The 454,039-nt window shown below is 63.3% G+C and carries 413 protein-coding genes, 4 tRNA genes, 2 other RNA genes, 1 pseudogene and 1 riboswitch (1 of these 421 running past the window's edge); of the genes and pseudogenes, 214 read left to right on the forward strand and 206 right to left on the reverse strand.

Going from position 1 to position 454,039, the window contains the following annotated elements:
- Nucleotides 1–516: 516 nt before the first annotated feature.
- The gene (locus U1E20_RS01075; RefSeq protein WP_409978733.1) at nt 517–2,670 is read right to left on the reverse strand and encodes a S9 family peptidase; all 2,154 of its coding nucleotides are present in this window, start codon (nt 2,668–2,670) and stop codon (nt 517–519) included.
- A gap of 157 nt (nt 2,671–2,827) precedes the next feature.
- Between U1E20_RS01075 and U1E20_RS01080 the strand changes: the two genes are divergently transcribed.
- The gene (locus U1E20_RS01080) at nt 2,828–2,998 is read left to right on the forward strand and encodes a hypothetical protein (RefSeq protein WP_409978734.1); all 171 of its coding nucleotides are present in this window, start codon (nt 2,828–2,830) and stop codon (nt 2,996–2,998) included.
- A 163-nt stretch (nt 2,999–3,161) separates the two neighbouring features.
- Nucleotides 3,162–3,491, forward strand: a complete 330-nt coding sequence (locus U1E20_RS01085; RefSeq protein WP_409978735.1) for a PsiF family protein — start codon at nt 3,162–3,164, stop codon at nt 3,489–3,491.
- Nucleotides 3,492–3,530: 39 nt separating this feature from the next.
- On the opposite strand, the gene U1E20_RS01090 is transcribed toward U1E20_RS01085, so the two are convergent.
- A complete protein-coding gene (locus U1E20_RS01090; RefSeq protein ID WP_409978736.1) occupies nt 3,531–4,541 on the reverse strand; it encodes a polyprenyl synthetase family protein in 1,011 nt (336 codons plus the stop codon).
- 274 nt (nt 4,542–4,815) lie between these two features.
- Here U1E20_RS01090 and U1E20_RS01095 point away from each other — a divergent pair, with 274 nt between their 5' ends.
- Nucleotides 4,816–5,493, forward strand: a complete 678-nt coding sequence (locus U1E20_RS01095) for a tRNA1(Val) (adenine(37)-N6)-methyltransferase (protein ID WP_409978737.1) — start codon at nt 4,816–4,818, stop codon at nt 5,491–5,493.
- Nucleotides 5,494–5,655: 162 nt separating this feature from the next.
- On the opposite strand, the gene U1E20_RS01100 is transcribed toward U1E20_RS01095, so the two are convergent.
- Nucleotides 5,656–7,206 (reverse strand): radical SAM protein, encoded by a 1,551-nt coding sequence (locus tag U1E20_RS01100; RefSeq protein ID WP_409978738.1) that lies wholly within the window; start codon nt 7,204–7,206, stop codon nt 5,656–5,658.
- A gap of 159 nt (nt 7,207–7,365) precedes the next feature.
- The gene (locus U1E20_RS01105) at nt 7,366–8,448 is read right to left on the reverse strand and encodes a DUF2778 domain-containing protein (protein ID WP_409978739.1); all 1,083 of its coding nucleotides are present in this window, start codon (nt 8,446–8,448) and stop codon (nt 7,366–7,368) included.
- A 507-nt stretch (nt 8,449–8,955) separates the two neighbouring features.
- Here U1E20_RS01105 and U1E20_RS01110 point away from each other — a divergent pair.
- Together U1E20_RS01110 and U1E20_RS01115 are read left to right on the forward strand one after the other, a co-directional pair.
- Nucleotides 8,956–9,888: a glycine--tRNA ligase subunit alpha gene (locus tag U1E20_RS01110; protein ID WP_409979620.1), complete on the forward strand. Its 933-nt coding sequence runs from the start codon at nt 8,956–8,958 to the stop codon at nt 9,886–9,888.
- A gap of 282 nt (nt 9,889–10,170) precedes the next feature.
- Nucleotides 10,171–10,569: a hypothetical protein gene (locus U1E20_RS01115; RefSeq protein WP_409978740.1), complete on the forward strand. Its 399-nt coding sequence runs from the start codon at nt 10,171–10,173 to the stop codon at nt 10,567–10,569.
- A gap of 243 nt (nt 10,570–10,812) precedes the next feature.
- Here the strand turns inward: U1E20_RS01115 and U1E20_RS01120 are convergent, their stop codons facing one another.
- Nucleotides 10,813–11,406 (reverse strand): gamma-glutamylcyclotransferase, encoded by a 594-nt coding sequence (locus U1E20_RS01120; RefSeq protein WP_409978741.1) that lies wholly within the window; start codon nt 11,404–11,406, stop codon nt 10,813–10,815.
- A gap of 231 nt (nt 11,407–11,637) precedes the next feature.
- Between U1E20_RS01120 and U1E20_RS01125 the strand changes: the two genes are divergently transcribed.
- The 3 genes from U1E20_RS01125 (at nt 11,638) to U1E20_RS01135 (ending at nt 16,982) form a co-directional block, all read left to right on the forward strand.
- Nucleotides 11,638–15,093, forward strand: coding sequence for a chromosome segregation SMC family protein (locus tag U1E20_RS01125; RefSeq protein ID WP_409978742.1), 3,456 nt, complete (start codon nt 11,638–11,640; stop codon nt 15,091–15,093).
- 114 nt (nt 15,094–15,207) lie between these two features.
- A complete protein-coding gene (locus U1E20_RS01130) occupies nt 15,208–16,221 on the forward strand; it encodes an AI-2E family transporter (RefSeq protein WP_409978743.1) in 1,014 nt (337 codons plus the stop codon).
- A 71-nt stretch (nt 16,222–16,292) separates the two neighbouring features.
- A complete protein-coding gene (locus U1E20_RS01135) occupies nt 16,293–16,982 on the forward strand; it encodes a ceramidase domain-containing protein (protein WP_409978744.1) in 690 nt (229 codons plus the stop codon).
- Here the strand turns inward: U1E20_RS01135 and U1E20_RS01140 are convergent.
- On the reverse strand, nt 16,937–17,536 hold the full coding sequence (locus tag U1E20_RS01140) for a CPBP family intramembrane glutamic endopeptidase (protein WP_409978745.1): 600 nt from the start codon (nt 17,534–17,536) through the stop codon (nt 16,937–16,939). The two genes, U1E20_RS01135 and U1E20_RS01140, sit on opposite strands and share 46 nt — an antisense overlap.
- 314 nt (nt 17,537–17,850) lie before the next feature.
- Here U1E20_RS01140 and U1E20_RS01145 point away from each other — a divergent pair, with 314 nt between their 5' ends.
- The 5 genes from U1E20_RS01145 (at nt 17,851) to U1E20_RS01165 (ending at nt 20,443) form a co-directional block, all read left to right on the forward strand.
- Entirely contained in the window at nt 17,851–18,186 is a 336-nt protein-coding gene (locus U1E20_RS01145) for an AtpZ/AtpI family protein (protein WP_409978746.1), read from the forward strand.
- A 58-nt stretch (nt 18,187–18,244) separates the two neighbouring features.
- Nucleotides 18,245–19,012 (forward strand): F0F1 ATP synthase subunit A, encoded by a 768-nt coding sequence (locus U1E20_RS01150; RefSeq protein ID WP_409978747.1) that lies wholly within the window; start codon nt 18,245–18,247, stop codon nt 19,010–19,012.
- Nucleotides 19,013–19,057: 45 nt separating this feature from the next.
- Complete coding sequence (locus U1E20_RS01155; protein ID WP_409978748.1) at nt 19,058–19,279, forward strand: F0F1 ATP synthase subunit C; 222 nt, start codon at nt 19,058–19,060, stop codon at nt 19,277–19,279.
- Between the two features lie 94 nt (nt 19,280–19,373).
- A complete protein-coding gene (locus tag U1E20_RS01160; RefSeq protein WP_409978749.1) occupies nt 19,374–19,952 on the forward strand; it encodes an ATPase in 579 nt (192 codons plus the stop codon).
- Nucleotides 19,953–19,963: 11 nt separating this feature from the next.
- Entirely contained in the window at nt 19,964–20,443 is a 480-nt protein-coding gene (locus U1E20_RS01165) for an ATP F0F1 synthase subunit B (protein WP_409978750.1), read from the forward strand.
- Between the two features lie 109 nt (nt 20,444–20,552).
- On the opposite strand, the gene U1E20_RS01170 is transcribed toward U1E20_RS01165, so the two are convergent.
- Nucleotides 20,553–21,206 (reverse strand): hypothetical protein, encoded by a 654-nt coding sequence (locus U1E20_RS01170; RefSeq protein WP_409978751.1) that lies wholly within the window; start codon nt 21,204–21,206, stop codon nt 20,553–20,555.
- Nucleotides 21,184–21,717 (reverse strand): invasion associated locus B family protein, encoded by a 534-nt coding sequence (locus U1E20_RS01175; protein WP_409978752.1) that lies wholly within the window; start codon nt 21,715–21,717, stop codon nt 21,184–21,186. Before U1E20_RS01175 ends, U1E20_RS01170 begins: the two co-directional genes overlap by 23 nt.
- Before the next feature lie 330 nt (nt 21,718–22,047).
- On the opposite strand from U1E20_RS01175, the gene coxB reads away from it, so the two are divergent.
- The 10 genes from coxB to U1E20_RS01225 all read left to right on the forward strand — a co-directional run bounded on the left by coxB (nt 22,048) and on the right by U1E20_RS01225 (nt 30,945).
- Nucleotides 22,048–22,911, forward strand: a complete 864-nt coding sequence (coxB, locus tag U1E20_RS01180; protein ID WP_409978753.1) for a cytochrome c oxidase subunit II — start codon at nt 22,048–22,050, stop codon at nt 22,909–22,911.
- A gap of 56 nt (nt 22,912–22,967) precedes the next feature.
- The gene (gene ctaD, locus U1E20_RS01185; protein ID WP_409978754.1) at nt 22,968–24,629 is read left to right on the forward strand and encodes a cytochrome c oxidase subunit I; all 1,662 of its coding nucleotides are present in this window, start codon (nt 22,968–22,970) and stop codon (nt 24,627–24,629) included.
- A gap of 114 nt (nt 24,630–24,743) precedes the next feature.
- Nucleotides 24,744–25,676, forward strand: a complete 933-nt coding sequence (locus tag U1E20_RS01190) for a heme o synthase (RefSeq protein ID WP_409978755.1) — start codon at nt 24,744–24,746, stop codon at nt 25,674–25,676.
- A gap of 24 nt (nt 25,677–25,700) precedes the next feature.
- Nucleotides 25,701–25,898 (forward strand): CoxF, encoded by a 198-nt coding sequence (locus U1E20_RS01195; RefSeq protein ID WP_409978756.1) that lies wholly within the window; start codon nt 25,701–25,703, stop codon nt 25,896–25,898.
- Nucleotides 25,899–25,903: 5 nt separating this feature from the next.
- On the forward strand, nt 25,904–26,500 hold the full coding sequence (locus tag U1E20_RS01200) for a cytochrome c oxidase assembly protein (RefSeq protein WP_409978757.1): 597 nt from the start codon (nt 25,904–25,906) through the stop codon (nt 26,498–26,500).
- A gap of 77 nt (nt 26,501–26,577) precedes the next feature.
- Entirely contained in the window at nt 26,578–27,468 is an 891-nt protein-coding gene (locus U1E20_RS01205) for a cytochrome c oxidase subunit 3 (protein ID WP_409978758.1), read from the forward strand.
- A 72-nt stretch (nt 27,469–27,540) separates the two neighbouring features.
- A complete protein-coding gene (locus U1E20_RS01210) occupies nt 27,541–27,918 on the forward strand; it encodes a DUF983 domain-containing protein (protein ID WP_409978759.1) in 378 nt (125 codons plus the stop codon).
- Nucleotides 27,915–28,652 (forward strand): SURF1 family protein, encoded by a 738-nt coding sequence (locus U1E20_RS01215; protein ID WP_409978760.1) that lies wholly within the window; start codon nt 27,915–27,917, stop codon nt 28,650–28,652. Before U1E20_RS01210 ends, U1E20_RS01215 begins: the two co-directional genes overlap by 4 nt.
- Before the next feature lie 259 nt (nt 28,653–28,911).
- A complete protein-coding gene (thrC, locus tag U1E20_RS01220) occupies nt 28,912–30,318 on the forward strand; it encodes a threonine synthase (RefSeq protein ID WP_409978761.1) in 1,407 nt (468 codons plus the stop codon).
- A 21-nt stretch (nt 30,319–30,339) separates the two neighbouring features.
- Nucleotides 30,340–30,945: a GNAT family N-acetyltransferase gene (locus U1E20_RS01225; RefSeq protein ID WP_409978762.1), complete on the forward strand. Its 606-nt coding sequence runs from the start codon at nt 30,340–30,342 to the stop codon at nt 30,943–30,945.
- 245 nt (nt 30,946–31,190) lie between these two features.
- Here U1E20_RS01225 and rph read toward each other — a convergent pair whose 3' ends face one another.
- Nucleotides 31,191–31,904, reverse strand: a complete 714-nt coding sequence (gene rph, locus U1E20_RS01230; RefSeq protein WP_409978763.1) for a ribonuclease PH — start codon at nt 31,902–31,904, stop codon at nt 31,191–31,193.
- A gap of 170 nt (nt 31,905–32,074) precedes the next feature.
- On the opposite strand from rph, the gene U1E20_RS01235 reads away from it, so the two are divergent.
- On the forward strand, nt 32,075–34,159 hold the full coding sequence (locus U1E20_RS01235) for an elongation factor G (RefSeq protein ID WP_409978764.1): 2,085 nt from the start codon (nt 32,075–32,077) through the stop codon (nt 34,157–34,159).
- Nucleotides 34,160–34,163: 4 nt separating this feature from the next.
- On the opposite strand, the gene U1E20_RS01240 is transcribed toward U1E20_RS01235, so the two are convergent.
- Together U1E20_RS01240 and U1E20_RS01245 are read right to left on the reverse strand one after the other, a co-directional pair.
- Nucleotides 34,164–35,471: an SCP2 sterol-binding domain-containing protein gene (locus tag U1E20_RS01240; RefSeq protein ID WP_409978765.1), complete on the reverse strand. Its 1,308-nt coding sequence runs from the start codon at nt 35,469–35,471 to the stop codon at nt 34,164–34,166.
- Nucleotides 35,472–35,519: 48 nt separating this feature from the next.
- Nucleotides 35,520–35,867 (reverse strand): MarR family winged helix-turn-helix transcriptional regulator, encoded by a 348-nt coding sequence (locus tag U1E20_RS01245; RefSeq protein ID WP_409978766.1) that lies wholly within the window; start codon nt 35,865–35,867, stop codon nt 35,520–35,522.
- A 19-nt stretch (nt 35,868–35,886) separates the two neighbouring features.
- On the opposite strand from U1E20_RS01245, the gene U1E20_RS01250 reads away from it, so the two are divergent.
- A complete protein-coding gene (locus U1E20_RS01250; protein WP_409978767.1) occupies nt 35,887–36,306 on the forward strand; it encodes a hypothetical protein in 420 nt (139 codons plus the stop codon).
- Between the two features lie 218 nt (nt 36,307–36,524).
- Here U1E20_RS01250 and U1E20_RS01255 read toward each other — a convergent pair whose 3' ends face one another.
- The 4 genes from U1E20_RS01255 to U1E20_RS01270 form a co-directional block, all read right to left on the reverse strand.
- Entirely contained in the window at nt 36,525–37,127 is a 603-nt protein-coding gene (locus U1E20_RS01255; protein ID WP_409978768.1) for a L,D-transpeptidase, read from the reverse strand.
- A 57-nt stretch (nt 37,128–37,184) separates the two neighbouring features.
- Nucleotides 37,185–38,276 (reverse strand): lysylphosphatidylglycerol synthase transmembrane domain-containing protein, encoded by a 1,092-nt coding sequence (locus tag U1E20_RS01260; protein ID WP_409978769.1) that lies wholly within the window; start codon nt 38,274–38,276, stop codon nt 37,185–37,187.
- A gap of 99 nt (nt 38,277–38,375) precedes the next feature.
- Nucleotides 38,376–39,101, reverse strand: a complete 726-nt coding sequence (phbB, locus tag U1E20_RS01265; protein ID WP_409978770.1) for an acetoacetyl-CoA reductase — start codon at nt 39,099–39,101, stop codon at nt 38,376–38,378.
- A gap of 91 nt (nt 39,102–39,192) precedes the next feature.
- Nucleotides 39,193–40,365 carry an acetyl-CoA C-acetyltransferase gene (locus U1E20_RS01270; protein ID WP_409978771.1) on the reverse strand — a complete coding sequence of 391 codons (1,173 nt, stop codon included), beginning with the start codon at nt 40,363–40,365 and terminating at the stop codon, nt 39,193–39,195.
- A 243-nt stretch (nt 40,366–40,608) separates the two neighbouring features.
- Here U1E20_RS01270 and phaR point away from each other — a divergent pair, with 243 nt between their 5' ends.
- Nucleotides 40,609–41,232 (forward strand): polyhydroxyalkanoate synthesis repressor PhaR, encoded by a 624-nt coding sequence (phaR, locus tag U1E20_RS01275; protein ID WP_409978772.1) that lies wholly within the window; start codon nt 40,609–40,611, stop codon nt 41,230–41,232.
- A 186-nt stretch (nt 41,233–41,418) separates the two neighbouring features.
- Here phaR and ychF read toward each other — a convergent pair whose 3' ends face one another.
- On the reverse strand, nt 41,419–42,516 hold the full coding sequence (ychF, locus tag U1E20_RS01280; RefSeq protein ID WP_409978773.1) for a redox-regulated ATPase YchF: 1,098 nt from the start codon (nt 42,514–42,516) through the stop codon (nt 41,419–41,421).
- 219 nt (nt 42,517–42,735) lie between these two features.
- On the opposite strand from ychF, the gene U1E20_RS01285 reads away from it, so the two are divergent.
- On the forward strand, nt 42,736–44,118 hold the full coding sequence (locus tag U1E20_RS01285; protein ID WP_409978774.1) for a murein L,D-transpeptidase: 1,383 nt from the start codon (nt 42,736–42,738) through the stop codon (nt 44,116–44,118).
- Between the two features lie 3 nt (nt 44,119–44,121).
- Here the strand turns inward: U1E20_RS01285 and U1E20_RS01290 are convergent, their stop codons facing one another.
- From U1E20_RS01290 to U1E20_RS01315, 6 genes are all read right to left on the reverse strand, one after another.
- Nucleotides 44,122–44,562 carry an N-acetyltransferase family protein gene (locus U1E20_RS01290; RefSeq protein ID WP_409978775.1) on the reverse strand — a complete coding sequence of 147 codons (441 nt, stop codon included), beginning with the start codon at nt 44,560–44,562 and terminating at the stop codon, nt 44,122–44,124.
- The gene (locus tag U1E20_RS01295) at nt 44,559–45,380 is read right to left on the reverse strand and encodes an ABC transporter permease (RefSeq protein WP_409978776.1); all 822 of its coding nucleotides are present in this window, start codon (nt 45,378–45,380) and stop codon (nt 44,559–44,561) included. The genes U1E20_RS01290 and U1E20_RS01295 overlap by 4 nt, the downstream gene beginning before the upstream one ends.
- Nucleotides 45,377–46,171 carry an ABC transporter ATP-binding protein gene (locus U1E20_RS01300; protein WP_409978777.1) on the reverse strand — a complete coding sequence of 265 codons (795 nt, stop codon included), beginning with the start codon at nt 46,169–46,171 and terminating at the stop codon, nt 45,377–45,379. The genes U1E20_RS01295 and U1E20_RS01300 overlap by 4 nt, the downstream gene beginning before the upstream one ends.
- A gap of 16 nt (nt 46,172–46,187) precedes the next feature.
- Nucleotides 46,188–47,195, reverse strand: a complete 1,008-nt coding sequence (locus tag U1E20_RS01305) for an ABC transporter substrate-binding protein (RefSeq protein ID WP_409978778.1) — start codon at nt 47,193–47,195, stop codon at nt 46,188–46,190.
- Nucleotides 47,196–47,449: 254 nt separating this feature from the next.
- Nucleotides 47,450–49,003 (reverse strand): hypothetical protein, encoded by a 1,554-nt coding sequence (locus U1E20_RS01310; RefSeq protein ID WP_409978779.1) that lies wholly within the window; start codon nt 49,001–49,003, stop codon nt 47,450–47,452.
- Between the two features lie 352 nt (nt 49,004–49,355).
- Nucleotides 49,356–49,748, reverse strand: coding sequence for a DUF6790 family protein (locus U1E20_RS01315; protein WP_409978780.1), 393 nt, complete (start codon nt 49,746–49,748; stop codon nt 49,356–49,358).
- Nucleotides 49,749–49,897: 149 nt separating this feature from the next.
- Between U1E20_RS01315 and parE the strand changes: the two genes are divergently transcribed.
- On the forward strand, nt 49,898–51,913 hold the full coding sequence (parE, locus tag U1E20_RS01320; RefSeq protein ID WP_409978781.1) for a DNA topoisomerase IV subunit B: 2,016 nt from the start codon (nt 49,898–49,900) through the stop codon (nt 51,911–51,913).
- Between the two features lie 63 nt (nt 51,914–51,976).
- Nucleotides 51,977–53,041, forward strand: coding sequence for a sensor histidine kinase (locus U1E20_RS01325; RefSeq protein ID WP_409978782.1), 1,065 nt, complete (start codon nt 51,977–51,979; stop codon nt 53,039–53,041).
- Here U1E20_RS01325 and U1E20_RS01330 read toward each other — a convergent pair.
- The 6 genes from U1E20_RS01330 to U1E20_RS01355 all read right to left on the reverse strand — a co-directional run bounded on the left by U1E20_RS01330 (nt 53,022) and on the right by U1E20_RS01355 (nt 61,098).
- Complete coding sequence (locus U1E20_RS01330) at nt 53,022–54,395, reverse strand: DUF2252 domain-containing protein (RefSeq protein WP_409978783.1); 1,374 nt, start codon at nt 54,393–54,395, stop codon at nt 53,022–53,024. The genes U1E20_RS01325 and U1E20_RS01330 overlap by 20 nt on opposite strands.
- A gap of 72 nt (nt 54,396–54,467) precedes the next feature.
- Nucleotides 54,468–54,860 carry a (deoxy)nucleoside triphosphate pyrophosphohydrolase gene (locus U1E20_RS01335; RefSeq protein WP_409979621.1) on the reverse strand — a complete coding sequence of 131 codons (393 nt, stop codon included), beginning with the start codon at nt 54,858–54,860 and terminating at the stop codon, nt 54,468–54,470.
- Nucleotides 54,861–54,877: 17 nt separating this feature from the next.
- Nucleotides 54,878–55,399, reverse strand: a complete 522-nt coding sequence (locus U1E20_RS01340) for a carboxypeptidase-like regulatory domain-containing protein (RefSeq protein ID WP_409978784.1) — start codon at nt 55,397–55,399, stop codon at nt 54,878–54,880.
- Nucleotides 55,400–55,755: 356 nt separating this feature from the next.
- Entirely contained in the window at nt 55,756–57,003 is a 1,248-nt protein-coding gene (gene argJ / locus U1E20_RS01345) for a bifunctional glutamate N-acetyltransferase/amino-acid acetyltransferase ArgJ (protein WP_409978785.1), read from the reverse strand.
- Nucleotides 57,004–57,135: 132 nt separating this feature from the next.
- On the reverse strand, nt 57,136–58,017 hold the full coding sequence (locus tag U1E20_RS01350; RefSeq protein WP_409978786.1) for a peptidylprolyl isomerase: 882 nt from the start codon (nt 58,015–58,017) through the stop codon (nt 57,136–57,138).
- A 123-nt stretch (nt 58,018–58,140) separates the two neighbouring features.
- A complete protein-coding gene (locus U1E20_RS01355; protein WP_409978787.1) occupies nt 58,141–61,098 on the reverse strand; it encodes a bifunctional [glutamine synthetase] adenylyltransferase/[glutamine synthetase]-adenylyl-L-tyrosine phosphorylase in 2,958 nt (985 codons plus the stop codon).
- Nucleotides 61,099–61,278: 180 nt separating this feature from the next.
- Between U1E20_RS01355 and U1E20_RS01360 the strand changes: the two genes are divergently transcribed.
- A complete protein-coding gene (locus tag U1E20_RS01360) occupies nt 61,279–62,127 on the forward strand; it encodes an ATP-binding protein (RefSeq protein WP_409978788.1) in 849 nt (282 codons plus the stop codon).
- Nucleotides 62,128–62,386: 259 nt separating this feature from the next.
- On the opposite strand, the gene nth is transcribed toward U1E20_RS01360, so the two are convergent.
- Complete coding sequence (gene nth / locus U1E20_RS01365) at nt 62,387–63,088, reverse strand: endonuclease III (protein WP_409978789.1); 702 nt, start codon at nt 63,086–63,088, stop codon at nt 62,387–62,389.
- A 50-nt stretch (nt 63,089–63,138) separates the two neighbouring features.
- On the opposite strand from nth, the gene U1E20_RS01370 reads away from it, so the two are divergent.
- Nucleotides 63,139–63,630: a DUF2244 domain-containing protein gene (locus U1E20_RS01370; RefSeq protein ID WP_409978790.1), complete on the forward strand. Its 492-nt coding sequence runs from the start codon at nt 63,139–63,141 to the stop codon at nt 63,628–63,630.
- Here U1E20_RS01370 and U1E20_RS01375 read toward each other — a convergent pair.
- The 3 genes from U1E20_RS01375 to U1E20_RS01385 form a co-directional block, all read right to left on the reverse strand.
- On the reverse strand, nt 63,627–64,268 hold the full coding sequence (locus U1E20_RS01375; protein WP_409978791.1) for a DedA family protein: 642 nt from the start codon (nt 64,266–64,268) through the stop codon (nt 63,627–63,629). The two genes, U1E20_RS01370 and U1E20_RS01375, sit on opposite strands and share 4 nt — an antisense overlap.
- 117 nt (nt 64,269–64,385) lie before the next feature.
- Nucleotides 64,386–64,745, reverse strand: a complete 360-nt coding sequence (locus tag U1E20_RS01380; protein ID WP_409978792.1) for a hypothetical protein — start codon at nt 64,743–64,745, stop codon at nt 64,386–64,388.
- A gap of 447 nt (nt 64,746–65,192) precedes the next feature.
- Nucleotides 65,193–65,633, reverse strand: coding sequence for a VOC family protein (locus U1E20_RS01385; protein ID WP_409978793.1), 441 nt, complete (start codon nt 65,631–65,633; stop codon nt 65,193–65,195).
- Between the two features lie 117 nt (nt 65,634–65,750).
- On the opposite strand from U1E20_RS01385, the gene U1E20_RS01390 reads away from it, so the two are divergent.
- The 4 genes from U1E20_RS01390 (at nt 65,751) to U1E20_RS01405 (ending at nt 69,733) form a co-directional block, all read left to right on the forward strand.
- On the forward strand, nt 65,751–67,151 hold the full coding sequence (locus tag U1E20_RS01390; protein WP_409978794.1) for a cation diffusion facilitator family transporter: 1,401 nt from the start codon (nt 65,751–65,753) through the stop codon (nt 67,149–67,151).
- Between the two features lie 46 nt (nt 67,152–67,197).
- Nucleotides 67,198–67,455 (forward strand): exodeoxyribonuclease VII small subunit, encoded by a 258-nt coding sequence (locus tag U1E20_RS01395; RefSeq protein WP_409978795.1) that lies wholly within the window; start codon nt 67,198–67,200, stop codon nt 67,453–67,455.
- A gap of 47 nt (nt 67,456–67,502) precedes the next feature.
- A complete protein-coding gene (locus U1E20_RS01400) occupies nt 67,503–68,660 on the forward strand; it encodes a DUF2235 domain-containing protein (protein WP_409978796.1) in 1,158 nt (385 codons plus the stop codon).
- Nucleotides 68,661–69,109: 449 nt separating this feature from the next.
- Entirely contained in the window at nt 69,110–69,733 is a 624-nt protein-coding gene (locus U1E20_RS01405) for a transglutaminase-like cysteine peptidase (protein ID WP_409978797.1), read from the forward strand.
- 8 nt (nt 69,734–69,741) lie between these two features.
- Here the strand turns inward: U1E20_RS01405 and U1E20_RS01410 are convergent, their stop codons facing one another.
- Nucleotides 69,742–70,272, reverse strand: coding sequence for a gamma carbonic anhydrase family protein (locus U1E20_RS01410; RefSeq protein ID WP_409978798.1), 531 nt, complete (start codon nt 70,270–70,272; stop codon nt 69,742–69,744).
- Nucleotides 70,273–70,481: 209 nt separating this feature from the next.
- Between U1E20_RS01410 and U1E20_RS01415 the strand changes: the two genes are divergently transcribed.
- The 3 genes from U1E20_RS01415 to U1E20_RS01425 are packed head-to-tail and all read left to right on the forward strand — an operon-like array spanning nt 70,482 to nt 74,202.
- Nucleotides 70,482–72,200 (forward strand): heparinase II/III family protein, encoded by a 1,719-nt coding sequence (locus U1E20_RS01415; protein WP_409978799.1) that lies wholly within the window; start codon nt 70,482–70,484, stop codon nt 72,198–72,200.
- Between the two features lie 31 nt (nt 72,201–72,231).
- Nucleotides 72,232–73,824, forward strand: coding sequence for a bifunctional phosphoribosylaminoimidazolecarboxamide formyltransferase/IMP cyclohydrolase (purH, locus tag U1E20_RS01420; protein ID WP_409978800.1), 1,593 nt, complete (start codon nt 72,232–72,234; stop codon nt 73,822–73,824).
- A 57-nt stretch (nt 73,825–73,881) separates the two neighbouring features.
- Nucleotides 73,882–74,202 (forward strand): cellulose-binding protein, encoded by a 321-nt coding sequence (locus tag U1E20_RS01425; protein WP_409978801.1) that lies wholly within the window; start codon nt 73,882–73,884, stop codon nt 74,200–74,202.
- A gap of 70 nt (nt 74,203–74,272) precedes the next feature.
- On the opposite strand, the gene U1E20_RS01430 is transcribed toward U1E20_RS01425, so the two are convergent.
- From U1E20_RS01430 to ptsP, 3 genes are all read right to left on the reverse strand, one after another.
- Nucleotides 74,273–74,533, reverse strand: a complete 261-nt coding sequence (locus U1E20_RS01430; RefSeq protein WP_409978802.1) for a hypothetical protein — start codon at nt 74,531–74,533, stop codon at nt 74,273–74,275.
- 203 nt (nt 74,534–74,736) lie between these two features.
- Nucleotides 74,737–75,807: a peptide chain release factor 1 gene (prfA, locus tag U1E20_RS01435; RefSeq protein WP_409978803.1), complete on the reverse strand. Its 1,071-nt coding sequence runs from the start codon at nt 75,805–75,807 to the stop codon at nt 74,737–74,739.
- Nucleotides 75,808–75,860: 53 nt separating this feature from the next.
- The gene (gene ptsP, locus U1E20_RS01440; protein ID WP_409978804.1) at nt 75,861–78,125 is read right to left on the reverse strand and encodes a phosphoenolpyruvate--protein phosphotransferase; all 2,265 of its coding nucleotides are present in this window, start codon (nt 78,123–78,125) and stop codon (nt 75,861–75,863) included.
- Between the two features lie 312 nt (nt 78,126–78,437).
- On the opposite strand from ptsP, the gene U1E20_RS01445 reads away from it, so the two are divergent.
- On the forward strand, nt 78,438–81,305 hold the full coding sequence (locus tag U1E20_RS01445; RefSeq protein ID WP_409978805.1) for an EAL domain-containing protein: 2,868 nt from the start codon (nt 78,438–78,440) through the stop codon (nt 81,303–81,305).
- Nucleotides 81,306–81,391: 86 nt separating this feature from the next.
- A complete protein-coding gene (gene ligA / locus U1E20_RS01450; RefSeq protein WP_409978806.1) occupies nt 81,392–83,542 on the forward strand; it encodes an NAD-dependent DNA ligase LigA in 2,151 nt (716 codons plus the stop codon).
- Between the two features lie 122 nt (nt 83,543–83,664).
- Here ligA and U1E20_RS01455 read toward each other — a convergent pair whose 3' ends face one another.
- The 4 genes from U1E20_RS01455 to U1E20_RS01470 form a co-directional block, all read right to left on the reverse strand.
- Nucleotides 83,665–84,312 carry a sterol desaturase family protein gene (locus U1E20_RS01455; protein WP_409978807.1) on the reverse strand — a complete coding sequence of 216 codons (648 nt, stop codon included), beginning with the start codon at nt 84,310–84,312 and terminating at the stop codon, nt 83,665–83,667.
- A 3-nt stretch (nt 84,313–84,315) separates the two neighbouring features.
- Nucleotides 84,316–85,308 (reverse strand): fatty acid desaturase, encoded by a 993-nt coding sequence (locus U1E20_RS01460; RefSeq protein ID WP_409978808.1) that lies wholly within the window; start codon nt 85,306–85,308, stop codon nt 84,316–84,318.
- Nucleotides 85,305–86,519, reverse strand: a complete 1,215-nt coding sequence (locus U1E20_RS01465) for a hypothetical protein (RefSeq protein ID WP_409978809.1) — start codon at nt 86,517–86,519, stop codon at nt 85,305–85,307. The genes U1E20_RS01460 and U1E20_RS01465 overlap by 4 nt, the downstream gene beginning before the upstream one ends.
- Before the next feature lie 62 nt (nt 86,520–86,581).
- A complete protein-coding gene (locus tag U1E20_RS01470) occupies nt 86,582–87,820 on the reverse strand; it encodes an aminotransferase class I/II-fold pyridoxal phosphate-dependent enzyme (RefSeq protein ID WP_409978810.1) in 1,239 nt (412 codons plus the stop codon).
- A 187-nt stretch (nt 87,821–88,007) separates the two neighbouring features.
- Between U1E20_RS01470 and ccmA the strand changes: the two genes are divergently transcribed.
- Both ccmA and ccmB read left to right on the forward strand, forming a co-directional pair.
- Nucleotides 88,008–88,673 carry a heme ABC exporter ATP-binding protein CcmA gene (ccmA, locus tag U1E20_RS01475; protein ID WP_409979622.1) on the forward strand — a complete coding sequence of 222 codons (666 nt, stop codon included), beginning with the start codon at nt 88,008–88,010 and terminating at the stop codon, nt 88,671–88,673.
- Between the two features lie 175 nt (nt 88,674–88,848).
- Nucleotides 88,849–89,520: a heme exporter protein CcmB gene (gene ccmB, locus U1E20_RS01480; RefSeq protein ID WP_409978811.1), complete on the forward strand. Its 672-nt coding sequence runs from the start codon at nt 88,849–88,851 to the stop codon at nt 89,518–89,520.
- Nucleotides 89,521–89,528: 8 nt separating this feature from the next.
- Here the strand turns inward: ccmB and U1E20_RS01485 are convergent, their stop codons facing one another.
- From U1E20_RS01485 to U1E20_RS01495, 3 genes are all read right to left on the reverse strand, one after another.
- Nucleotides 89,529–90,335 carry an enoyl-CoA hydratase gene (locus U1E20_RS01485; protein ID WP_409978812.1) on the reverse strand — a complete coding sequence of 269 codons (807 nt, stop codon included), beginning with the start codon at nt 90,333–90,335 and terminating at the stop codon, nt 89,529–89,531.
- Between the two features lie 58 nt (nt 90,336–90,393).
- Complete coding sequence (locus tag U1E20_RS01490) at nt 90,394–92,802, reverse strand: penicillin-binding protein 1A (protein ID WP_409978813.1); 2,409 nt, start codon at nt 92,800–92,802, stop codon at nt 90,394–90,396.
- 374 nt (nt 92,803–93,176) lie between these two features.
- The gene (locus tag U1E20_RS01495; protein ID WP_409978814.1) at nt 93,177–94,439 is read right to left on the reverse strand and encodes an N-acetylmuramoyl-L-alanine amidase; all 1,263 of its coding nucleotides are present in this window, start codon (nt 94,437–94,439) and stop codon (nt 93,177–93,179) included.
- A 646-nt stretch (nt 94,440–95,085) separates the two neighbouring features.
- Between U1E20_RS01495 and U1E20_RS01500 the strand changes: the two genes are divergently transcribed.
- Complete coding sequence (locus U1E20_RS01500) at nt 95,086–98,052, forward strand: Rne/Rng family ribonuclease (protein ID WP_409978815.1); 2,967 nt, start codon at nt 95,086–95,088, stop codon at nt 98,050–98,052.
- Here U1E20_RS01500 and U1E20_RS01505 read toward each other — a convergent pair.
- Nucleotides 98,049–99,212 (reverse strand): pyridoxal phosphate-dependent aminotransferase, encoded by a 1,164-nt coding sequence (locus U1E20_RS01505; protein WP_409978816.1) that lies wholly within the window; start codon nt 99,210–99,212, stop codon nt 98,049–98,051. The two genes, U1E20_RS01500 and U1E20_RS01505, sit on opposite strands and share 4 nt — an antisense overlap.
- A 149-nt stretch (nt 99,213–99,361) precedes the next feature.
- Between U1E20_RS01505 and U1E20_RS01510 the strand changes: the two genes are divergently transcribed.
- A complete protein-coding gene (locus tag U1E20_RS01510) occupies nt 99,362–100,678 on the forward strand; it encodes an MgtC/SapB family protein (RefSeq protein ID WP_409978817.1) in 1,317 nt (438 codons plus the stop codon).
- On the opposite strand, the gene trxA is transcribed toward U1E20_RS01510, so the two are convergent.
- The 10 genes and pseudogenes from trxA to secA all read right to left on the reverse strand — a co-directional run bounded on the left by trxA (nt 100,662) and on the right by secA (nt 113,361).
- Nucleotides 100,662–100,982, reverse strand: a complete 321-nt coding sequence (gene trxA / locus U1E20_RS01515) for a thioredoxin (protein ID WP_409978818.1) — start codon at nt 100,980–100,982, stop codon at nt 100,662–100,664. The two genes, U1E20_RS01510 and trxA, sit on opposite strands and share 17 nt — an antisense overlap.
- Nucleotides 100,983–101,538: 556 nt before the next feature.
- The gene (locus U1E20_RS01520) at nt 101,539–103,074 is read right to left on the reverse strand and encodes an acyl-CoA carboxylase subunit beta (protein WP_409978819.1); all 1,536 of its coding nucleotides are present in this window, start codon (nt 103,072–103,074) and stop codon (nt 101,539–101,541) included.
- A 40-nt stretch (nt 103,075–103,114) separates the two neighbouring features.
- On the reverse strand, nt 103,115–103,762 hold the full coding sequence (locus tag U1E20_RS01525; protein WP_409978820.1) for a hypothetical protein: 648 nt from the start codon (nt 103,760–103,762) through the stop codon (nt 103,115–103,117).
- Nucleotides 103,763–103,808: 46 nt separating this feature from the next.
- Nucleotides 103,809–103,884: transfer RNA gene (locus tag U1E20_RS01530), tRNA-Val, on the reverse strand.
- 149 nt (nt 103,885–104,033) lie between these two features.
- A pseudogene (locus tag U1E20_RS01535) lies at nt 104,034–104,327 on the reverse strand (HU family DNA-binding protein); the annotation flags it as partial.
- Between the two features lie 270 nt (nt 104,328–104,597).
- The gene (gene lon, locus U1E20_RS01540) at nt 104,598–107,024 is read right to left on the reverse strand and encodes an endopeptidase La (RefSeq protein WP_409978821.1); all 2,427 of its coding nucleotides are present in this window, start codon (nt 107,022–107,024) and stop codon (nt 104,598–104,600) included.
- A gap of 229 nt (nt 107,025–107,253) precedes the next feature.
- On the reverse strand, nt 107,254–108,519 hold the full coding sequence (gene clpX, locus U1E20_RS01545) for an ATP-dependent Clp protease ATP-binding subunit ClpX (protein ID WP_409978822.1): 1,266 nt from the start codon (nt 108,517–108,519) through the stop codon (nt 107,254–107,256).
- A 249-nt stretch (nt 108,520–108,768) separates the two neighbouring features.
- Nucleotides 108,769–109,989 (reverse strand): 6-phosphofructokinase, encoded by a 1,221-nt coding sequence (locus U1E20_RS01550; protein ID WP_409978823.1) that lies wholly within the window; start codon nt 109,987–109,989, stop codon nt 108,769–108,771.
- 110 nt (nt 109,990–110,099) lie between these two features.
- Nucleotides 110,100–110,525: a surface-adhesin E family protein gene (locus tag U1E20_RS01555; RefSeq protein WP_409978824.1), complete on the reverse strand. Its 426-nt coding sequence runs from the start codon at nt 110,523–110,525 to the stop codon at nt 110,100–110,102.
- A 7-nt stretch (nt 110,526–110,532) separates the two neighbouring features.
- Nucleotides 110,533–113,361 carry a preprotein translocase subunit SecA gene (gene secA / locus U1E20_RS01560; RefSeq protein ID WP_409978825.1) on the reverse strand — a complete coding sequence of 943 codons (2,829 nt, stop codon included), beginning with the start codon at nt 113,359–113,361 and terminating at the stop codon, nt 110,533–110,535.
- Nucleotides 113,362–113,827: 466 nt separating this feature from the next.
- Between secA and U1E20_RS01565 the strand changes: the two genes are divergently transcribed.
- Nucleotides 113,828–114,286, forward strand: coding sequence for a methyltransferase family protein (locus tag U1E20_RS01565; protein ID WP_409978826.1), 459 nt, complete (start codon nt 113,828–113,830; stop codon nt 114,284–114,286).
- A gap of 98 nt (nt 114,287–114,384) precedes the next feature.
- On the opposite strand, the gene U1E20_RS01570 is transcribed toward U1E20_RS01565, so the two are convergent.
- Nucleotides 114,385–115,233, reverse strand: coding sequence for a polysaccharide deacetylase family protein (locus U1E20_RS01570; protein ID WP_409978827.1), 849 nt, complete (start codon nt 115,231–115,233; stop codon nt 114,385–114,387).
- 132 nt (nt 115,234–115,365) lie between these two features.
- On the opposite strand from U1E20_RS01570, the gene U1E20_RS01575 reads away from it, so the two are divergent.
- Together U1E20_RS01575 and U1E20_RS01580 are read left to right on the forward strand one after the other, a co-directional pair.
- Nucleotides 115,366–115,797, forward strand: coding sequence for a GNAT family N-acetyltransferase (locus U1E20_RS01575; RefSeq protein WP_409978828.1), 432 nt, complete (start codon nt 115,366–115,368; stop codon nt 115,795–115,797).
- A gap of 8 nt (nt 115,798–115,805) precedes the next feature.
- Nucleotides 115,806–116,789: a zinc-dependent alcohol dehydrogenase family protein gene (locus U1E20_RS01580; protein ID WP_409979623.1), complete on the forward strand. Its 984-nt coding sequence runs from the start codon at nt 115,806–115,808 to the stop codon at nt 116,787–116,789.
- Between the two features lie 117 nt (nt 116,790–116,906).
- Here the strand turns inward: U1E20_RS01580 and U1E20_RS01585 are convergent, their stop codons facing one another.
- The 3 genes from U1E20_RS01585 to U1E20_RS01595 all read right to left on the reverse strand — a co-directional run bounded on the left by U1E20_RS01585 (nt 116,907) and on the right by U1E20_RS01595 (nt 121,331).
- Complete coding sequence (locus U1E20_RS01585) at nt 116,907–118,400, reverse strand: AAA family ATPase (protein WP_409978829.1); 1,494 nt, start codon at nt 118,398–118,400, stop codon at nt 116,907–116,909.
- Nucleotides 118,401–118,471: 71 nt separating this feature from the next.
- Nucleotides 118,472–118,720: a DUF2312 domain-containing protein gene (locus U1E20_RS01590; protein WP_409978830.1), complete on the reverse strand. Its 249-nt coding sequence runs from the start codon at nt 118,718–118,720 to the stop codon at nt 118,472–118,474.
- Nucleotides 118,721–118,811: 91 nt separating this feature from the next.
- The gene (locus tag U1E20_RS01595; protein ID WP_409978831.1) at nt 118,812–121,331 is read right to left on the reverse strand and encodes a DUF2235 domain-containing protein; all 2,520 of its coding nucleotides are present in this window, start codon (nt 121,329–121,331) and stop codon (nt 118,812–118,814) included.
- 169 nt (nt 121,332–121,500) lie between these two features.
- On the opposite strand from U1E20_RS01595, the gene U1E20_RS01600 reads away from it, so the two are divergent.
- The 3 genes from U1E20_RS01600 (at nt 121,501) to U1E20_RS01610 (ending at nt 124,314) form a co-directional block, all read left to right on the forward strand.
- On the forward strand, nt 121,501–121,983 hold the full coding sequence (locus U1E20_RS01600; protein WP_409978832.1) for an RDD family protein: 483 nt from the start codon (nt 121,501–121,503) through the stop codon (nt 121,981–121,983).
- 98 nt (nt 121,984–122,081) lie between these two features.
- Nucleotides 122,082–122,813, forward strand: coding sequence for an arginyltransferase (locus tag U1E20_RS01605; RefSeq protein ID WP_409978833.1), 732 nt, complete (start codon nt 122,082–122,084; stop codon nt 122,811–122,813).
- A 151-nt stretch (nt 122,814–122,964) separates the two neighbouring features.
- Nucleotides 122,965–124,314, forward strand: coding sequence for a murein L,D-transpeptidase (locus U1E20_RS01610; protein WP_409978834.1), 1,350 nt, complete (start codon nt 122,965–122,967; stop codon nt 124,312–124,314).
- An 11-nt stretch (nt 124,315–124,325) separates the two neighbouring features.
- Here the strand turns inward: U1E20_RS01610 and U1E20_RS01615 are convergent, their stop codons facing one another.
- Together U1E20_RS01615 and U1E20_RS01620 are read right to left on the reverse strand one after the other, a co-directional pair.
- On the reverse strand, nt 124,326–124,748 hold the full coding sequence (locus U1E20_RS01615; RefSeq protein WP_409978835.1) for a hypothetical protein: 423 nt from the start codon (nt 124,746–124,748) through the stop codon (nt 124,326–124,328).
- A complete protein-coding gene (locus tag U1E20_RS01620; RefSeq protein WP_409978836.1) occupies nt 124,745–126,610 on the reverse strand; it encodes a methylmalonyl-CoA mutase family protein in 1,866 nt (621 codons plus the stop codon). Before U1E20_RS01620 ends, U1E20_RS01615 begins: the two co-directional genes overlap by 4 nt.
- A 287-nt stretch (nt 126,611–126,897) precedes the next feature.
- Between U1E20_RS01620 and U1E20_RS01625 the strand changes: the two genes are divergently transcribed.
- From U1E20_RS01625 to U1E20_RS01655, 7 genes are read left to right on the forward strand one after another with little or no spacing between them, the layout of a single operon-like run.
- Nucleotides 126,898–127,173, forward strand: coding sequence for an acyl carrier protein (locus tag U1E20_RS01625; protein WP_409978837.1), 276 nt, complete (start codon nt 126,898–126,900; stop codon nt 127,171–127,173).
- A complete protein-coding gene (locus tag U1E20_RS01630) occupies nt 127,174–128,409 on the forward strand; it encodes a beta-ketoacyl-[acyl-carrier-protein] synthase family protein (RefSeq protein ID WP_409978838.1) in 1,236 nt (411 codons plus the stop codon).
- Complete coding sequence (locus U1E20_RS01635; RefSeq protein ID WP_409978839.1) at nt 128,399–128,794, forward strand: hypothetical protein; 396 nt, start codon at nt 128,399–128,401, stop codon at nt 128,792–128,794. Before U1E20_RS01630 ends, U1E20_RS01635 begins: the two co-directional genes overlap by 11 nt.
- Complete coding sequence (locus U1E20_RS01640) at nt 128,791–129,195, forward strand: MaoC family dehydratase (protein WP_409978840.1); 405 nt, start codon at nt 128,791–128,793, stop codon at nt 129,193–129,195. The genes U1E20_RS01635 and U1E20_RS01640 overlap by 4 nt, the downstream gene beginning before the upstream one ends.
- Before the next feature lie 33 nt (nt 129,196–129,228).
- Nucleotides 129,229–130,089, forward strand: coding sequence for an SDR family NAD(P)-dependent oxidoreductase (locus tag U1E20_RS01645; protein WP_409978841.1), 861 nt, complete (start codon nt 129,229–129,231; stop codon nt 130,087–130,089).
- The gene (locus tag U1E20_RS01650) at nt 130,086–131,243 is read left to right on the forward strand and encodes a glycosyltransferase (protein ID WP_409978842.1); all 1,158 of its coding nucleotides are present in this window, start codon (nt 130,086–130,088) and stop codon (nt 131,241–131,243) included. Before U1E20_RS01645 ends, U1E20_RS01650 begins: the two co-directional genes overlap by 4 nt.
- Nucleotides 131,244–131,251: 8 nt before the next feature.
- Entirely contained in the window at nt 131,252–132,547 is a 1,296-nt protein-coding gene (locus tag U1E20_RS01655; protein ID WP_409978843.1) for a glycosyltransferase family 2 protein, read from the forward strand.
- A 9-nt stretch (nt 132,548–132,556) separates the two neighbouring features.
- Here the strand turns inward: U1E20_RS01655 and U1E20_RS01660 are convergent, their stop codons facing one another.
- Nucleotides 132,557–133,366, reverse strand: a complete 810-nt coding sequence (locus tag U1E20_RS01660; RefSeq protein ID WP_409978844.1) for a protein-disulfide reductase DsbD domain-containing protein — start codon at nt 133,364–133,366, stop codon at nt 132,557–132,559.
- Nucleotides 133,367–133,468: 102 nt separating this feature from the next.
- Between U1E20_RS01660 and U1E20_RS01665 the strand changes: the two genes are divergently transcribed.
- The 3 genes from U1E20_RS01665 (at nt 133,469) to U1E20_RS01675 (ending at nt 134,973) form a co-directional block, all read left to right on the forward strand.
- On the forward strand, nt 133,469–134,119 hold the full coding sequence (locus tag U1E20_RS01665) for a YqgE/AlgH family protein (RefSeq protein WP_409978845.1): 651 nt from the start codon (nt 133,469–133,471) through the stop codon (nt 134,117–134,119).
- 71 nt (nt 134,120–134,190) lie between these two features.
- The gene (locus U1E20_RS01670; RefSeq protein ID WP_409978846.1) at nt 134,191–134,466 is read left to right on the forward strand and encodes a DUF1778 domain-containing protein; all 276 of its coding nucleotides are present in this window, start codon (nt 134,191–134,193) and stop codon (nt 134,464–134,466) included.
- Nucleotides 134,467–134,973: a GNAT family N-acetyltransferase gene (locus U1E20_RS01675; RefSeq protein ID WP_409978847.1), complete on the forward strand. Its 507-nt coding sequence runs from the start codon at nt 134,467–134,469 to the stop codon at nt 134,971–134,973. It begins immediately after the preceding gene.
- Here U1E20_RS01675 and U1E20_RS01680 read toward each other — a convergent pair.
- From U1E20_RS01680 to U1E20_RS01690, 3 genes are all read right to left on the reverse strand, one after another.
- Nucleotides 134,968–135,462, reverse strand: a complete 495-nt coding sequence (locus U1E20_RS01680; protein WP_409978848.1) for a GNAT family N-acetyltransferase — start codon at nt 135,460–135,462, stop codon at nt 134,968–134,970. The two genes, U1E20_RS01675 and U1E20_RS01680, sit on opposite strands and share 6 nt — an antisense overlap.
- A complete protein-coding gene (locus U1E20_RS01685; protein WP_409978849.1) occupies nt 135,459–136,508 on the reverse strand; it encodes an aldo/keto reductase in 1,050 nt (349 codons plus the stop codon). The genes U1E20_RS01680 and U1E20_RS01685 overlap by 4 nt, the downstream gene beginning before the upstream one ends.
- A gap of 98 nt (nt 136,509–136,606) precedes the next feature.
- Nucleotides 136,607–137,449 carry a hypothetical protein gene (locus U1E20_RS01690; RefSeq protein ID WP_409978850.1) on the reverse strand — a complete coding sequence of 281 codons (843 nt, stop codon included), beginning with the start codon at nt 137,447–137,449 and terminating at the stop codon, nt 136,607–136,609.
- A gap of 317 nt (nt 137,450–137,766) precedes the next feature.
- Here U1E20_RS01690 and U1E20_RS01695 point away from each other — a divergent pair, with 317 nt between their 5' ends.
- From U1E20_RS01695 to cysN, 7 genes are read left to right on the forward strand one after another with little or no spacing between them, the layout of a single operon-like run.
- Nucleotides 137,767–138,096, forward strand: a complete 330-nt coding sequence (locus tag U1E20_RS01695; protein ID WP_409978851.1) for a 2Fe-2S iron-sulfur cluster-binding protein — start codon at nt 137,767–137,769, stop codon at nt 138,094–138,096.
- Nucleotides 138,096–138,413, forward strand: coding sequence for a DUF2849 domain-containing protein (locus tag U1E20_RS01700; RefSeq protein WP_409978852.1), 318 nt, complete (start codon nt 138,096–138,098; stop codon nt 138,411–138,413). The genes U1E20_RS01695 and U1E20_RS01700 overlap by 1 nt, the downstream gene beginning before the upstream one ends.
- 41 nt (nt 138,414–138,454) lie before the next feature.
- On the forward strand, nt 138,455–140,134 hold the full coding sequence (locus U1E20_RS01705) for a nitrite/sulfite reductase (RefSeq protein ID WP_409979624.1): 1,680 nt from the start codon (nt 138,455–138,457) through the stop codon (nt 140,132–140,134).
- Nucleotides 140,118–140,624, forward strand: a complete 507-nt coding sequence (locus U1E20_RS01710; protein ID WP_409978853.1) for a DUF934 domain-containing protein — start codon at nt 140,118–140,120, stop codon at nt 140,622–140,624. The genes U1E20_RS01705 and U1E20_RS01710 overlap by 17 nt, the downstream gene beginning before the upstream one ends.
- A complete protein-coding gene (locus tag U1E20_RS01715; RefSeq protein WP_409978854.1) occupies nt 140,621–141,370 on the forward strand; it encodes a phosphoadenylyl-sulfate reductase in 750 nt (249 codons plus the stop codon). The genes U1E20_RS01710 and U1E20_RS01715 overlap by 4 nt, the downstream gene beginning before the upstream one ends.
- Nucleotides 141,367–142,284: a sulfate adenylyltransferase subunit CysD gene (gene cysD, locus U1E20_RS01720; RefSeq protein WP_409978855.1), complete on the forward strand. Its 918-nt coding sequence runs from the start codon at nt 141,367–141,369 to the stop codon at nt 142,282–142,284. Before U1E20_RS01715 ends, cysD begins: the two co-directional genes overlap by 4 nt.
- A 1-nt stretch (nt 142,285) precedes the next feature.
- Nucleotides 142,286–143,914, forward strand: coding sequence for a sulfate adenylyltransferase subunit CysN (gene cysN, locus U1E20_RS01725; RefSeq protein ID WP_409978856.1), 1,629 nt, complete (start codon nt 142,286–142,288; stop codon nt 143,912–143,914).
- Between the two features lie 169 nt (nt 143,915–144,083).
- Here cysN and polA read toward each other — a convergent pair whose 3' ends face one another.
- Nucleotides 144,084–147,098: a DNA polymerase I gene (polA, locus tag U1E20_RS01730; protein ID WP_409978857.1), complete on the reverse strand. Its 3,015-nt coding sequence runs from the start codon at nt 147,096–147,098 to the stop codon at nt 144,084–144,086.
- A gap of 96 nt (nt 147,099–147,194) precedes the next feature.
- Here polA and aroC point away from each other — a divergent pair, with 96 nt between their 5' ends.
- Entirely contained in the window at nt 147,195–148,277 is a 1,083-nt protein-coding gene (gene aroC / locus U1E20_RS01735) for a chorismate synthase (protein WP_409978858.1), read from the forward strand.
- A gap of 15 nt (nt 148,278–148,292) precedes the next feature.
- Here the strand turns inward: aroC and U1E20_RS01740 are convergent, their stop codons facing one another.
- Nucleotides 148,293–151,172, reverse strand: a complete 2,880-nt coding sequence (locus U1E20_RS01740; protein WP_409978859.1) for an AMP-binding protein — start codon at nt 151,170–151,172, stop codon at nt 148,293–148,295.
- A gap of 1,132 nt (nt 151,173–152,304) precedes the next feature.
- On the opposite strand from U1E20_RS01740, the gene U1E20_RS01745 reads away from it, so the two are divergent.
- Nucleotides 152,305–153,078: a methane monooxygenase/ammonia monooxygenase subunit C gene (locus U1E20_RS01745; protein WP_409978860.1), complete on the forward strand. Its 774-nt coding sequence runs from the start codon at nt 152,305–152,307 to the stop codon at nt 153,076–153,078.
- Between the two features lie 81 nt (nt 153,079–153,159).
- Here U1E20_RS01745 and hemW read toward each other — a convergent pair whose 3' ends face one another.
- Genes hemW through U1E20_RS01760 form a run of 3 tightly spaced genes read right to left on the reverse strand, consistent with a single transcriptional unit; the run spans nt 153,160 to nt 157,532 of the window.
- The gene (hemW, locus tag U1E20_RS01750) at nt 153,160–154,329 is read right to left on the reverse strand and encodes a radical SAM family heme chaperone HemW (RefSeq protein WP_409978861.1); all 1,170 of its coding nucleotides are present in this window, start codon (nt 154,327–154,329) and stop codon (nt 153,160–153,162) included.
- Nucleotides 154,330–154,374: 45 nt separating this feature from the next.
- On the reverse strand, nt 154,375–156,261 hold the full coding sequence (locus tag U1E20_RS01755; protein WP_409978862.1) for a hypothetical protein: 1,887 nt from the start codon (nt 156,259–156,261) through the stop codon (nt 154,375–154,377).
- Entirely contained in the window at nt 156,240–157,532 is a 1,293-nt protein-coding gene (locus U1E20_RS01760; protein ID WP_409978863.1) for a hypothetical protein, read from the reverse strand. Before U1E20_RS01760 ends, U1E20_RS01755 begins: the two co-directional genes overlap by 22 nt.
- Nucleotides 157,533–157,818: 286 nt before the next feature.
- Between U1E20_RS01760 and U1E20_RS01765 the strand changes: the two genes are divergently transcribed.
- Nucleotides 157,819–158,292: a hypothetical protein gene (locus U1E20_RS01765; RefSeq protein ID WP_409978864.1), complete on the forward strand. Its 474-nt coding sequence runs from the start codon at nt 157,819–157,821 to the stop codon at nt 158,290–158,292.
- The gene (locus U1E20_RS01770; RefSeq protein WP_409978865.1) at nt 158,279–158,878 is read left to right on the forward strand and encodes a hypothetical protein; all 600 of its coding nucleotides are present in this window, start codon (nt 158,279–158,281) and stop codon (nt 158,876–158,878) included. Before U1E20_RS01765 ends, U1E20_RS01770 begins: the two co-directional genes overlap by 14 nt.
- 12 nt (nt 158,879–158,890) lie before the next feature.
- On the opposite strand, the gene ada is transcribed toward U1E20_RS01770, so the two are convergent.
- Nucleotides 158,891–159,952, reverse strand: coding sequence for a bifunctional DNA-binding transcriptional regulator/O6-methylguanine-DNA methyltransferase Ada (ada, locus tag U1E20_RS01775; protein ID WP_409978866.1), 1,062 nt, complete (start codon nt 159,950–159,952; stop codon nt 158,891–158,893).
- Between the two features lie 141 nt (nt 159,953–160,093).
- Between ada and U1E20_RS01780 the strand changes: the two genes are divergently transcribed.
- A complete protein-coding gene (locus U1E20_RS01780) occupies nt 160,094–161,113 on the forward strand; it encodes a histone deacetylase family protein (protein WP_409978867.1) in 1,020 nt (339 codons plus the stop codon).
- Nucleotides 161,114–161,238: 125 nt separating this feature from the next.
- On the opposite strand, the gene hisG is transcribed toward U1E20_RS01780, so the two are convergent.
- Nucleotides 161,239–162,201: an ATP phosphoribosyltransferase gene (gene hisG, locus U1E20_RS01785; protein WP_409978868.1), complete on the reverse strand. Its 963-nt coding sequence runs from the start codon at nt 162,199–162,201 to the stop codon at nt 161,239–161,241.
- The gene (locus U1E20_RS01790) at nt 162,201–163,343 is read right to left on the reverse strand and encodes an ATP phosphoribosyltransferase regulatory subunit (RefSeq protein WP_409978869.1); all 1,143 of its coding nucleotides are present in this window, start codon (nt 163,341–163,343) and stop codon (nt 162,201–162,203) included. Before U1E20_RS01790 ends, hisG begins: the two co-directional genes overlap by 1 nt.
- A gap of 211 nt (nt 163,344–163,554) precedes the next feature.
- On the opposite strand from U1E20_RS01790, the gene U1E20_RS01795 reads away from it, so the two are divergent.
- From U1E20_RS01795 to recR, 6 genes are all read left to right on the forward strand, one after another.
- Nucleotides 163,555–164,733: an esterase/lipase family protein gene (locus U1E20_RS01795; RefSeq protein WP_409978870.1), complete on the forward strand. Its 1,179-nt coding sequence runs from the start codon at nt 163,555–163,557 to the stop codon at nt 164,731–164,733.
- Between the two features lie 26 nt (nt 164,734–164,759).
- Nucleotides 164,760–164,972: a hypothetical protein gene (locus U1E20_RS01800; RefSeq protein ID WP_409978871.1), complete on the forward strand. Its 213-nt coding sequence runs from the start codon at nt 164,760–164,762 to the stop codon at nt 164,970–164,972.
- Between the two features lie 99 nt (nt 164,973–165,071).
- An RNA gene (ffs, locus tag U1E20_RS01805) (signal recognition particle sRNA small type) lies at nt 165,072–165,168 on the forward strand.
- 204 nt (nt 165,169–165,372) lie between these two features.
- Complete coding sequence (locus U1E20_RS01810; protein ID WP_409978872.1) at nt 165,373–167,160, forward strand: DNA polymerase III subunit gamma/tau; 1,788 nt, start codon at nt 165,373–165,375, stop codon at nt 167,158–167,160.
- A complete protein-coding gene (locus U1E20_RS01815; RefSeq protein WP_409978873.1) occupies nt 167,157–167,480 on the forward strand; it encodes a YbaB/EbfC family nucleoid-associated protein in 324 nt (107 codons plus the stop codon). Before U1E20_RS01810 ends, U1E20_RS01815 begins: the two co-directional genes overlap by 4 nt.
- Before the next feature lie 200 nt (nt 167,481–167,680).
- Nucleotides 167,681–168,286 (forward strand): recombination mediator RecR, encoded by a 606-nt coding sequence (gene recR, locus U1E20_RS01820; protein ID WP_409978874.1) that lies wholly within the window; start codon nt 167,681–167,683, stop codon nt 168,284–168,286.
- Nucleotides 168,287–168,467: 181 nt separating this feature from the next.
- Here recR and U1E20_RS01825 read toward each other — a convergent pair whose 3' ends face one another.
- The 6 genes from U1E20_RS01825 to rpsA form a co-directional block, all read right to left on the reverse strand.
- Nucleotides 168,468–169,121, reverse strand: a complete 654-nt coding sequence (locus U1E20_RS01825) for a DsbA family protein (protein ID WP_409978875.1) — start codon at nt 169,119–169,121, stop codon at nt 168,468–168,470.
- Nucleotides 169,122–169,212: 91 nt separating this feature from the next.
- Complete coding sequence (locus U1E20_RS01830) at nt 169,213–169,416, reverse strand: hypothetical protein (protein ID WP_409978876.1); 204 nt, start codon at nt 169,414–169,416, stop codon at nt 169,213–169,215.
- A gap of 174 nt (nt 169,417–169,590) precedes the next feature.
- The gene (gene rpsD, locus U1E20_RS01835; RefSeq protein WP_409978877.1) at nt 169,591–170,208 is read right to left on the reverse strand and encodes a 30S ribosomal protein S4; all 618 of its coding nucleotides are present in this window, start codon (nt 170,206–170,208) and stop codon (nt 169,591–169,593) included.
- A gap of 293 nt (nt 170,209–170,501) precedes the next feature.
- Nucleotides 170,502–170,843, reverse strand: coding sequence for a hypothetical protein (locus tag U1E20_RS01840; RefSeq protein WP_409978878.1), 342 nt, complete (start codon nt 170,841–170,843; stop codon nt 170,502–170,504).
- A 236-nt stretch (nt 170,844–171,079) separates the two neighbouring features.
- A complete protein-coding gene (locus tag U1E20_RS01845; RefSeq protein WP_409978879.1) occupies nt 171,080–171,994 on the reverse strand; it encodes a hypothetical protein in 915 nt (304 codons plus the stop codon).
- 293 nt (nt 171,995–172,287) lie between these two features.
- Nucleotides 172,288–174,030 (reverse strand): 30S ribosomal protein S1, encoded by a 1,743-nt coding sequence (gene rpsA / locus U1E20_RS01850; RefSeq protein ID WP_409978880.1) that lies wholly within the window; start codon nt 174,028–174,030, stop codon nt 172,288–172,290.
- Nucleotides 174,031–174,636: 606 nt separating this feature from the next.
- Here rpsA and U1E20_RS01855 point away from each other — a divergent pair.
- The 3 genes from U1E20_RS01855 (at nt 174,637) to U1E20_RS01865 (ending at nt 176,633) form a co-directional block, all read left to right on the forward strand.
- The gene (locus U1E20_RS01855; RefSeq protein ID WP_409978881.1) at nt 174,637–174,867 is read left to right on the forward strand and encodes a hypothetical protein; all 231 of its coding nucleotides are present in this window, start codon (nt 174,637–174,639) and stop codon (nt 174,865–174,867) included.
- 84 nt (nt 174,868–174,951) lie between these two features.
- On the forward strand, nt 174,952–175,797 hold the full coding sequence (locus tag U1E20_RS01860; RefSeq protein WP_409978882.1) for a DUF692 domain-containing protein: 846 nt from the start codon (nt 174,952–174,954) through the stop codon (nt 175,795–175,797).
- The gene (locus U1E20_RS01865) at nt 175,794–176,633 is read left to right on the forward strand and encodes a putative DNA-binding domain-containing protein (protein WP_409978883.1); all 840 of its coding nucleotides are present in this window, start codon (nt 175,794–175,796) and stop codon (nt 176,631–176,633) included. Before U1E20_RS01860 ends, U1E20_RS01865 begins: the two co-directional genes overlap by 4 nt.
- Here the strand turns inward: U1E20_RS01865 and fae are convergent.
- The 6 genes from fae to U1E20_RS01895 form a co-directional block, all read right to left on the reverse strand.
- On the reverse strand, nt 176,603–177,148 hold the full coding sequence (fae, locus tag U1E20_RS01870) for a formaldehyde-activating enzyme (protein WP_409978884.1): 546 nt from the start codon (nt 177,146–177,148) through the stop codon (nt 176,603–176,605). The genes U1E20_RS01865 and fae overlap by 31 nt on opposite strands.
- A gap of 89 nt (nt 177,149–177,237) precedes the next feature.
- Nucleotides 177,238–178,005 (reverse strand): serine protease, encoded by a 768-nt coding sequence (locus tag U1E20_RS01875; RefSeq protein WP_409978885.1) that lies wholly within the window; start codon nt 178,003–178,005, stop codon nt 177,238–177,240.
- 12 nt (nt 178,006–178,017) lie between these two features.
- Nucleotides 178,018–179,073 carry a quinone-dependent dihydroorotate dehydrogenase gene (locus tag U1E20_RS01880; RefSeq protein ID WP_409978886.1) on the reverse strand — a complete coding sequence of 352 codons (1,056 nt, stop codon included), beginning with the start codon at nt 179,071–179,073 and terminating at the stop codon, nt 178,018–178,020.
- Entirely contained in the window at nt 179,070–179,414 is a 345-nt protein-coding gene (locus U1E20_RS01885; RefSeq protein ID WP_409978887.1) for a DUF952 domain-containing protein, read from the reverse strand. Before U1E20_RS01885 ends, U1E20_RS01880 begins: the two co-directional genes overlap by 4 nt.
- Nucleotides 179,415–179,442: 28 nt before the next feature.
- Nucleotides 179,443–181,671: a glucans biosynthesis glucosyltransferase MdoH gene (mdoH, locus tag U1E20_RS01890; protein WP_409978888.1), complete on the reverse strand. Its 2,229-nt coding sequence runs from the start codon at nt 181,669–181,671 to the stop codon at nt 179,443–179,445.
- Nucleotides 181,659–183,197, reverse strand: coding sequence for a glucan biosynthesis protein (locus U1E20_RS01895; RefSeq protein ID WP_409978889.1), 1,539 nt, complete (start codon nt 183,195–183,197; stop codon nt 181,659–181,661). Before U1E20_RS01895 ends, mdoH begins: the two co-directional genes overlap by 13 nt.
- Nucleotides 183,198–183,444: 247 nt before the next feature.
- Here U1E20_RS01895 and glmU point away from each other — a divergent pair, with 247 nt between their 5' ends.
- The 4 genes from glmU to glmS all read left to right on the forward strand — a co-directional run bounded on the left by glmU (nt 183,445) and on the right by glmS (nt 187,449).
- Nucleotides 183,445–184,803: a bifunctional UDP-N-acetylglucosamine diphosphorylase/glucosamine-1-phosphate N-acetyltransferase GlmU gene (gene glmU / locus U1E20_RS01900; RefSeq protein ID WP_409978890.1), complete on the forward strand. Its 1,359-nt coding sequence runs from the start codon at nt 183,445–183,447 to the stop codon at nt 184,801–184,803.
- Between the two features lie 309 nt (nt 184,804–185,112).
- Nucleotides 185,113–185,286: a type II toxin-antitoxin system VapC family toxin gene (locus U1E20_RS01905; RefSeq protein ID WP_409978891.1), complete on the forward strand. Its 174-nt coding sequence runs from the start codon at nt 185,113–185,115 to the stop codon at nt 185,284–185,286.
- Between the two features lie 6 nt (nt 185,287–185,292).
- Complete coding sequence (locus U1E20_RS01910; RefSeq protein ID WP_409978892.1) at nt 185,293–185,514, forward strand: hypothetical protein; 222 nt, start codon at nt 185,293–185,295, stop codon at nt 185,512–185,514.
- A 105-nt stretch (nt 185,515–185,619) separates the two neighbouring features.
- Nucleotides 185,620–187,449 carry a glutamine--fructose-6-phosphate transaminase (isomerizing) gene (gene glmS, locus U1E20_RS01915; RefSeq protein WP_409978893.1) on the forward strand — a complete coding sequence of 610 codons (1,830 nt, stop codon included), beginning with the start codon at nt 185,620–185,622 and terminating at the stop codon, nt 187,447–187,449.
- A gap of 4 nt (nt 187,450–187,453) precedes the next feature.
- On the opposite strand, the gene U1E20_RS01920 is transcribed toward glmS, so the two are convergent.
- Nucleotides 187,454–189,022 carry an FAD-dependent oxidoreductase gene (locus U1E20_RS01920; RefSeq protein ID WP_409978894.1) on the reverse strand — a complete coding sequence of 523 codons (1,569 nt, stop codon included), beginning with the start codon at nt 189,020–189,022 and terminating at the stop codon, nt 187,454–187,456.
- Between the two features lie 170 nt (nt 189,023–189,192).
- Here U1E20_RS01920 and U1E20_RS01925 point away from each other — a divergent pair, with 170 nt between their 5' ends.
- The gene (locus tag U1E20_RS01925; RefSeq protein WP_409978895.1) at nt 189,193–190,017 is read left to right on the forward strand and encodes an ABC transporter permease; all 825 of its coding nucleotides are present in this window, start codon (nt 189,193–189,195) and stop codon (nt 190,015–190,017) included.
- Nucleotides 190,007–190,768 carry an ABC transporter ATP-binding protein gene (locus U1E20_RS01930; RefSeq protein WP_409978896.1) on the forward strand — a complete coding sequence of 254 codons (762 nt, stop codon included), beginning with the start codon at nt 190,007–190,009 and terminating at the stop codon, nt 190,766–190,768. Before U1E20_RS01925 ends, U1E20_RS01930 begins: the two co-directional genes overlap by 11 nt.
- On the opposite strand, the gene U1E20_RS01935 is transcribed toward U1E20_RS01930, so the two are convergent.
- Entirely contained in the window at nt 190,747–191,916 is a 1,170-nt protein-coding gene (locus U1E20_RS01935; RefSeq protein ID WP_409978897.1) for an LptF/LptG family permease, read from the reverse strand. The two genes, U1E20_RS01930 and U1E20_RS01935, sit on opposite strands and share 22 nt — an antisense overlap.
- Before the next feature lie 56 nt (nt 191,917–191,972).
- Entirely contained in the window at nt 191,973–192,917 is a 945-nt protein-coding gene (locus U1E20_RS01940; RefSeq protein WP_409978898.1) for a hypothetical protein, read from the reverse strand.
- Between the two features lie 104 nt (nt 192,918–193,021).
- On the opposite strand from U1E20_RS01940, the gene U1E20_RS01945 reads away from it, so the two are divergent.
- The 4 genes from U1E20_RS01945 (at nt 193,022) to hrcA (ending at nt 197,766) form a co-directional block, all read left to right on the forward strand.
- Nucleotides 193,022–194,287 carry a glycosyltransferase gene (locus U1E20_RS01945; RefSeq protein ID WP_409978899.1) on the forward strand — a complete coding sequence of 422 codons (1,266 nt, stop codon included), beginning with the start codon at nt 193,022–193,024 and terminating at the stop codon, nt 194,285–194,287.
- 99 nt (nt 194,288–194,386) lie between these two features.
- Nucleotides 194,387–195,661 (forward strand): glycosyltransferase family 4 protein, encoded by a 1,275-nt coding sequence (locus U1E20_RS01950; protein ID WP_409978900.1) that lies wholly within the window; start codon nt 194,387–194,389, stop codon nt 195,659–195,661.
- Nucleotides 195,662–195,820: 159 nt separating this feature from the next.
- Nucleotides 195,821–196,597 (forward strand): outer membrane protein, encoded by a 777-nt coding sequence (locus U1E20_RS01955; protein WP_409978901.1) that lies wholly within the window; start codon nt 195,821–195,823, stop codon nt 196,595–196,597.
- Between the two features lie 83 nt (nt 196,598–196,680).
- Entirely contained in the window at nt 196,681–197,766 is a 1,086-nt protein-coding gene (gene hrcA / locus U1E20_RS01960) for a heat-inducible transcriptional repressor HrcA (protein WP_409978902.1), read from the forward strand.
- Nucleotides 197,767–197,783: 17 nt separating this feature from the next.
- Here hrcA and U1E20_RS01965 read toward each other — a convergent pair whose 3' ends face one another.
- Entirely contained in the window at nt 197,784–200,027 is a 2,244-nt protein-coding gene (locus tag U1E20_RS01965) for a primosomal protein N' (protein WP_409978903.1), read from the reverse strand.
- Between the two features lie 181 nt (nt 200,028–200,208).
- Here U1E20_RS01965 and rnpB point away from each other — a divergent pair.
- The 16 genes from rnpB (at nt 200,209) to U1E20_RS02045 (ending at nt 215,517) form a co-directional block, all read left to right on the forward strand.
- Nucleotides 200,209–200,587, forward strand: an RNA gene (gene rnpB, locus U1E20_RS01970) — RNase P RNA component class A.
- Between the two features lie 291 nt (nt 200,588–200,878).
- On the forward strand, nt 200,879–201,889 hold the full coding sequence (gene rsmH, locus U1E20_RS01975) for a 16S rRNA (cytosine(1402)-N(4))-methyltransferase RsmH (protein ID WP_409978904.1): 1,011 nt from the start codon (nt 200,879–200,881) through the stop codon (nt 201,887–201,889).
- Nucleotides 201,889–202,296 carry a hypothetical protein gene (locus U1E20_RS01980; protein ID WP_409978905.1) on the forward strand — a complete coding sequence of 136 codons (408 nt, stop codon included), beginning with the start codon at nt 201,889–201,891 and terminating at the stop codon, nt 202,294–202,296. Before rsmH ends, U1E20_RS01980 begins: the two co-directional genes overlap by 1 nt.
- Nucleotides 202,293–204,068 carry a peptidoglycan D,D-transpeptidase FtsI family protein gene (locus U1E20_RS01985; RefSeq protein ID WP_409978906.1) on the forward strand — a complete coding sequence of 592 codons (1,776 nt, stop codon included), beginning with the start codon at nt 202,293–202,295 and terminating at the stop codon, nt 204,066–204,068. The genes U1E20_RS01980 and U1E20_RS01985 overlap by 4 nt, the downstream gene beginning before the upstream one ends.
- Nucleotides 204,068–205,516, forward strand: a complete 1,449-nt coding sequence (locus tag U1E20_RS01990; protein ID WP_409978907.1) for a UDP-N-acetylmuramoyl-L-alanyl-D-glutamate--2,6-diaminopimelate ligase — start codon at nt 204,068–204,070, stop codon at nt 205,514–205,516. The genes U1E20_RS01985 and U1E20_RS01990 overlap by 1 nt, the downstream gene beginning before the upstream one ends.
- Entirely contained in the window at nt 205,516–206,934 is a 1,419-nt protein-coding gene (locus tag U1E20_RS01995; protein WP_409978908.1) for a UDP-N-acetylmuramoylalanyl-D-glutamyl-2,6-diaminopimelate--D-alanyl-D-alanine ligase, read from the forward strand. The genes U1E20_RS01990 and U1E20_RS01995 overlap by 1 nt, the downstream gene beginning before the upstream one ends.
- Nucleotides 206,935–206,943: 9 nt before the next feature.
- Nucleotides 206,944–208,026, forward strand: a complete 1,083-nt coding sequence (mraY, locus tag U1E20_RS02000; RefSeq protein ID WP_409978909.1) for a phospho-N-acetylmuramoyl-pentapeptide-transferase — start codon at nt 206,944–206,946, stop codon at nt 208,024–208,026.
- 2 nt (nt 208,027–208,028) lie between these two features.
- Nucleotides 208,029–209,456: a UDP-N-acetylmuramoyl-L-alanine--D-glutamate ligase gene (gene murD, locus U1E20_RS02005; protein WP_409978910.1), complete on the forward strand. Its 1,428-nt coding sequence runs from the start codon at nt 208,029–208,031 to the stop codon at nt 209,454–209,456.
- Nucleotides 209,453–210,607: an FtsW/RodA/SpoVE family cell cycle protein gene (locus tag U1E20_RS02010; RefSeq protein ID WP_409978911.1), complete on the forward strand. Its 1,155-nt coding sequence runs from the start codon at nt 209,453–209,455 to the stop codon at nt 210,605–210,607. The genes murD and U1E20_RS02010 overlap by 4 nt, the downstream gene beginning before the upstream one ends.
- Before the next feature lie 13 nt (nt 210,608–210,620).
- The gene (murG, locus tag U1E20_RS02015; protein ID WP_409978912.1) at nt 210,621–211,730 is read left to right on the forward strand and encodes an undecaprenyldiphospho-muramoylpentapeptide beta-N-acetylglucosaminyltransferase; all 1,110 of its coding nucleotides are present in this window, start codon (nt 210,621–210,623) and stop codon (nt 211,728–211,730) included.
- A 2-nt stretch (nt 211,731–211,732) separates the two neighbouring features.
- Nucleotides 211,733–213,145: a UDP-N-acetylmuramate--L-alanine ligase gene (gene murC / locus U1E20_RS02020; RefSeq protein ID WP_409978913.1), complete on the forward strand. Its 1,413-nt coding sequence runs from the start codon at nt 211,733–211,735 to the stop codon at nt 213,143–213,145.
- A 66-nt stretch (nt 213,146–213,211) separates the two neighbouring features.
- A complete protein-coding gene (locus U1E20_RS02025; protein ID WP_409978914.1) occupies nt 213,212–213,532 on the forward strand; it encodes a nucleotidyltransferase domain-containing protein in 321 nt (106 codons plus the stop codon).
- Nucleotides 213,529–213,924, forward strand: a complete 396-nt coding sequence (locus U1E20_RS02030; protein ID WP_409978915.1) for a HEPN domain-containing protein — start codon at nt 213,529–213,531, stop codon at nt 213,922–213,924. The genes U1E20_RS02025 and U1E20_RS02030 overlap by 4 nt, the downstream gene beginning before the upstream one ends.
- 16 nt (nt 213,925–213,940) lie before the next feature.
- Complete coding sequence (locus tag U1E20_RS02035; protein WP_409979625.1) at nt 213,941–214,105, forward strand: PIN domain-containing protein; 165 nt, start codon at nt 213,941–213,943, stop codon at nt 214,103–214,105.
- 700 nt (nt 214,106–214,805) lie between these two features.
- A complete protein-coding gene (locus tag U1E20_RS02040; protein WP_409978916.1) occupies nt 214,806–215,087 on the forward strand; it encodes a ribbon-helix-helix protein, CopG family in 282 nt (93 codons plus the stop codon).
- Nucleotides 215,080–215,517: a type II toxin-antitoxin system VapC family toxin gene (locus U1E20_RS02045; protein WP_409978917.1), complete on the forward strand. Its 438-nt coding sequence runs from the start codon at nt 215,080–215,082 to the stop codon at nt 215,515–215,517. The genes U1E20_RS02040 and U1E20_RS02045 overlap by 8 nt, the downstream gene beginning before the upstream one ends.
- A gap of 54 nt (nt 215,518–215,571) precedes the next feature.
- On the opposite strand, the gene U1E20_RS02050 is transcribed toward U1E20_RS02045, so the two are convergent.
- The 10 genes from U1E20_RS02050 to U1E20_RS02095 all read right to left on the reverse strand — a co-directional run bounded on the left by U1E20_RS02050 (nt 215,572) and on the right by U1E20_RS02095 (nt 228,847).
- Nucleotides 215,572–216,405, reverse strand: coding sequence for a class I SAM-dependent methyltransferase (locus U1E20_RS02050; protein ID WP_409978918.1), 834 nt, complete (start codon nt 216,403–216,405; stop codon nt 215,572–215,574).
- Between the two features lie 8 nt (nt 216,406–216,413).
- Nucleotides 216,414–217,166 (reverse strand): hypothetical protein, encoded by a 753-nt coding sequence (locus U1E20_RS02055; RefSeq protein WP_409978919.1) that lies wholly within the window; start codon nt 217,164–217,166, stop codon nt 216,414–216,416.
- Nucleotides 217,167–217,819: 653 nt separating this feature from the next.
- Entirely contained in the window at nt 217,820–219,541 is a 1,722-nt protein-coding gene (locus U1E20_RS02060) for an OprO/OprP family phosphate-selective porin (protein ID WP_409978920.1), read from the reverse strand.
- 318 nt (nt 219,542–219,859) lie between these two features.
- On the reverse strand, nt 219,860–220,375 hold the full coding sequence (locus U1E20_RS02065; RefSeq protein WP_409978921.1) for an NADH-quinone oxidoreductase subunit B family protein: 516 nt from the start codon (nt 220,373–220,375) through the stop codon (nt 219,860–219,862).
- Between the two features lie 10 nt (nt 220,376–220,385).
- Nucleotides 220,386–221,903: an NADH-quinone oxidoreductase subunit C gene (locus U1E20_RS02070; protein WP_409978922.1), complete on the reverse strand. Its 1,518-nt coding sequence runs from the start codon at nt 221,901–221,903 to the stop codon at nt 220,386–220,388.
- 17 nt (nt 221,904–221,920) lie between these two features.
- Complete coding sequence (locus U1E20_RS02075; RefSeq protein WP_409978923.1) at nt 221,921–223,369, reverse strand: hydrogenase 4 subunit F; 1,449 nt, start codon at nt 223,367–223,369, stop codon at nt 221,921–221,923.
- Nucleotides 223,366–224,028 carry a hydrogenase-4 component E gene (locus tag U1E20_RS02080; RefSeq protein WP_409978924.1) on the reverse strand — a complete coding sequence of 221 codons (663 nt, stop codon included), beginning with the start codon at nt 224,026–224,028 and terminating at the stop codon, nt 223,366–223,368. The genes U1E20_RS02075 and U1E20_RS02080 overlap by 4 nt, the downstream gene beginning before the upstream one ends.
- Nucleotides 224,029–224,982: a respiratory chain complex I subunit 1 family protein gene (locus U1E20_RS02085; protein WP_409978925.1), complete on the reverse strand. Its 954-nt coding sequence runs from the start codon at nt 224,980–224,982 to the stop codon at nt 224,029–224,031.
- Nucleotides 224,979–226,976, reverse strand: coding sequence for a hydrogenase 4 subunit B (hyfB, locus tag U1E20_RS02090; RefSeq protein WP_409978926.1), 1,998 nt, complete (start codon nt 226,974–226,976; stop codon nt 224,979–224,981). Before hyfB ends, U1E20_RS02085 begins: the two co-directional genes overlap by 4 nt.
- 62 nt (nt 226,977–227,038) lie before the next feature.
- Complete coding sequence (locus tag U1E20_RS02095; protein WP_409978927.1) at nt 227,039–228,847, reverse strand: SulP family inorganic anion transporter; 1,809 nt, start codon at nt 228,845–228,847, stop codon at nt 227,039–227,041.
- A 276-nt stretch (nt 228,848–229,123) separates the two neighbouring features.
- Between U1E20_RS02095 and U1E20_RS02100 the strand changes: the two genes are divergently transcribed.
- Nucleotides 229,124–229,843, forward strand: coding sequence for a response regulator (locus tag U1E20_RS02100; protein ID WP_409978928.1), 720 nt, complete (start codon nt 229,124–229,126; stop codon nt 229,841–229,843).
- Nucleotides 229,840–231,279, forward strand: coding sequence for an ATP-binding protein (locus U1E20_RS02105; protein ID WP_409978929.1), 1,440 nt, complete (start codon nt 229,840–229,842; stop codon nt 231,277–231,279). Before U1E20_RS02100 ends, U1E20_RS02105 begins: the two co-directional genes overlap by 4 nt.
- A 4-nt stretch (nt 231,280–231,283) precedes the next feature.
- Here the strand turns inward: U1E20_RS02105 and U1E20_RS02110 are convergent, their stop codons facing one another.
- Complete coding sequence (locus U1E20_RS02110) at nt 231,284–231,700, reverse strand: Lrp/AsnC family transcriptional regulator (protein ID WP_409978930.1); 417 nt, start codon at nt 231,698–231,700, stop codon at nt 231,284–231,286.
- 134 nt (nt 231,701–231,834) lie between these two features.
- On the opposite strand from U1E20_RS02110, the gene U1E20_RS02115 reads away from it, so the two are divergent.
- Nucleotides 231,835–232,755: a dimethylarginine dimethylaminohydrolase family protein gene (locus U1E20_RS02115; RefSeq protein WP_409978931.1), complete on the forward strand. Its 921-nt coding sequence runs from the start codon at nt 231,835–231,837 to the stop codon at nt 232,753–232,755.
- Here the strand turns inward: U1E20_RS02115 and U1E20_RS02120 are convergent.
- Genes U1E20_RS02120 through U1E20_RS02130 form a run of 3 tightly spaced genes read right to left on the reverse strand, consistent with a single transcriptional unit; the run spans nt 232,739 to nt 233,894 of the window.
- Nucleotides 232,739–233,296 carry a peroxiredoxin gene (locus U1E20_RS02120; protein ID WP_409978932.1) on the reverse strand — a complete coding sequence of 186 codons (558 nt, stop codon included), beginning with the start codon at nt 233,294–233,296 and terminating at the stop codon, nt 232,739–232,741. The two genes, U1E20_RS02115 and U1E20_RS02120, sit on opposite strands and share 17 nt — an antisense overlap.
- Nucleotides 233,297–233,326: 30 nt before the next feature.
- Nucleotides 233,327–233,626, reverse strand: a complete 300-nt coding sequence (locus tag U1E20_RS02125) for an antibiotic biosynthesis monooxygenase family protein (protein ID WP_409978933.1) — start codon at nt 233,624–233,626, stop codon at nt 233,327–233,329.
- Nucleotides 233,627–233,657: 31 nt separating this feature from the next.
- On the reverse strand, nt 233,658–233,894 hold the full coding sequence (locus U1E20_RS02130; RefSeq protein WP_409978934.1) for a hypothetical protein: 237 nt from the start codon (nt 233,892–233,894) through the stop codon (nt 233,658–233,660).
- A gap of 362 nt (nt 233,895–234,256) precedes the next feature.
- Between U1E20_RS02130 and U1E20_RS02135 the strand changes: the two genes are divergently transcribed.
- Together U1E20_RS02135 and U1E20_RS02140 are read left to right on the forward strand one after the other, a co-directional pair.
- The gene (locus tag U1E20_RS02135; protein ID WP_409978935.1) at nt 234,257–234,556 is read left to right on the forward strand and encodes a hypothetical protein; all 300 of its coding nucleotides are present in this window, start codon (nt 234,257–234,259) and stop codon (nt 234,554–234,556) included.
- Between the two features lie 17 nt (nt 234,557–234,573).
- A complete protein-coding gene (locus U1E20_RS02140; RefSeq protein ID WP_409978936.1) occupies nt 234,574–235,251 on the forward strand; it encodes an SOS response-associated peptidase in 678 nt (225 codons plus the stop codon).
- Between the two features lie 18 nt (nt 235,252–235,269).
- Here the strand turns inward: U1E20_RS02140 and U1E20_RS02145 are convergent, their stop codons facing one another.
- Genes U1E20_RS02145 through U1E20_RS02155 form a run of 3 tightly spaced genes read right to left on the reverse strand, consistent with a single transcriptional unit; the run spans nt 235,270 to nt 238,372 of the window.
- Complete coding sequence (locus U1E20_RS02145) at nt 235,270–236,109, reverse strand: GNAT family N-acetyltransferase (RefSeq protein WP_409978937.1); 840 nt, start codon at nt 236,107–236,109, stop codon at nt 235,270–235,272.
- Nucleotides 236,110–236,160: 51 nt separating this feature from the next.
- The gene (locus U1E20_RS02150) at nt 236,161–237,678 is read right to left on the reverse strand and encodes a ribose-phosphate diphosphokinase (RefSeq protein ID WP_409978938.1); all 1,518 of its coding nucleotides are present in this window, start codon (nt 237,676–237,678) and stop codon (nt 236,161–236,163) included.
- A gap of 43 nt (nt 237,679–237,721) precedes the next feature.
- Entirely contained in the window at nt 237,722–238,372 is a 651-nt protein-coding gene (locus U1E20_RS02155) for a dienelactone hydrolase family protein (RefSeq protein ID WP_409978939.1), read from the reverse strand.
- A 298-nt stretch (nt 238,373–238,670) separates the two neighbouring features.
- On the opposite strand from U1E20_RS02155, the gene U1E20_RS02160 reads away from it, so the two are divergent.
- The 4 genes from U1E20_RS02160 (at nt 238,671) to U1E20_RS02175 (ending at nt 241,371) form a co-directional block, all read left to right on the forward strand.
- Nucleotides 238,671–239,000, forward strand: a complete 330-nt coding sequence (locus tag U1E20_RS02160; protein WP_409978940.1) for a hypothetical protein — start codon at nt 238,671–238,673, stop codon at nt 238,998–239,000.
- Between the two features lie 146 nt (nt 239,001–239,146).
- Nucleotides 239,147–240,061, forward strand: coding sequence for a hypothetical protein (locus U1E20_RS02165; protein WP_409978941.1), 915 nt, complete (start codon nt 239,147–239,149; stop codon nt 240,059–240,061).
- Between the two features lie 21 nt (nt 240,062–240,082).
- Nucleotides 240,083–240,739, forward strand: coding sequence for a phosphoribosyltransferase (locus tag U1E20_RS02170; protein ID WP_409978942.1), 657 nt, complete (start codon nt 240,083–240,085; stop codon nt 240,737–240,739).
- Nucleotides 240,740–240,801: 62 nt separating this feature from the next.
- Nucleotides 240,802–241,371: a L,D-transpeptidase gene (locus tag U1E20_RS02175; protein WP_409978943.1), complete on the forward strand. Its 570-nt coding sequence runs from the start codon at nt 240,802–240,804 to the stop codon at nt 241,369–241,371.
- Here U1E20_RS02175 and yidD read toward each other — a convergent pair.
- The 6 genes from yidD to rplJ all read right to left on the reverse strand — a co-directional run bounded on the left by yidD (nt 241,368) and on the right by rplJ (nt 252,138).
- Nucleotides 241,368–241,724, reverse strand: a complete 357-nt coding sequence (yidD, locus tag U1E20_RS02180; RefSeq protein ID WP_409978944.1) for a membrane protein insertion efficiency factor YidD — start codon at nt 241,722–241,724, stop codon at nt 241,368–241,370. The genes U1E20_RS02175 and yidD overlap by 4 nt on opposite strands.
- Nucleotides 241,725–241,885: 161 nt before the next feature.
- Nucleotides 241,886–242,383, reverse strand: coding sequence for an AAA family ATPase (locus U1E20_RS02185; RefSeq protein ID WP_409978945.1), 498 nt, complete (start codon nt 242,381–242,383; stop codon nt 241,886–241,888).
- A gap of 106 nt (nt 242,384–242,489) precedes the next feature.
- Nucleotides 242,490–246,668: a DNA-directed RNA polymerase subunit beta' gene (gene rpoC, locus U1E20_RS02190; protein WP_409978946.1), complete on the reverse strand. Its 4,179-nt coding sequence runs from the start codon at nt 246,666–246,668 to the stop codon at nt 242,490–242,492.
- A gap of 203 nt (nt 246,669–246,871) precedes the next feature.
- Complete coding sequence (gene rpoB / locus U1E20_RS02195) at nt 246,872–251,011, reverse strand: DNA-directed RNA polymerase subunit beta (protein WP_409978947.1); 4,140 nt, start codon at nt 251,009–251,011, stop codon at nt 246,872–246,874.
- A gap of 188 nt (nt 251,012–251,199) precedes the next feature.
- Nucleotides 251,200–251,583, reverse strand: a complete 384-nt coding sequence (gene rplL, locus U1E20_RS02200) for a 50S ribosomal protein L7/L12 (protein ID WP_409978948.1) — start codon at nt 251,581–251,583, stop codon at nt 251,200–251,202.
- A 39-nt stretch (nt 251,584–251,622) separates the two neighbouring features.
- Nucleotides 251,623–252,138: a 50S ribosomal protein L10 gene (rplJ, locus tag U1E20_RS02205; protein WP_409978949.1), complete on the reverse strand. Its 516-nt coding sequence runs from the start codon at nt 252,136–252,138 to the stop codon at nt 251,623–251,625.
- A gap of 477 nt (nt 252,139–252,615) precedes the next feature.
- On the opposite strand from rplJ, the gene U1E20_RS02210 reads away from it, so the two are divergent.
- Nucleotides 252,616–252,825, forward strand: a complete 210-nt coding sequence (locus U1E20_RS02210) for a hypothetical protein (RefSeq protein WP_409978950.1) — start codon at nt 252,616–252,618, stop codon at nt 252,823–252,825.
- 369 nt (nt 252,826–253,194) lie between these two features.
- On the opposite strand, the gene U1E20_RS02215 is transcribed toward U1E20_RS02210, so the two are convergent.
- The 10 genes from U1E20_RS02215 to U1E20_RS02260 form a co-directional block, all read right to left on the reverse strand.
- Complete coding sequence (locus U1E20_RS02215; RefSeq protein WP_409978951.1) at nt 253,195–253,470, reverse strand: hypothetical protein; 276 nt, start codon at nt 253,468–253,470, stop codon at nt 253,195–253,197.
- A 119-nt stretch (nt 253,471–253,589) separates the two neighbouring features.
- Nucleotides 253,590–256,004 (reverse strand): phenylalanine--tRNA ligase subunit beta, encoded by a 2,415-nt coding sequence (gene pheT, locus U1E20_RS02220; RefSeq protein WP_409978952.1) that lies wholly within the window; start codon nt 256,002–256,004, stop codon nt 253,590–253,592.
- Entirely contained in the window at nt 256,001–256,486 is a 486-nt protein-coding gene (locus U1E20_RS02225; RefSeq protein WP_409978953.1) for a hypothetical protein, read from the reverse strand. The genes pheT and U1E20_RS02225 overlap by 4 nt, the downstream gene beginning before the upstream one ends.
- Nucleotides 256,464–256,757, reverse strand: a complete 294-nt coding sequence (locus U1E20_RS02230; protein ID WP_409978954.1) for a hypothetical protein — start codon at nt 256,755–256,757, stop codon at nt 256,464–256,466. Before U1E20_RS02230 ends, U1E20_RS02225 begins: the two co-directional genes overlap by 23 nt.
- An 18-nt stretch (nt 256,758–256,775) precedes the next feature.
- Entirely contained in the window at nt 256,776–257,855 is a 1,080-nt protein-coding gene (gene pheS, locus U1E20_RS02235) for a phenylalanine--tRNA ligase subunit alpha (protein WP_409978955.1), read from the reverse strand.
- A gap of 216 nt (nt 257,856–258,071) precedes the next feature.
- Nucleotides 258,072–259,064, reverse strand: a complete 993-nt coding sequence (locus tag U1E20_RS02240; RefSeq protein WP_409978956.1) for a bifunctional enoyl-CoA hydratase/phosphate acetyltransferase — start codon at nt 259,062–259,064, stop codon at nt 258,072–258,074.
- Nucleotides 259,065–259,079: 15 nt separating this feature from the next.
- Nucleotides 259,080–259,601, reverse strand: a complete 522-nt coding sequence (locus U1E20_RS02245; RefSeq protein WP_409978957.1) for a DUF3280 domain-containing protein — start codon at nt 259,599–259,601, stop codon at nt 259,080–259,082.
- Nucleotides 259,598–260,365 carry a M48 family metallopeptidase gene (locus tag U1E20_RS02250; protein ID WP_409978958.1) on the reverse strand — a complete coding sequence of 256 codons (768 nt, stop codon included), beginning with the start codon at nt 260,363–260,365 and terminating at the stop codon, nt 259,598–259,600. Before U1E20_RS02250 ends, U1E20_RS02245 begins: the two co-directional genes overlap by 4 nt.
- 117 nt (nt 260,366–260,482) lie before the next feature.
- On the reverse strand, nt 260,483–261,130 hold the full coding sequence (locus U1E20_RS02255) for an SCO family protein (protein WP_409978959.1): 648 nt from the start codon (nt 261,128–261,130) through the stop codon (nt 260,483–260,485).
- A gap of 73 nt (nt 261,131–261,203) precedes the next feature.
- Nucleotides 261,204–261,554, reverse strand: a complete 351-nt coding sequence (locus U1E20_RS02260) for a hypothetical protein (protein WP_409978960.1) — start codon at nt 261,552–261,554, stop codon at nt 261,204–261,206.
- 156 nt (nt 261,555–261,710) lie between these two features.
- Here U1E20_RS02260 and U1E20_RS02265 point away from each other — a divergent pair, with 156 nt between their 5' ends.
- From U1E20_RS02265 to U1E20_RS02285, 5 genes are all read left to right on the forward strand, one after another.
- Nucleotides 261,711–263,231 (forward strand): helicase HerA-like domain-containing protein, encoded by a 1,521-nt coding sequence (locus U1E20_RS02265; RefSeq protein ID WP_409978961.1) that lies wholly within the window; start codon nt 261,711–261,713, stop codon nt 263,229–263,231.
- A 26-nt stretch (nt 263,232–263,257) separates the two neighbouring features.
- Nucleotides 263,258–263,509 (forward strand): hypothetical protein, encoded by a 252-nt coding sequence (locus U1E20_RS02270; protein ID WP_409978962.1) that lies wholly within the window; start codon nt 263,258–263,260, stop codon nt 263,507–263,509.
- The gene (locus U1E20_RS02275; protein ID WP_409978963.1) at nt 263,506–263,721 is read left to right on the forward strand and encodes a DUF2283 domain-containing protein; all 216 of its coding nucleotides are present in this window, start codon (nt 263,506–263,508) and stop codon (nt 263,719–263,721) included. Before U1E20_RS02270 ends, U1E20_RS02275 begins: the two co-directional genes overlap by 4 nt.
- A 179-nt stretch (nt 263,722–263,900) precedes the next feature.
- Complete coding sequence (gene rpoH, locus U1E20_RS02280) at nt 263,901–264,788, forward strand: RNA polymerase sigma factor RpoH (RefSeq protein ID WP_409978964.1); 888 nt, start codon at nt 263,901–263,903, stop codon at nt 264,786–264,788.
- Between the two features lie 254 nt (nt 264,789–265,042).
- Entirely contained in the window at nt 265,043–265,720 is a 678-nt protein-coding gene (locus U1E20_RS02285) for an SDR family NAD(P)-dependent oxidoreductase (RefSeq protein WP_409978965.1), read from the forward strand.
- On the opposite strand, the gene U1E20_RS02290 is transcribed toward U1E20_RS02285, so the two are convergent.
- From U1E20_RS02290 to U1E20_RS02335, 10 genes are all read right to left on the reverse strand, one after another.
- A complete protein-coding gene (locus U1E20_RS02290) occupies nt 265,693–266,460 on the reverse strand; it encodes an ABC transporter ATP-binding protein (RefSeq protein WP_409978966.1) in 768 nt (255 codons plus the stop codon). The two genes, U1E20_RS02285 and U1E20_RS02290, sit on opposite strands and share 28 nt — an antisense overlap.
- A complete protein-coding gene (locus U1E20_RS02295) occupies nt 266,402–267,157 on the reverse strand; it encodes an ABC transporter permease (RefSeq protein ID WP_409978967.1) in 756 nt (251 codons plus the stop codon). The genes U1E20_RS02290 and U1E20_RS02295 overlap by 59 nt, the downstream gene beginning before the upstream one ends.
- The gene (locus U1E20_RS02300) at nt 267,154–268,137 is read right to left on the reverse strand and encodes an ABC transporter substrate-binding protein (RefSeq protein ID WP_409978968.1); all 984 of its coding nucleotides are present in this window, start codon (nt 268,135–268,137) and stop codon (nt 267,154–267,156) included. The genes U1E20_RS02295 and U1E20_RS02300 overlap by 4 nt, the downstream gene beginning before the upstream one ends.
- A gap of 264 nt (nt 268,138–268,401) precedes the next feature.
- Nucleotides 268,402–269,145 (reverse strand): MBL fold metallo-hydrolase, encoded by a 744-nt coding sequence (locus U1E20_RS02305; protein WP_409978969.1) that lies wholly within the window; start codon nt 269,143–269,145, stop codon nt 268,402–268,404.
- Between the two features lie 27 nt (nt 269,146–269,172).
- Entirely contained in the window at nt 269,173–270,507 is a 1,335-nt protein-coding gene (locus tag U1E20_RS02310) for a TldD/PmbA family protein (protein WP_409978970.1), read from the reverse strand.
- A 3-nt stretch (nt 270,508–270,510) separates the two neighbouring features.
- Nucleotides 270,511–272,046, reverse strand: a complete 1,536-nt coding sequence (locus U1E20_RS02315) for a TldD/PmbA family protein (protein WP_409978971.1) — start codon at nt 272,044–272,046, stop codon at nt 270,511–270,513.
- Between the two features lie 60 nt (nt 272,047–272,106).
- Complete coding sequence (locus U1E20_RS02320) at nt 272,107–272,796, reverse strand: RluA family pseudouridine synthase (RefSeq protein WP_409978972.1); 690 nt, start codon at nt 272,794–272,796, stop codon at nt 272,107–272,109.
- Between the two features lie 35 nt (nt 272,797–272,831).
- Nucleotides 272,832–273,563: an SGNH/GDSL hydrolase family protein gene (locus U1E20_RS02325; RefSeq protein ID WP_409978973.1), complete on the reverse strand. Its 732-nt coding sequence runs from the start codon at nt 273,561–273,563 to the stop codon at nt 272,832–272,834.
- Nucleotides 273,564–273,708: 145 nt separating this feature from the next.
- Complete coding sequence (locus tag U1E20_RS02330; RefSeq protein WP_409978974.1) at nt 273,709–274,752, reverse strand: acyltransferase family protein; 1,044 nt, start codon at nt 274,750–274,752, stop codon at nt 273,709–273,711.
- A 54-nt stretch (nt 274,753–274,806) separates the two neighbouring features.
- The gene (locus U1E20_RS02335) at nt 274,807–274,992 is read right to left on the reverse strand and encodes a hypothetical protein (RefSeq protein ID WP_409978975.1); all 186 of its coding nucleotides are present in this window, start codon (nt 274,990–274,992) and stop codon (nt 274,807–274,809) included.
- Between the two features lie 48 nt (nt 274,993–275,040).
- On the opposite strand from U1E20_RS02335, the gene U1E20_RS02340 reads away from it, so the two are divergent.
- Nucleotides 275,041–275,841, forward strand: a complete 801-nt coding sequence (locus U1E20_RS02340) for an enoyl-CoA hydratase (protein WP_409979626.1) — start codon at nt 275,041–275,043, stop codon at nt 275,839–275,841.
- A 40-nt stretch (nt 275,842–275,881) separates the two neighbouring features.
- Here U1E20_RS02340 and U1E20_RS02345 read toward each other — a convergent pair whose 3' ends face one another.
- Nucleotides 275,882–277,585: a hypothetical protein gene (locus tag U1E20_RS02345; protein ID WP_409978976.1), complete on the reverse strand. Its 1,704-nt coding sequence runs from the start codon at nt 277,583–277,585 to the stop codon at nt 275,882–275,884.
- Nucleotides 277,586–277,723: 138 nt separating this feature from the next.
- Here U1E20_RS02345 and U1E20_RS02350 point away from each other — a divergent pair, with 138 nt between their 5' ends.
- Together U1E20_RS02350 and U1E20_RS02355 are read left to right on the forward strand one after the other, a co-directional pair.
- Complete coding sequence (locus U1E20_RS02350) at nt 277,724–278,260, forward strand: SixA phosphatase family protein (protein WP_409978977.1); 537 nt, start codon at nt 277,724–277,726, stop codon at nt 278,258–278,260.
- A 29-nt stretch (nt 278,261–278,289) separates the two neighbouring features.
- Complete coding sequence (locus tag U1E20_RS02355) at nt 278,290–279,468, forward strand: hypothetical protein (protein WP_409978978.1); 1,179 nt, start codon at nt 278,290–278,292, stop codon at nt 279,466–279,468.
- Here the strand turns inward: U1E20_RS02355 and U1E20_RS02360 are convergent.
- Both U1E20_RS02360 and U1E20_RS02365 read right to left on the reverse strand, forming a co-directional pair.
- Nucleotides 279,432–280,232, reverse strand: coding sequence for a hypothetical protein (locus U1E20_RS02360; RefSeq protein ID WP_409978979.1), 801 nt, complete (start codon nt 280,230–280,232; stop codon nt 279,432–279,434). The genes U1E20_RS02355 and U1E20_RS02360 overlap by 37 nt on opposite strands.
- A 68-nt stretch (nt 280,233–280,300) precedes the next feature.
- Nucleotides 280,301–280,636, reverse strand: coding sequence for a DUF6477 family protein (locus U1E20_RS02365; protein WP_409978980.1), 336 nt, complete (start codon nt 280,634–280,636; stop codon nt 280,301–280,303).
- A gap of 120 nt (nt 280,637–280,756) precedes the next feature.
- Here U1E20_RS02365 and U1E20_RS02370 point away from each other — a divergent pair, with 120 nt between their 5' ends.
- Together U1E20_RS02370 and U1E20_RS02375 are read left to right on the forward strand one after the other, a co-directional pair.
- A complete protein-coding gene (locus U1E20_RS02370; RefSeq protein WP_409978981.1) occupies nt 280,757–281,101 on the forward strand; it encodes a helix-turn-helix domain-containing protein in 345 nt (114 codons plus the stop codon).
- The gene (locus U1E20_RS02375; protein ID WP_409978982.1) at nt 281,098–281,955 is read left to right on the forward strand and encodes a DUF6456 domain-containing protein; all 858 of its coding nucleotides are present in this window, start codon (nt 281,098–281,100) and stop codon (nt 281,953–281,955) included. Before U1E20_RS02370 ends, U1E20_RS02375 begins: the two co-directional genes overlap by 4 nt.
- A gap of 170 nt (nt 281,956–282,125) precedes the next feature.
- On the opposite strand, the gene U1E20_RS02380 is transcribed toward U1E20_RS02375, so the two are convergent.
- Nucleotides 282,126–282,548 (reverse strand): SufE family protein, encoded by a 423-nt coding sequence (locus tag U1E20_RS02380; RefSeq protein ID WP_409978983.1) that lies wholly within the window; start codon nt 282,546–282,548, stop codon nt 282,126–282,128.
- A gap of 148 nt (nt 282,549–282,696) precedes the next feature.
- Between U1E20_RS02380 and U1E20_RS02385 the strand changes: the two genes are divergently transcribed.
- The 9 genes from U1E20_RS02385 (at nt 282,697) to U1E20_RS02425 (ending at nt 293,619) form a co-directional block, all read left to right on the forward strand.
- Nucleotides 282,697–283,293 carry a LemA family protein gene (locus tag U1E20_RS02385; protein ID WP_409978984.1) on the forward strand — a complete coding sequence of 199 codons (597 nt, stop codon included), beginning with the start codon at nt 282,697–282,699 and terminating at the stop codon, nt 283,291–283,293.
- 2 nt (nt 283,294–283,295) lie between these two features.
- A complete protein-coding gene (cysE, locus tag U1E20_RS02390; protein ID WP_409978985.1) occupies nt 283,296–284,147 on the forward strand; it encodes a serine O-acetyltransferase in 852 nt (283 codons plus the stop codon).
- A gap of 127 nt (nt 284,148–284,274) precedes the next feature.
- Nucleotides 284,275–285,252 (forward strand): glutathione synthase, encoded by a 978-nt coding sequence (gene gshB / locus U1E20_RS02395; RefSeq protein ID WP_409978986.1) that lies wholly within the window; start codon nt 284,275–284,277, stop codon nt 285,250–285,252.
- On the forward strand, nt 285,249–288,056 hold the full coding sequence (locus U1E20_RS02400; protein ID WP_409978987.1) for a [protein-PII] uridylyltransferase: 2,808 nt from the start codon (nt 285,249–285,251) through the stop codon (nt 288,054–288,056). The genes gshB and U1E20_RS02400 overlap by 4 nt, the downstream gene beginning before the upstream one ends.
- A 66-nt stretch (nt 288,057–288,122) precedes the next feature.
- A complete protein-coding gene (gene grpE / locus U1E20_RS02405) occupies nt 288,123–288,707 on the forward strand; it encodes a nucleotide exchange factor GrpE (RefSeq protein ID WP_409978988.1) in 585 nt (194 codons plus the stop codon).
- A 16-nt stretch (nt 288,708–288,723) separates the two neighbouring features.
- Entirely contained in the window at nt 288,724–289,728 is a 1,005-nt protein-coding gene (corA, locus tag U1E20_RS02410; RefSeq protein ID WP_409978989.1) for a magnesium/cobalt transporter CorA, read from the forward strand.
- 126 nt (nt 289,729–289,854) lie between these two features.
- A complete protein-coding gene (locus tag U1E20_RS02415; RefSeq protein WP_409978990.1) occupies nt 289,855–291,366 on the forward strand; it encodes a Do family serine endopeptidase in 1,512 nt (503 codons plus the stop codon).
- A 173-nt stretch (nt 291,367–291,539) separates the two neighbouring features.
- Nucleotides 291,540–292,223, forward strand: a complete 684-nt coding sequence (locus tag U1E20_RS02420) for a response regulator transcription factor (protein WP_409978991.1) — start codon at nt 291,540–291,542, stop codon at nt 292,221–292,223.
- Nucleotides 292,207–293,619: a sensor histidine kinase gene (locus U1E20_RS02425; protein ID WP_409978992.1), complete on the forward strand. Its 1,413-nt coding sequence runs from the start codon at nt 292,207–292,209 to the stop codon at nt 293,617–293,619. The genes U1E20_RS02420 and U1E20_RS02425 overlap by 17 nt, the downstream gene beginning before the upstream one ends.
- Here U1E20_RS02425 and U1E20_RS02430 read toward each other — a convergent pair.
- Nucleotides 293,511–295,952, reverse strand: coding sequence for a PAS domain-containing sensor histidine kinase (locus U1E20_RS02430; RefSeq protein ID WP_409978993.1), 2,442 nt, complete (start codon nt 295,950–295,952; stop codon nt 293,511–293,513). The two genes, U1E20_RS02425 and U1E20_RS02430, sit on opposite strands and share 109 nt — an antisense overlap.
- A gap of 124 nt (nt 295,953–296,076) precedes the next feature.
- Nucleotides 296,077–298,713, reverse strand: coding sequence for an aminopeptidase N (pepN, locus tag U1E20_RS02435; protein ID WP_409978994.1), 2,637 nt, complete (start codon nt 298,711–298,713; stop codon nt 296,077–296,079).
- A 324-nt stretch (nt 298,714–299,037) separates the two neighbouring features.
- Here pepN and U1E20_RS02440 point away from each other — a divergent pair, with 324 nt between their 5' ends.
- From U1E20_RS02440 to U1E20_RS02450, 3 genes are read left to right on the forward strand one after another with little or no spacing between them, the layout of a single operon-like run.
- Nucleotides 299,038–300,171, forward strand: a complete 1,134-nt coding sequence (locus U1E20_RS02440) for an efflux RND transporter periplasmic adaptor subunit (RefSeq protein WP_409978995.1) — start codon at nt 299,038–299,040, stop codon at nt 300,169–300,171.
- A gap of 9 nt (nt 300,172–300,180) precedes the next feature.
- Nucleotides 300,181–303,327, forward strand: a complete 3,147-nt coding sequence (locus U1E20_RS02445; RefSeq protein ID WP_409978996.1) for an efflux RND transporter permease subunit — start codon at nt 300,181–300,183, stop codon at nt 303,325–303,327.
- Nucleotides 303,324–304,676 (forward strand): TolC family protein, encoded by a 1,353-nt coding sequence (locus U1E20_RS02450; protein WP_409978997.1) that lies wholly within the window; start codon nt 303,324–303,326, stop codon nt 304,674–304,676. The genes U1E20_RS02445 and U1E20_RS02450 overlap by 4 nt, the downstream gene beginning before the upstream one ends.
- A 24-nt stretch (nt 304,677–304,700) precedes the next feature.
- On the opposite strand, the gene U1E20_RS02455 is transcribed toward U1E20_RS02450, so the two are convergent.
- Complete coding sequence (locus U1E20_RS02455; protein ID WP_409978998.1) at nt 304,701–305,579, reverse strand: alpha/beta fold hydrolase; 879 nt, start codon at nt 305,577–305,579, stop codon at nt 304,701–304,703.
- Nucleotides 305,580–305,754: 175 nt separating this feature from the next.
- Here U1E20_RS02455 and U1E20_RS02460 point away from each other — a divergent pair, with 175 nt between their 5' ends.
- Nucleotides 305,755–306,720, forward strand: a complete 966-nt coding sequence (locus U1E20_RS02460; RefSeq protein WP_409978999.1) for an acetyl-CoA carboxylase carboxyltransferase subunit alpha — start codon at nt 305,755–305,757, stop codon at nt 306,718–306,720.
- A 158-nt stretch (nt 306,721–306,878) separates the two neighbouring features.
- Nucleotides 306,879–308,120, forward strand: a complete 1,242-nt coding sequence (locus tag U1E20_RS02465; protein ID WP_409979000.1) for a L,D-transpeptidase family protein — start codon at nt 306,879–306,881, stop codon at nt 308,118–308,120.
- A gap of 251 nt (nt 308,121–308,371) precedes the next feature.
- Here U1E20_RS02465 and U1E20_RS02470 read toward each other — a convergent pair whose 3' ends face one another.
- The 12 genes from U1E20_RS02470 to U1E20_RS02525 form a co-directional block, all read right to left on the reverse strand.
- A complete protein-coding gene (locus tag U1E20_RS02470) occupies nt 308,372–309,784 on the reverse strand; it encodes a cobyrinate a,c-diamide synthase (RefSeq protein WP_409979001.1) in 1,413 nt (470 codons plus the stop codon).
- On the reverse strand, nt 309,781–310,545 hold the full coding sequence (gene cobM, locus U1E20_RS02475; RefSeq protein ID WP_409979002.1) for a precorrin-4 C(11)-methyltransferase: 765 nt from the start codon (nt 310,543–310,545) through the stop codon (nt 309,781–309,783). Before cobM ends, U1E20_RS02470 begins: the two co-directional genes overlap by 4 nt.
- Nucleotides 310,542–310,946 (reverse strand): cobalamin biosynthesis protein, encoded by a 405-nt coding sequence (locus U1E20_RS02480; RefSeq protein WP_409979003.1) that lies wholly within the window; start codon nt 310,944–310,946, stop codon nt 310,542–310,544. Before U1E20_RS02480 ends, cobM begins: the two co-directional genes overlap by 4 nt.
- A 277-nt stretch (nt 310,947–311,223) precedes the next feature.
- Entirely contained in the window at nt 311,224–312,426 is a 1,203-nt protein-coding gene (gene cbiE / locus U1E20_RS02485; RefSeq protein ID WP_409979004.1) for a precorrin-6y C5,15-methyltransferase (decarboxylating) subunit CbiE, read from the reverse strand.
- A complete protein-coding gene (gene cobJ / locus U1E20_RS02490) occupies nt 312,423–313,175 on the reverse strand; it encodes a precorrin-3B C(17)-methyltransferase (protein ID WP_409979005.1) in 753 nt (250 codons plus the stop codon). The genes cbiE and cobJ overlap by 4 nt, the downstream gene beginning before the upstream one ends.
- Nucleotides 313,172–313,936 (reverse strand): precorrin-2 C(20)-methyltransferase, encoded by a 765-nt coding sequence (locus U1E20_RS02495; RefSeq protein WP_409979006.1) that lies wholly within the window; start codon nt 313,934–313,936, stop codon nt 313,172–313,174. The genes cobJ and U1E20_RS02495 overlap by 4 nt, the downstream gene beginning before the upstream one ends.
- Complete coding sequence (locus tag U1E20_RS02500) at nt 313,933–314,565, reverse strand: precorrin-8X methylmutase (protein ID WP_409979007.1); 633 nt, start codon at nt 314,563–314,565, stop codon at nt 313,933–313,935. The genes U1E20_RS02495 and U1E20_RS02500 overlap by 4 nt, the downstream gene beginning before the upstream one ends.
- Entirely contained in the window at nt 314,562–315,842 is a 1,281-nt protein-coding gene (gene cobG, locus U1E20_RS02505; RefSeq protein WP_409979008.1) for a precorrin-3B synthase, read from the reverse strand. Before cobG ends, U1E20_RS02500 begins: the two co-directional genes overlap by 4 nt.
- Nucleotides 315,826–319,245, reverse strand: coding sequence for a cobaltochelatase subunit CobN (gene cobN / locus U1E20_RS02510; protein ID WP_409979009.1), 3,420 nt, complete (start codon nt 319,243–319,245; stop codon nt 315,826–315,828). The genes cobG and cobN overlap by 17 nt, the downstream gene beginning before the upstream one ends.
- 6 nt (nt 319,246–319,251) lie before the next feature.
- The gene (cobW, locus tag U1E20_RS02515) at nt 319,252–320,286 is read right to left on the reverse strand and encodes a cobalamin biosynthesis protein CobW (RefSeq protein ID WP_409979010.1); all 1,035 of its coding nucleotides are present in this window, start codon (nt 320,284–320,286) and stop codon (nt 319,252–319,254) included.
- Nucleotides 320,283–320,945, reverse strand: a complete 663-nt coding sequence (locus U1E20_RS02520) for a CbtA family protein (RefSeq protein ID WP_409979011.1) — start codon at nt 320,943–320,945, stop codon at nt 320,283–320,285. The genes cobW and U1E20_RS02520 overlap by 4 nt, the downstream gene beginning before the upstream one ends.
- Before the next feature lie 12 nt (nt 320,946–320,957).
- The gene (locus U1E20_RS02525; RefSeq protein WP_409979012.1) at nt 320,958–321,143 is read right to left on the reverse strand and encodes a CbtB domain-containing protein; all 186 of its coding nucleotides are present in this window, start codon (nt 321,141–321,143) and stop codon (nt 320,958–320,960) included.
- A 50-nt stretch (nt 321,144–321,193) separates the two neighbouring features.
- Nucleotides 321,194–321,390, reverse strand: a riboswitch (cobalamin riboswitch).
- A 49-nt stretch (nt 321,391–321,439) separates the two neighbouring features.
- On the opposite strand from U1E20_RS02525, the gene cobO reads away from it, so the two are divergent.
- The 3 genes from cobO to U1E20_RS02540 all read left to right on the forward strand — a co-directional run bounded on the left by cobO (nt 321,440) and on the right by U1E20_RS02540 (nt 324,174).
- Nucleotides 321,440–322,048: a cob(I)yrinic acid a,c-diamide adenosyltransferase gene (cobO, locus tag U1E20_RS02530; RefSeq protein WP_409979627.1), complete on the forward strand. Its 609-nt coding sequence runs from the start codon at nt 321,440–321,442 to the stop codon at nt 322,046–322,048.
- Between the two features lie 126 nt (nt 322,049–322,174).
- Nucleotides 322,175–323,218, forward strand: a complete 1,044-nt coding sequence (locus U1E20_RS02535) for a sterol desaturase family protein (RefSeq protein WP_409979013.1) — start codon at nt 322,175–322,177, stop codon at nt 323,216–323,218.
- Entirely contained in the window at nt 323,215–324,174 is a 960-nt protein-coding gene (locus U1E20_RS02540; RefSeq protein WP_409979014.1) for a DMT family transporter, read from the forward strand. The genes U1E20_RS02535 and U1E20_RS02540 overlap by 4 nt, the downstream gene beginning before the upstream one ends.
- 160 nt (nt 324,175–324,334) lie before the next feature.
- Here the strand turns inward: U1E20_RS02540 and U1E20_RS02545 are convergent, their stop codons facing one another.
- Both U1E20_RS02545 and U1E20_RS02550 read right to left on the reverse strand, forming a co-directional pair.
- Nucleotides 324,335–324,526 (reverse strand): hypothetical protein, encoded by a 192-nt coding sequence (locus U1E20_RS02545; protein WP_409979015.1) that lies wholly within the window; start codon nt 324,524–324,526, stop codon nt 324,335–324,337.
- Between the two features lie 188 nt (nt 324,527–324,714).
- Entirely contained in the window at nt 324,715–326,643 is a 1,929-nt protein-coding gene (locus U1E20_RS02550; RefSeq protein WP_409979016.1) for a hypothetical protein, read from the reverse strand.
- A gap of 504 nt (nt 326,644–327,147) precedes the next feature.
- Between U1E20_RS02550 and U1E20_RS02555 the strand changes: the two genes are divergently transcribed.
- From U1E20_RS02555 to lpxB, 13 genes are all read left to right on the forward strand, one after another.
- The gene (locus tag U1E20_RS02555; protein ID WP_409979017.1) at nt 327,148–328,206 is read left to right on the forward strand and encodes a 30S ribosomal protein S2; all 1,059 of its coding nucleotides are present in this window, start codon (nt 327,148–327,150) and stop codon (nt 328,204–328,206) included.
- A 261-nt stretch (nt 328,207–328,467) separates the two neighbouring features.
- Nucleotides 328,468–329,394: a translation elongation factor Ts gene (gene tsf / locus U1E20_RS02560; protein WP_409979018.1), complete on the forward strand. Its 927-nt coding sequence runs from the start codon at nt 328,468–328,470 to the stop codon at nt 329,392–329,394.
- A gap of 486 nt (nt 329,395–329,880) precedes the next feature.
- Nucleotides 329,881–330,609, forward strand: a complete 729-nt coding sequence (gene pyrH, locus U1E20_RS02565; protein WP_409979019.1) for a UMP kinase — start codon at nt 329,881–329,883, stop codon at nt 330,607–330,609.
- 169 nt (nt 330,610–330,778) lie between these two features.
- Entirely contained in the window at nt 330,779–331,339 is a 561-nt protein-coding gene (frr, locus tag U1E20_RS02570; protein WP_409979020.1) for a ribosome recycling factor, read from the forward strand.
- Nucleotides 331,340–331,390: 51 nt separating this feature from the next.
- Nucleotides 331,391–332,170 (forward strand): isoprenyl transferase, encoded by a 780-nt coding sequence (locus U1E20_RS02575; RefSeq protein ID WP_409979021.1) that lies wholly within the window; start codon nt 331,391–331,393, stop codon nt 332,168–332,170.
- Nucleotides 332,167–333,054 (forward strand): phosphatidate cytidylyltransferase, encoded by an 888-nt coding sequence (locus U1E20_RS02580; protein ID WP_409979022.1) that lies wholly within the window; start codon nt 332,167–332,169, stop codon nt 333,052–333,054. The genes U1E20_RS02575 and U1E20_RS02580 overlap by 4 nt, the downstream gene beginning before the upstream one ends.
- Before the next feature lie 10 nt (nt 333,055–333,064).
- Nucleotides 333,065–334,315 (forward strand): 1-deoxy-D-xylulose-5-phosphate reductoisomerase, encoded by a 1,251-nt coding sequence (gene dxr / locus U1E20_RS02585; RefSeq protein ID WP_409979023.1) that lies wholly within the window; start codon nt 333,065–333,067, stop codon nt 334,313–334,315.
- Nucleotides 334,316–334,370: 55 nt separating this feature from the next.
- A complete protein-coding gene (locus U1E20_RS02590) occupies nt 334,371–335,525 on the forward strand; it encodes a M50 family metallopeptidase (protein ID WP_409979024.1) in 1,155 nt (384 codons plus the stop codon).
- A gap of 296 nt (nt 335,526–335,821) precedes the next feature.
- On the forward strand, nt 335,822–338,161 hold the full coding sequence (bamA, locus tag U1E20_RS02595; RefSeq protein WP_409979025.1) for an outer membrane protein assembly factor BamA: 2,340 nt from the start codon (nt 335,822–335,824) through the stop codon (nt 338,159–338,161).
- 190 nt (nt 338,162–338,351) lie between these two features.
- Entirely contained in the window at nt 338,352–339,419 is a 1,068-nt protein-coding gene (gene lpxD, locus U1E20_RS02600) for a UDP-3-O-(3-hydroxymyristoyl)glucosamine N-acyltransferase (RefSeq protein WP_409979026.1), read from the forward strand.
- 54 nt (nt 339,420–339,473) lie between these two features.
- The gene (gene fabZ, locus U1E20_RS02605) at nt 339,474–339,938 is read left to right on the forward strand and encodes a 3-hydroxyacyl-ACP dehydratase FabZ (RefSeq protein WP_409979027.1); all 465 of its coding nucleotides are present in this window, start codon (nt 339,474–339,476) and stop codon (nt 339,936–339,938) included.
- Between the two features lie 22 nt (nt 339,939–339,960).
- On the forward strand, nt 339,961–340,752 hold the full coding sequence (gene lpxA, locus U1E20_RS02610; RefSeq protein WP_409979028.1) for an acyl-ACP--UDP-N-acetylglucosamine O-acyltransferase: 792 nt from the start codon (nt 339,961–339,963) through the stop codon (nt 340,750–340,752).
- 6 nt (nt 340,753–340,758) lie between these two features.
- The gene (lpxB, locus tag U1E20_RS02615) at nt 340,759–341,901 is read left to right on the forward strand and encodes a lipid-A-disaccharide synthase (protein WP_409979029.1); all 1,143 of its coding nucleotides are present in this window, start codon (nt 340,759–340,761) and stop codon (nt 341,899–341,901) included.
- Nucleotides 341,902–341,906: 5 nt separating this feature from the next.
- Here the strand turns inward: lpxB and ssb are convergent, their stop codons facing one another.
- The 4 genes from ssb to U1E20_RS02635 form a co-directional block, all read right to left on the reverse strand.
- Nucleotides 341,907–342,413: a single-stranded DNA-binding protein gene (gene ssb, locus U1E20_RS02620; protein ID WP_409979030.1), complete on the reverse strand. Its 507-nt coding sequence runs from the start codon at nt 342,411–342,413 to the stop codon at nt 341,907–341,909.
- Nucleotides 342,414–342,563: 150 nt separating this feature from the next.
- Nucleotides 342,564–343,874 carry a C4-dicarboxylate transporter DctA gene (dctA, locus tag U1E20_RS02625; protein ID WP_409979031.1) on the reverse strand — a complete coding sequence of 437 codons (1,311 nt, stop codon included), beginning with the start codon at nt 343,872–343,874 and terminating at the stop codon, nt 342,564–342,566.
- A gap of 180 nt (nt 343,875–344,054) precedes the next feature.
- Nucleotides 344,055–344,477: a type II toxin-antitoxin system VapC family toxin gene (locus tag U1E20_RS02630; RefSeq protein ID WP_409979032.1), complete on the reverse strand. Its 423-nt coding sequence runs from the start codon at nt 344,475–344,477 to the stop codon at nt 344,055–344,057.
- A complete protein-coding gene (locus U1E20_RS02635) occupies nt 344,474–344,737 on the reverse strand; it encodes a hypothetical protein (protein ID WP_409979033.1) in 264 nt (87 codons plus the stop codon). Before U1E20_RS02635 ends, U1E20_RS02630 begins: the two co-directional genes overlap by 4 nt.
- 239 nt (nt 344,738–344,976) lie before the next feature.
- On the opposite strand from U1E20_RS02635, the gene uvrA reads away from it, so the two are divergent.
- A complete protein-coding gene (gene uvrA, locus U1E20_RS02640) occupies nt 344,977–347,970 on the forward strand; it encodes an excinuclease ABC subunit UvrA (protein WP_409979628.1) in 2,994 nt (997 codons plus the stop codon).
- Between the two features lie 182 nt (nt 347,971–348,152).
- On the opposite strand, the gene clpA is transcribed toward uvrA, so the two are convergent.
- A complete protein-coding gene (gene clpA, locus U1E20_RS02645) occupies nt 348,153–350,597 on the reverse strand; it encodes an ATP-dependent Clp protease ATP-binding subunit ClpA (RefSeq protein WP_409979034.1) in 2,445 nt (814 codons plus the stop codon).
- 9 nt (nt 350,598–350,606) lie between these two features.
- Entirely contained in the window at nt 350,607–350,972 is a 366-nt protein-coding gene (clpS, locus tag U1E20_RS02650) for an ATP-dependent Clp protease adapter ClpS (protein ID WP_409979035.1), read from the reverse strand.
- Nucleotides 350,973–351,949: 977 nt separating this feature from the next.
- Between clpS and U1E20_RS02655 the strand changes: the two genes are divergently transcribed.
- The gene (locus U1E20_RS02655; RefSeq protein WP_409979036.1) at nt 351,950–353,404 is read left to right on the forward strand and encodes a DEAD/DEAH box helicase; all 1,455 of its coding nucleotides are present in this window, start codon (nt 351,950–351,952) and stop codon (nt 353,402–353,404) included.
- On the opposite strand, the gene U1E20_RS02660 is transcribed toward U1E20_RS02655, so the two are convergent.
- The 6 genes from U1E20_RS02660 to rpmG all read right to left on the reverse strand — a co-directional run bounded on the left by U1E20_RS02660 (nt 353,385) and on the right by rpmG (nt 359,261).
- Nucleotides 353,385–355,829, reverse strand: a complete 2,445-nt coding sequence (locus U1E20_RS02660; protein WP_409979037.1) for a multicopper oxidase domain-containing protein — start codon at nt 355,827–355,829, stop codon at nt 353,385–353,387. The genes U1E20_RS02655 and U1E20_RS02660 overlap by 20 nt on opposite strands.
- 143 nt (nt 355,830–355,972) lie before the next feature.
- On the reverse strand, nt 355,973–356,407 hold the full coding sequence (locus tag U1E20_RS02665) for an HIT family protein (protein WP_409979038.1): 435 nt from the start codon (nt 356,405–356,407) through the stop codon (nt 355,973–355,975).
- Between the two features lie 181 nt (nt 356,408–356,588).
- Complete coding sequence (locus U1E20_RS02670) at nt 356,589–357,452, reverse strand: prephenate dehydratase (RefSeq protein ID WP_409979039.1); 864 nt, start codon at nt 357,450–357,452, stop codon at nt 356,589–356,591.
- Entirely contained in the window at nt 357,449–358,195 is a 747-nt protein-coding gene (locus tag U1E20_RS02675) for a 3-deoxy-manno-octulosonate cytidylyltransferase (protein ID WP_409979040.1), read from the reverse strand. Before U1E20_RS02675 ends, U1E20_RS02670 begins: the two co-directional genes overlap by 4 nt.
- Nucleotides 358,196–358,202: 7 nt before the next feature.
- Nucleotides 358,203–358,616, reverse strand: a complete 414-nt coding sequence (locus U1E20_RS02680) for a hypothetical protein (protein ID WP_409979041.1) — start codon at nt 358,614–358,616, stop codon at nt 358,203–358,205.
- A 477-nt stretch (nt 358,617–359,093) separates the two neighbouring features.
- Nucleotides 359,094–359,261, reverse strand: a complete 168-nt coding sequence (gene rpmG, locus U1E20_RS02685) for a 50S ribosomal protein L33 (protein WP_036286758.1) — start codon at nt 359,259–359,261, stop codon at nt 359,094–359,096.
- Nucleotides 359,262–359,715: 454 nt separating this feature from the next.
- Here rpmG and U1E20_RS02690 point away from each other — a divergent pair, with 454 nt between their 5' ends.
- Nucleotides 359,716–360,693 (forward strand): hypothetical protein, encoded by a 978-nt coding sequence (locus U1E20_RS02690; protein WP_409979042.1) that lies wholly within the window; start codon nt 359,716–359,718, stop codon nt 360,691–360,693.
- 9 nt (nt 360,694–360,702) lie between these two features.
- Here U1E20_RS02690 and rnr read toward each other — a convergent pair whose 3' ends face one another.
- From rnr to U1E20_RS02705, 3 genes are all read right to left on the reverse strand, one after another.
- A complete protein-coding gene (gene rnr / locus U1E20_RS02695; protein WP_409979043.1) occupies nt 360,703–362,988 on the reverse strand; it encodes a ribonuclease R in 2,286 nt (761 codons plus the stop codon).
- 138 nt (nt 362,989–363,126) lie between these two features.
- A complete protein-coding gene (gene topA, locus U1E20_RS02700; RefSeq protein WP_409979044.1) occupies nt 363,127–366,033 on the reverse strand; it encodes a type I DNA topoisomerase in 2,907 nt (968 codons plus the stop codon).
- A gap of 113 nt (nt 366,034–366,146) precedes the next feature.
- Complete coding sequence (locus tag U1E20_RS02705) at nt 366,147–366,878, reverse strand: ZIP family metal transporter (protein WP_409979045.1); 732 nt, start codon at nt 366,876–366,878, stop codon at nt 366,147–366,149.
- Nucleotides 366,879–366,979: 101 nt separating this feature from the next.
- Between U1E20_RS02705 and U1E20_RS02710 the strand changes: the two genes are divergently transcribed.
- The 3 genes from U1E20_RS02710 to U1E20_RS02720 all read left to right on the forward strand — a co-directional run bounded on the left by U1E20_RS02710 (nt 366,980) and on the right by U1E20_RS02720 (nt 367,797).
- Nucleotides 366,980–367,050: transfer RNA gene (locus tag U1E20_RS02710), tRNA-Cys, on the forward strand.
- A gap of 150 nt (nt 367,051–367,200) precedes the next feature.
- Nucleotides 367,201–367,407 carry a hypothetical protein gene (locus tag U1E20_RS02715; protein ID WP_409979046.1) on the forward strand — a complete coding sequence of 69 codons (207 nt, stop codon included), beginning with the start codon at nt 367,201–367,203 and terminating at the stop codon, nt 367,405–367,407.
- A gap of 96 nt (nt 367,408–367,503) precedes the next feature.
- Nucleotides 367,504–367,797 carry a hypothetical protein gene (locus U1E20_RS02720; RefSeq protein ID WP_409979047.1) on the forward strand — a complete coding sequence of 98 codons (294 nt, stop codon included), beginning with the start codon at nt 367,504–367,506 and terminating at the stop codon, nt 367,795–367,797.
- A 10-nt stretch (nt 367,798–367,807) separates the two neighbouring features.
- Here U1E20_RS02720 and U1E20_RS02725 read toward each other — a convergent pair whose 3' ends face one another.
- From U1E20_RS02725 to U1E20_RS02735, 3 genes are all read right to left on the reverse strand, one after another.
- On the reverse strand, nt 367,808–369,652 hold the full coding sequence (locus U1E20_RS02725) for an AsmA family protein (RefSeq protein ID WP_409979048.1): 1,845 nt from the start codon (nt 369,650–369,652) through the stop codon (nt 367,808–367,810).
- A 171-nt stretch (nt 369,653–369,823) separates the two neighbouring features.
- Nucleotides 369,824–370,261, reverse strand: coding sequence for a response regulator (locus U1E20_RS02730; protein WP_409979049.1), 438 nt, complete (start codon nt 370,259–370,261; stop codon nt 369,824–369,826).
- Between the two features lie 32 nt (nt 370,262–370,293).
- Complete coding sequence (locus U1E20_RS02735) at nt 370,294–370,695, reverse strand: DUF423 domain-containing protein (RefSeq protein ID WP_409979050.1); 402 nt, start codon at nt 370,693–370,695, stop codon at nt 370,294–370,296.
- Nucleotides 370,696–370,898: 203 nt separating this feature from the next.
- On the opposite strand from U1E20_RS02735, the gene U1E20_RS02740 reads away from it, so the two are divergent.
- Nucleotides 370,899–372,137, forward strand: coding sequence for a M48 family metallopeptidase (locus U1E20_RS02740; RefSeq protein WP_409979051.1), 1,239 nt, complete (start codon nt 370,899–370,901; stop codon nt 372,135–372,137).
- A gap of 21 nt (nt 372,138–372,158) precedes the next feature.
- Here U1E20_RS02740 and nhaR read toward each other — a convergent pair whose 3' ends face one another.
- The gene (nhaR, locus tag U1E20_RS02745; protein WP_409979052.1) at nt 372,159–373,049 is read right to left on the reverse strand and encodes a transcriptional activator NhaR; all 891 of its coding nucleotides are present in this window, start codon (nt 373,047–373,049) and stop codon (nt 372,159–372,161) included.
- Here nhaR and U1E20_RS02750 point away from each other — a divergent pair.
- The 3 genes from U1E20_RS02750 (at nt 373,026) to U1E20_RS02760 (ending at nt 375,746) form a co-directional block, all read left to right on the forward strand.
- A complete protein-coding gene (locus U1E20_RS02750) occupies nt 373,026–373,367 on the forward strand; it encodes a hypothetical protein (RefSeq protein WP_409979053.1) in 342 nt (113 codons plus the stop codon). The two genes, nhaR and U1E20_RS02750, sit on opposite strands and share 24 nt — an antisense overlap.
- Nucleotides 373,368–373,458: 91 nt before the next feature.
- Nucleotides 373,459–374,127 carry a carbonic anhydrase gene (locus U1E20_RS02755; RefSeq protein WP_409979054.1) on the forward strand — a complete coding sequence of 223 codons (669 nt, stop codon included), beginning with the start codon at nt 373,459–373,461 and terminating at the stop codon, nt 374,125–374,127.
- Between the two features lie 47 nt (nt 374,128–374,174).
- On the forward strand, nt 374,175–375,746 hold the full coding sequence (locus U1E20_RS02760; RefSeq protein ID WP_409979055.1) for a SulP family inorganic anion transporter: 1,572 nt from the start codon (nt 374,175–374,177) through the stop codon (nt 375,744–375,746).
- A gap of 127 nt (nt 375,747–375,873) precedes the next feature.
- Here the strand turns inward: U1E20_RS02760 and U1E20_RS02765 are convergent, their stop codons facing one another.
- From U1E20_RS02765 to U1E20_RS02780, 4 genes are all read right to left on the reverse strand, one after another.
- On the reverse strand, nt 375,874–377,883 hold the full coding sequence (locus U1E20_RS02765) for an acetyl-CoA carboxylase biotin carboxylase subunit (RefSeq protein ID WP_409979056.1): 2,010 nt from the start codon (nt 377,881–377,883) through the stop codon (nt 375,874–375,876).
- A gap of 77 nt (nt 377,884–377,960) precedes the next feature.
- The gene (locus tag U1E20_RS02770; RefSeq protein WP_409979057.1) at nt 377,961–378,596 is read right to left on the reverse strand and encodes an ATP-dependent Clp protease proteolytic subunit; all 636 of its coding nucleotides are present in this window, start codon (nt 378,594–378,596) and stop codon (nt 377,961–377,963) included.
- A gap of 195 nt (nt 378,597–378,791) precedes the next feature.
- On the reverse strand, nt 378,792–380,138 hold the full coding sequence (gene tig, locus U1E20_RS02775; protein WP_409979058.1) for a trigger factor: 1,347 nt from the start codon (nt 380,136–380,138) through the stop codon (nt 378,792–378,794).
- Nucleotides 380,139–380,212: 74 nt separating this feature from the next.
- A tRNA-Leu gene (locus U1E20_RS02780) sits at nt 380,213–380,297 on the reverse strand.
- Nucleotides 380,298–380,581: 284 nt separating this feature from the next.
- On the opposite strand from U1E20_RS02780, the gene U1E20_RS02785 reads away from it, so the two are divergent.
- The gene (locus tag U1E20_RS02785; protein WP_409979059.1) at nt 380,582–380,890 is read left to right on the forward strand and encodes a hypothetical protein; all 309 of its coding nucleotides are present in this window, start codon (nt 380,582–380,584) and stop codon (nt 380,888–380,890) included.
- A 279-nt stretch (nt 380,891–381,169) separates the two neighbouring features.
- Here U1E20_RS02785 and U1E20_RS02790 read toward each other — a convergent pair whose 3' ends face one another.
- Nucleotides 381,170–381,487, reverse strand: a complete 318-nt coding sequence (locus tag U1E20_RS02790; RefSeq protein WP_409979060.1) for a hypothetical protein — start codon at nt 381,485–381,487, stop codon at nt 381,170–381,172.
- A 107-nt stretch (nt 381,488–381,594) separates the two neighbouring features.
- On the opposite strand from U1E20_RS02790, the gene U1E20_RS02795 reads away from it, so the two are divergent.
- The 3 genes from U1E20_RS02795 to U1E20_RS02805 all read left to right on the forward strand — a co-directional run bounded on the left by U1E20_RS02795 (nt 381,595) and on the right by U1E20_RS02805 (nt 386,491).
- Nucleotides 381,595–382,944 carry a multicopper oxidase family protein gene (locus U1E20_RS02795; RefSeq protein ID WP_409979061.1) on the forward strand — a complete coding sequence of 450 codons (1,350 nt, stop codon included), beginning with the start codon at nt 381,595–381,597 and terminating at the stop codon, nt 382,942–382,944.
- Nucleotides 382,945–383,192: 248 nt separating this feature from the next.
- Entirely contained in the window at nt 383,193–384,125 is a 933-nt protein-coding gene (locus U1E20_RS02800) for a crotonase/enoyl-CoA hydratase family protein (RefSeq protein ID WP_409979062.1), read from the forward strand.
- Between the two features lie 2 nt (nt 384,126–384,127).
- A complete protein-coding gene (locus U1E20_RS02805; RefSeq protein WP_409979063.1) occupies nt 384,128–386,491 on the forward strand; it encodes a putative bifunctional diguanylate cyclase/phosphodiesterase in 2,364 nt (787 codons plus the stop codon).
- Nucleotides 386,492–386,509: 18 nt separating this feature from the next.
- Here U1E20_RS02805 and U1E20_RS02810 read toward each other — a convergent pair whose 3' ends face one another.
- Nucleotides 386,510–387,202 (reverse strand): enoyl-CoA hydratase, encoded by a 693-nt coding sequence (locus tag U1E20_RS02810; protein WP_409979629.1) that lies wholly within the window; start codon nt 387,200–387,202, stop codon nt 386,510–386,512.
- A 438-nt stretch (nt 387,203–387,640) separates the two neighbouring features.
- Here U1E20_RS02810 and U1E20_RS02815 point away from each other — a divergent pair, with 438 nt between their 5' ends.
- A complete protein-coding gene (locus U1E20_RS02815; protein WP_409979064.1) occupies nt 387,641–388,210 on the forward strand; it encodes a hypothetical protein in 570 nt (189 codons plus the stop codon).
- Nucleotides 388,211–388,217: 7 nt separating this feature from the next.
- Here U1E20_RS02815 and U1E20_RS02820 read toward each other — a convergent pair whose 3' ends face one another.
- From U1E20_RS02820 to proS, 3 genes are read right to left on the reverse strand one after another with little or no spacing between them, the layout of a single operon-like run.
- On the reverse strand, nt 388,218–388,901 hold the full coding sequence (locus tag U1E20_RS02820) for an ABC transporter ATP-binding protein (RefSeq protein ID WP_409979065.1): 684 nt from the start codon (nt 388,899–388,901) through the stop codon (nt 388,218–388,220).
- Between the two features lie 5 nt (nt 388,902–388,906).
- On the reverse strand, nt 388,907–390,187 hold the full coding sequence (locus U1E20_RS02825) for a lipoprotein-releasing ABC transporter permease subunit (protein WP_409979066.1): 1,281 nt from the start codon (nt 390,185–390,187) through the stop codon (nt 388,907–388,909).
- Nucleotides 390,184–391,524, reverse strand: a complete 1,341-nt coding sequence (proS, locus tag U1E20_RS02830; protein WP_409979067.1) for a proline--tRNA ligase — start codon at nt 391,522–391,524, stop codon at nt 390,184–390,186. Before proS ends, U1E20_RS02825 begins: the two co-directional genes overlap by 4 nt.
- A gap of 198 nt (nt 391,525–391,722) precedes the next feature.
- Between proS and U1E20_RS02835 the strand changes: the two genes are divergently transcribed.
- Nucleotides 391,723–392,013 carry a GNAT family N-acetyltransferase gene (locus tag U1E20_RS02835; RefSeq protein WP_409979068.1) on the forward strand — a complete coding sequence of 97 codons (291 nt, stop codon included), beginning with the start codon at nt 391,723–391,725 and terminating at the stop codon, nt 392,011–392,013.
- Nucleotides 392,014–392,287: 274 nt separating this feature from the next.
- On the opposite strand, the gene U1E20_RS02840 is transcribed toward U1E20_RS02835, so the two are convergent.
- Together U1E20_RS02840 and U1E20_RS02845 are read right to left on the reverse strand one after the other, a co-directional pair.
- Nucleotides 392,288–392,536, reverse strand: a complete 249-nt coding sequence (locus U1E20_RS02840) for a GDCCVxC domain-containing (seleno)protein (RefSeq protein ID WP_409979069.1) — start codon at nt 392,534–392,536, stop codon at nt 392,288–392,290.
- Complete coding sequence (locus tag U1E20_RS02845; RefSeq protein ID WP_409979070.1) at nt 392,537–392,968, reverse strand: mercury transporter MerT; 432 nt, start codon at nt 392,966–392,968, stop codon at nt 392,537–392,539.
- A gap of 69 nt (nt 392,969–393,037) precedes the next feature.
- Between U1E20_RS02845 and U1E20_RS02850 the strand changes: the two genes are divergently transcribed.
- Entirely contained in the window at nt 393,038–393,445 is a 408-nt protein-coding gene (locus U1E20_RS02850) for a MerR family transcriptional regulator (RefSeq protein ID WP_409979071.1), read from the forward strand.
- 72 nt (nt 393,446–393,517) lie between these two features.
- Here U1E20_RS02850 and U1E20_RS02855 read toward each other — a convergent pair whose 3' ends face one another.
- A complete protein-coding gene (locus tag U1E20_RS02855; protein WP_409979072.1) occupies nt 393,518–393,847 on the reverse strand; it encodes a TfoX/Sxy family protein in 330 nt (109 codons plus the stop codon).
- 5 nt (nt 393,848–393,852) lie between these two features.
- Nucleotides 393,853–394,275, reverse strand: coding sequence for a GFA family protein (locus tag U1E20_RS02860; RefSeq protein ID WP_409979073.1), 423 nt, complete (start codon nt 394,273–394,275; stop codon nt 393,853–393,855).
- 82 nt (nt 394,276–394,357) lie between these two features.
- Here U1E20_RS02860 and U1E20_RS02865 point away from each other — a divergent pair, with 82 nt between their 5' ends.
- Nucleotides 394,358–394,750 (forward strand): winged helix-turn-helix transcriptional regulator, encoded by a 393-nt coding sequence (locus U1E20_RS02865; RefSeq protein WP_409979074.1) that lies wholly within the window; start codon nt 394,358–394,360, stop codon nt 394,748–394,750.
- 172 nt (nt 394,751–394,922) lie between these two features.
- Here U1E20_RS02865 and U1E20_RS02870 read toward each other — a convergent pair whose 3' ends face one another.
- The gene (locus U1E20_RS02870) at nt 394,923–396,797 is read right to left on the reverse strand and encodes an ABC-F family ATP-binding cassette domain-containing protein (protein ID WP_409979075.1); all 1,875 of its coding nucleotides are present in this window, start codon (nt 396,795–396,797) and stop codon (nt 394,923–394,925) included.
- Between the two features lie 141 nt (nt 396,798–396,938).
- On the opposite strand from U1E20_RS02870, the gene U1E20_RS02875 reads away from it, so the two are divergent.
- A tRNA-Glu gene (locus U1E20_RS02875) sits at nt 396,939–397,014 on the forward strand.
- Nucleotides 397,015–397,146: 132 nt separating this feature from the next.
- Entirely contained in the window at nt 397,147–397,464 is a 318-nt protein-coding gene (locus U1E20_RS02880; RefSeq protein ID WP_409979076.1) for a hypothetical protein, read from the forward strand.
- A gap of 515 nt (nt 397,465–397,979) precedes the next feature.
- On the opposite strand, the gene U1E20_RS02885 is transcribed toward U1E20_RS02880, so the two are convergent.
- The 9 genes from U1E20_RS02885 to U1E20_RS02925 form a co-directional block, all read right to left on the reverse strand.
- Nucleotides 397,980–398,243 (reverse strand): hypothetical protein, encoded by a 264-nt coding sequence (locus U1E20_RS02885; protein ID WP_409979077.1) that lies wholly within the window; start codon nt 398,241–398,243, stop codon nt 397,980–397,982.
- 7 nt (nt 398,244–398,250) lie between these two features.
- Complete coding sequence (locus tag U1E20_RS02890; RefSeq protein WP_409979078.1) at nt 398,251–398,415, reverse strand: hypothetical protein; 165 nt, start codon at nt 398,413–398,415, stop codon at nt 398,251–398,253.
- 1,033 nt (nt 398,416–399,448) lie between these two features.
- Complete coding sequence (locus U1E20_RS02895) at nt 399,449–401,815, reverse strand: caspase family protein (RefSeq protein ID WP_409979079.1); 2,367 nt, start codon at nt 401,813–401,815, stop codon at nt 399,449–399,451.
- A gap of 880 nt (nt 401,816–402,695) precedes the next feature.
- Nucleotides 402,696–403,064, reverse strand: coding sequence for a hypothetical protein (locus U1E20_RS02900; RefSeq protein WP_409979080.1), 369 nt, complete (start codon nt 403,062–403,064; stop codon nt 402,696–402,698).
- A gap of 326 nt (nt 403,065–403,390) precedes the next feature.
- A complete protein-coding gene (locus U1E20_RS02905) occupies nt 403,391–403,660 on the reverse strand; it encodes a hypothetical protein (protein WP_409979081.1) in 270 nt (89 codons plus the stop codon).
- Nucleotide 403,661: 1 nt separating this feature from the next.
- Nucleotides 403,662–403,970 carry a hypothetical protein gene (locus U1E20_RS02910; protein ID WP_409979082.1) on the reverse strand — a complete coding sequence of 103 codons (309 nt, stop codon included), beginning with the start codon at nt 403,968–403,970 and terminating at the stop codon, nt 403,662–403,664.
- A gap of 263 nt (nt 403,971–404,233) precedes the next feature.
- A complete protein-coding gene (locus U1E20_RS02915) occupies nt 404,234–404,488 on the reverse strand; it encodes a hypothetical protein (protein ID WP_409979083.1) in 255 nt (84 codons plus the stop codon).
- Nucleotides 404,485–404,670, reverse strand: coding sequence for a hypothetical protein (locus tag U1E20_RS02920; protein WP_409979084.1), 186 nt, complete (start codon nt 404,668–404,670; stop codon nt 404,485–404,487). The genes U1E20_RS02915 and U1E20_RS02920 overlap by 4 nt, the downstream gene beginning before the upstream one ends.
- Nucleotides 404,670–405,287: a hypothetical protein gene (locus U1E20_RS02925; RefSeq protein ID WP_409979085.1), complete on the reverse strand. Its 618-nt coding sequence runs from the start codon at nt 405,285–405,287 to the stop codon at nt 404,670–404,672. The genes U1E20_RS02920 and U1E20_RS02925 overlap by 1 nt, the downstream gene beginning before the upstream one ends.
- Before the next feature lie 638 nt (nt 405,288–405,925).
- On the opposite strand from U1E20_RS02925, the gene U1E20_RS02930 reads away from it, so the two are divergent.
- The 11 genes from U1E20_RS02930 (at nt 405,926) to U1E20_RS02980 (ending at nt 415,831) form a co-directional block, all read left to right on the forward strand.
- Nucleotides 405,926–407,800: a methanol/ethanol family PQQ-dependent dehydrogenase gene (locus tag U1E20_RS02930; RefSeq protein WP_409979086.1), complete on the forward strand. Its 1,875-nt coding sequence runs from the start codon at nt 405,926–405,928 to the stop codon at nt 407,798–407,800.
- A 111-nt stretch (nt 407,801–407,911) separates the two neighbouring features.
- Nucleotides 407,912–408,820, forward strand: a complete 909-nt coding sequence (moxJ, locus tag U1E20_RS02935) for a methanol oxidation system protein MoxJ (RefSeq protein WP_409979087.1) — start codon at nt 407,912–407,914, stop codon at nt 408,818–408,820.
- A gap of 37 nt (nt 408,821–408,857) precedes the next feature.
- Nucleotides 408,858–409,439, forward strand: a complete 582-nt coding sequence (moxG, locus tag U1E20_RS02940) for a cytochrome c(L), periplasmic (RefSeq protein ID WP_409979088.1) — start codon at nt 408,858–408,860, stop codon at nt 409,437–409,439.
- A gap of 64 nt (nt 409,440–409,503) precedes the next feature.
- Complete coding sequence (locus U1E20_RS02945) at nt 409,504–409,794, forward strand: methanol dehydrogenase [cytochrome c] subunit (RefSeq protein WP_409979089.1); 291 nt, start codon at nt 409,504–409,506, stop codon at nt 409,792–409,794.
- A gap of 130 nt (nt 409,795–409,924) precedes the next feature.
- Nucleotides 409,925–410,956, forward strand: a complete 1,032-nt coding sequence (locus U1E20_RS02950) for an AAA family ATPase (protein ID WP_409979090.1) — start codon at nt 409,925–409,927, stop codon at nt 410,954–410,956.
- A complete protein-coding gene (locus tag U1E20_RS02955) occupies nt 410,953–411,798 on the forward strand; it encodes a DUF58 domain-containing protein (protein ID WP_409979091.1) in 846 nt (281 codons plus the stop codon). Before U1E20_RS02950 ends, U1E20_RS02955 begins: the two co-directional genes overlap by 4 nt.
- 8 nt (nt 411,799–411,806) lie before the next feature.
- The gene (locus tag U1E20_RS02960; protein WP_409979092.1) at nt 411,807–412,703 is read left to right on the forward strand and encodes a nonribosomal peptide synthetase MxaA; all 897 of its coding nucleotides are present in this window, start codon (nt 411,807–411,809) and stop codon (nt 412,701–412,703) included.
- Nucleotides 412,700–413,701, forward strand: a complete 1,002-nt coding sequence (locus U1E20_RS02965; protein ID WP_409979093.1) for a VWA domain-containing protein — start codon at nt 412,700–412,702, stop codon at nt 413,699–413,701. The genes U1E20_RS02960 and U1E20_RS02965 overlap by 4 nt, the downstream gene beginning before the upstream one ends.
- Nucleotides 413,698–414,306 (forward strand): MxaK protein, encoded by a 609-nt coding sequence (locus U1E20_RS02970; protein ID WP_409979094.1) that lies wholly within the window; start codon nt 413,698–413,700, stop codon nt 414,304–414,306. The genes U1E20_RS02965 and U1E20_RS02970 overlap by 4 nt, the downstream gene beginning before the upstream one ends.
- Complete coding sequence (locus U1E20_RS02975; RefSeq protein ID WP_409979630.1) at nt 414,306–415,310, forward strand: vWA domain-containing protein; 1,005 nt, start codon at nt 414,306–414,308, stop codon at nt 415,308–415,310. The genes U1E20_RS02970 and U1E20_RS02975 overlap by 1 nt, the downstream gene beginning before the upstream one ends.
- Nucleotides 415,307–415,831: an SRPBCC family protein gene (locus U1E20_RS02980; protein ID WP_409979095.1), complete on the forward strand. Its 525-nt coding sequence runs from the start codon at nt 415,307–415,309 to the stop codon at nt 415,829–415,831. Before U1E20_RS02975 ends, U1E20_RS02980 begins: the two co-directional genes overlap by 4 nt.
- 59 nt (nt 415,832–415,890) lie before the next feature.
- On the opposite strand, the gene U1E20_RS02985 is transcribed toward U1E20_RS02980, so the two are convergent.
- Complete coding sequence (locus tag U1E20_RS02985) at nt 415,891–416,523, reverse strand: response regulator transcription factor (RefSeq protein ID WP_409979096.1); 633 nt, start codon at nt 416,521–416,523, stop codon at nt 415,891–415,893.
- 115 nt (nt 416,524–416,638) lie between these two features.
- Here U1E20_RS02985 and U1E20_RS02990 point away from each other — a divergent pair, with 115 nt between their 5' ends.
- The 4 genes from U1E20_RS02990 (at nt 416,639) to U1E20_RS03005 (ending at nt 422,510) form a co-directional block, all read left to right on the forward strand.
- The gene (locus U1E20_RS02990; protein ID WP_409979097.1) at nt 416,639–418,024 is read left to right on the forward strand and encodes a histidine kinase; all 1,386 of its coding nucleotides are present in this window, start codon (nt 416,639–416,641) and stop codon (nt 418,022–418,024) included.
- A 148-nt stretch (nt 418,025–418,172) separates the two neighbouring features.
- Nucleotides 418,173–418,250, forward strand: a complete 78-nt coding sequence (gene pqqA / locus U1E20_RS02995; RefSeq protein ID WP_409979631.1) for a pyrroloquinoline quinone precursor peptide PqqA — start codon at nt 418,173–418,175, stop codon at nt 418,248–418,250.
- Between the two features lie 787 nt (nt 418,251–419,037).
- Nucleotides 419,038–420,846, forward strand: coding sequence for an ABC transporter ATP-binding protein/permease (locus U1E20_RS03000; protein ID WP_409979098.1), 1,809 nt, complete (start codon nt 419,038–419,040; stop codon nt 420,844–420,846).
- Between the two features lie 185 nt (nt 420,847–421,031).
- The gene (locus tag U1E20_RS03005; protein ID WP_409979099.1) at nt 421,032–422,510 is read left to right on the forward strand and encodes a glycoside hydrolase family 15 protein; all 1,479 of its coding nucleotides are present in this window, start codon (nt 421,032–421,034) and stop codon (nt 422,508–422,510) included.
- Here U1E20_RS03005 and U1E20_RS03010 read toward each other — a convergent pair.
- Nucleotides 422,507–425,830, reverse strand: coding sequence for a GH36-type glycosyl hydrolase domain-containing protein (locus tag U1E20_RS03010; protein WP_409979100.1), 3,324 nt, complete (start codon nt 425,828–425,830; stop codon nt 422,507–422,509). The two genes, U1E20_RS03005 and U1E20_RS03010, sit on opposite strands and share 4 nt — an antisense overlap.
- Before the next feature lie 211 nt (nt 425,831–426,041).
- On the opposite strand from U1E20_RS03010, the gene U1E20_RS03015 reads away from it, so the two are divergent.
- Complete coding sequence (locus U1E20_RS03015; protein ID WP_409979101.1) at nt 426,042–428,915, forward strand: discoidin domain-containing protein; 2,874 nt, start codon at nt 426,042–426,044, stop codon at nt 428,913–428,915.
- Nucleotides 428,916–429,146: 231 nt separating this feature from the next.
- On the opposite strand, the gene U1E20_RS03020 is transcribed toward U1E20_RS03015, so the two are convergent.
- Complete coding sequence (locus U1E20_RS03020; protein WP_409979102.1) at nt 429,147–429,650, reverse strand: MarR family winged helix-turn-helix transcriptional regulator; 504 nt, start codon at nt 429,648–429,650, stop codon at nt 429,147–429,149.
- Nucleotides 429,651–429,977: 327 nt separating this feature from the next.
- Here U1E20_RS03020 and U1E20_RS03025 point away from each other — a divergent pair, with 327 nt between their 5' ends.
- The 13 genes from U1E20_RS03025 (at nt 429,978) to U1E20_RS03085 (ending at nt 440,625) form a co-directional block, all read left to right on the forward strand.
- Nucleotides 429,978–430,469, forward strand: coding sequence for a hypothetical protein (locus U1E20_RS03025; protein ID WP_409979103.1), 492 nt, complete (start codon nt 429,978–429,980; stop codon nt 430,467–430,469).
- 103 nt (nt 430,470–430,572) lie between these two features.
- Nucleotides 430,573–431,490 carry an aromatase/cyclase gene (locus U1E20_RS03030; protein ID WP_409979104.1) on the forward strand — a complete coding sequence of 306 codons (918 nt, stop codon included), beginning with the start codon at nt 430,573–430,575 and terminating at the stop codon, nt 431,488–431,490.
- Between the two features lies 1 nt (nt 431,491).
- A complete protein-coding gene (locus U1E20_RS03035) occupies nt 431,492–432,277 on the forward strand; it encodes an SDR family NAD(P)-dependent oxidoreductase (RefSeq protein WP_409979105.1) in 786 nt (261 codons plus the stop codon).
- A gap of 13 nt (nt 432,278–432,290) precedes the next feature.
- Nucleotides 432,291–433,607, forward strand: a complete 1,317-nt coding sequence (locus tag U1E20_RS03040; RefSeq protein ID WP_409979106.1) for a beta-ketoacyl-[acyl-carrier-protein] synthase family protein — start codon at nt 432,291–432,293, stop codon at nt 433,605–433,607.
- The gene (locus tag U1E20_RS03045) at nt 433,604–434,785 is read left to right on the forward strand and encodes a beta-ketoacyl synthase N-terminal-like domain-containing protein (protein ID WP_409979107.1); all 1,182 of its coding nucleotides are present in this window, start codon (nt 433,604–433,606) and stop codon (nt 434,783–434,785) included. Before U1E20_RS03040 ends, U1E20_RS03045 begins: the two co-directional genes overlap by 4 nt.
- Nucleotides 434,786–434,787: 2 nt before the next feature.
- Nucleotides 434,788–435,087 carry an acyl carrier protein gene (locus U1E20_RS03050; protein WP_409979108.1) on the forward strand — a complete coding sequence of 100 codons (300 nt, stop codon included), beginning with the start codon at nt 434,788–434,790 and terminating at the stop codon, nt 435,085–435,087.
- A 70-nt stretch (nt 435,088–435,157) separates the two neighbouring features.
- Nucleotides 435,158–435,775, forward strand: a complete 618-nt coding sequence (locus U1E20_RS03055; RefSeq protein ID WP_409979109.1) for an antibiotic biosynthesis monooxygenase family protein — start codon at nt 435,158–435,160, stop codon at nt 435,773–435,775.
- Nucleotide 435,776: 1 nt separating this feature from the next.
- Nucleotides 435,777–436,448, forward strand: coding sequence for an antibiotic biosynthesis monooxygenase family protein (locus U1E20_RS03060; RefSeq protein ID WP_409979110.1), 672 nt, complete (start codon nt 435,777–435,779; stop codon nt 436,446–436,448).
- Complete coding sequence (locus tag U1E20_RS03065) at nt 436,417–437,058, forward strand: antibiotic biosynthesis monooxygenase family protein (protein WP_409979111.1); 642 nt, start codon at nt 436,417–436,419, stop codon at nt 437,056–437,058. The genes U1E20_RS03060 and U1E20_RS03065 overlap by 32 nt, the downstream gene beginning before the upstream one ends.
- Nucleotides 437,059–437,086: 28 nt before the next feature.
- Nucleotides 437,087–437,716 (forward strand): antibiotic biosynthesis monooxygenase family protein, encoded by a 630-nt coding sequence (locus tag U1E20_RS03070; RefSeq protein WP_409979112.1) that lies wholly within the window; start codon nt 437,087–437,089, stop codon nt 437,714–437,716.
- Nucleotides 437,717–437,733: 17 nt separating this feature from the next.
- Nucleotides 437,734–438,450 carry an SDR family oxidoreductase gene (locus tag U1E20_RS03075; protein ID WP_409979113.1) on the forward strand — a complete coding sequence of 239 codons (717 nt, stop codon included), beginning with the start codon at nt 437,734–437,736 and terminating at the stop codon, nt 438,448–438,450.
- Between the two features lie 94 nt (nt 438,451–438,544).
- Nucleotides 438,545–439,168, forward strand: a complete 624-nt coding sequence (locus U1E20_RS03080; protein ID WP_409979114.1) for a 4'-phosphopantetheinyl transferase family protein — start codon at nt 438,545–438,547, stop codon at nt 439,166–439,168.
- Nucleotides 439,165–440,625, forward strand: a complete 1,461-nt coding sequence (locus U1E20_RS03085) for an MFS transporter (RefSeq protein WP_409979632.1) — start codon at nt 439,165–439,167, stop codon at nt 440,623–440,625. The genes U1E20_RS03080 and U1E20_RS03085 overlap by 4 nt, the downstream gene beginning before the upstream one ends.
- 188 nt (nt 440,626–440,813) lie before the next feature.
- Here the strand turns inward: U1E20_RS03085 and U1E20_RS03090 are convergent, their stop codons facing one another.
- A complete protein-coding gene (locus U1E20_RS03090) occupies nt 440,814–441,683 on the reverse strand; it encodes an aldo/keto reductase family oxidoreductase (RefSeq protein ID WP_409979115.1) in 870 nt (289 codons plus the stop codon).
- Between the two features lie 71 nt (nt 441,684–441,754).
- Here U1E20_RS03090 and U1E20_RS03095 point away from each other — a divergent pair, with 71 nt between their 5' ends.
- The 4 genes from U1E20_RS03095 (at nt 441,755) to U1E20_RS03110 (ending at nt 443,609) form a co-directional block, all read left to right on the forward strand.
- The gene (locus U1E20_RS03095) at nt 441,755–442,420 is read left to right on the forward strand and encodes a TetR/AcrR family transcriptional regulator (RefSeq protein WP_409979116.1); all 666 of its coding nucleotides are present in this window, start codon (nt 441,755–441,757) and stop codon (nt 442,418–442,420) included.
- Between the two features lie 220 nt (nt 442,421–442,640).
- Nucleotides 442,641–442,853 carry a cold-shock protein gene (locus U1E20_RS03100; protein ID WP_409979117.1) on the forward strand — a complete coding sequence of 71 codons (213 nt, stop codon included), beginning with the start codon at nt 442,641–442,643 and terminating at the stop codon, nt 442,851–442,853.
- A 282-nt stretch (nt 442,854–443,135) separates the two neighbouring features.
- A complete protein-coding gene (locus U1E20_RS03105; RefSeq protein WP_409979118.1) occupies nt 443,136–443,339 on the forward strand; it encodes a hypothetical protein in 204 nt (67 codons plus the stop codon).
- 135 nt (nt 443,340–443,474) lie between these two features.
- Entirely contained in the window at nt 443,475–443,609 is a 135-nt protein-coding gene (locus tag U1E20_RS03110; protein ID WP_409979119.1) for a hypothetical protein, read from the forward strand.
- A gap of 54 nt (nt 443,610–443,663) precedes the next feature.
- On the opposite strand, the gene U1E20_RS03115 is transcribed toward U1E20_RS03110, so the two are convergent.
- Genes U1E20_RS03115 through U1E20_RS03130 form a run of 4 tightly spaced genes read right to left on the reverse strand, consistent with a single transcriptional unit; the run spans nt 443,664 to nt 446,167 of the window.
- Nucleotides 443,664–444,149 carry a DoxX family protein gene (locus U1E20_RS03115; protein WP_409979120.1) on the reverse strand — a complete coding sequence of 162 codons (486 nt, stop codon included), beginning with the start codon at nt 444,147–444,149 and terminating at the stop codon, nt 443,664–443,666.
- A 51-nt stretch (nt 444,150–444,200) separates the two neighbouring features.
- Complete coding sequence (locus tag U1E20_RS03120) at nt 444,201–444,974, reverse strand: DUF2063 domain-containing protein (RefSeq protein ID WP_409979121.1); 774 nt, start codon at nt 444,972–444,974, stop codon at nt 444,201–444,203.
- The gene (locus U1E20_RS03125; protein WP_409979122.1) at nt 444,971–445,882 is read right to left on the reverse strand and encodes a DUF692 domain-containing protein; all 912 of its coding nucleotides are present in this window, start codon (nt 445,880–445,882) and stop codon (nt 444,971–444,973) included. The genes U1E20_RS03120 and U1E20_RS03125 overlap by 4 nt, the downstream gene beginning before the upstream one ends.
- A 3-nt stretch (nt 445,883–445,885) precedes the next feature.
- On the reverse strand, nt 445,886–446,167 hold the full coding sequence (locus U1E20_RS03130; RefSeq protein WP_409979123.1) for a DUF2282 domain-containing protein: 282 nt from the start codon (nt 446,165–446,167) through the stop codon (nt 445,886–445,888).
- Between the two features lie 249 nt (nt 446,168–446,416).
- On the opposite strand from U1E20_RS03130, the gene U1E20_RS03135 reads away from it, so the two are divergent.
- Nucleotides 446,417–447,007 (forward strand): sigma-70 family RNA polymerase sigma factor, encoded by a 591-nt coding sequence (locus U1E20_RS03135; protein WP_409979124.1) that lies wholly within the window; start codon nt 446,417–446,419, stop codon nt 447,005–447,007.
- A gap of 4 nt (nt 447,008–447,011) precedes the next feature.
- Nucleotides 447,012–447,695: an NrsF family protein gene (locus U1E20_RS03140; protein WP_409979125.1), complete on the forward strand. Its 684-nt coding sequence runs from the start codon at nt 447,012–447,014 to the stop codon at nt 447,693–447,695.
- A 70-nt stretch (nt 447,696–447,765) separates the two neighbouring features.
- On the opposite strand, the gene U1E20_RS03145 is transcribed toward U1E20_RS03140, so the two are convergent.
- Entirely contained in the window at nt 447,766–448,032 is a 267-nt protein-coding gene (locus tag U1E20_RS03145; RefSeq protein ID WP_409979126.1) for a hypothetical protein, read from the reverse strand.
- 445 nt (nt 448,033–448,477) lie between these two features.
- On the opposite strand from U1E20_RS03145, the gene U1E20_RS03150 reads away from it, so the two are divergent.
- Complete coding sequence (locus tag U1E20_RS03150) at nt 448,478–449,539, forward strand: efflux RND transporter periplasmic adaptor subunit (protein ID WP_409979127.1); 1,062 nt, start codon at nt 448,478–448,480, stop codon at nt 449,537–449,539.
- 129 nt (nt 449,540–449,668) lie between these two features.
- Nucleotides 449,669–452,944 carry an efflux RND transporter permease subunit gene (locus U1E20_RS03155; RefSeq protein WP_409979128.1) on the forward strand — a complete coding sequence of 1,092 codons (3,276 nt, stop codon included), beginning with the start codon at nt 449,669–449,671 and terminating at the stop codon, nt 452,942–452,944.
- Nucleotides 452,945–452,975: 31 nt separating this feature from the next.
- On the opposite strand, the gene U1E20_RS03160 is transcribed toward U1E20_RS03155, so the two are convergent.
- From U1E20_RS03160 to glyA, 3 genes are all read right to left on the reverse strand, one after another.
- Nucleotides 452,976–453,233, reverse strand: a complete 258-nt coding sequence (locus U1E20_RS03160) for a hypothetical protein (protein ID WP_409979129.1) — start codon at nt 453,231–453,233, stop codon at nt 452,976–452,978.
- A gap of 97 nt (nt 453,234–453,330) precedes the next feature.
- Nucleotides 453,331–453,633 (reverse strand): (2Fe-2S) ferredoxin domain-containing protein, encoded by a 303-nt coding sequence (locus U1E20_RS03165; protein ID WP_409979130.1) that lies wholly within the window; start codon nt 453,631–453,633, stop codon nt 453,331–453,333.
- A gap of 7 nt (nt 453,634–453,640) precedes the next feature.
- Nucleotides 453,641–454,039 carry the 3' end of a serine hydroxymethyltransferase gene (gene glyA, locus U1E20_RS03170; protein ID WP_409979131.1) on the reverse strand. 861 nt of this gene lie beyond the right edge of the window, so 399 of the gene's 1,260 nt are visible here — the last part of the coding sequence; the start codon falls outside the window, past its right edge; the stop codon is at nt 453,641–453,643.

Below are 454,039 nucleotides of genomic sequence, written 5' to 3' on the forward strand. Positions count from 1 at the left end.
GCTCAATAAATCAAAGTCGACGCGCGCGCTACATCGCGCGCGACAAGACGGACCTGTTCGCGGCCTGCGTCGAAGCGATTCACGCCTGGCGCTATTTCTTGAGTTATATCGTTTGACGACTATAATCCGCCTCGGCCAAGATTGAGCGCAACCCCGCGACTCGGGCCACACTCCAAAGGGGGAATCGCCGCATGAAGAAGACACTGATGTTGACCGGCGCAATCGCTGTGGGCGCAATTTTCGCCGCGCCAGTTCGCGCCGAAGATCCGAGCGACGCCGCTGCCGCGCCGAGCGCGGCGCCCGCACCAATGGCCGCGCCAGCCGCGCCTGCGGAACCAAGCCCGGCGCCAGCCGCCGCCGAGAGCAAACCGGCCATCCCTCCCGATTCCGAGTGGGCGCATCCGTCAAAGTAAGTTTCCACGCCGCATTTCCCGTCTGGGAAGCGAAGTGTCTCGCCGGCGCGACAGGCTTGGTCCGCGCCGGCGAATTCCGATCAATGCGGCGTCGGCGAGAGACTCAGCATTTTGGCGGCAAATCCGCTGCGTCTTTGAGAAGCGGCGCGACGCAGGCGAGCGCAAAAGCGTATTCGAGCGCGGCGTCTTCCAGCGCCTCGAAACGGCCTGAGGCGCCCGCGTGGCCGGCGCCCATATGCGTGAAGAGCAGCACCGGTCCGCCGCCGCTCATCGTCGCGCGTAGTTTCGCGACCCATTTCAGCGGCTCCCAATAGGTGACGCGCGGATCGGTGACGCCGGCGACGGCGAGAATCGGCGGATAGTTTTGCGCGCGCACATTGTCGTAAGGCGAATAGGACGCGATGCGATCATAGGCGTCGACGCTGGCGATCGGGTTTCCCCATTCCAGCCATTCTGGCGGCGTCAGCGGAAGATCGTCGCGCAGCATCGTGTTAAGCGTATCGACGAAAGGCACGCTGGCGACGACGCCGGCGAAGAGTTCCGGCGCCGCATTGGCGACAGCGCCCATCAGCAGCCCGCCCGCCGAACCGCCCTGCGCGACAATGGCGCCTTCATGCGTATAGCCGGCCGAGACGAGATGGCGCGCGCAATCGATGAAGTCGAAGAAGCTGTTTTGCTTATTCGCGAGCTTGCCGTTCTCGTACCAGCGCCAGCCCTTGTCGGTTCCGCCGCGAATATGGGCGCGGGCATAGACGAAGCCGCGTTCGACGAGCGACAGGATGTCTTCGTTGAAGCCTGCCGAGAGCGCATAGCCATAGGCGCCATAGCCATAAAGCAGTAGCGGCGCGCCTTCGCCGCCGGGCGCGAAGTCGGCGCGATGCAAAAGCGTGATCGGCACGCTCTCGCCGTCGCGCGCCGTCGCGAAAATCCGCCGCGTCACATAATTCCTTGGATCATGTCCTGAAGGAATCTCCTGGCGCTTGCGCAGAACGCGCGCGCGCGTCGTCATGTCGTAGTCATAGGTCTCGTCGGGCGTCGTCATCGACGAATAGACGAAGCGCAAAATGTCGGTGTCGAGTTCCAGCCCCGGATCGATCGACAGCGCATAGGCTTCCTCTTCGAAATGAATCGCATGTTCCTCGCCGGTCGAAAGCGCGTGGACCACGAGCTTCGGCAGGGAGTTCTCGCGAAGCAGCCAGACGAGGTGACGCGCATAGAGGGTGAAGAAGTCGATCATCACGCCGTCGCGATGGGCGACCACGTCTTTCCAGTTCTCGCGGCCGGGCTCCGCGAGCGGCGCCACCGAAATGCGGAAATCATCGGCGCCGTCGGCATTGTTGCGAATGTAGATAAGGTCGCCATGCGGTTCGACGTCGTAGCGCAGGCGCGGTTCGCGCGGCGTGACGATGCGTGGCGTCGGATTGTTCTCGCGAAGGTCGATGAGCCAGCATTCCGACGCGTCATGTCCGTGGATCGACACGACGGCGAAGCGCCGGCAACGGCTTTCATGCAGGCCGACGAACCAGGCGCTGTCGGTTTCCTCGAGGATCAGCGCGTCGTGGGCGGGATCGGTTCCGACCTCATGCCGAAAGATCTGCGAGGTACGATGGTTCTCGTCGATCAGAACATAATAATAGGCTTTCGAATCAGCGCGCCAGACGATCGCGCCGTCGCTGTCGCCCACCACATCGTCGCGGTCGACGCCGTCGCTCAGCGCCCGCGTGCGTATCTCATAGAGTTCGGAGCCGGCGTCGTCGACGCTCCAGGCGAGCTGCGCATGATCTGGCGCATGCGCCGCGTCGCCGATGTCGAAGAATTCATGGCCTTTGGCGAGCGCGTCGCCGTCGAGCAGCACTGTTTCCGTGCCGCCCTCACGCGGCATACGGCAGTAGCGCGGATGTTCGGCGCCCAAGTGGAAGCGCTCGTAATAGGCGTAAGGGCCGTCGGGATCGGGTACGTCGCTGTCGTCTTCCTTGATGCGTCCGCGCATTTCGCCGACGAGCGTCTTGCGCAAATTTTTGAGCGGCGCCATCACGCGTTCGCAATAGGCGTTTTCCGCTTCGATGAGCTTGGCGATGTCGACGGGAAGGGCGTCAGGATCGCGCAACACCTCACGCCAGTTTTTCGCGGCGATCCAGTCGTAAGAATCATCGAGCGCGCGGCCATGGATGACTCTGCGCGTATCGCGTCGCGCCGCGACAGGCGGCGCCGCGCCTTCGAGAGCGAACCGCCAGTCCAACGCTTTATCGCGCCCCATGCACTCCTCCGCAGCCGCTCGATGCAGGCTCTTATCTTCGCTTGCGGCGCAGCATAGAGAAATCTCGGACCGAGAGAAATCGAAGCAATTTATCAATCCTTCGTGCCTTAGCCTTGCCTTAAACGAACTGTTCACTTTCGGCTAAAGGAGCGATTTCATGCGTTACTCTCACGCGGCGCTCAATCCGGTTTCCGTCGGCGAGCGAAAGATCGACCGACGCAGCGACGGTACTTTGCGCCGCGCGTCGGCGCCGCGCCGGCTGGCCTGGAAAATTGTCTATTCGAGCTTCGTCGCCGGCGTCGCCGTCTATGTCTGGTGGCGACGTTAGCCATATTTTCGGCGCTGCTGCGCTGCGTCAAAGACAGGCTGTCATAAATCAGTTAAGTTTGAGGGGCGGCCGACCGCGGATGCGCGCTCGCGCGAGGTGAGTCGCGCCGCGATGGTTCAACATGCGGCGCTGCGGCGCGCCTCCCAACACAGAAGAAGCGTAAATGTTCACGAGCGTTAAATGCATCGCCGCCGGCGTTTTTTGCGCCAGCCTTTCTTTCGGCGTCGCGCTTGCGGAGCCAAAGACTCCGGTGCCCGCCGGAAACGCGCCGACGACCTGGGCGCCGCCCGCCGAGATCGCGCCGAAGGCGGCGCCGGCAGATGCGCCTGCGCCGAAGGCCGAAGCGCCCGCCGCCGCGGCGCAGCCGGCCCCCGCCGCCCTGGCGCCGAAGACTCATGCAGAGCGAGAAAAGGACTGCCGCGCGCAAGCCGACGCCAAAGGGCTGCACGGCAAGGAGCGCAAGCAGTTCAAGACGGGTTGTCTTAAGGGCTGACGAGGCTGCGCCGGCCGTATTGCCGCGGCCGGCGGCGCGTCAATAAACGCGATCGATGCAGAAGTCGACGACTTCGAGCAGCGCGCTCTTCCACGGCGAGGCCGGAAAAATCTCCATCGCGTCGCGCGCGATGGCGCCGTAATGAGTCGCGCGCTCGATCGTGTCGTCGAGCGCCTTGTGTTTCTTCATCAGGCCGCAGGCGGTCTCGACGTCGCCGTCCTTGATCTCGCCCTTCTCCAGCGTGCGGCGCCAGAATTCGCGTTCCTTCTCATTGCCGCGACGAAAGGCGAGCACCACGGGCAGCGTGATCTTGCCCTCTCTAAAGTCGTCGCCGACATTCTTGCCGAGCTTGGCTGACGAGCCGCCGTAATCGAGCGCGTCGTCGATGAGCTGGAAGGCGACGCCGAGATTCATGCCGTAGCTGCGCGCCGCGGCTTCGTCCGCTTTCGGCTTGCCGCCGAGCATCACGCCGACTTCTGCGGCGGCGGCGAAAAGCTCCGCCGTCTTGCGGCGAATGACGCCCATATAGGCGTCCTCGGTCGTCGTCGTATCTTTCGCGGCGTTGAGCTGCATGATCTCGCCTTCGGCGATCACGGCGGCGGCTTGCGAGACGACGGTGAGCGGCGCGATGAATCCGGGCTCGACCATCATCTTGAAGGCGTGGCCGAGCAGGAAATCGCCGACCAGCACGCAGGTCTGATTGCCCCACAGCATGCGCGCGGCGATCTTGCCGCGGCGCATGTCGCTTTCGTCGACGACGTCGTCATGGAGAAGCGTCGCCGTATGCATGAATTCGATGCCGGCGGCGAATTTCAGATGTCCGTCGCCCTTGTAGCCGCACATGCCGGCGGTCGCGAGAACCAGCATCGGCCGCAGCCGCTTGCCGCCGGCGGAAATGAGATGATTGGCGACTTCGGGAATCGTCGTGACGTCGGAGCCCATGCGCTGAATGATCAGCTGATTGGTGCGCTCGAGGTCGGGCTTGATGAGTTCGAGGAGACTGTCGAGGCCGGCGTCCTTTTTCTCATCGAGCGGAATGACGATACCCACGGACCCCCCTTAAGCCTTGCGCTTTGTCGCGCGAACTTACGGCTTTGGGATGGAGGCGGCAAGTCGCGGCGCAGGCGTAGCGCGATCGCCCCCTCCCCGTCCCTCCCCCGCTTCGCGGGAGAGGGGACGCTAACGAGCGGAGGGGCGCAGCAACGTCGCACAGATGTGTCGCCTTCGTTGAAGCGCCGAGTCACGCTCCCTCTCCCGCGAAGCGGGGGAGGGCTGGGGAGGGGGTCTTGCCCATGGCGCCGCGCCATGGGAGGTTTCCGCTCCTATGAACGACGCGCGTTTGGATGGCTTTCTCGACCAGCGCCTGCGCCTGCGTCAAAGCGCCGCCGGCCATCGCGCCGGCACGGACGCCGTATTGCTCGCCGGGGCGACGCCCGAAGAGCAGCAGGGGCTCATTCTCGACATTGGCGCCGGCGCCGGCGCGGTCGGACTGATGGCGGCGCTGCGCGCGCCGGGCGCGAGCGTTGGACTTGTGGAAATCGATCCCGGGAGTTACGCGCTCGCGCGCGAGAATGTCGCGGCGAACAATCTCGACGCGCGCGCGATGGTCTACGCGGCGGACGTTCTTTCCGCGAAGTCGCGCCGCGCCGCAGGTCTCATCGACGAAAGCGCCGCGCTCATTCTCACCAATCCGCCGTTTCACGACGCGCGCAAGGTGCGGGTGACGCCCGACGCGGCGAAGGCGCGCGCCCATATCGCCAGCGCGCCGCTTTCTGAATGGGTGCGCGCAAGTCTCGCGCTGCTCGCGCCGGGCGGAACTTTCGTGATGATCCACCGCGCCGACGCGCTCGCCGAATGTCTTGCCGCGGTCGAGCGCAGGTTAGGCGGCGTCTCGATCGCGCCGATTTACACGCGAAGCGACGCGCCGGCGACGCGCATTCTTCTTAGCGGCGTCAAAGGCTCGAAAGCGCCGCTGTCGATAGTGAAGGCGATCGTCGTCTAACTCGAATTCCGGTCGATTTGTCTGCGGGGCTTGTCATTCCCGGCAGGCTGCAGGCCTGACCGGGAATCCAGAGCCAATCCAGGAATGCTGGGTTTGCTCTGGATTCCCGATCGCGCTTCGCGCGTCGGGAATGACACGCGCGCGACTGAGAGCGAACGAATGTTACGCCGCGCGCTGCGGCGCGACCGGCGGGCTCGCGAGCTGCGGCTCCCAGTAATTGCCCTTGTCGAACATGTGCCGCGCCTGCGCATATTGGAACATGATGCGCGCGGCGATGGTGATGGTCTCGGGCTTGCGCACCGCGGCGCCCCAGACCTTGTTCCACATGCGGCCTTCCGCCTCGCCCATCTTGCGCACGTCCATGCCGACCTGCATCGCCTGCTGCTCCACTTCGCGCAGCGTCTTGGGATCGAAGGGCTGCGGCGCCGGACCCTTGCGGTTGCGGCCGAAGGTCTTGATCATATGCAGCATGCGCTCGCCGAAAGCGGCCGGCGAATAAAGCGCGTTGCAGAGATTCTGCATGCCGTCATGCAGCTCCTCCATGCTCATCGTCTGGCATTGAATGTTGGAGCTCCACGGCACCGCCTGGGTCTCGACGCCGCCGGTGATCAGCCTTCCTTCACGCGAAATGCGGTCGAAGAGCGGCGTCGCTTCGGAGGCCATCAGCGCGCCGAGGCTGAAGATCGGGATCGGCGTCGCCATGGCGAAATCGTACTGCTGGGCGAAGACGTTCGGACCGTCGTGGTCGAAGCCGACGATCATGCCGCCCATCACCGACATGCCGTGATCGACGAGCTTCTGGATTTCGTCGACGAGGCTGATCTTCAAATTCTGCCGTTTGCCGGTCTCGCGCAGGCTTTCGATATTCGGCGTCTCGATCCCGACGAAGACCTGCGTCAGTCCCGCCGCGACGCACATGTCGAGCAGTTCCTCGTCGCGCGTCGCGTCGATTGAAATCTGGGTGACGAACTCCATCGGACGATCGCGCCGCCAATGCGCCATCGCCGCGAGCAGTTCCTTGCAATGGGCGCGATAGGCGGTGAAATTGTCGTCGGCCAGAAATGCCGTGCGATAGCCGGCGTTCCACAGCGCGTCGATCTCGGCGATGACATTGGCGATTGGCTTATGACGCTGCTTGCGGCCGAGATATTGAATCACGTCGCAGAATTCGCATTCGAACGGACAGCCGCGCGAGGTCTGCACGGCGCCGAGAATGGCGCGGTCGTTGCGGTAGAGGTCCCAGCGCGGCAGCGGCGAGGAGGCGAGCGACGGCTTGTCGCCGACATAGCTGTCCTTGGGCTTGCGGGCGCGAAGATCGGAGAAGAGATCGCCGGCGATTTCCTCGATCTCGCCGCTCACCAGCACGTCGCAATGATCGCGCAGCCGTCCCGGCGACAGGCTGGCGTAAGGCCCGCCGATGATGACCTTCTTGCCGCGGCGGCGGAACTCGTCGGCGATGGCGATCATCCGGCCGCGCTGGCTGACCTTGCCGGTGATCGCGATCCAGTCGGCCGGATGGTCGAAATTCACCGGCTCGATCTGCTCTTCGCAGAGTTCGAATTCGAAATCCTTGGGGGCGAGCGCGGCGACCGTCGCGGTGGCGAGGTCGGCCATCATCACGCCGCCCGGCGCGCCCGACGCGGCGAGCGCCTCGCCGCCGAAATAGGTTGGAAAATCGCCGGCAGGATTGATGAGATACATCGAAACGGTCATGAAAATCCCCTCAAGCGCTTCGTTCTGGCACGCTAATTGATCTGCGCCAGCACGACAAGATTCTTGTGATCATTCCGAACTAGGCGGTCCGGCCAGCGCGGCAAACAAAAAAGCGGCCGAGCCGGCCGCTTCTTCGCTTTTGCGTATGAGATGAAACGCTTAGAGATGGGCGACGACCGCCAGCCGGCGGATTTCGCCGTTCTTATAGGCGCGCAGGAAGGCCTGATAGTCGCGGAACGACACGCAGCCGTTCGAATCGCCGTTCGGTCCGAGCATATAAGTGTGGGCGAGCAGCCCGGCGCGGCCGAAAATCGCGCCTTCGCCGCCGACCGGGGTGAGACGCAGCGCCTGGACGCCGTGGAACAGCGCCTCGCGCGGCGACAGATCATAGACATGCGGCGGGGTCGCGCCGCGCATCCGCAAATGGACGAAGCGCGGATCGTCGAGATGTTCGCGCAGGCCGGAATGCGCCTCGAGCTTGGTGCCGTTCGGCAGGTAAACCGTATGCGCGGAAATGTCGTAGACGGCGGTGAAGCGGTCGTAGCGCGTCGCGGGTCCGACCGCGACGCCGGCGGCTGCGCCGGCCGCGCCGCCGAGGAGGCCGGATTTCAGGTCGGAGAGGGTGCCGCCGGTCTCGGTCGACGCATAGGCGAGCGCCTGTCCGCGCGGCCGCTGCTGCTGCTCCTGCCGGGCTTCCTGGGCGGCGTCGCCGAGGCCGAAGACTTTCTCGAAGATCGACCGCTCGTCGGAAGGCGAGGCCGGCACGACGGTGGTGCGGGCCATGCGGCGCAGCGAGCCCTCATAGAGGCCGCGGCCGGCGACGGAGAGTTCGGCGGGGCGGCGCGGCGGCGTCGGCGCGTCTTCAGCCGACGCAAGCTGCTCGGCGTCGCCGGCCGCCTCGGGGACAGCGGCGGAAGGCGTATGCGCGGCCGGCTGGACGCTGGCGTCGAGCCCGCCGCGCATCGTGGTGTCAGCCAGCGCGAGGCTCTGCGGCCGGCCGCCGAGGCCGACGATAGCGCCGTAAGGGTTTGGCGCCGCATATGAAACTCGGGATTTCTGCGCGGCGGGCGCGGCGGCGGTCTCGGTCGCCGGGGTCGTGCGCTGCGAGAGCGCCCAGAGGCCCGCCGACAGGCTCGCGGCGAATGCGACGCCGGCGATGGCCAGATGAGACGAGCTTTTGCGAGAATAAATACGCCGATCTAAAGAAGTGACATCGAATGGCGCACCGATTCCTTGCATCATCCGCCCCTACCTCCGAACTCAATATTCCGTCGCTTGGTTCTCGACTTCGCCGACATTTGCGCGAGAGTGCGTCAAAGTCCGGGGAAAGCCTGAACTGCGCGGAACGCCCGCACATATTCTCACCAGAACTAAACGGCCTTGCTTTGGCTGCTTTGGGGCGAATTCTTGTCGGAGTCGACGGTAAGCGCTAATAGTTAAAGCTTTGAAAATGCCAGCTTTCGGGAAGCCCGCCGCGCCGGCGCCGCAAAGTTTGCGCGGCTTCGCCGCCAAAAATTGACGCCGCGCGGCAGATCAATCCGGTTGATCGCGGTGGCTGGCGAGCGCTAGACGATGTCGGTCGCAAACCCTCTCCCCGCTGGCGGGGAGAGGGAAGGGTGAGGGGCTTGGGATTTTGACATGAATGCTGATCGCAGCAGAGAGTTTCTCGAGACGAATCTTTCGGCCAAAACCCCCGGCCCCTCACCCCAACCCTCTCCCCGCCAGCGGGGAGAGGGAGTGCAGGCAGCGATGCTCCCCGAACTCCCCCACCTCTCCCCGATCCGCTCGTTCCAGGGCCTCATTCTGACCCTGCAAAACTTCTGGGCGGCGCAGGGCTGCGTCATTTTGCAGCCCTATGACATGGAGATGGGGGCGGGGACTTTTCATCCGGCGACGACGCTGCGGGCGCTTGGCCCGAAGCCCTGGCGCGCCGCCTATGCGCAGCCCTGCCGGCGGCCCAAGGACGGGCGCTATGGCGAGAACCCCAATCGTCTGCAGCACTACTACCAGTTCCAGGTGATCCTCAAACCCTCGCCGCCCGATCTGCAGGAGTTCTATCTCGCCTCGCTTTCCGCGATTGGCGTTGACCCGAAGCTCCATGACATCCGCTTCGTCGAGGATGATTGGGAAAGCCCGACGCTCGGCGCCTGGGGGCTTGGCTGGGAATGCTGGTGCGACGGCATGGAAGTCTCGCAATTCACCTATTTCCAGCAGGTCGCGGGCTTCGAATGCGCGCCGGTCTCCGGCGAACTCACCTATGGGCTGGAGCGTCTCGCCTGCTATCTGCAGGGCGTCGACAGCATCATGGAGCTGAACTTCAACGGCCGCGACGGCGACGAAAAAGTCACTTACGCCGATGTTTTCCTGCAGGCCGAGCAGGAATATTCGCGCCACAACTTTGAGGCCGCCGACACCGGCAAGCTGTTCGAGGATTTCAAGGACGCCGAATCGGAATGCCAGCGGCTGCTCGAATTCGGCGCCGGCTCCGGCGACGAGATGCATCTCATGGCGCTGCCCGCCTATGACCAATGCATCAAGGCGAGCCACGCCTTCAATCTTCTCGACGCGCGCGGGGTGATCTCGGTCACCGAGCGCCAGAGCTACATTTTACGCGTGCGAGAGCTGGCGAAAGCCTGCGGCGCGGCCTGGCTGCGCACGGCCGGCGGCGGCGCCAACGGGTAATCCGCGGCGCCGCTTGCGAAAGTTTCGGGCGGCGCCCACCTCCTAAGAGGTAACTGCGTTCGTCATGCGCGTTGGCGCACATCTATCAAGATCATCGCCATGCATAAGTAAGCGCGAGACGGGCAACCGTCTTGCGCCGTTGGCGAGTAGCGGCGCGTCGCGCGCCTGTCCTGTCTTTTGCCAGGAACCCAAAAGATTTGGACGGGCGCGCGCATTCTTGACGGCGTGCCTGTTTCGTTCTAGTCATGTTCCGTGTTCGTCTTCTTAGCGGCGGATCGTGCCATGTATCAACCTCGTTACCCGTCTTTCAGCGTTTCTCCCCTGGCTATCAACGCTTCCGCGCCGCGCGGCGAGGCGCTTCAGTCGCTCGCCGACACGGATTCGCTGCGCGGCCGGTTCTTTTCCTGGCGCGGCGCATCGGGCCGGCGCTACGTCTGCTCGGTGTTTCAGTCGGGCGAAGAATCATTCATCGCCGATGTGACCAATGGCGTTGTCATCGGCGTCGCGCGGGAAGGCCTCGCGACTCGCCCGGTTTGCGTTTTCCTGGCGCAGGAGCGGGCGGCGGGCGACCGCCATGCGCTGCGCAAAATGGCGCGCGAACTCGGCGTCGCCGAATGGCATGTGCATTTTTGCGCCGACGCCGCGACGCTGCGCGATCTTTCCGCGTCGCTGCTCAACTGATCCCGCGGACCTGTCATACGACATCCGTTTGATCTGCTCGGATGTCATTCCCGACGCGCGCAACGCGCGCGATCGGGAATCCAGAGCAAAACCAGCGTTCTTGGATTGGCCCTGGATTCCCGGTCAGGCCTTCGGCCTGCCGGGAAAGACGCGGCCCCAGCGAACGGATCAACCGGAATCCGTATCAGTAGCGTAGGCGTTGCGTCGCGCGCGTTGATGCGCTTTCGTGCGTGAAGCGTCGCGTCAAAGCGGCGTCGGCTCGTCGCCGGCGCCGCCGGTCGGCCCCGTCCTGCATGAATCCTGATCGAGCCGGCGGACGATTTCGGCAAGCTCCGCGTCATGGATGTCGAGCCGCAGCAGATGTTCGTAGGTGTTGCGCACATAGGCGGGATTGTCGCCATTGAGTCCGACGCCTTCGGCGATCAGGCGAATCATTTCGTCCGGCGGCAGTCGCCCGGCATATTGGCAATGCGTCCGGTCGACGACATAGGCGAGGGCGTTGACCGAGCCGCCGTCGGCGAATTGCACGCCGAGGGTCTTTTCGAGATAGACCGAGGTGACGAGTTCGCGTTCGCGCAAATAGCGAATCGTCTTGTCGCGCTCGCGCGCCGCGATTTTGAAGGCGACGCCCTGGCAGGAGCCGCCGCGGTCGAGCCCCAGAACGAGGCCCGGCCGCTCCGGCGTGCCGCGATGCACATGCGAGAAAATGCACAGCGACCTATGATAGCCATGGACCCAGGCGAGCGCGCTGTCGATGAAGTCGAAGCCCGGCCGCCACATCAGCGACCCGTAGCCGAACACCCAGAAATCTTCGTCCCGCGGACTAGCTGAACCCATTCGTCTCCTCGAAGCCTCGCGATTTCGCGGCGTTTCACCCGATTTTCAAGCGACTCGCGTCTCGCCGCCTATTTTTTCCGCCGCATTTCTGCGATGCAATGAAAATTGTGATTCGAAGGCGTCCGGCTTTTGACAGGGCGACCGCCTATTGCGCGGCAGGATACGCCTTCCCACAACATATCGCGTCGGTTTTCTTGCTTTCCCCTGCAGTTTGTGGCGGTCTTCAAGGCAATGAAATTCGAGCGCCTGCGCCTTCTGGGCTTCAAAAGCTTCTGCGAACCGACCGATTTCCTAATCGAGCCGGGCCTGACCGGCGTCGTCGGGCCGAACGGCTGCGGCAAGTCGAATCTGGTCGAGGCCCTGCGCTGGGTGATGGGCGAAAACTCCTATAAAAACATGCGCGCGTCCGGCATGGACGACGTGATTTTCTCGGGCGGCGGCTCGCGCCCGGCGCGCAATCTTGCCGAAGTCGGGCTGGTCCTCGACAATTCCGCCCGCACCGCCCCGGCCGCCTTCAACGACGCCGATTCAATCGAGGTGACGCGGCGAATCGAGCGCGAGCAGGGCTCGACCTATCGCATCAACGGCCGCGAGGTGCGGGCTCGCGACGTGCAGATTCTCTTCGCCGACGCCGCTACCGGCGCGCGCTCGCCCTCGCTGGTGCGCCAGGGCCAGATCGGCGAGATCATTTCGGCGAAGCCCCAGGCGCGCCGCCGCATTCTCGAAGACGCCGCCGGCGTCGCCGGCCTGCATTCGCGCCGCCACGAGGCCGAGCTGCGCCTCAATGCGGCATCGGAAAATCTCACCCGCCTCGAAGACGTGCTGAAACAGGTCGAAAGCCAGGCCGATGGTTTGAAACGCCAGGCGCGCCAGGCGACGAAATATCGGGGCCTCGCGGCGCAAATCCGCAAGAATGAGGCGCTCGCCGCGCTCGTCGCCTATCAGCTTGCCGCGGAGCATCTGCAGGCCGCCGCCGAGAAGCTCGACGCGAGCCGCGCCAGCGTTCAGCAACGCACGCTGGAACAGGCGGAGGCCGCGAAGTTCCAGGCCGTCGCCGCGCATGAGCTGCCGCCGCTGCGCGAGAAGGAGGCCGAGGCCGGCGCGGCCCTGCATCGCCTCGTCGTGGCGCGTCAGGCGCTGGAGGCCGACGAGCAGCGCGCCAAGGAGCGAATCGCCGAGCTTCAGCGCCATATCGAACAATTCACCCGCGATCTCGAACGCGAGCGGGCGCTGATCCAGGACGCGGCCGAAGTGGCCGACCGGCTGGAGGAAGAGCGCGCCGAACTTCAGGGCGGCGATTCGCGCGACGCCGAACGCGAGGCCGAGGCCCAGGCGCGGCTTGCCGAAATCGAGACGGCGCTGGCGGCGACCGAGGCCGAACTGTCGAGCGCGCAGGAGCAGCTTGCCGGGGTCAACGCCAAGCGCGCCGCGCTCGAAGCCGCGCTGCGCGACGAGAATCAGCGCGTCGCCCGCTTCGAAGCGGAGCTGACCAAGATCGAGACCGAATTCGCGCTGATCGCCGGACAGGGCGGCGGCGCCGAGGAGGTCGAGCGCCTCGCCCAGGCGCTCGATGCGGCGGCGCAGGCCGTGCGCGGCGCGGAAGAAACGGCGCAAGCGGCCGAAGCCGCCTATCGCGAGGCGCGCGAGGCCGAGACCGCCGCGCGCGCCCCCCTGGAGCAGGCGGCGCTGCGCGCCCAGCGGCTCGAGACCGAGACCCGCACGCTCGAACATTTGCTGCAGACCGGGTCGGGCGGCCTCTGGGCGCCGGTGGTCGAGAGCATGACCGCCGAGAAGGGCTATGAGACCGCGCTCGGCGCGGCGCTCGGCGACGATCTCGACGCTTCCGGCGATGATTCGGCGCCGGCGCATTGGTCGCTGACGCCGGGCGAGGGCGATCCGGCGCTGCCGAACGGCGTGCGGGCGCTCGGCGAGCGCGTCGAGGCGCCGCCGGCGCTGCGGCGTCGTCTGGCGCAGATCGGCGTCGTGCTGCGCGCCGAGGGCGAAAGCCTGCGCAAGCTATTGAAGCCCGGGCAGCGGCTCGTCTCCAAGGAGGGCGATCTCTGGCGCTGGGACGGATTCACCCAGGCCGCCGAGGCGCCGACCGCCGCGGCGCGGCGCTTAGCCGAAAAGAACCGGCTCGCCGATCTTCGCGTCGAGGCCGCCGCGGCGCGCGAAACCGCCGATGCGCTCAAGGAAGAGCTGAACGCCGCGCGCGAGGCGGCGCGTCAGGCCGCCGAGGCTGACGCCGCGGCGCGCGACGCCCAGCGCCGCGCCCGCGCCCTCATGGAGGAGGCGCGCGAGCGCCATTCGACGGCGGAGCGGCGTCAGGCGCAGATCGCCCAGCGGCTCTCGGCGCTTCAGGAAGCCAAGGCCCAGACGCTCGCCAACCGCGACGAGGCGGCGCAAAAGCGCGCCGGCGTCACGCAGTCGCTCGACGAACTCGAAGAGCCGGCTTTCCTTGCCGGCGCTCTGGAGAATCTGCGCGGCCGCGCCATGGCTGAGCGGGCCCAGGCTGGCGAGGCGCGGGCGGCGCTGGCGTCGCTTCGCCATGAAAGGGCGGCGCGGGCCGCGCGGCTCTCGGCAATCGCGCGCGAAACCGCCTCATGGGCGCAGCGGCGCGACCGCGCCCAGGATCGCATCGGCGAACTCGAAGAGCGGCTGGCGACGGCGCAAGAGGAACATGTCCGCCTGAGCGACGCGCCCGACGCATTCATCGGCCAGCGCCGCGCGCTGATGAACGCGCTCGAAGAGGCCGAGGCTGCCCGCCGCGACGCCTCCGACGCGCGCGCTTCAGCCGAGACGCGTCTCGCCGAATCAGACCGCGCCGCCCGCGCCGCGCTTGAGGCGATGAGCGCCGCCCGCGAAGACATGGCGAGGAGCGAAGCGCAGCTGGAGGCCGCCCGTCAGCGCGTCGCCGATGTCGAGCACGGCATCGCGCATGATCTCGAATCGACGCCGCAGGCGCTCGCCGAACTCGCCGAGGTGAAGGACGGCGCCGATCTGCCGGACATCGCCGACATCGAACGCCGGCTCGAAAATCTGCGCGCCGATCGCGAAAGGCTCGGCGCGGTCAATCTGCGCGCCGAGGACGAACTCGCCGAGGTCGAGGCGCAGCGCGAGAAGATGATCGCCGAGCGCGACGATCTTTCCGAAGCGATCAAGAAATTGCGCGCCGCCATCGCCAGCCTCAACAAGGAAGGCCGCGAGCGCATGATCGCCGCCTTCGACAAGGTCAACGAGCATTTCAAGGAGCTGTTCACGCTGCTCTTCGACGGCGGCGCGGCGGAATTGCAGCTTGTCGAAAGCGACGATCCGCTGGAAGCGGGCCTCGACATTCTCGCCCGCCCGCCGGGCAAGAAGCCGACGACGATGACGTTGCTGTCGGGCGGCGAACAGGCGCTGACCGCGATGTCGCTCATTTTCGCGGTCTTCCTCACCAATCCGTCGCCGATCTGCGTGCTCGACGAGGTCGACGCGCCGCTCGACGATAGCAATGTCGAGCGCTTCTGCGATTTGCTCGACGAAATGCGCAAGAAGACCGACACGCGCTTCGTCACCATCACCCATAATCCGATCACCATGGCGCGCATGGACCGGCTGTTCGGCGTGACGCAGGCCGAGCGCGGCATCTCGCAACTCGTCTCCGTCGATCTGGAGCAGGCGGAAAAATTCGCGCTGGCGAGTTGAGTTTCGACGCCCGTCTTGATCTCGGCGCTCGGGCGCTTTTGCCGCCCTAATTGTTGCCGACGAGGACGCTTGCCCTCGTCGGGCGCATCGGCGGCAGGAGTGGGCGAAGCTTAAATGACCAGAAGCGAATTTTTTCTGCGCTCGGTGATTTTCGTCGCCATCGCTCTTACGCCGTTTCTCGTCTGGCTGCTCTTCAATGTCATCGTGCTGGCGACAGGCGCGGTGCTCGTCGCGACGCTGATGCATCTCGTCGCGACGCCCTTTCTCAAGCTCCGTCTGCCGCGCGGCGCGGCGCTGGCGCTGTCCGGGCTGCTGATCGCCTCGATCATCGGCGGAACCTTCTATCTCTTCGGCCGCACGATGGCGTCGGAGTTTCACGACGTGCTGCGCAGCGCCGAGGAAGCAGCGAATTCCATTTCGCTCGCGATCAGCCGGGCGGGACTCTCCGACTATCTGCCGAATTCCTTCGGCGAGAATATTTCGCTGTCGGGTCTGATCGGACGGTCGTTCACCGTCAGCGTCGAAGCGGTGCTGGGCGGGCTCGTCGCCTTCTTCGCCGGCGTCTTTCTGGCGAGCGAGCCCAGGCTCTATAGCGAAGGTTTCACGCTGCTGTTCGCGCCCCAGTGGCGCGATAAGGCGCGCGAAACGCTTGGCCATGTCTCGACCGCGCTGCGCCGCTGGCTGCTCGGTCAGATGATCGAAATGGTGACGGTCGGCGTCATGTCGGGCGTCGCGGTGTGGCTGATCGGCCTGCCGTCGCCCTTCGCGCTCGGCGCCATATCGGGTCTATCGGAATTCATCCCCTATATCGGACCGATTCTGGCGATCTTTCCGTCGGTCGCGGTGGCGGCGACGATCGGGCCCCTTACGATGCTGTGGACGATCCTCGCCTATCTCGCCATTCATCAGCTCGACGGCAATATGATCATGCCGCTCATCCAGCGGCAATTGGTGCGGGTGCCGCCGGCGCTGATGCTGATTTCGATCGCGACCTTCGGCACGCTGTTCGGGCTCGGCGCGACGATTTTCGCCGCGCCGCTGACGGTCGTGATCTATGTCGCGGTAATCAAGCTCTATCTGCGCGACACGCTCGGCGAGCGGACGCCGCTGCCGGGGGAGAAAGCGTAAACACCCTCCCCCTCAAGGGGAGGGTGGGCGCGCGTCGTCGCGCCGTAGCAATTGGACCGCAAGATTCGCTCATGGATTGGCGCGCGCCGGTGATCGACTATTGTGAGCGGCAGAGCTCGGCCTTCTGGGCGGAGCCGGCAAACGCCTTGAGCAATTTCGCCTTCGTCATCGCTGCCGCGAGTGCGTTCATTCTTTGGCGGCGGAGCCGCGCCGATTATCCCGCGCTCGCGCTGATCATCGTCACCGCGTCGGTCGGCGTCGGCAGCTTCATCTTCCATACGGTGGCGACGCGCGGCGCCATGCTGCTCGACGTGATCCCGATTGCGATTTTCATCTATGGCTATTTCCTGCTGGCGCTGCGCCGCTACTTCGGACTGACGCTGGCGCCGGCGACGGCGATCACCCTCGCCTTCGCCGCCGGCGCATCTTTCGCGGGTACGATCACGGCGCTGAACGGTTCGGTCGGCTATCTGCCGGCGCTTGCCGCATTGTCGATCTTCGCGGCGCTGCTCTGGCCGCGAAGCGGCAGTCGCGAGACAGCGCGCGCGCTCGCCGTCGCCGCGGCTCTCTTCGCGGTCTCGCTCTTCTTTCGAACCATCGATCGCGCCATCTGTCCGGCCATCCCGCTCGGCGCGCATGTTCTTTGGCATATGCTCAACGCCGGCGTGCTGTGGATTTTGCTGCGCGCGGCGATTCTCGCCGGGCCGCGTCGCGATCAGGCAAGCCCGATCCAGAAGGCGAAGGAGCCGACCGCGGCGTGAGAGGCGGTCAAGGGCCAGACGTTGCGCGTGTAAAGATAGGCTGAACTCCAGGCGACTCCCGCTAGAAAAGTGTTGGCGAGCAGGACGGGATCGCCATAGGCGGCGTGCATCAGCGAAAACACCGCCGACGAAAACAGGACGTAATGGCGTCCGCTCATCTGCATCCGGTCGGCGATCAGCTTGGGGATCGAGCGGCACACGATCTCCTGGCAGGGGCTCGACACCAGCGCATAAAAGGGCGCGAAGGCGATCCAATTCGGCGGCGCATGCGGATGGCTGAAAAACTGCGCCTCGACGACGATCGCCGCCAGCAGCAGGCAAGTGAGCGTGCCGCAGATCAGCCACGCGCGCCCGCCCCGAGGGGCGCCAAGCCCCAGTTCAGCGAAGGAATATCCGCCGAGCACGCAGGCGGCGACGCAAAGAAGGGAAACGACGAGCAGCGCTTCAAAGCGCAAATGAAAGGACAGCGCGCCGCCGGCGATCGCCAGACTCGGCGCGAGCAACAGGAGCGTGAAGGCGACGAGCGGCGCCAGAGATCGCGGGGTAAGCGTCATAAAAGCGTAACAATTTCGGGGCCGTCACAGTTCCGGTCCGCCGCGCCGGCAGGCCTGTAATTTGACGCGCTGCGGCGCCTCATCGGACAGCAGATGGTCGCAGGCTGAACAATGCATAATAAATACAGCTTGTTACTCTAACGAGCCTCGCCTTGACTAAATCAAGGCCCGCAAATATGTTGCGCCCGGCTCGAAAGGCTCGGCCGCAAGCCGAGAGTTTCGCGCCATCTCCCGAACGGTTCGACTTTCCCGTCGCGCGGCGTCGCGCCATCGTTAAATTTTGCGCATGGCGCAATAGGCGAGGCGAGAGGCCGATGAGCGACGAGAACGAAGAGGACGCGGAGCGCGCGGCGCTCAATGCGCGGCTCGAAAAGCTCAATGCGGCCTTGCGGAAGGTCGACGAAGAGCGAGCCGCAGAAGCGGCGCCGCCGGTCGAGCGCAAAGGTTTTACGCGCGCGATGCGCGTGGGACTCAACGCCTTCTCCGAATTCGTTGGGGCGGTGTTGGTCAGCGCGGTGATCGGCTGGCAGGCGGACAAGTGGCTCGGCACGACGCCATGGCTGCTGATCGTCATGCTGGGGCTGGGCGTCGCGGCGGGATTTTGGAACGTCTATCGCGTGGCGAAGCCGAAAGGGCCGGGCGAGGACTAGAACGAAAGGGCGCGGCGACGCGCCAAGCGGGGCCGGGCGGCGACGCCCGGAAAGAGCGATGAATCCGGAAGAAGCAGCCGCCAAGCCCAATCCCATCGAGCAATTCGAATTGCATCGGCTGTGGCCCTTCGAGATCCAGGGCATCGAGACGTCCTTCACCAACGCCTCGCTCTTCATGCTGATCGCCGCGCTCGGCGTCGTCGCGCTGATGGTTCTTGCGACTTCGAAGAAGGCGATCGTGCCGGGCCGCGTGCAGGCGTTGGCCGAAATGCTCTATGAATTCGTCGCCGGCATGGTGCGCCAGACCGCCGGGACCGAAGGGATGAAATTCTTCCCCTTCGTCTTCACGCTGTTCTCCTTCATTCTCATCGCCAATCTGATCGGGCTCGTTCCCTACACCTATTCGGTGACCAGTCAGATCGTGGTCACCTTCGCCTTCGCGATCGTGGTGATCTCGCTCGTGGTTCTTTACGGTCTCTATCGCCACGGTTTCGGCTTTCTCAATCTATTCGTGCCGCATGGCGTGCCGCTGCCGGTGCTGGTCGTGCTGGTGCCGATCGAGATCATCTCCTTCCTGTCGCGGCCGGTGTCGCTCTCCGTCCGTCTCTTCGCCAATATTCTCGCCGGCCACATCACGCTGGCGGTGTTCGGCGGCTTCGTGGTGATGCTGCTCGGCGCCGGCGTCTGGGCGGCGCTCGCGCCGATCCCGCTCCTTGCCATCGTCGCGCTCTATGCGCTCGAACTGCTTGTCGCCTGTCTGCAGGCCTTCGTCTTCAGCGTTCTCACATGCGTCTATCTGAACGACGCGATTCACCCGGGCCACTGATAAAAATCGAACAATAAACGTCGCCCCATCCAGCAGGAGTAAGATATGTCTGAAATGCAACTCGTCGGCGCCGGACTCGCGGCGATCGGCACCGGCGCGGCGGCGATCGGCGTCGGCATCATCTTCGGCAATTTCGTCAACGGCGCGCTGCGCAATCCGTCGGCGGCCGCCTCCCAGTTCACCAACGCCATCATCGGCGCGGCGCTCGCCGAAGGTCTGGGCATCTTCGCCTTTCTGATCGCGATCCTGCTGTTCCTGAAGGCGTGACGTTGCGCGCCCGGCCTTCGCGGCCGGGCGCTCGTTTTCATGCGCTTTAAGCGCCGCGCGGCCGCCGCGCGGTCAATGTTCTAAGGCTTGCATCATGTCCATGGCGATCATCTCTTCCGCTTTCGCCGCCGAGGGCGAGCAGGAAACGCATGAGTCGGTCGGCGCCGGCGAGGCGCATCACGAAGGCGCCTTTCCGCCCTTCCAGACCGAGAATTTCGCGCCGCAGATTTTCTGGCTCGTCATCATTTTCGGGCTGCTCTACGTGCTGATGTCGCGCATCGCGCTGCCGCGCGTCGGCGGCATTATCGAAAACCGCGGCGCGAAAATCGCCGGCGATCTCGGCGCGGCGCGAGAGATGCAGTCGAAGGCGCAGGCCGCCGCCGCCGCGAATGACGAGAATCTTCGCCGCCGCCGCGAGGAGGCGCAGGCCATCGGCCGCGACGCGCAAAACAAGATCGCCGCCGAGACCGCAAGGCAGCGCGCGATCGCCGAAACAGAAGCTGGCGAGAAAATCCGCGCCGCCGACGAGCGTATCGCCAGCGCGAAGACGACGGCGCTCGCCAATGTCGAGCAGATCGCCGTCGACGCCGCATCCGCGATCGTCGAAAAGCTCACCGGCGCGAAAGTCGACCAGGCCGCGCTCGCCAAGCATCACGCGACGCCGTCGAACTGAGGAGACGCCCCATGCATTTCGACGCGGAATTTTACGTCGCGGTCGGCTTCACGATCTTCCTGCTGGTGATGCTGTGGGTCGGCGCGCATTCGAAATTCGCGGCGCTGATCGACGCGCGCATCAACCGCATCAAGGGCGAACTTGCCGAGGCCGAACGGCTGCGCAATGAAGCGGAGACGCTCCTCGCCTCCTTCGAGCAGAAGCGCGCTGAGGCGGAAGCCGAGGCCAAGGCCATCGTCGCCCAGGCGAAGGAAGAGGCGGAAATGATCGCCGCCGAAGGCCGTCGCCGTCTCGATGAATTCATGCAGCGCAGCGTCAAGCAGGTCGAGCAGAAGATCGCTCAGGCGGAGGCGCAGGCCTCGGCCGAAGTGCGCGCCGCCGCGGCCGACGCCGCGGTCAAGATCGCCGAGCGCGCGATTGCGGGCGGCGTCGCCGCCGGCAAGGATTTCGTCGCCGACGGCATCAAGGAATTGAAGTCGCTCGCCCACTGATCGGGACTTCGGCGGATCCGTTCGCTGGGACCGCGCCATTCCCGGTAGGCCGAACGCCTGACCGGGAATCCTGCGCCAATCCAAAAAAAGTATGATTGATCGCGGCGGGCTATCCGCCGCGGCGCTTTTTCTCGCCGGCGGGTTTCTCCGCGCCCTGGGCGAAGCCGACGAGTATTTCGTAATCGTCCTGCGCGCGCGGACTCATCGCCGGCACGGTGAGCGGATCGGCGATCACCTGAAACTCGGCGCGCGTTCCGCCCTTTGGGATCGACGCGCTGACACGATAGATTTTCGAGGCGACGAGCGTGTCGTCTTTCTGTCGGCGAATCGCCACTCGAAGATTGGCGCCATAGACGCCGGGCTGGCCGGCCGCGCCGAGCACGGCGGAACCTTCGACGCCCACTCTGATCGTCAGTTGGCCGCCGTCGATGACGCATTGGCGGGCGGTTTCGCCGAGCGAGAGCTGGTAGCGCACATTGGCGCCGTCGGCGTCGGGCGGCGAACGCAGCATCGCCGCGCCGCTGTCGATGAACACTTCGGGACAATCGGGCGTCGCGCCGGCGGGCGGCGGTTCGCCTTCCTTCTGTTCGCCGCCGAAAATGCCAGGCACGCGAAGCTTGGGCAGTTCGAACGCCGCGACGGCCGCGGGCATCAGCGCGATTGACGTCGAAAGCGCGAAGGCAAGGCGCTCGCGCCGCGCGGTCTTCTTCGGCTTGGCCCTCGCGCCATTCGCCAAAATGTTACGGCAGCTTTGCGAATCCATCCTTGAATCCCTGCAGAGTCAACGGCAGGCCAATGCCTTCTTCCGGAACCTGATGGATGATGAAAGTGGCGATCTTGCCGCTTTTTAGCTGATCGATCAGTTTGTCGTCCATCGTTACATCCGCGACGCAGCCCGTTGGCAGGCATTTGACGAAGCCGGCGCGCCCGATGTCGGTCTGGTCAATCTTCAAGCCGAGCCCATTGGGCAGAAGCACGCCGAGCGGCGCGATGACGCGCAGCAATCGGCTTTTGCCGTCGCTCGTCTTGAGCACCTGGATGACGAGAAAAATCTGGGCGTTGTCCTCGGCGATCAGCCTTTGCGCCAGCGCGCATTGTTCGGCCGCGGCGCCCGGCGGCGTCTCGCAGCGCATTTCCCAGTCGCCGAATTTGGCTTTGACGGCGGCTTGCGCGGGATATGCGCCCGCGCCGAGGACGAACAAAATCGCCGCGCCTGCCGCCGCGACCCGATGTCGCATCAGGCGCCCAATTTTTGCAACGCGCGAGGGCTTCATTCTGTCTCCTGAAAGACGGCGCCGCGCCGGCTCCAATTCAGCATCGCAGGGAAAGCGGGCGGTCGCCGCGCGCCTTTGGCGCGACCTGTCGTTGCCTATCAAATGGACTTTAACTGTCAAGATCGCCGACGCCTCGCTGCATTGTTTGGCAAAGGCTTTGGCGCGACGATTTGTCTGTCAAATCCGACTTTGCAAGCAATTGCGCACAGCGGCGGTTTGTGATTGAACCGGCCGACTACCGAGCGGGGCGGGCTTTGGGCAGGCCTCGAACGGAAATCACAAAAAAGAACAACGACTGGCTGGCGAAGGGTTCCAAAGAAGGCGGCTTTGATGTTTCACGTCAATCGACAGATGCTGACGCGCGGCGCAGTGGCGGCCGCCGTGACGGTTCCCGCGATTTTGTGCGCCGGCGTCGCGCTCGCGCAAGTTGAGGGAAAGCCCGTTCCGGGCGGCCTCGGCCTTCCGAATATGGTCACGCCAGTCGGGCTGGGCACGCAGCAGCTCTACAACATGGTGCTGATGCCGATCATTTCGTTCATCGCGCTCTTCGTTTTGGGTCTGCTGGTATATGTCTGCTACCGCTTCAATGAGCAGGCGAACCCCGTTCCCTCGAAGCTGACGCATAATACGCCGCTTGAAATCATCTGGACGCTGATTCCGGTCTTGATCCTGCTGTTCATCTCGGTCCCGTCGCTGCGGCTGCTGGCGCAACAGGTTGAGGTGCCCGAGGCGTCGGTGACGATCAAAGTGACCGGGAACCAGTGGTATTGGTCATATAAATATCCCGAGGATCAGGGCGGCGGCTTCGGCTTCGATCAGATGCTGAAGCCCGAGTCCGAACTTCAGCCCGGCGAACTTCGCCTGCTGACGGTCGACAATGAAGCGCTCGTGCCGGTCAATGAGGTTATCGCCGTCCATGTCACGTCGAACGACGTTATCCATGCTTTCGGCGTTCCGTCCTTCGGCGTTCGAATGGATGCGATCCCCGGCCGTTTGAACCAGACATGGTTCAAGGTCGAGAAGGAAGGCGTCTATTACGGACAGTGCTACTTCATCTGCGGCAAGGACCACGCCTATATGCCGATCGTCATCCGCGCGGTCAGCCGCGAGAAATACAATGAGTGGCTCGCCGAATCGAAGCAGAAATACGCCGCCGCCGGCGCGCGCGTGCGGATCGCCGCCGACAGCCGCTGAACGGCCGCCGAAACGAGACGCAACGGAACACACTGGTCTTTCTAAGGAACATGACGATGGCGAGTTCGACGACGGCTGGAGCGCATGATCATCCGAGGGGATTGCGCCGCTTCCTCTTCTCCACCAACCACAAAGACATCGGCACGCTCTACATCATTGTCGGTTCGATCGGCGGCGTCATCGGCTTCCTCCTGTCGCTTGGCATGAGGCTCGAACTCGCTTTTCCGGGCGTGCAGATTTTCCCGGGACTCGCGGAACTCCTGCATGGCGCCGATCCGTCGATGGCGCTGGACGCGGGCAAAAATCTCTACAATGTGTTCATCACCGTCCACGGCGTGCTGATGATCTTCTTCATGGCCATGCCGATTTTGATCGGCGGCTTTGGCAATTGGTTCGTGCCGATCATGATCGGCGCGCCGGACATGGCCTTCCCGCGCCTCAACAACATTTCGTTCTGGCTTCTCGTCTCCTCGCTGGTTCTCGCCGTCATCTCGATGTTCGTCGAGGGCGCGCCGGGCATGAAGGGCTTTGGCGGCGGCTGGACATTCTATCCGCCGCTGTCGTCGAACACCGGTTCGCCCGGCCCGGCGATGGATTTCGTGATTCTCGCGCTGCATCTTGCCGGCGCGTCGTCGATCCTCGGCGCGATCAACTTCATCACCACGATTTTCAACATGCGCGCGCCCGGCATGACGCTGCACAAGATGCCGCTGTTCGTGTGGTCGATTCTGGTGACGGCCTTCCTGCTGCTGCTGGTGTTGCCGGTGCTCGCCGGCTGCGTGACGATGCTGCTCACCGACCGCAACTTTGGCACGATGTTCTATGACCCGGCGGGCGGCGGCGATCCGCTGCTGTTCCAGCACCTGCTGTGGTTCTTCGGCCATCCGGAAGTCTACATCGTCATCCTTCCGGGCTTCGGCATCATCAGCCAAGTGGTGTCGACCTTCTCGAAGAAGCCGGTGTTCGGTTATCTTGGCATGGCCTACGCCATGGTCTCGATCGGCGTGCTCGGCAGCATCGTGTGGGCGCACCACATGTATACGGTCGGCATGTCGCTCAACGCCCAGCGTTACTTCACTCTGGCGACGATGGTGATCGCAGTGCCGACCGGCATCAAGATTTTCTCCTGGATCGCGACGATGTGGGGCGGATCAATTTCCTTCCGCGCGCCGATGGTCTGGGCGATCGGCTTCATTTTCGTGTTCACGATGGGCGGCATCACCGGCGTCGTGCTCGCCAACGCCAGCGCCGACAAGCAGTTCCACGAAGGCTACTATGTCGTCGCGCACTTCCATTACACGCTGTCGCTCGGCGCGGTCTTCGCGCTCTATGCGGGGTTCTACTATTGGTTCCCCAAGATGTGCGGCTACATGTATTCGGAGAGTTTGGCCAAGGCGAATTTCTGGCTGCTGTTCATCGGCGTCAACGTCGTCTTCTTCCCGCAGCACTTTCTCGGTCTGGGCGGGATGCCGCGCCGCTACATCGACTATCCCGACGCTTATGCGTTGTGGAATCTGGTGTCGTCCTTCGGCATGATCTTCGTCACGCTTTCGCTGATCGTCTGGTTCTATGTGATCATCGACACCTTCTTGAAGAAGCGGGTGGCCGGCGCCAATCCCTGGGGCGTGGGCGCGACGACGCTGGAATGGACTCTGCCGTCTCCGCCGCCCTTCCATCAGTTTCAGGTGCTGCCGCGCATCAGCGGGCCGGGACGGTGACAAAACCAAACGCCGGCGCGAGGACACTCGCGCCGGGCATGCATGCCGGCGAGCGATGATGCGGGCGTCTGTGCCGGCGTCAGGTCTCAGCCGACAGGTTCTGAGTGAAACGCCATGAGCGACGCATCCTATCTGCATGAGGAACAGGCTCCGCGCATCTCGGTCGCGTCGCCTTCGGATTATTTCGCGCTTCTCAAGCCGCGCGTGATGTCGCTCGTGGTGTTTACGGCGCTTGCCGGACTGTTGCTCGCCCCGACGCCGCCGCATCCGCTGATCGGCTTCGCCTCGCTTCTCGCGATCGCCGTCGGCGCCGGCGCGTCCGGCGCGCTCAACATGTGGTATGACGCCGACATCGACGCGCTGATGACGCGCACCCGCAAGCGGCCGATCCCCGCCGGACGCCTCGATCCCGAATCGGCGCTCGCCTTCGGCCTGGTGCTCGCGACGCTGTCGATCTTCACCCTCGGCTATGTCGCGAACTGGTTCGCCGCGGCGCTGCTCGCCTTCACCATTCTCTTCTACGTCGTGATCTATACGATGTGGCTGAAGCGCTGGACGCCGATGAACATCGTCATCGGCGGCGCCGCCGGCGCGCTTCCGCCGATGGTCGGCTTCGCCGCGGCGACCGGCGAGATCAATCTTGCGAGCGTCGTGCTGTTTGCGATCATCTTCATCTGGACCCCTCCGCATTTCTGGTCGCTCGCCTTGCTGAAAAGCGAGGAATACGGCCGCGCCGGCGTGCCGATGCTGCCCAATGTCGCTGGCGAGGACCGCACCCGCCGCGAAATCCTGATCTACGCGCTGGCGCTCGCGCCGCTTGGCGTCGCGCCATGGCTGCTGGGCTTCGCTTCGCTCGCTTACGGGCTTGTCTCGATAGGCTGCGGGATTGCCCTCGTCGCTCTCGCGACCGCAGTTTTCAAACAGCGTGAAGGCGAAGCGGCCCGCCGGGCGGCGCGCCGGATGTTTCTGTTCTCGATCCTCTATCTCTTCGTGCTGTTCCTCGTGCTCGTCGTCGAGCAGACGGCGCATGTTTTCGCGCTGATCTGAGCGGCCAAGCGAATGGTGAAGAACATGACCGACGCAAGCGAAAAGATGAAGAGCCAGGGCGGCGCGTTCAGCGGCCCGGGGGTCGTTCTGACGGAAGAACAGGCGCGCAGCCGTCGTCAGCGCAATATCGCGATCGGCGCGACGATCGGTTTGCTCGCCGTGCTGTTTTACGCCGTGACCATTGTGAAATTCGGCGCGGCCATCATCAACCGGACGATCTAAAAGCCATGAACGCGCCGGCGCCTCATTCACGCCATCGTCCGCGACTGATCGCGGCGGCGCTGATCGTCGGCGCGACGGCGATGCTCGTTCTGTCTTTCGCATCGGTTCCGCTCTACAGGGCTTTCTGCGCGGCGACGGGCTTCGGCGGCACGCCGAAGATTGATGTCGCCGCGGCGCCAATCGCCCCCGGCGAACGCGTGCTGACCGTGCGTTTCGACGCCAATGTCGCGCGCGATCTGCCGTGGCGCTTCGAGCCGGAGGTCGCGAAAGTCTCGCTGCGCACCGGCGAAACCAAAACCGTCTATTACAAGGTCGCCAATCTTTCCGATCGCGAGACGAGCGGTCAGGCAGCCTATAATGTCGCGCCTGGCCAGGCCGGCGCCTTCTTCGTCAAAATCGCCTGTTTCTGCTTCGAGGAGAAGCGGCTCGGTCCGCATGAGGCCGAGGAATGGCCGGTGGTTTTCTATCTCGATCCGGCGCTCGAGCGCGAGGAGGGCATGCGCGGCGTTCGCGAGATCACGCTGTCCTATTCTTTCTTCGCCACTAAGGACTCCGCGCCTTCGAAGACGAGCGAGACGGCGGGCGCAAAGCCGAAAGGTTGACGCGCCGCGCAATTTGGCGCGCGGCGGACTTAAGGAGACTGGCCGGGATCGCCGGCCGATGGACAAGGAATAGCAAGATGGCGGACGGACACGCGAAACCCGAACACGACTATCATCTGGTCGATCCGAGTCCGTGGCCGATCGTGGGCGCGCTCGCCGCGCTGATCATGGCGATCGGCGCGGTCATGTGGCTCGCGCAGCACAAAGGCGCGCCGATCGGCGGCATGACGTTCGGCGGCATTGTGTTTTTCGTCGGCTTCGCCGGCGTGCTGCTGGTGATGTACGCCTGGTGGAGCGACATCATCCATGAAGCGAGCGTCGGCGGATTTCACTCGCCGGTGGTGCGGCTGCATCACCGCTACGGGATGATACTGTTCATCTTCTCGGAAGTGATGTTCTTCGTCGCCTGGTTCTGGGCGTTCTTCAATTCGGCGCTGTTTCCTGACGACGCGGTCCAGGTCATACGCACGGAACTGTTCCAGGGCGTCTGGCCGCCGAAGGGCGTCGAAGTCCTGAGCCCGTGGAAGCTGCCGCTGCTCAATACGATCATTCTGCTCAGCTCCGGCGCGACTTTGACCTGGGCCCATCACGGCCTTCTGGAAAACAACCGCGACACGCTGAAGAAGGGTCTGATCGCGACGATCGCGCTCGGTCTGCTGTTCACGACGATCCAGGCCTATGAATATATCCACGCGCCCTTCGCTTTCGCCTTCGATCCGGCGAAGCCCGCCGCGACCAATTACGGCTCGACCTTCTTTATGGCCACGGGCTTCCATGGCTTCCATGTGATCGTCGGCACCATTTTCCTGATCGTCTGCCTGCTGCGCGTGTTCAGGGGGGCCTTCACGCCGGATCAGCACCTCGGCTTCGAGTTCGCCGCCTGGTACTGGCACTTCGTCGACGTCGTCTGGCTGTTTCTGTTCGCCTGCATCTATGTGTGGGGGAACTGGGGCGGGGTCATGGAATAGGCGCCGCGCCGCCCAGTCCGAACTTAGGACGGTCACGGGCGCGCCCGTGACCGTTTTCGTTGGAGGCCTATTATGTCAGAAGAGCATGTCTATCCGCCGCCGTCGCTCTATCTCGACGGAATTCTCGGCAGATGTCCGCGCTGCAGCAAGGGACACATGATCAAAGGCCTGCTCGCGGTCGAACCGAAATGCGACGTCTGCGGGCTCGATTTCTCCTTCGCCGACGCTGGCGACGGCCCGGCGATTTTCGTCATGACCATCGTCGGCTTCATCGCCATCGCGGTGCTCTGGTATGTCGAGGTGACCTATCAGCCGCCCTATTGGGTGCATGCCGCCATCCTCGCGCCTCTGTCGGCCATACTTTGCCTTGCGCTGCTGCGGCCGATGAAAGGCCTGCTGATCGTTCTGCAATATTTCAACAAGGCCGAAGAAAGCCGCCACCAGTCGTGAACCCTGCGCGCGCGCTGCTGTGGCCGGCGATCGGCGCCGCGCTGCTTTTTGCGCTGCTGGTCAGTCTCGGCTTTTGGCAGGTGCGGCGGCTCGGCGAGAAAGAGGCGCTGATCGCGCGAATCGAACAGCGCGCGACGCAACCGCCGCGACCGATTCCGCCGCGGGAACGATGGGCGGCGCTTCCCGCCGAGGACTATGACTTCCTGCATGTAAGCGCCACCGGCCGCTTTGTCGGCGGCGGCGACGCGCTCATCTTCGCCGCGCCGCCGGAGGGCGCGAGCCGAGAGCCGGGCTATCTGCTGATGACGCCGTTCGAGTTGAGGGACGGGGGCGTCGTGCTCGTCGATCGCGGTTTTCTTCCGGCGTCGAAGGCCGGCGACGCCGCTTTGCGCGCGGCGCCTTCCGGCGAAACGACGCTGGTCGGCGTGTTGCGCGCGCCGGAGCGGCGCAACCTCTTCACGCCCGCCGATGAGCCGGCGAAGGGCCTGTTCTTCGCGCGCGATCCCGCGGCGGTCGCCGCAGCGCTCAAACTGACCGACGCCGCGCCTTTCGCGCTCGTGATCGACGCGGCGCCCACAACGGCGGCTGACTGGCCGCGTCCCGTCGGCGGCGTTCCGACGATCGTCAACAATCATTTCTCCTACGCCGTCACCTGGTTCGGACTGTCGCTCGCCCTGCTGGTGATTTTCGCGCTTTACGCCCGCGGCGTCCTGGCGCGAGCGGACGCGCCTTAGCCTCGGCCTTGCGGCGATGGCGAATATGCTATGAAAAGGCGCAGCGTGCCAAACGCCGCTTGATCCGCTCGCTGGGCTGTCATTCCCGACAGGCCGGAGGCCTGATCGGGAATCCAGAGCCCACCCAGGACCGCTGGCGGCGCTCTGGATTCCAGATCGCGCTTCGCGCGTCGGGAATGATCCCCCGAACGGTTCAAAAGGAAATCGCAAAGACTTGCGCGCCGCCAGCGGCGCGCCAGCCGCATCGATGGATCAAAGATTGCGCTATCTCTCAACGCGCGGCGAGGCCGCCCAGCTCGGTTTCGACGATGTTCTCATCGCCGGTCTTGCGACCGACGGCGGGCTCTATACGCCGCTCGCCTATCCGCGCGTGGCGCCGTCCGACATCGCCGCGCTCGCCGGACGACCCTACGCCGAAGCGACGGCGCGACTGATCGCGCCTTATCTCAGCGAGACCTTTTCGCCCGACATTCTGCGGGCGCAGACGGCGAGCGCCTATAGCGAATTCCGTCACAGCGCCATCGCGCCGCTAACGCAGATCGCCGACAATCTCTTCATTCTGGAACTTTTCCACGGGCCGACGCTCGCCTTCAAGGATCTGGCGATGCAGCTTCTCGGGCGCATGATGAATCATGTGCTCGAAAAGCGGAATCTTCGCGCCACCATTGTCGGCGCGACATCGGGCGACACCGGCGCCGCAGCGATCGAGGCGTTCAAGGGACTGGATCGGGTCGACGTCTTCATTCTGTTTCCGCATGGCCGCGTCTCCGACGTGCAGCGCAAGCAAATGACCACGGTCGCCGACCACAATGTTCATACGATCGCGCTGGAAGGTTCGTTCGACGACGCCCAGACGATTTTGAAGCGGCTGTTTCGCGACGCTGAATTTCGCACGCGCGTCGGATTGGCCGGCGTCAATTCGATCAACTGGGCGCGCGTCGTCGCGCAGACCGTTTATTACTTTACGAGCGCGGTCGCGCTCGGCGCGCCGCATCGGCATATTTCCTTCGCCGTGCCGACAGGCAATTTCGGCGACGTGCTCGCCGGCTATGTCGCCAAGCGCATGGGTCTTCCCGTCGAAAGATTGCATGTCGCCACCAACGCCAACGACATTTTGGCGCGCGCGCTTGAAAGCGGACGTTACGAGCCGCGCGGCGTGACGCCGACTCAGTCGCCGTCGATGGACATTCAGCTTTCGTCTAATTTCGAACGCTTATTGTTCGATGCGACCGGACGCGACTCCGCCGCTGTCCGCGCCGCATTCGCTTCGCTCGATCAATCGGGAGCCTTCGACATTCCGGCTGAATCGCTTGCCGCCATCCGCGCTGAATTCGACGCGCAATCCGTCGGCGAAACCGAGACGACGGACGAGATTCGCCGCACCTGGCGCGAGACCGGCTATGTGCTCGATCCGCATACGGCGACCGGCGTCAGCGTGGCGCGCGCACGGCTCGCGAAGAACCCAGCGACGCCCGTCGTCGCGCTGTCGACCGCGCATCCGGCAAAGTTTCCGGACGCCATCGAACGCGCGATCGGGCTGCGCCCGCAGCCGCCCGAAAATATTGCGACGCGTCTTGACGCGCCAGAGCGATTCACGATTCTTGAAAATGACGGCGCGCGAGTCGCGGAATTCATCTCCGAGCGCGCGCGCGCGGCGAAGAACTGACAAGTTCTGGCAAGGAGCACGATGGCGATCTTCAGCGTAATCGGACGCCGCGACCTGCCGATCAAAGGCGAGGGCCTTTATCTGCGCGCGTCGGAAATGCGCGATTACGTCGAATGGGCCGAGCTGCGCGAGAAGAGCCGCTCCTTTCTCACGCCCTGGGAGCCGCTCTGGCCGATCGACGATTTGACGCGGGCGAGCTTTCGCTATCGCGTCCGCCGCCACGCCGAGGAAATGGCGCGCGACGAAGCCTATTCATTTTTCATCTTTCGCGACGAGGACGATGCGTTGATGGGCGGCCTCTCCTTCGGACATGTACGGCGCGGCGTGTCGCAGGCGGCGACGCTCGGCTATTGGATGGGCGAGCCCTATGCGGGCAAGGGCCATATGACTCGCGCGGTTCGCGCCGCCTGCGCCTATGCCTTCGAGAAGCGCGGCTTCCATCGCATCGAGGCGGCGTGTCTGCCGACCAATGAACCTTCAAAGCGGTTGCTGGAGCGCGTCGGCTTCAAACAGGAGGGCTATGCGCGCTCCTATCTCAACATCAACGGTCAGTGGCGCGACCATTTGCTGTATGCGCTGCTTGAGACCGATCCGCAGCCGATCAATCCGCCATCGGCGGCGGCTTGATACATTCGGCCGGCCCGTCAGCTTTGGTTGTCATGCCACATCCGTTTGAACGGCTCGCATGTCATTCCCGACGCGCGGAGCGCGATCGGGAATCCAGAGCAAAACCTGCGTTCGCGCCTCGGCTCTGGATTCCCGGTCAGGCCTTCGGCCTGCCGGGAATGACATCGTCCAATCGAATAGATTGGACGAAGTTTATGTCAATTCCGATCGCGCGTTGCGCGCGTCGGGAAACACGCTTATGCGGCTTAAGCGAGCGCCGCCTTCTGCAACGTGACAAGATCGGCGACGCCTCTTTGAGCGAGCGCCAGCATGGCCGCGAGTTCGTCCTGCGAAAACACCGCGACTTCGGCGGTCGCCTGAATTTCGACGAGGCCGCCCGAACCGGTGATGACGAAATTGGCGTCGGTCTCGGCGGTCGAGTCCTCGGCGTAATCGAGGTCGATCACCGGCGTCGCGTTGAAAATGCCGCAGGAGACTGCCGCGACGTGATCGCGTAGCGGGTTTTCCTTGACGATCGAGCGTGACCGCATCCAATCGAAACAGTCATGCAGCGCCAGCCAGGCGCCGGTGATCGACGCCGTGCGGGTTCCCCCATCGGCCTGAATCACGTCGCAGTCGACGACGATCTGCCGCTCGCCCAGCGCCGACAGATTGGTGACGGCGCGCAGCGAACGGCCGATGAGGCGCTGAATCTCCTGGGTGCGTCCCGACAGCCTGCCGGCCGTCGCCTCGCGCCGCGTGCGAGTGTGCGTGGCGCGTGGCAGCATGGAATATTCGGCCGTCACCCAGCCACGGCCCTGGCCGCGCAGCCACGGCGGCGGCTTGTCTTCGAGCGACGCCGCGCAGAGCACCTGCGTATTGCCGAATTTCACAAGGCAGGAGCCTTCGGCATAGCGGGCGACGCCGCGCTCGAAACTCACCTGGCGCATCTCATCGGGCGCGCGTTTGCTGGGGCGCATAAAAGCTCCGTTGACGTATCGGTCGCGCCTTCTATCGCGCTTTCGGCGGCCGTGGAAGCGCCAGGCGGCGCGCCATCGCTTGCCCGCCCCGGCTTGCGCTCGCGGCCGCATGGTGAAACCATGAGCTAACGGGGCCGGATAAATCAGGCTCCGACAAAAAGGAGGGAGTGATGGGCCAAACGTCGTCCCAAGGAGCGCATTCGCACGAGGCGAGAGCACAGGGCCCCCGGCTGATTGCGCTGGCGGGCCCTTTTCAATGCGGCAAGACCACTCTTTTGGAGGCCATTCTCGCCCATGCCGGCGCGATTCCGCGGCAGGGCGGCGTCGCGGCGGGCGCGAGCGTCGGCGATTCAAGTCCTGAAGCCCGCGCCCATCAGATGAGCGTCGAATCCAATATCGCGACCGTCGACTATATGGGCGATCGCTATACTTTCATCGATCTTCCGGGCTCGGTCGAATTCGCCCATGAATCGCGCAACATCCTGCCCGTCGTCGACGCCGCTGTCGTCGTCTGCGAGGCCGACCCCCGCAAGATTCCGGCGCTGCAGCTGATTTTGCGCCAGCTTGAGGAATTCGGCGCGCCGCATTTCATTTTCCTCAACAAGATCGACGCGGCGACGATCGACGTACGCGAAGCGCTGAACATTCTGCAGCCGGCGTCGCGCACGCCGCTGCTGCTGCGGCAGATTCCGATCTGGAACAATGGCGTCGCGGTCGGCTTCATCGATCTCGCGCTGGAGCGCGCCTATGTCTATCGCGAACACGCGCCCTCCGAGGTCATCGACATTCCCAAGGGGGACGCCGCGACCGAAAAGGAAGCGCGCTACTCGATGCTGGAGCGCCTTGCCGATTATGACGACGCGCTGATGGAGGAGCTGATTTCCGACATCGAGCCGCCCCGCGACCAGGTCTTCGATGATCTCACCAAGGAGCTGCGCGCGGGGCTCGTCGCGCCGCTCTTCATCGGATCGGCCGAACGGGGCGCCGGCGTCACGCGGCTCCTGAAGGCGCTGCGTCACGAAGCGCCGGGAATCGAGGCGACCCGCGCACGGCTCGGCGTCGGCGACAGCGGCCCGCCGCTCGCCCGCATCATCCGCTCGATTCACACCCCGCATGGCGGGAAACTCTCAGTCGCGCGCGTGCTGCGCGGCGCCTTGGCGGATGGAGGCACGGTCGTTTCGCCGCAGGGCGAGGATCGCATTTCCGGCATGTCGCGTCTGATGGGCGCGACGACGGGCAAAATTACCGAGGCGAAGACAGGAGACGTGGCCGCGCTCGGTCGTCTCGATCATGCGCAGACCGGCGACAATATCGTCGCCGACGCCCGCGCCGGCGCCGAGGAGTTGAAGGCCACGCGCGCGCCTGTTCCCGATCCGGTGCATGCGCTCGCGCTCAATGTGAAGGACCGGAAGGACGAGATGCGGCTTGCCGCGGCGATGGGAAAGCTCATCGAAGAGGATCCTTCGCTCGTCTTCGTCCATGATCAGGAACTGTCGCAGATCAAGCTCTTCGGTCAGGGCGAGATGCATCTGCGCGTCGCGCTCGAACGCCTAGCCTCGCGCTTCAATGTCGCGGTCGACTACTCCAAGCCGACGGTCGCCTATCGCGAAACCATCCGCCACAAGGTCACCATTCGCGGCCGCCACAAGAAACAGTCGGGCGGCCATGGCCAGTTCGGCGATGTGGTGATGGAAATCGCGCCGCGCGGCCGCGGCGAAGGATTCGCCTTCAGCGAACGCGTGCACGGCGGCGCCGTTCCCAAGCAATATTTTTCGTCGGTCGAGGCTGGCTGTCAGGACGCCCTTCTGCACGGCCCGCTCGGCTTTCCGGTCGTCGATGTGGAGGCGGTGCTGACCGACGGCTCCTATCACACCGTCGATTCTTCCGACATGGCGTTTCGCACTGCGGCGCGCATCGGCATGAGCGAAGCCTTGGAAAAGGCCGAGCCGATCCTGCTCGAGCCTGTGCTGGCGGTCGATATCTTCGTGCCGAGCGACGCCATGTCGCGCGCGACCGGCATCGTCTCAGCGCGGCGCGGCCAGATCATGGGCTTTGGCCCGCGCGAGGGGTGGGAAGGATGGGACAGGCTCGAAACGCTGATCCCGGAGGCGGAGATGGACAATCTCATCGTCGAGCTGCGCTCGGCGACCGCCGGCTCGGGCTTCTATCAGGCCCGCTTCGACCATCTCGCCGAAGTCGTCGGCAAACAGGCGCGCGATATCGTCGCCGCCCATGCGAAGGCGAATGGGGGATAGCGACTCAGCCCGGAAAACAGCGCGCAAAGGCCAGCAGCAGGCGTGGATCGCCGCGTAGTCTGATCTTTCCGCGCAGCAGCGCCCAGACGAGACTCGTCTCCTTGCGCAGGAAGCGCAGCCAGGTCACGGAGTCGGCGGTCACGGTCAGTCGCGACGCGCCGACAAGCCCGTCGTCGACGCGAAGCCGCCTGTTGGCGATTTCGATCGTGGCGCTGCGGCGTTCCGCACCGGTGAAGACGAAGTGATAGACGGCGTCGAGACCGGTTGATTTGCCGCGCTGGAAGACGAGCCTCAGTCCTGACAGAAAGCTCTCGATCGTCGGGGGACGAAACGGCGCGCCGGCGATCCGCTTCAATTGCTTCTGTGGAAACCGGCGCGGCACATAGGCTTCGGCGTCGGAGCCGGCGGAGACGTAAACTGTCTCTTCTTTCTTTTGCAGCGGATCGACGACCTCGCGAAGATAGCGCTTCTTATCCGCCTGATAGGCGCCGATGACATCGGAGCCCGCCGGGCACACGGCCATGCAATAGCCCGCCTTATAGTTGGGACCGAAGGCGAGGCTCTGCCACATCGAGACGGTCTCGGGGTCGCTGACTTTGGCGCGATAGGCGCGCGCGCTTTTCGCCTCGACGACCGTTTCGGTCCAGTCCGAGAAGCCGCCCATGAATTCGCGATAATTATGGGTGTAGCAGGCGCCAAAGTCGAAATGTCCGTCAGGCGCGATCGCGCCGGTCGGACAGGCGGCGACGCAGAGCTTGCATTCGAAACAGGGATTGAAGTCGAGCGGCTTGGCGCGCGCCTCAAGGTCGATCTCGGCCGCGACCGTGCCGAGCAGAAGAAAATTGCCGAATTTGGGATGGATGACGTTGCGATTGATTCCCATTCGTCCGAGACCTGCGGCGACGGCGACCGGCTTATGCGAGATGACCCACATTTTCTGAGGCCATCGCGACGCCTCCATCGGAAAACCCATCGACGGATAGGCGGCGCGCACGCCCCGCGCCTGAAGCGCGAGAGCGATGCGGCGCGCGATGTCGTCGCAATCATCGCCCGAATGATGAAATTCGAGATTGGCGGCGGACCGCGCGGCGCTGCGAATGTTCTCGCGATTCATCCTGACGACGAAGGAAATGAGGGTTCGTGCGAAGGGAAAGGCGGCGAGAATGTCGCCGCGCTGATCGTCAAGCGCCGGATCGTCGAGGGAGACAAGGCCAGCGTCGTCCGCGCCGGCCGAAAGCGCGATGTCGCGGATGGCGTCCGCGTCGAGTTCGGCGGCGGCGTCAGGGGCGGGGGAGTGGCGAGGATCGATCATATTTGCATATACCCCTTTTTGCGTGCGCGGGTGTCGACTAGCGATGTCTTAGTCCGACGCCGTCGCCTCCATCAGCGCGCGCAGTTCCGATAACAGGCTCTGCAGACGTTCGGCGCCGAATTTCTTCTCGACCGAAGACTGCGCTTCGCGCCAATGCGGCAGCGCATTGGCGAGCGTCGCTTCCCCGAAAGGCGTGAGCGCAATCTTGCGGGTGCGGCGGTCGTCGCCGGTTTTCACCTTCACTAGTCCGCGCTTCTCTAATACCGCAAGGTTGCGGGCGAGCGCGCTGCGCTCGAGAACAAAGGCCTCGGCCAATTTGCTGACCGTCGCGCCGCCAGTGAGCGAGCAGGCGACGAGCAGCGAATATTGGGTCGGCTCGAGTCCGGTCGCCGCCATGAACTGCCCATAGTGACGCGTGATCGCCCGGCTGGCGCGGCGAATATTGGCGGCCGCGCAGTTTTGCGCGCAGAGCCTGACGTCACTCGGATTCAACGAAGTCATATTAGATGCATATACCCCTTTATTCGCGCCGTCAAGCGCGGCTATGGGTCGGCCTGTGCGTGAGAACACAGCGCGCCAAGGCGCGTTGGATGATGATCGCAGCCTCTTTGCAGGGAATAATCACATGCGAATGTTCATATTTCTGGTGGCCGCGGCCCTTGCCATGTCGTTCAGCTTCTATTCGAGCGCGAATGGGTTGAAGCGCGCGTCGGATTCTGCGCCGCAGGCGGTCAGCGCCCAAGCCGATACGACGCCGCGATGCTTCAAGAGCAAGAAGATGCGTCATGTGGCGAATGGCGGATGCGTCATGAAGGCCAAGCGCCACAGCGCATAATGCGCGGCGCTTGATCCTTGGACGGCGTCAATCCCGGCAGGCCGAAGACCTGGCCGGGGAATATAGAGCCAACGCTGGTATTGCCATCCATTCCCGATCACGCGCGTTGCGTGCGTCGGGAATGCAGACGCCCCGCGGCGCCGAGGCGACACGGGGTTGGTTCCGATGCCTTGAGAAGGGAGACGCCGTTCGCGCCTCCAACTTCCGGCGATCGCTGTTTACGGCGTCATCACCACGGTGGCGCCGACCGCGACGCGGTCGTAAAGATCGACGATGTCCTCGTTGAGCATGCGGATGCAGCCATAGGAGGCGGCGGAGCCGATCGACTTGCGCATTTTCTGCGTGGTGCCGTGGATCGCGACCTGACCTTCGCTCAGCGTCATGGCGCGGGCGCCCATCGGATTATTCGGCGCGCCGCCGGGGATCACTTCGGGAAGCTCGGGGTGATCTTGCTTCACGTCTTCCGGCGGCGTCCAGTCCGGCGCGACAAATCTGCCGTTGATCTGCACGACGCCGGACCATTGCTTGCCGGCCTTCGGCACCGCGACCTTGTAGGCGATGGCGTCGTTCTGGTCGACGATGAGATAGAGCTTGCGCTCATGCTCGCTGACGACGATCGAGCCCGGATTGAGGTCGGAGCGGTAGTGAACATATTCGCGGGCGGCGGCCTGCGGCGCGGAAGCGGCGCCGACGATGGCGGCGGCGAAAGCGATCTGGGCGATTTTGGAAGTCCGGCGGTTCATTGTCTTGCGCTCGATGTTCGGTGTCTCGATGAGCGCGTTGTAGAAGAGGGCGGGCCGCAACGCCGTGCGGCGGCGCACGCAGGAGATTTTCGACGAGCAACTGAAAATGATCCTGGCGGCGCCGGCGCGCGCGGATCAGGCGGTCGAGCGTTTTTTCAACCAGCGGAAGAACGCGATCACAAGGAAACCGATCACGATCAGCGTGTGCGGCGCGGTGATTGAAAAGTGGTAGGCCAAGGCCGCGGAAATGGCGCGTTCCTTTTGAACCCCATAGGCGCTGACGAGATAGGCGACGATGCCGGCTTCAAATAGCCCAAGGCCGGCGGGGCTCGCCGGAACGGCGATCGCCAGCGCGCCGATGATCAATAAGGTCATCGCATGCACGAAGCCGAAATCGATTTCGGGCAGCAGCGTGCGGAAGGCGAGGTAGACGAGGCAAACATTGGTCAGCCAAATCGAAGCCGTGAAGAAGGCGGTTTTCGCCGCGCTGTGGTTGGCGACCAGACGCCCGGCTTGCTCGACGACCGCGTCCAGTCTCATCGCTTTGACGACGCCCCATTTCGGAACGCTCCAAACGACGCCTCTCCGCCGCACCGCGAACAGGCCGGCGAAGACCATCGCAATGATCACGGCGGCGATGAGCAACATGAAGGGATCGACGATGCGCGAATCGGAGCCTGCCAGAATTAGCAATGACAAAATTACGATCGCGGTTACGTCATAGAGTTTTTCCAGCAGGACGGCGGCGCTGACGCTGCCGATCGCATAATCGAAATAGGAGCAGCCGAAATAGATTTTGACGCCTTCGCCGGCTCTGAATGGAACCAAGCTGTTGAAGGTGAAGCCCATCGTGGCGATCAAAAAACCCGAAAAGAAGCGACCCTCAAGCAGGTTCGAAAGGCGCGACCCGTAGAACAGTAGGACGAACACATTCATCGTCATTGCCAGCGCAATCGCCGTTAAGGGGATTTGCTTGAGCTGCGACGCGAGATCGGCGAATTCGATGTTGCGATAGAGCCAATATGCAATGAACGCGAAAAACCCAGCGTTCAAAACCAGCGCGACATAGCCGCCGCGCCGAGAAAGAAAGTTGGCTGCGCCGGCGGCGAGCCGTGGCCTGGAGATTGGCGGCGAAGGCCAGAATCCGCCGGCGGCCAAGGCTATTGCGCGCGACCGAAGTGCGCGCGTCGAAGGCGTGGGTCGATAGCGATCGTCCTCTACGCTCATGGCCATCTCGCTTAAGCGCGCAATAGCGCGCCGCCTTCGAGGCGGAAGAATGGCCGGCGCGACAATGGCCGGCCATCCTGAATTCAAGGCGGCGCCCGCTTAAATCAGATATTGGCCGCCATTGATCGTCAATGTCGAGCCGGTGATGAAGCCCGCGTCATCGGATGCGAGAAACACCACGGCGCGGGCGATTTCCTCCGGCTCGCCGAGACGGCCGACCGCGATATAGGGAATGATGTGCTTGTCGAGCACATCCTGCGGCACCGCCTTCACCATGTCGGTGGCGATATAGCCCGGCGCGATGGCGTTGACGGTGATGCCCTTCGACGCGCTCTCCTGCGCCAGCGCCTTGACGAAGCCGATATCGCCGGCCTTGGAGGCGGAATAATTGGTCTGGCCGGCCTGGCCCTTCTGGCCGTTGATCGACGAAATCACGATGATGCGGCCGAAGCCGCGATCGCGCATGCCGTTGATGACCGGGCGCGTGACGTTAAAGAGCGAATTGAGATTGGTGTTGATCACCGCCTGCCACTGGGCGAGCTCCATCTTATGGAAGAGACGGTCCTTGGTGATGCCGGCGTTGTTGACGAGAATGTCGACCGGACCGAGGTCCTTCTCGATCTGCGCGAGTCCGGCGGCGCAGGCGTCATAGTCGGAAACGTCGAATTTATAGACCGGAACGCCCGTCTCCGCCTTGAACTTGTTGGCGGCTTCGTCATTGCCGGCGTAGGTGGCCGCGACAGTATAGCCCGCCGCCTTCAGCGCTTTCGAAATCGCCTCGCCGATGCCGCGCGTGCCGCCTGTCACAACTGCAGTTCTTGCCATTAAAGGAGTCTCCTTCAGAATCGATCAATTGCCTGAATCGGCAGTCGGCAGTCGTGAGTAGGCAGTCGGAGCCGGCTGCCGACTGCCGCTTTTACCGCTCCACCGTGAGCGCGATGCCCATGCCGCCGCCGATGCAGAGCGTCGCGAGGCCCTTCTTGGCGTCGCGCCGCGCCATTTCGTGCAGAAGCGTGGTGAGCACGCGCGCGCCCGAGGCGCCGATCGGATGGCCGATGGCGATCGCGCCGCCATTGACGTTCACGATGGCGGGGTCCCAGCCCATGTCCTTGTTGACCGCGAGCGCCTGAGCCGCGAAGGCTTCATTCGCCTCGATCAGATCGAGGTCGGAAACCTTCCAGCCGGCCTTCTCCAGCGCCTTGCGCGAGGCCGGGATCGGGCCGGAGCCCATCACCGCCGGATCGACGCCGGCGGTCGCCCAGGAGGCGAGGCGGGCGAGCGGCGTCAGGCCGCGCTTCTTGGCCTCGTCGGCGCTCATCACGACGAGCGCCGCGGCGCCGTCATTGAGGCCCGAGGCGTTCGCCGCGGTCACCGTGCCGTCCTTCGAGAAGGCGGGGCGCAGCTTGGCGACGCCCTCCATGGTCACGCCATGCTTGATATATTCGTCGGCGTCGACGACGACGTCGCCCTTCTTGGTCGAGATCGTATAGGGGACGATCTCGTCCTTGAACTTGCCGGCCTTCTGCGCCGCCTCGGCCTTGTTCTGCGACTTGACCGCGAATTCGTCCTGCTGCTCGCGGGTGATCTGCCACTGTTTGGCGACGTTCTCGGCGGTGAGGCCCATGTGATAATTGTTGAAGGCGTCGGTGAGCCCGTCGATGATCATCGTGTCGACGAATTTCACGTCGCCCATCTTCGTGCCGGTGCGCAGCTGCGACGCATGCGGCGCCAGCGACATCGACTCCTGGCCGCCGGCGACCACGATCGTGGCGTCGCCCGCCTTGATCTGCTGGGCGGCGAGCGCGACGGCGCGCAGGCCCGAGCCGCAGACCTGATTGACCCCGAAGGCGGTGGCGCTGTCCGGAATGCCGGCCTTGATCGCCGCCTGACGCGCCGGATTCTGGCCCTGCGCCGCATCGAGCACCTGACCGAGAATGACCTCGCAGACCTCGCCCGGCTGGAGCTTGGCGCGCTCAAGAGCGGCCTTGATGGCGACAGCGCCGAGCTCGTGGGCCGGAACCGCTCCAAAGGCTCCGTTGAACGATCCAACGGCGGTGCGCGCCGCGGAAACGATCACGATATCGGTCATCTGTCGGTCTCCTTGAGAAAAAAGTCTATCTGCCCGACCGCCTCGGCCAGCCAGGGGGCGAATTGTCGGTCTTTCGCGCTTGCGCTCGGCAAGCCGCGGCCCGTTTTGCACGGAATTGGACGGTAGCGAAAGGCTTTCGGCACGAAAATATTGCCGCAGGCGCCAATTTGCGCGTATCGTTCAAGCCAGGCGGTTGAATTTTAGGCGGGCGGCGGCGTGCGGCGAGGGGAGCGTGTCAGGCGTATGGCGACCGAAAAGAAACCCACCACCATCAAGAAATACGCCAATCGTCGACTCTACGACACCGGAACAAGCACCTATGTGACGCTTGAGGACCTTGCGGCGATGGTCAAACGCGGCGAGGATTTCGTCGTGTGCGACGCAAAATCCGGCGACGACATCACCCGGCCGGTGCTGACCCAGATCATTTTCGAACAGGAGGGCAAGGAGGGCCAGAGCCTGCTGCCGATCGCCTTCCTGCGACAACTCATCCGCTTCTATGGCGATTCAATGCAGATGCTGGTCCCGAGCTATCTCGAATTCTCGATCGACAAGCTCACCAAGGAACAGCAGAAGTTTCGCGACCAGTTCACCTCGGCGCTCGGCGTCGGCGCCGGCCCCTTCGCGGAGCCGACCCGCGCCGCCTTTCAGTCTTTGGAGGAACAGGCCCGCAAGAACATGGCGGTATTTCGTCAGGCGCTCACCATGTTCAACCCGTTCGGCGTGCCGCCGGAAGGGATGACGACCGGCCCGACCCTGAATGAGCATGAGGCCGGCGGAACCCATAAGGAAGGCGCCGATGTCGCCGAACTGAAGCGCCAACTCGACGAATTGAACAAGAGGATCGACAATTTGTCGAAGGGGTGAAAGCTCAGCGTAGCGCTGGGTTTCTCCTTCTCCCGCTTGCAGGAGAAGGTGTCGCGCCGCAGGCGTGACGGATGAGGGCCCTCACCCGACCCGGCCAAAAGCCCGTCGTTAGCGACGGGCGTCTTTACAGACACCCTTTGGCCGGGCCACCCTCTCCCGCAAGCGGGAGAGGGGAGAGCCACGAATTTACGTATTAAACCTGAAATGCATCACGTCGCCGTCGGCGACCACATATTCCTTGCCCTCCAGCCTTAAGCGGCCGGCGTCGCGGGCGCCGGATTCGCCCTTGTTGGCGACGTAATCGCCATAGGCGATCGTCTCGGCGCGAATAAAGCCTTTCTCGAAATCAGTATGGATCACGCCAGCGGCCTGCGGCGCGCGCACGCCTTTTTCGATGGTCCAGGCGCGCGCCTCTTTCGGGCCGACCGTGAAATAGGTGATCAGATGCAGGAGATCATAGCCGGCGCGGATGACCCGATTGAGCCCGGGCTCGATGAGGCCGACGGCTTCGAGATAATCCTTCTGCTCCTCGACCGGCAGCACGGCGATTTCGCTTTCGATCTTGGCCGAGACGACGACCGCGGCGGCGTCTTCCTCGGCGGCGCGCGCCGCGACTTTGGCCGACTGGGCGTTGCCCTCGGCGGCCGAGCCCTCCTCGACATTGCAGACATAGAGCACGGGTTTCGACGACAGCAGCCCGAGACCCGCGAAGTCGGCGCGCTCGTCCTCGGCAACCTTGGCGAGGCGGGCTGGCTTGCCCTCGCGCAGCAACACGAGGCAGCGGTTCATCAGATCGACGAGCGCCTTCGCTTCCTTGTCGCCGCCCTTCGCCTTCTTCTCCATCGCCACCACGCGCTTTTCGAGACTTTCGAGATCGGCGAGCATCAGCTCGGTCTCGATTGTCTCAATGTCGCGGATCGGGTCGACGCCGCCTTCGACATGAGTCACGTCGCCGTCCTCGAAACAGCGGACGACATGGGCGATGGCGTCGCATTCGCGAATATTGGCCAGAAACTGATTGCCGAGCCCTTCGCCCTTCGAGGCGCCGCGCACCAGACCGGCGATGTCGACGAAGGTCAGCCGGGTCGGGATGATCTCCTTAGAGCCCGCGATCCTGGCGAGTTCCTCCAGCCTCGGGTCGGGAACGGCGACTTCGCCGACATTGGGCTCGATGGTGCAGAAAGGATAGTTCGCGGCCTGCGCCGCGGCGGTCTGGGTGAGCGCGTTGAAGAGGGTCGACTTGCCGACATTCGGCAGGCCGACGATGCCACATTTGAAGCCCATATCCGTCCCGGAATTCGATTGGCTGTTGCGGCGCGGTATGCGGGGCGGCGCGAGAAAAGGCAAGCGCCCGCTCGACGCCCGTCGTCTCGCGCCGCTGTTTAAGTCGGCAATGACGGCGCCAAAGGAATGGAGTATGCGGAAAACGGAATAGGGCGCGGGTGATTCTCAAGGCGCCCGAAGAGGCGCATCGCGAGCCGATGCGCGCGACATGGCGCCAGAATGAAGACAAGCCCTTCCGCTCGCGGCCTTCGCATCCTGCTGGCGGCGCTGTTGGCGGCGGCTGCGACCGGTGCGCCGGTCCGGGCGCAGACCGAAACGCCAGAGCCGTCGCCTGCGCCCGTCCAATCAGCGCCGGCGCCCGCGCCCGCGCCGCCGCTAACGCCGCCGCTCGCCGAACCCGCGCCGTCGCTTTCGCCGCCGTCGCTCGGCGCCCCGCCCGAAGCGCCGCCGCCGGCGGCTCCGGTGCCCGCGCAGGCCGCGCGCAAGCCAAAGCCGAAACCCGCGCCGCCGCGCGAGACGGCGCTGTCCGACGATCCGACTCCGGCGTTGCAGCCGCAAACTTTCTACACCACCGCGAAAGCGGCGGATCGCTACCGACAGATCGTCGATTCCGGCGGATGGCCGATCGTCGGCGTTTCGCTTCGGCCCGGCTCGAAAGGCGCCGCGGTGTCGACGCTGCGCCGGCGGCTCGCGACCGAAGACGACAGCATCGCCGATACGGCCAGCCCGAAATGGAACGCCGATCTCACCGCGGCGGTGAAGCGCTTCCAGTTTCGCTTAGGTCTGAAACAGACCGGCGTCGTCGCCGGCGCGACGCTGCGCGAACTCGACGTGCCGGCGGAGACAAGACTGCTTCAGCTCGACTCGACCGCGCGGCGGCTCAACGCGCTCGAATTCGAGTTCGGCCCCAGATACATCGTCGTCAATCTTCCGTCGACGGCGGTCGACGCGGTGCAGGATGACCGCGTGGCGCGCCGCTACGCCGCGATCGTCGGCGATCTCGATCATCATTCGCCGGAGCTGCAGGCGAAGGTCGTCGCGGTCAATATCAATCCGACATGGACGGTGCCGGCGTCGATCGTCAAAAACGAGATCGCGCCGAAAATGGTGAAGGACCCGTCCTATCTCAAGCGCTCGCATATGCGCGTGCTCAACGCGCATGGCGAGGAGGTCGATCCGCGCTCGATCAACTGGGCGAGCGAGCGCGCCGCCCAATATACGCTGCGTCAGGATTCCGGGTCGGGCAATTCGCTGGGCTCGATCCGCATTTCGATGCCTAACCGCTATTCCGTCTATATGCATGACACGCCGTCGCGAAATCTCTTCGCCAATGATTATCGCTTCCTGTCGCATGGCTGCGTGCGCGTGCAGGGCGTCGTCGATCTCGCCGCCTGGCTGCTCGACGGCGAGTCAGGGCCGCTGATGAGCGAGGACGAGATCAACGCCAAAATCGCATCGGGCGAGCGCGATGACGTGAAGCTGACGCATCACGTGCCGGTCGCATGGGTCTATATGACCGGCTGGGCGTCGGCGGACGGCGTCGTGCATTTTCGCGACGACGTCTATCATCTCGACGAGGCCGGCGAACTCGCCGAGCAATAAAGGCTACAGCGTGAGACGGTAGCGCACGAAATCGTCGGCTTCGATGAATGCGTCATAGAGCCGCCGCGCGCGTTGATTGTCCGCTTGCGTGTGCCAATAGAGCCGTGACCAGCCGCGCGCGCGTCCAAGATCGATGAGGTCTTGAATGAGCGCGCGACCCACGCCGGCGCCGCGAAAGGACGGATCGACGAAGAGATCTTCGAGGTAACAGACCGGCGAAGTCGTCCAGCTGCTTTCATGCAGGGCGGAGACGGTAAAGCCGGCGACGCGCCCGTCGATTTCCGCGATCCGTCCGACCAACGCGGATGCCTGATCGAGCAGGCGGCGCAATGTGTGTTCGGTCACCTCGGCAGGCACGGAGGTTTCATAGAAATCATTGTATCCCGCCCAGAGCCTGCGCCAATCTTGCGCATCGGCTTTTCGGATGTCCCGCACCGGCGTCATTCCTCTTGCGCTCTCGCGCTCTCATGCCAGCCGCGCAGCAGATAATGCGACAGCGCGGCGAGCGCGCCGTAGATCGCGAGGCCGCTCAGCGAAATCAGCGCCAGCGCCGCGAACATGCGGGGAATGTCGAGGCGAAATCCCGCCTCGACGATGCGATAGGCGAGGCCGGTTCCCTGTCCCGAGGCGCCGGCGGCGAGTTCGGCGACGATCGCGCCGATCAGCGCCAATCCGCCGCCGATGCGCAGGCCGGCGAGGAATTGCGGCAGCGCCGACGGCAGCCGCAGATAAACCAGCTTTTGCCATGGCGAGGCATGATAAAGGTCGAAAAGATCGCGCAGGCCGAAGTCGACCGAGGCCAATCCGAGCGACGTATTCGACAGAATCGGAAAGAAGGCGACGAGAAAGGCGCAAACCAGCACCGCATTGCCGGGTTGCAAATAAATGAGCAGCAAGGGCGCGATGGCGATGATCGGCGTCACCTGAAGCGTGATCGCGAAGGGCAGCAGCGCGCGCTCCAGCCATTTCGATTGGGCGATGAGCAGCGCCAACGCCACGCCGCAGATGGCGGCGATCACAAAGGCTTCGAAGGTGACGCCAAGCGTCACCAGCAGCGACGAAAACAGCAATTCGCGATCTTGAACAAGCGTGGCGAGGATGACGGAGGGCGCCGGGAGGATATAGGACGGGACGTTCTCCCACCGCACCAGTCCTTCCCACAGGGCCAGCGTTGCAATGAAAACGGCGAGCGGCGCGCCGAGGTCGCGCCACTCAATCGCTTGTCGCGCGCGGATCATGCCTGCGCTCTTGCCCGCGCTCATGGCGTCGCCTCTTCGATGGCGAGGCGAAGCGCCTGCGACCCTTGGCGGCAAATGTCGGAGAACATCTTGCTCGATCGATAGTCGTCGTCGCGCGCGATCGCCGGGTCGATCTCGATCTCGTCGATGATCCTGCCGCCGCGCCGCGACATCACCAGGATGCGGGTCGAAAGATAGGCGGCTTCGAACACCGAATGGGTGACGAAGACGATCGTCGCGCCGAGCCGGCGCTTGAGCGCGAGCAGATCGTCGTTGAGCTTGAAGCGCGTCACCTCGTCCAGCGCCGCGAATGGTTCGTCCATCATGATCAGCGCCGGCCGCGTCACCAAAGCGCGGGCGATGGCGCAGCGCATCCTCATGCCGCCGGAGAGTTCGCGCGGCCGCGCGCCCGAGAAATCCGCTAGGCCGACATGGGCGAGCGCCTCTTCAACGCGCGCCGCCGCCGCTTCGCGCGTGAAGCCGCCAAGCCGCAGCGGCAAAAAGACATTGTCGAAAACGCTCGCCCAGGGCAGCAGCGTCGCATCCTGAAAAACAAAGCCGATATTGTTCTTGGAATCAGGCGCGCGCCAGTCGATCGAACCTGCGGTCGGGCGCGCCAGCCCGGCGATCAGTCGCAAGACCGTCGACTTGCCGCAGCCTGAGGGCCCGAGCAGTGTCAGAACTTCGCCCTCGCGCACGTCGAGGTCATAGTCGGCGAGCGCGACGAGTCCGCTCGGAAAGGTTTTGCCGACGGCGCGCAGCGCAACCAGCGCCGGCGCCGTTTGTCGCGCTTCCGTGGCGCCCAGTGCGTTCATGACGGCGCGCTCGGCGTCATTTCGGCCGCTGCTCCATGCCGACCTTCTTGCCGATGAAGCGCAGCGTATAGCCGCGTTTGTAATCAAGGTCCGCTGGAACGACTCCGGCCTTCGCCATTTTGTCGAAAAAACTCTTCATCCGCGCGTCGGTGATCACGCCGATGCCTTGCGTCAGCGCGTCGCCTGAATCGACAATGCCGCGCTCCTTCATTTTGGCGATCGAATAGGCGATCTGGCCGTCGGTCATCTCCGGATTGTCGCGCTTGATCATGGCGTTTGCAGCGGCGTTGTCGCCATAGAGAAAATTGCGCCAGCCGATGATCGAGGCGTCGACGAAGCGCTGCACGAGGTCCGGCGTTTTGGCGATCGTATCGGCGCGGGTCTCGACCGTCGTCGAATAGCCGTCATAGCCATAGTCCGCCAAAAGAAAGATGTTGGGCGTGAAGCCGCCCTGGCGTTCGATCGCGTAAGGCTCCGAGGTTACATATCCTTGCTGAATCGAATTCCTGTCGGCGAGGAAAGGCGCGGAGTTGAAATTGTATGGCCTGATGTTTTTGTCCATGAATCCATAGGCCTGCTTCAACCATTGCCAAATCGAGACGCGCATGTCGCTGGCGATGAAGGCCGTGGCCTTGGGCAGGTCGTCGAAACGATCGAGGCCGACGCCGGGATGCGACATGAACATCATCGGATCGCGCTGAAACATGCTCGCGACGGTGACGACCGGCACGTTCTGCTGCACCGATTCAAACATCTGAATGGTATTGGCGCCCATCGCGAAATTGACTTTTCCCGCGGCGAGCAGGAGGCGCGCATTGAGCTGGGGCCCGCCTTGCAGAATGGTCACGTCGAGTCCATAGCGCGCATAAGTGCCGTCGGCGATGGCCTGATAGAAGCCGCCATGCTCGGCCTGGGCGCGCCAATTGGTGGCGAAGCCGACCTTATCGAGCGCAAAGGCAGGCGCCGCGAGGAGGAGGGCGGCTGCAGCGTAAATGACTTTGATGAAGGCGCCGCGCGCTGTCACTTCTTGCTCCCTCGGCCGGTTCGTTCTTGAAACCGCGTCATCGCCCTGGAGCCCGGACACGGGGCAGCTACGAACTGCCGCAGGGAACGATAGCCGAGCGCGGGGCGCCGGTGAAGCGCGATCTATCGCTGGAGCCATTTCAAATGCGCGCGGCGCGCGGCGCGGGTGATTCCGCGCCCACGCGGGCCGTGAATGAATGGCTGACGCTTAATCCTGATCTGGCGACGCATCCAGAGGCGCGACGATCATGCCGATCAACTCGACGTGGACTGAACGACGTCCTTCGCCATGGCCGCGGCGATGCTCTGCGCGCCGGGCTTTAGCGACTTGATCTGATATTCTTCGCATTGCGCGTTCAAGCCGGCGAGACCGCCATAGAGCTGTTCGGTGTCGCCATAGCCGATCGCGGCGAAACGATAAATCAGCCGCCGCACGAGGCTGGCGCTCAAGAAATAGCCGGAGTGAACGTCGACCTCGCCCTTAAGGTGGATATAAAGCAGGCGCAAATGTCCAAACCAGGACAGACTCGGTCCCTTGCCGCGCGTTGCGTCGGTTACGACTCCCTTGCCCGCGTCGTCGATGCTGTCGGTACAGTCGAAATAGGTCAGCCGCTGCGCGAAGGATTCTTCCGACTGCGCGGCGTCGATCTCAGCGTAAAGCTGGTAGAGCGTGCGGGAGCCGACGCGCAGATTGTCGAGCGTCAGCTGTTCGGAAATTCCCCATCCGGTCAGCACGCCGACATTGCCGAGCCGGTAACCGAAATTCCGGCTCTTGGTGGGCAGCGAGAAGAAATTCGCCGTCGTCGAAATGTCGCGGAGAATTTCATCGCCCTCATTGGAGAAGAGATGCGCTTCCTGAAAGCGGATCAATGACGAATGCAGCGCGTTGCTTCGGCCCAGCAACAGGACCTCCGCCGGAATGTCCGGCGAGACCAGCACCAGTCGGCGCAAGAGAAAGCTCTTGCCGATCTTCGATCTGATTTCGCGTCGTTCGCGCTCTTCGTCGCTCCCCGGCATTTCGACGCCGCGCATGGCGGCGATCGCCTCGGGCGAAAACACGTCGGTCAGAATGCGCACGGCGTTGGTGACGACGAAGGCGCCCATGCTGTGGCCGATGAAGGAAAGGTCGACCCTTCCGGACAGATCGGCGGCGGCGACATCTGGCCGAGCGTTCGACAATTTGTCGTCGATTTCGCGAATGAGATTGACGAGGTCCGGCACGGCGTAAGTCGTCGCCCGAAAGCCGTCGCGAAAATAGACGACGAGCCGCAGCAGAAACAGCGTGATCGGGATGACGGCCATTATCGCCGTCACGGCGGTCACGACGACGCGCGCGAATTTCCACCAATCGCAGATTTCAAAACGGAAATTCACCAGATAGACCGCGACCAGCGCCACGAATAATACGCCGAGGAGGAAGATCGGCGCGGCGCTCAAACCGCTGCGCCAGGGCGTGCCCGCTCTTTCCGACGGCCAACGATATCCTATGCAGACGAGGCCGCGGTCTCGAAGCTCGTCGTCCTCATTCACCGCTACGAAGGAGCGCCGATAGGTCTCGAGGGCGCTGTCGCGCGGCGTGTTGAAGCCATGCACGGTGATGAGCAGTTTGGGCTTTTTCTGCTTCGCCAAGGTCGCGACGATTTCATCGATCGTCGAAGGCTTGCAGTATTCAGGCGTCGGCAGGTCGCTTTCCTTGTCGTCGAAATTTATCGGCGCGGTGCTCTCGACAAAGAAAGCCGGCGTGAAAGCCTTGCCGTCCTGCGCCGCGACATCGACCTCATAGGTCGCCAATTCCTGAATTCTGGCCATGGAACCGCTCCAAATTGTTCGATTGAGCGACGATCCTTTGATGAATATTGAGACGGGGCCGAGCATGCCCCAGCCTCGCATGCGCGACAAGTCAAGGCGGCATCCGCCTTTTTTGTGAAATCCGTATGTCGGCCAAGCGACGGCGCCGCGCCGGGCGACCCATTCGCGGCCTGCGCAATTTCACCTCCCTCAAGGGAAGGGGATTGCGCCAACGTCGTGCCGTTTGCCTCGAAGCGGGGCGCTAGCCGTTCGCGGCGCGGTCTTGTTTCCAAATCCCCCAGCGCCAATAGAGGAAGATGAGCGAAAGCAGCCAGAAGGCGATGAAGCCGTCCGAAAAAATCGTGAAGAAATTTTAGGGCGCGAAATCGCCTTCGCGCAGCGTCTGCATGACATGGCCATAGGTCGCGCCAAGCAGGAAGAAGGACCAGCCGAGCCCGGTCGCGATCCAGAACGAGCCGCCGATCCATAGGCTGAGGAAGCCGAGAATTCCCCAAGCCCCGTCGTGAAATCCAACCTCGAACTGGAAAGGACTTCCCGGCGGCCAGCCGATGCTTTTCGCCGTGGCGTCGGCGAAGAAAATATGGGGAATGAAGCCGAAGAAAAAGCCGACGACGCCCACGTCCAGCGCGAGGGCGTAAAGCAGCAACAGGCGAATGATGCGGGCGCGAGACCTCGGGACTTTGCTTAGCGCTAGATGAACCAGGGGCAAAAGCACGCTGAGCAGCGCGATGACGATCATGATCATTTTGAACGGCCTCCAGGCGTCATCTTGGGGCGGTTGAGGCGTTGGCGCGGATCAAGCGTCTATTGTATGGGCTTTGTCGCGAAAACCACCGGCCAAGCCCTACCCGCGCCGGACGACCCATCCCGCCCCGAATCGCGCTAATATCGCTCATGGCTTCAAAACCTGATCTTTTCAGCGGCGCGCCGCGCAAGGCGCCCGCAGCGAAACCCGCCGCAAAGCGCGGGCCGGCCGAATATTCGGCCGCCTCGATCGAAGTGCTGGAGGGGCTCGAGCCGGTCCGGCGGCGCCCCGGCATGTATATCGGCGGCACCGACGAGGCGGCGATGCATCACCTCTTCGCTGAGGTGCTGGACAACGCCATGGACGAAGCGGTGGCGGGCCACGCCACCTTCATCGAAGTGACGGTGGAGACGGATGGCTGGCTTTCCGTCTTCGACAATGGCCGCGGCATCCCCGTCGATCCGCATCCGAAGTTTCCAAAAAAATCCGCGTTGGAAGTGGTGATGACCACGCTCCATGCCGGCGGCAAATTCGATTCAGGCGCCTATCAGACCTCAGGCGGCCTGCACGGGGTCGGCGTTTCGGTCGTCAATGCGCTGTCCGAGAAGCTCGAAGTGGAAGTCGCAACCGGCGGCGAACTCTACCGGCAGGAGTTTTCGCGCGGCGAGCCGCTCGCCAAGCTCAAATCGCTCGGGCGCATCGCCAATCGTCGCGGCACCAAGGTGCGCTTCAAGCCAGACGCGCAGATTTTCGGCGCCGGCGCGCATTGGAAGCCGGCGCGGCTCTTCCGCATGTCGCGCTCCAAGGCCTATCTCTTCGGCGGCGTCGAGATCCGCTGGCGCTGCGATGCTTCGCTGATCGAACCCGGCGCAGATACGCCGCAGGAGGCGGTGCTGCGCTTTCCTGGCGGCCTTAAGGATTACCTGGCGCGCGAGATTCACGGCCACGAGCTCGTCACGGACCAGCCCTTTGTCGGCAAGATAACGCGCGAAGGCGGCCACGGTTCGCTCGAATGGGCGGTCTCCTGGCTCGCCGAGGATGACGGCTTCGTCCATTCCTATTGCAACACTATTCCGACGCCGGACGGCGGCACGCATGAAGCGGGATTTCGCGCCGCGCTCCTAAAGGCGCTCAAGGACCACGCCGAGCGCGTCAATCAGGCGAAGCGCGCCAAGGACGTTTCCGCCGACGATCTCATGGGCCAGTCGGCGGCGATGATTTCCGTCTTCATTCGCGAGCCGGAGTTTCAGGGCCAGAACAAGAGCCGGCTGATGAGCGTCGAGGCGACGCGCATCGTCGAAAGCGCGGTGCGCGACGCCTTCGACCATTGGCTCGCCGGCGCGCCGTCGCAGGCCAATAAGTTGCTCGACTTCGCCGTCGAGCGCGCCGAGGAGCGCCTGCGCCGCCGCGCCGAAAAGGACATCGCCCGCAAGACCGCGACCCGCAAGCTGCGGCTTCCCGGCAAGCTCGTCGACTGCACCAATAATTCGGCGCAAGGATCGGAACTGTTCATCGTCGAAGGCGATTCCGCCGGCGGCTCGGCGAAGGAGGCGCGCAACCGCGCCACGCAGGCGATCCTGCCGCTGCGCGGCAAGATTTTAAACGTCGCCTCGGCGACGAAGGACAAGCTTCTCGCCAATCAGCAGCTCGCTGATCTGACCCAGGCGCTCGGCTGCGGATTGGGCGCGCATTACCGCGACGAGGACCTGCGCTATGAGAAGGTGATCGTGATGACCGACGCCGACGTCGACGGCGCCCATATCGCCTCGCTGCTCATCACCTTCTTCTATCGGCAGATGCCGCGGCTCATCGAGAACGGCCATCTCTATCTGGCGCAGCCGCCGCTCTACAAGCTGACCCAAGGGGCGAAGACCGTCTATGCGCGCGACAATGACCATCGCGATGAATTGATCGCCAAGGAATTGACCGGAAAGGGAAAAATCGAGACAAGCCGGTTCAAGGGGCTGGGCGAAATGAGCGCCGCCCAGCTCAAGGAAACGACGATGGACCCTGGAAAGCGCACCCTGCTCAAGGTTGTCGTCGAGCCCGATGATCGCGAGGAGACCGCCGACTGCGTCGAACGGCTGATGGGCAACAAGCCGGAAGCGCGCTTCGCCTTCATTCAGGAGCGCGCCGCCTTCGCGACCGAACTCGTCGATATCTAGCCCCTCGCCTACCGGCCCGTCCGGGAGTATGCTGACCGCCTCCCAACAGATGACAGGCACTGCGTGACCGACACGGAAATTCGCCCAGAAACCGATGACGCGCGCTCCGCGCGGTCCTTCTGCGACGAGCAAGCCTTTGCTCTGGAGCGGATGCAGCTCGCGCTCGACGCCGGGCGCACCGGCATTTGGGATTGGAACCTCCTTACCGGCGAGGTGCATATCGACGAGCGCGTGCGCCGCCTGTGGGGACTGCCCGAGGGCGTTCCGGCAAGCTTCGAGATTTTCCGCAGCGCGCTGCATCCGCAGGACAAGAAGCGCACCAAGGAGGCGGTCGGCGTCGCGCTCGACCCCACTCACGAGGGCGACTACGAGATCGAATATCGCGTCATCGGTCAGACCGACCGCATCGAACGTTGGGTCTCGGTGCGCGGCCGGACTTTTTTCGAGGATGGAAGGGCGGTGCGCATTCTCGGAACGGCGCGCGACATCACGCCCCGCAAGCAGCGCGAGCAGCATGTCCGCGTTCTGTTGCGCGAACTCGTGCATCGATCCAAGAATCTGCTCGCCGTCGTGCAGGCGATGTCGCGGCAGACCGCCGCCGGCTCGCCGTCGCTCGAAGAATTCCAGCGCAAATTCGCCGCGCGTCTGCAGGCGCTGTCGATGGCCCATGATCTGCTGGTCTCGCAGGACTGGCGCGGCGCCTCGATGCGCGAATTGGTGCGGGCGCAGCTCGCCTATTGCATGGATACGCCGCGAGGCGACCTTTCAAGTCGCGCCAAGATCGATGGGCCCAAAATCATGCTGAAGCCGGAGGCCGCGCAGAATATTGGCCTCGCCCTGCATGAACTCGCGACCAACGCGCTGAGCTATGGCGGTCTGTCGCGGCCGGATGGGGGCGTCTCGCTGAGTTGGCGCTTCGAAGACGGTCGGCTCAACATGGAATGGCGCGAGACCGGCGGTCCGGCGGTGGCGATGCCGCCCCGCGAAGGCTTTGGCCATAAGGTGATCAAACGCCTTGTCGCCCAGGCGCTCGATGGAACCGCGACGCTGAATTTCCCGCCCGAGGGATTGATCTGGACGCTGTCGATCCCGGCGAGCTACGCCACGGTCAGGGAAGAGCAGGCGTAGCGCCGTGTTGCGCGCAAAACGCTATGTAGTCTTCCGCGTTCTGCCGGGCATAGAGAATGGCGAAGGATACGAGCGCGTCGTCGAAGGCTTCGCTCTTGCCCATGTAGCCCGCAAGAGTCATGGCGTCGGCGGAACGCGCATGGGCGCGCGCCAAGGTGCGACCGCATAGTTTCGCATAATCCAGCAGGTCGTGATTTTGCAGTAATTCCGTCAGTCCGCCCAATCGGCGCGTTTTCAGCTGGCGCATATAGAATTCTCGCTTGGACGCCGGGTCGCGCATCGGCCCTAGAAAAATGTCGGACGCGGCCTGCATCATACGCTGCCCCCCGACGACGCGTTCGCCCTGCGCGCCGCGCCAAGCGCCAAGGCCGAACCGTTCCAGCACCGAGCGCTTCGCCTCTTTAACCTGAAGGAACAGCGGCTCCTCGTCCGGGCTCAGGAATAGGGCGATCGTGCAATAGGTTCCAACGCTGCCGACGCCGACGGCCTTGAAGGCGATGTCGGCCAAATGGTAGCGGCGCAACAAGGACGCGACATGCGGCGGCAAATTCGCGAAGGCGGCGGCGATAAGCCCGTCGACGTCGAATTGGTCGGCGGCGCCGTCGTCGAGATGGAACAGCCGTGGACGCTTGTCTTCGATTCGACGCGCGCCGGCGTCGCCTTGCACGACTTTTGGAAAATTATCCGCGCAATCGTCTTCGCTTTGACGCGCCGACGCCACGGCGCGCACCGCCTGGTGGAGAACCCGGTTACGAAGCTTCGCGACCACATCGCGCAGCGGCACGCGCCTATTCCAGGCCTGGAGCGGCGTCAGGCTCGCCAATTCAATCACGGCGCGACGGTAGGCCTTGACGGCGGCGCGCGCTACGGCTCGCGCGCCGCGTTCGCTTTTGCCGGCGCCGAGCGCCGCAAGGACGACGCTTGTCGCGAAGCGGCGCAAGTCGATCGTGACATCGACTTCGGGCAGCGTCTCGTCGAAATCATTCACGTCGAACAGCGCATGTCCTTCCGGCGAGATGAAGGCGCCAAAATTCATCAAATGACAGTCGCCGCAGACCTGCGCACGTATGCCGGGCGCCGGCTGCGTCGCAAGATCGGCGGCCATCACGTCGGCGGCGCCGCGCAGAAAGGCATGCGGCGACTCCGCCATGGATTTGCGGCGAAGCGGAAGCAGGGATTGGATTCGATCGCGCTCGGTCTCGGCGATGATCGCGAGCGCGTTTCGGTTTGCGGCAGGCGTAAAGTCCGCGAGCGTTTCGCGTGGAACGATCTGGCGCAGAGCCTTTCCGGCCGCGTAGCGGGCGCGACGATCGGGGCCGCGCTCAATGACGCCGGTTTGCGTTTCAATGTGCATCGTCGGCAATCTCCAAGAAGCCAATAACCAATGATCGCAATTTGAATCGGTCGGGTCAGCCTGCCTTTAGAATCATCCCAGCAAATCGATCAGCGGTCCGATCAGCGGCGCGTCGGCGGGCGGCATCGGATAATTGCGCAAGTCGCGGGCGCGCGTCCACTTCACCGCCTGTCCTTCCGTCGGGCTGACAAAACCCTCCCATTTACGACAGACGTAAAGCGGCATCAGAAGATGAAAATCGTCATAGGCGTGACTGGCGAAGGTCAGCGGCGCGAGGCAGGGCGCGCAGACGCGAACGCCGAGCTCCTCCTCGAGTTCGCGCGCCAGCGCATCTTCGGGCCGCTCGCCGGGATGAAGCTTGCCGCCGGGAAATTCCCACAGACCGGCAAGCGCCTTGCCTTCGGGACGTTGAGCGATGAGCACGCGATTGTCGGCGTCGACGAGCGCCGCCGCCACGACCAGCAGAAGATTCACGGGCGCGCTCAATTGCCGGAAAGAACGACTTTCACCGGGCCGTTTTCCTGTCCGGTGAGCGTCACTTCCTCATACATCGCGCCCCCTTCAGGCGTTTGCGAATTCTTCGGCTTCCAGACCAGCTTGGTGGTGAGATAATAGCGCCCGGGCGCGACGTTCTCGAAGGTGAAGCGGCCATCCTGGTCAACCGTCGTCGTGCGGGTGAGCGAGGCGTATTGCGTGTCCGGCTCGCTCTCCGGAACAGACGCGGCCGGCAGAAATTTCACTGAGCCGTAAAACTTCTTGATTCGCTCCTGCGCGTAAGTCGTCGCCGGGATGAGTCTTACGGTTTCGCCGGCGGCGTAGCGCACATTCGATTTCCCCGAGCCGTCCTGCAGAAAGGCTTCTCCGGCGATGACGCCTCTGCCGGGCGCTCTGACGTAACTCGCCGGCGTCGAATCGAATCCAAAACCGGATATCGGACCGCGCGCGGCATTGCACGCCGAAAGCATGGCGAGAGGCGCGACGGCAAGAAATTTGACCCAACGCATGCGCGCAACGCTCCACGACGAACGCCGGCCGCCAACCTATGCCGGCGCCGCGGCGCTCGGACCACAAGGCGGCTTCGACAGTCGGACAATCTAGCACGTCAGCTATCGCCTTGACGACCGCGACGCCTGCCGACAGCTAGGCCGCCAAAGCGGCGGCCGAATGGCCGCCCGCGCGCGAGTCCTCACGCGGCGGACAAGATTGTGACGCAATATCAAGCGCTTTATACACCCTCAAAAAGCTTGCAGCGCAGGCCCCGCGTCTTTCACCATATTCGCAACATCTGGCCGCGAAAGAATGGGGAAAACCGGCGTAATCGCGGCGCGGCGCGAAAACGCCGTCGCGCCCCCTTCGACAATCAGCTGCGGTAGTCGCCATTGATGGCGACATATTCCTTGGTGAGGTCGCAGGTCCATACCGTCGCGGCGCCTTTGCCAAGACCAAGATCGACATTGATGACGATTTCGTCGCGCTTCATGATCTGCGAAACTTCCGCTTCGTCATAGTCGGGATCGCGCAGCCCCTTATGCGCGACACGCACGCCGCCGAACCAGATCGCCAGCCGGTCGCGGTCGGCCCTTTCGCCGGCCTTGCCGACCGCCATGACGATGCGGCCCCAATTCGCGTCCTCGCCGGCGATCGCGGTCTTCACCAGCGGCGAATTGGCGATCGAAAAGGCGACGCGCTTCGCCGCCTTGGCGCTGTCGGCGCCGGTCACCGTCACTTCGACGAATTTGCGCGCGCCTTCGCCGTCCTTCACCACCTGATGGGCGAGGTCGAGCAGCACGGCGTCGAGCGCGCGCTTGAAATCCGCGAGCCGCTTGTCGCTCGCCTCTTCGATCTTCGGCGCGCCGCGCTTTTTCGCCGCGCCGGTCGCGAACAGCAACAGCGTGTCGGAAGTCGAAGTGTCGCCGTCGACGGTAATGGCGTTGAAGCTTCGCTTGGCGCCGTTCTCGAGCATCGCCTGCAGCGATTCCGCGCCGATCGCCGCGTCGGTGAAGACAAAGGCGAGCATCGTCGCCATGTCGGGCGCGATCATCCCGGCGCCTTTGGCGATGCCGCTGATCGTCACTTCGACGCCGCCGATCGTCGCTGCGCGCGTCGACAGTTTAGGATAGGTGTCGGTGGTCATGATCGCGCGGGCGGCGTCCTGCCAGCCGTCGGAGCGCGCCTCTTCGACGAGCTTCTCCATGAGGCCGTCGAATTTATGCGCGTCGAGCGGTTCGCCGATGACGCCCGTCGAAGCGAGGAAAATCTGGCGTTCCGGCGCGCCCGTCGCCGCGGCGGCGAGCTTGGCCGAGAATTTCACCGCCTGCGCCCCGGTCTTGCCGGTGAAGGCGTTGGCGTTGCCCGAATTGACCAGCAGCGCGCGCGCCTTGCCGCCCTTGAGCTTGTCGCGGCACCAGTCCACGGGCGCCGACGGACATTTCGATTTGGTGAAGACGCCCGCGACCGTCGTTCCCGTATCGAGCAGGGCCAGCATCACGTCGGTGCGGCCGGCGTAGCGCACGCCGGCGGCGCCGACGGCGAAGCGCAGGCCCTCAAGCGGGGGGATGTCGGGGACGGATGTCGGCGCGAGCGGGGAGACCGGGGCGTCGTGAGCCATGGCGAAGCCTTGCATATCGGAGTGGACCTGCGCGGGTTTGACGGCGCTTCAGGTCCACGTCAAGGCTTCGCCGCGAAGCGATTCTCCTTTGGCCGAAAATTCTCGCATCAAAAGAACAGAGGCGCTTCGAGGCTACTTCTTTTTCTCCGGTTCGGCAGGCTTGGCGCCCGGCGAGCCTTCGGCCGGTTGATCCGCGCGCTCGATCTTGGCGCCGTCGCGCAATTTCATGACGAGTTCGCTTTGCGCCTTCTGCACGACATAGCGGGCGACCTGATCCTTGACCTGATCGAGCGGCGGAAACACCTTCGGGCGCTTTTCGTCAAGCTTGATGATGTGCCAGCCGAACTGCGTCTTGACCGGCTCGGAAATCTGGCCCGGCTCCATTTTCGCCGCCGCCTCGCCGAACTCCGGCACCATGCGGTCCTTGGTGAACCAGCCGAGGTCGCCGCCCTTGGCGCCCGGGTCCTTCGAAAGTTCGGTCGCGACCTTGCCGAAATCCTCGCCGCCCTTGACGCGTTTCAGCGCCGCCTTCGCCTCGTCTTCGGACTGCACCAGAATGTGATGCGCGTGATATTCGGTTTCGGGCTTCTGGTTTTTCGCCGCCTCGTCATAGGCCTGCTTGATCGCCGCTTCGGTCGCCGCCTTTTGGGCGACGTTGCCGAGCAGAGTCTCCATCAGCGCCTTGTCGCGCAGATAGGCCAGCTTCTTGGCGAAGTCCGGCGTTTCGGCAAGCTTGTCGGCTTGCGCCTGTTGCACCACGAGTTGCTCATCGATCAGGAAGTCGAGCACATAGGACTCGCGCGCCTTTCCTTCGAGCTGGCGCGGAATGGCGGGGCCGAGATCCTCCAACGCCAGTTTCAGGTCCTCGTCGGTGATCTCGACGCCATTGACCTTGGCGAGCGTTTTCGCCGCCGCCGTCGTCGCGCCGGCGCTCATTGCCAGCAGGGCGGCGAGCGCGGTCGCGCCCAGCGCGGCGCGAGCAAGGGAACGCACATTCTTGCGGGCGTGAGACATGTTCTGCTCCAAAAAAGGGCCAGGACGGGCTTGAAGAAAAGCGGCCGTCGCCGCCAGAGGGAAAGCTCCTGCGCGAGGAATCCGGCGTATCTATGCCCGAGCGGCGGGTTCTGCAACTCCCGCTTACGCTGAAACCGGGCGCTCGGCGAGTTCGCCGACGACGCTCGTGAAAATTTCCCTGGTCCGTTTCTGGGCGTCGCCGAGCAGGGCCTCGAGATTGGAAAGATCGGGCGCGTCGCCGAGCCGAAGCAGCAGCTCCGTCAAGCCGCGCGGCGCGTCGGCCGGACGGAACGCGTCATCGATGGCGAGCCTCATCAATTGGGTCAGGCCCTGATAGAGCTTTGAGGCCTCCGTCAGCGCTTCGGCCCGGCCGGCGTCGAGCACGCCCGCGTCTTTCAGATGCTGCAGGGCCAGCGTGACGGTCGTCGAGAAAAGCTCGGGATGCTGCGGACCATGGAGCAGCATCAGATATTGGGCGATGAACTCGATGTCGATGAGCCCGCCGGGGACCTGCTTGACTTCCCAAGGGCTTCCCGACCCCTTTTCCTTTTCGATCCGCCGCCGCATCGACAGCACGTCGTCCTTCAATTTTTGCGGGTTGCGGGGCGTCGTCAAAGCGGCCCGAATCGCCGCTTCGACGCGACTGGCGAAGGCCTGGGGACCGGCGACGACGCGGGCGCGGGTCAGCGCCATATGCTCCCAGGTCCAGGCCTCATTAGCCTGGTAGTCCGAGAAGGCTTTGAGGCTCACCGCGAGCGGGCCGCTGTTGCCTGACGGCCGCAGGCGAAAATCCGCCTCATAGAGCAGGCCTTCGGCCGTGGGCGCGGATAGGGCGCTGATCAGCCTTTGGGTGAGGCGGCCGTAATATTGTTGCGTCGAAATCGGCCGCTCGCCGCCCTGCGATTCCGCCAATGGGTCGGCGTCATAGAGCAGCATCAGATCGAGATCGGACGCCGCCGTCATTTCGCGCCCGCCGAGCTTGCCCATGGCGACGACCGCGGCCGAGCCACCCTCGATCTGTCCATGGGTTTTCGCGAATTCGTCGCAGACCAGTTTGAAGAGCCGGGAAATCAGGGTTTCGGCCAGTCGCGTATAGGCGACGCCGGCCTCCGCCACCGAGACCGAGCCGGTCAGGATGCGCACGCCGATGAGGAATTTCTGCTCCTGTCCGAAAATACGGGCGCGATCGAGCGAATCTTCATAGGAGCGCGCCTCCGCGAACTGTTCCGCCAGCCGCTGATCGAGCTCCGCCTGCAACGGCACGCTTTCGAAGAAGGCCGGTTCGAGCAGCGCATCCAAGACGCGGGGACGGCGCGAGATGGTCTCGGCGAGTTTCGGCGCCGCGCCCATGATCGCGGCGAGCAGATTGAGCAGGCGCGGCTGCGACACCAGAAGCGAGAAGAGCTGCACGCCGGCCGGCAGTTTCGAGATGAGCCTGTCGAAGGCGAGGAACCCCGCGTCGGCGTTTTCAGTCGCGGCGATCGCTTCGAGCAGGATCGGCGTCAGTTCGGTGAGGCGTTCGCGCGCAACGGTCGAGCGGGTGGCGGCGTAGCGGCCGAAATGCCAGCCGCGAATGGTCGCGGTCACCGTCTTCGGATTCGCAAACCCCATGGCGGCGAGCGTCTCGATCGTGCCGGGATCGTCGTCATCGCCGGTGAAGACGAGATTGCCGGCCGAAGAGGTGAGCTGCGGCGCGCTTTCGAACAGCCTGCCGTAATGGCCTTGCACAACTTCGAGTCGCGTCAGCAGCGCTGGCGCGAAATCATCATAGCCGGCAAAGCCCATCATCCGCGCGACGACGGCGACGCCTTCCTCAGTTTCGGGCAGCGTATGTTTCTGCTCATCGGCGATCATTTGAATGCGGTGCTCGACGTCGCGCAAAAAGAGATAGGCCTCGCGCAGATCGTCCCGCGCTTGCGGCGCCACCCAGCCGCTTTCGACGAGCTGGTCGAGCATGGCGAGCGTCTCGCGTCCCCGTAGGCGCCGATCGCGGCCGCCGGTGATGAGCTGCTGCGTCTGCACGAAGAATTCGATTTCGCGAATCCCGCCGCGGCCGAGTTTGATATTGTGGCCGGCGACGGCGATCTTGCCGTGCCCCTTATGGGCGTGAATCTGCCGCTTGATCGAATGCACGTCGGCGATCGCGGCGAAGTCGAAATATTTGCGCCAGACGAAGGGCGCGAGCTCCTGCAAAAATTGTTCGCCTGCAAAGATGTCGCCGGCGACCGGCCGCGCTTTGATATAGGCGGCGCGCTCCCAGTTCTGGCCCATGCTTTCGTAGTAGGAAAGCGCCGCTTCGAGCGGGATGGCGATCGGCGTCGCGCCCGGATCGGGACGCAGCCGCAGATCGGTGCGAAACACATAGCCGTCCGGCGTGCGCTCGCTCATGATTTTCACGATGCGCTTCGTCAGCCTGACGAAGAAATCGACATCTTGCGAAGGGTCGACGAGGCGCGCGCGCGAACGATCGAAGAAGACGATGAGATCGATGTCGGAAGAGTAGTTCAGCTCATACGCGCCGCCTTTGCCCATGCCGAGAAAAATCCAACCCGATCCGCGTTCGGGGTCGCGCTGATCGGTGAGTTCCAGCTTACCGGCGAGAGAAGCGGCGCGCAGCGTGAAGCGAATGGCGGCGGAAAGCGCGGCGTCGGCGATCCGGGTGAGCGCGTCCGTCGCTTCCGGCATGTCCCAGACTTTGGAAAGATCGGCGAGCGCGATGACCAGCGCGGCCTCCTGCTTGACGAGACGCAGCAGGCGCATCAGCTCGGCTTCGTCTTGCGTTTCGACATGCTGCATCGACTCGATGAGCGCGTCGATGCGCTGCGCGGGATCGCTCGCGAGCGCCCCTGCGAGCCGCGCCGGATCCCGCGCCGAAATGTCGGTCAGATAGGGCGACGAGCCCAATACGCCGAGCAGCAGATCGTGCGCCTTCGGCCGTTCCCGTAGAAGCGTTGCGAGCGCGCCCTGGGTTGCGTCCTCTTTCTCGAGAACGCGCGTGAGCGCCTTCTCGGCCTTCTCGACGTCGAGAGGGGCGATGAAGACTTTGGCGCGGTCGAGAAGGGCGTTGGCGTCCGGCGTCAAGAGGCCTTCCTTTTGCTGCTTCGCGAAGCGGCTTTGCGCCGGGATATAATCCGGCTATGCCGTAAGTGAGATTTGAGAGTCGTCAGACGATCGTCAATGAAAAAAGGAGCCTGACCCTCATCCTGAGGAGCGCGCGTCTCGAAGGACGAGGGAGTTTGGCGCCGATGATGAGAAATATTCATGTCGCAAGAAGATGTCGCGCAGCTGCTCGCCCGCATCGCCGGCGCGCTGGAGCGCTTGGCGCCGGCGGAGCCTGCAGCGCCAGATTTCTCCGTCGCCGAGGCCTTCGTCTGGCGCGCTTCGGGCGGCGCGTTCCATGCCGTCGCCCGCGTCAATCGCGTCGATCTGGCGCTGCTCAAGGGCGTCGACCGCCAGCGCGACATGCTCCTTTCCAATACCAGCCGCTTCGCGCAGGGGCTGCCCGCCAACAATGCGCTGCTATGGGGCGCGCGCGGCATGGGCAAGTCGTCGCTGGTGAAATCGGTTCACGGCGCGCTCGCCGAGACGGGGCTGAAGCTGATCGAAATTCATCGCGAGGATATTGAAGCGCTGCCCGCGCTGCTCGGCGCGCTGGCGCCGGCGCCGTTTCGCTTCATCGTCTTTTGCGACGATCTTTCCTTCGACGGCGCGGAGACGAGCTATAAGGCGCTCAAGACCGCGCTTGAAGGCGGCGTCGAGGGACGGCCCGACAATGTGCTGTTCTACGCGACGTCGAATCGCCGCCATCTGCTGCCGCGCGACATGATGGAGAATGAAAGCGCCACCGCGATCCATCCCGGCGAGGTCATTGAAGAGAAAATCTCGCTCTCCGATCGCTTCGGACTGTGGATCGGCTTTCACAATTGCAGTCAGGACGATTATCTAGCGATGGTCTTCGGCTACGCCGAGTGTTTTGGCCTGAACGCGCCCCAGGCGACGATCCGCGCCGAGGCGCTGGAATGGTCGATCACCCGAGGCGGGCGCTCAGGCCGCGTCGCCTGGCAATATATTCAGGACTTGGCCGGGCGTTTGGGGAAGACGTTGGGATAAGCGTTTGAGTGCGCCGGCCCAGTGCATCAATACGGACGTTCCGGCGTGCATTCCGCGGTCGTGCATCTCGGCGCATAGGCATAGGGGATCATGGCGGCGACAAACAGCAAGCCGCCCATGACGACGATCGCCAATTTGTAATTCATCGCGGTTCCTTTCCGACAGCGTTCGGCCCTTCGGCTTTGGTCGGAAAATTCCACGGCGGCGGACGCGCGTCTGTGACTTTGTCTTGCTGGCCGCACCGGAGAAGCATCAAAAGTTAAATCGTCTTCCCTTTGAACCGGCACAAATCGGCGATGACGCAACGCGGACATTCAGGCTTGCGGGCCTTGCATACATAGCGCCCGTGCAGAATCAGCCAATGATGGGCGCGCAGCAGATATTTTTCCGGCACGATTCTCGCGAGTCCAGCTTCGACCTCTTCGGGCGTTTTGCCTTTCGCCAGCGGCAGCCGGTTGGAGACTCGAAAAATATGGGTGTCGACCGCGATCACCGGCTCTTGGAAGGCGACATTGAGCACGACATTCGCGGTCTTGCGGCCGACGCCGGGGAGCGCCGTCAGCTCCTCGCGCGTGCGCGGAACTTCGCCGCCATGGCGTTCGACGAGCAATCGCGACAGGGCGACGATGTTTTTCGCCTTGGCGCGAAACAGGCCGATCGTTTTGATCAGATCGCGCACCCGCTCCTCGCCGAGCGCCGCCATTTTGGCGGGCGTGTCGGCCAGTGCGAAAAGCGCCGGAGTCGCCTTGTTGACGCCGGCGTCGGTCGCCTGCGCCGACAGCACGACGGCGACGAGCAGCGTGAAAGCATTATTGTATTTGAGTTCGCTCTTGGGCGCCGGATTGCCGGCTGAGAGACGCGCGAAAATCTCGTCGACGCGGGCGGCCTCGGCGGCGGTCGGCCGCCGACCGGCGCGCGCTTTTTTGCCGGGGCGTGCGCCATGAGTGTTTGTTTCGGCCATGGGCGCGTTATAACTTCAAGAATCTGGAGGAGAAAGCGCCGGCAGCAGAAATGTCCGACCCCTTCGAACATAAAATTTATGAAGCGCGGCTGACGCCGCACCGGTCGATGACCCGGCACGCCTTCTATGCATTTATCATGATCTTCTGTTGCGGCCAGGTTCTGTTCGCGCTGCCGTTCTTTTTCATGGGCGCCTGGCCGGTCGCCGGTTTCATGGGGCTCGACGCGCTAGGTCTCTACATCGCCTTCCGCCTGAGCTTTAATTCCGCGCGCCGGCAGGAGACGCTCGATCTCACCGCGCTCGAACTCGTCTTCGCGCAAATCGGCGCGCGCGGTCAGCGCAAGGAGTGGCGGTTCAACCCGTCCTGGGTGCGGCTCGAACAGACCGTGCATGAGGAATTCGGCACCGAGCGGGTCGAGTTGGTCTCGCGCGGCGAAAGCGTCGAGATCGGCGCCTTTTTGGGGCCGGACCAGAAGGCGGAGTTGGCGCGCGACCTCACGCGCGCGCTCATCGACGCCCGGACCGGCCCGCGTTTCAGCTAACCGCGCTGGCTGAGCATGGCGTCGGCGTCCCGTATCAGCCGCGCCTCGTGGCGCTTATAGTAACGCCACATCATGAACAGGCCGAACGCCAGGCCGCAGGCGAGGGCTGCGGCGATCGGCGCTTTGATCCTTTCGAATCCCGCAGTGAGGAAATAGGCGCCATAGCCGAAGGCGCAGGCCCAGACGACGCCGCCCGTCGCGTTGTAGATGAAGAAGCGGCCAAGCGGCAGATGATTGGCGCCGGCGAGCGAGGCCGCGAGAATGCGCAACAGCGCGAAGAAGCGTCCGAAAAACACGATGGCGCCGCCCCAGCGATAAAAGAGATATTGACCTAGGCGCAATTTCTCGAGCCCGAGCCCCACATAATGGCCGTAACGTTCAAGCAGTTTGGTTCCGAACTCCCTGCCGAGCCAATAGCCGATATTATCTCCAACGATCGCGCCAGCGGCCGCGGCGACCACGACATTTTCGATCGCCATCGTCCCCGAGAGGCGAGCGAAGATCGCCGCGCCGACCAGCATGGTTTCTCCCGGCAGGGGCAGGCCGGCGCTCTCTAGCGCGACGACGACAAAAATCGCCCAGTAGCCGTAAGTCGAAAGGATTGACGCGATCTGCGCCTGATCGAGGAGATGGGTCATCCGCCGTCAAGCAAGACTTGGTTCGCTTGTTCTTCATTTAGGCGCATAAATGCTGATGGCGACGTCGCCGCGGCCACGTCGCCATTATTTGCAAGCGCTGGGTTCGAAAAGGCGCGGTCAGTGATACCGCAGCGCGTTGTCGCGCGCGGCGCTGAATGCATAGGGCGGCGTCGCGGCCATCGTCTCGCTGTCGAGAAAGAAGGGATCGCGCTCCAGCGCCGCTTCGAGCACCTCGCGCAGCCCTCTGAGCAAAGGTTGATCGTCGCGAACCACTCTGACGCGCAACGCCTCTTGCGCCGCTTTGTCGGAACGGCTTGCAAATTCGCGGACCGCCAGCACGACATATTTGCCGACGCTGAGGCCTTTATCTCCAGCGGCCACGCGCACGCGCTCGGCGACATGGCCGCCAATGCAGGACAACGCCGCCTGAGCGACCTTGTCGTTAGAGCAGGAATTGATCAGATCCGCGATGACCATGACGTTCCTCCGCCCCTGCCTCCGCCCGTGAATGTTCCAGTTTCCCGGAACCTTTTTCCGGTCGCGGTATGTCCCACGACTCCGTTCCTCGTCGCGCTTCAGCGGCGCGTTCTCCCGCCAAGCTATCCACGTAAGCTGAATGTCGCCTGTATAAGAATTGCTGAAAACGTCTCATCCTCATTTTGGATGAGCGCCTCATGCCGACTAACAAGGCTGACGGCGCAAGTGCCGAGAGACCTTCGCTCCCCATGCCGTGCGCTGCTGTCCTTCTATACGAAGGCCGTGACAGCTTCGCGACGAAAGTTCGCCGGCATATCAATAACATATCGATTAGCCGCGCTGAGGCCACAGCTCGACTTCATACTCAACTCGCGGCTCCAACAATGGTTCCCGACGTCCAAAAAATTCGTAGCTGCGGCGCAAAAATTTTAGGCGCCAAGGATTGCCTCACCAACTGCCGACATTAGGCGCGGAAGCCCAGGGTTCGGTCGGCGGCAGCGGCGCGCCTTTTTGCAAAAGCTCAATCGAGATCATGTCCGGCGTCCGCACGAAGGCCATATGGCCGTCTCGTGGCGGACGATTGATCGTCACGCCGGCCGCCTGCAGTCGGGCGCACACGTCGTAAATATTCTCAACGGCGAAGGCGAGGTGGCCGAAGTTCCGCCCGCCGGCATATTCATGCTCGTCCCAATTATAAGTGAGTTCGACGAGCGGAGCGTGTTTTTCCTTGGCTTCGGGAGCGTCCTCGGGCGCCGCGAGATAGACGAGCGTGTAGCGCCCTTTCTCGTTCTGCGTGCGGCGCACTTCCTTCATTCCGAGCACATCGCAAAAGAATTTGAGCGACTGGTCGAGGTCGGCGACCCGAATCATGGCGTGGAGAAACTTCATTTGCGGCTCCTATCTGATGGTTCGGCGACGATTCTATCATTTGAGCGGCGTCGGTTTGCGCCCTTGTCGGCCGCTTGCTAGAGGGCTGGCGTTTACAAAATGGAATGGCGCGGTGCGGTGACCGAAACCAAGTCCCTGCCCAAAGCGGCGACGAGCGTCAAGCTCGCGGCCGCCAAGGCTTCGATCGCCGCGAGCGCTGTTCTCGCGGTTGCGAAACTCGCAGCCGGCCTGTGGTCCGGCTCGCTCGCCTTGTTGTCGGAGTCCGGCCACGCTTTCGTCGATACCGGCGCGACGGCGCTGACCTTTTTCGCGGTGCGGGAAGCGGAGAAGCCGGCGGATGAGGAACATCATTACGGCCATGGCAAATATGAAGCGCTCGCCGCGCTGATCGAAACCGGCTTTCTCTTCGGACTGGCGTTGTTCGTCGTCGGCGAAGCCTGGCGTCGCCTCAACGAGAAGAACGTCGCAATCGACGTGGGCTGGCCGATCTATAGCGTTCTCGTCGTCTCCATCGCGATCGATTACGTGCGCTCTCGCCAGTTGAAGCGGATCGCCAAGGCTGAAGGCAGCGACGCGCTCGCCGCCGACGCGCTGCATTTTGCGAGCGATCTGGTGTCGTCGACGCTGGTGCTGCTCGGTCTTATTGCGGCGCATTACGGGTTTGAGCGCGGCGACGCGCTTGCCGCGTTTGGCGTCGCGGCATTCATCGCGGTCGCCGGTTTTCGGCTGGGCCGGCGCACCATCGACACGCTGCTTGACGCGGCGCCGCGCGAATTCGCGCCGCATCTCAAACGCGCGATCGCTGATGTGCCGGGCGTGATCGCCATCGATTCGCTGCGCCTTCGCACTATCGGTCCTGACATTGTCGGCGAGGCGACGATCGGCGTCGCCCGGGGACTGCGCGTCGAGCAGGCGGCGCGGATCAAATCGGCCGTGGCCGAGGCGATCGCCGAGGTGACGCCGCGCGCCCGCGTCACGCTGTCGGTCGAACCGCAGGCGCTCGATGACGAGACGATCGCGGAGCGCATCCTGCTGGTCGGGTCGCGCCGCCATATTCACGCCCATCACGTCATCGCTCAGCAGATCGACGGCCGCCTGTCGATCGGCGTCGACATTGAACTCGACGGCGCAATGCCGCTCGGTCGCGCGCATGCGGTCGCCGGCGATTTCGAAAGCGCGTTGCGCGACGAATTCGGCGCCGACACGGAAGTCGAGACCCATATCGAACCGCTTGAAATGTATTTGCTCGCCGCCCAGGCCGCGAAACCTTCGGTCGCCGATGCGATCGAAGCGGCGCTCGCCCAATTCGCGGCTCAGACCCGTCCACCCGCGCGAATGCAGGACGTTCGCGTCCGCCAAACCGCCGGCGGCTTCGTCGTCAATTTCCGCTGCCGGCTCGACGCGGCTGTGTCCGTGCAAACCGCCCATGACGCGCTCGACGAAATCGAGCGCCGAACCCGCGAGGAGTTTCCGGCCATTTTGCGCATCGTCGGCCGCGCCGAACCTTATGACCGCTAGGCCCGCGCGATAGCCAAGGACGCGCGCTTCGTCTATGAATTACGTCATGACGCAAGAGCCGGACGCCGCCATAGAAATCGCCGCGATGCCTTTCGAACAAGCGATGCAGGAACTCGAGCGCATCGTGGGCGATCTGGAGAAGGGCGCGGTGTCGCTGGATGAGTCGGTGAAGCTCTATGCGCGCGGCAAGGCGCTGCAGGCGCGTTGCGAGACTCTCCTCGCCGAGGCCGAAGCCCGCATCGAAAAAATCACTCTTGGCGAAAACGGCCAGCCGACAGGAGTCGCGCCCTTCGACGTGGAGTGATAGATCTGCGCCGATCTGCATTTTTCATTTAAACAGGGAATATTGCCATGGCTAAGAAGCTCGTCATTTTCTGCGACGGCACATGGAACAAGCTGACCGAGCGCAGCACTAATGTTTTGCGGACTCTGCAAGCCATCGAGAGCAGCGACGCCGCCGGCGACGCCCCGCAACTCATGCATTACATCGCGGGCGTCGGCACGCGCCGCGGCGAGAGATTCAAGGGCGGAACGTTCGGTTATGGAATCTCGAACAACATCAAGGACGCCTATTCCTTCCTGGTGAGCAATTACGAGAAGAATGACGAAGTCTATCTTTTCGGCTTCAGCCGGGGCGCCTTCACGGCGCGCAGCATCGCGGGCCTCGTGCATAATCTCGGCATTCTCAAGCGATGCAAAATGCCGCTGGTTTCGATCGCCTATGATCATTACAAGGACAAGTCGGAGAGTTGGCGGCCGAAGGGAGCCGACGCGGAACAGTTTCGACGCGACTATTGCCATCCCTGGCCGGTGAAAATCCGCTTTCTCGGCGTGTGGGACACGGTCGGCGCGTTGGGCGCGCCTTATGGCGAATTCCTGGGATATCTCGTCGACAAATTTTTCGGCTGCAGCTTTCATGACGTGACGCTGAGCGAGAGCGTCGACAGCGCCTATCACGCCTTAGCCGCCGATGAGCGGCGCTGGCCATTCCGTCCGACGAAGATCGACCTTACCGACTATCATCGGCAGCGAAACAAGAAGAATTTGGAGGAGCGCGGATTTCCGCTCTACCAGCAAAAATGGTTTCCTGGCGTGCATTCCAATGTCGGCGGCGGCTACAGTCAACATGGACTGTCTGACTGCGCCTTGGAATGGATGGTGGACTGCGCGCGCAAGAACGGACTGAATATCGCGCCGCTGGACAAGGCGGAATTTTCGACGGATCGCCTTTTCAAATCGGACTATTCAGAACCGATTGAGAAGAGCCAGACGCTCTATTACCAGCTGCTATCGGCGGCTTTTGTCAAAGCGCCCTCGCTGCTTGGCGTCAAATCGGTCTATCCGCGCTGCGATTGCGAACTCGCCAGCCACCTCACTTGGCGTGGCGAATATATTCGTCCGATCGGACCGGACGAGGACATCGACGCGGTGCTCCAAAAGCGCAAGGTCGATCGGGCATACGACGAGATGTGGAAGAAACTCGAAGCGAAGCGATCTCGCGCCGCTTGACGCGCGCGGCCAGTCTCCCCCTTCTCCTGCGAAACGAGGCGGGGGCCTCGCGTCCTTACCCGCTGGGCGTCGCCGTCGCGTCGGGGCGTGTAAAACCTTGTGAACGAATATGCGCCGCTCGGAAGGCGCGCGACCGTCGCGTTCGCCAAAAAAATTACCGGCAAGTCCTGCCCGTTAACCTTGGGAAGGGGCATAAGTTAAGCTTTGCTCCTCGAAGCTTAATCCAGGGCGGCGCGCGGGCCTCGCCGTCGCCCTATGCTCAGGATAGAAATGTCATTAATTCAACTAGATATGCGATATCATCAAATTTTATGCGTTTTCGCAGCACAAAATTATACTTACCTGACGCCAGCAAAAATCTAAACGGTTTCGCGTAAAATGCGGCAGAAATACTTTCATGGACAGCAAAACAAGAAAACTAACTTCGCCTCATGTCACGGAGGCGGGTTATGTTGGGCATCGTCAGCAAAGCGGTTATGGCTCTCGGGATGGCGGGCGCGGCGCTCGTCGCGATCAATGCGAAAAGTTTCGCCGGATCGGAACCCGCGACTTTTGCGACGGTTGGTCTCGAAACCAGCGTGCCCTACGGCTGGGTGGATTTCTGCCAGCGCTATCGCGGCGAATGCCAGGACGATGAAACCGCGCCGCAGGACATCGAACTCACCGCCGCCGTCTTTCGCAAGATCGCGCGCATCAACGCCTGGGTGAACAAGAACATCGATCCGATCGCGGATTCGGATCATTGGGGCTCGGTCGACCGTTGGGATTATCCCAGCGACGGCCAGGGCGACTGCGAGGATTTCGCCCTGCAAAAGCGCCGGATGCTGATCGAAGAAGGTTTTCCCCGGCAGGCGCTGCTGCTCACGGTGGTCAAGGAGAAGAATGGCGACGGCCATTCGGTTCTCACGGTCAAGACCAGCCGCGGCGAATTCGTTCTCGACAATCTTTCCGACGAGATGCGGCCGTGGACGCGCGTTCCCTATCGCTTCGTCAAGCGCCAGTCACAGCAAAATCAGAACGTCTGGGTGACGATCGGCCCGCCGACCAGCGCCCCGCTCTATGTCTCGCGGTGAACCGCCGCTCAGCCGATCAGCGTCAGCCCTTTCGCATAGCGCTGGCCGTTCTCCACATAATGTTTCGCTGATTCGAGATGGCGGGCGCGGGCCGCCTCGTCGAGCGTGCGGATCGCCTTGGCGGGCGAGCCGACGATCAGCGAATAGTCGGGAAATTCCTTGCCCTCGGTCACCAGCGCATTGGCGCCGACAAGACAATTCGCGCCGATCTTCGCGCCATTGAGGATCGTCGCGCCCATGCCGATCAGGCTCGCCTCGCCGATGACGCAGCTGTGCAGAATGACGCCATGGCCGATGGTGCAGTCCGGCCCGATGACGAGCGGATAGCCCATGTCGGTATGGAGGACGCTGTTTTCCTGAATATTGGTGCGGGCGCCGACGGTGATCCATTCATTGTCGCCGCGCAACACGCAGCCGAACCAGATATTGGCGTCCTCCTCCAGTTCGACCCGGCCGATGACATGCGCGCCGGGCGCGACATAGAACCGGCCGGGGGCCGGCAGGCGCGGCGCGATTCCGTCGATCGTGTAAAGCGGCATAGGCGAAGCCTCCTTGAAAAGAGGCGGGACATTGCCATTTTCGGCCGTTCGGGCGCAATGGCGCAAAGCCAAGGCCGGGCCGATCTCATTCGGAAGTCACGGAAATTTAGACTATAAGCGGGAGACTGGGTTTGGTATTGCCGGCTGGCGCGCGGCTGGCGGAGAAATCGCGCGAAAGCCGCTGTCGGGGGACGTCACTGAGCGCCATCATGTTGCGGGATCGGGTGCGGCTGGCGAGCGTTTCGGCGGCGCGGGCGGCGGGAGCCTTCGCGCGAGGCGCCGCCGCGCCCTACCACTTAATGAAATCAATGGCGATCGCGCCGCCGGAGCGGCTGCGCATCGCGCCGCCCGACATCCGAACCACCGACTCGACCGTCGCCGACCAGATTTACGCCGGCTATTTTTCCTTCGAAGGCAAGACCGTACAGGCGAGGAGCGTATCGCCTTTTTTGGCGACCGCGCCCTCCGAGGGCTGGCGGCGCTCGCTTGCGGGCTTCTCCTGGCTGCGGCATCTGCAGGCCTTCGACAAGAAGGTGGCGCTCGATCAGGCGCAGACGCTCGTCGCCGAATTTCTCGCTCTTCCCAAGCTGCCGCCCGACGATCCGGCGATGGAGCCGGCCGTTGTCGCCCGGCGGCTTCTTTCCTTTCTTTCTCAATCGCCGACGCTGCTCGACGGCGCCGAGCCCGATTTCTATGACGCGTTCATGCTGGCCCTGGCCCGCAATGCGCGGCTCCTCTGGCGCGCGCTGGCCGGCGGCGGCGCGCTCGGGGCCGATCGCCTGGTCTGCGCCATCGCGCTCGCCGAATTCGCGGTTTGCGCCGACACCGGCCGCAAGATCGCGCCGCATGTGTCGCGCGCGCTCACGGCCGAGCTTGACCGTCAGATACTCATCGACGGCGGCCATGTGAGCCGCAATCCGCAGGTCGCCGTCGATCTGCTTCTCGACCTTCTGCCGCTGCGGCAGGTGATCGCGGCGCGCGGCCTGCAGACCCCGCCCGCCGTCCTGCGCGCCATCGACCGAATGATGCCGATGCTGCGGATGCTGCAGCATGGCGACGGCTCGCTGGCGCTGTTCAACGGCATGGGCGCGACGGCGTTGGATCGGCTGGCGAGCGTGCTCGCCCATGAGGACACGCGCGGCGCGCCGCCGGTCAACGCGCCTTACGCCGGCTATCAGCGCATGGAGGCGGGCGACGCGCTCGTCATCGTCGACGCCGGCGGGCCGCCGCCGTTCGAATTCTCGCTCTCGGCGCATGCCGGCTGCCTGTCATTTGAGTTTTCGATCGGGATCGAGCGCGTCGTGGTCAATTGCGGCGCCCCTTCGGCTCCGCATTTGGATGCTCGCGAATTGGCGCGCGCCACCGCCGCGCATTCGACTCTCATTGTCGGGGATCGCTCCAGCGCCCGCATCGCGCCGCAAAGCGCGCCGCGCCGGCGCGCCGGGCGAGTTCTCGCCGGCCCACATCATATCGAGGTCGAGCGCCGCCGCCTCGAAGACGAAACGACGCTCATGTTGTCGCATGACGGCTATGCGCGTGAATTCGGCCTCGTCCACACGCGCGAACTGACGCTTGCGGCGGATGGGTCCGCGCTTCTTGGCGTCGATCGTCTCGTCGCGGCGGAAGGCGGCGCTAAACATGCGGAAGCAAGCGATGTCGCCGTGCGCTTTCACCTTCACCCGCGCGTCGGCGTTGCGTCGCGCGCCGACGGCGCGATCGAACTCACGCTCGCCAATGGCGAAATTCTCGTCTTCGAGGCGCAAGGCGTCGTTCCCGACGTCGAGGACAGTATCTTTTTCGCCGCGCCCGGCGGCGCGCGCAAATGCGCCCAGATTGTTTTGCACGGAACGGCGGCCGCCGGCTTAGAGATCGCTTGGAGCTTGCGGCGGCGCGCCGGCGGGCAGGTTCTTCCCGCCCGGCAGGTATGATAAGCGCGCGGCGCGATTTTAGGAGTATGCAATGCCCGTCGATTTGCGCCGCGTGGCGCGCGCGCTGATTTCCGTATCCGACAAAACAGGCCTCGTCGAATTCGCGCGCGTTCTGGCGAAGCATGACGTGGAGCTCGTCTCCACCGGCGGCACGCGCAAGGCGTTGACCGAGGCGGGGCTCGCGGCGCGCGACGTCGCCGATCTCACTCAGTTTCCGGAAATGATGGACGGCAGGCTGAAGACCTTGCACCCGAAAGTGCATGGCGGCCTGCTGGCGATCCGTGAAAATCCCCAGCACGAAGCGGCGATGCTCGCGCATGACATCCAGCCGATCGACCTTCTCGTCGTCAATCTCTATCCCTTCGAGTCGACGCTGGCGAAGGGCGCCCCCTTCGAGGAATGCGTCGAGAACATCGACATCGGCGGGCCGGCGATGATCCGCGCGGCGTCCAAGAATCACGATGATGTCGCCGTCGTGGTCGATCCTGACGACTATGCCGCGCTGATCGAGGAACTCGAGGCGACGAAGGGCGCGACGCGGCTCGCGACGCGTCGGCGGCTGGCGCAGAAGGCCTTCGCCCGCACCGCCGCCTATGACGCCGCGATCTCCAACTGGCTGGCGCAGGCGCTTGGCGAAGCCTCGCCGCCGGTGCGCGCCTTCGGCGGTCGTCTCGCCGAGCCGATGCGCTATGGCGAAAATCCGCATCAGTCGGCCGGCTTCTATCTTTCCGGCGAGAAGCGGCCGGGCGTCGCCACGGCGCGTCAGCTCCAAGGCAAGCAGCTGTCGTACAACAACGTCAATGACACCGACGCGGCCTTCGAATGCGTCGCGGAATTCGACCCCGCGCGCACGGCGGCCGCCGTCATTGTCAAACACGCCAATCCTTGCGGCGTCGCCGAAGGCGCGACGCTTGCCGAGGCCTATGCAAAGGCGTTGCGCTGCGACCCGGTTTCAGCTTTTGGCGGCATCGTCGCGCTCAATCGCCGGCTCGATGCGGAAGCGGCGCGAGAAATCGTCAAGATTTTCACCGAAGTGATCATCGCGCCCGACGCCGATGAGGAGGCGATCGCGATCGTCGGCGCCAAGAAGAATCTGCGTCTGCTGTTGACCGGCGGTCTGCCCGATCCTCGCGCGGCAGGCTTAACCTATCGATCGGTTTCGGGCGGCTTTCTCGCGCAATCGCGCGATAACGCCGTCATCGACGACATGAATTTGCAGATCGTGACGAAGCGGCAGCCCACTGCGCAGGAGCTCGCCGATCTCAAATTCGCGTTCCGAATCGTCAAACATGTGAAGTCGAACGCGATCGTCTACGCGAAGGACGGGGCGACGGTCGGCATCGGGGCCGGACAGATGTCGCGCGTTGATTCCTCGCGCATCGCCGCGCATAAGGCGCAGGAGGCGGCGCGCGCGGCCGGGTTGACGGAAAGTCTCGCAATAGGCGCCGTCGTCGCGTCCGACGCGTTTTTTCCGTTCCCCGATGGATTGCTGGCGGCGGCCGACGCGGGCGCCACCGCGGTCATCCAGCCCGGCGGTTCGATTAACGATAAGGACGTGATCGCGGCCGCGGACGCGCAGGGCCTTGCCATGGCGTTCACCGGCGTGCGCCACTTCAGGCACTAGCAATGCCCAAGCCGCTCCGGCTAGACTGGCGCGCCGATGCGAATAGGGAGTTCAATCATGCATAAGTCTTGGAAATTCGCGCTGGGCCTCGCCCTGATCGGCGCGCTTGCGTCGAGCGGCGTGTCGGCGAAACAACGCAAGCCCGTCGCGACAGGCCAGGTGACTGCGACGCAGGGCGACGATTTCGCGATTCCTCTGCCGCATGATCTCACCACCAATAAGGATTGGCTCGACGACGGCGCGGGTTCGGCGGCGCAGGGCAATCTCCAGCCCAATCGTTACGCCAATGACAATTACTTTCTCGAGCAGCAGGATTTCACGCTGCAAGATCCGCAGCGCTATAACGAAATTGGCCAGTATTTCGATTACGGCTGGTGAGTTGCGCCGGATCGGCATGAAAAAGGCCGGCGCGCGCGGGCCGGCCCTTTCTGACCTCTGATTGATTGAATCAGCACACGGGCACGGAGCGATAGCCGACCACGTCGCCCCAGCGATTGAAGATCGGACGGCGCTCATAATAGCAATCCGGGCCGCTCGCGGCGGTCGCGGCCAAAGCGCCGAGCGCCAGAGCCCCGCCAACGGCGAAAGGCGCCCAGCCATAGCCGTGATGCCATTTCGACCAGGCGAAAGCCGGCGTGGCGCTGGCGACGGTTCCGGCAAGAACCGCGGCGGCGAGAGTGACGGAAATGATTTTCTTCGAGTTGGACATGACGCTCTCCTTGCGTGTCATCGCAAAATTCCGTTTGCGAATGGACGCAATCTAGGGAGCGTTCGGCGCATTGTTCGTGCGGCGGCGCACAGGACGCAAAGATGTCGCTTCGACTAAAGCGCGCGGCGTTTCGCTCTGGATTTCCGATCGCGCGTGGCGCGCGTCGGGAATGACAAACCCGAGCCTTTCAAACGAATGTCCGATTACGCCTCGCTTTGCGCGAGCAGCTTTTGCTGATGGTCGGTGGTCAGCGCGTCGATGATTTCATCGAACTCGCCCTCCATCACCCGGTCGAGCTTATAGAGCGTCAGATTGATGCGGTGGTCGGTGACGCGCCCTTGGGGAAAATTATAGGTGCGGATTCGTTCTGAGCGATCGCCTGAGCCGACCTGCTGCTTGCGGTCGTCCGAACGCTCCTTGTCGAGCCGCTGGCGCTCGGCGTCGTAAAGACGCGACCTGAGAACATTCATCGCCTTGGCCTTGTTGCGATGCTGCGAGCGCTCCTCTTGCATCATCACCACGATGCCGGACGGAATATGGGTGATGCGGATCGCGGATTCGGTTTTGTTGACATGCTGGCCGCCGGCGCCTTGCGCGCGCATCGTATCGATCTGCAAATCCTTGTCGTCGATGGCGACGTCGACGTCCTCGGCCTGCGGCAGCACGGCCACCGTCGCCGCCGACGTATGGATGCGGCCCTGCGTCTCCGTCTCCGGCACGCGTTGGACGCGATGCACGCCCGACTCGAATTTCAGCCTGCCATAGACGCCGCGTCCGATGATCTCGGCGACGACTTCCTTGAATCCGCCGAGCGCGCCTTCGCTTGCGGAGACGATCTCGACGCGCCAGCCCTTAAGCGCCGCATATTTCTGATAGGCGCGAAAAAGATCGCCGGCGAACAGGGCCGCCTCGTCGCCGCCCGTGCCGGCGCGGACTTCGAGAATGACGCTTTTCTCATCCGCCTCGTCCTTGGGCAGAAGCGCCAGACGCAGCCCGCTTTCCGCCGCCTCGAGCCGTTCGCGCGCGGCCGTCGTCTCGCCCTCCGCCAGCGCGCGCATGTCGGCGTCGAGCGAGGCGTCGGCGAGCATGGCGGAAAGGTCGTCGGATTCCTTTTGCGCCGCGCGATAGGCGCGGATTCGGTCGACCACCTCATCGAGCGCGGCGCGCTCGCGCGACAGGGCGACGAAGGCCTGTCCGTCGGCGCCGACGGCGAGCTTGTCGCCGATCTCGTCATAGCGGCGCAGAATGAGGTCGAGCTTGTCTTGAGCGAACATGTGAAGGCTTCTTGGAAAATGGCGAGGGCGCGGCGCGGAGAAGGAGAGGGCCGCTACAAGGGCACGCCGCGCACGACCGCATATTCGTGCAATTGCTCGCGCACGGACGCGCTGCCGTCGTCGGACGCGAGCAGAGAGGCGAGATGGACCTGCGCCTCTTCGAGATTGAGATTGAGGATCATCGTCTTGACCGGACCAATGGCCGAAGCCGCCATCGACAGAGACCGGTAGCCGATGGCGAGCAACGCCAGCGCCTCGATCGGGCGGCCGCCCATTTCACCGCACAGCGTCACTGGCGCATTGTGCCGTGCGCCGGCCGCGACGACGCGTTCAAGCGCGCGCAGCACCGGGCGGGACAGATTGTCGTAACGCTTCGAAACCCGCGTATTGTCGCGATCCGCCGCGTACATGTATTGAACCAGGTCGTTGGAGCCGACCGACAGAAAGTCGGCGCGCTTGGCGATAAGATCGATTTCCCACAGTAGCGACGGCACTTCCACCATGGCCCCGAACTCCAGCCGGGTCGGCGGCGGATGGCGGTGGCGCGTAATGTGATTGAGCTCGCGCAGCGCGATCGCCTTCGCCGCGTCGAATTCGGCGACATTGGCGATCATCGGAAACATGATCCGCAGATCGCGGTTGGCGCCCGCTTTCAGCATCGCGCGCAATTGCATGCGCAACAGGCCCGGCCGGTCGAGGCCGATGCGGATCGCGCGCCAGCCGAGCGCCGGGTTTTCCTCTTCGATCTTCGCCATATAGGGCAGGATTTTGTCCGAGCCGATGTCGAGCGTGCGAAAGGTGATCGCCTTGTCCGGCGCCGCGTCGAGAACGGCTTTGTACAAGCGATATTGCTCGTCCATGCGCGGAAAGCGCGGCGCGAGCATGAATTGCAGCTCGGTGCGAAAAAGGCCGATCGAAAGCGCGCCGGTCTCCTGCAGATGCGGCATGTCGATCGCAAGGCCGGCGTTCATATGCAAGGTGATCTCGACGCCGTCCTTGGTGATCGCCGGCACGTCGCGAAGCTTGGCGTATTGCTCCTGCCGTCGCGCCCTCAGCCGCGCCTTTTCGGCATAGGCGCTCTGCACGTCGGGCTGGGGACGAACATGCACCTCGCCGGTCGTGCCGTCGACGATGATCGGATCGCCGGTTTCGACGATGTCGATGAGGCCGGGAACCAGCCCGACGGTGGCGATGCCGAGCGCCCGCGCGACAATCGCGACATGGCTCGTCGGACCGCCTTCCTCCAGCACCAGACCGCGCAACCGCTTGCGATCATAATCGAGCAGCGCCGCCGGGCCCATCGTCCGCGCGACGATAATCGCGTTTTCCGGCATGCTGTCGCGATCGGCGACATAGCTCTGGCCGGTCAACTGATGCAGCAGCCGGTTGGCGATGTCGTCGAGATCGTGCAGGCGGTCGCGCAGATAAGGGTCGGTCTGACGCTGCATGCGCGCGCGCGCGTCGTTTTGAACACGCTCGACCGCCGCCTCGGCGGTCAGGCCGGTCATGACCGCTTCGCGCAGTCGGCGCACCCAGCCGCGGTCATAGGCGACCATGCGCACGGTTTCGAGGATTTCGCGCGGCTCGCCGGCGGCGATGCGGTCGCTATGCGCGATGAGTTCGTCGATCGACTGGCGCATCGCGTCGATCGCATGTTCGAGTCGTGCGAGTTCGCCGGGCATGTCCTCGGCGACGAGCTGCTTGATGACGACGCGCGGCTCATGCAGCAGCACATGGCCAAGACCGACGCCTTCCGCCATCGGCGCGCCTTTGAGCGAGGCCGGGCGATAGAGCGCGAGATCGCGCGGGTCTTGGATCGCCTGCAATTCGCCCGAGGCGATGAGTTCGGCGAGCAGCATCGCCGTCGTCTGCAGCGCCTCGATTTCCTCTTCCGAATAGACGCGGCGCACCTGGTTCTGCACGACGAGCACGCCGAGCGTGTTGCCGCCCCGCAGGATCGGCACGCCCAGAAATGAGTGGTAGGCCTCTTCGCCCGTCTCCGGCTTGTAGGAGAAGGCGGGGTGCTCCTGCGCTTCCGAAAGCGCGAGCGGTTCGGCGCTCTTCGCGATGAGCCCGACGAGGCCCTCGCCCGAATGCATCGTGGTCAGATGGACGGCCTCGCGGTTCAGGCCTTCCGTGGCATAGAGCTCCAAGCGCTGGTCGGCGCGCAGCACATAAACGGAACAAACTTCGGCGACCATATTCGCGGCGATCTGCACGACGATCTTGTCGAGCCGCGCCTGAGCGCTGACCGGTTCCGCGCTGATTTCGCGGAGTCGGCGCAACAGAAGGCGAGGGCCGCCGAGCGCGCTTCGCATCCAATCCGTTCCCGTTTTCCCAAATTTTGGGGTGGCCTACCGCAAAAAAACCGCTGTGCGCCAGTAGATTGCGACAGTAGCTCTTAAGCAGCGTATATTGGCGCCGCCGGCGCTCCGCAAGCGCGGCCAAGAAGCCCGCCGACGCAAGGAACATACCGTTAATGCAAAGCTTGGCGAATCGGCTTGCGGGCAGGGCAGGAAGCCTCTACCACTGGCTGATCAAAATCCGGCGATGACTGCCCACGCGATTGGCGCCCGCCCGTGGCCGCGCGAAACGCGTTTTCCGAGCTTGCGGCATCGAGAAGAGAATTCGTGCGTCTGACAAAATATCTGATCGCTCTCTTTTTGCTCGTCGTATCCGCTCCGGCCCTGGGCATGGAGTCCGTCAGAGTGCCGCAAGGCGCTCGGGCGATCGATCTCACCAATGTTATCGAGAAACATTCCTCACAGGGCGACCGGCTGCAGGTTTCGACCGCGCCGGGCTCGGACGGCATCGTCCGACGCATCGAGGTCGGCGCCAAGGAGGCGGGCAGCCAGCCCAACTGGATCGTTTTCGCGCTCACCAACGACACCGACGAGCAGATCGAGCGCCTCATCGTCGCGCCGCATTACCGTCTGCAGGGCTCGGGCGTCATCTGGCCCGATCTCGGCTCGACGCGCATCTCGGCAATCACCGCGAGCCAGGGATTCCCGCCGGAGGTCGTCGACGCGTCGGACGCCGACATTTTCCGGCTGACGCTCGACCCGGGAACGACGGTCACCTATGTCGCCGAGCTGCGCAGCCCCAATCTGCCGCAGCTCTATTTGTGGGAGCCCTCGGCCTATAAGGACAAGGTGACGAGCCTGACGCTCTACAAGGGCATCGTCATCGGCATCGCCGGCCTGCTGGCGCTGTTCCTGACCATCGTCTTCGTGGTGAAGGGCGCGGTGATTTTCCCGGCGGCGGCGGCGCTCGCCTGGGCGGTCCTGGCCTATGTCTGCATCGATTTCGGCTTCTGGGACAAGATTTTCGGCTTCGACGCCAACGCCAACAGCATCTGGCGCGCCGGCGCCGAGACGGTGCTCTCCGCGACTCTGGTGGTTTTTCTCTTCGCCTATCTCAACCTCAACCGCTGGCATGTGCGCGCCTGGCATGTCGCGGCGCTGTGGCTCCTGATCCTCCTCGACCTCGTCGGCCTTGCGGTGTTCGACGCGCCGGTCGCCGCCGGCGTCGCGCGCATCTCGCTCGCGACCGTCGCCATCGTCGGCTTCGTGCTGATCCTCTATCTCGCGACGCATGGCTTCGATCGGGCGATCATGCTGATCCCGACATGGTTCCTTCTGGCCGTCTGGGTGGCGACCGCGGGATTCGCCGTCGCCGGCTGGATCACCAACGACCTCGTGTCGCCCGCGCTCGTCGGCGGCCTCGTCCTGATCGTGATGCTGATCGGCTTCACGGTGATGCAAAACGCCTTCGCCGCCGGCGGACTGTCTCACGGAGCGATCAGCGACGTCGAGCGCAAGGCCCTGGCGCTCACGGGCGCCAATGAGATCGTCTTCGACTGGGATGTTCCGTCCGACCACATCTATGTCAGCCCCGAAGCTGAAGCGGCGCTCGGACTGGACCGCGGCGGGCTCGAAGGCGCCGCCTCCTCATGGCTCGATCTGCTCCATCCGTTCGAACAGGACCGCTATCGCGCCTGTCTCGACGCCATCCTTGAGCAGCGGCGCGGACGCATCAATCAGGTCTTTCGCCTGCGCGCCGCGGACGGCCACTATCTTTCCTACCGGCTGCGGGCGCGGCCGGTGGTCGGTCCCGACGGCGAGGTGATCCGCGTCGTCGGCACGCTCAATGACGTGACCGACGAACGCAACGCCCAGGAGCGGCTGCTGCACGACGCCGTTCACGACAATCTCACCGGCCTGCCGAACCGCGAATTGTTCTTCGATCGTTTGGAGGCGGCGCTGATTCTCGCGCGGATGGAAAAGGACGTGCGCCCGACAATCCTTGTCATCGACATCGACCGCTTCAAGCAGATCAATGAGCAGGTCGGCATGGCGATGGGCGACAGCATTCTGCTCACCGTCGCGCATCGCCTCACGAGGCTGCTGCAGCCTCAGGATACGCTGGCGCGGCTTTCGGGCGACACATTCGCGATCATCCTGGTTTCCGAGTCGCATGTCGACCACGTCATCTCGATCGCCGATTCGGTGCGCCGCGCGCTGTCGACCCCGGTGCGCTTCACCGATCGCGAGATCGCGCTTTTCGCTTCGATCGGCATCGCGCTTTACGACCAGCAGACCCATCCCGGCGGCGCCGAAATGCTGGAGGATGCCGAAATCGCCATGCGCTACGCCAAGCGCACCGGCGGCAACCGCATCGAAGTGTTCCGCCCGGCGATGCGCGCGCAGCGCGCCGACCGGGTGACGCTTGAAGCCGATATGCGGCGGGCGCTGGAGCGCAGCGAGATCAAGGTTTTCTTCCAGCCGATCGTCAGGCTCGAGGATCGCACCATCGCCGGCTTCGAGGCGCTGCTGCGATGGGATCATCCGCGCCTTGGCCGACTCGAGCCTTCCGAATTCATCCCGGTCGCCGAGCAGACCGGCTTGATCGTCGACCTCGGGCTTCTCGCGCTGGAGCGGACAGCGCGAGAACTCGCGGCATGGCAACGCGCGCTCGCCGTCGATCCGCCGATATTCGCCTCGGTCAACATCTCGTCGCGCCAACTGCTGCGGCACGATCTGCTGCGCGACGTGAAGAGCGTGCTGATGCGCAACGATATCGTCAAAGGCAGCCTCAAGCTCGAACTGACCGAATGCCTGGTGATGGAAAATCCCGAATATGCCGCAGAGATGTTGACGCGCCTCAAGGAACTTGGCGCGGGTCTGTCGCTCGATGATTTCGGCACGGGCTATTCGTCGCTCGCCTATCTGCAGCGCCTGCCGTTCGACACGGTCAAGATCGACCGCTCCTTTATCAAACAGTCCGGCAAGGGCGCGCGCCCGATCATTCTGCGCTCGATCATCGCGCTGGCGCAGGATCTCGGCCTCGATGTCGTCGCCGAAGGGGCGGAGACCGAGCAGGACGCGATCGAACTTTATCAGCTCGGCTGTGGCTACGCGCAGGGCTACGCCTTCGGGCGCCCGATCAGCGCAAGGGACGCGCGGCGCCTCGTCGGCGCGGCGCCGGAAGCGGCTTAATCCCCTCTCCGCGTTTACGAGGAGAGGGCCAGGGTCAGGGGCCGGGGGTATTGTTGTGAATGCTCCAAGTCGCGTGCGACCGCATCATGGCTGAAAAGACCCCAAGTCCCTCACCCCAACCCTCTCCCCGTAAACGGGGAGAGGGGGCGCGCCCGCCGATCGAGAATCTCTCGCCACTCCAGGCGCGGGCTGAGTTTGAAGCGCTTGCTTCCGAAATCGCCGAACACGACCGCCGCTATTACCAAGAAGACGCGCCGACGGTCTCCGACGCCGACTATGACGCGCTGCGCCGGCGTTACGAGGCGCTTGAACAGGCCTTCCCGGAACTCGCCACCGCGCAATCACTGACCAAGAAGGTCGGCGCCAAGCCATCCGAGAAATTCGCCAAGGTGAAGCACGCCGTGCCGATGCTCTCGCTCGGTAATGTCTTTTCGGATGAAGAAGTCGAGGATTTCGTCGCGCGCGTTGGCCGTTTTCTTGGCCGTACCGAGTCGATCGCATTCACGGCGGAGCCGAAGATCGACGGCCTGTCCTGTTCGCTGCGCTATGAGAGCGGCCGTCTCGTTCAGGCGGCGACACGCGGCGACGGCTACGAGGGCGAGGACGTCACCGCCAATATAAGAACCATCGGCGAGATACCGGAAAAGCTCCGCGGCGACGCGCCTGGGATTCTCGAAATTCGCGGCGAGGTCTATATGGCGCATGAGGATTTCGCCGCGCTCAACGAGAGGCAGAAGGCGGCGGGCAAACCGCTCTTCGCCAATCCGCGCAACGCCGCCGCCGGCTCCTTGCGCCAGCTCGATTCAAGCATCACCGCGCAGCGCCCGCTGCACTTCTTCGCCTATGCCTGGGGCGAAATGAGCGCGCCGCTTGCACAGACGCAAATGGGCGTGCTCGACGCCTTCAAGCATTTCGGCCTGCACGTCAATCCGCTCACCAAAATCTGCGCTACCGTCGAAGACATGCTGGCGCATTATCGCGCGATCGAAGCGCAGCGCGCGACGCTCGGCTATGACATTGACGGCGTCGTCTACAAGGTCGACGACATCGGCCTGCAGGAGCGGCTCGGCTTCGTCTCGCGCGCGCCGCGCTGGGCGGTGGCGCATAAATTTCCCGCCGAACGCGCGACGACGATTTTGCGCGACATCGAGATTCAGGTCGGACGCACCGGCGCGCTGACGCCGGTCGCGCGGCTCGAGCCCGTCACCGTCGGCGGCGTCGTCGTGTCGAACGCGACTCTGCACAATGAGGACGAAATCGCGCGCAAGGATATTCGCATCGGCGACACGGTCGTCGTCCAGCGCGCCGGCGACGTCATTCCGCAAATCGTCGAGGTCGTGAAGGAGAAGCGCCCGCACGGCGCCAGGCCCTACGAATTTCCGCATGTCTGCCCGCGCTGCGGTTCGGCGGCGCTGCGCGAGATCGACGCAAAGACTGGCGAAGCCGATGTCGTGCGCCGCTGCACCGGATCGCTCATCTGTCCGGCTCAGGCGGTCGAGCGCCTGAAACATTTTGCCTCGCGCAACGCCATGGACATTGAAGGCCTTGGCGACAAGCAGATCGAATTTTTCTTCGACGAGGGAATGATCAAGACCGCGTCAGATATTTTCACGCTCGCCGAACGCGAGGCGCAGATGTCGCCGCGGCTCGCCGAACGCGAGGGCTATGGCGAAACCTCGGTGCGCAATCTCTTCGCCGCGATCGCGGCGCGGCGAAAAATTCCGATCAATCGCTTCATCTATGCGCTTGGCGTGCGCCATGTCGGCGAGACCAATGCGCGCCGGCTGGCGCGCCATTTCGGCGACTTCGAATCTTTGCGCGAGACGGCGCGCGCGGCGGCGCCGGACAGCGAGGCGCGCGCGCGCATCGATACGATTGACGGCGTCGGTCCCGTCGTCTCCGAGGCGCTGCATGACTTCTTCGCCGAGCCGCATAATGAGCGGGAAATCGATGCGCTGTTGAAGCAGGTGACTTTGGAGCCCATGCCGGCGGTGGCGTCCGCCTCGCCGGTCGCCGGCAAGACCGTGGTGTTCACGGGTTCGCTCGAACGGCTCACGCGCGACGAAGCCAAGGCGCAGGCCGAGCGTTTCGGCGCGCATGTCGCGGGGTCGGTGTCGAAGAAGACCGATCTCGTGGTCGCCGGCCCGGGCGCGGGATCGAAGCTCAAGAAGGCGGCGGAGCTGGGGATCGAAGTGATCAGCGAAGACGAGTGGTTTAAGCGTACGGGGCAGGGGTAGCGCGTTCACCCTCTCCCATCGGGAGAGGGTCGGTCCGCAGGACCGGGGTGAGGGGTCATCCCCCTCAGTCGTTGCCCCTCACCCGGCCGCTTCGTAGCCACCCTCTCCCTTTGGGAGAGGGTTCACACCGCCCTTGTTCCCGGCGTGTCGCCCTTTTGATAGGCGGTGCCGAACACGTAATCCCACCAGATCGCGTGAACGCCGAAGCCTTTTTCGGCGTCGCGGAAGTGATGCAGCATGTGCAGCCGCTTCACCAAACGGCCGAAGTCGGATTTCGGCTGGCCGTGATGCGTCCAGTAATGCACGCAATCATAGATCACATAGCCGCCGATGAATCCGGCGAGCACCGGCCAAGCGAATGTCGCGCCGAAAATCAGGCGGGCGCAAACCAGCGCGATCAGCATGATCGGTCCCGAGAGCAGCGGCGGCATGACCAGCCGCAGCGGATCATTGGGATAGATGTGATGCACGCCGTGGATGAGAAACTGAAAGCGCGGCCCCAATCCGAAGGGGAGCGCGAACACGGTGTGAAAGAGATAGCGGTGACCGAAATATTCGGTGAGCGTCCAGCCGACATAGCCGATGACGAGGCCGAGAAAAACCAGCGCCACGCCGTCGAGCGCGAGCGAATAGATCACGAGGCCCAGAATGATCGGGCAGTAGATGACCACCGGCGTTAGATGATGCACGCGCGAGAGCTTGTCGAGGAGATTGCTCTCGAAGAGGCGGGGCGAGGCGTCGAGCGCTTCCATTCTTGCGTCCTGCGACATGGGTTACTCCGCCGGCGACAGAACATGCGCGTCGCGCGCGGCCTGCGTCACATTTTCCGACCGCGTTCCGAGCGAATAGGTCGGATCGAGGATGAAGGTGACGAGCAGCGCGGTCCATGAGCGATGGCAGCGCAGATCGTCATAGAACTCCGGCGCCATCCCCTTCAACTCGGGCAGACGGTTCCACGGGATTTCGTGAAAATCGTGATGCTCATTGTGATAGCCGATGTTGAGCGCGAGACTGTTCAGCGGCCCGTAATAGTCGAACGTTCCCTGGTCGGGCCCAAAGGCGAAATGCTCCTGCAGCCAGCGCGCGCTCAGGGGATGCAGGCCGCCGACCGAGAACCAGAAGGAGAAGAAGAGATAGAGCAGGGCGTTCCAGCCGAACGCCCAGAGCACGAAAAGATCGAAGAGGGCGATGACCGCGATATTGATATAGGTCCAGGCTCCCCAGATCGGCACCGTGCCTTTGAGGCGCGACAGGCGCGCGAGCTGGATGGCCGGGAAGAAGAATATCCAGACCGCTTTGCGCCAGGAGCTGTTGCCAACCCATTCGACCTCCCAGCGGCTCGGAACGTCGGCGTCGTAATCATAGGCCGAGAGATGCGAATGATGCTTGATGTGATAGCAGCGAAAGCCCATCGCCGTCGGAAAGGCGTTGGGGAGATCGGCGAGGATCGCCGTCCATTTGTTGGCGAGCGGGCTGTCGAAGACGCAATTATGGATCGCGTCATGGATGATGACGAAATTGGCGTGATTGGCGAAGGCGCCGACGCAGATCGCCATGATGAGCGACAGCCACCAATAGGAGAGGCCGAGCGAGCCTAATATCGCGGCGATGACGAACTGGCCGACGAAAATCGCCGCCGTGATCTTGAAGGTCACGGGGTCCCTGCCGAACAGTTCGCGCGCTTGCGGATATTTCTCAAGGATCAGCTTGCGCCGCTCGACATGCGAGCGGTCGGCGCCATTGGCCGTGACCGATATGCCGTTCATGACGTTGCATCCTGTAGCTCAGTCGCCCTGACGCCGTCGCGCATACGCATAGCCTCGCCGCCGTCGCCGACAGTGAGGCGCTTTTCATAGATGCGATGAATCTTGTCGACCTTGCCGCCGAACATTTCAATCGGCCGGCGCATGTCGGCGTTGCTCTCCAACACCCAGCCGGCTTCAAGATGCGGTACCGCGAATTTCGCATAGCGCCGCCGCATCTCCTCGATCAGCGAGAGAAAGATCGCGCCGCCGGTCGCGCTTTTTTGCAGCGTCTTGCGCGTGCCGAGCAGCAGCAGCCGCGCCGAATTGAACTTATGCGAGCGGTATCGCAAAATCGCACGCAGCCAGCCGAAGGGGAACAGGCGGCCGTTGAGATCGGCGAGAATCTCGTTGAGATTGGGCAGAGCGATCGCAAAGGACTGCGGCACGCCATCTAGCTCGACGACGATGCCGAAATCCTCGGTCACGAGAAATTGCAGCGCGTCGGCGTCGGAATCGAATTCTTCCTTGGTGAACGGCACGAAGCCCCAATTGCCGCTCCAGCCGTCGTTGAACAATTCCGCCATCAGAGCGGTTTCGCCCTTCTTCAGGGCCTTCATATTCAGCGGGCGGAGCTTTAGGCGATTGCGCCACTCGCGGCGCGTCGAAATGCGCGCCGGCTGCTCGATCTCCTTGCTTGAAATTTCGAAGCGATAGGAGAGAAGGTCCTGCGCCTTCTCATAGCCCAGCGCCTCAATATGGCGCGAGAGATAGGGCGGATGCCAGGGCATGAAGAACATCGGCGTCGCATCGAAGCCGCTGACGAGAAGCCCGCACTCCTTGTTGACCGACGGCGAGAAAGGTCCGTTGATCCGCTCGGCGCCCTTGGCGCGCAGCCAATCCTCGGCGGCCTCAGTCAGCGCGCGCACCACTTCGATGTCGTCGACGGCGTCGAGCGCGCCGAACTGCGCATTGGAGGCGCCGACCGGCGTGATCTCGGGCTTATAGATTTGCGCCATGATCCGCCCGACCCATTGGCCGTCGCGGCGGGCAAGAAATTTCTGCTCCTCGACCAGCTTGTAATGCGGGTTGAGCATATGGGCGAAGACGCTCCAGCGCTCGACGTCAAGCGGGGGCGAAAAGCCCGGCGCGCCGGCATAGAGCAGTCGCGGCAGCCTGCAAAAAGCCGCGAAGCGCAACGGGCCGTCAACCGGAAGAATCTCGATCCGCGCCATATGCAAGTCCTAGCGGCCTTGCGGCCTTAATCGAAAGCGTCAAAGTGACGCGGAGAGAAGTTTCAGCCGCCCGCCATCGCGGCGGCGACGATCTGATGCGCCTCTTCCGTCACCGGCGGCATGTCGCGCAGCGTCTGAATCACGCCGCGAATCTCCGCCTCATTGTGATTGGCGGAAAAGAAGAAGCGCAGCCTTGGCCCATCCTTCGGCACGCCGATGCGCACCACCGGCGGCACGTAATAGCCGTTCTCCAGCAAATGCTGCGACGCCCACATCGTCTCGATGTCGCTCGCAAACAGAATCGGCACGACGCCGCGGCCGATCGCCGGCCCGGTCGAGAATCCCGCCTCATGCGCGACCGTGCGGAAAAGTTCGGCGTTGCTCGCGAGCTTGGCGATGCGCCAGGTCTCTTCCTGCATCAGCCGCAGCGCGGTGCGGGCGGCGGCCAGAATGACCGGCGACAGGCCGACGCTATAGACGAAGCCCGGCAGCGTATAGCGGAACCAGTCGATGACCTGTTTCTTGCCGCAGACATAGCCGCCGCAGGAGGCGAGAGTCTTCGACATGGTGCCGACGATGAGGTCGATGCGCGCCGGGTCGACGCCCTGATGTTCGGCGAGGCCGCGCCCCGTCTCGCCCAAAACGCCGAGCGAATGCGCTTCGTCGACCAGAAGCCAGACGTGATTTTTTTCCTTGATCGCTAGCAGGCGCGGCAGATCGGCGGTGTCGCCGTCCATGCTGTAGACGCCCTCCACCACGACCAGGACGTTGCGATATTCCTCGCGATGGCGCGCCAGCAGATGGTCGAGATGATCGAAATCATTGTGGCGGAACTTGACGACCTGCGCCTGCGCGCCCTCGGCGCCGGCGACGATGCTGTTATGGGCGAGTTCATCGATGAAAATCGCGTCGCGCTTGCCGCTCATCAGCCAGGCGATCGTCGTGACATTCGAGAGATAGCCGGAGACGAGCGTCAGCGCGCTTTCCATGCCGAGGAATTGGGCGATCTCCGCCTCGAACGGCCGATGCGTCGTGCGCTCGCCGCCGACCAGCCGCGAGGCCAGCGCGCCGACGCCGAGCCCATCGATCTCGCGCTTCGCCTCCTCGCGAATGCGCGGGTGATTCGCGAGGCCGAGATAGTCGTAATTGGCGAAGCTGACGAAATGCTTGCCCTGCGCCTCGAATTCCGCCCGCAGCCTGTCGATCTGAGCGAAAAACGGATCGCTGAACTCCAGCAAGGCGTTGCCGGCGAAGCGGAATCGCCGCGCCGCATAATCTTCCAGGCTCTTATGCTTCGTCACTTATTCCGCAGTCCCTGAATAACGGGCGCGCCGCGCGCGATGAGCGAATCGCTTGGACCCCCCAGGAGCCCAAAGCAGCATCCGGCTGCTTATCATTCCCGCCCCGTCTGCGCCAGCGGGCGGCGGGCTGTTGGGCGCCCGGCCGAGGCTGGCGCATTTGGCCGCAAAGCTCTATGCCCCGTGGCGCATGTCGCGCGAGCCCGCCCAACCCATTCAGCCGCCCGTCGAGGGCGCAATGCGTCTTCGCGTTGATGCTCTCAGCGTGGCGCGCGGCGGCAGATTGGTTCTCGATCGCTTAAGCTTTTCGCTTTCTGCCGGTCAGGCGCTGGTGGTGACGGGCCCCAATGGCGCCGGAAAATCGACGCTGCTGCGGGCGCTGGCTGGGCTATTGCCGCGCGCGGGCGGCGGCGTGGCGCTGGAGGGCGGCGCGCCCGAGGCCGAATTGGCGCAGCAGGCGCATTATCTCGCGCATAGCGACGGGATGAAGGCGGCGCTGACGGTAGAAGAAAACCTCGATTTCTGGTCGCGCTATCTCGCTCAGGCGCCCGACCAGCGCAGCCGCGCGGTCGACGCGGCGCTCGGGGTCGTCGGCCTCGCCCATGTCGCCGCTGCGCCGTTCGGCGTGCTCTCCGCCGGCCAGAAGCGCCGCGCGGCGCTGGCGCGTCTGCTCGTCGCCTTTCGGCCGCTCTGGCTGCTCGACGAGCCGCTGACCGCGCTCGATAGGGCCTCGCGCGATAAATTCGCCGCCGCGATGCGCGATCATTGCGCCCAAGGCGGCCTGATCGTCGCCGCGACACATGAGCCGCTGGGGCTCGAAGAGGCGAAGGAATTGGCCCTTGGGAGCGCGGGATAATGCTGCGTTTCACGTCGCCGCGCCTTGCCCCGGCCCCTCGCCGTACTTCTTCCCGCAAGCGGGGAGAGGGGTCATCAGCGTTGCGCTCGCCGCCACCTCTCCCCGCGAGAGCGGGGAGAGGTGAGGTGAGGGGCCTGGGGATTTATCCGGGCGCTTCGATTAGTGGGAGCCCGAGTTGAATTCCCCGCTCTCAGCCCTTTTCCTGCGCGAATGGCGGGTCGCGCGGCGCATCGGCGGATCCGGCGCGATGGGCGTCGTGTTCTTTCTGACGCTGGTCGCGATCGTTCCCTTCGCGGTCGGGCCCGATCCCAATCTCCTCGCCCGTATCGGGCCGGCGATCCTGTGGATCGCGGCGCTGCTCGCGACTCTGCTCTGTCTCGACCGGCTGTTTCAGGCCGACGCCGAAGACGGCTCGCTCGATCTCTTCCATCTCGCCGAGACGCCGCTCGAACTGGCGGTGCTGATCAAATGCGCCGCGCATTGGGCGGCCACCGGCCTGCCGCTCATTCTCGCCGCGCCGTTTCTCGGCCTGATGCTGCAACAGGAGACGATGGCGCTTCTGGGCGTCGTCGCGACGCTTCTTGTCGGCACGCCGGCGCTGACGTTGATCGGCGCGATCGGCGCGGCGGCGACCGTCACCGTGCGGCGCGGCGGCCTGTTGATGGCGCTGCTCGTCCTGCCGCTGACCATTCCGGTGCTGATTTTCGGCGTCTCGGCCGCGGAAGCGGCGAGCGGCGGAACCGTGCCCTTCTACGCGCCCTTCGCGATCCTCTGCGCGATCACGCTCGCGGCGCTGGCGCTCTGCCCCTTCGCCGCGGCGGCGGCGCTGCGCTATCTGGGCGAGTAGTCTCGCCTCTATTCATCCGCCCACATGGGCGCGCGCTTCTCCAGAAAGGCGGCGATGCCTTCCGTGGCGTCTTCCGCCAACATATTCTCGACCATCACGGCGCTTGCGCGTTCATAGGCCTCGGCGAGCGGTTGTTCGCGCTGGGCGTGGAACGCCTGTTTTCCGAAGCGGATCGCCTGGGGGGATTTCCTGGCGATGAGCTGCGCCAGCGCCAGCGCGCCGCTCCGCGCGCCGTCAGTCGAAATCCGGTTGACGAGGCCGATGCGCAGCGCCTCTTCGGCGCCAATCGGCATGCCGGTCAGCAGCATTTCCATCGCATGTTTGGGCGCGACGCACCGGGACACCGCGACGGCCGGCGTCGAGCAGAACAGGCCGATGTCGACGCCCGGCGTACAGAAGCGCGCCCGCGTCCCGGCGACGGCGAGATCGCAGCTCGCGACAAGCTGGCAGCCGGCGGCCGTCGCCATCTCATCGACCGCCGCGACGACCGGCTGCGGCAATGTCACGATTTGCTGCATCAGCGCCGAGCAGGCGCGCATCGTCTTATCGAAGAAGTCGCGGCCGCGGTCGGGATCGTTGCGATGCGCCGTCAGCTCCTTGAGGTCATGGCCGGCGCAAAAGGCCGGCCCTTCCGCCTGCAGCACGACGACGCGAATGTCGATGCGTCCGGCGATTATATCGAGTCGACCCGAGAGCGCCTCGATCATCGCCAGAGACAACGCATTGCGCGAAGCGGGACTGTTCAGCGTGAGGATCGCGACGCCGGCCTCGGTCTCCAGCGTCACCCGCGAGATTGTATCGGCGTCGAGGGTCATCGCTTCGAGATATAAAGTCGGCGGCCGGAAACCAGAGGTCCCGGCCGCCGCGCGCGATTTAATAAAGGCCGCCGGTGCCGCTGCCGACCTGCTGATCCACGTCATGCGGCGTATCGAGCGCGCGCGGGCCGCCGCCGGAAGAATAGGCGTCGGGCGGCGCCGTGCCGGGCTTGAACGCTTCGAGGATCGTGCCCGCTCCCGAAGACCGCAGCCCCGAATGCACGTCGATGGAAATCAGCTTGATTCCGGGCGGCACGCGGAACGGCGTATCCGGCTTGTCCTTCAAGGCCACCATCATGAAGTCGCGGAAGATCGGCGCGGCGAATTGCGCCGCCTGGGCGTGACTGCCGAGCGAGCGCGGCCGGTCGTAGCCGATGAAGACGCCGACCGCGAGGTCGGGAGAAAAGCCGACGAACCAGAGGTCCTTGGCTTCGTTGGTGGTGCCGGTCTTGCCGGCGAGATGCTTGCCGACCGCCTTGATCGACACGCCGGTGCCGCGCTGGATCACGCCTTCCATGATCGAGGTGATCTGATAGGCGGTCAGCGGATCGAGCACCTGCTCGCGCTTGTCGATGAGTTTGGGCTCCAGCTGGTTTTCCCATTGCGCGGCGTCGCAGCCGATGCATTGGCGCTCGTCATGGCGGTAGAGCGTCTTGCCCCAGCGATCCTGAATGCGGTCGATCAGCGTCGGCTTGATGCGCTTGCCGCCATTCGCCAGCATCGAATAGCCGGTGACCATGCGCAGCAGCGTGGTTTCGCCGGCGCCGAGCGCCATTGAGAGATAGGGCGTCATCTCGTCATAGACGCCGAAGCGCTTGGCGTATTCGGCGATGAGCGGCATGCCGACGTCCTTGGCCAGACGCACCGTCATCATGTTCTTCGAATGCTCGACGCCATAGCGCAGCGGATGCGCGCCGGTGCCGTGGCCGCCTTCGAAATTCTCCGGCGTCCAATATGTGCCGTCCGCCTGCTGGATCGAAATCGGCTCGTCGAGGATCGACGACGACGGCGTGTAGCCATTGTCGAGCGCCGTCGCATAGACGAAGGGTTTGAACGAGGAGCCGGGCTGGCGCAGCGCCTGCGTCGCACGATTGAACGAGGATTGGTCGAAGGAGAAGCCGCCCACCATCGAGAAGACGCGGCCGGTATGCGGGTCCATCGCCACCATCGCGCCCGAGATATCGGGAATTTGCCGAAGCCGATATTGGCCGGGCGCGTGACCGGCGAAGGGTTCGACATAGATCACGTCGCCGGCGCTTAGGGCCGCGCGCGGGCCGCGGCCGGCCCAGCGCATGCCTTCCGCGGTCAAAACGCCGGTCTCGCGCTCGCGCGCCACTTCGCCCGACTTCTCGCGTCCCGGCTGAAGGCCGATGCGCGCCGAGTCGCCCGATACGTCGAGCACGACGGCGAGGCGCCACGGATTGACGTCTCCGAGCCCCGGAATCGCCGCGAGCGTCACGCCCCAGTCCGATGAAATGTCGATGTGGTTCATCGCGCCGCGGAAGCCATGCGCCTCGTCGAAGCGCACCAGGCCGTCGGCCAGGGCCTTTCGCGTCCAGGCCTGCATCTTCGGATCGAGCGTGGTGCGCACCGAGAGCCCGCCCTCATAGAGCTTCTTCTCGCTATATTGCTCCAGGAGCTGACGTCGGACTTCCTCGGCGAAATAGCCGGCGACATAAGTGTTGGGCGAGAGAACGCGCGGATTGACGCCGAGCGGCTCGGCTTTCGCCTTGGCGCCTTCCTCGGCCGTCACATAGTCGTCGGCGATCAGGCGATCGATGACGTAATTGCGGCGTTCGATGGCGCGCTCGCGGTTCTGAAACGGATGATAATTGCTCGGCGCCTTGGGAAGCGCCGCGAGATAGGCCGCTTCGGCGAGCGTCAGCTCATTGACCGATTTGTTGAAGTAGTTGAGCGCGGCGGCGCCGACGCCATAATTGCCGAGCCCGAGATAGATTTCGTTCAAATAAAGTTCGAGAATCTTGTCCTTGGGATAGGCCGCTTCGATCCGGAAGGCGACGAGCGCCTCGCGAACCTTGCGCTCGATCGAGCGTTCATTGCCGACGAGGAAGTTCTTGGCGACCTGCTGCGTGATGGTCGAGGCGCCCTGCATATGGCGGCCGCCCTGGGCGAGCACGGTCACGGCGCGCATCACGCCTTCTGGATCGACGCCGACGTGATTGTAGAAATTTTTGTCTTCGGCGGAAATGAACGCCTGCTTCACCATTTGCGGAATGGCGGAGCTCGGCAGGAACAGCCGGCGCTCATGCGAATATTCGGCGAGGATCGAACCGTCGCCGGCATGGAGCCTTGTCGTCACCGGCGGCTCGTAATTGCGCAGCTGCTCGGTGTCCGGCAGGTCCTTGGAGAAATAGTAGATCAGTCCGGCGGCGGCGATCGACCCGATAAGGAAGACGATCGTCGCGGTCGCGAAGACGAAGCCCAAAAACCTTGCGAACATCCGCATGAAATATCACCCTTAGAGCGGCCGGCGCCGGGCGCCGGCTAGCGTGTCCGATGTCGAGCGCCGTTCCGCGACGCCGGGGAAAAGGCCCGGCTGGCGCGCCGCCGGTTCCTCCGGCTCAGATATAGTGGGCGCTTACGCGTTTTGCGTCGCCTTCTCTTTATACGACGCCCCGTTGGACCGTTACGCCATTTGGCGGGTTCCGGGGGCGGCGGCCAGCCCTTTAACAGCGAACGCCGACGATCACGAAATCGCCGCGCCGCCGCAGCGCTTTTGCGCATCGCGAATATGTGACGCCGTATGCGCGACTCTCATTCGCCTGCGACGCCCGGGCGGTCGTGCGTCGCGACGGTCTCCATCTGCCGCTATTTTGTGTTTTATTGTGGGCGCGCCGCGTCGGCGGGACCATCGGCCGGCGCGCGCGCCTCCCGGCTGCGCTTGCTGATAAAGGCGTCGACGGCTTCGGCGGTTTTCTGCGCGGCGCGCTCGCGCCATTCCTGGGAGGTCAGCCGGGCGAGGTCCTTGTCGCTTGAGAGATAGCCGAGTTCGAGCAGGACGGACGGAACGTCAAAGGCTTTGAGCACGACGAAGCCCGCGGAGCGATTGGGGTTTTTGTTGATGGCGCCGACCTCCTTCCAAAAGGAGATCAGCGAGTGCGAAAACTGGCGGCTGTAGGAGCGGGTCTCCCGCCGCGTCAGTTCAAACAATATGTCTCCAACCTCGTCGGCGTCCGCCTTGCTTTCGAGACCGGCGGCCTGATCGGCCAGATTTTCCTTCTCCGCCATCCGCGCCGCTTCGGCGTCCGACGCGCGCTCCGAGACGGTGTAGACGGTCGCGCCTTCGACATGGGCGGCGGCGAGCGTGTCGGCATGCACCGAGACAAATAGCGTCGCGTTGTTTTCGCGGGCGATTCGCACGCGCTCGGCGAGCGGCAGGAACATGTCATGGTCCCTGGTCAGCAGGACGCGCGCTCGGCCGGCCTCCTCGATTTTCTGTCGCAGCGCCTGTGCGAATTCGAGCACGACGTCCTTTTCCAATTCGCCGTGCTTGCCGGTCGCGCCCATGTCGACTCCGCCGTGGCCGGGATCGATGACGATCATCGGCTTATCTGTCGGCGGCTTGGCCGTCTGTGGCGGCAACATCGGCGCGGGCGGGTCGCTGGGCTGATGGCGGGCCTGTTCCGTCGTTGTGACGAAATAGGCGGGGCTGGTCGGGGCGAGTTCGATGACGAGCCGCGGCCCGCTCGCCGCCGCCTCGCTGTCCGCCTTGAGAATTTTGGCCGGGCCCGCGAGATCGATCACGACGCGCGAGCGGCCCGGCGCGAATATCCCGTAACGGTACGATTTTATGACCTTATCGCCCGGTGACAGGCCTGCGTTCGCCTCCATGCGAAAAAGCACCTGGGGCAGGTCGACGATGATGCGCGGCGGATTCGCCACCGGATAGGCGGACACCGGCGGCAGGCCGGTGAGATCGAAGAGGAGGCGAGAGCGATCGGGAAGCGCCTCGATCCGGGCGGTGAGGGCGGAAATCTCCTTCTGCCGCTCTTCAGCCCAGGCGGCTTGCGCAAGCCCGCCGGCGACCGCGAGCGCCAGAATAAACAATCTTTTGGCCCCTGCGTGTAAAGCGATCCTGCTCACGTTGGTCCTTAAAAAATCGTCCGGCGTTCGCCAATTTTGAAAGAGCGCCCTTAACGCATCGTTAGCTTATCTGAAAGCCGCCGACCGGGGGACAATTTCTCCGTCATTTTTTTGGTGAATAGCCAAGGCGGCGCTTGCGCCGACCAAATCCGATCGATATGTAGGGAGAAAGCTGCGGGATTCTGGGGCGCGATATTTGCCGCGCGGTGCGGCCGTCAAATCGGGCCAGCGGAATTTCGAGACAGCTGACGTCTTTCCGTCGCGCCGATCAGCGCAGACCGCGACGTTTAATCGCCGCCCTAAGGCGTCGCGAAAGGTTTTTTGACGATCTCATGGCGAGGACCGTGACAGGCGCCAATATTGGCCTTTTCTCCGAGCGGCTTGCCCGCGCGGCGGGGCGCGGTTTCGTCAAAAGCATGGCCTGTCGGCTCGTTCGTCAATTCTGGGGGGCGGGGCGCGACGCGCGTCGTCTTCCCGCCGGCGCGCGCGCCGGCCAGCGTATCGCAGGCTTCAAGCCTGTCTCCCTTATCCTCACAACAAGCGTTCGCGCCTTGAGGCTTCGCCAAAGAGCGGTCGCCGAGTCCCTGCTTGGACTCAGGCTTGCCCCGTCGGCGTCGCCGCGCGCGGCGCCGCAGAAGAGTTCCCCATGGCTAATAAGATGCTCATCGACGCCTCCCACCCGGAGGAGACGCGCGTAGTCGTTCTACGCGGAAACCGCGTTCAGGAATTTGATTTCGAGGCTGCTGACAAAAAACCGCTGCGCGGCAATATTTATCTCGCGAAAGTCACGCGCGTAGAGCCGTCCCTTCAGGCCGCCTTCGTCGACTATGGCGGAAACCGTCACGGCTTTCTGGCCTTCGCCGAAATCCATCCCGACTATTATCAAATTCCGGTCGCCGACCGGCAGGCGCTGCTTGAGGAAGAGAGCCGCGCCCACCAGCAGGCCGAAGAGGAAGAGCGCGCGCCGCACGGCCGCGATAGTCGCGACGGCCGCGATAGCCGCGGACGCCGTTCGCGCCGCCGTCAGTATGAAGGCGCTGAAAAGCGCGCCAACCCTGACGAGGCGGTGACGAGCGAGCCTCTCGACGACGCGGTCGCGACGTCAATCGTCATCGAGGACCAGGCCGAGACGGGCTTCGCCGACGCCCCGGGCGTCGACGCCGAGGCGGAAGCCGCTGTCGAGGTTTCGTCCGCCGCGGTCGAGTCCGAAGCGCCGGCGGCGGAGCCTGTCGCGGCGGACGTCGAGGCTCAGGCCGACTCCGTCGCTAACGCGACAGGGGTTGCGCCGGGCGAGGAGGCCGAGCCGACCGCTCCTCTGGCGCAGCATGAACAGATTTCCATCGATCCAGCCGGCTTTGGCTCGGTCGAGACCGGCGAGGCCGAGGAATTCGTGCTGCAGGCTCCCGAGCCCGATCATGAGTTGAAAGCGCGCCGGCAGGACGAGCGCGACGCGGCGCGCGAACGCGCCCGCGAAGATTCGCAAGACGAAACGGCCGACCTCCATGCCCGCGTCGAGACTCCGGTCGAGGAGCACGACGAGGAAGAGCACGACGACGAGGAAGATCAGGTCGAACATATCGGCGGCGACGCGATGGACGAAGCGCCCTATCGCGCTCCGCGCGCCCGCCGCCAGTATAAGATTCAAGAGGTCATCAAGCGCCGTCAGGTGCTGCTCGTTCAGGTCGTGAAGGAAGAGCGCGGCAACAAGGGCGCGGCGCTCACCACCTATCTTTCGCTCGCCGGCCGCTATTCGGTGCTGATGCCCAACACTGCGCGCGGCGGCGGCATTTCGCGCAAGATCACCGACGGCGCCGACCGCAAGCGGCTCAAGGAAATCGTCCATGATCTCGAAGTGCCCGAGGGCATGGGCGTCATTCTGCGCACGGCGGGCGCGACCCGCACCAAGCAGGAGGTCAAGCGCGACTTTGAATATCTGCTGCGACTCTGGGAGAGCGTGCGCGAACTGACGCTGCGCTCGTCGGCGCCGACGCTCGTCTATGAGGAGGGCTCGCTCATCAAGCGCGCCATTCGCGACCTTTACGGGCGCGACGTCGAGGAAGTGGTGGTTTCCGGCGACGACGCCTATCGCGAAGCGAAAGACTTCATGCGCATGCTGATGCCGAGCCACGCCAAGAACGTGCGCCCGCATCGCGAGCAATTTCCGATTTTCGCCGAAAGCGGGGTCGAGGCCCAGCTCGACGCGATGTTCTCCAACCATGTCACGCTGAAATCGGGCGGCTATCTCGTCATCAACCAGACCGAAGCGCTGGTCGCGATCGACGTGAACTCGGGGCGCTCGACGCGCGAGCACAATATCGAGGACACGGCGCTTCGCACCAATCTCGAGGCCGCCGATGAAGTCGCGCGGCAATTGCGACTGCGCGATCTTGCCGGCCTGATCGTCGTCGATTTCATCGACATGGAAGAGAGCCGCAACAATCGCGCCGTGGAGCGGCGGCTCAAGGACGCCTTAAAAAGCGACCGCGCCCGCATTCAGGTCGGACGCATTTCGCATTTCGGACTGCTCGAAATGTCGCGTCAGCGCATCCGCGCCGGCGTCGTAGAAGGTTCGACGGTGCCCTGTCCGCATTGCGCCGGCGCCGGCCATGTGCGCTCCACCGCCTCCATCGCGCTGCACGTGCTGCGCGTGCTGGAGGAGGCGCTGGTCAAGAGCGCGGCGCATGACGTGACGTTGCGCACCCGCGCCGTCGTGGCGCTTTATATCCTCAACCAGAAGCGCGCCCATTTGCAGGATCTGGAGAGTCGCTTTGGCGTGCATATCACGGTCGCCGCCGACGATACGCTGACCGGCGCGACCTATCACGCGCTGGAGCGCGGCGAACTCGCGACCGGACCGCGCGTCTCGCAGCGCGATGCGCCGTTGCGCGTCGATTCGGTTCGCGCCGAACCTCTTGAAGAGGAGGCGATCGAAGACTCCGCCGCCGGCGAAGCGATGGAGGCTGAAGAGGAAGGAACCGAGGCGAGCGGCGAACCGCGTCGCAATGAGAACGGCGGCCGGTCGCGCTTTGCCGCGGAGGATGACGCCGCGTCGCGCGGCCGGCGGCGGCGCCGTCGCCGTGGTCGTGGCGGCGCGCCGGGCGGCGAACCGCAGGCGCCCGGCATCGAGCAGCCGTCCGACGAAGGCCTCGCATTCATGGCGGCGATCGAGGGCGCGCCGGCGCCGGCCGAAGAGCGGCCCGACCGTCGCGGCGGCAGACGCGGTGCAGGCCGCAGCCCGGAGCGCGGTCCTGGCCGTTGGCGGCGTTCGGCGCCGCTGCCGGAGGAATTCAAGGATCCTTCCGCGCTCTTTCCGCTCGACGAGGCCGGCGAAGCCGCTCAGGCGCCGACGCCTTCCTACGAAAGCGCAACCCCGGAGTTTTCGCCTGCAGCGCCGGTGAACGGCAACGAAGCCGCGCCGCCCGTGGACGACCGTGCGCGCGAGATTTCGGCTGAAATCGCGCCAAGCGAGCCGCCGGCGCCAGCGCCGCAGCCGGTCGCGCCGCAGCCGGCAGTCCAGCGCGAGGCGACCGAAGTCGTCATTACCGAGGCCGATCCCAACCGTCCGAAGAAGGGCGGCTGGTGGCAGCGGGTGCGCACGCCCTTCGGAGGTTAAGGCTTAAGCCACGCCTCCAGGCGGGCGACGCCCTCGCGTATGTCGGCCTCGGGCCCGGCGTAGGATAGCCGCAGCGTCTTCGCGCCCCGGCGCGGATCGAAATCGAGGCCGGGCGTCGTCGCGACGCCGGCCTCGTGCAGCATGCGCCGACAGAAGGCGATCGAGTCGTCGGTGAATCGCGACACGTCGGCATAGATGTAAAAGGCGCCGTCGGGCGGCGCGAATTTGTCGAGCCCCAATTGCGGAAGCCGATCGAGCAGAAACGCCCGGTTGCGCGCATAGGCGGCGCGGTTCGCCTCCAATTCGTCGCCGGCGTCGAAGGCGGCGAGCGCCGCCCGTTGCGACAGGGTCGGCGCGCAGATCGCAAGCGATTGCTGCAGACGTTCGAGCGGACGCATCAGCTCGGCCGGCGCCGCCAGCCAGCCGAGCCGCCAGCCGGTCATCGCGTAATATTTCGAGAAGGAATTGATGACGATCGCGCGTTGCGAGAAACGCAGCGCGGTTTCGGCGCGCCTCTCATATTCGAGCCCGTGATAGATTTCGTCTGAAACGAAAATGATTCCGGCTTCATCGCAAAAGGCGCAGATCCGCGCCAATTCCTCGCGCTCGATCATCGCGCCGGTCGGATTGGCGGGACTCATGAAGAGCGCGCCGTGAAGCTTTTTTTCGCGATGGGCGGCTTCGAGCATCGCCGCGGTCGGCGCGAAGCGCGTCTCTTCGCCGACATCGAGCAGGACCGGCTCCAGGCCGAGCGCCGAAAGAATATTCGCATAGGCCGGATAGCCCGGCGCAGTGACGGCGATGCGCGCGCCGGCGTCGAACGCGGCGAGAAAGGCGATGAGAAAGCCGCCGGACGAACCTGTCGCGATGATGACCCTGTCGGGGGCGACCTCGACGCCGTAGCGCTCGCCATAGTGACGCGCGATGCGGGCGCGAAGCGGCGCGTCGCCGAGCGCCTCGCCATAGCCGATCGCGCCGTGACGCAGCGACTCAACAGCGGCCTCGCGCACCCGGCGCGGGGCGGCGACGCCGGGTTCGCCGAGCTCCAGATGGATGATGCTGCGGCCGGCGCGCTCCAGCGCCTTGGCGTCGCGCAGCACATCCATCGCCATGAAGGGAGCGATGTCGGAGCGGCGGGAAGGCGGAAGGGGAAGGTTCATGTAAAGGTTCTATTGCCAATCTCGATCCGGCGCACGTTTTCGCCGCGGCGCGCCATATGTTCTTGGCGGCGTTATCTTGGCGGCGAGAGCGCCGCGCGGAAATTGGCCTTGCGACGCGCGACGAAGCAAAAGAAGCGGCAAAAATTGATATGTATGAATTGAGCGCGGCCGAACTGATCCAGAGACTGTCGATCGCGTTGGCGATCGGGCTGCTCATCGGCATCGAACGAGGTTGGATGTCGCGCGACGAGGCTGAAGGCGAGCGCGCCGCCGGCCTGCGCACGCATGGGCTCGCGGGCCTGCTCGGCGGCGTCTGGGGCGCGATCGTCCAACCTTACGGCGCCATGGGCGTGATCGCGCTGGCGATATCTTTCGTTTTCGTCGGCGCGTTGATCGGCGCTTTTCGCTTCCGCGAAAACATCCATGACAGGACCTATGGCGCAACCACCGCCGTCGCGGTCCTGCTGGCCTTCTCGCTCGGGGCCTATGCGGTCATCGGCGACATTCAGGCGGCGGTCGCGGCGGCGGTGGCGACGACGGCGATCCTGGCGCTCAAGCCGTTTCTGCATGGATTCGTCGAGCGCCTCACTTGGGACGAACTGCGCTCCGGCGTTGCGCTGCTCGTCATGAGCTTCATCCTTCTGCCGGTTCTGCCTAATCGCGCCATCGATCCCTGGGACGCGGTGAACCCCTTCGAATTGTGGCTGATGACCGTGCTGATCGGCGCGATTTCCTTCGCGGGCTATGGCGCCGTGAAGCTGATCGGCTACCGCCGCGGCGTCGCGGTCGCCGGCATGGCGGGAGGGCTGGCGTCATCGACCGCCGCGACGGCGGCGATGTCGCGGCTGGCGCGCGAACATCCCGCGCAATTGGGCGCTTGCGCGGCGGGCGCGATTTTCGCCAATGCGATCATGGCGCCGCGCGTCCTGGCGATTGTCGCCGTCATTAACCCGCCGCTCGCCTCGCGCCTGGCTCCGCCAGTGATAGCGGCCGGCGTTCTCTTCGCGCTCGCCGGGGTCTTTCTGCTGCGACGAAGCGCGAGCGAGCGTCCAGGGGAGTCGAGCGGCCTTGACGTCGTCAATCCGCTTGATCTCGTCGCGGTGCTGAAATTCGGCGCGCTGCTCGCGACAGTGATGATCCTGTCGCGGCTAGCGACTCATTTCGCGGGCGACATTGGCGCCTATGCGCTGGCGCTCTTGTCCGGCATCGCGGACGTCGACGCCATCGCGCTCACCATGGCCCGTCTCGGCGCGACCGAGATCGGCGTTGGCGCGGCGGCCGGCTCCATCCTGCTGGCGCTGCTCTCCAACACAACGTCAAAGATTGTGATGGGAATAGTGATCGGCGGCGCCGCGATGGGATGGCGGCTCGCCGCCGCTTCGATTCTCGCCGTCGCCGGCGCGCTTGTCGCGCTGTGGGCGTCGGGATTTGCCGAATTGTCAGATTCGCTCAGACTGCCGCTGTAATCCAGCGCGACAATTCGCCCTTGGGGGCGGCGCCGACCTTTTGCGCGGCGGCCTTGCCGTCCTTGAAGAGGATGAGCGTCGGGATCGACCTGATGCCGAGTTTGCTCGCCACGGCGGGGTTTTCGTCGATGTTGAGCTTGACGACTTTGATCTTCCCTTTCATTTCGGCGGCGATCTCTTCGAGCGCTGGGGCGATCATGCGGCAGGGGCCGCACCACTCCGCCCAAAAATCGACAACCACCGGCTCGGCTGATTTGAGCACTTCCTGTTCGAAAGTGGCGTCGGTGATTTTTTGCGTGGTCATGGCCGGCCTTTCATTGGGATATTCTTAGGAAAACTTGCGCGGAAAGTAGGAAGCGCGTCATCGCCCGTCAAGGCGAGGGCTCGCCGCTCCGGTTCTGGCGAATCGCGACAGGCTCCGCCGCGTAGCAATTCCTATAGTATTTTGGTCGTGGAGCGACAAAAACACAAAGAGCGGGGATGGCGTCCCGCCGCTCCCCGCTCTTTGGCACCCCGTCCTTAACCGAACTGAAACGCCAAGCTCCGAAGTCTTAAGTCGCTCCGATAGCCTGCTCGCGGGCTCATCTTCGAGCCTCGGCGAACCGCGTACTGTTCGGCGTCCTCCCCGACTTGGACCGTAGCTGGGCCTAATTCCTGCGACGCATTCGACGCTTAGGCTTTTACCCAACCAACCTGGCGAGCGCACACTATGACAAAACGCACAGCCTGTCACTTCAAAAATGAAGCAGTTTGGCGAATTTTGTGATGCGGCGCCGTTGATTTAGGCGTCCGGTTCAGCCGCGTCAAATTGGCGCAATGCGGCAAGTCGGAGACGTTCGGCGCGCTGCTGCTGCGGCGCGTCACAACGGAATGTTGTCGTGCTTCTTCCAAGGATTCTCGAGTTCCTTGTGACGGAGCAACGCCAGCGCGCGCGCGATGCGCTTGCGCGTCGAATGCGGCATGATCACTTCGTCGATATAGCCGCGTTCGGCGGCGACGAAGGGCGACAGGAATCGGTCCTCATATTCCTTGGTGCGCTGAGCGATCTTCTCGGGATCGCCGAGGTCGGAGCGGAAAATGATTTCGACCGCGCCCTTGGCGCCCATCACGGCGATCTGCGCCGACGGCCAGGCGTAATTGACGTCGCCGCGAAGATGTTTCGACGCCATCACGTCATAGGCGCCGCCGAACGCCTTGCGCGTGATGAGCGTCACCTTCGGCACGGTCGCCTCGGCGTAGGCGAACAGCAGCTTCGCGCCATGTTTGATGAGGCCGCCATATTCCTGCGCGGTGCCGGGCAAAAATCCCGGCACGTCGACGAAGGTGACGATCGGAATGTTGAAGCAGTCGCAAAAGCGCACGAAGCGCGCCGCCTTCTTGGAGGCGTCGATATCGAGCACGCCGGCGAGCACCAGAGGCTGGTTGGCGACGATGCCGACCGTGCGTCCTTCGATGCGGCCGAAGCCGATGACGATATTGCGCGCATGCGCGCCTTGAATTTCGAAAAAGTCCGCCTCGTCGACGACCTTATGGATCAGCTCCTTGATGTCGTAAGGCTTGTTGGGATTGTCCGGAATGATCGTGTCGAGCGATTCGTCGAAGCGGTCGACTTCGTCGAACGCCGGCCACTCCGGCGGCTCCTCCTGATTGGAGGCGGGGAGAAAATCGATCAGCCGCCGCATCTGCAAAAGCGCCTCGACGTCATTGTCGTAAGCGCGATCGGCGATCGAACTCTTGGTCGTATGCACCGAAGCGCCGCCGAGTTCTTCCGCCGTCACGGTCTCGTTGGTCACGGTCTTCACGACATCCGGCCCGGTCACGAACATGTAGCTCGTGTCGCGCACCATGAAGATGAAATCGGTCATCGCCGGCGAATAGACGTCGCCGCCGGCGCAAGGGCCCATGATCACTGAAATTTGCGGAATGACGCCGGAGGCCAGCACATTGCGCTGGAATACTTCGCCATAGCCGCCGAGCGCCGCGACGCCCTCCTGGATGCGCGCGCCGCCGGCGTCGAAGAGGCCGATGATCGGGGCGCGATTCTTGAGCGCCATGTCCTGCAGCTTGGTGATTTTTTGCGCGTGTGTCTCGGAAAGCGAGCCGCCGAAGACGGTAAAGTCCTTGGCGAAGACGAAGACGGCGCGGCCATTGACGGTTCCCCAGCCGGTGACGACGCCGTCGCCCGAGATTTTCTCGCCCCGATCCATCCCGAAGTCGGTGCAGCGATGGGCGACGAACATGTCGAATTCTTCGAATGATTCATGATCGAGCAGGAGTTCGATTCGCTCGCGCGCGGTGAGCTTGCCGCGCGCATGCTGCGCTTCGATGCGCTTTTGTCCGCCGCCAAGACGCGCGGACGCGCGCCGCTGTTCGAGCCCATCGAGAATATGTTTCATGTCCTGGCCTGTTGCTGATGATGACTGATGTCGGGCGCGCCTAAAGCTTGCGCGAGCCAAGCCGCCAGCGCGCGATGTCGGCGCTGGTCAACATGTAAAGCCGGTCGGGCGAGGTGCGCTCGGCGAGCTTCACCAGTTCGGTGCTGACGCCCATCATCGCCGCATAGCGCGACAGCGTTTGAAGCATGCCGCCATCGTCCAAATTGCGTTCGCGAACGAAGCCGCCTCCGGCGATGTCGAAATTCGTCGAATAGTTGAACATGCGGTGCACGCCGACGCTGCTTTGCGCCGGGATGACGCGCTTCCTGCCGCCCATCAGCGCATAGACGCAAGCCGAATAGCAGCGGCCCGAAACAAGCGCCATGGTGCGCGACCGATCGGCCGCCGGGCGGGCGACGATCACCGCCATGCCGAGCTTGCGAAAGGCCTGGCCGAGCTCCATCGAGGCCACGACCTTGCCGCCCGGCGAGTCGAGCAGCACGATTCCATGCAGATTGCCGCCGCGCGCGTTTTCGCGCACGAAGGCGAGGAAGGCGTCGGGCGTCGCTTCGCCGATTTCGCCTTGCGCCGCGATCACTTGCGGGCCGCCAGATTCCAAGTCGATGACGCGAAAGCTCATCTCCTCGGCGCGCGCGGATGAAGCGGCGGCGACGCACAGAGCGAGCAGGACGGTCTTGATCAGTTTCATCCTGGCGGCCTTTTCGATCCGAGCAGCCTAAAGCGAATTCCTGCGCTGGTGGGCGGTGACGGTCTCGAACCGCCGACCCTCTCGGTGTAAACGAGATGCTCTACCAACTGAGCTAACCGCCCCAACAACGCGACTTGCGGCCAGCGAGGTTTTAAGGGCGGGGTCGGCGCGAAGCAAGCCGGGCCAAAAACGACGGCCGCCGGAACGCCGACGGCCATCGTGCGAAGTGCTTGAAAAAAGCCTGCGACTCGAGCGCCTCCCCGCGCTGAAGCTACTTGGCCTTGTTGAGCGCGGTCTTCAGCGTCGCGCCGGGCTTGAAGCGGGCGCTCTTCGATGCGGGAATTTTGATCTCTTCGCCGGTCGCGGGATTGCGGCCCTTGCCGGCCGCGCGCTTCTTGACCGAAAAAGTGCCGAAGCCGACGAGGCGGACTTCGTCGCCCTTCTTGAGAGCCTTGGTGATGCCGTCGATGACGGCGTCGATGGCGGCGGCCGCCGCCGCTTTCGAGCTGTCCGTCTCGTTCGCGACGTGCTCGACGAGTTCCAGTTTGTTCATGGCTTTTGTCCTTCTGTTTCGCTGCGAGCCGCCCGGCGTTGAATGCGCGACCTCGAATCGGCGTCGTGCAGCGATGGCGAGTGTTGGTCGCGAATCGCAGGAAATGCAAGGGATGCCGGCCGTCAAAGGCGCAGAATCGCTGGATTTCCGGAGGAAATGGCCGCTGCGACGCGAAATGGTCATGCATTCCGGGGGCTGCGGCGCGGGCGCCGGCGGCCGAAAAGAAAAGAGCCCCGCCTTTCAGCGGAGCTCTTAAGCCTTGGGGGTTAGAACCACCCTAGGTCAGTGCGCGCGCACGCCCGACCCGTCGTCATCGCTGATCGCGGCGTGCTTGGCGATGGTGGGATCGTCTTCCCGCCATTCGATCGGCGTCGGCTGGGAGACCAGCGCGTGCCGCAGCACTTCATCCATGCGCGCCACCGGGACAATCTCCAGGCCGTTCTTCACCGCGTCGGGGATTTCCGCCAGATCCTTGGCGTTCTCCTCGGGGATCAGCACCTTCTTCAAGCCGCCGCGCAGGGCCGCGAGCAGCTTCTCCTTCAAGCCGCCGATCGGCAGAACCCGGCCGCGCAGGGTGATCTCGCCGGTCATGGCGATGTCGCGCTTCACCGGAATGCCGGTGATGATCGAGACGATGGCGGTCGCCATCGCCACGCCCGCCGAGGGGCCGTCCTTGGGCGTCGCCCCTTCCGGCACATGCACGTGGAAGTCGCGGCGATCGAAGACCGGCGGTTCGACGCCGAAGTCGACGGCGCGCGAGCGCACATAGGACGCCGCCGCGGAAATCGACTCCTTCATCACGTCGCGCAGATTGCCGGTGACGGTCATCTTGCCCTTGCCGGGCATCATGACGCCTTCGATCGTCAGCAATTCGCCGCCGACCTCGGTCCAGGCGAGTCCGGTCACGACGCCGACCTGATCCTCGAGTTCGGCCTCGCCATAGCGGAACTTCGGCACGCCGAGATAATCCGCAAGGTTCTCGTTGGTGACGACGATCTTCTCCTTTTTCTTGAGGAGAATCTCCTTGACCGCCTTGCGCGCCAGATTGGAGATTTCGCGCTCCAAATTGCGCACGCCGGCTTCGCGCGTATAGCGGCGAATGAGGGTGAGCAGGCCGTCGTCGGCGATCATCCATTCTTCAGGCGCAAGACCGTGCTTATGCACCGCATTGGGGATGAGGTGCCGGCGCGCGATCTCGACCTTTTCGTCTTCCGTGTAGCCGGCGATGCGGATGATTTCCATACGGTCCATCAGCGGCGGCGGAATGTTGAGCGTATTCGCCGTGGTTACGAACATGACGTTCGAAAGGTCGTAGTCGACTTCGAGATAATGGTCGTTGAACGTGGCGTTCTGCTCAGGGTCCAGCACCTCGAGCAAGGCCGACGACGGATCGCCGCGGAAGTCCATGCCCATCTTGTCGATCTCGTCCAGCAGGAAGAGCGGATTGGAGGTCTTCGCCTTGCGCATCGACTGGATGATCTTGCCGGGCATCGAGCCGATATAGGTGCGCCGATGTCCGCGGATTTCCGCTTCGTCGCGCACGCCGCCAAGCGACATGCGCACGAATTCGCGGCCCGTGGCCTTGGCGATCGACTTGCCGAGCGAGGTCTTGCCGACGCCGGGCGGGCCGACGAGGCAGAGGATCGGACCGGTCAGCTTGTTGGCGCGGCTCTGCACGGCGAGATATTCGAGAATGCGCTCCTTGACCTTCTCGAGGCCGAAATGCTCGGCGTTGAGCACTTCCTCCGCCTGCCCGAGATCCTTTTTCACCTTGGAGCGCTTGCCCCACGGAATCGACAGAATCCAATCAAGATAATTGCGCACGACGGTGGCTTCGGCCGACATCGGCGACATTTGCCGCAGCTTCTTGAATTCGGCGAAGGCCTTGTCGCGCGCTTCCTTGGAGAGCTTTGTGTTCTTGATGCGCTCCTCGAGCTCGGCGAGGTCGTCCTTGCCTTCCTCGTCGCCCAGCTCCTTCTGGATCGCCTTCATCTGCTCGTTGAGATAATATTCGCGCTGCGTCTTCTCCATCTGGCGCTTGACGCGCGTGCGAATGCGCTTCTCGACCTGCAGGACCGAGATTTCGCTCTCCATCAGCGACAGGCATTTTTCGAGGCGCCGCGCGACGCTCAGCGTCTCGAGCACGTCCTGCTTTTCGGCGATCTTGACCGAAAGATGAGACGCCACCGTATCGGCGAGTTTCGAAAAATCGTCGATCTGCGTGACCGCGCCGACGACCTCGGACGAAACCCGCTTGTTGAGCTTCACATAGCTTTCGAATTCGGCGATCACCGAGCGGCCGAGCGCTTCGACCTCGACTGGTGCGCCGAGATCGTCGGCGAGAACTTCGGCGTCCGCCTCATAATAATCGTCGGCCCGGGTATAGGCGCGCACGCTGGCCCGCGCCACGCCTTCGACCAGCACCTTCACGGTGCCGTCGGGCAGCTTCAAAAGCTGCAAGACGGAGGCGAGCGTCCCGATCGAATAAATCGCGTCTGTCGCGGGATCGTCGTCGCCGGCGTTTTTCTGGGTCGCCAGGAGGATGAGCCTGTCGGATTTCGTCACCTCTTCGAGCGCGCGGATCGATTTCTCTCGCGCGACGAAAAGCGGGACGATCATGTGCGGAAAGACGACAATGTCGCGCAGCGGCAGCACCGGATAGCTTTCGACCGCTCCGGGGGTGACGGCATCTCGCTTTTCATTCGACATTTTCTTGTCCTGTCCTGGGCCACGCCCCGCTCAAGCGGCGGCGCGAGACTGCGGGCGATTAGGGTTAAGGCCGCGATACGGTCGCCCGCCGATGTCGCGCCACAAAAAACCGCCCGCGATCGCGCCAGACGGCTCCGCTAACGCAAATGGTATACGCAAACAATTGATTCAAGCCGCCGCGGCGCCCAAGCTCGATTCGGGGAGCGTCGCTTCCTTCGAGAGCGGCGCGTCAGGCGCTCGCGCCGCTTTTTTCGCTGCGCTCGGCGTAAATGTAGAGAGGCCTGGCTTTGCCCTCAACCACTTCCGGTCCGATCACAACCTGTTCAACGCCCTCCAAGCCTGGCAAATCGAACATTGTGTCTAGCAAGATTCCTTCCATGATCGAGCGCAACCCGCGCGCGCCGGTGTGGCGTTCGATCGCCTTGCGGGCCACCGACGACAGAGCGTCGTCTTGGAAGGTGAGTTCGACGTTTTCCATCTCGAAGAGCCGCTGATACTGCTTGACCAGCGCGTTTTTCGGCTCGGTGAGAATGCGCTTCAGCGCTTCCTCGTCGAGGTCTTCGAGCGTCGCGATGACCGGCAGACGGCCGACGAATTCGGGGATGAGGCCAAATTTGAGCAGGTCTTCAGGCTGCACCTGCCTAAAAATGTCGCCGGTGCGTCGTTCGTCGGGCGCCTGCACGGTCGCCGCGAAACCAATCGACGTGTTGCGGCCCCGGGCGGAAATGATCTTTTCGAGCCCGGCGAAAGCGCCGCCGCAGATGAACAGGATATTCGTCGTGTCGACCTGCAGGAATTCCTGCTGGGGATGTTTGCGTCCACCCTGCGGCGGCACCGAAGCGATGGTGCCCTCCATGATCTTGAGGAGCGCCTGCTGCACGCCTTCGCCCGACACGTCGCGGGTGATCGAGGGGTTGTCGGACTTGCGCGAAATCTTGTCGATTTCGTCGACATAGACGATGCCGCGCTGGGCGCGTTCGACATTATAGTCCGACGCCTGCAACAGCTTGAGGATGATGTTTTCGACATCCTCGCCGACATAGCCCGCCTCGGTGAGCGTGGTGGCGTCGGCCATGGTGAAGGGCACGTCGAGAATGCGGGCCAGCGTCTGCGCCAGCATGGTCTTGCCGACGCCGGTCGGACCGACCAGCAGAATATTCGACTTCGCGAGCTCAACGTCTCCGTGTTTCGTCGCGTGGTTGAGGCGCTTGTAATGATTGTGGACGGCGACCGAGAGAACGCGCTTCGCCTGGGCCTGGCCGATCACATAGTCGTCGAGAACCTTACAAATCTCGCGAGGGGTCGGAATGCCGTCGCGCTGCTTGACGAGCGAGGATTTGTTCTCCTCGCGAATGATGTCCATGCAGAGTTCGACGCATTCGTCGCAAATGAACACCGTCGGGCCGGCGATAAGCTTACGCACCTCATGCTGGCTCTTGCCGCAGAAGGAACAGTACAGCGTGTTTTTGGAATCGCCGCCGCCGACCTTGCTCATCTTGTTCTCCTATCGGGCCGGCCCGCCGGGCGAATCAGCCCGAACGCTTTTGATACCGGCGCCAAACTAACAAAAGGTGGAAGCGGTTGGCGTTTCCGCTCCTCATTTGTTCCGTCTCCAACTCATCGTTTCGGTCGTCAGCGACGAGCGCCCGAGAACTATGACTGGCGAGTGTATTTTAGACGACGGTCAAATTGCAACCTTCGCCGGAAATTCCGTTAAAGCAAGATTGGCGCCCGGTCGGCCGGCTCAGGCGGTGAGGATTTTGGGCACAAGATTGAGCCGAAGCCGATAGGCGTCGGGCATGCCGCTGCCGAGCAGCGGGCGGAGATAAAGCCGGAAGGCGTCAGTGACGTCCGTGCCGCAGGGGCTAATATATTCGTCGGGCATGACTTTTGTCTTCGCCGCGATCTCCTCGAGCGGCGTTAACCGATAGTCGACGGAGTAAAAGCCGGTCCGGTGGATCGTCACCGAGCCGTCGCGGTCGCCCCAAATGCCGTATTGCACAGCCTTTTCGCCGACTTCCCGCGCCTCGCGCTGGTCGACGTCGGAGACGCAGCCGACGAAGCTCCTCTGCACATAGCCGAAAGTGTCGGCCCGCACCCGCTTGAAGCCGAGCCGGTCCTTGACCAGTCGGGTGAGTTCGTCGGCGAGCGCGCCGCCGCCGAGATGGACATTGCCGTGATCGTCCCGCTCGACCATTTTGGCGAGCTTCTCGGCGATTGGCGTATGGTTCTCGTCGCAGACGCCCTCGGAGATCGCGACGACGCAGCGGCCGTATTTCGTCATCGTCGCCTTCACGTCCGCCAGGAACTTGTCGACGATGAAGGCGCGCTCGGGAATATAGATGAGATGCGGGCCGTCGTCGGGGAACTTCTTGCCGAGCGCCGAGGCGGCGGTCAGAAATCCGGCATGGCGGCCCATGACGACGGCGATATAGACGCCGGGGAGGGCCCAATTGTCGAGATTGGCGCCGGCGAAGGCCTGCGCCACCCAGCGCGCCGCCGAGGGAAAACCCGGCGTGTGGTCGTTGACCATCAGATCATTGTCGATGGTTTTGGGAATGTGAACGGTCCGCAGCGGATAGCCGGCGCTTTGCGCTTCCTGCGAAACGATGCGCACGGTGTCAGACGAATCGTTGCCGCCGATATAGAAGAAGCAGCCGATTCCATGCGCCCTTAGGACGCGGAAGATTTCCTGACAATATTTGAGGTCGGGCTTGTCGCGCGTCGAGCCGAGCGCCGAAGAGGGGGTGCGGGCGACGAGTTCGAGGTTATGCGTCGTCTCCTGGGTGAGGTCGACGAAATCCTCATTGACGATGCCGCGCACCCCGTGGAACGCGCCATAAACCCGCTCGACCTCACGAAATTTGCGCGATTCCAGCACGGCCCCGACGAGCGACTGGTTGATGACGGCGGTCGGGCCGCCGCCCTGGGCGACGAGCACTTTGGAAAAATCAATGGCGGTCACGACAAGCTCCCGGGAACCTGCGGCGCTTTCCCACGATGGCGGGACGGCGGCGCTTCAATCGCGCCGCGCTTATATTCTGAGCCGCGAGGCGGTTCAATTCGACGCGACGGCTATTCTGGAGCTCGGGCCGCGCAGACCTTGGCGAAGAGTCCTGCATAGTAGGGCGGGACCGGCGACCATCCTTCTTTCGGCGGATAGGGCTTGGTGATCTTGCCCTCGCCCATCTGACCCTGCCGCCAGGCGCCGCCCTCGGAGCGGTATTTGCGATTGACGCAATCGAATGACGCCGTCTCGATTTCCGACAGTCCCTTGTCGGCGAGGTCGAAGGCGGCGGCTTGCGGCGAGGCGGCGTTGTAATCGGTGAGCGCGTCGATCGTGACGATTCCATCGGCGGACGTTCGGCGGGAGCCGGCGTCCATGTAAATTGTCGAAAAATCGTCCTTGGAGACCTGAATCCAGTCAACCCTGGCCGATGCGGAAGACGCGAGCGCCGACATGAGCGCCGCGACGCCGATCGTCCACAGGGCCGCCCTCATCTTCGGCTTAGACCAGCGCGCCGTGGCAATGTTTGTATTTCTTGCCCGAGCCGCAGGGGCAGGGCTCGTTGCGGCCGACCTTGCCCCAGGTCGCCGGATTGCCCGGGTCGCGCGCCGCCGCCGCCGGCGCGTCGCTGACCGCCAGCCCGCGCGCCGAGAAATCGGCCGTCGCGAGACGCGTGTTGAGTTCGTCGAGCGCGCCTTGCGCGCCGCTGCCGATCAGCGCCTCGGGATTGGGATGCGACATTTCCATCGCCGGCAGTTCCGGCGGCGCGGAAGGCGGCGCCTCGAAGGACACTTCGACGCGCATCAACTGCGTGATCACCGTTTCGTCCCAGCGCGTCATCAGGCTCTTGAACAGTTCGAGCGCCTCGGACTTATATTCGTTGAGCGGATCGCGCTGCGCCATGCCGCGCCAGCCAATCACCTGCCGGAGATGATCGAGCGCGACGAGATGTTCGCGCCACAGCGTATCGAGCGACTGCAGAACGACCTGCTTCTCGATCATCCGCATCAGCGGCTCGGTATTTTTCTCGACGCGTTCGCCATAGGCGGCGTCGGCCGCCTCCAGCAGCCGCTCCTTGATCTCCTCGTCGGCGATGCCCTCTTCCTTGGCCCAGCCCTCGACCGGCAGATCGAGATTGAGCTTCGCCGTCACCTCTTCGGCGAGGCCCTTCACGTCCCAGGCCTCGGCATAGGCGTCGTGCGGAATGTGCTGCGAGACCATCGCGTCGATGACGTCCTCGCGCATGTCGGCGACCTGCTCCTCGACGCTTTCCTCATTCATGATTTCGCGCCGGCGCTCGAAAATCACCTTGCGCTGGTCGTTCATGACATTGTCGAATTTCAGAATGTTCTTGCGGATGTCGAAGTTGCGCGCCTCGACCTTATGCTGCGCCTTCTCGATCGCCTTGTTGATCCACGGATGGACGATGGCTTCGCCCTCTTGCAGGCCGAGCTTCACCAGCATCGAATCCATGCGCTCCGAGCCGAAGATGCGCATCAGGTCGTCCTGCAGCGACAGGAAGAATTTCGAGCGGCCGGGGTCGCCCTGGCGGCCGGAGCGGCCGCGCAGCTGATTATCGATGCGCCGGCTCTCGTGACGTTCGGTGCCGATGATGTAGAGGCCGCCGGCGGCGATCGCCTTCTCCTTGAAGGCGGCGATCTCCTCGCGAATTTCCGCTTCCTTCTTGGCGCGGGCGTCGCCTTCGAGGCCTTCACATTCCTGGGCGACGCGCATCTCGACATTGCCGCCGAGCTGAATGTCGGTGCCGCGGCCGGCCATATTGGTGGCGATGGTGATCGCGCCTGGCACGCCGGCTTCCGCGACGATATAGGCTTCCTGTTCATGGAAGCGGGCGTTGAGCACGGCAAAGAGTTTTGAGGGCTTGCCCGAGCGCGCCGCCTCATAGAGTTTTTGCAACCCCTTCGGATCGGCGAAGTCGATCATCTTATAGCCCTGCGATAGCAGGAACTCGGCCAATTGCTCCGACTTTTCGATCGAGGTGGTGCCGACCAGCAGCGGCTGCATCCGCCCGTTCGCGTCCTTGATCTCCTCGGCGATGGAGGAAAGTTTCTCCTTCGCCGTGCGATAGACTTCATCGTCCTGATCGAGACGGCAGACCGGACGGTTGGTCGGAATTTCGACGACGTCGAGCTTGTAGATTTCGGCGAATTCATTCGCCTCGGTCGCCGCCGTGCCGGTCATGCCGGCGAGCTTGTCGTAGAGGCGGAAGTAATTCTGAAAGGTGATCGAGGCGAGGGTGACGTTTTCGGGTTGAACCTGAACGCGCTCTTTCGCCTCGAGCGCCTGATGCAGGCCTTCCGAATAGCGGCGGCCCGGCATCATGCGGCCGGTGAATTCGTCGATGATCACCACCTCGCCCTTGCGGACGATGTAATCCTTGTCCTTCTGGAAGAGCTTATGCGCCCTCAGCGCCTGATTGACGTGATGGACGAGCGTGACGTTGTGCGCCTCGTAAAGCGCGCCGTCGGTCAGCGCGCCGGCTTCGATCAGCAGCTCCTCCATATGCTCATTGCCGGCGTCGGTGAGATGAACCGTGCGCTGCTTCTCGTCGAGTTCGAAGTCGTCGGCGTTGAGCTTGGGGATCAGCCGGTCGATCGTATTGTAGAGATCGGATTTGTCGTCGATCGCGCCCGAGATGATCAGCGGCGTGCGCGCTTCGTCGATCAGGATCGAATCCACCTCGTCGACGATCGCATAATTATGTCCGCGCTGCACCATCTGCGCGAATTCATATTTCATATTGTCGCGCAGATAATCGAAGCCGTATTCATTATTGGTGCCGTAGGTGATGTCGCAGGCGTAGGCGGCGGCGCGCTCGTCGTCCATCAGATCATGCACCACGACGCCGACGGTCATGCCCAGAAACTTGTATATCTGGCCCATCCATTCGGCGTCGCGCTTGGCCAGATAGTCGTTCACCGTGACGACATGGACGCCCTTGCCGGCGAGCGCGTTGAGATAGACGGCGAGCGTGGCGACGAGGGTCTTGCCTTCGCCGGTGCGCATTTCCGCGATCGCGCCCTCATGCAGCACCATGCCGCCGATGAGCTGGACGTCGAAATGGCGCTGGCCCAGCGTCCGCTTGGCCGCCTCGCGCACCGTGGCGAAGGCGGGAACGAGCAGATCGTCGAGGGTCTTGCCGGCGGCGAGCTCCTCGCGGAACTGGTGGGTGCGGTCCTTCAGCTCGTCGTCGGAGAGCGCCTCGACTTGCGGCTCCAGCGCGTTGATCGCCTTGACTTTCGGCGCATAGGTCTTGAGACGGCGATCATTGGCCGTGCCGAAAATCTTCTTGGCGAGCGCCCCGATCATCCTTGCGAACCTTTCTCCCCGCGCAGCGTCTGCCGCCTTGTCGGCGCGCCGGGTGACGGCGGCCGGCGGAGCGTCGCAACTGTTTGAATAACATCCGCCTGCGACATCGCCCCAATGGCGGGGGCGCCGAGACCGACGCGGCGTTTTACGCGCGAGAGATAAGAGCCGCCGGAAACCTTGTCAACGTAAGGGAATTGCGCAGGGCGCCATCTGGCCAGCCTCCTCGAAGAGGGGGGCGGAGCGCCTCGGCGGCGGCCGGCGCGGGGTCCGCCGCCACGCGACCGACGCGTTTCCTGCGCCGGACAGCTGGCTTTCACCAAAAAATGATGCGGCAGTCACAACAATTACACAGTCGATCTCGTCAATTAGCGTCCCTGCGCATTTCACTGATTGGCCGCCGTGGGCGGGGCCGCACGCGATCCGCCGCTGGATCGGCTCGCTGGAAAAAGGGCGTGAGGTATCAACCATGTCCGACAGGCCCGATGTCCGAATTTTGCCGCCGATCCTGCTGGGCGTTGCGCTCGCCGCCGGCTTCGTCGCCAGTCGTTACGCCCCGGCGCCCATTCTCGACGCGCGCGTCGCGACGAGCGCCGGCGCCGTCGCAATTCTCGGCTCCCTCGCGCTGCTCGGCTCTGCCGTCTATGAATTGCGTCGCGCCGAAATCGCCTTCGACGTTCGCAAATCCTCGACGGCGATCGTCAGGAGCGGCGCCTTCGCGATCAGCCGCAATCCGGTCTATCTGTCGATGACGCTGTTATGCGCCGGATCGGCGCTGCTTTTGAATTCCTTTTGGGCGCTGCTGATGACCTGGCCTTTGGGCGGCGCGCTATGCCTCATCGCCATCAAGCCGGAAGAGGCCTATCTCGCCCAAAAATTCGGCGAGAGCTATGCGTCCTATCGCGCCAAGGTTCGACGCTGGCTTTAGGTCGGCGCCGCGAATCAAATTCGCCAACCCTGCGAGCCTGGAGGCTCGCGGTCCAGGATGCGCCGCCTTTGGAACGCGAGCCTCCAGGCTTGCCAAAACTACGGCGCCTCATTGATCGGCCGCAGCGGCAAGGGCACGGCGCGCTTGTCGATCAGGCGCGAAAAAATCTTGAGCCCCACCGGCTCATTGCCATTGGGATGCACGAGCACGATCGAGCCGGGGCGGGGCCTAAAGCCCAGCGCCAGCCAGCCGTCGGCGCCAAGCGGCAGGAGATGGCGGCTCCTTACATGCTCCAGCAGCGCCGAGTCGGCGACGAGGCCCGGAAAGCGGAAGAACACCGATGGCGTTTCTCCCTCGGCGATGATGAGCTTTTCCGTCTCGAAAATTTCGCGATCGACGTCGACGCCCGGCCGCAGGAAGTAATTCTTCTGGTCCGCAAGGCGGCGAACATAGGGATGCGTGTAGGAATGATTGGCCCAGGTGATGGCGAGCGCGCCGATCCGCTCCTTCTCGCGCAGCCAGGCGAAGTCGGCGCCGTGCCGGGCGATCCAGCCGCCGGAGACGGCGAGCGCCACCGGCGCGCCCGGACCCTGTGCGGCGAGCTTTTCGAAGAAGGCGCGATCCAGCGGCTTGTGGCTCGGGCAGAGATCGCCGGTGACGAAGGCGCCGTCGCCGGCGCCGTGGATGAGCCCGGCATTGACCAGCGCCGGCGGACGCGCCGGGTCCTGCGACGGATGAAGCGCCTTGAGATAGCGCGTCTCGGCTTGTTCGGGGTCGCTGGTCTCTTCGCAGCGCCAGCAGGCGGCGCGCTGTAGCGAGGTCTGCAGCGATTGAGGATCGACGGTCAGGATCAGCGGCGCGCCATCGACGCTCATGCGTCGGATGGCTAGTCGCGACTCCCCGTCGCCATTGACGCAGGCTTCGAAAATCGGCGCATAGTCGCGCACCCGCGCTCCGGTCGGCACAGGGCCTGGCGCGATATCGACGGGGCCGCAGGCATCGTCTTCGCCCCGGGCCGTTGCGGCGCCGGCGACATACGCCCAAACTAGCAGGACGAGGACTCGTCTCACGACGCGATCATGATCAAAAACGACGACATTGAGAAGATCGTTCTTTCATTTGAACAAAGCGAGTCGGCCGAGCTCGCGGCAAGGCTCGGCGAAGAAATCGCGGCCCAGTTCGCGCCGCGCGAGGAAGCGCCGGTCTGCGTCGTCGCTCATGATCCCCAGGGCGCTCTCGTCGCGGGCCTCAACGGCGTCTTGCACTGGCGCTGGCTTTACGTTCGCCATCTCTGGGTCGAGCCATCACAGCGCGGCCGCGGCTGGGGGCGCCGGCTCATCGCGGAAGCCGAGCGGATCGCGATAGAGCGCGGCTGCGTCGGGCTCTATGTCGACACATTCGATCCGCATGCCGCCGCCTTCTATGAATCTCTCGGCTTTGCGCGCGCGGGCGAGATCGTCGATTTTCCTCCCGGACATGCGCGGCTTTTCTTGAGAAAGCGCCTTCAATGACGAAGATGATGAGGGCCATGGCGCTGCGGAGCTCAAAGACCCCGCTGGTCCTGGAGGAGCGGCTCGCGCCCGCGCCGGGCGCCGGGGAATTGCGGCTCAAGGTCGAGGCCTGCGGCGTTTGCCGCACCGATCTTCATGTCGTCGACGGCGAACTCACGCAGCCGAAGCTCCCAATCATTCCGGGCCATGAAATTGTCGGTCGCGTCGAGGCTGTCGGTTCCGGCGTGACCGGCGTCCGGCTTGGACAGCGGGTCGGCGTCCCCTGGCTCGGCCACACCTGCGGTCATTGCCCCTATTGCCGGAGCGCGCGCGAAAACCTGTGCGACGATCCGCTTTTCACCGGCTATACGCGCGACGGCGGCTACGCCACCCACGCCATCGCCGACGCCTCTTATTGCTTCCCGCTGCCGGAAGATGGCGATCCGGCGACGCTCGCGCCGCTGCTCTGCGCCGGGCTTATCGGCTGGCGAACGCTGAAGCTGGCGGGGCCGGCGGACGCTATCGGCATTTACGGCTTCGGCGCCGCGGCGCATATCATCGCTCAGGTGGCGATCGCGCAGGGCAGGCGGGTTCACGCCTTTGTGCGGCCAGGCGATCGGGCGGCGGAGGATTTCGCGCGCTCGCTCGGCGCGGCGTCTGCGCAGGATTCCGATGCGCCCGCGCCGGAGCCGCTCGACGCGGCGCTGATTTTCGCGCCGGTCGGCGCGCTGATCCCACGCGCGCTCGCCGCGACGAAGAAGGGCGGCGCCGTCGTCTGCGGCGGCATTCACATGAGCGACATTCCGAGCTTTCCCTATGCGCTGCTCTGGGAGGAGCGGCGGCTGCTGTCGGTGGCGAATCTCACGCGCGACGACGCCCGCGAATTTCTCGCGCTCGCGCCGACCCTGCCGCTACGGATGCATGTGACGCGCTATTCTCTGGCGCAGGCGAACGAAGCGCTTGCCGATCTGCGCGAGGGCCGGCTGCAGGGGGCGGCGGTGCTTATACCTTAGCTCGACTTGTGGCCGTTATTGCGAGGCGCGTCAGCGCCCAAGCAATCCAGTGGCCGCGCCCCGGCTCTGGATTGCTTCGCTCCGTTCGCAATGACGGCGCGGGTCGTTCCGGCGTGGTTAGGCGAGACGTCGCTTGAACGCCGTCAAAATCTCTGCGGCGATGGTCTGCGTATCTTTGGACGCGTCGAGCTTGCGCCAGTCGATCGCGCCGGTCGCCTTCTCCATTTGCGCCGTCAGCACGTCGCGCGTCGCGTCGGAAACGTCTTTGACTCGTGCGTCGACTCGCGCCGCGCGCCGCGCGAAATCGAGATCGAGCCACACGCCAAGGAACGGCGCGCGCGCTCGTTCGGCCGCAACCGCTATCGCGTCGCGATCTTCGGGCCGGTCGAAGACCGCGTCGACGACGACCGGCCAGCCGAGTACGGCGATTCGCGCCGCTTCTCCGAACATCTCGCCATAGACTTTCGCCGAAACGTCGCTCGCATAGGCCTCCTGCGGCAGACGCGCGGTCGGCGCGACGCCGAACAGCCGTTTGCGGATGCGGTCGCTGTTAATGATGCGCGCGCCGGGCGGACATCCGGTCATTGGCGCGAGCGCCGCGGCGACGCTCGATTTGCCTGATCCGCTGAGGCCGCCGATCGCGACCACGGCGCCTTTGGCCGGCGCAAGCAGCGCTTCCGCAAGGCCGAAATAGAGGCGCGCGCGTTCGCCGTTTCCCTGCGAGGCTTCGACATGCGCGCGGATCGCCGCGCGCAGCGACATGAAGAACGGCAGGAGCGGCAGGCCGTCGGTCTCGTCGCGCGCGTCGAGATAGCGGTTGAAGGCGAGATTGGCGAATTCGGGCGCGCCCGCCCGGCAGAAATCCATCAGCAGGAAACCGACGTCGTAGAGCACGTCGATCGTCGCCATCTCATCGTCGAATTCGAGACAGTCGAAGAGGGTCGGCGCGCCTTCGAAGAGGCAGATGTTGCGCAGCGTCAGATCGCCATGGCAGCGCCGCACCTTGCCCTGCGCCTTTCGCCTGTCGAGAAGCGCGCTTTGCGTATCGAGCGCCTTGCTCAGCCGCGCGATAAGCGCGTCGATTTCTTCGGCGCTTGCTGCCGCGGCCTTGCGCAAGCTCAAGGACGCGTCGTCGAGAATTCGGCGCATCGCCGCGGCGCCGCCCCTCTCATAATCGGGCGCCGCTTCGTCATGAGCCTTCGCGATTCGACGCGCAATCGACTCGACCATGTCGCGCGTCAGGCGGCCGTCTTTGGCGATCTGGTCGAGCAGATCGTCGTCAGCGAAGCGGCGCATCACGACGACCGCGTCGATCGTCTCGCCGGCGCCGTCGAGCGCCAGCGAACCATCCGCCTCGCGGGTCACGCGATGCGCGCCGAAATAAAGTTCGGGCGAAAAGCGCCTGTTGAGCGCCGCCTCGCGTTCGCACATTTCCAAGCGGCGGCTCGGCGTCGAGAAATCGACGTAGGAGAAGCGCACCGCCTTTTTCAGCTTGTAGGCGCGGGTCGGGCACAGCGCGACGACGGAAATGTGAGTCGCAACGATCCGTTCCGCGCCGCCGTCGAGCGAGGCGAGAAAGCGCACGACTTCCTCTTGCGCGCCAAAATCCATTTCGCGCCCCGGTTTAAGCGTCGCAAACTTCCGCCGCCGTAACGCTTGGCCTTTTCGGCGTCTGGAAGAAGCTATTCCATGCCCAGCGCGGAGAGATAGAGGTCGAGGATTTCCTCTTCCTCCTCCCGCTTGTGCTTATCCTGCCGGCGAAGCGACACGATTTTGCGCATCACCTTGGGGTCGAACCCGGTTCCCTTCGCTTCCGCGTAGACATCCTTGATGTCGTCGCCGATCGCGCGCTTTTCCTCCTCGAGCTTCTCGATCCGCTCGATGAAGGCGCGCAAATGTCCGCCGTCGACGGCGTTGCTGGCCATATGCATTTCCCAAGGCTGCTCCGGGCGGGCGAGGACGCGCGCCGGCTGGCCGGAGCCTTGCGACAAACCAGCCGGTCCCGTCAAGGCGGGCCGAGGACTAATCCCCGAATTCCGCAGGCAGGGGTTCGATTTTAACCTTCGCCGTCCCTTCATTATTGCCATAGGTATGGCGTTGATCCCCGTCGAAATTCGGCTCGTGTCCAAAGAGCGTCGCGAGCGGAAGGAAGCCGGAATAGGCGTCGTTGACGTAAAGGAAGAGTTCGCCGGCGGCTGGCGCTTTGAACCGCACCGTCATTTCGTCCTTGAGCGATCCGTTCGGGAAGGGGACGAAAGGCTGTCCCGGGACGATGTCGAAACCCTCTGGGCCAATTTGCAGGATCGGCTCGATCCAGGGTTCGCCGAGCACCCGTTTAATGGTGAGCCCCGCAAGGAAAAACCTGACCTTTTGGCCGAGCGAAAGTTCGTTGCGCTTCAGGCCGCCGAGATTGGCGGCGAGCGAGGCGTCCGTCCATTCTTTACCGATCTTGAATGTCACCGCGTAAAAACGGCCCTTTTCCAATTTGTAGCCGGTCGCCTTGCAAGGACTTTTGATGGAAAAATCGAAGCTCTCTTCACGCAATTCGCTTTCAGAGTTTTTACATATTTCGCCCTGATAGGCGCGGTAGTGAAAATAGAGCCGATCGAAAAAGAAGAAGGCCGCGAAAACGGCGATGACAAACAGGATACTTGGCGCCGCCGTATTGGCGACGAAACGCCCGACCCGATTGGCAAGTTTGCAATTCAACAGGAATATGGCGATCGGGTCCCACAACAGATGGCCCAGCACGCTCTGCGACGATCGCTCGGTCATCCCCCATGCGAAGCGCGAGCGGTCGGCGATGATGCGCCGCAAATGCCCGCCCCACCAGAAGGTGACGCCGAATATCAGAAGCAGCGCGCCCGCGCAGATCGGATATTGCTGAAAGGCGTTGAGCCACGGCGATAGAAAGCCGGGGAGGTAGCCAGCGACGAAACCGATGATCGAATTGAACAGCTGCGCCGCGGGCCCGCCCGAGTCGCCATCCTGGCGTTCCAGCAAGGGCATCAACAAAAGCACGATGAGCGACCACAGCGTGAGCTGGTAGGAGACGCGTCGCCAAAAGACGGCGGCGTCGACGAGATCAAGATTTCCTTTGCTTGGCGCCTGGAGTTCGGCGACCAATTGCGCCAACGCCGATATCTTGCTTTGCGAAGCGCCGACGCCGTCGGCGAATCTGCCTGCGCGATTTTGCGCGTCGGAGGCGAAGTCGACGAACACCTTCGACCGACCGGTATTGTCCACGACTTGGAACTGCCCGGGCAAGGCGATGGGCGCATAGCCCTCGAAGCGCAGCGCCATTCGATAGATGACGCTTTCATGGATCAGCGGCGTCGGCGGCGGCGCAGCGCTTGCGGTCGGGCTCATTTTGCCCTGTTCCAAAGTGAGCTGGCGCGCGTTGTTCAGAATTCCGGCGATATCGCGCGGCTTGTACCGATAAAGCGCGTTCAATCCGCTACGGGAATCATAGATCTGTCCGAAGGCGGTGGCTTTCGATTCAATGTCTTTCATGACCGAATCAATAAAGACGACGCCGTGCTTCGCCGCCTCCAACATGATCCAGCGCAGAGGCAGGATCGACTGGCTATCGTCGGGATAACCACCGCCGACGTTAGCGTGTACGCCGGCGAACCAGATTTGCTGGCTGCGTTCGCAGACTTCCTGATGCGCTCGGTCATCAGCGTTCTCGCGACTCATCCCTTTGGCGACGAGAGTCGCGACGATCGCTTCGCGCTTGCAAAATGCTTCATAGCGCGCCTCCGCATCGTCGAAAGGGATCGGCGTGAAAGCGTCGCGCTCATCGTCGATCGACAGCGCATGACGCGTAACGCGAACGATCGGCAAAAGATCGTAACTGCTGAAGGTCAGCGGAAAAATGAATTTGTCGATAAAGACCCTCAGCTCCTCCACCGGCATGCCATAGGCGCCCACTGTGTCCCACAAGCCCAAGAAGTCGATGGCGTCGACGTGAGTATTCTTGTCGCGATCGTAAGGCGTTGAATTGCGATCGAGGAAACGGATTACGACCTTGTCGCGCAACCAACGCCAGATATTCTCGAGTTTGAGGAGAGTATGAAAATGATCCGCTCGGAACTTCTGATAGGCGCGCTCGGCCAGCCTATTGAGCTCCGCTTCCGAATCGGCGCCGAGCGGCAGGCCTTCCGAGGCCACCAGCCCGATAAGAACGCGGATGGTGAAGGCGCCCCGGCTGAAGCCAAAACATGCGATCTTGGGAGGATAAAACTTCCCGTCGGTCGTTTCGCTGGGCGCTAAATGCTGCGTCGCCAAAGCATCGCGGTAATGCCGAGTGAGAAATTTATAAAGGTCCAGAACATTGCGTTTGAGGCCAAAACCGAAGGCTCCCGTGATGGCGGCCAGCCAGCGATGCTGCGAGGAGCCGACCCCATCATCGTAATAGGCGATCTGGCCGTTGTCCGGCCTCATGTCGAGCGCGGCATAGAGACGAAAGACGTTGGTCTTGAACGGCGAGGCCGAACTATTGCCCGTCCCGTCCGAAAAAAGGACGATGGTCTTAAACATTTTCCACTCCGAAAAATCTGTGAGTCTAAAGGACATAGGCTACGCTCACGGCGGCTTGTGGCGCAAGCTTATTTTCCATATTCCGTTGCCGATACGCTGGTTGCGCCGCACTTGAATCCGCCGTCCGGGCCGCCGATCTTTGGCTGGCCAACCGAAAGGCGTCATATTGATGATCGATCGCGATCCCTTTTCCGGCAGCGAGCCGCGGATGAGCCGGGCCGGCGCGCGCGCCGCGCCTTATATTCCGCCACAGGCGCTCGACGGCGTGCGCTCGCGCCGGATCATGGCCGTGATGCTGGACCTGATCCTCGTTACCGGCATGTCGGCGGCGCTGTTCGTCGCGCTGTTCATTTTAAGCGCCGGACTGTCGGCGTTCATCCTGCCGCCGCTGTTTCCGATCGTCGCCTTTTTTTACAATGGCCTGACGGTCTCCGGGCCAAGAATGGCGACGCCCGGCATGGCGTTCATGGACCTGGAAATGCGGACCATGGAGGGAGATCCCGTGCCGTTTCTGCAGGCGGCGGTCCATGCGGTGCTGTTCTACGTCACCTGGCTGTTTCCGCCGCTGCTGCTCGTATCGCTGTTTACGAGCGACAAGCGCTGCCTGCACGACATGCTTGCGGATGTGATCATTTTGCGGCGCTCGTCTTAAAATCCGCAACTTCGACGCCGCAAATCTTGTCAAATCTGGTCTTGGCGCGCGCCGCACAGGCGCTCTAGATTAATTTTCGATTCCGGGATCAAGAGAGCGTGACGAAAGAGCCGCGCGACGCGCCGCAATTCTACCTGACCTCTCCCGCGCCGTGCCCCTATTTGCCGGGCCGCGAGGAGCGGAAGGTGTTTACGCATCTCATTGGCCTTCGGGCGCCGGCGCTCAACGACACGCTGACCCAATCAGGCTTTCGCCGCTCGCAAACCATTGCCTACCGTCCGGCCTGCGAGCAATGCCGCGCCTGCGTTTCCGTCCGGGTGAAGCTCGACGAGTTCGCGCCCTCCCGCGGCATGCGGCGGGTCCGCCGGCGGAACGCCGATCTTGTCTCCGAAACCCGGCCGGCGCGCGCGACGCATGAGCAATATGGTCTCTTTCGCCGCTATGTCGGCGCCCGCCACTCGGACGGGGGCATGGCCGACATGAGCATGGTCGATTATCAGATGATGATCGAGGACAGCCATGTCGACACAAGGCTCATCGAATATCGCCTGGCGCGCGCCAATGGCGAGATCGGCCCGCTCGTCGCCTGCTGCCTGACCGACCGGCTCTCGGATGGGCTGTCGATGGTCTATTCCTTTTACGAGCCCGAACTGGAACATCGCTCGCTCGGGGCGTTCATGATTCTCGACCATGCCGAGCGTGGCCGTAGCTTTGGCATGCCGCATGTCTATCTTGGCTATTGGGTCGAAGGCTCGCGCAAGATGGAATATAAGTCCCGCTTCCTGCCCCAGGAGCGTCTCGGAATGAGCGGATGGGTCCGGGTGGGCTGACCGCGCCGCGCCGCCTGAGCTTGGCTGGCCACAAAATCGCCGGACTATTCGGTCCTTGTTAAGGCCGAAGATGCACAACTCGATCGAAACGGTCGGCGCGGTCCGCTAGACGCGCCGTCTTTCGGCTTGACCGCCAGGGCGCGTCCCGGCGATGCGATTGGAGCAATCTGTGCGAGAATCCACATTTTTGCAGCTTATCCGCAGCGCGGCGCTTGTCGCCGGCGCAGTCGTCCTCGCGCCGGACTCCCTCGCCTGGGGCCAGGAGGCACAGGCCGAGTGGGCGCAGCGCTACGACGCCGACGCCCGCCTCACCGTCTCCCGTTCGACGACCCCGATTCTCTCGACCCAGACGGTGGCCGCAACTGAAGCCGCGATCGAACGCTTTCGCGAAATCGTCGCCAACGGCGGCTGGCCCTCGGTCGCCGGACAGCAATTGCGGCTCGGCTCGAACGGGCCGGCGGTTTCGGCGCTGCGGCGCCGACTGATCGCCTCCGGCGACATTGGGCAAGAAACCGGCACAAGCCCGGTCTTTGACTCATATGTCGAGGCGGCGGTGCGCCGCTTTCAGGCGCGTCATGGCATCATCGCGACAGGCGTCGTCAACCAGCAGACCATCCAGGCGCTGAATGTTCCGGCCGAGACCCGGCTCCAGCAGCTCGAGACCAATCTCGTGCGGTTGCGCAGCTTCTCCCGCGACCTCGGCAATCGGTATGTCGCCGCCAATATTCCCGCTGCGACGGTGGAGACGGTGGAGAATGGCGAGGTCGTCACCCACCATGTCGCCGGCGTCGGCAAGATCGACCGTCAGTCGCCGGTGATGCAGACCAAGGCGATCCAGGTCAATTTCAATCCCTTCTGGACGGTTCCTGCGTCGGTGATCCGCAAGGATCTCATCCCCAAGATGCAGGCCGATCCGAACTATCTCAACGCCAATCACATCCGCGTCTACAACAAGGACAATCAGGAGCTGCAGCCCGAGCAGATCAACTGGCGCTCGCTCGACGCGCTTAATTTCCGCTTCCGCCAGGACATCGGCGGCGACTTCAACTCGCTGGGCGTGGTGCGCATCGACATTGCCAACCCCTATGGGGTTTATATGCATGATACGCCCGCCAAGGGCGTTTTCGGCGATGATTTCCGCTTCGTCTCGTCGGGCTGCATCCGGCTGCAGAATGTGCGCGACTATGTCGCCTGGCTGTTGAAGGAGACGCCGGGCTGGGACCGCGACCATATCGATCAGGTCATCGCTTCCGGCGAGCGCGTGGACGTGAAGATCACGCCGGCCGTGCCGGTCTATTGGGTCTATGTCACGGCCTGGGCGGCGCCGGACGGAATCACCCAGTTCCGAGACGACATTTATCAGCGCGACGGGCTCGGCCTGCGGTCGGCCGGCGCGGATTCGGGTCAGCCGGCGGTTGTCCAGGCGGCGCGCCCGATCCCCGCCGACGGCCTGATCCAGGGCGACGACGACAGCTATTTCGAGGAGCGCCCGCGGCGGTAGCGCCAGTTAGGCTACTGCGCCGCGGCGGCGGCGCGGGTTGCGCGCCAGGTGCCGCCGCAAAGGTCGGTCGAGGACGACCAGGCGCCGGCGCCCTTGCCGTTGCGCAGCGTTCCATGGAAGCGCGCGACGCGTTCGCCTTCGCCGGTGAACCTTGCGACGATCGTCCCTCCGTCGTCGACATAGCCCCAGGCTGAGCCGGCAGGGCCGGGCGCGGCGGCGATCTTACTGTCGACGATGTCGAAGGACGGCGGGATCAGGAGCTGGCATTCGCCGACCGTCGTCGCCGCTTCGATGCTCCATCTGCCATCGGTGTCGCCGATTGGGCCCGACAGAGTCTGCTCGTTCTCCGGCTTGGCCTTTTGGGCGCGCGGTTGTTTGGCGTATGCGCCTCCGGCCGAAAGGCAGGCGGCAAGCGCCAACGCTAGAATCCTCATCTGGCCTCCGAAAGAGCGCCTCGCAGCGCGCCATGCATATCGCAGCCCGCGTAGATGAAAGAAGTCACGCCGGCCTGGCGTAGACGCTCCTCGAGTTCCCCCGGTCGGCCAGCGAGGTAGAGCTTGGCGCCCGCGCCCTTGAGCGCCAGCGCCGCCGACTCCGCCGCGTCTCCATAGACCCTGTCGGATGAACAGATGCAAGCGAGTTTGGCGCCAGACTCGCGGTAGGCGTTGACGATCTCGATCGTCGATTCGGTCTCTGGGCCGAACACCGCCTCTATGCCGCCGGCCTCGAAAAAATTCTTGGCGAAATTCGCCCGCGCCGTGAAGGCGGCGACCGAGCCGAGATTCGCCAGGAAAATCTTGGGCCGATCGCCAGTCGCGGCCAAATGGGCGTCGGACTCCTCGCGCAGCCGCTCGAACGGTTCGGCGAGCCGATGCGGCGCGAGGGCGGCGCTTTTCGAGGCGCCGGCCGGCGGCGCGACGACTTCGGCCGAGGAATCATAGGGCGCGAGAACGTCGAGCGCGGCCTCGTGAATATCGGGAAACTGGTTCGCGCCGATCACTTTATCCTTGGCGCGGGCCATGTTCTTCGCGCGCAGTTCGGCGGCTTCCGCGACGCGCGCCTGGAAGGCGCCCGTCGCCAACGCCTTGGGCAGCCCGCCTTCGGCTTCGATCTGTTGAAACAGAGTCCACGCCTCGCGGCACAATTCGTCGGTCAGCGCCTCAAAGCCGCCCGCGCCATTGGCCGGATCGTCGACGGCGTCGATATGGGACTCATCCTGCAAAACGAGCTGGGTGTCGCGGGCGAGGCGCCGCGCGAATTCATCCGGGGCGCCCAATGCCTGGGTGAAGGGCAGAACCGAGACGGCGTCGGCGCCGCCGACCGCCGCCGAGAAGGCGGCGAGCGTCCCGCGCAGAATATTGTTCCACGGGTCGCGCCGCGACATCATCCGCCAGGCCGTCTCAGCGAAGATCAGCGCCGGTTTGGGAGAGAGGCCGCAGGCCTCTTCGACCCGCGCCCAAAGCCGCCGCGCCGCGCGGAACTTGGCGACGCCCAACAATTGGTCGGCGTCGGCGCTGAACCGGAAGGCGATCAGGCCGCGCGCGGCGTCGAGGTCGGCTCCGGCCTCCGCCAGCGCCCGCAGATAGGCGAGCGCCGAGGACAGAGCGAAAGCAAGTTCCTGCGACTCGGTCCCGCCGGCCGAATGCACGACGCGCGCGTCCGCGACCGCGGTCGCGTAGATAAAGCCTGCATCGGCGGCGGCCCTTACGTCGCGTGCGAAGGTTTTGGCGGCCTGCGGCCAGGGCTCGGCGGCGAAACCGTGCCGCGCCTGCGCGCCGAGCGGATCGAAGCCCATCGACACACGGGTGATCGACGGCTCGATATGCTGGCGGTCGATGAAACGCCTGAGCGCCTCGGCGGCGCCCGGCGCGCGCGGCGAATAGTCGAGCGTGACCGGAATGCCGTAGTCGAGGCGAACATTGGCGAGCAGATGGGCGATTGCGTCATCGTCGGCGCCGGCGAGACCGCCGCCATAGGCGCCGATCGAGCCGGCGAAGACGAGATTCAGCCCGTCGGCGCCGCCATCGAGGTCGTCTAGCGCCAAGCGGTTGGCGGCATCGGCGTCGGCGAGGTCGACGCGCGCCAGTATAGCCCAGCGGCCGGGGTTCCTGCGCAAGGCTGGGACGGGCGAATCTGCGGCGTGGGCATAGAGCGGCTCGATGGCGAGGCCGTCGTAAGTCTTAGCGATCAGCGCTTCAAAGGGCGCGCCCTTGAGCGCGCGTTCGACCAGGGCGCGCCATTGGGCTTCCGTAGCCTGTGGAAAAACACCCGCCAGCGCCGTCTCCTGTCCTATCATTTTCCCCGTCGCCCTCCATTGTTTCGGGCGGCCTTTTCGCATGAACCCGCGCGCCGGGCCACTGCAAATCCGCCGCCGGCGGGGCGGGCTTTATTTTCGGGGCCAAACGCCTTAACCAGTCCCGATCGCGCTTCGGGCGGATCGGCGGCGCGCAAGGGCGGAAGAGCCGCGACAGGGGCGGGCGGCGCGGCCCGATCAAGAGGCGTGGGATCGGCGCGCCGCGTCAATGCGCCGCGTCGGCGTCAGTCGTCGCCGAAGCGACGACGAAGCCTGAAACGGAGGGACTCGTGACTGACAATGTGCAGGATAAGAGCCAGCTCGTCGACGAGATCATAGAGGTGATCGCGTCGGAAGGCATGGTCGACAAAAGCAAGATCACGATGGACGCATCGATCGAGAGTCTCGACCTTAAATCCGTGGACATCGTCATGATTCTCACGGCGCTCGAAGAGAAGTTCAACGTCTATATCCCGATGGACGGGTCGCTTCAGGAAGCCAAGGACGTGAAGAGTCTGATCGAGGCGATCGCTGATCATATTCAGAAAGAGCGCGAGAAGCAGTAAATGGCGTTCTCGCGAGCGCGCCCCCAGGGGCGCCGCGTCGTTATTTCCGGCATGGGCGCGGTCTGCGCCTCGGGCGTCGGCGCTCAAAAACTCTGGGAAGCAGCGCGCGACGGCGTCGGCCAGATTCGTCCGCTCAAAACCGAACGCCCCTATGACGGCCGCATCAAGATCGCGGCCCAGGTGCCCGGCTTCGATCCGGCCGCTCATATCGAAGCCAATGTCCTTCCCTTTTGCGATCCGTTTACGCAGTTCTGCGTCGTCGCCGCCGACGAAGCGATGGCGCAGGCAGGGTTCAAGCGCAAAGACATCGCCGGGCCCGGAACCGCGGTCATCATCGGCTCCGGCATCGGCGGGATGACGACGATCGAGGACGGCATCTATCGCTACTATGTCGAAGGGACGCGGCCCGAGATGCTGAGCGTCCCCAAGCTCATCCCGAGCGCCGCGCCGGCAACGATCGGCATGCGCTATTCCTGCCTCGGCCCTACTTTCGCGATCGGCAGCGCCTGCTCGTCGGCGACTCAGTCGATCGGGCTTGGCATGCAGATGATCAGACAGGGCCTCGTAGACAAGGCGATCGTCGGCGGCGCCGAGGCCTGCGTGATCAATGCGACGATCCGAGCCTGGGAAGGGCTGCGCGTCTTGAGCCCGAGCCTCTGCCGTCCCTTCTCGAAGGGCCGCAATGGCATGTCGCTTGGCGAGGGCGCCGCGGTCTTTATCCTTGAAACCGAGGAATCGGCGCGCGCGCGGGGCCACGAACCCTTATGCGAACTCGCCGGCTACGGCACGACCAGCGACGCCAAGGACCCGGTGCGCCCCGACCTCGAAGGCGCGTCGAACTCAATCGCTTTGGCGCTGGAAGACGCCGAAATGGCGCCGCAGGACATTCACTATGTGAACGCCCATGGCACCGCGACGCACGCCAATGACATCACCGAAGCGGAAGCGATTTTGCGCGTCTTTGGCGATTACGGGCGCACGGTTCCGGTGTCGTCGACGAAGCCCATTCACGGACATGCGCTCGGCGCCAGCGGCGGCCTGGAGCTCGTCATCACCATAAAGGCGCTGCGCGAACAGATCGCGCCGCCGACCATCAATTTCCTGGAACGAGACCCGAAATGTCCGCTCGACGTTGTCCCCAACGCCGCGCGCAAGCATAAGATCGATGCGGCAATGTCGAACTCTTTCGCTTTCGGAGGGATCAACGCCGTGCTGATCGTTCGTCATGCCCCTTGAGCCGCCGCTCGCCCTCGGGCCTTTCCGCCTGCGCGTCGATCCAGCGCGCGTTGCGGCCTATGCGCGGGAAACCGGCGGCGACGGCGCCAGTGTCCCGCTCGCCTATCCTGCGGTCTGGCTCGCCGAGCCCTCGCTTTTTTCGGTGGTGAGCGACCTCTGCGCCGAACTCGACGTCGTGCCGGTGCATGAGTCGCAGAGCTTCGCCTACGACATGCCCCTCGTCGCCGGAGAGAGTTACGATCTGTGCGTCACCATGAGCCGCGAGGAAACCCCGCCGCGACTGATGATGGCGGCGACTGTCGCGACGCCCGATGGCGACAGCTGCGCGAGAATCGAAACGCTGCTGCGGCTGGTGCCGCGCGCCGGATTTCGGAGCGCGTCATGAGCTGCGACATCAAGGTCGGCGACACGCTGCCCGAAACCATCATCGGTCCCTTCGACGCGCCGTCGCTGGCGCGCTATGCTGAGGTTTCCGGCGACGCCAATCCCTTGCATCTCGATGACGCGGTGGCGGCGGCGATCGGACTTGCCGCGCCGCCGGTGCATGGCATGAAGCTTCTCGCCGCTTTCGAGCCGATGTTGAGAGCTTGGCGCGGCGACCTCGTCATTGCTTCGCTCGCCGGAAAATTCGTGCAGCCGATCCTGCGCGGCGACACCGTCAGACTGTCGGGGCGTGTGCTGCGCGCGACGGAGAATGAGATTTTCGTCCGCCTGACCGCCTATGGCGCGGCGCGCGCGCCCGGCATTATCGGCGAAGCGACTCTGCGGCCAAGGGCAGCCACATGAGCCGTCGGCCAGGCTTTGGGAAGGGGCGCGGCGATGGCTGAGACGCCGGTTCGCGTCTTGATTACCGGCGCCTCAAGCGGCATTGGGCGCGCGCTGGCGCTCGCCTATGCGCGCGACGGCGCGAGCCTTGTCCTGCTTGGCCGCGACGCCGAGCGGCTGGAGGCGACCGCGCGCGCCAGTCTCGACGCCGGCGCGGAAACGGCCGAGATTAACGTCGCCGACGTGCGCGATCGCGAAATCATGGCGCGGATCGTTCAGTCCGCGCATGACAAAAGGCCGATCGACATTCTCGTCGCCAACGCCGGCGTCTCGACCGGTCTGTCTCCCGGCCAGATGATTGAGACGCCCGAAGCGGTGCGCGCCATGCTCGCGATCAATGTCGCGGGGACGTTCAATACCGTGGAGCCCGCCATATCGCCAATGTGCGCGCGCAAAAGCGGCAGGATCGCCATCGTCGGCTCGATGGCCGGCGTGCGGGCGCTACCCCATTCGCCGGCCTATTGCGCGGCGAAAGCCTGCATTCACATGTGGGCGGACTGCCTGCGCGCCCAGCTCGCGCCCTATGGCGTGCATGTCGCGCTGATTGTGCCGGGCTATGTGAAGACGCCGATGTCGGCGCGCACCATCGTGAAGACGCCCTTTTCGGCGCTCTTTCCTTCAAAGAACTCAGCGTCGGCAGCCGCGAAGTCCTGGCAGCCCGGCGCGATGCCCGACGAAGAAGCCGCGCGCATCATCAAGGGCGGGCTTGAACGGCGCCGCGGCGTCATCGCCTTTCCGCGTTACATGTATTGGGCGCTCCGCCTGTTCTCCTTCCTGCCGGCGGCGCTCATCGACGGCGTCATGCGCCAGTTTCCCGCCGAAGTGCCGGAGACGCCGGAGCGCGGGGAAAAGTGATCTTCGACCTCATCACATGGGCGGCGGCGATCTATTGGCTGATCGCCATCGCTTTGCTGTTTTTATCGGTTGCGGCGACGATTGTGCAGCCCTGGATCGTTTCCCGCCGCGCCACGCGGCGAGACCAGCCGGCGGTCTCGATCGTTCTTCCGGTCAAGCTGCTCGAAGAGGAATTCGACCGCACGCAGGAGTCGGCGCTGACGCAGCGCTATCGCGATTTCGACGTGACTGTGTCGTCAACCGACCTTGAAGCGCCAGCCGTCCAGCATATGCGGGCCATTTTCGCGCGTCATCCGGCCGTTCCGTCGCGCATTCTTCTTTCGACGGCGAAATTCGCCGTAAGTCCCAAGGTGGACAATCTTTACGCACCCTTCATGCAAGCGACCCATGACGTCATCTTCATGAAGGACGCCAATGTCCTGCTCGAGCCGGACGCGCTCACACAGCATATGCGAAACCTGACCGACGACGTTGGGCTGGTCTGCGCCATTCCCTATTGCGCGCGGCTCGAAAATTTCGCCGCCCATGTCGAAGCCGCTATCATCAACGGCCCGCATGCCCGCATTTTGTTTCTCGCCTCGACGTTGGGGCAGGGACATGGCATCGGAAAAATCATGCTGTTTCGGCGCTCCGACTTCCTGCGCGCGGGCGGCTTCGACGCAATCTCCCACACGGTCGGCGAAGACAACGCCCTGGCGAAGGCGATGCGGCGGATCGGCAAGCGGCCGGTTTTCTCTCATCGGCCGGTCCGGCAGGAGCTTGGCGCGCGCAACTTCGCGGACGTCTATCACCGGCAATTGCGGTGGATGGTCATCCGGCGCAACGACGAAGTCATTTCCTTTTTGGCCGAGCCAATTTGCCAGGCGCTTCCGGCGGTTATCGCTTCTGCGCTGGCGGCGCCGCTGGTCGGCCTCGACCCTGCGCTGGCGGCGTTCGCGACGCTTTTCCTGTGGTTTGCAGTGGAGACATTGCTTTATATGGCCAAAGGATGGCAATTATCCTGGGTCGCGCCGGCGGTGTTTGTGGTTCGTGAGGCGGCGATGCTGGCGGTCTGGTTGAACGCCTGGGTCACTGACCGCGTGGTCTGGGCGAAAAGCAGCGTGGACGCGCGCGCAGGGGCGAGACCCGCGCCGGTTCCGCATGAAGAAGGATAGGCCGTTTGGTGCTGGGGCTTTTTCTATTCCTTATCGACGCGGTCGTGATCGTCTGCGCTTCGATATTGGCGGCGATCGGGATCGGCTATCTCATCGTCATCGGCCGCTTCTTCTATGACCAGCTGCGCCGCGTGCGCGATTCGGAAGCGCCTGCGACGCCAGACAGCGAATTGCCGCGAGTGCTGCTGCAAATCCCGGTGTTCAACGAGCCGCTCGTCACCGAGCAATCCTTGCGCTGCGTCGCGCTTCTGGACTGGCCCAAGGAAAAGCTGCGCATTCAGCTTCTCGATGATTCAACCGACGAGACCAGCGCGCGCGCCGACGCGGTGGCGGCGGAGCTTCGCGCCGGCGGCGCGGTGATCGACCATGTGCGCCGCGCCGACCGCTCGGGATTTAAGGCCGGCGCCTGCGCGCATGGCCTTACGATCGCCGACGAACCTTTCGTGGCGATGCTCGACGCCGACTTCCGTCCGCCGCCCAATTGGCTCAAACGTACGGTGCCGCTGTTTTTGACCGATGATCGAGTCGGCTTCGTGCAGTCGCGCTGCGAGTTTCAGAATTTCGAAAAGAACTGGCTGACGCGCGCGCAGGGCCTCGTGCAGGACGGACATTATCTCGTCGAGCAGCGCTCGCGCGCCCATGCCGGCTGGCTGTTCCAGTTCAACGGCACTGGCGGCATCTGGCGGCGCGCGACGATCGACGACGCCGGCGGCTGGTCGGACTATTCGCTGTGCGAGGACCTCGATCTCACGGTGCGCGCGGCGCTCAACGGCTGGCATGGGCTGTTCGTGTCCGAGCCGCCGATCCCCGGCCAGGTGCCGGAGGGAATCCGCGACTTCCGCCGCCAGCAAAGGCGTTGGTCGAACGGTTTCGTGCAGGTCGCGCAGAGGACCGTTCTGCCGATCTGGCGCTCGCCCTGGAGCCTGACGCGCCGCGTGATGGCGATCTCGCTGATCGCCCATCAGGTGTTCTTCCCCACGGCCGCCATCGGATTCATCGCTTTTGTGCTTGGCGGGCTTCTACACGGTTCGCTCGCGCCTTACGCGGACGTGTTGGAGATCATCGGCGCCATGACGGCGCTGGTGGCGCTTGGCATCACGCTGCCGCCCTATCTTGCGCTCAAGCGCGGCACCATTGTCGATTATATGAAGACGGTCGCGTCAATTCCGCCGCTGATGATCTATCTCGCCTTCGCCAATGGCGCGAAAATCCTGCAGACTTTGCGCGGACGCAAATCGACCTTCAAGCGCACGCCGAAGCTCGATCACGAGGCTGCGGCGCCGATCGACGCGAAAGTGGAGTAGGGCGCGCGGTCACTCAAGTCGCGCCGGCGCCTCGAACGCGCCGCCGTCGGTGACGATCGTCAGCGTGGCGTCGGCGGCTTTGGCCGGCGCGTCGCCGGAAAAAAGCTTAAGCTCGAAGTCTTCTCCGGCGCGCCCGCTCTCGATGAAGAAGGGCTCCTTCGCCTCCGCGAAGAGGTCCTTCGCCTTGCCGGGGCCAAGATAGCGAAGCCGCCATGATCCATCCGTGCCGCCGCGCGACAGCGCGAAGCGCTTTTTTGCTTCCTCGACAGTAAGCTTTTTGGGAACCAGCCGTTCGCTTTCGGCGATCGCCGCCGCGTGTGGCGAAGCGCCCTCGCGCGGCAGCTCAAGCGTCAGATCGGCGCGCGCCGGCAGGCAGATTTTGCCGCAGGACGCGTAATCGAGCATGAGATTGAGCGTCACCGGCGCGTTCGGATCGCGCGGCGTCACCTTCAAAGGGAGGAGAACACGGGACTCATAGCCGGCCACGACGGTCCCCGCCTCATCAATATGCTTGGGAACCGGATATGATGGTTCGACCCCGGCGACATTGACCGATTTCGAAAAATCAAACGCGGGCGCCGAGCCGGCTTCGCCCGGCTGACGCCAATAGGTGATCGTCTCCGGATCGAGCGCGATCTCGACGGCGGCGCGGTATGCGCCGCCCTGCGGAGGGCCGGCCGACAGAAGCCGGGCGCTGGACGCCGCGCTTTTGACGGAGGCGGAAGCGAATTTCGCGCTCTGGGCGAATGACTGCGTCGATGCGCCCTGCGTGAGCATCGCGACAAGTTGCGCGAGTATTAGGAATTTGTAACGCGTCATAGGTCCGCGGCGATCCGTCTTGCAGTCTGGGCAGTCAGTTACGTCACTTTAACGTCATTTGCGCCGCTTGTTCTTGAAGCGCGGCGAGCGTAGCATGACCCTATGAGCCCAGGCGGCAAGAAGCAAGAATTCGCGTCCAGGGTAAGCGAGCGCCGCAGCGGTCGTCCCGCCGAGCGCCGCTTCCTTGACGGCCAATTGCTGATCGCGATGCCGAGCATGCTGGATCAGCGTTTCGCGCGGTCGGTGATTTATCTTTGCGCCCATTCCGAAGACGGCGCGATGGGCATCATCGTCAACCAGCCGGCCCGGGTGCGTAATTTTCCCGATCTCCTGGTGCAGTTGCAGGTGATCGCGCCGCAGGAGCGCATCAGCCTGCCGAGCCGCGCCGAAGACATTCAGGTGCTCTCCGGCGGGCCGGTGCAGACCGACCGCGGCTTCGTGCTGCATTCGCCGGATTTCTTCCTCGACAATTCGACGCTGCCGATCGACGACGGCGTGTCGCTCACCGCGACCATCGACATTCTGCGCGCCATTGCGGCGGGAGAGGGCCCCGACCGGGCGCTGCTTGCGCTCGGCTATGCGGGCTGGGACGCGGGCCAGCTCGAAGAGGAGATTCAGCGCAACGGCTGGCTGAATTGTCCCTCCGACCCCGCCTTGCTGTTCGATCGCGATCTCGAGACGAAATATGCGCGCGCCTTGCGCTCGATCGGCGTCGATCCCGAACGGCTGTCGTCAAACGCCGGACACGCCTGAGCGTCAGGCGAAGCGGTCGACAGCAGCGTCGAATATTGAACAACGCCCTCCTGTATGCCATTGTCATACGCATGAGCGGCGCGTCCCACACAACGGTTTTGAGCGTTCGGGTCAATTCCGATGAACGCGCCATCCTCGAAGCGGCGGCGGCCCAGGCCCACACGAGTTTGAGCGATTTCGTGCGCCGCAAGGCGCTAGAGTCCGCCGAAGTCGAGGTGCTCAACCGCAGCGTCGTCACTATTCCAGCGGAAAATTGGACGGCGTTCGAGGCATGGCTGCACAAGCCCGCCAAAAAAGTTCCTGCGCTTACGGAACTCGCCAAACGTCGGCCATCCTGGGAGCGATAGGTGGCGGTTCGTCCGCCGCGCCCGCTCCTTGAGAGCGATCATCGCGAATTATTTGACTGCGGACGGGAGTCGCTCAACGGCTGGTTCCGGCGCCATGCCTGGCTCAATCATTTGAGTGGGGCTTCCCGCGTCAATGTCATGATCGACACGGCTTCGGACCGTATCGTCGGCTACGTCACGCTCAGCGCCGCGCAAATCGAACGCGCCTTTTTTCCCAAACCGCAACAGCGCAACCAGCCGGATCCTTTGCCGGCGACGCTGCTCGGTCAGCTTGCGGTGGACAAGGATTTTCATAAGCAAGGCCACGCCGCTTCCTTGCTTCAGTTCGCACTCAAGACGGCCATTCACGCCGCAGACGCTGTTGGCAGCGTCGGCATCGTCACCCATCCCCTCGACGAGGAGGTGCGCAGCTTCTATGCCCGTTGGGACTTTCAGGACCTCCCGTTCGATCCCCGCCGCGCGATGTTTGTACGCATGACCGATTTACGGAAGGCGTTTCGCTCATAGCCGACCGAAGGCCGGCGCGTAATCAACCCGTCCGTCGGTGGTTGCAAGCGCGCCGTTGAGCGCCAGCGCCATGAAATGCGGCCCCGCATAGGGCGAGCCGAAGCCAGCCGCAAGCTCAGGCCGAAAGCCGAAACGGCTATAAAAGGCGCCGTCGCCCAACACAAAAATCGCGCGCCATTTGTCGTTCTGAGCTTGCGTCAGACTCCAGCGCAGGAGAGCGCTGGCGACGCCTTTTCTGCGAGAGGCTGCTGCGACGGCGACTGGTCCGAGGCCAAGCGCCGGAAAGGTGGCCTTCATCCTGGACAGGGCGGCGTAGCCGACGATGAGCCCGTCGATGGCGGCGACGCAGCCGAGGACCAAATCGCCATCCTTGCGCAGCGCCTCGACGAGTTCGGCTTCGCCCGATCGTTCGAATGCCGCTGCGAGCAATTCGCTTATCGCCGGATAATCTTCGGCAGTTTCTTCGCGAAGAATTGCGATTGCGGTCATGGCGCCGGGTTGCTGTAGAGATGGTGGATCGCGTCGATGCGCCGCTCGATTTCCGGCGTGATCGTGAATTCGATCGACGCGAGGTCAGTTTCGAGCTGCGCCATCGTCGTTGCGCCAATGATGTTCGACGTAACGAAGGGCCGCGACGTGACGAAGGCGATGGCGAGCTGCGCCGGATCGGCGCCGATATCGCGCGCCAGCGCCAGATAGGCGTCGATCGCTCGTTCGACTTCCGGCTTCTCATAGCGTTGCGCGCGCTCGAAGAGCGTCGTGCGGGCGCCCGGCGGCCGCGCGCCGCCTTGGTATTTGCCGGTGAGATAGCCTTGCGCGAGCGGCGAATAGGCGAGCAATCCGACGCGCTCGCGCTCGGCGAATTCGGCGAGGCCCATCTCGAAGGTGCGATTAACAAGATTGTAGGCGTTTTGAATCGAAACGACGCGCGGGCCATGTCCGAGTTCAGCGGCGCGCAGGAAACGCGCGACGCCCCATGGCGTTTCATTCGAGAGGCCGATGTGACGAACCTTGCCGGCCTTCACCAGACGCGCCAGCGCTTCGAGCGTTTCTTCAATCGCAATTTCATCGCGTTTCGTCGGTCGTCGGTAGGTCGTGCCGCCGGCGCCCCAAAGCGGCAAGGAGCGATCCGGCCAGTGCAACTGATAAAGGTCGACATAGTCGGTCTGCAGCCGCTTGAGCGAGCCTTCGATCGCATGGTCGATGTTCTTGGCGTCGAGAACGGTTCCGGCGCCGCCGGGACGCAGCCAGTCGGCGTCGCCGCGCCCGGCGACCTTGGTGGCGATGATGACCTTGTCGCGGTTTTTACGCGCCGCGAGCCAGCTTCCGATGATGCGCTCGGTCGATCCTTGCGTCTCTCGCCGCGGCGGAATGGAATAGATTTCCGCCGTATCGATGAAATTGACGCCGCAATCGAACGCATAGTCCAATTGCGCATGTCCTTCCGCTTCTCTGTTCTGCTCTCCCCACATCATCGAGCCGAGACAGATTGCGGAGACCGAAAGGTCGGTATTTCCGAGTTTGCGATATTCCACGATGCGATCCTTAAAGAGGTCGCGAACATGCGCGCGCCGGAACGACGCCAGACGTCGACGATTTTGGCTGGTCGCGCAGAATGACGCGCCCGCGACGCTTATTGTCTCTTTTCGTTGACGAGTTCGAGAAGGCCCACTCTTTCGAACTCGTCGGCGACGCGCGCCAGCCAGGTCCGGACATAGCCGCGCAAGACAAAGGAATGTTCGGCCGGCTGGCCCTGCGCGTCCTGATTGGCGATGAATGTCGAGAAGGGCGCGCCCGACAGTTCGACCTGCTCATAGGCGAGTTCGCTGAGTTTGGGGATGGTGATCTCTCCCGAAGTGACGACGTCCTCGAAATATTTCGCATGGGTCTGCGGATCCCATTCGAAAAAGGTCGTGTCGTTGACGTGGTTCTTGACCATGAAGTAATTGGCGCCCGCGACATAGGGCGCGATTTCGGCGATCTCCTCCAGCGAAGAGATGGAGGGGCCGATTACATGCAGCAGGACGAAGCGGAATTCGCCGGTCTTCACCGCATCGAAGAAGCCGATTTCGTCGAGCGCTCGAAGCGCGGGGCTGAGGCCGCCGGCGCGCACGTCGATGACGCTGACCTTGGCTTGCGACGTATTCAGCGTGTCGATGATTTTCATCTGATCGGCGGGCTCGGTCAGATCGACGATCATCGTCTCGTCGGGGTGGAAGCGGTGAAGCGTCCCACGCGGCGTCTCGGTATCGAAGGCGCGCGCATGAATATTGTTGAGCGACAGAAAATCGAGGATCGCTCTCGCGATCGTCGTCTTGCCGACGCCGCCCTTGTCCGCGCCGACGACAATGACCGCGGGACGAACGGGGCCGGGGCTATTCGGCGCGGCGACCTTAGCCTCGACCGTCGGAGCAGGTCGTGCAGGCTCTCGCCTGGCAGGCGCCGCCCTGGTGATTTTGACCGGCTTCTTAGCCATGAGTGCTCCTCTCGGATCTCGCGCTGGCGCCGCTGTTCTTGGGGGACAAGAGCGCAGCAAACATGGTTTTCGGGCGCTTGTCAGCCCTGATTGAGCTAACCGCGGATGGCGCTGCAAATGTGACAGGAAATAATCACATATATAAGTTGTTATTAATTATCAAGTTCCATGATTGGATCGTGAATTGACATTCGGGCGGTTTGGAGGTTTATGCGTTCGATATACAGAACGTCCGCGGCGTCGCCCCGGAGCGAACCAGTCGACGCGTCAACAACATGAGCAACATCGAGAACATGGCAGCGCATCGGCCCGCGCACTTGCCCCAGCAAACTCTGCCGACCCTTCATGTCGAGGACCGTCACGGCGTGCTCCACGAGCTCGAGGCGGTCGAGGGCTGGCGACTGATGGAGATTTTGCGCGACCATGGCGTCGGCTTGGACAACACCTGCGGCGGGGCTCTTGCATGCGCCGAATGCCATGTCGTCCTCGACGCGGAATCGGCGCGGCGCGTGCCGCCGCCGAGCGAAGAGGAAATCGAAAAGCTCGATGAATTGCCGATGCTTTACGAACATTCGCGCCTGTCCTGCCAGATCATCTGGTCGGACGATATGAGCGGGCTTCGGCTGAAGCTGGCGCAGGAAACGTGATGCCCCAGTTCAAACATCCGCAGATTCTGATCGCCTCGAATCTCACAGACGGCGAAGTGGTGTTTCTCGGCGCTTCAGGCTGGGAGCGCGATCATCGCCGCGCCCGCGTCGCGCGGAGCGCCGAAGAGGCGGCGGCGCTCGAAGCCTCGGGCAAGCGTGACATTTCGGCCAATCGCGTGGTTGACGTCTATCTCGCCGACGTCGAGATCGGCGGCGACGGCGCGCCCACGCCCATGCATTATCGCGAGAAAATGCGCGTGAAGGGGCCGAGCGTTCGCCTCGATCTTGGCAAGCAGGCGGCGGGAGGATCGCTGTGACTGCTCACGATCCCGAGGCGACGCGCCGGCCCAACGCGCCGATGACCACCTATCGCTATGATGAATATGACGCCGCTTTCGTTCGCGAACGCGTCGCCGAGTTTCGCGAACAGGTGCGCCGCCGGCTTGACGGCGCGCTGACCGAAGAGGAGTTCCGTCCGTTCCGCCTAATGAACGGACTCTACCTCCAGCTGCACGCCTATATGCTGCGCGTCGCCATTCCCTATGGGACGCTGACCGCGCGCCAGATGCGTCGGCTCGCCGACATCGCCGACAAATGGGACAAGGGCTACGGCCATTTCACCACGCGCCAGAACCTGCAGTACAATTGGCCCAAACTCGTCGATACGCCGGACATTCTCGAAGCCCTCGCCGATGTCGAGATGCACGCCATCCAGACTTCCGGCAATTGCATCCGCAATGTGACGGCGGATCATTTCGCCGGCGTCGCGCCGGATGAAATCGAAGATCCGCGCCCGACCGCGGAGTTTCTTCGCCAATGGTCGAGTCTGCATCCTGAGTTTTCGTTTCTGCCGCGCAAATTCAAGATCGCGGTGACCGGCGCCGAGCACGACCGCGCCGCGATCATGGTGCACGATATCGGTCTGCGGATCGTCAGGAACGATAGGGGCGAGATCGGCTATCAGGTCGTCGTCGGCGGCGGACTCGGCCGTTCGCCCTTTGTCGGCAAAATCGTCGGCGACTTCGTGCCGCGCGATGATTTGCTCGCCTTTCTCGAAGCGATCATGCGCGTCTACAACCGCTTCGGCAGGCGCGACAACAAATATAAGGCGCGCATCAAAATTCTCGTCCATGAGAAGGGCATCGACGACATCCGCGCGGCGGTCGAAGAGGAATTCGCCGCGATGGACCGCTCGGTTTTCGCTCATGATCCGGCCGAGTTCGAACGTATCGCCGGTTTCTTCGCGCCGCCGCCCTATGAATCGCTGCCGCAGGAGTCGCAAAAGCTGCGCGCCGCGAAACTGGAAACGCCGGCTTTCGCCAATTTCGTCGACGTCAATGTCAGCGCGCACAAAATCCCCGGCTACGTCATCGTCACGGTTTCATTGAAGCCGATCGGCGGCGTTCCCGGCGACGCCACCTCGGATCAGATGCGCGTGCTGGCCGACGCCAGCGAACGCTTCGGCTTCGGCGAATTGCGCGTCAGCCATGAGCAAAACATCATCCTGCCGCATGTGAAGCAGGACGAACTCTTCGCGCTGTGGCGGATGCTCGACGCCGCCGGATTGGCGACGGCGAACGCCGGCCTCGTCTCCGACATCATCTCCTGCCCGGGTCTCGACTACTGCTCGCTCGCCACCGCGCGCTCGATCCCGATTGCGCAGGCGATCTCGAAGCGCTTTTCGGACATGTCGCGGCAGCGGCGCATCGGCAAGCTCGGCATCAAAATCTCCGGCTGCATCAACGCCTGCGGCCATCACCATGTCGGCGCGATCGGCATTCTCGGTCTCGAAAAAAAGGGCCAGGAATCCTACCAGATCACGCTTGGCGGCGATCCGACCTTTTCGGCGTCGATCGGCGAAATTCTCGGACCCGGCGTGACCGCGGAACAGACGCCGGACGTAATCGAACATCTCGTCGACTTCTATCTCGCCGAGCGCGAGGAGGGCGAAGCCTTCATCGACACCTGGCGGCGCATCGGCCATGCGCGCTTCAAGGACGTGTTGCGTCGGGAGGGCGAAGATGGCGCTGATATCTGACGGGCGCTTCATCGAGGATGGCTGGCGCCGCCTCGCCGAAGAAGAGGCGCTGCCCAAATCGGGAAAGGTCATCGTATCGTTGGCCCGGCTTCAACACGCCCTCGACGTCCTTCGACCGGAGTCGGCGCTCGGGGTGATTGTTCCCAACACCACCGAGCCTTCGGCGCTCGTTGATGCGTTGCCGCGACTGGCGCTCGTCTCGATCTCCTTCCCCGCCTTTTCCGACGGGCGCGGCTTCTCCTTGGCGCGCCTCTTACGGCGCGCTGGATTTAAGGGCGAGCTTCGCGCAAGCGGGCGGCTCGTCGCCGATCAATACGCCCATGCTGTCGGCTGCGGCTTCGACACGATCGAAATTCCAGACGATCTCGCCGAGCGTCAGGATGAAGAACAATGGCGCGCCGCGCTCAACGTCTATGCGATGAGCTACCAGCGCGGCTATTCGGGGCGCGGGTCGATTCTTGAGGCGCGTCGGAGGGCGGCGCGGCCATGAAGGCGTCGATTGCCGAAACGCTGGCGCCGCGCCTCGCGCCGCTCGATCTCGATCATCGTCTGCTGCTGCTGCGCGAATTCATTCCCGGGCGGATCGTGTTCACCACGAGTTTCGGCATAGAGGATCAGCTCATCACGCATTCGATCTTCACCCAGGGTCTCGATATCGACGTCGCGACGATCGACACCGGCCGACTGTTTCCCGAAACCTATGAGCTATGGGAGCGCACCGAAGCGCGTTATGCGCGGCGCATTCGCGCCGCCTATCCGCAGGCGGCGCCGCTCGAAGCGCTGATCGAAGAACAGGGGATCAACGGCTTCTATCACGCCGTCGAGGCGCGCAAGGCCTGCTGTCATGTCCGCAAGGTGGAGCCGCTGTCGCGGCTGCTCGCCGGGGTTTCGGCCTGGGTGACGGGACTTCGCGCCGATCAGTCCGAGGCGCGCGCCGAAGCTCTCGTCATCGCCTTCGACGAGACGCACAGGCTGCTCAAGCTCAATCCGCTCGCGGACTATTCGCGCGACGCCGTCGTCGCGGCGGTCGAGGAGTTTTCGGTGCCGATCAATGATCTTCACGCCAAGGGTTTTCTCTCGATCGGCTGCGCGCCATGCACGCGCGCCGTGCTGCCGGGCGAGAGCGAGCGCGCCGGCCGCTGGTGGTGGGAAGAGGACAATAAGAAGGAATGCGGCCTTCATATCGGCGAGGACGGCGTGCTGCGCCGCGGCGCGCCGCAAGGGGCGGACCAATGAGTGCGCTCGCCGTGCGCCCGCTCGGCTATCTCGATCGCCTCGAAGCCGAGAGCATTCACATCATGCGCGAGACCGTCGCCGAATGCGAACGGCCGGTGATGCTCTATTCCATCGGCAAGGATTCGGCGGCGATGCTGCACATCGCCATGAAGGCCTTTTATCCGTCGAAGCCGCCGTTCCCGTTGCTTCATGTCAATACGACATGGAAATTTCGCGAGATGATCGAATTTCGCGACCGTCGGGTAAAGGAGCTTGGCGTCGAGCTGATCGAATATATCAATCCCAAAGGGATTGAGATGAACGTCAGCCCTTTCGTCCATGGCTCGAAGCTTCATACCGAAATCATGAAGACCGAGGCGCTGAAGCAGGCGCTCGACAAATATGGGTTCGACGCGGCTTTCGGCGGCGCGCGCCGCGACGAGGAGAAGTCGCGCGCCAAGGAGCGCGTGCTGTCGTTTCGCACCGCGCAGCACCGCTGGGATCCCAAAAATCAGCGGCCCGAATTCTGGCGTCTCTACAATACGCGCAAGGCGCCGGGCGAAAGCCTGCGGGTTTTTCCCATGTCGAATTGGACCGAGGCGGACATCTGGGACTATATCGCGCGCGAAAACATTCCCGTCGTGCCGCTCTATTTCGCCAAGGAGCGGCCGATCGTGCGCCGCGGCGGCGCGCTGATCATGGTCGACGACGATCGCATGGAGATCGCGCCCGGCGAAACCATCGAACATAGGATGGTGCGGTTTCGCACGCTCGGCTGCTATCCGCTGACCGGCGCCATCGAAAGCGGCGCGGCCAGTCTCGACGAGATCATTACCGAAATGCGCGAGAGCCGTTCTTCGGAGCGCCAGGGACGGCTCATCGACCACGACGGCTCCAGCTCGATGGAGCAAAAGAAGCAGGAAGGATATTTCTAACATGCACGGCGCCGTCGTTGCCGCATCGCCGTCGCGCCCGCCCGCGCGACAGCTCGGCGAAAAGCCGCTGTTGCGGTTCATCACCTGCGGCTCGGTCGACGACGGCAAATCGACTCTGATCGGGCGCCTGCTCTATGACGCCGATCTCGCGCCCGACGACATTATCGCGGCGCTCGAAAGCGATTCGAAGAAACACGGCACGCAGGGCGAGGCGCTGGATTTCGCGCTGCTCGTCGACGGTCTTGCCGCCGAGCGCGAGCAGGGCATCACCATCGACGTCGCCTATCGCTATTTCGCCACCGACCAGCGCAAGTTCATCGTCGCCGACACGCCGGGCCATGAGCAATATACCCGCAACATGGCGGTCGGCGCCTCGACCGCCGATCTCGCCATTCTGCTGGTCGACGCGCGCAAGGGCATTCTGCCGCAAACCCGCCGGCACAGCGTCATCACTTCGATGTTCGGCGTGCGTCACGTCGTCGTCGCGGTCAACAAGATGGACCTCGTCGGCTACAGCGAAGAGGTCTTCCGCAAGATCGAGGCGGATTTTCGCGCCTTCGCCGACAAGCTTCGCTTCGCCTCCATTTATGTCGCGCCGCTTGTCGCCAAGGACGGCGACAATCTTGTCCACGCCAGCGCCAACATGCCCTGGCATGACGGTCCGCCGCTTCTCTCTTACCTCGAAGGCGTTGCGGTGGACGATACGACGCGGATCGCGCCGTTTCGCATGCCGGTGCAATGGGTGAACCGGCCCAATCTCGACTTCCGCGGGTTCTCCGGCTTCATCAGCGGCGGCAACATCCGGCCCGGCGACATCGTGCGCATTCTGCCGTCGGGCCGCGATACGCGCGTCGCCAGGATCGTCACCTTCGACGGCGATCTCGACAGCGCCGTCTCGGGTCAGTCGGCGACGCTGACGCTCGCCGAAGAGATCGACGTTTCGCGCGGCGATCTTTTGTGTTCGCCGGTCTCGCCCGCGAAAATCGGCGATCGTCTCGAAGCCAAGCTGCTGTGGCTGGTGCGCGAGCCGCTTGTCGCCGGCAAGAGCTATCTCTTGAAGATCGGCACGAAAACCGCGCCTGCCGCGGTGACCGTCGTCGATACGCGCATCGATATTGAAACCGGCCAGTCGGAGCCGCTTGCTGGCGGCGCGACGCTGGCGTTCAACGAAATCGGCGACGCGCGTCTGTCGCTCGAAACCGTGATCGCCTGCGACGCTTATGTCGAAAATCGCGAAACCGGCGGATTCATTCTCATCGACCGCATCACCAATGAAACGGTCGCGGTCGGCATGGTCAAAACGGTCGCCGCATCGAACGGCCGCGCCGCGCCGCCGCTGACCGAACTCAGCTACGCTTCGATGGAAGGCCTGCCGCCGGCGCGTGAGTCGTTCAAACCGACGCCGACGCGCAGCCTGGTCAAAGCGCTTTCCTGGCTTCTGCCTGCAAGCGTTTCAACCTTTCTGATCGTCTACGCTTTCGTCGAGAACATAGAGCTTGCCGCAAAAATCACCGGCGTCGAATTGCTAGCGATTTTCACGCTCTATTATTTGCACGAGCGGTTCTGGACGCGATTGAACTTCGGACTCGCGTCGGAAGAAGCGCGCGGCGGCGACGATCCGGGTCTGTGATAAGAATTGAGGTTGATATGCTTGCCGGGCCTGTCGTTCCCGGCAGGCCGAGGGCCTGACCGGGAATCCAGAGCCGCTCCAAGAGCGCTGACTTTGCTCTGGATTCCCGCTCGCGCTTCGCGCGTCGGGAATGACACCCAACCGCATCAGAAGGAAACAGCGCGCGCCGTCAGTGCGCTTCGTCCCAGTTGGCGGCGGCGCGCGCGTCAACTTTCAGCGGCACGGAAAGAAGGACGGCGGGCGCCGGCGCCTGCTCCATCACCCGGCGCGCCAATTCGATCGTCGCGTCGGCTTCATGTGTCGGCGCTTCGAACACAAGTTCGTCATGCACTTGCAGAAGCATCTGCGCCGATAGACCGGCGCGCGCCAGCGCGTCATCCATTCGGACCATGGCGCGCCGAATGATGTCGGCGGCCGCGCCCTGGATCGGCGCGTTGATCGCGGCGCGCTCGTAAAAGGCGCGGTCGGAGGCGTTGGCCGAGGCGATGCCCGGGAAGTGGTAGACGCGGCCGAAAATTGTCGAGACCTCGCCCTTCTCGCGTACGGTTCTGCGCGTTGCATCCATATAATCGCGAATGCCGGGAAAGCGTTCGAAATAGCGCTTGATATAGGCGCCGGCCTCTTCACGCGGAATGCCGAGCTGATTGGCCAGTCCAAAGGCGGAAATGCCATAGATGATTCCGAAATTGATCGCTTTGGCGCGGCGCCGGGTTTCGGGCGGCATGTCCTTGATCGGCACATTGAACATTTCGCTTGCCGTCATCGCGTGAATGTCGAGGTCCTCGGCGAAGGCTTTCTTCAATTGCGGAATGTCGGCGATATGGGCGAGCAGGCGCAATTCGATCTGCGAATAATCCGCCGAGATCAACACCCGCCCGGGCGGCGAGACGAAGGCCTTGCGAATCTTGCGGCCAGCCTCGTTGCGCACCGGAATGTTCTGCAGATTCGGCTCTGATGAAGAGAGCCTCGCCGTGGTCGTCGCGGCGAGCGCATAGCTCGTGTGCACCCGGCCGGTCTCGGGATTGATATAGCCCGGCAGGGCGTCGGCGTAAGTGCTCCTGAGCTTGGAGACCTGCCGCCAGTCGAGAATGCGGCGCGCGAAATCATTGCCGTCGCTGGCGAGGTCTTCGAGCACGCTCGCTGACGTCGACCAGGCGCCGGTCGCGGTTTTTTTTGCGCCCGGCATTCCCATCTTGCCGAATAAGATATCGCCCAATTGCTTGGGCGAACCAAGATTGAAGCTCTCGCCCGCGAGTTCGAAGATCTCGGCTTCGAGACGCGCCATGTCCTGCGCGAATTCGCCGGAGAGGCGCGAGAGAATCGCGCGATCGACGCTGACGCCGCGCCGCTCCATACGGGCGAGAGTCGCCACCATCGGCCGCTCCAATGTCTCATAGACATTGGTCATATGTTCGGCGGCAAGCCGCGGCTTCAGCGCGCGCCACAGGCGCATCGACACGTCGGCGTCCTCTGCGGCATATTCCGTCGCTTTGTCGAGCGCGACGCGGGCGAAGCCGATGAAATTGCGCCCCGATCCCGCGACCTCGGCGAATTTGATGTTTTGGTGTCCAAGATGTTTGAGCGCCAGCTCATCGAGGCCGTGATTGTTCAGGCCTGAATCGAGCGCATAGGAGATCAGCATCGTATCCTCGATCGGCGCCACGTCGATTCCGTAGCGCGCGAGAACGAGCAGATCATATTTCATATTATGCGCGATCTTGAGGATCGCCGAATCTTCGAAGAGAGGCTTCAGTTTCGCGATCGCTTCACTGAGCGGAATCTGGCCGGGAAGGAGATCGGCGCCGCCGAAGAGGTCGCCGGAGCCATTCTCGCGATGCCCGAGCGGAATATAGCAGGCGCGCCCCGGCGCGACGGCAAGCGAGACGCCGACAAGTTCGCAGCTCATCGGATCGAGCGAGGTCGTTTCAGTGTCGAGCGCGACGACGCCGACTTCCCGAACATTCGCGATCCATTGATCGAGCCGTTCGAGCGAGGTCACGCATTCATAGGCGGCGCGATCGATGTTCGTCGCCTGCGCCTCGGCGCGGCGCGCGGCGACGAGGGCTGTGGGGGCCAATCCTTCCTTCGCGCTCGCGCCGGCGGGCTTCGCCGCGGACTTCGTAGGTTCGGCGGCTGGCGGCGCGGCTGGCGCATCTTCCCGCACTTCGCCGTCGCGCGCGCGCCAGCCGGCGGGGCCGACGAAATTGGGATCAGGCGCAATGTCATGAAGATCGACGCCGTAAAGCTCGGCGACTCGCCGCGTGATCGTGGTGAACTCCATCGCCTGCAGAAAGGCGACGAGCGTCTTGGCGTCCGGTTCGTGCAGACCCAAATCGTCGAGCGGCGTCTCGACAGGCGCGTCGCGCACCAGAGTCACCAGCTTTTCGGAGAGACGGATGAGCTTGACCGCTTCGGGTTCGGTCAAGGCCTCGCGCCGCTTGGGCTGCTTGATGCCGGAGGCCTTGGCGAGCAGCGTGTCGAGATCGCCATATTCATTGATGAGTTGCGCGGCGGTTTTGATGCCGATGCCTTTCGCGCCCGGGACATTGTCTGTCGAATCGCCGGCGAGCGCCTGCACGTCGACGACCTTGTCCGGCGTGACCCCGAAATAATCGACGACCTCGGCTTCGCCGATCAGGCGTTCTTCGCGCGCGCCTTTTGCGCCGGCGGTTCCGGAAGCCGGGTCGTACATCGTCACGCCTGGCCCGACGAGCTGCATCAGATCCTTGTCGGCCGAAACGATCAGAACGTCGGCGCCCTTGGCGCGCGCCTGCATGGCGTAAGTGGCGATGAGATCGTCGGCCTCGTAGACGTCCTGTTCGATCGGGGTGAGGCCGAAAGCCCGCACCGCAGCCCGCATCAGCGGAAATTGCGGAATGAGATCTTCCGGCGGCTCGGCGCGATGCGCCTTGTAGTCGGGATAGATTTCCTTGCGGAACGAATTCTCGCTCTTATCGAAAATGATCGCGAGATGCGTCGGCTTCCGATCGGCAGCGCCCTCGCGCACGAATTGCAGGAGCTTCGTGCAGAACAGCCGCACGGCGCCGGTCGGCAGCCGGTCGGCGCGGTAGTTATATTTCGCGTCCTGCCGGATCGACTGGAAATAGGCGCGAAAGACGAAGGAGGAGCCGTCGACGAGGAAGACATGGCTGCCGGGGCCGACGGGCTTATGGGAAAGGGTCATGCGCCCATCTTAACGGCGCGCGCGCGCCGCGTCATGACGTGAACGCCCGAGCCCCCGCCGTTTGACCGGCGCCGGCGCCGGGCCTAGAAGACCCGCATGTCCCACAATAGTTTCGGCCATCTTTTCCGCGTCACCACCTTCGGCGAGAGCCATGGGCCGGCGCTCGGCGCGATCGTCGACGGCTGTCCGCCGAAAATTCCGCTCGAAGCGAAGGACATCCAGACCTTTCTCGATAAGCGCAAGCCGGGACAGTCGCGTTTCACCACCCAGCGGCGGGAAGCGGACGAGGTAAAAATCCTCTCGGGCGTTTTTGCTGACGGCGACGGCCGACAGGTGACGACCGGAACCCCGATCGCGCTGATGATCGAAAATACCGACCAGCGCTCCAAGGACTATGGCGAGATCGCCGACAAATATCGCCCCGGCCACGCCGATTATGTTTACGATGCGAAATATGGCGTGCGCGACCATCGCGGCGGCGGGCGCTCCTCGGCGCGCGAAACCGCGGCGCGGGTCGCCGCGGGCGCCGTCGCGCGCAAGGTGATCGCCGGCGTGACGATTCGCGGCGCGCTGGTGCAGGTTGGTCCGCACGCGATCGATCGCGCGAAATTCGACTGGGGCGAGGTCGAGCGCAATCCGCTGTTTTGCCCTGACGCGCGCACCGCGCAACTATGGGCGGACTATCTCGACGACGTGCGCAAGGACGGCTCGTCGATCGGCGCGGTGATCGAAATCGTCGCTGAAGGCGTGCCGGCCGGCTGGGGGGCGCCGGTCTATGGCAAGCTCGACGCCGATCTCGCCGCGGCGATGATGTCGATCAACGCCGTCAAGGGCGTCGAGATCGGCGCGGGCTTTCGGGCCGCCGCGCTCACTGGCGAAGAGAACGCTGACGAGATGCGCGCCGGAAATCCTGGGCCGACGTTTCTGTCGAACAACGCCGGCGGCGTGCTCGGCGGCATTTCGACCGGCCAGCCGGTGGTCGTGCGTTTCGCGGTGAAGCCGACGTCGTCAATTCTGACGCCGCGCCGCACGATCGATCGCTCCGGCAAGGAGACCGAGATCGTCACCAAGGGCCGTCATGACCCCTGCGTCGGCATTCGCGCCGTGCCGGTCGGCGAAGCGATGATGGCCTGCGTGCTCGCCGATCATTTTTTGCGTCATCGGGGGCAAATGGGGTGAGCGCAAGCGGCGCGATCAGGCGGGCGCCACCATCACGCGTTCATGGCCAAGGTCGGGCTCGCCGCAATGCTCCAAAATCTTCTGACGCGTCTCGTCGCGCAATGCGACCGCCGCTTGAAAATCGTTGCCTTTTGGTTCGATCGGCGCGCCGATGTGAACGGCGATTGGGCCGCGCCTGAACAGCCATGAACCGCTGCGTAGGATCGAACGCGTGCCGCGTATCGCGATCGGCGCGACGGGAAACCCCAATTGCGCGGCGGTCGTGAAGGCGCCGATATGAAACCCGAGCAGTCCAGGCATCCGCGAAAAGGTGCCTTCCGGAAACCAGACGAGCCGAACGCCGGCGCGCGCCGACTGCACGGCGGCTCGCGCGTCCGCGACGCCGCCCGCGGGATCGGACCGGCGCACGAAAATCGCGCCCAGGCGCCGCAGGAAGGGACCGGCGACTCGCTGACGCGCGAGTTCTTCCTTCGCGACGAAGGAAAGCGCGCCGGGACAGGCCGCAACCACGACGGCGCTGTCCAGATAGCTTGAATGATTGGCGACGAGGATCGCGTTGTCCTTGGGGTCCGGAGCGTCGCGCGTGATCGTGAGCGGACATCCGATCAGGCGGAAAAACAATCGCGCGGCGGCGCTGAGGAAGCGGTGACGCCATATTCGCCTGGGCGTCAGTAGCACGCATGGCCAGGCGACGGCTCCTATCGCAACCAACACGCTCCACGCATAGGCGTTGTAGGCCCAGATCGTCAGAGTTGACGAGAGGCGGCGCAGCCGAGGCATGACGCCGGAGAGCGCAATGCGCGCGAGTTGCCATTGCGGGCTCTTGCCCTTCGTTCGCAACTGGCCGATTTCGAACATGGCGCGCGCGGCCGAGCGTCTGATCTTACCGCTCGACGTCTTCGGGATTGTGTGCGGCGGAACGAGAACGACTTCATCCGGCGCCAGATCGAGCAAGGACTGAGACGCGTCGACAATCCTTCTGCGCAGAGATTCCTTGCGCGCGTCGTCGGTGAGGCGGGTTTCGGCGAGGACGATCAGCCGTTCCGTCCCGGCGCGCATGTCGATCGCGGGAAAGGCCGCGACGCACCCCTTTCTCGTTCCTTCGAGCGAACCGACGGCTTCTTCCAGCTCCTGCGGATAGATGTTGCGTCCGGCGTGCTTGATCAAATCCTTGATGCGTCCGGTGATGAAGACGTCGCCGCCCGCGATATAGCCGCGGTCGCCCGTCTCGAGCCAATCGCCGTCAAAGAGCGCGCTGGTCTTTTCCGGATTCTGGAAATAGCCGCGCGTAGCCGACGGCCCCCGAAACTGAATGCGTCCCTCCTGTCGCTCCGGCGCTTCGCGACTGGCGTCGTCGACGATGCGGATTTCGTGATGGGGGAGCGGTCGCCCGCAGGCCACCAATGAGATGACGCTGTCGACGCCCGGCTCGGCGATCCGCGCAACGCCGTCGCGATCGAGCGCCTTTCGATCCAAGCGCTCTATGAGCGGTCCTCGGCCGAGCGGCGGAAAGGCGAGCCCGACCGCGTTTTCGGCCAGCCCGTAAACCGGCGTCATCGCTTCGGGCCGAATGCCGTAAGGCGCAAATCTTTGAACAAACCGCGTCACCGATGCTGGGCTCACGGGCTCCGCGCCGTTCATGATCGCCCGCAGCGACGACAGATCGAGGCCGCTGATCTTCGCGTCGTCGATCGACTTCAAGCAAAGCTCGTAGGCGAAATTCGGCGCCGCTGAGATCGTCGCCTTGTGGGAGTCGATCGCCCAGAGCCAGCGCGCCGGATCGGCGAGAAAGGAGAGCGGCGACATGATCAGCGCCTGCGCGCCATAATAGAGGCTGCCGAGCCAGCAGCCGATCAATCCCATGTCATGATAAAGCGGCAGCCAGCTGACGACCCTGTCCGCCGACGACGCCTTCAAGACGGCGCCCATGGCGCGAATATTGGCGAGAAGATTGGCGTGGGACAGCACGACGCCTTTGGGATCGCCGGTGCTGCCGGATGTGTATTGAATGAGCGCAACGGCGTCCGGCGCCGCCGGCAATGGCGCGGATATTGGCGCGGCGTCGCTCAAATCCGGAATCGTGACGATGTGCTGAAGCGCGCTGACGAGACCATAGAGCAAATTTCCGACGACTCTGATTTCGGCGTTGGTGATCAGCGCGCTTGCTTCCGCGTTCGACAATATACCCGCCTGGCGGCGCAGATGATCTTCGATCTGCGCCAGTCGGAAGGGCGGATAAATCGGCACTGGAACAGCGCCGCAGAACAGAACCGCAAAAAAAGCGACGAAGAAGTCGCGGCTCGTTGGCAGCATGATCGCAACGCGATCTCCGCAACCGACACTGCGCTCAACGAGGCCGCCCGCTGCGGCGCGCGCCGCTTGATAGAGATCGTGATAGCTCAAAGGGTCCGGCGCGCCTTCCGCCCGCCAAAGCAAAACATGTTCGCGGTCGCCGTGACGCTCGGCGTGTTGCGCGAGCGCATCGATCAGCGTTCTGGCCTCGATCGGCTCGTCCACCGACTCAAGCATGATATGCGGCGCGGGGCGAGGCGACGCTGGAGCGGCCGCCGCGCCGGCGGCGAGAACGGCGTTGACGAGATCGCGGGGACTGTTGGCTTCTCCGATCAGTCTGTCGGGAAGCTGTACGTTGAAATTGCGATTGAGCCTCTGCAGCAGCTCAGCGCGCGACAGGCTGTCGAGCGCCAGATCGCGATCCAGGTCGCTGTCGAGCCGCACGAGTCGATCGTCGACGAAATCCGGATGCAACTCGACGACAAGCGCACGCACGACGTTGAGGACGGTCGCTTGCGCGTCTTGTAAAGAGCGCGTCGATGCGCCGCGCTCAAGGCCTAAATCCGCTTCCGGCATCAGTTCACAACTCGAGCGCCGCGCCATAGGGCGAAACGCAAATGCGATCGAGCGGGATCCGCTCGCTCTAGCGGGGGCTGGGCGCCCTTGTAATTTCGCGTCCGCGCGCGCCGGCGTCGGATGTCGCGGCGCCGAACTGCCGCCGGCGCAAGCGCTGCCGTTCGTCCGGCCGCATCGTACAACTTATGGCTGCGCGCCCGTCTCGGGGAGTCGAGCCTGAAGCAAATGTCGCGCTTAGCGAATGAGTTTAAAGGCCGCGCTTAGGCTGATGAACCATAGCGGCCGCCGGAGCGACGCCCGCGCCTCTCAACCGGCATCCATGCGAGGTGGCGCGGGAATCCAAATTTGGACGCTTCCTGTCATATTCGCGCATCGAATATGCGGAATTCTCTTCTCTCCGAATGACGGTCAGATCGAGTGCGCGCCCCAAACCAAAGGCGAAAACAGACGCATCGCTTTCGTTGTTGTCGCGCATCAATTATCGAAGCGTCGTTTCGTCGCACGGCGGCGCATCGACGGCCTGCTTGACCCTGCAAGCGATCGAAACCTAACATTGAGCTTGGAACCGAGAGGCGGCGGTGGCTCCAATCTTTCAGCGGATGCGTCTGCGCGTGCGCCTATTCGCGGCGATGGTCGCCTGTCTGTTTCTCGCGCAGACGACGATTGCGGTCGCAGAATTTGCCGCGCTTGAAGGCGTCGTCTTCGGCGCAGTTTGCGCGCCGCAAGACGCGGCCAATGGCGGCGAGACGCCGCTCATCCCCCACAACCGTCATTGTCAGGGCTTTTGCTGCATTCTGCATGACGGGGCGCTGGCGCCGCCGCCTTCGAGACCTGTCGTTTCGATTGCCGTTGCCTTTCGATCCGATGCGCAATCGCCTCTGCTGACGACGTCCGCCGAGGGGCCGCGGATCGAACCAAGGCGAGCGCGCCAGTCTCCAAGGGCTCCTCCTCGGCAGGGCTGAAGCTTTTTTCGCGGACGACCCCGCCAGCCTCGCCGCCGTTTCGCTGGCGACGCGGGCGAAGGATGCGCGCGCGAGAAAGTTCGCGGGACCGTTCCGCCCGGCCGGCCGCCGCCATCGATGCGGCTCCCGACCCCGCGCATCAGAGCTTTAAGGAGGGCGAAAAGGCCCCCCGACACCTCAGACATTTGGAGACAAACATGAGCACGACAAAAGCTGAAGTTCGTTCCGCCGCCGTAGGCGCCGAACGAATCCTGGATATGAAGCCTCTACTCATCGGCGTCGCGGCGCTGACGCTCTTTGTGGCCATCCTGCGTCTTTACGAGCAAATCTTCGCCTGGAGCGTTGGGCTCGATTCATTCGCGCCCGAATATCAGCTCTATTGGATCAGCCTGTTGCAATTTGCGATTCTCGCGTCCTGTCTCGGCGCGGTCGGCGTCGTCGGCTTTTTGTGGCGCACGCGCGACCGCGATCTGGCGAATTTGGCCGCCCCAACCGAAATGCGCCGGCTGATCTATCTCGTGCAGTGGCTGGTCGTTTTTTCGCTCGCCCTCTACTGGGGCCTGAGCTTCTTTACGGAGCAGACGGCTGTCTGGCACATGACCGCCGTGCGCGACACGGATTTCACGCCGAGCAATATCATCACCTTCTATATTTCATATCCGCTTTTCGCGATCATCGGGCTCGGCGCGTTCTTCTATGCGAAGACGCGCCTGCCGATTTTCGCCAAGGGCTATTCTCTCGCCTTCGCGGTGCTGGTCGTCGGCGTCTTCATGACCATCCCGAATGTGGGATTCAATGAATGGGGCCATACATTCTGGTCGATGGACGAAGGCTTCGCCGGCCCGCTGCATTGGGGATTCGTCTTTTTCGGCTGGATGTCGCTCGCGACATTCGGCGTGGTGCTGCTGATCCTTGGCCGCCTGCGCGAACTGCTCGGCCCCGATGCGCTGGAGCAATTGCGCCAGCGCTGAGTTCGGCCTGAGCGCTAAGCCGGCGCCGTCTCCTCGCGGCGGCGCCGGTCGCGGCTTCTGACCGCCAATTTCGCCAGTCTGCTAAGCCGCGAGGTCGGCGACCACCGCGTCGAGCACCGGGAAGCCTTCGGAGCTGACGCGCAGCCGGTTCTCGCGGGTGAATTCGACCAGCCCGTCGCCGATCAATTCGCTGATCCGCGATTGCGACAGGCGCTTGCCGGTCAACAGGAAATAGCGCTGCGGATCGACGCCCTCGCGCAGCCGCAGCCCCATCAGCAGGAATTCGTCGCCTTCCTGCTCGGTCGAGAGCAACTCGTCCTCAATGAGCCCATGGCCTTCGGTCTCGACGCAGGTGAGCCACATTTCGGGATGCCGCTCGGCGGCCTGGGCGCGTCGTCCGCGCGGCGTGACCACCCGCCCATGGGCTCCGGGGCCGACGCCGACATATTCGCCATAGCGCCAATAGACGAGATTATGCCGGCATTCGGCGCCGGGCCGCGCATGGTTGGAGACTTCGTAAGCGGGCAGGCCGGCGCGGGCGGTGACTTCCTGCGTCACGTCCCAGAGCGCACGCTGCGCCTCGGCGCCCGGCAGCGCCATCTTGCCGGTGTTGACCATCCGCTCGAACATCGTGTCGGGTTCGATGGTCAGCTGATAGAGCGAGACATGTTCCGGCGCGCGGGCGAGCGCCAGCTCCAATTCCTTCCGCCAGGCGGCGGGGGTCTGGCCGGAACGTCCGTAGATGAGATCGAAGGACGTGCGCTCGAAGACCGAATTGGCGACATCGAGCGCCATCAGCGCCTCGGCGACCGAATGCTGCCGCCCGAGCGCGCGAAGATCAATGTCGTTTAGGGCCTGCACGCCAAGCGAGACGCGATTGACGCCGGCCGACTTGAAGCCCCTGAAGCGCGAGGCCTCGACGCTGGTCGGATTGGCCTCAAGCGTGATCTCGCAGTCCTTGGCGAGAGTCCAATGGCTTGAAATCCGGGTGAGAATCGCTTGCGCCGTCGACGGCGACATCAGCGATGGCGTGCCGCCGCCAAAGAAAATCGAGCGGACTTCGCGCCCGCGCGTCAGCGCGGCGCGATGCGCGAGCTCGACGCTGAAGGCCTCGACGAAGCGGTCCTCGTCGACGTCGCCGCGCCGGACGTGGCTGTTGAAATCGCAATAGGGGCATTTCGACAGGCAAAACGGCCAGTGGACATAGACGCCGAAGCCGGGGTCGAAAGCGTTGCGAATCGGTGTCGCCATGGCCCTTTATCGCATGGAACGGCGGGAAGGGCACGGCGGGCGGGGTCAAGGCCACTTGAACCAGTTTCCCGCGAACAGAATATTGGAGGCGAAGCCGGCGATGGGCAGCAACAGGCCCTTCAGCAGCGGCTGCCGCCAGATGGGGCTGAACGCGCCGCCGTCAAGATTGGTGATTTTTTCCAGCAGCGCTTCGAGGTAGCCGCGATCGGCGTCGCTCAGTCGCTCGGAGCGGCCAGGCGCTTTGGCGGCGTCGCCCTGACCGTCGCCGGGTTCTTGCTCAAGCTTGGAATTCATACTCTTCACGGCCTTATCGTCGAGAAGCGCGTCCTCGATTTTGCGCTTCGATGAGGCGCGCGCAAATTCCACCGCCCTGTTCAGTGCGAAAGCGCAGCCGACAATGATGAGGAGCGCGAGCGCGGTGAAGAAAAGGATCGCGCCGCTGTCGGGATAATTGGCGAATATCCTGCTGCGTTCGACAATCGTCAGCGCAACCAGCAGGAAAGGCCAGTAGGCCAAAGGCAGAATGCAGGCGGTGCGCATTTCAATGAATGCAAGATCGAGTTCGTCGTTTCGAACGCCGTCGATGGTCGATGGGCCAGTTTCGGCCGACGCTGGTTTCAAGCGTCCGGTCTCACGAATAGACGGCCAAACAGTCGGATGAAACTCCAGGTCATTTACGAAGCACAGGCAGAGAATTGTGGCGTCAGTCACATACATAATCGCATAGGCAATGCACAGGAATTCAAGCGGCAGCGTCAGCTCGTATAACGTTCGGGCAAATTCGCCTCTTATCGGCGGGACGATGTTTCCATATACGCCCCAGACAATACAAAACATGAGATACAACAGGGACGAGACCAAAGCCGTCCGCAAATGGCGCGCGGTTTTGCGGCCCGCGCGCACATAGCCGGCCCAGCCCGACTTGATCGTGTAAAATTTGTTCCGCTTCGCAACGCCATCAAACGTCGATTGTTTGGGCGTCAAAATGTCAAGCCAGGGCTTGAAATCGCGCGCAAAATCGAAAGCGAGTTTTTTCGGACGGGAGGCGTGTACAATGATCAGGGCTGGGCAGGTCAGACGTAATTTTTTGCCTATTTCGTAAAGATTTTCATCCAGCCGCCTCGATGCCCGCGCCACGATCAGCCAGCAAAGCATGATGACCAGCAAGCGCATCGCGATTGTCGGCCAAACGCTGACGCCATCGCTCCATGCGATCGGCTCGCCGGCGCCATTCTTAGTGAGCCATGAAGCCGCTGCTGTCCAATAGAGTGCGATAACTGTCGCTGCTAACAGGACGAAGCCGATAAATAACGCCCCCCTCTTGGTCTCGGCGCGCTGAATTTTCCGCCTCTTCCACACAGGGACGTAAGTCATCGCCAGGCATGCGCACCCGCCGACAAACAACATCGAAGCTATAAAAAGTTTTTCCTTCTTCGGAATATCCGGAAAGGCGGGCGGCGGCTCGCGTTTAACGTGCTCGTTTGACGTCGGGCGGGGGCTGGCATTCTCGTCAGGCGGCGGTGGAAGCGCCAGAAATTTGCCCGTACGTGTTATCTCGAAAAGTTGTGGCCGCTGAAGCTCCTTTTGGAAGGTTTGTGAGCGAGCCACGGCTTCCCGATCATCGATCGCGAGCTGCGTCGCGAGGAAGGCGGACGTTTGATAGGCGCTACGGAAAGGAGGAATGTCGCCTTGCAATTTATCGCCGAGCGTCGGTCCGAAGCTGGACGCGACGATCAGATTGCGCGTCCAATCCAATTCGCTTTGCATCGCCAGCGCCGCGTCGTAGTCGGTCGTGAAGAAAATCGCATTGGGAAAGTTGGGCTTTAGCGCGCGTAGGACGAGCAGCTTGTCGAACACGTCGCTTCCCAGAACGCCAATGGCCTTAATTCCCTCGCCACCGCTCAATCTGATTAGCTTGTCGTCTTCGACCAATCTGTCGGTAAGCCGCCGCAAATAATCGCTTTGACCTGGCCCATGCGGCCGGTCGCCTGCGCGCGCGGCTCTCTTGTCAAACGCCTCCTCCGTGTCGTCAGCTTCTTGGCGGCGTCCTTGCTGGTCCTCTGTTCTTCCGGTTTCTTGTCATCCGACGCAGTGACGCCGTCGATGCCGCGCAGATAGGTTTTCTCAACAATCTTAAGTTGATCTGATTCCAAGGGAGTGGAAGACCGGTTCTTGCCGTAGGCGCATTTTACATTCTGCCTGATCGAACGTCCGTAGGGCGTTTCCCAGTCGGATATCAGCGCGATGCTGTGTCCCTTGGCGTAACTTATGTCGCGAAGTTTTAGTTCATCGACGAGACGGTCGGCGAGAAGGTTATCAGGCGTGATCGTTCGTTCGATCGTGGTCGATTCGGGCGTGAGCGCACAGAGCTTCGACTCGTCCGCCGGTGGCGTCTCGACTTCCTTCGTTCCGATCGTCGCTCCATAAGAGATGAACTTGAATCGCGAAGCGCGATGTTCCTTCAGCATGGCCAGAAGCGCTTCAGACGTATGAGGTCCGATGACGGATACCGGTTGCGCCGGTTCGGCGAGGCGAAAAAATTGTGATGTCAAATCTTCAAGAATTTTGACCGGCGTTTTTTGCGTGGCGATCGTGTCAGTCAGATATTGTTCGTTGATCCAGAGCGCGAGAACATTCTGCACCCCGGTCGACTCTTCCGGAGACGACTGCCGTTCGAACCATTCATATGGCACGACCATTTTGACGGACTTTTTGTCCGGCCCTGTGACGCAGACCGAATAATAGTCGATGTGCTGGGCGTCCGCCGGCTGGAATTTCTTTCGCGCCAGACCCGACACGATGGCGTAGCGCAGTCGGCGACGGAATTCGACATCCTCCGCATAAGGCGTACCGGAAACCATGACGGGAAGAACGAGCGTCTGTTCTTGCGAACGCCAAGTTCGTTCCAAATCGATATGTTCGGAATGCTCGAACCAAGGCGCTTGGACTGGGGACGGCGCCGCACTGGCCTGGCCAGTTGCGCGTTTCGGTCGATTGTTCGGCGTCGGCAAGTCGAACCTATTGCAGGCGCCATTTGCTGGGCCCTTAGCCGCACTTTTCTCAACGGCGCCGAATGGATCCTGCCACAGCCTCGCGTCAATGTCGTGGTAGGCGTATCCATGAAACACGGTTTCTTGAGCGCTTGGACGGATGCCTTCGAGCGGCGCGTCCTTGTGGATCAGGTACGCGCCGGCGGCGATCAAAAGCGCGACGACGGCGCCGCCGCTCGCGACTGAACCGCTCTGGTCCTTGTCCTTGGACGCCATTTCAAAATCCGCAACTCGGCACTGAAAGCAATGCGTGTCAAAATCCGCTTGCGCGCCATGTGAAATGACGGCGACAAAGCTTACCAGCGTCGGCGAAATATGGCAATAATGTGAAATCTCGCTTGCCGATCAAACGTTGGTCAAAGCGCGGACGATGAGCAATTTTGCGCCGATCGAGGGGCAGAGGAGCGGCGTCTGGCGACGCCAAGACTGACGATTTGAAATGGACCTGCGGAATATTTTGAGGTCGAGCAAAGGCGCCGACGAGGCCGATCCGGAGATCAAGGCGATCGCCGAGGCGATCGCCCACAACCTCACGGCGCTCGGGCTTCACGTCGATTCGCGGCCCTACGGGCGCCGCTTTCTTGAAATCAAAGCTTCGACCTCGCCGAAACTCATCACGACGCCCGACGGAATTGAGGCGTCGGGAATCGCGCTGCTGCTCGCCGGCGCCTATGACCCGCCGTCGCTCGTATTCGAGCAGATCAATTCGCTGCGGCGCGGCATGGGGCGCGCCATGGTCGAGGCGGTCATCGCCGGGGCGACGACGCGGCCGGACGTTTTCCGCCGGCTGAGGGTCAATGACCTTTCGCCGCGCTTGCCGGACGGGCGGCGATGGTGGGAGCATGTCGCCGACGCCCATCCGGAGTTCGATTGGGTCATTACGCATGAAGAGCCGTTCAATGGCGGAAGATGAGCCGAGGGAATCGGGCGACCTTTCCGACTCGCCGCACTTCTTGAAGAAGCGCCAAAGGCTCGAAGCGCTGGCGCGCGAATTCGGCTATGACGCCGGCAAAGTGACGCTCAGCCCGCAGACGAAAACCTTCGATTATCTGGGCCAGAGCTTTACGTCGGAAGGACAGTCCTTTCCCGACGGAAGCATCGAAATCTACTATGATCCAGAGATGAGCGACGCGCGGCTCGGCTGCTGCCTCGCGCATGAAGTGCAGCACGCGCGCTATTTCGCGGTGCGCGACGCTTATCGCGCGGAACCGCCCGACGGGCCGCTGCATCGGCGCTTCGCCAAATATGCGCCGGAACTGCTCGCCGCGCAGCGCGGCGTCTCCAATTATTCGAACGAACATTGGGACGCCTGGACAGGCGACGCCCCGCCGAAGCTGTTCTCTTTCGAATTGGAGGAAGGGGACAGCGAACCGATCAATGAAACGATCGCGGAGGTCGCCAAGGCGCTCTATAACTGGGGGCCGGACGTGCGGATCAATCCTCTATGGAAAGAACTGCATGACGCGATCAATGAGGCATATGCGACGCTTCGAAGATAGAGCGCCGTTCGTTCAGGATTTGCCTTCACGCTTCAGCAATTCGCGCTTGCGCTCGACGCCCCAATAATAGCCGGAAAGCGCGCCGTCGCTGCGCACGACGCGATGACAGGGAATGGCGAGCGAAACCGGATTGGCGGCGCAGGCCTGCGCGACCGCACGCGTCGCTTTGGGTGCGCCGATGCGTTTCGCGATCTCGGCGTAGCTTGCCGTCTCTCCCGCCGGAATGTCCCGCAGCGCCGCCCAGACGCGCTGCTGAAAGGAAGTGCCGCGCATGTCGAGCGGCAGATCGAAGCGGGTTTGCGGCCGCTCGACCATGCCGACAGCGGCGGCGACATAGCGCTCAAAACCTTCGTCGGCGCCGATCAGCGCCGCGCACGGAAATCGATCCTGCAGATCGCGCAGCAATTCTTCCGGGTCGTCGCCAAGCGAAATCGCGCAGACGCCTTTCGCGCTTGCGGCGACCAGCACCGCGCCAAGCGAGGATTGGCCGATCGCGAAGCGGATGGTTTCGCTGGGCGCCCCGGCGCGATAGGCGGTGGGAGTCATGCCCAGCGTGTCCTTCGCCGTCGCATAGAAGCGTGCGCTTGTATTATAGCCGGAATCATAGATCGCCTCTGTGACTGTGACATTTTCCTTCAGCTGATCGCGCAGGCGCGCGCGCCGATGCGCCTCGGCATAGGCCTTCGGCGTGACGCCGGCGATGCGCGAAAACAGCCGGTGGAAGTGATAGGGGCTCAACCCTGCGGCGCGCGAAAGCTGCGTGAGAGTCGGCGGAGTTTCCGCCGCTTCGATGATGCGGCAGGCGCGGGCGATTTTCTTAGCGTCCCGCTCCTGCTGCGACGGCCCATCCGGCCGACAGCGGCGGCAGGGACGAAAACCCTGCGCATCGGCTTCTTCGGTTGTGGCGCAGAAGCGCACATTGGCCCGCTTCGCCGGCCGCGACGGGCAGGAGGGGCGGCAATAGACGCCGGTCGTTTTGACGCAATAGAAGAACTCGCCGTCCCGGCGCGCATCGCGCGCGACCACCGCCGCCCAGCGCGCCTCGTCGAGTTCGAGCGAATGTGCCTGCGTCATGTCTTTGGCCCGCCTTTCGCGCATCATCCAACTTTTGGCGCGAAACCCGCAATGCGTTTCTTGCTGTCCAATCTCCGAATGGCTGACAGGCGCCTCAGGCGATCCTATGCTGCGCCTCTGAAGCCAAGGATTGGACGCAACATGCCAGGACGTCAGAGCGCCCTAACGCGACGGGAAACAATTGCCGGCGCGAGCGCAAGCCTTGCTTGCGTCGGCGCGCGCGCCGCTGCGGCGTCGACGCTGCTCGTCTCCCACTTGGCCGCCATGGCGCATGACATGGGGCCGGCCCATGTCGAAAGTCCGGAGCGTCTGCGCGCCATTCTGCGCGCGCTGGACGATCCACGCTTTGCGGGCCTCTCGCGCGCTGAAGCCCCCCTGGCGCCGCAGGAGGCGCTGCTGCGCGCGCATAGTCGCGAGCATCTGTCGCGTCTCGCCAAATCGGCGCCGTCGGATGGATATGCACGCGTCGGACCTGACGCCGTCATGAATAGCGCCACGCATGAGGCGGCGTTGCGCGCCGCGGGCGGCGCGATCGCGGCGGTCGACGCGGTGATGCGTGGCGACGCCAAAAACGCTTTCGTCGCGATGCGGCCGCCGGGACATCACGCGACGCGCGAGACGCCGATGGGCTTTTGTTTTTTCAACAATGCCGCGATCGCCGCGCTGCATGCGCGCGTCGCTCATCGAGCTTCGCGCGTCGCCATCGTCGATTTCGACGTGCATCACGGCAATGGCGTGCAGGAGATTTTTTGGAGCGATCGAAACGTCCTTTACGCATCGACGCATCAGATGCCGCTCTATCCAGGCACGGGCGCGGTCAACGAAACCGGCGCGCATGACACGATCGTCAACGCGCCGCTCGTCAAGGGCGACAGCGGCGCGCAATTTCGCGAAGCGCTTGCGTCGCGCATTCTGCCGCGCCTCGACGTCTTCTCGCCCGATCTCGTCATTTTCTGCGCCGGCTTCGACGCCCATCTGCACGATCCGCTCGGCGGCTTGCGTCTCATTGCCGATGATTTCAGATATGTCACGCTGCGGGTGATGGAGATCGCTGCGCGCCGCTGCAACGGCCGCATTGTCTCGCTGCTCGAAGGCGGCTACCGCCCGGAAGACCTCGCGCGCAGCGTCGCGGCGCATGTCGGCGCGCTGGTGGAGGCGTGAGCCGGCTCGCTACGTATCATTCCCGGCAGGCCGAAGGCCTGACCGGGAATCCAGAGCCAATCCAAGAATGCTGGTTTTGCTCTGGATTCCCGATCGCGCTGCGCGCGTCGGGAATGACATTCGGGTCACCCAAGCCGCGCCGCGAGCTTGCTCCATAAGGCGTTCTCCGCCCGAAAGACATAGTCGAGCCCGGCGCTGGTGACGCTTCTGGCGCCTTGCGCGATCAGCCAGTCGGCGAGCGCCGCGACCTTGCTCGCCGGGCAGCGGAAGCTCGCCGAGCAATTGTCCTTGTCGCGTAGTACCGCGCCGAAGTCCGTTTCAGCCGCCCGCAGAATCTGTTCGCTGACATCGGGCAGAGCAGCGCGCACCTCGCGCGTCGTGCGCGCTTCCTCTTCCGCGGCGATGCGTGAAAGAATGATGCGCGCCGCTTCGCGCGCGGTTTGGCTCCAAGGCGCCGTCAGCGAGGCGACGAGATTGGCCTGCGAACGCAGGATCACGCCATCCTCGATAATTTTCAGCGCATTCGCCGCGAGCGTCGCGCCGGTGGTGGTGATGTCGACGATGAGATCGGCGGAGCCGGCGGCGGGCGCGCCCTCGGTCGCGCCGGAGCTCTCGACGATGCGATAGTCCGAAACGCCATGCGCGGCGAAGAAGCGCCGCGTCGTATTCACATATTTCGTCGCGACGCGTAGGCCGCGGCCGTGACGCGCGCGAAACCCGTCGGCGATATCGGCGAGATCGCTCATGTAGCGCACGTCGATCCAGGCCTGCGGCACGGCGACGATGACATTCGCCGCGCCAAAGCCGAGCGGCGCGAGAAGCTCCACTCTCTTCTCCGCATCGGGGATTTCTTCGCGCACCAGATCTTCGCCGGTGACGCCAAGATGGGCTTCGCCGCTGGCGAGCCTTCGCGTGATCTCGGCCGCGGAGAGATAGGCGACTTCCGCGCCCTCGACTCCGGCGACGGCGCCGCGATAGTCGCGGGCGCCGCGCCCCTGCGTCAGCTCCAGGCCGGCGCGCGCGAAGAAGGCGGCGGCGTTTTCCTGCAGCCGGCCTTTCGAAGGGGAGGCGATGATGAGTTTTTGCATCACGCCTCTTCCTTGCCCGGAGAAAGTCGGTCGATCCAGATGGCGGCGCCGACCGCCGGTATGTCCGAAGCCGCGCCCAGAGTCTTGAACAGCCGGTCGTAGCGACCGCCGCCGATCACCGGCTCGCCATCGCCGTCGTGGCGCGCCTCGAAGACGAAGCCGGTGTAATAGTCGAGATGGCGCGCGAAGCTTGCCGAGAAGCGCATGTCTTGGACCGTGAGGCCGCGCGCGTCGATGGCGCGGACGCGCGCGTCGAAAGAGTCGAGCGCGGCGGAAAGGTCGAGCCGCGCGTCGGCGGCGAGGTTGCGCATCGCGGCGGAAGCGGGTGCGGGCGCGCCTTCGATGGCGAAAAAAGCTTCCGCCAGCGCGCGCGTTTCTTTCGACACGCCGTCGCCGTCGGCGAGCGTCGCCTGGTCGAGGAAGCGTTCGGCGATTTCAGCCGCGCTGCGCCCGCCGACCGGCGTGATGCCGGCGATCGACAGAAGGTCTTCGACGAGCCGGCGCGCATCGGCCGGATCGACCTTGGTCAGCGCCGCCAGGACGCCCGACTGTTCCGACCCGCCATTGCGCCTCGGCGCGGCGAAAATATCGGCGATCCTCTGGCCGCGCGCATGGCCGGCGGCGAGACGCCGGCGCCAGATCAGCGGCATGTCGAGCCTTTCGAGAAAGGCGGCGACGAGCCCGGCGTCGCCCATGTGAACATTGAGCCGCGTCGCGCCTGCTGCGGCGGCGGCTTCCAGCGCGGCGACGAGGATTTCCGCGTCGGCCGCCTCGCGGTCGTCGCGGCCGAAGCTCTCGAGGCCCGCCTGAAGAAATTCGCCGTCGCCGGTCGCGCCATGCTCGGGGGCGCGGAACACCGAGCCGCCATAGGCATAGGCCGCCGGCTGGCCCGCCTGCGCCGAGGCGAGATAATCGAGGCAGACGGGGATCGTATATTCCGGGCGCAGGCAGAATTCCGCGCCGGAGCCGTCGCTCGTCAGATAGAGACGGCCGCGGAAATCCTCTCCGGAGCGATCGAGAAAGACATGCGCCGGCTGCAGAAGACGCGGCTCGCAGCGCGCGAAGCCTTCCCGCGCGAAATGCGCAAGGATGGCCGCAAGGCGCGAAGCTTCGCAGTCTGTAGCGGCGGTGGCGGGGGTCAAGCGCAAATCCTCTCGAAATTCGCGCTCTCTTTAGCAAGCGCGCCGCAAGGACGCATCCCGTTTGTTGGCGAAGGGTGAACGGGACTTGGGAGCCGTTTCGCGCCTTATCGGCTCTATTGACAAGCAATTTCGGAATGCCAAACGATGCGTCCGTTCGAGAGTTCACTTTTGGCGGGCGCCGGCTGCGAGAGACTTTAGGGCGACGTTACTCATGCCGATTAATAATTATAACAAGATCGTCGTGACGATCCATGGCATCCGCACCAATGGCGGCTGGCAAAAGGAAATCACGCCCGCCCTCGCGTCGCATGGGCTGATTCCCTATCACATCAACTACGGTTATTTCTTCGCGACGCGGTTCCTGTTCAAGCCGTTCAGAGAGAGTCAGATTGAAGCGATACGCCGGGAGCTGATCAATCTGCGAAAGGATACCGGCGCGAACAGGATCAGCATCATCGCGCACAGTTTTGGCACTTTTATCGCGATGGAGGCGTTGCGCAGGGACAATGGCGAATTGAAATATGACCGGGTGGTGTTGACCGGCAGCATTCTCCCGCGAAATTTCGACTGGCGGACTCTGTTCGAGCGAGAATTGGCGACGGCCGTCTTCAATGTGCGCGCGACCTCCGACTGGGTCGTCAGCCTGGCCGCTTTTCTATCGGGGAGCGGCGGCGGTCGCCTTTCCCGGGCGGCGCATTGGTTGACCGGGTTGAATGCGGGAGACAGCGGCCGTCGAAAGTTCGATTTCGATGGCGCGCGGCTGCTCGATGAAGAAATCGAAGGCCACCACAGCATCGCTCATGATCGCGTCCGTTTCGGCAAATGGGCCAGATTCATCAGCTATCCGCGCCTCCCCGATGATCTTCTGCGAACCCTCAAGCGAAAGCTGGATGCGCTTCGGCTGGTCGCGGCGAAAGTTCTGCGCGCCCCGGCCGATGTCATACGCATCAATTATTTTTCCCTTGATCGGGGCGTTTTGAAAATGGTTCCCGGCGCTTTCGACAATATGACCTACGCTCCGGAATTCGAGCTGGAGATTGATCTTGGGCTGGGGTCGACAGGCAAGGCCTTCACGAGCGGAGAACCTTTTTTCGTCGTCAAGAACGAGGCTGCATGGAGTGGCGATCAGCTGCCGAGCAGCGAGCTTCACAAATTGCATCCCGACCTCAGCTGGATACTCTCCTTCCCGATCGAATGTCCGAGGCGACAAATCGTGGTCGGGGTCATCAATTATGACTGCCTTGGCGGCATTCCGGAAGCGTTCCGCGATCCGGCGTCCAAGGATGCACAGGCGGTCATATTGGCGCTTAAGCCATATACGCTGGATTCGGTCGGGCCTTGCCTTGAAGCGGCCTTTCTGGGAGAATATTTACCTGAAGTCTCTATTTAGATTGGGGCTTCCGGCTGGAGTTGGCTATGAAGATACAGACGATCCCGGTGAACCCGGCAGCGAGCGCCACAGGGTCAAAGCCGGGCATTTTCATGTTCGAGGTCACGGGCCAGCCTGACCCGAATAATGAAGTCGTTCAACTCGCGCGCAAACTCCTGCGCGAATCGTCGGTTTCGTCGGCGGTGGTCGAGGCGTTCGAACAATCCGTCGGAAACGGACGGTTGGAGTCGCAGAAATAAAAAAGTCTACATGTATTCCGTTGGCTGCCGACAATGGACACGGCGGCGGCAAACAATGCATCTCTTGCTTCTTTTCCCAGCCTCTGCCACATAGGGGCCGGGAGGTTGGCGCTGGACGCTTCACTCGCCAACCGGGTCAGGTCCGGAAGGAAGCAGCCCTAACGAGCTTGGGCGGGTCTCCGTTCAGCCTCCCACCCTTGCTTAATCGCTAGCCTCAACGGTCCTGCTCGGCGCGGCGGGTCGAGGCGTTTCGACGGGCGCAGCGTCCGACGCTATGCTACAAGCGTGGCGAAATCCTTGGTCGTCATTGCGCGCGAAGCGGAAGCAATCCAGCGCCGCCGCGCGGCGTTCCGACTGCTTTGTCGCTTCGCAATGACGCTTTGCCGAGCTTATGGCGTCGATGAACGACACGCTTTTCACTGACGATCAGGCGCCGCCCTCGGCCTATCGCGTGCTGGCGCGCAAATACCGACCGACCAGCTTCGCGGACCTCATCGGCCAGGAGCCGATGGTGCGCACGCTCGAAAACGCCTTCGACCTCAATCGAATTCATCAGGCCTATCTGCTCACCGGCGTGCGCGGCGTCGGCAAGACGACGACCGCGCGCATTCTCGCGCGCGCCTTCAACTATGAACTGCCGGCGCACGACGGCAAGCCGGCGATCAATCAGCCGACGATCCATATGGAGGAGCTCGGCGTTCACTGCCAGGCGATCATCGATTCGCGCCATGTCGACGTGCTCGAAATGGACGCCGCCTCGCATACCGGCATCGACGACATCCGCGAGATCATCGACAACGCCCGCTATCGCCCGGTGATGGCGCGCACCAAGGTCTATATCATCGACGAAGTGCATATGCTCTCCAAGGCCGCCTTCAACGGTCTCTTGAAGACGCTCGAAGAGCCGCCTGAGCATGTGAAGTTCATCTTCGCGACGACGGAAATCGACAAGGTGCCGGTGACGGTCCGCTCGCGCTGCCAGCGCTTCGACCTGCGCCGCATCGACGCCGGCCTGCTCGCCGATCATCTGCTGAACGTCTGCAAGGCCGAGGGCGTCGCCATCGAGCCGGACGCGCTCGCCATGATCGCCCGTGCGGCCGAAGGATCGGCGCGCGACGCGCTGTCGCTGCTCGATCAGGCGATCGCTTACGGAGCGGCGCATGCCGCCGGCGGCGCGATCGCCGCCGAGGATCTGCGGCTGATGCTCGGCGTCGCCGACAAGGCGCGAGTCATCGATCTTTTCGAAGCGGCGATGTCGGGCGACGTCGCCGCGGCGATCGGCATTCTCGAAGATCAGTATAATGGCGGCGCCGATCCGGCGCAGGTGCTGCTCGAACTTGCTGAATTCACCCATCTCGCGACGCGATTGAAGCTCGCGCCCGAGGCCGCGAATTCGGCGGCGTTGACGCCCGAGGAAAGGCGCCGGGGCGAAGACGCCGCCGCCCGTCTGTCCGTGCCGGCGCTGACCCGCGCCTGGCAAATTTTGATGAAGGGCGTCGAGGAATTGCGCGGCTCGCAGCGGCCGCTGGCGGCGGCCGACATGGTGCTGGTGCGGCTCGCTTATGCCGCCGACATGCCGACTCCGGCCGAGGCGCTGCGCCGGCTCGGTTTTGGCGAGGGCGCAGCGGGGGCCGAGTCTCAAGCGTCACCGCCGAGAAGCGCGCCGACCGGCGCGGCGCCGGCGCGCGGCCCGCGACTGGTTGCGGCGGCGCGCCCCGCGGTCGCTCAGCCCTCCGCCGCGCCGGCCGCAACGACACTTATCGCGAGCTTCGACGCTCTCGTGGCGCTTGCGGCGGAAAAGCGGGACATGCGCCTCAAGATCGCGCTCGAATCCGAGGTGCGGCTGGTGCGCTTCGAACCCGGGCTGATCGAATTCGAACTCGCGCCCGGCGGCGCGCGCGATCTGGCGGCGACGTTGATGCAGAAGCTTCAGGCCTGGACCGGCGAGCGCTGGATGGCGTCGATCGTCGCCGCGGGCGGCGCGCCGTCCCTCAAGGAACAGCGCGAGGCGGAGGAGCGCAGACGCCGTTCCTCTCTCGAATCCGATCCGCTGGTCGCGAGCGTGCTGGCGCGTTTCCCCGGCGCGCAGATCGTCGCGGTGCGGGGCAGGGACGAGGGCGCAGCGTCCGCCGAAACGCTTTATGATGATGCGTCGCCAATCGACGAAGACGACGGAGAAGCGCAATGATGGACTTCATGGGCCTGATGAAGCAGGCGCAGCAGATGCAGGCCAAGATGGCCGAGGCGCAATTGGAGCTCGAACAGACCGTCGTCGAAGGCGAGGCGGGCGGCGGGATGGTGAAAGTTACGCTCACCGCCAAAGGCGCGATGCGGAGCGTCTCGATCGATCCGAGCCTGTTGAAGCCGGATGAAAAGGAAATTCTCGAGGATCTGATCCTCACCGCGCATATGCAGGCGCGGCTCAAAGCCGACGAAGCCATGGCCGAGAAGATGAAGGCGCTGACCGGCGGCCTGCCGCTGCCGCCGGGGCTGAAGCTGCCGTTTTGAGATGGCTGCTGTGAACGCGAAACATTGGGGTGGCGCACGTACGCCCTCTCCCTATGGGAGAGGGTGGCTGCGAAGCAGCCGGGAGAGGGGTATCCCTTTCACACGGTTTGCACATACCGCAATTGAAAGGCCGTCGCCCCTCACTCCGGTCCTTCGGACCGACCCTCTCCCCGTGGGAGAGGGTTGCGTGCGCTGAGACCATGGCCGAACGCGTCGCCGGTCCTGAAATCGAAAAGCTCGTGCAGCTCCTGGCGAAATTGCCGGGCCTCGGTCCGCGCTCGGCGCGGCGCGCGGTCTTGCATCTCATCCGCAAGCGCGAGGAACTGCTCGCGCCGCTCGCCGAGGCGATGCGCGTCGCGCAGGAGCGCATCATCGTTTGCTCGGTCTGCGGCAATCTCGATACGAGCGATCCCTGCACCATCTGCCGCGACGCGCGCCGCGACGCATCGATCATCGTTGTCGTCGAGACGGTCGCCGATCTCTGGGCGCTGGAGCGGGCCGGGCTGCTCAGCGCCCGCTATCACGTGCTCGGCGGCGTGCTGTCGCCGCTCGACGGCGTCGGGCCGGACGATCTTGCGATCGCGAGCCTCGTTACGCGCGTGCGCGCCGAGGCGACCGGCGAAGTCGTGCTCGCGGTCAACGCCACCGTCGACGGACAGACGACCGCGCATTACATCGCCGATCTTCTGGCGCCGTCAGGCGTGAAAGTGACGCGGCTCGCCCATGGCGTGCCGGTCGGCGGCGAACTCGACTATCTCGACGAAGGCACGCTCGCGGCGGCGCTGGAGCGACGGACGGTTTTTTAGCGCAATGACATTGTGTGTCATTCCCGGCGGGCCGCAGGCCTGACCGGGAGTCCAGGGCCAATCCGAGAACGCTGGTTTTGCTCTGGATTCCCGATCGCGCGCGTTGCGCGCGTGGGGAATGACAACCGAGCGGATCAATCGGATTTCGTATGACAGCCCAGAAGATCGGCCGAAAACCGAATTATTTCGCCGCGGTCGTCTTCGACGCGATGATCTTGTCCCAGTCCTCGAGGCCGATCTCGCCGCCATATTTGTCGCCATTGACGAAGAAGGTCGGCGTGGAATTGACGCCGAATTTCTCGGCCGCGCGATCACGCACCTTGTTCACATTCTCGTAAAGCGCTTGATCCTTCAGCACCGCTTCGAATTTCTCCTGGCCGAGCCCGGTCTGTTTCAACACATTGGCCAGTCCATCGAGCGGCTTGTCCGCAAAGGCCCAGTTCTTCTGCTGCGAGAAGAGGAGATCGACCGCCGCGTTGCGCTTGTCGCCGAGTTCGCGCGCCAGCATGAAAGCGGCGGTCGCCAGCGGATCGAGCGGGAACTCGCGCAGGATGAATTTCACCTTGCCCGCATCGATGTATTTCTTTTTCAGCTCGGGAAAGACGTCGTGATGAAACGCCGCGCAATGGCTGCAGGTCATCGATGCATATTCGACGATCGTCACCGGCGCGTTCGCCTGGCCTTCCACAATGTCGGGGAGCGCGTTCGGCGCCATCAGCTCATCGGTCGAAACCTTGCCCGAAGGCGATTTGTCGGCGTAAGCCGGCGCGGCGGCGAAGACCGCGCAAGCGGCGACGACAAGAAAACGACGACGGGGCAGAAAAGCAAAGGGCATGTGCGGTCCATAAGTGTTGCGACGCGGAAGAGACCATAATCTCTTCGGCAAATGTGGCAATTCAAATTTCGCCGTGGGGCGGCGGCCGGCGCTACAATCCGTGTCTGGGTTGAATGAACCAGTAAAGCACGCCGATAAAGGCGAGAACCACGCCGAACCAGAAGACGACGTCGCCGATCTGCAGGTCTCTCATGGCGTAGCTGAGAACGCTGACCGTCAGGCCGCCGATCGCGATCCAGAGCGGACGCTGGCCGCGTTCATTCTTAGGCGGTCGCTTCTTTGTTGGCCCGGACAAGCGCCTCTCCCTGACGTTTCCTAGCCGTTCCGCCCGTCATTCGTTGGTGGTTTTGCGAGCGGCGACGGCGCATTTGCGCTTAGACTTTCCGATCGCGCTTCCGCAGTCAAGAATCGCCAAACAAAAAACAGCCGCGCGAAGCGGCTGTTTTCGAAGTATTCCTGCGCGCTGAAATTAACGCGAATAGAATTCGATGACGAGGTTCGGCTCCATCTGCACCGGATAGGGCACTTCCGTCGCATGCGGCACGCGGATGAGCTTCGCGGTCATCTTGGAGTGGTCGACGTCGTAATATTCCGGCGCGTCGCGCTCGGCGAGCTGCACCGCTTCAAGAACGGTCACAGCCTGTTTCGAGGCTTCCTTCACCTCGATCACGTCCCCGACCTTCACCTGATATGATGGAATATTGACGCGCTTGCCATTGACGCGGATATGCCCGTGATTGACGAACTGTCGCGCGGCGAACACCGTCGGAACGAATTTCGCGCGATAGACGATGGCGTCGAGACGCCGTTCCAAGAGCCCGATCAGATTGTCGCCGGAATCGCCCTTCATGCGGATCGCTTCCGCGTAATATTTGCGGAACTGCTTTTCCGAAATATTGCCGTAATAGCCCTTGAGCTTCTGCTTGGCCTTGAGCTGCGTGCCGTAATCGGAGAGCTTGCCCTTGCGGCGCTGGCCGTGCTGTCCCGGGCCATATTCGCGGCGGTTCACCGGGCTCTTCGGCCGGCCCCAGATATTCTGGCCGAGGCGGCGATCAAGCTTATATTTGGCTTCTGCGCGTTTCGTCACTTTGACTGTCGTCCTCTCATCGATCGCGTTTCGCGAGAGCGCGACAAGACGAACTTCGCCCGAAGCCTTGCGCTTGGGGCGTCATCTCGATCCGCGTCTCTCGCTGCCCCGGCGACGCCGGGGCGCTAAGAACGCGCCCTCCTTTGCCGCTGATACGGCCGACAGGCGTCTGCTTCAAACGCCACGGGTGCTTGCCCGGCGCGAACGGGTCGCGTCAGGCTGATGGGGAGCTAAAGGAAAGCGCTCCCCGCGTCAAGGTCTTCCTAAGCCCGGATCCCTTTAAACGGCCGAACTTACGGCCAGGGGAAGGGAAAACCATCGTCGTAAGGGACGATCATGTCGGCGTTGTAGGGCGGGCGCTGGGGAAGCGTTTCCTGCATATACCAGCTGCGCTGGGCGCGCTCGATCGGATCGTGATTGAGGTAGGTCTGCTGCACCATGTAACGATTGGTGCTGCCCACCGGCACCTGAGTTCCGGGATCGAGCCAGCTGCGGCGCTGAATGTCGATCGGGCCGCGGCCGTTATAGAGTTCGTCCGAGGAAACGCGATAACGCGACGACTTGGCGAGCGCGTCGCCCGCCGCAAACGCCACCAGACATGCGAGCCCCGCCGACAGCACCATATTTTTGCGCATCACGATCCCCTTTGGACTGAACGCCAGCGATCATCATAGCGGATCGTTTCGCAAAAGCGAATTGGCGCGGTCGTTTCCCGCCGACAATCCGTGATCAGGGTGAATGCGTGCGCGAGCCGCGCTTAGATCACGCTGCGTTTAGGCGGAATCGCCTAAACGCAGATTACGTGATCGATTCCGAAAGTTTAGAGCGCGCTCTATGCGAAAAGCCGGTTCCCACTTTTTCGCAGCGCGCTCTAGCGCGCGGTCGGCGCGAGTTGACGCGCCGGCTTTGCATGGCTGCGGCGCGCGGCGTTCTTCTGGGCCGGAATCGTCGCGGTCAGGTCGTCGCGCGAGATATTGTCGCAACCCGCCGAACGGGACGCCGCCGCCTGCGTGAAGAAGGCGTTCAATTCGGGCCGGTCCGGACTGGCGGTGTAATCGATGCGGTCGAGCAGACAGCCGAGCGCGACCCGGTCAATCGGCTTCGCCGCCTCGCCGCAGGCGAGCCCGGCGATTTCGATCGCAAGCTTCTCATCGATGAAGCGCGTCGCGAGGCAGTTGCGTTCGCTCGCGGCGACGCCTTCGGAGGCGGGCTGGGACAATCGTATTTCGGCGGTCTCGAACGAACCGAATTTGGCGCCGAGTTCGCTCGGCTGGCCGATTTTCTCGACATTCAGTTCCGCCTGCGCGGCATGTCGAGTCATGTCGAGGAAGAAGTCGGACGTCTTTTCCTTCTCGGCGATATCCTGATGAATGTCGACGCGCATGAAGGGCGCGCCCATCGCGAACCTCCCTACCGAAATCGAGTCGATGCGGCCTGAGCCATTCTCGCCGTCGCGCGCGGCGATGGTCTTTTTCTCCCGGCTAAATTCGGGCGCGGATATATCGAACACGCTGAAAGGTTTGGCCATCAGCGCGGAAGCTTCAACCGCGTCGATGGAGATTTTGGCGGAAATCTTGCGCGGCGGCGCGACAGTCGCGCGCGGCGCGATTGTGGCCGCGCCCTTCGGTTCGGGCGTTTCGGCTTCGCGGGGAAAAATGACGAGGGCGGCGAGGAGAATGAGCATTGCGCCGATTCCCATTCCGGTCGCCGCGCGCGCGCCGGCCGGCCGGGCGCGCAGCGGGCGCGCATAATGGCTGTCGTTGGGATCGAATTCGGCAACGCTCATGAGACGCGACTCCGGCGGCCTGCAGCGCCGCGCAAGGAATGACGCGCCGAGATTGCGTCGCGGCTTCGGAAATTGCGGTTAACGCGCCGCGATGAATCGAGTTTTGGTGAATGAAAGATTGACGGGGCGAAGCCGGTCGGTTCAGCGCGCCGCTTGCGACGGATTTTTCCGCGCGGTTGTCTCATTCCGCATCGCTTCGCGATGCGGCTTTTCCCCCCAAGGGAAGGGCGGGCGCCCAAACAAAAGCCCGCGCCTTTCGGCGCGGGCCTGAATGTCGAGTCCGGGGAAAGTTATTACTCCTCGGACTTCTTGCCCTTCTTTGGCGTCTCCTCGCGAGCTTTCAGCGCCGCGCCGAGAATGTCGCCGAGCGACGCCCCCGAGTCGGCCGAGCCATATTGGGCGATCGCCTCCTTCTCCTCGGCGACTTCCAGGGCCTTGATCGAAACCGAGACCTTGCGCGCCTTGCGGTCGAAGAGCGTGACGCGGGCGTCGACCTTCTCGCCGACGGCGAAGCGCTCGGGCCGCTGGTCGGCGCGGTCGCGGGCGAGTTCGTTGCGCTTGATGAAAGTGGCGAGATCGGTGCCGGTGATTTTTACGTCGATGCCGGAATCCTTGACTTCGGTCACTTCGCAGGTGACGACGGCGCCCTTCTTGAGTTCGCCGCCTTCTTCGGCGCTCACCGAGGCGAAGGGATCGCCCGCCAACTGCTTGACGCCCAGAGAGATGCGCTCCTTCTCGACGTCGACGTCGAGAACCTGGGCGCTGATCACGTCGCCCTTCTTATAATCCTCGATCACCTGCTCGCCGGGACGGTTCCAGTCGAGATCCGAGAGATGGACCATGCCGTCGACATCGCCGTCGAGACCGATGAAGAGACCGAATTCGGTCTTGTTCTTCACCTCGCCGGAGACGGTCGAGCCGACCGGATGCTTCTCGGCGAAGGCTTCCCACGGATTCTGCAGGCACTGTTTCAGGCCGAGCGAAATCCGGCGCTTGACCGGATCGACTTCGAGCACCTGAACGTCGACTTCCTGGCTGGTCGAGACGATCTTGCCGGGATGGACGTTCTTTTTCGTCCAGCTCATTTCCGAGACATGGACGAGGCCCTCGATGCCGGGCTCCAATTCGACGAAAGCGCCATAGTCGGTGATGTTGGTCACGCGGCCATGGAATCTCGCGCCGATCGGATATTTCGCCTCGATGCCCTGCCACGGGTCTTCGAGCAGCTGCTTCATGCCGAGCGAGATGCGGTGCGTCTCGTGATTGATCTTGATGATCTTCACCTTGACGGTCTGGCCGATGGTCAGCACCTCGGACGGGTGGTTGACTCGCCGCCAGGCGATGTCGGTGACATGCAGCAGGCCGTCGATGCCGCCAAGATCGACGAAGGCGCCGTAGTCGGTGATGTTCTTCACGACGCCATCGATCACCTGTCCCTCTTCGAGATTGGCGACGATCTCGTGGCGCTGCTCGGCGCGGCTCTCTTCAAGCACGGTGCGGCGCGACACGACGATATTGCCGCGGCGGCGGTCCATCTTGAGGATGTGGAACGGCTGCGGCACATTCATCAGCGGGCCGACGTCGCGGATCGGCCGAATGTCGACCTGGCTGCGCGGCAGGAAGGCCACCGCGCCGTCGAGATCGACGGTAAAGCCGCCCTTGACCTGGTTGAAGATGACGCCATCGACCTTTTCATTGGTCTCGAAGGCCTTTTCGAGCTTCACCCAGCTCTCTTCGCGGCGCGCCTTGTCACGCGAGATGACAGCTTCGCCGAGCGCGTTCTCGACGCGCTCCAGATAGACTTCGACCTCTTCGCCGACCTGCGGGGCGGGGTCGCGGCCGTAGCCGGTGAATTCCTTGATCGGGACGCGGCCTTCGGTCTTGAGGCCGATGTCGATGACGGCGACATCCTTTTCGATGGCGACGACACGGCCCTTGATGACGGAGCCTTCGAAGGCTTCGTTCTGGCCATAGCTTTCATCGAGCAGGGCGGCGAAATCTTCGCGCGTGGGGACGCGATCGGTAGTAGCGGACATTTGTTCTCCTGAAGACCCCGGAAGGGGCGGCGCCGGCGAAGGGTTAGCGTTGCAGACCAGCTATCGACGATCGGACGTCCTCCGCGGCAAAAACGCGAGGGAAGACGAAAAGTTCGCTAAACGAACTGGCCGGCGCGGCCCGAGGTCGAAAACCAAAACGAATGCGCCGGCTTGGTCTCCGGCGCGGGCGTTATCTACCAGCGACGCGCCGCCGCCGCAAGCGCTTCAAGTCGAAAGCGCTTCGCAGCGCGCAGCGGCAAAAGCATGATATTGCGACGCAATATACCACTAATATACTGATTTAATATATTAAACATAAAATGAACGCGCGCCGTATCATCGAATTTATTGCTGGCGGAATCATATTCGCACGCCTAGGTTTGATGGCTACGCTTCGATGCGCGATCCGGATTCGCACTGATCCGCGGGCGCGAATTTGCGCAAACAGGAAGCGGCGCGTGCATTTTGCCGGCGCGCGTCGTTCCCGCGCCAGCCGGGGGCCGACACAGCGCTCGCGCACGCTAAGTAGAAGCTGCCATGCGCCGCGCCTGCGGCGAGAGCGTCGACTTCCCCTCACTGCGAGGGGGATATAAAGAGGAGAGAGAAATGAAATCCAATATTATTTCAGGATCGGCGCTTGCAGCCGCCGCTGTCGCCTTGGCGTTGAGCGGCGCGTCCGTCGCACCCGCCTACGCGCATGGCGCCAAGGCGACCCACGCCAAGACTCATTGCGGCGGCAAGTCGAGCTGCCGCGGCATGGCCAAATGCCACCACAAGGCGAAGTGCCACCATTACAAGGGTCACTGCAATATGAAGAGCCGCTGCCACTCCAAGTAATATTCGACGTGCGCGGGGGCGGTTCATTCGCCGTCCCCGTGACCGACTTCGGCGCGCGCGGCGGAGCGCAAGGGGGACATGTCAATGGAAAAGCCCGCGCCTCTCGGCTACGGCTTGGGACTGAGGCCCGTCTATTACGACGAGATTCTGGCGTCGCGCCCGCCGATCGACTGGTTCGAAATCATCTCCGAAAATTACATGCTCGCCGGCGGCCGGCCGCTGGCGATGCTGGACCGCATACGCGCCGATTATCCCATCGTCATGCATGGCGTTTCGATGTCGCTCGCTTCGACCGATCCGCTCAACATGGATTATCTGCGGCAATTGAAGGCGCTCGCCGAACGGGTCGAGCCGGCCTGGATTTCCGATCACGTCGCCTGGACCGGCGTGCATGGCGTCACGCTTCATGATCTGTTGCCCATTCCCTATACGCGCGAGTCGCTTGCCCATATCGTCGAGCGCATCCAGCGGGTGCAGGATTTCCTCAAACGCCGGCTCGTCGTGGAAAACGCCTCGACATACGTCTCCTTCGTCGATTCCGAAATGAGCGAACATGAGTTCGTTCGCGAAATGGCGGAGCGGGCCGACTGCCTGTTGCTCCTCGACGTCAACAATGTTTTCGTTTCGAGCTTCAATCACGGCTTCGATCCCATCGCCTTCATCGACGGCGTTCCCGCCGAGCGCGTCGTGCAGTTTCATATGGCGGGCCATACCGACAATGAGACGCATCGCGTCGATACCCATGACCAGCCGGTCTGCGATGAAGTCTGGGCGCTCTATGAGCATGCGCGCCGGCGTTTCGGCGACGTCTCCGCGATGATCGAGCGCGATGACAATTATCCGCCCTTCTCGGAGCTTCTCGACGAGCTGCAACATATGCGCGACATCGATGCGCGTATCGCCAATGAGCAGGCGCTCAGCGCGGCATGAAGCTCGCCGATTTTCAGTCCCTGTTTCAGGAGAGCATGCTGGCCGGCGCCGGAGAGGCGGACAAGCCGCTCCTGAAAAAATTGCGCTCATCGCCGCGCGGCGCGACTCCCGAGACGTTGCTTGGCGTCTATCAGAGCGGCTATCGACTGCGGCTCGCCGATTTCGTGTCGCAGGATCACCCCGGCCTACGCGCCGTCCTCGGAGAAGAGGCGTTTGAGACGCTCATCGACGACTACATCGATCAGCGTCCGTCGCGCGACCCCAACGCCCGCTTCTTCACGACCGGATTGCCGGATTTCATGAAGGATTGTCCGACCTGGCGCGACGATGCGCGGGCCGTATCGATGGCGCTGTTCGAACGCGCGATGGTCGACGCCTTCGACGCCGCCGACGAAACGCCCTTGGCGGTGCAGGCGCTCGCGGAATTTATGTCGAATGACTGGCCGCGGCTCGCTTTTGATTTCGACCCGAGCCTCAACCTGCTCGAACTTGCCGTCGGCACGATCTCGGCTTATGGCGCCGCGATCAGCGAGGAGCCGCCGGAAACAATCGACGCGTCGGCGGCGGGCGATGGCATCGAATATGCCGCCGTGTGGCGCGTCGATCATGAATCGGCCTATCGCCAGCTCGAGCCCGACGAATATGTCGCGCTTTGCGAAGCGCGCGCCGGCCATGCCTTCGGCGACATCTGCCAGATGACCGCCTTCCAGCAATCGGGAGAGATTGCGCCGGAGCGGCTGGCGCAATGTCTCTCAAGCTGGTTTCAGGACGGCATGATCATCCGCGTGCGCGTTTGCGGCGATGATCAGTCTTCGAATACGCCCTCAAGCGCGTAATGCTGGACGCTCTTGCGGTTGGCGATGAGTTCGTCGGCCGTCGGCTCGCCCTTCATCGCGCGCGAGATCGCCAGCTTCGTCGCCTCATAATTGGTGCGGTAGAGGTCTTTCCTGTCGAGCTTCTTTTGGTGCTTGGCGCAACGCGGATCGAGCCAGACCATGATGATCATGCAGAGTTCGTCGATCTGATCCTTGGGGATGATTCCTTCAGCGACGCAGTCGACGATGGCGTCGCCGGTCGCCGCCTGCACGATTCCGCCGAGCAGCTCGACGTAATCTTCCGATTTGACCGTCATCTTGGTGGTCATCATCGTGGCGGGCCGGACCTGCTGGTTGAGGTCGCGGATGACGAACATGCGCGGATGGCCGGCGACCTGACCCGCCATGCTGGCGAAGGCGTGGCCGACCGGCCCCTTGACGTTGCCGATCATCACTTCCGGCATCGCGTCGGTATATTGTCCGTCCGCCGCCAGAACCGTCGCTTCGCCCGTCGCCAGCCAGATATGCTCGGTCATCGTCGCTCCTCTTTGTTGGATGCGCGTTGGATAGCATCGGGCACTGTCACAAGGAAGGGAGAGTTGTTACATGAGCGTTGCGCGCGTGCTCAGCGTGGTTCGATCTGGGCTCCAGCTATGATCTGCTCAACTAGGTTCGCAGGCCAAGTAAGTCCTAGCTGCGGGTCTGACGTGTCATTGGTTGCAAGACGGCCGGAATAGATGCCAACAAACATTGTCTCTACCCCGGCGTTCATCGTTACACCGCCCTCGGCTAGAAAATGTGTTCCCCAACTTCGCCGTATTACTGGAGACCCAGACATACCCGGTCTCGACGCAGCATCGACCAGCATGAACTGTTGTGTATCTGAAAATATCTCAGGTTCAGAGGCGATACTGCCTCGTTTCCAAATGGGTAACCCACTTGGACCAAGGCCGAATGGATACCCAAGTATAAATACATCCATGCCGACCATCAGAGCCAGTTGTTCATTGGGCATTTGGTTAATTGCGTACATTGCAGCATTTTCGTTGGGAACTATCGGTATTGCGACGACATCGATAGAGCGCCCAAATTTGGGGTGAACCCACCAAACGGGATGCCCATTGGCATCGAGAATTTCGATAATACAGGGAAACTTGTTTCCCAAGCCGCTCTTGTGGTTCATCCAAGCGTGCAGCCAATTTGGTTCAGCAGCCGTAGTTGAGAGGTGCTTTCCCGTAGCAGCCGATTTACCGGACACATTGTGCCAATTTGTTATCAAGAAATGTCGGTTGTCTTTTTCCCATATGAAGGACGTGCCGAGACTGAGAGGCGTGTCGTTGAAATACATTTCAATGGGAACCGTGGATACGGAGTAAGGATCAATTGTTGCCATTTTCTATATCTTTCAATCGGTTCTCCGCGCCATGCGCCCGACGAGCGCAGCAAGCGTCCTTTTTTCGCGTGTCAGCGCATCGAGCAGCCCCCGATTGATGCGCGCGACCAGCCTAGGTCCTTCATAGACGAGCGCCGAATAAAGCTGCACGAGCGTTGCGCCGGCTTCGATCTTGGCGAGCGCAGCTTCCGCGCTGTCGACGCCGCCGACGCCAATCAATGGGAACTGCCCGTCGACGCGTAGAAAAGTTTGCGCGAGCATGCGCGTCGAGAGATCGAACAGCGGCGCGCCGGAAAGGCCGCCGCTTTCCTTCGCCGAGGGCGAGCGCAGTGTTAAGGGTCGCGAAATCGTCGTGTTCGACACGATCATCCCGTCGATGCGCCTTTCGCGTGCGACGCGCACCACGCTATCGAGCTGATCCAACGTAAGGTCCGGCGCGATTTTCAGCAGCAGGGGGCGCCGAATGCGCGCAGCGTCGCGCGCTTCGATCGCGCGGGCGAGCAGTTCGGAGAGCGCGTCGGGCTCCTGCAAATCGCGCAGGCCCGGCGTATTGGGCGAACTCACATTGATCGTGAAATAGCTCGCGACGTCGGCGAAGGCGGCGACGCCCGCGACATAGTCGGCGACGCGATCCGTCGCATCCTTGTTGGCGCCGATATTGACGCCGACGATCCCGCGTCGCGTGCGTTTTGACAGGCGCGCCAGCGCCGGCGCATGGCCGTCATTGTTGAAGCCATAGCGGTTGATGACGGCGCGATCCTCGACGAGCCGGAAAGCGCGCGGGCGCGGATTGCCGGGCTGCGCGCGCGGCGTCAGCGTCCCGACTTCGACGAAGCCGAAGCCGAGGCCGAGCATCGCGTCGGGAATTTCCGCATTCTTGTCGAAGCCCGCTGCAAGACCGATCGGATTGGGAAAGTCGAGACCGAAAGCCGAGACCGCAAGACGCGGATCATCCGGCGCCGGCGCGCGCGGCGGCAGCAATTTCAGCGCCGCGATCGTCGCGCGATGCGCCGTTTCGGGATCAAGCAGGCGCAGAAGCGGCGAAGCGATCGCGAAAGCGTCGATCATTCGAGAATATCAGAGAAATCGTGCAGGCCATCCGCGCCGACGGAAAGCGGATCGACGCGCGCGACATTTTCGAGAGCAAGCGGCGCATAGAGATGCGGGAAGAGCGCGTCGCCGCGCGAGGCCTCCCATTTGAGCGCCTCGCCGAGCGTGACGGCGTCCACCGCGACGAGCAGCAGATCGGTTCGACCGGCGAAATATTTCGCGGCCGTCTCCTCGACCTGCTCGGCGGCCGAAAAATGAATGAAGCCGTCGGCGAGGTCGATCTCGGCGCCCTTGAAGACGCCGGACGCTTCGGCCGCCTTCCAGTCGGCGCGCGAGACGAGTTTGTAGATGCGAGTCAACGGCCGGCAAGCCCCATTTCGAGCGTGGTCACTCCGCAGCGCGCGCGGTTCTCTGCGCCGCGATCGCGAGCGCGGCGCGGCGCGGCAGACGCGCGATCATGCCGAGCAGGGCGCGGTCGGAGAGCGCCACCAGCCGCTCGCCGCGATTGAGCCAATTGACGGCGTCTTCGATCGTTTCGGCGTCGGCGATCTTGGCTTCGGCCAGGGCCCGATCGGCGCTGATCTGTCCGCGCTGCCGGGGTCGGCGAGTCGGCAGCCAGCTTTCATGCAGTTCGCGCAGCTCCGGGTCGGCGTGGATCGCCAGCAGACCATTGACGTCGTCTTCGCCGGCGCGGGCGAGCGTCTTGGTCAGCGCCCTGCCGCGCTTGGCGATCGGCGGCGTCGTCGTTTCTTCAGGCGTGTTCAGCACGCCCGCCCGCCGAAGGACCAGCCCGAGCCAACGCTGGCTCGTGGCCCAGGAAATGAAAATCGCGAGCACCAGGCCGGCGATCGTCGGCGACATCCAGGCGACGAGCGAGGTCGAGATCATGAAGCCGGCGATCAGGCTCAGCAGGCCGAGCGCGACGTGCCAGATGTGGCGACGGACGATGTCGGTGAACGGCACCGAGCCGTCGTCGCGCCGCTGCGGATCCCAACCGGTGTCGAAACCGAAGACGATGTGCAGCACATGGCCGGTCTGAATCAGCATCATGATCGGCGCGAGCAGGGCGGACAGCACGACTTCGAAAGCCGTCGAGATTAGCAGCATGATGACGCCGCCGGAGCCTTTGCGGGTTTCCGGCTCGGCGACGGCGACGATCAGGCCCAGCAGCTTGGGCGCCAGCAGAATGCTCATGGTGAGGCCGAAGAGTTCGAGCGACCGCTCGGCGTCGAACCGTGGGAAAGTCGGAAAGAGCACGAATTCGCCGGTAAAATATTCCGGCCGGAAATAGCTCGCCTGGAAAACGATCAAGATGCCGATGAGCAGCTGCAGGAGCCACAGCGGCGAAGTCAGATAGCCAAAAATCCCGGTGAGAAAATGCTGTCGCGACGCCCAGTGAAAGCCTTTGCCGAACAGGACGCGCGCATGCTGCAGATTGCCCTGGCACCAGCGCCGGTCGCGAATCGACAAATCGATCAGCGAAGGGGGGCTTTCTTCGAAGGAGCCGCCGAGCGTCGGCATCATATAGACCGCATAGCCAGCGCGTCGGATCAGCGCCGCCTCGACGAAGTCGTGCGAGAGGATGTGACCACCCCAGGGCGGCCGGCCGCGCAAATCGGGAAGCCCGCAGTGCTTGGCGAAGGCTTCCGTACGGATGATGGCGTTATGGCCCCAATAATTGCCGTCGCGGCCCATCCAGGCCGTTAGCCCCATCGCGATGACCGGGCCGTAGATGCGCGCGGCGAATTGCTGGACCCTGGCGAATAGCGTGTTGCGGTTGATGATCAGCGGCAGCGTTTGGATAATGCCGCTGTCGGGGTCGGCCTCCATCGCGGCGGCGAGCTGGACGATGGTAGGGCCGCTCATCAGGCTGTCGGCGTCGAGCACGACCATGTGCTTATAGGCGCCGCCCCAGCGCGAGACGAAATCTTCAATATTGCCGGCCTTGCGCGCCGTGTTCTTTTCTCGCCGCCTATAGAAGATGCGGGCCTGCGGACCAAGCCGTCGGCGGATGGCGACAAAGGCGCGTTCTTCCGCGACCCAGATGTCGGGATTGGTCGTGTCGGACAGGAAAAACCAATCGAAATGCGCGCCAAGTCCGGTCGCCTGCACGTCTTCACAGATCGTCTGCAACGCGGCGAAGACCCGGCTTGGCGCCTCATTGTAGATCGGCATCACCACGGCCGTGGTTTCGCAGAGGCTCGACGGCAGCGGCGCGCGCCGGCGCTGGCGCATCAGCAGGGCGAATCCGACGACGCAACTCGCGAAGGAGAGGGCGATCCAGGAAAAATTGAGCACGAAGAGAGCGAGCAGCGCCCATTTGAGGGTGGTCACGCCGCCGACGTCGACGACCTTATACATTTCATGGGCGCCATAGGCGGTCAGCGCGAAACCGCCGCCAAAAGTCATAATCCTCGCCAGCCACGGCGTTCGCCACAGCCACGGCGCTTCGGGTTTGCGTCGCTGGCGCGCGTCGAATTTGAACAGATTTTGCGCCGGCATGGACAACCGGTTCTCGATCGGCGTCGGCGGCGCGGCGGCCGGATCGGAATCGTCGGTTGTCCGCTCCCTTGACGGCGGCGGGTCGTCTAAAGCGGCGAAATTCACGACGTCCATCGGTAGAGCCAGGTCTCGCTGATCGGGCGTTCATCCGACTGCAGAACGAGCCGAAGCTCGCAGTAGTTCTCGCCGGACGGGTCAACGTCGAAGACGACGCGGCACGACTTCCCTGGAGCATTCAAATAGGTCTGAATATTGGTCGCCGATCCGGGAGAGGTCGTCAACGCCGCATTTAGTTGCGCCGTACGCTGGGGGTCCGCCAGTAGATCGCCGGAAAAGACGACAACAAAACGGCGGAGCTTGCCCACTGGCGCGCGGCCGGAGCGCGCGCTCGCGGCGATCGCCAGCGGCGGTCGCGACGGCGGCTCCCAGCACCAGAACTGCCGATAGGCGAAGGACGCCTCCCGGCCGGCGACAAGCGCGGCCTTGGGCCGCCAATAGGCGACGATATTGGCGTTATTTTCGGACTCAGAGGGAATCTCGACAAGCTGCAGGGCGCCTTCGCTCCATTCGCCGAGGGGCTCGACCCAGAGCGACGGCCGACGCTCCCAATGCTGCTGATCGTCCTGATAGTCGTCGATATCGCGTTGTCGCACCAGCGCGCCAAAGCCTTGCGGATTTGCGTCGACGAAAGAGGAGAATTGCAAATTCTCGCGGTTCGACACGGGTCGCCAAAGCCATTCGCGCTGGCCGGTGAGCATCTGAATGCCGTTGATGTCGGCGACCATCGGCCGCCAATCGTCCGACCTGACGCGGTCGAGCGGCGTAAACAGCGAAGTCGCCGCAAAGCCGGCGAGCCCGAAATGATCGATCGCCGTTCGTGGGTAGAGCGTCAATTCCGTGTCGATGAGCGTCGCCTCGCCCGGCCGCAGGGTGAAGCGGTAAACGCCCGCGACGCTGGGCGAATCAAGCAGCGCATGGATGACGAGGGCGTTGTCGCCCAAGGCGGGCTTCTCGATCCAGAAGCTTCGAAACGCGGGAAACTCCTCGCCGCGCGGATCGGCTGTCCGAATCGACAGGCCGCGAGCGGTGACGCCGAGATTCTGCCCGCGCGCGACCGCGCGGTAGAAGCTTGCCCCCTGAAATATGGCGAGTTCGGCTTCGGCGGCGCCATTTTGCGCGGACAGCACCCGAAAACCCGAGAATCCGAGGTCGGGCAGCGCGTCGGGCACATTCAGCGCGCCATAGTCGAAACGGCGCCTTTCATAGTGCAGCCGCGCGGCGGCGCCGTTCTCGACGAGGTAAATATCGACCGCAGCGGCGAAAATATGGCCGCGGTGAAGCGGCTCAATGCTGAAGCCGGCGTTGTCGCGGCGCCAGATTGTCGATTCTGGCCTCGTCTTGATTCCCACGAATTGCTCGTAGGAGAGATTGGCGAAAGGCTCGGGCAGGTCGGTCCGCGGCGGCGTATAGGGCTTCGCCGCCAGCGCCCGCGCCAGTTCGACGACCATGTCCCGCGAAAAAGGCGACGGCTCGGACGCCTTCGGTTTCGCCGTCTGACCAGCCGCGCCTGATGGCGGCGGGACGATTCCCGCCGCGATTGCGCCCAAGCCCGCTTTCAACACATCTCGACGTTCGAACATGAGCTACCAAAGGAAGCCGATCCGAGCGGTCCAGAAGCGGCGATTGAGCCTTTTTGCGGCGCTGGGCTGGCGACTGTCCCTCTATACAAGAAACCTAAGGAGACAAAATGGTTTTCTTGGCGGTTTTTAAGGGCTGCGCGCGAAGGCCGCGGCGCCTTGCGCTTTGCGGCTCGAATCTGCCAAAACCGCGGCTCAAGCGGCGCCGCTCCGCCGTTTCCATTCGCAATGTCTAGCCCCTGGGCGCCTGATGCCGACAGAAAGAAGCGCGCTTGCGATCGTCCTCGCCGCTGGCGAGGGCACAAGGATGAAATCCGACCGCCCAAAGGCGCTGCATGAGGTCGCCGGCCGGTCCATGCTCGCCAATGTGCTGTCGAGCGCCCTCAAAGCGGGCGTCGGCCGGGTTGCGGTGATCGTCGGCCCGGAACGGGACGACGTCGGCGCCGAGGCGCGACGCTGCATCCCCGACGCGCAAATGTTTGTCCAGAACGAACGGCGCGGCACCGCGCATGCCGTTCTCGCCGCGCGCGCGGCCATCGCGGAAGGATGCGACGACCTCATTGTGCTGTTCGCCGATACGCCGCTGCTGACCGCGCCGACGATCGGCGCAATGCGCGCCGCCATCGCCGAGGGAGCCGCCGTCGCGGTTCTGGGTTTTGAAGCCTACAACCCGTTCGGCTACGGGCGGCTGTTGCGCGACGCCGCCGGCCGTCTCGTTGCGATCCGCGAGGAGAAAGACGCGAGCGAAGAAGAGCGCGCCGTCACGCTTTGCAATGGCGGGTTGATGGCGATCGACGGGGCCCATGCGCTGCGTCTGATCGAAAAGATCGACAATAAGAACGCCAAAGGCGAATTCTACCTCACCGATATCGTCGAACTGGCGCGCGCCGACGGCCGCGATGCGAAAGTCGTCATCGCCGACGAAAGCGAAGTGCTGGGCGTCAACGACCGAATCCAGCTTTCTCAGGCTGAAGCCGTCGCGCAGGCGCGCCTGCGTCGCGCAGCCATGGCGGGCGGCGCGACGATGATCGCGCCCGAAACGGTATTTCTTTCCGCCGATACGCAGATCGGCCGCGACGTGACCATCGAGCCGCATGTCGTCATCGGTCCCGGCGTGACGATCGCCGACGGCGCCGTGATACATTCCTTCTCGCATCTTGAAGGCGCGAGCGTCGGCAAGGGCGCGACGATCGGCCCCTTCGCGCGGCTGCGGCCGGGCGCGGCGCTTGCGGAAAAAGCCAAGGTCGGTAATTTCGTCGAGATCAAGAACGCCACTGTCGCGCGCGGCGCCAAGGTCAATCATCTGACCTATATCGGCGACGCCGACATCGGCGCCAACGCCAATATCGGCGCCGGAACCATCACCTGCAATTACGACGGCTTCCTCAAATATCGCACGACGATCGGCGAAAACGCCTTTATCGGCTCGAATTCCTCGCTTGTCGCGCCGGTGACGATCGGGCAGGGCGCCTATGTCGGGTCAGGCTCCGTCATCACCAAGGATGTCGCGCCCAATTCACTCGCGGTGGCGCGCGGCCGGCAGACGGAGAAGGCGGGCTGGGCGGCCTCATTTCGGGTTGCGCAGGCGGCGAAAAAGGCCAAGCGGTAATAGGCCGGATTTTCTTTCCCGCTCATGTTAAACTGCACGCCATGATCACGTTTTCCCAAGAGACCCAGGCGCTGGCCGAGCGCCTCGCCGCCGCCCGGCGGGTTTCGGTCGATGAGGCCGTGCGTCAGGAGCTGGAAGAGTCCGCCCGCGCGGCGGGGGTTGGGCCGGAGCAACTACCCGCGCGCGCGCAGAATGACGCTGAGTTCGCCGCGAAAAAGCGCGCATTGACCGACTTGTCGCGGAAATCGCGGCCCTGCCAATTCTCGATTCGCGTTCTCCGCAGGAAATCATGGACGACATCAACGAGCTATGATCGTCGTCGATAGCTCGGCATTGATCGCCATCGCCCTAAATGAGCCGGAGAAGAGAGAGGTCGAGCCGATCGTCATCCTCGAGCGTGGCGTGATGTCGGCCGTCAACGTGCATGAGTCTGCGTGCGTTTTGCGTGCGCGCCTGGGTGAGGATGGCGTTGCGATCATGTAGCGGCTAATGGCGGAATTCGAGATTGAGATCGCCGCCTTCGACGCGGCGCAGGCGCGCGCGGCGATCGCCGCCTATGGGCGCTATGGCAAGGGCGTGGATCCCAAGGCGCGCCTCAATCTCGCCGATTGCGCCGCTTATGCGCTCGCCAAGACCTCGATTGGCCGCTGCTTTTCAAAGGCGCAGACTTTTCCGCCACGGACGTACGCGCTTGTCGCTTATGAAGGTTGAGGCGAGGCGAACGCGCAGGAGTTTCCCTTAACCCTGATACCCGTCTGATTTCCGGCGCCGGTCCGCTTTACCGGCGCTCTTGCTATTATCGCTTCGGAGGTCGTCATGTGCGGCATTGTGGGCATTATTGGGACGGGTCCGGTCGCGGGCAGGATCGTCGAATCGCTCAAGCGGCTCGAATATCGCGGCTATGATTCCGCCGGAATCGCCACGCTCGAGAACGGCCATCTCACGCGTTTGCGCGCCAGCGGCAAGCTCAAGAATCTCGAGGAAAAGCTCGCAGCCGAGCCGCTCTACGGCGCTGTCGGCATCGGCCATACGCGCTGGGCGACGCATGGCCGCCCGACCGAGAACAACGCCCATCCGCACGCCAATGATCGCGTCGCGGTGGTTCATAATGGCATCATCGAGAATTTTCGCGAGCTGCGCGCCGAACTGACGGCGAAAGGCCATGTCTTTTCGACGGAAACCGATTCGGAAGCCGTCGCCCATCTTGTCGCCGACGAGATGCGCAAGGGCGCGACGCCGGAGAAAGCCGTCGCCGCCGCGTTGAAGCGGCTCAAAGGCGCCTTCGCGCTCGCCTTTCTGTTCGAAGGGGAAAATGATCTCCTGATCGGCGCGAGACGCGGTTCGCCGCTCGCTGTCGGCAGGAGCAGTGAGGGAGTCTATCTCGGCTCGGACGCTTTGGCGCTTGCGCCTTTCGCAACCTCAATCGCCTATCTCGACGAGGGCGACTGGGTGACGCTGACGCGCGAAGGCGTGCGCTTCCATGACGCGAATGACGCTAACGTCGAGCGGCGCTTTCAGCCGCTCGTCGCCGGCTCCTTCCTGGTCGACAAGGGCAACTACCGCCACTTCATGGCCAAGGAAATCCACGAGCAGCCAGAGGTCGTCGGCCGCACGCTCGCCCATTATCTCGATCTCGCCGAGGGCGTCGTGCGCTTGCCGTTCGACCTCAAATTCGATCCGAAGGCGCTGTCGCGCGTGACCATTTCGGCCTGCGGCACCGCCTATTACGCCGGGCTCGTGGCGCGCTACTGGCTGGAGCGCTTCGCCCGCCTCTCGGTCGAAATCGATATCGCGTCCGAATTTCGTTACCGCGAGGCGCCGCTGCCCGAGAACGGGCTGACCATTCTCGTCTCGCAGTCGGGGGAGACGGCCGATACGCTCGCCGCGCTGCGCTACGCCCGCGAACAGGGCCAGCACATTCTCTCGATCGTCAATGTCGAAACATCGACGATCGCCCGCGAGAGCGAGACGGTCGCCCAGACATTGGCGGGACCCGAGATCGGCGTCGCCTCGACGAAGGCTTTCACCTGCCAGCTCGCGGTCTTCGCCTGTCTGGCGCTGGCGCTGGGTCGCGCGCGCGGCGTTCTGAGCAAGGAACGCGAACGCGAACTCGTCGCCGAGCTTGTCGCCGCGCCGGGCCAGATGGCGCAGGCGCTGGCGCGCGAGGCGCAGATCGAACCTGTGGCGCGCGACGTGGCGCGAGCGTCGAGCGTGCTCTATCTCGGCCGCGGACCCGCTTTTCCGCTGGCGCTGGAAGGCGCGCTGAAGCTCAAGGAATTGTCCTATATTCACGCCGAAGGCTATGCGGCGGGCGAATTGAAACATGGCCCGATCGCGCTCATCGACTACGCAATGCCGGTGATCGTGCTGGCGCCGCCGGACGCCAGCCTAGAAAAGACGGTCTCCAATCTCCAGGAAGTCGCCGCGCGCGGCGGACATCTGATCCTCATCGGCTCGCAGCATGCGCGGGACGCCGCGGCCGCCGACCTTGCCGGCTTTATTGAAATGGCGGAGAGCGTCGCCGGGCCGTTCGCGGTCATCGCTTACGCCATTCCCGTGCAGCTGCTCGCCTATCACGTCGCGACCTTCATGGGTAAAGACGTGGATCAGCCGCGCAATCTCGCCAAGAGTGTGACGGTGGAATAGGGGCTCAGCCTCTTTTGATGGTCGCGACGGCGTTCAACGCCTCGACGATCGCGCTCTCGACCGCCGGCATCCCCTGACCGTCCGAATGCGCGAGCAGCACATTGCCGAAGCGCTTGGGCAAGGCCCGCATCATCGCAACGATCCCCGGCGCAGCGATGAGATGATGGTGCCCCCAGCGCGTCAGCCGCGCTTCGACAAGTCGGGCGCCGTCGAATGCCTCCGGCAGGAAGCGTCGCAGCTCTTCGACGATCGGCGCGGCGAGGGCGGCGCGATCTCCGGCGAGCAGGCGCGCGCGGCCGGCGCGCGGGTCGCGAAACGGGGCGTAGACGGTGAGCACGTTGTGATCGCTGGGCCTCTCGGCGGCGGGAAGGACGGCGGTCGCGCTGACTACGTCGCTGAAGCTCTGTGCGCCCAGCGCCCAGCTGTCGTAACGCAGGTCCGGCGGCGGCCCCTCGAAACAGCAATTGGCGACAAGATAGCTCCCCTGTCTCAGAGACGTCATTGTGGCCGTCACGGCCGGATCGGCCCCGCGCAGGATGCGGCCCGCGAAGAAGTAGGGCGCGGCGACCACCGCCCTTCGCGCTTCAAGGCAGCGGGGCGTTCCCGGATCATGCGCGTCGAACCAGCCGACGCGGGCGTAGCCGTCTTCCGCCGGCTCGATCGCATAGACCGCGGCGCCGGTGACGATGCGGCCTTCGCCGGCGCGCGAAATCCGCGCCGCCATGGCGCGGGCGATCGCGGCGTTGCCGCCCGGGAAGGCATAGATCCGGGCGTTGATATCAGAGAGAAAGTTGACGCCGGCATAGGCCGAAATATCGGCCGCGGGGGCGCCGAGCGCTGACAGGCAATAGGCGTCGAGGAGGCCGAAGAGTTCGCCGCCGATATGTTCGCCGCGCAGGAAATCGAGGAGGGACAGCCTGTCCAGCGCCAACGCCGGCGCCGACGCCTCGGAAATCGGAATGGCGGGAAAATCGGGGCTCTCGCGGAGGCGGCGCAGAAGCGCCTTGAGGCCCGCATAGGCGTCTCGCCATTTCCCGTCCCGAGGGTCGCCTTCGCCGGCCGATCCGGTCAAAAGCTGGTCCACTGGCGGGCTGACGGGTTGCGGCGCGAGACCGAGCCGCTCATAGAAGCCATCAAAAGGCTCATTAATATCAACGATATATGCCGAACCAAGGGCGTAGTCGACATTGCGCCAGCGCTTCGATTTGGCGACGCCGCCGGGCTCAGACTCGCGCTCCAGGACGACGAGGTCGCGATCCTCAAGCAGCGAGGCGACGGCAAGGCCAGCAAGTCCGCCGCCGATTATCGCGACGTCGACGCGCCGCTCGGCGGCGGGAAGCGGACCGCGTCCAAGCCCGTCGCGGATGGCGTGCATGGGCGCGAAACTGTCGCCAGTCCATTCGCCGAGCTGGTAGGGCTCCGGCGCCGCGCCGCCGCCCGGCAGGATGGTCAGAGCCCCGATTGCGCCAAGTCCGGCGACAAGTCCGGCGCCAAGTCCGGCGGCCAGTTCGGCAATCGCCTGCCGACGAGTCGCCATCGCCGCCCGCGAAGACCCTGCGCTCCGAAAATCCATTCAGTCTCCTTGAGGGTTGAGCGCCGCCATTGACATGAGGCGGGCTGAACTGGTCTATGCGGGCGACGCTGCGCCGGGCTCGACGGCGCTCGACCGGCGCAACATCGTGTTCAACGGAGGCGCCGCGCCTTTCGAGATCATGGACCAAGCCTGAAAGGACGCGCCGACAGTTGCTCGCCTCGATTCCTTCCGCCTATGTCGCGCCCTTCGAACGGGCCTGGCGCAATCGGGAGCTTATCCGCGCCGTTGCGCGGCGGGAATTCATTTCCAGGTTTCGCGGCTCGGCGCTCGGACCGCTCTGGGCGGTGATCTCGCCGCTCGTCATGCTGCTCACCTATACGGCGCTGTTTTCGCTCACGGTTCCCCAGCTTTCCGCCGGCATGAGCGTCACCGACTATGCAGGCTCGATCTTCATCGGGCTGATCGCCTTCAACCTGTTCAGCGAACTGGCCTATCGTGCGCCGATGCTTCTGCACGAGCATGTCAACTTCGTGAAGAAGTCGATTTTCCCCAGCGAAACCATCGCCTGGACGGCCACCATCCGCGCCTTCACCTATGGCGGGGTGGCGTTCGCCGTCTACATCGTCTTTCGATTGGTGACGGCTGGATCGCTTCCCTTGACGATTTTGCTGACGCCGTTTCTCATCGCGCCCTTCTTTCTTTTCATTTTGGGCGTGGTGTGGTTTCTGATGGCGCTCGGGGCGTTCACGCGCGATGTCGCCCATATCATGGCTTCGATCGTGCCGGTGTTGATGTTCGCGACCCCGATCTTCTATCGCCTGGACCAGATCGCCGCCATGTCCGGATCGATGGCGCTGTGGCTGCGACTGAACATTGTCGGCGATTATATCGAGATGCTGCGGGGGATCGCGCTCGACGGAACCTTGCCGAACGTCTTCGGCTATATCGCGCTCGTCGCTATCTCCTACGCCGTGTTCATCGGCGGCTATCAATTCTTCATGCGCTACAAGTCGGTCATCGTCGATGTCATCTGAGCCCACAATCCGCTGCGCGGGAGTCGGCAAGGCGTTTCAGCTCTATGCGCATCAGAATGATCAGCTCAAGCAGATCCTGTTTGGCCTGTGGAAGAAGTTCTACCGGGAGAAATGGGTGCTCCACGACGTGAATTTCACGGTGGAGAAGGGTGAGCGCGTCGGGATCGTCGGGCGCAACGGCGCCGGCAAGACGACCCTCCTGCAGATTCTATGCGGCATCACCCAGCCGACGAAGGGCGATTTCAAAGTCGCTGGCCGAATCGCGCCAATCCTGGCGCTTGGCTCAGGCTTCGACGGTCTGCTGACGGGGCGCGAAAACGCCCGCATCGGCGCGGCGATTCTGGGCCTGTCGCGCAAGGAGGTCGACGCCTGCATCGACGACATCGCCGCCTTCGCCGACATTGGGCCTTTCTTTGAACAGCCGATGCGCACCTATTCGATGGGCATGATCGCGCGCGTCGCTTTCGGCATCTGCGCCTTCGCCAAGGCCGACGTGCTCATCGTCGACGAAGCGCTGTCGGTCGGCGACGAAATCTTTCAGCGCAAATGCGAAAAATACATCGCTGAATTCGCCAGGACCGGCACCATTTTGATGGTCTCGCACGATCTCAACTTTCTGGCCTCGCTCTGCGACCGCGTGCTCTGGCTCGAGGGCGGCGTCGTGCGCGAGATTGGCAATCCCGAAAAGGTGATCGCGGATTATCGTCGCGCGATGCTCGCCGAAGAGGATCAGGCGAGCGGCGCCGCATAAGCGTCGCGCGCGGCGGAATACGCGCGTCCCTCGAACAGCCGCTTCGGCTTCGGGCTCCAATTGAGCCGCGCGATCAGCCAGATGGACGCGCCGACTTCGGCGATGGCGGCCGCGGCGAGCAGCAGGACGAACAGCCCGTTGAGGCGCAGCAAGGATTCGAGCGCCACCAGAAAGCCGATGTGAACCGCCGGCACCGCGATCGTGGCGAAGCCGCCCGCGCCCCCGCGCCGGCCGGTGATGTTGCCGAAGGTCAGGACCAGCGCCATTGCGAGCAGCGTATGGGCGATGGCGAGCGTCGGCACGCCGAAGCGCTTGGCCGCTTCGGCCATCCACTCTCCGAGTTGGCGCGGATCGCGCTTCGCCGTGGCGAAATTGGCGATAAAATCGCCAGCGGACAATTCATAGACCCCTTGCCAGCCTCGGTCGGGCAGCGATGCGCTACCCTGCATCGGCAAGGCCATGGCGTATTCGTCGAAATTGGCGATGCGCACCTCGTTCGTTGTCAGCGAATGCGTCTGGATGCTGCCGTTGGAGAGCGCGACGATGACGCCTGATTCGTTGCGCCGAAATTCGGCGCGCGCCGCCGTCACCGTCTCTTCCTGCATCTTTTCGACCGAAAGCTGGCGAACGAAAAGATTGACCGCAAGGTCGGGCGTCTCCCAGCGCTCGATATAGAGCGTCTTCACGCCATTATCGAAAGTGTAGAAATGCGCGGCGTCGAGCATGCGGTGGTTGAGCGAATTACGCACCACATTGAGCACGTCCTGCATTTCGCTCGAATAATGCGGCGCCGCGAAATTGGCGAGCAGATAGCCCAGGACGACCACGCCCGAGGCCAAGACCAGCGCCGGGCGACAGATGGCCCAGACCGAGAGGCGCAAGGCATAGAGAACGGCGATCATGCCTTCGCTCGCCATGCGCCCGAATTCGAGCGCGGTGGCGACGCCGACCGCCATTGGCAGCGTCACATAGGCCACGGTCGGCGTCACGCCGATGAGGGCGGGGATGACGAGGCCGCCGCGCACCGCGGCGGGCGGCAGCTGGTAAAGCAGATAAGAGAGGACGACGGGAACGGAGAGCGCGAATTGGACGACGAGCACGCCAAATCCGATGCGCTTGAAGAGATAGAGGAACAGCAGGCGCGGCATGGCGGGCCCTTCGCGCTATCGTTTACAGTTCGGCGCGGAAAGCAGAGCGTGCGGCGTCACTGCTTGAACCTCGCCCAGGCGGCCTTCGAATATGCGGTCCATGCGTGATCAAAAACGCCGCTTTTGGGCAAAGCGGTGGCGCCCGCCCAATGCGCGAAATAAATTTCCTTGCCTTCGTAATCGACCGGCTTGCCATTCTTGAATTCGACGCCCGGCGCTTTGTAGAAGCTTTCGTGCGAAGCGCCTGAGATCACATTCGGGAGAAGTTCGATTTTGACGCCGCGCCGATGGGTGACGAAATTGACCAGCGGCTGAGCGAAGAGCTGACCGCGTTTGCGCACGTCGTGAAAGATCGCGGCGTCGTCGCGGATCGTGTCGATGAAGTCCGAGAGCTTCAAATATTGGTTCGAGGTGAGCCAGAAGCCGTCATTGAAGAGCAGCGCATCCTTCAAGAAAGGATAACGGTCGCGCCGGTCGTTGTAGACATATTCGAAGCTCGGCGAGGCGACGATGAATTCGGTCCTGCCGCTCTCGAGCCGGCCGAAGAGCGGCGTGAAGTCGCGAAACAAAATGACGTCGACGTCGACATAGGCGACTTCGTCGAGCGGGAGCGCGAGCGCTTGAAGCTTTCTCAATCGACGGCGGTTGTTGTTGAAGACGCCCGGGTAGAGTTCATGCGAGAGCTTGTCAATTTCGGTCGGTTCCTCGCCGACGTAATGCGCGCCATATATCTCCGCGGCGCGGCGCGTCATCGCGACATTGTCGTCATAGGGAATGAGATAAAGCGGCAATGACGAATTGGTGTCGCGGTAGCTTTCAAGGAAAGGCAGCAGCCAGTCGATGATCTTGTCATTGCCGACGATGGCGACGCCGTAGCGCTTGGTCGGGACGGCGCTTGGCGCCGCCGCGCTCTCGGGCGATAAGACTGGAATTGGCAAGGGAAGCCTCATATAGGGGATGTATTTGAAAACGGCGGGCAAATGCAAGAGGCGGCCCGGCATCGGGCGAAGCGCGGAGTCTGGACGCCCCTAGCGGCGAAGCCATGCTCGCGAATTTAGTGAGGAATTTGAAGCGATCGCCATGTTGCAGCGCCATGTCTGATACGATGAATAAAAGTTTCTGGTCCGCGACGGGCCGGGAAGAGTCCCTGGGCGCAAATGAGCGCCCTTTCGCCGGCAAGACCGTCGCCGTCGTTCACGCGGCGTGGCACAGTTGCGGTAGCTATCAGGTCAACGTCAGTCAGATCGCCGCTTATAAGGCGCTCGGCGCGCGCGTCATTTCGGTGGCGATGATGGACGATCTGGCGCGTCGTCCGCCGGGCGGCGCGCGCTGGCCGACCTATATCGAAGCGTCTAACGACATCGGCGCCGACCGCCGCTATTTTGCGGGCGCGCCCTTCTCGGCCCTGGCGTCGCGGCTTCTCGTCGACGGCTGGTGGCGACTGATCCACGGCGATCAGGCGTCGTGGCTGATCGAACTCGCCAGGCGCACGCCGCTGCCCGAGGGCTTCGAGAACGAAACGATCGATTTCATTCACGCCAATCATTATTTCACCCTGCCTTTCGTCGAGACGCTGATGCGCGGGCGTAAAGTTCCGGTGGTTCTGGAGACGCAGGACATTCAGGCGCGCCAATATATGCTGCGCAACAAGGGCGGCTTCTTCATTCCGCCCTATGCGACCTACGACGACATGCTCAAGATTGAACTCGCTTGGATGCGGCGCGCCGATCTTTGCGCCCATCTCAATGAAGAGGAGCATCGCGATTTCCAAAAGCTGCTGCCCGAGCTTCGGCACGCGCTGATCTATCCGGCCGTGCTGTCGGCCCCATTGGCGCGCGGGCGCGACGTCATCATCGTCGCGAGCGACAATTACGGCAATTACGTCAGCCTGCGCTGGTTTCTGGAAGAGGTCGTGCCGCTGGCGGGCGACGCGCGCGTCGCGATTTACGGCAATATCGACGGCGGCGTGAAGCGACGCGACGCCGGCCTCTATGAAGCCCACCGGGCCTTGTTCAAAGGCCGGGTCGACGACATTGGCGCGGTCTACGCCAACGCCGGTTGCGTGCTGCTCCCCACCGTCGAAGGCCATGGCCTGTCGATCAAGGCGGTCGAGGCGCTCTCCTGCGGCGTGCCGCTTGTCGCGACGCCGCTGGCGTTTCGCGGCATGCAGGTCGACCCGGCGAAATTGAGCAATGTCGCGCTCGCCGAAAACGCCCAGCAATTCGCGGCATTGTGGCGCGACGCCGAGGCGCGCGCCGAAGGCGGCCAGGCTGCGGCGCCGGAGCGAAGCGACACCCGCCGCCTGTATGAAGACGCCTTCAGCCAGGAGGCTTATGCCCGCGCCCTGGCGACGGCCGCCGCCGAACTCTGAACTTCTTCAGCCTTCCGGGTCGTTCACGAGCGCGCCGGAAGATTGTCGGAAGGCTCGAAGTCTGATTAGGCTGCGGCTTGCGCCAGTTGGAGGACCGGCTTGGGCGATTCATCGAGTGACCGCTCGGCTTGCGCCGCGCGTCCGCTGTTCGGCCGGCGCGTCGCGCTCATCCATCCGGCTTGGCACTCCTGCGGCACCTATCGCGTCGTCCTTGGCCAAATCGCCGCCTATCGCGCGCTGGGCGCCGAAGTTTTTCCCATCTCGATCAGTTCCGATCCGGGCTTCGTCCCAGGCCGGAACTGGATATGGAAGTCGTTCAATCGGGCGACCCCGGAGCTTGACGACGGCGCCCGCTTTTACGGAGGCGCGCCGCTTTTCGCGGTGTTCGCGCCGCGCTTTTTACGCCATGTGCTGTGGCCCTATATCCATGGCGATCAGGCGGCGGTGCGTCTCGGCATGGCGGAGCGCACGCTGCTGTCGCCCGGCGTCGACGACGCGCGTTTCGATCTCGTTCATTGCAATCATTTTTTCCTGATGCCGATCGCGCGGCGGCTCTCGCGCGGCGCCGCTCCGGTCCTGCTTGACACGCATGATCTGCAGGCGCGCCAATTCGCGCTGATCAATCAAACCATGCCGTGGCTTTCGCCCCGCGCCACCTATGAATCGATGCTGGCGCGAGAACTCGAAGCGATGCGCGGCGCCGATCTCTTGTTGCATCTCAATGCTGAGGAGGCCGAAAGCTTTCGCGCGCTGCTGCCAGAGAAGGCCCATGCGCTGCTCTATCCCGCCATTCCCGAAGCGCCGACCGGCCCTGGCGGGCCTGACATCGTTCTCGTCGCGAGCAACAACGCCGCCAATGTCGAAAGCGTGATCTGGTTCCTGCGCGAGGTCGCGCCGAAGACGGACGGCGTCGCGGTTAAAATCGTCGGCAATGTCGACGCCGCCATTCGCGCCAAGGCTCCGGAGCAATACGCCGCGTATAAGGACTGGTTCCTCGGCCGGGTCGACGATCCCCGCGCGGTCTATGCGAACGCCCGCGTCGCGCTGCTGCCGACGGTCAGCGGCACCGGGCTGTCGATCAAGTCGGTCGAAGCATTGTCGAGCGGTCTGCCGCTGATCGCGACCACGCAGGCGATGCGGGGGATGGATGAGGAGGCGCTGCGCCTGCCGGGCGTCGTCATCGCCGATTCCGCGTCGGAATTCGCCGACGCGCTGAGCCGGGCGGCCGCAATCGCGCCGTTAAATGAATCCGCGCGTCGCGCCTGTCCGGCGCGCCGCTATTACGATTCACGCTTCTCGCTTTGCGCTTACAAGGCGAGCCTCGGCGTGCTGACGGGGGCGTTGATCAGCGCTGGCGCGGAAAATAGAACTTGAGAAACAGAGCATTGCGCGAAGGTGTGGCCTATCGGCAACGGCGCCGGAAAAACGCCGCTCCAGCGCTGGGCGCTCATTACCTCTTAGGATTGATGATGATACTTTGCCTTTGAAACTGCCGTTCGTCCTGAGAGGACGGGCTTATTGGAGGCGCCTTAGATGTCTTTCAGAACCTTTATTGTTGGCGCCTTCGCGTCAGTGCTTGCGGTCAGCGCCGCTTCGGCGGCTGACCTTCCCATCTACAAGGCGCCGCCGCCTCCGCCGCCGCCGGTTTTCAGCTGGGAAGGTTTTCACATCGGCATCAGCGGCGCCTATGCCGGCGGCACCTCCAGCCATTATTCGCAGGTCTACCTGCTGTCGCCCGGACCCTTCCTCGCAATTCCGGCGTCGAGCTCGATCGGCACGAGCGGATATTTGGTCGGTTACCAGAACGGCTATAATTGGGTTTTCGCCAACGGTCTCGTCGCCGGCTACGAAAGCGAATTCAACTACGCGAATGTTAGCCCCACGAATACGGGGACGTTTTTTGGAGGCGTCGGCGCCGGCAGCCGCCTGCGGTGGTTTGGCATGGAGCGCCTGCGTTTCGGCTATGCCTTTGGCCGGTTTCTGCCTTACATCACCGGCGGCTTGGCCTATGGCAAGGTGGTTCCTAATGACCAGCAATGGGGGGCGCTGTTCCCGGTCAGCCAGTCGGTGTGGCAGGGCGGTTTCGCCATCGGCGCCGGCATCGAATACGCCGTCCTCGACAATTGGACGATCAAGGCCGAGTATATCTTCACCCGCATGAAGGGAGCGACCAGCGCGAACCTGGCCTTCCCGCTCGCTTACCGCACCGCCACCGGCAACTATCTGGACACCAACATCGCCCGTATCGGCGTCAATTATCAGATCAAGAGCTTCGGCGCGCTGATCGGCATGCCCGACCTCGGCCTCTGATCGACCATCCTCCCCGATGTCGACGAAGCCCGGCCTCACGGCCGGGCTTTTTCGTTGGGGCTCGGATACGATAGTCTTCAACCATGATCCGCAACCCGCCGCTTGCCCATCCTTCTGCTTTGAGCCTCGCGCAGCTCAGCGACCGCGCCCGCGAAATTTTCCGCCAGATCGTCGACAGCTATCTCGCCTCCGGCGATCCGGTCGGCTCGCGGAACCTCGCGAGGCTTCTGCCGATGACCCTGTCGCCGGCGTCGGTGCGCAACGTCATGCAGGATCTTGAGGAACTCGGCCTCATCTATGCGCCGCATACCAGCGCGGGACGGCTCCCGACCGAACTTGGCCTGCGCTTTTTCGTCGATTCGATGCTGCAGATCGGCGATGTCGAAGAAAACGAGCGGGCGCGGATCGCCGCCGAGGTTGAAGCGGCGTCGAAGGACCATGATTTCTCCGGCGTTCTGGCGGAAGCGACGACTTTGCTGTCCGGCCTGACGCGCGTCGCCGGCGTCGTCGTCGCCTCCAAGGACAATGTGCGCCTCAAGCAGATCGATTTCGTTCGGCTCGAACCCGAGCGGGCGCTGGTGATTCTCGTCGCCGACGACGGATCAGTCGAAAACCGGGTGATTCCCGTCGCGCGCGATCTTCCGGCCTCGGCGCTGACCGAGGCCGCCAATTATCTGAACGCGCGCGTTTCCGGACGGACAATCGCCGAAGCGAGAGCGAGCATCGAAAGCTCGCGTCAGGCCGCGCAGCGCGAACTCGACGAACTCGCCGCCCGGCTCGTTGAAGCCGGGCTCGCGACCTGGGCCGGCGCGATGGGCGAATCGCGGCAGCTGATCGTGCGCGGCCAGGCGCATCTTCTCGAAGATCTGACCGCCGCCGCCGATCTTGAACGCGTTCGACTTCTCTTCGCCGATCTGGAGACCAAGACCGAGGTCATCGATCTCCTGGAGCGCGCCGAACAGGGCGAGGGCGTGCGCATTTTCATCGGCTCGGAAAACAAGCTCTTCTCGCTTTCCGGCTCGTCGATGATCGCGGCGCCGCTGCGCGACAGCGAGCGCCGGATCATCGGCGCGCTCGGCGTCATCGGCCCGACACGGATCAATTACGCGCGGATCGTTCCGATGGTGGATTATACGGCGCGGATCGTCGCCCGCGTCGTCGGCGGGTAAAGCATCGAAGACTTTCCTCACGAGAAGTTCTGCGGATCGATGTCGATTTGCACGCGCACGCCGCCCCTTTCCTTTGGGCTGGCGGCGAGCATGTCACGCAAGAACGCCTGCATGTCGGCGCCGCGCGGCCCCTTGGCGAGCAGACGAAATCGATATCTACCGCGAATCAGCGCGATCGGCGCCTCCGCCGGGCCGAGAAGGGCGATCTCATTTTCATCAGGCCAGGCGCCGTGCGCGGCGACTTTGTAGCGCGGCGACGGCGGCAGTTCATGCGCGGCTCGGGCCAGCGCGCGCGCATGATCTTCCGCCGTGGCGGCGTCCTTGGCGGAGACGATTAGCGCCGCGAGACGGCCGAAGGGCGGAAGTCCGGCGCGCTCGCGAACGGCGATCTCCTGCTTGTAGAACTTCTCGGCGTCGCCAGACAGCAGCGCCGTCATAACCGGATGCGACGGCTGAAAAGTCTGGATGATCGCGCGTCCCGGCCTGTCGCCGCGCCCGGCCCGACCTGTCACCTGATTGAGGAGCTGGAAGGTGCGCTCGGCGGCGCGCGGGTCGCCGCTGCCGAGGCCCAGATCCGCGTCGATCACGCCGACCAGCGTGAGGTAAGGAAAATTATGGCCCTTGGCGACGAGCTGCGTGCCGATGACGATGTCGAAGGCGCCTTTGGCGATCTCTTCCAATTCGCGCCGCAGCCGCTCGGCGCCGCCAGGAAAATCCGACGAGAGAACGAGGATGCGGGCGTTCGGAAAAAGCGTCGCCGCCTCTTCGGCGAGCCGCTCGACGCCGGGTCCGCAGGCGGCGAGCGAATCCTCGCTGCCGCATTCGGGGCAAACCTCCGGACGGCGCTCGACATGGCCGCAATGATGGCACATTAACGCGCGGCGGAAGCGATGCTCGACCAGCCAGGCGTCGCATTGCGTGCAGCGGAAGCGATGGCCGCAGGTTCGGCAGACGGTCAGCGGCGCATAGCCGCGCCGATTGAGAAAGAGCAGCGCCTGCTCGCCGCGCGCGATGGTTTCGCCGACTGCGAGAGCGAGCCGCGGCGCGATCCATCTGCCGCGTGGCGGCCCTTCCTTGCGCATATCGATCGCTTCGAGCGTCGGCATCAGCCGCGCGCGGGCGCGCGAATCGAGTTTGAGATAGCCGTAGCGCCCGCGCATGGCGTTGACGCGGGTCTCGATCGAAGGCGTCGCCGAGGCGAGGACGATCGTCGCTTCCTCCATCCGCGCGCGCACCACCGCCATGTCGCGGGCGTGATAGCTCACGCCGTCGTCCTGCTTATAGGCGCCTTCGTGCTCCTCATCGACGACGATCAGCCTTAAATTTGAAAAGGGCAGGAACAGCGCCGAGCGCGCGCCGACGACGGCGCGCACTTCGCCGGTCGCACAGCCGCGCCAGATGCGGGCGCGTTTGCGAGCGCTGACACCCGAATGCCACTCAGCCGGCTTTTCGCCGAAACGCGCCGCGAAACGATCGAGAAATTGCGTGGTGAGCGCGATTTCCGGCATCATCACCAGCGCCTGTCCGCCTGCCTGCAAGGTCGCGGCGATCGCCTCGAAATAGACTTCGGTCTTTCCCGAGCCGGTGACGCCTTCGAGGAGAAAGGGCTTGAACGCCTGTGTAGCGAGCGCCGCTCTTAGCGCGTCGGCGGCCTCCTGCTGCGCGGGTTCCAGCGCCGGCATAGCGAACAGAGGATCGAGCGGCGGCGCGATCGGCTCCGCCGGCGCGGCGATCGCCTCCAGCGCGCCCTCGTCGACGAGCGTATCGATGACGCCGGTCGAGCAGGCGGCGGCTTCGGCAAGCGCTTTCTTTGAAAAGGCGACGCCGCCTTGCGCCGCCCTGAGGACGCGCGCGCGGGTCGGCGTCGGACGTTCCGGCGCCTTGCCGGTCATGCGATAAAGCGTGCGCGTCGCCTCCGGCCCGGCGTCTTCCGCGGCCCTTGTCGCGAGGCGCAGCGCCATGCCGCGCGGCGTCAGCGTGTAGCGCGCGAGCCAGTCGATGAAGTCGCGCAGTTTTTGCGACAGCGGCGGTCGGTCGAGACGGGCGCTGACGGTCTTGAGATTGCCGCCAGGCGCGGCGCCGCCGTCAATCGACCAGACGACGCCATAGGCTTCGCGCTTGCCGAGCGGCGCGATGACGCTGTCGCCGGGCGAAAGCCGCATCGCCGGCGGCGCGAGATAGGAATAGGTCGAGTCGACCGCGACCGGCGCCAAAATCTCGACGACTCGCGCTCGTTCGTCCTCATTCGGCGCCGCGTTCATGCCGAGGATTTAATCCATTCCCATCGCAAGCGGAAATGTTCTGGTCGAGTTGCTTGCCTGCGCAGCGCGGCGCGTAGCTCTTTTGTGCTGGTCTTAGAATATTTGATCGCAGACCTCTGTTCGGGCGGCTCCGACGCGCCCGTCTTGCATTCCGCCGCCGGGGCGCCTATCCCTTGTGACGCCAGTCGGCTGGACGGCCGCTGCGTTAAGCAGAGGAAAGTCCGGGCTCCACGGAGACACGGCGCCGGATAAGGTCCGGCGGGGGCGACCCCAGGGATAGCGCCACAGAAAGCAAACCGCCGCGCAAGCGGTAAGGGTGAAAGGGTGCGGTAAGAGCGCACCGCCCGAACGGCGACGTTCGGGGCACGGCAAGCCCCGCCGGGAGCAAGACCGAATAGGGGCGACAGAGGGCCAAAGCGCGAGCTTTGCGTCTTCAACCCGTCTCCGGGACAGTCGCCCGGGTTGGTTGCTTGAGGCGGACGGCAACGTCCGTCCCAGAGGAATGGTCGTCACGTTCCGAAAGGAACGTACAGAACCCGGCTTACAGGCCGGCTGGCGCTCACATCGACGATTTTGTCATCAATCGCGGCAGGAAAGCTTCCATTGCGCTTCGCCGCCACGAGGCCGCCAAATTCTAAGCCACCGTAAACGCTCCCTTAACGATAAAAACGCCTAATGAAGCCGGTTGCCGAATTCGGCGCGTGGCGACCCGCCTGCTCCCGACGCCTCGCGGTTCCATGTCGAACAAAACCGCCCAGCCGCAGTTACGCCGTCTCGACGCGCCAGCGCGCGCGACGCGCTTGGCGTCGCGCCGCCAGCCGCTTCGCGCCGCTCGCCGCCCGAGGAGGAACATGGCGATGACGTCCGCCGGGACGCATATTCCGGTGCTGCGCGACGAGGCGCTCGCCGCTCTCCACCTGCGTCGCAGCGGGCGCTATGTCGACGCCACCTTCGGCGGCGGCGGTTATGCGCGCGCCATTCTCGCAGAGCCGGAAACGCGCGTGCTCGCCTTCGATCGCGATCCGACGGCGGTGAAAGCCGGCGAGGCGCTCGTCGACGAGATGGGCGGACGGCTCACGCTTGTCGAGGCGCGCTTTTCTGAGCTCGAAGACATCGCGCGCGCGCAAGGCTTCGCGCCGGTCGACGGAATTGTCTTCGACATCGGCGTCTCGTCGCTGCAGTTCGACGAAGCTGAGCGCGGCTTTTCCTTTCGCGCCGAGGGGCCGCTCGATATGCGCATGGGCGGGCAGGGCCGCAGCGCCGCCGACATCGTCAACGCGGCGGATGAAGAGACGCTCGCCGATATTCTCTATTTCTTCGGCGAGGAGCGCGCCGCGCGGCGCATCGCCCGCGCCATCGTCCATGACCGCAACATCGCGCCGTTCGAAACGACGAAAGCGCTCGCCGGACTGATCGAGCGCGTCGCGCCCAATCGTCCGGGGGACATTCATCCGGCGACAAAGAGCTTCCAGGCGCTGCGCATCGCGGTCAATGAAGAACTCGAAGAATTGCTGAACGGGCTTATCGGCGCCGAACGATTGCTTGGCGAAGGCGGAAGGCTTGCCGTCGTGACCTTTCATTCGCTCGAAGACCGCATCGTCAAGCAGTTTCTCGCCGAACGCTGCGGGCGCGGCGAAACCGGTTCGCGACGCCTTCCCGGCGAGCCCACGCCGCCGGCGCCGAGTTTCGTCTGCGCGGGCCGCCAGCCCGTCACGCCGACATCCGCCGAGACGGCGGCCAATCCGCGCGCGCGTTCGGCCAAGCTGCGCTACGCGACGCGCACGGCGGCGCCGGCGCATCCGCTCGACGCGCGGCTCGCGCGGCTTTCGCGCCTGCCCGATCGCGACAAGGGAAAAGCCTGATGCTGCGTTTCCTCAACATCGTTGCGATCCTCGTTCTGGTCGGCTCAGCGGTCTACGCCTATTCGATCAAATATCAGACGAGCTATCGCGCCGAGCAGATCACGAAAACCAAGATCGAGATCAGGCAGGAGCGCGACGCGATCGCGGTGCTGCGCGCCGAATGGGCCTATATGACCCGGCCCGAGCGCATCCAGCAGCTTGCTGACTCCTATCTCTCAGGGATGAAACAGGTCGACGCGACCCAGATCGTTACCGCGCAATCGCTTCCCGAAAGATCGCCGCGCGTCGACTCGATCGGCCAGAAGCTCGACTCGCTCGGATTGAGCATGCCGGCGACGCCGCCTGTTTCGGGCGGCGCTTCGACAACGACGCCTAAAGCGCAAGGACAAGAGCGACGCAAGCCATGACGCGCACTGAGCTCGATACTCCGCCAACCCCTTCGCGCGCCCAGAGAATGCGGGCGCTGCTGCGCGCCATGTTTTCGACGAGCCTCGATTTGAGCGCGTCGCGGATGCGGCTCGCCGCCTTGGGTTTTCTCGCGCTCTATGGCGTGATCGCGATCAAGCTCGTCTATCTCGGCTTCAAGCCGGAAGCGGCGACGACGCGCCGCGCCGCGGCTGAGGCCGTCGCGGCGTCGCGTCCCGACCTTCTCGATCGCAATGGCGAGGTGCTCGCCAGCGACGTGAAGGTGATGTCGGTCTTCGCCGAGCCGCGCCGCATCATCGACAAGGATGAAGCGACCGAATTGTTGACCGCCGCGCTGCCCGGTCTCGATTCGCGTGAACTGCGCGAACGGCTCGGATCGAGAAAAGGCTTCGTCTGGGTGAAGCGCGAAGTGACGCCGCATCAGCGCGACGAGGTTTTCCATCTCGGCCTGCCGGGAGTCGGATTGATCGCCGAAAATAAGCGCGTCTATCCCAACGGGCCGATCGGCGCGCATGTGCTCGGCTTCGCCAATGTCGATAACCAGGGCATCGCCGGCATCGAAAAATACATCGACGGACAGGGGCTGGCCGATCTGCACGGCGCCGGCTTCGGCGCGACGCCAGAGGAACTGAAGCCGATTTCGCTGTCGCTCGACATACGCGCGACGCATGCGCTGCGCGACGAACTCGAGAAGGGCGTCGCGCATTTCAAGGCCAAGGCCGGCGCCGCGGCGATCATGGACGTCAACACCGGCGAAGTGATCGCGCTGGCGTCGCTGCCCGACTATGATCCGAACAAGCCGACGGACGCGCTCGATCCCATCCACATCAACCGCATGAACGTCGGCGTCTATGAGATGGGCTCGACCTTCAAGGCGCTGACCATCGCGATGGCGCTCGACTCCGGCAAGGTCAATCTCAATTCAAGACTCGACGCACGCGGCGTGCTGTCGTTCGGCCGTTTTAAAATCCATGATTATCACGCGCAGAATCGCGCGCTCACCGTGCCGGAGGTCTTTACCTATTCCTCCAATGTCGGCACCGCGCGCATGGCGATGGGTCAGGGCGTCGAGCGGCATAAGGCGTTTCTGCGCAAGATGGGCCAGCTGACCCGCATGCGCACCGAACTGCCGGAGAGCGCCGAACCGATCGTGCCGAAAAACTGGGGCGAATTGAACACCATGACCATCGCCTTCGGCCATGGCCTCGCGGTCGCGCCGCTTCAGGCGATGATGGCGGTCGGCGCGCTGATGAACGGCGGCGATCTGATTACGCCGACCTTTATCAAGCGCAGCGAGGCGGAAGCCAGGGCGGGCGCCGCACGCGTGGTGAAGCCCGAGACCAGCGAGGCGATGCGCTATCTGATGCGCCTCAACGCCGAAATCGGCACGGCGCGAAAAGTAAACATCGCCGGCTATTACGTCGGCGGCAAGACCGGCACGGCGGAAAAGGTCATCGGCGGTCACTATTCGAAGAACCGGCTGTTTACCACCTTCATGGCCGTCGCCCCCTCGGACAAGCCGAAATATCTGTTTCTCACCATCATGGACGAGCCGCAGGGATTGCCGGAGACCGGCGGCTATGCGACGGCCGCCTATAACGCCGGGCATGTGACGGGCGAGATCATCGAGCGAGTCGGTCCGATCCTCGGACTCGCCCCGCGTTTCGAGCCGCCGCACCAGCCTTTCCCCCTCCTCGCCAAATTGGGTTATGGCTACGCCAATGTTCCCGCCCGCGGCGGGGGAGGGCATTGATGCTGCTGTCGGAACTGCTCGCGACGCCTGATCTTGAGCCCGCCTTGCGCGGGCTCAAGATCGCCGGCCTGACCGCCGACAGTCGACTGGTCCGGGACGGTTTTGCGTTCTTCGCCATAGCCGGCCATGCCGGCGACGGCATGTCCTATGTCAAGGACGCCGCCGCGCGCGGCGCGACCGTCGTCGTCGCCCAGCGCGCCGGCGAATGTTCGCTGCCGCTCATCGTCGTCGACGACGTTCGGCGCGCGTTGGCGCTTGCCGCGGCGCGATTCTATCCGCGTCAGCCGGCGACGATTGCCGCCGTGACCGGCACGAGCGGCAAGACCTCGGTCGTCGCCTTCTTGCGTCAAATCTGGGCCGCGCTTGGACATGAGGCGGCCTCGCTCGGCACTGTCGGAATCGTCGATTCGCGCGGCGCGCATTATGGCGCGCTGACGACCCCCGGTCCTGTCGAACTGCATCAGACGCTGGACGATCTTGCGGGGCGCGGGGTGACGCATCTGGCGATGGAGGCGTCGTCGCTCGGCATCGATCAGCGTCGCCTCGACGGCATGCGCGTCGATGTCGCCGGCTTCACCAATTTTTCGCGCGATCATCTCGATCATCACGCCGACATGGACGACTATTTCGCGGCGAAGATGCGGCTCTTCGATACGCTGATGCGTCCCGGCCAGACCGCGGTGATCGACGCCGACAGCGATGTCGCGCCACGCGTGATCGAGACCTGCAGCGAGCGCGGCCTCAAGATTTTCAGCGTCGGTTTGAAGGGGGAAGCGATCAAATTGCTGTCGGCGACGCCCTCCGCTCTCGCAACGACGTTGCGACTTCGCCATGATGGCGCCAACTATGACGTGAATCTTCCGCTCGCCGGCGCCTTTCAGGTCTCGAACGCGCTTGTCGCCGCCGGCCTTGCGATCGCGAGCGGCGACGACCCGCACCGGGTCTTCGCGGCGCTCGATGCGCTCAAGGGCGCGCCGGGGCGTCTCGAACTTGTCGGCCAGCGCGAGGGCGCGCCGATCTTCGTCGACTATGCCCATAAGCCGGATGCGCTGGAGAAAGTGCTCGCCACCTTGCGGCCGCTGACAAAAAATCGCCTGATTGTCGTCTTCGGTTGCGGCGGCGACCGCGACCGCGGCAAACGCCCGCTGATGGGCGAAATCGTCGCCCGTGGGGCCGATGTCGCCATCGTCACCGACGACAATCCGCGCAGCGAGGACGCGGCCGCCATTCGCGCCGAAATTCTGGAAGGAACCCGTGGCGGCGCGGCGCAAATCATCGAGATCGGCGACCGGCGCGCGGCGATTGCCAGCGCCGTCGCCGAACTTCAAACAGGCGACGCGCTGGTCGTGGCGGGAAAAGGTCACGAGACCGGGCAGATCGTCGGCGGGCGCGTTCTGCCCTTCTCCGATCATGAGGCGATCGCGCGGGCGTTGAAGGAGCATCATTGATGACCGGAAAGCCGCTATGGTCAGGATTGGCGCTGGTCGGCGCGCTGCGGGCCCGCGCCAGCGGCGGCCTCGCGCGCGAAGCCACGGGCGTTTCCATCGACACGCGCACGCTTCAGCCGGGAGACCTGTTCATCGCCATCAAGGGCGAAACGCGCGACGGCCATGACTTCGTGCAAGCGGCGTTCGAAAAGGGCGCGGCGGCGGCCGTGGTGGACGAAGCGCATGCGGCCGAGCTTTCCGGCGCGGGGCCGCTGTTCGTCGTCAGGAACGTGCAACAGTCGCTCGAATCTCTCGGTCAGCGCGCGCGCGAACGGACCGACGCTTTCATCGCCGCGATCACCGGTTCGGTTGGCAAGACGTCGACGAAGGACATGACCCGGCTGATGCTGTCGCGCTTCGGCGACACGCATGCGTCGACGGCGTCTTACAACAATCATTGGGGCGTGCCGTTGACGCTCGCGCGCATGCCGGCGGAGTCGAATTTCGGCGTGTTCGAACTCGGCATGAATCACGCGGGCGAAATCGCTGCGCTCGTCGCTCAGGTTCGGCCCCATGTCGCCGTCGTCACCCGCATCGCGCCGGTCCATCTCGAATATTTCAGATCGATCGAAAACATCGCGGACGCCAAAGCCGAAATCTTCTCGGCGCTCGACGGCGGCGTCGCGATCATCAACCGCGACGATGGTTTTTTCGAGCGTCTCGCCGCGGCGGCCGCGCCGACCGCCAGCCATGTGTTCGGCTTTGGCGAGTCGGAAGGCGCCGATGCGCGGCTCCTCTCTTACGAGCAGGCCGGCGACGGCGCGCTCATCGAGGCGGATATCCTCGAGCGGCGAATGCGTTTTCGCATTGGCGCGCCGGGCAGGCATGTCGCTGTCAACGCGCTCGCGGCGCTTCTGATCGGTGCCGTCTTCGACGTCGATCTGGAGGAAGCGGCGGCGGCCTTCGCCGATTTCACACCGCCGTCCGGTCGGGGCCGGCGCGAAAAAATAACGACGCCTGACGGCGCGTTTACGCTCATCGACGAAAGCTACAACGCCAATCCGACTTCGATGCGCGCGGCGCTCGACCTGCTTGGCGGCGCGGCGACAGGGCCCGGCGGCCGGCGAATTGCGGTCTTGGGCGACATGCTGGAACTTGGGCCTCAGGCTGGCGAACTGCATGCCGCGCTCGCCCAGGACCTTATCGATGCGGGGGTTGATCTGCTATTCACCTCCGGCCCGTTGATGTCGCGATTAAGTTACGCCGCGCCTGATGAGATGCGCGCCGCGCATCGGGCGACGCCGCTGGAACTGGAAGAGGCGGTTCTCTCCGCCGTTCGGCCCGGCGACGTTGTGATGGTGAAAGGCTCCAATGGTTCGCGGATGTCGCGGATCGTCTCGGCCTTGAAAACCGCGTTCGCCGATGAAATGGCGAACTAAGGAGAGACGATGCTGACGCTGCTTGCGGACCTGTCCTATTTATACAGTCCGCTAAACATCTTCCGCTACATCACTTTTCGCGCCGCCATGGGGGCGGCGACGGCGCTGTTCTTCGTGTTCTTCTTTGGACCGGGCGTTATCGCCGCGCTGCGCATCAAGCAGGGCAAGGGGCAGCCGATCCGCGAGGACGGGCCGGCCTCGCATCTCGTGACCAAAAAAGGCACGCCGACGATGGGCGGCCTGATGATTCTGTCGGGACTGGTCGCGGCGACCTTGCTCTGGGCGAATTTGCGCAATGCCTATGTCTGGATCGTGCTTTTCGTCACCGTCGGCTTCGGCCTCATCGGCTTTTACGACGACTATCTGAAGGTGACCAAACAGTCGCATGCCGGCTTCGCTGGCAAGGTGCGACTGGCGCTCGAATTCCTGATCGCTGGCCTCGCCTGCTACGCGCTGATGCATAGCGGCGGAGAGAATATGACGAAGCTCGCCATTCCCATGGTGAAGGGCTATGTCGCGACGCTCGGGCCCTATTTCATCCTGTTTGGCGCATTCGTCATCGTCTCGGCGGGCAATTGCGTCAATCTCACCGACGGACTCGACGGGCTCGCCATCGTGCCGTCGATGATCGCCGCCGGCGCCTTCGCGATCTTCGCCTATCTCGTCGGCAATTCGATCTTTTCGAACTATCTCGGCGTCAATTACGTGGCGGGCGTCGGCGAATTGACCATCGTCTGTTCGGCGTTCATCGGCGCGGGACTGGGCTTCTTGTGGTTCAACGCGCCGCCTGCGCAAATCTTCATGGGCGACACCGGTTCGCTGGCGCTCGGCGGCCTCGTCGGCTCGGTGGCGGTGGCGGTGAAGCAGGAGTTCGTCCTCGTCATCGTCGGCGGCCTTTTCGTTCTGGAAGGCGCATCGGTGATCATCCAGGTCGTGTATTTCAAGCTCACCAAGAAGCGCATTTTCCTGATGGCGCCCATTCATCATCACTTCGAGCAGAAGGGCTGGAAAGAGCCGCAGATCGTCATCCGCTTCTGGATCATCGCCTTCGTGCTGGCCCTCATGGGCCTCGCGACGTTGAAGCTGAGGTGACGATGACGCCGGTCGACTCCTTCAAGGGCAAGCGCGTCGCGCTGTTTGGCCTCGGCGGTTCGGGCCTGTCCACCGCCCGCGCGCTGATCGCCGGCGGCGCGCGCGTCGCCGCCTGGGACGATGGCGAGTCAGGCCGGCTCAAAGCAGTCGCGCAAGGCGTCGCGCTCGAAGATCTCGCGGTCGCGGATTGGCGCGAGTTCGATGCGCTCATCCTCTCTCCCGGCGTGCCGTTGACTCATCCTGAGCCGCACTGGGTCGTGCAGGCGGCGAAAGCCGCCGGCGTCGAAATCATTGGCGATGTCGAACTCTTCTGCCGCGAACGCGAGGCGCGCGCCGGCGGATCGCCCTTCATCGCCATCACCGGCACCAACGGCAAATCGACGACGACGGCGCTGATCGCCCATATCCTGCGCGAAGCCGACCGCGACGTGCAGCTCGGCGGCAATATCGGCGTACCGATTCTCGATCTCGAACCGCCGTCCGACGAGCGCATTCACGTTATCGAATGTTCGTCGTTCCAGATCGATCTCGCGCCCTCGCTGGCGCCGACCATTGGCGTGCTGATCAATATTACGCCCGACCATATCGATCGCCACGGCACGATCGAAAATTACGCCGCGATCAAGGAGCGGCTGGTCGCTGCGGCGGAAGTGGCTCTGGTCGGAGTCGACGATTCCTATTGCCATGCGATCGGCGCGCGTCTCGCCGAAGCCGCGTCGCCAGAGAAGCGCGTCGTGCCGGTGTCGGCGAAACGCGCGCTCGATTGGGGCTTCTACGTCGAGGATCGCAGCGTCTATTTCCGCGAAGAAGGGCATCCGCCCGACGAGGCCGAACTCATCGGCTCGCTCGAAGGCGCGCGCGCGCTTCGCGGCGCGCATAATGCGCAAAACGCCGCCTTCGCCGCCGCCGCCGCTTGGGAGTGCGGCCTCGACGACGACGAAATCGCGCGCGGCCTGCTGAGCTTCCCCGGACTTCCGCATCGCATGGAGGAAGTCGGACGCATCGAGCGCGCGCTCTTTATCAACGACTCGAAGGCGACCAACGCCGACGCGGCCGAAAAGGCGCTGACGAGCTTTGCCGACATCTACTGGATACTCGGCGGCCGATCGAAAGAGGGCGGCGTCGAGGCGCTGCGCCAGCATTTCTCGCGCATCCGCAAAGCCTATCTCATCGGCGAGGCGACCGACGATTTCGCGCGCACCTTGGACGGCGCGCTGCCTTTCGAACGCTGCGGAACGCTCGATATCGCGACGACTCGCGCCGCGCTCGACGCGCTTGCCGAAGGCGCGCCGGCGCCGGTCGTGCTGCTGTCGCCGGCCTGCGCCTCCTATGACCAATTCGCCAATTTCGAGGCGCGGGGCGACGCCTTTCGCGGCCTCGTCGAGGGCCTTCCCGCCGTCATCGCGGCGCGAAAAGGAGAAGCGACATGATCTCGCGCGCGCAACGAACGCCATTCTCCGACTGGGCGTGGACGGTGGATCGCTGGCTGCTCGCCAGCGTTGCTTTGCTGATCGTCGCCGGACTGGTCTTCGCCATGGCCGGCAGCCCGCCGGTCGCCGAGCGGCTGCATCTCGCGACTTTCCACTTCGTCAACAAGCAGGCGATCTATCTCGTGCCGGCGCTCGCCGTGATGATCGCCACGTCATTTCTTTCGCCGCGCCATGTGCGCCGGCTGGCGCTCGTCATTTTCATCGTCTCGCTCGCGCTCGTCTTCGCCACGATCCTCTACGGCCAGGAAGTGAAGGGCGCGAAGCGATGGATATTGGGCATTCAACCTTCGGAATTTTTGAAGCCCGCCTTTGTCGTCCTCGTCGCCTGGGCATTCTCGGAAGGGGCGCGGCGCAAGGACGTTCCTGGAAATCTGATTGCGCTTCTGCTGCTGCCGATCGCGATCGTGCCGCTGATGCTGCAGCCTGATTTTGGGCAAACGATGCTGATTTCGATCGTCTGGGCGGCGCTGTTCTTCATGGCCGGCTTGCATTGGATATGGGTGGTCGGATTGGGCGGCCTTGGCGGCGTTTCGGCGCTGCTCGCCTATAAATTCGTGCCGCATGTCCATCAGCGCATCGAGACCTTTCTGGAGCCGCCGCCGCCGGTTGCCGGCGTGCCCGCCAATTTTCAGTCCGAGACCGCGCTCGAAAGCTTCATTGCCGGATCATGGTTCGGCAGAGGTCCTGGCGAAGGGGTGATCAAGCGCATCCTGCCCGACTCGCACACCGATTTCATCTTCGCGGTCATCGGCGAGGAATTTGGCGTTCTCGTCTGCATCGCGCTCGCCGCGGTCTTCGCCTTTGTGGTGGTGCGGGGGCTGTTCTCCGCGGCCCGTAACAGCGATCCTTTCTGCCGTTTCGCGACGGCCGGTCTGGTGATGCTGTTTGGTCTGCAGAGCTGCATCAACATGGCGGTGAACGTCCATCTCATGCCTGCCAAGGGCATGACGCTGCCCTTCGTCTCCTACGGCGGCTCGTCGCTGATTTCGCTGTCGCTTGGCATGGGCTTTCTCCTCGCCGTCACCCGCAAGCGGCCGCGCGCCAGGGTGATGAGCGAACTCGCCGCGACCGGCGCGCCGGCGGCGGCGTGATAAAAGTCTCGGCATGATCGATTCGCCGATTCTCCTCGCCGCCGGCGGCACCGGCGGCCATCTCTTTCCGGCCGAGGCGCTTGCCCATGCGCTTGCCGCGCGCGGCCTGCCGGTCGAGCTTGTCACCGACGATCGCGCGCTGCGCTATGGCGCAAGTTTTCCGGCGCGCGCCATGCATGTGATTCGCGCCGCCACGCCGCGCGGCGGCTCTCTCTTCGCCAAGGCGCAGGCGGTGGCGCGTCTCGCCATCGGCACGGCGCAGGCGGTCGCGCTCTTGCGACAGTTGAAGCCGGCCGTGGTGATCGGATTCGGCGGCTATCCCACCGTGCCGCCCCTGCTGGCGGCCTCCTATCTCGGCATGCCGAGCGCCCTGCATGAAGCGAATGGCGTGATGGGCAAGGCCAATCGCTTTCTCGCCGGCCGCGTCGATCGGATCGCCGCCGGCCTGCCCAATCTCGCGGTTCCGGCGGCGTTGCAGAGCAAGGTCGCGGTCACCGGCAATCCGGTGCGTCCCAATGTGCTGGCGGCGGCGGAGTTTCCCTATCCGACGTTCGACGACGGCATTTTCCGGCTGCTCGTCGCCGGGGGGTCGCAAGGCGCGCGCGTGATGGCGGATATCGTGCCGGAGGCGGTCGCGGCGCTCCCCGATGCGCTGCGGGCGAAAATCGCCGTCGTTCAACAGGCCCGCCCTGAAGATATCGCTCGCGTCGAGGCGATCTATGGCGGCGCAGGAGTCGGCGCCGAGATCGCGCCCTTTTTCGCCGATTTTCCCGCGCGAGTCGCCGCGGCGCATTACGTCATCGCCCGCGCCGGCGCCTCGACGGTCTCGGAGCTTGCGGTCATCGGGCGCCCGTCGATGCTGGTGCCGCTGCCGCATGCGCTCGACCAGGACCAGGCGGCGAACGCGGCTTTTCTCGAACAGGCGGGCGGCGCCGAAACCGTACGGCAGAGTGATTTCACGCCGGAATTTCTGAGCGGGCGCCTGTGCGATCTGATCAGTGCGCCAGAGCAACTCGCCGCGCGCGCAGAAGCTGCAAAGAGCGTCGGCGTCGCCGACGCCGCCGAACGGCTCGCCGATCTGATCATCGACGTGGCGCGCAGAGGCGCCGCGAAACGGAGCTAAGAATGAAACTGCCGAGAGAATTGGGTCCGATTCATTTCGTCGGCATCGGCGGCATTGGCATGTCGGGCATCGCCGAAGTGCTGCTCAATCTCGGCTATAAGGTGCAGGGATCGGACGCCGCGGAAAACGCCAATGTCAAGCGCCTCGCCGAAAAGGGCGCGACGGTCAGCATTGGACATGACGCGAAGAATCTCGGCGAAGCTGCCGTCGTCGTCGTCTCGACCGCAATCAAGCGCGATAATCCCGAGCTTGTCGCCGCGCGTGAAAAGCGCCTGCCGGTGGTGCGCCGCGCCGAAATGCTCGCCGAGCTGATGCGCCTCAAGCAATGCGTCGCCATCGCCGGCACGCATGGCAAGACCACGACGACCTCGCTCGTCGCGACGCTGCTCGACGCCGGCGGCCTCGATCCGACGGTAATCAACGGCGGCATCATCAACGCTTATGGCACGAACGCGCGATTGGGCGGCGGCGATTGGATGGTGGTCGAAGCCGACGAGAGCGACGGCACTTTTCTCAAACTGCCCGCCGACGTCGCGATCGTCACCAATATCGACCCCGAACATCTCGACCATTTCCATACCTTCGACGCGATCAAGGAAGCCTTCCGGCATTTCATTGAGAATCTGCCGTTCTACGGCTTCGCGGTGATGTGCCTCGATCACCCGACGGTGCAGGAGCTAGTCGGCCGCATCGAGGACCGCCGGGTGATCACCTATGGCGAAAATCCGCAGGCCGACGTGCGGCTGCTCGACGTCAATCTCGAAGGCGGCGTGTCGAAGTTCAACGTGCTGCTGCGCGATCGCAAGACATCGCAGGCGATCTATCTTGAAGATCTGGTCCTGCCGATGCCTGGCCATCACAATGCGCTGAACGCCACCGCAGCGATCGCGGTCGCCAATCAGCTCGGCCTGTCGCCGGAACAAATCCGCAAGGCGCTCGCCGGGTTCGGCGGCGTGAAGCGGCGCTTCACCAAGACCGGCGAATGGAACGGCGTGCAGATATTCGACGACTATGGCCATCATCCCGTCGAAATCGCCGCCGTGCTGCGCGCCGCGCGCGCCTCGACCAAGGGCAAGGTGGTGGCGCTGATGCAACCGCATCGCTATACGCGGCTGCAGTCGCTCTTCGATCAATTCGCGACCTGTTTCAACGACGCCGATGTGGTGATCATCGCCGATGTCTATCCGGCCGGCGAACAGCCGATCGCGGGCGTCGATCGGGATGCGCTGGTCTTGGCGATCAAGGCGCATGGCCACCGCCGCGCGATGGGGCTGCCCTCGCCGGAAGTGCTGCCGGCGATGATCCGCGAAATCGTCGCGCCCGGCGACTACGTCGTATGCCTTGGCGCCGGCAACATCACCCAATGGGCCTATGCGCTGCCGGAGCAATTGGCGGCGGGGCAGGGAGCGGGGTGAGGCGCCGCTCTTGTCCGGGGAGTGTAGCGAGCGCTTGAGCAAAATGATAGAAAATTGCCGATTGTGATGAAGGCCCACGATAATCCTGTGCTCCAGCGCTTCCGCGCCGGGTTGAATGAAGCCTTTGGCGACCGCGTTGCGCGCGTCGTGCTCTACGGCTCGCGTGCGCGAGGCGACGCGCGGCCCGACTCTGATTACGATGTGGCGGTTTTTCTGCGTGACATTCCTGACCGTATCGCGGAACTTTACCGGCTCGCGGACTTGAGCACCGCGATCCTGGAAGACACCGGCGAATGCATCCACGCCACGGCCTATGAAGCCAAAACCTATGACGATCCGAGGATGCCTTTGATGCACGAGATTCGCCGTGAAGGCGTCGATCTGTGAAGCCGCAAACCGGGGCTTATCTGGACAAGGCGAGAGAGCATCTCGATCACGCAGACAGAATGTTGTCGGTTGATCTCACCGAGGACGCCGGTCGCGCAGCCTATCTTGCTGGGTTTCACGCCGCTCAGGGGCTCATTTTCGAGATGGAGGGACGCGTTTCCAAAACGCATTCCGGAGTGCGGAGCGAGTTTCTGCGGCTCACAAAGGGGAATCCCGCAGTTAACGCTGAGCTGAAAGCCTTTCTTGGTCAGGCCTATCAGCTCAAGGCGATCGCAGATTATGAAACAGGGCCGGGTTCGCGCGTGCCCGTCGAGAAGGCGTGCGAGGCGATCCGGTCCGCGCGTCGCTTTGTAGATTGCGTGGCGGCGCTCGTCCTAACCACTGGCGCATGACAACGCTATCGACAGCATTCCTTTAGACGAATTGCAGGCCCGCGCCGCTTCCGAAGCGTTCAATCGCTATGGCAAGAGATTCGATTCCAATGCGAAACTCAAATTCTGCGATTGCGCCGCTTATGCACTTGCAAAAACCATCAACGCGCCGCTTTTGTTCAAAGGCGACGACTTCGCGTAAACCGACGTGACGCTCTGTCTTTGAAGTTGGGCGGTGTTATGATGCTCGCCGCGAGAAAGACAGCCGGGCTTGGGAGAGTTCCATAATGTCCTTTGTCCTGCAAATTCTGGAGTTTCCTTTATGGCCGACAGCGCGTCGTCAACTTCGCTGAATTTGTCCGTGGTTGTCCCGTGGTTGCTGACGCTCCTAACTTTCGTTGGCGGAATCTGGCAGTTTACGGCAACTCAACGGCAAGCAAACCGCCAGCCCTTTCTACAAAAGCAGCTTGAGTTATGTTTTCAGGCATCAGAAACCGCGTCACGCCTCGCGACAGAAACTGATCCCGCTGAATGAGAAAAAACGCGTCTCACATTTTGGCGTCTCTATTGGGGGCCTTTGAGCGTCGTGGAAGATCGAGCGGTTGAGGGCGCGATGGTGGCGCTCGGCCACCATGTTCCCAAGGAACCGGTCGTGTCCCCGAAGTTGCCGATGAAAGAACTTGGCGGGCCTTCCTATGAATTGGCGCATGCAATCCGTAATCTCGTGCTCTCAAGCTGGCAGATCGATTTGCCACCTTTGCAGAGGCAAAGATCGGATGCTCCCTGAGTCAGCTTTTCCCCACCAACGTGGATGTCTCTGTGAATGAATTTGCGTGGCATGATTTGACTTCCGCAGGATTGCGACTACATTTGACTACATCGTAGTCAAGCCTCTCCACGCCATGAAATCCGTCGCGCCAACGCCGACATCCGTTCGTCTTACCGACGAAACGCGCAAAATCCTCGACGAAGCGGCGCGGCGCACGCGCCGCTCGCGTTCTTATCTCGTCGAGGAAACGCTCAAGCAGTTTCTTCCGCGTATCGTGCAGAAGGAAACCCAGCCTTCGCCGCAAGAGCGCATTCGTCGCCTGAAGGAGCTGGAGGGCATAGGCGCGCGTCTGCTCGGACCAAGAACGGTCGAGGAGATCGACGCCAGCATCCGCGAAATTCGCGGCGATGACTGATCTTGCGTTGAACGGTGTTTCTCGCGCCTATTTCGATACGAACGCGATCATCTATTTCATCGAGGCCAATATCGAATTTCAGAGCAAAGTCGCCAGTCTTTGGTATGGGCTGATCGATCGGAATGCGAGCCTCGTCACCAGTGAAATCGGCGTCGCGGAGTGTTTTTTCGGGGCGTTCCGGCAACAAAAGCCGCTGGTGGAACAAGCGTACGAGCGACTTTTCTTTCACGACGAAGTCTTCGACATCCATCCGGTGAACCTGACGGCGTTGATCGAGGCAGGGCGCTTGGGCGCAGGTATGGGCCTGAAACTGCTGGACGCCGTGCATTTCCACGCGGCCGCGATGGCGAAGTGCGATATCTTCGTCACCAACGATCGCCGCTTTCGCTCGAGTCATGGCGTGCGCGTCGTTCAAATCGCCGAGCTGTGACGTAGCGTCGATCAAGCCGAAAGCTCATTGGCGCGACTTACCTGCCGCAGCGGTTCAAGCCCGATCCACGGCGTTTTCGACTGTGCAGAGGGAATAATAGCCATAAATCGGCGACGCTAGCGGGAGGTCCGGCCAGAAGCTTCGATGAAGGTCGGCGAGCGTGACGCGATCGATGACTGTCGCGCCGCATCCAGCGGCGAGTTCGGCAAGGTCGTCGATGCCGTACGTCCAGGGCGCGCCCATTGCCGCGAATCTTTCGACGACGCTGGTTATTTCAGCGTCGCCGGTTCGGTTCTCGATCACGTCATTAGCGAAAAAGTCGAAGGACACCGAGCAGCGCTTCGTCTCGCGCATCAGGTCGCTCAAAATGCGCCGCACGGCGCCATCGTCCAAATACATGGTGTTGCCTTCCCATATGACATGGGTGGGAAGGTCGAAATCCAAGCCATTTTGTCGTAGCAGCTCTAGCATGCCGTCCATGACATAATCGGCGCCGATATAGGTCGTGTTGGAATTGACGGCGTTTTCTTGCAGTCGCGCTCTCTTGAACGCCTGAGTTTCTGGCGCGTCGATTTCGAAATAGGCGACGTTCTCAACCGCGAAGCGTTGCGGCCTGGTGTCGAGGCCGGCGCCAAGAATGAGGATCTGCCGGGCGCCTTGCTCGATCTGGCGACGCAGCCGATCGTCGAAGTAGCGCGTCCTCAAGCGCACATTGTTTCTGATCGGCGGGAACGATTGCGAAATGCGTTCCGCGGCCCTTTTCGATTCCTCATTGAGAAACAGGCCGACAAAAGGATCATGGTAGAGCGGATCGTGTTCATTGTTTTCGTCATGGCGAAATTCGGCGACGACGAAAGCCGTGCCGGCGACTTTTTGGATTTCAGCCATATTCCGATTCACTTATGCGGAAAGCGTTCGAGCAGCTGCGCCAGCTGGTCGGAAGCTATTGCATTGGGCGGCGCATAGGGGTCATCGACGGAGGCGACGAATGATATCGGAACGATCGCCGCCAAAGCGAAAATCGCCTGCGCGAGCAGCTGTGGTTTGGGACGGTCGAGGTGCGTCACAGCGAGAGCGATTTGAGTGATGAAGGCGATGATCAGCACAGCCGCCCATTTGCGATCGTCGGGAAAGGCGCCCGCGATCGCGAGCCGCTGATCGCGCGCCGATCGCAGACGAATCACGGCGTCCAGGAGCGCGCGCTGGAAGGCCGGTTCGATCTTCGCGCCGCTCACCGTGCTGGTCAGCCTGTTAAGCGCCGCCTCGGCTTCTGGGGATTGATTGCCGTCCTCCATGGCTTGCCACTCGAGACCGACCACGGCCTCCACATATTCGTGTATGGCGCGCAGGATTACGTCGGCGTCAATGCCGTGATTGCTGGAGAGCGCAGAGAGTGTCGTCAGTTGTTCGCGCTCCAGCGTGACGGCCTGATAGGCGCGGCGATTTGCGTCCCAGACATCCTGCGAAAGGAAGGTCATCAGCAGGCCGAACAGCGTCGCGGGAACGCCGACGAAGGGCGGCACCACGCCTTTCCAGTTCTGCGCATGGGCGGCAAAGCGCGAAGCGAAGCAAAGCCAGCATAGGAAAAGCGCGAGAACGGTCATCGCGCCCGCAAGCAAAAGCGCCATGACCGGCATCGTCTGAGACATCCAAAATTCCAAGAGCACCTGTCCACCTCGAAACCGCGTGATCTGACGACATCCTAAACGAGATTCGCCACGTCATTGCAAAGGGGGACATCGGCGCGTCCAACCAAAGCGCGCGCCATCCGAGAGAACGTTGCGAATTTGCAGCCGGTTGGCGCGATGGAGAAAGACGGCGCTCGAACGCATAACGCCCCGCCGTGATGTCCACGGTCGGGGCGTTGCATTCGCCAAGGCGCGTCGGCGCCCAATCATGCAGGCCGATTCGAAGCCGACGACAAGCGTTTCCGCCAATCGCCGGGTTTCGATGAACCTACCTACGCTCGATCTGCCCGGCGCCGCCGGAGGCGTTTCGCGCGAGTCGCGGACGGGGATGACTCGCCCATCCGCCCGACTGCGGCAGCGTGTCCTCACAGAAGGGCCGAGTATCGAGGTTTTGAAGAAGCGTCCTGATGGCGTTTCTTCGTCGCTGAAGTCTTCTCGTGGTCATTGACGGATCTCCTTTTTAGAGATGGACCACCGAACAACCAGTTTCAAGCGTCACCCCAACAACCCGCGAAATCAAGCTCAGTTCCTGTCATCGCCGACGAATTCGGGCAAGCGTTGCAAATTTGTCGCGTCGAACCGCCCGCGTCGCCGCTCGTTCCTTCAGCGGCGTCCTACCAATAGACCTGCGCGCGCGCCTCGAAGAGGTCAGGATGGGCGCCATTGAAATAGGGCCCCTGTCGCGCCGGAACGCCAGTAGCGAACAGTGCGTAATCGTTAAACGGCGCGGAAGCCCGCAGCACATGTATCCAGTTGAACTGGAAGTGGAATCCATTTTCGGGATACCAATTCAGTCCCAAGGTGACATTCTGCTGCCGGCCGCCGACGACGCCCGCGTTGGCGATATAGGAAGCCGCGGCGGGATTGGGCGCGATCAGCGTCGTATAGGCGAGCATGTTATAGAGGCTTGAACCAGAATAGGGCCCGCTGTTGAGATTGAGCGCGCTGTAGCGCGCAGCGAGTCCGACGGCGCCGATGCCGCCCGCGCTCACCGGACTTTTGATCGGGACCTGATTGAAATTGGCGCCAAGCTTGTTCGTCACGTCATAAGCGGCGGCGCGTTCCTCGCCGGTGAGATACCATTGCCCATAGACATAATAGCCGCTGAAATATTGCGAGGCGCCGCCAGGCGCGAAAGCGCCCGCGAGACGCGCGAGCGCAACCTTGGTCGGATTGCGGTTGACCTGCTGTCCAAGATATTCGGCCTGCAGCGAGAACGGTCCATGCGCCGCTGAGAGTTCTACGTCGAAGGATTCGACGTTATTGACGCAATGCGCGGAGGCGGCCGCCGTCCATCCCGGCAGGATAACGGAGCCGCAGGAAAGATCCGGCGTCCCGAGCAGCCCTTGATTGAGAATATAGGCTTCCGAACGGATGCGGTTGCCGACCCGCAACACACGATCGTCGGATAATCCGGTGGCGCTGTTGGGGTTGTGAAAGCGGCCGGAAACGCCAACATGCAGGAGATCGTGCTGAGTCATGATCGGCGCATAGGTCATTCGGCCGGTGAATTCGTAATACTGGCCGCCGCCTGTCGGAAACCACCCGGCTTTCGCAGGAATGCCGACGAGCGGCGGCGAGCCGACAGCCGGATTCGTGTTCAAATCTTCAAAGCTTGTCGTGAAGGCGCCGCCCTTCGCGCTCCAATTCTCGCCATAGGCGCCGATCGCCGCGCCAAGGTGACGGCTGGCGCCGATCGCTTCGACCGCCATCGCGCGTTCGATGAAGTCGCGGAAGCGCGAGGACGTCGTGAACTCCAGCGTGAAGGGCTCGAAATAACTGCCAATGTGGATGAAGGCCGGGTCCTTCGTGAAGGGGAGCGCGAGAAGCGGATGTTGCACGCCCATATAGAAATCGCGAATGCCGCCTTGCACGGGCGCATTGAACGGCGTGCCATATTGCGAGCCCGCGAAATCATATTGCAGTTTGTAAAACCAGTATTGCGCCGCCTTGCCTTCAATTTCGAGACGCACTTGGCGAACGCCGGCCTGATCCGACCAGCCGTTCAGCGGTTGAGACGTTCCGCCGCCGTCGAACTGCATGCGGCCGCCGACTTTGAAATTATACGCCTTGTCCGCGGTTTCGACGAAAAGGCCGTTTTTGAATTGAGTTAAGACCGGCGGCACAGGGGGCTGCGCCGAGGCTTGCACGGCCGAGGCCTGCGCCGCCGCGGCTTTCGCGGCGCTGCTCTGAGCGGATTGCGCGGCCTGCTGCGCCTCGGCCTTGGCTTGGCGCGCTTCGCGCCGCAGCTTCGCGATCTCGGCCTCCAGAACGCGAAGCCTCGCCTCAATCGCGTCGCTTGACGCCGCATTCGCCAGGGTCGTCGAGAAAACCATCACAAGGGCGCTTGTCGCGACGCCACGCTTTCCGCCCCATAAACTCATTACTCGCCTCGCTCGCGTTTTGAATTCGCAACGAGCGGCGTCGCGCCCTGCCGCGCCGATCAGGCGAACCCGGTCATTGCTTTGAAAAGCGCGCATTGCACGTGCAAGTCGCCAAACGCCGTTCGTTTTCTACCGAACTTCCGGCGCGCAGGCTTTTCCTGAGTCTTTCCGTCTATGCGCAAATATTGCTCGCGCGTTTCCGAAAGGCGGCGCCGCCATTTTTCAGACAGCGCGCAGCCATTTTTGTCAGCGGCGCGGCGGCGCTGTAATTCATTCCATATTTTCGACGAAGGCGATCAGACCTTTGAGCAACGTCGTCGGATCGGGCGGACAGCCGCGAATATGGAGATCGACCGGAACGACATTGGCGACGGCCCCAATGCAGGCATAGCTGTTGCAAAAAACGCCGCCGTCAAAGGCGCAGTCGCCGACCGCGATCACCCATTTTGGATCGGGCGTCGCCGCATAGGTGCGTTCCAGCGCTTCGCGCATGTTCTTCGTCACCGGACCGGTGACGAGCAAGACGTCGGCGTGACGCGGCGAAGCGACGAAGCGCAGGCCAAATCTTTCGAGATCATAATAGGCGTTGTTGAGCGCGTGAATTTCGAGTTCGCACCCGTTACAGGAGCCGGCGTCGACTTCGCGGATCGACAGACTGCGTCCGAGTTTCTGCCGCGCCGTGCGCCCCAGCGTATAGCCGAGTTCGGCCGTCGACGCCGCGTCCGGTGTGGGGGCCTGCTCGGTCAACGCGCTTCGAAACAAGCCTTGAAGCAAGAATTTCTGCATCGCGTGCGTCCTAGAGGTCGTGCCCTGAATAGGAGCAGTTGAAGGATTTGTTGCACAGGGGGAAGTCGGCGACGATGTTGTTTTTGATCGCGGCTTCGAGGAGCGGCCATTGGAACCATGACGGATCGCGCAAATGACAGCGCTGCACGACGCCGTCGGCCCGGATGCGAAGCCAGCAGAAAATATCGCCGCGGAATCCTTCAACGAGCGCCGCGCCCTCGCGCGTCCAATCGTCGGGCAGCGCCCAGGCGGCGATGATCGGCCCTGTCGGCGCTTCACCGAGAATTTGTTTGACGAGTTGCAGCGAGGCTTTCACTTCGTCGAAGCGGACCCAGACGCGCGCGTCGACGTCGCCCTCCTGCGAGGCGCCGATCGCAAACGCCAACTGAGGATAGGGGGCGTAGCCGATCGCCTTGCGCGCGTCGAACGCCCGGCCCGAAGCGCGTCCGACATAGCCGCCGCAAGCATATTGTTTCGCGAGCGCTTCGCTGACGAATCCGGTGCCGACGGTGCGATCCTGCAGCGACGTCGTGTCCCCGAAGAGCGCGATCAGCCGCGGAGTCATCAGTTCGATCCATTCGATCATCGCGTAAAGCGCCGTGGCGCTCTCTTGCTTCAGATCGACGACGGTTCCGCCCGGCGCGATGCGATCCATCATCAGGCGATGACCAAAAGCGCTCGCCGATTCGCGCAAGATGCGCTCGCGCACGAGGTTGCAATGCGCCTGCATTAGGGAAAAGGCCGCGTCGTTGCAGATGGCGCCGATGTCGCCGAAATGATTGGCGAGCCGTTCGAGTTCGGCCATCAAGGCGCGCAGATAGAGGGCGCGCGGCGGGACGCTGACGTCAAAGGCGGCCTCGACCGCCTGGGCGAAGGCGAGACTGTAGGCGACGGTGCTGTCGCCCGAAACGCGCGCGGCGACTTGCGCGGCGCGCTCGATCGAGGCGCCGTTCATCAATTGGTCTATTCCCTTATGCACGAAGCCGAGCCGCTCCTCGAGGCGCACGACGGTTTCGCCATTCGCCGAGAAGCGGAAATGACCGGGCTCAATGATGCCGGCGTGCACCGGACCGACCGGTATCTGGTGCAGCGGTTCGCCCTCCGTGGGCAGGAACTCATAGCGGTCGCGGTCGGTGTTGATCTCCTGGGGCGCGGCGCAGGGGTGGCGGACGCCCCAGCGGCCGTGATCGAGCCAAGCGCGCCGGTCGGACGCGTCTTCAGGCTTCAGGCCAAAAAGATCGTGGATCGCGCGCTCTAGTCTCGACGCCGGCGGATGCACTCGTCCGACCGACGGAAACGCGCCTTCCGGACATTCCAAGGTGACGATGCGCAGGGGCGGCTCGCGCGGTTCGAGCACGGCCATATGAACGCACGAACTTTCGCCCCAGAGACTTAAGAGCTCGCGCTCGCCCTTCGCCAGGCTCTCGGCCAAGGCGAGCCAACCATTCTGGTCGACGATTTCGCGCGGCCAAGGAAGGCAGGCCGGCCGCGCCGGCTGGACGGCGGTCTGTTTGCTGGCGAAGTTCATCTCTTCATCCTTCGAGCTCAACCCAAGAGACGCGCGACGTTCTGGAACCAGGTCACGAGGTGAGAGGGAAGATAGAGTCCCGCGAGCAGCACCAGCGAGAGATGCGCATAGAGCGGCAACATAGAAGCTTTGACCTCGCCGACATCCCGGCTCGGCTCGCCGAACGCCATGCCGGTGAGCCGCAGCAACAAGGCGCCGAAAGCGAGAAGCAGGCCGAAAACAAGCGGAATCGCGAGGAGCGGCTGGCGGGCGAAGGTCGAACTCACGACCAGAAATTCGCTCATGAAAATGCCAAGCGGCGGCAGGCCGATGATCGCCACGACGCCGGCGACGAGAGTCCAGCCGAGCGCCGGCTGGCTCTGCGTCAATCCCCTGATGTCGGCGATTTTCTGCGTGCCCTTGGCCTGCGCAATGTGGCCAACGGAAAAGAAGATCGCGGACTTCGTCAGGCTGTGCATGGTCATATGCAGCAGCCCGGCGAAATTGGCGAGCGGGCCGCCCATGCCGAAGGCGAAGGCGATGATGCCCATGTGCTCGATCGAGGAATAGGCGAACAGCCTTTTGATGTCGTCGCGCCGATAGAGCATGAACGCCGCCATGATCAGCGACGCGAGGCCGAGGGTGATCATCAGCGGGCCCGGCGTGATCGCCGCCGCATTGGCGGTCAGCAGCATCTTGAAGCGCAGCACCGCGTAAAGCGCGACATTGAGCAGAAGCCCGGACAGGACCGCTGAAATCGGGGTGGGGCCTTCCGCATGCGCATCGGGAAGCCAGGCGTGCATCGGCGCCAGGCCGACCTTGGTGCCGTAGCCGAGCATCAGGAAGACGAAAGCGACATTGAGCATCCGCGGATTGAACTGTGGCGCCTGCGACATCAGCGTCTTCCAGACCATCGCGTCATAGCCCTGGCCCAGCACCGGTTCGGCCGCCATGTAGATGAGGATCGTTCCGAACAGCGCCAGCGCGATGCCGACGCTGCCGAGGATGAAATATTTCCAGGCGGCTTCGAGCGCATGCGGCGTGCGGTAGATGCCGACCATCAATACGGTGGTCAGCGTGGCGACTTCGACCGCCACCCACATCAGGCCGATATTGCTGGCGAGCAAAGCGAGATTCATCGCGCACATCAGCGATTGATACATCGCGTGATAGAAGCGGACATTCGTCGAGGTCAGCCGGCCGGTTTCGATTTCATGATCGATATAGCTCGCGCTGTAGACGCTCGTGGTGAAGCCGATGAAGGTCGAGAGCACGACGAAGACGATGTTGAGATCGTCGACGAAGAGATAGCCGCCGCTTTCTGGTTCGACAATCAGCAGGATCAGCGCGAAAAGAAAGGTCGCGCCGGAGGCGCAGACATTGAGCACCGCCGAGCGCCGGTATTCCGGCTCCAAGGCGACGGCGACCGCCGAGACGGCGGGAATGGCGATAAGCGCGTTCGAGACCATGAAAAGTTCGGAGCTCATGAACGTCCCCCGCGCACGCGATCAAGTTCGAAAAGATCGACATTGTCGAAGCGCTCGCGAATGCGAAACAGAAAGATGCCGATCACGATGAAGGCGATCAGGATCGAGAAGGCGACGCTGATCTCGACGACGAGCGGCATGCCGTTGGCGCCTGCAGCCGCGAGGACCAAGCCGTTTTCCAGCGACATGAAGCCGATGATCTGGCTGACCGCGTTGCGGCGCGTCACCATCATCAGCAGACCGAGCAGCACGATCGCCAGCGCGAAGGCGATGTCTTCGCGCGCCAGCGGGTCGGCGGAGGCTGTCGCCGGCAGCATGACCACGAGCGACAGCGCCACCAGAAATATGCCGATGAGCATGGTGACGCCGACGCCGCCGATGACTTCGACAGTCCGATGGACGCCCAGGCGCTCGATGATGCGGCGTAGGCTGAAGGGAATGATCAGCGCCTTGAAAATCGCCGCGATGGCGGCGGTGACATAGAGGTGCGGCGCGTCCTGGTAATAAGCCTGCCAGGCGACCGACAGCGAGAGAACGAAGGCGTGCAGCGTGTAGATATTGATCAGTCCGGACAGCCGGTCCTGATAGAGCAGCATGAAGCTCGTCAGCACCAGCGCGCCGGCGAGCACATGGGCGATGTCGATTGTCAGAAGCTCCATCTAAAGGCTCCGTGTCACGAAAACGAGCAGCGTCGCGAGAAGGCCGAGCATCAACCCCGCGCCAAGAAAGTCCGGGACGCGGAAGACGCGCATTTTCGCCGTGGACGTCTCGAAAAACGCGAGCAGGAAGCAGCCGGTCGCGAGTTTTAGAACATAGGCGCCGAGGCCAATCGCCATCGTTTGCAGATCGGCGTCATGCCGCGCGAGTCCGACCGGGAAAAAGACGCAGGCGATGAGCGAGATATAGAGGAGCAGCTTCAGCGCCGAGGCGAGTTCGATGAGCGCGAGATAGCGGCCCGAATATTCGAGCACCATCGCTTCATGCACCATCGTCAGTTCGAGATGCGTCGCCGGATTGTCGACGGGGACGCGTCCGTTCTCGGCGATGGCGACGATGAGCAGCGCGACGAGCGCCATGCCGACCGAGGCGCGCAATTCCAGATTCCCGGCCATATAGGCGGCGATTTCGGAAAGCTGGGTGGTCCCGGCGACGAAGGAGACGGTAAAGACGATCATGATCGTCGCCGGCTCGGCCAGCGAGCCGAACATTGCTTCGCGACTCGAGCCGATGCCGCCGAAGCTGGTTCCAATGTCCATGCCGGCGAGGGCCAGGAAAAAGCGGGCGCTGCCGAGCAGGGCGATGATCGCGATGAGGTCAGCGGACCAGCTGAACATCAATCCCGTCGCGAAGGTCGGCACGAGCGACGCCGCGACCCAGGTCATGGCGAAAATCAGATAGGGCGCCGCGCGATACAGCCACGATGCGTTCTCGGCAAGGACGACCTCCTTGCGCAGCAGTCGGATGAGATCGCGCCAGGGTTGGATGATCGGCGGTCCCTTGCGGCGCAGGAGCCGGGCTTTCAGCTTTCTGGTAACGCCGATGACGAGCGGCGAGAGCGCCAGCACCAACAGCATTTGGGCGCCCTGCGCGACGAGATCGAAGAGAAAATTCATATCGCCACCAGAACCAGCAGGAAGACGAGCGCGCCGAACACCAGCGCGAGATATTCCTGGATCGACAGAAGACTGAGGATGTTGAGGCCGGAGGCGCAGGTCTCGACCGCTCGCGTCAGCGGCGCGTAAAGATAGTCGAAAATGCGATCCTTGATGTCGATGGTAAGCCGCGCCGCCCGCATCTCGCCCGGCGCCGGCATGTCGAGCCGCTCCTTGACCGAAAAGGCGATGATTCCAAGCGTTCGCCTGATCGGCTGCGCGAAGCTGCTGCCGGTATATTGGGTCGTGGGACTCGTTTCGATGTAGCCGCAGTCCCAGGCGGGCGCGCGCCGCGACCGTGACGAACCGAATTTGTGGATGACCCATCTCGCCGAATAGGCGGAGAAGAGAATGAAGAGGAAGACCAGCAGCCCGTTGTAGGAGCTGCGGCTTTCTGCGACAGGCGCGATCGAGAGCCAGGAGAGTTCGGCCTGCGTCGGCATGCGGCCGCCGACAAAGTCTTTCGCCGCCGGCGATATCGTATCGATGACGAGGCTCGGCAGCAGGCCGGCGAGCAGGCAGAGCGTCAGCAATCCGGCCATCGTCCCGATCGACCAGCGATCAGGGTCTTTCGCGGTTCGCGCCGCTTCGCTGCGCGGCCGTCCGAGGAAAGCGATCCCATAGGCGCGGATGTAGCAGCCCGCGCCGAGCGCGGCGCTCAGCGCCAGCGCCACGCCGACAGCGGGAACGAGAAGCTTCACCGTCCATTGCGGCAGCGACGGGCTGAGAAGGATCGCCTGAAACACCAGCCATTCCGAGACGAAGCCGTTGAGCGGCGGCAGCGCGGAGATGGCGACGCAGCCGCCGAGAAACAGAAAGGCGGTTTTCGGCATGGAATGAATGAGGCCGCCGAGCCGCTCGATGCTTCTTTCGCCGCTTCCGTTCAATACGGCGCCGGCGCCGAAAAACAGGAGACTCTTGAACAGCGAATGATTGAAGACGTGAAACAGCGCCGCGGTGAAGGCGAGCGCCGCCGGCAACGCCAGGCCATCCGCCTTGAACGCCAGGGCGAGTCCCAGCGCGATGAAGATGATGCCGATGTTTTCGATCGTGCTGTAGGCGAGAAGCTTTTTCAGATCGCTCTGGATGGTGGCGAACAGCACGCCGATGAGCGCGCTCGCCGCGCCAAAGGTCAGCGGTTCGATCGACCACCAGAACGCCGGCGGCCCCAAAAGATCGAAGACGACGCGAATGAAGCCGTAAATGGCGACCTTGGTCATGACGCCGCTCATCAGCGCCGAGACATGGCTGGGCGCCGCGGGATGGGCCAGCGGCAGCCAGATATGCAACGGCGCGAGTCCGGCCTTGGAGCCCATGCCGACAAGCGCCAGCGCCAGTACGAGGCCGGTCTTCCAGCCTTCTTTCGTCGACTCGCGAATCGAGGCGAAGTCATAGGCGCCGCCGACCCCGCCCAGAACGCCAAAGGCCATCAGCAGCGCGAAACCGCCGAAACTCGCCATCAACAGATAGACGAAGCCTGCGCGCCGGTTTTCCGCGTCATGATGGTGCGTGAGAACCAGCGCCCATGACGCGAGCGACATGAACTCCCAAGCGACGAGAAAGCTGAAGGCGTCGTCGGCGAGCACGACCATGTTCATGCCGGCGAGAAACGCCGGATAGAAAGGCAGAACGCGCATCGGCTCCTTCTCATGCGCGCCATAACCAATCCCGTAAGCGCTCGCCGCGGCGCCGCCGAGATTGACGACGGCGAGAAAAAACGCGCTGAGGACGTCGATCCGGAGATGCATGCCGATCCACGGCAGGCCTAACGGTAGACTGGTCGAAATGACATGCGCGCCTCTCGGCATGACCGCCGCGAGGAAGAGAACGCCGCACAGCGCAATGCAGACGCGATAGACATTGCGGCTCACGTCCGGGTTCCGCCTCTCGACGATAGCGTAGACGCTGACGGCGAGCAGCGCGCTGACGCTGGTCAACGCGAGATAGAGCGGCATGCTTGACACCTTCCGGTCGACGTGGCCCGCAACGGTCGCGTTTCGTCCACGAATCTTGGGAATTAGGCGCTGCGCTTTCGCGGCGCGAGAGGATGTTTCGATGTCGCGACATGCTGCTCGAGACCGCGAATCTCGGCGCGCCCGCCGCTTGATTCATAGTCTTCGCAGAAGTGATGGAGATTTTCCATCACCGTGTGGTCGACGCACCAGGACTCGGAAAGATCGAAGATGATGGTCTTTCCCTTTGGGAGTTTCGCGAGGTCTCCCTTGAGCGCCAGATAATTGCCGAAGTAGGCGGCGCCGCCGATGCTGACTTGATAAACGCCGGGCTCGCTCTCCACGATGTTGCGATGGAGCTTGAAGACCTGTTTCCAATTGACGCTGCGCCACACATGGAACAGGAATTCGGCGACGATGCCGATCGCCACGCCGATCAAGAGATCGGTCGCCAGCACGCCAATGATGGTGATCACAAAAACGGCAAGCTGGTCCCAGCCGATCGCCAGCGTCTTCTTGAACTCAAGCGGAGAAGCGAGACGGTAGCCGGTGAACACCAGCAGCGCCGCAAGCGAAGCGAGCGGAATCTCATGAATGAGCCGGGGGAAAAGCGCAACGAAAATCAGCAGGAACAATCCGTGAAAGAAATTCGCCCAGCCCGTGCGCGCGCCATTATTGACGTTGGCCGAACTGCGGACGATTTCCGCGATCATCGGCAAGCCGCCGATCAACCCGCAGATGATGTTGCCAACGCCGACCGCCGCGATGTCGCGGTTGAGGTCGGACGTTCGCTTATAGGGATCGAGCTTGTCGACCGCCGCCGCGCTCAGCAGGCTTTCGAGGCTGCCGACCAGGCAGATCGCGACGACCTGTTGCCAGAAGAGGGTGGACGCGATCAGCGAAAAATCGGGAAAGGCGAAGCCAGACAGAAAGTTCTGGGGGATGGAGACCAGGAATTTCGGCCCGATCGTGAATTCGTGATGCGGCAGGAATGGAGTTTCGGGCAGGAAGAGATAGATGTGTTCGTCGTCGAGATCGAAATATTGCGCGAGCGCCATGCCGACGATCACCACGATGATCGGCGCCGGGATCATCTTGAGGCGGCGGTTCTTCACCACCGACCAGGCGATCAGGATGAGCAGTCCGAGGCCGCCAATGATCGCGACCTCCGGATTCATGTCGCGAATGCTGGCGGGGATCGCGCCGATCGTCGCGAAGAGCGACTGCGCGTCGGGCTTGACGCCAAGCATGACGTGAATCTGCTTGGCCATGATGATGATGCCGATCGCCGCCAGCATGCCGTGAACGGCCGACGACGGGAAGAAGGCGCTCATCTTGCCGGCCTTCATCAGTCCCATCAGCGTCTGGATGACGCTGGCGCAGACGATCGCGGCCAAGGTGTAGTGATAGCCGGCCTTGGCGTCGCCGCCGCCGAGCGCCTGAACCGAGTCGAGAATGACCACGATGAGGCCCGCCGCCGGACCCATGATCGTGACGAAGGAGCCGTCGATCCGCGACACCAGAAGGCCGCCGATGACGGCGGTGATGATGCCCGCCTGCGGCGGAAAGCCCGACGCCATGGAAATGCCGAGGCACAGCGGCAAGGCGATGAGAAAGACCAGGAACCCCGATAAAATGTCCGCCCGCCAGTTTTCGACTAAGCCCGCGAGCCCGGTCTTTGGCGTGAAGCGAGTCAAAGCCGCCTTCGACATAATTGGTTGGCTCTCGTCTTTGGGGGCCGGCGCGCCGGCTAAGTCTTCGCCGCGCGCCGCGCGCTGCTCCGCGTCGGGCGCGGACTCGCAATTTTGAGACCCCACGGCGTCGGCCGCCGCCGTGACCATGCCGCTCGAAAAAGCGTGAGCCTTGCTCTTCATAGCTATTTCGTCCTTGCAACTGAAGAGGTTAGGCGCGATGAGACATTCGAGCGCCTGAGGTCCGGAGCGGCTGGAACATAAGGCAACCCTCTTGGCGCGGTGTTTCTCCATCTTTTCGCGGCGCACAGATTATTTCTGGTGTTTTTCTGAATTGGGACGCGGTTCGGCCTTAGGTTTGACGGGCGTTTGCTCGTCGGTCGATTTTTTGGATGGAAACACTCTGGAAACATTGCATTATTAGTTTTCGACACTCTCAACGAAAGCGATCCGAATCCTTTGACTGCTCCCGTTTCAATCCTGATCGTCGAAGACGATGCCGAAATCGGCGAGTTCATCTCGCTTTATCTCGCAACGCACGACATGCAGGCGAAAGTGGCCGCAACCGGCCAGGAAATGGACGCTGCTTTCGGCGCGGGCGCCTACGACCTGCTTATTCTCGATCTTAATCTGCCTGGCGAAGATGGTCTGTCGATCTGCCGGCGCGTGCGGTCGGAGCGACGCATTCCGATCATCATCCTGACGGCGCAATCCGAGGACATCGACAAGATATTGGGACTCGAACTGGGCGCCGACGATTACATCGTCAAGCCGTTCAATTCGCGCGAGCTCCTGGCGCGCATCCGCGCGGTCTTGCGGCGAACCGAGACGCCGGCCGTCGTCGACGGACGCGCCGTGCGGCAATCTTATCTTTTCTCCGGCTGGCGCGTCGACGTGCTCGCGCGAGAGGTTGTCGCGCCCTGCGGCATGAGGGTCGCCATGACCGGCGCCGAATTCGACCTGCTGCATGCGCTGTGCGAAAATCCCAATCGGGTGTTGACGCGCGAGCAGCTGATCAACATGACCCATGGCCCGACCTCGGGACCGTTCGAACGGAGCATTGACGTTCTGATCAGCCGGCTTCGACAGAAGATTGAATCGGATCCGAAGAAGCCCGCCTTCATCCAGACGGTGCGGTCTGAGGGATATATTTTTTCGACGCAGGTGGCGCGCGCATGAGCTCGACACGCGTTCCTTGGCGTTTCCGGCTCAACAAGCTCGCCGTGCAGATCACGCTGCTCATTCTCGTGTCGATCCTTGCGTTTCAAACCATCGTTATCGGCATGTTCCATGTTTTCGGGCGGCGTCATATCGTCGACCAGGGCGATTTCATCGCGAGCATCATCGTCGCATTGGACGTGGCGCCGCTTGCCGAGAGAGACAACATCATTTCAGCGCTTTCTCGCGCCGTTCCCTATGCCAATATTGAGATTCAGCAGTCGCGGCCGCCAGCGGAGGATTCTTCGACGGGCGGCGGCGATCTCGCCTTCGATATGGAAATCCGCCATATCGATTCATTGCTGTGGGACGGCGCGGACGTGTTCAAGGTCGCCGGATCCGCGCCGGGCGATTATGGCGTGCTCGCCGTCGAATTGCATAAGGGCGGCTATGCGACGATCTCGATCGCCCAGCATCAAAAATCGCCGCGCTCGATATGGCGGTGGCTTTGGCAGCATGCGGAGGACGAACCGTTCATCCTGACGCAGGGCGCGCGCACCGCGCTGTCCTTTATCGTGTTCACGGCGATCTTCATTTTCTGGGCGTTGAACGCGATCATGGCGCCGCTGCGACGGCTGGCGAAATATGCCGAACAGATACCAAACGACGTCGACCCAAAGACGCAGCTGACCGAACAGGGACCGTATGAAGTTCGCGAACTGACCCGCTCGCTCAATCGCATGCAGGCGCGCATCAGCAAGATGATCGCCGCAAGAGCTCATGTGCTCGCGGCCGTCAGCCATGATTTGCGAACCATCATCACCCGGCTGAAGCTGAAGACCGAGTTTGTTTCCGACGATGGCCTCCAGCAGCGGATGATGCGCGACATCGATCTCATGGATACGATGCTGTTTAAGAATCTCCAGTATCTGCGCGCTGAAGGAGACGACAAATACGACATTTCTCTCATTGATCTCGACAGCGTTCTGCAAACCGTCGCCGACGAATTTTGCGACCTCGGGCATAATGTCACCTACCATGACGACGGCCATAAGATGATCTTCGGGTCGCTCTGCGACGTGCAGCGCATTTTCACCAATCTCGTCGAAAACGCGACGCATCACGCCAAGACCGTGGACATCTTTATGGCGGAACGTCCGGATGGACTCCTTCAGGTCGACGTGGTCGACGATGGACCGGGGATTTCGGCGGAGGGCAAGAAAACCGCATTCGAGCCCTTCGTTCGCGGTCAGCCCGGACGCACGCTTGACGAGCACAGCGGCTTTGGTCTCGGACTCTCGATCGTTCGGTCGCTGGTCGAGCATCGCGGCGGCAGCGTGTCCCTGCTCGATCGAGCGCCCCACGGACTGATCGTTCGAGTGCTGCTGCCGCGGGCGACGGAAAGCGGCGAACAGCGCGCCGCGGCGGGTTCAAACGCGGAGGCGGCGCTTTCCTGAAGGCTCAGGCCGGCGCAAGCAGCAGGCTGGTTTCGCTTCTGGCGATTCCTTCGATCGTTCTGACGCTCGACAGCACGCGATCGAATTCCTCGAGATTGGCGCATTCGACTTCCGCGATAAGGTCGAAGGGACCGTTGGTGCTGTATAGCGACTGTATCTGCGGCAGCCCACGCAACGCATTGGCGACGCGGCGGGCGCTCTTGCCGGAAACCTCCACCATCATGATCGCGCGAATGCGATCGGGCGTCGCCGGATTTTTCAGCCGAACGGTAAAGCCCAGGATCACATCCGACGCGATCAGCTTATCTAGTCGGTTCTGGACAGTGCCGCGCGAGACGCCGAGCCCCTTGGCGAGCTGAGACAGGGAAGCGCGGCCATTGGCGCGCAGCAGGGCGATCAATCGATGGTCGAGGTCATCCACAACGGTTCGCCTCTGTCGAATTGATCAATATGTATGACGGATTGCGCAAGATTGCAGGCATATCGGTAACATATGGCCATTTCGATTGGCGTCGCCGCGCTTTAGGCTGTTCGACAATGTTAGAGGAATCGCTGATGGACTTCGACACCGACGTCGCCGTGATTGGCGAGCCGCCGCTGGCGGCCGCGCGCGACGCCGAGCTTTCGCCGCCTGCCACTCGGCGCGGAGCCATTCTGATGTGCGCGCCGGATTTTTTCGGCGTCGACTACATCATCAACCCCTGGATGGAAAATCAGGTCGGCCGAGCGACGCTGCCGCGCGCCCAGGCGCAATGGGAGCATTTGCGCGGCAATCTTGCGGCGCACAGCGATATCGCCTTCGTCGCGCCGACGCCCGGTCTGCCGGACATGGTCTTCACCGCCAATGCCGGCCTCGTGGTCGGCGACAAGGCGGTGGTGAGCAGATTCCGCGCCAGGGAGCGGCGCCCCGAGGAGCGTCTGTTTTGCGACTGGTTCGAAGGGCAGGGCTATTCGATCGCGCCCTGGCCCGACAATATTGCGTTTGAAGGCGCCGGCGACGCGCTCATCGACCATGCGCGCCACATTGTCTGGTGCGGCCATGGCTGGCGTTCTGGAGAAGAAGCGCCCAAACATCTCGAAAAGATTTTCTCACGGCGAACGATCGGGCTGAAGCTCGTCGATCCGCGCTTCTATCACCTCGACACATGTTTCTGCCCGCTGAGCGGCGGCTGGACGATGTACTATCCGGCGGCTTTCGACATCGCCTCGCAGGCAGCGATCCGAGCGATTGTCCCTGCCGAGAAGCGGATCGAGGTCGGCGAGACGGACGCGCTTGCGTTCGCCTGCAACGCCGTCGAACTCGCCGGACGCATTTTTCTCAACGCCTGTTCCGACGATCTTCGCGCGCGCCTGATTGACGCAGGCTTCACGCCGGTCGTGACGCCTCTTTCCGAATTCATGAAGGCGGGCGGCGCGGCGAAATGCCTAACGCTGCAATTGCCCGGCGCCGCCCGTAAAGTCACGCCGCGGGGCTGAGCGTTTCGCCGCCCGGCGGGCGGTTGCAGGCGCAGAGCGCGCCGGTCTGCAGCGCGTCGAGGACGCGCAGCGTGTCTTCCGGCGACCGGCCGACGTCGAGATTCGTCGCGTAGACATGCTGAATGACATTGTCGGGATCGACGATGAAGGTGACGCGATGGGCGACGCCGGAAGGCGAACGCACGCCGAGGCCGTCGATCAGCTCTCCCTTGCAATCGGCGAATTGCCAGATCGGCAAATTCTTCAGACCGCCATGGTCGCGCCGCCAGGCGAGCTTGACGAATTCATTGTCCGTCGAGCCGCCGAGAACGACGGCGTCGCGCTCGGCGAACGCCTGCGAGAGGCCGGCGAAGCCGGCGATTTCGGTCGGGCAAACGAAGGTGAAATCCTTCGGATAGAAGAAGATCACCTTCCATTTTCCAGGAAAGCTCGTCTCGCTCAGCGGTTCGAACGCCGTCTCGCCGTTTTCCTCGATCTCGTTAAATCCGGGCTTCACGCCGACGACGGCGAAATTCGGCAGTCTGTCGCCAATTCCCAACATGTCATTCTCCCCGAAAACGCCAGCGGCGCTCTATTGCGGATTGCTTCTTGAGACGGCGGCGTCGAACTCTTCGAGCCGAGAGGCGCAGCGCGGGCCGATGCTCGGCGTTCCATAAAGTTCGGCGCGCCGCCAATCGATGAAGCGCTCTTCGGTCTCCCACATGGTGACCGAGAAATAGAGCACATGCGGGCCGATCTCCCGTCCCTTGTGAAAGCGAAAGCCGATCAGCCCCGTCGCTTCCCTCAGCCGGACGCTGGTCTCTCTCCAAGCCGTCTCGAATGTCTCCTCGCAGCCCTTGACGACTCTGAACTGATTCGACGCCATGAACATTGCGCGTTCCTTTTCCTGTTCCTTGAGTCGCTCAAGCCGCTTGCTCGGCGCGCTGCGCGCGACGCGAGGTCGCCACGAGCGCGGCGTATTCATCGCATCGCTTGCGCATGCATTCGTCCGGACACGACAGCGCATAGTGGCTGTGCAGCGCCGCAAGCCCGTAACCGGCGAGTTCGACTTCGTCGATGGACGTTCGAACCGGACTCTGGTTCATCGCTTCGTCGAGAATCGAATCAATGCGTTTTCTTTCTTTCGCGAGATCGCACAATGCTTTTCTCCTTCAATGATTGGCGCGCGGCGGGCGGCGTCCGCGCCGGTCCTGTCGCTTGCGGACCAGCGTTCGGCTCGACGCGCGTTCTGGTTTCAAGGAGGTTCAGGGCCGCCGCTTGCATCGCTCAAAGATTTAACAAGCAATTCGCTTCGTCAATACACGTAAACTTTCCTCGGAAATCTTTCAAAAATCTTCTTTCTAAATATTCCTATTTGAAGGAACCGCGAATCATCAGTCTTGGGTATCCATTTCGCGCCGGTTGCGGCCCTTTGGCGCCAGGCCATCGTTCTGGCGCAAATCTGGGTTCATTCGGCTAGGGGGCTGGCGTCGGCGGCGCGTCAGCGCAGGCCACGAACGGCATGAATGAGGAAATGAATATGCACAGCATCGCCACGGTTCGGCGGGCCAAGAAAGCTCTCCTTTTTGCGACGCTCCTCGCGGCCTCCGCGCCGCTCTATGGCTGCTATACGCCCGCCGAACGCGCGCTCGGCGGCGGCATGATCGGCGGCCTCGGCGGCGCCGGCATCGGCGCGCTCGCGTCGGGCGGCCTCGCCGGGCCGACTCTCGCTACGGCGGCGGTCGGCGCGGCGGGTGGCGCGATCATTGGCGCCGCGACGGCGCCGCGCCCATATTACCGTCGTTACCGGCGCTATTATTAGAAAGGACGTCTCGCCCGATGTGCGGGCGCTTTACCCAGCATCTTTCCTGGGAGGAGCTGCAGCGGCTTGCCGACCTCATCGGCCAGCCGCGCAACCTGCAGCCGCGCTACAATGTGGCGCCGACGACGATGATCGAGGTCATCAGGCCGTCGCCCGCAGGAAATGAACTCGTGCCGATGCGTTGGGGATTCGCGCCCTCGTGGTGGAAGAAGCCGCTGCGCGAACTGCCGGCGACCTTCAATGCGCGCGCCGAGACGATCGCCGAAAAGCCGATGTTTCGCGCCGCCTTCGCCAAGAGCCGCTGCGTCATTCCGGCGTCGGGCTTTTACGAATGGACCGGCGCGAAGGGCGCCAAGACGCCGCATTATTTTTCCGCGCGCGACGGCCGGCCGCTCGCCTTCGCCGGCATCTGCGGCGCCTGTCGCGATGTTGAAAGCGATGCGCGGATCGAGTCGGCGACGATTATCGTCGGACCGGCGAATGATTGGATGCGTCCGTTCCATGATCGCATGCCGATCATACTCGACTGGCGTGACGCCAACGCCTGGCTGACCGGCGACGACCCAGGCGCCTGGCTTCGGCCGGCGCCCGAAGACTCTTTGCAGCAATGGATCGTGTCTCGGCGAGTCAATCGCTCGAACGAAGCTGACGATGACTCGACGCTGATCGAACCAAGCGTCGCAGCCGCCTGCTGAAGATTAGCGCCGCGCGAACTATCCGAGTTCCAAAGTGGTCACGCCGTAACAATGGTCGATGCGGCCCGGCGGCGTTCCGCGCCTATACATCCGCGCGGCGTCGAAAATTGGCGTCAACCCGCGCCGCGTCGCCAATTCGATCGCCTCGGGATTTGCGTCGGGCGTATCAAGAAAGACCGCCGCGCCCGAAGCCCGCGCGCGCAGGCCCTGAAACAGCGCGTCGGCGATCTCCGGATCGTCGGCGAACAGCGGCCCCATCTTGTAGCCCTCGCGGCAGGCGCGCAGCACGCCATAGCCGGCGAGTTCTTGCTCCCTTATGACGGCAAGCGACGCGCTCGACTGCGCAATCCAGCGCGAGAGAAATGTCGGGCGCGCCGTCGGAAAGACGGTTGCGTCATATCGCTGGATTTCTTCAAACGGAACCGAAGCCAATTCCATCAGCCCTGTCGGCGATTGTCCTCCGCCGACGCATCGCTGGCGTATGTTGCGATAGGCGAATTCGAACCCGTATCGCGCATAGAATTCCTGCATGGCGATCGCGGCGTCGAGCCCGACATTGCGCCCCTGCACATGTCGCAGCGCGACACTCAAAAGCCGAGCGCCGACGCCTTGTCCGCGATATGGCGGGCGAACGATAAGCAGTCCAACGTAGCCGAAAGCCTCATCATAGGCGGTGGCGCAGATGCAGCCCAATGCCTCACCCGCGCATTCCGCGAGAAAGAATCCGTCGGGATCGACGGCGTGGAAACTTTCGGCGTCATGGAGGCCGGGGTTCCAGCCTTCTGCCGCCGCCCAATCAAGCGCGACATCAAGCTCGGTTCGCGACATGCGGCGAATGACGAGGTCGTCCAGTTTCATCTGAGGCTTGTGGCGCGACTCGTCGTATGGCGCAACTCGCGTCGCCGCCGGCTAGGGCCCTTCTTCAAGAAGCTGCGTGATCGAACCGTTCACGTGCAGCCTGCGGATCGCCTCGGCGACGAGACCGGCGACGCTGACCAGCGTCAGGCGATCGCCGAGCGCGGCCGCGATTGCGGGCGCGAGCGGCACGGAGTCGGTGATGATCAGCCTGTCGATCGGTGCGTTCGCCAGCACGCCGGCCGCTGCCTCGGAAAAGACGCCGTGCGTCGCCGCCGCCCAGACGTGGGCGGCGCCATTGGCGCGGCATGCCGCTGCGGTGCGCGCCACCGTGCCGCCGCCGGCGATCAAATCGTCAATGATGATCGCAATGCGATCCTTGACGTCGCCGGCGAAAATGTCGCCGACGACGCGGCCCTCGCTGCGATATTTGTCCATGAACGCCTTGGCGACGGGGCGCTTCAGCATGCGTTCGAGCCGCAGCCGGAACAGTTCTGCGCGTTTCTCGCCGCCAAGGTCAGGAGACACAACGGCGATGGCCGAGTCTGCGACATCGGCGATGACGCGGCGCGCGAAAAGCGCCTGCGCGTCGAGATGGACTGTCTCGCAGCGGAAGGCGTTCTGGAACGCGGCGATGTTATGCGCGTCGATGCAGACCAGACGGTCGGTTCCGATCGCCTCGAAGAGTTGGGCGACGTAACGCGTGGTGACCGGATCGCGAGGCTTGGTGCGCCGGTCTTTCCTGGAGAAGCAGAGATAAGGGGTTACGGCGGTGACCCGCGCGGCCCCGGCGTCTTTCAGCGCGCCGATGAAGAACAATAGTTTGCACAGCCGGTCGGCGCTGCTCGCGACATGATCGCCATGCAGGGTGAAGACGGCGTAGCAGTCTCGGCCGCGCACGTTTTCGAGCGGCCGGATCTTATATTCGCCGTCCTCGAATTCGCGGTCTTCGAGCGGCGTCAGCTCGGCGCCGAGCGCCTGCGCCACGTCTTCGCCAAACGAAATGTTTGAGCCGAGCCCGAATAGCGCGAGCCCGCTGTTAGTTTCATGCGGCGCCCGCGCCGGCGCGCCATCCAAAACATGCGCCGAGATGGCGGCAAGCGCCGAATCGATCGTTCGCCCGTCTTCGGAAAGCGGCGCCACGAGAATTTCGACGATGGCGTGATCGCGGCCATGTTCGACGCGCGCATATTGCGCGAGCACCGGCTGGCCTGAGCGCCGCACTTCCTTAAGCAGTCGACGCAGCCGCACCGCGCCGCGGCGATCCGTCGCGTCGCTCAGCCGGTCGCCGATCCGGCAGGGGCCAAGCAACATCGCGGCGGCCGACGCGCCTTCGGTCAGAACGCCGTCGTCGCCTGCTCCTTCGAAGCGATGCACGAAGATGGTTTCGGCGGCGCCGCGCTCCTGCGGCGAGAAGCTGATGGCGCTTCGCTTCGCGGCAACGGCGCCGACGCGCGCCGCCTCCCAGCGCTCATGCACGATCTGGAGTTCGAGTCGTTTCGGTTGCGGGGCGAAATCCAGCCGGTCGAAAAGCCGTTTGAGCGGCGGGTCGGTCATCGCCATCGTCGTCATTTTCTTGAAACCTTCTGCCGTCGCGTAACTCTCGCAATTGGCGCTATTCGTCGCGCCTCGCACCAAGATGGTCGATGAACCATTTTGTCGCGCGCTCGACGACGCTCTCCAGCGTGCCCGGCTCCTCGAAAAGATGGGTGGCGCCCGGAACGATATCGAGACGGTTGCGGCAGCTGAGCGATTGTTGCGCGCTGCGATTGAGTTCGATGACGCCATAATCCAGTCCGCCGACGATCAGCAATGTCGGCGCCTGCACGCGCTGCAGCGCATCGCCCGCGAGATCGGGACGGCCGCCGCGCGAGACGACGGCCGCCACGCGCGGCTCCTCGGCCGCCGCCGTGAGCGCCGCCGCGGCGCCGGTGCTGGCGCCGAACAGGCCGATTGGCAGGCGAGATATTTCGCTCTCGGCGCCGGCCCAGGCGATCGCTTCGATGACACGCGCGCCGAGCAGGGGGATGTCGAAGACGTTGCGGCGATAGTCGCCTTCCTCGGCGGTCAGTAGATCGAACAGCAGACAGGCGAATCCCTGCGCAAGAAGTCGCTCGGCGACATATCTGTTGCGTGGGCTGAAGCGCGAGGAGCCGCTGCCATGCGCAAAAATGATCAGCCCCCTCGGGTCTTGAGGCAGGAAAAGCGATCCTTCGAGCCGCTTCGGCCCGATCGCCACGTCGATCGTTCTGGAGTCGCTCGTCATGATTAAGCGCCTTGTTCGTGCAGACAGGATTGCGACTGAACCGTTCTGTTGGACCGCATCGCCCCCCGGCCGGCCGAAGGCCTGACCGGCAATCCAGGGCCTATCTACAAACGCTGGTTTTGCTCTGGTGCCGATCGCGCGCGTCGGGCGCATTGAGAATGACAATCCGAGTTGCGTCTGCCTGGTCTGTTAGATGGCGTCGCTCCCTTAATCGTCTATCTGGAGAAGCCGCTCAGTCCTCGCCATATTCATCTAGGGGCGGTCGCCTGTCCGCCTCAGCTTGAGGAGGATTTTTCGCATGCAAACGCAGCCGAAGATCGATTTTCAAGGGGTCGAGCCGTCATCCGACCGACAGGAAAAAATACTGCGCCTGATAGAAAAGCTTGAGGAACGCTACGGCCGTGCGACAGCCTGTCGCGTCGTCGTGAAAGGCCCAGGCGCGCATCATCGCACCGGCGGGCTTTATGAGATCAATCTGCATCTCCTTCTGCCTGACAAAAGGGAGGTTGCGATCGAGCGCACGCCGCATCTCGACGAGCGATTCCAGGATTTCGATTTTGCCCTGAACGATGCGTTCAAACGGGCGCGGCGGCGGCTGCAGGTCCAGGTGCGGCGCATGCGCGGCTAAGAAGCGACGCGACGATGGAGCCCATCTCCCACAACCAAGCGCGCGCCGTTCGCGCGCCGCCGTCAACCGCCGATAAGGTTCGATTTCTCGGCGCGCCCGGAGCCTATCCGAACGTTCCGGCGTTGGTTAGCGTGCTGGAAACGCACATGTCATACGTGTTTCTCGCGGGCGACAGGGTCTACAAGCTCAAGAAGCCGGTTCGCTATCCTTTCCTCGACTTCTCGACGGTCAAAGCCCGCGAGCATAATTGCCGCGAGGAAGTGCGCCTCAATCGCCGGCTGGCGGCCGACATCTATCTCGGCGTCGTCCCGCTGACCTTTAGCGCCGTGGATGGTCTGGCGCTTGGCGGCGACGGCGAACCCGTCGACTGGCTCGTCGCGATGCGTCGTCTGCCGCGCGATGCGATGCTCGACCGGCTGATTGCCGAGGACCGTCTGACCACAGCGCATATTGATGCGCTCAGCGAGACATTGGCGGATTTCTACCGCCATGCCGACCGCTCCTCGATCAGCGCCGAGGATTATGCGTTGCGCTTTTTTCGCGAGCAGGAAAAAAATCGCGACATTCTGACCCGACGCGATTTCGCGCTCGATCATGGACGCACGCCGGTTCTGCTCGATCTTCTCGACGCTAGACTCTCAGAGAGCCGCGCGCAGTTGCTGGAGCGCGTGCTTCAAGGCCGCATCGTTGACGGCCATGGCGATCTGCGTCCCGAGCATATCTGCTTTCGCGACCCGATCGCCATCTTCGACTGTCTGGAGTTCAACGCCGAACTTCGGCAGGTCGATCCATTCGACGAGCTTGCCTATCTTGGGCTCGAATGCGCGCTCATCGGCGCGAAGACGATCGGCGCAAAGCTCGTCGACGAAGTCGCGCAGCGCCTCTCGATCGAACCGCCGCGGCGCCTCGTAGCGCTTTACGCCGCGTGGCGCGCGGCGCTGCGGGCGCGCCAATCCGTGGCGCATCTTCTCGATGCTACGCCGCGCGAGCCCGAAAAATGGGAGCCGCTGGCGACGCGCTATCTCAATCTCGCGCAAGCGGCGCTCGCCGTCGACGCATAGTTAGGAAGGTGAGGCGACGACATGTCCTTTTATGATCGCACCGACGCCGGACGCCGCCTCGCCGCAGAGCTCGAAAAATTCAAGGGCGAGGATGTCGTCGTCTTCGCGCTGCCGCGCGGCGGCGCGCCCGTCGCCGAGCCGATCGCGGCTTCGCTCGACGCGCCGCTCGATCTCGTGCTGGTCAGAAAGATCGGCGTGCCCTTCCAGCCGGAGCTGGCGATGGGGGCCGTGGCCGACGGCGGCGATCCGGTTGTCGTACGCAATGACGACGTGATCGCCATGGCGGATGTGAGCGAAGGGGAATTTCAGGACGTATGCGCGCGCGAGCTTAAGGAGATCGAGCGTCGCCGCCGGCTCTATCTCGGGAGCCGCGCGCGACCCGAGGCGAAGGGACATGTCGCCATCGTCGTCGACGACGGCGTCGCCACCGGCGCCACGACGCGCGCCGCGCTGCGGGCGGTTCGCGCGCGCGGGCCAAAGAAGCTGGTGCTGGCCGTGCCGGTCGCGCCGCCCGATACGCTCGACTCGCTGGCGCCGGAAGTCGATGAAATCATTTGCCTCGAGACGCATCGCGCCTTCGGCGCGATCGGCTTTTTCTACCGGGATTTTCGTCAGATCAGCGACGACGAAGTGATCGACATTCTCGATCGATGCGCCAGGAAGGCGAGCGGCGCGTAGCCGACCCGAAATCAGCCACAATCCCCGAAAAAGCTCGCTTTGCGGCTTTCAGGAGATCAGCCATGCGCGCTAAAGGCGGATCAATAGTTCTGGCGGCGCTTCTCGTCATGGCGGCGCCGGCGCAGGCGTTCGACAGCCCGATCGATCGGGGACCGCTCGCCGACTTCTTCAATGTCTTTCGCGAGCAGGCGATACCGCGGCAGGTCGTCTCGTGGCGCCATCCGCAATATAAGCGCGGAACGGTCGTCATTTCGACCAAGGATCGTCGGCTCTATTATGTGCTCGGCGATGGGCGCGCGATCGAATATGGCGTCGGCGTCGGACGGATGGGCTTCACCTGGTCCGGCGTGAAAACAATTTCGCGCAAGCGCGAGTGGCCGGACTGGAGTCCGCCGCCGCAGATGCTCAAGCGCCGGCCGGACCTGCCGCGCCATATGGCCGGCGGCATGGACAATCCGCTTGGCGCGCGCGCGCTTTATCTCGGCTCAAGCCAGTACCGCATTCACGGCTCCAACGAGCCCGACACGATCGGCGCCGCCGTTTCATCTGGCTGCATCCGCATGACCAATAAGGATGTCGTCGATCTCTACGGCCGCGTGAAAGTGGGGACGCAGGTCGTCGTGCTCAATTAAGGTCGACCGGAGTCCGTCTGGTTGCGGGGCTCGACCGCTTCACAGACCGGTCGTTGGCGCCAGACGCCGTAGCGCCAGGGCGCGAAGGGGCTCGCATCGGCGCGCGGCCTTTCGGGCACGGGATCGAATCCGGCGCCGCCGCCGGGGCGGCAACGGCAGACGCGCGCAAAACCCATCCAGCCGCCAGCCCAAAGGCCATGGCGCGCGATCGCCTCGTCGGCATATTCCGAGCAGGTCGGCGCATAGCGGCAGAAGCGCCCGGCGATCATCGAGAAAGTGACGCGGTAAAAAAGGATCAGCCCGCGCGCCGCGCGGGCGGGGAGGGATCCCAGCAGGGAAAGGAGAGTCGGCACAACCCCAATCTATTTCCGCCGGACGCAAATCTGAAGGGCGCGCGCTTCATTTGCCGAGCCCGAGCGAGACAGCGGCCTTGCATTGAGCGCAGCATGCAATGTTCGGCGCGCAGGAGAAATGGGGGAAGGATCGTGATCTGTGAGAATTGGGCGGGGATATATCAGTCCGATTCTCGATAGACGATGGTATTGAAACCCTCATCCTGCGCCGGAGGCGCAAAATAGCTCGTGATCAAATCGAACTGATCGTCTGTTACAAGGAACTCGTGCTCGCCGCGCGCGTAACGCGCGTGCATGCGCGCTCTACAAAGAGCGTCTGAAGCTTTTAGATAGTGAAGCTGATGCGCGACGCCGGCGTTTTCGAAAATGCCGTGCATCCATTGCCGAGTAGCGACAGTGTTCGCCGGGAAATCCAGGACGACCGACAGTCCCGCGCGCAGCACATCCTCTACATGCGGGCCCATCACATCGCGGATGCGCGCCGAGTAACGCGCATAATCCTCTACCGAATGCAATTCGGGACCGTAAAGGCGCTTGATCCACCTGTCTTCGCTGACGAGCAAGGTCGCTGGCGCCGCGGCGAGGCGATTGCAGAGCGTCGATTTTCCGGCCGCGATCTTGCCGCAGACCAAATGGAGGGTGGGTTGATGAGTAGTCACGATCGTCATCCGCTACGTCGGAATTCGAAAACGAAACTCGGCGTTAGATCGAAAAAGGCCGCCCGTTTCGGGGCGGCCTTTTCGATTTTCAGCGCTTTGCGTCGTCTCACTCCGCCGGCGGCAGGGCCGGGGCGGGCTCGGCGGCTTCGGCGCGCTGTTCGATGATGAGCTCGTCGCGGCCGCCGGCGATCGAGCGGAACTTCGACATCGCCGCACCGGTGCCGGCCGGGATCAGGCGGCCGACGATGACATTCTCCTTCAGGCCGACCAGCGGGTCGATCTTTCCGTTGACGGCGGCCTCGGTGAGGACGCGCGTCGTTTCCTGGAAGGAGGCGGCCGAGAAGAAGGAGCGCGTCTGCAGCGAGGCCTTGGTGATGCCGAGCAGCACCGGCGTGCCGCTCGCCGGCTTGCCGCCATTCTCGATCGCCTTGGCGTTCGCCTCTTCGAGCTCCAGCTTGTCGACCTGCTCGCCTTCGAGGAAGCCGGTGTCGCCCGGATCGACGATGTCGACCTTCTGCAACATCTGACGCACGATCACTTCGATGTGCTTGTCGTTGATGTTGACGCCCTGCAGCCGGTAGACCTCCTGGATTTCATTGACGAGGTAGGCGGCAAGCTCTTCCACGCCCTTGATCGCCAGAATGTCGTGCGGCGCCGGATTGCCGTCGACGATATAATCGCCCTTTTCGACGACGTCGCCGTCCTGAAGGTGAATGTGCTTGCCCTTCGGGATGAGATATTCAACCGGCTCGGCGCCGTCCTCCTGCGGGACGATCGAGAGCCGCTGCTTGTTCTTATAGTCCTTTCCGAACTGCACGACGCCGGAGATTTCCGCGATGATCGCGTGATCCTTCGGACGGCGCGCTTCGAACAGTTCCGCGACGCGCGGCAGACCGCCGGTGATGTCGCGCGTCTTGGCGCTCTCGACCGAAATACGCGCGACAATGTCGCCGGCCTTCACCGTGCCGCCGGGCTCGACCGCGATGATCGAGTCGACGGGCAAGAGATAGCGGGCGTCGCCGCCGCGCTGCAGCTTGCCGATCTTGCCGTCCTCGCCTTTGATCACGATCGACGGCTTGAGGCTCGCGGAGCGCATGTTGAGGCGATAGTCCATGACCATGCGCTTCGAGATGCCGGTCGACTCGTCGGCGGTCTCCGACATCGACTGGCCTTCGACCAGATCCTCGAAGCCGATAATGCCGTCGATCTCGCTGATGATCGGCCGCGTATAGGGGTCCCATTCGGCGATGCGCTGGCCGCGCTTGATCTTGTCGCCTTCGTCGACCTTCAGCTTGGCGCCGTACTGAATACGGTTGACCGCGCGCTCGGCGCCGTCGGGGCCAAGGATCACCACGGCGACGTTGCGCGCCATGACGATGAGGTCGCCGTCCGAGTTGCGGGCAACATGGCGGTTACGCACATGCACCTTGCCCTCGAAATTCGACTCGATGAAGGACTGGTCGGCGAGCTGCGCCGCGCCGCCGATATGGAAGGTGCGCATGGTGAGCTGGGTGCCCGGCTCGCCGATCGACTGCGCCGCGATGACGCCGACGGCCTCGCCCATATTGACCGGCGTGCCGCGCGCGAGATCGCGTCCGTAGCATTTGGCGCAAACGCCGTTCGTCGCCTCGCAGGTGAGGACCGAACGGATTTTCACCTCCTGAATGCCGGCGGCGTTGATCGCGTCGACATGCTGCTCCTGGATCATGTCGCCGGCGCGCACGATGACAGTCTTGCCGTCTTGCGACATCAGATCCTCAGCCGCGGTGCGCCCGAGAATGCGCGAGGCGAGCGAGGCGACGACCTGGCCGGCGTCGATGATCGCGCGCATGCGGATGCCGTTTTCGGAGCCGCAATCGGTCGACGAGATAATCGAATCCTGCGCGACGTCGACAAGGCGGCGGGTGAGATAGCCCGAGTTCGCGGTCTTCAACGCCGTGTCGGCGAGGCCCTTGCGGGCGCCGTGGGTGGAGTTGAAATATTCAAGGACGGTGAGGCCTTCCTTGAAGTTCGAGATGATCGGGCTCTCGATGATTTCGCCGGACGGCTTGGCCATCAGGCCGCGCATCGCCGCGAGCTGCTTCATCTGCTGCGGCGAACCGCGCGCGCCGGAATGCGACATCATATAGATCGAGTTGATCGGCATGTCGCGGCCGTGCTCGTCTTTGCGCACCGCGGAGATGCGTTGCATCATCTCCTCGGCGAGCTTGTCGGTGCACTTCATCCAGGCGTCGACGACCTTGTTGTATTTTTCGCCCTGGGTGATCAGGCCGTCATTATACTGCTGCTCATATTCCTTGGCCGCGGCGCGCGTTTCCGAGACGATCCTCTCCTTGGTCTCCGGCACCACCATGTCGTCCTTGCCAAAGGAGATGCCGGCCTTGAAGGCTTCGCGGAAGCCGAGCGCCATGATGCGGTCGCAGAAGATGACCGTCTCCTTCTGACCGCAGTTGCGGTAGACGGTGTCGATCATGTTCGAGATTTCCTTCTTGGTCATCAGCTTGTTGACGACGTCGAAGGGAATCTTGGTGTGCTTGGGCAGAAGCTGGCCGAGCATCATGCGGCCGGGCGTGGTGTCGAAAATCTTCGACACGCGCTTGCCTTTTTCGTCCCAGGTCCAGGCGCGGCCCTTGATCTTGCTGTGCAGCGTGATCGCCTTGGCGGCGAGCGCATGCTCGATCTCGCCCTGGCTCGCGAAGGCCATGCCCTGTCCGGGCTCGCCGTCGCGGTCGAGGGTCAGATAATAGAGGCCGAGAACGATATCCTGCGACGGCACGATGATCGGCTGACCATTGGCCGGATGCAGAATATTGTTCGTCGACATCATCAGGACGCGCGCTTCAAGCTGCGCTTCGAGCGACAGCGGCACATGCACGGCCATCTGGTCGCCGTCGAAATCGGCGTTGAAGGCGGCGCAGACCAGCGGATGCAGCTGGATCGCCTTGCCCTCGATCAGCACCGGCTCGAACGCCTGAATGCCCAGGCGATGCAGGGTCGGGGCGCGGTTGAGCAGAACCGGATGTTCGCGAATGACCTCGTCGAGAATATCCCAGACTTCGGGCTTCTCCTTTTCGACGAGCTTCTTCGCCTGCTTCACGGTCGCCGAATAGCCCTTCGCGTCGAGGCGCGAATAGATGAAGGGCTTGAACAGCTCCAGCGCCATCTTCTTCGGCAGGCCGCACTGATGCAGCTTCAGCTCGGGACCGACGACGATCACCGAGCGGCCGGAATAGTCGACGCGCTTGCCCAAGAGATTTTGGCGGAAGCGGCCCTGCTTGCCCTTCAGCATGTCGGCGAGCGACTTCAGCGGGCGCTTGTTGGCGCCGGTGATCACCCGTCCGCGGCGGCCATTGTCGAACAGCGCGTCGACGGCCTCCTGCAACATGCGTTTCTCGTTGCGGATGATGATGTCGGGCGCGCGCAGTTCGATCAGCCGCTTCAAACGATTGTTGCGGTTGATGACGCGGCGATAGAGATCGTTCAAATCCGACGTGGCGAAACGGCCGCCGTCGAGCGGCACGAGCGGTCGCAAATCCGGCGGGATGACCGGAACTTCCTTGAGGATCATCCATTCGGGGCGGTTGCCGGACTGGATGAAGGCCTCGATGATCTTCAGGCGCTTGGCGAGTTTCTTCGGCTTGAGCTCGGTCTTCGCCTCGGCGATTTCGATGCGAAGCGACGCCGCGATCGCTTCGAGGTCCATCGACTCGAGGAGCTTGCGGATCGCCTCGGCGCCGATCATGGCCGTGAACATGTCCTGGCCATATTCGTCTTGGGCGCGCAGATATTCCTCTTCCGAGAGCAGCTGACGCTCCTTGAGCGGCGTCAAACCCGGATCGATGACGATGTAGGACTCAAAGTAGAGGATGCGCTCGAGGTCCTTGAGCGTCATGTCGAGCAGCAGGCCGATGCGCGAGGGCAGCGACTTCAAGAACCAGATATGCGCGACCGGCGCCGCGAGCGAGATGTGGCCCATGCGGTCGCGCCGAACCCGCGCCAGCGTCACTTCGACGCCGCACTTCTCGCAGATGACGCCCTTGTATTTCATCCGCTTATATTTGCCGCACAGGCACTCATAGTCCTTGATCGGACCGAAGATACGCGCGCAGAACAGGCCGTCGCGTTCGGGCTTGAACGTGCGGTAGTTGATCGTCTCGGGCTTTTTGATTTCGCCGTACGACCAGGAAAGAATCTTTTCCGGGCTCGCGATCGAAATCTGAATCTGATCGAAGGCCTGCGTGGCCACGACCGGATTGAAGAGATTCATGACCTCTTGCTGATTCATGGTCTTCTCCTGGGGCGCGGCGGATGCGGCATCGGGCCGTGATCCGTGCGCCGTAAAATTTCTGTTCACGCCGTCATTTCGAGGAGCTTTATTCGAAGTCGGGTATACCCGACTTCGCAAAATGCGACGAAGCGATCCAGGCCGTCGTCCGATGCTCTGGATTGCTTCGCTTTGCTCGCAATGACAAAGGCGGTCACTGCTCGTTACTCCGCCGCCTCCGCAGGCGCCGTCGGCGGCGCTTCCTCTTCCGGCTCCGCATTGGTCAATTCGACGTTGAGCGCCAGCGAACGCATTTCCTTGATGAGCACGTTGAAACTCTCCGGAATGCCCGACTCGAAAGTGTCGTCGCCGCGCACGATCGACTCATAGACCTTGGTGCGGCCGGCGACGTCGTCCGACTTCACGGTCAGCATTTCCTGCAGCGTATAGGCCGCGCCATAGGCTTCGAGCGCCCAAACCTCCATTTCGCCGAAACGCTGGCCGCCGAACTGCGCCTTGCCGCCCAGCGGCTGCTGGGTGACGAGCGAGTAGGGGCCGATCGAGCGCGCGTGAATCTTGTCGTCGACGAGGTGGTGCAGCTTCAGCATATAGATGTAGCCGACGGTCACCTTGCGATCGAAGGTCTCGCCGGTGCGTCCGTCGAAAAGCGTCACCTGGCCGGAGGAGGCGAGTCCCGCCTTCTCCAGCATGTCGACGATGTCCTTCTCGCGCGCGCCGTCGAAGACCGGCGTCGCGATCGGCACGCCGCGCTTCAAATCCTTGCCGACTTCGACAAGGCTCGCCTCGTCAAGCGCGGCGAGTTCGCGGTCGTCGCCGTAGATGTCGGTCAACGTCTTGCGCAGCGGCTTCACGTCCTTGCTGCGATAATAGGCGTCGACCGCCTGGGCGACCTGTTTGCCGAGACCGGCGCAGGCCCAGCCGAGATGAGTCTCGAGAATCTGTCCGACATTCATGCGGCTCGGCACGCCAAGCGGATTGAGCACGATATCGACGGGCGTGCCGTCCTCGAGGAAGGGCATGTCCTCCTGCGGCACGATGCGCGAGACGACGCCCTTGTTGCCGTGACGGCCGGCCATCTTGTCGCCGGGCTGAATCTTGCGCTTCACCGCGACGAAGACCTTGACCATCTTCATCACGCCGGGCGGCAATTCGTCGCCGCGCTGCAATTTCTCGACCTTGTCGAGGAAGCGGTTTTCAAGCCCCTTCTTCGACTCGTCATATTGCTTGCGCACCGCTTCGATCGACGCCATCAGCGCGTCGTCCTCGATGACGAAGGTCCACCACTGCGAGCGGGGATATTCGTCGAGGATCGTCTGAGTCAGCTTTTCGCCCTTCTTGAACGACTTCGGACCGGCGATCGCCACCTTGCCGATCAGCGTCTCGGCGAGGCGCGCATAGACGTTGCGGTCGAGGATCGCGAGTTCGTCGTCGCGGTCCTTGGCGAGACGCTCGATCTCCTCGCGCTCGATCGCCTGGGCGCGCTCGTCCTTCTCGACGCCGTGGCGGTTGAAGACCCGCACTTCGACGATCGTCCCCTGAACGCCCGGCGGCACGCGCAGCGACGTGTCGCGCACGTCGGAGGCCTTTTCGCCGAAGATGGCGCGCAGAAGTTTCTCTTCCGGCGTCATCGGGCTTTCGCCCTTGGGCGTGATCTTGCCGACGAGAATGTCGCCCGCCTGCACCTCGGCGCCGATATAGACGATGCCTGCTTCGTCGAGATTCTTCAGCGTCTCTTCCGAGACGTTGGGAATGTCGCGGGTGATTTCTTCCGGACCGAGCTTGGTGTCGCGGGCCATCACCTCGAATTCATCGATGTGAATCGAGGTGAACACGTCGTCCTTGACGATGCGTTCGTTGAGCAGAATCGAATCTTCGAAGTTATAGCCGTTCCACGGCATGAAGGCGACGAGCACATTGCGTCCGAGCGCCAGATCGCCGAGGTCCGTCGACGGGCCGTCGGCGATGATGTCGCCCTTCTGCACCAGATCGCCGACGCGAACGAGCGGCTTCTGATTGATGCAGGTCGACTGGTTCGAGCGCTGGAACTTCATCAGCCGATAGATGTCGACGCCGGGCTTGCCCGGATCGAGTTCTTCGGTCGCGCGGACGACGATACGGGTCGCGTCGATCTGGTCGACCACGCCGGTGCGGCGCGCCGAGATCGCGGCGCCCGAGTCGCGGGCGACGACCGGCTCCATGCCGGTGCCGACCAGCGGCGCGTCGGCCTTGACCAGCGGCACCGCCTGGCGCTGCATGTTCGAGCCCATGAGCGCACGGTTGGCGTCGTCGTTCTCGAGGAATGGAATCAGCGCCGCGGCCACCGAGACGAGCTGCTTAGGCGACACGTCCATCGCGTCGACCTTTTCGCGCGGCACCAGCATCACGTCGCCGGCGTGGCGGCAGAGCACGAGGTCTTCAGTGAGATTACCGTCCTTGTCGACCGGCGCGTTCGCCTGGGCGACGTGATATTTCGCCTCTTCCATCGCCGAGAGATAGGCGACTTCGCCGGTCACCTTGCTGTCGCGCACGCGCCGGTAAGGCGCTTCGATGAAGCCGTATTTGTTGACGCGCGCGAACGTCGCGAGCGAATTGATCAGGCCGATGTTGGGACCTTCCGGCGTCTCGATCGGGCAGATGCGGCCGTAATGCGTCGGATGCACGTCGCGCACCTCGAAGCCGGCGCGTTCGCGCGTCAGGCCGCCCGGACCGAGCGCCGAAAGACGACGCTTATGCGTAATCTCCGACAGCGGATTGGTCTGGTCCATGAACTGCGAGAGCTGCGACGAGCCAAAGAATTCGCGCACCGCCGCCGCCGCCGGCTTGGCGTTGATCAGGTCCTGCGGCATCACCGTGTCGATGTCGACCGACGACATGCGCTCCTTGATCGCGCGCTCCATGCGCAGCAGGCCGAGGCGATACTGATTCTCCATCAGTTCGCCGACCGAACGCACGCGGCGGTTGCCGAGATGGTCGATGTCGTCGATCTCGCCGCGGCCGTCGCGCAGATCGACGAGCGCCCTGACGACCGCGATAATGTCTTCGCGGCGCAGCGTGCGCGTCGTGTCCGGCGCGTCGAGATCAAGGCGCATGTTCATCTTGACGCGGCCGACCGCCGAGAGGTCGTAACGCTCCGGATCGAAGAACAGCGAATGGAACATGGCTTCCGCCGTGTCCATCGTCGGCGGCTCGCCCGGACGCATGACGCGATAAATGTCGAACAGCGCTTCCTCGCGGTTCGAATTCTTGTCGACGGCGAGCGTATTGCGGATGTAAGGACCGACATTGATGTGATCGATGTCGAGCACCGGCAGTTCGTCGAAGCCTTTTTCGATCAGCGACGGCAGCGTCTTGACGGTGATTTCGTCGCCGGCCTCGGCGAAAATCTCGCCGGTCTGGGGATCGAAGAGGTCCTGCGCGAGATATTGTCCGTAGAGGTCCTCGGGCGCGACGCGGATCGCCTTCACGCCCTTTTCGGCGAGCTGACGCGCGGCGCGCACCGCGAGCTTCTTGCCGGCTTCCAGGATGACCTGGCCGGTGTCGGCGTCAATCATGTCGGCGGTCGCCTTGACGCCCTTGAGCCGCTCGGCGTCGAACGGCATGCGCCAGTTCTCGCCGTCCTGCGTATAGAGGATCGTCTTGTAGAAGGTCGACAGAATCGTTTCGCCGTCGAGGCCGAGCGCGAACAGAAGCGACGTCACCGGAATCTTGCGGCGACGGTCGATGCGCGCATAGACGATGTCCTTGGCGTCGAATTCGATGTCAAGCCAGGAGCCGCGATAGGGAATGATGCGGGCGGCGAACAGCAGCTTGCCCGAGGAATGGCTCTTGCCCTTGTCGTGGTCGAAGAACACGCCCGGCGAGCGATGCATCTGCGAGACGATGACGCGTTCGGTGCCGTTGACGATGAAGGTGCCGTTCGACGTCATGAAGGGCATGTCGCCCATGTAGACGTCCTGCTCCTTGATGTCCTTGACCGACTTCGCCTGGGTGTCGGGATCGACGTCGAACACGATCAGCCGCAACGTCACCTTGAGCGGCGCGGCGTAGGTCATGCCGCGCTGGCGGCATTCGTCGACGTCATATTTCGGCGCTTCGAATTCGTAGCGCACGAATTCGAGCAGGGAGACCTGCGAGAAGTCGGAGATCGGAAAGACGGACTTGAAGACGGCCTGCAACCCCTCGTCGGGACGGCCGCCCTTCGGCTCGTCGACAAGCAGGAACTGATCGTAGGAGGCCTTCTGGACCTCGATCAGATTGGGCATTTCCGCCGCTTCGCGGATATGACCGAAGAATTTGCGGATGCGCTTGCGACCGGTGAACTTTCTCGCCGACGTTTGAGCCATGTCGCCTTTCGAGCCTCTTTCTTCATGGGGGCCGACCGTCCCGCTGCGAGACGTCCTTTGCCCGTCAGGCGTTCTTCATCGCGGCGTAATTCCCGCGTCCGTGAGCGCCTTGTTGTTTGTTGGCCGCAGCCCCGGCGCGCCGGGGCTGCGGCGATCGCAGCGCCGCGAGAAACGCGCGGCGGAAAGACTTAGGTGAGATCGACCTTGGCGCCGGCCTTTTCGAGGGCGGCCTTGATCTTCTCCGCCTCTTCCTTGCTCGCGCCTTCCTTGACCGGCTTGGGCGCGCCTTCGACCAGGTCCTTGGCTTCCTTCAGGCCGAGGCCGGTGATCGCGCGGACCTCCTTGATGACCTCGATCTTCTTCTCGCCGGCCGCAGCCAGGATCACGTTGAACTCGGTCTTCTCCTCGGCGGCCGGCGCGGCAGCGGCGCCGCCAGCGCCAGGCGCGGCGGCCACGGCGACGGCGGCTGCGGCGGAGACGCCCCACTTCTCTTCGAGCATTTTGGCGAGCTCAGCCGCCTCGAGAACGGTAAGCGCCGAGAGGTCTTCGACGATCTTTTCCAGATTTGCCATGATTGACGTCCTTTGAATTTGGTTCTGCGTGATGGCCTCTTAGGCCGCGTCTCGTTTGGCGTAGGCCCCGAACACGCGCGCCAGCTTGGCGGCCGGCGCGGTCGAGAGCTGGGCGATCTTGGTCGCAGGCGCCTGGATGAGGCCCACGAGCTTGCCGCGCAGTTCGTCGAGGGACGGCATCGTCGCAAGCGACTTGACGCTGTCCGGATTCAGGGCAGTCTTGCCCATGGCGCCGCCGAGGATGACAAACTTGTTGTGATCCTTGGCGAAGGCCACGGCGACTTTCGGCGCCGCCACCGGATCGTCCGAATAGGCGATCAGGGTCGGCCCCTTAAGCAGGGGCGCGATGGAGGCGACGTCGGCGCCATCGAGAGCGATCTTGGCGAGGCGGTTCTTCGCGACCTGAACCGTCGCGCCAGCGTTGCGGGCCTGCTTGCGCAGGTTCTGCAGCTGGGCCACGGTCAGGCCGGAGTAGTGGGCGACGACGACGACGCCGGTCTTCGAAAAGACTTCGCGCAACGCCGCGACCGCTTCCTGTTTCTCCGCTCTGTCCACGGTTGCTCTCTCTAACTGGCGGGAAAATCCCGCCGGCTGCGACATGCCGCTCGTTTGGGGCGAGCGGCGCCGTAGATCCTGTCCCCGTCGCTGGCGAGCCGCGGCGGTTGAAGGGGCGCGAACCAAATTCGAAGGACGCTTGCGGGGCGAGCCGTCAGCGTCATTAAAATTCCGGTTTCCCCGTCTATGCAGGCCGCCGTCCGGTCGACGGATCGCTCCGTCCCCATCGGGCCGATTGAGCCGCTGCAGGGCTTAAAAGCCCCTTGCGCGCGCCGGCAGTCTCGGACAGGACATGGCCGGACAAGACACGAGGGGGAACCCCGGGTCCGCCGGCCTATCCACCGCCTTTTGCTAAGTCCTTGAAGCGACTTGGCTCGAGGCGGAAGCTCAAATCTGAAAACGGGGCCGCAGGTCGATTGGCCAGCCCCGGAGGGCCTTATTTAAGGAAGCCCGAGCGGTTTGCCAAGGGGAAAAACCATGTTTTTCGCTCAATTCAGCGGCATTATTGACGGCTGGACGGGAAGCTATTCAGGTCGCGCTCCCTTCGAGGAGCTTGTTGGACTGTTCGCGGCGAAGTCTGGAACTCGGATCGAAACCGCGCATCGATTTTGCCATTATGCGCAAGGCACGCTTACTGAAGAGGAATTGAGAAACAAACAAGGAAGTTTGCATGGAAAATTTTCATAAGACGGAAAGTCACAAGGTGAGTAGGTTGGCAGTGGTGTTCGCGACCGTTGCCGGCGTAAGCGCGGCAGTTATATTTGCTTACGCGATATTCATCGTCGCTACGGTCTTCGGCTCGTGGCAGGAGATTTTAAAATAACATTTCGCAGCAATTATAGGCCTTCCAGGAGCTGCGGCGGCTGCGTTTGTTCTTGTAGTGTTTCTGCGCCAAACCGATGGACCTATAGAATTTCAAGGACTGGGTTTTCGGTTTTCGGGCGCCTCGGGCCAGGTTGCAATGTGGGTCGTCTGTTTTCTGGCAATTGCCGCTGCGATTAAGTTGTGTTGGCGCTTGTAACAGTCTGGACTGCTTATTCGAGCTTGAGTCGCGCTTCATCGCCGTCCCGGCGTGAACTCCATCCGCTTCCGGCCGCCGCGCCCGTAAGAGACCTGCGCGCCGCCGTAGCGCGGCGCGGGGCGATAGGCGCCGCGGCCGGCGGCGCCGTGGGCGCCTTCGCTGGCGATTCCGGGGTAGGTCGCGCCGTGCTGGCCGCGCGTCGGCCCGAAAGAGGCGAGGCAGCGGTTGTAGGCGTCGGCCTCCTGGATTTTCTCGCAGTCGGCGATGGATCGCGGCGCGGCGAGAGCGGGAAACGACTGGAGAATCGCCATCAGCGCTATCACTAGGCCGTCATTGCGAGGAGCGTAGCGACGAAGCGATCCAGGGCTTGCATGAAGTTGGATTGCTTCGCTTCGCTCGCGATGACGGCTGCTTGTGCAATGACGGTTGATCATCCTCTCAGCGTCGCGCCGCATTTCTTTTCCGCCTCCGCAACGATCTTCTGCGCCACCGCGTCGATCTCCGCATCGGTCAGCGTTTTCTCGCGCGGCTGCAAAGTGACGGCGAGGCCGATCGATTTTTTGCCCTCTGGCACGCCTTTCCCTTCATAGAGGTCGAAGACCGCGACATCGACGATCAAGGCTTTGTCCGCGCCCTGCGCGGCTTTCGCCAGATCGCCGGCGCGGGCGGCGCGATCGACGATAAAGGCGAAATCGCGCGATACCGGCTGCAGATCAGAAATCTCGAGTTTCGGCTTGATTTTCGTTGGCTTCGCCTTGGGGGCGGGGAGCGCGTCGAGAATGATTTCGAACGCCGCGACCGGCCCCTCGACATCCATGGTTTTCAAGGCGCGCGGATGCAATTCGCCGAAATGGCCGACGACCGTCTTCGGCCCGAATTGCAGCGTCGCCGAGCGGCCGGGGTGAAACCACGCCGGCCCGCCGGGAACGATCTGCAGGCCGCCAGTCGGAACGCCGAGCGCGCTAAGCAGCGCCATGGCGTCGGCCTTGGCGTCGAAGACGCCCGCCTCTCGCGCCTGCGCGGACCAGTGACGCCCGGCGCCGGCGAGTCCGCGGCGCACGCCCGCCGCGGCGAGGCGCTGGCCCGTCTCGGTGGCGTCGAGGAAAATCTGGCCGACCTCAAACAGGTTCTGATCGCCCAGCGCCCGCGCGGCGTTGCGTCCGGCGGCGGCGACGAGGCCGGGCAGCAGGCTCGGCCGCATGTCGGAAAGATCGGCGGCGATCGGATTGGCCAGCGCCAGCGCCGGGGCGCCGCCGCCGAAGGCTTCCGCCTGTTCTTTCGAGACGAAGGACCAGGTCACCGCCTCGACGAGACCCTGGCCGGCGAGCGAACGGCGGGCGTTGCGGGCGCGCTTCTGCATCAAGGTCAGCACCGGCGGCGCGACGCCTTCGGCGCGGAGCAGCGGCGTCGAGGGCACATTGTCGACGCCGATCAGGCGGACGACTTCCTCGACGATGTCGGCCTTGCCCTCGATGTCCGGACGCCATGAGGGGACGGCGATGCTGACGCCGGCGTCGCTTGTCTTCTCGACGGTAAAGCCGAGGCGTTCGAGAATGACGGTCGCTTGCGCGGGCGCTACGTCGATTCCGGCGAGCCGCTTGATCTCGCTCCAGGGGAAGTCGATGACGCGCGGCGCGCGGGGAACAGCCCCGGCGAGCGTGAGTTCCGAGGGCTCGCCGCCGCAGAATTCCAGCACGAGCTGCGTCGCAAGCTCGATCCCGGGAAGCGCGAAGGCGGGGTCGACGCCACGTTCGAAGCGATAACGCGCGTCGGTGACGATGCCGAGCTTGCGGCCGGTGTGGGCGATATTCATTGGGTCCCACAGCGCCGTCTCGATCAGCGCGTCGGTGGTGTTCTCATCGCAGCCCGACGCCTCGCCGCCCATGACGCCGGCAAGCGATTCAGGGCCATTGTCGTCGCAGATGACGACCATGTTTTCGTCGAGTTCATAGGTGCGGCCATCGAGCGCGAGCAGAGTTTCGCCTTGCTTCGCGCGGCGTACAACGAGATTGCCCTTCACCTTTTTTGCGTCGAAGACGTGCAGCGGGCGCGCGCGGTCGAAGGTGAGAAAATTGGTGATGTCGACAAGCGCGTTGATCGGGCGCAGGCCGATTTCGCGCAGGCGCGCCTGCAGCCAGGCGGGGCTTTGTCCATTCTTGACGCCGCGCACGAGGCGCAGGCCGAAGAAGGGCGCGAGATGTTTGTCTTCTTGCGAAAAATCGAGCGTCACGCCGACGGGGCAGGGGAATTTGCCCTCGACTGGCAGAATGTCCTTGGTCTTGAGGACGCCGAGGCCCGCCGCCGCGAGATCGCGCGCGACGCCATGCACGCCGGCGGCGTCGGGGCGATTGGGCGTCAAATTGATCTCGATGATCGGATCGTCGAGGCCGGCCCATTGCGCGTAAGAGGCGCCGACCGGCGCGTCTTCGGGCAGATCGATGATCCCTTCATGATCGTTGGAAAGTTCGAGTTCGGCCGAAGAGCAGAGCATGCCGAGCGACTCGACGCCGCGGATGACGCCCTTGCCGAGCGTGATCTTCTTGCCGGGGATGTATGTTCCGGGCGGCGAGAAGACGCTTTTCATCCCCGTGCGGGCGTTGGGCGCGCCGCAGACGACCTGCACCGGCGCGCCGCTTCCCGTATCGACGATGCAGACGCGCAAACGATCGGCGTTGGGATGCGGCTTCGCTTCGATCACGCGCGCGATGGTGAAGTCTTTGAGTTGCGCGGCGGGGTCATGCACATATTCGACCTCAAGGCCGATGCGCGTCAGCGTTTCGACGATCTCGCTGAGCGAAGCCGACGTGTCGAGATGCTCTTTGAGCCAGGAGAGGGTGAATTTCATTGGGAGCGGTTCTTGAAGATGAGTGCAACAACAAGAATTCGCCGCTCGCTGGCGTCGAGTTCTCTTAGCTTTTGCATGGCGATGCGAGCAGAATCGATAAGCTCACTGCACTTCCTCACTGAATAGCTGTGTCTCTCGATCGGAAGATAGTCAGATTTGTGTCGTTCGCTTTGAAGCTCCGCGATCAAATTTCCTATTTCTCTCAGTCGCGATTGGCTCGGAGCAAAATTTTGGGCGGCTCGCTTTAGAGAGCTATGTTCAAGCGCCCGATAAGCTTTTTCAAACTCCTCCGAACCTCGATCTGCACCCGGCAACAACTCGTCCGCGCAAAGCTTCGCCACCGCGTGAAATACTGCGTAATAAGCCGTGCTGACGGCGCGACGTTTTAGCGGGGAATTGCGCCGACCTAACCCCGCCGTTTCCGAGGCGAGAGTCAACAGACCGTCATCCATCGGATTATCAATTGGAAGTTTCAACGGCATCGTCGTCTTCCGAGTCTGCTGGGGTATCAATATCCAAGAAAACAAACCGATCTTCGCCACGTTCTTGCAATCGATCTTGGATCTCGATCGTCGCATTCAGTTTGTCCGTGATGCTCTTCATCGGCGTCAGGATATGCGCGGTGATACGGATCACCGGGACGCCGTCGAAATCATCTTCAGATTTAACGTCGCAGGACAAAAACTTTTGCGCGGCGAGCCGATTCTCGAGAATCTTCGCGGCGATCTCTTGGATTTCAGCGTCTCGTATCATGTTTTGCCGTCCTGCGATCTACCCGCTCAACCCACCCGCCAGCGACGGGAAATCCAGCGGCCTGAAGCCATAATGCTCCAACCAGCGGGTGTCGGCGTCGAAAAAGGCGCGGAGATCCGACATGCCATATTTCAGCATCGCCAGCCGGTCGACGCCGACGCCGAAGGCGAAGCCCTGATGGCGGTCGGGATCGATGCCGCAGTTTCTCATAACATTGGGGTGCACCATGCCGCAGCCCAAAATCTCCATCCAGTCCTCGCCTTCGCCGAAGCGAATTTCGCCGCCCTGGCGCCGGCACTGAACGTCGACCTCCATCGATGGTTCGGTGAAGGGAAAGAAGGAGGGACGAAAACGCAGTCTCACGCCTTTCACTTCGAAGAAGCTCTTTAAAAATTCTTCGAGCGTCCATTTGAGATGCCCAAGATGCGTCGTCTCGTCGATGACGAGTCCTTCGATCTGATGGAACATCGGCGTATGGGTCTGGTCGAAGTCGCAGCGATAGACCCGGCCGGGGCAGATGACGCGGATCGGCGGCTTCTGCGACAGCATGGTGCGCACCTGCACGGGGCTCGTATGGGTGCGCAGCAGCCGTTTCTCGCCGCTCGCCGGCGCGAGAAAGAAAGTGTCCTGCATTTCCCGCGCCGGATGGCCTTCGGGGAAGTTCAATTTGGTGAAGTTATAATCGTCGCTCTCGATGTCAGGCCCTTCGGCGACGGCGAAGCCCATATCGGCGAAGATGATCGAGAGTTCGTCGGTGACCTGCGAAATCGGATGGATGCGCCCGCGCTCCAGCGGGCTGGCCGACGCCGGCAAGGTCACATCGAGCGTCTCGGCCGCTAGCCGCGCTTCGAGCGCCGCGCCGGCGAGCGACTCGCGTCGCGCGGCGATCGCTTCAACCGCCTTGTCTTTGAGCGCATTGATCTTGGCGCCCTCGGTCTTGCGGTCCTCGGGCGACATTTTGCCCAAGCTCGCGAGCAGCGCCGAGATCGCGCCCTTTTTGCCGAGCGCGGCGAGGCGCACGGCTTCGAGCGCCGCTTCGTCGGCGGCCTCGTCGATCTGGCGCAGCGTATCTTCTTCGAGTTTGGCGATGTCGGTCATGGCGCGATCAGGCGATGGCGGATCGGGCGCGCAGACTTCATCGTCATTGCGAGCGAAGCGAAGCAATCCATAAGCGGCGTCGCGGCTCTGGATTACTTCGTCGCTTCGCTCCTCGCAATGACGGCGGAGCTGGCCCGTTCCGCAAATCTGCGGGAATACTTGCGCCGCCTTCTGCCACGCTGGGGGCGTTCTGTCGAGAACGCCAGATCACGCGCCTTAAGGCGCGGCGCGCGGCCGGTGGGTGAAAATCTGCGCCAGCGCCGAAGAAACCACGCGGGAGCCGATGTCGTCGGCGCGGCTGGTCAGAACGATCGGGACGCGCGCGCCGAGCACCAGACCCGCCGTGTCGGCGCCGCCGAGGAAGACGAGCTGCTTGGCGAGAATATTGCCCGCCTCGAGATCGGGCGCGACGAGAATATCGGCGTCCCCGGCCACTTCCGACTCAATGTGTTTCGCCTCGGCGGCGTCGCGCGAGATGGCGTTGTCGAAGGCGAGCGGCCCGTCGAGGTCGGCGCCGGCGATCTGGCCGCGGTCGGCCATCTTGCACAGCGCCGCAGCCTCGATGGTCGACGGGATTTTGCCTTCCACCGTCTCGACCGCCGACAGCAGCGCCACCTTGGGTCGCTCGATGCCGATCGCATGGGCGAGGTCGACGGCGTTGCGCACGATGTCGCGCTTGATGTCGAGCGTGGGCGCGATGTTGATCGCGGCGTCGGTGACAAGCAGCAGTTTGGGATAGCTCGGCGCGTCGATGACGAAGACATGGCTGATCCGGCGCTCGGTTCGCAGCCCGGCCCCGTCGCGCACGACGGCGGTCATCAGCTCGTCGGTATGCAGCGCGCCTTTCATCAGCGCGTGCAGCCGGCCGCGGCGCACCAGCTCCACCGCCTGATCGGCGGCGGCGTGGCTATGCGGCGCGTCGACGATCTCGACGCCTTCGAGCGAGACGCCGCTCGCCAGCGCCGCCGCCTCGATTTTCGCCCGAGGTCCGATAAAGGTCGGGACGATAAGCCCCCGTTCGCGCGCGGCGATCGCGCCTTCGATCGAGCGCGCGTCGCAAGGATGGACGACGCCCATGCGGATGGGCGGCAGCGCCTGCGCCCGGCGCACCAGCGCATCAAGCAGCGCGCCGCGCGTACGGGCCTGAGCCAGCATGGACCAGGGCGGGCGCGATGTCGCCGTCGGTTCACAACCGGCGCTCTGGCTCATGCGGGCCTCCTTCACTCAATTCGGCGGATCGCGCGCGATGCGATCGACGAAGAATTTCGTCGCGCGCGCCCAGGATTGATCATTGTCGCCGCGAAAATCGAAACCTTGATGATAGATCAGTTCGCCCGTCGCGGCGCGCGCGATTGAGACGCCCATGCTGAGAATAAGCGTGCTCACCTTGTTGACGACGCCCGTGAGCACAAGATCGGCGCCGGCTTTTTTGGCGAGCGATAATTCGCAGCCGTTGCAGGTGCGAATGTAAGTCTGTTTAAGGATCGCGTCGAGATCGTCGGCGATCGTCGCCCGATCGACGACGTCATAGAGGCGTCGCGCGGCGAGGCCCGCGCCGATGTCGTCGCGGGCGCGCGCGAGCCTTCTCGAATGTTCGGCGCTCTGGTCGATGGGTTCGTTCGACGTGTCGATCAATTCGAAATCGAGCACCAGAAGGCGTTGTCGCGGCTCTTCGGCCAGCACAGGCGCTGCCCCCGACAGCTGCAGGAGCAGGGCGAGCCCGAGCAGCCCGCGTCGGCCGATCATCGCGCCCTGGCTCCATATTTATGGAGATGCGCGCCATGCGCCGAGAGCCAGGCTTCGGCGCGATCCGTCTCGGCGCAAAGCCGTCGCGTCAGCTTCCAGAATCGCGGCGAGTGATCGAGATGCACGAGATGCGCCACTTCATGGGCGGCGAGATAGTCGAGAACGAAGGGCGGCGCCATGATCAGCCGCCACGAGAAGTTCAGCGAGCCGGATGCGGAGCAAGAACCCCAGCGGCTGATCGGATCGCGAAGCCCGACGCCGCGCGGCGACAGGCTCAATGCGGCGGTATGGCGCGCGACCGCCTCTTCAAGATCGCGGCGCGCCTCTCGCTTGAAATAATCCTGAACGCGCCGATGCACATGCGCCGCCTGACCGGCGACGCACAGCGCGAAGGGAACCTCGTCCTCGTTCCGCTGCTCGACCCAGGTGACGCCCCGGCGTTCCGGATGGTGGGCGATCATATGATCGACGCCGCGCAGGGGCGTGATCGAACCATGCGCGAAGGGAATGGTTTCAGGCAGCCGGTTGAGTCGCGCGGCGATCCAGGCGGCGTGACGCTGAGCGAAATCGCGCGCGTCCCGCAAGGACGCCCGCTGCGGCACGGTCAACACCGCGTCGCGCGCGGCGAAGCGCACGCGCAAGGTGAATCGACGCGCATTCTGCGACCGGCGCAGAGCGACGAGAATTGGTTCACCCGCGTGAACTAGGGTGAGAGTCGATTCGCCGCCATTCGGCGCCGGCCCTTCGCGCAGAAGTCGCAGCATGACTCACATGCTAGCGCAAAGCCCATGTGAGTCGCGAGTTAGAAAATTGCGGGTTAGCGAAAATATTTCGCTTGCGCGTGGCCTTTCGCGCCGCGCCGCAATTGTCGACCGCGAACGCTACAGATAGCGCTGAAGCTCTCGCGCCGCTTCGGCCGGGCGACGCGCCACATTGAACGGCGCGACAAAGCGGCCGTTCTTGTCCATCAGATAAACGACAGTGGTGTGATCGACGGAATAATCTTCGTCCGCGCCCCCCGCGCGCTTCGAGAAGATGCGGTATTCGCGCAGCACGGGATCGATCGACGCGCGCGGACCGGTGACGCCGATGATGCGCGGATCGAAATTAGAGAGATAGTCTTTGAGGATCTCGGGCGTGTCTCGCTCCGGATCGACGGTGACGAACAGCGCGCCGACCTTCGCATCCGGTCCCATCGCCCGCAGGATTTCCGACATTTCAAAAAGCGTCGTGTGACAAATATCGGGACAATGCGTATAGCCGAAGAAAACCAGGAAGGGCCGGCCGAGGAAATCCTGTTCGGTCACCTGCTGTCCGGTATGGGCGGTGAGCTGAAACGGGCCGCCGATCGTCTCAGTCGAACTCGTCGGCTTGCCGCTGGTGAAGTAAACGAAAGCGACGAAAACCGCAGCGAAGACGGCCCCGACGCCGATCAGCAACGGCTTAGAGACGCCTGGCCCGTTCGTGGTTTGCGCGCCTTTTGCGCCGCGCTTCAGTCCTTTTGCGCCACCCTTCGATCCGTTGGCCATTGTGCGTTTCCTGCGATTGTTGTCTTGGGCGGCGCGTCGCCGCAGCGGCTCCGCCGGGCGGAGCGCGAGTGGGTCAATCCGCGAAAACTATATGGGCGTCATTGCATAAGTCCACGTCGCCCGAATCTTTCGCGTCGTCGAACGCCCAGCGCGCCTCAAAAAGACAGCCCTTCGCGCCAGTGATCGGAAATTGCGCGTGATCGCCCGCGGCGACCGGTCGATCGATTTTGCCGACGATGGTTTCCGAGGTCTTGTTTTTCGTCGTCATGACGATCTCGAAGCTCTTCAGCGGCACGAGACGCCGGTTCTCAAGATTGACGGCTTGCGCCAGCTTCGAGGGCGCCGTTCGCGGTTTCGTCGCGCCGACCGCTTGCGCGACTCCGACAGCGGCAATGACGCCGACCATCGCCAAGCGTAGCTTCATTGGACGTTCTCCCGGGCGGGGAACTTATCCCGACTGTCGCGGTTCGCCAAGCGCAGCCGGAGCCTGAGCAGGCCGCGGACGCTCAAACCATGCGCGCGGCGCTTCGATGGTGTAGCTTGCCCTATTCCGATTCCTAAATTGCGAAAGCGCTTAACCATGAGCGGCACTCCAGGGACGACGCCCGGCAAAATCCTCGTCGGCGCAACCGTAAAGGAAGGGAAACCGCGCGATTATCGTTACCTTACGCTGGCGCTTGGCAATCGTCATGGCTTGATCGCCGGCGCGACCGGCGGCGGCAAGACGGTCTCCCTGCAGCTTCTCGCCGAGGGCTTCTCGAACGCCGGCGCCTCGGTCTTTCTCGCCGACGTCAAAGGCGATCTCGCCGGACTGTCGCAGCCAGGCGACGGCAAGCCGGCCTTCATCGCGCGGGCGAAGGAGATCGGCGTCAGCTATGAGCCGGACCGCTTCCCCGTCGTCTTCTGGGATGTTTTCGGCGAACAGGGACATCCGGTTCGGGCCTCGATTTCGGCGATGGGCCCGCTGCTGCTGTCGCGTCTGCTCGATCTCAACGACACGCAGGAGGGCGTTCTCAACGTCGTTTTCAAGGCGGCGGACGAGCAGGGACTGCTGCTGCTCGATCTGAAGGATCTGCGCGCGATGCTGGCGCATGTCGCCGAGAACGCGGCGACTTACCGGGCGAAATACGGCAATGTCGCATCGGCGAGCGTCGGCGCCATTCAGCGGCAGCTGCTGGTTCTGGAGTCGCAAGGCGGCGAGAAATTCTTCGGCGAGCCGGCGCTCGACATTCTCGATTTCCTGCGCGTCGATCGCGACGGACGCGGGGTGATCAATATCGTCGCCGCCGACAGATTGATGCGCGCGCCGCGGATTTACGCGACCTTTCTACTCTGGATGCTTTCCGAACTGTTCGAAACCCTGCCGGAAGTCGGCGACCTCGACAAGCCGAAGCTCGTCTTTTTTTTCGACGAGGCGCATCTTCTCTTCAATGATACGCCGAAAGCCCTGCTTGCCGCGATCGAACAGGTCGTGCGGCTGATCCGCTCCAAGGGCGTCGGCGTCTATTTCGTCACCCAAAATCCGCTCGACGTTCCGGACACGGTGCTCGGCCAGCTCGGCAACCGCATTCAACATGCGCTGCGCGCCTTTACCCCGCGCGATCAAAAGGCGGTGCGCGCCGCCGCGGAGACCTTTCGTGACAATCCGCAAATCGACGAGGCGGACGTCATCATGCATCTCGGCGTCGGCGAAGCGCTGGTGTCGATGCTCGACGCCAAGGGAACGCCCGAAATCGTCGAACGAACGCTGATCGCGCCGCCGTCGGCGCGCGTCGGGCCGATATCCGTCGACGAGCGTGCGGCGATCATGGCGGCAAGTCCATTTGCCGGAAAATACGACACGATGATCGACCGCGAATCCGCCTTCGAAAAACTCGAAGCGCGGGCCGGGAAGGGCGAAGCGGCGAGCGATGCGGCGGGCGGCGGCCTGCTCGGCACGCTCGGCGGCATTTTGGGCGGCATTTTCGGCAAGGGCGATCGAAAGCGCATGTCGCCGGCCGAACTCGCGGCGCGCGCCGCGATTCAATCGGCGGCGCGATCCGCCGGCACCCAGATCGCACGCCAGATTCTGCGCGGCGTGCTCGGCGGGATGTCGAAGTAGCTCTGGCCCGTGCGGGCAGCGTCGCCATGAAGTCAACGCGCTATTTTTCTGAGCAGGTCTTGCGCAAGCGTCCATACCTCAATGAGGCGATGTGCGAAGGTGTGGTCGCCGCGCCGCTAAAACCTATAGTCCAACAGGACGGCAGGGTGCGCCATTGGGGAGCGGTGACTGATGCGCGCGATGGAAAAGAGCGTATACGGCGAGTTGCCGCTCTCGACGATGGCGAAACGCTGCACAACGCCTTTTTCGACCGAGACTTCTCGAAAGATGCGCCATGAAGCTCCACTACTACCCAGAGACGGATAGTCTTTATATCGAGTTGAAGTCTTCGCCCGGAACCGAGACTCGCGAAATCATATCCGGCGTCAATGTCGATCTCGATGAAGCGGGCGACGTCGTCGGTTTCGACATCGACCATGCCTCAAAGAAACTCGATTTAACAACGCTCGAAACGATTTCCTTGCCTCTGCGCGCCGCGAAGGTCGCCTGAGCGTTCCCTTTAGCCGCCGTCACATTGCTGAAACTTAATCCGCGCTTTAGCCTCCCTTCACGCAATCGTCATTTTCGAGCCCCCAGGCGGCGCCCTATAATGACCTCCTGTCGCGGTCGACGTTTCGTGACTTGCGCTTTGCGGACTCGCCACATTCGGGAGTTCGTCAGGAGGGACTTATGGCGAATGCCTTGCCCATCGTTTCGGAAGACGGCCTCTCGCGCTATCTATCTGAAATCAGGCGGTTCCCAATGTTGGAGCCGCAACAGGAATACATGCTCGCCAAGCGCTGGCGCGAGCATGAGGACCCAAAGGCCGCGCAAGAGCTGATCACGTCGCATCTTCGGCTCGTCGCCAAGATCGCCATGGGCTATCGCGGCTACGGCCTGCCGATCGGCGAGATTGTCTCGGAAGGCAATGTCGGCCTCATGCAGGCGGTCAAGCGCTTCGAGCCAGACCGCGGATTCCGCCTCGCCACCTATGCGATGTGGTGGATCCGCGCCTCGATTCAAGAATATATTCTGCGTTCATGGTCGCTCGTTAAAATGGGCACGACCGCGAGCCAGAAGAAGCTGTTCTTCAATCTGCGCAAGGCCAAGAGCCGCATCTCCGCCTTCGAGGAAGGCGACTTGAGGCCCGAAAACGTCGAGAAGATCGCGCATCGGCTCGGCGTGTCCAAGCAGGACGTCATCGACATGAACCGCCGCATGGGCGGCGACGCTTCGCTCAACACGCCGCTGCGCGAAGAGGGCGAAGGCGAATGGCAGGATTGGCTGGTCGATGACAGCATCGATCAGGAGCATCTGCTCGTCGCCCAGGAAGAGAGCGATAATCGCCTCAAGGCGCTGCGCGGCGCGCTCGACGTGCTCAACCCGCGCGAGCGGCGCATCTTCGAGGCCAGGCGTCTTGCCGACGATCCTGTCACGCTCGAAGCGCTGTCCGAGGAATTCGGGGTCTCGCGCGAGCGCGTGCGCCAAATCGAAGTGCGCGCTTTCGAGAAGGTTCAGGCGGCGGTGCGCGAAGGCGTCGCGCATATCGAGTCGGCGCATGCGCCGGCGCCGATGTAGACAGCTTACAAAGGCGTCGCGACAATCGGGCGGCGGCTGCGATCCGCGGTCGCGCGCGCCAAGACGACACTATGAAATAGCCGAATCATTCACAGGATCCTTTGCGAGCCAGGAGGCTCGCGGTCCAAGGGCGGCGACCCGGACCGCGAGCTTCGAGGCTCGCATGGTTGTGAACAGGCCAGATTTGGCGCGCTTAATCCGCCGCGCGCGCTAAGTAAGAAGCCGGCGAGAATTGAGAGCGCGCGAGGATCGCCATGTCTCACTGGCTCATCGTCGGCGCGAGCCGCGGCATCGGATTGGAGGCCGCGCGCCAGCTTTCGGCGCGGGGCGAGCGGGTGACGGCGAGCGTGCGCAGCGCGGCGGGTCTCGCCGCGCTCAAAGCCGCCGCGCCGCAGGCGACGCCCTTGCTGTTCGACGTTCGCGACGCGGCGGCGATCAGCGCCGGCGCCGCGCAGGTTTCCGAGCCGATCGACGTGCTGATCACCAACGCCGGCGCCTATGGGCCGCAGCGCCAATCCTCGACCGACATGGATTTCGACGGCGCCCTCGATCTTCTTTCCGTCAATACGCTCGGTCCGCTGCGCGTGGTTCAAGCCTTCCTGCCGCTGGTGAAGCGCGGCGCCGATCCCCGCATTGTCATGATCACGAGCCGATTGGGCTCGATGTCGCTTGGCGGCACGGTCAATGTCGCTTACCGCGTCTCGAAGGCGGGACTGAACAAGATCGCGCAATGTCTCGCCGACGATCTGAGGCCGGAAGGAATCATCGTCGTCGCGCTCAGTCCGGGCCGGGTGCGCACCGCCATGGGCGGACCCGATGCGACGCTGGACGTGGGCGACAGCGTGGCGGGCATTATTCGCACCGTCGAGTCTTTGACCCTCGCCGACACCCGCCGCTATCTCGACTATCGCGGCGAAGACTTGTCCTGGTAAGAAGACATGCCCTGATAAACGGCCCGCGCCCGCGCTTCGATGTTCTCCGCCGCCTCTCTTTCCAGTTGTTTTCGTGGCGTCGGCACATTGATTGTCGCGACGACCCGGGCGGGGCGCGCCGACAGCAGGAACAGCCGATCGCCGAGCGCGATCGCTTCGGCAAGATCATGGGTGACGATCAGCGTGGTGATGCGCCTCTCGTCGATGAGCCGCGCGATCATCTCGCGCAAATCTCGCGCGAGCGCCGCGTCGAGCGACACCAGCGGCTCGTCGAGCAGCAGCAGGTCCGGCTCGACGGCGAGCGCGCGGGCGAGCGCGACGCGCCGTGCGAGGCCCAGCGACAGTTCGCCCGGGAAATGCGACTCATGTTCGGCAAGTCCGAGTTCGTCGAGGAGCGCGGCGATCTCTTGTTCGCGCGCATTGGGCGCGGCGATGCGAATATTGTCGATGACGCTGCGCCAGGGCAGCAGCCGCGGCTCCTGAAAGACCATGCCAAGCCGGCCGTGTTCGGGGAGCGTGACCCTGCCGACATAATCCTTGTCCAGCCCGGCGATCAGCCGCAGCAGCGTGGTCTTGCCGCAACCGGAAGGGCCGACGACCGCGCCCGCCTTTCCGGCGGGCAGCGTCAGCCGCAAATCCTCCAGCGCGCGAAGCGGCTGTCCGCTCGCCGAATGATAATCCTTAGACGCGATCGAGACGTCGAGAGACGCCGCGCCGCCAGCGCGAGACGTGTCGTTCAAGAGGCTGCACCAGAAAGGTTTCGACGCTAAGCATCAGCGCGACGAAAGGGAGCGCGTAAGCGAGCAGTAGCTTCATGTCGAAGAGCTGAAAGGCCATGTTGATCTCGAAGCCGACGCCGTTCGAGCGCCCGAGCAGTTCGACGACGAGAACGATCTTCCACACCAGCGACAGGCCCGAGCGCGTCGCCGCCGCAAGATAGGGCGTGAGCTGCGGCAGGACGAGATGCTTCGCGCGTGCGGCCGGCGAAAAGCGGAACACATGCGCCATGTCTTCAAGATGCGGATCAAGCGCGCGGGCGCCCTCGCGCACGACGACGATGGCGTTCGGCAGCTTGTTGATCGCGACGGCGCCGATCGCGGCGACTTCGGTCAGTCCCGCCCAGACATAGGCGAGCACGATGACGACCAGCGCCGGAAGATTAAGCAGAACGACGAGCCAGGGATCGAGCAGCCGGTCCGCGAGCCTGTTGCGGCCCATGACATAGCCGATCGCCGCGCCGAAACTCATGGCGAGCGCAAAGGCGGCGATGACGCGCGCCAGCGTGATCGCGAGATTGAAGAACAGTGCGCCGGAGGCCGCCTCCTCATAGATTTTCGCGAAGACAGCGGCGGGTCCGGGAAGGCGATGCGGATCGGACAAAGACGCGCCGATCTGCCAAAGGAGGAGCAGCGCCGCAAGCGAGACCAGACGGATCAATGCGGTCCGCCCTCGGCGCCCTTGTAGAAGGTTCCGGGATCGAGTGTTCTGGCAGGTCCGACAAGCTTCTCGCCGCCAAGCGCGGCGAGCGCGCCGTAGAGCGTGCGTGCGTCGGCCTCTTCCTCGGCGATCGGGCGTTTCGGCGCGCCGGCGACATAGCGCTTGCGGTAGATGTCGAGAGTCCCCGCGTCCTTGCCGGCAAGGCGCTCCGCGATGACCGCGCCCCAGGCTCGGTCGGATGTCGCGATCAACTCCTTGGCCTTGCGGCTCGCGGCGAAGAACCGCGCCAGAGCGTCCTTGTTCCTTGCCGCGAAGCCTTCGTCGAAAACATAGCCGGTGACAACGACGTCGCCCTTGGCGCCGAGCGCCTTTTCGACGTCTGTGAGTTCAATGGCGCGCGTGAAGCCCTGCGCTTCGAGGTCGGCGGCGAAATTCCAGAATTCGAGCGCGGTGTCGATCTCGCCCTGCAGCGCCTTTTCGGCGATGAGCGGCGGCGCGCCGTAAAGCACGGTCGCGCCCTTGTCGAGATCGACGCCGTATTTCAGCGCATAGGCCTTGAGCATCAGCCAGCTCTTGTCGAGCGGCCCGCCGGCGACGCCCAGCGTCCTGCCGGCGAGGTCGTTGACGTTTCTGATCGCGGGGTTCTTGGTCATCACCGCGCCGATCGACGAGGAATGTGGATAGAAGGTCAGCTTCTGGCCTTGCGCGCGCTGGCGCGCGACCCACAGCCAATCGGAAATGATGAGGTCGGCGCCGCCGCCCTGAATGGCGATCTTGCCGGCGTCGGTCGAGGCGAGTTCGATCGCGTCAATGTCGAGCTTCGCTTCCTTGTCGAGGCCGAAGGCCTTGATGACGGCGAGCTCCCAGCCGAGCGTGCCGGTCTTCTGCAGCGCGATGCGCAGTCTTTCCGCCTGCGCCGGCTGGACGGCGAGGAACAGGCAGGCGAGGCCGGCGGCGAGAGCGACGAAGAAGCTGCGCATGTTTTTTCCTGAGGTTTCCCGGAAGGTCTTACCGCAGGATCGCCACATCGTCGATGCATCCGCGCCTTCACCCTCCCCTTGAGGGGGAGGGTCGGCGCGAAGCGCCGGGGTGGGGTGACGCCGTACCGCAAATTATTGTTGTATGAGCCCGCGGTCCGTTGCTCCGCTTCTGATGTATTTCTCCTGGCGTTCGCCCCACCCCGCATTGTTTCGCAATGCGACCCTCCCCCTCAAGGGGGGGGGGTGGGTGTAGGCGCTTCGCCATCAAGGGGCAGGCGAATGCGCGCTTTTCGCTGCAAGCGCCGCTTCATAAAAATCCGCGAGCTGCGAAAGCAGCGCGGCGCAGTCGCCCTCGTAACTCGAGCCGTGCATCGTAGCGAGGCGATGCGGCTCCAACGTCGCCAGCATACGAATCGTCGGTCCGGTCGCCGGCGTCAGCGATGTGGCCTGAAAGGCGTTCTCCGCCGCGATTGCGGCGTCGAGCACGCTGTCCGTGACAATCGCTGGCCCGTGGCCGATCTGCGAGAAGAGATCGCCGCAAAACAGCGTTCGGGTTGTCTCTTCATAGATCAGCCCCGATTCCCATGCATGCGGCACATGCGGCGTATCGATGTAGCGCACGCGCTTACCGCCGATGTCAATTGTCTCGCCGTCGGCGAGCGCGCGCGGCGGCCGGTCGGCGAGATCGTTGAGCGACACCATGCAGGCGATCTGGCCGTGAACCACTTGCGCCTGCGGCGCGGCGGCGAGCCACAGGTTCATCGCGCCGCATTCATCGGCTTCGACATGGCCAAACGAAATCCAGCGCAGCCGTTCGATCGGCGTGATCGCGCCCAAAGCCTTCGATACGGGCGGAAACAGCGAGCGCGGCCCGCAATGAAAAAGGAACGGCTCATCCGCGTCGATAAGGAACTGGTTGAAGGTGAAACCGGCCGGCGCGGCGATCTCTTGCACAAATGTCGACAAGCGATAAATGCGCTCGGCGATTTCGTCGATTTTCGTTTCCATCTTCAACCTCAGACGTTGATCGGCCCTTTAGATACCGCTTGACTTCGACGAGAAGTTGAAGCCTTCGACGAGCATCGCCGGCGCCGCCGGCGCGCCGCCTTCGCCCGCCGCGCGCCAGGTCCGGCGCGTCGGACCGAGCGCCTTGATATTGGCGAAGAACGCGCCGAGCCGCTGATTGAAGCGCATGTTGCGCATTGGCGCGACGACGCGTCCATTCTCGATGAGAAAATTGCCGTCGCGGGTGAGGCCGGTGAGCAACAGGCTCTTCGGTTCGACGATATTGGTGTACCAAAGCCGCGTCACCAATACGCCGCGCCGCACCGATCGGACCATGTCGTCGATCGTAACGTCGCCGCCGGCCATCACGAAATTGCGCGCGAAAGGGATCGGCTCGGCGCCGGTCCGTTGCGCCCAGGCGCGCGAGCGATAGAGCGTCGTCGCGACGCCATTCTCGATAAAGGCGCGGGCGCGATGCGGCAGGCCGTCGAATCCGACCGCGGCTTCCGGCGCGATCGGATCGGCGGGATCGACGCGGATCGTCAGCTTTTCGTCGAAAAGCCTTTCGCCGATCAGCGCGCCGCCGCCGGGACGCGCAAAAAAGCTTCTGCCCTCGTCGGCGGCGCGCGCCTCCATCGCTCTCATCAGCCAAAAGGCGAGTTCGGCCGTGGCGTCCGGCTCGAGAACCACCGTATAGGCGCCGGGGTCGAGATCGACGGGCGTCGAATGATGAGCGCCCTTGGCGCAAACGACGCGGGCGATTTGCTCAGCGTCGAGCCGATCGGCGAAGAAGTGATGCGCAGCGGCCCAGCCCGACCAAGAGTCGGCGCGGTTGCGGGCGGTGGCCGAGAGATCGATTTCGCTGCGCCGTTCATAGGCGAAGAGCCCGGCGCTCGTGGCGTAAGCGTCGAATCGCCGCGCGGCTGTCGCGCAGCCGAAAGTATCGACGCCGATCCGCGCGCCTTCCGCCATGACCTGCGCCGCGGCGCCCACGAGCGCGTCGAGTCTCAGATGCGCCGTCGCCTCGTCATAGCGGCTGGAAAAGCCGTAATTTTGCGGACCGAGCGGCGCGACATAATCCGGATCGACGGGCAACAGGCGCGCAATCTCTTCCGACCGCGCGACAGCGGCGGCGAGCGCCGCGTCGTCGAAGCGCGAGATGCTGCAGGCGCCGACGCGCCCACCGATATGCGAGGAAATTCGCAGACTGGCTTCAGCGCTCGCGAGATTGGTCGTCGCGCCGCCGCGCGCGAAGCGCAGACTTTGATCGAGGCCGCCTTGAATATGCACGGCGCAGGCGTCGGCCTTGGAATGTGCGAGCACCTTGTCGGCGATCGCCTTTGCGTCATCTGAGGAAAGAAACATGCTCTATGCGTCGTCGCTCGTGTTCAGCACGCGCACGTTGCGAAAGAGCGCCGGCGGGCTGCCGTGCGAGACCGGCGCCAGCTGCACCGGCTCGGCCTTGCCGCAGGTGAAGGTGCCGTCGAGATGATAGGCGCTTTCATCGCACAGGCCTGAAAGAGAATTCCAAAATTGCGTGTTGCGCCCCTGATAGGCGCCGTCGCGCAGCAATTCGCCAAGCCTGCCGTTCTTGATCTCATAGAAGAGTTGCCCGCCGAACTGGAAATTGTCGCGCTGCTGATCGATGCTCCAGCTGCCGGCGCCGACGACGTAAATCCCGTTCTCGACATCGTTGATCAGATCGTCGAAGCAGCATTTCCGAGGATTCGGCTTCAATGAAATATTCGGCATGCGCTGAATGGGAAACGTCGTCGGACTGTCCGCATAGGCGCAGCCATTCGAATGCGACAGGCCGATGAGATGCGCCTGCCCGAGCGCCATCTGGAAATTCCTGAACACGCCGTTTTCGACGATCGCGAATTCAGCGGCCTCCGCCGGCGCGCCGTCGTCGTCATAGCCGATCGTGGCGAGCGCGCCGGGCTGGGCGCGGTCGGCGACGATCGTCATCAGCTCCGAGCCGAACCGCAATTCATTCAGCATATGAGGTTTGACGAAGCTGGTGCCCGCGAAATTCGCCTCCCAGCCGAGCACGCGGTCGAGTTCGGTCGAATGGCCGACCGTCTCATGGATCGTCAGCCACAGATTGGTCGGGTCGATCACGATGTCATAGTCGCCCGGCGTCACCGGCTTGGCGTCGAGCTTGGCGCGCGCCTCGCCGCCCGCCCGCGCGGCTTCCTCGATCAGGCCGGCGCCGAGAACATAGTCCCAGCCGGCCCCGCGCGCCGGGGCGAGACAGTCGCGCGTCGCGAGACGGCCCTTGGCGCGATCGACCGCGGCCGCCTGAAAATTTGGCGCGACCCGGGTGCGCGTCTGATGAATCCGGCTGCCGAGGCTGTTGGCGAAGAATCGCTCTTCGCGCGCCGCCGAGAACGACGCCGAGCAGAAATCCGCGCCATGATCGCGCGCGCTGGCGATGATCGCCAGCAGCAGATCGGCCTTCTCGCCGGCTGACACGTCGAATGGATCGGCGCCCATGGGCATGATCCATTCGGCCTCATGCGCGGGCAGGCGCTCAAGTTCGATCGGCAGGAATTGTATCGGCTTCACCGCGCGGGCGTTCTCCAGCGCGCGCTCGACGCCGTCGCGCAGACTTGAAGGATCGAGCCGGCGCGCGCCGTAAAATCCCCAGCAGCCGTCGAGCAGAACCCGCAGGCCGAATCCCTGCGAGGCGCGCTCGTCGAAATTCTCCAGCCGGTCGTCCTTGGCGAAGGCGTATTCGCGCCAGGTTTCGCCGATCCTGAGGTCGGCGTAGCTCGCGCCGCCCGCTCGCGCGGCGGCGAGCGCTAGATCGGCGAGATCATGGAGCAGCCCTCGGTCCAGCGCGAAAGCGCTAGGGCTCCGGCAGGAGGATTCCATAGAAGAAGGCGTGGCGGCCGCCGCCATGTGTCGCTCCAAAATACCGTGACATGTTCGGCGTTTCGGCGCCGATTTGCAATCGCTCCGTTACGCTTGCGCTTCGCTCCGCCAGCCGCAGGCGTAGAGCGCCTCAGCCATATGCGGGGGCGGCGCAGCGAGAGCTTCGACCGGCGGCTTGCCGTCCTGCATCGGCACGCTCACCGCGCGGGCATGAAGGTGAAGGGGCGGCGCGCCCTCGCGGCGACCAGAGCCATAGATCGGATCGCCGAGAATCGGCCAGCCCATCGCCTGCGAATGCACGCGGATCTGATGCGTGCGGCCGGTATGCGGCGTGAATTCAATGAAGGCGAGCGCGCTATCGGCGCTTCTGCCGAGAACCCGCCACGAGGTGCGGGCGGGCAAGCCAAGCGGGTCGGGCCGCATCCACCAGCCGCGCCCCGCGTCAAGCCGCCCGAGCGCCAGGTCGATCTCGCCTTGCTCGCCCGCCGGCGCGCCCTCGACCACCGCCCAATAGGTCTTGCCGACGCGGCCGGACTTGAACAGCCGGCCAAGCCGCTCCAGCGCCTTGCGGTGGCGCCCGAGCACCAGGCAGCCGGAGGTGTCCTTGTCGAGACGATGCGCCAGCGCCGGCGGACGGGGGAGGCCGAAGCGCAGCTGGTCGAAGGCGTCTTCGAGGCTCGGGCCGCCCTTCGGGCCGCGGTGGACGGCGACGCCGGCGGGCTTGTCGATGATCAGCATCAGCCCGTCACGGTGAAGCAGGCGAGGGAGGAGGTCCATGGCGGGCTTATAGCAGGGCGCGGCGCTCGAACGCGCTACCTTCCGGCGTGTTTTTCGAGCGACAGCGCGCCGCCGATAAACGCGCCATATTTATGGAAGTTTTCGTCGGTGAGATGCACGCCGTCGGCGGTGTAACGCCGCTCGTTGCCTTCATAGCGATCGATGAAATCGTCATATTCGATAATGTTGAGTTCGGGATGGTCGCGCCACAGCGCCACCCGGTAGAGGTCGTTCACCTGCTTCTGGCACTGATCGTAAAAGCAGCTCAAGATTGAGCGTTTGACGGCGCTGTAGAGATTGGGCGGGTTGAACCTGCGTTCGTTGACGCGGGGAATCGCGATGATTTCGACGTCGTCGACGTCGGAAAAATATTCGACGAGCTTTTTTGTATATTCGACATAGGCTGACGCGCCGACGTGCTGAATTTCATCATTGACGCCGTTGATGAGAACGACCGTGTCGGGCGTCTTGCCGTCAAACAGGCGGTAGAGTTTCTCGGTCGGGTATTTATCGCGCAGTTCTGTATAGAGCAGGCGCGAGTTTCGGCCGGCGAAACCGATCGAACAGGCTTTGACGCCGCGGCCGTGAAGGCGCTCGGAGACAGCGCGCGGCAGTTCGGGCAATAGCTTGCCGTCCGACGCCCAGGATTCGCCGACGACAAGGATGTTGTAATCCTTGCCGCCGCCGCTGTTGACGCTCGCGCAACTGACCGTCGGCTCATCCGAGCGCTTCAGGCTGAGAAGCGTCAGCCCGCCGGTGACAGCCAAAACAAACGCCAATCGCTGCGCGCCGGGGAACATGGCGCACCCATAGCCCGCCGATTGGACTCAAGCAAATTGGAGAACGCGCGCTCCGTGGCGCGATCGGATCAGGCGAGGGCCGGGGAAGGCTCCGGCCCCGTGGCGCGTGGCCTTAAGCCATCGCCGGCGCGGCGCCGGCGACCCCGACCGAGCCGAACCCGACCGGCGCGGCGAGAATCCGCCCGGAGACCCAGGAGGCGCGCAATTTGTTGATCGGCCGATCGAACAGGCGCCAGATCAGATAGGAGGCGACGAGGATGATGACGAGCGCCTCCGAGCAGAGCAGCATGCGATCGAGATAGGAGCCTTCGCCGGTCTTCAAAGCGCCGATCACCGACCAGTGCAGCAGATAGAAAATGTAGGACAATTCGCCGAACATGCGGTCCTTGGCGCCGCTTGACTGCTGCGTCGTATAGAGCGCCCAGGGCGTCATCGTCGCGGCGATGAGCAGATTGGTCTTGCTGCTGAAGGCGAGCGCCATCGCGCCTTGCGCCGTGCCGAAATAAAGCTCCTTGGCGAGCAGCGCGACGCAGAGCGCGACCACGGCGAGCGAAGCATAGAGCGCGCGATAGGCGAAGACGCGGCTCGGCTTCAACTCATGGCTCGCGGCCGCGACGCCGACTCCGAAAAACAGCAGGAAAGGCGCGACGGTGGCGGAGCCGCCAAGCCACGGCGCGGCGGCCGAAATGACAAGGCAAAGCAGCAAGAGCTGAATGTTCTTCGAAATGAGGAAGATGATCGCCGGCGCGATGAGATAGAACTGCAATTCCATATCCAGCGACCAGCCGGGAATATTGGCCTGGAACGGCAGCGAGTTGTAGCCGAGGATCATGATGTTGGAGAAGAGCTGATGCATCAGCCCGCCAAAGGCCGTCGGCGCGTCGCCGCGCCAGACGAGAAGCGCCCAAGTGATCGCCGAGCACAGAGCGAATACCGGCGCGATGCGCCAGACGCGCGAAACAAGATAGGTGAAATAGGCCGAATTCGTCTTGGAATAGGTCTTCTTCCACATCGCCGCGACCCAATAGCCGCTCAGTACGAAAAAGATCAGCACCGCGGACATGCCGAGGTTGAAACTGGTCGTGTGGTGAACAAAGACCGCAAAGGCTAAAGTCAGCCGCAATGCTCCCGGCGACGCGAATTTGTCAGTTCCCATCGCCTTGGCGCTCCAAATTTGCGAGGAAAGTTTCTCGAATGCGTGAAATCGACCTTAGTCGTCATTGCGACGCGGCGTGCTGTGGCACGAGGTCGCGATCGCCGCGGCGCGGCGCGGCATTGCGTCGCGCATCGCGGCTTCGAGGCGTGCGCCCGTCCGTGGCTCGACGCTTTCCTCTTCCGTGGTCACAGTGTGGTCGGCGTGTGTGGTCCGATCGCCCGGCGAATTGAGTTTAGTCAACGAACCATGACCGATCGAACGACCTTCGAAGAGCGCTCACGAGGAATGATGGCGATTCAATCTCCGACACCCAAGCTTCGCGTCACGCTGAATTTCGGCGTCGCGCGGCTCCATATCGATAATCCCTCAAAGCGGAACGCCTTCGATTTCGAGATGTGGCGCGCGCTGCCGGCGCTGATGCGCGATATCGACGCCGAAGAGGAGGCGCGCATTCTCGTGATCAGCGGCGCCGCGGGCATGTCGTTTTGCGCCGGCGCCGACATCAGCGAATTCTCCACGCTCCGCGCGACCAGCGACGGCGGGCGCGCTTATGAGAAGGCCAATGTCGAAGCCTTCGACGCGATTTCGAATCTTTCTAAACCGACCATCGCCGCCGTTTCGGGATTCTGCATGGGCGGCGGCTTCGGCATCGCCGCATGCTGCGATCTGCGCGTCGCCGATGCTAAGGCGGTTTTCGCCATTCCGGCGGCGAAGCTCGGCGTCGGCTATCCGCCGGCGGCGATGTCCTACGTCGTCGCCGCCGTCGGCGTGCAACTGGCGTTCGATCTCTTCTACACCGCGCGCCGCCTGACGGCCGACGAAGCCAATGAGCGCGGCTTCGTCAGCCGGCTGTTCGCGTCGGAGAGTTTCGAAGGCGGCGTGCATGCGCTCGCCGAAACGATCGCCGCCGGCGCGCCGCTGACCCTTCGCGCCGCCAAGGCAGCGATCCGCGCCGCCGGACGATTGCCGGAAGCGCCGTCCTATGAACAATGCGAAGCTCTGGCGAGCGCCTGTTTCGACAGCGACGATTACATGGAGGGCCGCGCCGCTTTTCTAGAGAAGCGGGAGCCGCGTTTCATGGGGCGGTGACGTGGCGCGCCGCGAATTGTCCCAGCGCTCAGTCGCGCCCTTATCTCGCCGCGCTCGCTTCTACCTCGAGGCTTTCCAGAATCTCGCCGGGCTTTCGCAGAAGCGCGTCTAGGGCGTTGATTCCTTTTGGCGCGACAAGATGCAGATGCAGGCGCTTCGGCTTCTCGATATAGGCTGAAACGGCGTCGGCGACTCGCCTGGCGTTGGCGCCGGGGCCGAGGAGCGCGGCGATCGCCGTCGATGCGGATTTGGCGTAATCGGTCCGCGCCTGTTCGACCGAGGTCTTCCGCTCCTTGGCCTCCAGAGCGAGCATGCGATCGACCAGGCCGTTGCCTTCTAGCGTAAGGTCGATCGACTTAACCGATGTCGTCAGCATCCCCGCGCGCGAAACGATCGGTGACGACGAGAACGCCGCGCGCGACACATTGGCAAAGAGCGCCGAGACGGTGGCCGCGCCCATGTCCTTGGCGTCGATCACTACCGGCTCTAGCGCCGCTTCCGACGTCTTCTCGCGCCATTCGCCGGCGGCGAGTCCGGAAAGCGTAAGATCGCGATAGCCGAGCGCCAAGAAATGCGCCGTCGTCTGGGTTTCGCCGCGCGCCGCAAGATCGATGTTGAACTTTTCGACACGGCCGGAGAATTTCGTCGGCGTCGTTTCGAGAAAATTCTCGAATGTCGCGCTCGCATTCTCGACGCTGAATTTGATCCGCGACGCGTCGCCGGTCTTGGGATCAGGCAGATCGGCGGCGAGGCCGCGCAACTCGACGCGCGCCAATCTCGGATAGGCGCCGGACTGCAAAATCGGCGCAAGCCGCAATTCATTCAGTGAAAATCGCCGCACCGACAGATTGCCGCCGTCCGACGCGGCGTGCGAAAAATCTTCGGCGAATATTTCGCCGGCGCCGGCGCTTGCCACTTTGCGCATGCCAAAGCGCGCGATCTTCGACGCAAACGGCTTTGCCGCCGGTTCGCCTTTGCCGGTCAGGGCGATATTCTCGACGTCGATCGATGCGGCCTCGAAAGATTGCAGCGCATCGAGGAGATCGCGCATCAACGCGGGATCATCCTCGGGTTTTGCGGGGTCGCGCTTCACGAACCGCTCGACGAGTTTGTCAGCTGGCGTTTGCAACGCGCGTCCGCGCACGCCGGCGATCTTCACCCGTCCTGTCGTCACGACAAAATCGCGGGCAGCGTCTTCGAGACGCGTCGAGTCGACGATTTCCTCGTCGACCAATGGCGTCAGCGGCGCGTCGGCTTCGCTGCGCGTCACGCCGAGCCGCGCGATTTCGCCGAGATCGACTCCCTTTGCCTCTAAGACGCCCCATTGAACGCGCCGAGCGGCTCCCTTCGCGGAGTCGATCGTCTCTTCGCCGCCGTCGGCGCGAACGATCTCCGCGCGCCCGGAAACGATATTCTCGAATACAAGCGCGCGATAGGTTGCGCGCTCGATCCCCGACTCATTGCGGCTTTCGCTCGACATCGCCGGCACGGCGATTCGCCGCGCCGACACCCGCGCGAGCCGCGCCGCGACATTTGCATCCCCGCTTAAGAACAGCTTGGCCAGTTCCGCGAACGGCAGGCTTGCGCCTTCGATTTCCATATGCGGGATGCGATAGGTGGTCGCGCCGAGCGTGACGACGACATTGTCGAGCGTCAGCGGCTTCTCGCCGGCGGCCTGCGACGAAATAGCGGCGCTCGCGAGAGACAGCGCCGTAACGACGCCGGCGATGATGAACCTGCGCATCGGAAAGCCCTGGTGAGGCGGCGGCAAACAGGTCGCACGAGGCGCCCTTAAGGTAAAGGGGCGCGTGCTATCGTCGCAGCCCGGATTCGGCGCGACGCCCCCCGTGGCGGCGCGGCGGGGCCGTGATAGAGAGACGGCATGCGTCGACTCCTGCTCCTGCGCCATGGCAAGGCCGACCGGCATTCGGCCGGCGGCGACCGCGAGCGTCCGCTCGTTCGTCGAGGCATGGAGGACGCGCGGCGCATGGGCGAGTTCCTGCGCGAATCGAAGATCGCGCCGGACCTCGCCGTGGCCTCCAACGCCCGCCGGGCGAAGCAGACGCTCGACAAGGTGCTCGACTGCTTTACCGGCCATGTCACCCATCTGATCGAGAATACGATCTATCTTGCCACCGTCGATCATCTGGTCGAGATTTTGCGGCAGACTCCGGACAAGGTCGGGACGCTGCTCGCCGTCGGCCATAATCCTGGCTTCGCCGAGCTTGCCTATTGGCTCGCCGGCTCGGGCGAGGCGGATGAATTGGCGCTGATGCGCGCTAAATTTCCTACGGCGGCGCTGGCGGTGCTCGATTTCGAGATCGATCATTGGTCGCAGGTGCGCAAAGGCGGAGCCCGCCTCACGCGCTTCGTGACGCCGGGCATGCTGCGGGGCGAGGCGACGGAAGACCCCGACTGACTTGGTTCGCGACCTTTTGAAGGACGGCCATGCTGATCGAAGCGCTCCTGACGATGCTGGCCGTAGCGGCGCCTCAGAAGGCGCCGGCCTTCCTCGCCGCGCCGGTCTTGGCGCTGGCGCCCGCGGCCAGGCCCGCTTACCGGCCGGAGGCGCGCGCCGTGGACAATTGGCGAATCGAGAGCGCGCTGGCGCTGGAGATGGCCCCTGTCGCGGCGATCCGCCGCGCGGTCGGCGCCGAGGAGGGCGAGCCGGGCCGCTGCGTCAAGCTCAATAATTACTGGTGCATCAAGAGCGCCGGATGGAGCGGCGAAATCGCCGCCGATCCCGACGGCCATGTCGCGTTCGCCTCGGCGGCGGAGGGCGCCGCCGTCGCGGCGCTGCTGCTGCGCCGTTATTATGTCGATTATGGGCGGCGCAGCGCGCGCGCCATCGTTGAGCGCTGGGCGCCGGCGCAATGTTCGCTCGGCGTCGTGACGCCGATTAGAAACGTGACGGCGGCGCTCGGCCGGACAGCGTCGCGCGCGGGCATGGCGCGCATGCTGCCGCAGCGCGTCGTGCCAATGGGGCTCGCGCCGCGCGGCATTCAGAATACGCTGCGCGCCCGCTGGCTCGCGGCGCATGGGCGCGGCGGCGTCGACCGGAAGATCGCGCAAGCGGGCGCCGGCGGCGACCGGAAAAAGGCGCGGCGGCCTCTCTCGACGACGATCGATCTGATGCCGTCGATCGACCTGATGCCGGCGCCTTCAATCATGGCCGGCGTTTCCGAGCGGCCGGCGCGGCGAACCAAGCTCGTCGAACCGAAAGCGCCGGCGCTTTCGACGACGCTGGCCGACATCGCGCCGCTTCCAACCCCTTTGCCGGCGCTGGACTTCGGCGTCACGAGCTGCGCTGGCGAACTTGCGCGGATCGCCAATTATGCCGCGGCCGTCGCCCAGGGCGTCGCCGGCGGCCCCAACGAGGATTTGGGACTGTTCACCGCTGACGGCCTGCCCACCGACAATCTCGCCAAGGCGATGGCCAATATGGCGGCGGTCGAAATCGGGCCGGCGCATCCGCGCGAGGCGCTGATCAAAGCCGCCGTCGCGCAATTGCGCCAGACGCTGGGCGAGTCCGATAAGCATGCCGCCGGCGCGCCGGCGCCCGCGACTGAGACATCGGCGCCGCCATCCGATCAGGAGCGCGCCATCAGCTCCAGCGCGAGACCGTAAACCTTGGTGCGCGCCGGCTCGGGCAGCGTCTTCAGCACTTCGAAATAGGTCTGCCCCGCGCCGCACATCCGCGCGTCTTCAAGCGGCGGAACGGGCATTTTGCCGTCGAGCAGCGCGTCGATCTCGACCTTGTCGAGGCCCCGCGCGGTCAGCGCATTCTCCAGGACTCGGAAATCCGCCTCGGTCGGCGCGGCGCGTTCGATCTTGTTGGCCTGTCCGCTGATGATCGCCTCGAGTCCGGCGAGCGCCATGTCGGCGACAATCTGGCGGCGCGAGGCGGCGAATCGCTGGAAATCGAGATTGGTCGCGCCGTATAGGAAGGCGACGCACATGCGCTTGTCTTCCCGCGCCACCGCCTGCAGCACTTCGAGCTGCTTCTCAAAGACGCGGGCGATCGGCTCGGGCTCGGCTTTCGCCGCCAGCGCGCCATGCGAGGTCCGAACGCGGCGGACCGCCTCGGAAAGATAATAGTCGACGCTCTGCTCTTCCTTCGTCTGGGCGAGGCGCGCGGCGAAATCATTGATCGCCGCCTCGTAATCGGTGGTGAAGGTTTCACGAAGCCGGGCGAAATAGCGCGCATAGTCGGGCGTCGCGGCGATGAGCGTCTCGATCTGCTGGCGGGCGCCGCCCTTGTCGAGCGACGTCAAGGCGTCGGCGCCGGCCAAGCGCGACGCCGGGTGAATGGCCATCCATGTCAGGCCGACGCCGGCGCCGATCGCGACGAGCGCCGCCGCCAACAGCGCCAGAATTTTCTCAAGATACATCGCCCGCCTTTGGGTCTTCTCGTGAAAGAATCAAGCTTAAAGCATTGCGCATTTGGGCGGAAGCGCGCCTATCGCTGGACGGCCCTCAGCAGCCGATGGAGCCGCGCGGTTTCGGCGCGATGGGCAATAAGCAGCCCGATATGGCGGTTGAGGTCATAGCTCCAATGGCCGCGCCGCGCCCGTTCGCCGCGCATCGCGCGTTCGATTTCCTTGAGCGCCGCGCGCGCCGCATCGGGTGATTCGCTGGCGATCGTCTCGGGCGAGAGGCGATGGAGCCGGGAGAGCGCGCTGACGCGATCATAGCCTTTTTCGCCTGCGGCTAGAGCGGCGTCGAGCGCGCGCCCGGCGGCGGCGGCGAAACGGGCGGGGTGATCGTGCGGTTCAGAATTTGACGTGCGCGTCATGGGTCGTCCTCCAAGACGCTGAGAATGCTCTCCCCCAAACGCATGAGGATAAGCATTTTGTCTCTTGAATAGGAATTTATTCAGGCATAGGGTGCGGCTCCACTCAAGCTGGAGCCTTCCATGTTTTCCCGTCCCGAGCCCATTCCGGGCCTCAGCGCCGCCGCGGCCGCGGCGGCTCAGGCGATGCCCTTCGCCGAGCTTTTCTCGGCGCGCCGCTGCCGTCCCTCGGTCGCCCGCGCCCGTCAGCTCGCCGTCTATCTCCACCATGTCGCGCTCGGCGCGAGCGTTTCGGCCTGCGCCAGGGCTTTCGCGCGCGACCGAGCCACCATTCGCCACGCCTGCGCGACGATCGAGGATTTGCGCGACGATCCCTTATTCGACGCCGGCGCCGCCCGGCTCGAATCGGCGCTCGCCGCTCAGCGCGACATGATCTGCGACCTCCTTGAACAAGGGAGCGCGCGATGAAGAAAGGCCCCGGACGCCCCGCCAAGGAGGACATAACCCGCGCCATGCGCCGGCTGCTTCAGGCGCTCGCCGAGCCCGGCGCGCGGGCCGCGCCGAGCGGGCTCGAAGCGTCGACGCTGGTCGTGCGCGCCGCGCGCAAAGGCGTCACCGTCGTGCGCGCCCGGCTTCCCGCCGCCGTCGGCGAGGCGGCGCGCGCAGAAGGACTCGTGCGATGGGAGGATGACGGCGGCGAACGCCGGCTGGCGCTCACCGACGCCGGCCGCGCGCATCTTCGACGATTGTCAGCGCCCGAGATCGAACAGGCTGAGCCCTTTCGCGCGCAACATGCGTCCTACGCGCTGCGCCAACTCGACAAAGGCGCGCGTCCGACGCTGATCAATGAAGCGGAAAGTCCGCTTGTCTGGCTCGCGCGCCGCAAGGACCGCGACGGCCGGACCTTCCTCGACGCCGCGCAGCTCGAAGCTGGCGAGCGCTTTCGCCGCGACATCGAGCAGGCGCAGCTCCTGCAGCGGGTGACGGCGAATTGGGAAGCCTCGATCAACGCCGCGCGGCGCGGCGCCGACTCAAGCGCCGCCTCCGAGGTCGCAATCGACGCCCGCCGGCGCCTCGCCCGCGCCTTCGATTCAGTGGGACCGGAACTGGGCGGGCTGCTGACCGACGTCTGCGGCTATCTCAAAGGATTGGAAATCGTCGAAAGCGAACGTGGTTGGCCCGCGCGCTCGGCGAAAGTCGTGCTGAGAATCGCCCTCGATCGACTGGCCCGCCATTATGGCCTTGCTATCGAAGCCCGCGGCCGGCACCGCGCGCAAGCGCTGCTGCATTGGGGCGCTGAGGATTATCGGCCGAGGATGTGAATTTCACCCTCCCCTCGAGGGGGAGGGTCGAAGCGCGCAGCGCTTCGGGGTGGGGTGACAAATGCGCGGAGCGCAGACGAAAGACGTTGCGGCCGGCAAGAGCGTTGGACGGGGGGCACCCCACCCCGGACTGCTTCGGAGTCCGACCCTCCCCCTCAAGGGGAGGGGGTCTACGCCGCCATCGCCTCGCGGGCTTCCTTCTTGATGCGCTCGACCATCGAGCGCAGGCCGTTGGCGCGCTGCGGCGTCAGATGTTCGGCGAGGCCGAGCTCCTTGAACAGCGGCGCTGCGTCGGTGTCGACGATTTCCTGCGCCGGGCGTCCCGAATAGAGCGCCAGCGTCAGCGCGACGAGGCCGCGCACGATATGGGCGTCGCTGTCGCCGCGAAAATTGAGGATCGTCCGCCCGCCGGGATCGCGCGTCGGCGTCGATTCGAGCCACACCTGGCTGGCGCAGCCGCGCACCTTGTTTTCGTCCGTATAGGCGTCCTTGGGCAGCGGCTCGAGCGTGCGGCCAAGCTCGATCAGATAGCGGTAGCGGTCCTCCCATTCATCGAGAAGTTCGAAATTGCCGATGATCTCGTTGATTTGCATCTTGTCCGCATCCTTATGGCGAAGGCCCATTCTACCCTAATTTCGGCCCCAATTGAGCGCCGAGCCGCGCCCTTTCCTTAGCAAGAGCCGCGCCTTACATTTCGCGGCATGATCGCCGGCGCGCCGCGCCGCTCTCACGGAGACATATATGAGCGACTTTTCCCGCTGGCGCGCCGTCGCCGCCGCGATGTTACTTGCGATCGGTCTTTCCGGCTGCGGCTACAATACGATTCCGACGCTGGAGGAGAACGCCAAGGCGAGATGGTCGGAGGTGCAGTCGCAATATCAGCGCCGCGCCGATCTCATCCCCAATCTCGTCGAGACCGTGAAGGGCTACGCCAAGCAGGAGAAGGACGTATTGACCTCCGTCGTCGAGGCGCGCGCCAAGGCGACCTCGGTCAAGGTCGACGCCGGGTCGCTGACCGATCCTGAAAAGATGAAGCAGTTTCAGGAGGCGCAAAATCAGCTCACCGGCGCGCTCGGCCGGCTGATCGCTGTCAGCGAAGCCTATCCGGACCTAAAATCCAACCAGAACTTCCTCGCGTTGCAGTCACAGCTCGAAGGCACCGAAAACCGCATCAATGTCGCGCGGCGCGACTACATCGAGGCGGTGCGGGAATTCAACACCTCGCTGCGCACCTTCCCGACGCTGCTCTGGGCCAAAACCTTCTTTGCCGGAACCAAGCCGATGGCGGAATTCTCGGCGACTGACGCGGCGCAATCGCCGCCGCCAGTGAAGTTCTGAACATGGACGCAGACGCGCCGCGCCAGGACTTCACCGCGCTTGCGGCCGAGGCCGAGGCGATGTGGGCCCATATGCGCCGCGAGGCGGAGGAAGCGCTGCGTCTCGATCCGTCGCTGACGCCGCTGATGCTGGGCGCGGTGCTGAACCGCGCGTCGCTCGAAGAGGCGGTGGTCCAGCGCATCGCCGCGCGGCTCGGGGCCTCGGCGATCGACGCCAGAACAATCGCCGACGCCTTTCTGCAGGCGGTGGAGGAGGATGAGACGATCGCGGCGGCGTTCCGCGCCGATCTCGCCGCCTGCGTCGAGCGTGATCCCGCCTGCGGGCGGCTGATCGAGCCGCTGCTCTATTTCAAGGGATTCCATGCGATCCAGTCGGCGCGGCTCGCCCATGCGCTGTGGCGCGGGCGCCGACACGACTTCGCCAATTATATCCAGAGCCGCGCCTCGGACGCGCTGGCCGCCGACATTCATCCGGCGGCGCGCCTGGGCAAGGGGCTGTTCCTCGACCATGGCACCGGCTTCGTCGTCGGCGAGACGGCGGTCGTCGACGACGAAGTCTCGATTTTGCACAATGTGACTCTCGGCGGCACCGGCAAGGTCGCCGGCGACCGCCATCCGAAGGTGAGGCGCGGGGTGATGATCGGGGCGGGCGCCAAAATCCTCGGCAATATCGAGATCGGCGCCTGTTCGCGCATCGCCGCCGGTTCGGTGGTGCTGAAATCGGTTCCGCCGAATTCGATCGTCGCCGGCGTGCCGGCCAAGGTGGTCGGGACCGAATCCCGCACCGAGCCGGCCCGCGACATGGATCAGATCCTGCGCGGCCTCGCCTATGATTCCTTCGACTATGTGATCTGAGCCTGACGATGCGCGCCTAAGGGCAGGCGCGCCGGCCGAGGGTTGCGCAGGGCCGCCATTCTCCTGCTAAGTGTCGCCCGAGGGGCGGCGCCGAACCGGGACGACGGCGGCTGCGGCAGGGGGATCGATGCTCGAGATAGCGGTCCAGATGGACCCGTTGGAACGCATTAATTTTGCAGGCGATTCGACCTTCGCTCTGATGCTGGAGGCAAAGCGCAGAGGGCATCGCCTGTGGTTCTACACGCCGGATCGGCTCTCCCTCGAAGGCGAGCGGCTGACGGCGCGCGCCAATTCTATCGAGGTTTTCGACGATCCGTCCCGCTACTACGCGCTGGGCGAGGCGACCAAGCTTGATCTTCGCGCCATGGACGTGGTGCTGCTGCGCCAGGACCCGCCCTTCGATCTCGCCTATATTACTTCCACGCATCTTCTCGAACGGCTCGCGCCGAAGACGCTCGTCGTCAACGATCCGGCGCATGTGCGCAACGCGCCCGAAAAAATCTTCGTGATGGAATTTTCCGATTTGATGCCGCCGACGTTGATCACCCGCGACCGCGCGGCGATCGAGCGTTTTCGCGCCACGCATGGCGACATCGTCATGAAGCCGCTCTACGGCCATGGCGGCGCCGCGGTGTTCAAGGTCGCGCCGCGCGATCCGAATTTCGGCTCGCTCATCGACATGTTCGCGACGACCTTCCGCGAACCGTGGGTCGTCCAACGGTTTATCCCCGAGATCGTGAAGGGCGACAAGCGCATCCTGCTGATCGACGGCGAGGCGATGGGCGCGATCAATCGGGTTCCCGCGGTTGACGACATCCGCTCGAACATGGTGCGCGGCGGCGCGCCGGCGGCGACCGAACTCGACTCGCGAGAGCGGGAAATCTGCGCGCGGCTGGGACCGGAGCTGAAACGACGCGGCCTGGTGTTTGTCGGCATCGACGTGATCGACGGCTGGCTCACCGAAATCAACGTGACCTCGCCGACCGGGCTGCGCGCGCTCAAGCGCATCGGCGGGCCCGATCTCGCGCCGCCGCTGTTCGACGCCATCGAGAGGGGCCTGCGCGCGCTGCGCGCGTCGGGCCGGCCGTCGGAACTCGCGCTATGAATGAAGTCGCGACGATCAGCGTTTTTTCCGGCCTCGATCCCGACGCGCAGTTCCGCGGTCTGCGCGAGGCGCTCGCGCCTTCGGTCGCGTCGATCTGCAAGAGAGAGCGCGGCCATGCGCGGCGCACCGCGATCGTCGAATTGTTTCGTTCGGTTCTCGCCGAAGGACGCGAGATCGCACGGGCGCGGCTCGAGGCGCGCGGTTCGGGACTGGCATGTGCGCGACAGCTTTCTGGGCTTGAGGACGAACTGATCGGCGCCATTTACGACTATGTCGTGCGCTATGTTTACGTCGTCGATAATCCGACCTTCGCCGAGCGTCTCGCGATTGTCGCCGTCGGCGGCTATGGGCGCGGCGCGCTCGCGCCCGGCTCCGACATCGACCTTCTGTTTCTCGTGCCCTACAAGCAGACGGCGTGGGGCGAAAGCGTCATCGAGGCGATCCTTTATATTCTATGGGACCTGCGTCAGAAGGTCGGCCATGCGACGCGCTCCGTCGCCGAATGCATGCGTCAGGCCCGCACCGACATGACCATTCGCACGACGCTGCTCGAAGCGCGTTTCATCCTCGGCAACGCCGAATTATTCAGCGAATTCCGCGACAGTTTCGATCGCGAGATCGCGCGTCTCGACACGCGCGAATTCGTCTCGGCCAAGCTCGCCGAACGCGATTCGCGCGTGCTGCGCGCCGGCGCGTCGCGCTATCTCGTCGAACCGAACGTCAAGGAAGGCAAGGGCGGCCTGCGCGATCTCAATACGCTGTTCTGGATCGCCAAATATGTCTATCGCGTGCGCGAGGCGAAGGAGCTTGTCGCCGCCGGCCTCTTCACCGCCGCCGAGCTCAGTCTCTTCGAGCGCTGCGAAGAGTTCTTATGGCGGGTACGCTGCCATCTGCATTTTGCAAGAGGTCGCGCCGAGGAACGGCTTTCCTTCGATGTGCAGCCGGCGATCGCGCGGCGCCTCGGCTATCACGACCGCAGCGGATTGTCGCCGGTTGAGCGTTTCATGAAGCATTATTTTCTTGTCGCCAAGGAAGTCGGCGATCTGACCGCGATCGTCTGCGCGGCGCTTGAAGAGAAGCAGGCGAAGCCGCGCGCGATTTTCGAGCGCTTCCTGCAGCCGTTCCGACGCCGGCGCACCCGCGCGCCGCAAGGCGACTTCATTGTCGATCATGATCGCATCAGCATCGTCGACGCCGACGTGTTCAAGCGCGATCCCGTCAACATCATTCGCCTCTTCTGGATGGCCGATCATCATGGCCTGCCGCTGCATCCTGACGCGCTGCGCGCGGTGACTCTGTCGCTGCGCCTGATCGACGCCAATCTGCGGGCCAACAAGGAGGCCAATCGGCTGTTTCTGGAAATCCTGCTGTCGCGCAACATGACCGAAATCACGCTGCGGCGGATGAACGAGTCTGGCGTTCTCGGGCGCTTCATTCCGGAATTCGGCAAGGTCGTCGCGATGATGCAGTTCAACATGTATCATCACTACACGGTCGACGAGCATCTGCTGCGCGCGGTCGGCGGATTGTCCGATCTCGAAGCGGGGCGCATGCCCGAGCATCGGCAACTCGTCGACGAAGTCCTGCCGACCATCGTCAACCGCAAAGTCCTTTATCTGGGCCTTTTCCTGCACGACATCGCCAAGGGCCGTAAGGAGGATCACTCCGTCGCCGGCATGGAGGTGGCGCGTACGCTATGTCCGCGGCTGGGATTCACGGCGGGCGAAACCGAGTCGGTGGCCTGGCTCGTCGAGCATCATCTCACAATGTCGAGTTTCGCGCAGAGCCGCGATCTCTCCGATCGCGTCACGATTGAGAATTTCGCCGCCATCGTTCAGACGATCGAACGGCTGAAGATGCTTTTCGTTCTGACCGTCTGCGACATCAACGCGGTCGGGCCCGGCGTGCTGGACGCCTGGAAGGCGCAATTGCTGCGCGTGCTCTACTGGGAGACCGAGGTCGTGCTCGGCGGCGGCCATTCGGCGGTCGATCGCAAGAGCCGCGTCGCGGGCGCCAAGGACGAATTGCGCGCGGCGCTGCCAGACTGGAGCGACGAGGAATTCGACGCCTACGCCAGACGCCACTATCCCGCATATTGGCTCAAGGTCGACGTGGCCCGCAAGCTTCGTCATGCCGCGATGCTGCGCGAGATGAATGGCGCGCCGGCGCCGCTTGCGACCGCGGTCGAACTCGACCGGACGCGGGGGGCCGTCGAACTGACCGTCGTCGCGCCCGACAATCCGCGCCTGCTGTCGATCATCGCCGGCGGCTGCGCGGCGGGAGGCGCCAATATCGTCGACGCGCATATCTTCACCACGGTCGATGGTTTGGCGCTCGACACGATCTTCTTCTCGCGCGCCTTCGATTACGACGAAGATGAAATGCGTCGCGCGCGACGCATCGCCGACCTGATCGCCAGGGCCCTGCGCGGCGAGGTGGTCGTGTCCGACGCGTTGAAGGCGCGCGCCAAAGCTCATCTGCCGACCGACGCTTTTTCGGTCGCGCCGGAGGTGGTCGTCGATAACAGCCTGTCCAACGTCTATACGGTGATCGAAGTCTCGGGGCTCGACCGCGAAGGCCTGCTCTTCGAGCTCACGAATGCGATCTCCAGGCTCAACCTCAATATCGCCTCGGCGCATATCGTGACCTTCGGCGAGCGCGCCGTCGACGCTTTCTACGTCACCGATCTGACCGGCGCGAAAATCGCCTCGCCGCAACGCCAGGCGGCGATCAAGCGGCAGCTCCTGGATGTCTTCAACGGCCAGGGCGGCCGTGGCCAGAAAACGCCGGCCGCAGCGACTTGATTTTGACGCTTCGCCCGCAGATATCGGGCCCTTTACGAAAACCATGGTGAGAGCATGAGCGATCCAATGAATGCGGATAAGAAGGCTGAGACGACAAAAAATCAGGGCGCGGCGGAGCCTTCGTCCCTGTCGCAGCCTTCGGCGGAATCCGATATTGCGCAGCCGGAACCCTTCACCGAGCTCGAAAATTTATATGCGGAAAATGCCGGCTTGAAGGACAAGCTGCTGCGCGCCCTCGCCGAAGTCGAGAATGTGCGCCGTCGCGCCGAGCGCGAAGTCGCCGACGCGAAAGCCTATGGCGTCGCCAATTTCGCGCGCGAAACGCTGTCATTCGCCGATAATCTGCAGCGCGCTCTGGAGAATGTGCCCGAAGGTTCGCGCGCCGACCCGGCGGTGGCGGCGCTGGTCGAAGGCGTCGAGGTGATGGAGCGCGATTTTCTGGCGCGGCTCGCCCGGTTCGGCGTCAAGAAGATCGAAGCGCAAGGCGCGCGCTTCGATCCCAATCAGCATGAAGCGCTGTTCGAAATCCCCGACGAGACGCAGCCCGCCGGCACGGTGGCTCAGGTCGTCGAGCAGGGCTATATGATCGGCGAACGCGTGTTGCGGCCGGCGAAGGTCGGCGTGACGCGCGGCGGCGCGAAGCCGTCCTGACGGCCGGAGCGCGGCCATGGAGGAACGGACGCCGGCGACAAAGATCCGTGAAGCCGGAGTCGTCGCGGCGGCGGTCTATCAGAACGGCCGCAAGATCGCCGATATCGAGATCAGTGAGGCTGGAGACTGGGCCAGGCGCGAGGGCCATGTCGTTTGGATCGGCCTTTATGAGCCTTCGCAGGAATTGCTCGAGCGGGTCGGACGCCAGTTCTCGTTGCATCAGCTTGCGATCGAGGACGCCTTCAAGGCGCATCAATTCCCCAAGCTCGAAGAATATGAGAACAGCGTGTTCATCGTCGCGCGCACCGCGCAGATGGTCGATGGCCGCATCGCCTTTGGCGAGACGCATCTTTTTCTCGGCGTCGGCTATGTCGTGAGCGTCCGCCACGGCGCCTCGGAAACCTATGCGCATGTGCGTGAGCGCTGCGAAGCCCGCGCCGAGCGTCTTTCCGAGGGCGAGGATTTCATCGTCTACGCCATTCTCGATTTCATTGTCGACAATTACTTCCCGGTGCTCGACGCCATCAATGACGAGGTCGAGGACATCGAGGATCACGTGCTCGCGACGACGATGGGCAGGGCGGAAATCGAGCAGCTCTACAGTTTGCGGCGCGACCTGCTGCATCTGCGCAACGCCGCGACGCCGCTTTCCGACGTCTGCCGGCGTTTGGAGCGCAGCGACGTCGTCGCGATCGATCGGGAGATGCGACCGCATTTTCGTGACGTGCGCGACCATCTGCGCCGCGTGCAGGAACGCATCGACACGATGCGCGAGACTCTGGCCTTCGCATTTGAATCGAGCCTGATGAACGCGCAGATGCAGCAGACCGACATTTCCCGCCGGCTGGCCGCTTGGGCCGCGATTCTCGCCGTGCCCACGGCCGTCGCCGGCATTTACGGCATGAATTTCGAGCACATGCCGGAGCTGAGCTGGAAATACGGCTATTACGTCGTCCTGGGCGTGACCGCGACGATTTGCGCCTATCTCTACTACCGGCTGCGCCGCGCCGGGTGGCTGTAAGGCCGCCTTACGAAAGTTTCATCCCGCCGCCATTGGCCGGCAAAGCGGCCATCTCCATCTTCTACTCGCGGCGACGTTGCGCTTCTCCTCCGCGGGGCGTCGCGCAGAGATGGAGATTTTCGAGAAATGCCTATCGCAATCAATCCTCGCGACCGCGCCGTGGAAGCGCCGCGCCGCGCGTCCCGCCTCGCGCTGATTGGCGCGACGGCCGCGTTCGCGCTTGGCGCCGCCATCGGTCCGGCGCCGCTGACCCCGGCCTACGCCGAAGCGCCGCTCTCGGGATCGGTCATTTCCGCCGGACCCGCTTCTTTCGCCGACATCGTCGAGCGCGTGAAACCCGCCGTCGTCGCCATCAAGGTCAAGGCGGTGGAGGATTCGCAGGGCGGCGGCGCCTTTGACATGCCCGACATGTCGCCAGACGACCCGATGTATCGTTTTTTCAGGCAGTTCGGCGAACAAGGCCAGGGCCGTCCGCAGAAACACATGACAATGTCGCAGGGCTCCGGATTCATCATCAGTCCTGACGGCTATGTCGTGACCAACAATCATGTCGTCGAACACGCCAATGAAGTCGAGGTCGCGCTCGATGACGGCCGCACGCTGCCGGCCAAGGTGATCGGCGCCGACAAGCGCACAGACTTGGCGCTTCTCAAGATTAACGACGGCCAGAAACTGCCCTATGTCGAATGGGGCGCCTCGGCGCCGCGCGTCGGCGACTGGGTGATCGCGGTCGGCAATCCGTTCGGCCTGGGCGGCTCGGTCACCGCCGGCATCGTCTCGGCGCGCGGGCGCGATATCGGCGCTGGCCCTTATGACGACTTCCTGCAGATCGACGCGCCGGTCAATCGCGGCAACTCGGGCGGCCCCGCCTTCGACGCGCATGGCAATGTGATCGGCGTCAACACGGCGATCTATTCGCCGTCGGGCGGATCGATCGGCATCGGCTTCGCCATTCCGTCCGAGGTCGCCAAGGACGTCGTGGCGGCGCTCAAGGAAAAGGGCTCGGTGTCGCGCGGCTGGATCGGCGTCAAGATTCAGAATGTGACGCAGGAAATCGCCGACAGCATGGGCCTGAAGTCTGTGAAAGGCGCGCTGATCGCGCAGCCGCAGAAAGGCGCGCCGGCTGAAGAGGCGGGCCTGAAGGCTGGCGACGTCATCGTCGCGGTCAATGGCGAGAAGATTGAAACGCCGCGCGATCTCGCGCGCCGCATCGCCGCCCTTGGCCCAGGCAAGACGGTGGACCTCACCTATCTGCGCTCGGGCGCCGAAAAGACCGTGAAGCTCAAACTGGGAACTTTGCCCGATGAGCGCGAGGCGCGCGCCGGCGAGGAAAATTCCGAGCGCGGCCCGGAACTGTCCGGCCTCGGCATTGAGGTCGTGCCGGCGACCGAGGTGCGCGGCGCGGGTCGCGAAGGGGTCCTCGTGACCGATCTCGACCCGTCCGGCGCGGCCGCGCAAAAGGGATTGCACAGGGGCGACGTCATCGTCGAGGCCGGCGGTCAGCCGGTCAGCTCCAGCCGCGATCTCGCCGCCGCGCTGGAGGCCGCTCGAAAGGATGGCCGCCGCTCGGTGCTGTTGCGGGTGAAGTCCACTGACGGGGCGAAATTCCTTGCCGTTCCCGTGAAGGGCGCCGGCTAAGCCGGTTTAACGAGCTTCTTGCGTCGAGACTGACACACTGCACCCGCCCGCAGTCGGCCTCCGCAAAGAAGAGCGTCGGGCAGAGCCAGTCCCCTCCTGGCTCCCGAACGCGGGCAGGCTGGCGCACAATGCGCCGGCCTGCCGTTTTTTTGCAATCTCGGATATAGAGAAACATGCGCATTCTCATCATTGAAGACGACAACGAAGCGAGCGAATATCTCGTCAAGGCGTTCCGCGAGCAGGGCCATGTCGCCGAACATGCCGCCGACGGGCTCGCCGGCTATGGCCGCGCCGGCGACGGCGACTATGACGTCCTCATCGTCGACAGGATGCTGCCCAAGATGGACGGGCTGTCGCTAATCTCCGGCCTGCGCGAACAAGGCGTCGAGACTCCCGCTCTCATTCTTTCGGCCCTCGGCCAGGTGGACGATCGCGTCAAAGGGCTGCGCGCCGGCGGCGACGATTATCTGCCGAAGCCTTACTCCTTTTCCGAACTGCTGGCGCGCGTCGAGGCCTTGGCCCGCCGCCGCGTCGGCCCCAAGGGCGAAGAGACTCAATACCGCGTCGGCGATCTGGAGCTCGATCGCCTGTCGCATAAGGTCACTGTCGGCGGTCAGGAAGTGACGCTTCAGCCCCGCGAATTCCGGCTGCTCGAATATTTGATGAAACACGCCGGCCAGGTGGTGACCCGCACCATGCTGCTCGAAAATGTCTGGGATTATCATTTCGATCCGCAGACCAATGTCATCGACGTGCATATTTCGCGCTTGCGCTCCAAGATCGACAAAGGCCGCGAGAATCCGCTTCTGCACACGATCCGCGGAGCCGGGTATATGATCCGTGACGGCGCTCGGTAAGCTTTTCCGCACGACGGCGTTCAAGCTTTCGATCGCCTATCTCGTGCTGTTCTCGATCGGCGCGGGGCTGGTGCTCGCGCGCGTCGGGACCCGCGTCAAGGAAGTGCTCGACGAGCAGATCGAGCAGACCGTGGACGCCGAAATCAGAGCGCTCTCCGAACAATATTCACAAGGCGGCCTGCGTCAGCTCGGCAATGCGCTCGAACGCCGCGTGCGCGCCCCGGGCGGTTCGCTTTATCTGCTCACCAGTCATTCCGGCGACGTGATCGTCGGCAATATCGAGGCCCCCGCGTTCACGCCGTCGGGCGGCACCGAACTCGTCGAGACGACCTATGAGCGGCGCGGCGAGCCGGGGGTCAAGCATCCGGCCTTGCTGCGGCTGTTTCTGCTGCCGGGCGGGTTTCGGCTGCTCATCGGCCACGATATCGAAGACCATGAGGTGCTGCGCGGCATCTTGCGCAGCGCGCTCGGCGTTTCGCTGTTCTGGCTCGTTCTTGTCGGCTCGCTTGGCGGCCTGTTCGTTTCCTATCGCATGCTCGAACGCGTCGACGTGATGTCGGCCTCGGCGCGCCGCATCATGGCGGGCGACATGCATGAGCGTCTGGCGGTTTCGGGCGCCGGCGACGAACTCGACCGCCTGGCGGAAAATTTCAACGCCATGCTCGCGCGCATCAGCGAGCTGATGGCCGGCCTGCGCGAGGTGTCCGACAATATCGCGCATGACCTCAAGACGCCGCTGACCCGCCTGCGCAACCGCGCCGAGGCCGCCTTACGAGCGGGCTCCAACGATCGCGAGCATCGCGAGGCGCTCGCCGCGGTGATCGAAGAATCGGACAATCTCATCAGCGTGTTCAACGCCTTGCTGATGATCGCGCGCGCCGAGGCCGGCTATTCGAGCGACCACATGGCCGCCTTCGACGCCGACGCCGTCGTGCGCGACATCGTCGAAATGTACGAGCCGGTCGCGGAAGAGCAGGGCGTGCGTCTCGACCTGTCGGCGCAGGACGGATTAAAGGTCACGGGCAGCCGCGAACTGCTCGGGCAGGCGCTCGTGAACCTTGTCGACAATGCGCTGAAATATGGCGCGGCGGGCGACGATCCGCGCATCGCCGTCGAAGCGCGGCGCGTCGGCGATCGCGTCGAGATCGTCGTCTCCGATCGCGGGCCGGGGATAGCGCCGTCGGATCGCGAGCGCGTCGTCGGGCGTTTCGTGCGGCTTGAGAATTCGCGTTCGCGGCCGGGCTCGGGTCTCGGCCTGTCGCTCGCCGCGGCGGTCGCCCGCATGCATCACGGCGCGTTGCGGATCGAGGACAATGCGCCGGGTTTGCGCGTCGTGCTGTCCTTGCCGGCGATGCGGATTACCGTCGTTCCCCCGGCGCGAGTCGAGCGCGCATGAGGCGAGACTTTCCCCGGCGCGCCGGGCGACTCGATCGCGCGCGTCTTTAACTGCGTCACCGTCGCCGAGGCGGCCGGCAGCCGCATCATGACGATCGTGCCTTCGCCAAGACGCGAACGGAAACGCAGCGCGCCGCCATGCAATTCGATGAGGGCGCGCGCGATGGCGAGGCCGAGCCCCGAGCCGCGCATGCCGTTTTCAATCAAATTCGCGCATTGCTCAAAAGGCTTGCCGAGCTTGGGAATGGCGCATGGATCGACGCCGCGTCCGGAATCTTCGACATAGACGTCGATCGCGCCACCATGCGCGCGCGCGCGCACCCGCACCACTTGCCCCCTGTCGCTGAATTTCACCGCGTTGGAAAGAAAGATGCAGAGCGTCTTGACGATCGCGGCCTCGTCGCCGACGCAGCGCAGATTGTCGGCGGCGTCGGCGATGATCTCGATGTCCTTGAGTTCGGCGCGCGCGCGCCAGGCCACGACGGCCTTGCGGATCGCCTCGGCGACATTGATTTCGCGTTCGGCGAGCCGCACAAGGCCCGCTTCGAGGCGCGACATGTCGAGAATGTCGGACAGCACTTCGTTGAGATAGGCGCCGCCCTGGCGTATGCCGCTGCAATATTCCAGATATTTCGGGGAGCCGAGCGCGCCGAAGGGCTCCGCCTCCATCATCTCCGAAAAGCCGATGATGGCGTTGAGCGGCGTGCGCAGCTCATGGCTCATATTGGCGAGGAATTCCGATTTCGCGACATAGGCGGCTTCCGCTTCCGCCTTCTGGTGATGATATTTCTCGGCGAGCGTCGCGAGTTGCTGCGCCTGCATTTCGAGCGTCTGCCGCGAATAAGTGAGATCGGCGACGCTCGCGGTGAGACGACGTTCCGAGTCGCGCAGTTTTTCCTCATTGCGCTTGAGCGCGGTGATGTCGGCGCCAACCGACACATAGCCGCCGTCCTTGGTGCGGCGCTCGTTGATCTGAAGCCAGCGTCCGTCGACAAGCTGCGCCTCATAGGCGCGGGCGTCGGGCGACGGGCCGTCGGGCGGGGCGATCTCGGTTCTAATCAGCGGCGCCGTGGCGCAGCTCATGATCTGCCGATAGCTCGCGCCGGGCGTCGCGGCGTCCGGCGGGATGCCGTGCAGGGCCAGAAATTTCGAATTGCAGGTGACCAGACGGTTCTTGGCGTCCCACAGCACGAAGGCTTCCGAAATGGCGTCAATGGCGTCGCGCAGGCGCAGATTGGCCATCTTCGTATATTCGGCAAGCGCGCGTTGCTCGGAAATGTCGACGGCGATGCCAACCAGATGTTTGCCGGCTTCGCGCCCTTCTTCGACGATCTGAGCCCGCGCGCGCAGCCAAATCCATTCGCCGTCGGCGTTCTTCAATCGGAATTCGTGGTCGACGCTGTTGGCGCGCGAACAGGCCAGCATCTCGGCGATCGTTTCGAAGTCGCCGTCATCGGGATGGAGCATGCCGCTCAATTCAGCGAAGGAGAGAAAGCGGCGCTCGGCGGTCAGTCCCAGCATCTCATACATGGAGTCGGACCAATAGATTCGGCCGCCGGCGATATCCCATTCCCAGAGGCCGCAGCGCCCGCGCGACAGCGCCGCTTCGAGGCGCCTGCGGATCAGCGCATTGGCGCGTTCGACCTCCTGACGACGGCGGGTTTGGCGGAAATAGGCGAGGACGATGAGCGCCAGAAGCAGCGCGGCGCCGGCGAATATCAGGGCATAGCGCGAAGCGACGGCGCGCCACTCGCCGAGCACATTGTCGACCGGATAGATCATCGCCACCTGGCCGAAGGGCGTCGGCAGCTTCCGCACGCTGACCAGCGCGGGAACGCCTTCGGGTAGCGTGACGCGCATCACGCCGGCGTTGTCGGCGAAGTCGACGAGCGCCTCTTCAGCGCCGAGCGCCTGCGACAGCGTCAGGTCTTTGGATGGAAGCGGCGGGAACGCCGCGGCGATCCGCCCGCGCTCATCGGTCACCAGAATGCGTCGGCCGCGCGACAGCGCGCCCTGCGGCACGAGCTGATCAAGCGGCGCGGCGAAGGGCTTTTGCGCGTCGGCCGTGAGCTTGTCGCGCAGGTCGAGCGAGACGGCGCGCGCGAAAAGCTCAAGGTCGTCGACGGCTTGCTCGACCAGCCGATCCTGCATCGCGCCAGTCAGCGACACGACGAAGGCGACGAGAGAAATCAGGCATACCGCGCAGGCGGCAAGCGCCAAGGGACGCAGCCAGCCGAAATCCTTCAGCCCCTTTGCGCTATCTTCGTCGAACCGATACGCGCCCCACACCGTATGGGCGTGAGTCTTCACGCGGGCAGCGGGAGCGCGCGCCATCGAGAGCCTCCGAAATGATTGTGATGCAAACGCGGCTTTACGCCCGAATCACTTTCATTCGAATCCTTCGAGGCGCGATTGTCCAGACCTTAACGCAAAGTTAACGAAACTTTTTTCGATCGCCTCAGCCGAGCGCCCTGGTGGCGATGTCGCGCAGGTCAGCCGACAGGTTCTCCTGCGCGACGATATGCTTGAGCCGAGCCTCAATCAGATCGCGTCGTCTTGACTCCATCGTGCGCCAGGAACGCAACGTCGAGAGCAGCCGCGCCGCCAATTGCGGATTCTTCGGGTCGACCTGAAGAACGACGCTGGTCAGCAGATCATATCCCGATCCGTCCAGCGCGTGAAAGCGGGTGAGATTGCCATTGGCGAAGGCGCCGATCAGCGCGCGCACGCGATTGGGATTGGCGAGCGAGAATTCGCGATGGCTCATCAGGCTTAGCACGCGCTGCGTGGTCGCCGCTTCCGGAATCATCGCCTGCAGTGAGAACCATTTGTCGATGACAAGCGCGTCGCCGGCGTATTGCGCATAGAAGCGGGCGAAGGCCTCCTCGCGCGCATGCCCGCCGAGGAGCGCCAATGTCGCCAGCGCCGCGAGTCTGTCGGTCATATTCCCCGCAGCCTCAAATTGCGCCATCGCCAGCGCGCGCCCTTTTTCACAGTCCCCTGCGGCCAAAAGGTCGAGCGCCACATTGCGCAGGGCGCGACGGCCGGCGCTGGCGGCGTCCGGCGCATAGGCGCCTTCATCGGCGAAGCGCGCATAGATCGCTTCAAGCTCAGCGCCGAGCGATCTGCCGATTTCGGCGCGAAGCGCCATGCGCGCGTCAAACAGGACGTCAGGATCGACGTCGCTCGCCTTTTCGCGCGCGAGGTCGATGTCGGATGGCAGCGACAGCGCCTGCGCGACCAGCGCCGGATCGTCCTCAGCCTTGGCGAGCAGCGATCGCAACGCCTCGGTGAGGCCTTTCGCATCCAACGCGCCGGTTTCGAGGCGGCCGAAAATCGCGCGTAACGCGAGGCCTTGCGCGGCTTGCCAGCGATTGAAGGGATCGTCGTCAAGGGCGAGCAAGCGTTCAAGGTCCTCGTTTGCGGGCGCGGGCTCAAGGCGCACCGGCGCGGAAAAGCCGCGCAGCAATGAGACGACTGGCCGCGACGGGACCTCGCGAAATTTAATGACGCGCTCGGCGGCGTCGAGTTCGATCAGGCCGCGCGCGAGTTCGGTCGGAGTTGCGTCATCGCTGACGAGATCGAGCTTTTGGCCATTCTCGCCAAAGAGCGCGAGCGCGATCGGAATGACGACGGGCTTCTTCTCGCTTTGGCCCGGCGTCGGCGCCGTCTCCTGTTGGAATTTCAACGTGAAGGTCTTGGCGGCGGCGTCATAGTCGCCCGCCGTGGTCACGACCGGCGTGCCGGCCTGACTGTACCAAAGCGCGAAATGCTTAAGATCGCGGCCCGACGCCGCGGCGAAGCAGGACAGAAAATCTTCGACTGTCGCCGCGGTTCCGTCGAAGCGTTCGAAATAGAGATCCATGCCGCGGCGGAAGGTTTCCTCGCCGATCAGCACGCGCAGCATGCGGATGATTTCCGCGCCTTTCTCGTAAACCGTCGCGGTGTAGAAATTATTGATCTCCTGATAGACGTCGGGACGCACCGGATGCGCGAGCGGACCCGCGTCTTCTGGAAATTGCGCGAGACGCAGGCCGCGCACGTCGCCGATTCGCTCCACGGCGCGCGACCGCATGTCGGCGGAAAACTCCTGGTCGCGGAAAACCGTCAATCCTTCTTTCAGGCAAAGCTGGAACCAGTCGCGGCAGGTGATGCGATTGCCGGTCCAATTGTGGAAATATTCATGGGCGATGACGCCTTCGATGCCGGCGTAATCGCCGTCGGTCGCGGTGTCGGCGGAGGCGAGCACATATTTGTCATTGAAGATGTTGAGCCCTTTGTTCTCCATCGCGCCCATGTTGAAGTCCGAGACGGCGACGATGTTGAAGACGTCGAGATCATATTCGCGGCCGAACTTCTCCTCGTCCCAGCGCATCGAGCGCTTCAGCGCGTCCATCGCATAGCCGGCGCGCGCTTCCTTGCCATGTTCGACATAGATGGCGAGATCGACCTTGCGTCCCGTCATCGTCGTAAAGCTGTCGCGCAAGACGCCGAGGTCGCCGCCGACGAGCGCGAAGAGATAGGAAGGCTTGCGGAACGGATCGCGCCAGATCGCATAGTGGCGATCGGTTCCGGCGATATCGCCGCGCGCGACGGGATTGCCGTTCGACAGCAGGATCGGCGCTTCGCCCTTCGCGGCTTCGATGCGAGTCGTGTAGACGCTGAGCACATCCGGCCTGTCGAGAAAATAGGTGATGCGGCGAAAGCCTTCCGCCTCGCATTGCGTGCAATAGGCGGAGCCGGAACGATAGAGTCCCGAAAGCTGCGTATTGCCGCTCGGATTGATCTCGGTCTCGATGTCGAGCGTAAAGGGCGCGTCGGGAACCTTGGCCAGAGTCAAGCGATCGGGCGTCGCCTCATAGTCGCCGGGGGCGAGCGCGACGCCGTCAAGCGTGACGCCGACCAGGGTCAGATCGTCGCCGTCGAGCGCGAGCGGCGCGCTCGCGTCGCCGGCAGGATTGCGGCGCAACGCCAATCGCGCCGTGACTCGCGTCTTCGTCGGATGCAGCTTGAAATCGAGTTCGACCGAATCGATTGCGAAATCGGCTGGACGGTAATCGGCGAGCCGAATGGCGGCGGTCGAAGGGTGACGCATCTGATCCTCAGGGCTAGAGCCACGTTTCTGCCGTGATTATAGAACCGGCGTCGTCATTTGCGACCGAAAGACGCGCCCGAATGAACTCGGGTTGCGGGTTTTTCTGGAAAATCTCCGCCAAACGACCGAATTGCCTTGAGCGGCTTGCAGCGTCCGGGCAAAATCAACGCCGTTGCGACGCCGGCAAATCAATTTGGCGTCCGCCGCGCGCGCGTGAGCTTCGGCCTGCGCTGCTTCGCCTTTGGAACGACGCCGAGGGCTTCGATGGCGCAAACGCGCTGACGGCCTGCAAAGCTAGGGTTCAAAATCACTCACATGCGGCGAATGCTTGCTCGTTTTCTTCAACTTCTCGCTTTTGGCGGCCTTCTGAGCTTCAGCGCCGGCGCCGCACAAGGCGCGCCTTCCGAGAATCAGAATAATCCCCAGCCGATCCTGGTGAAGATCACCGAGGACCAGATGCGCGTCGCCGGCGTCGAGACTCAGCCCGTCGAGACGGAGTCGGGGATGGGGGAGCTTGTCGTGCCCGGCGTCGTCGCCGTGCCGCCGCAGCAGTTGCGCATCGTGGCGACGCCCGCCGCCGGCCTCGTCGAGACCTTGCTGGTCGCGGTCGACGAGGATGTGAAACAGGGCGCGCCGATCGCCACCTTGAAGTCGTCCGAACTCGTCGAGGCGCAGCGCGCCTTTCTGCACGCCGTTTCCGACGCCAATCTCGCTGCGGAGAAGCTGCGGCGCGACGAGCAGTTGTTCAAGGAACACATCATCGCTGAGCGCCGGTTGATCGTGACGCGCGCCGAGGCGACGCAGGCGCGTTCGGCATTGGAGGAGCGGCGGCAAATTCTCGCGCTCGCCGGGATGACCGATCAAGAAATCGAGACGCTTCAGCGCGACCGGAAACTTGCGAGCGCGCTCGTCGTGCGCGCGCCGATCTCCGGCACCATCCTGCAGCGACATGGAACGACCGGCGAGCGCGTGCAGGCCTCGGCGCCGCTCGTCACCATCGCGCGACTCGATCCGATCTGGGTCAATTTGCAAGTGCCGCTGGGCCGCGCCGCCGCGCTGGATAATGTCGATCGCGTGCATTTGCCATCGGCGGGGCTCGACGGCAGGCTCATTCGCATCGGCCGCACGGTCGATGCGGCGACGCAGTCGGTCACAGCCGTGGCGGAGTTTCGAACCGGGCGCAGCTCGCTGCGTCCGGGCCAGGCGGTGCAGGCGATCATGCGCATTACCGGCGGCGGCGAGAAGCAGTGGCGCGTTTCCGCCGATGCGCTGGTGAACTTCAAAAACCACAACTGGGTGTTTGTACGCACCGCCGAAGGCTTTGTCGCGACGCCGGTGACTCTGCTTTCCGAAACGCCGCAATACGCCTCGGTCCAGGGCGCGCTCAAAGCCGGCGCCCGCGTGGCGACGCGCGGCCTGCTGACCTTGCTGGCTGAACTGGCCGAAGCCGAAAGGTGACGACGCGCTATGCTTGAACGGCTGATCCGCGCCGCGCTTCAACAGCGGTTGCTCGTCTTTCTCGGCGCGCTCGGTCTCGCCGCCTGGGGCGCGGTCAGCTATTTTAAATTGCCGATCGACGCCTTTCCGGATGTCGCGCCGGTGCAGGTGCTGGTCGCGATGCGCGCGCCGGGCCTCACGCCCGAGGAACTGGAGACGCGCGTCACCGTGCCGATCGAGGTAGCGGCGAAAGGCATACCCAATCTGGTTCGGATGCGGTCGACGACGCGTTACTCGGTGACGCTCATCACCTTCGAATTTTCGGAAGGCACGGACATCTATTGGGCGCGTGCGCAGGTCAATGAGCGTCTGAACCAGGCGCAAAGCCAGTTGCCGGACGGCGTCTCCGGCGGTCTCGCGCCGATCGTCACGCCGCTTGGCGAGATGCTGATGTTCACCATTGTCGGCGGCGATCTCACGCCGACCGAGCAGCGCTCGCTGCTCGATTGGACAATACGTCCCGCCCTCCGCGGTCTACCGGGCGTCGCCGACGTCAATGTAATGGGCGGTTTCGTGCGCACCTTCGAAGTCGCGCCGTCGCCTGCCGCCATGGCGTCTCGCGGCGTCACCGTGGAGATGCTGCAATCGGCGCTCTCCAACAACAATAAGAATGATGGCGCCGGTCGCGTGCGCGACGGCGAGGAGGCGCTGCTGGTGCGCGCCGAAGGCCGCCTGCGCTCACTCGAAGATATCCGCTCGGTCGTCATCGCCGCGCGGGACACCGGCATCGTGCGCGTCGGCGACGTCGCTGAAGTGCGCAATGGCGCGCTGCCGCGCAATGGCGTCGTGGTGCGCAATGGCGAGGGCGAGGCGGTGTGGGGGCTCGTTCTCGGCCTGCGCGGCGCCGACGCGCGCATGGTGGTTAATGGCGTTAAGGCGCGGCTTGCCGAAATCGAGCCGACCCTGCCGAACGGCGCCAAGATCGAAATCTTCTACGATCGCAGCGAACTGATCGGCAAGGCGGTCTGGACCGTGCAGAAAGTGCTGATCGAGGCGATCGTTCTCGTCGTCCTACTGCTCGCCTTGTTTCTCGGCAATCTTCGGGCGGCGCTTGTCGTGTCGCTCATTCTGCCGCTCGCCGCGCTGTCGACATTCGGCATCATGCGGTGGTGGGGCCTCTCGGCCAACATTATGTCGCTCGGCGGCCTGGCGATCGCCATCGGACTTCTGGTCGATTGCGCCGTCGTCGTCGTCGAGAACGTCGAACATCGCATGGCGCATGCGCATGACGCCAGCCTCTCCGACCGCATTTTCATGACGTTCGAGGCGACGCGGGAGGTCGCCGTGCCGCTCACGTCGGGCGTCATCATCATCGTCACCGTGTTTCTGCCGCTGCTCTCCCTTGAAGGTTTGGAAGGGCGCCTGTTCGCGCCGGTGGCGCTGACCATCGCCTTCGCGCTCGGATCGGCGCTGGTGCTGTCGCTGACCGTCGTGCCGGCGCTGAGCGCGACATTGTTGAAGCCGGGTCACGCCGACGAGCCCTGGCTGGTGCGCAAGATCGCAGCGGTTTACGAGCCGCTGCTCAGGCGTTCGCTCGATCGGCCGGCGATCGTGGGCGCCGCGGCTCTCATTGGCCTTGTCATCGCGGTCACGGCTTATGCCCGCCTCGGGCAGACCTTCATGCCGGTGATGAACGAAGGCACGCCGGTCATCACGGTTCGCAAACATCCCACGATCAGCGTCAATATGGCGGCCGAAACCGACATGCGCATTCAACGCGAGATCATGGAGCGCGTGCCGGAAGTCAAGGGCATGATGGCGCGCGCCGGCGCCGACGAACTCGGCATCGATCCCGTCGGCCTTAACGACACGGACAATTTCCTCACCCTCGCGCCGCAAAGCGAATGGCGCGGGAAGGACATCGACTGGCTGATGGGCGAGGTTCGCGCCGTGCTGGACGGCATGCCGGGAATTTCCTACGCCTTTTCGCAGCCGATCGACATGCGCGTGCAGGAAATGATCATCGGCGCGCGCGGCGACGTTGTCGTCAAGATTTTCGGCGACGACATCGACGAACTGAATCGCCTCACCCGCGAGGTCGCGGCGACGCTGCGCAAGATCAAGGGCGCGCGAGACGTGTTCGGCCTGCAGAACGACGGCATGCGCTATCTGACGGCGCGCGTCGATCGGCTCGCGGCCGGGCGCTTTGGACTGAACGCCGGCGAAATTCAGGATGCGCTGCGCGTCTGGGTCGACGGTCAGCCGGTCGGCATCGTGCTGGAAGGACCGATCCGCACGCCGCTCGTCATCCGCGGCTCGGAGACGTCGCGCCGCTCGTCCGTCGACTTCGCCCGGCTGCCGATGGTGTCCTCCGAAGGCAAGGTGGTCGAATTGTCGCAGCTTGCCGACGTGCGCGTCGAAAACGGGCCGATCCAGGTGGTTCGCGAGGACGGGCGTCGCTTCGCCACCGTCCTCGCCAATGTCACGGGACGCGATCTTGTCGGCTTCGTCGACGAAGCCAAGAAGGCCGTCGCCAAGAACGTCAAGACGCCGCCGGGCTATCGCTATCAATGGGGCGGCCAGTTTGAAAACCAGCAGCGCGCCTCGGCGCGACTGGCGATCGTCGTGCCGATCGCGATGGCGCTGATCTTTCTGTTGCTTTACGTGACGTTCAATTCGGTGCTGCAGGCGACGCTGGTGTTCTGCAACGTGCCCTTCGCGGCGATCGGCGGCATATTGGGCCTGTGGCTCTCGGGAGAATTCATCTCGGTGCCGTCGTCGGTCGGCTTTATCGCGCTGGTCGGAATCGCGGTGCTCAATGGCGTCGTGCTCATCTCTTACATCAACAAGCTCGTCGCCGAAGGCACGCGCAGCACGCGGGAAGCGGTGTTGGAAGGCGCGCGCCGGCGCATGCGGCCGGTCCTGCTCACCGCCACCATCGCCGCCTTCGGCCTGATTCCTTTCCTTTTCGCGCATGGGCCGGGCGCCGAAATCCAGCGTCCGCTCGCCGTCGTCGTCATCGGCGGGCTCATATCCGCCACAGTTTTGACCCTAATTCTGCTGCCAATTCTCTACGATCGAACAGCTAATCTCGGCATGGTGTTCCGCCAGAAGTTCAGCGCGCGCGCGATGCGACGCGCCACGGCGACAGGCAGGCGAGAGGACGTTCGCGCATGAGGCCGAGCGCGGTTCTTGCTGCATTCTCCCTGTTCGCTTTCGCTTTGCCGCTTGAGACGGACGTGAGGGCGCAAGAGCAGGAGGAGCCGGCGGAGACGCAGATCAAAGCGTCAGTCAGGCCGTCGCCCAAGAAGAGCCGTGCGCGGCGGGCGTCGGCCAAGCCGCAGCGCGGCGGGGCGCTGGCGCAGCATCTCGATCTGGCCGTCGCCATCGACGCGCCAAGCCGTTCGCTCGAAGCGCAGTTTCGCGCCACTTCGGCGCGCTACGCGACAGCCAATTCGATTACGCCCGGCTCGCCATATTTCGGCGGCCTGCAGCGCAACAATGTTTCCAGCAACGTCACCGGCAATATGCGTAATTACAACGAAACCGAGTTTGAAGTCGGCATGCCGCTGTGGCTGCCCGGACAGCGCGACGCCTTCGAGGCGACCGTCACGACCGGCCTTCACGAAGTGGACGAGCGTCTGGCGCTTCGCCGGCTGGAAGTCGCTGGCGCTTTGCGCGACGCGTGGTGGAGCGCGCAGCGGGCGGATCGCGAAGCCGCCGTCGCGCGCAATCGCGTCGCCACCGCGCGAGATATCGGCGCGGACATGACTCGCCGCGTCGAGCTTGGCGATGCCTCGCAGACCGATGCGCTGCTTGCAAAGAACGAGACTCTCGCCGCCGAAACCGAGCTTGCGCAAGCCGAGGGCGCGGTGAAAGTGGCGCGCGTCAACTATATGGCGCTGACTGGCGGCGCGCCGCCTGATGGCAGCCTCGAATCGGTGCGTCCCGCGATCAATATTGAAGAACATCCGGCGCTGCGCGCGCCGCGCGCCGTGCTGGTGCGCGCCGAGGCGCAGGCGCGGCTCGTCGACGCGACGCCGATCGACAGTCCGGAAATCGGCGTGTTCGGGCGGCGCGAATATAATGATCAATATTCGACCGACATCTCTCAGCCGCTCACCAATCAGCGGACGGATTCGACGACGGTCGGCGTCCGCTTGAGGATTCCGCTCCCCACCGCCGGCCGCAACGAGCCGAGAATCGCCGCGGCGCACGCCGAGATGGATCGCGCGCTCGCCGAATATGAGCGCGCGAAGCGGATCGTTGTCGCGGAGATAAAGGCGGCGCGCGACAATCTGGCGGCGGCGCAGCGCGCGGCGAAACTCGCCGACAGCCGACTTGGCGTCGCCAATGATCAGTTCGAACTGTCGCTCAAGGCGTTCAAGCTCGGCGAATTGAGCGCCTTCGATCTCTATCGCGTGCGTCAGCTTCAACTCGATGCGCAGCGCATGCAGGCCAGCGCGGCGATCAATGTCGGCGCCGCGATTTCGAGGCTCAATCAGGCCCAGGGCTGCGCCCCGTAAGGCGATCGCCCCGCGCGGCGACGATCACGGACATTTGCGCAGGAATTCGGCGATGCGCGAAATCGTTGGTTCGTCGAGCAGCAGCGGCGCGTGCCCCTGGCCTTCGACTAAAACTTGCTCCAGTCGCGGCGCGCGCCGCGCCATTTCGTCGAAGACCTCGGGCGAGAGAATATCCGAATTCGCGCCGCGGATCGCGAGAATCGGAACGCCCGCGAGCGCGGCGAAGTCGTCCCAATGTTCTTCCGGCGTAACGTCGGGCTTGACCGAGTCGAGCGTATGCGACAATTCCGGATCATAGCGCAGCTGAACCTTGCCGTCCTTTTCGATGAAGGTGAGACGCGCATAAGAGTCCCATTCCTGCGGCGAGACGCCGGAGAAATCGACGCCCGCGGTCATTCGCATCAAGGCGATCGCCTCGCGCATTGAAGGGATCGGCGGCAGTCTGCCGACATAGCGCTTGATGCGCAGCAGGCCGGCATGTTCGATTTTCGGTCCGATGTCGTTGAGCGCGGCGGCGCGAACGACGCCCGGCCGCCGCGCCGCGATGCGCATCGTATGCAGTCCGCCGCGCGACGTGCCGATAAATACCGCCTGCGCGACGCCGGCGTCGGCAAGCTGCGCCGCAATGTCTTTTTGCTCGACATCGAAATCGTAGCGGCGCCAGTCCGGGTCCCAGTCGGACAGGCCGCGCCCACGGTAGTCGAGCGCCACGACGCGCCGGCCGTCACCCTGCAGCTTCCGGGCGACTCGATCGAAATCGTCGGCCGAGCGGGCAAGCCCCGGCAGACAGACGACCGGCAGCAGTCCTGCGTTCCCCGCCGGCGCGGCATAGTCGAGCGCGTGCAGGCGCAGCCCGTCGGCGACGTGAATGAAGCGGCTTATCGGCTCTTGCGCAGACGCCATGGAGCAACCATTCCTCAAGGGCGGGGGGCCGCCCGTTCGGCCGCCACAATTACCTTTAGAGGCGCGCGCCGCAACTGCGCCGCGCGCGCTTTCGCTTCCTTGACTTAAGGGCCGGTTGCGGCGAGTTTGCGCGCGCCGGCAAGGGGTCTCTCTTTCAAGGAAACACGTCCTCTCGATGCGCTCCTATCTCGATTTTGAAAAGCCGGTCGCGGAACTCGAAACCAAGGTCGACGAGCTTCGCGCGCTGGCCGAAAACGGCGAGGCCGTGTCGATCGGCGAGGAACTTGGCAAGCTCCAGGCGAAAGCCGCCAAGGCGCTCGCCGATCTCTATGCCGGCCTCACCCCCTGGCAAAAGATTCAGGTCGCGCGGCATCCGCAGCGGCCGCATTTTTCCGATTATGTTCAGCAGCTCGTTCACGAGTTCACCCCGCTCGCGGGCGATCGACTGTTCGGCGAGGACGCGGCGATCGTCGGCGGCTTCGGGCGCTTCAGGGGCGAGCCGATCTGCATCATCGGCCAGGAGAAGGGGTCGGATACGGCGAGCCGGCTGCGTCACAATTTCGGGATGGCGCGGCCGGAGGGCTATCGCAAGGCCGTCCGTCTGATGGAGCTTGCCGACCGTTTTGGACTGCCGGTGGTGTCGCTGGTCGACACGGCCGGAGCCTTTCCCGGCATCGACGCCGAAGAGCGCGGCCAGGCCGAGGCGATCGCCCGCTCGACCGACGTGTCGCTGGCGCTCGGCGTGCCCAATGTCGCGGTGGTGGTGGGGGAGGGCGGCTCCGGCGGCGCGATCGCGATCGCCGCCGCCAATAAGGTGCTGATGCTCGAACATTCGGTCTACACCGTGGCCTCGCCCGAGGCTTCGGCCTCGATCCTGTGGCGCGACTCGGCCAAGGCTCAGGAGGCCGCGACGAGCATGAAGATCACCGCTCAGGACCTCTTGAAATTCGGCATCATCGACTTGATCGTGACCGAGCCGCCAGGCGGCGCGCATCGCGATCCCGAGGCGGCGATCGGCGCTGTGGGCGAGGCGCTCGCCAGGGAGTTGGCGGATCTGGCGAATTTTTCGCGCGAGCAGCTGAAACAGGCCCGCGCCGAGAAGTTTATGGGCATTGGCCGGAAACTCGAAGAGAAGCGTTAAGGTAAATCCCGAAAGATTCGTCTCAATCGGCCCTTACGCGCCGGATTCCGGATGATTCGGACACGCTCTCGTCCCAATGTTGGTCTTTCGTGGCCCACGCTTGGCGGCTTCGCTTTCGAGGCCGACGCGGCGGCGCCCGCGCCGTCGGAGGGAACAACATGAAGATTGCATGCACAGCGCCGGCTCTGGGGCTTGCCGTTTTGGCCGCCTTTGCGCTTTCGGCCTGCGAGCAGAGCGGTCTCGCGCATCGTTCGCAGGCGCCGATCCCCTATCAGACCGTCGCCCTCATGGAGCAGGTCGGCACGACGAAGGAAGCGCCGATGCTGATCCGCGCCTATAAGAAGGAGGCGGAGCTCGAAATCTGGAAGATGCGGTCGGACGGCCGCTATGTCCATCTCAAGACTTTTCCGATGTGCCGCTGGTCGGGCCAGCTCGGTCCCAAGCGCCAGCAGGGCGATCGGCAGGTGCCCGAGGGCTTTTATTCAATCGGCCCAGCGCAGATGAATCCGAATTCGAGCTATTATCTGTCGTTCAATGTCGGCTATCCGAATGCGCTCGACCGCGCCCTGGGGCACACGGGCGGCGACATCATGGTGCATGGCGCCTGTTCGTCTGCCGGCTGTTTTTCGATGACCGACAATCAGATCGCCGAAATCTACGCTATCGCCCGCACCTCGCTCGCCGGCGGTCAGCGCTCGATCCAGATGCAATCCTTCCCCTTCAGGATGACGGCGGAGAATCTCGCCAAGCATCGTCTCGATCCCAACATCGATTTTTGGAAGCAGCTCAAGGAAGGCTCCGACCATTTCGAAGTGACCCTGCAGGAGCCGCAGGTCGCCTTCTGCAACCGGCGTTATGTGTTCAACGCGGAAGGCGCCGCGCATCTCGATCCCAACGCCGCCTGTCCGCCATTGAACCAGAATCCGGAAGTCGCTCAGGCGGTGGCCGAGAAGCGCGCGCAGGACGACGCGAAAGTCGCCGAACTGGCGCAAAGCGGCGTCAGGCCGGTGCGGGTCGTCTACCAGGATGGCGGACAGCATCCGAGCTTCGCGTCGCGCTTTTCCGAGGTCAGCCGGCCGGAGACGATCGTTGCGCCAAGCGAAATCGCCATCGACGACAAGCCAAGCCGAGGCGCTGGGCAAGCGACGGCCAAGCCTGCCGCTGCTTCGCCGGTCTTCAACGCGGCCGCCGTGAAGGAGGCCGACGACGGCGGGCGGCGCGTGCGCGTCGTGGCCCTGGCGCATAGCGACCGCCATGACATGTCGGCTCTCGCCGCTTCAGACCCGATCCCGACCAATAGCGTGAAGAAGCCGATAGGTCCGCGCAGGGCCGCGTCGGCGGACGACGTTCCAATTCCGCCGGCTTCGATCGGCGTTAGGAGATCGGCCAGCGTTCATTAGCCGGCAAATGCCCTGATATGCTCAATCCTTCGAGCGAACTAAAGCCGCGCCCTGACGCGGCTTTCTTTTCTCATGGACCGTCGTGAAGCCGACCTGACGCTGCGGCTTCGCCATTCGCCAAAATTCTGTCTTGACTCTTGTGCGCCGCAGCAATATAACAGTGCGACGCAGCGAGAGTTGTCTCGCTTCGTAGCCCTCCTTGGGCGTTTCCTCCCTTGACTTGGGCCGCTGGTTCGTCCGGCGGCCCTTTTTTATGCCATCAGGTGGAAAAAGGAGCCGGAAACGCCCTGGCGCGCCAGTCCCGCAGGGCGCTCGTCCGCGCTATAGGCGTCGTTCGCGAGCGCGAAGGGCGCGCCCTCTTCGCGCTGCACGCTCGCATAATGGAACTCATGACCGCGCAGAATAAGACCGGCGGCGCCGAGCGGATGGTCCGCCGCCAATTTGGCCCGGCGATAGCCGAGATGGAGCTTGCGTCTGGCGAAGCTCGTTTCCAGCTCCAGCAATCCCGCCATTTCATGCGCTGCGCCGGCGGCGTCGATCAGCGCGCGGCCGAGAACCATATAGCCGCCGCACTCGCCGTGAACCCACCGCTGGTTAGCGAAACGTCGTAACCCTTTCATGAAGCCTTGCGCCGCCGATAGTCGTCCGGCGTGCAGCTCCGGATAGCCGCCCGGCAGCCAGCAGAGATCACAATCTTCCGGCGGCGCCTCATCGGCGAGCGGCGAGAAGAAGACGAGTTCGGCGCCGGCGTCACGCCAGCTCTGCGCGAGATGCGGATAGAAAAAGGAAAAGGCGTCGTCGCGCGCAATGGCGATCCGCTGGGCGGGGGGCGGAATTGCCGCGTCGCTTGTCATTCCCGACGCCCGCGAAGCGGGCGATCGGGAATCCAGAGCTGCGACAGGCGCCGCAAGCGTCATGCTGGATTCCCGGTCGCTTCGCTTTCGCGAAGCGTCGGGAATGACATCGCCGGTTGCGGCGACAGTCACGTGAGCGACAATCGCCTCGACATCCACATGCGCCTCGATGAAATCGGCGAGCGCATCGAGGCGCTCATCGAGGGCCGGCGTTTCGCCGGCCTGCACCAGGCCGAGATGGCGTTCGGGCAGTACAATCTTCTCGTCACGCGGCAAGGCGCCGTGCACCTTTATGCCCAGCGCCTCGATCGTCTCGCCGGCAAGTCTGCGATGACGCTCCGAGCCGACGCGATTCAACACGACGCCGGCGATGTTCACGCGCGCGTCATGCGTGGCGAGTCCGCGCACGACCGCCGCCGCGGTCTGCGCCTGACCGGAAACGTCGTGAACGAGAATGACCGGCCAGCCGAGCATGGCCGCGATGTCGGCGCTGGCGCCGACGCCCGCCGCGCCGCCCGGCGCGCCGTCGAAGAGGCCCATGGCGCCTTCTGCGATGATGGTATCCGCGTCTTCGCTCGCGCGCGCGGCAAGGCGCGCGATCAGATCGGCGTCCATCGCCCATGAGTCGAGATTGACGCCGGCGCGGCCGGTCGCCGCCGCGTGAAACGCTAGATCGATATAGTCAGGCCCGCATTTGACCGGCGCGACACGCAGACCGCGCCGCGCCAGCGCCCGCATCAACCCGAGCGTCAGCGTGGTCTTGCCCGATGAGGAGCGCGCCGCGCCGATCAGCAGGCCGGGCGGGTTCATGTGTCGCCTCTTGGGCGAAAGCGCCGGTCATAGCCGGCGTCGTAAAGCGCGCTTTCGCGAAAATCCTCGCTCGCCAGTGCCGGCCCGACGAGGATGAGCGCGGTGCGCTCCATCGGAGTCTCGGCCGCGCGCGCTTCGATGTCGGCGAGCGTTCCGCGAACGATGCGCTCGTCTGGCCATGAGGCGCGATAGACGAGAGCGACGGGGCAGTCGCTGCCGTAAAACGGCGTCAGCTCTTCCACCACATTCGCGAGAACGTGAATCGAAAGATGGATGGCGAGCGTCGCGCCCGATTGCGCGAAGGTCGCAAGCTTTTCGCGCTCGGGCATCGACGAGGCGCGGCCCGAGGTGCGGGTCAGCACCAGCGATTGCGCGACTTCCGGCAAAGTGAGTTCGCGTTTTAAGGCCGCGCTCGCCGCCGCGAAGGCGGGCACGCCCGGCGTCATCGTGTAAGGGATTGCAAGCGCGTCGAGGCGGCGCATCTGTTCGCCGACCGCGCTCCAGATCGACAGATCGCCGGAATGCAGCCGCGCCACATCGAATCCGGCCTCATGCGCCTTTTTCATTTCAGCGACGATGTCGTCGAGCGACAGCGGCGCCGTATCGACGATGCGCGCGCCTTGCGGACAATGCGCCAGCACGCCAGCGGGCACCAGCGAGCCGGCATAAAGGCAGACCGGACATTGCGCGATGAGATCGCGTCCGCGCAGGGTGAGGAGATCGGCGGCGCCCGGGCCGGCGCCGATGAAATGCACGGTCATGAATTGTCCTCGTCGGCGCGTTTTGCCAGCGCGCAGGCCGCGACCGGCGTCGTGACGCGCGGCGCCACGAGGCGGCTGTTCGCGCCGGCGCCGACCAGCGCCGCGGCTTCGGCGACGCTGCCGACGCCGAACAGCGCCTGCACGCGCGGCGAATGAGTCGCCGCCGGCGCCTTGCGGGCGCGCAAAGCCGCGAGCGGCAGAAAGACAAGCTCGACGTTAAGTTGGCGCGCGGCCTCGTGCAGCCCGGATTCTTGGGCCTTGCTTTCCAGCGCGCAGAGACTCGCGTCGCGTAGATCGACATTGTGCGTCTGTGCGACGCGACGCACGAGCTCGACAACTTCCTGCGCCGCGACGCCGCGCCTCGCGCCTAGGCCGAAGGCGTATGTCGGCGCCTCGGTCATCGGCGCGCGTCCACCGTCTCCCATCGGGAGAGGGTCGGACCGAAGGTCCGGGGTGAGGGGTATCGCATCGACAAAATTTGTCTGCGCCATTCGACTGACTGATCTTCGCAAATGAACAGGGAGGGTAACCCCTCTCCCGGCCCCGCTGCGCGGGGCCACCCTCTCCCTATGGGCGAGGGTTGGCGCGCGCCGTCATTGCGAGGAGCGCGGCGACGAAGCAATCCAGAAATCGCCGCGTCGTTCGGGATTGCTTCGCTTCGCTCGCAATGTCGTTGCCTCATCTCTTCACCGCCCGCCATTGCATCACCGCCATCGCCGGATCGAACGCGTGATAGCGGCCGATCGGCCGCGCATGGGCGAATTGCAGATGCAGCAGTTCGCCGCCCTTGTCGCGATAAGCCTGCGTAATGAGCGCCTGGGTTTCGATCGTCACGGCGTTGACGACGATGCGCCCGAAGCGGGGCAGGGCGCTCCAGGCCGCATCGAGCGTTGCGTCGTCGGCGCCGCCGCCGATGAAGATCGCCTGCGGCGTCTCGAGTTCTCCGAGCGCCTGCGGCGCTTCGCCATGAACGACGCGCAAATCCGGAACGCCGAGCACGAGCGCATTGCGCGCAATGCGCGCGGCGCGCGCCGAATCGCGTTCGATGGCGATGGCACGGTTTGCGGGATCGCTCAGCATCCATTCGATGGCGATCGAGCCCGCGCCGGCGCCGACGTCCCACAGCACTTCGCCCTTGCGCGGCGAGAGCGCGGAAAGCGTCACGGCGCGGATGTCGCGCTTGGTGAGCTGGCCGTCATGTTCGAACCATTCGTCGGGCAGGCCCGGCGTAAGCGGAATGACCGGCGCGTCGACGTCGGCTTCCACTTCGACGCCGATCGTGTTGAGCGGCGCGATGTCGTCGAGGGCGAATGCGTCGGCGCGCGTGCGGCGCAGGCGCTCATGCGGACCGCCGAGCCGTTCGAGCACATAAAGCCGCGATGCGCCCATGCCGCGCAGGGCGAGATGGCTTGCGAGGCGCGCCGGCGTCGTCTCGTCCCAGGACAGCGCGATGATCCGCGCGCGGGGCTGTAAATGTGACGTTACGCGCTCGAAGGCGCGGCCATGCAGCGATAGCAGCGCACAATCCTGCTGGCTCCATTTGAGCCGCGCCGCCGCGAGCGCAAACGCCGATGGCGCCGGAATGCAGAAAATCTCGTCATGCGCGACATGGCGCGCGATGAGATCGCCAACGCCATAGAAAAACGGATCGCCCGAGGCGAGAACCACCGTCGGCCTGCCGCGCTGCGCGAGAATCCGTGGCAACGCGTCGGTCAGTGGCGAGGGCCATTGCAGGCGTTCGGCGCTCGCGTCGATCATCGCAAGATGGCGCGCGCCGCCGACGATTAGCGAAGCTTGCGCGACGAGCGCGCGCGCCGCCGGCGTCAGCGCGTCGGCGCCGTCTTCGCCAAGCCCGATCAGCGACAGCCAGGGCGCGCTCATGTCGCCTTCCGCGACGTATAGATCCAATCTCGCGAATGTTCGCGCGCGATGCGCCGCGTGCCGCTCGCGCCGATGATGACCAGCGTCGACATGTCGACCTTGTCGCCCTCGGCTTCATCGAGCCGCGTCAGAATGATTTCTTCATTGTCGCGGCCGACGGATTTGGCGAGGCCGACGAAAGTGTCGCCGGGCAGATGGCGACGCAGCAGTGCGAAGGCGTCATCGATGCGCGTCGGCCGCGCGCGCGACGCCGGATTGTAGAGCGCGATGACGAAGTCGCCTTGCGCCGCATGTTCGAGCCGCTTGGCGATGAGCTCCCAGGGCTTGAGATTGTCGGACAGCGAGATGGCGCAAAAGTCATGCCCCAGCGGGGCGCCAAGCCGCGCCGCCGCAGCTTGCATCGCCGACACGCCGGGCAATACGCGAATGTCGAGATCGCGCCATTCGCGCGGACCGCCATCGACCGCCTCGAACACCGCCGCCGCCATGGCGAAGACGCCGGGATCGCCGCCCGAAACAACGGCGACGCGGCGCCCCTGCGCGGCGCGCGTCAGCGCCTCGCGCGCCCGGTCGATTTCGACGCGATTGTCGCTTGCAAGCCGCGTCTGTTCTGCGCGCTCGGGAACGCGCGCGACGTAAGGCGCATAGCCGATAATATCCTGCGCCGCGTTCAGCGCTTCTTGCGCCTCGTGAGTCAGCCATCGCGCGTCGGCCGGACCGAGGCCGACGATATAGAGCGCGCCGCTCAAGGACGCCGGCCTCGCCCCGGCACCAGCGCCATCGAGAAATAAGGCGCGTCGTCGTCGCGCTTGTCGGAAAAGCGCATGATTTTCTCGCCGGGCATCGCGCCGCGTTCGACATAGATCGCGCGATCGATGACGCCGGCGCGAGTCATGGCGCGGCGCAGCTTGGCGAAATTGCCGCCGAGCTTCATCACCACGGCGGCGTCGGTTTCGGCGAGACGCGAGGCGAGACTATCTTCGTCGAGGGTCGCCGGCAGCACGGTGAGAATGTCGTCGCCCCAGGCCATCGGCTGGCGCGCCGCGGCGAAACAGCCGGACATGCCTGAGACTCCGGCGCAAATCTCGATGCGAAAGCGCTGATCGAGCCGCGCGAACATATGCATGAAGGAGCCATAGAGCAGCGGATCGCCCTCGCAGAGCAGTGTCACGTCGTGGCCGGCTTCGAGCACCGCGCGAATGCGCGCCACGCAGTCTTCGTAGAACCGCTGCAGCGAGTCGACATATTCAGGCTGATCGAAGGGAATCTCGGTCGTCACCGGATAATGGAGAGCGATCTCCTCGCAATCCGGCGCGAGATAGGGCGCGGCGATCGCCCGCGCATGACTCTCGCGTCCGCGCTTGGCGAAAAAGGCGACGACTTTGGCGGCGCCGATGAGGCGCGCGGCCTTGACGGTGACAAGCTCCGGATCGCCGGGACCGAGTCCAACGCCGATCAGCGCGCCAAGCGCCGCGACGCCTTCTCGCGATGTCGAGGCGAGCGCGTTCATTCTATTTCGCTCGCCAGAGCGTTGATCGCCGCGGCGGCCATGGCGCTGCCGCCCTTGCGCCCCTTGACGATGACGAAGGGGATGCGGCCGTCCCGACGCAGCGCCTCCTTCGATTCCGCCGCGCCGACAAAGCCGACCGGCATGCCGATGATCGCCGCTGGCGGCGGCGCGCCGTCGTCGATCATCTCCAGCAGGCGAAACAGCGCCGTCGGCGCATTGCCGATGGCGACCACAGCGCCGTCGAGGCGGTTGCGCCACAATTCCAGCGCCGCGGCGCTGCGGGTATTGCCGATTTCCGCGGCGAGCGCCGGCACGCTCGGATCGAGCAGCGTGCAGACGACCTGATTTTCGGCGGGCAGGCGCGAGCGCGTCACGCCATGCGCGACCATGTTGGAGTCGCACAGGATCGGCGCGCCTCTTTGCAGCGCGTCGCGCGCCGCCCTCACGAAATTGGGCGAGAATTCGATGTCGTCGGCAAGCTCCACCATGCCGCAGGCATGGATCATGCGCACCGCGATTTTTTCCTGCTCCGGCGTGAATCGCGAAAGATTCGACTCGGCGCGAATGGTCGCGAAGGAGCGTGCGTAAATCTCGCCGCCGTCGCGGATATAGTCGTGGCGGAGGGTCATTGCGAGCTTCCGGCGGCGCGCGCGGAAAGTTCGCGGATGACAGCCTCGAAAGTCAGCGCTCGCAAACGCGGCGCGCCGTCAGCGCCGCCGTTTTCGATAAGATCGAATCCTTCGGCGCAGGCGAGCAGCGTGATCGGCGAGGCGCTTTGCCGGGCGCAGCCTTTGGCGCATCCGGAAAGATGCAAGCCGACGCCGTCGGCGCCGCCGATCTTTTGGGCGAGCGGCGCGAGATTCATGACATGCGCGCGGGTCTCGGCGACCGCCTGCGGACACTCCGGGGCGCCTGGACAGGCGATGACGGCAAGGCGCTGGTCGTCGGCCGAGATGATGAGGTCGTGGTCTTGCGCGCGCAAGACGACATGTCGGGCGGCATCCTCATCGGGCGTGATGATCAGCAAGGCGCGCCAGGGCGTGAGGCGAATTTCGCCGGTTCCCGCGCTTTGCGCAAATTCAGCGACCGCCGCGAGTTCACTTGCGCGCCAGCGGCCGAATGGCGCGCCGACCCCGGCGTAAGTAACGGCGCCGCTGCGCCGCGCGCCAAAGATATGCGCCCATCGCGCAGGCGCGGGCGTTTCATTGCAGGCGCGCATTGCGAACCGCGCCGCGCGCGGCATCGCATCAGCGCCAAGCGCTTCAACCAACGTGCGGACGCGTCTGAAGGCATAAGCATGTTGCGCGCGTAATTCAACAAAGGCGCGCGCAAGGCGCAGCGCTGCGTCGAGCGCTTCGTTGACGGAGACGAATATTGCGCGTTCGGGAGCGCCGGCGACGCGGATTGCGGCCTCTCCCTTCGCAGCCGCTTCGATGCGAATGTCGGCTTCGACCTCGGCGAGCGACGGGGCGCCGCCATCGTCGAGCAGAAACAGAAATTTCGGCGGCAGCGCGCGCAGCGTCGGGTCGCGTTGCAGTTCGGCGGCGAGCTCGGCGGCCATGGCGTTGGCGTCGAAGCCGCCGGGCGCCAGTCCGGCGAGCGGCGACGCGATGACATTGGTGACGCGCTCCGCGTCTGCATTCGGCGCGAGCATGCCGATCGCTTCGAGCCGGCGCAGCGCTTCGGCGATCGTCGCTTCGCTGATTCCACGCAACTGCAGCTGCGCGCGCTGCGAAAGATCGATGAGACCATTGCCGCAGTCTTCGGCGATCCTCGCGATCTCGTGCGCCTGCGCGGAGGTCAGTCGCGAGCCGATCGCCTTGGCGCGGATCAGCAGGCCGTCGCCGCTTGGCATCGGCGCGAAAGCTCCGGGGCACCAGCCCTTGATTTCAGGCCCTGGCGGCAAGACGCCCTCCCTCTTGGCGTTCGAATTGGCGTTCAATTTTGCTTAAGGCGTCGCGCACGCTGTTGCGTCGCGTCTTCCACAAACCGCGCGCCAGCGCCTCGCTGAAAACGCGCGCGATCGCCTCCAGCGCGCGGGGATTTTCCGCGGAAAGAAAATCGCGGGTCGCATCATCGCCCAAGGTCGCATCAAAAGCGAGATCGAATTGCGCGTCGCTGATGAGGCCGCTTGTCGCGGCGAAGGCATAGAGATTGTCGATCGTTTCGGCAATTTCGCCGGCGCCGCGATGGCCGTGGCGCATCTGTCCGTTGCGCCATTGCGGATTAGCGAGGCGCATGCGCAGCACGCGCGCGAGCTCGTCTTTCAGCGCCCGCGCGCGCAATCGCTCTGGCCGAGTCGCATCAAGATGCAAGAGATCGGCGTCGCCGCCGAGCATGGCGTTGGCGGCGGCGAAGCCGCCCTCGAAATCGGCGAAGGCGGGTCCGATCAGCACGTCGACCTCGGCCATGTCCTGAACATGGACATGCGCGTCAGCCGCGGCGACGCGCGCGCTGAACGCCGCGACGGCTTCGTTGCTGTCGCCGCCGCGATCATAGGCGTGACCTGCCACGGCAAGATAGGCGCGGCCAAGCTCGTCGCGGCTCGACCATAGGCCGCGCAACGCGCGATCGCTGACGCCAAGCCCATATGTTCCATCGGCGGCGCCGAAGACGCGCCGCAGATCGTCGGCCCCTTTCAGCGGATTGTCTTCGGCGTCTTCATCAAGCGCGGCGACGGCGCGCACCGCATCGTCGAACAGCGCGATGAGGTTCGGAAACATGTCGCGGAATAGGCCCGAGACTTGCAGCGTCACGTCGACACGCGGAAATTGGAGCCGCGCCTGCGGCAGAATTTCGAAGCCGATGACGCGCGCGCTTGCCGTATCCCAATGCGGCGCGACACCGAGCAGCGCGAGCGCCTGCGCGAAATCCTCGCCGCCGGTGCGGATCGTCGCGCTGCCCCAGAGATCGAGCATGATGCGGCGCGGAAATTCGCCATGCTGCTGCGCATGACGCGTCATCACTTCCGCCGCGGCGCGCCGGCCAATGTCGTAAGCGGTCTGCGTCGGCGCATGGCGCGGGTCGATGCAATAGAGATTGCGGCCCGTCGGCAGAACGTCGGCGCGTCCGCGCGACGGCGCGCCGGCCGGACCAGGTTCGATGAAGCGGCCGGCAAGGGCGGTGATCAGCGCCTTACGTTCGGCGCGCGCGCAGGCGTCGCGCGTGGGATCGGCGTCTGAATTTTCTGGGGCGCGCCCGAACACATGGAACCCGTCGCCGATTCGCAGTTCCTTCAGATCGCACATCCAGGCGTCGAGCCGAGTCAAGGTCTCGGCGATATCCGTCTCGCGCGAGACGCCGCATTCGGCTGCAAACCCGCTGCGCTCGGCTTCGTCGACGATGGCGCCGGCGATGAGTTGGGCGCGGCGCGCGTCGAGCGCGCTCGCCGTCGCATATTCGTCGAGCAGCGTTTCGATCTTCGCCGCCGCGTCGAAGAGTTCGGCGTCAACCAGCGGCGGCGTCAGATGGCCGATCGTCACCGCGCCCGTGCGGCGCTTCGCCTGCGCGGCTTCGCCGGGATCATTGACGATGAACGGATAGATCAGCGGCGTCGGTCCGAGCACGGCTTCCGGCGCGCAGGCGTCGGAGAGCATCACCGATTTGCCCGGCAGCCATTCGAGCGTGCCATGCGCGCCGAGATGAATGAGCGCGTCGATGTTCCGCACATGCCGCAGCCAGAGATAGAAGGCGACATAGGCGTGGCGCGGCGGGCGCTGAATGTCGTGATAGGTCTCGTAACGCTCGGCGCGCGCGCCGCGGTCAGGCTGCAGCGCGACGACGAGCTTGCCGGCTTCGAGGCAAGAGAAGCGGAAGACGCCGTCGACGGCCGCCGGATCATCCTGCGGCGCGCCCCATGCGGCGTTGACGCTTTCGACGAAAGGCGCGGGGGAGGCTGAGAGCCACGCGTGGTAATCGACGAGAGAAACATCGAATGTTTGTGCCGAGTCTTCGAGAACGCGGATCACCATCTCCCTCAAGGGGGAGGAGTTTGCGCCGTCATTGCGAGGAGCGCAGCGACGAAGCAATCCAGAGTCGTGAGCTGGATTCTGGATTGCTTCGCCTTCGGCTCGCAATGATGGAGTTGTTTCTATGTCATATCCGGCTTCGTGCAGCGCCGCGACGATCTCCTGCACGCTCGCTTCCGCGTCGAGGCCGATGGCGTAGCCGCCGCGGCCGCGACGCGCCGGATAGTCGGAGAGAATGAGCGCGAGGCTTTTTTCCCGATTGGGCTTGCGCCGCAGTCGCGCCCAGTTCGACGCGAGCTCGGCGACGAAGTCGATGCGCGATTGGACCGGCGCGTGGCGTGTCTCGCTGAATTCCGCCGCGAGGCGCAGCGGCGCTTCTTCCTTGAAGGAAATCGCGCGCGTGAAGATGCGTCCGTCGACTTCCGGCAGAACGACATTCATCGCGAGATCGGCGCCGTTGGCGCCGCGAGTCGACGCTTCCCACGCTTCGCGCGAGGAGGTCGCGAGCGCGACCTGCAGCACCGGCGCATCGGCGAGATCGAGAACGCTTCCACTGTCGCGACGCGCCGAAAAAGCGGTGGCGTTGAGGATAACGTCGGGCGCGAAGGTTTCGAGCGTTTGCGACACGAAGGCTTCGCTTTCGGCCTCCTTCAGGCTCGCCACATAAATCGCCTCGACCGCAAATCCGCGCGCGGCCAGCGCATCGGCGAGCGCGACGATCGGCGCGACATCGTCGGCGAGGAACATGGCGCGATAGAAGACGATCGTCGCCCGCAGCGCGCCGCCAGCGCGGCAAGCCGCCTCAAACCGCCCGGCGTTCGCCACAGGAACGCTCTCACGCCACTGCGCCGGACGGCCCGTAAGCGTCGCCGCATAGCCGAGGAACGACCGCAAATTGTCCGGCCCGCCGTCCTGAAAAAACCGCCAAATGAAATCGAGCGTCTCCGCGTCGAGCGTCGACGCCAGCTTTAAGCGCGCGTCGTCATGCGCGTCGCCTGGAACCATGGCGAGCGCAATACCCTCCGCGCGCGCAAGCGCTTCGAGCTGCTCGACGCCATAGGCCCAATAATCCTTGCCGCCGAGCAGCCGCAAGACGATGAGCTTGGCGTGTCGCGCCACGGCGTCGAGATAAAGATCGACCGAATAGGGATGTTTCAATTGCGCGAGCGACGCGCAGCGTAGGCTCGGAAAGCTCGCGGCCCCTTGCTCATACAGCCGCGCGACAAGGCGCAATTCGGAATCGGAAAAGGACAGAAACACGGTCTCCGCCGGCGATTGCCCAAGGTCGACCGCCGCGCCGGCGTCGTCGAGATTATGGAGATCGCGCGGGAGGAGATGCATGGCGCTTCACGGCTGCGCCAGCGTCGCGATGACGGCGTCGCGATCGAGGCCCTTTTCGCCGATGATCACGACGCGGCTCATGCGCGGCTCGTCCGGCTTCCAGGCGCGATCGAAATGATGCTCGATGCGCGCGCCGACGCCTTGCACCAAGAGGCGCATCGGCTTGCCGACGACTTCGACGAAACCCTTGATCCGCAGCACGTCGTGCGCGCGCGCCGTTTCGGCGAGTCTCGCGACCAGCGCGGCAGGATTGCTGACGGCAGACAGCGACACGACGAAACTGTCGAAATCGTCGTGATCATGGTCGGCTTCATCGTCGTGATGCGACGGACGGCTCGCCAGATCGTCCTCCGCCGCCGCGGAAAGGCCGAGCAGGACGAGCGGATCGACTCGTCCGCCGCTGGCGCGCACCACTTTCGCGGCCTGGCGCGCGCCCTGAGTCAGTCGGCTCGCGACCTCGCGTTCTTCATCGGCGTCAAGCAGATCGGTCTTGTTGAGAATGACGAGATCGGCGCAGGCGAGTTGATCTTCGAACACTTCTTCGAGCGGATTATCGTGATCGATGGTCAGCGCGTCTTCGCGCTCCTTGGCGATCGCGTCGAGATCGTCGGCGAAACGGCCTTCCGCCACCGCCTTGCCGTCGATCACGGCGATGACGCCGTCGACCGTGAGTTTCGAGCGAATCGCCGGCCAGTCGAAGGCCTTGACCAGCGGCTTTGGCAGCGCGAGGCCCGATGTTTCGATGATGATATGGTCGGGGCGCTTCTCATGCGCCAGCAGCGCCTCGATCGCCGGAACGAAATCGTCGGCGACCGTGCAGCAGAGACACCCATTGGCGAGTTCGACGATGTTTTCCTCCGGGCAGTTGTCGACGCCGCAGGCGCGCAGGATTTCGCCGTCGACGCCGACATCGCCGAATTCATTGATGATGAGCGCGAGGCGCCGGTCGCTGGCGTTTTCCAGCACATGACGAATGAGCGTCGTTTTTCCCGCGCCGAGAAAGCCGGTGACGATCGTCGCTGGAATCTTGGCGCCGCTCATGAGGCCCCTTGTTCGCGCGAGAGGAGTCGCCAGACGAGGCCGGCGAGCGCGCCGGCGAGCGCCCAGCTGATCGCCTGAATGGCGAGCGATGAGGCTGCGAAGCGCGCGGCGAGTTCGGCGGGCGCGGTGCTTTCCGGCGCGGCGGGCTGCGGCGCGAAGAATTGCGGGGCGACGATCAGGGCGACGCCGACAATTTTCGCCGCCGTCGAGTCAAGCCGCAACAGAGCGAAGAGTCCGGCGCCGGTCGAGACCGCCGTCGCCAGCCACCAGATTTGACGGGCGGCAAGATCGGTCTCCGCCATGCCGGGAAGCTGCGGCGCGAGGCCGAGACTCGTCGCAAGGCCCGTCGCGGCGAAGGCGCAGGCGCCCCACAAAGCGGCGCGGCGCGGCGCGATGGCGTCGCCCGAGAACAGCATGGCGGCGAGCAGAATGAGCGCATAGCCGATCGACACCGCGATCGTCGCGACGCTGGTCGCCGCGGTGCGGCTCAAGCCGGACAAAGCCGCGCCGGCCTCGGCGCCGTCATGCGCATGCTGCGCCGTCTCATAGAATTCGGCGGCGAGGATGAGCGGCGTCGTGGTGAAATGCTGCAGGGCTGCGATTGCAAGCCCGGCGACAAGGCCGGCGACGAGGCCGGTCGTCAAGACGCGCGCGATCAAGCGCGTCGCGGCCTAGTGGCAGGGGAAGGAGAGCGCGTGGCGCGTATCATGCGCCGCGTCATGGACGTTTTCCGAATAGGCGAAGCCGGCGAACCACACGAGACCAAAGCCAAGAATAAGCGCGACGGCGGCGGCTTTGAGCGCCTCGGCCTTGGCGGGCGCGAGAGCGGCGGAATTGGCGAATGATTTGGCGTTCATATCGGTCTCCCTGCCGCCCCACCGGCGGCGATGCGATGCGCGCGGCGATCGGAAAAGATCGCCAAGACGGCAGGTCTCCTGGCTCCCGGGTCTGCGGACCGCGCCGCCTTCCCAAGCGTAACGCTCAGTGGCCGATGGCGCGGACCTTGCCGGCTACAGTTGCGGGGGCAGCCGCGGATAGGGGTCAAACGCCCGCGCCGCGTTCCCTTTTCACTTCTTGCGAAGGACCGTCCCGACTAGTCATATGCGCGGCTCATGCTTCCGTCAAACCGGCAAAGGAGCGTCTCGTGACTGAGATGATCGAAGACGCCGAAGCGCGCCGCCACCGTCTCAAGATGGAAAAGCGCAAGGCGGTCCAGGACGCCGAGGTCGCCGGCAAGACCATTGCCCGCAAGGGCCTGCTGATGGTCCACACCGGCGCCGGCAAGGGCAAGTCGACCGCCGCCTTCGGCCTCGCGCTGAGGGCGCTCGGCCATGGCTGGAAAATCGGCGTCGTCCAGTTCGGCAAGGGCCAATGGCGCACCGGCGAGCGCGACATGCTCGAAAAGCTGGGGGACGTTTCTTGGCACACGCTCGGCGAGGGCTTCACCTGGGAGACGCAGGACCGCGCCCGCGACGAAGCGGCGGCGCGGCGCGCCTGGGACAAGGCGCGCGAATTGATGGAGGACCGCGATATTCGCCTGCTCGTGCTCGACGAACTGAATATTTCGCTGCGCTACGAGCATCTGCCGCTCGACGAAGTGCTTGGCGCGCTCGCCGCGCGGCGCGACGACCTCAACGTCGTCGTGACCGGGCGCAACGCCAAGCCGGAGCTCATCGCGGCGGCTGATCTCGTCACGGAAATGACGCTGGTCAAGCATCACTTCGCGGCGGGGGTCAAGGCGCAGGAGGGGATTGAATTCTAACTTCCAGAGCCGGCAGGCTGCCGGCCTGTCGCTCTTGGCGCCGGCTTTCGCAGCGAATACGCTTCTCGGGCGGGCGGTTGCGTGGTTGCTGCCGAATTCTCGAAATCTTCCGGACCGAAAAGCTCAATGGACATTCACGACGCGCTCCGCTTTTTCGTTGCGAGAATATCCAACGAGTTGTTTTCGGCGGGTTCGATTTTTTCGGTCTATTCCCTGGCGACGACCTTCGTCATCGCCGTCTGCGCCTTGGCCTATCGCCGCAGGCTGCGCCGGGGACGCGTCAATCTTCGGGTCATCGCCCGCGCCATCTTCGACAAGAGATTCCTGCTGACGAAGTCCTTTGCCGCGGACGTCAATCTTTTCGTGCTCAGCGTCGTTCTCATGCCCGTCGTCGTGGGCGCGCTCGTCATTTCAACGAACGCCGTCGCCACCGTGGTGAGCGCCGCGTTGCAAACTTCCTTCGGCGCGCGCGCGCCCGTCGGCTGCTGCGATTTGTCGATAAAAATCCTTTCCACCGTCGTGCTGTTTCTCGCCTATGAGATCGGCTATTGGGTCGATCACTATCTCAAGCATCGGATCGCGTTTCTGTGGGAATTCCACAAGGTGCATCACACGGCCGAGATTCTCACGCCGGTGACGAACTTTCGCAATCATCCGATCGACAACATATTTTTCGGCTATATGCTCGCGATCTTCATCGGCTCGGCGTCAGGCGCATTGGCTTGGACGTTCGGGCGGACCACGGAATCATTCACGGTCGACGGGAAGAACATTCTGTTCCTTTTCTTCCTCTGGACGATCGGACATCTTCAGCATTCGCAGTTCTGGATTCCGTTTCGCGGACTCCTCGGACATATCGTCTTGAGCCCCGCGCATCACCAGATCCATCACTCGACTGATCCCAAGCATTTCAATCGCAACTTCGGCAGCGTCCTCGCCGTCTGGGATTGGATGTTCGGTTCGCTCGAAATGCCTTCGACGAAATATCCGCGTCTCAAATATGGCGTCGCGGAAGAGGGCGTGGACCCGCATTCGTCGTTTGGCATATTGGCGATGCCGATCGTGAAGTCCGCCCAGGCTCTCGGGCGGGCGCCGGTCGAAGCATGGAATGCGCTGATGGAGCGCATGGAGCAGCGCCGCCAGAGTTCGAAGACCGCCGGCCTGCCATGAGCCGGATTCGTGCCGATCTGCTGCTCGTGCTCGCCGCCCTGATTTGGGGCACGGCCTTCATCGCGCAGAAAAACGCCGGCGAACTCATGGGGCCGATCAGCTTCGTCGGCGTGCGGTTTCTTCTGTCATGCGTCGCGCTGACGCCGCTCGCGCTCTACGAAGGCGGTCAGAGTCGAACGCCGCTGAAAAAAGCCGATTGGTCTCTCGCCGGCCTGATCGGGATTTGCGTCTTCGCCGCCGCCGCTCTCCAGCAAGTGGGCCTTGCCACGACGACCGCCACCAATGGCGGATTCCTCACCGCGCTTTATGTGATCCTCGTCCCGCTGTTCGTTTTCGCGCAGTCCGGCGTGAAGCCTCGGCGGATCGTTCTTGTCGCCGGCGTCGTCTCGGTCGCTGGCGCCTGGCTTCTGACGGACGGCGCGGAGCTTACGAGTTGGACGTCGGGCGACGGCCTGGTGTTGATCGCGGATGTGGCCTGGGCCGCAGGGATCAGTTTGGTTCCGGCCTTTCTCTCGCGCTGCGATCGGCCTTATTTCCTGGCCTTCGCGCAATTCGGCGTCGTCGGCGCGCTCGGAACCGTCGTCGGGCTTGCCGTTGAGCCGGTTTCGCAGGAGGGACTGCACGCGGCGCTGCCGTCGATCCTCTATGCCGGGCTTTGCTCTGGGGGCATCGCCTTCACGCTTCAGATCGTGGCGCTCAAATATACGCCTGCGGCCGAAGCCGCGCTGATCATGTCGCTGGAAAGCGTTTTCGCGGCCCTATCGGGCGCTGTCCTGCTGTCCGAGCGCCTGACGGGTTCCGCAATCCTCGGCGGGGCTTTGATTTTGCTCGGAGTCGTCCTGGTCGAGAGTGGACCGGCGATGCAAAATATCCGTCTGCCGCAATTTTGGCTTTGGTTGAGCCAGGCGCCGCAATATCGAAACTGGTTGGCTCAGGTCTGGGGCAAGGCGCGTTAACGGCGCGAAGCAGCGGCCCAAAAACGCGGAAGCCGACGCTCGATCTTGTCGAGAACGTCGGCTCCAAAATGATCTGCGCCGTCGCCGGGCGGATCACCCTCCCTAACAGACAAGAGCCGGGAGCTCACGCGCCCGGCAAGTCGTTCGGCAGGGGTATTTGTTACTGAATCATGCGGGCGGTGGAGCCAACGCCTTCGCCTTGCATGCCGTTGCGGTTGCCCGTGCCATTGGTTCCCTCGGGAGAAATCCAGTCCGGAACCCAGGTCAGAGCGACGACGACGAAAGCGACGAAAGCGGCGATCCAAATCAGCATCTTGCCGACATCGCCAGAGCTGTGAACGTTAACGGCCATGCGTTTTCCCCCTGTTCTTGATTTTGCGTGAATGCTTGCCGCATCAAAGGGAGCCTAGCTTGTTTCAAAGCGGATGGCAATGCGGAGATGTCTTCGCCCGTCATCCTCACCCCCTCCGATAGGCCGGAAGGATCGCAAGAGCCCATAACGGCTGGGACAACCTTCAATGCGTAATCAGCCCTCCAGGGCTAGTCGGCGCAACATTGCGCACGGGTGCTCACGACAGGAGTCGGATTTTTGTAATAATTGATGATTTTGTTAGCCAGCCAGCCGTGATCATCGGTATTGCTAAAGTTCTTAATGACATTAGTGGTGTTGCCGCCACCCCACAAAATGGCGAACACGTTGCTAGCCGCCGCTTTTGTCAATTTGCTATTGGCCTTGCCCCAGTTATAATTATTAGGCTTGCCTTGGTACGCCAGGAGGTAATTCTTATAGTTTGATCCAGGCGGGCATTTATAGGCTGTCATGCCGGCTACCTTGGGGTCTGTGCTGCACTTTGGCAGGTAGTTACCCACCGCGCTTTGCGTCGAAGCTCCAGCGCCTGCGATAATGTTGCTTAAGTCCGCTTTCAAATTGCTGTCCCCAAAGAAATATACGGGCGCCGTGCTGAACACGTAATTTCCGGGCACAGGCTGTCCAGTTTCAGGATTAACCCAAATTTCCGGCTCAGCTTCGCCGACATAGGGAATGTGGGAGCCGGGAATCTGCCAAATCATTACTGGAATGTTGTTGAAGTTTTTGCTGATTTGTCCAACACCCGACAGGTAGTTGTCCCATGATCGCGCATTATAGAGCGTCGCCTGACCGGGCGAGACGCTGTCGTCTGTTTCATAGCGGTCAAAAACAAAATAGTCAGGAACATAATTACCTCGAAGAGCGCCGGTGGTTATAGAACTCGGAGCATTTGTTTGCAGCCAGCTTGACACTGGCCCTGAATAGTTGAGCATGATCTGAGAATCTGTCAGGTCCGTATTCAGCCACCAACCGCCGCCGCCGCCGCTGACTGACCACATATTCTCTTGCCAGCCGAATGTAACATTTCCGATTGGCGAGAATGTGCGAATGAGCCAATTATTGGCTTGGATCCAGCCGTCGAACCCAGCGCGGAAATTTGGCCTATTATAAGTTCGCTTGTCATAAGTCGGGTTAGCAATGCAGCTGTTAAACCAAGTCCCAATTTGACTATAAGTCGTGCCTGTTCCGCCAATCAAGTTGTTGATCGCTACATTCCAATATGCATCTTTTTGATCATAGAAACTGTAAGCTGGGTAACCGTCCGCGAGCATCGTCTCTAATATTTTGACTGGGGTTCCGACATAGGTTTTGTTGCAATAGGCCGGCCCGCCTTGCCCGGGACATTGCCCGCCAAATGTATTTGGCTCATATACGTTGTGATATGAACGAGTTTGTGTCAGCAAACATAACGTTTGATCAACGGCTGTATTAACCGAATTCGCCGGAAGCGCTTTGTTGGCGTCGCCGATCGCGTTCACTTGCTGAATCTGCCCCAACAAATCAGGGTTCATGATCAAAGAACCAAAATAATTGGTTCTATTATAAGTAACAGGCTTGTCATTTAACGCGATCACACCTGCGGCAAGGGTCGTAAAATGTCGCCCCATAAGATAGGCGCCGCCACTGATTGGGTCGGGCGTTGACACATTCGTGAAATCAGCAAAAGCCGCGCCCCCACTCATTTGGGCGGTATATTCCACGATTGCTACGCGCATCGGATGATCATTGATCGCGCTGAGTTTGGTTAAGTCGTTTGTCATTCTTAATGCATTGGTGGGGGGGTCGATGATCCCGGGGTCTCCGTTGCCGTTTACCCCTTCATATTTGAAGACCACATCGACTGGACTGCCCCCAAAATCATCATTTCCACCGCGCGATGTCGGAGTAGGCGGCGTAACATTCGGGCCGCCAATCGCGCCCATCGCCACGTAAGCCGGCCAGCCTCGAACCGTCCCCGCGCTTAAAAGCCCTGTTTGAAGGGAGAACGCAGGAGGCAAGAATCTCAAATATTCGACCGCATTTGCTGAAGATCCTCCGCCGTAGGCGCTAATAAACGTCACGATGTACAATGACGCAGCCAACTTGAGCGAGATTCTCATGCGGTTTTCCTGTTTTTTCAGGTATTCGTCGGAAGGGCCGATGTTTCGAAGTAAATAGCCCCGACTTGTGGGCGCTGGCAAGCTGGCTGCGCCAACGCGCGGGACGGATGGGCCTGCGGATAGGCGAACGCCGCGACGAGCGCTGAAAAAAATCGCTTTCGCAGTCGTCGAGGCGCACAGTTCCGGTGGTTTTCGATCCGGCCCAAGACGGCCAAACGCGCTACGCCGTCGATGCGATCGACGGCGACCGAAGTTCCGTGACCTGCGCAGGATGTCGGCGAGGAGATTTCGAGGAATGGCTGCTTGCGCCATTTGGAACGAGACATCGCGCCTGATGAGGACGCGCATGGCGGCCGCGGCGCTTGCCCGGCGCGCGCGCATCCCCTATAAGCGCGCCATCCCACAGGCGAGGGTTTCGCGGCGTCTGCCTCAAGACGTCGTTCCGGTGGCCGGTTTTCCGGCCTCTCTCATCCTTCGCCGAGGCTCAACCGGAGAAACGACAAAATGGCTCTTCCCGATTTCACCATGCGCGGCCTGCTCGAGTCCGGCGCCCATTTCGGCCATCAGGCGCACCGCTGGAACCCGAAGATGGCGCCTTATATCTTCGGCGCCCGCAACAACATCCACATCATCGATCTCGCCCAGACGGTGCCGCTGCTGCATCAGGCGCTGAAGACGGTTTCCGACACCGTCGCCAAGGGCGGGCGCGTGCTGTTCGTCGGCACCAAGCGCCAGGCGCAGGAGCAGATCGCCGAGGCCGCCAAGCGTAGCGCGCAATATTACATCAACTCCCGCTGGCTGGGCGGCACGCTCACCAATTGGAAGACGATTTCGGGCTCGATCAACCGGTTGCGCAAGCTCGACGAGCAGCTGTCGGCGGGCGGCGCCGGCGTCACCAAGAAGGAGCGGCTGCTGCTGACGCGCGAGCGCGACAAGCTCGAAAAGGCGCTCGGCGGCATCAAGGACATGGGCGGCACGCCCGATCTGATCTTCGTGATCGACACCAATAAAGAGCAGCTCGCCATCAAGGAGGCGAACCGCCTCAAGATTCCGGTCGTCGCCGTGCTCGACACCAATTGCGACCCGGATGGCGTCAGCCATCCGATTCCGGGCAATGACGACGCCGGCCGCGCCATCGCGCTTTACTGCGATCTCGTGGCGCGGGCGGCGATCGACGGCATTTCGCGCAGCCAGGGCGCGATGGGAGTCGACATCGGCGCCGAGGAATCGCCCGAGGTTGAACCGGCGGTCGAAGCTGGCCGCGTAATCCGGGAGGATTTGCGCACGGCTGAGGAAGTCGCCGCCGCCGCGGACGCCGAGGCGCCTGGCGAGGCCTTCGAACTGCTGTCGGCGCCGCGCGGCGCGCCGGACGATCTCGCCAAGCTTCATGGCGTCGGCCCGCAGCTGATCAAGAAGCTGAACGACGCCGGCGTCTATCACTATTGGCAGCTTGCGGCGATGAGCCCGGGGGATGTCGAAAAGCTCGACGGCGAATTGAAGCTCAATGGCCGCATCGCGCGCGACGGCTGGGTTGATCAGGCGAAGGCGCTGCTCGCCGCCTGAACCGCCGTCACGTCCAACGATTAAGACGCGCGCGCCGGTCCGATGGGCCGGCGCCGTCGCATGATACGAAATCCGTTTGAACGGTTCGGATGTCATTCCCGACGCGCGCAGCGCGCGCGATCGGGAATCCAGAGCAAAGCCGGCGATCCTTTCGGATCGGCTCTGGATTCCCGGTCAGGCCTTCGGCCTGCCGGGAATGACATTGCTCCAGGCGAACGGGTTAGCCGGAATCCATAAGACCATTTGGAAGGAATTTCGACCATGGCTACGATCACCGCCGCCCTTGTGAAGGAACTGCGCGAGAGCACTGGCGCCGGCATGATGGACTGCAAGGCGGCGCTCACCGCGACCGAAGGCGAATTCGAGGCGGCGGTCGACTGGCTGCGCAAGAAGGGCCTGTCGAAAGCGGCGAAAAAGGCCGATCGCGTCGCCGCGGAAGGGCTGGTCGCGGCGCTGACCGGCGACAAGAAAGGCGTCGTCGTCGAGGTGAATTCCGAGACCGACTTCGTCGCCCGCAACGCCGACTTCCAGACGCTGGTCAAGAACATCGCCGAAGTCGCGCTGAACAGCGGCAAGACCGAGGTCGAGGCGCTCGGCGCGGCGGCCTATCCCGGCGGCGGGACGGTGAGCGAAGCCGTCACCAACGCCATCGCCAGCATCGGCGAGAATTTGACGCTGCGCCGCGCCGCGTCCCTGAGCGTCGATGACGGCGTCGTCGGCCGCTATGTCCATGCCCAGGTCGTCGACGGCCAGGGCAAGATCGCGGTGATCGTCGCGCTCGAATCGAAAGGCGACAAGGAGGTGCTGGCGACGCTCGCGCGCCAGCTCGCCATGCATGTCGCTTCCGCCAATCCGCTGGCGCTCGACGCCGCCGGCCTCGACCCGGCGACGGTCGAGCGCGAGAAGAAGCTGCTGATCGAGAAGAACGCCGGCAAGCCGGAGAACGTGCTGCAGAAGATCGTCGACTCGGGCATCAAGACCTACGCCAAGGAAGTCTGCATGCTCGATCAGGTCTCGAACCATCCCGACCACAATGGCAAGACCGTCGCTCAGGCGCTCAAGGAGCTGGAGGGCAAGGCCGGCGCCCCCATCGCCATCAAGGGTTTTGAACGCTACGCGCTCGGCGAAGGCATCGAAAAGGCGACAAGCGATTTCGCCGCCGAAGTGGCCGCAGCCGCGAAGGGGTGAGTCATTCGCTCTTCCCCCTTTGGGGAAGAAGCGCAGGGTAAAGGGCCGGGGGCGTCGACCCCGGCCTTTTTTATTTCCGCGAAATCTCTCCGCGTCATGCCCGCGCTTGTCGCGGGCATCCACGCGGCGCCGCTACGCGCATCTCATGATCATCGCGCAATGTCCCAGCGTGGATGGCCGCGACAAGCCCGGCCATGCCGGCTGAAACGCCGCGCCGTCACTCCCCCGCATCGCCGCCTCGACTTTCGCCTCCGCCTCCTATTCGCTCGCGCCGCTATACGTACTGCTCACATCAAGCGAAGCCAGCTTCGTGACGGGCTAGGTCTTCATGGCTCGTTAGCGGGCAGCCGCAGCTAGCTGCGTTGGCGGTTCCCACTGGCTCGCTACGGCGGTCGCCTTCAACGCTATGATGAGGACTCTCACTTGCCGGCGCCCCGCCGCGTCCCTATGAAGAACGCGCCCCGCCTCAGCCAGCGAGATTCGCCTATGCCAGACCCGGACTCGACACGGAAATGGAAGCGCGTGATCGTCAAGCTGTCGGGCGAGGCGCTGCAGGGTTCGGCGCCGCATGGGCTCGACGCGACGACGCTCGCCCGCATCGCCGCCGATCTCGCCGCGGCGGCGGCGGCGGGGCATGAGATCGCGGTCGTCGTTGGCGGCGGCAATTTCTTTCGCGGCATCAAGGGCGCCGACACCGGCATCGAGCGCGCCCGCGCCGATTCGATCGGCATGCTCGCCACGGTGATGAACGGGCTGGCGCTCGAACAGGCGGTCGAAGGGCAGGGGCGCCAGGCGCGCTGCCTCTCCGCCGTGCCGATGCCGTCGGTTTGCGAATCCTTCTCGCGCCGCGCCGCGCTGCATCATCTCGCCAAGGGCCGCGTCGTCATTGCGGCGGGCGGCACCGGCAATCCTTTCTTCACCACCGACACCGGCGCGGTGCTGCGCGCCGCCGAACTTTCCGCCGACGCGGTGCTGAAGGCGACGCAGGTCGACGGCGTCTACACCGCCGACCCGAAGCGCGATCCGAACGCGACGCGTTACGACCGCCTCACCCACGACGAAGCCATCGCCCGAAATCTCGCGGTCATGGACACGGCGGCCTTCGCGCTCGCCCGCGAGAATAAAATTCCGATTCTGGTCTTTTCGATCGCCGAAGCGGGCGCGATCGACGCGGCGCTGTCCGGCAAAGGGCGCGCGACGCTGGTCGCGCCGTAAGACTTTTCGCGCGCGGGCGGAAATCGTGCCATAAATCATGGCGCAGCGAAGCCGGAGGGTGGGCGAAGCCGGCGACGCATGCCGTTTTCGCCGCGCCAGATTCGAAAAAACTTAAGAAGCCAAGCCGTGTTTGACGACAGCGGCGACGATCAGAGACAGGTTGTATACAATGGCGGAAACATTTGACCTTGCGGAATTGAAGCGCCGCATGCAGGGCGCGCTCGCGACGCTCAAGCATGAATTCGGCGGGCTGCGCACCGGGCGCGCGTCGACGAGCCTGCTCGATCCGGTGCATGTCGACGCCTACGGCCAGGTTTCGCCGCTCAATCAGGTGGCCACGGTCAGCGTGCCCGAGCCGCGCCTCCTTTCGGTGCAGGTGTGGGACAAGGCGCTGGTCATCGCCGTCGACAAGGCGATTCGCGAGGCCAATCTTGGCCTGCAGCCGACAGTGGAGGGGCAGATTCTGCGCATCCGCATGCCGGAACTCAACGAGCAGCGTCGCAAGGAACTGGTCAAGGTTGCGCATAAATACGCCGAGGAGGCGCGGGTCGCCGTGCGTCATGTGCGCCGCGACGGGCTCGACATATTGAAGAAGTTGCTGAAGGATCACGCGATCCCCGAGGATGACGAGAAGCGCCACGAAACGGAAGTGCAGAAGGCGACGGACGAGACGGTGAAGGAAATCGACGCCGCGCTCGCCGCCAAGGAAAAGGAAATCATGCAGGTATAGAACCCTGCGGCGTTGCGCGGCGCAGGTATGATGGCCATTTGGAACTCGACCATGACGGAGAGCGACATTCTGGAGGCGGAAAACAACGCGCGGAACGGCTGCGCGGCGCCCCGTCATGTCGCGCTGATCATGGACGGCAACGGCCGCTGGGCGGCGCAGCGCGGGTTGCCGCGATTCGAAGGGCACCGCCGCGGCGTCGAGGCGTTGCGCCGCGCGGTGCGGGCGGCGATCAAGCTCGATATCCGCTATCTCACCGTCTATTCCTTCTCGGCGGAGAACTGGTCGCGCCCGCGCGAGGAGGTGGAAAGCCTGCTCTCGCTGCTCCATCGCTTCATCCGCAACGATCTCGCGGAATTGCACGCCAGCAATGTGCGGGTGCGGGTCATCGGCGCGCGCGCCGGCCTCGCGCCCGATATCGCCGAACTGCTGCGCGAGGCCGAGCAGGTGACGCAGGCGAACACCGGGCTCACTCTGGTCGTTGCGTTCAACTATGGCTCGCGGCAGGAGATCGCGGCGGCGGCGCGCGCGCTTGCCGAAATGGTGGCGCAGGGACGGCTCGCGCCCGATGAGATCGACGCCGAGGCGATCGCGCGACGGCTCGACACCGCGGATATTCCAGATCCGGACCTGATCATCCGCACCTCGGGCGAGCAGCGGCTGTCGAACTTCCTGCTGTGGCAGGCGGCTTACGCCGAATTCGTCTTCCTGCCGATTCTCTGGCCGGATTTCGACGAAGCGGCGTTTTCGGCCGCGATCGCCGAATACGCCCATCGCGATCGGCGGTTCGGCGGGCTTGAGGCCGCGGCGCGCAGCGCCAAGACCGCTTCATGACGGCGGATCGCAGAGAGCGAACCATCGGCGGCCACGACAAGGCGCCGGCGCTGAACGCGTCGGCTGGCGGCTTCGCCGATCTTGGACCGCGCGTCGCCTCCGCCGTGGCGATGGTCGTCGCGGCGCTCGGAACGCTCTATCTCGGCGGCGACGCCTTCGCGCTGTTCTGGCTCGCCGCTGCTTTCGCGGTCAGCTGGGAGTGGCAGAACCTCATCGGCGGCGAGGGCCGCGCCGCCCGCATCGCAGTAGGCGGGGCGGCGGTCGCGGCGGCCACGGCCTTCGGGCGCGTCGCCATGCCGGGCGCCGCGGCGCTGACGATCGCACTCCTCGCCCTGGCGGGCGGCGCCCTCGCCGGCGCCGAGCGGCGGGTCTGGGCGGCGACCGGCGTCGTCTATGCCGGCGCGCCGGCCTTTGCCGTTTGCCTGCTGCGCGAGTCGCCCGAAGTCGGCGCGCTGGCCATCGCCTTCCTGTTCGCCATCGTCTGGGGCACCGATATTTTTGCCTATTTTGGCGGCAGGCTGATCGGCGGGCCGAAGCTATGGCCCCGCGTCTCCGCGGGAAAGACCTGGTCCGGCACGATCACCGGCGTCGTCTCCGGCGCTTTACTCGGCCTTGGCGCGGCCTATCTCGGCGGTGGTCCGCAACTTGCGTCCTGGCCAGTCTTCATGCTGGGCCTCGCCGCCGCCGCTTTTTCCCAAATCGGCGATCTTTTCGAATCCTCGGTCAAGCGCCGTTTCGGCGTCAAGGACTCGAGCCGGCTCATCCCCGGCCATGGCGGGGTCATGGATCGGCTCGACGGCTTCATCTTCGCCTGCGTCTTCGCGGCGACGGTGGGCCTGGTGCGCGGCGGTCCGTCGGTGGCCGCGGGTCTCTTCTTCTGGTAAGGCGGAGCGGATGGCGTCAGGAAATGGACAGATCCAGGGGCGCGAGTCGGCGCAATCGCCGACGCCCGCGCCGCGTCGCATCGTTCTCCTCGGCGCGACCGGTTCGATCGGGCGTTCGACCGTCGATCTGCTGGAGCGCGATCCGGAAAGATTTTCGGTTGCGGCGGTGGCGGGCGGACGCGACGTCGAGGCGCTGGCGCGCGTCGCCCGCGCGGTCAGGGCCGAATTCGCCGCGATTCGCGACGAGAGCGCCTATGACGCGCTCAAGGCGGCGCTCGCCGGGACCAATATTCAGGTCGCCGCTGGACGCGAGGCGGTCATCGAGGCCGCGTTGCGCGACGCCGACCTCGTCGTCTCCGCCATTGTCGGCGCGGCCGGCGTCGAGCCGACCTACGCGGCGCTCGCCGCTGGCCGCGACGTGGCGCTCGCCAACAAGGAATGCCTGGTCTGCGCCGGCGTTCCCTTCATGCGCGCCGCCGCCGAGGCCGAGGTTCGGCTGCTCCCCATGGACAGCGAGCACAACGCGATTTTCCAGGCGCTCGGCGGCGAGGACGCCTCCCGCATCGAGCGGATGATCATCACCGCCTCGGGCGGCCCGTTCCGCACCTGGAGCAAGGAGCGCATCGCCGCGGCGAGCGTCGAGGAGGCGCTCAATCACCCGAATTGGGCGATGGGCCCCAAAATCACCGTCGATTCCGCCGGCATGATGAACAAGGGGCTCGAACTGATCGAAGCCCATCATCTCTTTGGCGTGCCGGCCGAAAAGCTCGACGTGGTGGTTCATCCGCAGTCGATCGTGCACGGTCTTGTCGCCTTTTCCGACGGCTCGGTGACGGCGGGGATGGCCGCGCCGGACATGCGCACGCCGATCGCGCATTGTCTCGGCTACCCCGACCGGCTGGCGACGCCGACGCCGCGCCTGGATTTGGCAAAAATCGCCACGCTGACCTTCGAAGCGCCTGATTTTGAGAGATTTCCGGCGCTGCGGCTGGCGCTTGACGCCTTGCGCGCCGGCGGCGGCCTGCCGACCGTGCTGAACGCCGCCAATGAAATCGCCGTGGAGGCGTTCCTCGACCGGCGCATTTCTTTCGACGGGATTTCACGCCATGTGGCCGAGGCCTGCGAGGCCGCCCTGCGCGACGGCACCGCCAATCCGCCGGAAAGCGTTGAGGACGCCCTCGCCGTGGACCATATTGTCAGAGAAAGGTCACGATCGGCCTTGGCCGGACATGCCGCATCGGGCATGTTGACGTTGCAATGATCATGGCGTGCGCCGCCGGCGGGCTTGGCGCAACCGAGACCGGCGAGACAGCGCTTTGCTAAACCTTCTGACGACCTTCGCCTTCTATCTGCTTCCCTTCGTGCTCGTCCTGACGCTGGTCGTGTTCGTTCACGAATTCGGGCATTTCATTGTCGGTCGCTGGTGCGGGGTAAAAGTCGACGCCTTTTCGATCGGCTTCGGACCGGAACTCTGGTCCCGGGTGGATCGCCTCGGCACGCGATGGCGCATCGCCGGCATTCCGCTCGGCGGCTATGTCACCTTCCATGGCGACGCCAACGCCGCGAGCGCGCCAAACCCGGAAGCGGTGCGCGCCATGCCCGAGGCCGAGCGCAAAGTGACCTTCGCCGCGCAGTCGGTCTGGAAGCGCGCCGCCATCGTCTTCGCGGGGCCTTTCGCCAATTTCGTGCTGGGGATCGCGATTTTCGCCATTCTCTTCGGCGTTTACGGGCGCACCGTCTATGCGCCGCGCGTCGGCTCGCTGACCCCCGGGGGCGCGGGGGCCGTCGCGGGCTTCTTACCCGGCGACCTGGTGCTCAGCGTCGACGGCGCGCCGATTGATTCCTTCTCGAAGCTGCAGGAAATCGTATCAGCGTCGGCTGACAAGAAACTCGTCTTCGTCGTTCAGCGCGGCGATCAGGAATTGACGCTGCCCGCCGTTCCCGCGCTGCGGGAAGTCGAAAGCGCGATCGGCAAGGTTCGCATCGGCATGCTCGGCATCCAGGCTTCGAAGGCCGACGCCGACATCCGCCGGGAGAGTTACGGTCCGGTTGAAGCGCTGGCGATGGGCGCGCAGGAAACCTGGACGGTCGTGCGCCGCACCGGCAGCTACATCGGCGGACTGGTGACCGGACGCGAGAGCGCCGATCAATTGTCCGGACCGATCGGCATCGCCCAGGTTTCGGGGCAGATGGCTCAGGCGGCCTCGAAGGTCGGCATGGCGCCGTTGTTGAGTCTCATCGCAATCCTTTCAGTTTCGATTGGCTTGCTCAATCTGATGCCTGTGCCGCTGCTCGACGGCGGCCATTTGCTGTTCTTCGCGATCGAGGCGGCGCGCGGCCGCGCGTTGAACGAGCGCGCGCAGGAAGTCGCCTTTCGAGTCGGTCTCGCGATGGTCGGGGCGCTGATGATTTTTTCGACCTACAACGACATCGCGCGCCTTATTCACAAACTTGCCGGCTCCGGGTCTTGATGAACGACCGCCGCTGACTTGGCCTCCCAGCGCCGCGGAAGCACGCGATTTGCGACGCAATTTCGACATGATCGCGTCTGTGTCGTCATGCCTTAACCATACGCTGACCATGAATCGTGGCTTTAACGTCACTCCTTCGACAAATTGCGGAAACAACATTTATTCTGCGTTTGCAGGGTTGGGCAAACCCTGTAGAAGGATTCGCTCAACGCTGGCGGAGCGCCGATCGTCGGCGTGTTTAAATGAAGTTCGCGCCGCGGCCCGGGCGGCGACGTTGCGACGAGGACCTGCACTACATGCGCTCAATCAGCGGCATTTGGAAATCTTCGTTCCTGTTCGCGGTCGTCGCCGCCGCCATATTGGCGCTTAGCGTTCCGGCGTTCGCAGCGCCGGACATCAATCGCGTCGCGTTCGAGGGCAACAGTAAGGTCAAGACCGACATCTTGCAGGAGCAGGTGCGCTCGCGCGCCCATACGCCGTTCAATCCGCAGCTCGCCGAGAGCGACGTCGCGCGATTGATGGAGGTCTATCGCCGGTCCGGCCGCGCCGCAGCGAAGGTCAGCTATCGCACGGTCGAATTGCCGAATGGACGGGTCGACCTCGTGTTCACCGTCGTGGAGGGCGACAAGACCGGCGTTAAGGAAATCCGATTCATCGGCAATGAGGTCTACTCCACGGGCCGTCTCGTCGGCATGATGGAGACGACGGAAATGAATTTTCTGTCGTTCATCAAGTCGAGCGACGTTTACGATCCGGATCGAATCGCTTCGGACCTCGAACTCATTCGTCGGTTCTATCTCAAGAATGGTTACGCCGATTTTCGGGTCATCAGCTCCGACGTGCAATTCGATCCGGCTGCGGGCGGCTACATCATCACCATCAATGTGCATGAAGGGCCGCAATATCACGTGTCCTCGGTGAGCGTCGAATCGCACCTGCCCGACGTGAACGGCGACGCGCTCAACGATTTGCTGCGCCTTGCGCCCGGCGACGTCTACAATGGCGACGCGGTCGAAAAGACCGTCGAAGCCTTGACTCGCGAAATCGCCAAGAAGGGTTACGCCTTCACCCAGGCGCGCCCGCGCGGCGAGCGCAATCCGGCGAACCAGACGGTCGCCATTCAGTTCCTGCTCGAGGAAGGGCCGCGCGTCTATATCGAACGCATCAACATTCGCGGCAATACGCGCACGCGCGACTATGTCATTCGCCGGGAATTCGATATCGGCGAAGGCGACGCCTATAACCGCGTGTTGATCGATCGCGCCGAGCGCCGGCTGAACGGACTGGGCTATTTCAAGAAGGTCAAGATCACCAACGAGCCGGGCTCGGCGCCCGATCGCGTGATCCTGAACGTTGAGGTCGAAGATCAGCCCACCGGCAACTTCGGCGTCTCCGGCGGCTATTCGACCAACCAGGGCTTCATCTCCGAAGTGTCGGTGTCGGAAAGCAACTTCATGGGGCGCGGTCAGGCGGTCCGCCTGTCGGTGCAGGCCGGTCAGATCGCCCGCGGCGTGACGTTCAGCTTCACCGAACCCTATTTCCTCGACCAGCGCGTCGCCGCCGGCTTCGACGTCTTCGCGCGCCGGCAGGACGCCTATAACTATTCGATCTACAGCTCGACCTCGATCGGCGGCACGGTGCGCTTCGGCATACCGATCACCGACGAACTCAGCTTCTCGCCGCACTATTCGGTCTATCAGACGACGATCTCGATCCCGAATGACTCGAAGCGGCCCTACAACGACTGTCTGGTGCCGGTTCCCGGCTACACGCCGGGCTTCAGCCCATTCTATCCGCAGCCGGATTTTCCGAGCCTTCTGGTCAACTGTCAGTCGAACGGCGAAGCCTCGCTCGGAATCAAGGGCTCACAGGGCACGCTGGTCACGTCGCTTATCGGCTATTCGCTGAACTACAGCACGATCGACAACTTCAAGAATCCGCATAATGGCTGGCTGGCGTCGCTTAGCCAGGATGCGGCCGGTCTCGGCGGCGGCTCGCATTATCTCCGCACGACCGGCGACATCCGTTACTTCAAAGAGGTTCCCTATCTCGACGACGTGGTCGGCATCGCCCGTTTGCAGGGCGGCGATCTGTCGACCTTCGGCGGTTACAAGGCGCGCATTCAGGATAATTTCAATCTCGGTCCGAGCCTGGTCCGCGGCTTCGCGCCGGGCGGCTTTGGTCCGCGCGACTGGAATGTTTTGACGAGCCTCAGCAACAACCGCGGCAACTCGCTCGGCGGCTCCCAATATGTCGGCGGTTCGCTCGAAGTTCAGTTCCCGATCTGGGGCCTGCCGAAGGATCTCGGACTGAGGGGCGCGCTCTTCGCCGACGCCGGTTCGCTTTGGAACTTCCGCGGACGAACGAATTACGCCAACAATCTGCCGACGGTGCCGATCTTCTTGCCGGGTCAATATGGCACCTGTATCGCCGCCTATACGCCGCTCGCCGGATTCGGCCAGGGCAGCTGTCTGACGCCGATTTCGAACAATTTCGCCCTGCGTTCGTCGGTCGGCGCCTCGGTGCTGTGGAATTCGCCGATGGGGCCGATTCGGTTCGACTATGCGGTCGTGACCTCGAAGGTCAGAGGCGACATCACCCAGAACTTCCGCTTCAGCGGCGGCACCAATTTCTGATGATCGGCAAAAGTCGCCGGGCGAACCGCGCCCGGCGAAAGGCTGAGCCGCTCGATCACCCTGCGTTCGGGCTGACTCGCGTGAAGGCGGAGATTGACTCTAATATTTTAGAGCGCGCTTTGCGTGAAAAGTTGGTTCCCGCTTTTTCGCAGCGCGCTCTAGCGCGCCTGGGCGCGCGGGATGTCCCGTCGTGAGCGCGGCGGCTTTCTTTCCCCTGGCGCGGCCAACGCCCCTGAGCGAAATCGCGCGAATCGCCGGCGCCGAAATCCGCGCCGGCTCCGGGCGCGCGCCCGATTCCGGCGAACTGGCGAACGCCCTCATCATCGGCGTCGCGCCGCTCGACTGGAGCAGGCCGGGCGATCTCTGCTTCTACGACAATCCGCGCTATCGCGCTGCGCTCTCGGAATGTCGCGCCACCGCCTGCTTCCTGCGCGAGCAGCAGCTTGCGCTGCTTCCGACATCCGTCGCCGCGCTTGTCGTCGATGATCCGCAGCGCGCCATGACGCTGGCGACGGCGCATCTCTTTCCCGACGCGCTTCGGCCCGCATCGCTGTTCCAGTCGAGCGGCGTCTCTCCAGGAGCTGTCGTCGACCCGTCGGCGCGGTTGGAGCCGGGCGTCATCGTCGATCCCGGCGCGGTGATCGGACCTGGCGCCGAAATCGGCGCCGGAACCATCATCGGTCCGCAGGCGGCGATAGGTCCCAATGTTTGCGTCGGCCGCGACTGTTCGATCGGCGCGCATGTCAGCCTCACCCATGCGCTGATCGGCGACCGCGTCGTGATTCATCCCGGCGCGCGGCTCGGACAGGATGGATTCGGCTTTGTCCCGACGCGACAGGGCTATCTGAAGACTCCGCAGATTGGCCGGGTGATCGTGCAGGACGATGTCGAGATCGGCGCCAATACGACCATCGATCGCGGCGCCTCGCGCGACACGATCATCGGCGAGGGCACGAAAATCGACAATCTCGTGCAGATCGGCCACAACGTGGTGATCGGCCGGTTTTGCGCCATCGTCGCGCAGACGGGCATCGCCGGCTCCTGCGAGATCGGCGATTTTGCCGCGCTTGGCGGGCAATCGGCTGTCGGCGGCCACCTCACGATCGGCGAAGGCGCCGCGGTCGCGGCCAAATCCGGGGTGATGCGCGATGTGCCGCCGGGAACAAGGGTCGGCGGCGCGCCGGCGCGCCCCCTACGGCGGTTCTTGCGCGGCGCGGCGCTCATCGACCGACTCGCGCGCAAGGACAAGCCGACGTAAGACTAGCTGAACATAAAAAGCGCGGCGTTGACCGCGCTTGAGAAGGAGGAAACGATGGTCGAGGCCGCGGCCGGCGCGACGCTCGAGAGCGCCGACATTTTAGAGATCATGAGTCAATTGCCGCATCGCTATCCGTTCCTGCTCGTCGATCGCATTATCGACATCCGCGGCGATGAATCCTGCGTCGGGATCAAGAACGTCACGGTGAACGAACCGCAGTTCCAGGGGCATTTTCCCGAGCGTCCGATCATGCCCGGCGTTCTCCTCGTCGAGGCGATGGCGCAGACCGCCGGCGTGATCGCCATTCGCGCGATGAACGGAGCGGACCGCGCGCGTCTCGTTTATTTCGTCACGATCGACAACGCCAAGTTCCGCAAGCCCGTGACGCCCGGCGACCGGGTTCAATTTCACATGACGAAGACCGCGCAGAAGCGCAACATCTGGTGGTATGCGGGACGGGCGACGGTGGATGGCGCGCTGGTCTGCGAGGCGCAGATCAGCGTCATGATGGGGGCGTAGGATCGCCGCGCCGGATGCGACAATGAAGGCGTCGGTTCATCCCACGAGCGTCGTCGAAGTCGGCGCGCGGCTCGGCGCTGGCGTCGTCGTCGGACCTTTCTGCCATGTCGGCGCATCGGTCGAGATCGGCGAAGGCGCGACGCTCCATTCCCATGTCGTCGTCGGCGGCCGGACTCGCATCGGCGCGCGCGCCAATATCTTCCCCTTCGCCGCGATCGGCCTGCCGTCGCAGGACATCAAGGCCGCGCTGGCGGAGGGCGCGCTGTCGATCGGCGACGACTGCGTCTTTCGAGAGGGCGTGACGATCAATGCCGGCGCCGGCGCGGGCACGCGCCTCGGCGCGCGTTGCGTCTGTCTCGCTTCTTCGCATGTCGCCCATGACTGCCGGCTCGGCGACGACGTGATATTGTCCAATCAGGTTCTGCTCGGCGGCCATGTCGAAATCGGGAATTGGGCGATGATCGGCGGCGCGACGGCGGTGCATCAGAATGTGCGCATCGGCGCGCAGGCCTTTGTCGGCGGCCTTTCCGGCGTCGAAGGCGACGTCATTCCCTTCGCCCTCGCGTCTGGCAATCGCGCCCATCTTTTCGGGCTCAATCTTGTCGGACTGAAGCGACGCGGCTTCGCCGCCGAACGCGTCGAAAAGTTGCGTCGCGCCTATCGTCAGCTCTTTGCGCGAAACGACGCGCTTGTGCTGAGCGAACGTCTCGACATCCTGTCGCGGGAATGCGCCGGCGACGCGGATGTGGCGGCGATCGTCGAATTCATGCGCGCACCCTCGATGCGCCCGCTATGCGCGCCTCCCGCGCGCTGAGAAACCATGATGGCGCGGCGCATCTTTCTTATCGCGGGCGAAGCCTCCGGCGATCAGCTTGGCGCGGCGCTGATGCGCGCCTTACGCGCCGCTGCTCCTCAGGTCGAATTCGCCGGCGTCGGCGGCGAGGCGATGACGCAAGAAGGACTGGCGTCGCTGTTTCCGCTTGAAGATATCGCGGTGATGGGGCTTGTTCCGGTCCTGGCGCGACTGCCGCGCCTCGCGCGGCGCATCGACGAAACGGCGCGCGCGATCATCGAACAGGGGCCGGACTGTCTCGTCATCATCGACGCGCCGGATTTCACCCATCGCGTCGCGCGCCGGGTCCGCGCCGTAAGATCCGGACTGCCGATCGTCGATTACGTCAGCCCGACGGTCTGGGCGTGGCGGCCGGGCCGGGCGCGTGCGATGCGCGACTATGTCGATTGTGTATTGGCGCTGCTGCCCTTCGAGCCGCAGGCGCATGCGCGGCTTGGCGGACCAAGATGCGTCTATGTCGGCCATCCGCTCGTCGAGCGGCTCGACGAATTGACGCCCCATTCTCGCGACCGCGGCGGCGCGCGATATCTGCTCGTGCTGCCCGGATCGCGCCTCGCCGAAGTGCGGCGCATGGCGCCGATTTACGGAGAGACGCTCGAACTTCTGTTGCGCGAACGCGCCGATTTCGACGTCGTCGTTCCCGTCGCGCCGGGCATGGAGCGGATTTTGCGCCGTGAATTGCAGGACTGGCCGGTCACGCCGCGACTCATCGGTCAGGCGGAAAAATTCGCCGCCTTTCGCGCGGCGCGCGCCGCGCTCGTCACCTCCGGCGTCGCGACGCTGGAACTGGCGCTCGCCGAGGCGCCGATGGCGGTCGCCTATCGAGTCTCCCGGGCTGAATCGCTGTTGCGCTTTCTCGTCAATGTCGACTCGATCGTGCTGCCCAATCTCGTTCTCGGCGAGAATGTCGTGCCCGAATTCCTGCAGCGGCAGGCGACGCCGCGGGCGCTTGCGGAGGCGTTAAGGCCGTTGCTGGAGGAGAGCGCCGCGCGCGACGCGCAGCTCGCCGCATTCGAGCGGGTGCGCGCGCGCCTGCTTAAAGCGGGCCGATCGCCAAGCGCCAGCGCGGCGGACATCGTCCTGGAATATGCCTCGCGCCGTCGCGCGTAAGGCGATCAGAACGGAATGTCGTCGTCGAGCTGGTCGGAGAGCTTGCCGGCCGGAGCAGGGCGCCGCTCGCCAGGACCGCGCTCCATCGGCGAGGAGCGGCCGAACGACCCGCCGTTCTGGCCGTAGCCGCTGTCGTAATCGCCCTCGCCGCGTCCGCCGCCCTTGCTGTCGAGCAGCGTCAACTCGCCGCGAAACCGCTGCAGCACCACTTCGGTCGCCTTGCGCTGATTGCCGTCCTTGTCGGTATATTCGCGCGTCTGCAACTGGCCTTCGAGATAGATTTTCGAACCCTTGCGGCAGTATTGCTCGGCGATCTTGCCCAGATTCTCATTGAAGATCGAAATATTGTGCCATTCGGTGCGGTCCTTGCGCTCGCCGGTGTTCTTGTCGCGCCAGGACTCGGTCGTCGCCACCGAGAAGGAGACGACGCGATCGCCCGAGGGAAGCGTGCGCACCTCGGGATCGCGGCCGAGATTGCCGATCAATATGACCTTGTTGACGCTGCCCGCCATGACCCTCTCCGCTCGCTCGTTACGCCGCACTCTAGTGCAAAGGCCGGCTGGTCTGGCGCGCCGGCGCGCCTTGTCCACAGATGATGTGCCTTCGCGGCGCCAATGTTCTTTTTTTGTTCTAGCACTCGCCCGCGCCAGACGCAAGCGGCGTCACTCCGTGGCGACCGCCGTCGCCAGATCGGAAGGATCGATGCGGCGGGCGAGGCCGCTTTCGAGCTGCGTGCGGTCGAGTTCGCCCTCCCAATGGGCGACGACGATCGCCGCGACGCCATTGCCGATAAAATTGGTCAGCGCCCGGCATTCGCTCATGAATTTGTCGACCCCGAGCACCAGCGACATGCCCGGCGCGAGTTGCGGATCGACGGCGGAAAGCGTCGCGGCGAGCGTGATGAATCCGGCACCAGAAACGCCGCTCGCGCCCTTCGAGGTCAGCATGGCGACGACGAGGATCGTCGCCTGATGGGAGAGGTCGAGCTCGACGCCCATGGCGCGGGCGATGAACAGTGTGGTCAGCGTCATATAGATGTTGGTGCCGTCGAGATTGAAGGAATAGCCGGTCGGCACCACGAGTCCGACGACCGATTGCGAACAGCCGAGCCGCTGCAGCTTTTCCATCAACGCGGGCAGGGCGCTTTCGGAAGATGAGGTGCCGAGCACGATCAGCAGCTCGTCGCGCAAATATTGGAGCAGGCGGAAGATGCTGAAGCCGGCGACGCGGGCGATCAGGCCAAGGACAAGGACGACGAACAGCGCGGCGGTGAGATAAAAGGCGCCGATGAGCCCCATGAGCGAATAAAGCGCGGCCGAGCCATATTTCGCGACCGTGTAGGCCATGGCGCCGAAGGCGCCGATCGGCGCGGCTTTCATGATGATGGCGATGACGCCGAACATGGCGTGGCCGGCGTCGTCGATGAAGACGCGCAGCGCGCGGCCGCGCTCGCCGAGCGTCAACAGCGCGAAGCCGAAGAGCAGCGAGAACAGCAGAACCTGTAGAATGTCGCCCTTGGCGAAAGCGCCGAGCGCGCTTTCCGGGATGATGTCGAGAAGAAATTCGACGGCGCCGCGCTTCTCGGCGAGCGCGGTATATTTGGCGATCGCCGAAGGGTCGGGCTTGCCGGCGAAACCCGCGCCGATCTGCCAAAGATTGCCGACGATGAGGCCGAGCGCGAGGGCGAAAGTCGAGACGATTTCGAAATAGACGAGCGCCTTGAGCCCGACGCGCCCGACCTTGCGCGCATCCTCGATATGGGCGACGCCGGAGACGACGGTGCAGAAAATGATCGGCGCGATCGCCATTTTGATCAACTTGACGAAGCCGTCGCCGAGCGCCTTCACCCAGTCCTGCGCGGCGGCCTGCGGCTCAAGCCACCCAAACAGCGCGCCAAGCGCGATCGCCGCGAGCACCTGGAAATAGAGGCGCCGATAGAGGGGTTTGCGGGAGGGAGAGGGACTGGCGGTCATGAGTATGTTGGCGCCTGCCGCGCGTAATGGGAACAACGCATAGTTCAGTATCACCTTTCGCGTCCAAAATGCCCGTCGTTGCGAGCGAAGCGAAGCAAGCCGTTGTCCCCCGCCGCCTTTGGATTGCTTCGTCGGCTGCGCCTCCTCGCAATGACGGCGGGGGATTTCGCGGGCGTATCGCTAGCGCGCTTCGAACGGATTGACGACGGCAACGTCCAACTCGGCGAAATCGGCGACATTGCGCGTCGCGAGCGTCATCGCGTGAGCGGATGCGATGCTCGCGACCATCGCGTCCATGACCGCGAGCGGCCTGCCGAGCGCTTTGCGCTTCGCGCGCAGCCTTGCGAAGGCATGCGCCGCGCGCTGATCGAAGGGGAGGATGCGGCCGACGAAAATTTCATCTTCGATCGTCTCGCAAGCCTTGGTCAGCGCCTCCTTCTTGCGTTCATCGGGCAACAGCGCCAGGCCGAAACGAAGCTCGGCGACGATCGGCGCGCCGATGAAAAAGTCGAGTTCGGCGTATGAATCCATCCAGCGCCGGACATTGGCGTCGCCGGTCGGCTTGATCATTTCGGAGACGATATTCGTATCGAGCAGGATCATTCGAAATCCGGCGGCGCCCGGTCGCCTGGATCGCGCGGCTGAACGAAATCGTCGGTCCAATCCTCTTCCCGAACGAGGCCTTTGAGCCGCGTTCCAAGCCCTCCGGCGCCTCGAGCGCCGCCAAGCCGGAAAGATTGAGTTAAGGCGCGTTCGAGCAGCGACTTCGCTTCGCTCGAAATGCTGCGCTTGTGACCATGCGCCAAATCCTCGATCTGGCGCTTCATTTCCGGGGGAATGTCTCGTAACAAAATGTCGGGCATGTCGGCTCCTTGATATCAAAGATATCAGCGGTGCTCGCCGGAGCAAGGCCAAAATTTTTTGCTTCGGAGCGATGGACCGCTCAGCTGCGAAGCGATCCGGCGCGGCGGAGCCCAATGGATTTATCTTTTGGCGCGTGGCATTTGCCTTGCTCAGCGCCTAAATAGGCGCTTCCACTGTCTCCTTCCGGCCTTTTTGAATGGCGAGCATCAAGCAAAAGGACGCGCGTGCGGGCGCCTCGATGACGCGCGGCGCCGACGCCAACACGATCTCCATCCGCGGCGCGCGCGAACATAATCTCAAAAATGTCGATCTGACGATTCCGCGCGACAGGCTTGTGGTGTTCACCGGCCTGTCCGGCTCGGGCAAGTCGTCGCTCGCCTTCGACACGATCTATGCCGAAGGCCAGCGCCGCTATGTCGAGTCGCTTTCCGCCTATGCCCGGCAATTTCTGGAGATGATGCAAAAGCCCGACGTCGATCAGATTGACGGGCTCTCGCCGGCGATCTCGATCGAACAGAAAACGACGTCGAAAAATCCGCGATCGACCGTCGGCACCGTCACCGAGATTCATGATTATATGCGTCTGCTCTGGGCGCGCGTCGGCGTGCCCTATTCGCCGGCGACCGGCCTGCCGATCGAGAGCCAGACCGTCTCGCAAATGGTCGATCGCGTGCTGGCGCTGCCTCAAGGATCGCGTCTCTATCTGCTCGCGCCGGTCGTGCGCGGCCGCAAGGGCGAATACAAAAAAGAGATCGCCGAATTTACCAGGAAGGGCTTTCAGCGCCTCAAGATCGACGGCGCCTATTATGAGATCGCCGACGCGCCGGCGCTCGACAAGAAGTTGAAGCATGACATCGATGTGGTCGTCGATCGCATCGTCGTGCGCCCCGACATCAGCGCGCGCCTCGCCGACAGTTTCGAGACGGCGTTGGAGTTGTCGGGCGGGCTGGCGGTGGTGGAGTTCGCGGATCGGCAGTCGGCAATCGGCAGTGGGCAGTCAGGGAATGACGGCCGACTGCCGATTGCTGATCTGCCCACCGCCGCCGCCGCGAATGTCTCGACGCATTACGCGCCCGACCACATCGTCTTCTCCTCCAAATTCGCCTGTCCGGTGTCGGGCTTCACCATCCCGGAAATCGAGCCGCGGCTGTTTTCCTTCAACAATCCTTTCGGCGCCTGTCCGACTTGCGGCGGCATCGGCCATGAGCAGAAGGTCGACGCCGATCTCGTCGCGCCCAATCCGAAGCTGACCTTGCGCAAGGGCGCGATCGCGCCCTGGGCGAAATCGACGTCGCCCTATTATCAGCAGACGCTGGAGGCGCTCGGCAGGCATTACAAATTTCGGCTCGATGCGACCTGGGAGTCGCTTTCCGACAAAGCGCGGAACGTCATTCTCTACGGCTCCGGCGACGAAGAGGTGCGCTTTTCCTATGACGACGGCTTTCGCGCCTATGACGTAAAGAAGCCCTTCGAAGGCGTCATCATCAATCTCGAACGGCGCTATCTCGAAACCGACAGCGAATGGGCGCGCGAAGAGATCGGCCGCTATATGTCGGCGACGCCCTGTCTCGCCTGCGAAGGCTTTCGCTTAAAGCCCGAGGCGCTCGCGGTGAAAATCGCCGGCAAACATATCGGTGAAGTCTCCGAACTTTCCGTGCGCGCCGCGCTCGACTGGTTTCGCGCGCTGCCCGATAAGCTCGACAAGAAGCGCAATGAAATCGCCTTTCGCATCTTGAAGGAAATTCGCGACCGGCTGACTTTTCTCGTCGATGTCGGTCTCGACTATCTGACGCTCTCGCGTAATTCGGGTTCGCTGTCGGGCGGCGAAAGCCAGCGCATTCGGCTTGCCTCGCAGATCGGCTCGGGACTGACCGGCGTTCTCTATGTGCTCGACGAGCCGTCGATCGGTCTGCATCAGCGCGACAATGACCGGCTGCTTGATACGCTGCGGCGCCTCCGCAATCTCGGCAACAGCGTCATCGTCGTCGAACATGACGAGGACGCGATCCTCGCGGCCGATTATGTCGTCGATGTCGGCCCCGGCGCCGGCATTCACGGCGGCAGGATCGTCGCGCAGGGCGCGCCGCAGGAAATCATGGATAATCCGGCGTCGCTCACCGGCAAATATCTAACCGGTGAGAAGCAGGTGATCCTGCGCCATAAATTGCGCAAGCCGACGGCCGGCCGCTGGCTCAAGCTGTTTGGCGCGCGCGGCAACAATCTTAAGAACGTGACCGCGGAAGTGCCGCTCGGCCTCTTCACCTGCGTGACCGGCGTATCGGGCGGCGGCAAGTCGACGCTGATCATCGAAACGCTCTACAAGGCGGTGGCGCGGCGGCTCTCCGGCGCGCATGAGCATCCGGCGCCTTTCGACCGTCTCGAAGGCTTAGAGCAGATCGACAAGATCATCGACATCGACCAGTCGCCGATCGGACGCACGCCGCGCTCGAATCCCGCGACCTACACCGGCGCCTTCACGCCGATTCGCGAATGGTTCGCCGGCCTGCCCGAGGCGAAGGCGCGCGGCTATGCGCCGGGCCGCTTCTCCTTCAACGTCAAGGGCGGGCGCTGCGAGGCCTGTCAGGGCGACGGCGTCATCAAGATCGAAATGCATTTCCTGCCCGACGTCTATGTCACCTGCGACGTGTGCAAGGGCAAGCGCTACGATCGCGAGACGCTGGAAGTGAAATATCGCGAGAAATCCATCGCCGACGTGCTCGACATGACGGTCGAGGAAGCGGCGAATCTGTTCAAGGCGGCGCCGTCGATCCGCGACAAGATGGAGACGTTAAAGCGCGTCGGCCTCGACTATATCCATGTCGGCCAGCAGGCGACGACGCTCTCCGGCGGCGAGGCGCAGCGCGTCAAGCTCTCCAAGGAATTGTCGCGCCGTTCGACCGGCCGCACGCTCTATATTCTCGACGAGCCGACGACGGGGCTGCATTTCCACGATGTCGCCAAGCTGCTCGAAGTGCTGCATGAGTTGGTCGAGCAGGGCAATACCGTCGTGGTGATCGAGCATAATCTCGAAGTCATCAAGACCGCGGACTGGATCATCGACATGGGGCCTGAGGGCGGCGACGGCGGCGGCGAAATCGTCGCGGCGGGGGCGCCATCGGAAATCATCAAAGAGAAGCGCAGCCACACCGGCCGCTATCTCGCGCAAGCGATGGCGCGACGGCCGGCGGCGGAGCCTTCGGCGCCGAAAGCGAAAAAAGTTCGATCGCGCTAAACCCCAGGCCCCTCACCTCACCTCTCCCCGCTTTCGCGGGGAGAGGGGATATCAGCGTGAGCCTTTGGCGACGTGGGGAACGCATGATTTTTTCGTGCGGCCCCCGCCGCCGCCTCTCCCCGCTTGCGGGGAGAGGTGAGGTGAGGGGCTTGGGGATTTGCCGGAAAGCGTGACGTCGCGCGTCAGTTCTTCATCGACGCCGGCCGCGCGTCGGAATCCGCTTCCGAATTGTCGGCAAGCGACGCATTGCCCGCCGGTTCCTGGCCCTCCGCGCTCGCGCGCTTCTTGCCGGCTTCAAGGATGTCGCGCTCCGGCCGCGGGAGCACCGGCCCTTCCGGGAAGACGAAGCCGAGCGATTTCGTCCCGCTGTCGTCGCCGACGACGACGACGCGCACCGCGCCGCCGTTCTTGAGACGGCCGAACAGCACCTCGTCGGCGAGCGGCGTCTTGATGTGCTGGTGAATGACCCGCGACATCGGCCGCGCGCCCATGGCTTCGTCATAGCCGTGTTCGACCAGCCAGTCGCGCGCCTCGTCGGTGAGTTCGATGGTGACGTTGCGGTCGGCGAGCTGCGCTTCGAGCTGCATGATGAATTTGTCGACGACGCGCTTGATCACGTCGACCGGCAGATGGCCGAAGGGCACGATCGCGTCGAGACGGTTGCGAAACTCCGGCGCGAAGAGCCGGTTGATCGCCTCGCTGTCGTCGAGATCGCGCCGGCTGCGGGTGAAGCCGATCGGCGTGCGCGCCAGATCTTGCGCGCCGGCGTTCGTCGTCATGATCAGGATGGTGTTGCGGAAATCGATGGTCTTGCCGTTGTGGTCGGTCAGCTTGCCGTGATCCATGACCTGCAGCAGGATGTTGTAGAGATCGGGATGCGCCTTCTCGATTTCGTCGAGCAGCAGCACGCAATGCGGATGCTGGTCGATGGCGTCGGTCAGAAGGCCGCCCTGATCGAAGCCGACATAGCCGGGAGGCGCGCCGATCAGTCGGCTGACGGTGTGACGCTCCATATATTCCGACATGTCGAATCGAATGAGCTCGATGCCGAGCGAGGTCGCGAGCTGACGCGCGGCCTCGGTCTTGCCGACGCCGGTCGGCCCCGAGAAGAGATAGCAGCCGATCGGCTTCTCCTGGTCGCGCAGGCCGGCGCGGGCGAGCTTGATCGCCGAGGTCAGCGCCGAGATCGCCTTGTCCTGTCCATAGACGACCCGCCGCAGCGTCTCGTCGAGATGGGCGAGAACCTCGGCGTCGTCCTTGGAGACGGTCTTCGGCGGCACGCGCGCCATCGTCGCGATCGTCGATTCGATCTCCTTTAGGCCGATCGTCTTCTTGCGCTTGTTCTCCGACAGCAGCATTTGCGCCGCGCCGGTTTCGTCGATCACGTCGATCGCCTTGTCCGGCAGCTTGCGGTCATGAATGTAGCGGGCCGAGAGCTCCACCGCCGCTTTCAACGCGTCATTGGTGTAGCGGATTTTGTGGAACTCCTCGAAATAGGGCTTGAGGCCCTTCATGATTTCGATGGCGTCGGGGATCGAGGGCTCGTTCACGTCGATTTTCTGAAAGCGGCGGACAAGCGCGCGATCCTTCTCGAAATACTGGCGATATTCCTTGTAGGTGGTCGAGCCGATGCAGCGCAGAACGCCTTGCGCCAGCGCCGGCTTCAGCAGATTCGAGGCGTCCATGGCGCCGCCGGAGGTAGCGCCGGCGCCGATCACCGTGTGAATTTCGTCGATGAACAGAATCGCGTTCTTGTGATTCTCGATTTCCTTGACGACCTGTTTCAGGCGCTCTTCGAAATCGCCGCGATAGCGCGTTCCGGCGAGCAGCGCGCCCATGTCGAGCGCGAAGACGGTCGCGCCGGAAAGAACGTCGGGCACTTCGCCCGAAACGATTTTGCGGGCGAGGCCTTCGGCGATCGCGGTCTTGCCGACGCCGGGGTCGCCGACGAGCAGCGGATTGTTCTTCTGCCGGCGACACAGCACCTGGATCGTGCGCAGCACTTCCGGCTCGCGGCCGATCAGCGGGTCGATGCGGCCGTCGCGCGCCTTTTTGTTGAGGTTGACGCAATAGGCTTCGAGCGCGCCTTCCTTCTTGCGGCTTTCGCCGTCGCGGCCCTCGCGGCCCTCGCTGCGCTCGCCGTCGTCCTCGACCCCTCGCGGGGTGCGGCTCGCGTCCGAAAGGCCGGGACGCTTGGCGATGCCGTGGCTGATGAAATTGACCGCGTCGTAGCGCGTCATGTCCTGCTCCTGCAGGAAGTAGACGGCGTGGCTTTCGCGCTCGGCGAACAGCGCGACGAGAACATTGGCGCCGCTCACGTCCTCGCGGCCGGAAGACTGAACGCTGATGATCGCCCGCTGCACGACCCGCTGAAAGCCGGCGGTCGGCTTGCATTCGTCGGCGTCGTCATTGACCAGATTGTCGAGCTCGCGATCGATATAGTCGCGCAGATTCTTGGTCAGCACGTCGAGATCGACGGAACAGGCGCGCAGGACGGCCGAAGCGTCAACGTCCTCCACGAGACTGAGCAGAAGATGTTCGAGCGTCGCATATTCATGGCGCCGCTCGCGGGCGGAGGCGAGCGCCCGGTCGAGTGTCTGCTTGAGATTGCGCGAGAAGGTCGGCATGCGCTCGTCCTATTTCTTTTCCATGATGCATTGCAGAGGATGCTGATGCTTCCTTGCAAAATCCATGACCTGGGTGACTTTGGTCTCAGCGACCTCGTAAGTGTAGACGCCGCATTCGCCGACGCCATGATTATGGACGTGGAGCATGATGCGCGTGGCCTCCTCCACCGACTTATTGAAATATTTGCGTAAAACGATCACCACGAACTCCTGTGTGGTGTAATCGTCGTTCAGCAGCAGCACCCGATACATATTGGGCTTGCGCGTCTGAGGACGCGTTCTTGTGACGAGCGCGGTGCCGGCGCCGGGACCAACGTCCGATCCCCTGCGCGGCTCCTTCGCCGCGCGAGGCGCGTGACGAATGTTCGCCGTCAAAAGAGTTAATTCCTCCGCAGCCACGTCCTTACCCTTTCGGTCCTTTCCATGTAGGTCGGCACGCTGGTTCTTTTAGTGTCGCCTCGCAGAATCCGGGCCACTTCCATGGTGAGGTAAATCAAGAACATTGTCAGTTTTGAGCTTTCGCCGCGGCTTTGCAAGAGGCTGTGCGACGAGCGGCCCGCGCGCCCGGCCCCGGCAAATCGTCAACCAAAAATTTACCTTCGCCGGACTAGCGTCTTTACCGCCAACCCTCAGGCTCATAAGTGCGTCCAATGGGCGAGCACAGCCGCATAAGCCAACATCGCGTCGGATTGCCGGCGGGCACATGGAGTCTTGCGGCGCTGTCGGTCGCTGCTTGTTTGTGCAGCGTGCTTGGCGCGAAACTGCTCTCAAATATGTTCGATCCGCCTGACGCGCCGGCCCCGGCCCGCTTTTCCCGGGGCGCCGCGGCCAATCTACCGGTTCTGGCGAGATCGGCGCCGCAAGTCGAGGCGCCGGCGCCTAACGTTCGTGGGCGCGCCGATGTGGATTATCTGACGACAGGAACGATTCAAGACAGAATGATGAGGCGTCCCGCTCTGGCGCCCTGCGGCGAAGCCGGCGAATCGGCCGACCGATAAATCGTCCTGCCAAAGGCGGAATCGGCTAAACGCAGATGACGCATTCGCTTCCCAAGCGTCGAGCGTGCGTTGCGTGAAAAACCGGCGCCCACATTTTTACGCAAGCCGCGCTGCAGCCATTTTTCGAAGGAACCCTGGCGGGCGACGCCGGATTTGCACATATATTCATTGACAATCCGGCGATTGCCCTTAAAGCATTGCCGTGGCTATCGCCCGCGCTTCTTTGCGGCGGACTGTAGGCGGGCCGGATAGCCGTCGCGGCGGCGCCGAAATTTCTCTCATACTCGCGCGCGCTGTTTACGGCTGGCGCGCAAGCGGACACTCCGCGTTCGTGAGCCGTAATCAGGATAATTGATGACATTCGAGGAACTGGGCCTTTCCCAAAAGGTTCTCCAAGCCGTCCAAGCATCCGGCTACACAACCCCGACGCCGATCCAGGCGCAGGCCATTCCACCCGCCCTGCAGGGGCGCGACATTCTCGGCATCGCCCAAACGGGCACCGGCAAGACCGCCGCCTTTACCCTGCCGATGCTGAGCCGTCTTGAAAGCGGCCGCGCCCGCGCCAGAGTGCCGCGCACGCTCATTCTGGAGCCAACGCGCGAACTTGCCGCGCAGGTTGAAGAAAGCTTCGCCAAATATGGCAAGAACCATCGGCTGAATGTCGCGCTGCTGATCGGCGGCGTCTCCTTCGGCGATCAGGAAGCCAAGATCATGCGCGGCGCCGACGTGCTGATCGCGACACCGGGCCGCCTGCTCGACTTTTTCGATCGCGGCAAGCTACTGCTGACCGGAATCGAGATTCTCGTCATCGACGAGGCGGACCGCATGCTCGACATGGGCTTCATCCCCGACATCGAGCGCGTCTGCAAACTGGTGCCGTTCACGCGCCAGACGCTGTTCTTCTCAGCGACGATGCCGCCGGAGATCACCCGGCTGACCGAAGCTTTCCTGCACAATCCGATCCGTTGCGAAGTGTCGCGCGCCGCGACGACCGCCACCACGATCCGGCAGGCGCTCATCGCTTCGCGCGGCCATGCCGACAAGCGCGAGACGCTGCGCAATCTCATTCGCGGCGCCGAAAACTTCAAGAACGCGATCATCTTCTGCAACCGCAAGCGCGACGTTGCGATCCTCCATCGGTCGCTCGTCAAGCACGGCTTTTCCGCCGGCGCGCTGCATGGCGACATGGATCAGCTGGCGCGAATGGCGTCGCTCGACGCCTTCAAGAATGGCGACGTGGCGCTGATCGTCTGTTCGGACGTGGCGGCGCGCGGCCTCGATATTCCGGACGTGAGCCATGTGTTCAATTTCGACGTCCCGACTCATAGCGAAGATTATGTGCATCGGATCGGCCGCACCGGTCGCGCCGGTCGCTCAGGCGTCGCCCTGACGATCGTCACCGAAGACGACATGAAATATGTCGATCAGATTCAGAGCCTGATCGGCAAGGCGATCGACTGGGAGGGGCCGGGCTTCGACGCTCTGCCGCCGCCGATGGAGACGAGCCGCCCGCAAGAGCGCCGCGGCGAGCGCGGCGAGCGCCCCTCGCGGTCGTCGCGCGGTCGCCGGCCGGCGGCCGCCGAGCGCGACGCGCCGGTCAGCATGGGCCGGCCGCGCGGCGGGCGCCCGAGGCCGGACGAGGACAGATTCCGTTCACCCCCAGCCTGTGCGGCGCAGAGCGAGCGCCGCGAGCGCCGGCCGCGTCGTCACGAGGACGATGGGCCGCCGGTCGTCGGGCTCGGCGACCATGTGCCGTCCTTCCTGCTGCGCCCGGTGGCGCTCAAACCGGCTAAGGTCGGCGAGGAATAGCGCCGGAGGCCTTGCGGCCCTTCCGATGCCCGTCGGCGGCGTCCGCCGTGGACGCGTCGGATGCGGGAAATGTCGCTGCGGCGCGCGGCGCGTCCCGCTCTTCCACCTGCAGTAGAGACATCATGCCCTTATCCTCATGTTCGAGGATATGGCAGTGGAAGACGAAACGCCCGAGCTGATCCGGCCCGAAGGCGACGCGCAGCAATATGCGGGCGCCGGGCGGCAGCGGAAAATTGTCATGCAGGGCCGTGCGGCTCGCGAGCTTTCGAGGGTCCCGGTCGCCGAGACACTGGTCCTGCGACTCTCCCGTAGCGCCGCGCACCACGTCGCTCGCCGCCACCTCGAATTTCGTCTGATGAATGTGAAAATTGTGACATTCGTGGCTGTCGTTGACGAGCAGCCAATATTCCGGTCGATCCGACCGCCAGGAATGAACCAGCGGCGCGCCGATCGGGTCCGGCTGGCCGTCGTGGGGCATGGGGAAACGCGGATAGTAGAATTCGAACGTCTTTCCTGACGCATCCTCGATCGCCTTGCTCTGACAATCGTCGCGCAGATTGACGCGCGCAAGTTTGCGGCTTCCGGCGTTTCTATCGAGCAATTCCAATATCTGAACAGGTCTTCCGGTCGTCCCGTCATGCAGGCGAAAATTCTCGACGTGAAGGCCGAAGCGCTCCTCGCCATCGGTGAACTGGTCGGAATTGTTGAAGCGCACAAGACGCACGACGTTGCCGTATTTGGAGAAGCTTCGCGCCTCCACCGGATAATGCGTGTGGGCGGCATCGCAATTCTGCGCGACGCCAGCCCCCAATTGAGGCGTGCGCCCTTCTGCGGGCATCGCCTGCGAGCCGCCCGACTCCATCGGCGAAGGCGCCAAATCCGCCAGGCTGTAACCTGCGCTATGCAGCCAGGGCGCGGCCGCCGCCTGAGCGCGACCGGCGACCGGCGCATGCCGCGGCAATGCCCCCGGCGCGGCGATGACGCGCGCGAGCTCCACCGGCGGCCATATGTCGGCGGCGTCAATCGTGTCGCCCACTGCGACGCCCGCAGTCACAAGCTTTGCTTCGATCTGGCGATCGGCTGCGAGGCAGCCGTCTTTCGCAGAAGCGGCGCCTTGTGCGCCCGTGCAACGCGGCACGTAAACCTCGGCGCGCGCGCTAGGCATCAGGGTAAGCTCTTGCGTCCTCTGTCCGTTCGCGCCGCCGGAATCGAGCGGGACGCCGTCGCGCGACAGGAGCGCCAGCGTCAGACAGCGATGTTGCGCAGCTTCGTTCATATCCGCCCGCGAGCCGGGGCACAGCGGCGCGTTCTTATCCTTTGTCTCGACGCGCAGACGGTAGGTGACGTCGGCGCTCATATTGGCCACGCGCCAAATCTGCACGGAGCCGGGCGGAGCGGTGACAGTCGGGTAGACTTCGCCAGCGACCGTGAAAATCCACTGCCGTTTTGGATCCGTCCAGCAGCCGCCCGGCGCGGCGGTCCCGCCCGAGGCGACAACGAGCTGGGCTTGTCGCTGCAGCTCCGGCGGCGCGGCCGGGTCCAAGGTCACCGCGCCGCAACGGTCCTTTTGGTAGTCGGCCGGATCGTGCAGCCGCCAATCGCCTTTGTCGTCCTGATCGATCTGGAGATCTTTCAATCCGATAAATCGAACGTCGGCGGCCCGTTCGAGCGCGCGTTCGCGGCGCTGCGCGGCGAGCGAGCCGCAAGGCGACGCGCCTGCAGGCGGCGCGCCGTCGCCGGCCCAGCACTCGAAATAGGCATAGTCCCAGATGTCGCCGATCGTCAGCAGGCCCGAGAGGCCTGCAAGCACCTGTGGCTCAGCGACGCCATGCACGTGCGGATGAAACCAGAACAGACCGGAGGGGTGGTTTGGCGGAATGACGTCCCGGTAGCGAAGCGGTTGCGCCTCCTTGACGGAGGCGGGAGCTTCCGTTTGCGGCTTGCAAGGATCGGCCTTCGCAAGTTCGTCCTGGGAGGGCGGATGATTGCGCGCCTCGCCATTGACCAGAATGCAGTCGCCATAAAGCGGTCGCGAACCGCTTTCGCCGAACCCCACGCCTTGCGGCGAGATCGACAGTCCATGCGTGTGAAGATTGGTTTCCTCAGGGAGCTTGGTGAAGAAATCAATGGTCAGAGTGCGACCGCGCGCCGCGGCGATAACCGGCGGCATCAGCGCCGGCGGCGCGGCCGCCGACATGCCAGGCCCGCGCAGCTTGTATACGTAGAGTCCCTTGATCAGGCCTTTGCCGGGTACGTCGACATCAGCCACGTCGGCGGTGAGAGTCATGAGACTTGAATTGTCGTCGAGTTGCGCGCCAGTCTGCTGGTCGCCCGCCGATACATGCGTCGGCGCCGCCAAGAAAATCGCGGCGGCGACGAGGCCAGGCGCAAACGCCCTAAATCGATGAACAGCAAAAAAATTCATGCTCGCCTCCAAATTCGTGCGACTGCGCTCAATGATTCAAAATTAACGCATAATTCCCTACGCCGCAAAAAACACAGCGTCGCAGGCGCCTTCCAAAAAGCGGGCCTTGAGCGAAAAGCTTCGCCGTTTTCGGACGTCCAGTCTTATGCCGCGAACGGCTCCATCGCGTCGCGAATTTGCTTCGCCTGTTCGGCGAGCTTGGCGTCGTCGGCCATGGTGCCCGGCGGTCGCAAGGCGACGTCGTTCCAGCGCGGCAGCAGGTGGAAATGCAGGTGATAGATCACCTGGCCGCCGGCGCTTTCATTGAACTGATGCAGGGTCAGCCCGTCGGCGTCGAAGGCCTTCTCGACCGCCTTTGCGACATGCTGCACGCGCTTCATCAATTCGCTGAGCGTCTGCGGCGAAACGTCGAGCAGTCCGCGCGCGCCTTCCTTAGGGATTACCAGAACATGGCCTTCCGCGCGCGGCATGATGTCCATGAACGCCAGCGCGACGTCGTCCTCAAAGACCTTATGCGCGGGGATTTCGCCGCGCAGAATCTTGCCGAAGATATTGTTCGGATCATAGACGACGGCCATGGACTGTTCCCTTCGAGCGACGGCTCCTTACTATCGATTTGGCCGTTCCAACGTGCGCCAGCGTCGCATCGGACGCCGCTACTGGCGCGACGCTCATGGCGCGAACGGATATCGTCGGGCGACGATGGTCCCGTTCCCGCTGCAGAAGGCTGGCAAGAAAAGCAATTGCCGCTGCGGCCTGTCAATCCCCAAAGGCGAAGGCGCGGATATTGGTGAGGCGGAAATCGCTCGCCGGATAGACGCCGAGAATTTCGACTTCCTTGGAAAAAAACTGCAGTTCCTCGAGGGCGCGCGCCATCGCCGGTTGTTCGGGATGTCCATCGGCGTCGGCGAGAAAGCGCGTCGCGGCGAATTCGCCGTCGACCATGTAGCTTTCGAGCTTGGTCATGTTGACGCCATTCGTGGCGAAGCCGCCGAGCGCCTTGTAGAGCGCGGCCGGCACGTTGCGCACACGGAAGATGAAGGTGGTGATAGTTGCGCCGGCGTTCGGCGCCGCCCATTCTCGCGTCTTCGACAGCACGATGAAGCGGGTGGTGTTGTGCGCCTCATCCTCGATGTTCTCGGCGAGCACGTCGAGATCGTAAATTTCGGCGGCGAGTCGCGGCGCGATTGCCGCTTTGGCCGGATCGCCCCATTCGGCGATTTCGCGCGCGGCGCCGGCGGTGTCGCCCGCCGTATGCGCCTCGAGCCCGAAGTTGCGAATGGCGCGGCGGCATTGGCCGAGCGCATGGACATGGCTGTAGACGCTTCTGAGCCCCTGCCGCGTCGCGCCTCTAGGCGCCATCAGATGAAAATGGATCGGCAGAAAGCGTTCGCCGACGATATGCAGCCCGGAATGCGGCAGGAAATGATGGATGTCCGCCACCCGCCCGGCGATCGAATTTTCGATCGGGATCATGCCGAGCGCGGCGCGCCCCTCGGTCACCGCCGCGAAGGCGTCCTCGAAACTCGCGCAGGGGAGCGGCGTCAGATGCGGATAGGCCTCACGGCAGATGAGGTCGGAATTCGCGCCTGGCTCTCCCTGATAGGCGATATATTGCGTCACTTTGCATCCTGTTCGCGCGCTGCGGCGCGCAGCGCGCTCAAATCGCGTTCCGTATCCACCGATGGGGCGGCTTTGTCCAGCAGCGCGGCGTCGATGCGCATGCCGGCCTCGAGCGCGCGCAGTTGTTCGAGCCGCTCGCGCAATTCGAGCGGGGAGGGCGGCAGCGCGACGAAGCGCTCCAGCGCCGCGCGGCGAAAAGCGTAGACGCCGATGTGTTTTAAGCGCGGGCCCTCGCCGAAGGGCGCGGCCGTCCTGGTGAAGTATAGCGCGCGCAGCCGATGGGGCGCGAGCGACGTTCCGACGAGCTTCACGACATTGGGATCGTCCACTTCTTCGGGGCGCGCCGGACAGGCGAGCGTGCCGATGTCGACGCTGGGGTCGTCGAGCAGGGCGAGCGCCGCTGCTAGCGCGCCGTCGGGCAGGAAGGGCTGGTCGCCCTGCAGATTGACGACGGCGCCATGGCGCCCTTGCGGGTCGAGCGTGCGCACCGCCTCGCCGAGGCGATCGCTGCCGCAGTGATGAGCGCCGCCAGTGAGCGCGGCCTGCCCGCCGACATCCTCGATCGCGCGCACGATTTCCGGCGCGTCGGTCGCGACCACGACAGGTCCGATTGCTGCGGCGCAGGCCCGCGCCCAGACATGAACGATCATCGGTCGGCCGTCGATGTCGGCGAGCGCCTTGCCGGGCAGACGCGTCGAACCTAGACGCGCCGGAATGACGACGATCGGCGCGAGCGCCGGCATGGCGGCGTCAGTAGGCGTTGTTGTCCTCGGCCATCCAGCCCTTTTCGCTCTTCACGAAATGCAGCGTGCCTTCGCTCGTATGCACTTCGCTCTTGGCGAAGGTCCGGTCGTCGTCGAGGCCCAGAAACGCGCATTTTCCGCGTTCGCGCTCATCGGCGCATTTGGCTTCGAAGCCTTCGGGAAATTGTATTTCGGCCTCATACATCAATTCATAGGCGTCGATATTTTCGCGCTTTACTTCGCGGCCCTGCACCTTCTTGAAAGAGACGAGCTTGGCGTCCACGCCGTTCTTTTCGAGCAGGCTGCGCAATACCTTCGCGCCGGTGGCGTCCCCGGGCATATGCTCGCCGCAAGCGGAAAGCGCCAAGGCGACCGAGAGGCCAGCCGCGAGTCCCAGAACAAAGCGAAATCCAGATGCCATCTACTCCTCCCGCGCGGCGCTGATTGCGGCGCGTTATTGTTTGTTGTGTTGGCGCGCAAACGCTTCACATTTCCCTAGCTGTGAAAATTCATATCAGATAGTTGCATTTTTGTGCAGCCGGAGTAACGTGACTAAGCCAAATGAGTTGCGCGTCTGGCGGCGTCGAAGGGCCTTAAAAGAAGACCCATGGCGTGCGTAAGCGTTCGATGCGTATTCGGCACAACTTTGAATACCCTGCGGAGTGCTCAGGTCCGCCGCATCTCCTGGGTCCGTGGGGTTGGCCGACTGGCGGTGGTTGGAGTGGCCTCCTTGAAGCCATCGTCAGTCGGCCGCCTTCCCCGAAGCGGTCGCTCTCCCAGCGAAAAATTCTCTGAAGCCAATCAGAATGAAAAAGCGCGGCTGAGGCCGCGCTTGTCTTGCCCGATCGGCTGCGTTGAAAGCTTGACGCGGACGACGGCTTGACGCGCCCGTCCGCGCTTACTTGATCTTCGTTTCCTTGAATTCGACGTGCTTGCGCGCGACCGGATCATATTTCTTGAAGACCAGCTTTTCCGTCTTGGTGCGGGCGTTTTTCTTGGTCACGTAGAAATAGCCCGTATCCGCCGTGGACAGGAGCTTGATCTTGATCATGGCGGACTTGGCCATCGTTCGTTCCGTCTATCAGAGAAAAGAAATCGTCCCGGACGCTGGGCGCGCCGGGAGCGAATTGGCCGGCAACATACGTGCGGCGCGGGCGATGTCAAGGAGGCGCGCCAGGCGACGATCGATACCGGCGAGCGACGGTCGCCCCAGTTCATCGCTGCTCTCGCCGCTACGATCCTCGCCGCCATGCGCCTGCCGCGACGCATTCGCCGCCGCGTAATCGCCCGGCGCAGGCGGAAAGGAACCGGCAAAGAACAGCCATAATTTTGTTAGTTAATCTCAAGAGCACGGCGTATGTCAGGAAGAACTCCTGGCAATCGCACGGCGACACTTGGGCGGGGCGGAATATTTTGTAAGAAGCCGAGGCTCTCATTCTGTGTTGAGAGCATGGTCGGCATGGATCGACGTGAAGAAAGTCTTATCAAGTCTTCACGCCTACGCGCCGGGAGTCGACAGTATGAGCGTAACACTCGAAAAGCGACGTAAAGTCGCTGAGTTAGAGAACTTCGAAAAGCGGATACTCCAAGAGAAACAACGCCTGTTACGCGAGCTGGAAAGCCTGGAGAGGCCGTTTCGCAAGGCGCGGTCGGCGGGCTGGACCAGAGGTTTTTCAAGCGACGCCGCCGGCGCGCCGGGCGCGCTCTACGGCGCAGGATTATCGAGAGCGCCGGCCTGGTTCTACATCGTCGCCGCGATCATCCTGTTTGGCGGCGGCGTTCTGGCGGCCCATTTCGCCTGGAGAGGCGCGCCCGCGCCCCACGCCGATGGCGCGACGCTGCGACAGGCCGAAACGCCGACGACGCCCGCGCGGATCGAGCCATCGACGCCGGCGCCAGAGAACGAGACTGCGCAATCCGCCGACGCCTCGTCATCGTCGGCGGCATCCGTCAGCGTCGCGCCGGTCGTGGTCGCGCCTCCCGCGCCGCCGATATCCGACTCCAACGATCTGAAGCAGCGGCTGCTGGAGGCGCAGTCCGCGGCGGCACCCTTGCCCGAGCCGTTGCCGCCGCCGCTCCCCAAAGCGCAAACGCCTGACCCTGCGCCGGCCCAGGAGGCAGGGCCAGTGACGGCGCTCGATGAAACGCAGCCACACGTCGGCGTCGAGCGCGCGGCGCCGGCCGAGGCCGCAGAGCCGACGGAATCGCCGCGCGCGGTCGCACGCCGGACCGAGGAAAAGCAGGCCGTCGAGGGCCGCCGCACGCAATGTCTCGTCAAGGTCGACGGAAGCGTTCTCTTCGATCGCGGCTGCACGCTGCGCCAGCCCGGCCGCTCGACTTTCACATTCGACGCGGGGGGAGACGACGTCGTTTTGACGCTCGAACGCGGACGGACCTGGACGGCGAGCCTCGGCGGCCGCAGCCTCGGGAAGGTCTATCGCTCCGGGAACTGCTGGGGCAGGCGCCGCGACGTCTACATCTGCGCGAAAGGCGCGTGACGCGCGGCGCTATCGCTTCTTCTTGGCGCGCGACGGCGGGCGGCGATCCTTCGTTTTCGCGCCCGCTCGCGGCGGGGCGCGGCGTTCGCCGCCGCTCACCACCTCGAAGCGCAGGGCGCCGGCGATTGGCGCCGCTTCGATGAGCCGCACCTCGATCACATCCGCGAGGCGATAGCTGACGCCCGAGCGCGAGGTCAGCGCATGCGCGGCCTCGTCATAGGCGTAATATTCGCGGCCCAAGGTCGCCGCCGGCACGAAACCGTCGGCGCCGGTTTCGGCGAGTCGCACGAAGAGCCCGGATTTCGTCACGCCGGAAATGCGCGCTGAAAAGCGCGCGCCGATCTGGTCGGCGAGATGATGCGCGATCAGCCGATCGACGGTCTCGCGCTCCGCCGCCATGGCGCGTCGTTCGGCCGCCGAGATGCGCGCCGCGATCTCGGCAAGTTCGCCGGCCGGCATGTCGGGCAGCGCGCCTTCGCCAAGCTTCAAGGCGCGAATGAGCGCGCGATGGACGATCAGATCGGCGTAGCGGCGAATGGGCGAGGTGAAATGCGCGTAGCGCCGCAGATTGAGTCCGAAATGCCCGTAATTCTCATGCGTATATTCCGCCTGCGCCTGAGTGCGCAGAATGATCTCATTGACGATGTTCTCATGCTCCAGGCCTTTCACGCGATCGAGGATCACGTTGAAATGCGCGGCCCGCAGCGTCTGGCCCTTGGCGAGCTTGACGCCGATCGTCGCGAGAAATTCCGACAGCGCCGACACCTTCTCGCGCGAAGGTTCGTCATGGGCGCGATAGATCAGCTGCTGGCGATGCTGCTCCAAAGTCTCGGCGGCGGCGACATTGGCGAGAATCATGAATTCTTCGATCAGCCGATGCGCTTCGAGTCGCGGCGGAATGATCACGCGATCGAAGGAGCCGTCCTTGTTGAGAAGAATTTTGCGCTCGGGCAGATCGAGATCGAGCGGCGCGCGCAGATTGCGGGCGTGCCGCAGCGCCTCATGCGCGGCGTAGAGCGGCTTGAGCACGCAGGCGAGCAGCGGCTTCGTGGCTTCATCCGTGCGGCCCTCGATCGCGTCCTGCGCCTGCGCATAGGCGAGCTTGGCGTGCGAACGCATCATCACGCGGTGGAACTTGTGATCGATCTTCCTGCCCTTGCTGGTGACGCGCATGCGCACGGCGAGCGCCGGCCGGTCTTCATTGGGGCGCAAAGAGCAAAGATCGTTAGAGATGCGCTCGGGCAGCATCGGCACGACGCGGTCGGGGAAATAGACGGAATTGCCGCGCTCCAAGGCGTCGCGGTCGAGCGCCGAACGCGGCGTCACATAATGCGCCACGTCGGCGATCGCGACAGTGATGACGAAGCCTCCGTCATTATCCGGCGCGTCGTCCGGCGCGGCGTGCACCGCGTCGTCATGGTCCTTGGCGTCGGGCGGATCGATGGTGATAAGCGGCAGGTCGCGCCAGTCTTCGCGTCCGTGCAGGGACGCGGGTTGCGCGCGCGCGGCCTCCGCCGTCGCCTCTACGCGAAACACGTCGGGAATGTCATGCGCGCGCAGCGCGATCAGGCTCACCGCTTTTTCGCCGGTCACCGAGCCGAGCGTTTCGCGCACGCGGGCGCGCGGCGCGCCAAAGCGCGTCTTGCCGATGAGATCGACCGAGACGAGATCGCCGTGCCTGCCTTGGCCAAAGTCGGCGGCGGCGACGGCGAGTTCGCGTCCCGCCTGTTTCTTGTCGATCGGCTCGATGCGGCCGGCGCCATTCGCTTCGATGCGCAGCACGCCGAGCACGCGGTGGCGCTGGCGCGACAAAAGTTTAACGACGCGCCCGACATAGGGCGGCTCGTTCGGCCCGGCGTCGCGATCGGTCTCGGCGCGAACGAGCGCGCGGTCGCCGACGCCGGGCAAGGGCTCGCCCGGCCTTGCGCGGCGCGGCGCATGGATGCGAATGCGCGGCGCCGGGCCCAGTTCGTCTTCGTCCCATTCGACCGGGGCGGCGATCATCTCGCCGTCGCGGTCGCGCGCGACGATGTCGACAAGCGCGACCGGCGGCAGCGCGCCCTTGCGGGTCACCCGCCGGCCGCGCTTTTCCAGAACGCCTTCCTCGGCGAGTTCGGCGAGCATGCGCTTAACTGCGATGCGGTCGTCGCCGGTAAGGCCGAAGGCGCGGGCGATTTCGCGCAGGCCGATCTTGCGCGGGCCGCCTGCCTCGGTTTCGCGGGCGATGAAGGCGAGAATGTCTTCGCGAGAGGGCGCGTGTTTTTCTCTATCTTTTTTGGCCAAAGGCTCGCTCAACAGGGGCGATGTGACTCTGGATTCCCGATCGCGCGCTTGGCGCGCGTCGGGAATGACCTCCGTGAGGTCGACCGGATTCGTTGTCAAACATATAGGAAGAAGGCGCCGAAATCGAAACGCCGCGCCGAGCGCACCGCTTTATTTCGCCGCCGTGTTCTTCGGCACCGGCTTTTTCGCAGGCGGCTTTTTCGGCGCCGCCTTCGTCGCAGTCGCCTTGACGGCCTGTCTCACCGGCCGCGAATCCTCGAAGGGCGTCTCGTCGCTCTCTTCGATTGTCTTTTTCGCTTTAGCCGGCGCCTTTTTGGCCGGCGTCTTTTTCGCGCCGCTCTTCTTCGGCGCGCCGCCTTTGGCTTCGATCAGGCGCAGCGCCTCTTCGAGAGTCACCTCTTCGGGCGACGCGCCCTTGGGCAGAGTCGCGTTGATCTTGCCCCAATTGACGTAAGGGCCGAAGCGGCCGGCGAGCACCGTGATCTTGCCGCCGTCGGGATGGTCGCCAAGCGCGCGTCCGCCGGCCGCGCCACCGCCGGCGGCTTTCGCGGCGAGCAGCGCCAGCGCCGCTTCGAGCGTCAGCGCCGCGGGGTCCTCGCCCTTCGGGATCGTCGCGTTGACCTTGCCCCAATTGACATAGGGGCCGAAGCGGCCGGACTTGACGCTTACCGATCCGCCGTCCGGGTGATCGCCGAGCGCGCGCGCCGGCTCCGCCGGACCGCGCGAGAAGCGCGAGCCGCCGGTTCCTGACTCCTTCTGCACGATGAGGTCGATGGCGCGGTTGGCGCCGATCGCGAGCACGTCGTCGTCGCGGCCGATATTGGCGTAGGTCTTGCCGTGCTGCACATAGGGGCCGAAGCGCCCGATGCCGGCGACGATCGGCTCGCCGCTCGTCGGATGTTTCGCCACTTCGCGCGGCAGCGAGAGCAAAGCGAGCGCCTGGGCAAGGGTCAATTCATCGGGCTTGATGTTCTTGGGCAGCGAGCCGCGCTTGGGTTTTTCGCCGCCTTCCTCCTGCTCGCCTTCCTGGACATAGGCGCCGAAGCGCCCGTCGCGCAGCGTCACTTCCGCGCCGGTCTCGGGATTGACGCCAAGCACCTTCACGCCCGGCCGCGCCGCCTCGGCGGCGTCGCCGGTCGGCGGCGAGAGCGTGCGCGTATAGCGGCATTCGGGATAGTTCGAGCAGCCGACGAAGGCGCCGAACTTACCGATTTTCAGCGACAGCTGGCCGCTGTTGCACGACGGGCAGAGGCGGGGATCGCTTCCGTCCTCCTTCGGCGGGAAGACGTGCGGTCCGAGCAATTCGTTGAGACTGTCGAGCACCTCGCTGACGCGTAAATCCTTGGTGCCGTCGACGGCGGTCGAGAAATCTTTCCAGAAGTCGCGCAGCACCTCTTTCCAGTCGATCTCATTATTCGAGACGAGATCGAGCTTTTCTTCGAGATCGGCGGTGAAATCGAATTCGACATAGCGCGTGAAGAAGCTTTCGAGGAAGGCGACGACGAGCCGCCCCTTGTCCTCCGGCACGAGACGCTTCTTGTCGAGCCGCACATAGTCGCGATCGCGCAGCACGGCGAGCGTTGACGCGTAGGTCGAAGGCCGCCCGATGCCTAATTCCTCCATGCGCTTGACCAGCGTCGCCTCGGTGAAGCGCGGCGGCGGCTCGGTGAAGTGCTGGGTCGCGTCGATTTTTTCGCGCGTGCAGGATTCGCCCTGGGCCATCGCCGGCAGGCGGCCGCCGTCCTCATCCTCCGCGTCGTCGCGGCCTTCCTGGTAAAGTTCAAGAAAGCCGGGAAAACGGACGACCTGGCCGGTGGCGCGCAGCTCCAGCGTGCGAGTTCCCGCTGTGGCGTCGATCTCGACAGTGGTGCGTTCGAGTTCGGCCGATTCCATCTGGCTGGCGATGGTGCGCGTCCAGATCAGCTCATAGAGCTTCGCCTGTTCGGGCTCGAGATATTTGGCGACGTGTTTGGGAAGACGCGCGGGATCGGTCGGGCGAATCGCCTCATGGGCCTCCTGCGCGTTCTTGGCCTTCGTCGTATATTTGCGCGGAACGGACGGAACGAAGCGGTCGCCATATTCCTTTCCGATCACCTTGCGCACGCCGGCGACGGCCTCTGGGGCCATGTCCACGCCGTCGGTTCGCATATAGGTGATGAGGCCGGCTGTCTCGCCGCCGATGTCGACGCCCTCATAGAGCCGCTGGGCGATGCGCATGGTGATCGCCGGCGCGAGACCGAGCTTGCGCGAGGCTTCCTGCTGCAGGGTGGAAGTCGTGAACGGCGCATAGGGGTGGCGCTTGACCGGCTTGGCTTCGACCGAGCGGACGACGAAGGACGCGGCGTCCAGCGCTTTTTTGAAATCCTCGGCCTCTTGGCCAGCGCCAATGTCGAGCCGCTGGATCTTCTTGCCGTCGGCGCCGACCAGCCGCGCCGTGAAGGGTTCGCCGGCCTTGGTCTTCAGATGGACGATGAGCGACCAATATTCGCGCGGGACGAATTTCTCGATTTCCAATTCGCGGTCGCAGACGAGGCGCAGCGCCACTGACTGCACGCGGCCGGCCGAACGGGCGCCGGGGAGCTTGCGCCAGAGCACCGGCGACAGGGTGAAGCCGACGAGATAGTCGAGGGCGCGGCGGGCGAGATAGGCGTCGACCAACGCCTGGTCGATCTGGCGCGGATGCGCCATCGCCTCTTTGATCGCGTCCTTGGTGACGGCGTTGAAGACCACGCGCTCGATCTTCTTGTCCTTCAGCGCGTGCTTCTTGTTCAAAATGTCCAAGAGATGCCAGGAGATCGCTTCGCCTTCGCGATCCGGGTCGGTCGCCAAAATGACCTTCTCGGCGCCCTTGACCGCGTCGGCGATGGCCGAAACCCGCTTGGCGCCCTTGGCGTCCATCTCCCAGACCATGGAGAAATCCTGGTCGGGGTCGACCGAGCCGTCCTTGGCGGGGAGGTCGCGAACATGGCCGTAACAAGGCAAGACATTGAAATTACTGCCTAAATACTTGTTGATCGTCTGCGCTTTGGCCGCCGATTCGACGATAACGACATTCATTTTATGTTAATTCCAAAAGGTGCGCCGGCTCGGCGCGAGCGGCGGAAGATGGTCAAAATGGGCGCCGCCTGTCAAATTGGCCAGCCCCGGGCGTCGAAGCGTCGCTGCGCCGCTCAGTGGTCGAAATAACTGGCGAGCGCTGTGAAAAGTGCGAAGCCGCCGATGAAATGCAGGGAAGACCAGCGCGTGTCTTCCGCCGCCTCATGGGCCTCTCGCATCAGGTCCTCGACCGCGGCGATTTGGAGAACCCCGCCGGTAAACGCCAGCGCCGCGAGTTTCAGCGCCTGGCTCTGGCCGCGCAACAGCCAGTAGCCGATCGCCGCGCCCAGCAGGCAGAAGGCGAAGAAGGAGGCGGAAAGCGCGATCCGCCAGAGTCGTCTCACCCCCTTGCTTTTCAGATTGGCGATGGCGGCAAAGCCTTCGGGAATATCGGCGAGGACCTGTCCCGCGGCCAGCACCAGGGCGAGACTTAAGGACACCGCCGAGCCGACGCCGATCATCAGGCCGTCGCCGAAGAGATCGACGCCGACCGCCGCATAGACCATGGAGGCGCCGGCGGTCGCGTCGTCCGCGCCGGCCAACTGGTCGACCGCCCATTCCAGAATCATGTAAAAGCCGCCGCCAACCAGGAGCGCGAGCGCGATCGCCCAGGCCGGCGCGCCGCCGGCGAGCGCCTGCGGCATCAGTTCGACGGCGACGACGGCGGTCACCACCCCCGCGGCGACATGCAGCGCGCGGCTCAGCATGCGCGCCGAGGCGTCGATGAATTCAGCGATGACGCCGCCGGCGAAATTGCCGAGCGCCGGCAACGCGGCGAGCAGAAGAACGAGGGGGAAATCGGCCATTGCGCGGAGACCCTATCCGGTCCGTCCGGTTTCGGCGAGGAGCGCTTGCTCGCCTTGGCGCCCTCCTGTATGAGCGAGCCACGCGGCGCAGGCCGCGCGACGGCCTCGTGGCGGAGTGGCTACGCAGAGGACTGCAAATCCTTGTACGGGGGTTCGATTCCCTCCGAGGCCTCGCGCATTCTGAAGCAGCGCCGGCGTCGCCGCCGAGCATGCTCAACGAGAGCGCCAAATAAACGCGCCGCGCGGCTGGCGTGGGGTCCATTGGGTCAGTTGTCCTCGCAGTTGCGTTATCGTTCGGGCGACATCGCCATCGGAGAGAGTAATGAACCTGAATTCGATGATTGCGGACGCTCAGGCGCGGCTCGATCGTTCGCGCCGCGAGTTGAAGTCCGCCGTTCTGGATTTCGACGTCTCGGACGAAAACCTGTTGGAAATGCGGGCCGCCGCGCGCCGCGTCTATGACGAACTCAGCGCGCTCGACCGCAGGAAGCTGAAGGGCGGCCTGTTCGGCTTTCTGAAATTCTGGTGACCGCGATGCGGCGCGTCGGGCTCTTTCGCCCGCCGCCGCGCGCTCCATAATTGTTAGGGAGCGCGCGTTTCATCGCGCCGCAGAACGAGGTCGCCAATGATCAGTCCTGAAACGCCTCCCGGCGCCGAAGTGATTTGTTTGGATGCGACCGCTGGCCCCTATGGTCGCTGCGAGGGTTTGGCCTGCGGGGCGGTCTATACGGTCGCGCGCATCGCTCGCGGCATCGACGGCGGACATGTCGTGATTCTGGCGGAGGTTTCGCCGTGGCGGACCTATGCGCCGCCTTGGGGCGTCGTCGAGGTCGGCTTTGAACTCCGCCGCTTCCGCTATCTCGACATTCCCGACGAGCTCACGCGGCTGCTGCACGAAACGCATTTCGCGGACGTCTGAATTTCCGGCGTCATCGCCCCGCCGGCGCCAAGGGCGCCTGGGGCGCCGAGGGCGGCGCATCGGCTCGCGGCAGCAGCGGCGCGGCGGCGTCCGAGCGCCGGATAAAGGCTTGCGTATCGAGCTTTAGCGCTAATTCGTCCCAGCGGCCGGCCACGTCGAAATCGATGCTGGGCGCTGATTCGCCGATCTTGCCGGCGGCGCCCGCCGCGCGCGCAACGGCGCTGATCGCGAGCGCGCGCTTCGGCAGCGGCGCCGATCCGCTGAAAGCGACCGAGAAGCCTGGACCCCGGACGTTGCCCTCGGAAATCATGGCGACGCCATTCTCGAATTTGATGGCGGCGCTCGCGGCGTCGACGATCGAACGGCCGGAACGGATGTCGACGGCGCTCGAGAGCGGACGTTTTTCCAGCCTTTGCAGCGCCTTCTCCAGATTGACGCCGGAAATCTCGCCATCGACCAGGGCCACGCCGGCGCGCCCGTTCAGGCTTCGCACGAGCGCCGACATGCTCTCGCCGACCCCATCCACCGCGAGAGTCGCGTTGAGGGCGCCGGCCAGCAGCGGTTTGCCGTAAGCGTCCCAAAGCAGCGGGCCGGCGTCGACGGCCGTTATCGTTTGCGCATTGGCGTGGAAAACCAGCCCTTCGGGCCCCGGCGCGACGGACGCCCGAAATTTGAATGCGCCGCGATAGGCTTGGGCCTGATCGATCGAGAGTTCCGCCGCGCCGTCGCGCAAGGTCGCCGTGATCGAGGCGTCGCTGATTTTCAGTCGGCCGAGTCGCGCATGGCCGACGGCGAGACGCAAATCCACGTCGGCGCCGGACAAATCCGGAAGTTCGAAAGGTCGCCCGCTCCACTGTCCGTCCGAATCGACCAGCGGAGGCGCGTCGTAAAGAAACGGCCGCAACGAGAGGAATTCGCTTTTCAAAGCGACCGCGAGCGTTGGCCTTCCATCCTCCTTATGCAGGTCGAAATCGCCTCGAAACTCATTGCCGTCGACGAAGAGCCGCGCGTCCTTGAGGTGCGCTTCTCCGGTCGAGAGCGTCGCTTGCGCGGAAAATTGCGTGTCGTTGAAGGGGCCGGGCAGGGGCGCGGCCTCGCCGAACAGCGCGAGCGCGCGTCGCGCCGAGGAGGCCGCGGCTGCGACATGACCGGCGAAGCGGGCATTGGCGCCGAGCTGCCCGACGCCCTGCGCTTCAAATCGGATCGTCTGGCCGTCGAGCCGCGAGGTGACGACCGACTCCTCGCCGCGCAGCAGCGCGCCGGGACGTGCGACCCAGAGCAGCGCTTCGAGCCGTTCGCCGTTCAAGTCGAACGCCCCGGACAGAGCCGCGGCTTCGCCGATGCGGCGCCATTCGAATTTCGCGTCGATTCGCTTCAGCGCATAGAGCCGGCCGCGATAGGAGACCCGCGCGTCGCCGTCGACGATCGAGACGGTTCCAAATCGCACATTATCGGCCGCGGCCGCTTCGAGGGTCGCCGGCTTCGCGGCGGCGGCGCGCGCGGCGGCGCCCGGCGCGCCGTCCGGCGTCTTGTCGAAATCGATGCGCGCATGCGGCCGGACGAGCTTTACCGCCGCGACCTTCAGCCGTCCCGCCAACAAGGGCAGAACGTCAACATCGCCGTGAAGCTCGCTGGACTCGATGATTAGCGCGCCATTGCGATCGGCGAAGGCGACGCGATCGACGGCGATGCTTGGGCGCGGAAAGAGCGAGAAGCTCGTTTTGCCGCGCGCGGCGACATAGAGTCCTGAAGAGCCCTGGAGCTGATCGGCGACAGCGTCCATGAGAGCGGCCGGCGAAAAGAGCCAGGGCGCGATTGTCGCGGCGATCGCCGCGAGGGCCGCGGCCGTCGTCAAGGCGATTGCGAGCCGACGGCGCGCGCCGGCGGACGATCGCCATGTCTTGAGGGCCGGCGAGTGCTTGTTGGTTGAGACGGACGGCTGCACGCCCCGCGCTCCAAAAGCTTGTCTCAGGGACTTTGCTTGTCGCGGTCAAGGGCGGCGATAAAGTGGCGAAAACCCGAGCGTCTAGCGATCGTCGGCGCGCGACAGCTCGCTGCGCAGCGCCGCCAGGATCTCCTCGACGTAAAAGGGCTTTTCGACCATGGCGCGGTCGAGATGCGCCTCGGGCAATCCCGCGCGCCCGCAGCCGGTGGTGAAGACGAACGGGCAGCCGCGGGCGGCGAGCGCGTCGGCCACGGGATCGATCCTTTCGTGGCCGATATTCACGTCGAGCAGCGCGAGGTCCAGGCCGTCGTCGCGCGAGAGACGCACCGCCTCTTCGACGCTGCGCGCCATCCCAGCGATAATCAAGCCGAATTCGCTGAGCGTCTCTTCAAGCGCCAGCGCGATATAGGGATCGTCTTCGACAATAAGCAGCCGTCGCCCGAGCAAGGGATCGCTCGCGCGCTGGGCGTCATCGCTCGGCGCCGCCGAGGATGAAAGGTCGGAGCCTGAAACAGACATAGGTAAATGGTGGGGCGCTTTGTCACAGTTGTCTAGCTTTCGCGGGCCGTTCCAGACGAATTTGCACATAACATGGCGAATGTCGCCCATGCCGCCAGCGCGCACCAGCTCAAGATCGTCAGGCCGCCGCCGATCGGCGCCGCGAATTTGAATAGCTTCCCGGAGAGAAAGACGCGCGCCGCCATGTCCCCGGAAAAAAGCGCGACCCCAGCCTGGAGCGCCAGAGCGATCGCGGCGAGCCAGTTCGCTTGCCGTCGCGGCGCGGCGCGCGCGAGCGCGGCGAGGCCGACGCCGGCGGCCGCGTGGATCATCAGAAATTGGCTCGCGGTCGCGAGAAAAGGACTGGCGTCGAGATGGGCCGCGGCGGCGGCGAGAGCGACGCCTGCTGCGCCTTGAATGGCGGCGATGGCGGCGATGAAAAAGGCCAATTTCAATGGCGACTCCCGATCGCGCCTCCGGCGATAGCGTTCTCATGCTTCAAGCGTCGAAGGCGTCGTCGCCAAAATATCGACGACCGGCGAAATAGACCAGCGCTCCACTGCGCGCCTCGCGGCGCGACGGATTTCGATCAGGCGGCGCTCTCGCAAATAAGAATGCGCGCTCCTATATTGCCGCAGAGAATTTGTGGGAGCGCGGAATGAGCGCAATGGGCGTCGTGATTTGTCTGGCGATCGCCGCCTCGGCCGGCTTGGGCGTCTATCTGCGGCTGCGACAGATGACGACGGTGGGGGCGAATCGCGATCGGGTGCCGGCGGATTTCGCACGCGACGTGACGCTCGACGAACATCGCCGCGCCGCCGAATATACGATCGCGAAAACCGAGTTTTCCGTCGCCGAGACGATCGTCGACGCGGCGATTTCGATTCTGTGGCTGGCGTTGGGGCTTGCGCCGCTCTATGCCGGGATCGCCGCGCTCGTCGAACCAGGTCTCGTCCGCAGCGTTCTGTTCGTCCTCGTCTTCGGCGTGATCGCCAGTTTGATCGACATGCCGCTCGCCGCCATCCGCGCCTTCGGGCTTGAGGCGCGGTTCGGATTTAATCGCCTGACGCGGCGAACCTTTCTCCTCGATCAGGCGAAGACCGGCGCGTTAGAACTCGTCGTCTCGACGCCGTTGCTTTTCGGCATGTTCTGGCTGCTGCGCGCCGCGCCCGATACGTGGTGGCTCTTCGCTTATGTCGCGTTCATCGCCATCGCGGTCGCGATGACCGTGATCTATCCGACTGTCATTGCGCCGCTTTTCAACAAATTCACGCCGCTCGAAGAGGGCGCGATGAAGCGGCGGATGGAGGCGCTGCTGGCGAGATGCGGTTTCGAGTCGAAAGGCCTCTATGTGATGGACGCCTCAAAACGCTCGACGCATGGCAACGCCTATTTCAGCGGCTTCGGGAAGGCCAAGAGAATCGTGTTTTTCGACACGCTGCTCGAAAAACATTCGCCGGACGAAATCGAATCGATTCTCGCGCATGAACTGGGCCATTTCAAATTCGGCCATGTCCGTCAGATGCTGTTGCAGGCCGCCGCCGTCGCTTTCCTCGCCTTCGCCGTGCTGTGGCTGGCGTTCGGCTCGGACGCCTTCGCCGGCTGGTTCGGTCTGCCGAATGATCCGGGCATTGTCCTCGTCGCGCTGATGCTGGCGCGCGAGCCGATCTGGCATGTGTTGTCGCCCGTGCTCGCCTGGCGGTCGCGCCGCGCCGAGTTCGAGGCCGACGCCTTCGCGCGCGATCTCGTCGGTAAGGAGCCGATGATCTCGGCGCTGACGCGGCTCACGCGCGACAATCTGGCGACGCTGACTCCGGACCCGCTCTACGCGACCTTCTATTTTTCGCACCCGCCCGTGCCGGTGCGGGTCGCGCAATTGCGCGCGGCGGAATCGTAGCGTGGCGTGCGCGTTCGACGACTAGACCAGCCAGTCCCGCGCGCGTTCAAGGATCCTAACGACGCCCGCGTGCTTGATCTTTCTCTGCGCGGTGATCGCATAGAATCGCTCGGTAACGCCATTCAGCGTCGCAATGTGTTTGACGCCATATTGCTCTTCGACCTGGATCCGAACGGCGGTTGGCGCCATGAATATTCCGGCGCCCGCAGACCCGAACGTCTTCAGCAGGGCGCTGTCCTCGACCTCGGCGATGATCTTCGGAAAGAGACTGTTTGCGTCCAGCCATCGATCGAGCGAACGGCGCAACGCGGTGTTCGACGTCGGCAGCAAGAGCGGCGCGCCATCGAGACAACGCGGAAAATTCTTCCGATAGCGCTGCTGCAGTTCCGAGACTCCAAACGCCGCCACGCCGCATTCGCCGATCGGGTGATTGTAGATTCGCGCATCCGCGACGCCGGTCGCCGGCCAGTCCGATAGAACGAGATCGACGCCATGCACCGGCAGTTCGGCCAGCAGGCGTTCCGTCTTGTCCTCATGACAGGTGACCTGGTTATGCGCGGCGAGCGCTGGTTCGAGCAGCCTGTACACGATGAGTTTGGGCAAGGCGTTTGATACGCCGACGCTCAATCTCAGGCTGAGCTCCCCCGCGTGGCCTTTCAAGGCGCTGCCAAGCTCACGGCCGATCGAGAATATTTCGTCTGCGTAGTTGAACACGGTCCGTCCTGTCTCTGTCATCACCAGCCTGCGTCCCTCCTTGCGGAAGAGCTGCGCGCCGATCGAGGACTCGAACACCGCGATCTGGCCGCTGATTGTCGGCTGAGCCAGGCCGAGCTTTTCACTCGCGCGGGTGACGCTACCTTCCCGAACGACGTTCCAGAAATAGAAAAGATGCTGATAATTCAGGCGTTCCATCGTTCCATCGCCTTTATCGATGAAATTGATTTATATATTCTTATTTTCAATATCAATGCCCTGCGCCATCTTCAACGCATCAGGTTCGCGACAAGGAGGACGGGCATGGCTCACATCATCGCGTTTACGGCCTTCGTACTAGCCGGCGCTGTTTCGCCCGAAATTGCGACGGCGCGCGAGTTCATGGATGGCGCCGCGGGACATCGTTTGCTCTGCGACTTTTTCCGGAAATCGAACGCCGCGGCGGACGCCGAATACAGACCGTCCAGAATTGGCGCGTCGGAACAGTCAAGTGAGCAAGCGGGCGATGCCAACTGATCGCTCCGCCTTAGGTGAGCTGCTCGGAACGAGGATTGAGCGGCGTTTCAAGAAAAAACATCAGAGTTCGCACAAGCGGTAGGAGGTCGCCATGCAGCGGTTGATCGAAGGTCTACACCACTTCCAATCGCGGGTGTTCGGCAGTCAGCGCGAGTTGTTTGAGCGCCTCGCCAAAGGCCAGGCGCCCGAGACGCTGTTCATCACCTGCGCGGATTCGCGCATCGATCCCTGCCTGCTGACCCAGTCGGCGCCCGGCGACCTGTTCATCCTGCGCAACGCCGGCAATCTCGTGCCGCCCTATGGCGCGGTGCGCGGCGGCGAAGCGGCGACGATCGAATTCGCGATCGCGGGCCTGGGCGTCAAGGACATCATCGTCTGCGGCCATTCACACTGCGGGGCGATGAAAGGCTTGCTGGATCCGCCGCCGGCCGCAGCTTTTCCTGCGCTGAATGAATGGCTGTCGCACGCAGAAACGACGAGGCGAATCATGCTGGAGAAATACGGCGACAGAACTGGCGCCGAACAGCTCAACGTGGCCATTCAGGAGAATGTGCTCGCGCAGCTCGAAAATCTGCGCACGCATCCGGTGGTCGCCTCGGCGCTCGCTCAGGACAAGCTGCGGCTGCACGGCTGGGTCTACAAGATCGAAACGGGCGAAGTCTTCGTCTATGACCCGACAACCCGCCAGTTCGGCCTCGCGCCGGCGCCATCGCAAACGCGGTCGCGAGGAGAGAGGGAACGGGTCAGCGTGGAGGTTTGACCCGCCCCCGCCACACCGAACAGTCGAACCAAAACTAGGATGCGCAAATGTCGCAAGAAGCTGATGTCGCGCCCTCTCGCCTCTCGACGATCAAAGACGACATCTTCGCCTCGGTCGTCGTGCTGCTCGTCGCGCTGCCCCTTTCGATGGGACTAGCGCTCGTCGCCGGCTTCCCGTTCGAAAACGCCGCCGCCGTCGGCCTCATTAGCGGCGTCATCGGCGGCATTGTCGTTGGGCTGCTCTCCGGCTGTCCGCTTCAGGTGAGCGGCGCGGCGAACGGCGCTGCCGTGATGGCCGCCGTCTTCATCAAGGACCTCGGCTTTGAAGTCTTCGGACTCATCGTGATGATGTCCGGCCTAATACAGATTGCGGCGGGCGCCCTGCGTTTCGGGCCCGTGTTTCGAGCGGTCTCGCCGGCGCTGATTCAGGGCATGCTTGCAGGCATCGGTCTGCTGATTTTCGCCTCGCAGTTTCATGTCATGGTCGACGACACGCCGCCCGGCACTGGGCAGGAATTCGGCGGCGTCATCAATCTCTGGTCGCTGCCGCTCGCGATCTGGAAGGGCGTCACCATGGAGGCGCACCAAGCGGCGGCCCTTATCGGATTGCTTACGGTAGCCGTCATTCTCTCCTGGCGTCGCTGGGCGCCGCGATGGCTGTCTTTTCTCCCCGCGCCGTTGGTCGGCGTGGGTTTGGCGACCGCGGTCGCGTCCTTCCTCGCGCTCGACATCAAATTTGTGCCGGCGCCCGACGATCTTCTCGCTGCGGTGAGTTTGCCTACGCCGCACACGCTGGGCCGAATTGGAGAAGGCGTGCTGTGGGCGGCCGCGTTGTCGCTCGCCTTCGTTTCAGGCGCGGAATCGCTTCTGACGGCGACAGCCGTCGACGCGATGCAGCGCCGCACGCCGCGAGCGCGTTACAATAAGGAGCTTGTCGCGCAGGGCGTCGGCAACCTCCTTTGCGGGGCGCTCGGCGTACTGCCGGTGTCGGGCGTGATCGTGCGCAGCTCGGCCAATGTCACGGCGGGCGGACGGACGAGACTCTCCACGATGCTGCACGGCGTGTGGATACTGCTGTTCATTACGCTCGCGCCGGACGTGTTGCGCATCATACCGGTCGCAAGCCTCGCCGCAGTTCTCGTCTATGCTGGGCTCAATCTCATCAATCTGAGCTTTGCGCGGTTTCTTTGGGGTCAGGATCGCATCGAAACCGGCATCTATGCGGCGACGTTGGCGACTGTGGTCGCGACGGACGTGTTGACAGGCATTGCGGTTGGCGTCGGTCTCGCCGTCGCACGCCTGCTCTACAGCTTTTCGCATCTCAACATCCGCACCGAGCAGATCGATGGCATGACGGTGATTCACTTGGAGGGCGCAGCGACCTTTATTCGACTGCCGCAACTTGCCGGCGCATTCGAAGCATTGCCGCCCGGCGCGCGGGTGCACGTGCATCTCAGCGAGCTAAAATACATCGATCACGCCTGCCTAGATCTGCTCGCGAACTGGGACGCGCAACTTCAGAACGACGGCGGCGAGCTGGTGCTGGACTGGGACGCTCTCCACAGCCTGTTCCGGGAGCGCGCACGGGCGACGTCGTCATCGGCTGCGGTGGCCGCCTGAACCGGCCGCGTCCAAAAGGCGCGGCTATTGGCGCTTACCGATTGGGCGCGAATCGATTCCCTGAGTCTGGATCGGCCACATGGGCCGATTCAAATTGTAGCCCGCCGGCCGGCGCCGCGTGCGGCGTTCACGCGAATTCCATGATCACCGCGTCGACCGCGAGACTGTCGCCGGGCTTGGCGAGAATCTTCTTGACGGTCACGTCGCGTTCGGCGCGCAGCACATTCTCCATCTTCATGGCTTCGACCATGCACAGCGGCTCGCCGGCCTTGACCTCCTGGCCTTCCGCCACGTCGACGGTCTTCACCAGGCCCGGCATCGGACACAGCAGATGCTTGGAGGCGCCGGCGTCCTTCTTTTTCGGCATGAAGGCGACAAGTTCAGCTTCGCGCTTGGTATAGACGCGCGCCGTCACGTCGACGCCCTGGTGCGATAGCTCATAGCCGTTGAGAATGGGCCGCGCCTGCACATAGACCATGCGGCCGTCAACCTCGCCTTCGAGCACGAGTTCGCCGGGGCGCCATTGGGTCGAGACGCGATGCGCACGCTGATCGCCCTCGGAAAAGCGCACGATCAGCGCTTCGCCTTGCGTCTCGACGCTCACGTCGAACCTCTGATCGCCCAGCAGGCAGACGCGTTCGCGTTCGAATTCCACCGGCCTGCCGCCGCGCAACTGTCCGGAGATTTTGCGTTTGCGCTCATTGCCGACGTGGTCCATCAGCGTCGCGATCGCGGCGAGCGTATGCGCCAAATCCCCCTGGGGCTGCTGCGGCGAAAATCCTTCCGGATATTCCTCGCTGATAAATCCTGTCGACAGATTGCCCGAGCGCCAGCGCGGATTCTGCATCAGCGACGACAGGAACGGGATATTGTGGCGAATGCCGTCGATCACGAAGCGATCGAGGGCGTCGGCCTGCGCGACGATCGCCCGCAGGCGATCCGGCGCATGGGTCACGAGCTTGGCGATCATCGGATCGTAATGGATCGAGATTTCGCGGCCCTCGGTGACGCCGGTGTCGTTGCGCACCGTGACGCCGCCTTCGCGCTTTTCTTCCGGCGGGCGATATTTGACCAGCCGTCCGATGGAGGGAAGGAAGTTGCGCGTCGGATCCTCGGCATAGATACGGCTCTCGACCGCCCAGCCGTTGATCTTGACGTTTTCCTGCTTGAGTTGCAGCGGCTCGCCCGCCGCGACTCGGATCATCTGTTCGACCAGATCGATGCCGGTGATGAGCTCGGTCACCGGATGCTCGACCTGCAGGCGGGTGTTCATTTCGAGGAAGAAGAAGCTCTTGTCCTGGCCGGCGACGAATTCGACCGTGCCGGCGGAGTCATAGTCCACCGCCTTGGCGAGGGCGACGGCCTGCGCGCCCATCTCGCGACGGGTCTTTTCATCGAGCAGCGGCGACGGCGCTTCTTCGATCACCTTCTGATTGCGACGCTGAATGGAGCATTCGCGCTCGTTTAGATAAATGACATTGCCGTGCTTGTCGCCGAGCACCTGAATTTCGATGTGGCGCGGATTGACGATGAATTTTTCGACGAAGACGCGATCGTCGCCGAAGGAGGACGCCGCTTCCGATCGCGCGCGGGTAAAGCCCTCGATCACTTCGGCGTCGGAAAAGGCGACGCGCATGCCCTTGCCGCCGCCGCCGGCCGACGCCTTGAGCATCACCGGATAGCCGATGTCCCGCGCGATGGTGACCGCCTCTTCGGCGTTCTCGATGACGCCGAGATAGCCGGGCACGACGTTGACCTTGGCGGCCGAGGCGAATTTCTTCGACTCGATCTTGTCGCCCATCGCCTCGATCGCCCGCGGATTGGGGCCGATGAAGACGATATTGGCTTCGGCCAGCGCATTGGCGAAAGCGGCGCGCTCGGAAAGAAAGCCATAGCCCGGATGCACCGCTTCGGCGCCGGTCTCCTTACAGGCGGCGACGATTTTATCGATCAGCAGATAGGACTGGGCGGCGGGCGGCGGACCGAGATGGATCGCCTCATCGGCCATTTCGACATGGAGCGCGTCGGCGTCGGCGTCGGAATAGACAGCGACAGTCGAAAGACCCATGCGCTTCGCGGTCTTAATGATGCGACAAGCGATTTCGCCGCGATTGGCGATGAGAATTTTACGAAACATTCGCGCCCCGTTGCCCCAATCCCCTCAAGCATTTGGCGCCGCGGGTAACGAATCCGCGCGGCGCCCGCTTATTACATTCAGCGCTTCGCGTCGCTTTCTTCGTCAGGCCGCTTCTCCTGGACTGAGTCGACGATTCCGAACGCCTTCGCCTCCTCCGCCGACATGAAATGATCGCGGTCGAGCGTGCGCTCAATCGTGTCGTAATCCTTGCCCGTATGGCGGACATAGATGTCGTTGAGCCGCTTCTTTACTTTCAGAATGTCTTCGGCGTGGCGCTGAATGTCCGACGCCTGTCCCTGAAAGCCGCCGGACGGCTGATGCAGCATGACCCGCGCATTGGGCAGCGCGTAGCGCAACCCGTCGGCGCCCGCGGCAAGCAGAAGCGAACCCATCGACGCCGCCTGGCCGACGCACAGCGTCGACACTCTCGGCTTGATGAATTGCATCGTGTCGTAGATGGCGAGGCCCGACGTCACCACGCCGCCCGGAGAATTGATGTAGAGGGCGATCTCCTTCTTCGGATTCTCCGACTCCAGAAACAACAGCTGCGCGATGATGACCGACGCCATATGGTCTTCGATCGGTCCGGTGATGAAGATGATGCGCTCGCGCAACAGGCGGGAATAGATGTCGAAGCCGCGCTCGCCGCGAGACGTGTTTTCGATCACCTGGGGAATGAGATATTGGCTGTAGTTTTCGATTGGATCGCGCATCGGGAATCGCCTCTGTGGTCCGGCGCAGGCTAACGCGGCCTCCGCCTCTCTTGGACCGTCATATATCCGCGCCCGCGCCGGACGCAAAGAACACATTACGCCCAGGCGCCGCGGTTCCAGGCCGCGCCGCGCGCGTAAGGCCTGGGATGCCGGATAGCCCCGCGACCCGCCGCCGGCGATAGACGGCGGGCGAAGCTATTCCTCGTCTTCCTTGAACAGCTCTTCGCGGGAGACGGTCTTGTCGGCGATCTTGATCAGCTTGGCGAGATGATCGACGACACGCTCCTCGTAGATCGGGGCGCGGAGCTGGGCGAGCGCCTGTTCATTGTTGCGGTAATAGTCCCATACGGCCTTCTCCTGGCCGGGGAACATGCGCACCCGCTCGACGAGCGCGTCGGTGAGATCCTTCTCTTCAACCTTCACGCCGGCGTTTTTGCCGATCTCGGCCAGAACCAGCCCGAGCCGCACCCGCCGCTCGGCGATTTTGCGGAAGTCGGCCTTGGTCTCTTCCTCGGACTTGCCTTCTTCGGCGACGGACTTGCCCGCCCTTGCGCTTTCCTGCTCGTGCTGACCCCAGATATTGGTGAACTCCTGTTCAACGAGGCCCTCGGGCAAGTCGAATGAATAGCGGCTGTCGAGCGCGTCGAGGAGGGCGCGCTTCATCTTGTCGCGCGAAGCCTTGTCGAAGTCGGCTTCGAGATTGCCGCGAACGGCGGTCTTCATCGCGTCAAACGACTCAAAGCCGTATTTCTTGGCGAGTTCCTCGTCGAGCCCCAGGGTCTTTGGCGCCGAGACGGCTTTCACCGTCACGTCGAATTCGGCTTCCCGGCCGGCGAGATGCTTGGCGGAATAATCGTCGGGAAAGCGCGTCTTGAGGAGGCGCTGCTCGCCTGCGGCGGCGCCCTCCAATTGCGCCTCGAACCCCGGAATGAAGGTCCCGGAGCCGAGCACGATATCGACGTCGCCGCCCGAGCCGCCCTCGAAAGTGACGCCTTCGAGCTTGCCGGTAAAATCGATCGTCAGCTTGTCGCCCGACTCGGCCTTGGCGCCTTCTGGCCTGTCCTCGAACTCCTGGACGCGCTCGGCGAGAGACTTAAGCGCTTTCTCGATGTCCTCATCCGCCACTTCCGCCACGGGGCGCTCGACGGAAATGTCGTCGAAGACGCCGATATCGAATTTGGGCAGCGTTTCGAACGTGACGACATAAGAGAAATCGCCCTCGGCCGCGAGCGCGCGTTCGACTTCCTCCTGGCCGCCGGGGAAGTCGATCTTCGGCTCGAAGGCGATGCGCAGCTCATTGTCCTCGACGATCCTGCGGTTGGCGTCGTTGACCGCCTCCTGCAGCACGTCGCCCATGATGCTCTTTCCGTAGAGCTTCTTGAGATGGCCGATCGGCGCCTTTCCGGGCCGGAACCCCTTGATCTGACTCTTCGCCTGAAGCTCGGCGAGCTGCGCGGCGAGCTTGGCGGCGAGTTCGCCCGCCGGCAGAACCACCTTGTATTCCTGCTTCAAACCCTGCGAAGAGGTCTGGGTTACCTGCATCTCTATAGCCTTCTAATAACTGCTGCCTCGTCGGCGCGCGACGACGCTTGTGCGACTGCCACGGGAGGCGGCTCTGGTGCGGGCGGAGGGAGTCGAACCCCCACGACTTTCGTCACCGGAACCTAAATCCGACGCGTCTACCAGTTTCGCCACGCCCGCAAGCTTCATTTTCAACGACTTAGCGAACAAATCGTTACGCTAAGGCAGGACACTGTGCCCACGACTTTGGAACTCCACCAGACGCTGATCTGGTAGCCCAACTAACCGACTCAGCTCTCGATGACAACTCAGTGGAAGTGATGCCGGATACCATGTCCGGTGACTGTGCCAATGGTGGCACAGCACCAAGGCCATCCATATATGTTCGTCATACGACGAAAGCCGAGCGCCTTATATCAAGAGTGCCAGTCTGCGCAAGCATCGACCAATCTAGGGAGAGAGGTATGTTTTTGACTGCACTGCGTTCGAAACCACATTTAGATCGTGAGGCTGAATCTTCCGTTGGCGATGGCTGGGCGCGTGGTGCTGAGGCGGCTGATGAATACGTGCACACGCATTTTAGCTTCGAGGATTACCCCGGCGATCCGCCCCATGCGCGCGTCTCAATCGCGTGGGCTGATGTTGAGGCATTGATTACGCGATTTGCTGACAAAGGCCACCCAGTAGCTCTTCGTCTTTTGAGTGCCGATAAACTAGCGGGCGCGGTGGAGGAACTGACCAAAAATACGAATCGACCCACGCCAGTGGCATAACATTTTGATATTACATTGTTAACTACAGAACCTAAATCCGGCGCGTCTACCAGTTCCGCCACGCCCGCGATCGGCGGGAAGGCCGCCGTAATTCCCTGCCCACGAACCGGGATCGCTTGAGAAGGAGCCGAGCCTTCGACTTCCTCTCAAACGATCCTGAACCCTAAAAAGGGCGCATTCCCGCGCGCTTGGACGCTGCGTCGAGGCGCGCCAAGCGCGAGCGCGACTCGCCGGGCGTCGCTCTATAGCATGGACGCGGCGCGACGCCAGCGCCGCTGGCTACTGTGGCGCCACTTGGTGATCGGCGCCGTTGAGCCCGCGGATCAGCGTAATGAGTTTGTCGTGGCCCTGGGGGTCGCGCCATTTGGCGTTGCAGAGCGTCGGACCGCAGACGACCTCCGGAAACTTATAGAGCGCCTTGCCTCCGGCGGTTTTCAAACCATAGCCGGCATTGGGCCTCCAGCCGCCGGCGATCAGCGACTGGCGATAATCGGAATAGGCCTGCGACGCCTGCCCCGAGGCGGCGTGAGGGAGGAAACAGGCGGCGCCGCAGAAACCGATAATGGCGGCGATCAATGTGCTGCGTGGCGCGGTCATGCCTTGGCTCTCCTTATGTTTTCGCGGTTCTAGCGCTCTCCCGGCGGCGCGTGAAGAGCAGGGCGGACATTGCCCTGGCGGCTTGCCTGCGCCATAGCTAGCGCGCCATGTCGAGCTCTCTCTCCCGCCGCGCGGTGCTCTCCGGCGTCGCCGCCAGCCTGACCGCCGTGCCGGCGCTGGCGCAGGCGCCCGCGGGGCTGCGCATGCTCGAAGCGCGTCCGGGGAAGGCGCCTCTGTCCGGCGCCCGCGAGACGGGCATTCTCGGTTTTGACGGGAACACGCCAGGACCGGTTCTGCGCTACAGGCAGGGCGACGAACTCGCCGTGCGCTTCGTCAACAAGCTGGATCGGCCGGCGACGATCCACTGGCATGGCCTGCGCGGCGACAATGCGATGGAGGGCGTCGCGCCGCTGACTCAGGCGCCGGTCGCGCCGGGCGCGTCCTTCGATTATCGCCGCAAGCTCGCCGATCCCGGCCTGTTCTGCTACCGGCCGAGTGTCTATGGCGCGACGCCCGAGCTTATGGGCCGCGGCCTCAAGGGGCTGCTGCTGGTCGACGAGCCCACGCCGCTCGCAGCCGACGCGGACCTACTGCTCGTTCTCGACGACTGGCTGCTCGACGAAGCCGGGCAGGTGGTCGGCGGCTTCGAAGACCCGGCGACGGCGCGGGGCGCCGGCCGGATCGGCTCCCTCGTCTGCGTCAATGGCAAGGCCGCGCCGGCGGCGCAAAGTTTCGCGCCAGGCGCCAGGGTGCGGCTGCGGCTCGCCAATCTGAGCAATGCGCGGATCATGGTTCTTTCCGTCACGGGCGCCCAGCCTTTCGTCATCGCCATCGACGGCCAGCCCTGCGAGGCCTTCGAGCCGATTAGACGCAGCGTGCCGGTCGCGCCGGGCGCGCGCTTCGAAATGATGTTCGACATGCCGGAGACGGAAGGCGCCAAGGCCAGTCTGACGCTGCGCGGGCAAAATGGCGAGGATCGCGATCTTCTGGTCGCCGCGGCCAAAGGCGCGAAAGCCATAAAGCGCCCGCCGATCGCCGCGCTGCCGCAAAATCCTGCGCTTCCGCCCGAGATCAGGCTTGCCGACGCGAGGAAGGTCGACCTCGTGATCGAGCCGCGCAAGAGCGGATCTGGCCCCGCCTGGACGATCAACGGGGCGCCGACGAAAGCCTATGACGGCCCGGCGCTCTTCAAGGCGCCCCGCGGCGGCGCGGTGACGCTGGGCTTCGTCAACCGTTCGGGCGTCGCACTCGCCATGCATGTGCACGGCCAGTGCATGCGCCTGCTCCATGATCTCGACGACGGCTGGGAGCCCTATTGGCGAAATGGCGTGATTATTCCGCCAGGAAAGACCAAACACGCCGCCTTTGTCGCGGAATCGCCAGGAAAATGGGCTATCCATGATGATATTCTGGAACATGAAGCGGGCGGGCTGGCGACCTGGTTCGAGGTGGTGTGACGCAGGCGCGCAGCGAACGCTAACTCCTTGAAAGCCGTCAAGTTTTTCCTTTTCTCAGATTTTCGCGTGAGCCTCCCAATATAAATGAATACAGCTATTAGTTGTGGTCGTTGACGAATGGTAGTGCAGATTTACATAGAAATTTGCGTGGGTCAGTCAAACCGCTCTGCCGAGTCCGATTGAGCGTTACCATTTGTGCGTTTTCTAGCTTGATCGAGGGAGGAGGACTTGGCCCTAACGGAGTGCATATGACTGGCCCCGCAAAGCTGCGCGGACCTGTTCTGGAGGATTTCCCAAATTGGAAGTTGGACCATCTGGACGTCGAATATGACTCACCGACACAATCGGTCTGGATGATCTACAATTTGGAAGGCCCTGTCTGTTATACCCCGCATACGTTGAGTGAAATGACCCGCTTTCGCCGATCCCTTCAGGCTATGTTCGCCGCCGGCCTCACGTCGCGCACGCCTGTTCGCTACCTTGTCATTGCCTCAAATAAGCCAGGCGTATTCAATCTCGGCGGCGATTTGGGCGTTTTCGCCGCCGCGATACGGACTCATAATTTCGATCTCTTACGCCGCTATGCGCACACCTGTATTGATTTAATTGATAGTTTGGTAAGGGGACTTGATTTGCCAATCGTCACCGTTTCGGCGGTGCACGGCCAGTGTTTTGGGGGGGCCTTCGAGGCGGCGCTTGCCACGGATTTTATCCTTGCCGAAGAAAACTCTCGTTTCGCAATGCCCGAAATAGCGTTTAATACATTTCCTGGGATGGGAGCGATTTCTCTGTTAACTCGAAAGCTTGGCGCCGCTCTCGCCCAAAAGATCATCTCGGAAGGCCGGGCATATACGGGCCGCGAAATGTACGATCTTGAAGCGGTAGATGTCCTAGCGTCCGACGGCCAAATTCGCTCGGCGACGCTGGCGTGGATGCTTAAAGGCGGCGACACCGCGTGGGCGCGGCGGCGCATCATGGCGGAGGCGCGGCGTCGCGCGGCGCCGGTCACGCGCGAAGAACTGATACGCATTACCGATCTATGGGCCGAGTGCTCCACACGGATCAGTGACGCCGACCTGCGCCACATGGAGCGATTGGTTCGCGCGCAAAGTCGTCTGCTTAGCTCAATCGGCTCTGCAAAGCAAAATGACTGCGCCGCCAAGGAACCGTCAGAGGGGTGAAAATGGAAAGCGCCCCACGTCCGGTCGAATTGGATAGCGACTCGCCCCTAGTCGAAGCCTCCAGCGAATCCGTCAGCGAGAACACGGGCGCAATGGCCGAGACCAAGACCGACAACATCATCTATCAAGATCTGGTCGAAACTCTCTTCGCGACAAAGGGCTCCTTTCTTGCGGGTGTAGCCGCAGGCATGCTTGCGCCCATCATCGCTTGGCTATCGACTTGGCAGGATGTCTACCTGCAATTGATAATTTTGATGACCTGCATGGGCGCCTATCGTATCTCAGTGTTGCTCGCTTACACGCGTCAGCCTCCCGTGCAGCGGCGCAAGGATGCGTGGCGCTGGGAACTTCGATACGCGATCGGCGCGATCGGCTTCATGACGGCGGTCGGCGTCACCGCCGCGATATTGTTTGTCGATCACCACGATGAAATGCTCGCCTATTATGGAGTGATCCTGATGACAGGCTGCGCTGGCGCGCTGGCGAGCCGCAACTCAGGTCGACCAATGATCGTTTTCGGGCAGGTGATCGGAGCGTGCGCGCCACTCGCCATTGTCTGCCTCTTCTACTACAGCTTTTGGTATTGGGGACTGACGCTCGTGCTGATTATCGGCATGATCTCCGTAAAGTCCACAACGACATTTCTGCACGCCAATCTGGAAACAGCGCTTCGCAATGGCTACGAGGCGGTGAAACAGCGAACGCTGTTCAGTCTCGCGCTCAACTCGATGACGCATGGCCTGTGCATGGGAAACGCAGATCTCTCAGTCACCGTCGTAAACCGCCGCGTATTTGATTTCTTCGGCATCGTGGCTGCGACCACGCCGATCAAACTCGAGGCGCTTGCGCATGCGATCGGCAAGAGCGCCGGCCTGTCGGAGCAGGAAAGCCAAATCTTCATTGAGCGATGGAAGCGGCACATCGCTATGCCCCATGCGAATATCTTCACGCATAAGCTCGGCGAGCGCTTCTTCGAATTCCACTGCGAGCGGGCCGAAGCGGGATCCTTCATCACCGTCATCGAGGACGTGACGATACAAAAAAGCGCGCTCCGCGAAATCGAGCGGATGGCCCATTTCGACGATCTGACCAATCTGCCGAATCGCTATCAGTTCCAGGAGACGCTCGAGGGTGAAATGCTTCAGCTCGGACCGCCGGGATTTCAGTCCGCGCTGCTGAACATCGATCTCGATCGGTTCAAGGAGGTGAATGACACGCTGGGTCATTCGATTGGCGACCAGCTGCTCTCCGCGGTCGGCGCGCGTCTTGCCGGCTGCGTCCCGCAGCCGCATATCGTCGCAAGACTCGGCGGCGACGAGTTCTGCGTGCTGCTGCGCGCCGGCTCGAGGCTTCCCGACGTCGACGAACTCGCCGCCAAAATACTGAGCGAGATGCACCGCACCTTCGTCGTCGAAAATCATGTCATCAACATTGGCGCCAGCATCGGCATCGCGGCGGCGCCAAAGGACTCGGAGACTTCCGGCGGTCTTCTCAGTTGCAGCGATCTCGCTCTCTATCAGTCGAAAGCTCAAGGACGCGGCAAGGCGATCTGGTATTCGCAGGAAATGCAGGAAGCCGTGACCCGAAAGCGCGCGATCGACACCGAACTGCGTCAAGCATTTCTGGCGAATGAAGTCGTGGTTTATTATCAGCCGGTCGTCGATTCGCGCACAGCGACCATCGTATCCTTCGAGGCGCTGCTGCGTTGGCGCCACCCGACCAAAGGCATGATCCCTCCGGGCGAATTCATTCCCATCGCGGAAGAAACCGGCATGATTATCGAGCTCGGCGCCTGGGCGTTGAGGGAGGCGTGCAATGACGCCAAATTCTGGCCTTCGAACGTTCGCGTCGCGGTCAACATTGCGCCAAGACAATTTCAGCAGAAGGATTTGGCCAGGATGGTCGCGCAGACGCTCCGCGACACCGGACTCGAGCCCGATCGCCTGGAGCTCGAAATCACTGAGACGACGCTGATGGAGGCCGATGACGTCGAAAGCAAATTGCGAGAAATCGAAGCTCTTGGCGTGCGTCTGTCGCTGGACGACTTCGGCACCGGGTACAGCAGTCTTGGCTATCTCAATCGGTTCCCGGTGAAGAAGGTCAAGATCGACCGATCATTCGCGCGGCAATCGATCGAGTCGCCCAAAACGCAAGCCATCGTCTCAGCAATCTCCGCGCTTGCGCATGATTTGTCCATCGATCTCGTCGCGGAAGGCGTCGAGACTGACGCTCAACTGACCTTCATGGCGAGCAAGAATATTTTCCTCATTCAGGGCTATCTGTATTCGCCGCCCCGGCCAATCGAGGAGTTTCGACCGCTGCTCGCCCATTGGCGCGACGCGCCGCGCCTTGTCAGCGCGGCGTGAGAGTTCCGCAAGCAAGTCTCAATTACGCGTCAGCCCCGCCAAACTCCGACGGTCAAAGACAGGTTGCACCATTCGCTGGGCGCGAAATATGGCGTGCGAGGCATTGTACCGCCGACCGAAATGCGCAAGATAATTTTCGATCGCGGCAGTCCCCCCCTGTGGCTCGACGACGTCTCGAACGATGAGCAGGTCGCGCGCTTCTTCAGCGGTCAGCGCGGTATTATTCTCCATCAGGCGCTCGGCCTTGACGTAACCCAACGTACGGCCAACCGCCGCATAAAGTCCGAGAAGGTCGACCGGATCGCCTGAAAAGGAGAAATGTGCGTCCTTTTCCGCGACAATTGCCGAGCAATGCATGGCGAAGTCGAAATCGGAGCCGCTCATCAAGCCCCGCGCCCAAGCGAGTGTGATCACCGGCGTATCGACGATCAGCTCCGAATTTTCGGCGGCGATGTCGCCAAAACCGTCGGCCGGCGTTGGCGCTTCGCGCATGCCATGGTCGAAATCATATACGAGGTAGCGAATTTCGTTCAGTTCTCCTCGGTCAATCGCCGCCAGGAGATTAGTAATCGTCCTGATGGCGGGCGCGTCAAAACCCGGTCGAGTCTTGCGCAATACTAGAGCTTGGCGGTCTTTCAACCATGAGGTTGAAAGAGATCCGTCGTTGACAGAGAGTTCGGACTGCGGATGTAGGAAAGGAAAGTTCAGCATGTTGCCCACCGTCTTTTGTCGAGGTTCGATTAAGTTAAATGAAAATTTAACTTCGCCAACCCTGACGGCGATGAGCGCCTAGAAGGAAAAAATCAAATCATTATGAAAATTTTGGGTTACTTTTGTGGCCGGGACGGGGTGCAAGATTTTATCGCTACCCGATGCGAACGTGCAATTTGCGGGCGGCATGCGGGCCGCGCATGACTTTTTTATCACGATCCGGCGCATATTTTTCGCCTGCCGTGTCCCTTCGTCGCGGGACAGCGAGGCGCGCCTGTCCTATACTGAGCAGAGTGAAGCTGACGGTTCCGAGCCCTCGCTCGTCGGCTCGCTTTCGCGCACCAAGCGTGCGAGACATGGTCGCGCCGGGGCCGGACCCGCGCGCCGATAAGACCGCCGAATCAATCAGGGCGGCCCGTCCAGAAGGGAGAAGACCAGATGATGATGCGATTTTTCGCCGCGGCGCTGCTGGCGGCGGCCGGTTGGGTCACACAAGCGCATGCGCATGGCGACGTTGGCGTCAACCAGGGTCAGTGCCTGATGAAAATCGGCCCGGATACGATGACCTTCACCGGCTATCAGCCGCAAAAGTCCCGCGAGCAGTTTTGCGACGATATTCCCGACGCGGGCCCCACCATCATCACGCTTGACGCGCAGCAGGACGAGCTTCGCGACATGGCCCTCGAGATGCGAGTCATTCGCGACGTCGGCCAGAAGGACGACAATGAAAATCTCGAGGCCAATACTGAATATTATTCGCCGCCGAACAAGTATAAGACCGGCACCCTCACCTTCGAGCACGTCTTTCCGGTGGAAGGAAAGTTCATCGGTCTGGTGAAGGCGAAGAGCGATGACGGGACCAAGGAATATGTCGCGCGCTTTCCCTTCTCCGTCGGTTTGACGCAGTCGAAGGAAATTACGATTGCCGTATTTTTCGCGGCCCTGGCGCTGGTCGGTTTCGGCCTCTGGTACAAGAACCAGTTCATGGGCAAAAAGCCGAAAGCCTAAGTCCGCTTCAGCTCAACTGTTCAATGCGACCGTCGCGTAATGTCACGCGGCGGTCCATTTGTTTGGCGAGATCGAGATTGTGCGTGGCGATCAGCGCCGCGAGGCCGGTGCTGCGCGCAAGCGTCAGGAGCGTGCCGAATACATGCTCGGCGGTTCGCGGATCGAGATTGCCGGTCGGCTCGTCGGCGAGCAGAAGATGCGGCGCATTGGCGACCGCGCGCGCGATGGCGACGCGCTGCTGTTCGCCGCCTGAAAGCTCGGAGGGCCGATGCGAGGCGCGCGGTCCCAGCCGCAGATATTCGAGCAGCTGTTGCGCCCTGAGGCGCGCTTCGCCCCTGTTCAAGCCGTTGATCATCTGCGGAAGCGCCACATTCTCGAGCGCCGAGAACTCCGGCAGCAGGTGATGGAACTGGTAGATAAAGCCGATGGTGGCGCGGCGCAGGCGGGTGCGCTCGCCGTCCGACATGCGCGACGTCGGCGCGTTCCTGATCAGCACTTCGCCGCCGTCCTGGCGCTCCAGTAGCCCGGCGATATGGAGCAGCGTCGACTTGCCGGCGCCCGAGGGCGCGAGCAGCGCGACCGTCTCGCCGGGATAGATCGACAGATTGATGTCGACGAGAATGTCCAGTCGCGCCGCGCCTTCGCGATAGTGGCGGGCGACCTTGCGCAATTCGAGAACGGCCTCGTTCATCGCGATTACTCGTGCCGCAGCGCTTCGATCGGGTCGAGCGACGCTGCCTTCCAGGCGGGATAGATCGAGGCGAGAACGGCGAGAACGAGAGTCATGACGACGATCGCCGCGACTTCGCGCGGCTCGACGATCGCCGGCAGCCGCGAAAGAAAATAGAATTCCGCCGGAAAGAGATTGGCGTCGAAGAGCTTGTTGAGAAAGACCCGAATCGAGTCGAGGTTTTTCGCCAGCGCCAGACCCAGCGCGAATCCGGCGAGCGTGCCGACGACGCCAATCGACGCGCCGATGATCAGGAAGACGCGCAGCACCGCGCCGCGCGTCGCGCCCATGGTGCGCAGGATCGCGATGTCCTGGGTCTTGTCCTTCACCAGCATCGTCAGGCCGGAGATGATATTGAAGGCCGCGACGACGACGATCAGCGCCAGAATGATGAAGAGAATGTTTTTCTCGACCTGCAGCGTGTCGAAGAAGGTCTTGTTGCGTTGGCGCCAGTCGGTGACGATCAGGGGGCGCGCGATCGCCTTTTCGACGTTGAGACGAAAATCGTCCATCTTCTCGGGATCGGCGACGAAGGCCTCGATGACTGTCGCTTCATTGTCCTTATTGAAGAAAAGCTGCGCCTCGGCGAGCGGCATATAGACGAAGACGCTGTCGAATTCGGACATGCCGATCGAGAAAATCGCGACGACGGTATAGGCCTTGATCCGCGGCGCGACGCCAAACGGGGTCTGCGCGCCCTTGGCGATGAGCAGGCTGACCGAGTCGCCGACGCTGACCCCGAGCGTCTCGGCGAGGCGCTGGCCGATGGCGACGCCGCCGGCCTTGTCGAATCCCGCGAGCGCGCCGCTCTTCACATTGCCCGCGACGCCCGGAAGGCGGGTCAGGTCCTTCTCGCGCACGCCGCGCACCAGCACGCCCGACTGGCCGAACTGGGTGGAAATGCCGGCCGCGCCCTCGACCATCGGGATCGCCAGCTTCACTCCCGGCAGCTTCGCGGTCCTTGCCGACACCTGCTCCCAATCGGTCAAGGGCGTGTCCGCCGCCTGAAGAAAGGCATGGCCGTTGACGCCGAGAATCTTGTCCATCAGCTCGCGATGAAAGCCGTTCATCACCGAGGTGACGACAATCAGGGTCGCGACCCCGAGCATGATGCCGAGAAAGGAAAATCCGGCGATCACCGAGACGAAGCCGTCGGCGCGGCGGGCGCGCAGATAGCGCAGCGCCACGATGCGCTCGAAGGCCGAGAAAGCGCCGGCGCTTCTCGCCGGCCGCGCCGTTTCGCTCATGCCTCACCCGGCCTGATGGCGGCGACGATTCGCGCGACAGCGTCGTGGGGCGCGAGCAGTTCGCGCTCGCCGGTGCGGCGCTGCTTCACTTCGACCCTGCCTTCGGCGAGGCCCTTGGGACCGACCAGAACCTGCCAGGGCAGGCCGATGAGATCGAGCGTGGCGAATTTCGCGCCGGGACGTTCGTCGCGGTCCTCATGCAGCACGTCCAGCCCGGCGTTCTCGAGCTGCGCGACGAGATCGGCGCAGACCTTGCCCGTCGCCGCGTCGCCCACTTTCAGATCGGCGACGCCGACATGGAAGGGCGCGACCGCCTCGGGCCAGATGACGCCATTGTCGTCATGGCTCGCCTCGATGATCGCCGCCACCAGTCGCGACGGGCCAATGCCATAGGACCCCATCTGCACCACGACCTCCTTGCCGTCCGGCCCGTTGACCACGGCCTTCATCGGCTCGGAATATTTGGTTCCGAAGTAGAAAATATGGCCGACTTCGATGCCGCGCGCCGCGAGCCGCGCCTCTTCGGGCACGGCGGCGAAGGCGGCTTCGTCATGCATCTCGCTCGTTGCGGCGTAGCGGCTGGTCCATTGGTCGACGATTCCCTGCAAGGCGGCCGCGTCGTCGAAATCGATCGTGGCGGGCGGCGGCGCGAAGGAGAGGAAATCCTTATGGCAGAAGACCTCGCTCTCGCCGGTCGAGGCGAGAATGATGAATTCATGGCTGTTGCCGCCGATCGGGCCTGACTCGGCCGCCATCGGAATGGCGGTCAGACCCATGCGCGCGAAAGTGCGCAGATAGGCGACGAACATTTTATTATAGGAATGGCGGCCGGCCTCGGCGGTCAGATCGAAGGAATAGGCGTCCTTCATCAGGAATTCGCGCGAACGCATCACGCCGAAGCGCGGGCGCACCTCGTCGCGAAATTTCCACTGGATATGGAAGAGATTGAGCGGCAAATCCTTGTAGGACCGCACCGAGGCGCGAAAAATCTCGGTGATCATCTCTTCATTGGTGGGGCCGTAGAGCATCTCGCGCTCATGGCGGTCGGCGATGCGCAGCATTTCCTTGCCATAGGCGTCATAGCGCCCCGACTCGCGCCACAGATCGGCCGGCTGAATCGTCGGCATCAGACATTCGATGGCGCCGGCGCGGGTCTGCTCCTCGCGGATGATGGCGTTGATCTTATTCAAGACCCGCAGCCCGAGCGGCAGCCAGGCGTAAATGCCGGCCGTCTCCTGCCGGATCATGCCCGCCCGCAGCATCAGCCGGTGCGAGACGATCTCGGCCTCCTTCGGGGTCTCGCGCAGGATCGGCAGGAAATAGCGGGAAAGGCGCATGTGGCATCCGGTTGGGCGAATCGGGAGCGGCGAGCATAGCCCGTCCGCCGCCCGAGCGAATGGCGCGGGAGGGGCTTTTGAACCCCGGCGGGGCGGAAAACGCAAGCGGCTGGCGCTCTTTCCTTTTTGGCGGCGCGCGCCCATGTCGGGGGGATGAACTCTCAGGGGGCCGGCACGGGCGAGGCTAGGAGCGAGGCTATGGGCGAGGCTGCAGCCAGACAAAACCTGGGAAGCGTCCGCGACAATCCAGAGCTCAATCGTTTTGAACTCGACGCCGATGGCGAGACGGCGCTCGCCTATTACCGTATCGACAATGGGGTCATGGTCTTCACCTCGACCCAGACCCCGCCAAGGCTGCGCGGCCAGGGCGTCGCGTCGGAACTCATCCGCAACGCCCTGCAATTCGCCTGCGCCCGCGGACTGAAGGTGAAGGGCGACTGTTCTTTTGTGGCGGATTATTTGCGCCGCCATCCCGAAAGCGCCGATTGACCTTAGGAGTTCGCGGCGCGCTCTTCTCCCGCTTGCGGGAGAACGCAACCCGGCGAAGCTGAGTCGGATGAGGGCAAACCATGCGCGGCCGGCTTCGCGCCACGGTGCGTGAAGTCATCGAGCGGGGCAAACCCCGCCGCCGGCAAAATGATGCAATCGAACGCACAGCAAAGGCCGGAAGGACGGCCGCGATATTTTCGCCCAAAAACGCTGCGTCGCGTCCCATGGTTGAAGTTGCGGGCGACAGGATCGAAAACGACGAAATCCGTCGGCTCTATAGTGCGCCTTTTTCGAGAAGTGCGCCGGAGCAACATCCGGCGGCTCGGCCATGCTCTTTCGCCTCCTGTATTGGCGGACATGGCGCGTCGCCATAAGAGCAGAAGACGCAACAATCTCCGGCCTTGGGCTTGAGCAATACGCCGCATCCGTTGCATTCATAGAAAAACTGGCAAGCGTCCGTTGGCATCGTTTCAGTCGACTGATGGCCGCAAGACGGACAGGTTATCGTTGAGACGAGTAGCACTCATTGCCCCTTGAAAAATTTGAGCAGCACGGGCTCGATATAGCTCCAGCTTGCCGCCGCCAGCACGATTGCCGACGCGCACAGGAGCAGCGCCAGCGTTGCGCGTGAGCGCTTGGTCGACGCGCAGGCCGAACCCGCAGCGCAGACGACGGGACGCTTGAACCACCAGGCGCTCCACCCCCCGACAATCCCCAAGGCGCTGACTGACAGAAGCGGCACGCGCCAAGTTGCGACTGTCTCGAGCCCGCCCAAAATACCCGCGCCCGCGCCGAGCGCCGCAAGTCCGAGCGGGATGACACAGCATGAAGAGGCGATAACCGCACCTAGGCCGGCCACGAGACCCAAGGCCGCAAACCATTTCGGCGCGACGGGCGCGCCAGGAGAAGCCGACGCGGAGGACGTTGTTGCTTTGGCGGAATCGGTGACGGTCATGGCTGGCCTCTCCTTGAGTGTGTGGCTATTCTTTCACCTGTAGTGACTACAGGTGAAAGAGAAAAATCCATGCAGCCATTGACGATTGGCAGGCTCGCGGCGGCGACGGGAGTCAATTTCGAGACGGTGCGTTACTACGAGCGCATCGGTCTTATGCCGCTCCCCGCACGGACGGCGAGCGGACATCGAGCTTACGAACCGGCGCACGTCCGAAGGCTTGCTTTCATCCGCCGCGCCCGCGAGCTTGGGTTCAGTATCGAGCAAATCCGCGCCCTCTTGGCGCTCGCGGAGCCGTCCCGCGCTTCCTGCGCCGAGGTGCGAGAGATTACACAGACGCATCTTGATGACGTGCGAGCGAAGCTCTCCGACCTGACCAAGCTTGAGCATATTCTTGGCGCGACCGTCGCCCGTTGTTCTGGCGACCCCGCCCCGCCATGTCCCGTGCTCGACATGCTGGCGATGCCAGAGCGTGCATGATTAAGAATTTTGAATAGCGGTTAAGTCGTTATAAATAACTACAAAAGCTGGATTTTTGGCTGGTTGTGAAGGCTATTTCGGCGGCAGCGTTTCAACGAAATCGACCGCGAGTTGCGCGTAGCTGGAAAGCTGAGCATCGGTCCGAATGGCTTCGGGGAGTATCGTAGCCCATCCCTTCATAACCTTGCCCGTCAGGTCCATGGGCTTGACGCCGTCGCGGGTCAGTAACTCCTTGGCTCGCGTTTCGCCGACACGAAGAATGAGATTGGTGTTGTGGACGCCAACGCACATGTTACCGTTCAGAGTGAAGCAAACGCCGCCAAACATGCGGCGCGCCTCGATGTGCCGGTGATGCGCGAGGATAGTTCGCAGTCGTCCAACAAGAGCGGGGTCGGACGCCATTCTGGCTAGTCCTGCAACACGGGCGGCATTTTTTCAAAGCGCGGCAAATTTGTATCGGAAATATCCCAGGAAGCGCCGCGGCTCGCGTAAACGATCATTTGAGGTTTGAACACTTCGAGGTCGTCGAGGCTCGACGCCCTGAGGAAGATCAAATCGGGCATTGCGTCGTTGAGCGAATATACAGGTGCGCCGCAGCGAGGGCAGAAAGCGCGCGAGACCACATGCCCGCTGTCAGCCGGCTTGTCGTAGACGGTTACGTCTCCGGATACGGTCACCGACGTGCGAGGAACGGCGAGATGCGAACTATGACCCGTCCCGCTGCTCTTGCGGCAATCAACGCACTGGCAATGACCGGACATGAAGGGATTGGCGTTGCATTCATAATGGACAGCGCCGCAAAGACAGCGGCCTTGGAAAGGTTCCGGCATTGGATTTCCTCCTCGATTGTGCGTTCATGCCGCACTAGATTAGAGTAGTGACTTGTAATACGCAAGTCACTATCAGCCAACGATGCGCGCCTTGAAAAAACTCAGGTCGGGATGCCCGATAGCCACTTCTCTCGATATTTTTGGCGACCGATGGACGCTCGTCATCATGCGCGATCTTGCAATGGGGAAAACGCGGTTTGGAGATCTATCACAATCCCCTGAACGCATCCCGACGAACGTGCTGGCAGATCGACTGTTACGATTGGAGGAATTCGGCCTTATCGAGAAGAGCGCGTATCAGGAACATCCGATCAGATACGACTATGCGCCGACGGAGAAAGGAGCGGAACTGCTCCCCGTGCTGCAAGCCGTTTGCAAATGGGCGAACAAGCATCTGCCAGACACATGGAAAACGCCGGAAAAGTTTCTCTCTATGAAACCCTCAGACCTTACCGCCAAAAAAACCGACAACTAGGCGATCGCCGTTGACGTTGTGTATTAGTCCAGACATTTGCAGCGTCTGCTGACGCCTTGTTCTTGGTCGCTCGCGGCGTGCAAGAGCTTTTTGCAAAATTGAGCGCTGCTTACCCTTCCGCACGCGCCCGGCGTCAGGTGGAAGAATTCGGCCACACGACGCGCCGGCGTCCCTACGCTTCAGCCTCCGCGGCGATGTCCAGCCACTGTTCTTCAGCAGCGGCGAGCGCCCTGGCGAGTTCCTCGCGTTGCGAGGCGAGGCGCGCCGCCTCCTGCGGATTGCGCGCAAAAGCGTCTGGCGCTGCGAGCGCTTCGTCGACGCGGGCGAGAAGCTGGGTGAATTTCTCGACGCGCTCTTCCGCCGCCGCGAGCTTGCGCCGCGTCTGGCCGGCGTCGCGGCGCTTCGGCGCCTCCTGCTTTGGCGCCCCTTGCTTTAGCGAATCATGCGCCAGCGCGACGGGCGCTTGCTTCGGTTCTTCGTCGCGCGATTTCGACAGCACCAGCCGCGCATAATCGTCCATGTCGCCGTCGAAAGCGCGCACCGTTCCGTTATCGACCAGCCACAGCCGATCGGCGCAGGCCTCCAGCAGATAGCGGTCGTGCGAGACCAGAATGACCGCGCCTTCATAATCATTGATCGCCTCGATCAGCGCGGCGCGGCTGTCGATGTCGAGATGGTTGGTCGGCTCGTCGAGGATCAGAAGATGCGGCGCATTGAAGGCGGCGACGCCGAGCAGCAGCCGCGCCTTTTCGCCGCCGGAAAGACTGGCGATCGGCGTATCGGCGCGTGCGCCGGAAAATCCGGTCTGCGCGGCGCGGGCGCGGATGCGCGCCTCGGCGGCGCCCGGCATCAGCCGCGCGAAGACGGCGTAAGGCGTCTCGCTCTCATTCAATTCGTCGATCTGATGCTGGGCGAAAAATCCGACATCGAGCTTTGACGCGCGCACCATCTCGCCGCCGCAGGGAGCAAGCCGGCCGGCGAGCAATTTGGCGAAAGTCGATTTGCCATTGCCATTGGCGCCGAGCAGGCCGATGCGATCGTCATTCGAAATCGACAGCGTGAGCCGCGACAGCACCACGCGATCGCCATAGCCGACCGACGCCTTCTCCAGCGCAATGATCGGCGGCGACAGCGGCTTTTCCGGCGAGGGAAGATGAATCGGCAAAATGGCGTCGTCGACGATCGCCGCCACCGGCTCCATCTTGGCGAGAAGTTTTAGGCGCGACTGCGCCTGACGCGCCTTGGTCGCCTTGGCGCGGAAACGGTCGACGAAGGCCTGCAGATGTTTGCGCTGCTCTTCCTGTTTCCTGGCGCCCTTGGCGGCGAGAAGCTGCGCCTCGCGCCGCTGCTTTTCGAAGGAGGAATAGTCGCCCTTATAGAGCGTCAACCGGCCGCGTTCGAGATGCAGAATATGGGTGGCGACGGCGTCGAGCAGATCGCGGTCATGGCTGATGACGATCGCGCTCGCCGGATAGCGCGACAGATAATCGACAAGCCACAGCGTCCCTTCGAGATCGAGATAATTGGTCGGTTCGTCGAGGAGCAGCAAATCAGGCCGCGAAAATAGAACCGCCGCGAGCGCGACGCGCATCCGCCAGCCGCCGGAAAATTCCGACAAAGGCCGCCGCTGCGCCGCCGCATCGAAACCGAGGCCATGCAGAATGGCGGCGGCGCGCGCCGGCGCCGAATGGGCGTCGATGTCGGCGAGCCGAGTCTGAATGTCGGCGATGTCGTGGGGATCATGCGCGGCTTCGGCCCGCGCGATGAGGTCGGCGCGCTCGAGGTCCGCCGCGAGTACGAAGTCGATGAGCGCGGTCGGGCCGCCGTGCGCCTCCTGCTCGACGCGCCCGAGCCTTGTGCGCGAGGGCAGGGAGATGCCGCCGCTCTCCGCCGCGATTTCGCCGGCGATCAGCCGAAACAGCGTGGTCTTGCCGGCGCCGTTGCGGCCGACGAAGCCGGCGCGGCAGCGTCCCGGCAGAAAAACCCCGGCATGGTCGAAGAGCAGCCGGCCGCCGAGCCGGTAGACGAGATCGTTGATCGTCAGCATGGAGGCGAAGCTTTAGGGCCTCGCTTGGCCAGGCGCAAACGCGAAGCCGTGCGGCGCCGTGGCGCCAAGAGCCGGCCTTGTCTTGCGCCTTCCGCGCCTCTATACAGCCCTCGCGCCCGCCATGACGCGGTCGTACAACCCGCGCCCATCGTCTAGAGGCCTAGGACGTCGCCCTTTCACGGCGAAAACAGGGGTTCGAATCCCCTTGGGCGCGCCAATAAAATCAGTGACTTGGCCCGTCACACTGAGCGGCTTCCCTAGCAATACGGAAAAAATACGGAAAATGCATCGCTGAGCGTGACTCGCTCGGCATAGAGTCCCGCGTGACCTGATTTGGTAGAGGGCTTCAATGCGCGTCTTCGGCGAGGTTCGATCGATCTCGGAGTTGATGAGTGTGATCACGCGGCGGCGTTATGAGTTGTGGATTGCGAGCCTCGCGCTTGACGATATCGCGGGCGTCGCCGACGGCTGTATCAGCAAGCTCGAATGCGGCACGAAGCGCCCCGGCGAAGTGTCGCCTCCGTCGATAATGGATGCGCTCGGCATCCGGCTCCAGGTTATCGTGGACGACGACGCGCTCCCGGCGCGCACGCGCAGGGCGATCGGAACGTCGCAATACGTCCAACCGGCCGACCGCTTGGACGAACCCGCCGACCTCGCCGCCTGATCCGCGCTCGCACGAGGCGCAATCCACTCGCTCTAGGCGTGGGAGGGGCGCGGCCGCGGCGCCGGGAGTGGGGGAAAAATCGAAGTCGGATCGGCGAGTTCCACCCTCCCGCGCGCGACTTGCGCCTCAAAATTTTTCGGCTGTCAGAATTTTTAAGGCGTGTCGGAAATGTGCGAGAGTCACGAGAGGCAACCGCACAAAGGCGGGGACTCCTCGTCAAGGCAGTTCCTCGGGCACCTCAACAAAAAATGGCAACCAAAATTCATAGAGGCTGGGCGCGTCAGTCACTTTCGCGGGAACGTGAGCTTGCATTTCGTCGCCAAAATTCTTCCGCCAAATTGCAGCCGTCAGTGTCCCACTCATCGTCAAGCTCAGATGATGCCGTGGCCAGCTCGAATGCTGCTTCAGTGTCTGCGTCGTGTGGATGATGAAAGGCATAGGAATTTCGAATTGTGTTCGACAGATTTGAGCCGCCAAACAGCTTCTTAAGCGCGTCGAGCGCGTCCTGCCCTCCTTTATCGAGCAAAGGCCTGTATTGCTTTTTTGCGCGATGAGCCCAAAAAACGAGGCGTGAGGAGCTTCGCCCAACTTTCGTGAAGAATACCGATAGCCATCCGCATCAGCATTTGAGTCTGTGCGCCGGACAGTATGCGCCCAAGGTCGTCGTCGGTTGTTTTGTTCGATGAGAAAATAATAAGTTTTGTAAATAGATTGAGCTGATTGGCGACATGCCCCAGCAAGATAAAGAGGGCGCGCTCGTTAGACGGCGTTGCCTGCAATTGTGCCTTAGATACGGGTATTTCGGACCTTCTGGACGGCGGTGATGACGACGGCCGCGCGTGCTACGCCGAAGAAGACGCCCGCATCGCCATCTCGGATCGGCGCTTCAAGAGCGATGCCGAGTTCCTTGCAGCGCTCGAATACCTCGTCAGCGCCGAGGTCAAAATACATGGTCGTATTGACCTGTGCGATGCATGCGACACGATAGTTGTCGCTGTCGCCCGCTACTTCGGCACGCCGGTCACCTTCGGCGGCGAACCGTTGGCCCGATGGTCTGACGCGCTGAAACTAGTCGCACGAGGATAGGCCGGGCAGACGACGAGCGAGACAGCCCCGCTCGCTTCCCCGCGTTCAAAGGACACTCGCCAAGACCAACGTCGCGCGCTCGCTGTCATCGAGAACGCGCGCTGATCCAGCGCGCGCCGCGACAGAACGCTCCGAGCGCGGATGTAACGGCGCGGGCTTTTTTCGTGTTTAGCCTCGTTTCAGGATTCGTGGCAGATTATCAAGCGCAACGAATCACAGCACACTAGCGCTTGAATCCTTGCCGTCGAAAGGAATTACCGATGAAGCGCCTTTTAATAGCCGCCGTCGCGCTTTGCGCCGTTACCTACGCCGTTTACGCTGTGTGGCTTTCGAAGCCCGGTTCGATCGAAAGCGCGGGAAACAACCCAACAGCCTCGGAAACGACCGCTACATCGCCTGATTCCAGTTCCGTTCCGGACTCGATGCCGACCGCTGGCGCGCAGCCTGTCCCTGCGTCGCCAGAGCCCCTAACCACCGTCGCACCCGCGCCCAAAAAGGCAGCAGAAACGGAAATCGCGCCGCCTGCCTCCACGCCGAAGGCTGAGAAAGCGCATCACGCCTCTCACTCGAAGAAGCCCGCAAAGCCGCACTGATAATCAAAACGCCCCGACCGTGATGAACGGCGGGGCGTTCTACTCGAAAAGCGATTGGCGGCAACGCCAAGCCGATCACATCTGACTGGCCGCAGGGCGCTGCTGACGCGGATGGCGTCGCGCTTGGCGTTGCAAGCGCAGGCTGCCGCTCATCGACTAACGAACCGTTAAGCGACAGCGCCCGACTGTGAATGAACGGCGGGGCGTCTTTGTCGCCCGGATCGCGAACCACGACACCGTTCCCAGCTCTGCATCGATGAGCGCCAGCGGCGATTTTTAGAACGCCGCAACTTCAACTGCCGTGCTCAGCGCATTCCGCCGAATCCGCCTGGACCGCCAGGCCCTCGAGAATCGCCCCCGTGCGGACCTCCTCGCCTCTCGCCGCCGTCGCCCCCAGAGCCTGCGTGAGGCTGCGGAACGCTCGGAGGCCCCATCATGCGCGGCGCGGCGGGCGGAGGAATCCGAATTCCCATAGGCGAGCCGCGGTCAACCGATGGCTGCCCATGCATCATCGGGGGAGACGGCGCGTGTGACGTCGGGGGCGGCGACATAATGCGCGGCCCCATCAGCGCCGGCGGAGCCGACTCCCTCATGGGGGGCATGCGCTCGAGCGGTGTGACGCCGCGCTCGCGCATATTCGGTTGCGGGCGCTCCGGCGCCATTTCACGAGGAGCCATGGCGCCGCCAGGTGTATTTTGCATGTGACGTCGTATCGGCTCAGAGGACGTATCAGGCATATGCTCAAAGGGCTGGCGCGGCGTGGCGGCCGTCTCATTTCGCGGACCTCGTTGGCCTCCTGGTTCGACAGGAGCGGCGCTGTGAGCCTTCAGCGCCGATCGCGGCTCGGCGGGCTTTGGCGCGGGTCCCGCTTCGCCGCCCGGCGCAAGCGCAGGTCCGCCCGGCGGCATCTTTGGGCCGTGCAAAGGCGCGCCGCCTTCCGATGGCAACGCCCCCCGCCGAGGCTCCGGGCCGCCCATTGGAAGCGCGTTTTTCGACCCCGCGCCGGGTAGCGCAGTCACGCCGCCGCCGCTGGGCGCGTGCCCCTCTTGCGGCGCTGGAGCGATCTTTTCAGCCTCCGCCGGCCCTTGCCGCGGAGGCTGCGCGGTCGGCGCGCCACCCGGCGGCGGCGCGCCTGGGGGCCGACGCGCGATGAAATGCGGGAGCGCCGCGCCTATGGCGAGCCCGGCGGCGCCCGTTCCGGCGGCGGTCAGCCCGCCCGTGGAGATCACCTGACCTTGGGGATTCCTGACCACGAAATTATTCACTTGCTGATCGATAACGATCTGATTGTGGACATTCCGAAAGATCAGATTGTCAGGCGGCGGCGCGACATAGATGGGCGGCCGTTGCCAAACAGGGATCGGCACGAAGGGCGGCGCCGGCAAAACATACGGCTGCGCAATCACCACCGGCGGGGGCAGGATGATGAAATTTGGCGGCGGCGGCGGCAAAAAATAGACGGGCGGCGGCGGAACGAAGCCCCAGACCGGATCGTCGAAGGAGACGACTGGCTGCTCGACGAACACGATCTCTTCCGGCGGCGGCGGCGGATAGGCATAGTCGATCATCTCGAAGCTTGATGGCGGCTCCAGCTCGGACGAAAGCTGCGCAAGGCGGCGGCGCGCGTCCCAGGCGTGCGGTCCCTTCGGATATAGGCGCAGATAGGACCAATAGGCGTTGGGCGTGTCGACGACGCGCGAGCGACGCCAGGTGAGCGCCTCGCGCCGCGCCGCGACAATGGCCCGCGCGCGCTCGGCGTAGGGCGCGGCGGGATAGGTCGCGACATAGTCCTGATAGCCCTGGAGCGTGTCGCGGCGAAGCGCGGCGGAGAAGCCCGCCTCGGGACCGAGCGCGCTGATCGGCTGCGCGAGCTGCGCAGCATCGTCGTCGGCACGCGCGGGCGCTCCCTCGATGCGTTGGAAGAAAATGAAGTCCGTGTCGATCTTGGCTGAGTTCCACGGGATTTGCGCGCCCTTTGTGTTGTCGGAAACGCGCAGGCGCACATTTTGAAAAATCTGCATCAGCGGACTTCCGCCGTCGCGGATCATCTCTGCGAGCGCATGGGCATAGGCGCCATAAGGACCTTTTTCGTCGGGCGCGACCGTACCCGGCGCAGCGTTGAAGGCGAGTAAAGCGTTGGCTCCTGGTTCGTAAAGCGCGAGGCCGCCTGCGAGCGGCTGTCCGGACATTTGGAACGGATTCGGGCGGGCGGCATCGAGCACGACGACGCTCAGCTTAGCGCCCGAGGCGGCGAGTGGCTTCAGATAATCCGAAACGCGCAGCGCGCGCAGGGGAACGTCGGCGTCGCGCGCGACCCTTACGTCGATCGGCACGAGATAATTCTCGCCTTCGAGCTGGAGCCCATAGCCGGCGAAATAGATAAAAGCGACCGTATCCGGACCGGCGCTTGCCGCCTTGTCGAGAAAATCGCGGAACGCGCGCTTCAGCGCTTCTTCTTCAAGGTCGCGCGCGCCGGTTACGTCAAACCCTGCCGCTTGCAGGGTCTGTGCGATGAGGCCAGCGTCATTGGCGGCCGTCGCAAGCGGCTTGTCCGTATTGGCGGACTCGCCAACGACAAGTGCGAGACGTCGTTCCGTGGCCTGCGCCGCCTTTCCCACAGCGACCGAGGACCACGCTATGAGCGCGACCGCCAGCATTCGAAAAAGCTGCATCGAAAGTTCTCCTTGCAGGCGTCGCGAGCCCATGCGGTGTCGAGTCATCGAGCGATCAAGCAGCTGAATGGGGGGTGAACCGCACAAGGACGCGCAGCTAGCCGATCAGATCAGCGAGCCGATGGAGTTTTTCCCGCGAGAGACGTTGCGTAAAGCGCCCACACATGGCGTTAGCTTAGCATTAACTGCCGTCGCTGGTCGCGCTCGTTCGGATTGCCCGGCGCGCTTACGAATCGGCCTGTTGCCTAGCGACAGGCGACAATCCTTTCAACCGCAAAACTCCTGCCCGGACGGCGACGACAGGGCTTTTTCGTGCGACCGGCGAGCCGGGCGTGAGGTCGAAAAAAGCCCGCGACAATGAAAACGCGGGCAACTCATGCCTGCCGGTCGACAGGCGTGGCGCCACGATATTCAATCGTCTCTTACTCGCAAGTCCAGCGCTCGCCAGGGCTTGCGCAAAAAACCCGTCGACCGCGAAGTCGACGGGGCGCCAGGTTGTCGGTGTTAAAAACGCTGTATCTATGCCATGTTAGATGAAGGCCTGTCTACACAGGGATCGAAATGAGCTGTGGATTGTCGTTTCACCAAATGCTTGGTTCGCGCAAAAGGGGCCGGCGCCTCAACAGCCCGGCCCCGATCTGTTCGAAAGGCTGAAGGTTTTTCGCAACGCCGCGATTGTCGTTGGTCTCATTGACAGGCGCAGTGCGGCCGCGCACAGCGGCGACTTCCGTTCTCTGCATCGGCCCACGTCAGCGTTGCACCGCCGATCGCGATCACGCGAAAACCATTTCGCGCAGCGAATTTTTCTTTAGCGCCTACCGCGGGCCTTCGTTGGCGCGCGCCGCGCGCTCGCCCGGATAGCTTCGCGGATTTGAGCTCGTCAGGCATGGCCGGCCTCTGCACACTGACAAATCGCCGGCTCTCGCTCAGTAGTATTGGTCGGACCCGGAGGGGAGCAACCTCTTGAAGATTGATCCCCCGCAGAGAGCAGGCCCAGCACATCGAGCTGCTGAGCATTTCGGCTTGCCGCGTTGATCGCGTTCACGGCTCTTAACGCGTAGAGCACCGCGGCGTTCTTGTCAGCCTGCGCCTGCATCCTGATGTTGCTCGTCGCCGTCGTCCGCGCTTCATCGGACAGTTCTGAGAAGCGATTCTTGACCGCGCACGACGACGGCGAGCCGTCAGTCGCGCCAGTCGTGGCCAGAACCGCGTCAATATTCTGCAGCGCCCCCTGGGTTTGGCGGCGCATATAGTCGTCGGTCTCTGTCGCCTTGAGCTTGCCGGCCTGCGCGGCGTCGTAGAAGCGCTACATCGCGGTGTCCTGGCCTTGGACGCGCGCGTTCGAGGCGGCCTCGCGACCTTTCAAAAAATATCCGCCCGCTGACAGCCCGGCAGCGGCGAGAGAGAGGCCGGAAGCGAAACCCATGTCAGCCGAATCCTTGGGGTTCCGCGAGGATCAGTTTGTGCGACTGCCGCTCAACTTCGGTGAGGAGAAGACAGTCGAGCGAGGCGACCAACCCCATGTCGAAAGGCGTGGGCTGGTGCGCCTCTCCCCGCGGCGGCGACGGCTCGGCCTCAATCCAGTCGATTGCGTGCGGCAGAAAAAAGCCGCTGCTTTTGGGCGGACGCAGTGAGCACGACAAAATGGGAGGGAATGAACGGCCGCAAGAGCTTCGCAAGTTTGCCGGCGCTTCGATCGGATTTCACGAAATACTGATACGGAGCAACGCACAGCACGTCGCGGACCGCCGGGCCGCGCAACAGAACATCATGCAGCCCGACGATGTCGATGCCGACCGATGAAACATTAAGAGCGAAAGGCTCCACAGCCCGCCGCGTCGCCATTTTAGAATTTCTCGAACATCGTGCCTGGATCACGCGATTCGATCGCAACGCCAGGGGCGTGACGCTCCATCGCCTCGATGGTCACGAGTTGCAGTGGGTGAAAGTGATCGACGTTGAGGAGCGTCTGAAACCGCCGCTCGTCGATCCCTGTGAAAGCCTCCTCCATTGCTTCAAGATCGACGCCCTTGTCCTCGATTTGCTGGCGCGTCTCGCCGCGTGTTTCGAGCGTGCGCAAGATGCTCTGCAAGATGCCTTTCGGCGTGCTGGTGCTGCCGAAGGCTTTCGCTTCCCCGCCGGCGTAAAATCTCACGATGCCTCTATTTTAGAGCGACATGATTTTTCCTTTCATGTTTGCGCTATGTGCGCTTATTCACCACACGCGTCTCTTCGAACGTCGGCGCCGAAGCGCTTCACGTTGTTCTTCTTCGCTCGGCAGGTTGCGCCGTTCCCAATTGCGCGCGACATGGGCGGCCCAAGTGGCGTCCCACGACGGGATGGCCGCGAACTCGTGGCGCGAAACGACTCGCCCCTTCGGGCCATAGGACTGATGGCCTGCCGGCGCGTCGTCGGTCACTAACTCAAGTCCCCGAAATGCGATGTGATCGGCCCGTTGTGAGAGGCTGCGCTCCCGTCGGGAATCGGCGTCGACTGCTCGATGACAACCAGCGCGGCGTGCGACGCGTTCAACAGGCTGCGAAGGTTCGCCGAGTTCGCGCTGCCGAGTGCGGTTGCGAGCGCGTCCCAGTCGTTTTGCGTGATCCCCGCGCGCGATAACAGCTTCGCGCGCGTCTGATTGCGCTGCGCTGCGCGCTTGTCGATCGCGCTCAAAATTCCAACAGGTGCAGCGATTGTTGCCAAGATCGTTGTAGCGTTCCTTTGCGCGTTGCGCTCATAACTTCTTCACGGATCAGCAGCCGCCGTAAGCGATCCAAGTGTTCGCGCTTCCGCTTCGCTTGTTCGGCAAGCGTGGCATTCCACTGTTCATCGCTGAGATAGGCGGAACGAGACATTAACCTGCTGCGCCATCGGCTACACTCACGCGGTCGAGACGCCCCGCATTGAAGCCTGAAAACCAAATGCTACGGCGTTCCGGCGTCCAGGCGTGGAAGCCGATCGGGTAGCCGCCGGATTCGCGTTCGCCCGCGAGATCGCCGAGAAAGCCCGAGCGTGCACCATCGTCGAAGGCGTCCGGCTGTGCGAGGCGCAAGCGCTGTCGCTCGCACGTCGTCGCCTCGCTCGTCTTCCTGCTCGCTTGCTTCCGCGGCCGGCTCCACGAGTTAGTTGATGTCGGCGGAGGAGCGATGCTCACCGCGCCGTCGCGCTGCGCGTGATAGTCGCGTGTCGCCTGGGCGAAAAGTTCCGGCGACGGCCCCCGGCCGTCCTCAAGCGTTTCCGAAAGAAGCTCGTCGAGATCGCCCTTAGCGTCGTCGATCGCTTCGTAAGCGGCTCCTATGGAATGCGCGTGTTGGCAACAGACTGCGCGATTGAACGTCATGGCCGCGCGGCGCAGACGGGCGCCGACTTCGAGCGCCTGCAGTTTCCATGCCCGCATGAAGGCGCCGAAGCGCTCGACCTGATCCGCGTCCAACGTGAGCTGAGGTGCAAGCTGAACCTTGATGCGCTCCAAGGCCGCCCTGGCGGTCGCGATCCGATTTGCGCGCCGCAGAGTTTACTGCGGGAGACAAACGTTGCGGCTTGCAATACAGCTTCCACAGCGCCGCGCGCGCCCTCAGCATGGCGTCCATCAACTCTCTGGTGAGCGGTTCATTGGCGATAGACTCGCGCACAGCCTTCTCAAAATCACCGCGCGACGTTCCCTTCGACCGGAAGCCGAAGCCCTTGGGCGACGCCGCGAAAACAAGCCAGCATAGGCGCCGGCGGTATTCGAAGAGCAAAAACGCAGCGCATCGTCGACCGAAATTCTGAACGAACTGGCATTAATCGATCCACGCCCGAAACGCCCGCAAAGTTCGTCCCTCGCTTTCGCCCGCGATTTCGCGTCAAGGCTTCGCCGCGCCGGGAAGCATCGGGAGTAAACATGCCGATCTTTCCCGAGACACATTACCGATAAATCGTGGAGACTCGCCGATGCGCTTAAACTTATATGCCCCCGGATCGTCTCTCGAATTTGCGCCGACGCGCAGCGGGAACAGGCGACCTTCAATAAACCGTGACGGCTGCATTTCGAGCCGTCTTTCTGCGAGGCGACGTCGCCGTCCAAGAAGCCATCAAGGCGTCCGGGCGACGTTGCAGGAGGACTCGTCCATGAGGAAGCTGCTGAATTCCGTGTCCCTGTTGTCCGTGCTGCTCGCCGCGCCGGTCGTGACGATGTCCGCCGCACTCGCCGAGGACAAGCTCGAAGCTCTGACGAAGAGCGAAAACAATTGGGCGATGCAGGGCAAGAACTACAGCTCGAATCACTACAGCACTCTGACCCAGGTCAACGCTGACAACGTAAAAAACTTGAAGGTGGCCTGGTCGTTCTCGACCGGTCTGTTGAGCGGCCACGAAGGTTCGCCGATCGTCGTCGACGGCAAAATGTATGTTCATACGTCTTTCCCGAACAACACTTTCGCGCTTAATCTCGACGATCCGACCAGCATTCTTTGGCAGCATAAGCCCAAGCAGAACGCCGCCGCGCGCGCCGTCGCCTGCTGCGATATCGTCAATCGCGGACTCGCCTATTGGCCCACCGACGGCAAGACGCCCTCGCTCATCGTCAAGACGCTGCTCGACGGCCATGTCGTCGCGCTGAACGCCGACACCGGCGAGGAATATTGGAAGATCGAAAACTCCGACTTCAAGGTCGGCTCGACGCTGACCGTCGCGCCGCATGTCTATAAGGACATTGTGCTGATCGGCAGCTCTGGCGCCGAACTTGGCGTGCGCGGCTATATGACCGCCTATGACGTGCGCTCCGGCGAGCAGAAGTGGCGCGCCTATGCGACCGGTCCAGATTCGGACGTGCTGATCGGCGACGACTTCAACAAGGCCAATCCGCATTACGGCCTGAAGGGCCTCGGCACGGCGACCTGGGAAGGCGACGCCTGGAAGATCGGCGGCGGCACCAATTGGGGGTGGTTCGCATACGACCCCGGCACGAACCTCGTCTATTACGGCAGCGGCAATCCGGCGCCATGGAACGAGACCATGCGTCCCGGCGACAACAAATGGACCATGACGATCTGGGGCCGCGATCTCAACACCGGCGAGGCGAAATTCGGCTATCAGAAGACGCCGCATGACGAATGGGATTACGCCGGCATCAACTTCATGATGCTCAGCGAGCAGAAGGACAAGGACGGCAAGCTGCGCAAGCTGCTAACCCATCCCGACCGCAACGGCATCGTCTACACGCTCGACCGCACCGACGGCACGCTGGTCTCCGCCGACAAGATCGACGACACAGTCAATGTGTTCAAGAAGGTTGATCTGAAGAGCGGCCTGCCAGTGCGCGATCCGGAATATGGCACGCGCATGGATCATCTCGCCAAGGACGTCTGTCCCTCGGCGATGGGTTATCACAACCAGGGCCTCGATTCTTACGATCCGACCAAGGAGCTGTTCTTCCTCGGCGTGAACCACATCTGCATGGACTGGGAGCCCTTCATGCTTCCCTATCGCGCTGGTCAGTTCTTCGTCGGCGCGACGCTGAACATGTATCCGGGCCCGAAGGGCGATCGTCAGAAGGGCGAAGGCCTCGGCCAGATCAAGGCCTACAACGCCATCACCGGCAAATTCAAATGGGAGAAGATGGAGCGCTTCGCCGTCTGGGGCGGCACCGCCGCGACCGCCGGCAATGTCGTCTTCTACGGAACGCTCGACGGCTTCATCAAGGCCCGTCATAGCGACACCGGCGAACTTTTGTGGAAGTTCAAGCTCCCGTCGGGCGTCATCGGCCATCCGATCGTCTATCAGCACAAGGGCGTCGAATATGTCGCCATCCTGTATGGCGTCGGCGGCTGGCCGGGAGTCGGCCTTGTGTTCGATCTTCAGGATCCGACGGCCGGCCTCGGCGCGGTTGGCGCCTTCAAGCAGCTCGCCAACTACACGCAAATGGGCGGCGGCGTGATGGTGTTCTCACTCGACGGCAAGAGCCCCTACGACGATCTGAGCGTCGGCGAATACAAGGCGAACTGAGCCTCGCCTTCCATCGATCTCTCACCGCCGGAGGCGGTTGCGAGACGCCTGTTCGGACGCCTCCCCGTGCGCCCGAACAGGCGATCGGCACGATCACGGAAAATAAAAACAATGTCGCGGATCACACGCTTTTCCCTCGGTTTCGGCGGCGCGCTCGTCATTGCTCTCGCGGGCGTCGGCGCGAAAGGCGCTTCGTTCGGCGGCGCCGGCGACGCCATGTCGAACCCCGCGCCAACGGCCGAGCAGGCGTCGCCGGCCGATCCCAATGCGCTGCGCATCTGCGCGTCGAAGAATCAGCCGCCGCTGTCGATAGAAGACGGCTCCGGACTTGAAAACAAGATCGGCGTCACGCTCGCCGAGGCCATGCGGCGCAAGGCGCAATTCGCCTGGTCGCAGCGGCCGGCGATCTATCTCGTGCGCGATTCTCTCGACAAGAAACTGTGCGACGTCATCATCGGCCTCGATACCGGCGATCCGCGCGTCGCGACGTCAACACCCTATTATCGAACCGGCTATGTCTTCGTCAGCCGCGCCGATCGCGGCCTCGACATCAAATCCTGGTCAGATGCGCGCTTAAGGAAGCTCGGGCGCATCGTCGTCGCCTTCGGGTCTCCCGGCGAAACGCTGCTCAAGGATATGGGCCAATACGAAGACAACATGGCCTATCTCTATTCGCTGGTGAATTTCAAATCGCCGCGCAACCAATATACGCAGATCGATCCCGCCCGCATGGTCGGCGAAGTGGTCAGCGGCGCGGCCGACATCGCGGTTGGTTTCGGGCCGGATGTCGCGCGCTATGTCCAGTCATCGACCGTGCCCCTGCGAATGACGCTGATCGAAGACGATGCGGTCAAGAGCAGCGGCGAAAAAGTGCCGCAGCGCTTCGACCAATCGGTGGCGGTGCGGCGCGACGACAAGGCCCTGCTGGCGGAAATCGACAGCGCGCTCGTTACGGCGCGGCCGAAAATCGAAGACATCCTCAGAGCGGAAGGCGTTCCGCTTCTCACCGTCACCCCATAGATGCGCGGCGCAGTAACCAAAAACAGGACGAGAATAAGTGTCGAAAAGAAAAAGAAGCGTTTCGGTCTATCTCATCGGCGCGGCGGCTAGCGTTGTCGCTCTTGGCGCCATCGCCCAGACTGCGGGAATCACCTTCCGCAACACGATCACCGGCGAAGTGCTCAAATTCGACGATGCGTTGCCCGAAGGACGAGACACGGCGGGCGTCAAGCAATTCATGGCGACCGGCAAGAATCCTTATAATGAGGATGCAAGCTGCCTCAAGCAGGGAGAGCAAATCTTCCTTTCGGCCTGTTCGGGCTGTCACGGCCATCTTGCCGAAGGAAAGATCGGTCCCGGCCTCAACGATTCCTATTGGACCTATCCGCAGAACGAAACCGACGAAGGCTTCTTCTCGACGATCTACGGCGGCGCGCAGGCGTCGATGGGACCGCAATATGAGAATCTGACCCTCGACGAGATGCTGAAGGTGATGGCCTGGATTCGTCACCTCTTCAAGGAGGCGCCGGAAAAGGCGAGCTGGTTGACCGACGCACAGCGCAAGCAGTTCAAGCCCTACGCCGGTCACGAGACATTGCCGGAAAATCCGCCCGGCCAATGCCAGTCAATGGCGAAGTAGTTCTCACGCCGCCGTCGCGGGGGCGCAAACAAGGAGGCGCGAGCCTCGCAAGGGGAGGAAACTGATGCGTAAAATTCATTTCGCTGCGGCGCTCGCCGTCGGCATTCTGTTCGGCGCCGGCGGCGCGCTCGCCTATGACGGCACCAAATGCAGGGCGCCCGGCAATTGCTGGGAGCCGAAGCCAGGCTTCCCCGACAAGGTCGAGGGCTCGAAATATGATCCCAAGCACGACCCAAAGGAGATCGCCAAGCAGCAGGCGTCGATCCAGGGCATGGAAGAGCGCAACAAGAAGCGGGTCGAGAATTTCAAGAAGACCGGCAAGTGGGAATATGACGTGACCAAGATCGCGCAATAGGCTTCATCGCAATGAGAACGCGATGAATCCAGCGGCCATGATCTGGATCCGGGCGCATTCGACAAAAGCGCAGCGGCCCCATTCCCGAGATCGTGGCCGCCAGTTCCTTTCGGCTGGTTAAGGTCACGCCTTGAACAATACGTTGCATGTCGTCGAGAAGCTCGCGGAGTGGCGCGCGCGCGCCCTTGAATTCGAGCGGGAAATTCAGAAGGCCGTTCTCGGCCAGGCGCGCGTCATCAGGCTTGTAACGATCTGTATTTTTGCGCGCGGCCACGTGCTGATCGAAGGCGATGTCGGAGTCGGCAAGACGACGCTGCTGCGTTCGGCGTCGCGTGCGCTCGGCGGCGATTTCGCTCGTGTCGAGGGCACAGTCGACATGATGCCGAGCGACATTCTCTACCACACATTTCTTGGCGAAGACGGCCGCCCGCGGGTCGAGCCGTCCGAACTGCTGCGTCTGGCGGACACCCTGCCGGTATTCTTCTTCAATGAGATCAATCGCGCCCGTCCGCAGGTGCACTCGCTGCTGCTGCGGTTGATGACCGAGCGAAGCGTGTCGGCGTTCAATCGCGCCCATCATTTTCCTTTTCTTAACGTGTTCGCCGATCGCAATATGGTGGAGCGCGAGGAAACATTCGAACTGCCGGCGGCCGCCCGCGATAGGTTCCTCATGGAAATTTCCATGGCGGCGCCGGATGATGAGGAAGCTCGACGCAGTCTCGTTTTCGACCCGGCGTTTCACGATACGGAAACCCTTCTAGAACGGGTGAGCTCCGGATCAATCGACTATCGCGAAATTCCCACCATCGCGTGTGTGATCCAGGCTCACGTGCGTTCGAGCGAGGCGCTCGAACGCTATGTGCTCAATCTCTGGCGAGCCCTTGTCCAGCCAAGTTCGGCCGGCGTGTCGCTGGCGGATGTCCACGTCGAAAGTCTGGTCAAGGGAGGTGCGAGTCCGCGTGGACTGGCGGCGCTGGCGCGCGCGGCGCGCGTGGGCGCCTGGCTCGATGGGCGTGATTTTCTGGTTCCGGAAGACGTGCGCGAAGTGTTCATCGAAGTGATGGCGCATCGCATCTTCGTCGATCCGATCCACGCGCTGCGCGGCGACGATATCGTCAAGCAATTATGCCGCGCAGCTTTTGATGCGACGCCGGTTCCATGACTGCGGTCGTCGATATCCTCTACCGGCCGCGTGGACGTTTCGCCGCCAATCATGTCGGCGCGCACAGCTCGAGTGAAATTGGCGGCTTTGGCGTGTTTCGCGACCAGGCGTCCTTCATGCGCTACCCGGACGCGCGCCGAATCGACATTCGCGCGACGCTGCGTGATCCGTTCGGCGCCACCTATGTGCGCCGCTTCGAACAAAGAGCGGCGATCGACGTCTATGCACTCGTCGACCTCTCGGCGTCGATGGGTTTCGTCGGCGCGGCTGATCGATTCCGTGTGGCCGTCGAGCTCTGCGCCGCGCTTGCCTATTCGGCTACGCGCATCGGCGATCGGTTTGGCCTGCTTCCTTACGATGGCGCATTGATCGATCGGTCATCGAGTCCGGCGACGCGTTCGAGGAGCGTGGCGCTTGCCGCCGTCGAAAGGCTTATCGGAGAAACGCCCCGCGGGTCGAGCGCGAGAGGCGTGCTTGACGCCACGGCGGCGCTCGGCGCCACGCGCAAACTCGTTTGTCTCATCTCCGACTTTCGCTGGCCTGAGCGGCTGATCGAACTGGCGTTTGATGCGCTGGCGCCGCATGATGTGGCGCCGATCGTTCTGGTCGATTCGGTTGAGTCGGCGCCGCCGAAGTGGGGCATGTTGCAGCTTCGCGACAGTGAGAGCGGCCGCCGACGTTCTCTGTTGATGAGGCCCGCGCTTCAGCGACGCTGGATGGCGGCCGAGCACGCGCGCCGGCAAAGTCTGGCCCATCTGTTATCGCGACGCAGTCGCGCGCCGATCTATGTTGCGGACCGTTTCGATCCCGTTGATCTCAGCATTCGGCTGACGGCGGCGTGAGGCGCGCGATGCGCACTTTGTATCTTGTCCTTGCGCTATTTGCTGCGCATTCCGCTGCCGCTCAGGAACTGACGGCGCGCATCTGCTCGGCGCGCCCGTTCGGCTATTTTGTCGGCGATCTCATTCATGCGCGCATCGAGGCGTCGGGCCGAGAGAGCGCCGCGCTGTCGCGTGCGTCCTTGCCCAAGACCGGTCCGCTGACCGGATCGCTCGATCTCCGTGACGTCACGCTTCACGAGACCATAAAGAGCGGCGCCCGCCTGTGGCGGCTCGATCTCACCTATCAGAATTTCTATGTCGCGCTCGATGCGCGGGAAATTGAAATTCCTGGCTTCGAACTCGCCGTTTCGACCGCCGCCGGCATAGAGTCTGTCAAGGTTCCTGCATGGCGCGTCGGCGTCTCGCCTTTGCGCGAGATCATACCGCAGAGGCGGGAAGATGCGACCGATTATATGCGTCCGGACGGGTCGGCGCCTTTTGTCGACGAAGCTGCGCCTCGAAATCTGGCAATCGGCGCGGGCGTCGCCGGCTTGCTGGCTTTCGCTTTCGTCGCGCGCGATCGCGCCTGGCCGCCCTTTCAGCGACGTAGAGCACGCGTGTTCTCGGCGCTCGCCAACGACATTTCAAACCGGCTCGGCGGGTCTGACGACAGAGAATTGGACGCGGCGATCCAGTCGACGCATCGCGCGCTCGACACAGCCAATGGCGCAACTTTGCTGTCGTCCGATCTTCCCGAATTCCTGCGCAGGCGTCCGGAATTCCGCCCGCTGCGAACGGACTTCGAATGCTTCTTCGCCGCCTCGAAGCGGCGATTCTTCGGCGGTCGGGAATCGAGCGACGCGTTCGGCCGGGATCAACTCGCGCAATTCGTGACCGCGCTCGCCAGGCGGGAGCGGTCTGGATGATTGCGCTCGGTTTCGATCACATTGAGGCGCTGTTGCTGGCGCCGCTGGCGTTGATTCCGCTTTTGCAGTCCGTCCTGCGCGACACGTCCATACCCTCGCTCCTGTCGGCACCGGTCGACGGACTTTCCGTCCTTATCGGCAATATCCTGAAACTCAGCGGCGTTCTCGCGATCGGCGCGAGTCTCATTGGCGCGGCCGGCCCCCATATTGCTGGCGCAGAGCAGGAGCGCTTCGCCGAAGGCGCGCAGATCGTGATGTTAATCGACCGCAGCGGCAGCATGAACGAAACCTTCGCGGGGAGAACGCCATCGGGAGGCGAAGAGTCAAAGGCCGCGGCGGCAAAGCGCATTCTCAAACGCTTCGTCGAAGCGCGCCGTCACGATCTCGTCGGCGTCGCGGTTTTTTCGACGGCTCCGATGCTGGTGACGCCGATTTCGGATCATCTCGACGCCGCCAAAGCCGCGATCGACGCGATCGATCGCCCCGGACTCGACTATACCAATATCGCTCGCGGCCTTGCGATGGCGCTGTCGATGTTCAAGACCAGCGACGCAGATTTCTCGCGCGCCATCCTGCTCCTATCCGACGGCGCCGGCGTCATCGATCCGAAACTGCGCGACGATCTAAAGGCTGAGTTTCGCAAGACCAATGTCAGTCTCTACTGGCTATTCATGCGCACCGAGGGCAGCAGAGGCATTGCCGACGGAGCGGCGGAGGATGATGAGTCGCCGCAGGCCGCGCCGGAGCGCCATCTCGATCTTTTCTTCAGATCGCTCGGCGTTCCCTACCGCGCCATCGAGGCGGAAAGTGCCCAAGCGACGGAGGAGGCTTTAAAGCAGATCGACCGGCTTGAGCGCCATCCCGTCCATTATGTCGAAAAATTGCCGCGCATCGATCTTAGCGCCTGGGCGTTCGCGCTGGCGTTTGTCGCCACATCGCTGCTCGTCGTCGCCAAACTCGCCGAAGTCGGGTTGGGCGTCCAAGGTCGCGCGCGATGACGACGCTCATGACGCGCGCCGCAGCGTTGTGCGACGGAGCCGGCGCGCTCTGGCGCGAGACGCGACCATCGCTTCTCGTCGCGCTCTGCCTCGCGTTCGTCATGACGTCGGCGGGTTCATTCGTCGACTGGCGCGGCGCGATCGACGCCAATGATACGATCGAGGCGCTGGAGCAGGGCCGCGATGTCAGCGTCGATATGAACGCCCGGCCCGAGACGCTGCTTGCCCGCATCGCATTTCTGACGAAGCGAAACGAAATCGATCGTGCGCGCGCCATGGTGGAGGCGGTCGATCGAAGCGGCGGCGTCGACATGCGCGCCCGCAGTCATTACCTCTTGGCCAATGCGTTGCTGCGCAAGGCGTTAGATCTGATCGAACGGACCCAAGTCGATGCGGCCAATCCCTTCGTCAATCTCGCCAAGCGCGAATATCGTCGAGCCTTGCAGCTTGCGCCTGAATATTGGGACGCGAAATTTAATCTCGACGTGGCCGCGCGCCTTGTCCGAGACTTTCCCGATTTCGAAAGAAAAAGCGGCGACGAACTCAGCGCCGACCCCAAAAGGCTCTGGACAGACATTCCCGGCAAACCGAAAGGCCTGCCGTGATGCGCCCGGACCTGCGCGATCCGCGATTCGTCTTGCTCATGCTGGCGATGCTCTCGCTCAGCGCCGCCTTGGTTGCGCCGAAAATCGCGATTCGGCGTCCATCTTTCGATCTTCTGGCCGTCGTCGACGTCACCGGCAGCATGAATGTTCGCGACTATGTGGCGTTCGGCCGCCCGATCAGCCGGCTCGACGCGGTAAAGTCGGCGCTGCGCGCCATGCTTGCCGAAATGCCCTGTCCATCGCATGTCGCTCTAGCAGTCTTCAGCGAACGCAAGACATTTCTGCTGTTCGAGCCGATCGACGTTTGCGTCGACTTCGCGCCGCTCGAAGCCTCGATCGAGGCGCTCGACTGGCGCATGGCCTGGGAAGGCGACAGCCGCGTGTCGGCGGGCCTGTTCGGCGCCATCGATATGGCGCGCCATTTGAAGAGCGATCTTCTGTTTTTCACCGATGGTCAGGAGGCGCCGCCGCTGCCGGCGCGCGGCGCGCCGACATTCGAAGGGCGCGCCGGCGAGCAGCACGGACTCATCGTCGGGGTCGGCGGCTATGAGCTTTCGCCAATCCCGAAATTCGATGACAGGGGACGCGAGATCGGATTTCTCGGCGTCGACGAGGTTCCCCATGAGAGTCGTTTCGGTCTGCCGCCGGAAGGCGCGGAGAGGCGCGAAGGCTACAATGCGCGCAACGCGCCATTCGGCTCCGCCGCGGCGGTCGGCGTCGAACATCTGTCTTGCGTGAAGGAAGACCATCTGCGGTCGCTCGCCAAAAAGACCGGTCTCGGTTACGCGCATCTCGAAGACGGAACGAGGCTTTGGACGGATTATGCCGCCGTCGCTTCCGCCCGGATGCGCCAAGCCGCTTTCGATCTACGCCCGTTCTTCGGAGCAGGGGCGGCGCTTTTCATCCTTATTGCCGTCGCCGGGCCGTCGCTCATCCGGGCTTTGAGCCAAATGTGGCGAGCCGCGCTCAGCAACCGCCATCCGCGACCAGGGAGATCCAAATGAAAAAACTGCTTGGCCTCTTCGCCCTACTGATTTGTGCGCCGGCGCTCGCGCATGGGCCGACGCCGATCAAGATCGACGAGTCGATCGTCATCGCCGCCGAACCCAAAGCCGTGTGGGCCGTCGCCGGAAAATTCGACGGGCTCGCGAATTGGCACCCCGACATTCAATCGGTGAAGGCGACGGCCGCGGACGCCGCCGGAGCCGAGCGCGAGATTGTTTTCAAAAAGGGCGGCGTTCTGAAGGAAGGGCTCGACGAAGTTGATGCGGGGTCGTTCAAACTTTCCTGGCGCATGTCCGATCCCAATCTCGATGCGATGCCGGTAAGCTCCTACACGCTGACGTTCACGATCGAGCCAGCGCCGGCGGGCGGGAGCCTGGTGAAATGGTACGGACGTCTCTATCGAGGCGACACCAGCAATGAGCCACCGGAAAACCTCAATGACGACGCGGCGCGCGCGGCGATGACGAGCTTCCTTCTTGACGGCCTGCAGGGCCTGAAGAAGAAGGTCGAAGGGAAATAGCCGCGGCGATAAAGCTCGTCACGCGTTACAAAACGCAAAAGCAATTCAGATAGCGCGATCTAAACGAGCTTCATCGCAACCCTGTTCTCGACGGCGATGCGCAGAAGGTCCGCCTTCGAGCGCGCGCCGAGCTTGCGCTTCAGCAAGATGCAATTATTCGCGACGGTCTTGTAGGAGACTTTCAGAATATGCGCGATTTCGGTCATGTCCCTGCCGTCGGCGAGATTGCGCAGGATTTCGATTTCCCGGCCGTTCAGAGCGTCGAGCGGGTTTCCAGCGCGGCTCTGGTCGGCGAAGGCGAGCTTCAGCGCGAAAGCGTTGGAGAGATAGCGCTCGCCTTCCGCCACGGCGCGGATCGCCTTGATGAAGACGCGTGGGTCCTCGCTCTTCGCGACGTAACCGCGCGCGCCGCCTTCTATGGCGCGCGCCGCAAACACCGGGTCGTCGTTCATGGTGAAGATGATGAATTTGGCGTTGGCGTCCCGCTTTAAAATCCGGCGCAGCAACTCGAAGCCGGAGACTCCGGGCAGGTTAATGTCGAGCACGACGACGTCGGGCGCCGCCGAAGCGAAAGTCTCGAGCGCTTCGTCGGCGTTGTGCGCCTCAAACACTTCGATGTCCTTTTGTTCTGAAAGCATGCCGCGGCAGCCCTCAATCACCATTGGGTGGTCGTCGACGATGAGAACGCGCATTGTTTTTTCGCTTGTGTGAGAAACAACACCCATGTTGTGGGAACCGTCAGTCTTGTCAATCGATCGTCACAGATCGTCAATGCCAAAGCGCCGAACGGCGGACGGGGCGCTGATCATGCGCGTTTTTTCTCTTAAAGCCAGGTTGGGCTGGTTGATCGGCGCGGTGCTTGTCGCGACGCTGGTCGTCAATCTTGCGATTCAGCTTCTTCACGCAGGACCGCGCGTGCGCGCGGAAGCGGGAAGCAATCTTAGATTGATGCGGGAATTTGTCTTGGCGACGATAGCAAATCTTCCCGATAACGAAGACCCGGCGCCGGCGCTGAAGCGACTTTATGGGTCGCTCGGCCATCTTCGCCATGCGGAAGTTGAGATTCTCGCCGCCAATGAAACGCCGCCCGCCGATTGGTTGGAAAAAATCCGTCAATCCGAACGCGACGTACCGGAATGGTTTGTGAAGCTCGCCGGCGCCGCGCCGCGAGTCATGACAATTCCGGTGACGGTCGGCGGGCGTGCCTACAGCAATATCGTGGTGATCTCGAATCCCTTCGACGAACTCGGAGAAATCTGGTCGGACATGGTGTGGCTTGCGTCGATCAGCCTGGCGGTGACCATCGTCTTCCTGACGCTGGTTCTCCTGTTCCTGCGCCAATCGCTTGCGCCCTTCGACGCGCTGACGTCCGGCCTCGCGCGGCTGGAGGCCGGCAACAGCGGCGTTCGCCTTTCGCTCGGCGGCGCGAGCGAATTCAGATCGATAGCGGCGGCGCTGAATTCGCTCGGCGCAACGCTCGATCGCGTCAAGCAGGAAAACCGCGAACTCGTCGACAGGCTCATTCGGGTGCAGGAGGCGGAACGCAAGGATATCGCCCGCGACCTGCATGACGAGGCGGGTCCCTGCCTTTTCTCAATTCGCGCCACGTCGGCGACATTGCAGGAGCTTGTGTCGCATCCATCGCCTGACGTCGGCCGCCTGCGCCAGATGAGTTTGGCGATCGACAAGGCAAGCGAATCGCTTCAGTCGCTCTTTAGAGGATTGCTTGACCGGCTGCGGCCGAAGGGTCTCGAAGAGCTCGGCCTGGAGCCCGCGCTGAAAGCGCTTTTCGCGTCCTGGGCGCTCACTCATCCCGAAGTCGATCTGCGGCTTATCGTCCGCCATGATCTTGCAGGGCTCGACGAGGAAACGGCGCTCGCCGCCTATCGCGTCGTGCAGGAGGGCGTCACCAACATCTTTCGTCATTCTGGCGCGACGAGGGGCGAGGTCACGCTGGAATTTGGCCTGGAGGATTTCGCGCATTTCGGCGAACCCTTTGCGGAAGCGCCGCCGCAACTTCAAATCACGATTGGCGACAATGGCGTCGGCATTTTGGAACGCTTTGCTCCAGGCATGGGTCTGCTCGGCATGAGCGAGCGCGTGCGCGCGCTTGGCGGCGCACATCGGATCGAAAGCCCGCTGTCCGGCGGCACGCGAATTATAGTGGCGCTTCCTTTGCGGGACGACGAATGATGTGACGAAGTCCGCACGCCGCTATTCGCGAGGTGGGAAACTTTGGAAGTGCGAATGGCGAAAGTTTGAAGGTGAAAGAATGCGTGCCCTTCATTATTCTTGACCGAAGCCGCCGTCTCGGCGGACACGAATTTGGAGGAGCAACGCCATGGCTTGGTCGTCACCCACTATCGTCGAAATCTGCGTCGGCATGGAAATTACCAGCTATGAATCTGCTGAGATTTGATGGGCTGTTTCTTTAGACTGATCGCGTCTCGAAGAGGAAGAGGCGGCTCATATCCGAGAGAACGCGTCGGCACGAAGCTTGCCCGCGCGTAGATGCGGGAAGCCGACAATAGCGGCTGGTCGCTATCTCGAAAGTCAGAACCGGCGCGCGAGGAGTTTCTATCGCTCTTTGGGCAGCGAACTCTTTGCAGACGGTTTTGAGCGTTTCCCCGGGGCGCCGCTGACCTGCACCATGTGGCGCCGGCGCCCTGCGCGAGACTCGCGCGCCATAAACGACGTCGGGATGCGGCGCCGTCCGAATATCCTGAATGCGAGAAGATGGCGGCGGGCTTCCCATCAGGGGCCGCGGAGATTCATCTTGAGTATACGGCGGCGCCGACGCCGGCCCTTGGCTCTTATATCGTCCCACATTGGGTCGCGATCACGGGTAAGCACTCTTTAACGCCGACGATTCTTCGTCGGTGAATGCGCAGAGCTGGCTGAAACCAATTCTGTGTTCGATCCGCGCCAGCCGACAAATATTCCCTTTCCCGCTCCAACAAATACAACTGTATTTCAATAAGATACGTGTTCGCATCTTGATCCCGATCGGCGCGCCATCTCTCACAATAGATGGCTTCGAAGGTCGCGCGACTGCCGCCGTTTTACGGTCTTCAGACTCTCGGCGCCCGCCTTTCCTGACGCGTTCGCTCAGAAGCTCGCTGTTGCCCTTTACGAGGAGGGTTCGGCATGATGGGCGCCGCCGGATCGCATTCGAGTGGGCCGGCTTCGAGCGAGCGGATTACGACATGACCAACGCTACTCCGGACCCGCGCGCGCCAGGCGCGAACAATGGATTCCTCTCCTTATTGAAAACGATGGCGAGTCTGTTGCGACATTCCCATCAGCGCTCCGCATTAGCTTCTCTCATTGTTGGCCTTATAGGCGTTATCGGCGCGACCGCTTATGCGCAGGTCAGGCTCAACGCCTGGAATCAGCCATTCTACGACGCGATCGAGCGAAAAGACTTGTCGACCTTCTTCGATCAGCTCGGCGTTTATGGGGTAATCGCCGGCGCCTTGCTGATCCTGAATGTCGCACAGACTTGGCTTAATCAGACGCTGAGAATGAAACTAAGGGAGGGTTTGACGCGCGATCTCTTCGAGCAATGGCTCATGCCAAGGCGCGCCTTTCTCCTCGCCGGCGCCAGCGATCTTGGAGAAAATCCGGACCAACGCATCCACGAGGACGCCCATCATCTTGCCGAGCTCTCAACCGACCTCGGTATCGGCCTGTTCCAGGCGTCGCTCCTTGTCGCAAGCTTTATCGGGGTTTTGTGGAAACTTTCGACAGGGGTGACCCTCCATTGGGGCGAACGGAGTTTCGCCATTCCCGGCTATATGGTGTGGGCCGCCCTTTTTTATGCCGGCGTCGCTTCTTTTGCGACGTGGCGCGTCGGTAGGCCGCTCATGAATTTGAATGCGACGCGCTACGCGCGCGAGGCCGAACTTCGCTTCGCTCTGGTCCACGCAGCCACACATTGTGAAGGCATCGCCGTTTATCGCGGCGAGCGCGAAGAGCGGACGCGCCTGGAAGGCGAACTCGACCGTCTTCTCACAATTTTGAAGAAACTCGTCGCTGCGACGACCCGGCTGACGTGGATGACCGCGGGTTATGGCTGGTTCACGATCATCGCCCCCCTCATCGTCGCTTCTCCCGCATATTTCGGCGGTGATCTTACCTTCGGCGGCATGCTGATGGCCGCCGGCGCCTTCACCCAGGTCCAAGCTTCTCTACGATGGTTCGTCGACAACACCGGCCCGATCGCCGATTGGCGGGCGACGCTGCTGCGCGTCGGCGCTTTTCGTTTGGCGCTCATGCAAATGGACGCGGTCGGAACGGGCGATGAGCGCATCGAGCTGTCGACGGTGGAGACCAGCGAACTCGCGCTCGACGATCTGAAAATACTGTCTCCCGAGGGCCGCATAATTTTGAGCGAGTCCCACTTGACGGTTGCGCCGGGCGAACGTGTCCTTGTCGTGGGCGGCGTCCGTTCGGGCAAAACGAGTCTATTTCGTGCAATAGCGGGATTATGGCCTTGGGGCGGCGGCAAGATCGAACTGCCGACGACGACAATGTTTCTGGCGAAACGGCCTTATATCCCGGAGGGATCATTGCGCGAAATTCTTGCCTATCCTTCGAGGCCAGAAACCTTCTCCGATAGTGACTACCAGGCTGCGCTTACGCGCCTCGGACTTGCTTATCTCTTTGAATCGCTCGATCTCAGGCCGCACTGGGATAGGGATCTTACCGATCCCGAGCAGCAGGGCGTCGCTTTCGGGCGACTGCTGTTGCACCGGCCGGCTTGCGTCGTCGCCGATACGGCGATCGAGACGCTTCCCGCCCCCTTGCGCGCGGCCGTATTGGAAATTTTCGACCAGGAGCTTGCCGCAACAGCGCTTCTTTCGATCGGCAGCGAACGCGAAAAGAGCGCGTTCTATACAAAAATTGTCGAACTCTCGCTGGAGCGCGGCGGTCAACGTCTCAAGACGCCCGACCACCCGGGGCGACGGTCTTCGAATGTGTCTTTGTCGAAGGCGACAAATGTAGCGGAGTAGGGACTCATCTAGTTGACGCCCGTGCGTTTCGTCTCTTCGCATCGTCGGGCCGGTTGAACGAAGCCCAGTCGCGTCGCCATTTTACAGGCGCGACGGGTGGCTTCCATCTGTCCTCAAGCCGAAGGGATGAAAACCACTACGACCGCGTGAGACGCAGCAAGAATCGCGGGCCAAGGAGGCGCGGGATGAATCAGGAGCAGAACGGACTTTTAGCGTGGACGAGGGCGCAGCAGCGTTTCTGCGCAAAGGCGATGCTGCGCGCCGTCTCGGCGACGCGTCTGGTCAAGCATAGGCCGGCTATGGGGCAGACAATCCGCCCGGCGCTTGGATCGATCGTGGCCTCGCCTGAGATGGCGGCGTATGATCCGAAGCCCGACTATTTCTTCCACTGGCTGCGCGACTCGGCGATCGCCGCCGACGCGCTGCGCGAAGCCGTCGAGGACCAAACGCTGGAGCCCTCGGAAATCAGGCATCTTGTCGACTTCGTCGATTTTAGCTTGAAGCTATGTTCGCTTGACGGCCCGTCGTTTCTCAAGCGCGGCGGCTATCCCAAAAGCGTCGAGCCGTCCTTTCTTGAGCATGTGCGGGCGCGCGCCGAGATCGCCGAGATCACCGGCGACAAGACATTGGGCGAAGCGCGCTACAACGCTGACGGAAGCCTCGACGTGCTGAAGTGGGGTCGGCCCCAAAATGACGGCCCTGCGTTGCGCGCGCTTGCGGTGATGCGCTTCTTCTCGCTCGACGCCTTTAGAGAGCGGGCGGGGGAACCCGCTTTGGCGCTGTTGCACTATGATCTCGACTATACGCTTTCGCACTGGCGGCTGCCCTGTTGCGATCTGTGGGAGGAACGCATCGGCTTCCATTACCACACGCGTCTCGTCCAGCAGGCGGCGCTCGACGAAGGCGCCAAATTCCTGGCCGCGCAGGGCGATATGACGCGCGCGGCGGCCTACGCCGCCGTTGCAGGCGCGCTGCTCGCCGAGCTTGATCGGCATTTCGATCCCGAGGAGGGCGTCTACCGCGGCCGTCTGACCGAAACGGACACGGGGCCGGACGCGCCGGCGCCGCGGCGTCTCGACATCGCCGTCATCCTCGCGACTGTCCACGCGGGTCGACGCGCGGGGCCGCATAGCGTCGTCGATCCAAAGACGCTCGCGACGCTGATAGCGCTCGAGCGCTTGTTCGAGAAGGAATACCAAATAAACCGCACCCGCCCCGCCGATTGCGCGCCGGCGCTCGGCCGATATGCCGGCGACAGTTATTTCAGCGGGGGCGCCTATTATTTTTCGACGCTGGGCGCGGCGCAATTTTACTTTCTTCTCGCCCAGGCCGCAGCCGAAGGGCAAGAAATCTTCGTCGCCGAGGAAGACCGCGCGCCGCTCGCCGCGCTCCTGCAAACGCCCGCTGCGTCGCTCTCGGACGGCGCGCTCTCAGCACAGCTTCGCGAAAAATTGGCGGCGGCGGCGCTTCGTCGCGGCGACATGTTCCTTGCGACGGTGCGCCGCTTCACGCCGGCGTCGCGCGAAATGGCCGAACAATTCAGCCAAGATGACGGCATGCCGACATCGGCCGACAATCTCACCTGGAGCTACGCCTGCTTTATCCTCGCCCATGCCGCGCGCCGACGCGCCGCTCGCGCGATCGAGGCGCGCAATGAAGGCTAGCGAATTCGCAGCGACAGGCGGTTCACGCCTTCCGTAATCCGGCTCAGCGCCGTCTCTATCGAAATTTCGGCGGCGCCGAGTCGGTAGGGGTTGGCGCGACGCGCGAAGGGTAGATCGGCGCCGTTGAGGTTCACGCCGATAAGCCCGCAGCCGATGCGCTCGATCCTGTAGCTTATCTCGAAGGGACGATCGAAGAGATCGACTTCGATCCGCAGGCCGTCCAGGCTCGGCGGGATAACCGGGTCGACGACGAGCGCCGACTTTTCCTGGGTCAGTCCGAGGAGGCGGCAAAGGATCAAATGGACGGCGACGCCGGGGCCGCTCGAATAGACCCGCCAACCGCCCTCCGTCGAAACGGCCCCTCGCATAACGGCGTCGTAATCATCGCGCGCTTCGTAGCGGTCGGCGAAGGCGGCGTCGGAGCTGGTGAAGTAGCAATTTGCCTGGCGCGCCGCCGCCGAGGGTACGAGATTGCGCAAGCCGATCGGGTTCGCTTGGCAAAGCGCGCGAAAGAACTTCTCCGCGTCGCCGTAACGCCACAACGCTTCCGCGTAGCGTAAATGCGCGTGCGTGTACATCAGGCCAATTTCGCGGCCAAAGAAGGCGGCGCTTTCCGCCCGCCGAAAGTATTTTTGCAGGCCGCCACGATATTGCATCGGCTGGTCGAACAGTCGGGCGCCATCGGGCGCCGTCAGATGGCGCTCGATCAGCGCAAGATGCTCGCGCGCCTGCTCGGGCATGAACAACCCGCCGATAATCGCGTGGATCATGGGAATCAGGCGGTAGGAAACGCCGGTCGCGACATCGCGCGGATGCAGCAGATATTCGACATTATCCGTCGCGTGGAAAAAGGCGAGGCCCGCAAGCACGCCGTCGACGATCAAGAGGCGCTGGAAGTCGCGTCGCACGCGTTCGGCCTGCCGACGCAGATGCGCCGCTTCGACCGTCAGGCCCAATTGCTCATATGCGTCAGCGAGCGTGACAAGGGTCTGATGGTGCAGCGTCACCGTCCAGGAGCTGCATAGATTCTCGCGCATGCTCGCATCGGCCGGCTGAAGCGAGTCGTTCCAGTCGCCGTGACCATAGGCGGCGAGATCGGTCCCGAGAATAACGCGGCGTTCGATGAGAGACAGCGCCCGTTCGACATGCCGCTTGATCGTCGCGCGCTCGGCGGCCCCGTCTTTTTCGGCGAAGAAGGGCGTCTCCTCATCGAGTATCGAGCGATCCCCGGACGCGCAGAGATATTTCGCCAGCGCCAGCAGCGGCCAGAACACGATGTCGCCATGCGAGTCCTCGGCGCGGCTATGCCTGTCCCGCTCGAAGACCCCGAACCATTGCGGCCAGTCGCCGTCCGGGTTCTGTTGGCGAAATAGGCGCAGCATAAGGTCGCGCAACGGCTCGAAGCGGCCGAGGGCGAGAAGCATCTCGACAGGGCCCTGGGGGACATCACGGGCGCCCCAGGCGCCGCCGGAAAATTGTTCGAGGCCGCGCGGCGCGAGGTAATGGACGAGCGCGTTTTGCGCGAACCAGGGCAGGATTTCGCCGAGCCGCGCCGCGTCCTTAGCCAGCGAACAGTCGGCGGGCGCGAAGATGCGGAGCCCCAGCGACATGCCTCGCCAATAGCGATCGACGTCCATGGTCGCCGCCGGCACGGGCGCCAACAGGCGGCCCTGGATACGAAAGCAGACCGAGCTGGCGGGCGCGACAATGAGGCACAGGAACGGCTCGCGCCGCGAGACGCCGTCCGGAAAGAGCGCTTCATCTCCAGCGACTCTCTCGAGGGATGCGCCGGGCAGCAGATCGATACGGAAGCCGCCATGGGGGAAGCGCCTCCCGACCTCGCTGTCCGCGTTCGGTCGAACGAACACGCCTTCGCCATCCCGTTCGTAGCGCGCCGGCGGCGCGTCGACGCCGTCGTCGCCGTCGAGGGCGATGCGGTTCGACAGGAGAAAGCGCAGCGGCGTTCCACAGAGAACGTCGACGGAGAGACGCAGCTCATGGGTCTCGGCGAGCGCGCGGCTCTCGACCCGGATCAGTCCCGCCTCATGCTTGTAATGCCAGCGGCAGGCTTCCGGCGTCATTTCGAAGGCCGAGGGCGCGTCGAGCAGGCGCCAACCGTCGCCCGTGTCGACGAACAGGCGCTGGCCATGCGATCGGAACAGGCCGAGATAGCTGCGGGTCGTGGAGAGAAGCCGATTAACGCCGACATGACCCTGGGTCAGCATCGAATTGAACACGCCAGACATCCAGACGGTCGAGGTCAACGCCGCCTCGTCAGGACTTAGACCGGCGCCGGTGCGCAGAATATGTCCATGGGGCCGCAGCACGGCGCGTTCTTTCGCCTTGAGCGCGACATGGCCGCGCGCGCCGGCGAAGAAGGAAAGAAGGCGGCCGTTCTCGCGCTCCGCTTCTCGCATCTCATCGCCGTAAAGATCGACGATCTCGGCGTCAGTCAGCTCCATGGCGTCGAGCAGCGGCGTAGAGCAGAACAGGCTCGGCGGGATCGAAGCCTCTTCTCCCCTCGTGTAGCAGGAGCAGTCGGATTTCGCCTCGGGCAGCGCCACAGCCAGATCGACGAAAGCCAAATCCGCAGGCGACGTCGCTGCCGGATGGTCGCGTTCCAGCCAGCCAAAGAAGCCGCACTCCACCCGTTCTCCTGGCGCCAGCGAGATCGGCGCGTCCTGGATGGCGGCAAGAGAGTGCTCGTGCTGGAGACGTTTGCCGGGCAGCCCTCGCATCAGCGCCGCAGGTTCTCCGCCAGCGCGCGTCGAGAGACCGTAAACCTGCAGAGCGTCGGTGGCAAAGCTTACGCCGCGCCGCAGAGAGCCGATCACGCACCATGGTTTGCGTCCGCCGGCATGCTGGTTCTGGCGGGAGGCGACGACGACGCCTCGCTCCGGGTGAAACAGAGGCGAATGATCGACATATTGGCTGACATAATATTCGTTCGAGCGTACTGCGCCGTAATCGGCGAGCGCCAAGTCCTGCGCAAAGATGAGATCGATGGTTTGGGAGGCGTCGCCGCGATTTTCCAGCGTGAGGCGCCAGAACCATGCGGCGGCGGATGAGGCAAGAACCAGCGTCAGCGAAAAGCTGATATCGCGCCATTCGCCTACAAGCTTCATGCTGCGATTGTCGAAGTTTACCGTCTTGCGCGTCAGCGGCGCCAACAGGCCGATCGCCTCGCCCTGGCCGTCCAGCCGCCGCAGATAAATGTTCGCCGGTCCGCCCTCGATGTCATCGCCGAGGAACAGATTGATCAGGACCTCTTGATGAGACATGCGCCGGATCGAGCCATTGGCGTTTGCCGTAACGGACAATCCGGAACCACTCTCCAAGCGGCGGCGATCCATGGTCGGCGGGCTGTCTGCCATGCGGGCGGCGACCCTTCTTTTGCGATGCGGCGTCGGCGGGCAACCGAACTCGCGCGCACTTGCCGAGCCTGAGCCTCGTCGTGGCGGCCCAAAGAACCAACTATATATCGAAGCCTGTGCGTTATCGCAGAAGTCCGCAGCCTTCCAAAGGAGAGCCATGAACGTTCCGCGGAAAGCGATGTGGAAAGCAAGCGCCAGCAGCGATATTCCGAGACATGCGATCGACGATCGCTACGCCACGATTTGGGTCTCGGATCCCTCGGAAAAGCCCTGGCTAGAAATCGATCTCGACGTGGTCGCCACGCTCGGCGGCTTGGAAATCTACTGGGGTCATCGGTCAGCGCACGAATATGAATTCACGGGCTCGACGGACGGCGAGACCTGGACGCATCTTTGCGCCACCCGGCACGGCGAGGGCGGACAGGAGGTTTTCGGCTTCCCGCCGGCGCAGGCCCGCTTCGTGCGCTGGAGCTGCGAAAACCCCGAGCGTCGGCCAGGTCCCGAGATCGTGGAAATCAACCTCTATGGTCCCGCGGACGCGGTTTCGACGCTGGAGGCGGGACGGATTGCGGCGCTCGGCCATGCGCCGGTCAGACTCGCGGTGGGCGAAAGCATCACCGTCGATCTCGGCTATGTCCGATCGGTGGCGGGGACGCTGGTGGAATGGGGGGAAACGTACGGAACGGACTTCTCCGCCTATCTCTCCGACGACGGCCAAGAGTTTCGTGAGCTCGGCCGCATCTCGACCGGAGAAGGCCAAAGCGACAGTTTCTGGTGGCCTAACGCGGCCAGCCGCTACATGCGCCTGACCGTGCATGCGGCGAGCGCGCCTGACGGCGCCATCGTCAATGAGCTCAAACTCCGCATCCTCGACAGGGATCGAATGCCAATCGGCCAATTAGAGAGGGCGGCGCGCGCGGGACGCGGCGATCTCTACCCGCAGTCGCTGCTCGGACGCCAAGTCTATTGGACCGTGCTGGGAGAATTCGAGCAAACGGAAGAAGCGCTTTTCGACGAATTTGGCAATCTCGAACCAAGACGCGGTTCGGCCCAAATCATGCCCCTGCTTCGCATAGGGGCAAAACTCATCGGCGCGCCCGCGAGCGAAGAAATCCGCTGCTCTCTCGAAGGCGGCTCGCTGCCGATCCCGAGCGTCGTTTGGTCTACGCAGGACATGGAAGTTCGGGCGACGGCGCTCGCCTGTGCCGGCCAAGCGCTGGTCGAGTATCGGATCTTCAATCGCAGCGGCGCGCATCGCGACGGCGCGCTCGTGCTGGCGGTGCGGCCGGTTCAGATCAATCCCTATTGGCAACATGGCGGTCACACGCTCATCGACGCCATTCGCGTCGAGGGGCGGGAAGTGCGGGTCAATGATTTTGTCCATGCCGCGTTTTCGCGCGACCCTGACGTCGTGACCGTCGCTGAATTCGACGACGGCGACGTCGTAAGGCTCATCGAAAACGGCGCGAAAGCGTCGGACCGAAGCCTGAGCTCTGAGTCGGGCCTTCTCAGCGCCGCCTTGGAATTCGCTTTTTCACTGGCGCCTGGGGCGAGCGACGCTGTCATTGTCGCCGCGCCGCTTCATGAAGGCGTCACGCCCGACGCCGGCGTGGCGTTCTCCGCCATCCGCGACAGCGTCGCCGACGGCTGGAGGAGAAGGATTGGCCCCAGGAGAATCGCCGTCGGCGATCAGGAGGTGACCGAGACGCTCGAAGCGCAAACCGCGCTGATCCTCGTCAACGCGTCACGATTCGCTTTCAAGCCCGGTCCGCGAAATTACGACCGGGTCTGGATACGCGACGGCTCCGCCCAGGCGCTCGCCTTGCTCTGGGCCGGATTGATCGATGAAGCGAAGGCTTTTGTCCTCTGGTATTCGAAACGAATTTGCGCGAACGGCATGGTTCCGCCGATCCTCGACGAAGACGGCGCGCTCAACCATGGTTATGGAAGCGGAATCGAATTCGACGCCCAGGGCGAATTTGTCGGCATCGCGGCGGAAGCATATCGGATATCGAAGGATCGCGACTTCCTCGCCGCGATTATCGAACCCGTGGTCCGAGCGACCTTTTTCATCGATGAGCTGTGTGCTCGAACCAATGCGCTGCATGGGCCGGAATCCCGATTTCACGGGCTCCTGCCGCGCTCGATCAGTCATGAGGGCTATGCCGAGCCGACTTACAGCTATTGGGACGATTACTTCGCCTTGAGCGCTTGGCGCGACTGCGAATATCTGGCGAACGAAGCGGGCGAGAAGGAGACCGCGGCGCGCGCCAAGGCAAGGGGGCAGGCGTTCGCCGCAAATTTCGCCCGTTCGCTTCGCATGACCGCTGAGCTTCTGGGCAAAGGCCTCATCACAGGCTCGGCCGACCGCGGCGACATTGATCCGACGTCGACCTCGATCGCCTTCGAGCCCTGCCGCGTCGAGGATGTGCTTCCTCACGAGCTCCTGCAAGCGACCTACGACTTCAGCGCGGCTCGTATCAAATCGATCAGCGCGCCGGATTTCGAGGGCAGCTTCGTGCCCTACGCCATTCGCGACCTCAACGCCTTCGTATCGCAGGGCAGATTCGAAGACGCTTTTGACCTGCTCGCCCTCGCGCTCGATTGCCGGAGGCCGACAAACTGGCGCCATTGGGCGGAAGTCGTGTGGAGCCCGCCTCGGACGCCGCGATATATCGGCGATATGCCCCACACCTGGGTTGGGGCCGAATTCGTTGCGGCCATTCGAAGGATGTTGGTCCGAGAGAATGGCGCCACTCTCGAACTGTTGCGCGCCGTTCCTGACGCGTGGTGGGAAGGAGAAGGCATAAGGCTGCAAAAGTTGCCCACGCGCTTCGGCCTCATCGACCTTGCGGCGAGCCGGGCGAATTTCACCGTGACAATCGAACTGCTCGTCGTCGGTTCGCCGCCAGACCGCGTCACGATACGCTATCCCGCCGTTCGGCGCGCTCTGGCTGATGGGAGGCTGTGCGACATCGACGGCGATGTGATCTCTGCGGCGTGCTTCAGCAGGATGGTAATCGACTATTGAATATATTCACTGGAGCGCGCCCGGATTTCTGCTTGGCGACATATTCGTTCAATCGCCCATAGCGTATGATTTCGCGAAGCTTTTGCGCTGACCCCTTCTAGAGCGCGGATTTGTGAGTCGGCTAAATGTCGCGTTCGAACGCGGGGATTTCTCTCAATGCCGCGCGTGCTCCGGCGCGGCAATCTCGGATGCCGCGCTGACGATAGACGCGCCACAAGAGAGATCGCTCGCTCAACCTAGCCTCGACTTAACCGCCCTGCGCGCAAGATCTTTTGACGAAGGCACGGGCGCGTCCAGCTTTAAGAAAACGTCATTCAGCGTGCGTAAGGTGCACTGCAAGGCTTCCTTGCTGAGGCCGGTCACAATACGTTCCGACCAAAGCCCCTCAAGCTGCATTGCCCGACGAAAAGTCCTGTTGCCGAGTGGCGTCAGGCTGTAGAGCGGCGAGCGCTCATGTCGCGGATTTGGACTTTGCTCGACAAGTCCCTCATCGATCATCTTATTCAGTTGCTTCTGCACCGCTTGACGAGTCAGTCCCATCGCCTCGCCGATTTGAGGCGCTGTCAATAAGCGACCGCTAAGCGCGATGGCGCCGAGCAACTGCCATCGTGAGCTGGTGATGTGCAGCGGCGCGACCAATTCGTCACCCTTTTCGAGTAGACGTCCATTTACGCGAAAGATGGCAAGCATGATTTCGGTCAACATATCAGCCTTTGTCTTTGTGTGGGCGGCCATTAACCCCGCCTCCTGATTTGTGGACGTTGTTCCTTCGACGAGGCCGCGATTCTCGTCTTCGGAAGGTGAAGCATAGCGCATAGCCAAAAAAACCAAAAAAGCGCCGCCGAATGCGCTGGGTTCCTGCCATCAGCACAAAAATCCTATCACCGATAAAGGGCCGCGTCATCGAAAACTGAATCTCCTATTGACAACCATTTTCCAGTTCGGTAACAGGTTGCCAACACGCTGGTTGTGGCTGCAAGGAGTTACAAAAACCGTTATCGCGTCGGTCCTTGAGCCTCGTTGTGGAGAACGACATCGCAAACAAATCGGAGGATCATTCAGATGAAACAATTTGCACATGCGACGCTTGGCGCAATCGCAATTGCGCTGATCGCCAGCTTCATTTCAGCGACGCTCTATGCCGAGTTGAGCGGATCGGCCAGCCTTATCTCTGAAGTAAAAACGCTCATCGTTTTCCCTGGACTCGCCCTTCTTGTTCCCTCCTTGGCTTCGACCGGAGCTTTAGGCGGACGTCTCGCCAAGTTCTATAATGGGGATGTCGGCGCGGCGGCGCGTCTGCAAAAGAAGATGATGCGTATGCGCGTCATCGCCGCGAACGGAATCTTGATCTTGATCCCTTGCGCCTTCTTCTTGAAGGCATGGGCCATCGCAGGCGATTTCGGACTCACCTTTTATATTGTCCAAGGCGTGGAAATCGCCGCTGGTCTAACCAACCTGACCCTGCTGGTTATGAACATGCGAGACGGCCTGACTTTGCGCCGAGAACGCGAGCGACCCCGAGTCGAGATGGAAGCGGCCGGCGGCCTTCGCTAACTCTTTCGAATATCCCGCCTACGTTCGAATATCCGGTAGAAAAAGCGAACCGTCGTCTTTTAAAGGCGCCGAACGGCCCAGCCATGCACGTTTGGAGAGTTTCATGAAGACCAACCACGCGGTCGAAGTTCAATGCGGCGCGGACGTTGCGTTCGCCATGTGTGTCGATGTCGCGAGCTGGCCCTGGATTTTTCCGCCATGCCTCGACGCCAAAATTGTCGCCGAATCGGATAAGCAGCAGACGATTGCGCTTACAGCGAAGGCGAACGACCAGATTTTCAGCTGGCAATCGGTTCGTCAGATCGACAGGGAAAGGCGTCGTATTGGATTTGCGCAGGCGCGCCCGTCTCCGCTGGTGAAATACATGAAAGGCGAATGGTCCGTCGACCAGGCTGGACCGACATGCATCATCAATCTGTCGCATGAATTTGAAGTCGTGGACGATGTCGCTCATCGCGTGCCGAATATCTCGACGCATAGCGAAGCGATGGCCTTCATGGTGGAGACTGTCGAGAACAACAGCGCGAAAGAGCTGGCCGCCATCAAAAAAGAGCTGGAGCGATCCTTGTGGTCTCACGAATTCAGCGAGGCCATGCTGATCAAGCACTCGCCCGGCGCGATTTTTCAGTTGCTTCGAGACGCCGCGAACTGGCCCTGGTTGCTCCCGCATTGCGAGGGCGTCGAGATGATTTACGAAGATCCGCAAAATCAGGAATTCATCATGCGCGTTCGCGTCGGCGATATCGAAGAGCGCATCAGAAGCATCAGGACGCTTCGTCCAAATCTCATCGAATACTTCCAACCCGCGCCTCCGCCGCCGCTCAAGGAGCATCAAGGGCGTTGGATGCTACGTGAAACCGAAGCCGGCGTCGAAGTGACCTCCTGGCACTCCGTCGTGCTGAATGAGACGCATTGGAAAAGCTGTTCGGTCGACGAGGCGAAGCAAAAAGTTGAGATGGCGATCAACGCCAACAGCCTCGGCACGATGCGCGCGATCGCCGAAAAACTGGAAGGGCGTTGAGATGAATCGCAATGCATTGATTACCGGAGGCGGTAGCGGAATCGGCAAGGCTATCGCCGAGCGGCTCGTCGCCGATGGTTTTAACGCCATTCTCGTTGGTCGCACGCTCGCCCGCCTTAAAGGCGCCGTCGTCGAGCTTGAGCAACAACGTCTAAATTCCAGCCAGAAGGTCGTCGCGCTCGCCTGCGACGTCACGGAGCCGAAGGAAGTCGAGGAGCTGATCTCGCGGATCAAGGCGGATTTCGGTGAGATCAGCGTCCTTGTAAATTGCGCCGGAAGGTCAGGCGGCGGGGTTACAAAATCCCTCACCGACGAACTCTGGCTCGACGTCATCAACACCAATCTCAACTCGGTTTTCTTCGTCACCCGCGCGGCGCTCAAATCCGGAACGCTAAAGAGCGGCGGTAGCATTATCAATGTGGCTAGCACGGGCGGCAAGCAAGGCGTGTCGCATGGCGCGCCATACAGCGCGTCTAAGCACGGCGTGGTCGGCTTCACAAAAGCTCTGGGTCTCGAACTCGCCTGGGACAAGGCGGACATCACCGTAAACGCTGTGTGCCCTGGTTTTGTGGAAACTGAAATGGCCGCGAAGGTGCGTGGGAATTACGCAAAATTATGGGACGTTTCGCCCGAGGCGGCAAAAAGGCGCATCGAAGCGCGGGTGCCAATCGGCCGTTATATCGAGCCCGAGGAAGTGGCGGCGATGGTCTCGTATCTTGCGTCGGATAAAGCGCGCGGCGTGACCGCGCAGGCAATGAATGTTTGCGGTGGTCTCGGTAACTACTGAGGGGATTTCTACGATGATGAAAGCAGTAGATGCGGCGGCAAGATCAGACGCTGAGCGCGTCGTGATCACGGGGATGGGCGTCATTTCTCCCAATGGAGTCGGCGTCGACGCGTTTTGGAAAAACTGCGTTCGGGGCAAAAGTGGAGTCGTTCGAATTAACGAATTCGACGTTTCGCGCTTCGCGTCCCAAATCGCCGGCGTGGTGCGGGACTTCGATCCCGACACGTTCGACATTTCCGAAAGCCAGAAGGAATCTCTCGATCGCTACGCGCTGTTCGCGCTAGCGGCGGCTGAAGAGGCGGTGCGGAATTCTGGACTCGACAATGGAGACTACGACCCAGACAACATGGGCGTATGTATTGCGACCGCCATCGCCGGCACAAAATTCATGGAGGAGGAGTTTCTCCGCCTAACGAATAAGGGAGCCAATAGTCTCGATTCCTCGCAGGCCAGTCCCCACCTGTTTCTCGGCGCGAGCTTTCATGTCGCTTCGGCGGAAGTCGCCAAGCGATATGGGGCCCGCGGTCCGGTTTTGACTTTGGCGACGGGGTGCACGGCGGGCCTCGACGCACTCGGACAGGCCGTCGACCTCATTCGTTCTGGACAATCCAAAATTATGATCGCCGGCGCTACCGAGGCGCCAATCACGCCGATCGCATTTGCGGCGTTCGACATTATCGGCGCTCTTGCGAGCGACCGGAATGACCAGCCCGAAAAGGCGTCGCGCCCTTATGATCGGTCCCGTTCGGGCTTCGTCCTGGGCGAGGGCTGCGGCATTTTCGTCCTTGAATCGCTCGAACACGCCAACGCTCGCGGGGCCACGGTGCTTGCCGAAGTCTTGGGCTTCGGATCGACCTGTAACGCCTATCATATGACGGACCTCGCGCCAGAAGGCATCGATCTGCATCGCGCGATGAAACAGGCGTTGTCCGACGCTCGGTTGCAGCCGGAGGCGATCGACCATGTCAATGCGCATGGAAGCTCTACGCCGCAGAACGACGTTAATGAGTCCAACGCCGTCAAGCACACTCTTGGTCGGCGAGCCTATGAAATTCCGATCACGTCGATCAAATCGATCATTGGCCACGCATTGTCCGCGGCCAATGCGGTGGAGCTCGTATGCGCCGTGCTGTCGCTCATTCACCAGAAAATTCCACCGACGATCAATTACGAACATCCTGATCCTCACTGCGATCTGACCTACGCGACGGAAGGCGCGTGCGACGCGAAGATCGATTTCATCCTTAAAGACGCAAGCGGCTTTTCGGGAATTCATAGCGCCATTGTGCTGGGAAAATTGCGCGACCGCGCGCCTGGGAGGGCGGCATGAAAAATATTTGCGTGATTACGGGCATTGGCGTGGTGCTGCCAAATACGCGCTCATCGGATAAATTGTGGACCGATTGCCTCGGCCAGGACGAAGGCGGCGCAACGGGCGACGGAAAGGCCTGTCGGACGTTTGTTTCCGAAGAATTGTTCGAGGGCTGCATTTCGCCTCGCCTATCGAAAAAACTTGACGCGTTTACCCGCTACGCGCTCGCAGCCACGCATTTTGCGATCGAGGATGCAAAGCTGGCTTTGAACGACGCCGATAAGGAACGCTGCGGAGTCTTCGTGGGAAATTGCTTCGGCGGCTGGAGATTCACGGAGACCGAGCTGCGCAATCTGCACTGCGACGGTCCGCGAAGCGTGAGTCCTTTCCAGGCGACGAGTTGGTTTCCGGCGGCGCCTCAAGGACAGATATCGATACATTATGGCCTTAAAGGCTACAGCAAAACCTTCATGGCCGATCGAGCCAGCAGCCTGCTGAGCATTTCTGCAGGAGCGCAACAAGTAAAACAGGGAAATCTCGATATCGCAATCGGGGGCGGCACGGAAAGCACCAATACGGATTTCGTTAAGGCTGCACTCCGTCGTCTGAAACGGCATCGAGACGACGATGATGATAACTTCTCGCCCTTCGCGCCCGGGCGCGACGGTTTTGCCGCTTCCGAAGGTGCGGTCTTTTTCGTTATGGAAAGCGAAACGCATGCGCGTGCGCGCGGAGCGAAAATCTACTGTAGCGTCGAAGACTTCGTTATCCGAAACGCGCCATGCGACGCGGATGCATATGGCGCCGATCCCATCCCATTCATTCGATCGATGAAAGGCGTTTGCAATGGCGCGGCGCCGGATTTGGCGCTTCCGGACGCCTGCGGGTTCAGCGACTGCGACAAGGCGGAGGCCGACGCGATTTCTGAAGTTTTCGAAGATGTGAAAATCACCTTTCCAAAGGCGCGCCTCAAGCATCTTTTCGGAGCAGAAGGAGCTCTTGATGTCGCGCTATCCAGTCTGATGTTGGAGAGACAGCAAATACTTCCGACCATTGTCGAAGAAGTTGGACCGCCCCTCAAGCCCTCGCAGGTGGTGCGTGAGCTCGTGGACGCGCGCCTCGAACGAATTCTCATCAATGCCCGCGCCTCCGGAGGGGCGGTTGGGAGTCTTGTAGTCTCAAGGATGGAGGCCTAGCCATGGTATCGAACATGCACTTGAGTCATGACGTGCTCTGCAAGATCGTGATCGAAACAATCGTTCAGTACCTTGGAAACGAGGGAGCTGATGTTCATGTTGAGTCGCAGCTCGAGGCGGAATATGGGCTAGATTCGACGGAACTCGTTTGCGTCGCCGTAGATCTCGAACGTCGCCTCGGCCTGGACCTCAAGCAAATTCGCTTTGGCCAGCTCAAGACCCCCAATGACATTGCGGACGCGGTCGGCGACCTATTCGGCCGCCGAGCATCCTTCCCGACCCCGGCGCTCGCAAACGCCTGATCGTATTCAGTGTGACGGGAGAGCCATCGGCGTCACACACTTTTCAGAAATCGAGCGAAGCGAGTGAAAAATGTATGTCACGATCCGCTTCACCGAGGAGATTCAGGCTGACCGGACTTCGACGGCTGGACCGGCGGACGCCGATCGCCTCCCTCGCGGTCTCCTTTTTCTTCGCGACGATTCGTTCGAGTTCGACCGTGGAAAATATGGATCGAGCAGATACGTCGCCATAGAGATCGGCGCTCCGGGCAAAACAGCCGAAGGCGCGGATCCGACCGCCGGTAGGCATTTATATCGTCAGGTTCGACGCGTATGCATCGGTTCGCCCGCCAATTCCGGATCGATATTTTTTATCACGACATGCGAAATGGAGGAGCGGGAGTCGGAACGTTTCCTCAAACAATTTGACGGGGCGTCAACGTTTCTTAAAGCGCGGAGCGGATTTCTCGGATTTCGACTCCTCAAGAATTGTGATGCCGCAGCACCGCTCCGCTTCATTAATATTGCCCATTGGTTGAGCATGGCGACATTCGAAGCCGCCTTTTCCTCTGCGACATTCAAGACGCGCATCGCGGGGGGCTTCGATCATCGAAGCGAGATAATGGTCAGTCGGAAGCTTGCGCGGACGGTCCAAGACCGTGCGTTTGTCTCGCGACTTCGTCGGACGTTTGAGCTGGAGACCAATTGATATGATTTTCGAAATCGACATCTGGCGGTCCGAGAAGAGTCACGATGACATCGCCGCGTGGTGCGTAAACGCCCGCGAAGCGACGCAGGAAAGTGGATTTGGCTGCGCCACGCTTCACCAAGTCTACAAGCAAATCAACCAGCGAGGGTATGATTTCGTCAGCATCGTCGATTGGGACGATGCCTCCAGTCGCGCATCCGCGATCAGTCCATGCGAGACCCTCATTCGTAAGGAAGGAAACAGCGCGCCCAATCTATATTCGCTGATCAACTCCGGCGGCGATCTGAGCGCATCGGATCCGGGCAATCTGATTGTCACGAATCCATATCGCATCGATCGCGCATCGAGCGCCCAGCACGCGGAAATGTGGGAGCAGTCCAAGCAGCATATGGAAGGCAAAGAAGGCTTTATCAATGCGCGCTTTTTCGAAGCGATCGAGTCCGCCTCCGAATATATATTCGTGAGCCGTGCGGAGTGGCGCAGCGAGGATCTGTTCATGCGTCAATTCGCAGGCCGCAACTTCAGGGAAATCGTCGCGCCCTTCGAATCGATGTTTTCAATTTGCTTCTCACGCGTTGTTGTGCGCGTGGAGCAAAACGTCATGCAATATGCACCGTCGATCCAAAATGCGGAGAAGAACAATGATCAACGTTATCGACCTTATCGAGACTGAAGAGCCAATAAAGACGAAGGCTGTATGGACGCAGGTTTGTGGGTATTTCTCCAAACGGCCAGGTTTCATTGCCGGTCAGCTTCTCAAAGCCTTCGAGACCATCCATCCCGTGAAGCCGTATCGCTACACGAGCTTTTGTCAGTGGGAGTCGAATGAAGATTGGCAGCGCGCGCGCCTCGCAGCGAAAGCAGACCACTTTATCTCGAAAGTCTTGAAAGACTTTCCCGCGACGTTTACGGCGGTCCATGCGGATTTGGATCAAGGGCAAGGACACGATGTGCGTCGGGCGACGCCCGAGATGATGACTCTGGTGGATCTTATCTATGTCGATCCGGAACGGACCGATTCATATGCGAGGATGTGGGGCGACGCGAGAAGCTTCATGAAAGACAAGAGCGGATTTGTCGACGCTAATCTCTATCGTGTGTTTGATGAACAAAACCCAGTGAAATTCGTCAATATCGCGGTCTGGCAGTCGACCCAAAAATTCTACGAAGCGCTAAACACTCCGGAGTTCATGGAAATTATCTCGGATTTCAAGGAGAACTTTTCGCTCTATCTCAGCCGGGTTTCTGCGACGGCGACCAGTCCAGAGTTCGCGACCTCCTAAATCAGCGATGTGAAGAGGAGTAACGGCAATGGAATATGTCATCGAAATCATCAAAACCCGGGAATGCGATGAATACATCGATTTTTGGGAGGAGAGCGCTGAGGAATTTTCGAAGTGGCCAGGCTTCGTTCAAGGTCAGTTGTTTAGCGTTGAACAGGCCATTCGCGACACGCATTACGATCTCTTGAGCCTGTATGCGTTTAAGACGCGCGACGATGCACAAAGATTCATCGATGACAAGGCGGCTCCGGTGCCTGTCGAGCCGCGCGGCGTCGAGCGCGAAGTTTGTCGCCTAGTGATCGAACTCGGCGCATTGACGGCGCTCGAGGGCAAACAACGCTGGCTCGTTAATCCGTTTGAAATTGGCGAGGAGGAAATCCCGGGTGTTCTCGACATGTGGGATAAGGCCAAGGATCATATGGTCGCAAAACCCGGATTCTTAAATGCGCGACTATTTCGGGCTCAAGGCGACTCATTTCGCTATGGATTGATCAACATTGCACAATGGCAGAGCGCGGAGCATTTCATGCAAGCGCTTAACGACAAGGCTTATGATCGCCATCGCGAACGATCGGAAAATTACAAGCTGCATCCATCGATATGTGCGCTTGTAGGCGAGGTTGAAGGTTCCGACGTTTATTCGGTCGCAGCGCAATGAGACGAGAGGAACAGAAAATGAGCAATGTTGCGCTCGTCACCGGCGCCAGTCGAGGAATTGGCCGGGAGATCGCCGAGTCGCTCGCGTCAAGGGGCTACCGGCTGATCCTGGTGGCGCGGAATCTCGAGCGTCTTCGGGAGGCCGCGCAATCGCTCACAAAGCGGCACGGCGTTGATGTGAGCCTTGTCGCGGTGGATCTGCGCGCATTTGACGACGTCGCGACCGCAATTTCAAAGGAAATAGCAGCGATGGGACGCCTCGACGTTCTCGTAAACTCGGCCGGGGTTTTTCATTTTGGCACGAGCGGAATGGCAATAAATGAGATGGACGATCTGCTGATGGTCAACGTCAAGGCGATGCACAACATATGTCGCGTTTGTCTTGACGCGCTTAAGCAATCGAATTGCGCGCATATCTTCAATATCTCGTCCATCGCGGGCGTGGAGGGGTTCGCCCCGATCGGTGGATATGCGGCGAGCAAATTCGCAGTGGTCGGTTATGGTCAGTCGCTCGCGCAGGAGCTTATCTCCGAGGGCGTCAAGGTCACAACGCTTTGCCCTGACATCGTCGACACCGATATGAGCGTCGGATCGGGGCTGTTGAGCAATCAGATGATTGCGCCGAGCGACATCGGCAAGGCCGTAGAATTTGTTCTCTCGCTTTCAGACTGCGCCATCGTCGATCAAATGACGATCAAGTGCAGGACCGTGATCGAACGGAACGGCCTACGCTGATTGTTCTGGGCGCTGGAGCAGCCTTGCGCTGCGAAATTTCTGCTTCAAAACTTCGCCCTTTTTGATTCTGATTCACGTCCAAGGGGAAAGACCATTGAGCTGGCGGGCTCTAAAGTCGTCGGAGATTTCGAAGCTCGGACTCTCCGGCTCCGGCGCCTTCGTATTTCTACTTGAACACGAGAGACCAGTTTTATTGAGGCGCAATAGCTTCAAAATCACCAGCAAGATTATTAGTTCGATTGTTCCTGGCGCGTGCCTGATGAAGGATGCCTACGGCAAGCCAATTGTGCCGGGCGGAGCGCTTTCGATCAGCATCAGCCATAGCGGTTCTTGCATTCTTGTTGCTTTGGCGAATGTAAGCGTTGGCGTGGATATCGAATACCTCAGACATCGACACCAATGGTTGACGCTCTACGAGTGGATTACGTTTCCTGAAGACCGGTTTCTGGACCCTACGGAAATTGACTTTCTCGAAAGTTGGACTGCGAAAGAAAGCCTCGTCAAGATTTTTGGGCGGGCCGTTGACCAAGGCATTCGAAGCATTTCAATCCCCGTCGTGCGCTCCAGGGCGTTTCGTAGAGCATCGGTAAATGGAAGATGTTTCTGGATAAAGCCGCTACCGCAATGGAAGGAAATGGTTGCCTGTTTGGCGCTTGCCGAGCCTTGCGCGGTGCTGCCCTATTACCTCACGGACTGCGCAAGCTGGTGTGCGGAATGAGTTCAGGCCGAACCCTTGAGATCGCCAACCCGCCAGTGGCTCCGACTCAGGATCGCGCCGCGATAGAATTTCGCGAGGTAAAGCGCTATCTGCCGTGGCTTGTCGCCTTCGCTCTCTTCATGGAGCAGATTGACGCGACGATCCTCAACACGGCGGCGCCGTCAATTTCCGCGAGTTTAGGGGTTTCACCGCTTAGCCTGAAGACCATTTTGACGAGCTACACGCTCAGTCTTGCGGTGTGCATTCCGGTGAGCGGGTGGATCGCGGACCATTTTGGCACGCGCAGCGTTTTTTGCGCAGCGATATTGATATTTACTGGAGCTTCCGCGCTGTGTGGTCTTGCTTCGGATGTTCCGACAATCATCGCTGCAAGGATGTTGCAAGGGGTCGGCGCCGCTATGATGACGCCGGTCGGTCGCGTCGCGGTTGTACGGACATTTGAAAAAAGCGAGTTGCTGCGCGCGATGAATTTTGTCGTCGTGCCATCGCTGATCGGACCTTTGTTAGGGCCGGCGGTCGGCGGACTGATCGTCGATTGGCTTTCTTGGCGCGAGATTTTTTTCGTCAATATTCCTGCGGGGGCGGCCGCGCTTTGGATGCTTTGGCGATACATGCCAGACTATTACGGCGCAAGGCGTCGACCGCTCGATTACCCTGGATTTCTGCTGTTCGGCGCGGGCGCCGCATTTCTTTCATTCGCATTTCATATTTCCGACATCGGCGACCAACGAGCTTCCGCCTCGATCATGGTGGGGCTGATGACGATCGGCCTGTTCGGCGCTTATGTCGTCTATGAGGGTCACGCAATGGATCCCTTGCTGAATTTCTCGTTGTTCAAAATTAGAACCTTTCGCGTGTCGGTGCTTGGCGGTTTTTTTACGCGCGTCTGTATTGGGGCGCTGCCGTTCTTGACGCCATTGATCTATCAGCTCGGCTTTGGATTGCCGGCATGGCAGTCTGGGCTATTGACCGTGCCGGCTGTCATCGCGTCGATGACGATGAAATTTGTGTCGACGCGCCTGCTGAGAAGGCTGGGATATCGAATCGTCTTGACCGCGAACACAATGATAATTGGCTTGATGCTCTTGCTTTATTCCGTAGTCACGCCCGATACGCCGGTGGCCTATGTGATGCTGGTCAGCATCGGGCTAGGGTTTTTCAATTCGCTTCAGTTTACGGCGATGTATAGCATCGCCTTTGCGGACATACATTCGAATGATTTGAGCATGGCCAGCACGATATCGAGTTCTTTTTTTCAGCTGTCCCTGACCTTCGGCGTGGCGTGCGTTTCCATGATGTTGAGCGCGTTTCTAGGCGATATTCCTCAATACGACAGGAGCGCGTTCATGTCGGCCGTCAATCGCGCTTGTGTGGCGTTAGGCGTCGTAACAATGACGTCGTCGATCTCTTTTTGGACGCTGCGCCCGGAGGATGGCGACAGCATTAGTGGAAGGTAGCTGTCTCGATCGTAGCGCTGTTTGAGGGGCTTCGGCGGCAGCGCTGATCGCGATCCGGGTTCAGAAGCGCCGCATCGGTTCAATCGACCCATGTCTTCGAGGCTGCGTTATGCCCTACCGGCGCGCCCTGTGACTTCGCTTTTGCGCGGGTTGCATCGATCAGTGAGCCGCCAGAAGTCAAACATGTTTCAGTGAGACGATCCGATGTTCGCGGCGACGCCGTCGAGCAAGGCCTTCGCCTCGTCCGGCAGACCGAGTTTACTCGCCAGGAGATTCTCCCGCAGATGCGTGACTGACGCTGTGCCGGGGATCGCCAGGATGTTGGGCGCCCGACGCAGCAGCCAGGCGAGCGCGACCTGCATCGGCGAGGCGTCGAGGCTTCGGGCGACATCGGAGAGGATCGATGATTGCAGCGGCGTGAAGCCGCCAAGCGGAAAGAAGGGCACATAGGCGACGCCGCTTCCGGCGAGTTCGTCGATGAGAGAATCGTCGGTTCGGTGCGCGAGATTATAGTGGTTCTGCACGCAGACGATCTCGCAGACGCCACGTCCTTCGACGAGTTGAGCGGGCGTGACATTGCTGAGGCCAATGTGGCGGATCAGGCCTTGGCGCTGTAGCGCCGCGAGGGCGGCGAGCGGCGCTTCGATCGAGCCTTCCGCGGGGCCGTGAACGCTGAACATGAGTCGCAGATTGACGACATCGAGCGCATCGAGGCCGAGATTGCGCAGATTGTCGTGAACGGCCTGCGTGAGTTCCTCGCGCGAAAAAGCCGGCAGCCATGCGCCGTCAGCGCCGCGCCGCGCGCCGACCTTGGTGACGATGACGAGATCATCCGGATAGGGATGCAGCGCCTCGCGGATCAGTCGGTTGGTGACATGCGGGCCATAGAAGTCGCTGGTGTCGATATGGTTGACCCCGGCGGCGACCGCCTCGCGCAGCACGGCCAGCGCCGCATGACGATCCTTCGGCGGACCGAAGGCGCCAGGTCCGGCGAGCTGCATCGCGCCATAGCCGAGTCGTTTCACGGCGCGGTCGCCGAAGGTGAATGTGGTCGTCATTGCGTCGGTCCTTGCGTCAACTCGCCCACGGAAATATACGAAGAAACCTTCACTTTCTGAATTCGCATTCGATGAGCGCCGTCGCAGCGACCTTAAAGCCAAGAAAATCCCCGATTCAGGCGCGCTCGGTCGTCACCGTCGAAGCGCTGCGCGTCGCGACGATTCAGGTTTTGATCCAGGAGGGCCTAAGCCGCTGCACGACGACTCGTATCGCCGAGCGGGCGGGCGCGTCGGTCGGCAGCCTCTATCAATATTATCCCAACCGGGACGCGCTGCTCGCCGCCGTTCTTGAACAGCATTTGGCGGACGTCGCTGCCGCCGTGGAGCGGGCCTGCCAGGAGCATCGGGGTAAGCCACTGTCTCGGATGGCTTCGGCTTTTGTTCTTTCGTATCTTGACGCCAAGCTTCGCAACCCCAGGGAGGCGATGGCGCTCTATGCCGTCGCCGAAGAGCGGGGCGGCGCCGCGCTGGCCGCGCGGATGCGCGCCCGCATCGCCACGGCGGTCGCCGCCATGCTGGCCAGCGCGCCCGACGCGCGTTTCGACGACCCCGCCTTGGTCGCCACGATCGCGCTCGGCGCGTTGGTCGGGCCGGTGCAAGCCATGCTCAAGGAACATGCGCCGGCGCCAGTGAGAGCGCGACTGCGAAAAGAACTCGTCACGCTTGTGACGGCCTATCTCCAAGCACGCCAGAAGACGAGGCCGTCCATCGCATCGCCGCCGCGGCAGCGGTCATGATTCTGAGTCGGCAAGCGTAACGGCGTTCATTTCCCTGCGCACGCGTCTAAGCTTGTTTTTTTGGCCATAGAGGCTAAGTATCGCCTATCGAGTTTCGGCCGAATGATCTTGCTTTCGCTCCCTTGGCGCGTCGGCTTCTGACTTCCTCTCCAGAACTTCGATCCTCAAGCGCCGCGCAAGTCGTGCGGGCGCAAAAAGCTTGTTCTTGAAAGGACATGTCATGCAGACAGGCACCGTAAAATGGTTCAATGCCCAGAAGGGCTTCGGCTTCATCCAGCCCGAGTCCGGCGGCCCGGACGTCTTCGTTCATATCAGCGCGGTTGAGCGCGCCGGCCTCTCTGGCCTCGCCGAAGGCCAAAAGGTCACTTATGAAATCGCCGTCGACCGGCGCAGCGGCAAATCATCGGCCGATCAGCTGCAGATCGCGGCCTGACGATATTTCGCCCCTGGCGGTCCGTCGGGGGCGATTCGCTTTTGCTTTTTTGGCCATTGAAGAAAAATCTCGACGGGCAGGAAAGAATCCGCCCTGTCGGCGCATGAGCTGACATAGTCGTCGCGCCTGATAGGCTCGGCGTCTCGCAGTCAAGCTCTGGAAATCGCCAAGAAATTAGCAGCTGCGCCGCGTCGACGGACACGCCCTTTTGGCGCGCCGCGTCCTATCTGCTCTTGCACGCGCGATCGGGCGTCAGGCCCGAGCGCGAGCGAGGATCGGAAAATGGCCAGGTCGCGGAAAGCAGCGAAAGCCCATGTCAGGACTCCCGAGGTGCAGGGCACGACTCCCATCGCCTTCGCCGGAATCGGCGCGGCGCTTGCCGCGGGTTTGGGCGTCGCCGCCGCAGGCCTTCCGGCCGGATTTATATGTTCGGTCGCCGGCGCCATCGCCGGGGCGATCTTCGGCGCGTGGTTGGACCGCAACTGAGACTCTTGCTCGGGCTCCTGTAAGCGCGAAGTCGAATGCGGGGCGCGTTGACGCAAAATGCGACGCGTGCGGGGGCGCACATCCGCTCAGGCTTCCTAGCGATAATGTCTTTTCATCGAACGACAGGAGGACATTATGTCGAAGTTCAGCAGCGCGATCGTCGGAGCGATCATCGGTTCAGTCATCTTCTTTGGAGTCGGCATCGGGCTCGCGCATGCCCATACGGCGCCCCAGCAGACCGGCATTGTAGTCTATGTCGACGAACCCTGAGGTCTCGATCGCTGACGACAGGCGGTTTGCTTGCCCCTTCCGCAGGGCCGGCCTTTAGGCCGAGCGTCGCCGAAACAGCAGATGATCGAGGGAGATCGCGCCTGGACCGCGGGCAATCAGCACAACGAGAATCGCCGCCCAATAGGCATGCACCGTCCACCATGCGTCGGGAAAGACGAAAATCTGGATGACCATGGTCATCATCAAGAGGCCGAAGGCCGACAGGCGCGTCAGAAGCCCGATGACCAGCAGCAGCGGCAGAATGAATTCGACGCCGCTCGCCGTATAGGCGGCGAGCGTCGGCGAAATCAACGGCAGTCTATATTCATCGGCGAACAGGGCGAAGGTCGAGTCGCGGATCGACGTCGGGATTTGGAACGACACATCGAGGCCGAAAACCTCGCCGCCGACAGTCGGTCCGTCGATCTTCGTTTGGCCGGAGACGAAGAAGGGATGAGCGGCGACGATCCGCAGAAAAAGCGCGATCAGCGCATAGGGGATCGCATCCAGCCAGCGCGTGGCGGTTGTCACGATATTCATAAGGCCTCAAGCTCCACTATGATCGAGCCGCGTCCCGACGCGATTTGTCGTTCAGCCCGAGACGCTAATGGCGGTGAACGCCTCCGCCAGAAATAGCGCCTGCAAAGAGGTCGTCAGATCGAATTCCGACGCTATGCCAATCGCCGCCGTCACGGCCTGCTCGAATGTTCGTCCTGCCTTAAGCGCATCCACGAAGGCCGACCCGCCGGCGGGGAGAAGCGCGACGACGACCGCCAGTTCGGGACGGACGACGAGCGCCTCTTCGCCTCGGTCCAATTCCAGCGCCGTCTTGTCTTCATCCGACATATGCCGCCGCCAGATCGAAACGATCGGATATTGCGACGCGATGACATGCGTCGAAGGATGCAAGGTCGCGGTCGCTTCCTCGAGCCGATCGAGAGGAAGGGCGCGCATGGCGTCCATCGCCAACGGCGTTGCATTTTCGGCGTGATAGGCCGCGCCGACGGCATATTCGAGCCGCGCGACATCGGCGAGATAAGGAACCTCGCGCGCTGGCTCGAAGCTCGCCACGAATGTCGCAAACCCGTCGCCATATTCAAAGAGCATCGGCGTGCGTGGAGGAAATTCGCGCACATAGCGCCGCGCCATGGCGCGAAAAAACTCGTCGCCGACCAGGCGCCTGCAGACCGGAAAGCGCTCCGCCAGCGCGTCGACCAGTCCGACGCAGACATTGTTGCGATAAACGGCGAAGCGCCGATCTGGCGGAAGGCCGTGGCGCGCTTCAAGCCCCTTCGGCGCCGGCAGTTCGGGGTCGAGCAGCGCGCGGAAAAAGGCGCTTTGATCGAAGTCAGCCGACGCCGTCATGAAGGCGTCCGATCTAGCGCCGTCTTCAGCGGCGAGCGGACCTTATCAAGAAGGAGCTCCGCGCGCGCGGCTTGCGCCGACAGGAGCGCAAAAGTCGGAATGTCATTGTCCCATTCGATCAGGGTTGCGACTGGTCCTCGGCGCGCCAAAGCGCGATCATAGAGACGCCAAATTTGATCCTGAACCGGCGCGCAATGGGCGTCGATCAGCAGAGGATCGCCGATCTCGTCGGCATCCTCGGCATATCCGGCGAGATGGATTTCATCGACATAGCGCATCGGGAAGGCGTCGATGTAATCCTCAGCCGAAAAGGCCAGATTCGTCGCGCTGACATAGGCGTTGGTCACGTCGAGCAGCAGCCGGCAATCCGTCCGACGCACGATCTCGCGCAGGAACTCTATCTCGGAATAGTCCGAGGACTTAAATCGCAGATAGGCTGCTGGATTTTCCAGGAGGATCGGCCTGCCGAGCGCCTCCTGAACTTCGTCGACATGAGCGACGACATGCGCCAATGTCGTCGCGCTATAGGGCAAAGGCAGCAGATCGTTGAGAAAGCGCGCGCCCTGAGTCGACCAGGCGAGATGTTCCGAAAAGGCGGCCGGCGCATAGCGATCGACCACGGATTTCACCCGGCGCAGATGATCGCGGTCGAGAGGTTCGGCGCCGCCGATCGACAAGCCGACGCCATGGATCGACAAAGGAAAGTCGCGACGCAATTGCATGAGCTGCGCGTGCGGCGGCCCCCCGGCGCCCATGTAATTTTCGGCGTGGATTTCGAAGAAGCCGATATCGGGCGCGGAGGCGTCGATATCGGCGAAATGTACATTCTTGAATCCCACCCCCGCGCGAGCCGGCAGCGAAGAAGCCGCAGGCGCGCGGGCTTGCTCGGGGGCGGTGCGCGCATCCATGCGTCAGTTCGCGATGGGTTCGAGGCTGCCTTTGCCCTTGGGCGTAGCGATCGACGTGCATGTGCCCTTGGGGACATATTTCCATGCGCCGCCTTGATAGTCGGTCTTCGACGTGCCGGCGCAGCTCGTTCCCGGTCCCGCCGCACAATCGTTCTTGCCCTTCAAGGAGACGCCAAAGCATTTCTCCTGCTCGGCCTTCGCGGCCTTCGCCGTTTCGGCCAAGGAACAGGCGGCGGCGAATGCGCCGGCGATCGCCAAAGCGGCACGAAGTTTTTTATCCGACATTATGATCTCCCTTCGTTTCCAGATTTCATCCAATAGCCGGGCAATCAGTTGAATAACGGGCGTTCTGCTGCGCCTGCCCAAACGATCGCGGGCGTCTCAGGGGGCAATTCGTGGCGACGACGACAAAGGTTACAACCGATGGGGGCCGTAAGGCGAGTCTGGGAGATGGCGCGCCGACGCCTGATCGACTAAAACTGCGCCGTCGGTCCTCGGCGCTTTTGCTCGAAATGCGAAGCGGCGGGCCGCGCCATGCACATTCGCAGCGGACAGGGCGAATTGAGCGATACGTCGAACGATCGGGAAATTCGTTGGCGCGCGCTGATGGCGGCGTCGCAGGACGGCGATCATGCCGCCTATGCCGAACTCCTGTCCGATCTCTTCCCGGTTTTGCGCCGGTTCGTCATGCGACGATGGCCGCATGCGCATGATACGGAAGATGTCGTTCAGGAAATCCTGGCATCGATTCACAGCGTGCGCCAGACCTATGATCGACAGCGTCCCTTTACGCCCTGGCTGATGACCATCGCCGCGCGCCGCGTCGCCGACTTCGCGCGAAGCCGATACGCGCGCGCCAATGAAACGACGGTCGACGTTTTGCCTGAAACCTTTCCTGACGATGGCGCGAAATCCGAACAGGAGGCAAGCGACGACCGGGAGGCGCTCAGCCGAGCCATGGCGACGCTCCCGGCGAGCCAGCGACAAGCGATCGAACTGATCAAACTCCGGGGTCTGTCGCTGGACGAAGCGGCTCAGGTCACCGGAAAGAGCGTCGGCGCGCTGAAAGTGGGGGTCCACAGGGCGATCAAGGCAATGCGTCAGGCGCTGGAGCGAGATGGCTAGGCGAATGTTGAGTGATGAACTGATCAAAACCCTGGCGGAGAATTGCGCGCCCGTACGGCCGCTCGCGCATCCCGCGCGTCGCGCGCTCGTCTGGTTTGCGTTTTCGCTGTGCTACGTCGCTGTCGTGGTGGCGCTGATGGGCGTCAGGCCAGATTTGCTCGCCAAGCTCGCCGACCCGCAATTCGCGACGGAATTGGCCGCGGCGTTCCTGACCAGCATCGTCGCGGCGGCGGGCGCGTTCAGCGCCGGCTGTCCGGCGCGACCGGTCTGGGAGCGCTTCGCTGCAGGAATTTTCCTGTCTGTCTGGGCAGGCGCTCTCGCTGTCGGCTGCTGGAGAGATATTCGCGCCTTTGGCCTCGCCGGCCTCCTGGCGCATTCGGACATCTATTGCCTGCCGACGATTCTGGCCATCAGCATACCGGCGGCGCTTCTCATTCTTTCGATGGTCAGGCGCGGCGCGCCGATCGCGCCATTCGTCACGATCGGCCTCGCCGCGCTCGCATCGACGGCCTTGGCGGCGGCGGCGTTGCGCCTGTCTTTCCGGCAGGATGCGGCCGTGTCGGTCTGTATCTGGCAGTTCGGCTCCGTCGTCCTGCTCACCGGAATCGCATCGCTTTTCGGCCGGGCTTTGCTGCACTGGACGATGCGCGACGCATTGCTCGCCTCTATTCAGGCGCATCGTCGCTGACTGGCCGGCCCGTAGATTTGAAGGCGGCGCGGCACGGCGCAAGAAAGCCGATCCGTCCGCGCCGCTTGGCTCAGATTTCAGCGACCGTGCCGCCCTTCGCCTCGCAAGCCTTCGCCGATTTTTCCGGCAGCCACCCCTGTCCCTTGCAGGAATTCATGCCCTTGCAGGCATTGTTCGCGGTCTTGCAGGCGCTCGTCCCCTTGCATGAATTGATTCCGCTGCAATGGACAGATTTGCTCATTTTTTTGGCGTGCGCCGGCGCCGTCGCAGCGCCGCTCAGAACCAGGGCGACCGCGGCGGCCGCCATCGAGGCGCCCGAAACGATTTTGACGTTCATTTCCATCTCCTTGCAAATCACGCTCACAGGACGAGCGCTCCAGGCCCCATTGGGAGCCTGCCGACGCTATTCGTCGCCGCGGCGAATAAGGTTACGGCGCGAGATCCATGATTTAATCGGAGACGCCAGCGCCATTATGCTGGGATCGGCGCGGCCGCGATTAACAATTTGTCATTCATCAATCAGGCAGGCGCCGATTAAAACAGCGATACGCGAATTGCATTCGAATGGCGTCGCCCTTAGGCCGTCAGACGTAATGCGCCGGTCAAGAACGGGCGGTCCAATGCGCATTCAAGCCGGAGGTGAGATGACCGTGTTGGCTTTTGTGGCCGCGCGCCGTGGCGGCGGTCGCGGGAGAGTTGCCGGCGCTTTGCTTAAGATGTTCGTGGCGTTGCAGCTTTTCGCTTCGCCGACAGGTGCGTGCGCGCAAGCTCCGACGCCTGAAGTGGTCGTTTCTCGTCCGCTCGCCCGGACGATTCCACGCTGGGACGAATATACGGGTCGTTTCGAGGCCCTAAAGCAGGTCGAAGTGCGCGCGCGCGTGTCCGGCGCGCTGGAGAAGATCAATTTCACTGACGGACAATTCGTCAAGGCCGGCGACGTTTTGTTCGTCATCGATCAGCGGCCGTATCAGATCGCGGTCGATAGCGCCCGAGCGGAACTTTCCAGGGCGCAGGCGCAGGCCGCGATGTCGTCTCGCGATTACGCGCGCGCGCAGGAAATGACCCAAGGCCGCACCATTACCGCGCGCGACGTCGATCAACGAAGAGCGAGTAATGACATCGCCAAGGCGCAAGTCCTGAGCGCCGACGCCGCGCTCCGCAACGCCGAACTCAACCTGGAATGGACCCAGGTTCGCGCACCGATTTCGGGGCGCGTTTCGGACCGTCGCGTCGATCCGGGCAATCTCGTTCAGGGCGGACAGGCAGGGGCGACCCTGCTGACGACAATCGTGACGCTCGATCCGATTCACTTCGTTTTCGACGCCTCGGAGGCCGACTACATCCGCTATGCGCGCGCGGCGGAGCAGCGCAAGGATAAATCCGGCGAGTTGAAAAACCGCGTTTCCGTACGGCTTGCCGACGAGAAGGAATGGTCGCGCGGCGGCGTCATGGACTTCCTCGACAACCAGATCAACCGGCGCTCCGGCACGATCCGCGGGCGGGCGATCTTCGACAACAAGGACTATTTCCTGACGCCCGGCACATTTGGACGCCTGCGACTCTACGGCGGCGACGTTTCGGCCTTGCTCATTCCCGACGCCGCCGTCGTCTCCGATCAAACAAGCAAGACGGTGCTGGTGGTGTCTAACGACGACAAGGTCATCGCCAAACCGGTGACTCTCGGCCCCATCCAAATGGGCCTGCGCGTCATCCAATCAGGTCTCGACGCCAAGGATCGGATCGTGATCGGCGGCCTGGCGAATCCGATGGTGCGGCCTGGGGCGACCGTGAAACCCAAGGAAGGCGAGATCAAGGAAGCGCCCGTCGCTGTCAGCGACCGTTAGTCACGAGAGCGCGCCGCTAAAAGGTTGGAACCGGCTTTTCGCCTGTGGCGCGCTCTCAACCATTAGAATCGATCACGCTGCATTTGGGCGAGTCGGCCGAAATGCAGCGTGATCCTGACCAGGAACCATATGCGCATTTCGCATTTCTTCATCGAACGGCCGATCTTCGCGGCGGTGCTATCGATCCTTCTCACGCTCGCGGGAGCGATCGCGGAAGGCGCACTGCCCGTGTCCGAATATCCGGAAATCGCGCCGCCGACGGTCAATATCAGCGCGACCTATCCCGGCGCCTCGGCGGATGTGATCGCTGAGACGGTCGCCTCGCCCATCGAGCAGGAGGTCAATGGCGTCGACGACATGCTCTACATCACGTCGCAATCGACGGGCGACGGGCATGTGTCGATCGACGTCGTGTTCAAGCCCGGCGTCAATATCGATATTGCGCAGGTGCTGGTCCAGAACCGCGTGGCGATCGCCAATCCGCGCCTGCCGGAGGAGGTGACGCGCTTTGGCGTCGTGGTGAAGAAGGCTTCGCCGGATCTGATGATGGTCGTGCATCTGCTGTCGCCCGACGGCTCGCGCGACCAGCAATATATTTCGAACTATGCGACGCTTTACGTGAAGGACGCCATCGCTCGAATAGACGGCGTCGGCGACGCGCGCCTCTTTGGCGCGAGAGATTATTCGATGCGGGTCTGGCTCGATCCGGCGAAAGTCGAGGCGCGGGATCTGACCGCGGGCGACGTCATCGCCGCTCTGCGCGCCGCCAATCTGCAAGTCGCCGCCGGCGCCGTCAATCAGCCGCCGGCCGCCTCGGCCGGCGCCTTTCAGCTGTCGGTGCAGACGCTCGGACGGCTCAGCACGCCGGAGCAATTCGGCGACATCGTCATCCGCGCCGACGCCGATGGCGAAATTCATCTGCGCGACGTGGCGCGGATCGAATTCGGCGCCCAGGACTATACGCTCAACGCCTATCTGAATCACGACGTCGCCACCGCGCTCGGCATTTTTCAGCGCCCCGGCTCGAACGCCTTGCAAACGGCAGAATCGATCAAGCAGGAGATGGAGCGTCTCAAAAAGAATTTTCCCGCCGGCGTCGACTATACGGTGATCTACAATCCCACCGAATTCATTCAACAGTCGGTTGACGAGGTCGTCCACACGCTGCTCGAGGCGATCGTTCTCGTCGTTCTCGTGGTGATCCTTTTCCTGCAGACATGGCGCGCGGCGATCATTCCGGTGGCGGCGATCCCGGTTTCACTGATTGGCAGTTTCGCGGTGATGAAGGCCGCTGGGCTCAGCTTCAACACCCTCTCGCTGTTCGGCCTGGTGCTCGCCATCGGCATTGTCGTCGACGACGCGATCGTCGTCGTCGAAAATGTCGAGCGCTATCTCGCGCAGGGACTTTCGCCCAAGGAAGCCGCCCACAAGACCATGGACGAAGTCGGCGGCGCGCTGATCGCCATTGCGCTGGTGCTCTGCGGCGTCTTCATTCCGACCGCCTTCATCAGCGGGCTGCAGGGCGCCTTCTACAAGCAGTTCGCGATCACTATCGCCAGCGCGACGATCATCTCGGCCTTCGTGTCGCTGACCCTGTCGCCGGCGCTCGCGTCAATATTGCTGAAGCCGCATGAAGAGGAAGCGAGCGTCCACCCCCGGCTTACCTGGGCGCACGCGCCGCTGCGCCGCTTCTTCGACGCCTTCAACGCCGGTTTCGATCGGCTGTCGACGACCTATGGCGCGGCGACCGGCCGTCTCGTCCGGCTCGGCGTCGTCATGCTCGCCATCTATGCGATCCTGATCTTTTTCGCCTTCGACCTGTTGCGGCGAACGCCGACCGGCCTCATTCCGCAACTCGACCGCGGCTATGTGATCGCCGCCTTTCAATTGCCGCCCGGCGCGACGCTCGACCGCACCGACAAGGTCATGCGCAGCGCGACCGACATCATCTTGAAGCGCGCGGGGGTCAAGGACGCCGTGGTTTTTAGCGGCTTCGACGGCGCGACCTTCACCAATGCGCCCAACACCGGCGTGATTTTCGTCACGCTGCAGTCCTTTGAGGAGCGAGCCCGGAAGGGCCTGTCGGCGGCGCAGATTCAGGGTGACATTTACGCCGAAGTGTCGAATCTGACCGACGCCTTCGCCTTTGTGCTGCTGCCGGCGTCGGTTCCCGGCATCGGCACTGGCGGCGGCCTGAAGGGCTATGTGCAGGATCGCGCCGGGCGCGGCCTTCCGGCGCTTGAAGGCGCGGCCTGGACGCTGGCCGGCGCGGCCGGACAGTCTGGCGACTTCACCCAGGCCTTTACGCTGTTCAACACGCGCACGCCGCAGATTTTCGCCGATGTCGATCGCACCAAGGCTGAACTCATCGGCGTGCCGATTTGGCGCGTTTTCGAAACGCTCTCGGTCTATCTCGGCTCGACCTTCGTCAACGACTTCAACATGCTTGGCCGCACCTATCGCGTCATGGCGCAGGCCGACGATCCCTATCGCATGACGCTGCGCGACGTCGCCAATCTCAAGACGCGCAGCGCTTCCGGCGCAATGGCGCCGATCGGCGCCGTCGCCACCTTCCGCGACACGACGGGCGCATTCCGCGTGCCGCGTTACAATCTCTATCCGGCCGCCGAAGTTCAGCTCAATCTCGCTCGCGGCGTTTCATCAGGCCAGGGCATCGCCGCGGTTGAGAAGCTCGCGGCGGAGAAGCTGCCGCAGGGATTCGGTTTCGAATGGACCGAAATCGCCCTGCAGGAAAAGCTCGCCGGCCACACCGCCGTTCTCGCCTTCGGCCTTGCGGTGGTCTTCGTTTTTCTTCTGCTCGCCGCGCTTTATGAGAGCTTGCTGCTGCCGGTTTCGGTGATCCTGATCGTGCCGATGTGCATTCTGGCCGCGATGCTCGGCGTGGTCTCAAGGGGGCTCGATCGCAACATACTGGTGGAGATCGGGCTCGTCGTGCTGATCGGCCTCGCCGCGAAGAACGCCATTCTCATCGTCGAATTCGCCAAACAGGCGGAAGAGGCGGGCCAATCCAAATTCGAGGCCGCCGTCACCGCCGCCCGCACGCGGCTGCGGCCGATTCTGATGACCTCGCTCGCCTTCATTCTCGGCGTGCTGCCGCTCGCCGTCGCCACGGGCGCAGGCGCCGAGATGCGTCAGTCGATCGGCACGGCGGTGTTCTTCGGCATGCTCGGCGTCACATTGTTCGGACTGATCTTCACGCCGACCTTTTATGTCGTCGTGCGCATCTTGGCGCGGCATTTACCGGCGAGCTTTGTATCAGGCGCCGCGTCGTCAACGGAACCGGCCGAAAGTTTCGCGCATGACATCGGCTTTCACGAAGCCAAGAAAATCGATGTCGGGCAGGTAAAGAAATGGCTCGACGCGTTTCGTCGCAAGCTTCAGTGATTCAGGCGCGGTTCGGCCGCGCCTGACGCTCTTATTGGAAATGTTCCGGGCGCAGTTTGGTCGTGTTCGCCGGGGCGAATTCGTGGCGGCAGGCGGGGCTCAGCCGCGCCATATTCTCCTCGAGGCAGGATTCGATCGCTTCGACGATAGGAATGTCGGAGCTGCAGAATCGCAACGCGTCGCCCATGCAGTCGGAGCGCTCCTGAGACGTGCCTTGAGCCGCGACGGGCGAAGCGGCGAGCGCCGAGAAAAGCGCCAAGAGAAGCGAAAACGGAAGAAGTTTACGCATGTTGTTCCTTTCACGCCTATTGTTTTGGCAATGCGCAAGACTAAGCGTAGAATCGTTTCTATAGAAAAGCAAAGCAGATTCAACTTGCTTTCTTTTGTTAATCATAACGCGGGGATAGCGCGAGGCCATGCTCGGCAAGCGCCTCGCGCGCGAGGCGCGCGAGTTCGTCGGGCGTGGGATTGGACAGCGCCTCGCCCGACGGCTCAAAGCGCACGACGGGATCGCGCGTGCAGAGACGCAGGCAGTCGCGCGTCGTGATCGAAAGTCGTCCGGAAGAAAGTTCATCGGCAAGCGTCGCCGCGAAACATTTTTCGACCGATGCAAGCAGCGCGCGGCTTTTCCCTTCGGCGTCGCAGCGGGGACCGACACAGACGAGAAGACGAACGGACGGCGGAGTCACGCGCGCCTCAATAGATCGGATGTTGGGCGCAGAGCGCCGTGACATCCTTGCGAATGGCGGCGATCGTCGAGTCATCGTGCGGATTTTTCAGCACGCTGTCGATCCATTGCGCGATTTGTTGGAATTCCGCGACGCCAAAGCCGCGCGTCGTGCCGGCATTGCTCGACAGCCGCAAGCCCGAAGGCGCTTCGGGCGGACGCGCATCGAAGGGAATCATGTTCTTGTTGACGGCGAGGCCGGCGCGTTCCAGCGCCTTGGCGGCGATATCGCCGGTGAGGTTGCGCGCAGCAAGATCAACGAGCATCAGTCCTGTATCCGTGCCGCCCGTGACGATCCGCAATCCCGCTTCCGCGAGGGCGTGCGCCAAGGCCCGCGCATTGTCGATCACCGCGCGATTATAGGCGGC

The organism is Methylocystis sp. (assembly GCF_046349115.1).
GTDB lineage: Bacteria > Pseudomonadota > Alphaproteobacteria > Rhizobiales > Beijerinckiaceae > Methylocystis.

Bases quoted from the DNA above. Each gene is read 5' to 3' on its own strand.
- prfA (WP_409978803.1), bottom strand. From the start codon at position 75,807: ATGTTCGCTCAAGACAAGCTCGACCTCATTCTGCGCCGCTATGACGAG.
- U1E20_RS02495 (WP_409979006.1), bottom strand. From the start codon at position 313,936: ATGAACGCGCTCGCCTCGACATCGCGAGAAGGCGTCGCGGCGCTTGGC.
- U1E20_RS01465 (WP_409978809.1), bottom strand. From the start codon at position 86,519: ATGGCGCGGATCGAGATTCTTCCGGTTGACGGCCCGTTGCGCTTCGCG.
- U1E20_RS02375 (WP_409978982.1), top strand. From the start codon at position 281,098: ATGAAGAAAGGCCCCGGACGCCCCGCCAAGGAGGACATAACCCGCGCC.
- U1E20_RS02690 (WP_409979042.1), top strand. From the start codon at position 359,716: ATGAGCGTAACACTCGAAAAGCGACGTAAAGTCGCTGAGTTAGAGAAC.
- U1E20_RS02990 (WP_409979097.1), top strand. From the start codon at position 416,639: ATGCGCGTTTTTTCTCTTAAAGCCAGGTTGGGCTGGTTGATCGGCGCG.
- U1E20_RS02240 (WP_409978956.1), bottom strand. From the start codon at position 259,064: ATGAGCCAGAGCGCCGGTTGTGAACCGACGGCGACATCGCGCCCGCCC.
- U1E20_RS03055 (WP_409979109.1), top strand. From the start codon at position 435,158: ATGTATGTCACGATCCGCTTCACCGAGGAGATTCAGGCTGACCGGACT.
- U1E20_RS02250 (WP_409978958.1), bottom strand. From the start codon at position 260,365: ATGCTGCGACTTCTGCGCGAAGGGCCGGCGCCGAATGGCGGCGAATCG.
- U1E20_RS02660 (WP_409979037.1), bottom strand. From the start codon at position 355,829: ATGAATTTTTTTGCTGTTCATCGATTTAGGGCGTTTGCGCCTGGCCTC.
- U1E20_RS01770 (WP_409978865.1), top strand. From the start codon at position 158,279: ATGGCGGAAGATGAGCCGAGGGAATCGGGCGACCTTTCCGACTCGCCG.
- U1E20_RS01580 (WP_409979623.1), top strand. From the start codon at position 115,806: ATGAGGGCCATGGCGCTGCGGAGCTCAAAGACCCCGCTGGTCCTGGAG.
- U1E20_RS02955 (WP_409979091.1), top strand. From the start codon at position 410,953: ATGACTGCGGTCGTCGATATCCTCTACCGGCCGCGTGGACGTTTCGCC.
- hisG (WP_409978868.1), bottom strand. From the start codon at position 162,201: ATGCAAAAACTCATCATCGCCTCCCCTTCGAAAGGCCGGCTGCAGGAA.
- cysN (WP_409978856.1), top strand. From the start codon at position 142,286: ATGCACGGCGCCGTCGTTGCCGCATCGCCGTCGCGCCCGCCCGCGCGA.
- U1E20_RS02985 (WP_409979096.1), bottom strand. From the start codon at position 416,523: ATGCGCGTTCTCATCGTCGACGACCACCCAATGGTGATTGAGGGCTGC.
- U1E20_RS01845 (WP_409978879.1), bottom strand. From the start codon at position 171,994: ATGAGCGTTGCCGAATTCGATCCCAACGACAGCCATTATGCGCGCCCG.
- U1E20_RS02210 (WP_409978950.1), top strand. From the start codon at position 252,616: ATGTTTTTCGCTCAATTCAGCGGCATTATTGACGGCTGGACGGGAAGC.
- U1E20_RS02870 (WP_409979075.1), bottom strand. From the start codon at position 396,797: ATGCTGACGATCAACGATCTCGTCTACCGGCTCGGCGGCCGGCTGCTC.
- U1E20_RS02965 (WP_409979093.1), top strand. From the start codon at position 412,700: ATGATTGCGCTCGGTTTCGATCACATTGAGGCGCTGTTGCTGGCGCCG.
- U1E20_RS02525 (WP_409979012.1), bottom strand. From the start codon at position 321,143: ATGAACGCCAAATCATTCGCCAATTCCGCCGCTCTCGCGCCCGCCAAG.
- rpsA (WP_409978880.1), bottom strand. From the start codon at position 174,030: ATGTCCGCTACTACCGATCGCGTCCCCACGCGCGAAGATTTCGCCGCC.
- U1E20_RS02705 (WP_409979045.1), bottom strand. From the start codon at position 366,878: ATGGCCGATTTCCCCCTCGTTCTTCTGCTCGCCGCGTTGCCGGCGCTC.
- U1E20_RS01525 (WP_409978820.1), bottom strand. From the start codon at position 103,762: ATGAAACTGATCAAGACCGTCCTGCTCGCTCTGTGCGTCGCCGCCGCT.
- U1E20_RS02065 (WP_409978921.1), bottom strand. From the start codon at position 220,375: ATGCAGAAATTCTTGCTTCAAGGCTTGTTTCGAAGCGCGTTGACCGAG.
- U1E20_RS01670 (WP_409978846.1), top strand. From the start codon at position 134,191: ATGAGCGGCGCGTCCCACACAACGGTTTTGAGCGTTCGGGTCAATTCC.
- U1E20_RS01500 (WP_409978815.1), top strand. From the start codon at position 95,086: ATGGCTAATAAGATGCTCATCGACGCCTCCCACCCGGAGGAGACGCGC.
- U1E20_RS02355 (WP_409978978.1), top strand. From the start codon at position 278,290: ATGCTGATCGAAGCGCTCCTGACGATGCTGGCCGTAGCGGCGCCTCAG.
- nhaR (WP_409979052.1), bottom strand. From the start codon at position 373,049: ATGGAACGCCTGAATTATCAGCATCTTTTCTATTTCTGGAACGTCGTT.
- ligA (WP_409978806.1), top strand. From the start codon at position 81,392: ATGGCTGAAAAGACCCCAAGTCCCTCACCCCAACCCTCTCCCCGTAAA.
- U1E20_RS01120 (WP_409978741.1), bottom strand. From the start codon at position 11,406: ATGGGTTCAGCTAGTCCGCGGGACGAAGATTTCTGGGTGTTCGGCTAC.
- U1E20_RS01150 (WP_409978747.1), top strand. From the start codon at position 18,245: ATGAATCCGGAAGAAGCAGCCGCCAAGCCCAATCCCATCGAGCAATTC.
- U1E20_RS02380 (WP_409978983.1), bottom strand. From the start codon at position 282,548: ATGCAAATCAACGAGATCATCGGCAATTTCGAACTTCTCGATGAATGG.
- U1E20_RS03025 (WP_409979103.1), top strand. From the start codon at position 429,978: ATGAAACAATTTGCACATGCGACGCTTGGCGCAATCGCAATTGCGCTG.
- U1E20_RS02715 (WP_409979046.1), top strand. From the start codon at position 367,201: ATGAACCTGAATTCGATGATTGCGGACGCTCAGGCGCGGCTCGATCGT.
- U1E20_RS01780 (WP_409978867.1), top strand. From the start codon at position 160,094: ATGCCAGGACGTCAGAGCGCCCTAACGCGACGGGAAACAATTGCCGGC.
- U1E20_RS01490 (WP_409978813.1), bottom strand. From the start codon at position 92,802: ATGCGGATGTTCGCAAGGTTTTTGGGCTTCGTCTTCGCGACCGCGACG.
- topA (WP_409979044.1), bottom strand. From the start codon at position 366,033: ATGAATGTCGTTATCGTCGAATCGGCGGCCAAAGCGCAGACGATCAAC.
- U1E20_RS01575 (WP_409978828.1), top strand. From the start codon at position 115,366: ATGATCAAAAACGACGACATTGAGAAGATCGTTCTTTCATTTGAACAA.
- rplL (WP_409978948.1), bottom strand. From the start codon at position 251,583: ATGGCAAATCTGGAAAAGATCGTCGAAGACCTCTCGGCGCTTACCGTT.
- U1E20_RS02815 (WP_409979064.1), top strand. From the start codon at position 387,641: ATGATGATGCGATTTTTCGCCGCGGCGCTGCTGGCGGCGGCCGGTTGG.
- proS (WP_409979067.1), bottom strand. From the start codon at position 391,524: ATGCGCCTTTCCCGCTATTTCCTGCCGATCCTGCGCGAGACCCCGAAG.
- U1E20_RS02075 (WP_409978923.1), bottom strand. From the start codon at position 223,369: ATGAGCTCCGAACTTTTCATGGTCTCGAACGCGCTTATCGCCATTCCC.
- murG (WP_409978912.1), top strand. From the start codon at position 210,621: ATGATCGATTCGCCGATTCTCCTCGCCGCCGGCGGCACCGGCGGCCAT.
- U1E20_RS01170 (WP_409978751.1), bottom strand. From the start codon at position 21,206: ATGGATTCGCAAAGCTGCCGTAACATTTTGGCGAATGGCGCGAGGGCC.
- tsf (WP_409979018.1), top strand. From the start codon at position 328,468: ATGGCTACGATCACCGCCGCCCTTGTGAAGGAACTGCGCGAGAGCACT.
- U1E20_RS02155 (WP_409978939.1), bottom strand. From the start codon at position 238,372: ATGACGAGCGACTCCAGAACGATCGACGTGGCGATCGGGCCGAAGCGG.
- U1E20_RS01715 (WP_409978854.1), top strand. From the start codon at position 140,621: ATGAAGGCGTCGATTGCCGAAACGCTGGCGCCGCGCCTCGCGCCGCTC.
- U1E20_RS01375 (WP_409978791.1), bottom strand. From the start codon at position 64,268: ATGACCCATCTCCTCGATCAGGCGCAGATCGCGTCAATCCTTTCGACT.
- U1E20_RS03125 (WP_409979122.1), bottom strand. From the start codon at position 445,882: ATGGATGCGCGCACCGCCCCCGAGCAAGCCCGCGCGCCTGCGGCTTCT.
- U1E20_RS02770 (WP_409979057.1), bottom strand. From the start codon at position 378,596: ATGCGCGATCCAATCGAAAACTACAGCCAATATCTCATTCCCCAGGTG.
- U1E20_RS02845 (WP_409979070.1), bottom strand. From the start codon at position 392,968: ATGACCGTCACCGATTCCGCCAAAGCAACAACGTCCTCCGCGTCGGCT.
- lpxA (WP_409979028.1), top strand. From the start codon at position 339,961: ATGAAGGCGTCGGTTCATCCCACGAGCGTCGTCGAAGTCGGCGCGCGG.
- U1E20_RS02930 (WP_409979086.1), top strand. From the start codon at position 405,926: ATGAGGAAGCTGCTGAATTCCGTGTCCCTGTTGTCCGTGCTGCTCGCC.
- U1E20_RS01645 (WP_409978841.1), top strand. From the start codon at position 129,229: ATGGCTGAGACGCCGGTTCGCGTCTTGATTACCGGCGCCTCAAGCGGC.
- fabZ (WP_409979027.1), top strand. From the start codon at position 339,474: ATGGTCGAGGCCGCGGCCGGCGCGACGCTCGAGAGCGCCGACATTTTA.
- U1E20_RS02400 (WP_409978987.1), top strand. From the start codon at position 285,249: ATGAATGAAGTCGCGACGATCAGCGTTTTTTCCGGCCTCGATCCCGAC.
- U1E20_RS03005 (WP_409979099.1), top strand. From the start codon at position 421,032: ATGAATCAGGAGCAGAACGGACTTTTAGCGTGGACGAGGGCGCAGCAG.
- U1E20_RS02480 (WP_409979003.1), bottom strand. From the start codon at position 310,946: ATGACCGAGGCGCCGACATACGCCTTCGGCCTAGGCGCGAGGCGCGGC.
- U1E20_RS01285 (WP_409978774.1), top strand. From the start codon at position 42,736: ATGAAGACAAGCCCTTCCGCTCGCGGCCTTCGCATCCTGCTGGCGGCG.
- U1E20_RS01385 (WP_409978793.1), bottom strand. From the start codon at position 65,633: ATGAAGTTTCTCCACGCCATGATTCGGGTCGCCGACCTCGACCAGTCG.
- U1E20_RS02535 (WP_409979013.1), top strand. From the start codon at position 322,175: ATGGACATTCACGACGCGCTCCGCTTTTTCGTTGCGAGAATATCCAAC.
- U1E20_RS03160 (WP_409979129.1), bottom strand. From the start codon at position 453,233: ATGCGTAAACTTCTTCCGTTTTCGCTTCTCTTGGCGCTTTTCTCGGCG.
- U1E20_RS01740 (WP_409978859.1), bottom strand. From the start codon at position 151,172: ATGGCGCGGCGCTCGAGTTGTGAACTGATGCCGGAAGCGGATTTAGGC.
- U1E20_RS02165 (WP_409978941.1), top strand. From the start codon at position 239,147: ATGTCATACGTGTTTCTCGCGGGCGACAGGGTCTACAAGCTCAAGAAG.
- U1E20_RS01410 (WP_409978798.1), bottom strand. From the start codon at position 70,272: ATGCCGCTTTACACGATCGACGGAATCGCGCCGCGCCTGCCGGCCCCC.
- U1E20_RS01995 (WP_409978908.1), top strand. From the start codon at position 205,516: ATGACCGGAAAGCCGCTATGGTCAGGATTGGCGCTGGTCGGCGCGCTG.
- U1E20_RS01395 (WP_409978795.1), top strand. From the start codon at position 67,198: ATGACGCAAGAGCCGGACGCCGCCATAGAAATCGCCGCGATGCCTTTC.
- U1E20_RS01840 (WP_409978878.1), bottom strand. From the start codon at position 170,843: ATGCGCAAAAATATGGTGCTGTCGGCGGGGCTCGCATGTCTGGTGGCG.
- U1E20_RS03030 (WP_409979104.1), top strand. From the start codon at position 430,573: ATGAAGACCAACCACGCGGTCGAAGTTCAATGCGGCGCGGACGTTGCG.
- U1E20_RS01080 (WP_409978734.1), top strand. From the start codon at position 2,828: ATGCGTTACTCTCACGCGGCGCTCAATCCGGTTTCCGTCGGCGAGCGA.
- gshB (WP_409978986.1), top strand. From the start codon at position 284,275: ATGCTCGAGATAGCGGTCCAGATGGACCCGTTGGAACGCATTAATTTT.
- mdoH (WP_409978888.1), bottom strand. From the start codon at position 181,671: ATGGACGTCGTGAATTTCGCCGCTTTAGACGACCCGCCGCCGTCAAGG.
- tig (WP_409979058.1), bottom strand. From the start codon at position 380,138: ATGCAGGTAACCCAGACCTCTTCGCAGGGTTTGAAGCAGGAATACAAG.
- U1E20_RS01130 (WP_409978743.1), top strand. From the start codon at position 15,208: ATGACCAGAAGCGAATTTTTTCTGCGCTCGGTGATTTTCGTCGCCATC.
- U1E20_RS02025 (WP_409978914.1), top strand. From the start codon at position 213,212: ATGAAGGCCCACGATAATCCTGTGCTCCAGCGCTTCCGCGCCGGGTTG.
- U1E20_RS02120 (WP_409978932.1), bottom strand. From the start codon at position 233,296: ATGTTGGGAATTGGCGACAGACTGCCGAATTTCGCCGTCGTCGGCGTG.
- U1E20_RS01505 (WP_409978816.1), bottom strand. From the start codon at position 99,212: ATGAACCTTCCCCTTCCGCCTTCCCGCCGCTCCGACATCGCTCCCTTC.
- U1E20_RS02445 (WP_409978996.1), top strand. From the start codon at position 300,181: ATGCTTGAACGGCTGATCCGCGCCGCGCTTCAACAGCGGTTGCTCGTC.
- U1E20_RS02420 (WP_409978991.1), top strand. From the start codon at position 291,540: ATGCGCATTCTCATCATTGAAGACGACAACGAAGCGAGCGAATATCTC.
- U1E20_RS01865 (WP_409978883.1), top strand. From the start codon at position 175,794: ATGAAGCTCGCCGATTTTCAGTCCCTGTTTCAGGAGAGCATGCTGGCC.
- U1E20_RS01855 (WP_409978881.1), top strand. From the start codon at position 174,637: ATGAAATCCAATATTATTTCAGGATCGGCGCTTGCAGCCGCCGCTGTC.
- U1E20_RS01555 (WP_409978824.1), bottom strand. From the start codon at position 110,525: ATGAGGGCGGCCCTGTGGACGATCGGCGTCGCGGCGCTCATGTCGGCG.
- cobW (WP_409979010.1), bottom strand. From the start codon at position 320,286: ATGAGCGGCGCCAAGATTCCAGCGACGATCGTCACCGGCTTTCTCGGC.
- U1E20_RS01455 (WP_409978807.1), bottom strand. From the start codon at position 84,312: ATGTCGCAGGACGCAAGAATGGAAGCGCTCGACGCCTCGCCCCGCCTC.
- U1E20_RS02460 (WP_409978999.1), top strand. From the start codon at position 305,755: ATGCGCTCCTATCTCGATTTTGAAAAGCCGGTCGCGGAACTCGAAACC.
- U1E20_RS02750 (WP_409979053.1), top strand. From the start codon at position 373,026: ATGCTGATAATTCAGGCGTTCCATCGTTCCATCGCCTTTATCGATGAA.
- U1E20_RS03135 (WP_409979124.1), top strand. From the start codon at position 446,417: ATGCACATTCGCAGCGGACAGGGCGAATTGAGCGATACGTCGAACGAT.
- cobN (WP_409979009.1), bottom strand. From the start codon at position 319,245: ATGCATCTCCTCCCGCGCGATCTCCATAATCTCGACGACGCCGGCGCG.
- U1E20_RS03015 (WP_409979101.1), top strand. From the start codon at position 426,042: ATGAACGTTCCGCGGAAAGCGATGTGGAAAGCAAGCGCCAGCAGCGAT.
- glmU (WP_409978890.1), top strand. From the start codon at position 183,445: ATGCCGACAGAAAGAAGCGCGCTTGCGATCGTCCTCGCCGCTGGCGAG.
- U1E20_RS02655 (WP_409979036.1), top strand. From the start codon at position 351,950: ATGACATTCGAGGAACTGGGCCTTTCCCAAAAGGTTCTCCAAGCCGTC.
- U1E20_RS01085 (WP_409978735.1), top strand. From the start codon at position 3,162: ATGTTCACGAGCGTTAAATGCATCGCCGCCGGCGTTTTTTGCGCCAGC.
- U1E20_RS01105 (WP_409978739.1), bottom strand. From the start codon at position 8,448: ATGATGCAAGGAATCGGTGCGCCATTCGATGTCACTTCTTTAGATCGG.
- U1E20_RS01965 (WP_409978903.1), bottom strand. From the start codon at position 200,027: ATGAACGCGGCGCCGAATGAGGACGAACGAGCGCGAGTCGTCGAGATT.
- lpxB (WP_409979029.1), top strand. From the start codon at position 340,759: ATGATGGCGCGGCGCATCTTTCTTATCGCGGGCGAAGCCTCCGGCGAT.
- U1E20_RS01210 (WP_409978759.1), top strand. From the start codon at position 27,541: ATGTCAGAAGAGCATGTCTATCCGCCGCCGTCGCTCTATCTCGACGGA.
- cysD (WP_409978855.1), top strand. From the start codon at position 141,367: ATGAGTGCGCTCGCCGTGCGCCCGCTCGGCTATCTCGATCGCCTCGAA.
- phbB (WP_409978770.1), bottom strand. From the start codon at position 39,101: ATGGCAAGAACTGCAGTTGTGACAGGCGGCACGCGCGGCATCGGCGAG.
- U1E20_RS02790 (WP_409979060.1), bottom strand. From the start codon at position 381,487: ATGACCGCGCCACGCAGCACATTGATCGCCGCCATTATCGGTTTCTGC.
- U1E20_RS03090 (WP_409979115.1), bottom strand. From the start codon at position 441,683: ATGACGACCACATTCACCTTCGGCGACCGCGCCGTGAAACGACTCGGC.
- hemW (WP_409978861.1), bottom strand. From the start codon at position 154,329: ATGGCGACACCGATTCGCAACGCTTTCGACCCCGGCTTCGGCGTCTAT.
- U1E20_RS02635 (WP_409979033.1), bottom strand. From the start codon at position 344,737: ATGCCCGACATTTTGTTACGAGACATTCCCCCGGAAATGAAGCGCCAG.
- U1E20_RS01140 (WP_409978745.1), bottom strand. From the start codon at position 17,536: ATGACGCTTACCCCGCGATCTCTGGCGCCGCTCGTCGCCTTCACGCTC.
- U1E20_RS01290 (WP_409978775.1), bottom strand. From the start codon at position 44,562: ATGACGCCGGTGCGGGACATCCGAAAAGCCGATGCGCAAGATTGGCGC.
- U1E20_RS01270 (WP_409978771.1), bottom strand. From the start codon at position 40,365: ATGACCGATATCGTGATCGTTTCCGCGGCGCGCACCGCCGTTGGATCG.
- U1E20_RS01640 (WP_409978840.1), top strand. From the start codon at position 128,791: ATGAGCTGCGACATCAAGGTCGGCGACACGCTGCCCGAAACCATCATC.
- ada (WP_409978866.1), bottom strand. From the start codon at position 159,952: ATGACGCAGGCACATTCGCTCGAACTCGACGAGGCGCGCTGGGCGGCG.
- U1E20_RS02175 (WP_409978943.1), top strand. From the start codon at position 240,802: ATGCGCGCTAAAGGCGGATCAATAGTTCTGGCGGCGCTTCTCGTCATG.
- U1E20_RS01165 (WP_409978750.1), top strand. From the start codon at position 19,964: ATGCATTTCGACGCGGAATTTTACGTCGCGGTCGGCTTCACGATCTTC.
- clpA (WP_409979034.1), bottom strand. From the start codon at position 350,597: ATGCCGACCTTCTCGCGCAATCTCAAGCAGACACTCGACCGGGCGCTC.
- U1E20_RS02895 (WP_409979079.1), bottom strand. From the start codon at position 401,815: ATGCAGCTTTTTCGAATGCTGGCGGTCGCGCTCATAGCGTGGTCCTCG.
- U1E20_RS02905 (WP_409979081.1), bottom strand. From the start codon at position 403,660: ATGGCGACGCGGCGGGCTGTGGAGCCTTTCGCTCTTAATGTTTCATCG.
- rpoC (WP_409978946.1), bottom strand. From the start codon at position 246,668: ATGAATCAGCAAGAGGTCATGAATCTCTTCAATCCGGTCGTGGCCACG.
- corA (WP_409978989.1), top strand. From the start codon at position 288,724: ATGGAGGAACGGACGCCGGCGACAAAGATCCGTGAAGCCGGAGTCGTC.
- U1E20_RS01615 (WP_409978835.1), bottom strand. From the start codon at position 124,748: ATGAGGATTCTAGCGTTGGCGCTTGCCGCCTGCCTTTCGGCCGGAGGC.
- U1E20_RS01225 (WP_409978762.1), top strand. From the start codon at position 30,340: ATGGCGATCTTCAGCGTAATCGGACGCCGCGACCTGCCGATCAAAGGC.
- U1E20_RS01195 (WP_409978756.1), top strand. From the start codon at position 25,701: ATGACCGACGCAAGCGAAAAGATGAAGAGCCAGGGCGGCGCGTTCAGC.
- U1E20_RS02850 (WP_409979071.1), top strand. From the start codon at position 393,038: ATGCAGCCATTGACGATTGGCAGGCTCGCGGCGGCGACGGGAGTCAAT.
- U1E20_RS02540 (WP_409979014.1), top strand. From the start codon at position 323,215: ATGAGCCGGATTCGTGCCGATCTGCTGCTCGTGCTCGCCGCCCTGATT.
- cbiE (WP_409979004.1), bottom strand. From the start codon at position 312,426: ATGAGCGCGCCCTGGCTGTCGCTGATCGGGCTTGGCGAAGACGGCGCC.
- U1E20_RS02820 (WP_409979065.1), bottom strand. From the start codon at position 388,901: ATGAACGAGGCCGTTCTCGAATTGCGCAAGGTCGCCCGCCACTATCGC.
- U1E20_RS01485 (WP_409978812.1), bottom strand. From the start codon at position 90,335: ATGACCCTCGACGCCGATACAATCTCGCGGGTGACGCTGGAGACCGAG.
- cysE (WP_409978985.1), top strand. From the start codon at position 283,296: ATGGACGCAGACGCGCCGCGCCAGGACTTCACCGCGCTTGCGGCCGAG.
- recR (WP_409978874.1), top strand. From the start codon at position 167,681: ATGGCCGAACGCGTCGCCGGTCCTGAAATCGAAAAGCTCGTGCAGCTC.
- U1E20_RS01240 (WP_409978765.1), bottom strand. From the start codon at position 35,471: ATGATCGATCCTCGCCACTCCCCCGCCCCTGACGCCGCCGCCGAACTC.
- clpX (WP_409978822.1), bottom strand. From the start codon at position 108,519: ATGAGCAAGGTCGGCGGCGGCGATTCCAAAAACACGCTGTACTGTTCC.
- U1E20_RS02225 (WP_409978953.1), bottom strand. From the start codon at position 256,486: ATGCCGTTGAAACTTCCAATTGATAATCCGATGGATGACGGTCTGTTG.
- ychF (WP_409978773.1), bottom strand. From the start codon at position 42,516: ATGGGCTTCAAATGTGGCATCGTCGGCCTGCCGAATGTCGGCAAGTCG.
- U1E20_RS01145 (WP_409978746.1), top strand. From the start codon at position 17,851: ATGAGCGACGAGAACGAAGAGGACGCGGAGCGCGCGGCGCTCAATGCG.
- U1E20_RS02350 (WP_409978977.1), top strand. From the start codon at position 277,724: ATGCGTCGACTCCTGCTCCTGCGCCATGGCAAGGCCGACCGGCATTCG.
- polA (WP_409978857.1), bottom strand. From the start codon at position 147,098: ATGACCCTTTCCCATAAGCCCGTCGGCCCCGGCAGCCATGTCTTCCTC.
- U1E20_RS01245 (WP_409978766.1), bottom strand. From the start codon at position 35,867: ATGGCGGCGACCGGACTCGAGCCGACCCAATATTCGCTGCTCGTCGCC.
- U1E20_RS02340 (WP_409979626.1), top strand. From the start codon at position 275,041: ATGGCGATTCAATCTCCGACACCCAAGCTTCGCGTCACGCTGAATTTC.
- glmS (WP_409978893.1), top strand. From the start codon at position 185,620: ATGTGCGGCATTGTGGGCATTATTGGGACGGGTCCGGTCGCGGGCAGG.
- U1E20_RS02060 (WP_409978920.1), bottom strand. From the start codon at position 219,541: ATGGTTTTCTCGACGACCCTGGCGAATGCGGCGTCAAGCGACGCGATT.
- U1E20_RS01935 (WP_409978897.1), bottom strand. From the start codon at position 191,916: ATGCCGCGCCTGCTGTTCCTCTATCTCTTCAAGCGCATCGGATTTGGC.
- U1E20_RS01415 (WP_409978799.1), top strand. From the start codon at position 70,482: ATGTTGCGGGATCGGGTGCGGCTGGCGAGCGTTTCGGCGGCGCGGGCG.
- murC (WP_409978913.1), top strand. From the start codon at position 211,733: ATGAAACTGCCGAGAGAATTGGGTCCGATTCATTTCGTCGGCATCGGC.
- murD (WP_409978910.1), top strand. From the start codon at position 208,029: ATGACGCCGGTCGACTCCTTCAAGGGCAAGCGCGTCGCGCTGTTTGGC.
- U1E20_RS01825 (WP_409978875.1), bottom strand. From the start codon at position 169,121: ATGCCCTTTGCTTTTCTGCCCCGTCGTCGTTTTCTTGTCGTCGCCGCT.
- U1E20_RS02105 (WP_409978929.1), top strand. From the start codon at position 229,840: ATGAGCTCGACACGCGTTCCTTGGCGTTTCCGGCTCAACAAGCTCGCC.
- U1E20_RS01745 (WP_409978860.1), top strand. From the start codon at position 152,305: ATGAGCACGACAAAAGCTGAAGTTCGTTCCGCCGCCGTAGGCGCCGAA.
- U1E20_RS01405 (WP_409978797.1), top strand. From the start codon at position 69,110: ATGTTGGGCATCGTCAGCAAAGCGGTTATGGCTCTCGGGATGGCGGGC.
- U1E20_RS02300 (WP_409978968.1), bottom strand. From the start codon at position 268,137: ATGCGCAGCTTCTTCGTCGCTCTCGCCGCCGGCCTCGCCTGCCTGTTC.
- U1E20_RS03020 (WP_409979102.1), bottom strand. From the start codon at position 429,650: ATGGCCGCCCACACAAAGACAAAGGCTGATATGTTGACCGAAATCATG.
- U1E20_RS02070 (WP_409978922.1), bottom strand. From the start codon at position 221,903: ATGAACTTCGCCAGCAAACAGACCGCCGTCCAGCCGGCGCGGCCGGCC.
- U1E20_RS02975 (WP_409979630.1), top strand. From the start codon at position 414,306: ATGCGCCCGGACCTGCGCGATCCGCGATTCGTCTTGCTCATGCTGGCG.
- U1E20_RS02755 (WP_409979054.1), top strand. From the start codon at position 373,459: ATGCAGCGGTTGATCGAAGGTCTACACCACTTCCAATCGCGGGTGTTC.
- U1E20_RS01310 (WP_409978779.1), bottom strand. From the start codon at position 49,003: ATGGCCAGAATTCAGGAATTGGCGACCTATGAGGTCGATGTCGCGGCG.
- U1E20_RS01875 (WP_409978885.1), bottom strand. From the start codon at position 178,005: ATGGCAACAATTGATCCTTACTCCGTATCCACGGTTCCCATTGAAATG.
- U1E20_RS02315 (WP_409978971.1), bottom strand. From the start codon at position 272,046: ATGGCGGCGGCCGCCACGCCTTCTTCTATGGAATCCTCCTGCCGGAGC.
- U1E20_RS01795 (WP_409978870.1), top strand. From the start codon at position 163,555: ATGCCGATTAATAATTATAACAAGATCGTCGTGACGATCCATGGCATC.
- U1E20_RS02920 (WP_409979084.1), bottom strand. From the start codon at position 404,670: ATGTCTCGTTCCGCCTATCTCAGCGATGAACAGTGGAATGCCACGCTT.
- U1E20_RS01635 (WP_409978839.1), top strand. From the start codon at position 128,399: ATGCCCCTTGAGCCGCCGCTCGCCCTCGGGCCTTTCCGCCTGCGCGTC.
- U1E20_RS01815 (WP_409978873.1), top strand. From the start codon at position 167,157: ATGATGGACTTCATGGGCCTGATGAAGCAGGCGCAGCAGATGCAGGCC.
- nth (WP_409978789.1), bottom strand. From the start codon at position 63,088: ATGGCCGAAACAAACACTCATGGCGCACGCCCCGGCAAAAAAGCGCGC.
- pepN (WP_409978994.1), bottom strand. From the start codon at position 298,713: ATGCGTCACCCTTCGACCGCCGCCATTCGGCTCGCCGATTACCGTCCA.
- secA (WP_409978825.1), bottom strand. From the start codon at position 113,361: ATGATCGGGGCGCTCGCCAAGAAGATTTTCGGCACGGCCAATGATCGC.
- trxA (WP_409978818.1), bottom strand. From the start codon at position 100,982: ATGACCACGCAAAAAATCACCGACGCCACTTTCGAACAGGAAGTGCTC.
- U1E20_RS02150 (WP_409978938.1), bottom strand. From the start codon at position 237,678: ATGACGACGATGGCGATGACCGACCCGCCGCTCAAACGGCTTTTCGAC.
- U1E20_RS02825 (WP_409979066.1), bottom strand. From the start codon at position 390,187: ATGAGCGAAACGGCGCGGCCGGCGAGAAGCGCCGGCGCTTTCTCGGCC.
- U1E20_RS02040 (WP_409978916.1), top strand. From the start codon at position 214,806: ATGAAATCCGTCGCGCCAACGCCGACATCCGTTCGTCTTACCGACGAA.
- U1E20_RS02665 (WP_409979038.1), bottom strand. From the start codon at position 356,407: ATGGCCGTCGTCTATGATCCGAACAATATCTTCGGCAAGATTCTGCGC.
- U1E20_RS02305 (WP_409978969.1), bottom strand. From the start codon at position 269,145: ATGGAAACGAAAATCGACGAAATCGCCGAGCGCATTTATCGCTTGTCG.
- U1E20_RS02810 (WP_409979629.1), bottom strand. From the start codon at position 387,202: ATGCTGAACTTTCCTTTCCTACATCCGCAGTCCGAACTCTCTGTCAAC.
- U1E20_RS01905 (WP_409978891.1), top strand. From the start codon at position 185,113: ATGATCGTCGTCGATAGCTCGGCATTGATCGCCATCGCCCTAAATGAG.
- U1E20_RS02550 (WP_409979016.1), bottom strand. From the start codon at position 326,643: ATGAGAATCTCGCTCAAGTTGGCTGCGTCATTGTACATCGTGACGTTT.
- U1E20_RS01460 (WP_409978808.1), bottom strand. From the start codon at position 85,308: ATGAACGGCATATCGGTCACGGCCAATGGCGCCGACCGCTCGCATGTC.
- rpoB (WP_409978947.1), bottom strand. From the start codon at position 251,011: ATGGCTCAAACGTCGGCGAGAAAGTTCACCGGTCGCAAGCGCATCCGC.
- U1E20_RS02865 (WP_409979074.1), top strand. From the start codon at position 394,358: ATGCGCGCCTTGAAAAAACTCAGGTCGGGATGCCCGATAGCCACTTCT.
- U1E20_RS02835 (WP_409979068.1), top strand. From the start codon at position 391,723: ATGGGCGAGGCTGCAGCCAGACAAAACCTGGGAAGCGTCCGCGACAAT.
- U1E20_RS03115 (WP_409979120.1), bottom strand. From the start codon at position 444,149: ATGAATATCGTGACAACCGCCACGCGCTGGCTGGATGCGATCCCCTAT.
- U1E20_RS02795 (WP_409979061.1), top strand. From the start codon at position 381,595: ATGTCGAGCTCTCTCTCCCGCCGCGCGGTGCTCTCCGGCGTCGCCGCC.
- U1E20_RS02680 (WP_409979041.1), bottom strand. From the start codon at position 358,616: ATGGCATCTGGATTTCGCTTTGTTCTGGGACTCGCGGCTGGCCTCTCG.
- U1E20_RS02245 (WP_409978957.1), bottom strand. From the start codon at position 259,601: ATGATCGGCCGACGCGGGCTGCTCGGGCTCGCCCTGCTCCTGCAGCTG.
- U1E20_RS02730 (WP_409979049.1), bottom strand. From the start codon at position 370,261: ATGTCTGTTTCAGGCTCCGACCTTTCATCCTCGGCGGCGCCGAGCGAT.
- U1E20_RS01880 (WP_409978886.1), bottom strand. From the start codon at position 179,073: ATGATCGACGCTTTCGCGATCGCTTCGCCGCTTCTGCGCCTGCTTGAT.
- U1E20_RS02285 (WP_409978965.1), top strand. From the start codon at position 265,043: ATGTCTCACTGGCTCATCGTCGGCGCGAGCCGCGGCATCGGATTGGAG.
- U1E20_RS01680 (WP_409978848.1), bottom strand. From the start codon at position 135,462: ATGACCGCAATCGCAATTCTTCGCGAAGAAACTGCCGAAGATTATCCG.
- U1E20_RS01095 (WP_409978737.1), top strand. From the start codon at position 4,816: ATGAACGACGCGCGTTTGGATGGCTTTCTCGACCAGCGCCTGCGCCTG.
- U1E20_RS02785 (WP_409979059.1), top strand. From the start codon at position 380,582: ATGTTTTTGACTGCACTGCGTTCGAAACCACATTTAGATCGTGAGGCT.
- pyrH (WP_409979019.1), top strand. From the start codon at position 329,881: ATGCCAGACCCGGACTCGACACGGAAATGGAAGCGCGTGATCGTCAAG.
- coxB (WP_409978753.1), top strand. From the start codon at position 22,048: ATGTTTCACGTCAATCGACAGATGCTGACGCGCGGCGCAGTGGCGGCC.
- U1E20_RS02555 (WP_409979017.1), top strand. From the start codon at position 327,148: ATGGCTCTTCCCGATTTCACCATGCGCGGCCTGCTCGAGTCCGGCGCC.
- U1E20_RS01945 (WP_409978899.1), top strand. From the start codon at position 193,022: ATGAATAAAAGTTTCTGGTCCGCGACGGGCCGGGAAGAGTCCCTGGGC.
- argJ (WP_409978785.1), bottom strand. From the start codon at position 57,003: ATGGCTCACGACGCCCCGGTCTCCCCGCTCGCGCCGACATCCGTCCCC.
- U1E20_RS01295 (WP_409978776.1), bottom strand. From the start codon at position 45,380: ATGAGCGCGGGCAAGAGCGCAGGCATGATCCGCGCGCGACAAGCGATT.
- U1E20_RS02255 (WP_409978959.1), bottom strand. From the start codon at position 261,130: ATGGCCAACGGATCGAAGGGTGGCGCAAAAGGACTGAAGCGCGGCGCA.
- uvrA (WP_409979628.1), top strand. From the start codon at position 344,977: ATGACGCGCGGCGCCGACGCCAACACGATCTCCATCCGCGGCGCGCGC.
- U1E20_RS02970 (WP_409979094.1), top strand. From the start codon at position 413,698: ATGACGACGCTCATGACGCGCGCCGCAGCGTTGTGCGACGGAGCCGGC.
- U1E20_RS02275 (WP_409978963.1), top strand. From the start codon at position 263,506: ATGAAGCTCCACTACTACCCAGAGACGGATAGTCTTTATATCGAGTTG.
- U1E20_RS02860 (WP_409979073.1), bottom strand. From the start codon at position 394,275: ATGCCGGAACCTTTCCAAGGCCGCTGTCTTTGCGGCGCTGTCCATTAT.
- U1E20_RS01235 (WP_409978764.1), top strand. From the start codon at position 32,075: ATGGGCCAAACGTCGTCCCAAGGAGCGCATTCGCACGAGGCGAGAGCA.
- mraY (WP_409978909.1), top strand. From the start codon at position 206,944: ATGCTGACGCTGCTTGCGGACCTGTCCTATTTATACAGTCCGCTAAAC.
- fae (WP_409978884.1), bottom strand. From the start codon at position 177,148: ATGACCGAGCATATCTGGCTGGCGACGGGCGAAGCGACGGTTCTGGCG.
- ptsP (WP_409978804.1), bottom strand. From the start codon at position 78,125: ATGCGAAGCGCGCTCGGCGGCCCTCGCCTTCTGTTGCGCCGACTCCGC.
- U1E20_RS03045 (WP_409979107.1), top strand. From the start codon at position 433,604: ATGAAAAATATTTGCGTGATTACGGGCATTGGCGTGGTGCTGCCAAAT.
- moxJ (WP_409979087.1), top strand. From the start codon at position 407,912: ATGTCGCGGATCACACGCTTTTCCCTCGGTTTCGGCGGCGCGCTCGTC.
- U1E20_RS03130 (WP_409979123.1), bottom strand. From the start codon at position 446,167: ATGTCGGATAAAAAACTTCGTGCCGCTTTGGCGATCGCCGGCGCATTC.
- U1E20_RS02125 (WP_409978933.1), bottom strand. From the start codon at position 233,626: ATGTTCATGGCGTCGAATCAGTTCAGAGTCGTCAAGGGCTGCGAGGAG.
- U1E20_RS01350 (WP_409978786.1), bottom strand. From the start codon at position 58,017: ATGTCTCACGCCCGCAAGAATGTGCGTTCCCTTGCTCGCGCCGCGCTG.
- U1E20_RS02440 (WP_409978995.1), top strand. From the start codon at position 299,038: ATGCTTGCTCGTTTTCTTCAACTTCTCGCTTTTGGCGGCCTTCTGAGC.
- pheT (WP_409978952.1), bottom strand. From the start codon at position 256,004: ATGAAATTCACCCTCTCCTGGCTCAAAGAGCATCTCGACACGTCGGCT.
- rsmH (WP_409978904.1), top strand. From the start codon at position 200,879: ATGGCGATGACGTCCGCCGGGACGCATATTCCGGTGCTGCGCGACGAG.
- U1E20_RS01205 (WP_409978758.1), top strand. From the start codon at position 26,578: ATGGCGGACGGACACGCGAAACCCGAACACGACTATCATCTGGTCGAT.
- U1E20_RS01585 (WP_409978829.1), bottom strand. From the start codon at position 118,400: ATGGATTTTGGCGCGCAAGAGGAAGTCGTGCGCTTTCTCGCCTCGCTC.
- U1E20_RS02310 (WP_409978970.1), bottom strand. From the start codon at position 270,507: ATGTTTCTTTCCTCAGATGACGCAAAGGCGATCGCCGACAAGGTGCTC.
- U1E20_RS02855 (WP_409979072.1), bottom strand. From the start codon at position 393,847: ATGGCGTCCGACCCCGCTCTTGTTGGACGACTGCGAACTATCCTCGCG.
- U1E20_RS02080 (WP_409978924.1), bottom strand. From the start codon at position 224,028: ATGGAGCTTCTGACAATCGACATCGCCCATGTGCTCGCCGGCGCGCTG.
- U1E20_RS01985 (WP_409978906.1), top strand. From the start codon at position 202,293: ATGACGCGCACTGAGCTCGATACTCCGCCAACCCCTTCGCGCGCCCAG.
- U1E20_RS02095 (WP_409978927.1), bottom strand. From the start codon at position 228,847: ATGAAGAGCAAGGCTCACGCTTTTTCGAGCGGCATGGTCACGGCGGCG.
- U1E20_RS02115 (WP_409978931.1), top strand. From the start codon at position 231,835: ATGGACTTCGACACCGACGTCGCCGTGATTGGCGAGCCGCCGCTGGCG.
- U1E20_RS03060 (WP_409979110.1), top strand. From the start codon at position 435,777: ATGATTTTCGAAATCGACATCTGGCGGTCCGAGAAGAGTCACGATGAC.
- U1E20_RS01110 (WP_409979620.1), top strand. From the start codon at position 8,956: ATGCTCCCCGAACTCCCCCACCTCTCCCCGATCCGCTCGTTCCAGGGC.
- lon (WP_409978821.1), bottom strand. From the start codon at position 107,024: ATGTCGAATGAAAAGCGAGATGCCGTCACCCCCGGAGCGGTCGAAAGC.
- U1E20_RS01315 (WP_409978780.1), bottom strand. From the start codon at position 49,748: ATGATCATGATCGTCATCGCGCTGCTCAGCGTGCTTTTGCCCCTGGTT.
- U1E20_RS01610 (WP_409978834.1), top strand. From the start codon at position 122,965: ATGCGATTGGAGCAATCTGTGCGAGAATCCACATTTTTGCAGCTTATC.
- U1E20_RS02960 (WP_409979092.1), top strand. From the start codon at position 411,807: ATGCGCACTTTGTATCTTGTCCTTGCGCTATTTGCTGCGCATTCCGCT.
- U1E20_RS01565 (WP_409978826.1), top strand. From the start codon at position 113,828: ATGTCCGACAGGCCCGATGTCCGAATTTTGCCGCCGATCCTGCTGGGC.
- U1E20_RS01955 (WP_409978901.1), top strand. From the start codon at position 195,821: ATGTCTTTCAGAACCTTTATTGTTGGCGCCTTCGCGTCAGTGCTTGCG.
- dctA (WP_409979031.1), bottom strand. From the start codon at position 343,874: ATGACCGCCAGTCCCTCTCCCTCCCGCAAACCCCTCTATCGGCGCCTC.
- U1E20_RS02330 (WP_409978974.1), bottom strand. From the start codon at position 274,752: ATGGGAACTGACAAATTCGCGTCGCCGGGAGCATTGCGGCTGACTTTA.
- U1E20_RS03120 (WP_409979121.1), bottom strand. From the start codon at position 444,974: ATGACGGCGTCGGCTGACTTCGATCAAAGCGCCTTTTTCCGCGCGCTG.
- pheS (WP_409978955.1), bottom strand. From the start codon at position 257,855: ATGACCGACATCGCCAAACTCGAAGAAGATACGCTGCGCCAGATCGAC.
- U1E20_RS01600 (WP_409978832.1), top strand. From the start codon at position 121,501: ATGATCGATCGCGATCCCTTTTCCGGCAGCGAGCCGCGGATGAGCCGG.
- phaR (WP_409978772.1), top strand. From the start codon at position 40,609: ATGGCGACCGAAAAGAAACCCACCACCATCAAGAAATACGCCAATCGT.
- U1E20_RS03040 (WP_409979106.1), top strand. From the start codon at position 432,291: ATGATGAAAGCAGTAGATGCGGCGGCAAGATCAGACGCTGAGCGCGTC.
- U1E20_RS01175 (WP_409978752.1), bottom strand. From the start codon at position 21,717: ATGAAGCCCTCGCGCGTTGCAAAAATTGGGCGCCTGATGCGACATCGG.
- cobO (WP_409979627.1), top strand. From the start codon at position 321,440: ATGATCGAAGACGCCGAAGCGCGCCGCCACCGTCTCAAGATGGAAAAG.
- U1E20_RS01430 (WP_409978802.1), bottom strand. From the start codon at position 74,533: ATGTCCAACTCGAAGAAAATCATTTCCGTCACTCTCGCCGCCGCGGTT.
- U1E20_RS02260 (WP_409978960.1), bottom strand. From the start codon at position 261,554: ATGAAGCTACGCTTGGCGATGGTCGGCGTCATTGCCGCTGTCGGAGTC.
- U1E20_RS02630 (WP_409979032.1), bottom strand. From the start codon at position 344,477: ATGATCCTGCTCGATACGAATATCGTCTCCGAAATGATCAAGCCGACC.
- U1E20_RS03070 (WP_409979112.1), top strand. From the start codon at position 437,087: ATGGAATATGTCATCGAAATCATCAAAACCCGGGAATGCGATGAATAC.
- U1E20_RS01115 (WP_409978740.1), top strand. From the start codon at position 10,171: ATGTATCAACCTCGTTACCCGTCTTTCAGCGTTTCTCCCCTGGCTATC.
- U1E20_RS01990 (WP_409978907.1), top strand. From the start codon at position 204,068: ATGCTGCTGTCGGAACTGCTCGCGACGCCTGATCTTGAGCCCGCCTTG.
- U1E20_RS02470 (WP_409979001.1), bottom strand. From the start codon at position 309,784: ATGAACCCGCCCGGCCTGCTGATCGGCGCGGCGCGCTCCTCATCGGGC.
- U1E20_RS01920 (WP_409978894.1), bottom strand. From the start codon at position 189,022: ATGGATTTTCGGAGCGCAGGGTCTTCGCGGGCGGCGATGGCGACTCGT.
- U1E20_RS01425 (WP_409978801.1), top strand. From the start codon at position 73,882: ATGCATAAGTCTTGGAAATTCGCGCTGGGCCTCGCCCTGATCGGCGCG.
- U1E20_RS03050 (WP_409979108.1), top strand. From the start codon at position 434,788: ATGGTATCGAACATGCACTTGAGTCATGACGTGCTCTGCAAGATCGTG.
- U1E20_RS02085 (WP_409978925.1), bottom strand. From the start codon at position 224,982: ATGAATTTTCTCTTCGATCTCGTCGCGCAGGGCGCCCAAATGCTGTTG.
- cobM (WP_409979002.1), bottom strand. From the start codon at position 310,545: ATGACCGTGCATTTCATCGGCGCCGGCCCGGGCGCCGCCGATCTCCTC.
- U1E20_RS03035 (WP_409979105.1), top strand. From the start codon at position 431,492: ATGAATCGCAATGCATTGATTACCGGAGGCGGTAGCGGAATCGGCAAG.
- U1E20_RS03000 (WP_409979098.1), top strand. From the start codon at position 419,038: ATGACCAACGCTACTCCGGACCCGCGCGCGCCAGGCGCGAACAATGGA.
- U1E20_RS02575 (WP_409979021.1), top strand. From the start codon at position 331,391: ATGACGGAGAGCGACATTCTGGAGGCGGAAAACAACGCGCGGAACGGC.
- U1E20_RS01380 (WP_409978792.1), bottom strand. From the start codon at position 64,745: ATGGTCATCGCGGATCTGATCAATTCCTGCTCTAACGACAAGGTCGCT.
- U1E20_RS02430 (WP_409978993.1), bottom strand. From the start codon at position 295,952: ATGGCGCGCGCTCCCGCTGCCCGCGTGAAGACTCACGCCCATACGGTG.
- U1E20_RS02415 (WP_409978990.1), top strand. From the start codon at position 289,855: ATGCCTATCGCAATCAATCCTCGCGACCGCGCCGTGGAAGCGCCGCGC.
- frr (WP_409979020.1), top strand. From the start codon at position 330,779: ATGGCGGAAACATTTGACCTTGCGGAATTGAAGCGCCGCATGCAGGGC.
- rph (WP_409978763.1), bottom strand. From the start codon at position 31,904: ATGCGCCCCAGCAAACGCGCGCCCGATGAGATGCGCCAGGTGAGTTTC.
- U1E20_RS02345 (WP_409978976.1), bottom strand. From the start codon at position 277,585: ATGCGCAGGTTCATCATCGCCGGCGTCGTTACGGCGCTGTCTCTCGCG.
- U1E20_RS01660 (WP_409978844.1), bottom strand. From the start codon at position 133,366: ATGACGCGTTACAAATTCCTAATACTCGCGCAACTTGTCGCGATGCTC.
- U1E20_RS02765 (WP_409979056.1), bottom strand. From the start codon at position 377,883: ATGTTTCGTAAAATTCTCATCGCCAATCGCGGCGAAATCGCTTGTCGC.
- U1E20_RS03085 (WP_409979632.1), top strand. From the start codon at position 439,165: ATGAGTTCAGGCCGAACCCTTGAGATCGCCAACCCGCCAGTGGCTCCG.
- U1E20_RS01100 (WP_409978738.1), bottom strand. From the start codon at position 7,206: ATGACCGTTTCGATGTATCTCATCAATCCTGCCGGCGATTTTCCAACC.
- U1E20_RS03140 (WP_409979125.1), top strand. From the start codon at position 447,012: ATGTTGAGTGATGAACTGATCAAAACCCTGGCGGAGAATTGCGCGCCC.
- U1E20_RS01705 (WP_409979624.1), top strand. From the start codon at position 138,455: ATGACCACCTATCGCTATGATGAATATGACGCCGCTTTCGTTCGCGAA.
- U1E20_RS03065 (WP_409979111.1), top strand. From the start codon at position 436,417: ATGATCAACGTTATCGACCTTATCGAGACTGAAGAGCCAATAAAGACG.
- U1E20_RS02360 (WP_409978979.1), bottom strand. From the start codon at position 280,232: ATGTATCTTGAGAAAATTCTGGCGCTGTTGGCGGCGGCGCTCGTCGCG.
- U1E20_RS01155 (WP_409978748.1), top strand. From the start codon at position 19,058: ATGTCTGAAATGCAACTCGTCGGCGCCGGACTCGCGGCGATCGGCACC.
- U1E20_RS02450 (WP_409978997.1), top strand. From the start codon at position 303,324: ATGAGGCCGAGCGCGGTTCTTGCTGCATTCTCCCTGTTCGCTTTCGCT.
- U1E20_RS02545 (WP_409979015.1), bottom strand. From the start codon at position 324,526: ATGGCCGTTAACGTTCACAGCTCTGGCGATGTCGGCAAGATGCTGATT.
- ssb (WP_409979030.1), bottom strand. From the start codon at position 342,413: ATGGCGGGCAGCGTCAACAAGGTCATATTGATCGGCAATCTCGGCCGC.
- U1E20_RS01135 (WP_409978744.1), top strand. From the start codon at position 16,293: ATGGATTGGCGCGCGCCGGTGATCGACTATTGTGAGCGGCAGAGCTCG.
- U1E20_RS01700 (WP_409978852.1), top strand. From the start codon at position 138,096: ATGCCCCAGTTCAAACATCCGCAGATTCTGATCGCCTCGAATCTCACA.
- ccmA (WP_409979622.1), top strand. From the start codon at position 88,008: ATGTCGCGCGAGCCCGCCCAACCCATTCAGCCGCCCGTCGAGGGCGCA.
- U1E20_RS03110 (WP_409979119.1), top strand. From the start codon at position 443,475: ATGTCGAAGTTCAGCAGCGCGATCGTCGGAGCGATCATCGGTTCAGTC.
- U1E20_RS01810 (WP_409978872.1), top strand. From the start codon at position 165,373: ATGAACGACACGCTTTTCACTGACGATCAGGCGCCGCCCTCGGCCTAT.
- U1E20_RS02900 (WP_409979080.1), bottom strand. From the start codon at position 403,064: ATGCGCCGCCAAACCCAGGGGGCGCTGCAGAATATTGACGCGGTTCTG.
- bamA (WP_409979025.1), top strand. From the start codon at position 335,822: ATGCGCTCAATCAGCGGCATTTGGAAATCTTCGTTCCTGTTCGCGGTC.
- hrcA (WP_409978902.1), top strand. From the start codon at position 196,681: ATGATCCGCAACCCGCCGCTTGCCCATCCTTCTGCTTTGAGCCTCGCG.
- U1E20_RS01690 (WP_409978850.1), bottom strand. From the start codon at position 137,449: ATGGCTAAGAAGCCGGTCAAAATCACCAGGGCGGCGCCTGCCAGGCGA.
- U1E20_RS01765 (WP_409978864.1), top strand. From the start codon at position 157,819: ATGGACCTGCGGAATATTTTGAGGTCGAGCAAAGGCGCCGACGAGGCC.
- U1E20_RS02945 (WP_409979089.1), top strand. From the start codon at position 409,504: ATGCGTAAAATTCATTTCGCTGCGGCGCTCGCCGTCGGCATTCTGTTC.
- U1E20_RS02160 (WP_409978940.1), top strand. From the start codon at position 238,671: ATGCAAACGCAGCCGAAGATCGATTTTCAAGGGGTCGAGCCGTCATCC.
- U1E20_RS02760 (WP_409979055.1), top strand. From the start codon at position 374,175: ATGTCGCAAGAAGCTGATGTCGCGCCCTCTCGCCTCTCGACGATCAAA.
- U1E20_RS03105 (WP_409979118.1), top strand. From the start codon at position 443,136: ATGGCCAGGTCGCGGAAAGCAGCGAAAGCCCATGTCAGGACTCCCGAG.
- U1E20_RS01895 (WP_409978889.1), bottom strand. From the start codon at position 183,197: ATGTTCGAACGTCGAGATGTGTTGAAAGCGGGCTTGGGCGCAATCGCG.
- aroC (WP_409978858.1), top strand. From the start codon at position 147,195: ATGTCCCACAATAGTTTCGGCCATCTTTTCCGCGTCACCACCTTCGGC.
- U1E20_RS02050 (WP_409978918.1), bottom strand. From the start codon at position 216,405: ATGGCTGAAATCCAAAAAGTCGCCGGCACGGCTTTCGTCGTCGCCGAA.
- U1E20_RS02720 (WP_409979047.1), top strand. From the start codon at position 367,504: ATGATCAGTCCTGAAACGCCTCCCGGCGCCGAAGTGATTTGTTTGGAT.
- U1E20_RS01665 (WP_409978845.1), top strand. From the start codon at position 133,469: ATGAGCCCAGGCGGCAAGAAGCAAGAATTCGCGTCCAGGGTAAGCGAG.
- ctaD (WP_409978754.1), top strand. From the start codon at position 22,968: ATGGCGAGTTCGACGACGGCTGGAGCGCATGATCATCCGAGGGGATTG.
- U1E20_RS01860 (WP_409978882.1), top strand. From the start codon at position 174,952: ATGGAAAAGCCCGCGCCTCTCGGCTACGGCTTGGGACTGAGGCCCGTC.
- rpmG (WP_036286758.1), bottom strand. From the start codon at position 359,261: ATGGCCAAGTCCGCCATGATCAAGATCAAGCTCCTGTCCACGGCGGAT.
- hyfB (WP_409978926.1), bottom strand. From the start codon at position 226,976: ATGCCGCTCTATCTCGCGTTGACCAGCGTCAGCGCGCTGCTCGCCGTC.
- U1E20_RS01980 (WP_409978905.1), top strand. From the start codon at position 201,889: ATGCTGCGTTTCCTCAACATCGTTGCGATCCTCGTTCTGGTCGGCTCA.
- U1E20_RS02675 (WP_409979040.1), bottom strand. From the start codon at position 358,195: ATGCCGGCGCTCGCGCCGATCGTCGTCATTCCGGCGCGTCTAGGTTCG.
- U1E20_RS01300 (WP_409978777.1), bottom strand. From the start codon at position 46,171: ATGAACGCACTGGGCGCCACGGAAGCGCGACAAACGGCGCCGGCGCTG.
- U1E20_RS02135 (WP_409978935.1), top strand. From the start codon at position 234,257: ATGAATGAGGAAATGAATATGCACAGCATCGCCACGGTTCGGCGGGCC.
- U1E20_RS02880 (WP_409979076.1), top strand. From the start codon at position 397,147: ATGCGCGTCTTCGGCGAGGTTCGATCGATCTCGGAGTTGATGAGTGTG.
- U1E20_RS01710 (WP_409978853.1), top strand. From the start codon at position 140,118: ATGGCGCTGATATCTGACGGGCGCTTCATCGAGGATGGCTGGCGCCGC.
- U1E20_RS03095 (WP_409979116.1), top strand. From the start codon at position 441,755: ATGAGCGCCGTCGCAGCGACCTTAAAGCCAAGAAAATCCCCGATTCAG.
- U1E20_RS02270 (WP_409978962.1), top strand. From the start codon at position 263,258: ATGAAGTCAACGCGCTATTTTTCTGAGCAGGTCTTGCGCAAGCGTCCA.
- U1E20_RS02320 (WP_409978972.1), bottom strand. From the start codon at position 272,796: ATGGACCTCCTCCCTCGCCTGCTTCACCGTGACGGGCTGATGCTGATC.
- U1E20_RS01940 (WP_409978898.1), bottom strand. From the start codon at position 192,917: ATGCCGGGCCGCCTCTTGCATTTGCCCGCCGTTTTCAAATACATCCCC.
- U1E20_RS01910 (WP_409978892.1), top strand. From the start codon at position 185,293: ATGGCGGAATTCGAGATTGAGATCGCCGCCTTCGACGCGGCGCAGGCG.
- U1E20_RS02215 (WP_409978951.1), bottom strand. From the start codon at position 253,470: ATGGCGATTCTCCAGTCGTTTCCCGCTCTCGCCGCGCCGCGATCCATC.
- U1E20_RS02045 (WP_409978917.1), top strand. From the start codon at position 215,080: ATGACTGATCTTGCGTTGAACGGTGTTTCTCGCGCCTATTTCGATACG.
- U1E20_RS01370 (WP_409978790.1), top strand. From the start codon at position 63,139: ATGTCCGACCCCTTCGAACATAAAATTTATGAAGCGCGGCTGACGCCG.
- U1E20_RS02500 (WP_409979007.1), bottom strand. From the start codon at position 314,565: ATGACCCTCCGCCACGACTATATCCGCGACGGCGGCGAGATTTACGCA.
- U1E20_RS02805 (WP_409979063.1), top strand. From the start codon at position 384,128: ATGGAAAGCGCCCCACGTCCGGTCGAATTGGATAGCGACTCGCCCCTA.
- U1E20_RS02580 (WP_409979022.1), top strand. From the start codon at position 332,167: ATGACGGCGGATCGCAGAGAGCGAACCATCGGCGGCCACGACAAGGCG.
- U1E20_RS01400 (WP_409978796.1), top strand. From the start codon at position 67,503: ATGGCTAAGAAGCTCGTCATTTTCTGCGACGGCACATGGAACAAGCTG.
- U1E20_RS01800 (WP_409978871.1), top strand. From the start codon at position 164,760: ATGAAGATACAGACGATCCCGGTGAACCCGGCAGCGAGCGCCACAGGG.
- purH (WP_409978800.1), top strand. From the start codon at position 72,232: ATGCCCGTCGATTTGCGCCGCGTGGCGCGCGCGCTGATTTCCGTATCC.
- U1E20_RS02740 (WP_409979051.1), top strand. From the start codon at position 370,899: ATGAGCGCAATGGGCGTCGTGATTTGTCTGGCGATCGCCGCCTCGGCC.
- U1E20_RS01160 (WP_409978749.1), top strand. From the start codon at position 19,374: ATGTCCATGGCGATCATCTCTTCCGCTTTCGCCGCCGAGGGCGAGCAG.
- dxr (WP_409979023.1), top strand. From the start codon at position 333,065: ATGGCGTCAGGAAATGGACAGATCCAGGGGCGCGAGTCGGCGCAATCG.
- U1E20_RS03145 (WP_409979126.1), bottom strand. From the start codon at position 448,032: ATGAACGTCAAAATCGTTTCGGGCGCCTCGATGGCGGCCGCCGCGGTC.
- U1E20_RS02010 (WP_409978911.1), top strand. From the start codon at position 209,453: ATGATCTCGCGCGCGCAACGAACGCCATTCTCCGACTGGGCGTGGACG.
- U1E20_RS03155 (WP_409979128.1), top strand. From the start codon at position 449,669: ATGCGCATTTCGCATTTCTTCATCGAACGGCCGATCTTCGCGGCGGTG.
- U1E20_RS03100 (WP_409979117.1), top strand. From the start codon at position 442,641: ATGCAGACAGGCACCGTAAAATGGTTCAATGCCCAGAAGGGCTTCGGC.
- U1E20_RS02385 (WP_409978984.1), top strand. From the start codon at position 282,697: ATGAGCGACTTTTCCCGCTGGCGCGCCGTCGCCGCCGCGATGTTACTT.
- U1E20_RS01260 (WP_409978769.1), bottom strand. From the start codon at position 38,276: ATGAGCGTAGAGGACGATCGCTATCGACCCACGCCTTCGACGCGCGCA.
- grpE (WP_409978988.1), top strand. From the start codon at position 288,123: ATGAATGCGGATAAGAAGGCTGAGACGACAAAAAATCAGGGCGCGGCG.
- U1E20_RS02370 (WP_409978981.1), top strand. From the start codon at position 280,757: ATGTTTTCCCGTCCCGAGCCCATTCCGGGCCTCAGCGCCGCCGCGGCC.
- U1E20_RS02890 (WP_409979078.1), bottom strand. From the start codon at position 398,415: ATGTATTTTGACCTCGGCGCTGACGAGGTATTCGAGCGCTGCAAGGAA.
- U1E20_RS03075 (WP_409979113.1), top strand. From the start codon at position 437,734: ATGAGCAATGTTGCGCTCGTCACCGGCGCCAGTCGAGGAATTGGCCGG.
- U1E20_RS02055 (WP_409978919.1), bottom strand. From the start codon at position 217,166: ATGTCTCAGACGATGCCGGTCATGGCGCTTTTGCTTGCGGGCGCGATG.
- U1E20_RS02170 (WP_409978942.1), top strand. From the start codon at position 240,083: ATGTCCTTTTATGATCGCACCGACGCCGGACGCCGCCTCGCCGCAGAG.
- U1E20_RS02465 (WP_409979000.1), top strand. From the start codon at position 306,879: ATGAAGATTGCATGCACAGCGCCGGCTCTGGGGCTTGCCGTTTTGGCC.
- U1E20_RS02140 (WP_409978936.1), top strand. From the start codon at position 234,574: ATGTGCGGGCGCTTTACCCAGCATCTTTCCTGGGAGGAGCTGCAGCGG.
- U1E20_RS02455 (WP_409978998.1), bottom strand. From the start codon at position 305,579: ATGGCGTCTGCGCAAGAGCCGATAAGCCGCTTCATTCACGTCGCCGAC.
- pqqA (WP_409979631.1), top strand. From the start codon at position 418,173: ATGGCTTGGTCGTCACCCACTATCGTCGAAATCTGCGTCGGCATGGAA.
- U1E20_RS01075 (WP_409978733.1), bottom strand. From the start codon at position 2,670: ATGGGGCGCGATAAAGCGTTGGACTGGCGGTTCGCTCTCGAAGGCGCG.
- rpoH (WP_409978964.1), top strand. From the start codon at position 263,901: ATGGCGAATGCCTTGCCCATCGTTTCGGAAGACGGCCTCTCGCGCTAT.
- U1E20_RS01930 (WP_409978896.1), top strand. From the start codon at position 190,007: ATGTCATCTGAGCCCACAATCCGCTGCGCGGGAGTCGGCAAGGCGTTT.
- parE (WP_409978781.1), top strand. From the start codon at position 49,898: ATGGCTTCAAAACCTGATCTTTTCAGCGGCGCGCCGCGCAAGGCGCCC.
- U1E20_RS01360 (WP_409978788.1), top strand. From the start codon at position 61,279: ATGTCGCAAGAAGATGTCGCGCAGCTGCTCGCCCGCATCGCCGGCGCG.
- U1E20_RS02145 (WP_409978937.1), bottom strand. From the start codon at position 236,109: ATGAAACTGGACGACCTCGTCATTCGCCGCATGTCGCGAACCGAGCTT.
- U1E20_RS01330 (WP_409978783.1), bottom strand. From the start codon at position 54,395: ATGCACATTGAAACGCAAACCGGCGTCATTGAGCGCGGCCCCGATCGT.
- U1E20_RS01630 (WP_409978838.1), top strand. From the start codon at position 127,174: ATGGCGTTCTCGCGAGCGCGCCCCCAGGGGCGCCGCGTCGTTATTTCC.
- U1E20_RS01510 (WP_409978817.1), top strand. From the start codon at position 99,362: ATGTATGAATTGAGCGCGGCCGAACTGATCCAGAGACTGTCGATCGCG.
- U1E20_RS02980 (WP_409979095.1), top strand. From the start codon at position 415,307: ATGAAAAAACTGCTTGGCCTCTTCGCCCTACTGATTTGTGCGCCGGCG.
- U1E20_RS01340 (WP_409978784.1), bottom strand. From the start codon at position 55,399: ATGCGTTGGGTCAAATTTCTTGCCGTCGCGCCTCTCGCCATGCTTTCG.
- U1E20_RS01595 (WP_409978831.1), bottom strand. From the start codon at position 121,331: ATGTTTAAGACCATCGTCCTTTTTTCGGACGGGACGGGCAATAGTTCG.
- U1E20_RS01590 (WP_409978830.1), bottom strand. From the start codon at position 118,720: ATGCATATGGCCAGCAACGCCGTCGACGGCGGACATTTGCGCGCCTTC.
- U1E20_RS02230 (WP_409978954.1), bottom strand. From the start codon at position 256,757: ATGATACGAGACGCTGAAATCCAAGAGATCGCCGCGAAGATTCTCGAG.
- U1E20_RS02265 (WP_409978961.1), top strand. From the start codon at position 261,711: ATGAGCGGCACTCCAGGGACGACGCCCGGCAAAATCCTCGTCGGCGCA.
- U1E20_RS01125 (WP_409978742.1), top strand. From the start codon at position 11,638: ATGAAATTCGAGCGCCTGCGCCTTCTGGGCTTCAAAAGCTTCTGCGAA.
- U1E20_RS01200 (WP_409978757.1), top strand. From the start codon at position 25,904: ATGAACGCGCCGGCGCCTCATTCACGCCATCGTCCGCGACTGATCGCG.
- U1E20_RS01520 (WP_409978819.1), bottom strand. From the start codon at position 103,074: ATGAAACATATTCTCGATGGGCTCGAACAGCGGCGCGCGTCCGCGCGT.
- U1E20_RS02800 (WP_409979062.1), top strand. From the start codon at position 383,193: ATGACTGGCCCCGCAAAGCTGCGCGGACCTGTTCTGGAGGATTTCCCA.
- U1E20_RS02365 (WP_409978980.1), bottom strand. From the start codon at position 280,636: ATGACGCGCACGTCAAATTCTGAACCGCACGATCACCCCGCCCGTTTC.
- U1E20_RS01190 (WP_409978755.1), top strand. From the start codon at position 24,744: ATGAGCGACGCATCCTATCTGCATGAGGAACAGGCTCCGCGCATCTCG.
- U1E20_RS01620 (WP_409978836.1), bottom strand. From the start codon at position 126,610: ATGATAGGACAGGAGACGGCGCTGGCGGGTGTTTTTCCACAGGCTACG.